The organism is Polaribacter butkevichii, assembly GCF_038024105.1.
GTDB classification, from domain to species: Bacteria; Bacteroidota; Bacteroidia; order Flavobacteriales; family Flavobacteriaceae; genus Polaribacter; species Polaribacter butkevichii.
The window spans coordinates 3,067,501-3,528,873 of record NZ_CP150661.1 but is presented as its reverse complement, the minus strand read 5'-3'; the positions used below and the strand labels follow the sequence as shown (position 1 = coordinate 3,528,873).

362 protein-coding genes, 10 tRNA genes and 1 pseudogene are annotated in these 461,373 nt (G+C 30.9%); 160 read left to right on the top strand and 213 right to left on the bottom strand.

The features are described from left to right. Positions 1 to 196: 196 nt before the first annotated feature. From wecC to WG951_RS14830, 6 genes and pseudogenes are all read right to left on the bottom strand, one after another. Positions 197 to 1,408: a UDP-N-acetyl-D-mannosamine dehydrogenase gene (gene wecC / locus WG951_RS14855; protein ID WP_340914604.1), complete on the bottom strand. Its 1,212-nt coding sequence runs from the start codon at positions 1,406 to 1,408 to the stop codon at positions 197 to 199. Beyond that, on the bottom strand, positions 1,408 to 2,529 hold the full coding sequence (gene wecB, locus WG951_RS14850) for a non-hydrolyzing UDP-N-acetylglucosamine 2-epimerase (protein ID WP_105047727.1): 1,122 nt from the start codon (positions 2,527 to 2,529) through the stop codon (positions 1,408 to 1,410). The genes wecC and wecB overlap by 1 nt, the downstream gene beginning before the upstream one ends. Positions 2,530 to 2,646: 117 nt before the next feature. Beyond that, positions 2,647 to 3,579 (bottom strand): Gfo/Idh/MocA family oxidoreductase, encoded by a 933-nt coding sequence (locus tag WG951_RS14845; protein WP_105047726.1) that lies wholly within the window; start codon positions 3,577 to 3,579, stop codon positions 2,647 to 2,649. A 4-nt stretch (positions 3,580 to 3,583) separates the two neighbouring features. Then, complete coding sequence (locus WG951_RS14840; protein ID WP_105047725.1) at positions 3,584 to 4,867, bottom strand: nucleotide sugar dehydrogenase; 1,284 nt, start codon at positions 4,865 to 4,867, stop codon at positions 3,584 to 3,586. After that, on the bottom strand, positions 4,864 to 5,850 hold the full coding sequence (locus WG951_RS14835) for an SDR family oxidoreductase (RefSeq protein WP_105047724.1): 987 nt from the start codon (positions 5,848 to 5,850) through the stop codon (positions 4,864 to 4,866). The genes WG951_RS14840 and WG951_RS14835 overlap by 4 nt, the downstream gene beginning before the upstream one ends. 239 nt (positions 5,851 to 6,089) lie before the next feature. Continuing rightward, positions 6,090 to 6,230, bottom strand: a pseudogene (locus WG951_RS14830) (16S rRNA (guanine(527)-N(7))-methyltransferase RsmG); the annotation flags it as partial. A gap of 135 nt (positions 6,231 to 6,365) precedes the next feature. On the opposite strand from WG951_RS14830, the gene WG951_RS14825 reads away from it, so the two are divergent. Next, the gene (locus WG951_RS14825; RefSeq protein ID WP_105049323.1) at positions 6,366 to 7,445 is read left to right on the top strand and encodes an SGNH/GDSL hydrolase family protein; all 1,080 of its coding nucleotides are present in this window, start codon (positions 6,366 to 6,368) and stop codon (positions 7,443 to 7,445) included. A 7-nt stretch (positions 7,446 to 7,452) separates the two neighbouring features. Here WG951_RS14825 and rsmG read toward each other — a convergent pair whose 3' ends face one another. Then, entirely contained in the window at positions 7,453 to 8,082 is a 630-nt protein-coding gene (gene rsmG, locus WG951_RS14820) for a 16S rRNA (guanine(527)-N(7))-methyltransferase RsmG (protein ID WP_105047723.1), read from the bottom strand. Positions 8,083 to 8,205: 123 nt separating this feature from the next. Here rsmG and WG951_RS14815 point away from each other — a divergent pair, with 123 nt between their 5' ends. Together WG951_RS14815 and WG951_RS14810 are read left to right on the top strand one after the other, a co-directional pair. Continuing rightward, a complete protein-coding gene (locus WG951_RS14815; RefSeq protein WP_105047722.1) occupies positions 8,206 to 9,297 on the top strand; it encodes a fatty acid desaturase family protein in 1,092 nt (363 codons plus the stop codon). A 26-nt stretch (positions 9,298 to 9,323) separates the two neighbouring features. After that, positions 9,324 to 10,511, top strand: coding sequence for a pyridoxal phosphate-dependent aminotransferase (locus WG951_RS14810; RefSeq protein WP_211296688.1), 1,188 nt, complete (start codon positions 9,324 to 9,326; stop codon positions 10,509 to 10,511). Positions 10,512 to 11,296: 785 nt separating this feature from the next. Here WG951_RS14810 and WG951_RS14805 read toward each other — a convergent pair. From WG951_RS14805 to mraZ, 14 genes are all read right to left on the bottom strand, one after another. Beyond that, positions 11,297 to 13,945 carry a T9SS type A sorting domain-containing protein gene (locus WG951_RS14805; RefSeq protein WP_105047721.1) on the bottom strand — a complete coding sequence of 883 codons (2,649 nt, stop codon included), beginning with the start codon at positions 13,943 to 13,945 and terminating at the stop codon, positions 11,297 to 11,299. Between the two features lie 185 nt (positions 13,946 to 14,130). Continuing rightward, complete coding sequence (gene ftsZ / locus WG951_RS14800; protein WP_105047720.1) at positions 14,131 to 15,984, bottom strand: cell division protein FtsZ; 1,854 nt, start codon at positions 15,982 to 15,984, stop codon at positions 14,131 to 14,133. Positions 15,985 to 16,045: 61 nt separating this feature from the next. Then, the gene (ftsA, locus tag WG951_RS14795; RefSeq protein ID WP_105047719.1) at positions 16,046 to 17,392 is read right to left on the bottom strand and encodes a cell division protein FtsA; all 1,347 of its coding nucleotides are present in this window, start codon (positions 17,390 to 17,392) and stop codon (positions 16,046 to 16,048) included. Positions 17,393 to 17,398: 6 nt separating this feature from the next. Continuing rightward, positions 17,399 to 18,121 (bottom strand): cell division protein FtsQ/DivIB, encoded by a 723-nt coding sequence (locus tag WG951_RS14790; RefSeq protein WP_105047718.1) that lies wholly within the window; start codon positions 18,119 to 18,121, stop codon positions 17,399 to 17,401. Then, positions 18,114 to 19,466, bottom strand: a complete 1,353-nt coding sequence (gene murC / locus WG951_RS14785; protein WP_105047717.1) for a UDP-N-acetylmuramate--L-alanine ligase — start codon at positions 19,464 to 19,466, stop codon at positions 18,114 to 18,116. Before murC ends, WG951_RS14790 begins: the two co-directional genes overlap by 8 nt. Beyond that, positions 19,463 to 20,557, bottom strand: coding sequence for an undecaprenyldiphospho-muramoylpentapeptide beta-N-acetylglucosaminyltransferase (murG, locus tag WG951_RS14780; RefSeq protein WP_105047716.1), 1,095 nt, complete (start codon positions 20,555 to 20,557; stop codon positions 19,463 to 19,465). Before murG ends, murC begins: the two co-directional genes overlap by 4 nt. Further along, positions 20,541 to 21,725, bottom strand: a complete 1,185-nt coding sequence (locus WG951_RS14775) for an FtsW/RodA/SpoVE family cell cycle protein (RefSeq protein ID WP_105047715.1) — start codon at positions 21,723 to 21,725, stop codon at positions 20,541 to 20,543. Before WG951_RS14775 ends, murG begins: the two co-directional genes overlap by 17 nt. Before the next feature lie 88 nt (positions 21,726 to 21,813). Next, positions 21,814 to 23,148, bottom strand: a complete 1,335-nt coding sequence (murD, locus tag WG951_RS14770) for a UDP-N-acetylmuramoyl-L-alanine--D-glutamate ligase (protein WP_105047714.1) — start codon at positions 23,146 to 23,148, stop codon at positions 21,814 to 21,816. Next, the gene (gene mraY, locus WG951_RS14765; protein ID WP_105047713.1) at positions 23,149 to 24,375 is read right to left on the bottom strand and encodes a phospho-N-acetylmuramoyl-pentapeptide-transferase; all 1,227 of its coding nucleotides are present in this window, start codon (positions 24,373 to 24,375) and stop codon (positions 23,149 to 23,151) included. A gap of 2 nt (positions 24,376 to 24,377) precedes the next feature. Continuing rightward, entirely contained in the window at positions 24,378 to 25,844 is a 1,467-nt protein-coding gene (locus WG951_RS14760; protein ID WP_105047712.1) for a UDP-N-acetylmuramoyl-L-alanyl-D-glutamate--2,6-diaminopimelate ligase, read from the bottom strand. A 1-nt stretch (position 25,845) separates the two neighbouring features. Beyond that, positions 25,846 to 27,807 (bottom strand): penicillin-binding protein, encoded by a 1,962-nt coding sequence (locus WG951_RS14755; RefSeq protein WP_105047711.1) that lies wholly within the window; start codon positions 27,805 to 27,807, stop codon positions 25,846 to 25,848. Positions 27,808 to 27,866: 59 nt separating this feature from the next. Continuing rightward, positions 27,867 to 28,193: an FtsL-like putative cell division protein gene (locus WG951_RS14750; protein ID WP_105047710.1), complete on the bottom strand. Its 327-nt coding sequence runs from the start codon at positions 28,191 to 28,193 to the stop codon at positions 27,867 to 27,869. A gap of 1 nt (position 28,194) precedes the next feature. Next, positions 28,195 to 29,094: a 16S rRNA (cytosine(1402)-N(4))-methyltransferase RsmH gene (rsmH, locus tag WG951_RS14745; RefSeq protein WP_105047709.1), complete on the bottom strand. Its 900-nt coding sequence runs from the start codon at positions 29,092 to 29,094 to the stop codon at positions 28,195 to 28,197. Then, on the bottom strand, positions 29,081 to 29,548 hold the full coding sequence (gene mraZ, locus WG951_RS14740; protein WP_105047708.1) for a division/cell wall cluster transcriptional repressor MraZ: 468 nt from the start codon (positions 29,546 to 29,548) through the stop codon (positions 29,081 to 29,083). Before mraZ ends, rsmH begins: the two co-directional genes overlap by 14 nt. Before the next feature lie 203 nt (positions 29,549 to 29,751). On the opposite strand from mraZ, the gene WG951_RS14735 reads away from it, so the two are divergent. The 5 genes from WG951_RS14735 (at position 29,752) to WG951_RS14715 (ending at position 33,957) form a co-directional block, all read left to right on the top strand. Further along, positions 29,752 to 30,516 carry an alpha/beta fold hydrolase gene (locus tag WG951_RS14735; RefSeq protein ID WP_105047707.1) on the top strand — a complete coding sequence of 255 codons (765 nt, stop codon included), beginning with the start codon at positions 29,752 to 29,754 and terminating at the stop codon, positions 30,514 to 30,516. Positions 30,517 to 30,521: 5 nt separating this feature from the next. Further along, entirely contained in the window at positions 30,522 to 31,133 is a 612-nt protein-coding gene (gene yihA, locus WG951_RS14730; protein ID WP_105047706.1) for a ribosome biogenesis GTP-binding protein YihA/YsxC, read from the top strand. 7 nt (positions 31,134 to 31,140) lie between these two features. After that, positions 31,141 to 31,827, top strand: coding sequence for an RluA family pseudouridine synthase (locus tag WG951_RS14725; RefSeq protein ID WP_105047705.1), 687 nt, complete (start codon positions 31,141 to 31,143; stop codon positions 31,825 to 31,827). A gap of 167 nt (positions 31,828 to 31,994) precedes the next feature. Then, complete coding sequence (locus tag WG951_RS14720; protein ID WP_105047704.1) at positions 31,995 to 33,368, top strand: aldehyde dehydrogenase; 1,374 nt, start codon at positions 31,995 to 31,997, stop codon at positions 33,366 to 33,368. A gap of 82 nt (positions 33,369 to 33,450) precedes the next feature. After that, a complete protein-coding gene (locus WG951_RS14715; RefSeq protein WP_105047703.1) occupies positions 33,451 to 33,957 on the top strand; it encodes a hypothetical protein in 507 nt (168 codons plus the stop codon). 35 nt (positions 33,958 to 33,992) lie between these two features. Here WG951_RS14715 and WG951_RS14710 read toward each other — a convergent pair whose 3' ends face one another. Next, a complete protein-coding gene (locus tag WG951_RS14710; protein WP_105047702.1) occupies positions 33,993 to 36,377 on the bottom strand; it encodes a penicillin acylase family protein in 2,385 nt (794 codons plus the stop codon). A gap of 98 nt (positions 36,378 to 36,475) precedes the next feature. Between WG951_RS14710 and WG951_RS14705 the strand changes: the two genes are divergently transcribed. The 3 genes from WG951_RS14705 (at position 36,476) to WG951_RS14695 (ending at position 39,694) form a co-directional block, all read left to right on the top strand. Continuing rightward, on the top strand, positions 36,476 to 37,624 hold the full coding sequence (locus WG951_RS14705) for a DegT/DnrJ/EryC1/StrS family aminotransferase (protein WP_105047701.1): 1,149 nt from the start codon (positions 36,476 to 36,478) through the stop codon (positions 37,622 to 37,624). 9 nt (positions 37,625 to 37,633) lie between these two features. Continuing rightward, positions 37,634 to 38,644, top strand: coding sequence for a UDP-glucose 4-epimerase GalE (galE, locus tag WG951_RS14700; protein WP_105047700.1), 1,011 nt, complete (start codon positions 37,634 to 37,636; stop codon positions 38,642 to 38,644). A 102-nt stretch (positions 38,645 to 38,746) separates the two neighbouring features. Beyond that, a complete protein-coding gene (locus tag WG951_RS14695; protein WP_105047699.1) occupies positions 38,747 to 39,694 on the top strand; it encodes a TIGR01212 family radical SAM protein in 948 nt (315 codons plus the stop codon). Positions 39,695 to 39,906: 212 nt separating this feature from the next. On the opposite strand, the gene fabD is transcribed toward WG951_RS14695, so the two are convergent. After that, positions 39,907 to 40,794, bottom strand: a complete 888-nt coding sequence (gene fabD, locus WG951_RS14690) for an ACP S-malonyltransferase (protein WP_105047698.1) — start codon at positions 40,792 to 40,794, stop codon at positions 39,907 to 39,909. Between the two features lie 322 nt (positions 40,795 to 41,116). Here fabD and WG951_RS14685 point away from each other — a divergent pair, with 322 nt between their 5' ends. The 14 genes from WG951_RS14685 (at position 41,117) to WG951_RS14620 (ending at position 57,427) form a co-directional block, all read left to right on the top strand. Continuing rightward, positions 41,117 to 41,827 (top strand): DUF547 domain-containing protein, encoded by a 711-nt coding sequence (locus tag WG951_RS14685; RefSeq protein ID WP_105047697.1) that lies wholly within the window; start codon positions 41,117 to 41,119, stop codon positions 41,825 to 41,827. 34 nt (positions 41,828 to 41,861) lie between these two features. Beyond that, positions 41,862 to 42,197 carry an arsenosugar biosynthesis-associated peroxidase-like protein gene (locus WG951_RS14680; protein ID WP_105047696.1) on the top strand — a complete coding sequence of 112 codons (336 nt, stop codon included), beginning with the start codon at positions 41,862 to 41,864 and terminating at the stop codon, positions 42,195 to 42,197. 268 nt (positions 42,198 to 42,465) lie between these two features. Further along, the gene (gene arsS, locus WG951_RS14675; RefSeq protein ID WP_105047695.1) at positions 42,466 to 43,521 is read left to right on the top strand and encodes an arsenosugar biosynthesis radical SAM (seleno)protein ArsS; all 1,056 of its coding nucleotides are present in this window, start codon (positions 42,466 to 42,468) and stop codon (positions 43,519 to 43,521) included. A 3-nt stretch (positions 43,522 to 43,524) separates the two neighbouring features. Continuing rightward, entirely contained in the window at positions 43,525 to 44,202 is a 678-nt protein-coding gene (locus tag WG951_RS14670; protein ID WP_105047694.1) for a DUF2064 domain-containing protein, read from the top strand. A gap of 143 nt (positions 44,203 to 44,345) precedes the next feature. Beyond that, positions 44,346 to 47,540 carry a SusC/RagA family TonB-linked outer membrane protein gene (locus WG951_RS14665; RefSeq protein WP_105047693.1) on the top strand — a complete coding sequence of 1,065 codons (3,195 nt, stop codon included), beginning with the start codon at positions 44,346 to 44,348 and terminating at the stop codon, positions 47,538 to 47,540. A gap of 10 nt (positions 47,541 to 47,550) precedes the next feature. Beyond that, positions 47,551 to 48,990, top strand: a complete 1,440-nt coding sequence (locus WG951_RS14660; protein WP_105049321.1) for a SusD/RagB family nutrient-binding outer membrane lipoprotein — start codon at positions 47,551 to 47,553, stop codon at positions 48,988 to 48,990. A 6-nt stretch (positions 48,991 to 48,996) separates the two neighbouring features. Next, on the top strand, positions 48,997 to 50,331 hold the full coding sequence (locus tag WG951_RS14655; protein ID WP_105047692.1) for a sodium:solute symporter: 1,335 nt from the start codon (positions 48,997 to 48,999) through the stop codon (positions 50,329 to 50,331). Further along, the gene (locus WG951_RS14650) at positions 50,316 to 51,143 is read left to right on the top strand and encodes a metallophosphoesterase family protein (protein WP_105047691.1); all 828 of its coding nucleotides are present in this window, start codon (positions 50,316 to 50,318) and stop codon (positions 51,141 to 51,143) included. The genes WG951_RS14655 and WG951_RS14650 overlap by 16 nt, the downstream gene beginning before the upstream one ends. 13 nt (positions 51,144 to 51,156) lie before the next feature. Then, entirely contained in the window at positions 51,157 to 52,125 is a 969-nt protein-coding gene (gene arsM, locus WG951_RS14645; protein ID WP_105047690.1) for an arsenosugar biosynthesis arsenite methyltransferase ArsM, read from the top strand. Between the two features lie 92 nt (positions 52,126 to 52,217). Continuing rightward, positions 52,218 to 52,703, top strand: coding sequence for a rhodanese-like domain-containing protein (locus tag WG951_RS14640; protein ID WP_105047689.1), 486 nt, complete (start codon positions 52,218 to 52,220; stop codon positions 52,701 to 52,703). 140 nt (positions 52,704 to 52,843) lie between these two features. Then, complete coding sequence (locus tag WG951_RS14635) at positions 52,844 to 53,446, top strand: TIGR04282 family arsenosugar biosynthesis glycosyltransferase (RefSeq protein WP_105049320.1); 603 nt, start codon at positions 52,844 to 52,846, stop codon at positions 53,444 to 53,446. A gap of 77 nt (positions 53,447 to 53,523) precedes the next feature. Next, positions 53,524 to 54,339 carry a purine-nucleoside phosphorylase gene (locus WG951_RS14630; RefSeq protein WP_105047688.1) on the top strand — a complete coding sequence of 272 codons (816 nt, stop codon included), beginning with the start codon at positions 53,524 to 53,526 and terminating at the stop codon, positions 54,337 to 54,339. Positions 54,340 to 54,410: 71 nt separating this feature from the next. After that, a complete protein-coding gene (locus tag WG951_RS14625) occupies positions 54,411 to 55,295 on the top strand; it encodes a sterol desaturase family protein (protein WP_105047687.1) in 885 nt (294 codons plus the stop codon). Positions 55,296 to 55,333: 38 nt separating this feature from the next. Beyond that, positions 55,334 to 57,427, top strand: a complete 2,094-nt coding sequence (locus WG951_RS14620; RefSeq protein ID WP_105047686.1) for a S46 family peptidase — start codon at positions 55,334 to 55,336, stop codon at positions 57,425 to 57,427. Between the two features lie 96 nt (positions 57,428 to 57,523). On the opposite strand, the gene WG951_RS14615 is transcribed toward WG951_RS14620, so the two are convergent. From WG951_RS14615 to WG951_RS14590, 6 genes are all read right to left on the bottom strand, one after another. Then, complete coding sequence (locus WG951_RS14615; protein WP_105047685.1) at positions 57,524 to 58,255, bottom strand: metallophosphoesterase family protein; 732 nt, start codon at positions 58,253 to 58,255, stop codon at positions 57,524 to 57,526. Positions 58,256 to 58,325: 70 nt separating this feature from the next. Next, a complete protein-coding gene (locus WG951_RS14610; protein WP_245893457.1) occupies positions 58,326 to 59,549 on the bottom strand; it encodes a POTRA domain-containing protein in 1,224 nt (407 codons plus the stop codon). A 50-nt stretch (positions 59,550 to 59,599) separates the two neighbouring features. Beyond that, the gene (locus WG951_RS14605; RefSeq protein WP_105047684.1) at positions 59,600 to 61,003 is read right to left on the bottom strand and encodes a hypothetical protein; all 1,404 of its coding nucleotides are present in this window, start codon (positions 61,001 to 61,003) and stop codon (positions 59,600 to 59,602) included. Between the two features lie 6 nt (positions 61,004 to 61,009). Continuing rightward, positions 61,010 to 61,843 (bottom strand): universal stress protein, encoded by an 834-nt coding sequence (locus WG951_RS14600; protein ID WP_105047683.1) that lies wholly within the window; start codon positions 61,841 to 61,843, stop codon positions 61,010 to 61,012. An 82-nt stretch (positions 61,844 to 61,925) separates the two neighbouring features. After that, a complete protein-coding gene (locus tag WG951_RS14595; protein ID WP_105047682.1) occupies positions 61,926 to 62,930 on the bottom strand; it encodes a glycoside hydrolase family 113 in 1,005 nt (334 codons plus the stop codon). A gap of 23 nt (positions 62,931 to 62,953) precedes the next feature. Further along, complete coding sequence (locus WG951_RS14590; protein ID WP_170062850.1) at positions 62,954 to 63,832, bottom strand: hypothetical protein; 879 nt, start codon at positions 63,830 to 63,832, stop codon at positions 62,954 to 62,956. Between the two features lie 170 nt (positions 63,833 to 64,002). On the opposite strand from WG951_RS14590, the gene WG951_RS14585 reads away from it, so the two are divergent. The 9 genes from WG951_RS14585 to yaaA all read left to right on the top strand — a co-directional run bounded on the left by WG951_RS14585 (position 64,003) and on the right by yaaA (position 74,056). Beyond that, on the top strand, positions 64,003 to 65,349 hold the full coding sequence (locus WG951_RS14585; RefSeq protein WP_105047680.1) for an NAD(P)/FAD-dependent oxidoreductase: 1,347 nt from the start codon (positions 64,003 to 64,005) through the stop codon (positions 65,347 to 65,349). 58 nt (positions 65,350 to 65,407) lie between these two features. Beyond that, a complete protein-coding gene (locus tag WG951_RS14580; protein ID WP_105047679.1) occupies positions 65,408 to 67,030 on the top strand; it encodes a 4Fe-4S binding protein in 1,623 nt (540 codons plus the stop codon). A gap of 93 nt (positions 67,031 to 67,123) precedes the next feature. Further along, a complete protein-coding gene (locus WG951_RS14575) occupies positions 67,124 to 67,600 on the top strand; it encodes a toxin-antitoxin system YwqK family antitoxin (RefSeq protein WP_105047678.1) in 477 nt (158 codons plus the stop codon). Then, positions 67,597 to 68,292 carry a glycosyltransferase family 2 protein gene (locus WG951_RS14570; protein ID WP_105047677.1) on the top strand — a complete coding sequence of 232 codons (696 nt, stop codon included), beginning with the start codon at positions 67,597 to 67,599 and terminating at the stop codon, positions 68,290 to 68,292. Before WG951_RS14575 ends, WG951_RS14570 begins: the two co-directional genes overlap by 4 nt. A 56-nt stretch (positions 68,293 to 68,348) precedes the next feature. Next, entirely contained in the window at positions 68,349 to 69,782 is a 1,434-nt protein-coding gene (locus WG951_RS14565) for a cellulose synthase family protein (protein ID WP_394365376.1), read from the top strand. After that, entirely contained in the window at positions 69,782 to 71,179 is a 1,398-nt protein-coding gene (locus WG951_RS14560; RefSeq protein ID WP_105047675.1) for a mannosyltransferase, read from the top strand. Before WG951_RS14565 ends, WG951_RS14560 begins: the two co-directional genes overlap by 1 nt. Positions 71,180 to 71,242: 63 nt before the next feature. After that, positions 71,243 to 72,271, top strand: a complete 1,029-nt coding sequence (locus WG951_RS14555) for a LacI family DNA-binding transcriptional regulator (RefSeq protein ID WP_105047674.1) — start codon at positions 71,243 to 71,245, stop codon at positions 72,269 to 72,271. A 22-nt stretch (positions 72,272 to 72,293) separates the two neighbouring features. Then, positions 72,294 to 73,106: an HAD family hydrolase gene (locus tag WG951_RS14550; RefSeq protein WP_146105238.1), complete on the top strand. Its 813-nt coding sequence runs from the start codon at positions 72,294 to 72,296 to the stop codon at positions 73,104 to 73,106. A 191-nt stretch (positions 73,107 to 73,297) separates the two neighbouring features. Further along, on the top strand, positions 73,298 to 74,056 hold the full coding sequence (gene yaaA / locus WG951_RS14545) for a peroxide stress protein YaaA (RefSeq protein WP_105047673.1): 759 nt from the start codon (positions 73,298 to 73,300) through the stop codon (positions 74,054 to 74,056). A 165-nt stretch (positions 74,057 to 74,221) separates the two neighbouring features. Here the strand turns inward: yaaA and WG951_RS14540 are convergent, their stop codons facing one another. Continuing rightward, a complete protein-coding gene (locus WG951_RS14540; protein ID WP_105047672.1) occupies positions 74,222 to 75,646 on the bottom strand; it encodes an L-serine ammonia-lyase in 1,425 nt (474 codons plus the stop codon). Between the two features lie 86 nt (positions 75,647 to 75,732). Further along, a complete protein-coding gene (locus WG951_RS14535) occupies positions 75,733 to 76,071 on the bottom strand; it encodes a DUF2853 family protein (protein WP_105047671.1) in 339 nt (112 codons plus the stop codon). A 250-nt stretch (positions 76,072 to 76,321) separates the two neighbouring features. On the opposite strand from WG951_RS14535, the gene dnaK reads away from it, so the two are divergent. From dnaK to WG951_RS14480, 11 genes are all read left to right on the top strand, one after another. Continuing rightward, entirely contained in the window at positions 76,322 to 78,223 is a 1,902-nt protein-coding gene (dnaK, locus tag WG951_RS14530; protein WP_105047670.1) for a molecular chaperone DnaK, read from the top strand. Between the two features lie 347 nt (positions 78,224 to 78,570). Then, positions 78,571 to 79,815: a sensor histidine kinase gene (locus WG951_RS14525; protein ID WP_105047669.1), complete on the top strand. Its 1,245-nt coding sequence runs from the start codon at positions 78,571 to 78,573 to the stop codon at positions 79,813 to 79,815. A gap of 158 nt (positions 79,816 to 79,973) precedes the next feature. After that, positions 79,974 to 80,714 (top strand): LytR/AlgR family response regulator transcription factor, encoded by a 741-nt coding sequence (locus WG951_RS14520; protein ID WP_105047668.1) that lies wholly within the window; start codon positions 79,974 to 79,976, stop codon positions 80,712 to 80,714. Positions 80,715 to 80,813: 99 nt separating this feature from the next. Beyond that, the gene (locus WG951_RS14515) at positions 80,814 to 84,671 is read left to right on the top strand and encodes an InlB B-repeat-containing protein (RefSeq protein WP_105047667.1); all 3,858 of its coding nucleotides are present in this window, start codon (positions 80,814 to 80,816) and stop codon (positions 84,669 to 84,671) included. A gap of 136 nt (positions 84,672 to 84,807) precedes the next feature. Next, positions 84,808 to 85,332 carry a hypothetical protein gene (locus tag WG951_RS14510; RefSeq protein ID WP_105047666.1) on the top strand — a complete coding sequence of 175 codons (525 nt, stop codon included), beginning with the start codon at positions 84,808 to 84,810 and terminating at the stop codon, positions 85,330 to 85,332. A gap of 67 nt (positions 85,333 to 85,399) precedes the next feature. Further along, positions 85,400 to 86,695: an NAD(P)/FAD-dependent oxidoreductase gene (locus tag WG951_RS14505; RefSeq protein ID WP_105047665.1), complete on the top strand. Its 1,296-nt coding sequence runs from the start codon at positions 85,400 to 85,402 to the stop codon at positions 86,693 to 86,695. Between the two features lie 3 nt (positions 86,696 to 86,698). After that, entirely contained in the window at positions 86,699 to 87,007 is a 309-nt protein-coding gene (locus WG951_RS14500; protein WP_105047664.1) for a hypothetical protein, read from the top strand. Positions 87,008 to 87,358: 351 nt separating this feature from the next. Next, positions 87,359 to 88,276: an AraC family transcriptional regulator gene (locus WG951_RS14495; protein ID WP_105047662.1), complete on the top strand. Its 918-nt coding sequence runs from the start codon at positions 87,359 to 87,361 to the stop codon at positions 88,274 to 88,276. A gap of 96 nt (positions 88,277 to 88,372) precedes the next feature. Further along, on the top strand, positions 88,373 to 90,529 hold the full coding sequence (locus WG951_RS14490; RefSeq protein WP_105047661.1) for a TonB-dependent receptor: 2,157 nt from the start codon (positions 88,373 to 88,375) through the stop codon (positions 90,527 to 90,529). A gap of 299 nt (positions 90,530 to 90,828) precedes the next feature. Continuing rightward, the gene (locus WG951_RS14485) at positions 90,829 to 91,251 is read left to right on the top strand and encodes a DUF2141 domain-containing protein (RefSeq protein WP_105047660.1); all 423 of its coding nucleotides are present in this window, start codon (positions 90,829 to 90,831) and stop codon (positions 91,249 to 91,251) included. Between the two features lie 38 nt (positions 91,252 to 91,289). Next, positions 91,290 to 91,913: a hypothetical protein gene (locus WG951_RS14480; protein ID WP_105047659.1), complete on the top strand. Its 624-nt coding sequence runs from the start codon at positions 91,290 to 91,292 to the stop codon at positions 91,911 to 91,913. A gap of 88 nt (positions 91,914 to 92,001) precedes the next feature. On the opposite strand, the gene WG951_RS14475 is transcribed toward WG951_RS14480, so the two are convergent. The 8 genes from WG951_RS14475 to kynU form a co-directional block, all read right to left on the bottom strand. Next, on the bottom strand, positions 92,002 to 93,087 hold the full coding sequence (locus WG951_RS14475; RefSeq protein WP_105047658.1) for an amidohydrolase family protein: 1,086 nt from the start codon (positions 93,085 to 93,087) through the stop codon (positions 92,002 to 92,004). A 113-nt stretch (positions 93,088 to 93,200) separates the two neighbouring features. Beyond that, the gene (locus WG951_RS14470) at positions 93,201 to 93,731 is read right to left on the bottom strand and encodes a 3-hydroxyanthranilate 3,4-dioxygenase (RefSeq protein WP_105047657.1); all 531 of its coding nucleotides are present in this window, start codon (positions 93,729 to 93,731) and stop codon (positions 93,201 to 93,203) included. Between the two features lie 197 nt (positions 93,732 to 93,928). Beyond that, positions 93,929 to 94,150 carry a DUF6500 family protein gene (locus tag WG951_RS14465; protein WP_105047656.1) on the bottom strand — a complete coding sequence of 74 codons (222 nt, stop codon included), beginning with the start codon at positions 94,148 to 94,150 and terminating at the stop codon, positions 93,929 to 93,931. Positions 94,151 to 94,153: 3 nt separating this feature from the next. Next, entirely contained in the window at positions 94,154 to 95,290 is a 1,137-nt protein-coding gene (locus WG951_RS14460) for an FAD-dependent monooxygenase (RefSeq protein WP_105047655.1), read from the bottom strand. Positions 95,291 to 95,296: 6 nt separating this feature from the next. Next, entirely contained in the window at positions 95,297 to 95,821 is a 525-nt protein-coding gene (locus WG951_RS14455) for a DUF1697 domain-containing protein (RefSeq protein ID WP_105047654.1), read from the bottom strand. Between the two features lie 32 nt (positions 95,822 to 95,853). Next, positions 95,854 to 96,174 carry a GIY-YIG nuclease family protein gene (locus WG951_RS14450; RefSeq protein WP_105047653.1) on the bottom strand — a complete coding sequence of 107 codons (321 nt, stop codon included), beginning with the start codon at positions 96,172 to 96,174 and terminating at the stop codon, positions 95,854 to 95,856. A gap of 291 nt (positions 96,175 to 96,465) precedes the next feature. After that, positions 96,466 to 97,875, bottom strand: coding sequence for an FAD-dependent oxidoreductase (locus WG951_RS14445; protein ID WP_105047652.1), 1,410 nt, complete (start codon positions 97,873 to 97,875; stop codon positions 96,466 to 96,468). Between the two features lie 78 nt (positions 97,876 to 97,953). Then, entirely contained in the window at positions 97,954 to 99,216 is a 1,263-nt protein-coding gene (gene kynU / locus WG951_RS14440) for a kynureninase (protein ID WP_105047651.1), read from the bottom strand. Positions 99,217 to 99,315: 99 nt separating this feature from the next. Between kynU and WG951_RS14435 the strand changes: the two genes are divergently transcribed. The 4 genes from WG951_RS14435 to WG951_RS14420 all read left to right on the top strand — a co-directional run bounded on the left by WG951_RS14435 (position 99,316) and on the right by WG951_RS14420 (position 103,397). Further along, positions 99,316 to 100,503: a C40 family peptidase gene (locus WG951_RS14435; protein ID WP_105047650.1), complete on the top strand. Its 1,188-nt coding sequence runs from the start codon at positions 99,316 to 99,318 to the stop codon at positions 100,501 to 100,503. 31 nt (positions 100,504 to 100,534) lie between these two features. Further along, positions 100,535 to 101,116 carry a hypothetical protein gene (locus tag WG951_RS14430; protein ID WP_105047649.1) on the top strand — a complete coding sequence of 194 codons (582 nt, stop codon included), beginning with the start codon at positions 100,535 to 100,537 and terminating at the stop codon, positions 101,114 to 101,116. A 154-nt stretch (positions 101,117 to 101,270) separates the two neighbouring features. Then, on the top strand, positions 101,271 to 102,569 hold the full coding sequence (locus WG951_RS14425; RefSeq protein WP_105047648.1) for a Fic family protein: 1,299 nt from the start codon (positions 101,271 to 101,273) through the stop codon (positions 102,567 to 102,569). A 150-nt stretch (positions 102,570 to 102,719) separates the two neighbouring features. Beyond that, positions 102,720 to 103,397 (top strand): YiiX/YebB-like N1pC/P60 family cysteine hydrolase, encoded by a 678-nt coding sequence (locus WG951_RS14420; RefSeq protein WP_105047647.1) that lies wholly within the window; start codon positions 102,720 to 102,722, stop codon positions 103,395 to 103,397. Positions 103,398 to 103,712: 315 nt separating this feature from the next. Here the strand turns inward: WG951_RS14420 and WG951_RS14415 are convergent, their stop codons facing one another. From WG951_RS14415 to WG951_RS14405, 3 genes are all read right to left on the bottom strand, one after another. Next, positions 103,713 to 104,531, bottom strand: coding sequence for a M23 family metallopeptidase (locus WG951_RS14415; protein WP_105047646.1), 819 nt, complete (start codon positions 104,529 to 104,531; stop codon positions 103,713 to 103,715). An 8-nt stretch (positions 104,532 to 104,539) separates the two neighbouring features. After that, positions 104,540 to 106,432 (bottom strand): phosphoglycerate dehydrogenase, encoded by a 1,893-nt coding sequence (gene serA, locus WG951_RS14410; RefSeq protein ID WP_105047645.1) that lies wholly within the window; start codon positions 106,430 to 106,432, stop codon positions 104,540 to 104,542. Positions 106,433 to 106,573: 141 nt separating this feature from the next. Continuing rightward, on the bottom strand, positions 106,574 to 107,395 hold the full coding sequence (locus WG951_RS14405; RefSeq protein ID WP_105047644.1) for a UbiA family prenyltransferase: 822 nt from the start codon (positions 107,393 to 107,395) through the stop codon (positions 106,574 to 106,576). Between the two features lie 188 nt (positions 107,396 to 107,583). Here WG951_RS14405 and gcvP point away from each other — a divergent pair, with 188 nt between their 5' ends. After that, positions 107,584 to 110,469 (top strand): aminomethyl-transferring glycine dehydrogenase, encoded by a 2,886-nt coding sequence (gene gcvP, locus WG951_RS14400; RefSeq protein WP_105047643.1) that lies wholly within the window; start codon positions 107,584 to 107,586, stop codon positions 110,467 to 110,469. A 307-nt stretch (positions 110,470 to 110,776) separates the two neighbouring features. After that, the gene (glgP, locus tag WG951_RS14395; protein WP_105047642.1) at positions 110,777 to 112,417 is read left to right on the top strand and encodes an alpha-glucan family phosphorylase; all 1,641 of its coding nucleotides are present in this window, start codon (positions 110,777 to 110,779) and stop codon (positions 112,415 to 112,417) included. A gap of 87 nt (positions 112,418 to 112,504) precedes the next feature. On the opposite strand, the gene WG951_RS14390 is transcribed toward glgP, so the two are convergent. The 3 genes from WG951_RS14390 to WG951_RS14380 all read right to left on the bottom strand — a co-directional run bounded on the left by WG951_RS14390 (position 112,505) and on the right by WG951_RS14380 (position 115,524). Continuing rightward, on the bottom strand, positions 112,505 to 113,473 hold the full coding sequence (locus WG951_RS14390; RefSeq protein WP_105047641.1) for a YpdA family putative bacillithiol disulfide reductase: 969 nt from the start codon (positions 113,471 to 113,473) through the stop codon (positions 112,505 to 112,507). A gap of 16 nt (positions 113,474 to 113,489) precedes the next feature. Further along, positions 113,490 to 115,001, bottom strand: a complete 1,512-nt coding sequence (locus WG951_RS14385) for an FMN-binding glutamate synthase family protein (RefSeq protein WP_105047640.1) — start codon at positions 114,999 to 115,001, stop codon at positions 113,490 to 113,492. Between the two features lie 271 nt (positions 115,002 to 115,272). Then, on the bottom strand, positions 115,273 to 115,524 hold the full coding sequence (locus WG951_RS14380; RefSeq protein ID WP_036822520.1) for a type B 50S ribosomal protein L31: 252 nt from the start codon (positions 115,522 to 115,524) through the stop codon (positions 115,273 to 115,275). A gap of 263 nt (positions 115,525 to 115,787) precedes the next feature. On the opposite strand from WG951_RS14380, the gene WG951_RS14375 reads away from it, so the two are divergent. From WG951_RS14375 to WG951_RS14360, 4 genes are all read left to right on the top strand, one after another. After that, positions 115,788 to 116,831 carry a glutaminyl-peptide cyclotransferase gene (locus WG951_RS14375; RefSeq protein WP_105047639.1) on the top strand — a complete coding sequence of 348 codons (1,044 nt, stop codon included), beginning with the start codon at positions 115,788 to 115,790 and terminating at the stop codon, positions 116,829 to 116,831. Positions 116,832 to 116,946: 115 nt separating this feature from the next. Beyond that, complete coding sequence (locus WG951_RS14370; RefSeq protein WP_105047638.1) at positions 116,947 to 118,464, top strand: choice-of-anchor Q domain-containing protein; 1,518 nt, start codon at positions 116,947 to 116,949, stop codon at positions 118,462 to 118,464. 62 nt (positions 118,465 to 118,526) lie between these two features. Beyond that, entirely contained in the window at positions 118,527 to 119,207 is a 681-nt protein-coding gene (locus tag WG951_RS14365; protein WP_105047637.1) for an SDR family NAD(P)-dependent oxidoreductase, read from the top strand. Between the two features lie 12 nt (positions 119,208 to 119,219). Further along, entirely contained in the window at positions 119,220 to 119,816 is a 597-nt protein-coding gene (locus WG951_RS14360) for a SprT-like domain-containing protein (protein ID WP_105047636.1), read from the top strand. A gap of 74 nt (positions 119,817 to 119,890) precedes the next feature. Here the strand turns inward: WG951_RS14360 and WG951_RS14355 are convergent, their stop codons facing one another. The 6 genes from WG951_RS14355 to WG951_RS14330 all read right to left on the bottom strand — a co-directional run bounded on the left by WG951_RS14355 (position 119,891) and on the right by WG951_RS14330 (position 123,629). Further along, positions 119,891 to 121,372: a DUF389 domain-containing protein gene (locus WG951_RS14355; protein WP_105047635.1), complete on the bottom strand. Its 1,482-nt coding sequence runs from the start codon at positions 121,370 to 121,372 to the stop codon at positions 119,891 to 119,893. 142 nt (positions 121,373 to 121,514) lie between these two features. Further along, positions 121,515 to 121,588, bottom strand: a tRNA-Asp gene (locus tag WG951_RS14350). 203 nt (positions 121,589 to 121,791) lie between these two features. Continuing rightward, a tRNA-Lys gene (locus WG951_RS14345) sits at positions 121,792 to 121,864 on the bottom strand. A gap of 118 nt (positions 121,865 to 121,982) precedes the next feature. Beyond that, positions 121,983 to 122,055: transfer RNA gene (locus WG951_RS14340), tRNA-Lys, on the bottom strand. A gap of 56 nt (positions 122,056 to 122,111) precedes the next feature. Continuing rightward, positions 122,112 to 122,885 (bottom strand): ABC transporter ATP-binding protein, encoded by a 774-nt coding sequence (locus WG951_RS14335; protein WP_105047634.1) that lies wholly within the window; start codon positions 122,883 to 122,885, stop codon positions 122,112 to 122,114. A 3-nt stretch (positions 122,886 to 122,888) separates the two neighbouring features. Then, a complete protein-coding gene (locus WG951_RS14330; protein ID WP_105047633.1) occupies positions 122,889 to 123,629 on the bottom strand; it encodes an MlaE family ABC transporter permease in 741 nt (246 codons plus the stop codon). A gap of 108 nt (positions 123,630 to 123,737) precedes the next feature. Here WG951_RS14330 and pafA point away from each other — a divergent pair, with 108 nt between their 5' ends. Beyond that, positions 123,738 to 125,378 carry an alkaline phosphatase PafA gene (gene pafA / locus WG951_RS14325; RefSeq protein WP_105047632.1) on the top strand — a complete coding sequence of 547 codons (1,641 nt, stop codon included), beginning with the start codon at positions 123,738 to 123,740 and terminating at the stop codon, positions 125,376 to 125,378. A 216-nt stretch (positions 125,379 to 125,594) separates the two neighbouring features. Here pafA and WG951_RS14320 read toward each other — a convergent pair whose 3' ends face one another. Further along, on the bottom strand, positions 125,595 to 126,269 hold the full coding sequence (locus WG951_RS14320; protein WP_105047631.1) for a PrsW family intramembrane metalloprotease: 675 nt from the start codon (positions 126,267 to 126,269) through the stop codon (positions 125,595 to 125,597). Positions 126,270 to 126,273: 4 nt separating this feature from the next. Further along, the gene (gene ctlX / locus WG951_RS14315; RefSeq protein WP_105047630.1) at positions 126,274 to 127,209 is read right to left on the bottom strand and encodes a citrulline utilization hydrolase CtlX; all 936 of its coding nucleotides are present in this window, start codon (positions 127,207 to 127,209) and stop codon (positions 126,274 to 126,276) included. A gap of 183 nt (positions 127,210 to 127,392) precedes the next feature. Here ctlX and WG951_RS14310 point away from each other — a divergent pair, with 183 nt between their 5' ends. From WG951_RS14310 to WG951_RS14260, 11 genes are all read left to right on the top strand, one after another. Next, positions 127,393 to 128,346 carry a fasciclin domain-containing protein gene (locus tag WG951_RS14310; RefSeq protein WP_105047629.1) on the top strand — a complete coding sequence of 318 codons (954 nt, stop codon included), beginning with the start codon at positions 127,393 to 127,395 and terminating at the stop codon, positions 128,344 to 128,346. A 76-nt stretch (positions 128,347 to 128,422) separates the two neighbouring features. Further along, a complete protein-coding gene (locus WG951_RS14305) occupies positions 128,423 to 129,091 on the top strand; it encodes a M15 family metallopeptidase (RefSeq protein WP_105047628.1) in 669 nt (222 codons plus the stop codon). Positions 129,092 to 129,169: 78 nt separating this feature from the next. After that, positions 129,170 to 129,838 carry a hypothetical protein gene (locus tag WG951_RS14300; RefSeq protein WP_105047627.1) on the top strand — a complete coding sequence of 223 codons (669 nt, stop codon included), beginning with the start codon at positions 129,170 to 129,172 and terminating at the stop codon, positions 129,836 to 129,838. A 129-nt stretch (positions 129,839 to 129,967) separates the two neighbouring features. Continuing rightward, a complete protein-coding gene (gene pdhA / locus WG951_RS14295) occupies positions 129,968 to 130,957 on the top strand; it encodes a pyruvate dehydrogenase (acetyl-transferring) E1 component subunit alpha (RefSeq protein ID WP_105047626.1) in 990 nt (329 codons plus the stop codon). Between the two features lie 3 nt (positions 130,958 to 130,960). Next, positions 130,961 to 132,586 (top strand): pyruvate dehydrogenase complex dihydrolipoamide acetyltransferase, encoded by a 1,626-nt coding sequence (locus tag WG951_RS14290; protein ID WP_105047625.1) that lies wholly within the window; start codon positions 130,961 to 130,963, stop codon positions 132,584 to 132,586. Between the two features lie 81 nt (positions 132,587 to 132,667). Then, entirely contained in the window at positions 132,668 to 133,516 is an 849-nt protein-coding gene (locus WG951_RS14285; protein WP_146105237.1) for a GIN domain-containing protein, read from the top strand. Positions 133,517 to 133,581: 65 nt separating this feature from the next. Then, positions 133,582 to 134,268, top strand: coding sequence for a GNAT family N-acetyltransferase (locus tag WG951_RS14280; protein ID WP_105047623.1), 687 nt, complete (start codon positions 133,582 to 133,584; stop codon positions 134,266 to 134,268). A gap of 21 nt (positions 134,269 to 134,289) precedes the next feature. Next, positions 134,290 to 134,457 (top strand): hypothetical protein, encoded by a 168-nt coding sequence (locus WG951_RS14275; RefSeq protein WP_170062849.1) that lies wholly within the window; start codon positions 134,290 to 134,292, stop codon positions 134,455 to 134,457. Then, positions 134,447 to 135,223 carry an SGNH/GDSL hydrolase family protein gene (locus WG951_RS14270; protein ID WP_105047622.1) on the top strand — a complete coding sequence of 259 codons (777 nt, stop codon included), beginning with the start codon at positions 134,447 to 134,449 and terminating at the stop codon, positions 135,221 to 135,223. The genes WG951_RS14275 and WG951_RS14270 overlap by 11 nt, the downstream gene beginning before the upstream one ends. A 250-nt stretch (positions 135,224 to 135,473) precedes the next feature. Continuing rightward, entirely contained in the window at positions 135,474 to 135,923 is a 450-nt protein-coding gene (locus WG951_RS14265) for a MoaF-related domain-containing protein (RefSeq protein ID WP_105047621.1), read from the top strand. Next, positions 135,916 to 136,119 carry a hypothetical protein gene (locus WG951_RS14260; protein WP_105047620.1) on the top strand — a complete coding sequence of 68 codons (204 nt, stop codon included), beginning with the start codon at positions 135,916 to 135,918 and terminating at the stop codon, positions 136,117 to 136,119. Before WG951_RS14265 ends, WG951_RS14260 begins: the two co-directional genes overlap by 8 nt. A gap of 163 nt (positions 136,120 to 136,282) precedes the next feature. On the opposite strand, the gene WG951_RS14255 is transcribed toward WG951_RS14260, so the two are convergent. From WG951_RS14255 to WG951_RS14225, 7 genes are all read right to left on the bottom strand, one after another. Further along, positions 136,283 to 136,540 (bottom strand): DUF6952 family protein, encoded by a 258-nt coding sequence (locus tag WG951_RS14255; protein ID WP_105047619.1) that lies wholly within the window; start codon positions 136,538 to 136,540, stop codon positions 136,283 to 136,285. Between the two features lie 2 nt (positions 136,541 to 136,542). Beyond that, positions 136,543 to 136,851 carry a thioredoxin family protein gene (locus WG951_RS14250; protein WP_105047618.1) on the bottom strand — a complete coding sequence of 103 codons (309 nt, stop codon included), beginning with the start codon at positions 136,849 to 136,851 and terminating at the stop codon, positions 136,543 to 136,545. A 78-nt stretch (positions 136,852 to 136,929) separates the two neighbouring features. Then, positions 136,930 to 137,571 (bottom strand): peroxiredoxin, encoded by a 642-nt coding sequence (locus tag WG951_RS14245; RefSeq protein ID WP_105047617.1) that lies wholly within the window; start codon positions 137,569 to 137,571, stop codon positions 136,930 to 136,932. Positions 137,572 to 137,719: 148 nt separating this feature from the next. Next, positions 137,720 to 138,883 carry a sigma-54-dependent transcriptional regulator gene (locus tag WG951_RS14240; protein WP_105047616.1) on the bottom strand — a complete coding sequence of 388 codons (1,164 nt, stop codon included), beginning with the start codon at positions 138,881 to 138,883 and terminating at the stop codon, positions 137,720 to 137,722. Between the two features lie 7 nt (positions 138,884 to 138,890). Continuing rightward, the gene (locus tag WG951_RS14235; protein ID WP_105047615.1) at positions 138,891 to 139,712 is read right to left on the bottom strand and encodes a mechanosensitive ion channel family protein; all 822 of its coding nucleotides are present in this window, start codon (positions 139,710 to 139,712) and stop codon (positions 138,891 to 138,893) included. 5 nt (positions 139,713 to 139,717) lie between these two features. Continuing rightward, on the bottom strand, positions 139,718 to 141,043 hold the full coding sequence (locus WG951_RS14230; RefSeq protein ID WP_105047614.1) for an ABC transporter permease: 1,326 nt from the start codon (positions 141,041 to 141,043) through the stop codon (positions 139,718 to 139,720). Positions 141,044 to 141,047: 4 nt separating this feature from the next. Next, positions 141,048 to 141,977, bottom strand: a complete 930-nt coding sequence (locus WG951_RS14225) for an ABC transporter ATP-binding protein (RefSeq protein WP_105047613.1) — start codon at positions 141,975 to 141,977, stop codon at positions 141,048 to 141,050. A 337-nt stretch (positions 141,978 to 142,314) separates the two neighbouring features. On the opposite strand from WG951_RS14225, the gene WG951_RS14220 reads away from it, so the two are divergent. From WG951_RS14220 to WG951_RS14195, 6 genes are all read left to right on the top strand, one after another. Continuing rightward, complete coding sequence (locus tag WG951_RS14220; RefSeq protein ID WP_105047612.1) at positions 142,315 to 142,773, top strand: MarR family winged helix-turn-helix transcriptional regulator; 459 nt, start codon at positions 142,315 to 142,317, stop codon at positions 142,771 to 142,773. A 102-nt stretch (positions 142,774 to 142,875) separates the two neighbouring features. Continuing rightward, the gene (locus WG951_RS14215; protein ID WP_105047611.1) at positions 142,876 to 145,278 is read left to right on the top strand and encodes a 3-hydroxyacyl-CoA dehydrogenase/enoyl-CoA hydratase family protein; all 2,403 of its coding nucleotides are present in this window, start codon (positions 142,876 to 142,878) and stop codon (positions 145,276 to 145,278) included. 89 nt (positions 145,279 to 145,367) lie between these two features. Next, positions 145,368 to 145,733 carry a four helix bundle protein gene (locus WG951_RS14210; protein WP_105047610.1) on the top strand — a complete coding sequence of 122 codons (366 nt, stop codon included), beginning with the start codon at positions 145,368 to 145,370 and terminating at the stop codon, positions 145,731 to 145,733. A 38-nt stretch (positions 145,734 to 145,771) separates the two neighbouring features. Beyond that, complete coding sequence (locus tag WG951_RS14205; protein ID WP_105047609.1) at positions 145,772 to 146,965, top strand: acetyl-CoA C-acyltransferase; 1,194 nt, start codon at positions 145,772 to 145,774, stop codon at positions 146,963 to 146,965. A gap of 142 nt (positions 146,966 to 147,107) precedes the next feature. After that, positions 147,108 to 148,916 carry an acyl-CoA dehydrogenase family protein gene (locus WG951_RS14200; protein ID WP_105047608.1) on the top strand — a complete coding sequence of 603 codons (1,809 nt, stop codon included), beginning with the start codon at positions 147,108 to 147,110 and terminating at the stop codon, positions 148,914 to 148,916. A gap of 230 nt (positions 148,917 to 149,146) precedes the next feature. After that, positions 149,147 to 149,962, top strand: a complete 816-nt coding sequence (locus WG951_RS14195; RefSeq protein WP_105047607.1) for a 5'-nucleotidase, lipoprotein e(P4) family — start codon at positions 149,147 to 149,149, stop codon at positions 149,960 to 149,962. Positions 149,963 to 150,050: 88 nt separating this feature from the next. Here the strand turns inward: WG951_RS14195 and WG951_RS14190 are convergent, their stop codons facing one another. Continuing rightward, the gene (locus tag WG951_RS14190; RefSeq protein ID WP_105047606.1) at positions 150,051 to 150,824 is read right to left on the bottom strand and encodes a sigma-70 family RNA polymerase sigma factor; all 774 of its coding nucleotides are present in this window, start codon (positions 150,822 to 150,824) and stop codon (positions 150,051 to 150,053) included. 234 nt (positions 150,825 to 151,058) lie between these two features. On the opposite strand from WG951_RS14190, the gene WG951_RS14185 reads away from it, so the two are divergent. Next, a complete protein-coding gene (locus WG951_RS14185) occupies positions 151,059 to 151,505 on the top strand; it encodes a KTSC domain-containing protein (RefSeq protein WP_105047605.1) in 447 nt (148 codons plus the stop codon). Between the two features lie 82 nt (positions 151,506 to 151,587). Here WG951_RS14185 and trxB read toward each other — a convergent pair whose 3' ends face one another. Next, complete coding sequence (trxB, locus tag WG951_RS14180; RefSeq protein ID WP_105047604.1) at positions 151,588 to 152,535, bottom strand: thioredoxin-disulfide reductase; 948 nt, start codon at positions 152,533 to 152,535, stop codon at positions 151,588 to 151,590. Positions 152,536 to 152,726: 191 nt separating this feature from the next. Between trxB and WG951_RS14175 the strand changes: the two genes are divergently transcribed. Next, a tRNA-Pro gene (locus WG951_RS14175) sits at positions 152,727 to 152,801 on the top strand. A 344-nt stretch (positions 152,802 to 153,145) separates the two neighbouring features. Here WG951_RS14175 and WG951_RS14170 read toward each other — a convergent pair. Both WG951_RS14170 and WG951_RS14165 read right to left on the bottom strand, forming a co-directional pair. Continuing rightward, positions 153,146 to 153,222: transfer RNA gene (locus WG951_RS14170), tRNA-Asn, on the bottom strand. Between the two features lie 291 nt (positions 153,223 to 153,513). Further along, positions 153,514 to 153,590, bottom strand: a tRNA-Asn gene (locus WG951_RS14165). A 188-nt stretch (positions 153,591 to 153,778) separates the two neighbouring features. On the opposite strand from WG951_RS14165, the gene WG951_RS14160 reads away from it, so the two are divergent. The 3 genes from WG951_RS14160 to WG951_RS14150 all read left to right on the top strand — a co-directional run bounded on the left by WG951_RS14160 (position 153,779) and on the right by WG951_RS14150 (position 160,755). Continuing rightward, a complete protein-coding gene (locus WG951_RS14160) occupies positions 153,779 to 156,511 on the top strand; it encodes a 2-oxoglutarate dehydrogenase E1 component (protein ID WP_105047603.1) in 2,733 nt (910 codons plus the stop codon). A gap of 185 nt (positions 156,512 to 156,696) precedes the next feature. Next, the gene (gene odhB / locus WG951_RS14155; protein WP_211296687.1) at positions 156,697 to 157,905 is read left to right on the top strand and encodes a 2-oxoglutarate dehydrogenase complex dihydrolipoyllysine-residue succinyltransferase; all 1,209 of its coding nucleotides are present in this window, start codon (positions 156,697 to 156,699) and stop codon (positions 157,903 to 157,905) included. A 444-nt stretch (positions 157,906 to 158,349) separates the two neighbouring features. Beyond that, positions 158,350 to 160,755, top strand: a complete 2,406-nt coding sequence (locus tag WG951_RS14150; protein ID WP_211296686.1) for a helix-turn-helix domain-containing protein — start codon at positions 158,350 to 158,352, stop codon at positions 160,753 to 160,755. Between the two features lie 542 nt (positions 160,756 to 161,297). Here WG951_RS14150 and recJ read toward each other — a convergent pair. Together recJ and WG951_RS14140 are read right to left on the bottom strand one after the other, a co-directional pair. Continuing rightward, positions 161,298 to 162,983: a single-stranded-DNA-specific exonuclease RecJ gene (gene recJ, locus WG951_RS14145; RefSeq protein WP_105047600.1), complete on the bottom strand. Its 1,686-nt coding sequence runs from the start codon at positions 162,981 to 162,983 to the stop codon at positions 161,298 to 161,300. A 13-nt stretch (positions 162,984 to 162,996) separates the two neighbouring features. After that, a complete protein-coding gene (locus WG951_RS14140; protein ID WP_105047599.1) occupies positions 162,997 to 163,428 on the bottom strand; it encodes an OsmC family protein in 432 nt (143 codons plus the stop codon). A 122-nt stretch (positions 163,429 to 163,550) separates the two neighbouring features. Here WG951_RS14140 and WG951_RS14135 point away from each other — a divergent pair, with 122 nt between their 5' ends. Next, entirely contained in the window at positions 163,551 to 164,141 is a 591-nt protein-coding gene (locus tag WG951_RS14135; RefSeq protein ID WP_105047598.1) for a carboxymuconolactone decarboxylase family protein, read from the top strand. Between the two features lie 191 nt (positions 164,142 to 164,332). After that, on the top strand, positions 164,333 to 165,310 hold the full coding sequence (locus WG951_RS14130; RefSeq protein ID WP_105047597.1) for a helix-turn-helix domain-containing protein: 978 nt from the start codon (positions 164,333 to 164,335) through the stop codon (positions 165,308 to 165,310). Between the two features lie 3 nt (positions 165,311 to 165,313). Here the strand turns inward: WG951_RS14130 and WG951_RS14125 are convergent, their stop codons facing one another. Both WG951_RS14125 and WG951_RS14120 read right to left on the bottom strand, forming a co-directional pair. Further along, on the bottom strand, positions 165,314 to 165,886 hold the full coding sequence (locus WG951_RS14125; RefSeq protein WP_105047596.1) for a uracil-DNA glycosylase family protein: 573 nt from the start codon (positions 165,884 to 165,886) through the stop codon (positions 165,314 to 165,316). A 125-nt stretch (positions 165,887 to 166,011) separates the two neighbouring features. Then, on the bottom strand, positions 166,012 to 166,356 hold the full coding sequence (locus WG951_RS14120) for a HopJ type III effector protein (RefSeq protein ID WP_105047595.1): 345 nt from the start codon (positions 166,354 to 166,356) through the stop codon (positions 166,012 to 166,014). A gap of 125 nt (positions 166,357 to 166,481) precedes the next feature. Between WG951_RS14120 and WG951_RS14115 the strand changes: the two genes are divergently transcribed. Together WG951_RS14115 and WG951_RS14110 are read left to right on the top strand one after the other, a co-directional pair. Then, positions 166,482 to 166,895 (top strand): hypothetical protein, encoded by a 414-nt coding sequence (locus WG951_RS14115; protein ID WP_105047594.1) that lies wholly within the window; start codon positions 166,482 to 166,484, stop codon positions 166,893 to 166,895. Continuing rightward, positions 166,896 to 167,096: a helix-turn-helix transcriptional regulator gene (locus WG951_RS14110; protein ID WP_105047593.1), complete on the top strand. Its 201-nt coding sequence runs from the start codon at positions 166,896 to 166,898 to the stop codon at positions 167,094 to 167,096. Between the two features lie 146 nt (positions 167,097 to 167,242). Here WG951_RS14110 and rsmI read toward each other — a convergent pair whose 3' ends face one another. The 7 genes from rsmI to WG951_RS14075 all read right to left on the bottom strand — a co-directional run bounded on the left by rsmI (position 167,243) and on the right by WG951_RS14075 (position 174,708). Continuing rightward, on the bottom strand, positions 167,243 to 167,914 hold the full coding sequence (gene rsmI / locus WG951_RS14105; protein ID WP_105047592.1) for a 16S rRNA (cytidine(1402)-2'-O)-methyltransferase: 672 nt from the start codon (positions 167,912 to 167,914) through the stop codon (positions 167,243 to 167,245). Between the two features lie 60 nt (positions 167,915 to 167,974). Continuing rightward, entirely contained in the window at positions 167,975 to 168,334 is a 360-nt protein-coding gene (locus WG951_RS14100) for a cupin domain-containing protein (RefSeq protein ID WP_105047591.1), read from the bottom strand. 108 nt (positions 168,335 to 168,442) lie between these two features. Further along, positions 168,443 to 169,624 (bottom strand): hypothetical protein, encoded by a 1,182-nt coding sequence (locus WG951_RS14095; protein WP_105047590.1) that lies wholly within the window; start codon positions 169,622 to 169,624, stop codon positions 168,443 to 168,445. 204 nt (positions 169,625 to 169,828) lie between these two features. Next, positions 169,829 to 170,725, bottom strand: a complete 897-nt coding sequence (locus tag WG951_RS14090) for a hypothetical protein (RefSeq protein ID WP_105047589.1) — start codon at positions 170,723 to 170,725, stop codon at positions 169,829 to 169,831. 65 nt (positions 170,726 to 170,790) lie between these two features. Then, positions 170,791 to 172,218: a PLAT/LH2 domain-containing protein gene (locus tag WG951_RS14085; protein WP_170062848.1), complete on the bottom strand. Its 1,428-nt coding sequence runs from the start codon at positions 172,216 to 172,218 to the stop codon at positions 170,791 to 170,793. Between the two features lie 483 nt (positions 172,219 to 172,701). Continuing rightward, the gene (locus WG951_RS14080) at positions 172,702 to 173,034 is read right to left on the bottom strand and encodes a hypothetical protein (RefSeq protein WP_146105235.1); all 333 of its coding nucleotides are present in this window, start codon (positions 173,032 to 173,034) and stop codon (positions 172,702 to 172,704) included. A gap of 117 nt (positions 173,035 to 173,151) precedes the next feature. Continuing rightward, positions 173,152 to 174,708, bottom strand: coding sequence for a LuxR C-terminal-related transcriptional regulator (locus WG951_RS14075; protein ID WP_146105234.1), 1,557 nt, complete (start codon positions 174,706 to 174,708; stop codon positions 173,152 to 173,154). A gap of 546 nt (positions 174,709 to 175,254) precedes the next feature. Between WG951_RS14075 and aspS the strand changes: the two genes are divergently transcribed. The 5 genes from aspS to WG951_RS14050 are packed head-to-tail and all read left to right on the top strand — an operon-like array spanning position 175,255 to position 181,333. Then, the gene (gene aspS, locus WG951_RS14070; RefSeq protein ID WP_105047585.1) at positions 175,255 to 177,009 is read left to right on the top strand and encodes an aspartate--tRNA ligase; all 1,755 of its coding nucleotides are present in this window, start codon (positions 175,255 to 175,257) and stop codon (positions 177,007 to 177,009) included. Positions 177,010 to 177,055: 46 nt separating this feature from the next. Continuing rightward, on the top strand, positions 177,056 to 177,760 hold the full coding sequence (locus WG951_RS14065) for a DUF6503 family protein (protein ID WP_105047584.1): 705 nt from the start codon (positions 177,056 to 177,058) through the stop codon (positions 177,758 to 177,760). 1 nt (position 177,761) lies between these two features. Continuing rightward, positions 177,762 to 179,546, top strand: a complete 1,785-nt coding sequence (locus WG951_RS14060; protein WP_105047583.1) for a chloride channel protein — start codon at positions 177,762 to 177,764, stop codon at positions 179,544 to 179,546. A 42-nt stretch (positions 179,547 to 179,588) separates the two neighbouring features. Beyond that, entirely contained in the window at positions 179,589 to 180,185 is a 597-nt protein-coding gene (locus WG951_RS14055; RefSeq protein WP_245893456.1) for a hypothetical protein, read from the top strand. Positions 180,186 to 180,208: 23 nt separating this feature from the next. Next, positions 180,209 to 181,333, top strand: coding sequence for a glycerate kinase (locus WG951_RS14050; RefSeq protein WP_105047581.1), 1,125 nt, complete (start codon positions 180,209 to 180,211; stop codon positions 181,331 to 181,333). 2 nt (positions 181,334 to 181,335) lie between these two features. Here the strand turns inward: WG951_RS14050 and WG951_RS14045 are convergent, their stop codons facing one another. Continuing rightward, on the bottom strand, positions 181,336 to 181,869 hold the full coding sequence (locus WG951_RS14045) for a hypothetical protein (protein ID WP_105047580.1): 534 nt from the start codon (positions 181,867 to 181,869) through the stop codon (positions 181,336 to 181,338). A 77-nt stretch (positions 181,870 to 181,946) separates the two neighbouring features. After that, the gene (glpQ, locus tag WG951_RS14040; protein ID WP_105047579.1) at positions 181,947 to 182,921 is read right to left on the bottom strand and encodes a glycerophosphodiester phosphodiesterase; all 975 of its coding nucleotides are present in this window, start codon (positions 182,919 to 182,921) and stop codon (positions 181,947 to 181,949) included. A 48-nt stretch (positions 182,922 to 182,969) separates the two neighbouring features. On the opposite strand from glpQ, the gene WG951_RS14035 reads away from it, so the two are divergent. Further along, on the top strand, positions 182,970 to 183,209 hold the full coding sequence (locus WG951_RS14035; RefSeq protein ID WP_105047578.1) for a hypothetical protein: 240 nt from the start codon (positions 182,970 to 182,972) through the stop codon (positions 183,207 to 183,209). Here WG951_RS14035 and WG951_RS14030 read toward each other — a convergent pair whose 3' ends face one another. Together WG951_RS14030 and WG951_RS14025 are read right to left on the bottom strand one after the other, a co-directional pair. Next, positions 183,210 to 183,749: a metal-dependent hydrolase gene (locus tag WG951_RS14030; RefSeq protein WP_105047577.1), complete on the bottom strand. Its 540-nt coding sequence runs from the start codon at positions 183,747 to 183,749 to the stop codon at positions 183,210 to 183,212. Continuing rightward, positions 183,749 to 184,726, bottom strand: a complete 978-nt coding sequence (locus WG951_RS14025; protein WP_105047576.1) for an endonuclease/exonuclease/phosphatase family protein — start codon at positions 184,724 to 184,726, stop codon at positions 183,749 to 183,751. Before WG951_RS14025 ends, WG951_RS14030 begins: the two co-directional genes overlap by 1 nt. 276 nt (positions 184,727 to 185,002) lie before the next feature. Between WG951_RS14025 and hflX the strand changes: the two genes are divergently transcribed. Beyond that, complete coding sequence (gene hflX / locus WG951_RS14020) at positions 185,003 to 186,214, top strand: GTPase HflX (protein WP_105047575.1); 1,212 nt, start codon at positions 185,003 to 185,005, stop codon at positions 186,212 to 186,214. Between the two features lie 34 nt (positions 186,215 to 186,248). Continuing rightward, complete coding sequence (locus WG951_RS14015) at positions 186,249 to 186,965, top strand: VIT1/CCC1 transporter family protein (RefSeq protein WP_105047574.1); 717 nt, start codon at positions 186,249 to 186,251, stop codon at positions 186,963 to 186,965. A 216-nt stretch (positions 186,966 to 187,181) separates the two neighbouring features. Here WG951_RS14015 and WG951_RS14010 read toward each other — a convergent pair whose 3' ends face one another. The 7 genes from WG951_RS14010 to WG951_RS13980 all read right to left on the bottom strand — a co-directional run bounded on the left by WG951_RS14010 (position 187,182) and on the right by WG951_RS13980 (position 192,395). Next, complete coding sequence (locus WG951_RS14010; protein ID WP_105047573.1) at positions 187,182 to 187,886, bottom strand: hypothetical protein; 705 nt, start codon at positions 187,884 to 187,886, stop codon at positions 187,182 to 187,184. Between the two features lie 37 nt (positions 187,887 to 187,923). After that, positions 187,924 to 189,039 carry a CNNM domain-containing protein gene (locus WG951_RS14005; protein WP_105047572.1) on the bottom strand — a complete coding sequence of 372 codons (1,116 nt, stop codon included), beginning with the start codon at positions 189,037 to 189,039 and terminating at the stop codon, positions 187,924 to 187,926. Between the two features lie 88 nt (positions 189,040 to 189,127). After that, the gene (locus WG951_RS14000) at positions 189,128 to 190,060 is read right to left on the bottom strand and encodes a DUF3078 domain-containing protein (protein WP_105047571.1); all 933 of its coding nucleotides are present in this window, start codon (positions 190,058 to 190,060) and stop codon (positions 189,128 to 189,130) included. Positions 190,061 to 190,130: 70 nt separating this feature from the next. Continuing rightward, on the bottom strand, positions 190,131 to 190,994 hold the full coding sequence (locus tag WG951_RS13995; protein ID WP_105047570.1) for a DUF3078 domain-containing protein: 864 nt from the start codon (positions 190,992 to 190,994) through the stop codon (positions 190,131 to 190,133). A 47-nt stretch (positions 190,995 to 191,041) separates the two neighbouring features. Further along, on the bottom strand, positions 191,042 to 191,551 hold the full coding sequence (locus WG951_RS13990) for a DUF2480 family protein (RefSeq protein ID WP_105047569.1): 510 nt from the start codon (positions 191,549 to 191,551) through the stop codon (positions 191,042 to 191,044). 86 nt (positions 191,552 to 191,637) lie between these two features. After that, a complete protein-coding gene (locus WG951_RS13985; protein ID WP_105047568.1) occupies positions 191,638 to 191,958 on the bottom strand; it encodes a DUF59 domain-containing protein in 321 nt (106 codons plus the stop codon). Positions 191,959 to 191,969: 11 nt separating this feature from the next. Continuing rightward, positions 191,970 to 192,395, bottom strand: coding sequence for a SufE family protein (locus WG951_RS13980; RefSeq protein ID WP_105047567.1), 426 nt, complete (start codon positions 192,393 to 192,395; stop codon positions 191,970 to 191,972). Positions 192,396 to 192,468: 73 nt separating this feature from the next. On the opposite strand from WG951_RS13980, the gene WG951_RS13975 reads away from it, so the two are divergent. From WG951_RS13975 to WG951_RS13965, 3 genes are all read left to right on the top strand, one after another. Then, complete coding sequence (locus WG951_RS13975; RefSeq protein WP_105047566.1) at positions 192,469 to 193,395, top strand: PfkB family carbohydrate kinase; 927 nt, start codon at positions 192,469 to 192,471, stop codon at positions 193,393 to 193,395. Between the two features lie 67 nt (positions 193,396 to 193,462). Beyond that, positions 193,463 to 195,361: an amidophosphoribosyltransferase gene (locus WG951_RS13970; RefSeq protein ID WP_105047565.1), complete on the top strand. Its 1,899-nt coding sequence runs from the start codon at positions 193,463 to 193,465 to the stop codon at positions 195,359 to 195,361. Between the two features lie 302 nt (positions 195,362 to 195,663). Continuing rightward, positions 195,664 to 198,153 (top strand): zinc-dependent metalloprotease, encoded by a 2,490-nt coding sequence (locus tag WG951_RS13965; protein WP_245893454.1) that lies wholly within the window; start codon positions 195,664 to 195,666, stop codon positions 198,151 to 198,153. A gap of 171 nt (positions 198,154 to 198,324) precedes the next feature. Here the strand turns inward: WG951_RS13965 and WG951_RS13960 are convergent, their stop codons facing one another. Further along, positions 198,325 to 198,948 (bottom strand): TetR/AcrR family transcriptional regulator, encoded by a 624-nt coding sequence (locus WG951_RS13960; RefSeq protein WP_105047564.1) that lies wholly within the window; start codon positions 198,946 to 198,948, stop codon positions 198,325 to 198,327. Between the two features lie 75 nt (positions 198,949 to 199,023). On the opposite strand from WG951_RS13960, the gene WG951_RS13955 reads away from it, so the two are divergent. From WG951_RS13955 to WG951_RS13945, 3 genes are all read left to right on the top strand, one after another. Continuing rightward, positions 199,024 to 199,518 carry a DUF2867 domain-containing protein gene (locus WG951_RS13955; RefSeq protein ID WP_105047563.1) on the top strand — a complete coding sequence of 165 codons (495 nt, stop codon included), beginning with the start codon at positions 199,024 to 199,026 and terminating at the stop codon, positions 199,516 to 199,518. Beyond that, positions 199,515 to 200,009: a hypothetical protein gene (locus WG951_RS13950; protein WP_105047562.1), complete on the top strand. Its 495-nt coding sequence runs from the start codon at positions 199,515 to 199,517 to the stop codon at positions 200,007 to 200,009. The genes WG951_RS13955 and WG951_RS13950 overlap by 4 nt, the downstream gene beginning before the upstream one ends. A 285-nt stretch (positions 200,010 to 200,294) precedes the next feature. Then, positions 200,295 to 201,248, top strand: a complete 954-nt coding sequence (locus WG951_RS13945) for a tRNA dihydrouridine synthase (protein WP_105047561.1) — start codon at positions 200,295 to 200,297, stop codon at positions 201,246 to 201,248. A gap of 97 nt (positions 201,249 to 201,345) precedes the next feature. On the opposite strand, the gene WG951_RS13940 is transcribed toward WG951_RS13945, so the two are convergent. After that, positions 201,346 to 203,028, bottom strand: a complete 1,683-nt coding sequence (locus WG951_RS13940) for a mechanosensitive ion channel domain-containing protein (protein ID WP_105047560.1) — start codon at positions 203,026 to 203,028, stop codon at positions 201,346 to 201,348. A 46-nt stretch (positions 203,029 to 203,074) separates the two neighbouring features. Here WG951_RS13940 and WG951_RS13935 point away from each other — a divergent pair, with 46 nt between their 5' ends. Together WG951_RS13935 and WG951_RS13930 are read left to right on the top strand one after the other, a co-directional pair. Continuing rightward, entirely contained in the window at positions 203,075 to 203,485 is a 411-nt protein-coding gene (locus WG951_RS13935) for a Spy/CpxP family protein refolding chaperone (protein ID WP_105047559.1), read from the top strand. A 176-nt stretch (positions 203,486 to 203,661) separates the two neighbouring features. Continuing rightward, positions 203,662 to 204,147 (top strand): hypothetical protein, encoded by a 486-nt coding sequence (locus WG951_RS13930; protein ID WP_105047558.1) that lies wholly within the window; start codon positions 203,662 to 203,664, stop codon positions 204,145 to 204,147. Positions 204,148 to 204,398: 251 nt separating this feature from the next. Here the strand turns inward: WG951_RS13930 and WG951_RS13925 are convergent, their stop codons facing one another. The 3 genes from WG951_RS13925 to WG951_RS13915 all read right to left on the bottom strand — a co-directional run bounded on the left by WG951_RS13925 (position 204,399) and on the right by WG951_RS13915 (position 208,086). Continuing rightward, positions 204,399 to 204,914 carry a gamma carbonic anhydrase family protein gene (locus WG951_RS13925; protein ID WP_105047557.1) on the bottom strand — a complete coding sequence of 172 codons (516 nt, stop codon included), beginning with the start codon at positions 204,912 to 204,914 and terminating at the stop codon, positions 204,399 to 204,401. A 29-nt stretch (positions 204,915 to 204,943) separates the two neighbouring features. Beyond that, positions 204,944 to 205,675: a LytR/AlgR family response regulator transcription factor gene (locus WG951_RS13920; protein ID WP_105047556.1), complete on the bottom strand. Its 732-nt coding sequence runs from the start codon at positions 205,673 to 205,675 to the stop codon at positions 204,944 to 204,946. Between the two features lie 206 nt (positions 205,676 to 205,881). Further along, a complete protein-coding gene (locus WG951_RS13915) occupies positions 205,882 to 208,086 on the bottom strand; it encodes a tetratricopeptide repeat-containing sensor histidine kinase (protein WP_105049316.1) in 2,205 nt (734 codons plus the stop codon). Positions 208,087 to 208,324: 238 nt separating this feature from the next. Between WG951_RS13915 and WG951_RS13910 the strand changes: the two genes are divergently transcribed. Beyond that, complete coding sequence (locus tag WG951_RS13910; RefSeq protein ID WP_105047555.1) at positions 208,325 to 209,455, top strand: vWA domain-containing protein; 1,131 nt, start codon at positions 208,325 to 208,327, stop codon at positions 209,453 to 209,455. 133 nt (positions 209,456 to 209,588) lie between these two features. Here WG951_RS13910 and WG951_RS13905 read toward each other — a convergent pair whose 3' ends face one another. After that, positions 209,589 to 210,380 carry a DUF2797 domain-containing protein gene (locus WG951_RS13905; RefSeq protein ID WP_211296685.1) on the bottom strand — a complete coding sequence of 264 codons (792 nt, stop codon included), beginning with the start codon at positions 210,378 to 210,380 and terminating at the stop codon, positions 209,589 to 209,591. A gap of 82 nt (positions 210,381 to 210,462) precedes the next feature. On the opposite strand from WG951_RS13905, the gene WG951_RS13900 reads away from it, so the two are divergent. After that, positions 210,463 to 211,980, top strand: coding sequence for a GH3 auxin-responsive promoter family protein (locus WG951_RS13900; protein ID WP_105047553.1), 1,518 nt, complete (start codon positions 210,463 to 210,465; stop codon positions 211,978 to 211,980). Between the two features lie 76 nt (positions 211,981 to 212,056). Further along, complete coding sequence (locus WG951_RS13895; protein WP_105047552.1) at positions 212,057 to 214,465, top strand: TonB-dependent receptor; 2,409 nt, start codon at positions 212,057 to 212,059, stop codon at positions 214,463 to 214,465. A gap of 1 nt (position 214,466) precedes the next feature. On the opposite strand, the gene WG951_RS13890 is transcribed toward WG951_RS13895, so the two are convergent. Further along, entirely contained in the window at positions 214,467 to 215,444 is a 978-nt protein-coding gene (locus tag WG951_RS13890; protein ID WP_105047551.1) for a polyprenyl synthetase family protein, read from the bottom strand. A 240-nt stretch (positions 215,445 to 215,684) separates the two neighbouring features. Here WG951_RS13890 and WG951_RS13885 point away from each other — a divergent pair, with 240 nt between their 5' ends. Beyond that, complete coding sequence (locus tag WG951_RS13885; RefSeq protein ID WP_105047550.1) at positions 215,685 to 216,281, top strand: hypothetical protein; 597 nt, start codon at positions 215,685 to 215,687, stop codon at positions 216,279 to 216,281. A gap of 92 nt (positions 216,282 to 216,373) precedes the next feature. Here the strand turns inward: WG951_RS13885 and rlmN are convergent, their stop codons facing one another. The 4 genes from rlmN to WG951_RS13865 all read right to left on the bottom strand — a co-directional run bounded on the left by rlmN (position 216,374) and on the right by WG951_RS13865 (position 220,936). Then, positions 216,374 to 217,411 carry a 23S rRNA (adenine(2503)-C(2))-methyltransferase RlmN gene (rlmN, locus tag WG951_RS13880; protein WP_105047549.1) on the bottom strand — a complete coding sequence of 346 codons (1,038 nt, stop codon included), beginning with the start codon at positions 217,409 to 217,411 and terminating at the stop codon, positions 216,374 to 216,376. Between the two features lie 362 nt (positions 217,412 to 217,773). Then, positions 217,774 to 218,823, bottom strand: coding sequence for a tRNA preQ1(34) S-adenosylmethionine ribosyltransferase-isomerase QueA (gene queA, locus WG951_RS13875; RefSeq protein WP_105047548.1), 1,050 nt, complete (start codon positions 218,821 to 218,823; stop codon positions 217,774 to 217,776). A 72-nt stretch (positions 218,824 to 218,895) separates the two neighbouring features. Then, a complete protein-coding gene (locus tag WG951_RS13870; RefSeq protein WP_105047547.1) occupies positions 218,896 to 220,125 on the bottom strand; it encodes a 3-phosphoshikimate 1-carboxyvinyltransferase in 1,230 nt (409 codons plus the stop codon). Between the two features lie 109 nt (positions 220,126 to 220,234). Next, entirely contained in the window at positions 220,235 to 220,936 is a 702-nt protein-coding gene (locus WG951_RS13865) for a crotonase/enoyl-CoA hydratase family protein (RefSeq protein ID WP_105047546.1), read from the bottom strand. Positions 220,937 to 221,352: 416 nt separating this feature from the next. Here WG951_RS13865 and WG951_RS13860 point away from each other — a divergent pair, with 416 nt between their 5' ends. Next, on the top strand, positions 221,353 to 222,654 hold the full coding sequence (locus tag WG951_RS13860; protein WP_105047545.1) for a voltage-gated chloride channel family protein: 1,302 nt from the start codon (positions 221,353 to 221,355) through the stop codon (positions 222,652 to 222,654). A 30-nt stretch (positions 222,655 to 222,684) separates the two neighbouring features. On the opposite strand, the gene WG951_RS13855 is transcribed toward WG951_RS13860, so the two are convergent. The 3 genes from WG951_RS13855 to WG951_RS13845 form a co-directional block, all read right to left on the bottom strand. Continuing rightward, positions 222,685 to 223,653, bottom strand: coding sequence for a BT_3928 family protein (locus tag WG951_RS13855; RefSeq protein WP_105047544.1), 969 nt, complete (start codon positions 223,651 to 223,653; stop codon positions 222,685 to 222,687). Then, complete coding sequence (locus WG951_RS13850; protein ID WP_105047543.1) at positions 223,650 to 224,285, bottom strand: hypothetical protein; 636 nt, start codon at positions 224,283 to 224,285, stop codon at positions 223,650 to 223,652. The genes WG951_RS13855 and WG951_RS13850 overlap by 4 nt, the downstream gene beginning before the upstream one ends. Before the next feature lie 81 nt (positions 224,286 to 224,366). Next, positions 224,367 to 224,903, bottom strand: coding sequence for a DUF1599 domain-containing protein (locus tag WG951_RS13845; protein WP_105047542.1), 537 nt, complete (start codon positions 224,901 to 224,903; stop codon positions 224,367 to 224,369). Positions 224,904 to 224,992: 89 nt separating this feature from the next. Here WG951_RS13845 and WG951_RS13840 point away from each other — a divergent pair, with 89 nt between their 5' ends. The 4 genes from WG951_RS13840 to cdaA all read left to right on the top strand — a co-directional run bounded on the left by WG951_RS13840 (position 224,993) and on the right by cdaA (position 228,404). Further along, positions 224,993 to 225,574, top strand: coding sequence for a TIGR00730 family Rossman fold protein (locus WG951_RS13840; protein ID WP_105049315.1), 582 nt, complete (start codon positions 224,993 to 224,995; stop codon positions 225,572 to 225,574). 1 nt (position 225,575) lies between these two features. Then, on the top strand, positions 225,576 to 226,397 hold the full coding sequence (gene folP / locus WG951_RS13835; RefSeq protein WP_105047541.1) for a dihydropteroate synthase: 822 nt from the start codon (positions 225,576 to 225,578) through the stop codon (positions 226,395 to 226,397). Positions 226,398 to 226,969: 572 nt separating this feature from the next. After that, the gene (locus tag WG951_RS13830; protein ID WP_105047540.1) at positions 226,970 to 227,575 is read left to right on the top strand and encodes an ExbD/TolR family protein; all 606 of its coding nucleotides are present in this window, start codon (positions 226,970 to 226,972) and stop codon (positions 227,573 to 227,575) included. Between the two features lie 52 nt (positions 227,576 to 227,627). Then, positions 227,628 to 228,404 carry a diadenylate cyclase CdaA gene (cdaA, locus tag WG951_RS13825; protein WP_105047539.1) on the top strand — a complete coding sequence of 259 codons (777 nt, stop codon included), beginning with the start codon at positions 227,628 to 227,630 and terminating at the stop codon, positions 228,402 to 228,404. A gap of 78 nt (positions 228,405 to 228,482) precedes the next feature. On the opposite strand, the gene WG951_RS13820 is transcribed toward cdaA, so the two are convergent. From WG951_RS13820 to truA, 3 genes are read right to left on the bottom strand one after another with little or no spacing between them, the layout of a single operon-like run. Next, on the bottom strand, positions 228,483 to 229,016 hold the full coding sequence (locus WG951_RS13820; RefSeq protein ID WP_211296684.1) for a hypothetical protein: 534 nt from the start codon (positions 229,014 to 229,016) through the stop codon (positions 228,483 to 228,485). A 51-nt stretch (positions 229,017 to 229,067) separates the two neighbouring features. Continuing rightward, a complete protein-coding gene (locus WG951_RS13815) occupies positions 229,068 to 230,834 on the bottom strand; it encodes an ABC transporter ATP-binding protein (protein WP_105047538.1) in 1,767 nt (588 codons plus the stop codon). Positions 230,835 to 230,837: 3 nt separating this feature from the next. Further along, positions 230,838 to 231,563: a tRNA pseudouridine(38-40) synthase TruA gene (gene truA / locus WG951_RS13810; RefSeq protein WP_105047537.1), complete on the bottom strand. Its 726-nt coding sequence runs from the start codon at positions 231,561 to 231,563 to the stop codon at positions 230,838 to 230,840. A gap of 101 nt (positions 231,564 to 231,664) precedes the next feature. On the opposite strand from truA, the gene WG951_RS13805 reads away from it, so the two are divergent. After that, positions 231,665 to 232,162, top strand: a complete 498-nt coding sequence (locus WG951_RS13805) for a metallophosphoesterase family protein (protein ID WP_105049314.1) — start codon at positions 231,665 to 231,667, stop codon at positions 232,160 to 232,162. On the opposite strand, the gene WG951_RS13800 is transcribed toward WG951_RS13805, so the two are convergent. The 4 genes from WG951_RS13800 to WG951_RS13785 form a co-directional block, all read right to left on the bottom strand. Then, positions 232,149 to 233,951, bottom strand: coding sequence for a tetratricopeptide repeat-containing sensor histidine kinase (locus WG951_RS13800; protein ID WP_245893452.1), 1,803 nt, complete (start codon positions 233,949 to 233,951; stop codon positions 232,149 to 232,151). The two genes, WG951_RS13805 and WG951_RS13800, sit on opposite strands and share 14 nt — an antisense overlap. A 12-nt stretch (positions 233,952 to 233,963) precedes the next feature. Beyond that, a complete protein-coding gene (locus WG951_RS13795; RefSeq protein WP_105047535.1) occupies positions 233,964 to 234,632 on the bottom strand; it encodes a hypothetical protein in 669 nt (222 codons plus the stop codon). Between the two features lie 174 nt (positions 234,633 to 234,806). Beyond that, the gene (locus tag WG951_RS13790; protein WP_105047534.1) at positions 234,807 to 235,472 is read right to left on the bottom strand and encodes a response regulator transcription factor; all 666 of its coding nucleotides are present in this window, start codon (positions 235,470 to 235,472) and stop codon (positions 234,807 to 234,809) included. Positions 235,473 to 235,761: 289 nt separating this feature from the next. Further along, entirely contained in the window at positions 235,762 to 236,193 is a 432-nt protein-coding gene (locus WG951_RS13785; protein WP_105047533.1) for a DUF4293 domain-containing protein, read from the bottom strand. Between the two features lie 198 nt (positions 236,194 to 236,391). Here WG951_RS13785 and rho point away from each other — a divergent pair, with 198 nt between their 5' ends. Then, positions 236,392 to 238,101 (top strand): transcription termination factor Rho, encoded by a 1,710-nt coding sequence (gene rho / locus WG951_RS13780; RefSeq protein WP_105047532.1) that lies wholly within the window; start codon positions 236,392 to 236,394, stop codon positions 238,099 to 238,101. Between the two features lie 360 nt (positions 238,102 to 238,461). On the opposite strand, the gene WG951_RS13775 is transcribed toward rho, so the two are convergent. From WG951_RS13775 to WG951_RS13745, 7 genes are all read right to left on the bottom strand, one after another. Further along, complete coding sequence (locus WG951_RS13775; protein ID WP_105047531.1) at positions 238,462 to 240,552, bottom strand: peptidylprolyl isomerase; 2,091 nt, start codon at positions 240,550 to 240,552, stop codon at positions 238,462 to 238,464. Between the two features lie 122 nt (positions 240,553 to 240,674). Further along, positions 240,675 to 241,940 (bottom strand): hemolysin family protein, encoded by a 1,266-nt coding sequence (locus tag WG951_RS13770; protein WP_105047530.1) that lies wholly within the window; start codon positions 241,938 to 241,940, stop codon positions 240,675 to 240,677. A gap of 15 nt (positions 241,941 to 241,955) precedes the next feature. Then, on the bottom strand, positions 241,956 to 242,156 hold the full coding sequence (locus WG951_RS13765) for a hypothetical protein (RefSeq protein WP_105047529.1): 201 nt from the start codon (positions 242,154 to 242,156) through the stop codon (positions 241,956 to 241,958). A gap of 4 nt (positions 242,157 to 242,160) precedes the next feature. After that, a complete protein-coding gene (lptC, locus tag WG951_RS13760; protein WP_105047528.1) occupies positions 242,161 to 242,721 on the bottom strand; it encodes an LPS export ABC transporter periplasmic protein LptC in 561 nt (186 codons plus the stop codon). Positions 242,722 to 242,727: 6 nt separating this feature from the next. Further along, positions 242,728 to 244,047 carry a tetratricopeptide repeat protein gene (locus tag WG951_RS13755; RefSeq protein ID WP_105047527.1) on the bottom strand — a complete coding sequence of 440 codons (1,320 nt, stop codon included), beginning with the start codon at positions 244,045 to 244,047 and terminating at the stop codon, positions 242,728 to 242,730. A gap of 16 nt (positions 244,048 to 244,063) precedes the next feature. Then, positions 244,064 to 245,344 (bottom strand): hypothetical protein, encoded by a 1,281-nt coding sequence (locus tag WG951_RS13750; protein ID WP_105047526.1) that lies wholly within the window; start codon positions 245,342 to 245,344, stop codon positions 244,064 to 244,066. Next, positions 245,341 to 246,069: a type III pantothenate kinase gene (locus WG951_RS13745; protein ID WP_105047525.1), complete on the bottom strand. Its 729-nt coding sequence runs from the start codon at positions 246,067 to 246,069 to the stop codon at positions 245,341 to 245,343. Before WG951_RS13745 ends, WG951_RS13750 begins: the two co-directional genes overlap by 4 nt. 98 nt (positions 246,070 to 246,167) lie before the next feature. Here WG951_RS13745 and WG951_RS13740 point away from each other — a divergent pair. Next, positions 246,168 to 246,240, top strand: a tRNA-Phe gene (locus WG951_RS13740). Between the two features lie 522 nt (positions 246,241 to 246,762). Here the strand turns inward: WG951_RS13740 and WG951_RS13735 are convergent. From WG951_RS13735 to pdxA, 10 genes are all read right to left on the bottom strand, one after another. Beyond that, positions 246,763 to 247,470 (bottom strand): LytR/AlgR family response regulator transcription factor, encoded by a 708-nt coding sequence (locus tag WG951_RS13735; RefSeq protein ID WP_105047524.1) that lies wholly within the window; start codon positions 247,468 to 247,470, stop codon positions 246,763 to 246,765. 17 nt (positions 247,471 to 247,487) lie between these two features. Further along, a complete protein-coding gene (locus WG951_RS13730) occupies positions 247,488 to 247,802 on the bottom strand; it encodes an Hpt domain-containing protein (RefSeq protein ID WP_105047523.1) in 315 nt (104 codons plus the stop codon). A 31-nt stretch (positions 247,803 to 247,833) separates the two neighbouring features. Next, positions 247,834 to 248,241 carry a response regulator gene (locus WG951_RS13725; protein WP_105047522.1) on the bottom strand — a complete coding sequence of 136 codons (408 nt, stop codon included), beginning with the start codon at positions 248,239 to 248,241 and terminating at the stop codon, positions 247,834 to 247,836. A 114-nt stretch (positions 248,242 to 248,355) separates the two neighbouring features. Next, positions 248,356 to 248,805 (bottom strand): Lrp/AsnC family transcriptional regulator, encoded by a 450-nt coding sequence (locus WG951_RS13720; RefSeq protein WP_105047521.1) that lies wholly within the window; start codon positions 248,803 to 248,805, stop codon positions 248,356 to 248,358. A gap of 92 nt (positions 248,806 to 248,897) precedes the next feature. Then, complete coding sequence (gene accC / locus WG951_RS13715) at positions 248,898 to 250,235, bottom strand: acetyl-CoA carboxylase biotin carboxylase subunit (RefSeq protein ID WP_340914466.1); 1,338 nt, start codon at positions 250,233 to 250,235, stop codon at positions 248,898 to 248,900. Positions 250,236 to 250,316: 81 nt separating this feature from the next. Beyond that, positions 250,317 to 250,796: an acetyl-CoA carboxylase biotin carboxyl carrier protein gene (gene accB / locus WG951_RS13710; protein ID WP_105047519.1), complete on the bottom strand. Its 480-nt coding sequence runs from the start codon at positions 250,794 to 250,796 to the stop codon at positions 250,317 to 250,319. 25 nt (positions 250,797 to 250,821) lie between these two features. Beyond that, positions 250,822 to 251,817 carry a beta-ketoacyl-ACP synthase III gene (locus tag WG951_RS13705; protein WP_105047518.1) on the bottom strand — a complete coding sequence of 332 codons (996 nt, stop codon included), beginning with the start codon at positions 251,815 to 251,817 and terminating at the stop codon, positions 250,822 to 250,824. Positions 251,818 to 251,971: 154 nt separating this feature from the next. Beyond that, the gene (rpmF, locus tag WG951_RS13700; RefSeq protein ID WP_068448735.1) at positions 251,972 to 252,169 is read right to left on the bottom strand and encodes a 50S ribosomal protein L32; all 198 of its coding nucleotides are present in this window, start codon (positions 252,167 to 252,169) and stop codon (positions 251,972 to 251,974) included. Between the two features lies 1 nt (position 252,170). Beyond that, positions 252,171 to 252,707: a YceD family protein gene (locus WG951_RS13695; protein WP_105047517.1), complete on the bottom strand. Its 537-nt coding sequence runs from the start codon at positions 252,705 to 252,707 to the stop codon at positions 252,171 to 252,173. Between the two features lie 71 nt (positions 252,708 to 252,778). Further along, positions 252,779 to 253,813, bottom strand: coding sequence for a 4-hydroxythreonine-4-phosphate dehydrogenase PdxA (gene pdxA / locus WG951_RS13690; protein WP_105047516.1), 1,035 nt, complete (start codon positions 253,811 to 253,813; stop codon positions 252,779 to 252,781). Positions 253,814 to 253,872: 59 nt separating this feature from the next. Between pdxA and WG951_RS13685 the strand changes: the two genes are divergently transcribed. Further along, a complete protein-coding gene (locus WG951_RS13685; protein WP_105047515.1) occupies positions 253,873 to 254,457 on the top strand; it encodes a riboflavin synthase in 585 nt (194 codons plus the stop codon). On the opposite strand, the gene WG951_RS13680 is transcribed toward WG951_RS13685, so the two are convergent. The 3 genes from WG951_RS13680 to WG951_RS13670 form a co-directional block, all read right to left on the bottom strand. Continuing rightward, positions 254,447 to 254,626, bottom strand: coding sequence for a PID-CTERM protein-sorting domain-containing protein (locus tag WG951_RS13680; protein WP_105047514.1), 180 nt, complete (start codon positions 254,624 to 254,626; stop codon positions 254,447 to 254,449). The genes WG951_RS13685 and WG951_RS13680 overlap by 11 nt on opposite strands. Positions 254,627 to 254,722: 96 nt before the next feature. Then, a tRNA-Ile gene (locus WG951_RS13675) sits at positions 254,723 to 254,796 on the bottom strand. Positions 254,797 to 254,858: 62 nt separating this feature from the next. Beyond that, the gene (locus WG951_RS13670; protein WP_105047513.1) at positions 254,859 to 255,830 is read right to left on the bottom strand and encodes a polyprenyl synthetase family protein; all 972 of its coding nucleotides are present in this window, start codon (positions 255,828 to 255,830) and stop codon (positions 254,859 to 254,861) included. Positions 255,831 to 255,957: 127 nt separating this feature from the next. On the opposite strand from WG951_RS13670, the gene WG951_RS13665 reads away from it, so the two are divergent. The 5 genes from WG951_RS13665 to WG951_RS13645 all read left to right on the top strand — a co-directional run bounded on the left by WG951_RS13665 (position 255,958) and on the right by WG951_RS13645 (position 263,184). Next, positions 255,958 to 256,557 (top strand): TetR/AcrR family transcriptional regulator, encoded by a 600-nt coding sequence (locus tag WG951_RS13665; protein ID WP_105047512.1) that lies wholly within the window; start codon positions 255,958 to 255,960, stop codon positions 256,555 to 256,557. A 7-nt stretch (positions 256,558 to 256,564) separates the two neighbouring features. Then, the gene (locus tag WG951_RS13660) at positions 256,565 to 257,908 is read left to right on the top strand and encodes a TolC family protein (protein ID WP_105047511.1); all 1,344 of its coding nucleotides are present in this window, start codon (positions 256,565 to 256,567) and stop codon (positions 257,906 to 257,908) included. A gap of 10 nt (positions 257,909 to 257,918) precedes the next feature. Continuing rightward, positions 257,919 to 259,091, top strand: a complete 1,173-nt coding sequence (locus tag WG951_RS13655) for an efflux RND transporter periplasmic adaptor subunit (RefSeq protein WP_105047510.1) — start codon at positions 257,919 to 257,921, stop codon at positions 259,089 to 259,091. Between the two features lie 11 nt (positions 259,092 to 259,102). Continuing rightward, positions 259,103 to 262,636, top strand: coding sequence for an efflux RND transporter permease subunit (locus WG951_RS13650; protein WP_105047509.1), 3,534 nt, complete (start codon positions 259,103 to 259,105; stop codon positions 262,634 to 262,636). 74 nt (positions 262,637 to 262,710) lie between these two features. After that, the gene (locus WG951_RS13645) at positions 262,711 to 263,184 is read left to right on the top strand and encodes a regulatory protein RecX (RefSeq protein ID WP_245893450.1); all 474 of its coding nucleotides are present in this window, start codon (positions 262,711 to 262,713) and stop codon (positions 263,182 to 263,184) included. Between the two features lie 174 nt (positions 263,185 to 263,358). Here the strand turns inward: WG951_RS13645 and WG951_RS13640 are convergent, their stop codons facing one another. After that, positions 263,359 to 263,880 (bottom strand): nuclear transport factor 2 family protein, encoded by a 522-nt coding sequence (locus tag WG951_RS13640; RefSeq protein ID WP_105047507.1) that lies wholly within the window; start codon positions 263,878 to 263,880, stop codon positions 263,359 to 263,361. Between the two features lie 2 nt (positions 263,881 to 263,882). Next, positions 263,883 to 264,533 carry a hypothetical protein gene (locus tag WG951_RS13635; protein ID WP_146105233.1) on the bottom strand — a complete coding sequence of 217 codons (651 nt, stop codon included), beginning with the start codon at positions 264,531 to 264,533 and terminating at the stop codon, positions 263,883 to 263,885. Positions 264,534 to 264,706: 173 nt separating this feature from the next. On the opposite strand from WG951_RS13635, the gene WG951_RS13630 reads away from it, so the two are divergent. From WG951_RS13630 to WG951_RS13620, 3 genes are all read left to right on the top strand, one after another. Next, the gene (locus WG951_RS13630) at positions 264,707 to 265,657 is read left to right on the top strand and encodes an NAD-dependent epimerase/dehydratase family protein (protein WP_105047505.1); all 951 of its coding nucleotides are present in this window, start codon (positions 264,707 to 264,709) and stop codon (positions 265,655 to 265,657) included. A 122-nt stretch (positions 265,658 to 265,779) separates the two neighbouring features. Continuing rightward, positions 265,780 to 266,391, top strand: a complete 612-nt coding sequence (locus WG951_RS13625; protein ID WP_105047504.1) for a thioredoxin family protein — start codon at positions 265,780 to 265,782, stop codon at positions 266,389 to 266,391. A gap of 91 nt (positions 266,392 to 266,482) precedes the next feature. Further along, complete coding sequence (locus WG951_RS13620) at positions 266,483 to 266,965, top strand: ABC transporter ATPase (RefSeq protein ID WP_105047503.1); 483 nt, start codon at positions 266,483 to 266,485, stop codon at positions 266,963 to 266,965. Between the two features lie 4 nt (positions 266,966 to 266,969). On the opposite strand, the gene WG951_RS13615 is transcribed toward WG951_RS13620, so the two are convergent. Next, positions 266,970 to 267,356, bottom strand: a complete 387-nt coding sequence (locus tag WG951_RS13615; RefSeq protein WP_105047502.1) for a nucleoside triphosphate pyrophosphohydrolase family protein — start codon at positions 267,354 to 267,356, stop codon at positions 266,970 to 266,972. 208 nt (positions 267,357 to 267,564) lie between these two features. On the opposite strand from WG951_RS13615, the gene WG951_RS13610 reads away from it, so the two are divergent. The 3 genes from WG951_RS13610 (at position 267,565) to WG951_RS13600 (ending at position 273,932) form a co-directional block, all read left to right on the top strand. Next, complete coding sequence (locus WG951_RS13610; protein WP_105047501.1) at positions 267,565 to 267,771, top strand: hypothetical protein; 207 nt, start codon at positions 267,565 to 267,567, stop codon at positions 267,769 to 267,771. A gap of 480 nt (positions 267,772 to 268,251) precedes the next feature. Further along, a complete protein-coding gene (locus WG951_RS13605) occupies positions 268,252 to 272,973 on the top strand; it encodes a cadherin-like domain-containing protein (protein WP_105047500.1) in 4,722 nt (1,573 codons plus the stop codon). After that, on the top strand, positions 272,970 to 273,932 hold the full coding sequence (locus tag WG951_RS13600) for a PorP/SprF family type IX secretion system membrane protein (RefSeq protein WP_105047499.1): 963 nt from the start codon (positions 272,970 to 272,972) through the stop codon (positions 273,930 to 273,932). Before WG951_RS13605 ends, WG951_RS13600 begins: the two co-directional genes overlap by 4 nt. 92 nt (positions 273,933 to 274,024) lie before the next feature. On the opposite strand, the gene WG951_RS13595 is transcribed toward WG951_RS13600, so the two are convergent. Both WG951_RS13595 and WG951_RS13590 read right to left on the bottom strand, forming a co-directional pair. Then, positions 274,025 to 276,064, bottom strand: coding sequence for a dipeptidyl-peptidase 3 family protein (locus tag WG951_RS13595; RefSeq protein WP_105047498.1), 2,040 nt, complete (start codon positions 276,062 to 276,064; stop codon positions 274,025 to 274,027). Positions 276,065 to 276,153: 89 nt separating this feature from the next. Continuing rightward, positions 276,154 to 276,711 (bottom strand): DNA-3-methyladenine glycosylase I, encoded by a 558-nt coding sequence (locus WG951_RS13590; RefSeq protein ID WP_105047497.1) that lies wholly within the window; start codon positions 276,709 to 276,711, stop codon positions 276,154 to 276,156. Between the two features lie 229 nt (positions 276,712 to 276,940). Here WG951_RS13590 and WG951_RS13585 point away from each other — a divergent pair, with 229 nt between their 5' ends. Then, a complete protein-coding gene (locus WG951_RS13585; RefSeq protein WP_105047496.1) occupies positions 276,941 to 277,375 on the top strand; it encodes a DUF6146 family protein in 435 nt (144 codons plus the stop codon). Here WG951_RS13585 and WG951_RS13580 read toward each other — a convergent pair. Then, entirely contained in the window at positions 277,368 to 277,862 is a 495-nt protein-coding gene (locus tag WG951_RS13580; RefSeq protein ID WP_105047495.1) for a dihydrofolate reductase, read from the bottom strand. The two genes, WG951_RS13585 and WG951_RS13580, sit on opposite strands and share 8 nt — an antisense overlap. 303 nt (positions 277,863 to 278,165) lie before the next feature. On the opposite strand from WG951_RS13580, the gene WG951_RS13575 reads away from it, so the two are divergent. Then, complete coding sequence (locus WG951_RS13575) at positions 278,166 to 278,462, top strand: isoamylase early set domain-containing protein (protein WP_105047494.1); 297 nt, start codon at positions 278,166 to 278,168, stop codon at positions 278,460 to 278,462. Between the two features lie 159 nt (positions 278,463 to 278,621). Here the strand turns inward: WG951_RS13575 and WG951_RS13570 are convergent, their stop codons facing one another. The 6 genes from WG951_RS13570 to WG951_RS13545 form a co-directional block, all read right to left on the bottom strand. Next, positions 278,622 to 279,446, bottom strand: coding sequence for a thymidylate synthase (locus WG951_RS13570; protein WP_105047493.1), 825 nt, complete (start codon positions 279,444 to 279,446; stop codon positions 278,622 to 278,624). A 165-nt stretch (positions 279,447 to 279,611) separates the two neighbouring features. Further along, positions 279,612 to 281,057 carry a NupC/NupG family nucleoside CNT transporter gene (locus WG951_RS13565; RefSeq protein WP_105047492.1) on the bottom strand — a complete coding sequence of 482 codons (1,446 nt, stop codon included), beginning with the start codon at positions 281,055 to 281,057 and terminating at the stop codon, positions 279,612 to 279,614. Positions 281,058 to 281,077: 20 nt separating this feature from the next. After that, complete coding sequence (locus WG951_RS13560) at positions 281,078 to 281,692, bottom strand: bifunctional nuclease family protein (RefSeq protein ID WP_105047491.1); 615 nt, start codon at positions 281,690 to 281,692, stop codon at positions 281,078 to 281,080. A gap of 328 nt (positions 281,693 to 282,020) precedes the next feature. Further along, positions 282,021 to 282,977: an electron transfer flavoprotein subunit alpha/FixB family protein gene (locus WG951_RS13555; RefSeq protein ID WP_105047490.1), complete on the bottom strand. Its 957-nt coding sequence runs from the start codon at positions 282,975 to 282,977 to the stop codon at positions 282,021 to 282,023. A 106-nt stretch (positions 282,978 to 283,083) separates the two neighbouring features. Then, on the bottom strand, positions 283,084 to 283,830 hold the full coding sequence (locus tag WG951_RS13550; RefSeq protein WP_105047489.1) for an electron transfer flavoprotein subunit beta/FixA family protein: 747 nt from the start codon (positions 283,828 to 283,830) through the stop codon (positions 283,084 to 283,086). Between the two features lie 85 nt (positions 283,831 to 283,915). After that, positions 283,916 to 284,809 (bottom strand): hypothetical protein, encoded by an 894-nt coding sequence (locus WG951_RS13545; protein WP_105047488.1) that lies wholly within the window; start codon positions 284,807 to 284,809, stop codon positions 283,916 to 283,918. Between the two features lie 376 nt (positions 284,810 to 285,185). Here WG951_RS13545 and WG951_RS13540 point away from each other — a divergent pair, with 376 nt between their 5' ends. From WG951_RS13540 to WG951_RS13525, 4 genes are all read left to right on the top strand, one after another. Next, positions 285,186 to 286,166 (top strand): pyruvate dehydrogenase complex E1 component subunit beta, encoded by a 981-nt coding sequence (locus WG951_RS13540; protein WP_105047487.1) that lies wholly within the window; start codon positions 285,186 to 285,188, stop codon positions 286,164 to 286,166. 223 nt (positions 286,167 to 286,389) lie between these two features. After that, a complete protein-coding gene (locus tag WG951_RS13535; protein WP_105047486.1) occupies positions 286,390 to 288,897 on the top strand; it encodes a DUF5686 family protein in 2,508 nt (835 codons plus the stop codon). Positions 288,898 to 289,020: 123 nt separating this feature from the next. Beyond that, positions 289,021 to 289,572 (top strand): inorganic diphosphatase, encoded by a 552-nt coding sequence (locus WG951_RS13530; RefSeq protein ID WP_394365374.1) that lies wholly within the window; start codon positions 289,021 to 289,023, stop codon positions 289,570 to 289,572. A gap of 267 nt (positions 289,573 to 289,839) precedes the next feature. Then, positions 289,840 to 292,224, top strand: a complete 2,385-nt coding sequence (locus WG951_RS13525; RefSeq protein WP_105047485.1) for a sodium-translocating pyrophosphatase — start codon at positions 289,840 to 289,842, stop codon at positions 292,222 to 292,224. A gap of 102 nt (positions 292,225 to 292,326) precedes the next feature. Here WG951_RS13525 and WG951_RS13520 read toward each other — a convergent pair whose 3' ends face one another. Together WG951_RS13520 and WG951_RS13515 are read right to left on the bottom strand one after the other, a co-directional pair. After that, complete coding sequence (locus WG951_RS13520; protein ID WP_105047484.1) at positions 292,327 to 292,488, bottom strand: DUF1328 family protein; 162 nt, start codon at positions 292,486 to 292,488, stop codon at positions 292,327 to 292,329. A gap of 186 nt (positions 292,489 to 292,674) precedes the next feature. Further along, positions 292,675 to 293,121: a ferritin-like domain-containing protein gene (locus WG951_RS13515; protein ID WP_394365373.1), complete on the bottom strand. Its 447-nt coding sequence runs from the start codon at positions 293,119 to 293,121 to the stop codon at positions 292,675 to 292,677. Between the two features lie 328 nt (positions 293,122 to 293,449). Between WG951_RS13515 and WG951_RS13510 the strand changes: the two genes are divergently transcribed. Next, positions 293,450 to 294,475 carry a helix-turn-helix domain-containing protein gene (locus WG951_RS13510; protein WP_105047482.1) on the top strand — a complete coding sequence of 342 codons (1,026 nt, stop codon included), beginning with the start codon at positions 293,450 to 293,452 and terminating at the stop codon, positions 294,473 to 294,475. A gap of 8 nt (positions 294,476 to 294,483) precedes the next feature. On the opposite strand, the gene WG951_RS13505 is transcribed toward WG951_RS13510, so the two are convergent. The 5 genes from WG951_RS13505 to WG951_RS13485 form a co-directional block, all read right to left on the bottom strand. Further along, a complete protein-coding gene (locus WG951_RS13505) occupies positions 294,484 to 294,684 on the bottom strand; it encodes a DUF6327 family protein (protein ID WP_105047481.1) in 201 nt (66 codons plus the stop codon). A 23-nt stretch (positions 294,685 to 294,707) separates the two neighbouring features. After that, positions 294,708 to 295,055 (bottom strand): hypothetical protein, encoded by a 348-nt coding sequence (locus WG951_RS13500; protein WP_105047480.1) that lies wholly within the window; start codon positions 295,053 to 295,055, stop codon positions 294,708 to 294,710. Between the two features lie 3 nt (positions 295,056 to 295,058). Next, complete coding sequence (locus tag WG951_RS13495) at positions 295,059 to 295,391, bottom strand: YtxH domain-containing protein (RefSeq protein WP_105047479.1); 333 nt, start codon at positions 295,389 to 295,391, stop codon at positions 295,059 to 295,061. A 156-nt stretch (positions 295,392 to 295,547) separates the two neighbouring features. Further along, positions 295,548 to 297,158, bottom strand: a complete 1,611-nt coding sequence (gene pckA, locus WG951_RS13490) for a phosphoenolpyruvate carboxykinase (ATP) (protein WP_105047478.1) — start codon at positions 297,156 to 297,158, stop codon at positions 295,548 to 295,550. Positions 297,159 to 297,244: 86 nt separating this feature from the next. Further along, positions 297,245 to 297,631 carry a DUF423 domain-containing protein gene (locus WG951_RS13485; RefSeq protein WP_105047477.1) on the bottom strand — a complete coding sequence of 129 codons (387 nt, stop codon included), beginning with the start codon at positions 297,629 to 297,631 and terminating at the stop codon, positions 297,245 to 297,247. A gap of 70 nt (positions 297,632 to 297,701) precedes the next feature. Here WG951_RS13485 and WG951_RS13480 point away from each other — a divergent pair, with 70 nt between their 5' ends. Next, positions 297,702 to 299,069, top strand: coding sequence for a saccharopine dehydrogenase family protein (locus tag WG951_RS13480; protein WP_105047476.1), 1,368 nt, complete (start codon positions 297,702 to 297,704; stop codon positions 299,067 to 299,069). Between the two features lie 82 nt (positions 299,070 to 299,151). Here the strand turns inward: WG951_RS13480 and WG951_RS13475 are convergent, their stop codons facing one another. From WG951_RS13475 to WG951_RS13460, 4 genes are all read right to left on the bottom strand, one after another. Then, positions 299,152 to 299,874 (bottom strand): tRNA1(Val) (adenine(37)-N6)-methyltransferase, encoded by a 723-nt coding sequence (locus WG951_RS13475; protein WP_105049312.1) that lies wholly within the window; start codon positions 299,872 to 299,874, stop codon positions 299,152 to 299,154. Between the two features lie 133 nt (positions 299,875 to 300,007). Further along, positions 300,008 to 300,094 (bottom strand) — tRNA-Ser (locus tag WG951_RS13470). Positions 300,095 to 300,148: 54 nt separating this feature from the next. Then, entirely contained in the window at positions 300,149 to 300,673 is a 525-nt protein-coding gene (gene rimM, locus WG951_RS13465; protein WP_105047475.1) for a ribosome maturation factor RimM, read from the bottom strand. Between the two features lie 19 nt (positions 300,674 to 300,692). Then, positions 300,693 to 301,229 (bottom strand): 30S ribosomal protein S16, encoded by a 537-nt coding sequence (locus tag WG951_RS13460; RefSeq protein ID WP_105047474.1) that lies wholly within the window; start codon positions 301,227 to 301,229, stop codon positions 300,693 to 300,695. A gap of 385 nt (positions 301,230 to 301,614) precedes the next feature. Here WG951_RS13460 and WG951_RS13455 point away from each other — a divergent pair, with 385 nt between their 5' ends. Then, positions 301,615 to 302,064 carry a ferritin-like domain-containing protein gene (locus tag WG951_RS13455; protein ID WP_068448781.1) on the top strand — a complete coding sequence of 150 codons (450 nt, stop codon included), beginning with the start codon at positions 301,615 to 301,617 and terminating at the stop codon, positions 302,062 to 302,064. A gap of 246 nt (positions 302,065 to 302,310) precedes the next feature. Further along, positions 302,311 to 302,934, top strand: a complete 624-nt coding sequence (locus WG951_RS13450) for a Crp/Fnr family transcriptional regulator (RefSeq protein ID WP_105047473.1) — start codon at positions 302,311 to 302,313, stop codon at positions 302,932 to 302,934. 140 nt (positions 302,935 to 303,074) lie between these two features. Here WG951_RS13450 and WG951_RS13445 read toward each other — a convergent pair whose 3' ends face one another. The 3 genes from WG951_RS13445 to WG951_RS13435 form a co-directional block, all read right to left on the bottom strand. Further along, positions 303,075 to 304,109, bottom strand: a complete 1,035-nt coding sequence (locus WG951_RS13445) for an alkaline phosphatase D family protein (RefSeq protein ID WP_105047472.1) — start codon at positions 304,107 to 304,109, stop codon at positions 303,075 to 303,077. 12 nt (positions 304,110 to 304,121) lie between these two features. Next, on the bottom strand, positions 304,122 to 305,123 hold the full coding sequence (locus WG951_RS13440; RefSeq protein ID WP_245893449.1) for an endonuclease/exonuclease/phosphatase family protein: 1,002 nt from the start codon (positions 305,121 to 305,123) through the stop codon (positions 304,122 to 304,124). Positions 305,124 to 305,190: 67 nt separating this feature from the next. After that, the gene (locus WG951_RS13435) at positions 305,191 to 308,364 is read right to left on the bottom strand and encodes a TonB-dependent receptor (RefSeq protein WP_105047471.1); all 3,174 of its coding nucleotides are present in this window, start codon (positions 308,362 to 308,364) and stop codon (positions 305,191 to 305,193) included. A 314-nt stretch (positions 308,365 to 308,678) separates the two neighbouring features. Between WG951_RS13435 and dnaE the strand changes: the two genes are divergently transcribed. The 3 genes from dnaE to WG951_RS13420 all read left to right on the top strand — a co-directional run bounded on the left by dnaE (position 308,679) and on the right by WG951_RS13420 (position 315,074). Continuing rightward, positions 308,679 to 313,019, top strand: coding sequence for a DNA polymerase III subunit alpha (gene dnaE, locus WG951_RS13430; RefSeq protein ID WP_105047470.1), 4,341 nt, complete (start codon positions 308,679 to 308,681; stop codon positions 313,017 to 313,019). An 82-nt stretch (positions 313,020 to 313,101) separates the two neighbouring features. Further along, the gene (locus tag WG951_RS13425) at positions 313,102 to 314,415 is read left to right on the top strand and encodes a D-arabinono-1,4-lactone oxidase (protein WP_105047469.1); all 1,314 of its coding nucleotides are present in this window, start codon (positions 313,102 to 313,104) and stop codon (positions 314,413 to 314,415) included. Next, positions 314,415 to 315,074, top strand: a complete 660-nt coding sequence (locus WG951_RS13420; protein ID WP_245893448.1) for an HAD family hydrolase — start codon at positions 314,415 to 314,417, stop codon at positions 315,072 to 315,074. Before WG951_RS13425 ends, WG951_RS13420 begins: the two co-directional genes overlap by 1 nt. Positions 315,075 to 315,249: 175 nt before the next feature. On the opposite strand, the gene gldA is transcribed toward WG951_RS13420, so the two are convergent. The 5 genes from gldA to WG951_RS13395 form a co-directional block, all read right to left on the bottom strand. Then, positions 315,250 to 316,143, bottom strand: coding sequence for a gliding motility-associated ABC transporter ATP-binding subunit GldA (gldA, locus tag WG951_RS13415; protein WP_105047468.1), 894 nt, complete (start codon positions 316,141 to 316,143; stop codon positions 315,250 to 315,252). 47 nt (positions 316,144 to 316,190) lie between these two features. Beyond that, a complete protein-coding gene (locus WG951_RS13410; protein ID WP_105047467.1) occupies positions 316,191 to 316,961 on the bottom strand; it encodes a hypothetical protein in 771 nt (256 codons plus the stop codon). Positions 316,962 to 316,965: 4 nt separating this feature from the next. Continuing rightward, a complete protein-coding gene (locus WG951_RS13405; protein ID WP_105047466.1) occupies positions 316,966 to 318,105 on the bottom strand; it encodes a geranylgeranyl reductase family protein in 1,140 nt (379 codons plus the stop codon). 104 nt (positions 318,106 to 318,209) lie between these two features. Beyond that, positions 318,210 to 320,960, bottom strand: coding sequence for a carboxypeptidase-like regulatory domain-containing protein (locus WG951_RS13400; RefSeq protein WP_105047465.1), 2,751 nt, complete (start codon positions 320,958 to 320,960; stop codon positions 318,210 to 318,212). 33 nt (positions 320,961 to 320,993) lie between these two features. Next, the gene (locus tag WG951_RS13395; RefSeq protein ID WP_105047464.1) at positions 320,994 to 321,851 is read right to left on the bottom strand and encodes a GLPGLI family protein; all 858 of its coding nucleotides are present in this window, start codon (positions 321,849 to 321,851) and stop codon (positions 320,994 to 320,996) included. Positions 321,852 to 322,069: 218 nt separating this feature from the next. Here WG951_RS13395 and WG951_RS13390 point away from each other — a divergent pair, with 218 nt between their 5' ends. After that, the gene (locus WG951_RS13390; protein ID WP_105047463.1) at positions 322,070 to 322,684 is read left to right on the top strand and encodes a deoxynucleoside kinase; all 615 of its coding nucleotides are present in this window, start codon (positions 322,070 to 322,072) and stop codon (positions 322,682 to 322,684) included. 117 nt (positions 322,685 to 322,801) lie between these two features. Here the strand turns inward: WG951_RS13390 and WG951_RS13385 are convergent, their stop codons facing one another. Genes WG951_RS13385 through WG951_RS13375 form a run of 3 tightly spaced genes read right to left on the bottom strand, consistent with a single transcriptional unit; the run spans position 322,802 to position 324,404 of the window. Then, a complete protein-coding gene (locus tag WG951_RS13385; protein ID WP_105047462.1) occupies positions 322,802 to 323,638 on the bottom strand; it encodes a mechanosensitive ion channel family protein in 837 nt (278 codons plus the stop codon). 5 nt (positions 323,639 to 323,643) lie between these two features. Beyond that, a complete protein-coding gene (locus WG951_RS13380; protein WP_105047461.1) occupies positions 323,644 to 323,832 on the bottom strand; it encodes a hypothetical protein in 189 nt (62 codons plus the stop codon). Between the two features lie 2 nt (positions 323,833 to 323,834). After that, positions 323,835 to 324,404, bottom strand: coding sequence for an RNA polymerase sigma factor (locus tag WG951_RS13375; protein ID WP_105047460.1), 570 nt, complete (start codon positions 324,402 to 324,404; stop codon positions 323,835 to 323,837). A gap of 407 nt (positions 324,405 to 324,811) precedes the next feature. On the opposite strand from WG951_RS13375, the gene WG951_RS13370 reads away from it, so the two are divergent. The 3 genes from WG951_RS13370 to WG951_RS13360 all read left to right on the top strand — a co-directional run bounded on the left by WG951_RS13370 (position 324,812) and on the right by WG951_RS13360 (position 328,369). Beyond that, the gene (locus WG951_RS13370) at positions 324,812 to 325,675 is read left to right on the top strand and encodes a sigma-70 family RNA polymerase sigma factor (RefSeq protein ID WP_036827110.1); all 864 of its coding nucleotides are present in this window, start codon (positions 324,812 to 324,814) and stop codon (positions 325,673 to 325,675) included. A 681-nt stretch (positions 325,676 to 326,356) separates the two neighbouring features. After that, entirely contained in the window at positions 326,357 to 327,013 is a 657-nt protein-coding gene (rpe, locus tag WG951_RS13365; RefSeq protein ID WP_105047459.1) for a ribulose-phosphate 3-epimerase, read from the top strand. After that, entirely contained in the window at positions 327,014 to 328,369 is a 1,356-nt protein-coding gene (locus WG951_RS13360) for an exonuclease domain-containing protein (protein WP_105047458.1), read from the top strand. It begins immediately after the preceding gene. A 41-nt stretch (positions 328,370 to 328,410) separates the two neighbouring features. Here the strand turns inward: WG951_RS13360 and WG951_RS13355 are convergent, their stop codons facing one another. Then, positions 328,411 to 328,827: a CBS domain-containing protein gene (locus tag WG951_RS13355; RefSeq protein ID WP_105047457.1), complete on the bottom strand. Its 417-nt coding sequence runs from the start codon at positions 328,825 to 328,827 to the stop codon at positions 328,411 to 328,413. 579 nt (positions 328,828 to 329,406) lie between these two features. On the opposite strand from WG951_RS13355, the gene WG951_RS13350 reads away from it, so the two are divergent. From WG951_RS13350 to WG951_RS13340, 3 genes are all read left to right on the top strand, one after another. Then, positions 329,407 to 333,966 carry a PA14 domain-containing protein gene (locus WG951_RS13350; RefSeq protein ID WP_340914428.1) on the top strand — a complete coding sequence of 1,520 codons (4,560 nt, stop codon included), beginning with the start codon at positions 329,407 to 329,409 and terminating at the stop codon, positions 333,964 to 333,966. A gap of 509 nt (positions 333,967 to 334,475) precedes the next feature. Beyond that, on the top strand, positions 334,476 to 344,081 hold the full coding sequence (locus WG951_RS13345; protein WP_340914426.1) for a T9SS type A sorting domain-containing protein: 9,606 nt from the start codon (positions 334,476 to 334,478) through the stop codon (positions 344,079 to 344,081). A 461-nt stretch (positions 344,082 to 344,542) separates the two neighbouring features. Beyond that, on the top strand, positions 344,543 to 356,308 hold the full coding sequence (locus tag WG951_RS13340; RefSeq protein ID WP_340914425.1) for a T9SS type A sorting domain-containing protein: 11,766 nt from the start codon (positions 344,543 to 344,545) through the stop codon (positions 356,306 to 356,308). Positions 356,309 to 356,423: 115 nt separating this feature from the next. Here the strand turns inward: WG951_RS13340 and WG951_RS13335 are convergent. From WG951_RS13335 to WG951_RS13265, 15 genes are all read right to left on the bottom strand, one after another. Continuing rightward, a tRNA-Arg gene (locus tag WG951_RS13335) sits at positions 356,424 to 356,500 on the bottom strand. 41 nt (positions 356,501 to 356,541) lie between these two features. Beyond that, entirely contained in the window at positions 356,542 to 356,991 is a 450-nt protein-coding gene (locus tag WG951_RS13330; RefSeq protein ID WP_105047455.1) for a GatB/YqeY domain-containing protein, read from the bottom strand. 21 nt (positions 356,992 to 357,012) lie between these two features. After that, the gene (locus WG951_RS13325; protein ID WP_105047454.1) at positions 357,013 to 357,462 is read right to left on the bottom strand and encodes a retropepsin-like aspartic protease; all 450 of its coding nucleotides are present in this window, start codon (positions 357,460 to 357,462) and stop codon (positions 357,013 to 357,015) included. A 53-nt stretch (positions 357,463 to 357,515) separates the two neighbouring features. After that, positions 357,516 to 358,307, bottom strand: a complete 792-nt coding sequence (locus WG951_RS13320) for an alpha/beta hydrolase (protein ID WP_245893446.1) — start codon at positions 358,305 to 358,307, stop codon at positions 357,516 to 357,518. A gap of 94 nt (positions 358,308 to 358,401) precedes the next feature. Next, entirely contained in the window at positions 358,402 to 359,148 is a 747-nt protein-coding gene (locus WG951_RS13315; protein ID WP_105047453.1) for a LytR/AlgR family response regulator transcription factor, read from the bottom strand. Continuing rightward, entirely contained in the window at positions 359,135 to 359,833 is a 699-nt protein-coding gene (locus tag WG951_RS13310; RefSeq protein ID WP_245893445.1) for a sensor histidine kinase, read from the bottom strand. The genes WG951_RS13315 and WG951_RS13310 overlap by 14 nt, the downstream gene beginning before the upstream one ends. An 83-nt stretch (positions 359,834 to 359,916) precedes the next feature. Continuing rightward, positions 359,917 to 360,573, bottom strand: coding sequence for a hypothetical protein (locus WG951_RS13305; protein WP_105047452.1), 657 nt, complete (start codon positions 360,571 to 360,573; stop codon positions 359,917 to 359,919). Positions 360,574 to 360,597: 24 nt separating this feature from the next. Then, entirely contained in the window at positions 360,598 to 361,386 is a 789-nt protein-coding gene (locus WG951_RS13300) for a hypothetical protein (protein WP_146105231.1), read from the bottom strand. A gap of 133 nt (positions 361,387 to 361,519) precedes the next feature. After that, entirely contained in the window at positions 361,520 to 362,626 is a 1,107-nt protein-coding gene (locus WG951_RS13295) for a hypothetical protein (protein ID WP_105047450.1), read from the bottom strand. A gap of 219 nt (positions 362,627 to 362,845) precedes the next feature. Next, positions 362,846 to 364,156: an NADH:ubiquinone reductase (Na(+)-transporting) subunit F gene (gene nqrF / locus WG951_RS13290; protein ID WP_105047449.1), complete on the bottom strand. Its 1,311-nt coding sequence runs from the start codon at positions 364,154 to 364,156 to the stop codon at positions 362,846 to 362,848. Between the two features lie 4 nt (positions 364,157 to 364,160). Next, entirely contained in the window at positions 364,161 to 364,907 is a 747-nt protein-coding gene (gene nqrE / locus WG951_RS13285) for an NADH:ubiquinone reductase (Na(+)-transporting) subunit E (protein ID WP_105047448.1), read from the bottom strand. A gap of 83 nt (positions 364,908 to 364,990) precedes the next feature. Then, positions 364,991 to 365,638, bottom strand: a complete 648-nt coding sequence (locus WG951_RS13280; protein WP_105047447.1) for an NADH:ubiquinone reductase (Na(+)-transporting) subunit D — start codon at positions 365,636 to 365,638, stop codon at positions 364,991 to 364,993. 3 nt (positions 365,639 to 365,641) lie between these two features. After that, positions 365,642 to 366,388 carry a Na(+)-translocating NADH-quinone reductase subunit C gene (locus WG951_RS13275; RefSeq protein ID WP_105047446.1) on the bottom strand — a complete coding sequence of 249 codons (747 nt, stop codon included), beginning with the start codon at positions 366,386 to 366,388 and terminating at the stop codon, positions 365,642 to 365,644. Positions 366,389 to 366,390: 2 nt separating this feature from the next. After that, positions 366,391 to 367,590 carry an NADH:ubiquinone reductase (Na(+)-transporting) subunit B gene (locus WG951_RS13270; protein WP_105047445.1) on the bottom strand — a complete coding sequence of 400 codons (1,200 nt, stop codon included), beginning with the start codon at positions 367,588 to 367,590 and terminating at the stop codon, positions 366,391 to 366,393. Between the two features lie 4 nt (positions 367,591 to 367,594). Continuing rightward, positions 367,595 to 368,944 (bottom strand): Na(+)-translocating NADH-quinone reductase subunit A, encoded by a 1,350-nt coding sequence (locus WG951_RS13265; protein ID WP_105047444.1) that lies wholly within the window; start codon positions 368,942 to 368,944, stop codon positions 367,595 to 367,597. Positions 368,945 to 369,155: 211 nt separating this feature from the next. Here WG951_RS13265 and WG951_RS13260 point away from each other — a divergent pair, with 211 nt between their 5' ends. Then, on the top strand, positions 369,156 to 370,367 hold the full coding sequence (locus WG951_RS13260; RefSeq protein ID WP_245893444.1) for a DUF5103 domain-containing protein: 1,212 nt from the start codon (positions 369,156 to 369,158) through the stop codon (positions 370,365 to 370,367). Between the two features lie 43 nt (positions 370,368 to 370,410). Beyond that, positions 370,411 to 372,840 carry a hybrid sensor histidine kinase/response regulator gene (locus tag WG951_RS13255; RefSeq protein WP_105047442.1) on the top strand — a complete coding sequence of 810 codons (2,430 nt, stop codon included), beginning with the start codon at positions 370,411 to 370,413 and terminating at the stop codon, positions 372,838 to 372,840. Here WG951_RS13255 and WG951_RS13250 read toward each other — a convergent pair. The 3 genes from WG951_RS13250 to WG951_RS13240 form a co-directional block, all read right to left on the bottom strand. Then, positions 372,833 to 374,167, bottom strand: a complete 1,335-nt coding sequence (locus WG951_RS13250) for a sigma-54-dependent transcriptional regulator (RefSeq protein ID WP_105047441.1) — start codon at positions 374,165 to 374,167, stop codon at positions 372,833 to 372,835. The genes WG951_RS13255 and WG951_RS13250 overlap by 8 nt on opposite strands. 128 nt (positions 374,168 to 374,295) lie before the next feature. Then, positions 374,296 to 374,628, bottom strand: a complete 333-nt coding sequence (locus WG951_RS13245) for a hypothetical protein (RefSeq protein WP_105047440.1) — start codon at positions 374,626 to 374,628, stop codon at positions 374,296 to 374,298. 82 nt (positions 374,629 to 374,710) lie between these two features. Next, the gene (locus WG951_RS13240; RefSeq protein ID WP_105047439.1) at positions 374,711 to 375,040 is read right to left on the bottom strand and encodes a hypothetical protein; all 330 of its coding nucleotides are present in this window, start codon (positions 375,038 to 375,040) and stop codon (positions 374,711 to 374,713) included. Between the two features lie 421 nt (positions 375,041 to 375,461). Between WG951_RS13240 and apaG the strand changes: the two genes are divergently transcribed. Together apaG and WG951_RS13230 are read left to right on the top strand one after the other, a co-directional pair. Next, positions 375,462 to 375,848, top strand: a complete 387-nt coding sequence (gene apaG / locus WG951_RS13235) for a Co2+/Mg2+ efflux protein ApaG (protein WP_105047438.1) — start codon at positions 375,462 to 375,464, stop codon at positions 375,846 to 375,848. Positions 375,849 to 375,982: 134 nt separating this feature from the next. After that, positions 375,983 to 376,903 (top strand): DUF3667 domain-containing protein, encoded by a 921-nt coding sequence (locus WG951_RS13230; RefSeq protein ID WP_105047437.1) that lies wholly within the window; start codon positions 375,983 to 375,985, stop codon positions 376,901 to 376,903. On the opposite strand, the gene WG951_RS13225 is transcribed toward WG951_RS13230, so the two are convergent. Continuing rightward, on the bottom strand, positions 376,881 to 377,585 hold the full coding sequence (locus tag WG951_RS13225; protein ID WP_105047436.1) for an NRDE family protein: 705 nt from the start codon (positions 377,583 to 377,585) through the stop codon (positions 376,881 to 376,883). The genes WG951_RS13230 and WG951_RS13225 overlap by 23 nt on opposite strands. A gap of 155 nt (positions 377,586 to 377,740) precedes the next feature. Between WG951_RS13225 and pruA the strand changes: the two genes are divergently transcribed. Further along, a complete protein-coding gene (pruA, locus tag WG951_RS13220; RefSeq protein ID WP_105047435.1) occupies positions 377,741 to 379,366 on the top strand; it encodes an L-glutamate gamma-semialdehyde dehydrogenase in 1,626 nt (541 codons plus the stop codon). 94 nt (positions 379,367 to 379,460) lie between these two features. After that, a complete protein-coding gene (locus WG951_RS13215; RefSeq protein ID WP_105047434.1) occupies positions 379,461 to 379,847 on the top strand; it encodes a DUF2306 domain-containing protein in 387 nt (128 codons plus the stop codon). Between the two features lie 58 nt (positions 379,848 to 379,905). On the opposite strand, the gene WG951_RS13210 is transcribed toward WG951_RS13215, so the two are convergent. After that, the gene (locus tag WG951_RS13210; RefSeq protein ID WP_245893443.1) at positions 379,906 to 383,112 is read right to left on the bottom strand and encodes a reprolysin-like metallopeptidase; all 3,207 of its coding nucleotides are present in this window, start codon (positions 383,110 to 383,112) and stop codon (positions 379,906 to 379,908) included. 150 nt (positions 383,113 to 383,262) lie between these two features. Here WG951_RS13210 and lipB point away from each other — a divergent pair, with 150 nt between their 5' ends. Further along, the gene (gene lipB / locus WG951_RS13205) at positions 383,263 to 383,964 is read left to right on the top strand and encodes a lipoyl(octanoyl) transferase LipB (RefSeq protein WP_105047432.1); all 702 of its coding nucleotides are present in this window, start codon (positions 383,263 to 383,265) and stop codon (positions 383,962 to 383,964) included. 79 nt (positions 383,965 to 384,043) lie between these two features. Here the strand turns inward: lipB and WG951_RS13200 are convergent, their stop codons facing one another. Beyond that, positions 384,044 to 385,096 carry a nucleoid-associated protein gene (locus WG951_RS13200; RefSeq protein WP_105047431.1) on the bottom strand — a complete coding sequence of 351 codons (1,053 nt, stop codon included), beginning with the start codon at positions 385,094 to 385,096 and terminating at the stop codon, positions 384,044 to 384,046. Positions 385,097 to 385,269: 173 nt separating this feature from the next. Then, positions 385,270 to 385,869 (bottom strand): ribonuclease HII, encoded by a 600-nt coding sequence (locus WG951_RS13195; RefSeq protein ID WP_105047430.1) that lies wholly within the window; start codon positions 385,867 to 385,869, stop codon positions 385,270 to 385,272. A 114-nt stretch (positions 385,870 to 385,983) separates the two neighbouring features. Here WG951_RS13195 and WG951_RS13190 point away from each other — a divergent pair, with 114 nt between their 5' ends. Further along, positions 385,984 to 387,948, top strand: coding sequence for a putative porin (locus WG951_RS13190; RefSeq protein ID WP_105047429.1), 1,965 nt, complete (start codon positions 385,984 to 385,986; stop codon positions 387,946 to 387,948). Positions 387,949 to 387,970: 22 nt separating this feature from the next. Continuing rightward, positions 387,971 to 388,225 carry a hypothetical protein gene (locus WG951_RS13185; protein ID WP_105047428.1) on the top strand — a complete coding sequence of 85 codons (255 nt, stop codon included), beginning with the start codon at positions 387,971 to 387,973 and terminating at the stop codon, positions 388,223 to 388,225. Here the strand turns inward: WG951_RS13185 and WG951_RS13180 are convergent. From WG951_RS13180 to WG951_RS13170, 3 genes are all read right to left on the bottom strand, one after another. Beyond that, positions 388,176 to 388,628 carry a GNAT family N-acetyltransferase gene (locus WG951_RS13180; RefSeq protein ID WP_105047427.1) on the bottom strand — a complete coding sequence of 151 codons (453 nt, stop codon included), beginning with the start codon at positions 388,626 to 388,628 and terminating at the stop codon, positions 388,176 to 388,178. The genes WG951_RS13185 and WG951_RS13180 overlap by 50 nt on opposite strands. Position 388,629: 1 nt before the next feature. Beyond that, positions 388,630 to 390,114, bottom strand: a complete 1,485-nt coding sequence (nhaC, locus tag WG951_RS13175; RefSeq protein ID WP_105047426.1) for a Na+/H+ antiporter NhaC — start codon at positions 390,112 to 390,114, stop codon at positions 388,630 to 388,632. 163 nt (positions 390,115 to 390,277) lie between these two features. After that, on the bottom strand, positions 390,278 to 391,477 hold the full coding sequence (locus WG951_RS13170; protein WP_105047425.1) for an aminotransferase class I/II-fold pyridoxal phosphate-dependent enzyme: 1,200 nt from the start codon (positions 391,475 to 391,477) through the stop codon (positions 390,278 to 390,280). Positions 391,478 to 391,634: 157 nt separating this feature from the next. Between WG951_RS13170 and WG951_RS13165 the strand changes: the two genes are divergently transcribed. Together WG951_RS13165 and WG951_RS13160 are read left to right on the top strand one after the other, a co-directional pair. Beyond that, positions 391,635 to 392,093 (top strand): Lrp/AsnC family transcriptional regulator, encoded by a 459-nt coding sequence (locus tag WG951_RS13165; RefSeq protein WP_105047424.1) that lies wholly within the window; start codon positions 391,635 to 391,637, stop codon positions 392,091 to 392,093. A 3-nt stretch (positions 392,094 to 392,096) separates the two neighbouring features. Next, positions 392,097 to 392,723 (top strand): CPBP family intramembrane glutamic endopeptidase, encoded by a 627-nt coding sequence (locus tag WG951_RS13160; protein ID WP_105047423.1) that lies wholly within the window; start codon positions 392,097 to 392,099, stop codon positions 392,721 to 392,723. A 36-nt stretch (positions 392,724 to 392,759) separates the two neighbouring features. Here WG951_RS13160 and WG951_RS13155 read toward each other — a convergent pair whose 3' ends face one another. The 13 genes from WG951_RS13155 to WG951_RS13095 form a co-directional block, all read right to left on the bottom strand. After that, complete coding sequence (locus tag WG951_RS13155; RefSeq protein ID WP_105047422.1) at positions 392,760 to 394,718, bottom strand: DUF3857 and transglutaminase domain-containing protein; 1,959 nt, start codon at positions 394,716 to 394,718, stop codon at positions 392,760 to 392,762. A 5-nt stretch (positions 394,719 to 394,723) separates the two neighbouring features. Next, complete coding sequence (locus WG951_RS13150; RefSeq protein WP_105047421.1) at positions 394,724 to 396,646, bottom strand: DUF3857 domain-containing protein; 1,923 nt, start codon at positions 396,644 to 396,646, stop codon at positions 394,724 to 394,726. 99 nt (positions 396,647 to 396,745) lie between these two features. Next, positions 396,746 to 397,384: a YceI family protein gene (locus WG951_RS13145; RefSeq protein ID WP_105047420.1), complete on the bottom strand. Its 639-nt coding sequence runs from the start codon at positions 397,382 to 397,384 to the stop codon at positions 396,746 to 396,748. A 70-nt stretch (positions 397,385 to 397,454) separates the two neighbouring features. Continuing rightward, complete coding sequence (locus tag WG951_RS13140; protein ID WP_105047419.1) at positions 397,455 to 398,174, bottom strand: tRNA threonylcarbamoyladenosine dehydratase; 720 nt, start codon at positions 398,172 to 398,174, stop codon at positions 397,455 to 397,457. A gap of 57 nt (positions 398,175 to 398,231) precedes the next feature. Further along, positions 398,232 to 398,900: a TatD family hydrolase gene (locus WG951_RS13135; RefSeq protein ID WP_105047418.1), complete on the bottom strand. Its 669-nt coding sequence runs from the start codon at positions 398,898 to 398,900 to the stop codon at positions 398,232 to 398,234. 5 nt (positions 398,901 to 398,905) lie between these two features. Then, the gene (gene dtd, locus WG951_RS13130; protein WP_105047417.1) at positions 398,906 to 399,358 is read right to left on the bottom strand and encodes a D-aminoacyl-tRNA deacylase; all 453 of its coding nucleotides are present in this window, start codon (positions 399,356 to 399,358) and stop codon (positions 398,906 to 398,908) included. 3 nt (positions 399,359 to 399,361) lie between these two features. Further along, positions 399,362 to 400,327: a ribosome small subunit-dependent GTPase A gene (rsgA, locus tag WG951_RS13125; protein WP_105047416.1), complete on the bottom strand. Its 966-nt coding sequence runs from the start codon at positions 400,325 to 400,327 to the stop codon at positions 399,362 to 399,364. A gap of 410 nt (positions 400,328 to 400,737) precedes the next feature. Beyond that, entirely contained in the window at positions 400,738 to 401,820 is a 1,083-nt protein-coding gene (locus WG951_RS13120; protein ID WP_105047415.1) for a bifunctional 3-deoxy-7-phosphoheptulonate synthase/chorismate mutase type II, read from the bottom strand. Positions 401,821 to 401,841: 21 nt separating this feature from the next. After that, positions 401,842 to 402,693 (bottom strand): prephenate dehydrogenase, encoded by an 852-nt coding sequence (locus tag WG951_RS13115; RefSeq protein WP_105047414.1) that lies wholly within the window; start codon positions 402,691 to 402,693, stop codon positions 401,842 to 401,844. 66 nt (positions 402,694 to 402,759) lie between these two features. Continuing rightward, positions 402,760 to 403,902 (bottom strand): pyridoxal phosphate-dependent aminotransferase, encoded by a 1,143-nt coding sequence (locus WG951_RS13110; protein WP_105047413.1) that lies wholly within the window; start codon positions 403,900 to 403,902, stop codon positions 402,760 to 402,762. A gap of 10 nt (positions 403,903 to 403,912) precedes the next feature. Then, the gene (locus tag WG951_RS13105) at positions 403,913 to 404,737 is read right to left on the bottom strand and encodes a prephenate dehydratase (protein ID WP_105047412.1); all 825 of its coding nucleotides are present in this window, start codon (positions 404,735 to 404,737) and stop codon (positions 403,913 to 403,915) included. A 311-nt stretch (positions 404,738 to 405,048) separates the two neighbouring features. Next, positions 405,049 to 406,545, bottom strand: coding sequence for an aminotransferase class V-fold PLP-dependent enzyme (locus WG951_RS13100; RefSeq protein ID WP_105047411.1), 1,497 nt, complete (start codon positions 406,543 to 406,545; stop codon positions 405,049 to 405,051). 20 nt (positions 406,546 to 406,565) lie between these two features. Further along, positions 406,566 to 409,001 carry a protein-disulfide reductase DsbD family protein gene (locus tag WG951_RS13095; protein WP_105047410.1) on the bottom strand — a complete coding sequence of 812 codons (2,436 nt, stop codon included), beginning with the start codon at positions 408,999 to 409,001 and terminating at the stop codon, positions 406,566 to 406,568. Positions 409,002 to 409,325: 324 nt separating this feature from the next. On the opposite strand from WG951_RS13095, the gene WG951_RS13090 reads away from it, so the two are divergent. Then, complete coding sequence (locus WG951_RS13090; protein ID WP_105047409.1) at positions 409,326 to 417,086, top strand: T9SS type A sorting domain-containing protein; 7,761 nt, start codon at positions 409,326 to 409,328, stop codon at positions 417,084 to 417,086. A gap of 337 nt (positions 417,087 to 417,423) precedes the next feature. Here WG951_RS13090 and WG951_RS13085 read toward each other — a convergent pair whose 3' ends face one another. Further along, positions 417,424 to 419,013: a helix-turn-helix transcriptional regulator gene (locus tag WG951_RS13085; protein ID WP_211296682.1), complete on the bottom strand. Its 1,590-nt coding sequence runs from the start codon at positions 419,011 to 419,013 to the stop codon at positions 417,424 to 417,426. 265 nt (positions 419,014 to 419,278) lie between these two features. On the opposite strand from WG951_RS13085, the gene WG951_RS13080 reads away from it, so the two are divergent. From WG951_RS13080 to WG951_RS13055, 6 genes are all read left to right on the top strand, one after another. Further along, entirely contained in the window at positions 419,279 to 423,322 is a 4,044-nt protein-coding gene (locus WG951_RS13080; RefSeq protein ID WP_105047407.1) for a T9SS type A sorting domain-containing protein, read from the top strand. Between the two features lie 15 nt (positions 423,323 to 423,337). Then, positions 423,338 to 423,502 carry a hypothetical protein gene (locus tag WG951_RS13075; protein WP_170062846.1) on the top strand — a complete coding sequence of 55 codons (165 nt, stop codon included), beginning with the start codon at positions 423,338 to 423,340 and terminating at the stop codon, positions 423,500 to 423,502. 198 nt (positions 423,503 to 423,700) lie between these two features. Next, a complete protein-coding gene (locus WG951_RS13070) occupies positions 423,701 to 424,585 on the top strand; it encodes a LysR family transcriptional regulator (protein ID WP_105047406.1) in 885 nt (294 codons plus the stop codon). A gap of 75 nt (positions 424,586 to 424,660) precedes the next feature. After that, positions 424,661 to 425,581 (top strand): YeiH family protein, encoded by a 921-nt coding sequence (locus WG951_RS13065; RefSeq protein ID WP_105047405.1) that lies wholly within the window; start codon positions 424,661 to 424,663, stop codon positions 425,579 to 425,581. A gap of 442 nt (positions 425,582 to 426,023) precedes the next feature. Further along, positions 426,024 to 431,033 (top strand): PKD domain-containing protein, encoded by a 5,010-nt coding sequence (locus WG951_RS13060; RefSeq protein WP_170062845.1) that lies wholly within the window; start codon positions 426,024 to 426,026, stop codon positions 431,031 to 431,033. 1 nt (position 431,034) lies between these two features. Beyond that, positions 431,035 to 432,033, top strand: a complete 999-nt coding sequence (locus WG951_RS13055; RefSeq protein WP_105047403.1) for a PorP/SprF family type IX secretion system membrane protein — start codon at positions 431,035 to 431,037, stop codon at positions 432,031 to 432,033. Between the two features lie 528 nt (positions 432,034 to 432,561). Here WG951_RS13055 and WG951_RS13050 read toward each other — a convergent pair. The 12 genes from WG951_RS13050 to WG951_RS12995 all read right to left on the bottom strand — a co-directional run bounded on the left by WG951_RS13050 (position 432,562) and on the right by WG951_RS12995 (position 460,943). Continuing rightward, a complete protein-coding gene (locus tag WG951_RS13050) occupies positions 432,562 to 433,452 on the bottom strand; it encodes a T9SS type A sorting domain-containing protein (RefSeq protein WP_105047402.1) in 891 nt (296 codons plus the stop codon). Positions 433,453 to 433,636: 184 nt separating this feature from the next. Then, on the bottom strand, positions 433,637 to 437,080 hold the full coding sequence (locus tag WG951_RS13045) for a glycosyl hydrolase (RefSeq protein WP_105047401.1): 3,444 nt from the start codon (positions 437,078 to 437,080) through the stop codon (positions 433,637 to 433,639). 141 nt (positions 437,081 to 437,221) lie between these two features. Continuing rightward, positions 437,222 to 440,587 (bottom strand): T9SS type A sorting domain-containing protein, encoded by a 3,366-nt coding sequence (locus WG951_RS13040; protein WP_105047400.1) that lies wholly within the window; start codon positions 440,585 to 440,587, stop codon positions 437,222 to 437,224. Positions 440,588 to 440,759: 172 nt separating this feature from the next. Beyond that, positions 440,760 to 443,510 (bottom strand): family 78 glycoside hydrolase catalytic domain, encoded by a 2,751-nt coding sequence (locus WG951_RS13035; RefSeq protein WP_105047399.1) that lies wholly within the window; start codon positions 443,508 to 443,510, stop codon positions 440,760 to 440,762. A 9-nt stretch (positions 443,511 to 443,519) separates the two neighbouring features. Next, on the bottom strand, positions 443,520 to 444,986 hold the full coding sequence (locus WG951_RS13030) for a sulfatase family protein (RefSeq protein WP_105047398.1): 1,467 nt from the start codon (positions 444,984 to 444,986) through the stop codon (positions 443,520 to 443,522). Positions 444,987 to 444,996: 10 nt separating this feature from the next. Beyond that, entirely contained in the window at positions 444,997 to 447,594 is a 2,598-nt protein-coding gene (locus tag WG951_RS13025; RefSeq protein ID WP_105047397.1) for a glycoside hydrolase family 2 TIM barrel-domain containing protein, read from the bottom strand. A gap of 159 nt (positions 447,595 to 447,753) precedes the next feature. Further along, positions 447,754 to 449,679 carry a sulfatase family protein gene (locus tag WG951_RS13020; RefSeq protein ID WP_105047396.1) on the bottom strand — a complete coding sequence of 642 codons (1,926 nt, stop codon included), beginning with the start codon at positions 449,677 to 449,679 and terminating at the stop codon, positions 447,754 to 447,756. A 158-nt stretch (positions 449,680 to 449,837) separates the two neighbouring features. Beyond that, positions 449,838 to 450,584, bottom strand: coding sequence for a hypothetical protein (locus WG951_RS13015; protein WP_105047395.1), 747 nt, complete (start codon positions 450,582 to 450,584; stop codon positions 449,838 to 449,840). Positions 450,585 to 450,599: 15 nt separating this feature from the next. Then, the gene (locus WG951_RS13010; RefSeq protein ID WP_105047394.1) at positions 450,600 to 452,183 is read right to left on the bottom strand and encodes a RagB/SusD family nutrient uptake outer membrane protein; all 1,584 of its coding nucleotides are present in this window, start codon (positions 452,181 to 452,183) and stop codon (positions 450,600 to 450,602) included. A 6-nt stretch (positions 452,184 to 452,189) separates the two neighbouring features. Continuing rightward, a complete protein-coding gene (locus WG951_RS13005; protein WP_170062844.1) occupies positions 452,190 to 455,303 on the bottom strand; it encodes a SusC/RagA family TonB-linked outer membrane protein in 3,114 nt (1,037 codons plus the stop codon). Positions 455,304 to 455,704: 401 nt separating this feature from the next. Beyond that, complete coding sequence (locus tag WG951_RS13000; RefSeq protein WP_105047392.1) at positions 455,705 to 459,760, bottom strand: two-component regulator propeller domain-containing protein; 4,056 nt, start codon at positions 459,758 to 459,760, stop codon at positions 455,705 to 455,707. A 136-nt stretch (positions 459,761 to 459,896) separates the two neighbouring features. Beyond that, the gene (locus tag WG951_RS12995) at positions 459,897 to 460,943 is read right to left on the bottom strand and encodes a GntR family transcriptional regulator (RefSeq protein ID WP_105047391.1); all 1,047 of its coding nucleotides are present in this window, start codon (positions 460,941 to 460,943) and stop codon (positions 459,897 to 459,899) included. Positions 460,944 to 461,373: the final 430 nt, after the last annotated feature.

Genomic DNA, 461,373 nt, shown 5'->3' with positions numbered 1-461,373 from the left:
AAGACCTTATTTATATTGAGATGTAAAAAGCGAAACTTTCATATTGTTAAAAAAACATTCATTTTGTACGTTAAAATTTAGAAATCATCTACCACAAACTCCTTCATTGATTTATCTACATTAGATTACACCTCTTTTTAAGAATGATTCGATAAAAGAAGCTCCGTTTTAATGAATATCATAATTCAAAATTTAATCATTTCATAACACCACAAAAATCTAAAACAACCTTTTCTGAATCTACAGGTAATGTTTTAAATTCATTATGAGCAACTAGGTACGCTACAATATCTGCCTTTTTATATGCTTCTTTATAATTTGTAATTTTAAATATATTATGTTCTGTAATATTAGGTTCAACAATAAAATATTCTTCATTGTTGGTATTTTGCAAAACTTTCTGAGCAATGTATTTTGCTGGAGATTCACGCAAATCATCAATATTTGGTTTAAAAGCCAACCCCATTAAGGCAATACTTGGTTTTCTACCATGCTTTAATTCAAATTTTAATTTCTCATTCTGAATTTTTTCTGCACACCAAAAAGACTTGTAATTATTTACCTCACGCGCTGTACCTATAATCTTAGATTCCATTGGGTAATCGGATACAATAAAATAAGGATCCACAGCAATACAATGCCCTCCAACTCCACAACCTGGTTGCAGTATATTAACTCTTGGATGCTTGTTTGCTAAATTAATTAACTCCCAAACATTTATACCTGCCTTATCACAAATTAATGAAAGCTCATTTGCAAATGCAATCTGTACATCTCTAGAGGAATTTTCTGTTAACTTGCACATTTCTGCTGTTCTTGCATTGGTAGCATGCAACGCTCCTTTTACAAATTGCTTGTAAAAATCAATTGCTTTTTGGGTAGATTTTTCATCTACACCACCGATAACTCTATCATTATAAACCAACTCATGCATTACATTTCCCGGCAAAACTCTTTCCGGACAATAGGCAATGTTTAATTTATCTTTTAGCTCTGGTCTTACATCATAAATAAGTCTTCTCATTTTTTCTGTAGTACCAATTGGCGAAGTAGATTCTATAATATATAAATCGTCTTCTTTTAAAAACGGAATAATATTCTTTGTTGCCAATTCTACATAAGAAATATCTGGCTCATGGTTTCCTTTAAAAGGAGTAGGCACCACAATTAAATAAGTAGTTGCTTCTACTGGTTTTATGTCTGCCCTTAAAAAACCTTTTTTTACAGCTTCTTCTACAGCAATATCTAAACTTGGTTCTATGATATGTATTTTACCCTGATTAATAGTATCTACAACATGTTGATTAATATCTACACCGTGGACTTGAATTCCGTTTTGTGCTATTAATGCTGATGTTGGCAAACCAATATACCCTAAACCTATCGTTACAACTTCTACTTGTTTCATTATTCTAAATTTGAAATAAATTCAATAATCCTTTTGCACGCTTTTCCATCTCCATACGGATTATGCAAAGAACTCATTGATTGATATTTTTTTGCATCATCTAACAACGCTTGCGTTTCACTTACAATTTTAGCACGATCTGTACCTACTAAAATAACCGTTCCTGCTTCTACAGCTTCTGGTCTTTCTGTGGTATCTCGCATTACTAAAACGGGTTTTCCTAAACTTGGCGCTTCTTCTTGTACACCTCCACTATCTGTTATTATTAAATACGACTGATTCATCAACCAAACAAAAGATGGATATGACAATGGTTTTACCAAATGAATATTACTAATAGCGCCTAACAATTCATTTACAGGCTTTAATACATTCGGATTTAAATGAACCGGATATACTATTTCTACATCTGGATTATTAACTGCTATTTCTTTAAGAGCTGCACAAATATTTATAAATCCTTGTCCGTGATTTTCTCTTCTATGTCCCGTTACTAAAATGATTTTCTTATCAACATTAACTTTACTTTTAATTTCTTTAACATCCTCATTATCTAAATCACCTACTCTATTAGAACTTTCTAACAAAGCATCAATAACAGTGTTTCCTGTAATTAAAATATTTTCTTCGGATATATTTTCTCCTAAAAGATTTTCTTTTGATTTAATGGTTGGCGCAAAATGATACGTTGCAACTCTACTTGCTACCTGACGATTCATCTCTTCGGGAAAAGGAGACAACATATTATGGGTTCTTAAACCTGCTTCTACATGACAAACTTTTGCTCCGGAATAAAAACCAGCAATACTTGCTGCCATAGTTGTTGTTGTATCTCCATGAACAAACACATAATCGGGATTAAATGATTCTAAAATAGGTTTTAACCCAGAAATTACTTCTCCCGTTAAGTTGTATAAATTCTGATTGGGTTTCATTAAACACAAATCGAAATCTGGAGTAATATCAAAAAAACTTAAAACCTGATCTAACATTTCTCTATGCTGACCTGTAACACAAACCTTTGTTTCAAACCTTTTATCGGCTAAAAATTGATTAACTAAAGGTGCCATTTTAATAGCTTCTGGCCTTGTGCCGAAAATTAATAGATTCTTTTTTTTCATTATTTTTATTCAAAATAATACAATCTTATGACGCTCCCTTTTTAAGGCAACATCCTTACCTTAAGTAAAAACTACATGTTTTTATAAATAAGTTGATTTTAACTTAGAAAATCTTTTTTACTTAATAAACGGGTGTTTTTCTCCAATTGTACTGATGGATGTGTTTCGTATATTATGAACAATTTTTATGGATGCTTCCGACTCTTTTAACCCAAAACCGTTTCCTTTTAATATTTGTTCGTAACTTTTAGTATGTAAATCTGTAAAACCAGCACTAAACTCTAATTCTTGATCATCAATAGTGATGGACCTAAAAGTTCTTTGTCCTTTTTCTTTTATGTCTTCTGGTAAATCATCCTCATTAATTGATAAAAACCAGCGTACTCTAGCATTTTTAAATTCTAAATATCCTGCCGACTTATCTTTCTCTCTAACATGTACTATATTTTCTTGAACTTCCCCAAAAATCCATGAAAGCATGTCGTAAAAATGGACTCCAATATTTGTTGCAATTCCTCCGGATTTACTTTCATCTCCTTTCCAAGAAATATCATACCATCTGCCTCTAGAGGTAATATATGTTAAATCTACATCGTATTTACCCGCTTTATTTTCTACTGCTACTTTGTTTTTTAATGCAATAATACTTGGGTGTAGTCTTAATTGTAAAATTGTATTTATTTTTTGCCCAGATTCTTTTTCGATATCTTTTAAAGCATCAACATTCCAAGGATTTAAAACTAATGGTTTTTCACAAATAGCATCGGCACCTCTTCTTAATGCCATTCTAATATGAGAATCATGCAAATAATTAGGCGTACAAATACTTACATAATCTAAATGTGTACCACCTCTTTTTAATTTTTCTATATGGCGATCAAATCTTTCAAATTCTACAAAAAAATCTGCTTTCGGAAAAAAACTATCCATTACACCAACACTATCAAACTTATCTAAAGCAGCAATTAACTGGTTATTTGTTTCCTTAATAGCTTTTAAATGTCTTGGCGCAATATATCCTGCAGCACCTATTAATGCAAAATTTTTCATTTCGTTATAGTGACTTATCTACGTGTTTAGAATCTAAAAAATTCTTTACATCGTATACAATTGATTTTTCTTTTTTAAGGTCTGTAAAATCCAAACTAAGAAATTCTTTGTGTGCCACCACTAAGATAACAGCATCAAATTTCTTTTTTGGTAAAACAACGCTAGACGCTAACTGATACTCTCTTTCAACCTCCTTTGAATTTGCATGAGGGTCAAAAATAGTTACGTTTGCTCCATACTCTTTTAATTCATAAATAAGATCTACAGCTTTTGTGTTTCTAACATCCGGACAGTTCTCTTTAAAAGTGATTCCTAAAACTAAAACCTCAGCTCCTTTTACCTCAATATCTCTCTGAATCATCAATTTAGCAACCTCAGACGCTACATATCTACCCATTCCATCATTGACTCTTCTACCTGCCAAAATAATTTCTGGATGATAACCATATTCTTGTGCTTTTTGAGCTAAATAATAAGGATCTACACCAATACAATGCCCACCAACTAAACCTGGTTTAAAAGGTAAAAAATTCCATTTTGTACCTGCAGCTTCTAAAACATCTTGTGTATTGATATCCATCAACCCAAAAATCTTAGCCAATTCATTTACAAAAGCAATATTAATATCTCTCTGAGAATTTTCAATCACTTTTGCTGCTTCTGCAACTTTAATTGAAGGCGCTAAATGTGTACCTGCTGTAATTACAGACGCATATAAATCATTTACTTTTTCACCTACTTCTTTCGTAGATCCAGAAGTAACTTTTAATATTTTTTCTACAGTGTGTTTTTTATCACCCGGATTTATTCTTTCCGGAGAATATCCTACAAAAAAATCTTTATTAAAAACTAAACCAGAAACTCTTTCTAAAATAGGCACACAGTCTTCTTCTGTTGCCCCAGGATAGACCGTAGATTCATAAATTACAATATCTCCTTTTTTAATAACACTCCCAACGGTTTCACTTGCTTTTATTAAAGGAGTTAAAACAGGTCTGTTATTTTTATCTACTGGCGTAGGAACCGTAACTACAAAATAATTACAATCCTTTAAATCTTCTAATTTTGATGTAAAAAATAACCCTACATCATTTTTGTTTTCTTTAAGTACAACTTTATCTAAAAGTTCTTTAGAAATCTCTCTAGTAACATCTTTACCTTGCCCAAGTTCTTCTATTCTAGTTTGATTGATATCAAAACCAACAACAGAAAATTTTGTTGCAAAAAGTCTCGCTAATGGTAAGCCAACATAGCCTAAACCAATAATACCTATTTTAATTTTACTCATTTATTTAAGTTTTCCCAATACCAATCTATCGATTCTTTTAAACCTTCTTTTAAAGAGAATTTTGGGTTGTAATTTAATAATTTCTTAGCTTTTGATATATCTGCGTGAGAATGTGGAATATCTCCAATTCTATTAGGTCCAAAGACCACTTCTACATCCTTTATTTTTGGATTATAATTCGATAAAAACTCTTTTAAAGAATCACATAAATCAATTAAAGTATTTCTATCTCCAAATGCAACATTATAAATTTCATTAGCCGCTTCTTTATCTGCAATTAAACTCAGTAAGTTTGCCTGAATAACGTTGTCTATATATGTGAAATCTCTAGAAAAAGAACCATCTCCATTGATAACCGGAGATTCTAAACTCATAAACTGATTTACAAACTTAGGTATTACCGCCGCATACGCTCCATTAGCGTCTTGCTTTCTTCCAAAAACATTAAAATATCTTAACCCAATTGTTTCTAAGCCATATGTTTTACCAAAAACATCTGCATACAACTCATTTACATATTTGGTAACTGCGTAAGGTGATAACGGCTTCCCAATAACACCTTCTACTTTTGGCAACGATTCTGAATCTCCATACGTAGATGAACTCGCCGCAAAAACAAATCTTTTTACATTGTTATCTCTTGCTGCTACTAACATATTTAAAAACCCAGAAACATTCACATCATTTGTAGTAATAGGATCTTTTATGGACCTTGGAACAGACCCCAAAGCTGCTTGATGTAAAATATAATCTACACCAGAAGCTGCCAACATACAATCTTCTAGATTTCTTATATCTCCTTCAATTAATGAAAAGTTTAAGTTTTCTTTAAGAGAAGCGATGTTTTCTCTTTTTCCTGTAGAAAAATTATCTAAACAGATTACCGTATTATTTTTTTCAAGTAAAGCCTCGCACAGATTAGAACCAATAAAACCAGCACCTCCTGTAACAAGTATCTTTTTCCCTGACAACTTAATATCCATTAACAAATGTTTTAGCTATTTTTTTTAAAAGAAACAAATATAATAAAAGAATCATGGCTCAACACAAAAAAGTTGTAATTAGGAATGTCTATTGAAAATTCAAATCTATTACACACTAAATAAAACAAACAATTTTACTTGCAACCAACATTATCAAATTTAAAATTAGAATACAACTATTTAAGACAACTTATATGTTAAGTTATCTTAAATAATTTAAACAAATATCAGTTAAAATATTAGCCTTTAAATTTCATGGCTAAATGAACCACTTTTTTGGTTTCATAAAAATCTTCATCAAAATAATCTGGTAAATTATAAATCGTTGCAGAGGTGTATAATTTTAATTCTTCAGTTAAATCACCACCTTTTAAGTATAAATTCCGTTTTAAAACCGTGGTTTATTTTAAATAGAATACATTTTTATTTGATTTTAAAGTATCTTCGTTATTGTGTTGTTTTTTACTAAACATAACGTTGCTGTACATTTAAATACAAAAAAAACACCTATCATTTTGAGAAGGATACTTTTACTTATAGTTTTATCTCTTGTTTTTGCGTGTTCTTCAAAAAAAGAAACACTCATAAATTATACAAATTCGCAAATAGAATATTCGGGCAGAATAGACTCTTCAAAAACGAAAGCAGCAGAACTATATTGGTCAGGAACTTCCATAAAATTTAATTTTGAAGGCGAATCTATATCAGCATTGCTTAAAAATGAAAAAGGAGATAATTATTACAATATTATAATTGATAATGATAGCCTCTTTATTTTACGTCCAGATACAATTAAACGTTATTATAAACTTGCATCAAAATTACCGAAAGGAAAACATACCCTTGAAATTTTTAAAAGAACTGAATGGAATAGAGGTAAAACTTCTTTTTACGGTTTCAAATTAGAAGGAAATTCAAAAGTACTAAAGAAGCCTATAAGTAAAAAAAGAAAAATAGAATTTTACGGAAACTCTATAACTGCTGGATATGCAGTTGAAGATTTATCTGGAAAAGATTCTCCAGACAGTACTTACACTAACAATTATTTAAGTTATGCTGCCATTACTGCCAGACACTTTGATGCAAAATATCAATGTATCTGTAAAAGTGGAATTGGAATAACAGTTAGTTGGTTTCCACTAATAATGCCAGAAATGTATGATCGATTAATACCTAAAGACCCAAATAGCAAATGGAATTTCTCTCTTTATACTCCGGATGTAGTTGTGATTAACTTATTACAAAATGATTCTTGGTTAGTAAATATGCCAGAAAACGATGAGTTTAAAGCTAGGTTTGGCACTAAACCTCCAAATGAAAAATATATTATAAATGCATACCAACAATTTGTATCTAAAATAAGAAAACATTATCCTAGAGCCAATATTATCTGCACACTAGGATCTATGGATGCAAGTAAAAAAGGCTCTAAATGGATTAAATATATTAGAAAAGCAGTTGATCATTTAAATGATACTGCAATTTACACACACGTTATGCCATATAAAAAAAGTGTTGGTCATCCATCTATAGAAGAACAAGAATTAATGGCAAAAAGTTTAATTAATTTTATTAAAGAAAATATAGATTGGTAGATAATACCTACCCTTTAAATTTCATCCCCAAATGAACCACTTTTTTGGTTTCATAAAAATCTTCATCAAAATAATCTGGTAAATTATAAATTGTTGCAGAGGTGTATAATTTTAATTCCTCTGTTAAATCGCCTCCTTTTAAGTATAAAATTCCGTTTTTTAAATCGTGATTTTGCTTTTTAGAAATTCTACCTTTAGTCCAACCTACAAAAGTTTCCATTTGAGCAACCGCTCTACTTACAATAAAATCATAAGTATCCTTTACTTCTTCTACTCTACCATTTGTAGTTTTTACGTTTTCTAAACCTAACCCTGCTACAACTTCGTTTACTACTTTTATCTTTTTACCTATAGAGTCTACCAAATGAAACTGGGTTTCTGGAAACAAAATTGCTAATGGAATGCCTGGGAATCCTCCACCTGTTCCAACATCCATTACTTTAGAACCTGGTTTAAACTGTATTACTTTTGCTATAGCCAAAGAATGCAATACATGGCGCAAATACAATTCGTCTATATCTTTTCTAGAAACAACGTTTATTTTTAAATTCCAATCTTGGTATAATTCTTGAAGTTTAGAGAACTGATCAATTTGAGTTGCCGTTAGGTCTTTAAAGTATTTGAGTATAATTTCCATCAATAAATTTATTTATATTGCAAAAATAGCCATTTGAATTGGAACAATTCTTAACAATAACTGACGTTTATCATAAAAAGCTATTTCAAAAAGCATATTTTTGTAAATTATTTAAAACAGTACATGAAAACAATAAATTTTTCGAGAGTAGATAAAGCTAAATTCTTTAGAACTCTTAATAAAAGAGTAAATACATATTTTAAAGAAAATGAATTAAAAAGAACAGGAAACTGGAAATTGTATACAAAAGCAATTATTATGTTTTCTCTTTTCTTAGTCCCATTTATTTTAATCCTAACCGTTTCCATGCCGCAATGGGTAATGGCACTTTTAATGGTGGTTACAGGAATAGGAATGGCTGGTGTTGGTATGAATGTAATGCACGATGCCAATCACGATTCTTTTTCTAAGAGAAAATGGGTTAATAAATTAATGGGAAGCAGTATTTATATCCTTGCAGGTAATGTTTATAATTGGAAAGTACAACACAACGTTTTACACCATACATTTACAAACGTAGAAGGACATGATGAAGATATTGATGCAGGTAGAATTATTCGTTTTTCTCAGCATTCTAAATGGTTACCAATTCATAAAATTCAAAAATATTATTCAATATTTTTATATGGCTTATTAACCATTAACTGGGCTATTACTACAGATATTAAGCAAATGCATCGTTATTTAAAACGCAAATTATCTTATGGAGAGTTTCCAAACCCTGCTACAGAATGGACCAAATTAATAATTTCTAAAATTGCGTATTATTCTCTTTGGATTCTTTTGCCTCTACTGGTACTAGATGTAGCTTGGTGGAAAATTTTAATAGGCTTTTTTGTCATGCATTATACAGCAGGTATGATTTTAAGTTTGGTTTTTCAATTGGCACACATTGTACCTAATACAGAAATGCCAATTCCAGACAAAGAAGGAAATTTAGAACACACTTGGGCAGTCCATCAATTATACACTACATCTAACTTTGCGCCTAGTAATTGGTTGGTAAACTTCTATACAGGTGGATTAAATCATCAAGTTGAACATCATATTTTTCCGCATATTTCTCATGTACATTATGATAAATTAGCTAAAATTGTAAAAGAAACCGCCAAGGAATTTAATTTGCCATATAACGAATACGAAACCATGCGTAAAGCAGTTATAGAACATTTTAGACATTTGGGAGTTTTGGGTAATAACCCTGAAATAGCATAAGTAGAACAACAACAACTAACAGTAAAATGAAAAATCCATTATCGGACAGAATTAACAGTTTACCTGTCTCTCAAACTTTAGCAATGGCTGCTAAAGCGAGAGAACTAAGAGCAGAAGGAAAAGATATTATTGGTTTAAGTTTGGGAGAACCAGATTTTAATACGCCAGATTTTATTAAAGACGCTGCTATTGAAGCTATCAATCAAAATTATAATTCGTATTCTCCAGTAGATGGATACGCAGATTTAAAAGAAGCTATTTGCACCAAGTTTAAACGAGACAATGATTTAGAGTATAAACCAAGTCAAATTGTGGTTTCTACCGGAGCAAAACAATCTATAGCAAACATTGCTCAAGTATTATTAAACCCAGGAGACGAAGTGTTATTACCAGCTCCTTATTGGGTAAGTTACTCTGCAATTGCAATATTATGCGAAGCAACGTATGTAGAAATTCCTTCTTCTATAGAGAATGATTTTAAAATCACTCCAGAACAATTAGAAGCTTCTATTACGCCTAAAACAAAAATGATTTTCTTTAACTCGCCAAACAACCCAAGTGGAACTATTTATAGTGAAGCAGAATACAGAGCGTTGGCTGCAGTTTTAGAAAAACACCCACAGATTTTTATCTTATCAGATGAAATCTATGAACATATCAATTACGAAACAAAACCATTTAGTTTTGCAGCAATTGAAAGCATGTACGACAGAACCATTACCGTAAACGGTTTGGCAAAAGCATTTGCTATGACAGGTTGGAGAATTGGTTATATAGGTGCTCCAGAATGGATTGCTAAAGCTTGTACAAAAATGCAAGGTCAAATTACTTCTGGTACAAACTGTATTGCGCAAAGAGCTGCAATTACAGCAGTCTTAGCACCAGTTTCTAAAATTCAATATATGGTAGACGAATTTAAAACTCGTAGAGATATCATTATTGACTTGTTAAGAGAAATTGATGGTTTTAAAGTAAATGTACCTGAAGGTGCTTTTTACGTTTTCCCAGATGTTTCTGCATTTTTTGGTAAAACCATTAATGGAGTAAAAATTGAAAACGCAAGTGATTTTGCTTTGTTTATTCTAGAAAAAGCGAATGTTGCTACAGTAACTGGTGATGCTTTTGGTACACCAAACTGTATTAGAATTTCTTACGCAGCATCAGAATTACAAATTAGAGAAGCAATTAAAAGAATTAAAGAAGCATTAAGCTAAACTTTAAATCTTATTAAATATTAAAAATCCATTCTTTTTTAGATGGATTTTTTTTGTTCTAATAACACCTTATTAAGAAAATAATAGTAGAATTTCTTTTATGATATAAAGCCGAAAGACTTTCTATTTTATAAAAAAGTAAATGAAATCAACGAATACTTTAAGCTAATAATTTTACAGCCTAAAAGGTACAATACTAATTAAAATAATAAAACCACGCCTATATAAATTAGACATGGCTTTAAGAAAATTTGGGGGACCATTAGGGGGTTATATCTTTGCTTTTTTTGTTAAATCTTGTTCTTATACTTCAAAGATATTATTAATATTACTTAAAAAACTACATATCAGACCATTAACACATAACTATAGATAAAAAGCTAATTTAACCCGATAAGCGTTTTTTTAAACTAAAAAAAATGTTTTTAGCATACTGACTTTAAGCACATTAATAAAAGAACAACTTATAGTTAAGATACTTTACGGATTAAAAAAGACTACTCTTCTTACTTTGTCCTTTACATCATTAAGTAACAATGATTATAAAAACACAAGCTTGCAAGCATACCTGAAAGTAATTATAGCTTTACTTTCTACCCTTCATTGATAATTTAAAACCAATATTTAGTTTTAAACACAGATGAAGCCTTCTCTAAAAAAAAAAACAAAACAAAAACACGAATCATAACACCGAAAGCGTATATCAGAATGAATCAATTTAAAAAAATGTCCGGTAATTAATTCTTAATTACCGGACATTTAAATAGATAAAAAGTACAATCAATTTAATTTACAACTAATTTAATTGTTTTATACTTTCTAAAATCATTTCTAATTTGCACAAAATAAATACCCGATTTTAATCCTTCTCTTAACATAGATATACTATTATTTCCTATCGTAGTATTTTCTTCCATTTTTCTAACCAAAGCACCTGTTACATTATATACTTCAATTTTTGAGGTTGCATTTGTTTCTGAATAAAAACTTAATTCGGCATTATAACTCATTGGATTTGGCATTAATATCGCTTCATTTTCTGCAATAACATCTGTATTTACTCCAAGTGATTTTTGTGTAAACTGTATGTCTTTTAAGTTCATTTCTTTCTCTAAAACAGTTGTTCCATCAGAAGACATTGTAAAAGTAATATTTATAGCATCTGTTAAATTAATATTACCGCCTGCTGCAGAAACAAAATGCGCCAAAGGAATTGCATAATGCGTTTCTGTTTCATTTAACTTTATAGTGGTTCTAAATTGATTTTCCCACGCATCAATACCTTCTTTTAAAATCGTAATTTCTAAATCACCTGTTCCGCTTGCATCTAACTCAAACGTATCAAACTCAGATAAATCTACAGCGGTACTTCTTGGTGTAAACGATCTAAATGCAGAAACATACGAGTTTGTAGTTGCTTTTAAAGAAATATTTCTTTCTACTCTATAACCACTACCAGCATAAATATTATCATTTTGGGTAATTACAAATTCGTTAACAGTGGTTCCTGCAGGAGAATCGTCTTTTCCCCAAACACCATCCGACATAAATAAATCATCTGGAGTTAAATTATATTCATTTTCAATTCTAAAACCGATGTCAAAGATGTTTCCAGTTTCAATAACTAGAGTTTCAATATAATTACCAGTTAAATCGATTGTATTATTAAAATATTCTGTTGTAGAAGTTTCTGTTCTTTTAAAACCTGCATCTATAACTACACTTTTACTTCTTCTAATATTAATCAACTCTAATTCTAAAGTACCGTTTACATATTCTCCTTTTTTAACAAATACAGGTGGTGGTGTTGATGTAACATAATCTGAAATAGGCTTTTGTATTTCAAATAAAGCCAAAGCCTCTTCTCCTAAAGTTAACAAATCATCTACACTATTTGTCCAGATTTGAAAGTTATAGTAAGTAGCGTCTGCTTCATATTTATCAATATTCCAATGACTATCTATTTCAAAATTTACATCATCATTAATCAATCTTCCAGAAAAACTTAAAACAAATTCTTTTGATCCGTTGCTATTCTTTATAATTGATTTAATAAAATGCACCCCTTCTTTTTCTTCTCCTTCTTCACCTTCTTCAATCTCTTCTTGAAACAACTCTATAGTAGAAACAGACAATAATTCTGCTCCTAATAATCGATCACAAATAAACTTAGTGTGCTCATATACACCGTTTTCTGTTTTTGTCGCTAAAACAACTGCCACTGTTTCTCCATCTTTTACATAATCTACAGAATACAATTCTGTTGCGTTGGTTATTGCTATTAAATCTGACGGAGAAGACTCTACAGTTGTAGTTCCAGGAATAACATCTAAAGGAATTAAATCTTTTAATTCAAAATTGGTACTTTTTGATGCAGACTTTTTATAACTCTTAGTTTTTATAACTCTTTTAGCCTTTGATTTATCAAACTTATAGTTTCCTTTTTTTCTTAAATAGTTTCTTTGGTTTATTTGCTGAGAAAGACGATCGTTACTTTCTAAACCGCCATCATTTCCACTAGAAACTTGTGGAGCAAGTATAGGACACGCTGCTACCCCAGAACAAGCCGGATCATCACAATCTACCAAACCATCTCCATCATCATCAACTCCATTTGCACAATCTTCTTGCGGTACTGGTGCTGTAGGACATCTTGCTCCATCATTAGAACTACTAGAAGGTCCGTAAGCAAAAAGGTTAGAATCTAGAGTACTTCCTGGTTGTAATGTTTGTACGCTTTGAATTACATACACCGTTCCTGTTTGATTAGCAGAAACATAAAAACGTCCTGATGCATCAAAATAAACGGCTCCATACGTATAACTTAAACCTGCTAAAATAGGAACTTCTCCTAAATCTATAACTTCACCTGTAACCGCATTTACTCTATACAATATGTTGGTGTTTTTTTCTACGGTATACAAAAAACCATCTACGGCATTAAAAGCCCAATCGTGTACAGAAATATTTTTAGATAATGTATTGGTGCTTACATACTTTGTGTAAGTAGCAGATTCTGGATTTAAATCTATTTTAAAAAAACTGGTTCCACCACCTTTTAAATAGTAAATTCCTTCCGAACTAACATCTCCAACATATCTATTAGAACTCGGCAACTCATCAATATAAAACGTTTCTACATTAAAATTTTTACCAATTCTTACAATTGTTTTTGCAGGAGAACTTAATGAGCCCCAGATGTAGCCATCCGCAGGATTATATCCTACCGCGTTAACCGACCCTTCTGTAATATCTTCTCTTACAAGATAAGAGCTTCCTGAAGCTAAATCTAAAGCATAAATATCATTTCTTTGAAACAAGTATGCATTATAATCACAATTAAAGGGTTCATTTTGTGCACTTATAGACATGCTTAAAATAACCACTAAAAAGAATAAAACTCTGGCAATTGAGGGATGTAATTGTTTTATCATAATTCGTATTTTTATGTAAAGGTATTAAGATACAACTTTTTAACATCACAAACTAAGACTATTAACTTAAAAGTGTAGATGAATTGGTGTTTTAAAATGACGAATTCATTTTACATAAAAAACAAAAAAGCCACACCTATAAAGGGTGTGGCTGTAAATCTATAAAAGGGTATTTTATATAGTGATTAATCTACATTATCATGTAAAAATGAATTGTTCGATTTTAAACCAATTTCATCTGCATCTTGCTTAATAGATGTTTTTGTATTACTAATAGGACTATTTATATCTAAATTAACACCTAATCTTTTATATGCAGGTTGACGTTCAATTTCATCTATATTTTTGTTCATTTGATCATTGAACTTATAGTTGAAACCTTTCATTTTTTTGCGTCGTTCTTCGGCTCTCTTTTGCAATTCTGTAATTGTTAAATCTAAAGGAGAAACCTCTTCACTTTGCGTATCTATTTGATTAATTTCTACTTGTGGAGTTCTCGTTTTTAATTCAAACTTAATTTCTTCTTCAACAACTTTTCTCTCTACAATTCCAGAACTTTTACCAATAGTTGGCTTTGCATCAAAATCTTCTAAAACATAACGTTTTTCTACTTCTTTTCTCTCAAAAACAACTTCTTCCTCTTCAAAAACCTCAATCTCATTTACCTTTGTATCCTTTACTTCTGCTTTTGGATTTAAAGGCAAATCAAATAACAAATTAGGTTGCATTGCTTTAGGCTCTTCAGTTACTTGTTTTTCTTGAACCGGAGTTACATCTGTAATAACAAAATCTTCTTCAGAAATAGTTTCTAATGGAATCTCATCATAAACAACAGACATATTTGCTATTTCATTAGTTGTTCTAACCAAGCTTGGTTTTGGCTCTACAACCTCTTCCTCTAATGTATGAACAATTTTTTGCTCTACATTATTTGTTAAAGGTTCGTTTAATGATGGTGCTTTTATAACTGTTTTTTCACTAAAATCGTACGTTGCTTTTTGTTCGTCTTCTAAAGTGTGTACAATTTTTTTAACTTCTGTATTGGTAATGGTACTTTGCTGATCTGCAGCAAAACCTGTTGCAACAATTGTTACAGCAATGGCATCTCCTAATTCTTCGTCTTCACCAATCCCCATAATAATGTTAGCGTCATAACCTGCTTCATCTTGGATATGATCATTGATTTCTCCAATCTCATCTAACGTTACTTCATTTGTACCCGATACAATTAACAACAACACGTTCTTTGCTCCTGTAATTTTATTATCGTTTAATAATGGGGAGTCTAAAGCTTTAACGATAGCCGTTTTAGCTCTCGTTTGCCCTTCTTCTTTTGCAGAACCCATAATTGCAGTTCCACTGTTAGAAAGTACCGTTTTAGCATCATGCAAGTCAATATTTTGCTTATAGTGATGCGTAATTACTTCTGCAATACCACGAGAAGCAGTAGATAATACCTCATCTGCTTTAGAAAAACCGGCTTTAAAACCAAGATTTCCATAAACTTCACGAAGTTTATTATTATTAATAACAATTAAAGAATCAACATTTTGGCGCAATTGATCGATTCCTGTTTGAGCTTGTTTAGAACGTCTTCTGCCTTCAAAAGCAAAAGGCATGGTAACAATACCTACAGTAAGGATATCCATATCCTTTGCTATTTTGGCTATTATTGGAGCGGCTCCTGTACCTGTACCTCCTCCCATACCAGCAGTAATAAACACCATTTTTGTTTGGGTATTTAACATTTGCTGTATTTCTTGCATGCTTTCTTTAGCAGCTTTCTCTCCAACTTCTGGATTTGCTCCTGCACCTAAACCAGATGTTAAGCTTACTCCTAATTGAATTTTATTAGGAACAGGGCTATTTTCTAAAGCCTGTGCATCTGTGTTACAAATTACAAAGTCTACTCCTTTAATCTGTTGCGTAAACATGTGGTTTACTGCGTTGCTACCACCACCACCAACACCAATTACTTTAATTGTGTTAGATTGCGTTTTAGGCATGTCAAATGAAATGTTATCGAATTCTGCGCTCATAATAACCGATATATTGTTTATTATTATTTTTTAATTTTTGTTCTCTCTTTTTTTCTTAATCTTACTCTGCGTTGTCTAAGAAATCTTTTAATCCTTCTGTAAACTTTTCAAAAAACGACTTCTTTTTTGGTTTTGGTGTTGGTTTTACCTCAACAACCGGTGGTTTTTCTTCTATTATTTGTTCTAGGCTTTCATCTACAACTTCCTCTATAACCTCTTCTACCACTTCTTTTTCTTCTTTGGCCTTTTGTTTTTCTAAGCCTTCCATCAATAATCCAACTGTTGTAGCAAAAGCTGGACTCGATAATATTTCATCGGACTCCCCTGCCAAATGCTCATTTGGATATCCAATTCTTGCATCCATGCCTGTTATGTATTCTACCAACTGACGTAAATGCTTTAATTGTGCACCTCCACCGGTTAATACAATTCCTGCAATTAATTTTCCTTTTGCAGTTTCATGTCCGTAATTTTTAATTTCTAAATACACATGCTCTATAATTTCTTGTACTCTTGCATGTATAATTTTCGATAAATTTTTAAGCGTAATTTCTTTTGGTTCTCTGCCTCTTAACCCAGGTATAGAAACTATTTCTGTTTCTTTATTTTCTCCTGGCCATGCAGAACCAAATTTTATTTTTAATAACTCTGCTTGTTTTTCTATAATAGAACAACCTTCTTTTATATCATCAGTAATTACGTTTCCGCCAAAAGGAATTACAGCTGTGTGTCTAATAATTCCGTCTTTAAAAATAGCCAAATCTGTTGTTCCACCACCTATATCAATCAACGCTACACCTGCTTCTTTTTCTTCTTGACTTAACACTGCAGAGGCAGATGCTAAAGGTTCTAATGTAATTTCACTTAAACCTAAACCTGCACTTTTAACACAACGTCCAATATTTCTAATGGATGAAACTTGCCCAACCACTACATGAAAATTAGCCTCTAAACGACCGCCATACATACCAATTGGTTCTTTAATGTCTGCTTGAGAATCTACTTTAAATTCTTGTGGTAATACATGAATAATTTCTTCTCCAGGTAACATTACCAATTTATGAACTTGATTTACTAAATCTTCAATATCGTTTTCATCAATTACTTCATCTGCATTATTTCTAGTGATATAATCACTATGATGTAAACTACGAATATGCTGACCAGCTATACCCACAACAACTTCTTCAATCTTAACACCAGAAACACTTTCTGCCTCTTCTACCGCTTGCTGAATAGATTGTATGGTTTGTGTAATGTTACTTACAACACCACGTTTTACACCTAAGCTTTTTGCTTTACCAATACCAATAACCTCAATCTTACCATATTCGTTCTTGCGACCAATCATTGCAGCGATTTTGGTTGTACCAATATCTAAACCAATTGCTATTTTATTGTTCTCCATTTTGATTTATTTTGCGCACACAACTTGGTTGTGATATTTTAAATTAATCGTTTTATAATTCTGAATCGTTTTATCTTTAAATGCTTTGTTATAAAACGCCTTTAACTTCTTAAATTTTACATCCATTTCGGTTAATTTACCTAAATCGATTTTATAATCTCCACTTCTCACGGCCAATTGATAATCATCATCATCAAATTTCTCAATTCCTACCACTTCTTTTTGCAAAAAACTATCTTGCAAAATAAAGGATATTAATGGTAATATCCATTTAATTTCTTCTTCTTTTTTAACCCCAGAAACCAACAGTACTCTTGCCGAATAATTAGCAGACAAAGGTATTTTTACTCCTTGTTTATCAATATAATAAGAATCACTTTTAGTCATAATTCTTGCAACAGGTGCTCGCTGTTTTATGATTGTTTTTAAGGTACCCCCAATGGTTAAAAATACAGCTGCATGTGCTACATATGGATTTTTAGAAACCATTTTTTCCAAACTGTATAAATTTATCACAGATTTTGCTTGGTTTTTCACAGTTGAATCATTTTGTATTAACAATTTATTAACCATAGCATGTGTTAAAAAATGGTTCTCTCCAGCTTCAAATTCTACCACAATATCTTTTACCTTTTTCTTAGAATTTCTTGCAGAAGAAAAACTATATAAAATCCCCAAAACCACTATCAATAAAAGGAAAGAGATATATTTTAAAAACTTCTTAATCATAACTATTGGTGGTTTTTAAAAGTTCATTTGTTACCTCATTAACCATCACACCTATGTCTCCTGCCCCTAACATTACCACTACTTTTGCCGATGAATTCTTAATATCTTTTACTAAATTATTTTTTTTAGTTAAATTTTTATTCTTACAATCAATTTTATTTAATAACCATTCAGAGTCTACTCCAGTGATCGGTTCTTCTCTTGCAGGATAAATGTCTAACAACAAAACTTCATCAAATTTAGATAACGCCAAGGCAAAATCTTCAATAAAATCTTTTGTTCTAGAAAATAAATGAGGCTGAAAAACAACCAACACTTTTTCATCCGGGTACATTTCTCTTATAGAACTTTCAACTGCATTTATTGCCGTTGGGTGATGTGCATAATCATCAATCAGCACAAAATTATTTGTTTTAATTTTATAAGAAAACCTACGCTTAACCCCTTTAAAACTAGACAAACGTTGTTTGATGTTTTCTAATGATATCCCATAAACATCTGCCATTGCCAAAGCCGCTAAAGCATTCATAACATTATGCTGCCCTGGTAAATGAAATTCAATATTTTTAATTTCTGATGATGGTGTTTTCACATCAAAAACATATGTTCCGCTTTCAATTTTTAAATTTAAAGCCGCATAATCTGCCGCTTTATTAACTGCATACGTTAATCCTTTTAAAGGCAACCCTTTTGCAACAATTAAGGTTCCAGAAACTTTGTTTGCAAACTCTACAAAAGACTCATTCAATGCTTCTGCATCTCCATAAATATCTAAATGATCGGCATCCATAGAAGTTACACAAGCAATATTTGGACTCAATTTTAAGAAAGATCGATCAAACTCATCTGCCTCCACAACACTAATTTTATCTTCACCTAAAATTAGGTTAGAATTATAATTTTCTGCAATTCCTCCTAAAAAAGAAGTTGCATTTGCTTCTGCCATAATATGTCCTAAAATAGCAGAAGTAGTTGTTTTACCGTGCGTACCTGCAACAGCTAAACAAAAGGTAGTTTCTGTGATTCTTCCTAAAATTTCTGATCTTTTTAAAACCGAAAAATCATTCTCTAAAAAATAATTTAATTCTACATTAGTTTTAGAGATTGCAGGCGTATAAACCACCAATGTTTTTTTGGTATTTAAAAATGAAATAGGAATATTTTTTACAGCATCTTCAAAATGAATTTCAACTCCTAATTCCTCTAAATCTAAAGTGATTTGAGAAGGAGTTTTATCATAACCAGCCACTTTTTTTCCATTCGTAGCAAAGTAACGGGCAATTGCGCTCATTCCTATGCCACCAATACCGACAAAAAAGACGTTATGTATATTGTTTAAATTCACTTTTTTAATAATTTTTCTACTTCGTTAACAATATCTGTTGTTGCACCCGGAAGCGCTAATTCGTTTATATTTTCTGCTAAATGATCTTGTTTTCCTTGATCTTTTATCAATGTTTCAAAAACTATTGGAAACGTTTCTAACTCACTCTCTTTTAACAAAATTGCACCATGTTTATCTGCAATTGACTTTGCGTTTTTAGTTTGATGATCTTCCGACACATTAGGCGATGGAATAAATATAACTGGCTTACCAACAATACATAATTCTGAAACCGAACTTGCACCTGCTCTAGAAATAATAATATCAGATGCGGCATACGCAAAATCCATTCTATTTAAAAACTGATGTACTTGTACACCATCTATTTCATTGTACTTTTTGTATTCTTCAAAATACAATTTACCACATTGCCAAATAACCTGAATTCCTTGTTTTTTAAAAAAACCTAAGTTTGTTTCTACCAGTTGATTTATTTTTCTAGCTCCTAAACTTCCTCCTAAAACTAAAATCGTTTTCTTACTTTCATCTAATTTAAAAAAAGCTTTACCCTCTGCTGTTTTGGCATGAATTGACAGCAAATCTTGCCGAACAGGGTTACCTGTTTTTACAATTTTATCCGCAGGAAAAAAGCGTTCTAAATGATCATAAGCAACACAAATTTTATTTGCCTTTTTGCTTAATAATTTATTCGTAATTCCAGGAAAAGAATTCTGTTCTTGTATCAACGTCGGAATTCCTTTTCTATTTGCCATTATCAATGTTGGTCCGCTAGCAAAACCACCAGTACCAATAGCAATATCTGGTTTAAATTTTCTAATAATCTTTGATGCATTCCACAAACTACTCATCAACTTAAAAGGAAACGATAAATTAGCTATAGTTAACTTTCTTTGAATACCAGAAATCCACAATCCTTTAATTTCATACCCCGCTTGCGGCACCTTTTCCATCTCCATTTTATCTTTTGCACCTACAAACAAAAATTTTGCATCTGGATAACGCAACTTTAATTCGTTTGCAATTGCAATTGCAGGATAGATGTGTCCTCCTGTTCCTCCCCCTGAAATTAGTATGTTAATCGAGTGCTTCATGAAGTATGTCTAAAGGGTTATCATCTAAAATATCTTCTTCTGTTTCTTCTTTTGATGCGCTTACACTTAAAATCATTCCTAAAGCAAAACACGTCATCCAAATAGAAGTACCACCACTACTTATTAATGGTAAAGTTTGCCCTGTTACAGGAAATAAATTGGTTGCAACCGCCATATTTATGGATGCCTGAAAAATAATAGGCAACCCAACTCCTAACACTAATAACGTGCCAAAAATTGTAGTTGTTTTTCTAATGACTACAAAAATTCTGAACAACAGAATAAAATAGATAGACACAATTAAAAAACCACCAACCAAACCGTATTCTTCTACAATAATTGCGTAAATAAAATCGGAAGTAGACTGAGGTAAAAAGTTTTTTTGAATGCTCTTACCAGGTCCTACACCAAAAGTTTGCCCCATAGCAATAGCTATTTTTGCCTTTTCTACCTGATATGCTTCTTTACCTTCATTATCAGAAAAACTCTCAATTCTATTTTGCCAAGTCTGCACCCTATTTGGCATGGCATCCGGAAAAGCTTTTGCTGCTAAAATAAAAAGCAACAACAAACCAACTCCCGCTCCCATTATAAAACCTAAATACTTAACCGGATATCCTCCTAGAAAAGTTAAGATTAAAATCATTACAAAAATAATGGCTGATGTAGAAAAGTTTGCTGGTAAAATTAACATTAAAATAGCTGCAACAGGCAACCACAACTGCCATAAACTTTCTTTAAAACTTATTATTTTATCCTTGTTTCTAGATAAATATCTTGCTACATAAACCATTAGAACCAAACCTGCCAAGGTAGATGTTTGAAAACCAATACCACCAATTCTAATCCATCTACTTGCATTTGCCCCCCCAATAGTTGTTCCTTGAGACAATGTGTAAATCAATAAAAAGATAATTACAGGAAGCATAATTACAGAACCACCAGAAAAATATCTATAAGGTACTTTGTGTACACCATAAATAATAGCAAACCCCATAATTAACAACAGAATATGCTTCATCAAATATCCTAAAGAAGAACCAGACCCAACTACATAAACCAAGTTTGTACTTGCGCTATATACCGGCATAAATGAGAATATAGCCAAAATAGCAACAATTGCCCAAATGGTTCGATCTCCTTTTATGTATTTAAAAATGGTTTTCACTTTATAACTTTTAGTTTTAGTTTGTTTTTAGAAAGATTTAAATAATTCTTTCTAAAATTAATTGCTAATATTTACGCAATTACATTTTTTAAAGACTTCTTACAGCGTTTTTAAATTGACGCCCTCTGTCTTCATAATTTTCAAATAAATCAAAACTTGCACAACATGGAGATAACAAAACAGCTTCTCCTCTTTCTGCTAATTTCTGAGAAACTTTTACAGCTTCTTCTGCCCCGGCAGTTTCTACAATAATATCAACAACGTTTTCAAAAGTGTTTTTTATTTTCTCATTATCAAGACCTAAACACACAATTGCTTTTACCTTTTCTCTAACCAAAGGCAATAAATCATTATAATCATTTCCTTTATCTACACCACCAACAATCCAAATAGTTGTTTTATCCATGCATTCTAAGGCATAATAAGTTGCATTTACATTGGTTGCCTTAGAATCATTTATAAATGCTACCCCTTTAACTTTTGCAACATTTTCTAAACGATGCTCTACACCTTCAAAATCTTCTAAGCTTTCTTTAATTGCTTGTCTTCTTACTTTTAACAATTGTGCAGCCATTGTTGCCGCCATTGCGTTTTTAGTATTGTGTTTTCCTTTTACTGATAAAGTTGATAACGGCATGTTAATTTTTTCTTTATTTATATTGATAATCATATTATTGTCTTTGACATAAGCTCCGTACTCTAATTCTTTTTCAAGCGAAAACGGAACTAATTTTGCGCTTGTTTTATTCTCTTTTAACCAATTATTGATTGCTTCATCATCAGCATCAAAAATTAAATAATCGGTTTCTTTTTGATTCTTTGTTATTCTAAATTTTGAGGCTACATATTTATTAAAATCGTACTCATATCTATCTAAATGATCTGGTGTAATATTGGTTAAAATGGCAATATGACTATTAAAGTCTTCAATACCATCTAATTGAAAACTACTTAACTCTAACACATAATTTTCATACGATTGTTCTGCTACTTGTTGCGCAAAACTATCCCCAATATTCCCTGCAATACCAACATCTAAACCTGCATTTTTTAAAATATGATGCAATAATAATGTGGTGGTTGTTTTACCGTTAGACCCCGTAATACTTATAATATTTGCACTGGTATATTTTGCTGCAAATTCAATTTCTGAAATAACAGGAATCAAATTTTCTTTCAACTTTACAATCAACGCAACGGTATCCGGAATTCCAGGACTTTTTACAACTACATCTGCATTTAAAATTTTGCTTTCTGTATGTTGCTTTTCCTCAAAATCAATCTTATTATTTAAAAGAACTTCTTTATATTTTTTTGATATAGCACCCTTGTCAGACACAAAGACTTCATAGCCTTTTTGTTTTCCTAAAAGCGCTGCACCAACACCACTTTCTCCTCCACCAAGAACTACCAATCGTTTCATTTATCTTAATTTTAAGGTTACAATTGTAAATACTGCCAGTAAAATTCCAACAATCCAAAAACGGACTACAATTTTACTTTCGTGATAACTTAATTTTTGATAATGATGATGCAACGGAGACATTTTAAAAATCCTTCTTCCTTCTCCGTATTTTTTTCTAGTATACTTAAACCAAGAAACTTGCATAATTACAGATAGGTTTTCTACTACAAATATTCCAGCTAAAATTGGCAGTAATAATTCTTTTCGAATTGCAATAGCAATAACAGCTATAATTCCACCGATAGTTAAACTTCCTGTATCTCCCATAAAAACTTGAGCAGGATATGTATTATACCAAAGAAAACCAATTAAAGCCCCAGCAAAAGCCAATATAAAAACTGTCATTTCTCCCGAATTTGGTATAAACATAATGTCTAAATAATCTGCAAAAATGATATTACCAGAAACCCACGCAAAAACAGCTAACGTTATTACAATAATAGCAGAAGAACCAGCGGCCAAACCATCTATTCCATCTGTTAAATTTGCTCCATTAGAAACCCCTGTTACAATAAAAACAGTAATAAAAATAAAAATAATCCAACCGTATTTTTCATAACCATCCCCTAAAAAACTGAATGCTTTAGAGTAATCTAATTCGTTATCCTTTAAAAAAGGAACTGTTGTTTTTGTTGATTTATGAGCTTCTCCAAAAACAATTTTTCTTCCTTCCTTATTTACTATTTGTTGGTCTTTTGGCAATTGTTCTTTAATAGTAACTCCATCGTTAAAATAAAGCATAGACCCCACAATAAGACCTAAACCAATCTGACCTAAAACTTTAAACTTACCACTTAAACCTCCTTTATCTTTCTTAAAAACTTTTATATAATCATCTAAAAAACCAATTAACCCCATCCAAACTGTGGTGATGATTAAAATAATGACATAGATATTATCTAATTTGGCTAACAATAAAACCGGAATTAATGTTGCTAAAATGATAATAACACCACCCATTGTAGGCGTTCCTGTTTTTTGTTTTTGACCATCTAAACCTAAATCTCTTACTGTTTCACCAACTTGTTGATTTCTTAAAAAATCTATAATTCGCTTACCATAAATGGTAGAAATTAACAAGGATAAAATAAAAGCTGCTGCAGCTCTAAATGTGATAAAATGGAACAATCCTGCACCAGGAAAATCCATTACACTTTCTAAATATTGAAATAAATAATACAGCATTCTTAATTATTTTTTAATTGATTGAAACAATTTCTTACCTCCTCTAAATCATCAAAATGAGTTCTAACTCCGTTTATTTCTTGATAATTTTCATGCCCTTTTCCGGCAATTAATATGATATCTCCATTTTCAGAAAACTTACAAGCTGTTTTTATGGCTTGTCTTCTATCTAAAATTGACAATGTTTTTTTATAATTTTCTGCAGCAACACCAACTTCCATTTCATCTAAAATAGTTTGCGCATTTTCTGTTCTTGGATTGTCTGACGTAAAAATTGCTTGATTACTTAATTGCGAAGCAATGTGCGCCATTTTAGGTCTTTTTGTTTTATCTCTATCACCACCACAACCTACAACTGTAATTACTTTTTCGTTACCAGTTCTAATATCATTAATGGTTTCTAACACATTTTTTAAAGCATCTGGCGTATGCGCATAATCTACAATTGCTGTAACTCCATCACCAGAAACCACATATTCAAAACGTCCGCTTACATTTTCTAACTGACTTATTATTGTTAAAATTTCTAACTTTTCTAAACCTAATAATTCTGCCGTAGCATAAATTGCCAATAAATTAGAAGCATTAAACTGACCAATTAACTTTGTCCAAACCTCCGTGTCATTTAACTTTAAAAGTGTACCAGAAAATTGTTTTTCTAAAATCTTCGCTTTATAATCTGCTATTGTTTTTAACGCGTATGTTTTCTTTTTAGCCTTGGTGTTTTGCAACATAAAGTCGCCATTTTTATCATCAATATTTGTCAACGCAAAAGCTGATTTTGGCAATGAATCGAAAAATGATTTTTTTACATCTCTATACTCTGCAAACGTGTTGTGATAATCTAAATGATCGTGCGATAAGTTGGTAAAAATTCCACCTGCAAAAGTTAATCCTTCTGTTCTTTTTTGATGAATTCCATGAGAACTCACTTCCATAAAACAGTAATCTACTCCAGCTTCAATCATTTTATCCAAATAACTATTGATAGTTACAGAATCTGGTGTTGTATGCGTTGCCTTAAACTCCGTTTCATCAACCAAAATTTTAACAGTAGAAAGTAAACCAACTTTATAACCCGCTTTTTTAAATAATTGATATAAAAGTGATGCTATTGTTGTTTTACCATTAGTACCCGTAACTCCCACTAAAGGAAGTTTTTTTGATGGATTGTTATAAAAATTAGACGCCATAATAGCCAATGCTACATTTGCATCCGTCACCTGAACATAAGTAATTCCTTCTTTTTTATCCGCAGGAAAATCTTCGCAAATAATTGCGATTGCTCCTAAAGAAATTGCTTTATCTATATATAAATGCCCATCTACTGAAACTCCTTTTTGAGCAACAAAAACAGCATTCTTTTCAATCTTTCTAGAATCAAAAACAATAGAATTCACCTTAATATCTGTAAGTCCAAATACTTGATGAATAGCAACCTGATATAATATGTCTTTTAAATTTTTCAGCTTATGAAAGTTTTAAAATAATTGTTTGTCCTTTTATTAACTTCTCTCCTTTTCGTAGTGATTGAGACTTCACTTTTCCCGCTCCAGAAACCTGCACTTTTAATCCAATATTTTCTAACAACGCCAAAGCATCCATACCAGACATCCCTCTAACATCCGGAATTTCATGATATTCTTTATTTAATTTTTTATCAAAACTTAAATACTGCTTTTCAATCGACGCAAATTCTATTTTATCATCTACAGACTGATTATCTATAGGTGTAGTTGTATAAATTTTTTGTGCAATCTCTTTAAACACAGGCCCCGCAACAGTTGCACCATAATACCCTTTCTCTTTCTTTGGATCATGAATTACCACAATGCAAGAATATTTTGGTTTATCCGCAGGAAAAAAACCCGCAAACGACGCTACATAATGCTTGGTAGAATAATGTCCAAATACTGTTTTACCTTTCTCATCTACATGCTTTGGAATGTACTTTTTTGCCGTCCCTGTTTTACCTGCCATAGAAAAGTTAGGAGAATAAATATTACGTGCCGTACCTTTAGTTACAACGTTTTCTAACACTTTTTTCAACTTCGCTAAAGTTTCATCTGAAGCTATTTTAGGATTTACAATCTCTGTTTCAAAAAGTTTCTCTGTTTTATCCTCTCTTCTTAATTCTTTAACAAACCTTGGTTTTACCATAACCCCATTATTTGCAACCGCATTGTAAAACATTAATGTTTGCATTGGCGTAACAGAAACCCCATAACCCCAAGCCATCCACTCTAAAGAAATTTTACTCCATTCCTTATCTTTAGGATTCGGAACATAAGGCTTCCCTTCTCCTTTTATTTGAAAACCAATAGGCTTTGTAAAACCATATTCAGCTATTTTATTATAATATTTCTCTGGGTTTTTATCATAAAACTTTTTTATAATCTTTACCACTCCAACATTCGACGAAACCTCCAAAACCCTTGCCGCAGAAATCTTACCGTAACCTCCTCTATGAGAATCCTCTACCTTTCTATTATTAACATAAATTCTACCTTTCTCCGTATCTACCACTGTAGAAGTATCGATAACTTTATCATCTAAAGCCACCATTAAACTTGCCAACTTAAAAGTAGAACCTGGCTCATGACTCTCCCAAACCGCATAATTTCTTTTTTCGTAATAGGTTCCTTTAGACGTTCTTCCTAAATTAGAAATTGCTTTAATTTCTCCTGTTGCCGTTTCCATAACCACTGCACAACCATGTTCTGCCTCAAAATATGCTAAGTTATCTAACAACGCATGATGCGTTATATCCTGAATATTAACATCTATAGTCGTAATAATATCATGACCATCTATAGGTTCTTTTTCATTAACATCATTTATAGGTTTCCATTGATTTTTAGCAATTTTCTGCTTCCATCTCAACCCATTTTCACCTTGCATATAATCAGCAAAAGCACCTTCTATACCTGCTTCTCCTCTAAAATCATCATACCCAATAGTACGCTCTGCAATTTTACCTATCGGATGCGCTCTTACCGTTTTATGCTCTGCAATAAAACCGCCTTTATAAACTCCTTTATTAAAAATTGGAAATTGCTTTATTTTTAAATAATCTGTATACCCTATATTTCTTGCAATTAGCAAATACCTATTCCTCCTCTTTTTTGCACTTCTTAACTTACGTTGATAATAACCTGGAGTTTTCCCCAACATTTCAGAAAGCTTTTTAGACAACGCTACAATGTTTTTTTCAAACACCTGACTATCTACCGCAACCACATCCATTCTAATAGTAAACTTAGACATCGATGTTGCCAACAAGTTTCCGTCTGCCGCATACACATTTCCCTTATTTGCATATACAGTATCTTGCCTAATAGTTAACTCTGTAGAAAGCTTTCTATACTTATCTCCTTCTGAATGCTGAATTGTAAATACACGAAACACAATCGCCAACAAAAAAAGCGTCATAAAAGCAGCCACCAGGTAAAATTTTGTAAGAATGCTTTTTTTATGAGTTGCCAATTTTATTAGTCTTTAATGGTTACTTTAATTTTATTTGGAGGAGACTTTAAAGGCGCCAAACCTCTTGCTTTTGCTTTTTCTCTGATACTCGATTCCATTTTCATTCTCATCAAAATAGTACCAGTATCTACATACACTGCTCTTAACTCTCTTTTCTTTTTATTCAATTTTGATATCTGAATAACTTTTTTATCCGCTTTATGCGCACTTGTTATCATAATCAACAACAAACCAACCACAAAAAGAATAATTCGCCAATTTCTAAAAGCTGCATCATCTGTAAGAAAACTTCCTCTCAGAAAATCATACACCCCTTTTTTAACTTTAGACATCTTATTTCTTTAAAGTTGCTATCCTTAACTTAGCGCTACGAGCCCTATTATTCAGCTTAATTTCTTGCGGAGTAGGCACTATCAATTTTCCTACTTTCTGCATTGGCTCATTACTTCGCCCAAAAACATCTTTCTCTAACTCCCCCTGAAACAAACCCGTCCTTATAAATCGTTTTACCAATCTATCTTCTAAAGAATGATAAGAAATAACACTTAACCTACCATCTTCTTTTAATAAACTAGGCATTTGCTCTAAAAACTCCTTTAAAACATCTAACTCCTCATTTACCTCTATTCTAATTGCCTGAAATATTTGCGCTATAATTTTATGTTCTTTTGCTTTTGGCAAATATTTTTGCAAAACTTGTCTTAACTGAAAACTAGTATCAATTTTTTCTTCTTGTCTTTTTTCAACTATCGTTTTTGCTATATTCCTAGAATTTCTCAACTCTCCATACAAAAACAATATTTCAGCTAACTTCTCTTCAGAATATTTATTAACAATTTCTTTTGCTGATGTTTTAGATTTTTGATTCATCCTCATATCCAAGTCACCATCAAATCGCGTAGAAAAACCTCTTTCCGCCTCATCAAACTGATGAGAAGAAACCCCTAAATCAGCCAAAACACCATCTACCTTTCTAACACCATGAAACCTTAAGAATCTTGAGATGTATCTAAAATTCTCTGGAATCAAAACAAAACGTTCATCATCAATAACATTAGCCAAAGCGTCAGGATCCTGATCAAAACCAAACAACTTTCCATTTTTACCCAATCTCTTCAAAATTTCTCTTGAATGACCTCCACCACCAAACGTAACATCTACATAGACACCATCTTCTTTAATAGCCAACGCATCTACACTTTCTTGCAATAAAACCGGATTATGATAATTCATCTAATTCTGTATTTCCCATTACTTCCTCTGCCAAATCTGCAAAATCATCCGCAGCATCATCAATGGCTTTCTCATATTTATCTTTGTCCCAAATTTCAATAATATTGACAGATGACGACATAACAACCTGTTTTTTAATACCTGCAAACTCAAATAAATCTTTCGGAATTAGAATTCTTCCAGTTGCATCTAGTTCTACCATTTTTACTCCCGCCGTAAATCTTCTAATAAAATCGTTATTCTTTTTATTAAACCTGTTTAACTTGTTAATCTTTTGCATCATCAAATTCCATTCTTGCATCGGATACAACTCTAAACACGGCTGAAAAACAGCTCTCTTTACCACAAAACCATCTTGTAACACAGAACTCAGTTGCTTTTTAAAGGCTGATGAAAACATCAATCTCCCCTTAGCATCTGATTTACACTCATATGTCCCAATTAGGTTTATCACTCTAGTATATTGTTAATTGACATCAAAAATATGTAAATTTTACCACTTTTTACCACTTTTTACCACATTGTTAATAAATAACGTATTTGTTAACAAATCATTGCATTTAAAAACTGTTTATTTTAAAAATAGTAGTCTACGAAAACGATACCTATTTCACAAAAAAGGATTACATTTGCTTTTAAGCCAATTGAAAAAAATTAATGACTGACAAGTTAACAACGGAGGGGAAATTTACATATGCAGAAGCCGGAGAAGGACCTGCAATCATTATTTTACATGGATTGATGGGAGCTTTAAGTAATTTTGACTCAACATTTGATCATTTTTCTAATAATGGATACAAGGTTTTAATCCCTCAGCTACCTTTATACTCCTTACCCCTTTTAAAAACCAATGTTAAAAACTTAGCAAAGTTTTTAAAGGAGTTTTTAGAACATAAAAACATAAATAACGCCATCCTTTTAGGAAATTCTTTAGGAGGACATATTGCTTTATATTTTACAAAACAATACCCAGAAAAAGTAAGTGCTTTAGTACTTACAGGTAGTTCTGGTTTGTATGAAAAAGCAATGGGAGATAGTTTTCCTAAAAGAGGAAACTACGAATACATAGAGCAAAAAGCTAGAGAGGTTTTTTACGACCCAGCAATTGCCACCAAAGAATTAGTAGACGATGTTTACAGTACTGTAAACGACAGAATGAAAGCTTTAAAAACCTTATCTATTGCCAAAAGTGCAATTAGACATAATATGGCAAATGATTTACCAACCATGAAACATCCAACATGTTTAATTTGGGGTAAACAAGACGGAGTTACACCTCCTGAAGCGGCAGAAGATTTTCACAAACTTTTACCGAACTCAGACTTATTTTGGTTAGATAAATGTGGACACGCAGCAATGATGGAAAAACCAGAAGAATTTAACAAAGTCCTTCACAAATGGTTTATTGCTAGAAATATATAAATTTTATGAAAATTAGATCTGCAGAGTTTGTAATGAGCAACAGTAATGTTACAAATGCTCCTAAAGAAAGAATGCCAGAATATGCGTTTATTGGACGTTCTAACGTTGGTAAATCTTCATTAATTAATATGTTAATGGAACGTAAAGATTTGGCTAAAATTTCTGGAAAACCTGGTAAAACACAACTTATTAACCATTTTAAAATAAATGACGAATGGTTTTTAGTAGATTTACCTGGCTATGGATACGCCAAAGTTTCTAAAAAGAAAAGAACTATTTTTCAGTTTTTTATAGAAAACTACTTTAAAGAAAGAGAGCAATTGGTATGTACTTTTGTTTTAATTGACTCTAGACACGATCCTCAGAAAATCGATTTAGAATTCATGAAATTTTTAGGAGAAAACCAAATTCCGTTTTGCATTGTTTTTACCAAAGCAGACAAATTAGGAAGCTCTAAAATAAACAAACAAATTACTTCTTATAAAAAGAAATTACTAAACTCTTGGGAAACGCTTCCTACTTCTTTTATCACCTCTTCTAATACAGGATTAGGTAGAGAAGAATTTTTAAAATTTATTGATGGGGTAAATCAAGATGTTGCTAAAGATTTTAAATAAATTTTGAATGCATTCTACTAAAGAAAATCTACAAATTTTATTTGAAGACAACCATATTATCATTGTAAATAAACGCGCAGGCGATATTACACAAGGTGATAAAACAGGAGACAAACCTTTAAGTGATGTTGTAAAAGAATATATTAAAGACAAATACAACAAACCAGGCAACGTGTATTTAGGTGTTGTACACAGATTAGACAGACCCACTTCTGGCATTATTATTTTTGCCAAAACATCTAAATCTTTAGAGCGCCTTAACAAGATGCTACGCGATAAAACCATTCACAAAACGTATTGGGCTGTTGTAAAAAATCATCCGAAGAAAGAAAAGGATACCTTAATTAATTTTTTAAGAAAAAACCCAAAGAATAATAAGTCTACCGCATATCCTAAAGAAATTGAAGGAAGTAAAAAAGCCATCCTACATTATACTGTTCTTAAAAAACTAGACAACTACTCTTTAATAGAAGTAGATTTAGAAACAGGAAGACACCACCAAATTAGATCTCAATTAGCTAATATTGGTAGCCCTATAAAAGGAGATTTAAAATACGGATTTGACAGAAGTAATAAAGACGGAAGCATTCACTTACATGCCCGTAGAATTCAGTTTATACACCCTGTAACCAAAGAACAAGTTAACATTACAGCTCCAACCCCTAAAGAAGTTATTTGGAACGCTTGTAACTAATTGCTATCTTTAAAGAATTAATTTTTCTTTATGAAGAAGCTAAAGCACTCACTAACAAGTTCTTTACCCAAAACTGCTTACACGTTATATATCTATCAGGTTTTACCTGTATTCTGCTCTTCTTGTTGGTTTTTAGTAATAAATAAAAAATAAAAGAAATATAATTTATGGATATAATTAATATTTTGCAAGCGCAAAGAAATTACTTTTCAACACAACAAACAAAAGATATTTCTTTTAGAAAAGAATGTTTAAAAAAACTACAAAAAGAACTTATTAAAAGAGAACCTGCTATTATAAAAGCATTGTACGATGATTTTAAAAAATCTGAATATGAAGCCGTTTTAACAGAAACCTCTATTGTATTGTCTGAATTAAAAATGACAATCGATAAACTTACCTCTTGGGCAAAACCAAAAAGTGTTTTACCATCCCTTTTAAACTTTCCGTCTTCGGCAAAAATACACAAAGAACCTTATGGAGCCGTTTTAGTAATTGCTCCCTGGAACTATCCACATCAATTAGCTTTTGCTCCATTAATAGGCGCAATTGCAGCAGGAAACACCGTTGTTTTAAAACCCTCTGAACTTACACCAAACACAAGTGCAATTACCAAACAAATAATTGAAGCCGTTTTTGATAAAAAACAAGTTGCAGTTATTGAGGGTGGTGTTGAAGTTTCTACAAAATTATTAGCACAACGTTGGGATTATATTTTCTTTACAGGAAGTGTTTTTGTAGGGAAAATTGTAGCAAAGGCTGCTGCAGAATTTCTAACTCCTATTACCTTAGAATTAGGAGGTAAAAGTCCTTGTATTGTAGACAAAACAGCTAATATTAAATTAGCTGCTAAAAGAATTGTTTGGGGTAAATTTATTAACGGAGGACAAACTTGTATTGCACCAGATTATTTATTAATACACGCATCAAAAAAAGAAGAATTTGTTAATTACTTTAAAAATGAATTGATAAAAGCTTATGGAGAAAACCCTGAAACCTCAACAGACTTCCCAAGAATTGTAAACCTAAAAAACTTTAATAGACTTGCCTTAATGTTAGAAAATGAAAGTTTTTTAACCGGAGGAACAACCAACAAAGAAGATCTATTTATTGCTCCTACTTTAATTGACGAACCTTCTCTAAATAGCGAGGTAATGAAAGGCGAAATTTTCGGACCAATACTCCCTGTAATTTCTTATGAATCTGAAGAAGAAATAGACAAACTTATTTCTAAATACGATAAACCACTTGCATTCTATATTTTTTCTACGGATAAAAAAATCACTAAAAAAATGATTGCAAAATATTCTTTTGGTGGAGGAACAATTAATGACACAACTGTACATTTTGTAAATCACAGATTGCCCTTTGGTGGTGTAGGAGAAAGTGGAATTGGTAGCTATCATGGTAAACTAACTTTCGAAACCTTTTCTCATAGCAAAGGTGTGGTTACCAAAGGTAATTGGCTAGACCTAACAATTAGATATGCTCCATACACTGATAAATTAAAAAAACTACAGGCATTATTAAAGTGGACTTAAATTTTATACAACCAGAATTATTAAAAGTGTAAAACAACTTCTAAACCTTTAGATAATAAACATTGGCAAACATTTAACAGAAATGAAGATCATTCCATCTGATAAAATTGAAATAGTAACGACTCTTTCAATGCAAGAAGCTAGAAAAATATTGTCAGAAAATATTCGACCAAAAAAAATATTTAAATTTAGCTTTAACCAACCTCAAGAAAAGGAATTGTTTGAAGGAAACTTTGAACAAGATAATTTTAAAATACAGCGAATTATAACTGGGCGAAATTCTTTTCTACCTCAAATTATAGGACAAATTCTACCGAGTATCAACGGAACTAGATTGGTTGCAGATTTAAAAATTCACTCTTCTGTAATTGTATTTATGCTATTCTGGTTGACTTTTGTTGGTTTTGCATTCATTACAATTACAGGAATCATTGGAGTCATAAACCAAGGAATTAACCCTTTATTTTTAATTGTTCCCTTAATTATGATTGGTTTCGGAATTGGATTGATTAATTACGGATTCAATAGTCAAAAAGAAAAATCAATAAATAATTTAAAGAAAATATTAAACGGACATACAAAAGCATAAAAACGCTTTACCCACAAAGAACAAAGTTATAATCATTATTCCTTAGGCTTCAAAATCAACACATTTTCACTTGCTTCAATTTCAGATTGATTCAGTCTCATCTTCACAAACTTTCCATCTAAATACTTTTGAGTTTGATCTTTATAATACTCACTAAATCTATTTCCAGATTGCCCCGTAGGAATAATTGCCAAACTATTTTCGATATCAGAAAAATCGATCACCCTTCTTGTTGATGGCCCCGCAGTTACCTTATAATACCCTGTGCTATCTAGTTTAAAAATCTGATTGTTAATTACCTCATTTCCTCCAATAGTCTCAAACGGACCTACATTAAAAAAGGTACGCAACAATCCACCTGCTTTACCAATTGCATGTTCATATTCTACAGAAATAACACGATTCCAAGTCCAATCATCTACATTTACTCCTAATTGATTTTGTAAAAAAGCCAAAGATTTTTTAAAGGATGTTATAACAATTTCATTTTTAGTTTCAACTTTATTCTTTGTAGCAATATTATCCCACCAAACAGAATTCTCTCTATTTACTTGATTTGGTAAAACCTGATCTTGCAATTGCGAATTGATAAACAACTCGAAACTATCTCCTAATTCATCTTGATACGTTTCCTTTAAAAATTCATATAAAAATCGATTGTAAATTGTTGGTGCAACTGCCGTTTTTAAATACGTTCCATCCCAATTTTCTAACACAGAAAAAGCTTTTCTTTCTGATACTGTTAAAATAGATTTATCGACACTTTTTAACAAACTATGAATAATTCCTGGCACTGTAGCCGATGTAACATCATACGTCATATTCGCAATATCTTCTTTTGTAAAATCATCTTTTTTATCCAATAATTCTACAATTCTTTTAGCTCTATCTTGAGGTTGATAATAACCTAGATACAATTTACCACGCACAGAATCTACTTGATTATTGGCAGAATACACGTAATTCCAACTCGGGTTAATTGCTTTCGGGTTCTCTTCAAAAGGTAAATACTCAAGAATTTCATCTTCTCCAGAAGCTCCATTTAAATATGTTTTAGAAGACAAACCTTCTCTTAACGAATACAATTTAGCAGAAGAAAACCAAGCAATATTATCTTTAGCATCTCCATACATTACATTTAAACCTGGTGCATGAATTCTAGAAACCGATTTTTTAAAATCATTCATAGAACTTGCATGAGCCAAACCATAAGAAACATCTAGCATCTCATTTGGCAACTGTGTATAAATCCAATTCATAGCAATAGGTCTTTTATCTATTACATGCTCTATTAAACCATTCATTACAGGACCATGCTGACTTACTTTCACTTGAAAAGTAGTGTCTCTCTCATTTTTTACAGAAATGGTTTTACTCCTTAATTCATACGCTTTAAAACCATCAACTGTTTTATACTCTAAAGCATTATCAGGGTTATTTTCTTCCACATAAAAGTTTAAATCGTCATTCGCTAACATGGTCAATCCGTACGCATACTCTCTATTATGACCCAACAAAGGAAACGGCATCAAAGCAATATTGAATCCATAAATCTCAAAATCGGGTGTTTTAATATGATTCTGATACCAAACCGAAGGTTGTGAATACGCAATATGCGGATCATTTTCAAAAATCACTTTTCCGTTTTTTGTTTTTTCTGCCCCAAGTACCCAAGAATTACTTCCTATAAAAGGAGACACTGGTAAATCGTCCATAATAGAAGCTACAGAATTAGAAATTGTTGCTTCTATTTTTGCAGGTACACTTGTTCTATTAATGGTTAAATACTTACTATTAACACTTAATATTTCATCTAAATAAGAGCTTCCTAATTTTTCCTTTATTTCCGTTAATAATGGGTCTGTTTTATGCGCAACCGCAAAACTAAAAGACATGTATCCAAAAACATTGTAAATATCTTTTAAGGTATATTGTTCTTTCTTCACTCCTACTAAAGTAAACTCTAAAGGTGTTTTTCCTTCTTCTATAAATTGATTTACGCCGTCTAAATAAGATTGCGTTAAAATATAAGAATCGGCCGTTTTATCTAAACCTGCAATGGTTTTGTCAGCAGCTTCCTCAATTCCTAATCCTCCAAAAAACTGATCGACTCTTACCAAATCTTTTCCAAAAATTTCAGACAATCTTCCGGCAGCAATTCTTCGCATTAATTCCATTTGCCATAATCTATCTTGCGCATGCAAATACCCCAAAGCCACATAAGCATCTTTTGAGTTTTGGGCATTTATATGCGGCACTCCAATAGCATCAAAATAGACGGTTACTTCATTAGAAAGGTTTTTCAATTCTAATTCTCCTGAATAATTTGGATGACATGTTTTAGAGTACAACCAAACAGAAACTGCGAGCAATACAACTAGAATTAACAGAATTCTTAAAAAACGTCTTAAAAACTTCATAAAATTGATTTTTATCAAAGATAACAGAATTATTATTTACGGATAACTGCAAAGAAAATGAAAGACATTTTGTATTTTTGAGGTGCAAAATTTTTTATATGAAAAAAATTCAAATGGTTGACCTACAAGGTCAATATCAACAAATAAAAGAAGCTGTAAATACTTCTATAGAACAAGTTTTAAATACTTCAGCATATATAAATGGACCTTTGGTTCATGAGTTTCAAGCAGATTTAGAAAAATATTTAGGCGTAAAACACGTAATTCCTTGTGCAAACGGAACAGATGCATTGCAAATTGCAATGATGGGTTTAGGTTTAGAACAAGGTGATGAAGTGATTACCGCAGATTTTACTTTTGCTGCAACCGTAGAAGTAATTGCATTGTTAAAATTAACACCAGTTTTGGTAGATGTAGATGCAGAAACATACAACATAGATATTGAAGCTTTAAAAAGAGCCATCACTCCAAAAACTAAAGCCATTGTACCTGTTCATTTATTCGGACAAGTAGCAAATATGGATGCTGTTTTAGAAATTGCAAAAGAGCATAATCTTTTTGTAATTGAAGATAATGCACAAGCAATTGGTGCTAATTACACCTTTAAAGACGGAACCAAAAAGAAAGCAGGAACTATCGGAAACGTAGGTACAACTTCTTTCTTCCCTTCTAAAAACTTAGGTTGTTATGGTGATGGTGGAGCCATTTTTACTAATGATGATGAATTAGCACACACCATTCGTGGTATTGTAAATCACGGTATGTACACACGTTATTATCATGATGTAGTAGGTGTAAACTCTCGTTTAGACTCTATACAAGCAGGGGTTTTAAAAGCGAAACTACCTTTATTAGATACGTATTGTGAAGCAAGAAGAAATGCAGCTCGTTTTTACAACGAAGCACTTTCTGTTTCAGAACATATTATTACGCCAACAACAAGTGCTTGTGGAGAAATCTGTGACACTTGTGATTGCCATGTTTTTCATCAATATACATTACAAATTACAAATGGCAAAAGAGATGATTTACACAAACATTTGTTAGAACAAGGAATTCCGAATGCAATCTATTATCCAGTTGCACTGCATTCTCAAAAAGCGTATGCTGACGCCCGTTATAAAGAAAGTGATTTCCCTGTAACAAACGAATTGATAAAGACTGTAATTTCTTTACCAATGCATACAGAACTAGATAAAGAACAACTAACATTTATAACAAAAACGATTTTAGATTTCGTTAACTAAAATAACATAATGAAAAGAATATTAGTAACAGGAGGATTGGGTTTTATTGGTTCTCACACAGTAGTAGAGTTACAAAATGAAGGCTTTGAAGTAGTAATTATTGATGATTTATCTAATACGTCTATCAATGTACTAGATAACATTACTTCTATAACAGGTGTTAAACCAGATTTTCATCAAATTGATTTAAGAATTAAAAGTGATGTAAAAAACTTTTTTGATAATAACAAAGTAGATGGAATTATTCACTTTGCTGCATTTAAAGCTGTAGGTGAAAGTATGCACAAACCTTTAGATTATTATGAAAACAATTTAGGTTCTCTTATCTATTTATTGCAAGAAATGAGAGACAGAAAATTAGACAATTTTATTTTCTCTTCTTCTTGTACCGTTTATGGGCAAGCAGATGAGTTGCCTATTACAGAAAACGCACCTGTAAAAGCTGCAGAATCTACCTACGGAAACACAAAACAAATTGGTGAAGAAATTTTAAGAGATGCTAGTAAAGCACACGGTTTAAATATTATTGCCTTAAGATACTTTAACCCAATTGGAGCGCATCCATCAATTAAAATTGGAGAATTACCTTTAGGGGTTCCTCAAAACTTAATACCTTATATTACACAAACAGCTGCAGGAATGCGTGCAGAATTATCTGTTTTTGGTGATGATTATGATACTGTAGACGGTACTGCAGTTCGTGATTATATTCACGTAGTAGATTTAGCAAAAGCACATATTGCAGCTTTACAACGTCTAATTAAAAAGAATAACAAAAAAGCATTTGAGTATTTTAATGTAGGTACAGGAAAAGGAAGTTCTGTTTTAGAAGTAATTAAAGCTTTTGAAAAAGCTTCTGGAAAACCATTAAACTATAAAATTGTTCCAAGAAGAGAAGGTGATATTACTGCTGCTTATGCAGATACTACCATTGCAAATAAAGAATTGAACTGGAAAACAGAACAAACTCTAGAAGAAGCATTAGCGTCTTCATGGAAATGGCAACTAGCTCAAAAATAAATTCAAAACTAAAAAACTCCAATTATTAAAATTGGAGTTTTTTTTTAGCATACTTTCTTTCAATAACCTTATCATTTATATTATTTCTTAAAGGTATTTTTTATGAACTTTTCAGGGAAACGCTATTTAGATTATTCTTCATTTATTAAATTAACTTTCGGCGAAAGAGTTCAAAAAATATCATTAGACATTGGATTTTCTTGTCCTAATAGAGATGGATCTAAAGGCTACGGAGGCTGCACCTATTGCAATAACAACACCTTTAACCCAGATTATTGCCAACCTACCAAAGGTATAAAACAACAGTTAGAAGAAGGAATTTCTAGATTTGCTACCAAATACAAAACACAACAATACTTAGCGTATTTTCAGGCATACACAAATACCTATTCAGATTTTGAATCTTTAAAACAAATGTATGACGAGGCTTTAAGTGTGCCAAATGTAATTGGTTTGGTTATTGGCACAAGACCCGATTGCATTTCGGATGAAGTTATCGATTACCTATCTTTTCTATCAAAAAAGCATTTTATTTCTTTAGAATTTGGTGTGGAAAGCACTTTAAATAAAACATTAAAAAAAGTAAACAGATGTCATACTTATAATGACACAGTTGCTACTTTTAACAAATGTAAAAACAGAGGTTTTCATTTAGGCGCCCATTTAATTATGGGTTTACCAGGAGAAACCAAAGAAGACTTATTAAACCACGCTATTGAAATTTCTAAACTACCTATTGACACCTTAAAATTACACCATTTGCAAATTGTAAAAAAATCGATCATGGCCTCTCAATACAATCGAAACCCAGAAGATTTTCAGCTTTTTACACAAGAGAGCTATATTCAATTCATCACAGAATTCGTAGCATTATTAAGACCAGATATTGTGATAGAGCGTTTTATCAGTCAAGCGCCTATTGACTTATTAATAGCACCAAAATGGAACGGACTAAAAAACTTTGAAATGGTTGCTAAAATTGACAAAAAAATGGAAGCGATAAATACTTGGCAAGGAAAGAAGTATAAATCCATTTCAATTAATAAATAGTTTTAAAATAAAGAGACAGATCCTTAGAAACATCAGCAACAAAAATAATTTAGTTTGTTTCTAAATTTTTAAAAACCTAACTTCGTTAACTTCGAATATAAAACATTGAAACGATTTTATATTTATATAGTTAACAAAACCTCAAAATAACACATAAAAAAAACGAACTCAAAAGAGTTCGTTTTTTTTATGTATAAGTAATCTATTAAAACCTATTCTGGTAAACTTGCTCCACTAGCAGCAACAGATCTATCAATTTTACGCATTAAACCCTGTAATACTTTACCTGGTCCAACTTCAATAAATTCAGTTCCACCATCTGCAATCATTGCTTGTACACATTGCGTCCATTTTACTGGTGCCGTTAATTGAGCAATTAAATTTTCTTTTATTTCATCTGGACTTGTAACTGCTTTTGCAACCACATTCTGATAAATAGCACATGTAGGCTCGCTAAATTCAGTTGCCTCAATTGCAGCAGCTAATTCAGCTCTTGCAGGCTCCATCATTGGTGAGTGAAATGCACCACCAACAGGTAATAACAAGGCTCTCCTTGCTCCTTTTTCTGTTAATACTTCACACGCTTTTTCAACAGCAGCAATTTCACCAGAAATAACCAATTGTCCAGGACAATTGTAATTTGCAGCAACCACTACTCCATCAATTTCTGCACAGGTTTCTTCCACAATATGATCTGCCAAACCTAAAACAGCAGCCATTGTAGAAGGAGCTGCTTCACATGCTTTTTGCATTGCCAAAGCACGTTTAGAAACTAGTTTCAATCCATCTTCAAAAGTTAAAACTCCGTTAGCAACCAAAGCAGATAATTCTCCCAAAGAGTGTCCTGCAACCATTTCTGGTTGAAAAGAATCTCCTAAAACTTTCGCTAAAATTACAGAATGTAAAAAGATTGCTGGCTGCGTAACTTTCGTTTCTTTTAATTGCTCAGCAGTTCCTTCAAACATAATATCTGTAATCGAGAATCCTAAAATTTTGTTTGCTTTTTCAAAGTATTCTTGCGCTAATGCAGACTTTTCGTATAAATCCAATCCCATTCCTGTAAATTGCGCTCCTTGACCCGGAAAAATATATGCTTTCATAAAATATGTATTTTTGTAACTATTTATTCTTTTAATTATTGGCAAAAATAATCATTTTTATTGGAAGCTAATCCCGCTTGTAATTTATCTTGAGCGAAGTCGAAAGGCACTCGCTTTTTTGTAAAAACAAAAAGAGCTCAAACAATTGCTTCAATCGGGGCTAAACCTGTTAAGAAACTTCCTTTAAAACTAAAAACAACAACATAACTTACACCATTTTAAAGCAACAAAAACCTGCTTTAACTCTAATTTAACTAATTTCGAACTCTTTTTTGTAATCAACTTAAAAAGGTTTCGTCTATACCTATAGAAATTACATACAATGAAAAAAATACTTTTAACTTTAGTGGCTATTTTTACTTTATCGCAAGTAAATGCACAAACATCCATTTTTAACAGCTTATTACAAAAACACGTTACCAAAAGCGGCGTTGTAGATTATAAATCATTAAAAAGTGATGAAGCTAAACTAGACAGCTACCTTTCTTATTTAGAAAAAACGACACCAGCGAGTTCTTGGTCAGAAAATAAACAAAAAGCATTTTGGATCAATGCTTACAACGCATATACTATCAAAATTATTTTAGAAAATTACCCTCTAAAAAGCATAACAGATATCAAACAAGGTGGAAAAACTGCTTGGAAAATTCCTTTTGCAAAAGTGGGTGGAAAAACATATACGCTAGATCATATTGAACATGAAATTCTACGTAAAAACTTATTTGATGCAAGAATTCATGTAGGTGTAAATTGTGCTTCTGGTTCTTGTCCTAAATTAGGAAACGTAGCTTTTACAGAACAAAACATAGAAGCAACTTTAGACAAACTAATGAAAGACTTTGTGAACGATACTACTAGAAATAAAATCTCTGCTAATAAAGTTCAAATTTCTTCAATTTTCGATTGGTTTAAAGTAGATTTCACTAAAAAAGGTTCTGTTATCGACTTTTTAAATAAATACGCTACAACTAAAATTAGCCCAAAAGCTAAAATTAGTTACCTAAAATACGATTGGACTTTAAACGGAAAATAGTACTTTTATTTTTCAATCAAAATAAAACAAAACAATGTCTAAAAACTATTATGACGCAGCCGATTTAAGAAAATTCGGTAAAATTACAGAATGGAACGAAGAGCTTGGAAACAAATTCTTTGACTATTATGGAAAAGTTTTTGAAGAAGGCGCTTTAACGGCTCGCGAAAAATCTTTAATCGCTTTAGCTGTAGCACATACAGAACAATGTCCTTACTGTATAGATGCATATACAAAAGACACTTTACAACGTGGTGTTACCAAAGAACAAATGATGGAAGCTATTCATGTTGGAGCTGCAATTAAAAGTGGCGCAACTTTAGTTCATGGAGTTCAAATGATGAATAAAGTAAATAAATTAGAAATGTAAGCAGAGAACCAATTTTTGCTCTTCAGCAAAAATTATGTGAATCGCTTATACCCACGAAAGTGGGTATCTATAAGTTTAAGTGAATTTTGCTTTTTAGCAAAATTTTAGAGATCGCTTATCCTGAGTTTTTCAAGAAGGATCTCATGAATAAAATTGGAGTGAATCGCCTTTACTGAGAAAAGCTCTTTAATAAAATAAATGTCTCATCGAGCGCAGTCGAGAGGTAATATTTAGGTCTCGACTGCGCTCGACCTGACAGAATTAATATATGGCTACAAAATCATTAAAAGCAAGAAATAACGATATTGCAAATACGTCTCGTCAAATGGAAATTCTTTCTAGCGGAATTTTCGCAAACGGAGAACTACCAACATTTGCTGCAAAAATAAAAGAAACAGGTCATTTTCCTTTACGTCCTAAAAAATTAGAAATTCTACAAATAAACTTAGGCTACATGTGTAACCAAGTTTGCGAACATTGTCATGTAGATGCTGGTCCTGATCGTAAAGAAATTATGACCAAAGAAACCATGCAACAATGTTTAGATGTTATTAAAAAAACAGAAGCACATACGTTAGATTTAACTGGTGGAGCGCCAGAAATGAATCCTAATTTTAGATGGTTTGTAGAAGAAGCTGCCAAAGCAGGAATTAAAGATTTTATTGTGCGTTCTAATTTAACAATTATTAGAGCTAACAAAAAATATTACGATTTACCCGAATTCTTTAAGAAACACGGAGTGCATGTGGTTTCTTCTATGCCTCACTGGACGCGTGGAAAAACAGACAAACAACGTGGAAATGGTGTTTTCGATAAATCGATAAAAGCCTTGCAAGAATTAAATGCCATTGGTTATGGTTTAGAAGGTTCTGACTTAAAATTAGATTTAGTTTATAATCCTTCAGGGGCATTTTTACCTGGAGATCAAATGGCTTTACAGAACGATTTTAAAAAGGCTTTAAAATCTGAATTCGACATCGATTTTCATCAATTGTTTGCAATTACCAACTTACCAATTAGTCGCTTTTTAGATTATTTAATTGCTTCAGAAAATTATGAAGATTATATGCATTCTTTATTAGATGCATACAATCCGACAGCTGTAGAAAACGTAATGTGTACAAACACAATTTCAATTAGTTGGGATGGTTGGTTGTATGATTGCGATTTTAACCAGATGCTAAACTTAAAAGTTGCAAGTAAGGTAAAACACATTTCAGATTACAACGAAGAATTGTTGCAAAATAGAAATATTATTATCAACCAACATTGTTACGGATGTACTGCTGGCGCAGGAAGTAGCTGTCAAGGAGTTGTTGCGTAATTTATGAGTAAAAAAACTGCCATATTAATTTTTGCAAATTCTGCGGAAAAAGAAGTAGAAAGAAAATCGTTTCTTTCTGCGGATGTTTTTTCTGCATTAAATGCACAAACCTTAAAATTGGTAGAAAAATCTGAAATAGCATATTTTCTTATTTCAGAAAAACAACAAACAGGAACTTCCTTTGGAGACCGTTTTTCCAATGCTATTCAAGGTGTTTTTAACAAAGGTTTTGATAACGTAATTACCATTGGTAATGACACGCCACATTTAAAAACACATCATTTAGTTGATACTTTACAACAACTAGAAACCAACAATTTAGTTTTAGGCCCTTCTAGAGATGGAGGTTTTTATTTAATGGGAATTCAAAAAGCTCATTTTGATAAAGAAAGTTTCATCAAATTACCTTGGCAAACCAATCGTTTGCACAAAAGTATTGCTAACATAGCAACTAGTAAAAATTTAGAAATTCAATTTTTAGAATTGCTAAATGATATTGACTCAAAGGAAGATATTCAATTTATCTTAGATAGTTTTAAAGCGATACCTTTATCAATCTTAAAACTTTTACAAAAATTATTCTTATCAATTAAAATCGCTTTTTTTAAAGTTGATTTTTCTACACTACAAACTTCTTTTTCTAAGAACTTTAATAAAGGTTCACCAATTATTTTTGCGTAATAAATTTTCAGAATTATTATTAATAACACAGATCTCTTTTAACACAGTTATAAGATTTCGTTATTAAATAAAATGATTCTCGACTCCGCTCGAACTGACAACAGTTTAGGCTAAAAATATTTTTACACAAAAATTATCACTAAATGAAACACATTTACATGTGGATTTTGTTGCTGTTTACAAGCATCAGTTTTTCACAAACAACAATTACAGGTACCATTACAGATAAAAATACAGGAAAAGAAATACCTTACGTTAGTATCTCTTCATCAACCAAAAATGGTACAACTTCTAATTTAGACGGATTTTATTCTATTGCTATTTTAAAGGATGCTCCGTTTTTAACTTTTAGTTCTTTAGGCTATAAAACTCAAAGAATAAAAATTGAAAATCAAACTAAAATTGACATTCAACTTACTGAATTAGAAACTAGTTTAAATGAAATTGTTGTTACTGCTTTAGGTGTAAATAGAAAGACAAAAGAATTAGGTTATGTGGTTCAAGAAATAAAAGCCAAAGAATTATCCGAAGTAAAAACGCCTAACTTTTTAGATAATTTATCTGGTAAATTAGCTGGAGTTACTATTTCTCAGGGAGCAACAGGAGTGGGTTCATCATCAAAAATAACCATTCGAGGAGAAGCTTCTTTCTCTAACAACAATCCGCTTTTTGTGGTTGATGGAACTCCGATTAACAACAACACTGTTTTTAACTTTACAAATGAAGCTGCTGCTGGTTTTCAAGAAATAGATTTTGGAAACGGCGCTATGGAAGTAAACCCAGATGATATTGAGTCTGTAACTGTTTTAAAAGGACCAAGTGCTGCGGCTTTGTATGGTACTAGAGCTTCTAACGGAGTTATTGTGATTAAAACAAAAGACGGAAGCAAGAAAAAAGGATTGGGAATTAGCATCAATTCTTCGATTACGTTTGATACTGCTTTTCGTTTGCCAGAATTCCAAAATACATACGGACAAGGACAAGGCGGTGTTTTTGAATATGTAGATGGTTTAGGTGGCGGAACAAGTGATAATATTACCTATTCTTGGGGACCAAAATTAGACGCAGGAAACTTAATTCCGCAATTTGATTCTCCTGTAACTTTACCAGACGGAACAGTAGTTCGTGGTGGAGATACTGCTTTATATAATGATCTATCGATTACACCAACTTTATTTAAATCAAACCCCAATAATTTAAAAGATTTTTATCAAACAGGTGTTACAAGCATTAATAATATATCTATTACAGATACTTTTTCAGGAGGTTCTTACAGATTATCATTAACCAATTTAGATAGCGAATCTATCATTCCGGGTGTAAATCTAGATAGAAAAACGGCGGCTTTAAAAATGAATTTTAATCCGACAGAAAAAACAAGAATTACCACTTCTTTAAACTATGTAAATTCTAGTAGCGATAATAGACCTGCAAATGGTTATGGAAGCGAAAATGTAAACTATTCTTTGGTTGCTTGGGGACCAAGATCTTTAGATATTAATAACTTAAAAAACTATTGGCAACCAGGTTTAGAAGGTGTACAACAATATTCTTTTAATTATACTTTTTTCGATAATCCGTATTTTATATTAAATGAAAACACCAACTCTTTTAACAGAGATCGTCTTTTTGGTAATATTGCTATCAACCATAAATTCACAGATAGACTAAGTGTTTCTTTACGTTCCGGAATGGATTATTCATCAGAAAAAAGAATCTTTAAACGGAATTTTAGTTCTAATCGTTTTCAAAACGGAGCTTATGCAGAACACGATGTTTTTTACAGAGAAATAAATACCGATTTCTTAATTAATTATAAAGACAATTTTGGTAATTTTTCTTTTGATGCTTCTTTTGGAGGAAATAGATTAGACCAAACAGCATCCACAAAACAATTACAAACTACCAATTTAGCACAACCCGGAATTTTTAGTTTAAACAACGCTGCTTCTCCAATTCAAGCTTTTCAGTTCGATTCTACAAAGAGAATTAATTCTTTATACGGAATTGCAAAACTGGGATATAAAAACTATTTATATGTAGATATTACAGGAAGAAATGATTGGTCTAGTGCATTGGCAACTCCTTTTTCTGTAGACGGCACATCCTTCTTTTACCCATCTATTTCTTCAAGTTTTATTGTATCAAACTACACAAAATTACCATCAATTATTTCTTTTGCTAAGATAAGAGCAAGTATTGCTCAGGTTGGTAATGACACCAATCCGTATCAAACATCGGGTGCTTTTGTATCACAAACAACCTTTGACGGACAACCAACTTTTAGTAATCAAAATTTTATTCCGAATGCAAATCTAAAACCAGAATTAACTACTTCGTATGAGTTTGGTACAGATATACGCTTCTTTAAAGACCGTTTAAATATCGATTTCACGTATTATAATGCAATGACTAAAGATCAAATTATTTCATTACCAATTCCTATTTCATCTGGTTACAACCAACAAGTTGTAAATGGCGGAGAAGTAAATACAACCGGTGTTGAAATTATTTTAGGAGGAACACCCATTAAAACGTCTAATTTTAAATGGAATACTACTTTTAATTTTGCAACCAATAAATCTGTTATTCATAATTTACCTCAAGATGATGGACGTTTAACCTTGGCCTATAGTAGAATTTACGATAGCGCAAACCAAACCGTTTGGTTTCAAGTAGAAGAAGGCGGACAAATTGGAGATTTATACGGAACAGGATATCAAAAAAATGAAGAAGGTCAATTTCTTTTAGATGATGATGGCCGTTTTATTGCCGATAATGATTTGATTAAAATTGGTAATTACAATCCAGATTTTACTTTAGGATGGAACAACTCATTTAAATACAAAGATTGGAACGCAAGCTTCTTATTCGACTGGAGACAAGGTGGCGAAATTGTTTCTAGAACACGTGCTTTAGGTAACGTTGGCGGGCAATTAGCAGAAACTGCAAACAGACCAACTGAAGGAATTATTGCACAAGGTGTAAATGTAAATACTGGGCAACCAAACACTATTGCAGTTTCTTCAGAAAGTTATTACAGACAATTTTACGACAGAAATCACGAAGAAAATAATGTTTATGATGCTTCTTATTTAAAGTTACGTCAGTTTTCTATTGGCTACACATTAAATTTGGACGAAGGTTTTTTAGGCTTAAGAAACACCTCTACAATGAACTTTTCTTTTATTGGAAACAACTTATTTGTAATTACCGAAAATCCACATTTTGACCCTGAACAACTAGCCGTTCAAGGAAATGGTTTTGTTAGTGGAGTTGAAGATTTAAGTTATGCTTCTAGCAGAAGTTTAGGTTTTAAAGTAGGTTTTGATTTTTAAAAAAAAGACAATGAAAAAAATTATATATACAATTGCAATTTTTGTTTTTATAGCTACAAGTTGCACCAATGGTTTTGAAGATTTAAACACCAACCCAAACGCACCTGTTTCTGTACAACCCAGTTTGTTGTTAAGACAAGTTATTTACGACTTTGGAGAAAATATGAGTTATGAAGGTTTTGTTGCAGGAGATTTATTAGCACAACACAGAACCGCTTTAGATTTTAATTTATTTGACAGACACGATTTAAAAAGTCCGCAATTAGGCGGAAATCCTTGGCCAATATTTTACACAAATTTGCGTGATAATGAAATCATCTTAAAGCAAGCTCAAAAAACACCTGCTTTTGCAGTTTATGAAGGTCCTGCGTTAATTTTAAAAGCCTATATGGCTGCTGGTTTAACAGATTTATTTGGTGATGTTCCCTACTTTGAAGCCTTTAACGGAATTGAAGGAACGGTTACTCCTAAATATGATTTACAAGAAGACATTTATCAAAATGAAAACGGAATTTTAGATAATCTAGACAAAGGAATTGCTGCTATAAATGCCTATGCTGGTTCTATTCCTTTAGAGGGCGATATTTTATATAATGGAAATTTAGACTCATGGATACAATTTGCAAACTCGTTAAAAATTAAATATTTAGTGCGTATTTCTGGTAAAGTAGATGTTGCTGCTCAATTGCAAACGTTATTTATTGAAGGAAACTATATAAAAAACAATACAGAAAACGCGGTTTTTGATTTTACAAATTCTGAACCAAACAGTTTTAGATTGGCGCAATTGAGAGTTGGTGATTTTAATAATTTTGTACTTTCTGAAACCATGGAAGAAATTCTGACTGATTTAAATGATACTAGAATTGAAACCTTTTTCAGACCTTTTTCTAATGCTACTTCTAATGAATTTAATGGTTTATTAAACGGAATTGACGCATCATCAACATCAGTGGCTTTGTCTGATTATTCTTTAGCAGGAACCATTTTTAGAGAAGACACCTCTACATTAGATGCTAATTTCATGACCGCTTGGGAAACGAATTTCTTGTTAGCAGAAGCTGCCCAAAAAGGCTTTATTACAGCAAATGCAGAAACATTATACAATACTGCCGTTACACAAGCTTTTGAATATTGGAACACCAATTTACCTGCAACGTATTTAACTCTAAATGCGAATTACAATACTGTAGGAAAATCACATTTAGAACAAATTATCACTCAAAAATGGATCGCTTCTCTTATTAACGGATATGAAGGTTGGGTAGAATATAGAAGAACAGGTTTTCCTGCTTTAAAATCAATATCTGCAAGTTTAAATAACGGTGTAATTCCTGTTAGAATGCCGTATCCTGCGGAAGCAGCATCCTTAAATATAGAGAATTATAAAGTAGCAGAAACAGCAACAAACGGAAACAGTCTAGACGTAAAAGTTTGGTGGAACGAATAGAAAAATATGGATGTAATTAATTGGCAATGGGTTTTAATAATTTGTTCAAGTGTAACCTTGTACTTTTTATCGCCGCTCGCAAAAACCACAGATCAGTTTTTTAAAGCTGTACACAAAAAGAAAGCACCCAATACTTTGGTATTAACGGGTAGCTTAATTATCTCTTGGATTTTTGCAAAAAGCATTACCAATGCAGCAAATTTAGGCTTGTCTTTTGGGTTGGTTGGTGGTGTAGCGTATGCTGGTTATTACTTATCATTTGCAGTTGCAGGTATTATTATTTATCAATTAAGAACCAAAGGAAATTTTAAAAGTATTCATCATTTTTTAACAACTAAGTTTGGTAAAAACGCCATGGCAATCTTTTCGGTATTGATTGCTTTTCGTCTTTTTAATGAAGTTTGGAGCAACACTATGGTTATTGGTAGTTACTTTGGAGCGCAAGGAACTAGCGGTTATTATTGGGCAATTATTGTATTTACTTTACTAACATTATCCTACGCCTTAAAAGGCGGATTGAGTAGTTCTATTTTTACAGACGTCATACAAATGGTATTATTTTCTGTTTTATTGCTCATTATTTTAGGAACAATTTTTACTACGGATGATTTTTCTACTGCACAAATTGTTAGTTCAGGAACTTGGAGTTTCGAACTCGGATTAAACCTCTTTTTTGCTGCAATTATACAATCTTTTAGTTACCCTTTTCACGATCCTGTTTTAACCGACAGAGGTTTTATTTCATCCCCAAAAGTAACAAGGAAAAGCTTTTTATGGGCAAGTGGTTTAGGCGCAATTTGTATCGTGTTATTCAGTTTAATTGGTGTGTATGCGCAAACAAAAGGAATGTCTGGACAAGCAGCTGTAGAAGTTGGTAAAGCGTTTGGAGTGGTTATTTTATTAGTCATTAACTTTATTATGATAACCTCTGCAGCCTCTACTTTAGATTCTACATTCTCGTCTTTTTCTAAGTTAATCGCTATTGATTTAAACATCAAAAAAACGGTTTCCTTCGGAAGAATTACTATGATTATCGTTGCCGTTTTAGGAACAATTCCGGTGTTTTTAAATGCTGAAATTTTATCAGCAACTACCATCTCTGGAACTATGGTTATTGGCCTCACTCCTATTTTTATATTTTGGAAAGTAGAAGTGCCAAGAATCAGTTTCTATTTAAGTGTTTTCTGCGGATTAGTTTTCGGATTTTTTCTCATTTTTGATATTTTCCCAGAAGCATTCATCTTTACAGAAGGAAAATACGCCTCTTTATTGTGGGTAAATATTTGGGGGATTTTAAGTTGTATCATTTTATATTTTATACCAACATGGATCAAAAAATAGCCGATTTAGGTAAAATATCAGGTAAAACTTTACTTTTTGGTGGAGTTTACAGCAATTTACAAGCTTTAGAAGCTTTAAAACAAATTGCCGAAAAAGAAAATATCAGTCCAGAAAATTGTTTTTGTACTGGAGATATTGTGGGTTACTGTGCACAACCAGAAGAAACCGTACAATTATTTAAATTGTGGGGCGCAAAAAGCATTGTTGGTAATGTAGAAATTCAGTTAAGAGAAAATGCAGAAGATTGTGGTTGCGATTTTAGAGAAGGTTCTCGTTGCGATGGTTTTTCTCAACTTTGGTACCCGTATGCACAAAGTAAATTGTCTGAAAACTCTTTAGATTTTCTAAAAACATTACCAAATAATATCCGTTTTGAATATGCTAAACAGCAAGTAACTGTAGTACATGGTTCTTATTTTAATGTCTCAGAATTTATTTTTAAGTCTACAGATTGGGCAATAAAACAACCAAATTTTGAAGCTACAAATAGCGATGTAATTGTTGCTGGTCATTGTGGATTGCCTTTTTATCAACAAGAAAAAGAACAACTTTGGCTAAATCCTGGAGTTATTGGAATGCCAGCAAATAACGGAACTCCATCTGTTTGGTATGCTATTTTAGACGATTCGAAAGAAAACTTTAACTTTACACATTACACGTTAGATTACAATTATAAATTAACTAGTAAATTAATGCAAAACGGTTTACTACCCGAAGAATATTCTAGAACTATTATTACAGGAATCTGGGATAATACCGAAATTTTACCACCTATAGAAAGTGGTTTACAAGGATTCGGAATTCAATTATAAAATAAAAAAAATCATGAGTTATTTAGAAACTACACACAATGTATATAAAGAAGCAGCATTAACACCAGATGTTGGGCTATGTTGTACAACAAACCCTATTTGGGAATTACCAGGTTTAAAAATTCCAAGAATTATGCAAGAAATGAACTACGGTTGTGGTTCTACAGTGCATGCTCGTGATTTAACCAACAATCCTAAAATGCTATATGTTGGTGTTGGTGGCGGAATGGAATTACTTCAATTTGCCTATTTTAACAGAAATAAAGGTGGCGTTATTGGTTTAGATGTGGTTGACGAAATGTTAGAAGCTTCCAGAAAAAATTTTAAAATTGCAGAAGAACAAAATGATTGGTTTCAATCTGATTTTGTTGATTTACGTAAAGGTGATGCAATGGATTTACCTGTAGAAGATAATTCTATTGATGTGGCGGCTCAAAATTGTTTGTTCAATATTTTTAAGTCTGATGATTTAAAAAAAGCCATTGCAGAAATGTACCGAGTTTTAAAACCTCATGGAAAATTGGTAATGAGCGATCCTACTTGTGAACAACCTATGAACGATGAATTACGTAATGATGAACGTTTACGTGCCTTGTGTTTAAGTGGAAGTTTATCTATTGCAGATTATGTAAAAGCTTTAACAGATGCCGGTTTTGGAACCATTGAAATTAGAGCAAGAAAACCCTACAGAATTTTAGATCCAAAGAATTATCCAACGGACGAATTAATTTATATAGAATCTATAGAAGTTGCCGCTATTAAAGACCCAATGCCAGCAGACGGACCTTGTATTTTTACAGGAAAAGCTGCTATTTATTATGGTGATGAAGATTATTTTGATGACGGATTGGGGCATACTTTATTAAAAAATCAGCCTTTGGCTATTTGTGATAAAACGGCAAATGCACTTAAAAATTTAGGTAGAGACGATATTTTCTTTTCAGAATCTACGTTTCATTATGATGGCGGAGGATGTTGTTAATTAAGAAACGTCATTGCAAGGCACGAAGCAATCTTTTTATGCCGAAGAGATAGCTTCGTACCTCGCAATGACAACGTTGTAAAATTTAAATTATGAATAAAGTAATCCTTCTTTTTCTTTTAATAAGCTCAGTTTCTTTCGGACAAAAGAAGCTAGATAAATTATTGAATAAATTCAACAAGAATAATGTTCCTTATATTTCTGTGGATAGTTTAACGACAACAAAAGCTATTTTATTAGATGCTAGAGAAGTAAAAGAATTTAATGTAAGTCATTTACAAAATGCTATTTGTGTCGGTTTTGATGATTTTAATATCCATACAACTTTAGAGAAATTACCAACGGATAAAAACGCTAAAATTGTAGTGTATTGCTCTCTTGGAATTCGTTCTGAAATTGTTGCAGACAAATTGATTAAAAAAGGTTACACCAATGTTTTTAATTTATATGGCGGAATTTTTGAATGGAAAAACAACAATTTTAAAGTAATGGATACTTTGGGTAAAACGACAGAAAGAGTCCACGCTTTTAATAAAGAATGGGGCAAATGGCTTAAAAAAGGGGAGAAAGTTTATTAAAAGAGTGACAGTAGGCAGTTGCTGTATTCAGTACCAACTCAATTAAAAGCACAAATATCATTTCAACGATAGGAGAAATCTATTTTCAATTCAAAGATACCTCAATCGTTCCTCATTTTAGAATGACAAAATTAAAAAAAATGAATAAAAACCTATTATTAATCTTTACTAGAAATCCTGAGTTAGGAAAAGCAAAAACACGTTTGGCAAAAACTGTTGGAGATGAAACTGCTCTAGAAATTTATAAATTCTTATTAGAAAAAACCAAAAATGTTTCATCAGAAGTTTCTTCTGACAAGTCTGTTTATTATTCTGTAAAAATTAGAGAAAATGATATTTGGAGCGAAAACATTTTTCAAAAACACCAACAAGTTGGAGAAGATTTAGGCATAAGAATGTTAAATGCGTTTAAAAACGGATTTGATGCTGGTTATCAAAAAGTAATGATCATTGGTAGTGATTTGTACGATTTATCATCAGAAAACATAGAAAAAGCATTTACAGCATTAGATAAAAATGATGTTGTAATTGGACCTGCAGAAGATGGTGGTTATTATCTTTTAGGCATGAATTCTTTGCAAGAAAATATCTTCAAAAACAAAGACTGGGGAACGGATTCAGTTAGAAAAGATACATTAACAGATTTACAAGATAAAGCAGTATTTTTGTTAGAAGAACTAAATGACGTTGATGTTTATGAAGATATTGAGCATCATTCTGCATTTGCACATTTTTTAAAATAAACGTCATTGCGAGGCACAAAGCAAGCTGATTATAGATTACTTCATTTGTTCCTCATTCATTATGACAAATAACGATTATGAAAAAACAACAATTACAAGAAACCATCGATTTTTTAAAATCAAACGGAGTTACAAATCCAGAAATAGGAATTGTTTTAGGAACAGGATTAGGTAAATTAGTTGATGAAATTTCAATTGAAAAAGAAATTTCGTATTCTGATATTCCAAATTTCCCTGTTGCAACGGTAGAGTTTCATTCTGGTAAATTAATTTACGGAGAATTATCAGGAAAAAAAGTAGTGGTTATGGCAGGCCGTTTTCATTTATATGAAGGTTACAATGCTTGGGAAGTTACCTACGGAATTAGAACTATGCACGGTTTAGGTATTAAAAACTTATTAGTTTCTAATGCCGCAGGAGCAATTAATCTTACTTATAAAAAAGGAGATTTAATGCTGATAAACGATCATATTAATTTACAAGGAAGTTCTCCTTTAGCATTTAAAGGAGCCAATAGTTTTGGTAATATTTTTGCAGATATGTTAGAACCTTATTCTAAAGAAATAAACACTAAAATTAATGCTGTTGCCAAGGAACAAAATATTTTATTACACGAAGGTGTTTATGCTAGTGTTTTAGGCCCTCAATTAGAAACTAGAGCAGAATATAGAATGTTGCAAATTTTAGAAACCGATGCTGTAGGTATGAGTACTGTACCAGAAGTTATTGTTGCCAAACAATTGAACTTGCCTTGTGCTGCTATTTCTGTGTTAACGGATGAATGTGACCCAAAAAACTTACAACCTGTTGATATTACAGAAATAATTGCCATTGCTGGTAAAGCAGAACCTAAAATGATTGCATTATTTAAAGAGGTTATTAAGGTGTTGTAAGCTTAATTATAAAATTCAGACCCTTCAGGTTTTTAAAACCTGAAGGGGATTTCTCATCAACATAAAGTAAAATGAACAAATACCTAGACATTATAAAAAACTCTTATTCCGATTATTGGAATTACGTAAAACAGTCTGTTTTAATGGAATTGAACTGGGAGAATTATTTCTACGGATTAATCATTATTTCACTAGTTGTTTGGGCATTAGAAGCTATTTTTCCATGGCGAAAAAATCAATCATTATTTAGAAAAGACTTTTGGTTAGACACGTTTTACATGTTCTTCAATTTCTTTTTATTAAATTTAATTGTACTCATTGCTTTATCAAATTCGGCTGCACAATTGTTTAATGACCTTTTAGGAATTGTAGGTCTATCTGTTGCTAATTTTCAATTGTTAGATATTAATGAACTCCCCTTTTTTGCACGAATTTTTATCTTTTTTATTGTGGTTGATTTTGTACAATGGTGGACACATAGATTGCTTCATACTTTTGAATTTTTATGGAATTTTCACAAAGTACATCACTCTGTAAAAGAAATGGGCTTTGCCGCACACTTGCGTTATCATTGGATGGAACCTGTAGTTTACAGTTCTTTAAAATACATTCCTTTGGCAATTATTGGTGGTTTTTCTGCACAAGATGTTGCCTTTGTTCACTTTTTTAACATTTTTATAGGGCATTTAAATCACGCAAATATTAATTGGGATTATGGCTGGTTAAAATATATTTTAAATAACCCCAAAATGCACATTTGGCATCACGTAAAAGAATTGCCAGAAGACAGAAAAAATGGTGTAAACTTCGGAATTACATTAAGTATTTGGGATTATATTTTTAAAACAAATTACATTCCGTATTCTGGTAGAGACATCGAATTGGGTTTTGAGGGTGATGAAAAATTTCCGAAAAACTTTATTGAACAAGAAGCATATCCTTTAGGTAAAAAGTAACCCTTTTTGTATTTTTATCCCCTTTTAAAATCATAAATATGAAATATCTAAAAATACTATTTTTACTCCTTTCTGTACAAGTTTTTGCACAACAAGGTGGTATGTGGATTCCCTCTCTTTTAGAAGGAATGAATGAACAAGAAATGACTTCTTTGGGAAGTAAACTATCAGCAAAAGACATTTACGATGTTAACAATTCTAGTTTAAAAGATGCTATTGGGCATTTTAATGGAGGTTGTACTAGTGAAATTATTTCTCCTAAAGGATTAATATTAACAAATCATCATTGTGGTTTTGGTCAAATTCAAGCTCATTCTACCTTAGAAAACGATTATTTAAAAGATGGTTTTTGGGCTATGAACCTAAAAGAAGAACTACCAAACCCAGGTTTATATGTTGAGTTTATTGTGCGTATAGAAGATGTAACAGATAAGGTTCTTAAAGGTATCAATAATGCTTTAACTGAAAAAGAAAAACAATCTATCATTACAAAAAATGGGAATGCGCTACAAAAAACAACCACAAAAGAAGCTTGGCAGCAAACTAAAATAAAGTCTTTTTTTCAAGGAAATCAATTCTTTTTATTTGTGACAGAACGCTTCGAAGACATCCGTTTAGTTGGTGCGCCTCCAACAAATATTGGTAAATTTGGTAGCGACACAGACAATTGGGTTTTTCCTAGACATACAGGAGATTTTTCTATGTTCAGAATTTATGCTGATGCAAATAATCGTCCTGCAAAATACAATAAAGACAATGTGCCTTATACACCTAAACACTTTTTACCTATTTCTTTAGATGGTGTAGAAGAAGGAGATTTTACCTTAGTTTTTGGTTTTCCTGGAACTACTGACGAGTATTTACCAGCTGTTGCAATTAAACATATTACAGAAGAATACAACCCAACAAACATTGCTATTAGAGAAGCTGCACTAAAGGTTATTGATGCTAAAATGAAAACGAGTGATGCTATTCGTATTAAATATGCATCTAAACAAGCAAGAATTGCAAATGCTTGGAAAAAATGGATTGGAGAAAACTTAGGTATCAAAAAAAGTGATGCTGTAAAAAAAAGACAAGCCTTTGAAGCTTCATTTACAAAAGCTTTAGCAGAAAAAAACTTACTAGAGAAATATGGTACTATTCTTCCTGAATTTGATAGATTGTATAAAGATTTTGCTCCTATAAATATTAAAAGAAGAAATTTTATTGAAGTCTTTTTAGTTACAAATGAGTTAATGTCTATGACATTTAGAGCCTATCAATTTGAACAAGCCATTACTAAAAACCCAAAGTCTTTTGATAAAGCAAAAGCGTCTATTGTAAACACTTTAAAAGGGATTCATAAAAATTATGATGTTGGTGTAGATAAAGGTGTCTTTAAAAACGTAATGCCTTTTTTTAATAAAAATGCTGATGCAAGTATTTACGATAAAACAGCTTTTACACACCTAGATGCTGCTTTAAATTTATTTGATGGCAATGCAAAAAAAGTGCTTAAAAAGTTAAATAAAGATGCTGCATATCAATATGCAAAACCAATGATTGAAGCCTTTTACAATGCTATTAACAAAGAGTATCAACTAAAAAACGAACCCATTGTAGCTTTACAAAAAACCTATATGAAAGCTTTAATGGAAGCGTTGCCAAATGCGCGTTATTTTCCGGATGCAAATAGTACATTACGTGTAACTTATGGTCAAGTTAGAGGATATTCTCCAAGAGATGCTGTCTATTATAATCCTGTTAGTTATTTAGATGGAGTTATAGAAAAATACATTCCTGGTGATTATGAGTTTGATGTTCCAGTAAAATTACGTGAATTATACAAAACAAAAAATTACGGACAATATGCCGATAAAAACGGTAAAGTTCCTGTTTGCTTTTTAGGCACAAATCACACCACAGGTGGTAACTCAGGAAGCCCTGCAATAGATGCAGAAGGAAACTTAATTGGTTTAAATTTTGATAGAGTTTGGGAAGGAACCATGAGTGATATGAACTACGACCCTGAAATTTGTAGAAATATTATGGTAGATGTAAGATATGTATTATTTATTGTTGATAAATATGCTGGTGCAACTCACTTAATTGATGAAATGACCTTAGTACATCCTAAGAAAAGTAAATAAAATATTTTATTTAAAAATTCATTGTTTTAAATCCCGAAATAATCTGTTGATTGTTTCGGGATTTATATTTATGAGACACTAACAATAAGCGTTGTCTTACTTATTTCTACCTAATTCATTAGGATATAAACTTGGTAAATTATCACTTTGAAAATATGCTTTTGTATCAATATTAATTCCAGTAACTCTTCCTTTAAAAGCAGCACCTGTATCAACATTCCAAACATTAGCAATATTCATTGGATAAGGCTCATTATAATTGGTTGTTGGCGTATGCCCAATGTAAATTTCTTTATAGTGTTGTATTCTTTTAGGATAAAAGATAGAATCTTTCCCTATGTTTTTGTCCATTGCCAACAACATTTCCCACAAAGATCTATCTAAATAAAATAATGCTTCAAATTGCTCTCTTTCTACTCCGTGCATAGAAGTAAAACCTGCATGTAAAAACAATCTATTTTCTGTATCTATATGGTATAATGGTAAATTATCGAAAAAGAGAATATGTTGTTGTTTTTCATCTGCAGAGAAGCCCTCATAACTCTCTATAGTTTCTTTACCTCCGTGTAAAAACCAAGAAGGATTTACATCGTTGGAATCTTTTAACCAATTTTCACACCAAACATCATGATTTCCTTTGATAAAAACACAATTGAATTTTTCTGATAAATCGATTAAAAACTGAACAACCTGAGCAGATTCACTCCAACCATCCACATAGTCTCCCATGAAAATAATTTTATCTCCTTCTTTTAATTCTAGTTTGTTTAAAACCTGAATTAACGCTTTTAATCCACCATGAATATCACCAATTGCAAAAGTTCTCATCTTAATTTTATGTTTTTTGCAAAATTAAGTCTTTATCTTTAAGATGCAGGAAAGTTATATTAATTTTAGATTAAAAATATTGACCAATACCAAAAACCAAACCTCCTTTAGATTGTCCCGGATTGTTAGAAACCCGAAAACCATAATCTATTCTAAAAGTAGCGTTGTATATTTTTTTACTGATAAAACGCAAACCCAAACCAGAATAAACCCTTACATTTTCACTTTTTAAAAAATCATTTAATTGCCCTCCTGGATTTCTCCAAGAACCAAAATCGGTAAAAATATTGGTTTGAACTGCTAACCATTTTTTATCATAAACGGTGTGTCTATATTCTGTATTCCAAACAAAACTACCTGTTCCTCTATCAACCAAAATACCCACTCCACGTAGGTTTACATTGTTATCTAAAGCAAAAGGTGCAAAGGGTGTTTTTTGATTAGAAGACAATCCAAAACGAGCTCTATTTGCCCAATTCCCTTTTTCTCCAAGTTTTTTGTAATAGAAAAAATCATTCCAAGCAATCAAAAAATCTTTTTGAAAAGGGTTATTTGAAGTAACAAACTGCGTGTATAATATACTTTTAAACCCTTTTATATATTGATAATTATATTCTAAAGCATCATAAGTGTACACCAATTTAAACAATACTTTGTCTAAATCTAAATTTTGTGGAATTGTAGGATCTGTAACTCCAGATAAGTATTTATATTTTTCATTAAAGATATTTACACCAAAATTAACCTGATTATTTAGGTTTATTTGATACAAACCTAAAGCTTCAAAAGAAGTGTTGTGATATAGATAATTGGCAGTTTTTTCTCCAAAATACAAAGGCTCTTCACTTTTCCAGTTTTGATGATTTAATGCTAAACCCCATTTTCTAGAAAATAAATTTGGGGCCTTAAAATTAATGGCATAAGAATCGAAACCGTTGTTTTGATAAAATCCACCAAAGGTGATATTTCTTCCTAAAAAATTATAATCATACAATCCTAATTTATAAGAAAACTGCTGGTTTGTTGTGGTCCAAAAATGGAGTTCTGGTATCATTGCAAAATTTTCTTTGATATTAACAATTACCTTATAAAAATGATTCTGAGATAAAACAACTTTATAACTAGCATTGCTAACAGCAGGTAGTCTTTTTAAAAAAATAATGTCTTTTGCTATAGAAGAAGAATCTAAAACAATTCCTTTTTTGGTTTGTATAATTTTACGAATGTATGCTTCTTTTAACTTTTTTATCCCTTTAATTTCAACATCATTAATTGTATTCTCTTGTGAAAACAAAAAGGATGTTATGGATAAAAAAAGAAGAAAAACACAGTTTTTAAAGTTCACTATTCTACAATAAAAGATTCTTGAATAACCAAATTTACCCAATTATCTTCACTTATCCCCATTACAGTTACATTATATTCGTCATCAAAAATTAAATCGGCCGGAGTTTCTAGGTTTATTTTAGCAATTACATTAGTATCTATATAGTATTGAAATGTATTTTCTTCTGTAAATGTTCCAGACAAAAAGGTACTTCCACTATCTGTAATGACCTGTAAATAATTGGTGCTTTCTTTATACTTTCCGTCTACCCAAGTAAACTTTGGTTTTAAGGTTTCTGGAAAATCAATAGTAATATCTGTTAACCATTCTGTAGGTCTGTTTACAATTTTAATTTTTACAGGAGCAGATTTGTATAATTTATCACCAACAACAAAAGTAACAATACACCAACTTTCTTTTGTATCTGTTCTAGAGTACCTTCTAAGCTCACCACCATAAACAGCTCCGTCTGATAAGTTTTTTCTTCGATACTGAGAAAAATCGTTTTCATCTACATCTAAATCATCGGTTTCATAATATCGCATATCAGAAGCACCCACTAAATGATCATAATAAATATAAGTTAGACTTTCCGATTCACTAGCACTTGCAGCAAAGGCTGTTGCTTTTTCTAACGTTTTTTCTGAATTAAATTCTAAATATTCTTCTAAGTTTCTTGGAATAAATGTTTCTTCGATTACAGTATTTACCCAATTATCTGCACTAATTGCCATCATGGTAAAAAGGTACTCGGTATCTTCTACTAAATCATCTGGAGTTAATGGAGTGTTTATATTAACTTCTACATTTGAGGTATCAAAATATTGAAATGTTGCATCTAAAGTATACGTACCAGAAATAAATGAGTTGTCTTCTACTTTAGAAATTGCTTCAAAATAAATGGCATTATCGGTAACACCAAAATCAGACCAAGTGAATGTTGGTTTTAAAGTTTCTGGAAATTTAATTGTTACTTCGTCTGTCCAACTTGTTGGTTTTGTAGCATTCTTTAAACGAATTGGGTTCGATTTATACAATTCTCCATCTAACAAATACGTAACCAAACACCAGTTTTCATCATCTCCTGTTCTGGTAAATCGTTGTAATTTCCCATCAAAAACGTCTGTTAATGTTACGTTTTTTCTTCTATAATTAACAAAATCTAACTCATTATCTACATTTAAACTATCTGCTTCATAATATCTAATATCTGTTGCTCCTTCTTCTGGCGCTACATAAATATAAGTAGTACTTGCATCACCATCAGCACTGGCTGCATAGGCAAAAGTTTCTCCTAAATTATTTGATGAGGCCTCTATATATTCTTGTAAATTTCTAGGTACAGTTACGTCTGTATCTTGTGAACAAGAAAAAAGAAAAAGAGTAACAAAAATGGTAAGCAACAAATTTTTAATGGTCATGTATTCTTAAATTTTAATAGTCATAATTGGCAAGGTAGAATGATTTGCGATATCTTCTGTAATACTTCCTGCAAAAATATGAGATAATCCTTTTCTACCATGTGTAATTACAGAAATTAAATCTGCCCCAACAGCATTCGAAAAATTAAGAATTCCTTTTTCTATAGTTCTATCGCAAACATAGTTTACATTTATCATTCTATCTACATTTCCTTCTGCCTTCATTAAAAAATTATTGGCTAATAAAGCCATTTCCGAGGTTGTTTTAAATTCTTCATTAGGCAAGTTTACATATAAAATATGCTTACGTGCATTTAAAAAATCTAACGCTTTTAACAAGTCTTTAAAAGCAGGAATACTTTCTTCAGAAAAGTCTGTAGCCACTACTATATCTGCAAAATCAACGTTTAGCAATTCGTTTTTAACCACCAAAACCGGTGCTTTAGAATATCTTACAACCTTTTCTGTATTAGATCCCACAAAGAAATCTTTTAAACCTGTTGCTCCATGAGAACCTATAATTACCAAATCTGCTTTTACCTCTTCTGCAATAATATTTACCTCACTAAAAACTTTAAAACGCTTAATGATCGGAACTACTTTTACGTCTTCTAAATAATCTTTCTTTAAAAAATCTTTAAATTTCTTTTCTGCAAGCTTTAAAAAAAAGATAGCTTGTTCTTGTTGATAATTTTCACTTTCTGATAAATAAACATCTTGCAAGTCTAACATGTGCAAGGCGTACAAAGTAGCATCATGCTTTTTAGCTAATAACGAAGCTGTTTTTAGGGCATATTCAGAGTGAATTGAGAAGTCTACTGGTACAATTATATTTTTCATAATGGTGAATTTTTAGGTTATGAATACAAATTTAAAGGCTAAATATAGAAATACATAGGATATTCGTCATATTTTTAAAAATCTATTTTTGCTGATATAACTTTCTAAGTACTAATTCTGCTGGCTTATTTTGAGGTGTAAATCTATTGTCATTTACTCCACCAACTTTATCATGTCTATGAAACCATTTCCAAACAAAACCTCCAGCAAACCAATCTTCTTTCCAAAATTGGTTGTGTATTGCTTGTAAACCATTTACTTGTGCTTGTAAATTTACACTCCCTTCTACCCTATTGGCATCCCAAGGTTCTTTTCCTGTAAAGTCTACACTTCGGTACCCAAATTCTGTAAATAAAACGGGTTTATTATATTTTTTTTGAACACTTTTAACTTCTTCTTTATGTGGTTTCCACCCCATTTCTAAATCTTCTACCGTTGGTGATTTTTTTTCACTTAGCGGAAAATAAGCATCAATGCCTATAAAATCTATGGTATCCCAAAAAGTTATACGTTTGTATTCGTCCCAATTTGCAGCATAGGTTAATTTTCCTTTATATATTTTTCTGATTTCTTTAATAAGATTTAACCAATATTGAGGTCTGTTCATCACAAACTTTTCTAATTCTGTACCAATACAAAGGATGCTTGCATTAATTTGTTCGGCAGATTTTGCGTAGGCCAATATAAATTCTGAATATGATTTTTCTAAAACAACCCATTTTTCTTCAGAATCCATTTCTATATGCCCAGTAAATTGCCCATGACCAACCCAAATTTGAGGTTTTACCATGATTTTTACACCATGTTTCTGAAATTCGCTGGCATATTGTAATAAACCACTTCTGGTTTCACCAAACCATTGCCTACTTGTATTGTGCTGTACTTTTGGTGATGATAAATCTCTTATAAAGCCAAAAGGCATCAATGCAACATAATTGCCTTGTGCCTTTAAAACCGAATTGGTATGTGTGGTATCAATTTTATCTCTAGATGCCACAAAACTTAATCCGTTTATTTTTTTCTGTTGACTATTGCATGATAACTGTATGAATATCAGCAATAAAAAAAGGAGTTTAGATGTTTTCATAAAGCCCCTAAAATAGTTTTTTATTAAAACAAAGCTCTTAAACCAATGTTAAAACTTTGTCCTAATCCGGTATCATTTCCTCTAACAAATTTACTGTATAAAGCCTCTATATTTAAAGTGTTATTTAATTGATATTTTCCTCCAAAACCTAACGCGGTATAATCTTGTGTAAAATCTCCAAAACGTTGAGAATGTTGTACAAAACCTAAAACGGTAGACTTATTTGACGGAAAATAACTCATAAAAACACCCGGAGCAACTACAAAAGTATTATTAGCAAAACTATCTTCTGACCCAAAATTATACTCTGTTGCTAATTCTGTAAACAATTGCCATTTTCCGCTTGGTAAAGTATAATCATAGAAAAATCTATTTTGAAACATATAAGCCGTTTGATCTAAATAAACACCATTTCCATCAGATTCTTCTTTATTAATAGGGATATGAAAAGCACTTTGTATAGAGAAATTACCTACACTTTCAATTGGCTGCCATTTTATTGCAGGAGCAAAAGAAGAAAGTCCTTTTCTAGAGTTAACATCATTTCCTAAACTAAAAACAGATGTAGCACTTTTACCGTTTCTTGTATTAGATCTATACTCTAATAACAAACCAACATTTAAACGATTGTTGTCTGATACTCCTGTAAAAATATCTAAAGTACTTGTAAAAAAGTTAGAGCGTCCGCTTGCATCTAAAGAACTTTTACCACTAGAATTGGCAGATCTTGTTTGGGTATACAAACCATTAAAAAACTTAACATCCCACTGTCCTTTATTTAATAATTTAGAAGGTGTGTAGGTTTGAATATTACTTTTAGAAGTGTCTTCTTCTTGAGCAAAGGCACTTAAATTTAAAACTAAAACTGCTGCTAAAATAGCTTTTGAGATATTTTTTTTCATTACTTGGTTGATTCTATTTATTGATAAAAAATTTTTAGATAAGTCTAATCTATTGATAGATACTTACTAATCTCTTTTTTATTTATAATCATTCTAAATTCAATTAAATTCAAGATTAATAATTAAGTTCTTAACTTTAGCTTCGACAGAACCCCAACAATCAATCAACTATGGAACATATTGTAATAATCGGTAACGGAATATCTGGCGTTACAGCTGCAAGACATATCAGAAAAAATTCTGACAACAAAATAACCATTGTTTCTGCAGAAACTAAATACTTCTTTTCTAGAACTGCTCTTATGTATGTGTACATGGGGCACATGAAGTTTGAACATACGCAACCTTATGAAAATTGGTTTTGGGAGAAAAACAGAATCTCTTTAAAAGAAGGTTTGGTATCAAATGTAGATACCGATAAAAAACAACTAAATTTTTCAAATGGAGAAACACTTTCTTTTGATCGTTTAATTATTGCTACAGGTTCTAAACCAAATAAATTTGGATGGCCAGGGCAAGATTTAGAGGGCGTTATGGGCATGTACCATAAACAAGATTTAGAGAAGTTAGAAAAATATGCTCCAAATAATAAAGCTTGTAACAGAGCTGTAATTGTTGGTGGTGGATTAATAGGTATAGAATTAGCAGAAATGTTAAGAAGCAGAAAAATACCTGTTACTTTTTTAGTACGTGAAGATAGTTTTTGGAATGGGGTTTTACCAGCGCAAGAGTCTGCAATGATTAATGACCATATTAAGGAGCATCATATAGACTTACGATTAAGTACCAATTTAAAAGAAATTAAATCTGATGAAAATGGTCGCGTAAAATCGATAATTATTGAAGAAACAGGCGAAGAAATTCCGTGTAATGTTGTTGGTTTAACAGCTGGTGTTGCTCCAAATATAGATTTCTTAAAAGAATCTGGAATAGAACTAGGTCGTGGTGTAAAAGTAAATCGTTTTTTAGAAACCAACATCCCTAATATTTATGCTATTGGTGATTGTGCAGAGCAACATGAAGCTATTGGACAACGTAGAAATATTGAAGCTGTTTGGTACACGGGAAGAATGATGGGCGAAACTTTGGCACAAACAATTTGTGGTAACAAAACAGCATACAAACCAGGACACTGGTTTAATTCAGCTAAATTTTTAGATATAGAATACCAAACTTATGGTTGGGTTTTCAGTGAAAAAGGCATGAAAGAAAACGAAGCTTATTTTCAGTGGAAACACCCAAACGAGCATAAATGTATTACCATTTCTTTTGATAAAAACACAAAGCTATTCTTGGGGATAAATACCTTCGGAATTAGAATGCGCCACGAAATTTTTGATAAATGGTTAACAGAAAATAAATCTGTAGAACATGTTTTAGAGTTTTTGTCTGATGCTAATTTTGATCCAGAGTTTTTTAAATTACATGAAGCTGAAATTGTAGCAAAATTCAATCAAGAGAATAATACAAATATTCAATTAAAAAAGAAAAGCTGGAAAAGGATTTTTAGTCACTAATTAAGCTTTCACATTCATAAAAAACTTTCAATAAAAACATATAATACCCATCATTATTTTGAAACTTATAAAACAAACAGGATTAATTATCTTTCTATTAGGATTAACGTTCTTTATAGGAACCATTTTTACAGGCTCTTTTAATTTAACACAACCAGAATTAGATACTTTTATTAAAGAAAAAGGATATAAAAGTGAAATTATAAAAGACGAACTTTCTAAAGCAATTGTTACTAATGAGGCTTTAAATATTTTTCAATTTTCTAGTGCAGTTATAGGCGCCTATGAAGCCTCTAATAATCATTATGATGCATTAATTGCTAAATATGATTCAGAAAAAAACTGGGACGCAAAAGGAAAACAATTTCAGTATAAAATCTTTGGAAAACCACACAGTTTAAGTTTTACACTTGCTAAAAAAGCAGCAAAAGGATTTGCTGCAGACAATACTGGTTTGGCTTGGTTTTTAACCTTTGGTTTAGGTATAATTGGTGCACTAATGTTTATTGTACCAGATGTAATTTTACTTGGTAAACCAGGTATTAAAAATGATGGAATCTTTTTAAGTGCCGCAACAAACCGTGGGTGGATTGGTTGGTTTACTTTTATCTTTTTAGTTACTTTTTACATTCTGCTTTATTTTTATCCAGATTACATAGTAAATTGGGTGTATTTGGTAGAACCTATTAGTTTATCTCTTAGCGGAAACCCTGCAAGTCAATGGTTTTTATATGGATTTTTATATTGTACAGTTATGACTGTAATGGCAATTAGAATGTATATAAAATACCGTCATAATAAATATCAAATTTTAAGAACAACTTCTGTTTTATTTTTTCAAATAGTATTTGCTTTTTTAATTCCAGAAATTTTAGTTCGTTTCGAAAAACCTTGGTACGATTTTAAAAATGCTTTTCCGTTAGACTATGATTTTTTCTTTAGATGGAATCTAGATGAACTACTTGCTAGTGGTGCTTTTGGACTGTTTATTTTAGTTTGGGGAATTATTTTAACAATTGTTGTGGTACCTGTAATGGTTTATTTCTTCGGAAAAAGGTGGTACTGCTCTTGGGTTTGTGGTTGTGGTGGTTTAGCAGAAACTTTAGGTGATCCATACAGACAAAATTCTAGTAAAACGTTACTTTCTTGGAGAGCAGAACGTATTATCATTCACTCTGTTTTGGTTTTTGTATTAGTGATGACAGGTTTTGCTTTATACACTTTCTTTTCTGGCGCAGACCAAGTAATTGGTATTAAAACCCAAACCATACAAGATATTTATGGTTTCTTAATCGGTTCTATTTTTGCAGGTGTAATTGGTACAGGATTCTACCCAATTTTTGGTAACAGAGTTTGGTGTAGATTCGGTTGTCCGTTGGCTGCATATTTAGGTTTTGTACAACGATTTAAATCTAGATTTAGAATTACTACAAATGGAGGACAATGTATTTCTTGTGGAAACTGCTCTACCTATTGTGAACAAGGAATTGACGTTAGAGCTTACGCTCAGAAAGGAGAAAACATTGTACGTTCTAGTTGTGTAGGTTGTGGAGTTTGTTCTGCAGTTTGCCCAAGAGGGGTTTTAAAATTAGAAAACGGACCAGAAGACGGACGAATCAATCCAACAGAAATTTTATTAGGTAACGATGTTGATTTAATGGATTTAGTGAACAAGAAGTAATATTCTGTTTACAATTTCAGTTGGCAATTTAAAACTTAATACAAGTTAAAATATAAATGTCTTACTGAGCTTGTTAAAGCATAAAATAAAACCATGAAAAAACTCCTTCTTATTTCTTTCCTTTTTCTTTCTTTGATATCATTCAGTCAAAAAAAATATCATAAAGAATATTATAAAAACGGACTACTTAAAGAAGAAGGATGGATTTTAAATAAACAAAAAACAGCCTTTTGGAAATTCTATTATAAAAATGGAAACATTAAAAAAGAAGGTTATTTTAAAGATGGTTTAGAGACTAAATATTGGTATTTTTACAGCCCAAATTCAATTAAAGAGAAAGAAGGCCATTTTAAAAGCGGAATTAAAAATGATTGGTGGTTATTTTATGATAACAAAGGTATTATAAACCATAAATGTCAATTAAAAAATAATCTAAAAAATGGATATTGCTTAATCTACAAGAATAAAAAGTTAATAAAAGCTTCTAAATATAAAGAGGGCAAAAAAATAAAAGAATGGACAGACTTTTCATCGTTTAGAAGTGAAAACAGTCTCAATGATTTAAGATGACAAAACCAATTATAAAAGTTATTATTCCTGCTTATAATGAGCAAGACTCTATAGGCAATGTTATTAATGATATTCCTAAAATTGTAGATGAAGTTATTGTAATTAGCAACAACTCTACCGATAATACAGAAATTAATGCAAAAAATGCAGGTGCTACCGTTTTAAAAGAACATCGTAAAGGATATGGTTACGCTTGTTTAAAAGGAATGGATTACATCAGCAAACAAAAAACAAAACCAGAAATTATTGTTTTTTTAGATGGTGATTATTCTGATTATCCAGAACAATTAACGGAACTTGTTCATCCTCTTTTAAATAACAACACCGATTTTGTAATCGGTGCTCGTGTTAAGGAGTTAAGAGAAAATGGTTCTATGACTCCGCAACAAGTTTTTGGTAATTGGTTAGCTACCTTTTTAATGAAACTTTTTTTTGGAGCAAAATTTACAGATTTAGGTCCGTTTAGAGCTATCAAATACAATAAATTGTTAGCCTTAAATATGGAAGACAAAACGTATGGTTGGACTGTAGAAATGCAATTAAAAGCATTAAAACAAAAGTTGAGCTATATAGAAATTCCTGTAAAGTATAGAAATAGAATAGGCGTTTCTAAAGTATCTGGTACCGTAAAAGGCAGTATCTTTGCAGGTATAAAAATATTAGGTTGGATTTTTAAATACAGTTTTAAGTAGTGGTTATAGAATACATAGTTATATTAATTTACTCAATATCGTTAGTGCTTATTTTTATGTATGCATTAGCACAATTAAACTTACTTTTTAACTATTTAAAAGCAAGAAAAAAAGTTGATAATTCAGAGAAATTTGATTTCTCTAATACAAAAGAAATTCCTTTTGTAACGATACAATTACCCGTTTACAACGAATTGTATGTGATGGAACGTTTGTTAAAAAACATTGCTAAATTAGAATACCCGAGAGAAAAATTAGAAATTCAGGTGTTAGATGACTCTACGGATGAATCTGTAGAAATTACGGCAAACTTGGTTCAAAAAATTCAAGAGCAAGGAATCGATATTCAACATATTAGAAGAACCAACAGACAAGGCTTTAAAGCAGGCGCCTTAAAAGAAGGTTTAAAAATTGCAAAAGGCGAGTTTATAGCTATTTTTGATGCCGATTTTTTACCTCAAAAAGATTGGTTATACCAAACTGTACCGTATTTTAAAGATCCAGAAATTGGTGTGGTTCAGACTCGCTGGGGACATATCAACAGAAATTATTCTACACTTACAAAAATTCAAGCTTTTGCTTTAGACGCACACTTTACATTAGAACAAGTAGGTAGAAATAGTCAAGGTCATTTTATCAATTTTAATGGTACCGCAGGGGTTTGGAGAAAAGAGTGTATTTATGATGCTGGTAATTGGGAAGGTGATACACTTACAGAAGATTTAGACTTAAGCTATAGAGCCCAACTAAAAAATTGGAAATTTAAATACTTAGAAAAAGTAGTTACTCCTGCAGAGTTACCCGTAGTAATTAGTGCTGCTAGATCTCAACAATTTAGATGGAACAAAGGAGGTGCTGAGAATTTTCAGAAAATGATGAAACGTGTTATTACAAGCAAAAACGTTTCTTTTAAAACAAAAATTCATAGTTTACTGCATCTATTAAATAGTTCTATGTTTACATGTATATTTTTGGTAGCAGTTTTAAGCGTACCTATGTTATACATTAAAAATGAGTACGAACACCTAAAAATATACTTTTATGTAATGAGCTTTTTTGTAATTAGTTCATTAATATTTTTTGTGTGTTATTGGTACATGTTTAAAAATATTTATGGCGGTGGATTTGTACGATTTATAAAATATATTGGATCCTTTTTCACCTTCTTTTCTATAGCAATGGGCTTTTCTTTACACAATACAATTGCTGTTTTAGAAGGACATTTAGGGAAAAAAAGTGAATTTATTCGTACACCAAAATTTAACATTAATGGTTTAAAAGATGGATGGAAAAGCAATAAATACATTAAGAAAAAACCATCTATCCACGTAGTTTTAGAAGGTTTATTGGCTATTTATTTTGTATTTGGAATGTACAGTGCGTTTATTGTTGGTAACCAAGGTGGCGATTTTGGTCTATTTCCTTTCCATTTTATGCTTTTTATTGGTTTTAGTTATGTGTTTTTTAAATCAATATTTTCTAAAGCCTAATGTTATTTTTTAAAAAATATAAAGACGCTTTACTAATTTTATTTGGTACAATAGCTTATTTTATTTTTGCTTATTTTTTAGAGAGAACAGAATTTAACAAACTACTGTTTTTATGGTTTGCTCTTTTTGGTTGTGCTTATTTTTTGATAAAAAGTAAAACCATACAAACCTCTACTTTAATTGGTTTGGCTATTCTTTTTAGGTTGATTTTCCTTTTCGCAATTCCTAATTTATCTCAAGATTTTTATAGATTTATTTGGGATGGACGCATGATTCTAGAAGGCCTCAACCCCTATTTATCATTACCAGAAACTTTTATTCAACAAGGGCTTCATCCTATAGCAGATGCCAATAACTTGTATAACGGTATGGGAGAAATGAACGGAAGTCATTATACCAATTACCCACCAATAAATCAGCTTTGTTTTTTAATTGCAGCATTGTTTGCTAGCAAAAGTATTTTTGGATCTGTAATAGTTTTAAGAAGCATTATTATTTTAGCAGACATCGGTATTCTTTATTTTGGAAAAAAATTATTAGAGCGATTAAACTTACCTATAAAAAATATTTTTTGGTATGCTCTAAATCCTTTTATAATTATAGAAATGACAGGCAATCTACACTTTGAACCTGTAATGTTATTTTTCTTAATTTGGAGTCTTTACAAGTTACATCAACAAAAATGGGTTTGGGCAGCTATTTTATTAGCCTGTTCCGTTTCTGTAAAGTTAATTCCCTTATTGTTTTTGCCCTTATTTTTTCAGTGGTTTGTTCAACCAATTAGTAATAGCAATACCCATAAAGTTACATGGATCGGTTTAAAATTAGAGCCTAAAAAAATTATTAAATTAATTTCTTTTTATGCAATTACTTTAGCAACCATAATCATTTTATTTCTTCCTTTTTATTCATCAGAATTTATAGATAACTATGCCAATTCTGTGGGATTATGGTTTAGAAACTTTGAATTTAATGCGAGTTTTTATTATATTTTTAGAGAAATCGGTTACCTATTTAGAGGTTATAATGAAATTGCTATTATCGGAAAAATAGCACCAATTTTAACCATTTTATTTTTATTGAGTATTACGTTTTTTAGAAAAAATAAATCGATGGTTCAATTAATTACTGCATTATTATTTGGTTTGTGTTTTTATTATTTTACATCAACTACAATACATCCTTGGTATTTGGCAACTCCTTTAATTTTATCTGTCTTTACAAAATACCGTTTTCCTGTTATTTGGACACTTGTTATTATTTTTAGTTATCAAGCGTATGCAAACAATCCTTGGCAAGAAAACTTGTGGTTTGTTGCTTTAGAGTACTTTATACTTTATGGAGTTCTTATTTATGAGCTCAAAAAAAACTATCAATATTATAAAATTGTAAAATAATCAATTTTCGCTATTATATTCCGAGAATTTTGTATTTTAGACATTAATTTTTTTGACTTATATATGAAAAGACTTACCATAAAAGACATTGCTAAAGAATTTAATGTTTCTATTTCTACTGTTTCTAAAGCTCTTAATGACAGTTATGAAATCAGTGTAAGTACAAAAGAAAAAATTCAAAAATACGCTAAAGAAAAAAATTACAAACCTAATTTTAATGCACTTAGCTTAAAAAACAGACAAACAAAAACCATCGGAATTATCATACCGAACATGTTAAACTATTTCTTTGCCCAAGTTTTTAACGGTATCGAAAAAGTAGCAAACGATAGAGGTTATAAAATTATTTCGTGCATTTCTAATGAGTCTTTTAAAAAAGAAGTAGAAACTATTGAAATGCTTTCTAATGGAAGTATAGATGGTTTTATTTTATCGCTTGCAGAAGAAACAATTTCTAAAGGAGATTTTAAACATTTTCAAGAAGTTTTAGATAACGATACGCCAATTGTTATGTTTGATAGAGTTGCCGATAAATTAAAATGCGACAAAGTAGTTACCGACAATTTTGATAGTGCCAGAAGCACCGTTTCTTATTTAGTAAAATCTGGTCATGAAAACATTGCCTTTATATCTACCATGAATAATTTAGAAATTGGACGAAGAAGACAATTAGGATACTTAAAAGGTTTAGAAGATTTTAATATTAAAGTAGAAAAAAATCTAATCATAAACATAGATGACAACTATAAAAATTATGAAAAAATTTTAGAACCAATTTTTAAAAACAACACCATAGATAGCGTTATTGCTACAGATGAATCTTCTGCCATTGCAGCTATGAAAATAGCCATTAAAAAAGGACATAGAATACCTGAAAACTTTTCTGTAATTTCTTTTTCTAACGGAATTTTAGCAAGACACTCTAGCCCTAGAATGACAACTGTTAGTCAGCATGGAGAAATTATGGGAGCAACAGCTGCAGAAATGCTAATTAACCGATTAGAAGACAAATCTAAAGTTAAGAAAAAACACGAAACCATAGTAGTTAAAACTGATTTGGTGGAAAGAAATTCTACTAAAAAAATCTTATAATTTTTTAACCATTTAGATTACAATGAATTTATCTAATGTAAAATTAGTTGTTTCTGACATGGACGGAACGCTACTAAATTCTGAAGGAAAAGTAAGTAACTTATTCTTTGATTTATTTGAACAATTAAAAAAACAAGACATTATTTTTTGTGCGGCAAGCGGAAGGCAATACAATAGTATTGTACACAAACTAGCCCCTATAAAAGATGAAATTTTTGTAATTGCAGAAAACGGAGGCATCGCAAAAAAAGGAGACAAAGTATTAGTTTTAAACTCACTTGCTGCCGAGAAAATAAAAACTCTAATTCCTGTTTTAAGAACTATTAAGGATGCTCATATTGTTTTGTGCGGAAAAAATTGTGCCTTTATAGAGTCTAACAATAACGAATTTATAACTCTATTTCAAGAATACTATAGCAGTTATAAAATTGTAGACGATTTAATGGCCATTGCAGATTCTGAAGAATATTTAAAAATAGCTATTTATCATTTTACCTCTTCCGAAGACTTTATTTACCCAAAAGTAAAATCTTTTGAAAACGAAATGTTAGTTAAAATCTCTGGTAAAAACTGGTTAGATATTTCAGATAAAAAAGCAAATAAAGGTACTGCTTTAAGAGAAGTACAAAAGCTATTAAACATAACAAAAGAACAAACACTTGTTTTTGGAGATTATCATAATGATATTGAAATGCTAAAAGAAGCAACCTTTAGCTTTGCTATGAAAAATGCACATAAAGACATTATAGAAATAGCCAATTATACTACAGAAAGTAACGATAATTTTGGTGTAGAAAAAATAATCTCTCTTTTAATAAAAAGTAAGGTTAAATAACCGCTGTTAACCTATATCTTTTTTATAAAAACAGATGCAACCTTTTTTAACAAATCTCTAAAACGCATTGTCAATTACATAAATTCTATTATAATTTTTTATAGCAGTATTACTTATAACTTTTAAAATATATTTTAAACAGCCTAAATGATTTGTACATTTATACTTTAATTATTTCTGAATAACAAGACATGAAAATCATTATATCTCCAGCAAAATCTTTAGATTTTGAAAGTAAAGTACCTACAAGTTTACATACACAACCTCGATTTTTAGACCAGTCGGAAAAACTAAATAAAAAACTAAAAACACTTTCTAAGAAGAATTTATCTGATTTAATGAAAATTTCTGATGATTTGTCTGCCTTAAATTATGATAGAAATCAAACGTGGCAAACACCGTTTACTACCGAAAACGCAAAACAAGCAATTTACGCATTTACAGGTGCTGTTTTTAAGGGTATTGATGTAAATTCTATCGCTGAGGAAAAATTACCATTATTGCAAAATAACTTAAGAATTTTATCTGGCCTTTATGGTATTTTAAAACCTTTAGATTTAATTCAGCCTTATCGATTAGAAATGGGAACCAAATTAAAAGTTGGTAAAACAGAAAATCTATACAAATTCTGGGACAACACGGTTGCAAATGCGTTAAACGAAGAATTAGAAGATGGCGAATTACTAGTTAATTTAGCTAGTACAGAATACTTTAAAGTGATTCCTAAAAAGGTTTTAAAAGTACCAATGATTACTCCTATTTTTAAAGATTTTAAAAACGGAGAATATAAAATTGTAATGACCTATGCTAAAATAGCTCGTGGCCTAATGGTACGTTATATTATAGACAATAACGTAAAAACGATTGAAGACTTAAAAGGCTTTAATGTTGATAAATATCGTTTTTCTGAAGAATTATCTTCTGGAAATGATTTGGTTTTTACACGTTAAAAAAGTTGGCAGTTAGCAGTAGCAGTTATCAGTTTCTCACTGTTGATTGCTATTGCCTGATCTTTACCCCTTAAAAAAGTTAACCATTTCTAATAGCAGTTGGCTGTCTTCAGTTACAAACTAACTGCCACTGCCCACTGAATACTGAATACTGAATACTGAATACTAACAATCTACAATTCTAACCGTAACGGCTAAACCACCTTCAGAAGTTTCTTTATAATTTTTATTCATGTCTTTTGCGGTTTCCCACATGGTATCAATTACGCTATCTAAATGCACCAAAGCTTCTTTTGGATTTGTTTCTAACGCCATTTCTGCGGCATGAATCGCTTTTATAGCTCCCATAGAATTACGCTCAATACAAGGTACTTGTACCAAACCACCAATAGGATCGCAAGTTAAACCTAAGTGATGTTCCATGGCTATTTCTGCTGCAGATAAAGCTTGGGCTGCTGTACCACCTAACAACTCAGTTAAAGCAGCTGCTGCCATTGCAGAAGACACTCCTATTTCTGCCTGACATCCTCCCATTGCTGCAGATATTGTGGCATTTTTCTTAAAAATACTACCAATTTCACCAGCCGTTAATAAGAATTTTTTAACCTGATTAAAATCCGCATCGTGATTTTCTATCACCATATAATACATTAAAACAGCCGGTATTACACCTGCACTTCCGTTTGTAGGCGCAGTCACTACTCTACCCAAAGCTGCATTTACTTCGTTAACAGACAAGGCAAAACAACTTACCCATTTTAAAATTTCTCTAAATTTTACTTCTGTACTTCTAATAGCAGTAATCCACTCTTTCGGGTTTGTATAACTAGTATCTTTTATTAATTTTTGATGTGTATCAAAAGCACGTCTTTTTACATTTAAACCTCCAGGAAGAATCCCTTTGGTATGACAGCCTGTATACATGCATTCTAACATAGTATCCCAAATTCTATGAATTTCTTTATCAATAAATTCAGCAGAATTAAGTTCTAACTCATTTAAATACACAATGTCCGAAATTAATAAATTTTCTTTTTCACAATATTCCTCTAATTGAATAGCTCTATTAATAGGAAAAGGAAAATTCTTTTTATTGATTTCTATTTCTTCTACTAAATGATCATTTTCTTGTACAATAAAACCACCTCCAATAGAAAAATACGTTTGAGTAGAAATTTCGTCTCCTTTAAAATAACCACGAAAAGTAATTCCGTTTGCATGAAAAGGCAAAAACTCTCTATTAAAAACTATAGATGTTTTATAAAACGGCACATTTTTTTCGCCATTAAAAGAGATAAGTTCATTATTTTTAATGTCATTAATAATATCTCCAATAGTTTCAATAGGCACATATTCTGGATCTGCCCCAGTTAAACCTAACTGAATAGCCAAATCGGTTGCGTGTCCTTTTCCTGTTAAAGAAAGAGAACCATATAAATCTACCTGAATACCATCAACTAAATGAAATTTTTTATTTTCTTTTAATTGACAAATCCATTGTTCGGCTGCTCGCCAAGGACCTAGTGTATGAGAACTTGAAGGTCCAACACCTATTTTAAGCATATCAAAAACACTAATAAATTGCGACATCCGTAAGGTTTAAAGTAAGAATCGCTGTAAATGTAAAAAATCCAACTCAATGAGCTGGATTTTTTATGAAAAATATAATAGAAATCTTATTTATATATAGATTCTTTACCAAATTCAACCGCAAGCATATAATATACTACAGCTCTATATTTATTTCTTTCAGATTTACCTATTGCAGTAACCACTTTATCTATTGCTTCATCTAATTTTGGTCCGTCTGCTAAACCTAATTTTTTAATTAAAAAATTATTTTTAACTGTTGCCAATTCTTTAGCATCTGAACCAGATACTGTTTCTGCATCTTTTTTATAAATAGACGGTCCCAATCCTTTTGTTACCGCTTTTAATAAGTCTGAATCGTATTTTAAACCTTTCTCGTCCATAAACTTAGAATACTGTGCTACTTTCTCGTCAAATTTACTCATGATTTTTTTTTTAAATATATTAGATTTATTTCATTTAGAATAGAACTATCCAAATATAAGAAAATAAAAAATCATTTCTAATATTCTTCCTATTCAATATATTAGATACATTTTATGTCATAATGTCACATCAATTTAAAAAAAATAAAAAAAATAACTGACATTTCCTAGTCAAAAAGGAGTTGGCACACGATTTGACTAGTAGTAAAATGTAAAATTGAATTTAAAATACTAATATAAATAGATTATTATGAGTAAAATAATTGGAATTGATTTAGGTACAACAAACTCTTGTGTTTCTGTAATGGAAGGTAATGAGCCAGTTGTAATTCCTAACGCAGAAGGAAAAAGAACTACCCCATCTATCGTTGCCTTTGTAGAAGGAGGAGAACGTAAAATTGGTGACCCAGCTAAAAGACAAGCTGTAACAAACCCTACAAAAACAGTTTATTCTATTAAACGTTTTATGGGTAACAAATTTTCTGAATCTACCCAAGAAGCAACAAGAGTTCCTTATAAAGTAGTAAAAGGAGATAATGATACACCTAGAGTAGATATTGATGGTCGTTTATATACGCCTCAAGAAATTTCTGCAATGGTGTTACAAAAAATGAAAAAAACCGCTGAAGATTACTTAGGAACTGAAGTTTCTGAAGCAGTTATTACTGTACCAGCATATTTTAACGATGCACAAAGACAAGCTACTAAAGAAGCTGGTGAAATTGCAGGTTTACAAGTAAAAAGAATTATAAACGAGCCTACTGCTGCTGCATTAGCTTATGGTTTAGATAAGTCTAACGACGATAAAAAAATTGTTGTTTTTGATTTTGGTGGTGGAACACATGATGTTTCTATCTTAGAATTAGGAGATGGTGTTTTTGAAGTATTAGCTACTGATGGAGATACACATTTAGGTGGTGATGATGTTGATGAAAGAATCATTAACTGGTTAGCAGAAGAGTTTAAAGCTGATGAAGATTTAGATTTACGTAAAGACCCAATGTCTTTACAACGTTTAAAAGAAGCTGCAGAAAAAGCGAAGATTGAATTATCTTCTTCTGCATCTACAGAAATTAACTTACCTTATGTTACTGCTACTGCTAGCGGACCAAAACACTTAGTAAGAACATTATCTAGATCTAAATTTGAGCAATTAATTGACGATTTAATAAAAAGAACTATTGAGCCTTGTCAAACTGCTTTAAAAAATGCTGATTTAACTATTTCTGATATCGATGAAATTGTATTAGTTGGTGGTTCTACAAGAATACCTGCTGTACAAGAAGCTGTTGAGAAATTCTTTGGAAAAGCGCCAAGTAAAGGAGTAAACCCTGATGAAGTTGTTGCTTTAGGAGCTGCAATTCAAGGTGGAGTTTTATCTGGAGATGTTAAAGATGTATTGTTATTAGACGTTACACCTTTATCTTTAGGTATTGAAACAATGGGTAATGTTTTCACAAAATTAATTGATGCAAACACAACCATTCCTACAAAAAAATCTCAAGTATTCTCTACAGCAGTAGACAATCAACCATCTGTAGAAATTCACGTTTTACAAGGTGAAAGAGCAATGGCGGCAGATAATAATACTATTGGTCGTTTCCATTTAGATGGTTTACCACCAGCACAAAGAGGAATTCCTCAAATTGAAGTAACTTTTGATATTGATGCAAATGGTATTATTAAAGTTTCTGCTTTAGACAAAGGAACTAACAAATCTCATGAAATTAGAATTGAAGCTTCTTCTGGTTTATCTGAAGAAGAAATTGAAAAAATGAGAAAAGATGCAGAAGCAAATGCTGATGCTGATAAAGTTGCTAAAGAAACTGCAGAAAAAGTAAACGGAGCAGATTCTATGATTTTCCAAACGGAAAAACAATTAAAAGAATTTGGAGACAAATTATCTGCGGATAAAAAAGGACCAATTGAAGCTGCTTTAGTAGAATTAAAAGCTGCTCATGAATCTAAAGATTTAGCACAAATTGATGCTGCTATGGAAAAGATTAATGAAGCTTGGAAAGTTGCCTCAGAAGAAATGTATGCTGCTGAACAAGGAGCTGCAGGAGCTGATGCTGGTGCTCAACAAGCGCAACCAGAAGCAGATGCTCAGGGAGACAATGTTGAAGATGTAGATTTTGAAGAAGTAAAATAAGCAGAGAACCAATTTTGTAAAACAAAATTGTATGAATCGCTTATCCCGATGAAAGAGGGATCTTCATAAAGAAATCCGTGATTATTCATTGGGATCTCATAAAAGTTTTCTAAACTTGATTTGAGATTTATACTAAAAAGAAAAAACATCTTTTCTATAAATAACTAAAACGCAATCATTCATTTGATTGCGTTTTTTTATGACATAAAATTACCACAATAAATTATTTCGGAAAGTTTTAATTACCTTTTGGAAAGTTTTAAGAGTAAGTCTTAATATTAATAACAAACATTAAAACTTATTTCTAACAAGTTTATATTACTTTTAAAGTATTGAAATTTTTATTGATGAATATAATTAAAAAAACTTACTCAAAAATAGTAAATATTGGTATTTACAATGATGCCAAAAAAGAACATAAAAAAATTCGTTTATTAAATGCATTCTGTTTAACATGGGGATTTTCTATTTTATTATTTATCAGTTTAGATCCTTTTTTTAGTCAAAATTTTCTAAACAGTTTAAAAGTTCATCTTTTTTCTTTCTTAGCTATAATATTAGTATTCTTTTTACAAAAAAAACAACTTTATACCTTAGCAAGAGTAATTTACATTTTGGCACTAATTTCTGTAACATTTATTTTTGCAAACTTTATAGAACCTCTTCGTCTCATGGAAAATTTCTATTTTGTTTTTCCTTTGATAGCTCTTGTTTTTATTGATAAAAAATGGATTACCATATCTATTATGTTTATTTGTTGGCTACTTTATTACGTTCCTTTTACATTAGATACAAATCTGTATCCAGAAAAAATGATGAATCCTGGATTAATTCTCGCCGTTTTTACAGGTACCTATGTTATCCTCAATTACTCTAAAGTTTTAAACAAAAAAAGTGAAGAAAGGTTACTAAAAAGCAAACAAGAATTAGAATTGGCTTATCTAGAGTTAGAAGAACGCAAAAAAAGTGAGTTGGCACATCTGCAACTAAAATCATTAAAAGCACAAATGAATCCGCATTTTATGTTTAATGCAATGAATTCTATACAGAGCTTAGTTTTAAAAGGCGACAAACATGAAGCCTATAATTACTTAACTAAATTTGCCTCATTAATTAGAGAAAATTTAAACATGAGTGAGAAAAGTTTTATTGAATTCGATGAAGAATTATCTCTTTTAAAAAAATATTTAGAATTAGAAAAACTACGTTTTAGAGAAGATTTCGAATATATAATTATAGGAGAAAATTCTATTGAAGATATAAAAATACCATCAATGATTATTCAACCATTCATAGAAAACGCTTTAAAACATGGGCTATTACACAAAACAGAAGGTATCAAAAAAGTGAAAATTGAATTTTCTCTAAATACCGTTTTTAAATGTATAATTACAGACAATGGTGTTGGTATAAAAGTTTCTGAAGAAATAAATAAAAAAAACCACAACAAAGAAGTTTCTTTCTCTACCAAGGCAATAAAAGAAAGATTAGCATTACTAAAAACATATTACAATTCAGATATTGGTTTTGAGTATGAAAATATTACAGAAGGCACAAAAGTTATTTTAAAAATACCTTACAGTAAAGAATAGTAAAAACCGTTAGACTATTATTTAGTAGTATTAAAAATATTAGTGTTCACCAAAACAATCCCTAAAAGAATCTAAAAAAGAGGTATAGGCATTAAACTTTTTATCAAAGTAATTATAGGTAAACTAACCTTATTAAAAAATTCCATTTACAAAAGAATATGAACACATTAAACGCTATTATAATTGATGATGAAGTTAATGCTCGAGAAAATTTACGCTATTTAATAACAGAATTTTGTAAAAATATATCTATTATTTCTGAAGCAAAAAATGTTGACGAGGGAGTTCTTCTTATAAAAGAACATCAACCTCAACTTGTTTTTTTAGATATAGAAATGCCTCAAAAAAATGGATTCCATCTATTGGAAGCTTTTGATGAAATTGACTTTCAAATAATTTTTGTCACTGCCTATGATCAATATGCTATAAAAGCTTTTCAAGTTGCGGCCCTAGACTACTTGTTAAAACCAATAGACATAGAAAGGTTGCAAAATGCAGTAGAAAAAGCATCTAATTTAATAGCTACTGGTGGAGTTAATAATCGATTCAACTTATTAAAAAATAATAGACAAAAAGTAAAAAAAATTGCAATTCCTTATAAAAGTGATTATGTAATTTTAGACCTTAAAAACATTTTTTGCATTGAAGCAGATAGAATGTATGCTATACTTTATACCGAAAAAGGTAAAAAATATGTTGCCGCAAAAAAACTAAGTTATTATGAAAATTTACTTTGTGAAGAAAATGAGTTTTTAAGAATACATAGATCTTGGATTATAAACAGTAATGCCATTAAAATGTATTCTAAAAAAGAAAAATGTATTCAACTTAAAAATGATATCAAAATCCCAGTAAGTAAAAGTTACAAAGAAGAATTTGAAGCTATTTTCTTCACTTAAAAACACATTCGGAAACTAAAACAAATCACTCGGAACCTATTTAATATTCTTTACAAGCAAATAGCTTTTTTTTACTTTACATTAATCTAAAAAAATGTTATGAAGAAAAAAATACTTATGCTATCGCTATTAATTAGTGGTTTTATGAATGCTCAGTTTCCTACCTCCGATATTATGGTTCAATATGGGTTTGATAATGGAAATTTAGTTACAGACGGGGTAAACGGAAATAATTTAACGTATACAGGCACTTCTTTTACAGAAGTTAATGATCGTTTTGGAAATGCTCCAACAAGTGCATTACAGCTTAACGGAAGCAACTTTAGCAGTAACTTCTCTTTTCCGAATACTACAACAGATACTAGCCTTAGTTTTTGGGTAAAAACAACAACAAACTCTAACGACTCAAAAATTATTTTAGAGAAAAGTGCAAGAGCAAGTGTTACTGCTGTTGGTTGGGGCGGACTCTCTATAAGACTAGAAGAAGGTAAAATTAGAGTAGAAGCTGGTTATCAATTTACGTATTATAATGGTGCAACATCAGTAGTAAAGCATAGTATTCTTTCTAATGCAGTAATTAGCGATGGTGATTGGCATCATATAGTTGTTTCAATTTATAATAGATCAGATAATCTTGGTACTAGTAAAGGTGTAAATAATGTTATAAAAATTTATGTAGACGGTGCTATAGATAGCAACGACACAAAAAATAATCGTCCAAGAACTTTTCAAAACAGACAACTTAAAGTAACCAACGGGCATGCAAATGGAAATCTTTTTGTAGTTGGAAATTTAAGAAACGGTGCAGCTCCAAGTAATAGCAGATATGAAGATGTTATTGATGACGTACTTGTCTATAAAAAATTACTTACAGACGCAGAAATTAATAGTATTGGAGACTACAATAATTTCTGTAAAGAAATAAGTAACTCATACTTATCTGCGACTAACATTACAAATACAAATATGGATGTAAAAATTTCTGGCACACAAACTGTAGATATTGCATACCATAAAGCCTCAGAACCTTTTTCAAATGCAACTATTACTACAGGTGTTTCTGGCGGATCTACTATTTCTATTTCTAATACAGTAGCAGAAACTTATAATGTATATATTAGAAAAAATTGTGGAACAGGTAGCTTTTCTACATGGTCTAATCCAGTTGTATTTAAAAATTTAGGACTACCTACTTTTGTAAAATCTGATGCTACAGGTAATAACGATGGTAGTAACTGGGCAAATGCTTATACAAATTTAGACAATGCAATTACAAATACACTTGCAGGTGAAGAAATTTGGATGGCAGCTGGTATTTACAAACCTCATACCTCTAATAGAACTGTTTACTATACAATAAATAAAAAAGATTTAAGAATTTATGGTGGTTTTATAGGTACAGAAACAACACGTAATCAAAGAGATTTTATAGCAAACAAAACTATTTTATCTGGTGATTTACAAGCAAATGATGTTAACGTTACTGATTATGCTAATAATTATGCAAATACTTCTAGAAATGCAGATAATAGCCATCATATTATTAATGTTACTGCAACAGGAAATAATTTATTATTAGATGGTTTAATTATTAGTGATGCTCATAATAATTTAAGTGCTACAGAAAGAGGAGGTGCAATAGTTAAAGAAAAAACAGTAGCTAAATTAAGTATAAAAAACTGCATCATTAAAAACAATGTTTCTAGAAATGATAATGCAGGTTTAATAGCAGAATTCGAATTAAATAACACATCAGGAGATAGAGGTACTTTAATTATTGAAAACTCTCAATTTATTAACAATATGTCTCGTTGGGCAAGTGGTATTTATAGTTTTGTAAGAGCCAATACAAATGTTGATATCACGGTAGCAAACTCTTTGTTTAATGGTAATTTAGCAGGAGATTTAAGTGCAACAGTAAAAGGACTAGGAGGAAGCGCTTCTTGGATTAGAGTTATTGACAATACATCTAACGTTTCACTAAAATTAACAAATAACACCTATGTAAACAATTTAGATTTAGGTACAGATCAATCATTAAACAATTTTAGTAGAGCTACAGTGGGTATAAGTAAACAACCAGGAATTAATAGTACATTTAATGCAACTGTTAATAACTGCATTTTTTGGGATAATACTACAGTTGGTGGTGCAAAAACAAGATCTATTACAGATTTATACAAAAACCCTTTAAATTCGTTAGTTGTTAATAATTCTATTGATTCCTACAATTTTAATGATGATAGTATCAGTAGTAAAGTTGCAACAACTACAGCAGATCCGTTATTTGTAAGTGCAACAGATTTTTCATTACAAGCAACATCACCTGCAATAAATGCAGGAAATAACAATTATTTTTTCGGAAATACAGACATTTTAAGAAACGATAGAATATTTAACACAACTATAGATATAGGTGCTTATGAATATGGTTCTCCTGTTTCTACGTCAAAAATATTAAAAATAAATGCTGTAAATGGATCGGTAACTAGTAATCCAAAGCCAAACCCGGCAAACGGAGCTTATAATAATGGAGATGTTGTAGCCTTAACAGCAACACCAAATGCTGGATATCAATTTGATGGTTGGTCTGGAAATGCTACAGGAACTACAAACCCAATTAATATTACTTTGGATGAAGATAAAATAGTTACAGCAAATTTTAGTCAACTAAAACATACATTAACTGTTACATCTACAAACGGAGTAGTAACAAGTAACCCATTTCCAATAAATGGCGCTTATATTCATAACACTGTGGTTACCTTAACAGCAACACCAAATGCTGGATATCAATTTGATGGTTGGTCTGGAGATGCAAGTGGTTACACAAATTCTATTAATGTAACTATGGATGCCGTTAAAAATATAACAGCTAACTTTAGTACAATCTGTATTTTAAATACACCTGATAATAATTTTAAAAATGCATTATTAAATAATGCTACAAATATTGATTTAAATAATGATGGTCAAATACAATGTACAGAAGCAAATGCTTTTAGTGGAGCTTTAACTATAACTTATAAGAATATTACAGATTTAACAGGAATAGAGGCATTTACAAAAATGACCAAATTTACAGTAGACAGAAACAAATTAACTTCTATAGATTTATCTAATAACACCGCTTTAGTAGAAATAGATTGCTCGCAACAAGCCGCAAGTTTAACAACATTAATATTACCACAAACTACAACGTTAACCAAGTTAGTTTGTTTTAATAATAAATTAACTGCGCTAGATTTATCTAACAACCCTAATTTAACTGAAGTAAATTGCCGAATAAATCAAATAGCATCTTTAAATACTACTGGTTTAACAAAACTAACAAAATTAGATGCTCAAATAAATAAAATAACAAGTTTAGACCTTTCTACAAATACAAATTTAAAAGAATTGGTTTGTAATGAAAATGATCTTACTGCTATTGATGTTTCTAATAATTCATCATTAACAACTCTTCGACTTTATAAAACATTAATTACTAGTTTAGATGTATCTCAAAACCCTGCTTTAACTTATTTATTTATTAGAAATAGTAAATTAATCAATTTAAATGTAGCCAATGGTAATAATTCAAATTTTACTTATATGGGTACAGATGGAAACCCAGATTTAACTTGTATTCAAATAGATGCTGGTTTTACTCCAGCTTCACCAGTATGGAACAAAGATGTTACCGCTAGTTATAGTACAAACTGTAATGCAACAGCAAGCATTAAAGATGTCAATCAAATTCATGTTTCAGTCTTTCCAAATCCTATAAGTAATCTTGTTACCATTCAATTGGATGAAAAAATAAAAATTGGAAAAATTTTAGACCTAACAGGAAAAGAAATTAAAATATTTCAGAAAAATAAAATTGATATTCATAGTATTTCACCTGGAATATACATTCTAAAAATAGAAACTAAAAGTGGGAAAATTGCAATGAAAAAGATTATAAAAAAATAAACTCCTAATTTTCTAAGTAACTTTAAACGCAATCATTCATTTGATTGCGTTTTTTTTAGTTTTACCACAACACACCAATCTCTAGTTGATTATTAAGAATGCTTTGCTAAATTTGCATCAATTATAAATAAGCACTTTGAAAACCTACAACAAAACCAACTTTTTTAAACATACTTTCTGCGAATTCAAACAAGTTGATGACTTTGATTTCCCTGAAGAAACTAATTATAAAAGTAAGTCTGAAAGCATGTATTTTTATACTGATGAAGGTGTGTATAGAAAATCGAATCATTGGGGACGCGTTGCCAATTGTAGATGGAAGTTAATAGCTAATGAAGATTATAAAAATCAGAATATAGCAATTGGTTTTGCAAAATGGGTAGACTTCTACCCGCTTACATCTACTGAAAAATATTTTTTTATTGAAGTTAATTTTGAAGATAAAACGGCAAAAATTCAACCAAAAAAAGAAGAAGCAACAAATTATCTATTTACTTTTTCTGAAGCTCAGAAAAGAATTAAGCAAATAACTCAATTATTTAAAAATGATAAATGGGCAAATTATTTTGAGGGTGATCTAAATGACCTTCAATTTCATATCATTACAGAATACATCAATTCAACTAAAACTTTACAAGAGATTAAGTTAGCGCATAAATAATATTTTCTTTTTTATTTCAGTAAATTTGCACTTTAAAATTCTAACATTTCAAAAGTCAATAATTTACATGAACATACCACAAACTAGTTTTCCAAGAGTTGTAATTATTGGTGGCGGTTTTGCGGGTTTAGCAGCTGCAAAAGGATTAGAAGAACAAGAATTGCAAGTTGTTTTAATTGACAAACACAACTATCATACATTTCAACCTTTATTATACCAAGTTGCAACAGGTGGTTTAGAGCCAGATTCTATTGCTTTTCCACTAAGAAAACGTTTTAATGATGTTGATAATTTCTATTTTAGATTAACAGAAGTAGAAAAAATAAACACAGAAAACAACACCATTGAAACTTCCATTGGAAACTTAGAGTATGACGAATTAATTATAGCTACAGGTTCTACAACCAACTTTTTTGGTAATACCAATATCAAAAAACATACGATGGAAATGAAATCCATTCCGCAATCTTTAAACATTAGAAGTTTAATTTTAGAAAATTTTGAAGAGGCTTTATTAACTTCTAACATAGAAGAAAGAAATGCCTTAATGAATTTTGTAATTGTAGGTGGCGGACCAACAGGTGTAGAATTAGCTGGTGCCTTAGCAGAAATGAAAAAAGGAATTCTACCAAAAGATTATCCGGATTTAGATATTAGACAAATGCAGATAAACTTAATTCAAAGTTCTGAATGTTTGTTAAAAGGGATGAGCGCAAAAGCTTCTGAAAAAGCAGAAGACTTTTTAATAAAATTAGGCGTTCATGTATGGAAAAACCTGCGTGTTTTAGATTATGACGGAAAAACGGTTACTACAAATGGCGAGGATCATTTTAATGCAGAAACCGTAATTTGGGCAGCAGGAGTTAAAGGGCAAATGATTGATGGTTTAAACACAGAATGTGTTATAGAAAGAGCTGCAAGAATAAAAGTAAATGAGTTTAATCAAGTTTTAAATCACCCTAATGTATATGCTATTGGTGATGTTGCTTGTATGACTTCAGAAAAAAATCCTTATGGACATCCAATGATGGCGCAACCTGCTATTCAACAAGGAAAATTAGTTGCAAAAAATATTTTAGCAAAGTTTTTTAACAAAGAACAAAAGGCATTTGTTTATGATGATAAAGGTTCTATGGCAACTATTGGGCGTAATAAAGCAGTTGTAGATTTGCCTAAATGGAAGTTTCAAGGAATTTTTGCTTGGTATGTTTGGATGTTTGTACATCTTTTTTCTTTAATTGGTTTTAGAAACAAAGCCATTGTTTTTCTAAATTGGGTGTATAATTACATTCGTTTTGATAGAGAAACTCGTTTAATTATTAGACCCTATAAAAAGAAAAATAAGTTTTCTTTTAAAGATTAATATATGGCTAATAAAAGGATTATAAAATGTCCGAATTGTGGTGTTTTTAATACCAATAAAGAATATTGCACCAATTGCAACACCTTAATTTCGCATCAAAAAAAAGTAGCCATAAAAGCTAAAGCTGTAAAACAACAACAAGTAGATAAAGCTATTTTTGAAAAAGAAAACCCCAATTTAGCTGAGAGGTTAAAAAATCATCATTTTTGGTTATACAAAATTGTTGGTTGGCTTTTATACTCTGCAATTATGGTAGTTAGTATTATAGGTACTGGTTTGGCTTGGTTTATTGCAATGGTTGCTGCTGGTTAATATGAATAAAACACTCTTTTACTATTTTATATTTTCTTTATTCACAGGTACTAGCATCTATGTTCTTCAATATTTTTCGGTGCCTTTACCAAGAGTTATTCGTTTTTATTTAAATGACTTTTTAATCATTCCAATCATTCTTTTTATCTGTTTACAGTTTTTAAAATGGTCTAAAAACAACGTTCATTACACATTAAATCTATCTATTATTTTATACTTATGTTTTTTATATAGTTTATTATTCGAGTATTTTTTTCCTAAATATTTAGCAAGATATACCAAAGACTTTGTAGATGTTATTTTATATTTTGCAAGCGGATTTTTATTCTATTACTTACAAAAAACTAAAAAATGATTTCTACTAAAATTGCAAAAGAAAATATTGTTCGTTTAAACACTGCAATTACCTACATAGAAAATCATTTGTCAGATAAATTATCCTTAGAAATTGTTGCAGAAAAAGCGCATTTTTCTCCTTATCATTTTCATCGTTTATTTAAAATTGTTGTTGGTGAAACGGTTCATAATTTCATCAACAGAAAAAAAATTGAAAAAGCAGCTTCTTATTTATTACATCAGAAAGAAAAAAGCATAACAGAAATATCAGAAAAAATAGGTTTTAGCAATTTATCTTCTTTTTCTAAAACCTTTAAAAAATATTACGGAATGTCTCCTAATCAATTTAAAGAGGCAAGCCCCAATCATTTTAGCAAGATTAGCAAAACAGAAAGCAAGATAGGCAAAGTAACTGTTTCTTTTGAGCAATATCTTTGTAACATCAATAATGCTTTAAACTGGTTCAAAATGAATGCAAAAACAGAGATTAAAAAAATTCCGAGACTAGATTTAGCAACCATTTCTCATAAAGGAAAAATAGAAGCAATTGGTAGTGTCTATAATAAATTAGTTAAATGGGCTGCACCAAAAGGTTTAATTAACGCGCAAACTAGAATGGTAACCATTTATCATGATAGCCCCAAAATTACAGACCCAAATAATTTAAGAATGAGTGCTTGTATTGTTCTAAATGATCCTATTGAAATTGATGGAGAAATAAATTTAAGAGTTCTAAGTTCTACAAAATGTATTGTTTCTCGATTAGAAATTACTCCTTTTCAATTTCAACAAGCTTGGGAATCTTCGTTTGCTTTTATGGTAGAAAATGGTTACAAAAAATCAGAAATTGACCCTTTTGAAATCTATTATAACAACGCTGCAGAACATCCAGAGAACAAATTTATTGTTGATTTGTGTATTCCTGTTTTGTAAATTACAATTCATCATTCAAAAATTACAACTCGGTATTTGTTTTTATTTTAAAGGCTGATAACGCCACATATTTGTATCATCAAAAAACCAAAACTGATGACACGTATATTTTTTATTCTATTTACAATTTGTCAATTCTCTTTAATTGCACAAACCACTATTTCTGGTAAAGTTACAGATACTAAAAACAATCCTATTGAGGCAGCAAATGTTTATTTAGATGGCACGTACGATGGAACATCGACCAACGACCAAGGTGAATTTTCTTTTACTACATCAGAAACAGGAACTTTAACGTTAGTAATTTCTTTTGTTTCTTTTGAAACGTATTTTAAAACAGCTGAAGTTTCATCACTTAAAAATTTAAAAATAAAATTAAAAGACGATGTAAATTCTTTAGACGCCGTAGTGATAAATGCAGGAACTTTTGAAGCAGGAGAAAAGACAAAAGTAACTGTTTTAAAACCTTTAGACATTGTTACAACGGCAAGTGCTTTGGGCGATGTTATGGGCGCTTTACAAACATTACCAGGAACTGCCACAGTAGATGAAGATGGACGCCTTTTTGTACGTGGTGGTGAAGCGGAAGAAACACAGATTTTTGTAGACGGAATTCGAGTTTTTACGCCTTATACTCCATCCGCTAGAAATATTCCAAGTCGTGGTCGTTTTTCTCCTTTTTTATTTAAAGGAATTTCTTTTTCTACAGGTGGTTATTCTGCCGAATACGGACAAGCATTATCCAGCGTTTTACAGTTAAACACTATTGATAAACCTCTTGAAGAAAAAACAGATTTATCTTTTATGACTTTAGGTTTGGGCCTAGGAAACACCCAAATTTGGGGCAACAATTCTTTTAGTATAAATACGTCTTACATTAATTTAGCTCCTTACCAAGAAGCTTTTCCTGATAGAAATACTTGGCAAAAACCTGTACAGTCTTTAAGCGGAGAAATGGTGTACAGACATCAATTTAAAAATGAATCTTTACTAAAATTATATGGCGCTTTTAGTTACACAGATTTTGATGTTATACAAGATGATATTAATTACGAAGATGGTTTACGCTTCGGGTTAAAAAACAGAAACCTTTATTTTAATACGTCTTACAAAAATAAGTTTGGTGATAATTGGAGACTAGAAACTGGTTTTAGTTTTACAAACGACCATGCTAACATTAAAATCATTGATGATTTAGTGACCGACAATGAAAACTCAATGCACTTTAAAGTAAAGTTAAAAAAACAAATTTCTAATCGATTTAAAATTAGTTTTGGTTCAGAATATTTTATGACCGATTTTGATGAAGATTACACCGCTTATAATAGCAACAAACTAAAATATGGTTTTAACAATAACATTTTTGCTTCCTTTGCAGAAACTGATATTTTCTTCTCTAAAAATTTAGCCACTAAAATCGGAATTCGTGCAGAACATTCAGAATTGTTAAACGAGTTTACCATTTCTCCGAGAGTTTCTTTAGCTTACAAAATAAATAAAAATTCTCAGTTTTCTTTGGCTTACGGACAGTTTTATCAGAACCCTAAAAACGAATATTTAAAATTTAGTCAAGATTTTAAAGCAGAAAACACATCTCACTTTATTGCCAATTATCAAGCTACAAAACAAGGTCAAATTTTTAGAGTTGAAGGATATTATAAAGACTATAATAGTTTGGTTAAATATGATGACAATCTACCAATAATTACAACTAATTTTAATAACAACGGAACTGCTTACGCAAAAGGATTTGATGTTTTTTGGAGACAAAATGGTAAAATTAAAAACACCGATTATTGGGTTTCGTATTCTTACTTAGATACCAAAAGAAATTACAAAAATTACCCAACCGCTGCAAGACCTAATTTTGCATCTAAACACAACGTATCTCTAGTTGCTAAACATTGGGTAGCAGACTGGAAAAGTCAAATTGGTTTTAGTTACAACTTTGCTTCTGGAAGAAATTACACCAACCCAAATGAAGCAGGATTTTTAAATAATCAAACAAAAAACTACAATTCTTTAAGTGCCAATTGGGCGTATTTAATAGATCAACAAAAAATACTATATTTTTCTGTAAACAACGTTTTAGCTACTCAAAATGTATTTGGCTACAACTACAAAAACACGGCAGAACCTAATGGAAATTTTAATAGACAAGCCATTATACCCAATGCAGACAGATTCTTTTTTGTAGGTTTCTTCTGGACAATTAGCGATAATAAAAAAACAAATCAGTTAGATAATTTGTAGCCTTTTTTGAAGCTATTTCCTGCTTTCCGTTATATCTTTTTATAATTGTCATTGCGAAGTTTACTTTTTTGTAAACTGTGGCAATCTCATATTAAATAACAGATTGCTTCGTTCCTCGCAATGACGCTTATTTATTAGAATTATAAAAAGGATGCCTCTTCAATCAGGGCTAAACCAATTTAAAGACAACTAGCACAAACTAAAAGCACAACTCAGAATCAAAAAACAACAATTCGGTATTATTCTTGTATAATTTACGTAAAAACATCAGATATTTGAAACATCTTAAAACAACAACCATGAAAAAATTATTTTTAATAGCAACCTTAATTTTCTGTTTTACAAACACTTTAAACGCTCAAGAAAATACAGCGAATTTAACAGTAGCATTTTCTGGAATGAAATCTGATAAAGGAAACCTTTTTGTAGCATTGTACAATACAGAAGCAAACTTTTTAAAAAAAGCTTACAAGGGAGAAATGGCTGAAATAAAAAATAAAAAAACAGTAGTTATTTTTAAAAATTTACCAAAAGGAGTGTATGCTATTTCCTCTTTCCATGATATAAATGATAACAAAAAAATGGATACTAACTTTATAGGAATTCCAAAAGAACCAATAGGCATGTCTAACAATGCTAAAGGGTTTATGGGACCTCCAAAATATAAAGATTCTAAATTTAATTTAGAATCTAATAAAACAATTTCTATTAAAGTAAATTAACCCCTTCTTTATACTTACTTAATTTAAAAACCAACATCATGAAAAAATTATTATTAATCATCGCAATTTTTATTGCGACAGGGATTTCTGCGCAAACAAAATATCAAAAAGGAATGCAAAAAGCATTTGATTTATGGGAAAAAGGGAAACTAACAGAAGCATCTCAACTCTTTGAAAGAATCTCAAAAGCAGCACCTACAAAATGGTTGCCTTCTTACTACGTAGCAACAATAGAAATTATTGAAAGTTTTGGTTTAAAAGACGAAGCTATCTTAAAAGCAAAACTAACAAAAGCACAAGGATTTTTAGATACTGCAAAATCAAATTCAGAAAATAACCCAGAAATTTTAGTTGCACAAGCATTTTTAAATCTAGGATATATTGCCTTTGACGGACAAAAATACGGAATGACATTATCCGGAGAAAACAATCAACTTTATGCTAAAGCATTACAAATTGCTCCCAAAAACCCAAGGGTAGTATTAGCACAAGCAGAATGGAACATGGGTGCTGCTAAATTCTTCGGAAAGTCTACAAAACCTTATTGTGCAGAAATTAAACGTGCTATTGCACTTAGTAAAGAAGAAAAAATTGATATCGAGTTTTATCCGAAATTTATGATAAAAAGAGCTGAGGAAGTTTTAAAACAATGTGAAAAATAGTTTTCAGTTTCCAGTTTTCAGTAGCAGTTCCCAGCAATCATCTTATTGGAAACTGCAACTGAATACTGAGACTCTATACTGAAAAATTTTAAGAAAGTATTTTAATAATCAACTCTTGTTTAGCAACCTCATCATCACCAAACAACCATTGCAACACATTATCTTCCCAAATTTGTCCTTTTTCTAACTCTGTAATAATTTTTTGATCAATGGCTAAATCTAAAATTTTTCCAGGATAAGAAGATTGTTTATCACTTTCCATTTCTCCTAACGGATACGGATCGTCTAAGCCCATTAAAACCTGACTTACACCTTGTCTTTTAAACATTAATTTTAAAGAATCTGTATCGTGAACGAGCGTATCAAAAAAGATGTTTTTATGACCGACGGCTCTTCTAGGATGTGTTTTGCCCTCAAATAAATCGGGTCTTCCATCAAACCCCTGAATCCTTCTCCCTAAATTCATTTGTGCCAATTGACCTCCGTGTGCAAAACAAGTTCTAATGTTTTTAAAACGCTCTTGCATGCCGTTTAACGTATAAAAATGATACGCATCACCACACTGTGCCAACATCCAAATTAAATGAAAACGCCAATTGGTATTCTCTAATTTTATCATTTTATCGCCATCATACGGATGAATTTCAATGGCCAACTTGTAATGATCTGCCAATTCAAAAATTCGATCATTTTCTTCATCAAAAACACAACGCCATTGCCCAATAGAATCCATAAAATGCGTTGGCAAACACAACACTTTTAAACCTAATTCCTCTACACAACGTTTTATTTCATCTAAAGCACCATAAATAAAACCAGGATGCACCACAAAACCACAGGTAAATTTACTTGGATGTTCTCTTTGTACTTTTGCATTAAAATCATTCTGAAAACGCAACGCTTTTTTCATTTCTTCTAAACGCAAACCATTTCCATATAACTGAGAAAGATTCAGCACAACTGCATGATCTAGCTTGTTTTTTTCCATCCAAAGCAATTTTTCATCTAAGAAAAAACTAGAATGGGTTACAGGCCTTTTCCACCCTTTTTGCAACATGTGTTTGCGCTCATCATCTACCCAAAAAATCTCTTTTTCCTTCATAAAATCCGGAATTTCTTCTGGATAAGGTAATAAATGTGAATGTCCGTTTATGCGAAGTTTTCTTTTTTCCATGCTTTTGTCATTGCAATTTTACAAAGCAACCTCTTTCTTAAATAACAGATTACTTCATTTGTTCGTTATTAGTAATAACGAACTATTTGTTTTTTACTACTTTCTGCAAATAATTAATTGCCAATTTTTTTAGGAGCATCCATCACTGTACCGCAATTATCACAAGTACATTTTTGTTTATCAGAATAATACCTATCAAAAATCACGGGCATATCTGTTTCTATATTCCCCAACGCAAACTCTTCTCTATACAACTGGTTTCCACAGTTTTCGCAATACCATTCTAATGCATCTAACATGCCTTCAGAACGAGGATATTCTATCACCAAACCAACCGTATTTGCTTTTCTTTGTGGCGAATGTGGCACTTTTGCTGGCAACAAATAAATATCTCCTTCTTTAATTTCTACATCAATTGGTGCTCCCTTAGCATCAATAATTTTTAAAATAATATCACCTTCTACTTGATAAAAAAGCTCTGGAGTTTCATTATAATGATAATCTTTTCTGTTATTTGGCCCACCAACAACCATCACAATATAGTCTCCATTATCCCAAATTTGCTTGTTACCAACAGGTGGTTTTAATAAATGACGATGTTCTTCTATCCAATTTTTTAAATTTAAAGGTTGTACTAAATTCATATCAAAAATTTTTAGATTAATGGGCAATTAAGGTCTTAGAATTAAAAGTCAAAATTTTAATTAGAACCATCTTACCTCTTTACTTTCTTTATTATTTTTTTGGGCGTTCCCTAAAGGTCGGGCTTTTCACTATATCTTTTTGCAAAAAAGCAAAAAGGATGCCGTTGCAATCCCTAACGCACAATTTTATTCTTAAATTAATTAATTTCTTCTAAAATCATTTGTTTAATCTTAACTGCTTTTTCAAAGTGATCTAATTTGTGAGTTTCTATCCACCATTTTGCCACTTCCATTAACAATTTCGGATTGTCATTTTTATTCTTAAAAAATGCATAGAAAGACAAACCAACATTGGTTCCTTTTTTAGCAATTTTCTCATCACAAACTGAAATAATTTTCTCTTTTATCTCTGTATTCATTTGTTATTTTTCTATTTGATACAATGCAATCATTTTCTTATCTATTATTTTTTTAGGAACACTTTTTAAGATGAAGTTTCTAAAAGTTTGACCATATTTCAAATGTGCCATTTTTCCTGTTGTCCAAGATTGGTTTACAACTAAACTGACTTTTTTTTGTCTTTTTTGTTGAAACAATTCAAACACGTTTTCATCTTTATAGGTTGCAATTAATTTGCTTAAATAAAAAGCATCTTCTATTGCCTGTGCGCCTCCTTGTCCCATATTTGGTGTTGTAGCATGACCAGCATCACCAATTAAACAAATATTATTTTTGTGCCACTTTTTAAGCGGTTTTAAATCGTGAATATCATTTCTAATAATCTGATTAACATTTGTTGCTTCGATTAAATCTGTTATTAATGGATTAAAATCTGCAAACATTTTTAAGAGTTTTTCTTTTACCAAATCAACATCATCCTTACCATTTTCTTCAGATAAAGCAACTGCAAACCAGTACACTTTGTCTTTTGATACTTTAGAAATACCGAATCTAATTTTGTCTCCCCAAAGCTCGAAACCTCTGTGTAAAAAATTTTCTTTTAAAGTTAAATCTGTTATTCCACGCCAACAAGTTTGCCCAGAATATCGCTTAGTACTTTCTGGAAAAAGCTGGTTTCTAACTTTAGAATTTATTCCATCTGCAGCAATTAAAAAGTTGGTTTTAATTTTAGAATTATCATTAAAAAAAACTTCTACAATCCCTGTTTCTAATTCTTTAAAAGACTGAAAACCTTTATTTAAAAACACTTTCTCTTTCGGAATCTTACTAAACAATATTTTTTGAAGTGCCGCTCTGTGAATTGCAATGGTTGTAAAACCAAATTTATCTTTTATAAAACCTTGTAAGCTATCAGAAATTGGCGATAAATCTTGCTTACCAATCGTTATTCTGTCTATAGCATTACCGTTAGCTATTACTTCTTCTAACACACCTAAACTATCTAATACTTGTAAGGCATTTGGTGCTAACCAAATTCCTGCTCCTACCTCATTTAATGAGGGTGCTTTTTCAAAAATTTTATATTCAATTCCTGCTTTTTCAAAAGCTAATGCTGTTGTCAATCCTCCAATTCCTGCACCAATAATTGTATATTTCATATCAAATTAATTGCTTTCTGCCAACTCTAACAACTTTAACGTGGTATTGTAATTTCTAGTTGTTGCACTCACAATCAACTTTCTTTCAAATAAATTATTAGTAAGTTTTGTTTTTGCAAAACCTGTTTCGCAATAAATGTATACCATATCATTATCTATTAAATATTGATCTTTATCTATATCTTTTACATTAATTTTTGATTCATATACTTTTTTGTTTAAGAAAACAAATGCAACTATTTTGGTATTGTCTGTTGGAAAAGGATAACTAGCAATTGCTTTTTTAAATTGAGGAATTGTTCTTGCAATTACAGGAACATCATAACCAAATTTGGTTTGAATTCCTTCATTAATTTTATTACAAATTACAGATTTACCTTCATCTGATTCTAAAATAATGTTTCCACTCTGAATGTAGGTTTGTACGTTTTTAAAACCTAAATCGTTTAATAAATCACGTAGTTCTGCCATTGGGAGTTTATTTTTTCCCGACACATTAATTCCTCTTAATAAAACTATATATTTTTTCATTATTTTCTTGTCAGTTCGAGCGCAGTCGAGAACTATTTATTATCTGGTTTATATTTATGATGTGTAGCATTTCTGCATTCAGACAGAATTTGTAACATATCAAAATTATCATTTGCTAAAGCTAACTTTTTCTTTGAACTCCATTTTTTTATTTTCTTTTCAAAATAAATAGCTTGTTCAACATCATTAAAAACTTGATAAAAAATTAATTCTAAAGGTCTTCTTTTAAATGTAAAGCAACCTTTGTTCAATCCTTTTTGATGTTCTTTAAAACGTCGCTCAATATTATTTGTGACACCTACATAAAGTAAATTATCCGAGCATTTTAATATGTATACAAAATAGGCTTTCATAATTACCTCTCGACTGCGCTCGAGGAGACATTTTTAATTGATTTAATACTTTTCATCCTCTAGAGAACTAAGTTCGCTACTTTCAATCAAAAATATATTTTGATTTCAGCAATGCTCGAGGAGACATTTTTAACTGATTTAATAACCTTCTCTTTTCTAAACTTGCTATTATTTTACGTTAAGCACTTACTTTTATTAAAATGTTTAGCCCTGATTGAAGCATTTGTTTGAGCTCTTTTTGTTTTTCACAAAAAAGCGAGTGCGTAAAGCAGGAAATAGCTTCAAAAAAAATTACAACCCTGCAATTTTATCTTCCTCTAAAATGGCATTTGTTTCTATAATTACTTTCTGTAAAATGACTTTCAACTCGTTTTTTGTCATGTTTAAATGCGTGTGTACTTCATTGCCCGCAATTAAATTTAACAAGGCTTTGTCTTGTGCTCTCCCCTTTTTCATGGCGTTGTCATAACCTATATTTTCATTGAAGGTAACCAAAGAATATTTAGAAAAATATTTGGTTGGAAACGTCTTTTCTAAATCCATTTCTATCTTTCTTTTTTCTTTAAAAATAGGATTTGCCACATGATCTCTCATTTCATGAAAATTATCGATTGCTAGATCTGCAATAGCATCTGTGTCTTGTTTTCTTGCTTTTTGATAGGCTTTAAAAACAGCTTCCCAATCTTCTAAATTTTCATTTAAAACAGCATCAAACACGGTAACATCTTCAAAAGAAGCGTTCATTCCTTGTCCGTAAAAAGGCACAATTGCGTGTGCTGCATCGCCCATTAACACCGTTTTGTTTTGATAACTCCAAGGCGAACATTTTATGGTTCCTAAAGCACCAGTTGGGTTATTTAAAAATTCCTCTTTTATATTTGGAATGATTGCCAAAGCATCTGGAAATTCTTTTTCGAAAAAGGCCGTTATTTTTTCTTCGGATGTTAAGTTTGCGAAATTAAACTCGCCTTCATTATAACTTAAAAAGAGTGTAACGGTAAAACTACCGTCTAAATTTGGTAAGGCAATTAACATAAAATCGCCACGAGGCCAAATATGTAAATGCTGGTTACTTATTTGATGATTTCCGCTTTTATCCGCAGGAATTTCTAACTCTTTATACCCGTGATTTAAGTAGTTTTGAGAATAACTAAATAAGAATTTACGTTCTAAATAATAGCTTTTTCTAAGTGAAGAACCTGCGCCATCTGCTCCGAAAATAACAGTTGCATTTACCTTAAATTCTTCTTTGGTTTTATAATCTTTAAAATGTGCTATGTTGTTTTCTAAATCGACATTTTTACATTTTTTATTAAAATGAATAGTAACGTTTGTATGCTTTTCTGCTTCTGTTAATAACAGTGCATTTAAATCGCCACGAGAAATAGAATTGATGTATTCATTTTCTCTTCCCGAATAATTAGACGCAAACGTATTTCCTGCTCTGTCATGCATTAAACGTCCGTACATGGGTATGCAAATTTCTCTTGCTTGCTCTTCTACTCCACACAAACGCAACGCTTTAAAACCTCTATCTGACAAAGCTAAATTGATAGATCTGCCTGCAGAAATATCTACGGTTCTTAAATCTGGTCTACTTTCATAAACCTCAACTTTAAATCCTCTTTGGGCAAGTCTTAATGCTAGTAAAGAACCACATAAACCTGCTCCGATGATTACTATTTTATCTTTTCTGTTCATTTTTTCAATTGTCAGTTCGAGCGCAGTCGAGAACTAATAATAATCTCTCGACTGCGCTCGAGAAGACATTTTTAATTATTATAACAATCCTTTTAAAATTGAAACCATTCTGTACACATCTTCAAAAGTATTATATAAAGGAGTTGGTGCACAACGGATAACGTCTGGCTCTCGCCAATCTGTAATAATATGGTTTTCTGTTAGTTTTTTATGCAAACTTTTATCGGCCTTTTTAACTTGAATAGATAATTGACAACCTCTTTCTTTTGGGTTTGAAGGGGTAATAATTTTTATATCATCAGAGCCAATTTCATTAATTAAAAACTCGAAATAACCTGTAAGTTTTTCTGATTTCTGACGCAAAGCGTCCATACCCACTTTATCAAAAATATCTAGTGACGCTAAAATTGCTGCCATAGATAATATTGGTGGGTTAGATAACTGCCAACCTTCTGCCCCTTCCATCACATCAAAAGGTTTTCGCATATTAAAACGTGTTTCTTTGTTATGATTCCACCAACCTGCAAAACGCGGTAATTTTTTATTCTTGGCATGTTTTTCATGTACAAACAATCCTGCTAAACTTCCTGGTCCTGCATTTAAATATTTGTAGGTACACCAAGCTGCAAAATCTACTCCAGAATCGTGTAAATTTGGCTGAATATTTCCCGCTCCATGTGCTAAATCTATACCTACTATGCAGTCTTTAGCATGCCCCATCTGAGCGATTCGCTCTAAATCTAAAAACTGACCTGTATAATAATTTACGCCACCAATTAAAAGCAACGCAACTTCATCTCCTTCAAACTCTAAAATGGTTTCTAAATCTTCTATGTTTAATAAGGTTTCTCCTTCTCTTGGTTTCCATTCTATTAAATCGGTTTCATCATCAAAACCATGAAATTTTAATTGAGATTGTACTGCATATCTATCCGAAGGAAAAGCATCCGATTCTATTATAATTTTATATTTTGTTTTGGTAGGTCTGTAAAATGAAACCATTAGCAAATGAAGGTTGGTTGTTAATGTATTCATTACAACAACCTCAACAGGTTTTGCGCCCACTACTTTTGCCATCTTATCAGTTAATAATTCATGGTAATTTAACCATGGATTTTTTGCTTCAAAATGACCTTCTACTCCTAAATTTGCCCAATCTTCTAACTCTTGATTGATATATTCTTTGGTAGCTTTGGGTTGTAATCCTAAAGAGTTTCCTGTAAAATACAACCAATCGTTTCCGTTTTTATCTTTAGGAATGTGAAATTGATTTCTTAAAGGAGCAAGTGGATCTTCTTTATCTTGCTGTTTGGCAAATTCTAAATTATTTTGATATTTCATCAGCTTATAAATGAGTGTCTCCAAATATAAAACAATCCTATTGAGAATTCAATTTTTTGAGTTTTGATTTTTTGTACTTTAGCTGAAAATATTTTATTAATGAAAATTATAAAACCTTTTACGCTACTAATTTTAATTCTTTTTATCTCTTGTAAAAATGAAGCAAAATCAATTACCGAAATTCAAAATATGCACACCCATTTAAAGACAGAATTTGCTCCGGACAAAAGAGTGGAACTGTTTGATATTAATTTTGAAATAGCAGATGATCAACTTATTTTAGAAGGAGAAACTACATCTAAAAAAGCTTTTTCTATACTTTTAGATAGTTTAAAAAACAGACAGTTAACTTTTACAAATAATGTGCGTGTTTTACCTGATACTGCTGTAGGAAACCTACAATTTGCAGTTGCTAGAAATTCGGTCATTAACATTCGTTCTAATCCAAAACATTCTGCTGAATTAGGTACGCAAGGTTTGTTAGGCATGTCTTTAAAAGTGTTGGATAAAAAAGGTGATTTTTACAGAGTTCAAACTCCGGATAATTATATTTCTTGGGTAGATAAAGGCGGAATTACAAGAATGAATAAAAAAGATTTTGATACTTGGAACGCTTCTAAAAAAGTAATTTTTACCAAAAATTTTGGATTTGTGTATGCTGATAAATCAATTAACTCCGAAATTGTTTCTGATATTACCCTAGGCGGATTGTTACAATATATTTCTGAAGATGATCATTTTTATGAAGTAAAATATCCTGATAATAGAATTGGGTTTATTAAAAAAGACGAAGCTATTCTTTATAATTCTTGGATTAAAAACTTAACAGTTTCTCAAGAAAATATTGAGACTACTGCAAAAACAATGATGGGCTTGCCTTATTTGTGGGGTGGAACTTCTAGCAAAGGAGTGGATTGTAGTGGTTTTACTAAAATGGTGTATTTAATGAATGGTTTTATCATTCCTAGAGATGCTTCTCAACAAATTAACGCTGGTAAAATTGTTGACACTGATTTAAATTTTAAAGGTTTAGAAAAAGGTGATTTATTGTTCTTTGGTACCAAAGCTACAGCAACTAAAAAACAACGTGTTGTGCATGTTGGTATTTGGTTAGGAAACGACAAAATGGAATTTATCCATTCTTCTGGAAATGTACATGTAAGCTCTATGGATTCTAAAGAACCTAATTATGATGCATTTAATAAAAACAGGTATTTAGGTAGTAAGCGTTATCTTAATGTTGATGACAAAATGATTGTTGACTTGAAAGATGCGATAAAACGTTAAGAGCTATACGTTAGTTTAAATATGTTTAACAATGAAATTAATACAAAAACGAGGAGAAAAGACTAAAGAATTTGAATTAATTGGTAATGAATTATTTATCAAAGAAAAAAGTTTTTTAAGTGCAAAAGAATGGTCTGTTGATATTGAGAATATTGCTCATCACAAAACAATTGAAACACATTCAAAAAAAGGAGTCAATATTATTGGAATTGCATTTATTTTAATTGCAACTTTATCTTGGGTTGGAGTATTTATTGAGGGAAATCCTAATGGAGAAAAAGACGTAATTATTTGGGGAGGAATTTTCATGCTCTTTTTAGGAATTATTGCTTTAAAAGCACCTATGAATAATACTTTAACTATTAGCACAACTCATGGAAATCTAATTTTTTACTTAGATTCCCCTTCAAGAAGTGAGGTTGAAAAATTTGCTTCAGTTTTAATTGAAAAATCAAAAAAGAGTTTAGTTGAAAAATATGCTAGAGTAGATTTTGATATTCCTGAAGAAACTTTTATCGAACAAATAAATTGGTTATTGAATAATAATTTAATTGATATCAATTTTTACAATGAAAAGAAAAATGAATACAAAATAAATAGACTAATCAAGTAAACACGAAAGCGAACACCATTTATAAAAATTGATAAATTAATGTTTTACTTTACCCAAAAAGCAACTTTTCAATAAACAAATACGTTAGGCGTAATTAAAATAAATAGCGAGGTTATCGAATATTCTCGCTATTTTATCTATATATTTGTATTGTATGATAGAAAAAGCTCCAAAATACAAAGAAGACAACGATACCATTTCTTTAATGGTAGAATTACGATCGAATGGAATTCTAAAAAGTATTCAAGATGAATACCTTTATTGGGATAAAGTTAAATACAAATCAAAAAAATATTCGGCAAATAAACTATGGAACGCAGTTAAACTAGATAGAATATTAAAAGCCAATAGCGTTAAATTCGGAAACTATTCCTTTTCTTTTATTGTTACAGATTTTATGCAAAGAGCTTTACATAAATTTGATATGCATATAGGCGGAACGCTTGGTAGTAATATAGGAATAGCAGAAACTGACAAAACAAAGTATATAATTAGTTCATTAATAGAAGAATCTATTTCTAGTAGCCAAATTGAGGGAGCAAATACTACAAGAAAAAAGGCTAAAGAAATGATTCAGCTTGAAAAAAAACCTAAAAGTAAATCTGAACTGATGATCATGAACAATTATATAACAATGAAATATATTGTTCAAAATAAAGAGAAAGATATAACCACAGAAAATATTCTATACATACATAAACTAATTTCTAATGGAACGTTAGATAGTTCTAATGAAGAAGGTGCTTTTAGAAAGAATGATGATGTTCATGTTGTTGATTATACAAAAGGAGAAATTGTTCATACTCCTCCTTTAAAAAAGGATTTAGAAAAACTAATTGATGAGTTATGTGCCTTTTTTAACAACGATACAACAGATTTTATACATCCCATTATAAAAGCTTGTATTATTCATTTTATGATTGGTTGGATCCATCCATTCACAGACGGAAACGGAAGAACTGCTAGAGCTTTATTTTATTGGTATATGTTAAAAAAAGGCTATTGGTTAACAGAATATTTGTCTATTTCGAAGATAATTCAAGACACAAAAAATCAGTATGAAAAATCATATTTATATACCGAATTAGACGACAATGATTTAAGCTACTTTATTACATACCACATTAAAACAATGGAGAAATCCTATGAAGCTTTAAAAGAATACATTAACAGAAAACAAAAAGAAGTTTTTCAGGCAGCTAAATTCATGAAAATACCTGAAATAAATGAGAGGACAGCTCAAATAATCAAATTATTAAATGGTGACCCCGATAGAGTATTAAGTAATAAAGAAATAGAAACAAGGTTTAATGTTTCTAATTTTACTGCTAGATCAGATTTAAAAACACTAGTAAAACTAGGGTTTCTTGATATAATACAAGTAAATAAGAAAAAACAAAATTTTATTAAATCCGAAAATTTTGATAAAATCATAAAAAAATTAAAATTGTAAAAAAAATACTCGCAACAATACACCTTAACAACTACCTTATGGTGTATTTTTTTTTTAAATTTTAAATCTAGTTTTTACTTACTGATTTTTGTGCGTAAAAACGTTTACTACAATTTAAAAACATTCTAAAAAATAAATTACAAAATAACCATGCATAAAACATTAAAGCAAACTTGCATCCCTATTTTACTCTCTATTGTTTTGTTCAGTTGTCAGAACAATAAAAACAAAAATAATTTTGAATTAAAACAAGGTGATTTACTGTTTCAAAATACAGGAACTGGCGATATTGATAATGCCATTAAAGATGTAACTGCAACTTCATTAGCTAAAAACTATTCGCATGTTGGTATGGCAATGAAAAAAGATGGAAAATGGTTTGTAATAGAGGCGATTCCTGAAGAGGGAGTTTCTCAAACTCCTTTAGTAAAGTTTCTGAACAGAAATAAAAATAAGTTTAACAAATCTGCCACAACGGTTGCAAGACTAGATAACTATTATCAACCTTACATAGATAATGCAATAGCGTATGGAGTAAAAAGAATAAATACGCCTTATGATGAGATTTTTTTATGGGATGACAACTCTTATTATTGCTCAGAATTAGTTTATAAAATGTTTTCTTCTCAAGATTTACCAACAGATGCTATTCCTTTTCTTACGCACCCAATGACGTTTAACGACAGTACAGGAACCCCAATGCCTAGTTGGAAAACTTATTACAAAACACGTAACCAACCAATTCCGGAAGGTATTGAAGGTACAAATCCTAATTTGATGGCTAGCAGCCCTCGTATTAAATTTGTGCATGATTATGAGAATGAATAAAGTATAAAAGTTGTTTGTTGTCAATTACTGTTGCCAATAACGCACAAAATAATCACTTAATCTTCTTTTTTACATTTTGTGTTTCTTACCCAATTTAAGTGAAAAAAGATTTGTTCTTTTATAGACAGATTGCTTCGTTCCTCGAGATGACAACATTTATCAAACTAGTCTAGCCCTGATTGAGCGGTTTGTTTGAGCTCTTTTTTATTCCTTTTTAGGATAAAAAAAGCGAGTAGTGAAAGCAGGAAATAGCTTCAAAAAAAAACACCCTTCAAATTTAAAAACCTGAAGGGTGTTGTTATTTTATAAAGTGAATTAATACTTTCTAAGGTATTTTACTTTTTCTTCTAAGTAAATAGGCGCTTCCGTTCCGTCGTTAATTTTAAACTTGGTTTTAAGCGTTTCTCGCTTGAGAATTTCTTGCTTAAAAACTTCAAAATGTAAATGTGGGCCAGATGACCAACCAATATTTCCACTTTTTGCTATTAACTGACCTTTTGTTACTTTATCGCCTTTTTTAACGACTGCTGTATTGGTGTTAATGTGAGAATAATCTGCAATTGTACCATCGTTATGATAGATTAAAATTACGTTATTATACTCTAAACATCCTTTTGTAACGCATGTTTTTGTGTTAGTATCTACAACTTTAATAACAACGCCTTCTCTTGCTGCATAAATTTCTGTACCAATTGGCATGGTAAAATCTATTGCATTTACTTTCTGATGCGTTTCTATACCATTATAGCCTTGAGACACTTTAAACTTTTTTCCTTTTTTAAAAGGAAGATTGTAAATGTACTCTGCTGCTGCAACGGTATCTTTTGCAACAAGGTCTCCGTAATTATATCTGGTTTTTGAATTATATTTATATCTACCTGCTTTTATTGCTTTTAACGTAGTAATTACAAAGCCTTTTGTTCTTGCAGGAATTACATAAGTTTTAAAGTTTCCGTTTGATGTAGATAAGTTTACCAACTCTAATTCTACTTCTACCGAAACCGGACAAAACTCATTATTATCTGCTAGAAACTCGAACCCATTTTCTGCTTTTTTAAAATAGGTTTTAAAATCTATTTGAGAAAAGGAATTACAAGAAATCAATAAAATAAAAATATATAAATATTTATTCATTTGTTACATTAATACAAAACTCTAAATTTTATGGTTCCTTCAATTTCTCTTAAGGCCTCTAAAACTTCTTTGTTGTATTCTTTATCTAAATCTGTAATTACATACCCAACTTTTGGATCTGTAGATAAATACTGACCATTGATGTTTAGCTCGTATTCTGCTAAAACTTTATTGATTTTAGCCATAACACCTGGCACATTTTTATGAATATGTAAAAAACGGTGTGCATTTGTTTGTCTAGGTAAACGAATATTTGGAAAGTTTACTGCGTCTACAGTATTACCAGAATTAATATACGCCATAATTTTACTTGGTACAAAATCTGCTATATCTCTTTGCGCTTCTTCTGTACTTCCACCAACGTGTGGTGTTAAAATTACATTTGGCAATCCTTGTAACTCTGTAAAAAACTCACCATTTTTTCTTGGCTCAGAAGGATACACATCTACTGCTGCACCCGCTAATTTTCCGCTTTTTAAAGCAGCAACCAAAGCAGGAATATCTACCACAAAACCTCTTGCTAAGTTGACTAAAATTGCGCCATCTTTCATTTGAGAAATTTCTGTTTCTCCTATAAAGTTTTTGTTTGCAGCATTGTCATCTATGTGTAGAGTAACCACATCGGAAAGTGCTAATAAATCTGATAATTTATCTACTTTAGTGGCATTACCTAAGCCTAATGTATCTTCTACATCATAATAGTAGACATCCATACCTAAAGCTTCTGCTAAAATTGATAATTGCTTACCAATATTACCATAACCAACAATCCCTAATTTTTTACCACGAACTTCTCTAGAACCTTCTGCCGTTTTATTCCATTGACCATTGTGAATTTCTGTACTTCTTTGAAAAACACTACGCATTAACATAATAATTTCTCCGATAGCTAATTCTACAACAGAACGTGTATTACTGTAAGGAGCGTTAAAAACAACGATTCCTTTTTCTTTACACGCTTCTAAATCTATTTGTTTGGTACCAATACAAAATGCACTAACTACCATTAATTTATCTGCAGCGTCTACTACTTTTTGCGTAACGTTTGTTTTAGAACGAATACCTAAAACGTGTACGTCTTTTATTTTTTCTATCAACTCATCTTCTGACAAACTTTTAGAAACTGTTTCTACAGAAAATCCATCTGTAGATAACTTTTTAAAAGCATCTGGATGTACATTTTCTAATAATAATATTTTAATTCTATTCTTTGGGTACGATATTTTTCTTGGCAACTTGTTAACGTATAAAAATTCATCTAAACTTGGGGCAATGTGGTCTGCGTTTTCTGTTGTTTTAATTCTAGAAACATTTTCTGTGTAAGCAAAAAACTTATCTGCTACACCAGCTTCTCTAGTAACATAATCACTATACCCATCACCAATAACTTGTATTTCTCCTTCGAGATTCATGTCTTTTAAACACTTTATTTTTCCGTTGTGTTGAGACAATGGATTGTTGGCATCGAAACCAATAATTTCACCATCTTTTGCAAACTCAAAAGTATTTGCATACACTCTTTCTGAAGGTATATTGTATTCTGCTACAATAGGATCTATAAATTCTTTAAAACCACAAGAAATCACATAAATATCATCTGCATAGTTTTCAAAAAACTCTTTATTGCTTTCTATAGATTTTGATACTTGTTTTTTTAAAGCTGCAATTAAATTAGATAAATCTGCTTTATTTGCTTTTAATAACTTTATTCTTCTTTCTAAAGATTCTGTAAAGGATATTTCACCATCAATTCCTAAATTGGTAATGTCTATTATTTCTTGAATAATAGCCTCTTTTTTAGGATTGTTTTCTAATGTTATTTCTGCTAAAACATCTAATGCTTCTACCTTAGTTAAGGTACTGTCAAAATCGAAAATATAATTTCTTTTTGTACTAATCATTACTTAAGAATCTTGGTTGAATTTAAGTGAGTAAATCTACAAATATAGTAGGGAAATAAGAAGCTATTTTAAAGTTTTATGATATCTATTTTATTTATTCTGATAATTTTAAAATTTTTGTATAATAAGACCTTTTCATCCTTAAAAATTATCATATCCTAAAAGAAACACCCACCAAACAACAGGTAACAATTCTACCCAAAAAGAACTATAGTACTTAGACTGTGTAGTTTTAGCTCTCATTAAGAAAATAACCAACAGAAAAAAGAAAAGCATAAAAGGGGTTTTTACCTCTGCAACCGTAGCAACTAGATACTCTAACACTAAAGCAAAAACAAGCAACATAAGGCCCAATTTTCTGGTCTTTTCAACTCCAACTTTTTTAGGAATTGTTTGTAAAGAAATTGCATCGTACATAACGTCTCTAATATCAAAAGGCAATATTAAAACTACCACAATTAAAAATCGTTGTAACATTAATAAAAGTACATTTAAAGAAATTTCTTTTTCTGCATCAACTACAGGAATTAACACTGTAAATCCTGCCCAAACTAAAGCCACAACAATAATTTTTAAATAACTGATTTCTCTTAGATTTTTATCAAACCCACTTAAAAAAGGTACCGCATATAATACGGTTAGCAAACAAAAAGGAATCGCGTAATATAACGTAGGTAAAGGCACTTGATAGGTAAAATAACACAGTGCTATAAAACAGACAAACGAAAAAACTTGAATATTCTGTAAGCCTTTTGCCAAACTTCTATGATGCAGTTTTGCAACTCCTGCATATTTTACAAAATTATACCCTGTTATGGTACCAAAAAAGATAAAATAATTAAGATTACTATTATAAGGAAGATCTAAATAAATTTCGGTAATCCTTAGAAACGCATAAACCGACAATGCAACATGTATACTTGCATTTAAATAAAAATTGAACAGCGTTTTTAAGAATTTCATTTGACAAAAATAGCTTTTATGTTCATAACATTTAAATTTGGTTGATAATTAACTAACTTTTATCAATTTTAAACAAACTTAGAACCTTGTAAAATTCTTATTTTTGTTGCAGAAAAAATCAATCTTTTTTATGTATTTACAACAAACATCTAAAACGATTGAAATATGCATAAATAAAACTTTAGTTAATGAATACAAATTTGTTTCAAAACAGACATATTGGACCTAATAAAAAGGAACAAGAAAAAATGTTATCAACGATAAAAGCGGAAAGTTTAGAACGGTTAATTTACGAAACCGTTCCGGATGATATTCGTTTAGAAAATGAGTTAGATTTAGCGCCTGCAAAGAGCGAATATGAATATTTAGCACATATTAAAGAATTATCTGAAAAGAATAAAGTATTTAAAAGTTATATTGGTTTAGGATATCATGAAGCTATTGTGCCAAGTGTAATTCAGCGTAATATTTTAGAAAACCCAGGTTGGTACACTGCTTATACTCCTTACCAAGCAGAAATTGCACAAGGTAGATTAGAAGCATTGTTAAATTTTCAAACAATGGTTTGTGATTTAACCGGAATGGAATTGGCAAACGCATCTTTATTAGATGAAAGTACGGCTGCTGCAGAAGCAATGGCTTTATTGTATGATATTAGAGAAAGAGCACAAAAGAAAGCGGGTGTAAACAAATTTTTTGTTTCTGAAGAAATTTTACCACAAACCATCTCTGTTTTACAAACTCGTTCTACTCCTATTGGTATTGAATTAGTAATTGGTAACCATGAAGAGTTTGATTTTTCTGATGAATTTTTTGGAGCAATCTTACAATACCCAGGAAAACATGGTCAGGTTTATGATTATGAACAGTTTGTTGCTAAAGCAAATGAAAACAATATTAAAGTAGCGGTTGCTGCTGATATTTTATCACTTGTAAAATTAAAAGCGCCTGCAGCATTTGGTGTTGATGTTGTAGTAGGAACTACACAACGTTTTGGTATTCCGTTAGGTTACGGAGGTCCTCATGCTGGTTATTTTGCTACAAAAGACTGTTATAAAAGAAGTATTCCTGGACGTATTATAGGGGTTTCTAAAGACAAAAACGGAGAGCGTGCTTTGCGTATGGCATTGCAAACAAGAGAGCAACATATTAAAAGAGAAAAAGCGACTTCTAATATTTGTACTGCCCAGGTTTTATTGGCTGTTATGGCTGGTATGTATGCTGTATATCATGGTCAAAAAGGATTGCAATTTATTGCGGATTCTGTACACAACAAAACAAAATTAGTTGCAGATTATTTAGAAAAAGCAGGTTTTAACCAATTAAACACCTCTTATTTTGACACCTTATTAGTAGAAATCGATTGTATTAAATTAAAATCGATTGCAGAATCTTTTAAAGTAAACTTTAATTATGTAGATGAAAAACACATTTCTATCTCTATAAATGAAGCAACTACACAAAAAGACTTAATGACGTTGTTTACTATTTTTGGACAACTTAAAAAGAAACCTGTTTCTTCGGAAGCAGAAAGTGTAGGCGACTTTCATCAAATTTTAACTCAAGAATCTTTTAATGCAGATTTTGAAGTTATACCAGAAAGCTTAATTAGAAACACACCGTTTTTAGAAAACGATGTATTTAACACGTATCAATCTGAAACAGATATGATGCGTTATATTAAAAAATTAGAGCGTAAAGATTTATCATTAAATCATTCTATGATTTCTTTAGGATCTTGTACTATGAAGCTAAATGCAGCTTCAGAAATGCTGCCTTTAAGCAACCCTCAATGGGGAAATATTCATCCTTTTGTGCCATTAAATCAAGCTGAAGGATATCAACAAGTTTTAAAAAGATTAGAACATCAATTAAATGTTATTACGGGTTTTGCTGGCACTTCTTTACAACCAAACTCGGGTGCACAAGGAGAATTTACAGGCTTAATGACAATTAGAGCTTTTCATCAAGCAAATGGAGATTCTCACAGAAACATCTGTTTAATTCCTGCTTCTGCACACGGTACAAATCCTGCTTCTGCAGTAATGGCTGGTATGAAAGTAGTCGTTACCAAAACCGATGAAAAAGGTAATATTGATGTAGAAGATTTACGAGCTAAAGCAATTTTACATAAAGATAATTTGGCTGCTTTAATGGTTACCTACCCTTCTACTCATGGAGTGTACGAAAGAGCTATTAAAGAAATCACACAAATTATTCATAATAACGGCGGACAAGTTTATATGGATGGTGCAAATATGAATGCACAAGTTGGATTAACAAATCCGGCAACTATTGGTGCAGATGTTTGTCACTTAAACTTACATAAAACATTTGCAATTCCACATGGTGGTGGTGGACCTGGTGTAGGACCAATCTGTGTTGCGCCACAATTAGTGCCGTTTTTACCAACAAACCCAGTAGTTGCTACTGGAGGAGAAAATGCGATTACTGCCGTTTCTGCAGCTCCTTGGGGTTCTGCCTTAGTGTGTTTAATTTCTTACGGATATATTACAATGTTAGGCGCAAAAGGATTAACAGATTCTACTAAAAACGCTATTTTAAATGCCAACTATATTAAAGAGCGTTTGCACGGAAACTACAACACGTTGTATTCTGGCGAAATGAATAGAGCAGCTCACGAAATGATTATTGATTGTCGTGATTTTAAACAAAACGGAATTGAAGTGGTAGATATTGCAAAACGTTTAATGGATTATGGTTTTCATGCTCCAACTGTTTCTTTCCCTGTTGCAGGAACTATGATGATTGAACCTACAGAATCTGAAAGTCTTGCTGAATTAGATCGTTTTTGCGATGCCATGATTTCTATACGTGAAGAGATTAAAAATGCCACCAAAGGTGATGATAACAATCCTTTAAAAAATGCGCCACATACACAAGAAATGTTAACTGCCGATGAATGGCACTTACCATACACTAGAAAACAGGCAGCTTTTCCGTTAGACTATATTGCTGAAAATAAATTTTGGCCTACTGTAAGAAGAGTTGATGATGCTTTTGGAGATAGAAATTTAATTTGTTCTTGTATCCCAATTGAAGATTATATTTAAATAACATTTATTAAACTAATAGTTTTTAATAGTTAAAACCGTTTCCTTAAACTGATTTTTTTTCAGGGTTAGGAAACGGTTTTTTTTTATTTATCTTGTATTTTTATTTTTTCATATTTTTTTAAACTCTAATTAACAACAACTTTTCAACTAGAAATGATTTTTATCATAAAAAGCTAAAAGTAAACAAACTACCTTAAATTTATAAACATTATAAATTAAAAATTTCACATAAAATTATTGTTATCGTCATATAATTAGTTGTGCATTTTATTTACATTTAGTCTTTAAAATTAAAACACATTTTATGGAACATATATATAGTAAATGGTATCATCCATACAAACCTGCTACAAAATATAAAAAGAAAGTAGCTTATTTTAGCATGGAATTTGGAATTGACCAAGCTTTTAATATTTACTCTGGAGGACTGGGTTTTTTAGCAGGTTCACATATGCGTTCTGGATTAGAATTAAAACAAAATATGATTGGTATTGGTATGCTATGGAAATATGGCTATTACGACCAAGCAAGAAACGAAGACCAAACTTTAAAAACAGAGTTTAATGAAAAACATTTCGACTTTTTAGAATATACAGGGATTGAAGTAGAAATAAAACTACACGACAACCCAAATGTAAAAGTAAGAGCTTATGTTTTAAAACCAGAGGTTTTTGGCACGGTCCCTATGTATTTTTTAAGTACAGATGTAGATGGAAATGACCACTTGTCTAGAACCATAACCAACCATTTGTATGACCAAAACCAAGTAACAAGAATCTCTCAAAGTATTGTTTTAGGAATTGCTGGTGCCAAGGTAGTAGAAATTTTAGGAGGCGCAGATACCTATCATTTAAACGAAGGACATGCCTTGCCTGCTTTTTATTATTTAAGAGACAAAGGCGTTACCAAAGAACAAATGGTATTTACAACACATACGCCAGAAAAAGCAGGAAACGAAGAACGAGATGCACGTCATTTAAACAGATGTGGCTTCTTTGGAAGAACACTTTCTGAAGAAGAATTACACAAAGAAATGGTTAACGGCGGTATGATTAATTATACCATTGCTGCATTACGAATGGCTAGAAAAGCAAATGGAGTATCTAAACTTCACGCCATCGTTGCCAACGATATGTGGAAAGATTACGAAGGTATTTGTGAAATCATTCCGATTACAAATGCTCAAAATCAAAAATTTTGGCAAGATGAAACCATTAAAAAGTCTTGGAAAAAAGGAAATGCTACTGCCTATAAAAATAAAAAATCGCAGTTAAAAAGCGAACTTTTTGAAGAAGTTTACAAACAAACTGGAAAAAAACTAGATCCTAATGTGTTAACCATAGTTTGGGCTAGACGTTTTGCAGGGTATAAAAGAGCTGATTTACTTTTACATGATTACGATCGTTTTAAAAGGTTAATTCATAATGAAAAATACCCTGTACAAATTATTTGGGCAGGAAAACCTTATCCGTTTGATTATGGTGCCATAGACACCTTTAACCATTTAGTATATCAATCTAAACAAGAACCTAATTTAGCAGTGCTAATAGGGTATGAAATAGGCTTGTCTAGAAAATTAAAATGCGGTTCTGATGTTTGGTTAAACACGCCAAGAATTACACGTGAAGCTTCTGGTACAAGTGGAATGACAGCAGCCATGAATGGTTCTGTAAACGTATCTACGGATGATGGTTGGATTCCTGAATTTAAAAAAGATGAAGAAAATTGTTTTGTATTGCCTGCACTAGATCATCTTTTACCAACATACGAGCAAGATAAAATAGACACCGATAATTTATACAATATTTTAGAAAACAAAGTTTTACCTACGTATTACGACGCTCCTAAAACTTGGCAAAAAATAGTTTTTAAAGCCATGGATGATGTTATCCCTGAGTTTACAACCCAAAGAATGGCTGATGATTATTATAAAAAATTATTTTAGAAAAACTAAACTTAAGTCGACAAAGATTAATTAAAAAAAGCCCAAACAATTAACTGTTTGGGCTTTTTTTAATTTATATCACTTTACTTATACGCTCTGCTTTAAAACATTTGCAATAATCATTTTTGCATGAATGCGAGAATTTTCTATAAACCATTTGTGAGTTTCCATTCCTCCACAAATAACTCCCGCTAAATAAACACCTTTCACGTTGGTTTCCATAGTCTTATCATTATACGTAGGAATTTTCTTTTCATCCTTAGAAAAAGAAACTCCTATTTCATCTAAAAGTGTAAAATTTGGCTTGTAACCAGTTAACGCCAAAACAAAGTCGTTTTGCAAAGTTTCTACACCTTCTTTTTTATTTATAACAATAGTATCTTTAGTTATTTCTTTAACTGTAGTATTATAATAAACCTTAATACTACCTTCTTCTATTCTGTTGATGATATCTGGTCTCACCCAATATTTTACACGTTGCCCTACTTCTGCACCTCTAATAACCATAGTAACCTCTGCTCCTTTTCTATAGCATTCTAAAGCCGCATCTACAGACGAATTACTTGCTCCAATAACCGCTAATTTTTGTCCTGCATAAAAATGTGGATCATTATAATAATGAGACACTTTTGATAAATTTTCTCCCGGCACATTTAATGTATTCGGAATATCGTAAAAGCCCGTAGCGATAATTAAATTTGCAGACTTGTATGAATTTTTATCAGAAACAACAGTAAACTCATTTGCTGTCTTAGAAACTGAAGTTACTTTTTCAAATAAATGAATATTCAATTTATTTGATGTAGCAATTCGCCTATAATACTCTAAAGCTTCGCTCCTTCTGGGTTTTGCTTCTTTACTAATAAACGGAATTTCATCTATTTCTAATTTTTCTGAAGAAGAAAAAAACTGCATGTTTACAGGATAATTATATACCGAATTAACAATAGGTCCTTTTTCTATAATTACATAAGACAATCCTTTTTTTTGAGCCTCTAAACCACAAGCAATGCCAATGGGTCCACCACCAATAATAACAATATCAAAATATCTCATAGGAATAAATACTCTCTTAATTTTTATAAAAAATATCTTCTAAACTTACCACTTCTTCGTCTTTTCTACGTCTAAAAACTTGGTTTGCTTTTATGTCTGCAATAGAAGCCACTCCCATAGCTGCAACAACTTCTTTTACAGCTTCAATAGTTTTATGGTGGTAATTTTTAACACGTACATTTTTCTTTTCTACCACCAATGCTTTTACCAAATCATCATCTTGCGTAGCAACACCAACAGGGCAAGTATCTAAATTACATTCTCTTGCCTGTATACAGCCTAAACTTAACATAAAACTTCTTGCCATACCCACTGCATCTGCTCCTAAAGACAAGTATTTTATAATATCGAAAGCATCTATAGCTTTACCAGAAGCAATAATTTTAATTTGATCTTTTAATTGATGCTTTATTAAAAGTTTATTTACAAAAACCAATCCTTCTACAAGTGGCGTACCAATATAATTTGTAAATTCCATTGGCGCAGCACCAGTACCACCTTCTCCTCCATCTACAGAAATAAAATCTGGGTAATTATTGGCATCTGCAAATGCTTGCATCATGGTTTCTATTTCTTCATTATTACCCACACAAAATTTAATTCCTACGGGTTTACCGCCAGATAAATCTCGTACTTTCTGTATAAAAACAATCATTTCTTGATAATTAGAAAATGCAGAATGACCTGGAGGCGAATCTACTTGTGTCCCAGGCTCTACAGAACGAATTTTCGCAATTTCTTCTGTGTTTTTTACGGCAGGTAAAATTCCTCCATGACCTGGTTTTGCTCCTTGAGAAAACTTAATTTCTATCATTTTTACTTCTGTACGAGTTGCATTCGATTTAAAAACTTCGTCATCAAAAACACGTTTTCCATCTACTGATTTTCCTGCACCAAAATACCCTGTACCAACTTGAAAAATAACGTCTCCACCTTGCAAATGGTAAGGAGATATTCCTCCCTCTCCTGTATTATGAGCAAAACCACCCATTTTTGCTCCTTGGTTTAATGCCATAATTGCATTTTTACTCAAAGAGCCAAAAGACATAGCAGAAATATTGATAATTGAACCTTCATACTTTTGAGTACATTTATCAGAACCAAAAACAATTCTTTCTCCTGCTATATGATGATGATCTTTAGGAAATAAAGAATGTTTTACAAACTCATAGCCTTTTGCATATACATTATGCTGTGTACCAAAAGGAACGGTTTCTTTAGATAATTTAGATCGCTGATACACAATACTCCTTTTTTCTCTATTAATGGGTGTACCGTTTAAATTATCTTCTATAAAATATTGTTGAATTTTATCTCTTTCATCTTCAAAAAACCAACGTAATCTTGCAATTACTGGAAACGCTCTTAATAATGAGTGCGTAGTTTGTAAACTATCGTAAATTGCAAGTAAGGTAAGTAATCCAGAAATGGAGACTAAAATGATGGTTCCTGTTTGGGGTATAAAGTAAACTAAAACTCCGCATAAAATAGTGATTCCTATAAAAACAGAAAGTATGGTATTTCTCATTATATAATGGTTATTTAAAAAAGACTTTAAAAATAGTCATTTAGTACGATATTTTGCACTAGCCTTACAAATAGTTTGCGTTAAGGATTGCAGCGGCATCCTTTTTGCTTTTTCTGCAAAAAGATATAGCGAAAAGCCTGACCTTTAGGGAACGCCCATATACAGACAAACTGAGTTCTTAAATTAATGAAATACAGCATTAAGTACATGGCAAAAAAAACTCCAACAAATAAATGTTGGAGTTTTAAATATGTTGAAAATTCTAAAAAGATTATTTTTTGAATTTTGCGTATTTCGTTTTAAATTTATCGATACGTCCTGCAGCATCAATAAGTTTAGATTTACCAGTGTAAAATGGGTGAGATGTTCTTGAAATCTCTAATTTTACTAAAGGATACTCAACACCATCAACTTCTAATGTTTCTTTAGTGTCTACAGTAGAACGTGTTAAAAATACATCTTCGTTAGACATGTCTTTAAATGCTACCATTCTATAATTTTCTGGATGAATTCCTTTTCTCATTTTATTATATTTTAATACTTTAATGTTATGTTTGCATGAGTAAAGTTGGTAAAGCTCACTCTGTTCTCTAAATAGTTGTTTTTTACTATTTTGAGGATGCAAATTTAACTATATTTTTTAATTAACAAATAAATATTTTGTTTTTATTTGGTCTAACCATCACAATAGTTACTTTTACACTTGTTTTTACCTATAAATAGTGGTTTTTCATCACTTTACTTAATTCGTAAAAAGACTAAAAATTAAATATAAAAAATTTAAAAATGAAAAATAGTACTTTATTTGTTGCTTTTTTAGCGTGTTTTCTGCTAATTACATCTTGTTCTGATGTGTATAAATTCAGCCTAAATCATAAAAAACAAGTTGCTTTAAATTCTAATATTGATGTAACTCTTAAAGAACAAGAAGACAAACCGATAAATAGTGTTCAGTTTTTTGTGAATGGTAAAGAAATTTCTTCTGAAGGAAATACAGTTTCTATTAACACAACAGATTTAGGTGTTGGTAAGCATCAAATTTCTGCATTGGTTTTTTATCCTGAAAAAACAAAAAAAGAAAATAGCTTTTTTGAGGTTTTAGCTGATAAAGCGCCTGTAGTATATGGATACAATATTGTAAATGAATATCCGCATGATAAAACTGCGTATACACAAGGTTTAGAATATCATGATGGTTTTTTATATGAAACTACAGGTCGTAGAGGACAATCTACTTTAAGAAAGGTTGAAATTAAAACAGGTAAAGTTGTACAATCCGTAGATTTAGATAAAAAATATTTTGGAGAAGGAATGACCATTTTTAATAACAAAATATATTGGTTAACATGGCAGGCTAAAAAAGGATTTGTATATAATTTAGAAACCTTTAAACAAGAAAAAGAGTTTACCTATAATAATAGTGCAGAAGGTTGGGGATTAACACATAATGGAAAAGAACTAATTAAATCTGACGGTACGTCTAAAATTTGGTTTTTAGATCCTGAGACTTTAAAAGAACAAAAATCGATTCAGGTTTACACTAATAAATACGCGGTAGATAACTTAAATGAGTTAGAATTGATTAACGGAAAAATTTACGCCAACAAATATCAGCAAAACGCTATTGTTATTATAGACCCAAAAACGGGTGTTGTAGAAGGTATTGCAAATTTAAAATCTTTAAAAACAGAAATGGAAAAAACACAGAAGTTAGTTCCGCAAGACGAAGTTTTAAACGGAATTGCTTTTGATGAAGAAAACAACCGCCTTTTTGTAACTGGTAAACATTGGGGTAAATTATTTGAAATTGAATTAATTAAAAAACAATAATTGAATTAATTAAAAGTTCTATTGTTTAGATCATTACATAATAACATTAGATTGAGCGTAATTGAGACCTTAATACAATCTCTTAACTGCACTCGAGCAAACAGAAACTAAATATATGCGTTACTTTATTTCTTTTATTATTTGTATTGCCTTTATCTCTGTAAGTTCTTGTAGAAAAGATTTTAATACAACGCCAAGTTTTGGTGCATTAGAATTCTCTAAAGACACCGTTTTTTTAGACACAGTATTTACAAATATTGGTTCATCAACATACAATTTAAAGGTTTATAATCGTGGAAGCAATGCTATTACAATTCCAGAAATTAAATTAGAAAACGGCACAAATTCTAACTACAGATTAAATGTAGACGGAATACCAGGTAAAGATTTTAAAAACATTGATATTCTTGCTAAAGACAGTATTTTTATTTTTGTAGAAACCACTATTGATGCTAACAATGTTGTAAATCCATTATACACAGACAAGATTTTGTTTGATAACGGTACCAACCAACAAAAGGTAGATTTAGTTACTTTAGTACAAGATGCAAACTTTATCTATCCTGGTAAAGATGCAATCTCTATGAAAATAGATAGTTTAACTTTAAACGGAGAGCCTACAACTTTAAAAGGTCGTTTTTTAACCAACACCGAATTAACTTTTACAAATGTAAAACCAACCGTTATTTATGGTTTTGCCGCAGTACCAGCTAACAAAACATTAACCATAGAAGCCGGAGCAAAAGTTTATTTTCATGATAATTCTGGTTTAATTGTAGATGATAAAGGAACCCTAAAGGTAAACGGAACACTTTCTGATAAAGTAATTTTTGAAGGTGACAGGTTAGAGCATTCTTTTAGTGAAACTGCAGGACAATGGGGAACTATTTGGATGCGTGCAGGAAGCAAAAACAATGAAATAAACCACGCTATTATTAAAAATGGAATTATTGGTGTTTTGGTTGATAGTATTGGCACACCTTCTACCCCAACTCTAAAACTACAAAACACAGAAATTTACAATCATTCTAGCTACGGAATTCTAGGTAGAGAAACCAATATAGAAGCAAACAACGTGGTTGTTGGTTCTGCAGGTCAGGTTTCTTTAGCGGCAACTGTTGGCGGTACTTATAATTTTACGCATGCTACATTTGCCAACTATTGGAACAATGGCTTACGTCAATTACCTGCTGTTTTGGTAAATAACTTTTTTACCTATACAGATGCTTCTGGACAAGAGATAATTGAAACCAGAAATTTACAGGCTGCCAACTTTACCAATTGTATTTTTGATGGAAATAATAACATAGAGTTTGTTTTAGACAAAGTAGATGGTGGCGGAATATTTAATTATAATGTTAGCAACTCTATGATTAAATTTAATGATACTAATGACTCTTTTATAGACAATGAAGCCTTAGATTTTACCAGTACTTCTTACCAAGACATCATTTTAAATGGAAACGCTGATTTTAGAAATACTCAAAAAAATGATTTTATTATTGGCGAAAAATCTGACGCTATTAACAAGGCAAAATCAACTGGTATTACTACGGATATTTTAGGTGTAGACAGAACTACAAATGCAGATATTGGTGCATACCAACATATTGTTTTTGAGAAAGAAGAGTAACTTCTATTCTTTTAATTGTATCCTAATTATTTTAAGTAAATTGCTTCTTTAAATTTTTACAAATGAAAAATGTAGTTATTACAGGAACAAGCCGAGGAATTGGTTTTGAACTTGCCAAACAATTTGCAGAAAAAGGGCATCAAGTTTTAGCCTTATCTAGAAATACAAAACCACTTTTAGACTTTAATCATAAAAATATTACGATAATTTCTGTTGATTTATCAATAAATTCAGATTTAGAAAAGGTAACTCATTTCATCAAAAAAAGCTGGAAGCAAGTTGATATCTTAATCAATAACGCTGGAAGTTTAATCAATAAACCTTTTACCGAATTATCTTCGGATGATTTTTTAGAAGTCTATAAAGTAAATGTTTTTGCTGTTGCGGAAATTACCAAGTTAATGATTCCATTTCTACAGAAAGGAAGTCATGTGGTAACAATTAGTTCTATGGGCGGAATTCAAGGAAGTTTAAAATTTCCTGGTTTAGCTGCTTATTCATCCGCCAAAGGCGCTGTAATTACTTTATCAGAATTACTAGCAGAAGAATACAAAGAACAACAAATAGCTTTTAATGTTTTGGCTTTAGGTGCTGTACAAACAGAAATGTTAGAAGAAGCTTTTCCTGGATACGTTGCACCAATATCAGCTACAGAAATGGCAAACTATATCTTTGATTTTTCTTTAACAGGTAATAAGTATTATAACGGAAAAGTATTACAAGTTTCATCTACAAATCCGTAAAAAGCGTATCAATTGAGTTCTAATTATCAAAATTTCGTTCCGCCAAAAGCAATTCCTTTTATAGAATTCCTGATCAATGATCATAATTTTACCTTAAAAATTGTAAATCAGAGAGAAACAAAACATGGCGATTTTAGAAAACTACCAAACGGACAATTTCAAATAACCGTTAACAACAACCTAAACAAATATCAATTTTTGTTAACCTTAGTGCATGAAATTGCGCATCACGTAACACATCAAAAATTTGGAAGAGTACAACCACATGGTAAAGAATGGAAAATGATCTTTCAGCATTTAATGTTGCCATTTTTACGTCCAGAAATTTACCCAATGGAAATGCTTCCTTATTTAGCCAAGTATTTTAAAAATCCAAAAGCAAGTACAGATGCTGATGTAGATTTATCTTTAGCTTTAAGAGGAAATGTAGCCGAAACTGGTAAGAATTTTATTTTCGAAATACCTTTTGGAAGTTTGTTTGTCTTTAAAAATACTATTTACAAAAGAGGTAATAAACGCAGAACACGTTTTGAATGTTTAAATATGAGTAATAATAAGGTGTATTTATTCAATCAGAATGTAGAAATAGAATTCTATAAAAACGACTAAAAGTATTACGGTTTCTGAATTTATTTTATAAGAAACTCAATAAAAAAAGCTTCCAAATAGGAAGCTTTTTTTATTTAATATTCTCTTTTAATAAACAGTGTATCTAAACTCATTTCTTTTTGCAACCAGGTTCTTAATTCTTTTTCTTTAAACTGAATAATACTATCTGGTATACTTGTATTCCATTTTATAATTGCCATTGGTATGGTATCTATTTCTATAAAATCTTTAGAAGACAATACTCTTGCAAAACCAATTTCTCTAATATCTTGATATCTAATTTTAGCATCCTTTACAACAGTACTAAAAGCGATTGCTTTGTTACTCTCACCCAACACACCTTGCTCTAATCTATAGTTTAAATTAGATACGGTTCCTCTTAAATCTTCAATTTCTTTTTGAAGTCCGGCAATTATATTTTTACTTTCCGCTAACTCTTGCCTTTTATCATTATATGCCGTTGTAATTAAATCGAAACTCTTGGTATCACTTCCTTTAATATCTAACTTAAAATCTTTTATATTTTTATACTGATCATTATTTCTTAGCTGATTGTACAATACGTTTACTGTACTTTCTGGCACTTCATTAAAAAAGTTAAGCTTTAGTACTTTATCAGATATTAAAGGCTCTTGCTCTATTAATTGTAATTCGGTAATTGTTTTAATTTCAGAATTTACAAACTTCTTTAGTTCAGAAGTCATTCTGCTTTCATTTAAAGCATGTATAAATGTATAAAAAGCAGGTATCATTACTGCAATACCCACAACTGTTGCAACAGTTGCATATCGTTTTCTTCTGGCTGCATTTGCATATTTATGCATTGGAAAACTCAACAGTTTTAACACTAAAAATGTTGCCAAAGCAATAAAGATAGTATTAATAGTAAATAAATACATTGCTCCAAAAGCATACGTAAACCCTACTGAATCTCCAGAAAACCCTTTTGCCAATCCATAACCAGCAGTACATAAAGGCGGCATTAAAGCGGTAGCAATTGCTACTCCAAAAATTACCGAGGCAACGGTCCCCTTTTTTGTTCTTGCAACCATTAATGCCAAACCACCAAAAAAGGCAATTAATACATCTCTAATATCCGGTTTTGTTCTACCTAACAACTCTGAGGTGTCTTCGCTTAATGGAAAAAAATAGAAAAAGACAAATGACGCTAATAAACTTAAAACAATCATTGTAGCAAGACTTACTAACGATTTTTTAAAAACATCAATATCATTTATTGCAAAAGCACTACCAATACCAAGAATAGGCCCCATTAATGGCGATATTAACATGGCACCAATTACAACTGCAGTAGAATCTGCATTCAACCCAATAGAGGCCACAAATACAGCAAAAATAAGAATCCAAGCTGTAGCTCCTTTAAAAGGAATATCTGCCTTAATAGCTTCTATAGTTGCTTCATGATCTGTATCATGTCTAAAATCTAAAAGTTCTTTTAAATATTTTTTGATACTAGAAAGTAATCCTATAGCACCATCTTTTACATCTTGCTTAGATTGATCTGCTGTTTCATCAATTAAATTCTTTTCTTCCATAATTACTAATTTCTAAGGAGTGAAAGATACAAAAAAAGTTGTCTGAAAATAATTTTTATAATTTTACTCAAAAAAAATACAGATTACCATTTAAAAAAAGTTATTATACAAAAAAAGCACTTCATAAATGAAGTGCTTTTTGCGGTCTGGACGGGACTCGAACCCGCGACCCCCTGCGTGACAGGCAGGTATTCTAACCAGCTGAACTACCAGACCGTTGCTTTTAGCGGCTGCAAATATAACATCTTTTTTGTATAAAAAAAACTTTCTTCTCTTTTTCTGTTATTTTTTTTATCTATAATTACTAGACAATAAAAAATTAACACTTTTTAAAAAAAAAGGAATGTATTTTAAAGTACAACCTATTCTAAATATTTATAAATAAAAAAAGCTTCACAAAAAATGTGAAGCTTTTTAAGTGACCGGGCTGGGGCTCGAACCCAGGACCCTCTCCTTAAAAGGGAGATGCTCTACCAACTGAGCTACCAGGTCTTTAGTTTTTTATCTTATTGCCTGAAAAGATATTTTTTTTTAATCAAGATAATCATTTTTTTAAAGTGATTATCTTATAAAAAAAACTTCACATTTCTATGAAGTTCTTAACTTATTGTGACCGGGCTGGGGCTCGAACCCAGGACCCTCTCCTTAAAAGGGAGATGCTCTACCAACTGAGCTACCAGGTCAATTTATTTCCTTTTTAGCGGCTGCAAAGATATGCTTTATTTTAAATAAACCAAATCTATTTATATCTTTTTTCATTTAAATACGCCTCTCTAACTTTCTTAAATAAATTAGACGAATACACAAAACTTACAACAGCCTCATTATCAGTTTTAAATATATCTTCACTAGTTCCTTCCCAAGCTTTTTTACCATCCTTTAAAAAAATTATTTTTTCTCCAATTTCCATCACAGAATTCATATCATGGGTATTAATTACAGTTGTAATTTTATATTCATCTGTAATTTCTTGAATCAATTTATCTATTACAATGGCAGTACGAGGATCTAAGCCCGAGTTAGGTTCATCACAAAACAAGTATTTAGGATTCATAACAATGGCTCTTGCAATGGCAACTCTTTTTTGCATTCCACCAGATAATTCTGCAGGTAATTTTTTATTTGAATTTTCTAAGTTGACTCTTTTTAAAACAAAGTTTACACGCTCTAACATTTCCTCGAAAGGTTTATTTGTAAACATTTTTAATGGAAACATCACATTTTCTTCTACGGTTTGAGAATCAAACAATGCACTCCCCTGAAAAACCATCCCAATTTCTTGCCTCCATTGTTGTTTTTCGTTTTCTGTAAATTGCGTATTAATTCTTCCATCAAAAGCAATAGTCCCTTCTTCTGGCATGTGTAAACCAATTAGTGACTTTATAAATACTGTTTTACCAGAACCACTTTCACCAATGATTAAACTTGTTTCTCCAGGTAGAAAAGTAGCTGTAATACCTTTTAATACTTTTACGTCTCCAAAACCTTTATGTAAATTATTTACTTCTATCATTTTTTAGGTTAAAAGCATTTGAGTTAAAAAATAATTTGCAATTACAATTAAAATAGTTGTCCAAACCACCGCTTGTGTACTTGCTTTACCAACAGCTATAGAACCTCCTTTTACATAATAACCATGATAAGATGGCACAGTAGCTATTAAAAACGCAAAAATTAAAGTTTTAATAATAGCATATGTTAATAAAAATGGATCAAAATCGGTTTGTATACCTTCTATATAGTCTGCTCCAGAAAAAAGACCAGATAAAACACCTGTAACCCAGCCTCCTAAAATACCTAAAAACATACCTAATGATATTAAGAAAGGATAAAAGAAAACGGTTGCTAAAACTTTAGGTAACACCAAATGACTTAGTGCATTTATACCCATAACTTCTAACGCATCAATTTGTTCTGTAACACGCATTGTACCAATACTAGATGTTATATAAGACCCTACTTTACCCGCTAAAATAATAGAACAAAAAGTAGGTGCAAACTCTAAAATAATAGAACGTTTTGCAGCAAAACCTATTAAAGATTTCGGAATAAATGGATTGTCTAAGTTTAAAGCCGTTTGCAATGCAATTACACCTCCTATAAAAAAGGAAATAAACATTATTATACCTAAAGACTTTAAGCCTAAATCATCAATTTCTTTTAGTAAAGCCTCATAAAAAACCTTTCCTTTTTGCGGTTTTTTAAAAACTCTACCTAACATCATAAAATATTTACCAATATGTTCTAGGTAATTCATTCATTTTAATTTTGTGCTAAAGTATTAAAATATCATTAATAGAAAGTTAAATTGACCATATCAAAACAAAAAATAATTACTTTTGATCAATAATTTAATTATACCCTTATGAAATTCAAATTTATTTTTAGTTTAATCTGTTTATTTATTTTTTCAGGAAACACAAAACTAACATCACAAAATAAAAAACCAAAATTGGTAGTTGGTATTGTTATCGACCAAATGAGATATGATTATTTAACTAGGTTTGCTGATAGATATGGGAAAGACGGATTTAATAGAATTTTAAAAGATGGATTTTCATTAGAAAATGCACATTACAACTATATACCAACATATACGGCTGTTGGTCACACCTCTATTTATACAGGAACCACACCAAGTGAACATGGTATTATTTCTAATAATTGGTATGATAAATACCTTAAAAAATCTATTTATTGTGTAGATGATGCTACTTTTAAAACCGTTGGTAATGATGGTAATTATGGTCAAAAATCTCCAAAGAGACTTTTTACATCAACCATAACAGACCAATTACATTTAGCGCAAAACATGCATGGAAAAACAATTGGGGTTTCTATAAAAGATCGTTCTGCTATTTTGCCTGCAGGTCATACTGCAAATGGAGCTTTTTGGTATGATGGCCGTAATTTTAACACTTGGGTTACCAGTACTTTTTACATGAATGAACTGCCACAATGGGTAAAAGATTTTAACACTAATAATAAAGCCGATGATTATTTAAATACTCCTTGGAAAACACTTTACAACATTGACACCTACACAAACAGTAGAGCGGACAATAATATTTTTGAAGGAAAATTAAAAGGGCAAAAAACACCTACTTTTCCTAAAGACTTAAAAGATTTACGTACAAAAAACGGAAATTTCGACTTAATAAAAACGGTTCCTTCTGGGAACACTTTTACTGCCGATTTTGCAAAAGCGGCAATTATAGGTGAAAATCTTGGTAAAGGGGAGTATACAGATTTTTTAGCTGTTAGTTTTTCTCCAACAGATTACGTGGGTCATAAATATGGCGTTTCTGCTGTAGAAACAGAAGATACTTATTTACGTTTAGACAAAGATTTAGCTGACTTTTTTAAATTTCTAGACCAACAAGTTGGAAAAGGTAACTACACTTTATTTTTAACAGCAGATCACGCAGCTGTACACGTACCTGCCTATTTACAATCTTTAAAAATTCCTGCTCATTATTTAAACATAAAAAAGTTTAACGAATTTGTTATAGAAACTACTAAAAAGTATTTTAATTCTGATGAATTGATAGAAAACGTTTCTAACTATCAAATATTTTTAAATAAAGAAAAAATAGCGTCTTTAAATTTAGATGCAAACACAGTGGCTCAAAAATTAGCTGATGAAATTATTAATTTTGATGGCATTTACAAAGTAGTAACAGCAAGAACTTTACAAACCACACATTTTTCTTCTGGCATATTAAATTCGCTTCAAAACGGATACAATCAAAAATTATCTGGAGACGTCTTTATGATTCCAAATCCAGCCACTTTAATTAGCGCAAGAACAGGTACAAGCCATGGTTCTGGTTATTCTTATGATACACATGTACCAATTATTTTCTATGGAAATGGTATTAAACAAGGTTCGTCATCAAAAAGATACAATATTACAGATATTGCACCAACAATTGCCAACCTATTAAATATTGAATCTCCTAACGGTACAAATGGAGTTGTAATTGATGAAGTTTTAGAAAAATAAAAATGTAGAATTCTATTAATAATTTTTAATAGTTAAGTTTTAATCCTCATATAAATCTGTATTTTCTTAAACTAGAATTTTATAATTCTTTAGATAAGAAAATACAGATATCTTTATTTAACCCTCAAAAAGAAATTGATATTTCTGATTTTAACGAAGAAATATTTATCATAAAAATTCAGTGTGATAGTAAAAAGGCAATTGTAAAGAAATTTATCAAACTTTAAAAACCGAACTATTTTGATGTTTTTTTATCGCCTTTCTAGAAAGGATAATTCCAATTGCTAAAGAAACAAATGCCCCAATAGAAATTCCTGGAATAAAGTTAATAAAAAGGAAAAAGTCATAGGCGCCATGAAACAACGTTGCAAAGAACAAGCCTGTTAAATTTAAAACAATTCTATTTTTAGAAAACTTAGCTCTCCCCATAAAGTACCCCATTAAAATAGCAAAAGTTGCATGCGCAGGTACTGCTGTAAAAGCTCTAATTATTCCGGTAGAAACCCCATGCTGAAAAACATACAATACGTTTTCTAAAGTAGCAAACCCCATAGAAACCATAACAGCATAAACGATTCCATCAAAAGACTCGTTATACTCTTTATTTCTTTGCGCATAATACCTAACAATTACATATTTAGAAAACTCCTCTACCAACGCAACTACTACAAATGCTTTCAAAAACTGTTGTAAAACACTTGTATTATCTAATAAAGGAATAAAATTACTTGCAAATCCTCCCAAAATTACCGTTAACAAAACACTAGCAGTTGCGCCTAAAAGAAAGTTTTTAAACAAAAAACCAATAGGTTCTTTTTCAAATTTATCTTTAAAATAAATATAGAGTATAATTATTGTTGCAGGAGCAATAGCAAGAAAAAGTAAATGCATTTTTTTATTTTTTTGGCAAGAAAATTTCTGCCATCATACAACGTGCACTTCCTCCTCCACAATACTCAATGGTATCTAAAGAACTAGAAATAATTTTACAATGATTGTTTATTTGTGCTTTTTGAGATTGTGTTAAACAGTTAAATGCTGCTTGACTCATTATTAAAAATCGTTCATCATCTTTACCACGAACTTGTAACATATTACCAGCAAAATTATTTACCTGCTCTTCTGTAATATCTATTACTTTTTTACCATCTTCTTTTAAATGCTTCAACACATTTTTACGTTCTGCTTTATCATCTATTGATGCCAGACAAATTATAGCCAACGTTTCTGCAACACACATCATAACATTCGTGTGATAAATAGCTTCTCTTTTACCGTTTACGGTTTGATTTGCCGTAAAAACAACCGGAGTGTATTCAAAATCTTCACAAAACTCTATAAACAACTCTTCATCTGCTCTAGGAGAAAGTGCGCAATATGCTTTATTATTTTCTCTATCCAAACAAATGCTTCCGGTACCTTCTAAAAAGACATCATCTTCTTCTGCAGAAGTGTAATCTACTATATTTTCTATTAAAAAACCTTCCTTTTCTAATTCTTCTAAAACATCTTCACGTCTTTCTAAACGTCTGTTTTCTGCAAACATTGGGTACATTGCAACCGTACCGTCTGCATGAAAAGAAATCCAATTATTTGGAAAAATAGAATCTGGAGTATCAGAATCATTTGTATCAGAAACTACAATTACATGAATTCCAAAACTGCGTAATTTTTCTACAAAAGTATCAAACTCAACTTGGGCTTTAGCATTAATTGTTGATGGAAGTGCATTATCAATTTCTTTTTGATAATAGTTATTCACAGCAGTTTGCTCATTCATCCTAAAATTGATAGGACGAATCATTAATATTGTATTTGTAGTTTGATTCATTTAGCTCATTATATTTAATACAAAATTAGACTTTTTTATGGAAGTACAAATAAGTAAAATTGAGTATTTAAAATTAGTTTTGTTTAACCTTATTGAAAAAAAATTTAACATTTTTTTAATTTATTTTGTTTAACTTATTTGTATTATTGCTAAACAAATAATTTAACTCAAAAAATTTATCCAATGAAAACATTATCAAAATTAGTCACTTTTGTATTATTGCTATCATTATTTACTTCTTGTAGTAGTGAAGAAACTTCTATAAAAACAAATACAATTGTTGATGTGGCAGTAAACTCTAATTTAAGTAGTTTAGTTGCAGCTGTAACTAAAGCCGAATTAGTTAATACTCTTAACGGTCCTGGACCATTTACCGTGTTGGCACCAACAAATGAAGCATTTGCTGAGTTTTTAAGTGAAAATAATTTTAATTCTGTTGACGACGTACCAAAAGAATTATTAACTCAAATACTTTTAAACCATGTAATAGATGGTAGTTTAAAATCTACAGATTTATCAACAGGTTATGCAAATACAAAAGCAACAAGCAATGCCTCTAACACACTAATGTCTATTTATATTAACACAGATGGAGGAGTTAAATTTAATGGAATTTCTACAGTTACAACCGCAAATATTGATGCTGATAATGGAATTGTTCATGTAATAGATAAAGTAATTGCACTACCAACAGTAGTAACTTTTGCTACCGCAGACTCTAACTTTTCTGTACTAGTAGAAGCACTCACAAGAAGTGATTTAGACACAGATTTTGTAAGTATTTTATCATTACCAGCATCAAGTAACACAGCACCATACACAGTGTTTGCACCTATAAACAGTGCTTTTATTAACGTTTTAGAAGAGCTAAATTTAACTGCTTTATCAGACATTCAAAAAAACACATTAGACTTAACTTTAAAAACACATGTATTATCAGGAACAAATGCTTTAGATACAGATTTAAGTACTGGTTTAAATTTAATAACACTTTCTTCGGAAATATTAACCGTTGATTTAACAGCTAGTGCCTCATTAACTGATGAAGGAAATAGAGTTAGTAATATTATTGCAACCAATGTTCAAGCTAATAATGGTGTAATACATGCTATTGATAAAGTTTTATTACCAAATTAATTAATAAGCCTTTACAAATAATACAAATACCTGTAAAATTAATTTTACAGGTATTTTTTTTCTTATTTTTGAAGTAATGAAAAACACAATTCTCTTTTTTACACTCTTTATTACTTTTTTCTCTTTCGGACAAAGTCTTCCTGATGGATTTGTATATTTATCTGACTTAGATAAAACGATACAATCTGAATTACGCTATTTAGGCAACAATAATTTTATAGGAAAACCAATTGATGGATATCACAAAAACTGTATTATAGTTACCAAAGAAACAGCAGCTGCTTTACAAAAAGTACAACGTTTTTTACAAAAAAAAGACCTAAGCCTTAAAATATTTGACGCCTACAGACCACAACAAGCGGTAAATCATTTTGTTCGTTGGGCAAAGGTTTTAGAAGACACTTTAATGAAAAAGCAGTTTTACCCAACTGTACCAAAATCTCAGTTATTTAAACGAGGTTATATCGCTTCTAAATCAGGGCACTCAAGAGGTAGCACTTTAGATTTAACAATTGTAAACACAAAAACAGGAAAAGAATTAGATATGGGAAGTCCTTTCGATTTTTTTGGAATAACATCTCATGCATTATCTAAAAAAATTACTGCTAAGCAACAAAAAAACAGAATGTTGCTACGCACTGCCATGGTGCAAAATAATTTTAGACCTTATAAAAACGAGTGGTGGCATTTTACTTTAAGATTCGAACCGTTTCCTAAAACTTACTTTAATTTTCCTATTGAATAATACCTTTTAACAAAATAGAAACAACTTCACTTAAAAATCGGCATTATATTTGTAATATTATCAGAAAGTATGATACCTATGAAATTAAAAAATAAACTTCTTTTACCAATTTTATTATTAACTGTAATTCAATTATTTGCACAATTAGATAATAATTCTGGTAACAAAGAAAAAGGGAACATTAAAGGACTTGTTTTAAACAATTCTAAAGAGGTTACAAAACCCAATGCTTTAGAATTAAAAGGAAACGATGGCTTTAAAAGTGCTTTTGATAAAGAAAATAAAAAATTAAAAAAACAACAAGCAGATAACGATCTTAATAATAAAGGTATTTTAACAAAAGAAAAACAGCGTGAAGAACGTTTTTTAAAAGCCTTTAAAAAAATAAATGGTCAATATATTTACCCTAAAATCGATCAAGATTTAGGAAGTTTTAGAACAAATTCTAAAAGTGTAAACATAATTTGTAGAGATTTTCAATACCCAGATGGAGATATGGTTACCATCTTAGTTAATGATATTCCTGTTATAATTAACATTACCCTTAAACAAAGTTATCAGAAATTTAATATACCTTTAGAAGTTGGTCTAAATAAAATTGCATTTAAAGCACTTAACCAAGGCACTTCTGGACCTAATACAGCCGCTTTTAAGGTCTATAATAATGAAGGCGCACTACTCTCTTCTAATGAATGGAACTTAGCAACAGGCGCTAAGGCTACTATAGTCATAGCTAAAGACAAATAACACCCTTAAAATATTTTGTTTTATTTTAAAGTCATCTTGTTTTTTTATTCTATCTAAAACAGTTATTTTTGTCATTGATTATTCAAAAGAATACTTTGATGGTCTTAAAAAATAAACAATATCACTAAAATGAAAAAAATCACCAAACAAACCTATCTAGATTGGTATCAAAACATGCTTTTTTGGCGTAAGTTCGAAGACAAACTTGCTTCTGTTTACATTCAACAAAAAGTTAGAGGTTTCTTACATTTATATAATGGTCAAGAAGCAATTTTAGCAGGTGCATTGCATGCAATGGATTTATCTAAAGACAAAATGATTACTGCTTATAGAAACCACGTACAGCCTATTGGTATGGGAGAAGATCCTAAGCGTGTAATGGCAGAATTGTATGGAAAAGTTACAGGAACATCTCATGGAATGGGTGGTTCTATGCATATTTTTTCTAAAGAATTTCGTTTTTATGGTGGTCACGGTATTGTTGGAGGTCAAATTCCTTTAGGTGCAGGACTTGCTTTTGGTGATAAATATAACAACACAGGTGGTGTTACCTTAACATGTTTTGGAGATGGTGCTGCAAGACAAGGTTCTTTACACGAAGCATTTAACCTAGCAATGTTATGGAAATTACCTGTAATCTTTATTTGTGAAAACAATGGTTACGCAATGGGAACTTCTGTAGAAAGAACAGCAAACCATACAGATATATGGAAACTTGGTTTAGGGTATGAAATGCCTTGTGGACCAGTAGATGCTATGAATCCTATAAAGGTTGCTGAAGCTATTGATGAAGCTTTAGATAGAGCAAGACGTGGTGATGGACCAACTTTCTTAGAAATGAAAACATATAGATATAGAGGTCACTCAATGTCTGATGCACAACACTACAGAACTAAGGATGAAGTAGAAGAATACAAAAAAATAGATCCTATTACGCAAGTAAAAGATATTATTTTAGAAAAAGAATATGCTACTGCAGAAGAATTAGCTGCTATAGATAAAGAAGTAAAAGCAAAGGTAAAAGAATGTGAGAAATTCGCAGAAGACTCTCCGTATCCAGAACCTCAGCAAATGTACGATATGGTTTATGAACAAGAAGATTACCCTTTTATAAGTTAAGATATGGCTACAATTATAAATATGCCCAGATTAAGTGACACCATGGAAGAAGGTGTTGTGGCAAAATGGTTAAAAAATGTTGGAGATAAAATTGAAGAAGGTGACATTTTAGCTGAAATTGAAACAGACAAAGCTACAATGGAGTTTGAATCTTTCTACGAAGGAACTCTATTATACATCGGTATTCAAGAAGGAGAAACTTCTCCTGTAGATGTTTTATTAGCCGTTATTGGTGAAGAAGGTGAAGATATTTCTGCTATTATTAACGGAAGTGCAGCACCTGCTAAAGAAGAAGCTGCTACAGAAGAAGTTAAAGAAGAAACAACTGCAAAAGCAGATACAACTGATAGTGTTGCTATTCCTGAAGGAGTTCAGGTAATTACAATGCCTCGTTTAAGTGATACAATGACTGACGGAACTGTGGCTACATGGTTAAAAAAAGTTGGTGATAGTGTTTCTGAAGGAGATATGCTTGCAGAAATTGAAACAGATAAAGCAACTATGGAATTTGAGTGTTTCTATGAAGGAACCATCTTATACATAGGTGTACAAGAAGGAGAAACTGCTCCTGTAGATAGTTTATTAACCATTATTGGTCCTGCCGGAACTGATGTCTCTGCATTAGTTGCTAACGGTGGCGCAGCTGCATCAGCTCCTGCTGAAAAAACTGACGCTCCTGCCGCTAAAGCTCCAGAAAAAACTACAGCAAAACCAGCTGCTAAAGTAGAAGAAGCAAAACCTGTTGCTGTATCAAACAATACTTCTAACGGACGCGTATTTGCATCTCCTTTAGCTAAGAAAATTGCTTCTGATAAAGGAATTAATTTAGCAGATGTTAATGGTTCTGGTGAAAACGGAAGAATCATTAAAAAAGATGTAGAAAACTATACTCCTGCTGCTAAAGTTGCAGCTGCTCCTGCAGTTGCAAATGCACCAGCTACTGGTGTAGAAAACTCAGAAGAAGTTAAGAATTCTCAAATGCGTAAAGCAATTGCAAAATCTTTAGGTAACTCTAAATTTACTGCTCCAGATTTCAGTTTAAATATTGAAGTTGATATGGACAATGCAATGGCTTCTAGAAAAACCATAAATGCAATTCCAGATGTTAAAGTATCATTTAATGATATGGTAGTAAAAGCATGTGCAATGGCTTTGAAAAAACATCCACAAGTAAACACTTCTTGGACAGATACAAATACTATTTACCACAGTCATATACACGTAGGTGTTGCTGTAGCTGTAGATGATGGTTTATTAGTACCCGTTATTAAACACACAGATGAGTTAAGTTTAACTCAAATTGGTGCAGGTGTTAGAGATTTAGCAGGTAAAGCAAGAAACAAAAAACTAGCTCCTACAGAAATGCAAGGAAGTACTTTTACTGTTTCTAATTTAGGTATGTTTGGTATAGAAAACTTTACTTCTATTATCAATCAGCCTAACTCAGCAATTTTATCTGTTGGTGCAATTGTACAAAAACCTGTTGTTAAAGACGGACAAATAGTTGTTGGTAACACAATGAACTTAACTTTAACTTGCGATCATAGAACTGTTGATGGCGCTGTTGGAGCTCAGTTTTTACAAACATTAAAAACATTTATAGAAAATCCAGTTACCATGTTAGCGTAATTGTTTTCTTTATTTTATAATAAAAAACCATTTCAAACTTTGGAATGGTTTTTTTCTGCTAAAAAAAAAGAACAAAAAATCATGAAAAATAAAATTTTATTACTGTTACTACTATCGATAACAGTCTCAACTACAAGCTTTAGCCAAGAAAAAATAAAAGGAAATAAAGTTGTTACAAGAGTTAAAACAGATTTAAATTCGTTTAACAAGATATCTGTTAATAATGATTTTAAAGTTGTTTTATATAAATCAGCAAACTCATTCGTAGAAGTGGAAACTGATGAAAATTTACATGATGCTATCGAAATAAGCGTTCTAGATTCTATACTAACCATTTCTACTACAGCCAAATTAAGAGCAAAACGTCTAAATATTACTGTATACTATAACAACCCTCTACAAGAAATCGTATTAAATAATGATGCAGAAATAGAATCGTTAAACGCAATAGAAACTCCTTCTATGTTGCTTCAGATAAATGACTATACAATTGCAAACTTATCTGTAGAATCTAACAAGTTTAATCTTATTAATAATAATAAATCTAGGTTTCAATTACGTTCTAAATCTAAAATAGACATTACTAGTAAAGAGGTTAATTTAGATTTAAGCGAATCTAGTAACACAGAAATAACTATTAAAACAGATAGCTTAAGTACAAGAATGATGAGAAATGCTATTGTAAATATTAAAGGTTCTGCTATTTCTTTAAACGCATTAACTCTTGAAGATTCTACTTTTAAAGGAGAAGAATTGATTGTTACTAATTGCAACACTACCGTTAAAGAAAGTGCCAATTTTACAATTCAAACATCAGAAAAAATAACAATAGACGCATCAGACAAAAGTAAAACAGAAGTATATGGAACCCCTAAAATAATTATAACAAACTTTACGGGATCTTCTGTTTTATCTAAAAAGGAATTATAAAGTTGTAAGAAATCAACCTGTAAAAAGCTCGCAATTTGCGAGCTTTTTTTATATATTTATTCTCTATGAAAACTTTAGAAGAAAAACTAAAAAACCCAGTTTGGTATTCGTTAAAGGACACACATCATCAATTTTTAATACAATATGATGGTGTAGAGTTCTACCAACCAGAAATTTGTTCTTTTGGAGCCTTTGAGGATGCTTCAAAAACAGCAAAAGCATTAACTGCACACTCTAAAATAGCTGAAAGATTCTTTTTAGTTGTAGAAGAAAAAACACCTACAATAGATACAAAGCATGTTATTCTTGATAAAAAAATTAATGGTTGTCAAATGGTTTTAGAAAGACATGTAGAACTAGAAATAACAGAAGATATTGTTTTATTAGGTGAAGAATACATTGATGAAGTTTATGATTTAATTTGGTTGGTAATGCCTGGTTTTTATCAAAGAGGAGGGTTTAAAATGGGTAATTATTATGGTATTTTTAAAAACAATAAACTAGTTGCTCTTACAGGACAAAGAATGCAAACTGATGATTTTATTGAACTTAGTAGCGTTGTTACACATCCTGATTATACAAGAAAAGGGTTTGCCAAACAATTGGTTTCTTATGTAACCAAACAAATTTTAAAAGAGAATAAACTACCAATGTTACATACTAATAAAGGAAACCCTGCAATTCCTCTTTATGAAAAACTAGGATATAAATTAACAAGAGATATGAATTGGTGGTTATTTCATAGAAAATAACTAACCCTTAATTTTATTACAATGCCAAAAAAGGGAAAAGGAAAAGCAAAAAATTCCGTTAATAAAGCAAAACACACTAAATTGATGAATCAAAAAATCAATAAGGTAAAATTAGAAAAACAACTTAATAAAGAACGTTTAAAAGCTATTATAAAAAAAGCGAACGAGGAAAAAAAAGATGAACAGTAAATTAAAATACTTTCTAGGCAGTATTGTTTCTATTCCTTTACTACCTATTTTATATTTTCAAGGAAAAAACATTCGTAAAAAAGTTCCCTCACTTCCTGAAGCCAAAGAACCAAAAGGTTTGGTAAATGGAAATTTTAACAAAACACTACATATACTTTCTATCGGAGAAAGTACCATTGCAGGAGTTGGCGTAGACTATCATAAAAACGGTTTTACAGGAGCTTTAGCAGATACACTTTCTGCAGAATTACAAAAAAATATAAATTGGCGAGTATACGCAAGAAGTGGTTATACGGCAGAAAGAGTTTGTAAAAAAATTATTCCGAAAATTGAAGAAACCAGTACCGACATCATTATTATTGGTATGGGTGGTAACGATGCTTTTACTTTAAATTCTCCTAAAAATTGGCATAAATCCATTGAAGAACTCATTAATTTACTTCAAAATAAATTCCCAAGAACACCTATTTTCTTTACAAATATGCCTCCAATAAAAGAGTTTCCTGCTTTTACAAGGGCTATAAAATTTGTAATTGGTAATTTGGTAGAAATTTTTGGCAAAAGGTTAGATCTCTTAACTAAAAACAAAAAGAACGTTTTTTACTATAATGAAGTAATTACCTTGGAGCAATGGAGTAAAAAACATGCATTACCTAATAATAATTCTAAAATATATTTTAGTGATGGTGTTCATCCTTCAGAACTGACTTATAAGATTTGGGGAAAAGAAATGGCTCTTTTCATTAAATCAAAATTAAAGAAGTAAGGATCGTTTTTATTAGAAAGAGAAAAAAAAGTATAATTTCCCCAAAATCATTTATAAAATCAATATAAGAAGACTATTGGTCCAACTTTTACCATTTTAAGTCACTTTTTTATCTTTTGTATAAGTTGCAATTGCTTCATCTTTGTACAACAATAAAACAAATGTTTACAACTTGTTATACTGTTGTTTTTATGACTACAAGCAACACTGAAAACAAAAAAGCAATTGAATCTATTTAAAACCAAAAATTATGAAAACAAAATTAATCACATCTATTTATCTAGTATTATTTAGTGTTGGACTTGGTTTAGCACAAAACAAAACACAAGAAAAAAACAACTTTCAATTTGGAGAGCCAGAACATTATTTAGACGGCTATTCTTTTAATTTTCAATATCAAAATGGTACTGCCATTCACTTTGATTTTTACAAAGGTAAAGCCAAATATAAATGGGTGGCAGGACCAGCAAAAGGAAATGGAAATAAAGACATTCCATATCGTTCAAAAAAAATTGGCAATGATCTTTATATCGTTAACTGGCACGAAACAGGTAAAAAAGATTATTTAACCGTGGTTTTAGATTTTGAAAAAATGATAGTACACACTTCTATTATCATTGGTTATGTAAACAAAGCTGAAAGACCTTTAAAAACCGTGTTTAAAAGTGGAATTATAGATCATTTAAAAAAAAATGAATAAAATGAGTACAGTAGTAAATTGCCCAACTTGCGGAGGCAAATCAAAAATAAAAGAAACAAACGGCGCAACAACTTACGAAGCTTTACAAAATGATGAGCTCATTAAAAAAGTCAGTCAGCTTAAAAATGCTATGCAAAAATTTAAAGAAAAAGCAGAGGCTTTAGAAAAGGAATTAGAGGAAATAAAAAACCACTAAGAACTGTATTATAAATAAAAACAGATAAAATAAACCTCATCAACATTGAAATGTTAATGAGGTTTATCTAATAAAAAACTTAAGAGCAATAAAAGGTTCATTGCTATCAAAAAAAAATCTCAAGCTTTCACTTGAGATTTTTATACATTATAAAGGTCGCTATTTATTTATCAATAGAACCTAGAACACGTTTCATAAAAGCATTTAATGCTTCTTTTTTAGGTGTTCCTTCTTTTATCATTTTATCTACCTCAACAGCTCCGTACATATTAGAAATTAACTCTCCAATAACGTCTAATTCTTCATCTTTTAAAGATGGAACTTCTGTTAAAGCTTCTAAAGTTTCTATGGTTTCTAGCACATAATCTTGATCGTTTTCTTCGATAAAATTAGTTAAGTGTTTTATTACAGGTAATTTCATAATTAAACAACTTCGTTTACTAGATCCTTTAAAACTTCAAACTTATTTGTTTGTGTTTGATTCACTATTTTTCCATCTACAAAAGTAGCAAATGTTGGCAAATTACTAACGTCTGCTAATTTTCTACTTTCAGGAAATTTTTCTGCATCTGCAATTACAAAAACCATATCTTCATTTTCTGAAGATAATTTTTTAAACTTTGGTTTCATAATTCTACAGTTTCCACACCAAGTTGCTGCATATTGTACAACTACCTTTTTATTATCAGAAACTATTTCTGCTAAATTATCTACACTTAATTCTTGTACCATAATATTAAATATTTAAAATAAAGTAGTCCGCGCATTAATCCCCCGATACACACACGAACTCTTTATTCTTAATTTTTATTAGTGAGAAGCTAAATAAGCTGCAGTTCCTTTTGCATCAGGAGACATTGCGTCTTTACCTTCTTCCCAGTTTGCAGGACAAACTTCTCCGTGAGATTGAACGTGTGCATAAGCATCAATTAAACGTAAAAATTCATTTACATTTCTACCAACTGGCATGTGGTTAATTCCTTCATGAAAAACAGTTCCTTCTTCATCAATTAAATAAGTAGCTCTATAAGTTACGTTATCTCCTTCTACTTGAATTGTTTGTGAAGCTTCATCAAAAGTTTCATTGGTAATATCTAAAATACCTAAAATTGATGATAAGTTTCTGTTAGAATCTGCTAAAATTGGGTAAGTAACACCTTCAATTCCACCATTGTCTTTAGAAGTACTTAACCATGCAAAGTGCACCTCTGGAGTATCACAAGAAGCACCAATTACAATTGTATTTCTTTTTTCAAATTCTCCCAAAGCTGCCTGAAAAGCATGTAATTCTGTAGGACAAACAAATGTAAAGTCTTTTGGGTACCAAAATAATAACACTTTCTTTTTGTTATTAATTGCTTCTTCCAATACATTTAATTTAAATGTATCTCCCATTTCATTCATTGCGTCTACATTTAAATCTGGAAATTTTTTCCCTACTGCTGTTGCCATTTTTTTTATTTTTTTATTATTAATATTCTATTTTTTTAACACCACAAAGATAAAATTCAATACCTTAAAAAAGAAAAAAAGTCAATGGTAACTTTTTATATTTCCATCAACTTTATTTATAGTTACTTGATTTAACAATAGTTTTACACTATTTAGAAGCAAAAAGTTTAATGTCTTTTGCAGAAACCTCTTTCTCACCAAGAATAATTAAACGTTCTACCACATTTCTTAATTCACGTATATTACCTGTCCAATCGTACTCTTGTAACAATTTAATTGCTGCAGAAGAAAATCCTTTTTTAGGCATTCCTTGTTCTACCGAGATTTTATCCGTAAAAAAATCTACTAATAAAGGAATATCTTCTCTTCGATCATTTAAAGAAGGAACCTGAATTAAAATAACAGCTAATCTATGATACAAATCTTCTCTAAACCTACCTTCTGCAATTTCTTCCTTTAGATTTTTATTGGTTGCAGCAACTATTCTAACATTTACTTTGATATCTCTATCAGAACCTACACGTTGAATTTTATTTTCTTGCAAAGCACGCAAAACTTTTGCTTGTGCAGACAAACTCATGTCTCCTATTTCATCCAAAAAAATAGTTCCACCATTTGCTGCTTCAAACTTACCTGCTCTATCTTTATTTGCGCCTGTAAAAGAACCTTTTACATGTCCAAATAATTCACTTTCTATTAATTCTGATGGAATTGCAGCACAATTTACTTCAATTAATGGTGCTTTTACTCTATCCGATTTTTCGTGCAACCAATGCGCTACCAATTCTTTTCCTGTTCCATTAGGACCAGTAATTAAAACTCTTGCATCTGTTGGTGCTACTTTTTCAATCATCTCTTTTATGTGAGAAATTGCGTCGCTTTCACCAATCATTTCATAGTTCTTGCTTACTTTTTTCTTTAGCCTTTTGTTCTCTACAATCAACACTTTTGTATCCAAAGCATTTCTTACTGTATTTAAAAGCCTATTTAAATCTGGTGGTTTAGAAATATAATCGAAAGCACCTAAACGCATAGTATTTACTGCTGTATCTAAATCTCCATGACCAGAAATCATAACAATTGGTATTTCTGGTTTTATTTTTTTTGCCTTTTCTAACACCTCAACGCCATCCATTTTTGGCATTTTAATATCACACAAAACCAAATCGTAATCATTATTTTTAATCATTTCAATTCCTAATAATCCGTCTTCTGCCTCTTCTACATGATACGTTTCATTTTCTTCTGAAATTATTTTTGTTAAAACTCTTCTAATAGCAGCTTCATCTTCTATTATTAATATTTTTGGCATCTTTTTCTTATTTTATAAGGTGTACATCTCTTTGTGGAAATGGAATTGAAATATTATTTTCTCTAAATTTTTGATCAATAGCAAAACGTAAATCACTCTTTATGGTTAAGTGTTCGTAACTATTATTGATAACAAAAAGCAATTTAAATTGTAACGCACTGTCTCCAAAATCATCAAACAAAACTCTTGGTTCTTTTGATGTTAAAACTCTTGGATGTGCTTTTGCTACCTCTATTAAAAGTTTTTTAACTAGCGCTACGTCCGAACCATAAGCAACACCAATGGCAACACTTTCTGTTGTTTGACTTCCATTTTGTGTCCAATTAAATAAACTAGTGGTTAAAAATTTATGATTAGGCACAATAAGTACTTTATCATCTATAGTAATTGCTCTTGTTGTTCTTAACCTTATTTCTACCACTTTTCCAACTTTCCCTTCAATTTCTATAATATCATTAACATGTAGAGATTTGTCTAAAATGATAAAAATACCAGATACAATGTCTTGAAATAAGGTTTGTAACCCTAAACCAATACCTACTAATAATGCAGCAGAACCAGCTAATAACACCCCAACTTTAATCCCAGAAGACTCTAAAGCTATGACTAAAACAATGGTGTAGATTATATATTTTACAAATGAAAAAACTGCTTTAAACTTTCCTTTATCTTCTTCATTTAAACTTTTGTTAACAAACTTTCTTATCAAATTTATACATAAACTTGTTAAAACAAAAACAATGGTTACCACCAAAATTGTTTTTACATTAAGATGAATACCGTCTGTTAAATTAAACGAATAATTAAGAAATTCTTTTAGCTTTTCCATAAAAATTAGCCTTTATACTTTAACCACTTATACAAGTCTTTATAGGTTGGTTTTTTACCATACATTAAAATACCTACTCTATATATTTTTGCTGCTAACCAAACCATAAATACAAAGGTAACCAATAATAATGCCATAGAAATTGCCAACTCATACCAAGAAACTCCAAAAGGAACTCTCATTAGCATCACAATAGGACTTGTAAACGGAATGTAAGAAAACAATATTGCTATAGATCCATGAGGATCGTTCATAACCGTTGCAAAACCAACGTAAATACCTAACATTAAAGGCAACATTATTGGCAACATAAATTGTTGTGTATCTGTTTCATTATCTACAGCTGCCCCAACTGCGGCAAACAGAGAACTATACAGCATAAACCCTCCTAAAAAGTAAAAAATAAATAAGACAAACATTTTTAAAATTGGCAGCCTTAAAACTTCTTGCATTATCATTTGCATTTCTCCACCTCCGGTTGCCGCTTTTACTGCTTCCATCTGTTCTGCTGGTACTCTTGCAGTTTGCATTTCTACCACATCTACTCCAAAAACAGATGAAGCAACCGTTTTTAATACAAGCAATATAATTCCCCAAATAAAGAACTGTAATAAACCAGCAGAAGCGTTCCCTATAATTTTACCCAACATTAACTGAAAAGGTTTTACAGACGATACAATAATTTCTATAATTCTACTTGTTTTCTCTTCTATAACACTTCGCATTACAGAGTTACCGTAAATAATAACAAACATCATTAATAAGTAACCAGCAACTGCACCAATACCTATTTTTAATCCGTTTATTAATTTGGAAGACTCTTCTCCAGAAAAATTAAACATTTTTATATCTGTATTAATTTTAGATGCTTTAATTTTTTCTAAATCGATACCAAAATCATTTAGTTTTTCATTTCTAATCTTGGTTTCTATTTTATTTTCTAGAGAACCTATAACAGACATTCCTGGAGAATCTTTAGAATAAAACTCTATAGCATGTGCCAACAACTCTAAACTATCTTGTTTAGGTATAATTAACGCTCCATAATAATTACCTTCTTCTACTTTCTTTTTGGTTTCATCTACTCCTAATGCAGTATAATCTAAATAATGAACAGTTTCTGTGTCTTTAAAATCGTCTTTAGAAAACAATTTAGAATTATCTACATACACAATTTCTTTTACCTTTTCGTCATTCTTTTTCATCAGAAAATAAACTAAGGCTCCCATACCAAGCATTAATAACGGACTTAAAAAAGTCATCATTATAAAAGATTTGTTACGAACCTTTGCAATAAACTCTCGCTGTATAATTAGTTTTAACTTGCTCATTTTCTTAACTATTTTTTTGTATTGCCTGAATAAAAATATCGTTTGCACTTGGTATCAACTCTACAAAATGTTGCACTTCTCCTCTACTTGTTAAAAAAGATAGTAAATCGTTAGATGAATTTGCTGCTGTTAATTTTACATTTAGGGTTAAACTATCATTTAATAATTTAAAGTTTGCTGGCGAAACTTCAAAATTCTCTTTTAACATTGCTTCTACCTCCTTAGGATTTGCTGTATTTAATCCCACTTGAAAAGTGTGCGTTCTAAACTCGCGTTTGATATCATCTAACTTTCCGTCTAAAATTTTATTAGATTTATCAATCAAAGCAATTTCATCGCACATTTCTTCTACCGATTCCATTCTGTGTGTCGAGAAAATAATGGTTGCTCCTTCATCACGAAGTTGTAAAATTTCTTTAGCAATTAATTGCGCATTAATAGGATCGAACCCAGAAAAAGGTTCATCAAAAATTAATAATTTAGGATTGTGCATCACCGTAACAATAAATTGTACTTTTTGCGCCATTCCTTTAGACAGTTCCTCAATTTTTTTGTTCCACCAAGCAGAAATATCAAATTTATCGAACCAATATTTTAACCGTTTTTTTGCTTCGGATTTACTTAATCCTTTTAATTGTGCCAAATACAATGCTTGTTCTCCTACTTTCATCGATTTATACAAACCACGCTCTTCTGGTAAATACCCAATTTGCGCTGTATGATGCGGAGCCAATTCTTCTCCATCTAAAATGATAGCACCACTATCTGGCATTGTAATTTGGTTGATAATCCGAATTAAAGATGTTTTTCCCGCTCCATTTGGTCCTAATAAACCAAAAACACATCCTTTAGGAATGTGCAAGGAAACATCATTTAATGCTCTAAAATCTCCATAATTTTTTACAACATTATTAACTTCTAATAAATTCTTCATTCAGTATTATTATTTTTTTCAGAAAAGTTCTCGGTACTACAAACTTACATATTTTAATAATATTAGTATTCATAGAGACTAAAACGTTACAATATAAATTAAAAGAATCTCTTTTTACTTTTATCTAAAGGCTTGCCTTAAAAAACCATTTTATAAAAATTAAGAATCTAAAGATTAAATTATTCCTGTAACCCCAATAAATATTGAAAAAAAACGATCATAAAGCACGAATACGTTTTAAAAAAACATCTATATTTTTTGTTAAATTTTACTATGCACGCATAACTTTTTTCAAATTTACTATGCATGCATAATAAATTTTTATATATTTGACAGAATGGATAAACACAAATCAATAGATCATGAGCTTAGAGCAACGTGGCAAGCCGTTGCAAAAGTGTATAATGAACAGGCAGTAAAACACGATAGCACAATGGCAACTGCTTTTGTTTTATTAAATATTGATAAACAAAACGGAACCCCATCTACGGCTTTAGGTCCTTTAATGGGTATGGAGCCAACAAGTCTTTCTAGAATTTTAAAAACGATGGAAGATAAAGGTGCTATTTGTAGAGAAAAGAACCCAGAAGATGGTAGAAGTGTTATTATTAAATTAACAGATTATGGTAGAGAAATGCGTAAAGTCTCCAGAGGTCATGTTATTCAATTTAATAACACGGTAAGAGCCCATGTTTCTGAAGAAGATTTAGCAGGATTTTTTAAGGTAACATCAACCATTAATAAATTAATTGCAGATAAAGAAATTTATGAAAACGTCAACAATAAAGCAGTATAACAAAAATGACTAAAGACTAAATGACATAAGATAATTAGACTGAATGCAAAAGTCTTATGTCTTACGTCTTTTTAAATCATACGTCAAATAATTTTAAAACAAATGACTAGAAGAATTAAAAAAGTAGCAATAGTTGGCTCTGGAATTATGGGAAGTGGCATTGCGTGTCATTTTGCAAACATTGGAGTTGAAGTTCTATTATTGGACATTGTTCCAAGAGAATTAAACGACAAAGAAAAAGCCAAAGGATTAACGCTCGAAGACAAAGTTGTACGAAATCGTTTGGTAAATGATGCACTTACAGCCTCACTTAAATCGAAGCCCTCTCCTATTTATAATCAAAAATTTGCAAATAGAATTACCACTGGTAATTTAGATGATGATATTGCAAAGGTTGCTGATGTAGATTGGATTATGGAGGTGGTTGTTGAGCGATTAGATATTAAAAAAATCGTTTTTGAAAAACTAGAGAAATACAGAACTCCCGGAACTATTATTTCTTCCAATACTTCTGGTATTCCTATCAAGTTTATGAATGAAGGAAGAAGTAAAGACTTTCAAAAACATTTTGCAGTAACGCACTTTTTTAATCCTCCTAGATATTTAAAACTTTTTGAAGTTGTTCCTGGTCCAGATTGTAAACAAGAAGTTACAGATTTTTTAATGATGTATGGAGAAAAATTCTTAGGAAAAACATCTGTTTTAGCGAAGGATACCCCTGCATTTATAGGAAATAGAATTGGAATTTTCGGAATTCAATCTTTATTTCATCAAGTAAAAGAATTAGGTTTAACGGTTGAAGAAGTTGATAAGTTGACGGGGCCAGTAATTGGTCGTCCAAAATCTGCAACTTTTAGAACTGTTGATGTTGTTGGTTTAGATACTTTAGTACATGTTGCTAATGGAATTTATGACAACTGCCCTAATGATGAAGCACATGATTTATTTAAGCTTCCTGGTTTCATCAATACAATGATGGAAAATAAATGGTTAGGAAGTAAAACAGGTCAAGGTTTTTACAAAAAGACAGTTGTTGATGGTAAGAAAGAAATCTTAACATTAGACTTAGATACTTTAGAATATCGTGCTTCTAAAAGAGCAAAATTTGCAACTTTAGAACTTACGAAAACGATTGATAAGCCTATTGATAGATTTAAAGTATTAGTTGGAGGTAAAGATAAAGCTGGTGAATTTTATAGAAAGAACTTTGCGGCAATGTTTGCGTATGTTCAGAATAGAATTCCAGAAATTTCTGATGAAATCTACAAAATTGATGATGCAATGAAAGCTGGTTTTGGTTGGGAGAATGGTCCTTTCGAAATTTGGGATGCCGTTGGTGTAGAAGCAGGAATCGAATTAATGAAAGCTGAAGGTAAAGAACCTGCACCTTGGGTTACAGAAATGTTAGCTGCTGGTTCTAAATCTTTTTACTCTGTTAAAGAAGGCGCAACTTATTTTTATGATATTCCTTCTAAATCTCAGACTAAAAAACCGGGTCAAGAATCGTTTATCATTTTAGATAACATTAGAAAATCAAACGAAGTTTTTAAAAATTCTGGTGTTGTAATAGAAGATATTGGAGATGGAATTTTAAATCTAGAATTTCAATCTAAAATGAACACCATTGGTGGTGATGTTTTAGCAGGTATCAATAAAGGGATTGATATTGCACAAAAAGATTTTCAAGGTTTGGTTATTGGTAACCAAGCAGCAAATTTTTCTGTAGGTGCTAATATTGGTATGATTTTTATGATGGCTGTAGAGCAAGAATATGATGAATTAAATTATGCTATTAAATATTTTCAAGATACTATGATGCGTATGCGTTATTCATCTATACCAACTATTTCTGCTCCTCATGGAATGGCTTTAGGTGGTGGTTGTGAAATTTCTTTACACGCAGATAAAGTGGTTGCAGCAGCAGAAACCTATATGGGATTAGTAGAATTTGGAGTTGGTGTAATTCCTGGTGGTGGTGGTTCTAAAGAAATGGCTTTAAGAGCATCAGATTCTTTTCAGAAAGGAGATGTAGAGCTTAACATTTTACAAGAAAACTTTTTAACTATTGGTATGGCAAAAGTATCTACTTCTGCTTACGAAGCTTTCGATTTAGGTTTACTGCAACAAGGAAAAGATGTGGTAGTTGTTAATAAAGACAGACAAATAGCAACTGCAAAAGCACATGCTAAACTAATGGCAGAAAGTGGATATACGCAACCTGTAAAACGTAATGATGTTAGAGTTTTAGGTAAGCAAGCTTTAGGGATGTTTTTAGTAGGTACAGATTCTATGCAAGATTCTAAATACATTTCTGAACATGATATGAAAATTGCCAATAAACTAGCATACGTTATGGCTGGTGGAGATTTATCTGAACCAACATTGGTTACAGAACAGTATTTATTAGATTTAGAACGTGAAGCGTTTTTATCTCTTTGTACAGAACGTAAAACATTAGAAAGAATTCAACACATGTTAAAAACGGGGAAACCGTTACGTAACTAGATGAATAAGACGTAAGACTTGATGACATAAGACTGCAAGACAGCCTGAAAAGTATTACGTCATAAGTCAAATAAAAAACCGAGTAAAAAATGGCAGCAAGACATAATTTTAGAAAATTAACTATTTGGAAAGACGGGGTTAGTATTGTAAAAGATACTTATACTGAAACCAAAAAGTTTCCTAAATCTGAAATTTATGCTTTGTCAAGTCAAATGCAACGATGTGCTGTTTCAATCCCTTCAAATATAGCAGAAGGCACAAGTAAAGGAACAGATAAACATTTTACACAATATTTAGAAACAGCATTAGGTTCTGCTTTTGAATGGGAAACACAATTAATAATTTCTTTTGAAGTAGGATATATTTCAGAAGAAACTTTTAAACATTTAGAAAGAAAAATTCAAATAATTCAAGGAATGATAACACGTTTTATGGAAAACTTGGGTAAGTCTTAAGTCATACGTCAAATCATCATAAGTCAAAAATAAAAGATATGAGCAAACAAGCATATATAGTAAAAGCATATAGAACCGCAGTTGCAAAAGCTCCAAAAGGTGTTTTTCGCTTTAAACGTGCAGATGAATTAGGTGCAGAAACCATTCAGCACATGATGAAAGAATTACCAAATTTAGACGTAAAACGTATAGATGACGTAATTGTTGGTAACGCAATGCCAGAAGGCGCACAAGGTTTAAACATGGCACGTTTTATTTCTTTAATAGGATTAAATTCTGTGGATGTTCCTGGTGTTACTGTAAACAGATTCTGTTCTTCGGGACTAGAAACAATTGCAATGGCAGCAGCTAAAATTCAAGCAGGAATGGCAAGTTGTATTATTGCTGGTGGAGCAGAAAGCATGAGCTCTGTACCAATGACAGGATTTAAACCAGAATTAAATTACGATACCGTAAAATCTGGTCACGCAGATTATTATTGGGGAATGGGAAATACTGCAGAAGCAGTTGCAAATCAGTTTAAGGTTTCTAGAAAAGACCAAGATGAATTTGCCTTTAAATCTCATATGAAAGCTTTAAAAGCACAAGCAGAAAATCGTTTTCAAGATCAAATTGTTCCTATTGAAGTAGAGCAAACTTATCTAGATGAAAACGGAAAGAAAGCAACAAAAAAATATACTGTAACTAAAGATGAAGGTCCTAGAAAAGGAACTAGCATTGAAGCTTTAACAAAACTGAGAGCAGTATTTGCTGCTGGAGGAAGTGTAACAGCAGGTAATTCATCTCAAATGAGTGATGGAGCTGCCTTTGTTATGGTAATGAGCGAAGAAATGGTAAAAGAATTAAATCTAGAACCAATTGCAAGAGTAGTAAATTACGCTGCTGCTGGTGTAGAACCAAGAATTATGGGAATTGGGCCTGTTGCTGCAATACCTAAAGTTTTAAAACAAGCAGGTTTACAACAAAACGATATTGAGTTAATTGAATTGAATGAAGCTTTTGCTTCTCAGTCTTTAGCTGTAATGCGTGAGTTAGATTTAAACCAAGATATTGTAAATGTTAATGGTGGTGCCATTGCATTAGGTCATCCATTGGGTTGTACAGGAGCAAAATTATCTGTGCAATTATTTGATGAAATGCGCAAGCGCGATATGAAAAACAAATACGGAATGGTAACGATGTGTGTAGGTACTGGTCAAGGTGCTGCAGGTGTTTTTGAGTTTCTGTCTTAAATAGAGACATAAGACAAAATGGACTTAAGACGCATGACTTAATTCCGTTAATAAAATAAAAACTAAATTAAAATTTAATCAAGAAGGTAATTCAAAGATCGTTATAAGTCATAAGTCTTACCGTCATAAGTCAAAAAAAAATATGGGAACATCCAAAAAAGACCTTCTACGTGGTGGTCAATTTCTTGTAAAAGAAACAAACTGTGAAGATATATTTACTCCAGAAGATTTTTCTGAAGAACAACAAATGATGAAAGAAGCTGTGATGGAATTTAATGATCGAGAGATCATTCCTCACAAAGCTCGCTTTGAAGCAAAAGATTATGCACTTACAGAAGAAGTAATGCGTAAAGCAGGTGAATTAGGATTTTTAGGAGTAGCAGTTCCTGAAGCTTATGGAGGTTTAGGAATGGGATTTGTTTCTACATTATTAACTTGTGATTATATCTCTAGTGGAACAGGTTCTTTTAGTACGGCATTTGGTGCACATACCGGAATAGGTACAATGCCAATTACATTATACGGAACCGAAGAACAAAAACAAAAATATGTTCCTAAATTGGCTACTGGAGAATGGTTTGGTGCTTATTGTTTAACAGAACCAGGCGCAGGATCTGATGCAAATTCTGGAAAAACTACTGCAGAATTGTCTGCTGATGGAAAATCATACAAAATTAACGGTCAAAAAATGTGGATTTCAAACGCAGGTTTTTGTAAATTAATGATTGTTTTTGCCCGTATAGAAGGTGATAAAAACATAACTGGTTTTATTGTAGAGTTTGATAAAGAAAACCCAAACGGAATTACGTTGGGTGAAGAAGAACATAAATTAGGAATTAGAGCTTCCTCTACAAGACAAGTATTTTTTAACGATACCGTTGTTCCTGTAGAAAATATGTTAGCGGGTCGTGGCGAAGGTTTTAAAATTGCCATGAACGCTTTAAATGTTGGTCGTATTAAATTAGCGGGTGCATGTTTAGATTCTCAACGTAGAATTATTTCTCATGCCGTAAATTATGCAAACGAACGTAAACAATTTAAAACTCCTATTTCAGATTTTGGAGCAATTAAAGTAAAACTAGCTGAAATGGCTACCAATGCTTATGTTGGTGAATCTGCAACTTATAGATCTGCAAAAGATATCGAAGATAGAATTGCGTTAAGAGTGGCTGCAGGAAACACACACCAAGAAGCAGAATTAAAAGGTGTAGAAGAATATGCTATTGAATGTTCTATTTTAAAAGTAGCAGTTTCTGAAGATGTACAAAACTGTGCTGATGAAGGAATTCAGATTTTTGGTGGAATGGGATTCTCTGAAGAAACTCCTATGGAATCGGCTTGGAGAGATGCAAGAATTGCTCGTATCTATGAAGGTACCAATGAAATTAACAGAATGCTTTCTGTAGGTATGTTAATTAAAAAAGCAATGAAAGGACATGTAGATTTATTAGGCCCTGCAACAGAAGTTGCAAACAGTTTAATGGGTATTCCTTCTTTTGAAACACCAGATTTTTCTGAACTTTTTTCTGAAGAAAAATTAATGATTTCTAAATTAAAGAAAACATTTTTAATGGTTGCAGGTGCAGCACTTCAAAAATATGGTCCAGAAATAGAGAAACATCAACAGTTATTAATTGCTGCCTCAGATATTTTAATTGAAATCTATATGGCAGAATCTGCTATCTTAAGAACAGAAAAAAATGTAAAACGTACTAGTGAAGCAGCACAATCTGTACAGATTGCAATGTCTAAACTATACTTATATCATGCAGTAGATATTATTGAAGAAAAAGGTAAAGAAAGTATTATTTCTTTTGCCGAAGGTGATGAGCAACGTATGATGTTAATGGGCTTAAAACGTTTTACTAAATACCAAAACTATCCAGATATCGTAGATTTACGTAACGAAATAGCAGAAAAAGTAAAAGCAGAAAATAAATACTGCTTCTAAAACCTCTTGATGTCAAATTGAGTTTGTTAAAGTTTTCATATTCTTTTTCAAGCTCAACTGACAATCATATAAATATTAAAAAATTAATCTTTTTTACTTAGATTAAAATTAGTTGTTTGTTATAAAACCATCATTTAATATGATGGTTTTTTTATGCTTAAATTCTTAGTAAAATAATTAAATTAGATTAATTTTGATATCCTTTAGTCTTGCATAAAAAATATTCCATAATGAAAAATAAAATTATTATTTCTCTTTTTACTGTTTTTATCTTTTTAGGATGTAAAACTCAAATTACAACTATAAAACAAAAAAACATACGTAAAACAACTCTTCAAGAGCATGCTATTCAAGCCGTATTATGGCAACAAAATGCATCTGAATATAAAGCACTCACTTATCAAGCATACAATTTAGCACAATTGCAATTAGATAAAATTATTGCTGAAAATAATGCACAAAAACCAATGGCTATTGTTACCGATATAGATGAAACGGTGCTAGATAATAGTCCGTATAGTGGTAAACAAATTGAACTAGACGAAAATTACACCTCTTTACGTTGGGCAGAATGGGTAAAAAAAGAAAATGCAAAGTCCATACCCGGAGCTGTAGCTTTTTTTAATTATGCGCAAAGCAAAAATATTCAAGTTTTTTATATTTCTAATAGGGATGCAAAACAAACAAAAGAAACTATTAAAAATTTAAAATTAAGAGGATTTCCTTTTGCTGATGAGACGCATGTACTTTTAAAAACAAATAGTAGCGAAAAAGGAACCAGAAGAAATATTGTTGAAAAAACACATGAAATCGTATTACTTTTAGGAGACAACTTATCAGACTTTTCTTCAATATTCGAAAACAGTTCTACTATAAAAAGAAATAACAATGCAGATAACTTAAAAGCTTCTTTTGGCACCAAATTTATTGTGTTACCAAACCCAATGTACGGAGACTGGGAAACAAAAGGTATTTTTGAAGGTAAATACAATTGGTCTAATGCCCAAAAAGATTCTATCCGCAGAAAAAAAATCACTTCTTATTAATTTGATGTTTTTATCAAATATCTAAAAAGTGATTTTACATTATATTAGATATATAGTAATCTTTATCATATAGAAAATAAGAGACACACTATTTATCTACCGAATATCTATTAAATAAACTTCTTTGAATTACTTTTTTAGCATCGCTTAAAAGTTTTTCAATTTCAGGTATTGTTTTCTTTTGTATTTCTGCAATTTCATCCACTCTTAACTTCTGGTTTGTAAATAAATAAAACGCAATACGCATTCCAGAAGGCATTTTATGTAAAACCAAATCAATATGTTCATTAATTTTATCTTCTCCTATTTTTTTATCTAACTTATCGGCCAACACTTTTTCATTATCTTCTACAAAAACATGGTCTAAACTATAATCGTTATGGTTGTATGACAAATCATCTAATTCTTCAATCATTAATAAATCTCCTCCTCCATCTGTGCTAAACTTCTCTTGCATTTCATTCCATTCTGGCTTAGAATAATCATCAATGTTTTTAAAAAACAATTCGTTAAATTCTTCTTCAACAATTACATCTTCTAATAGTTCATTCGTTTTTTTAAACAACCATAAATAGAAATCATTTTCACTTTTAACCTCTTCTATATTATCATAAATAGTAATAAAAAGTTGATCTATAATGTCATCAGATTTGTATTTCATTTTAGAAAAATGACCTTTTTTAATTGCTGAAATAAATCTTTGGTTTACATATTTTCGAATTTCTGGTAAAATTTCTAACACCAATTCATTAAAAGAAACCTGATTATCTTCTTCTTTAAGTTTTACTAAACTAGAAAATGATTTGGTTACAAATAGGCGAAATTCATTTTTGTTTTGGTAATAAGAAATGCTCGTTTTCATAATAAAATGATTTAGATATCTTTAAAGGTGCAAATTAAAAATGAGTTGTAAAATGATAATAATCAGCAAACAGCTGATTTTTAAAAATATTTAGAAATGAATTTTAAGTTTAAAAACAAAAAAGTAGTACCCTGAATAAAATGTAGAAAAAAATGAATTTACAATTAATAAAAAATTACTGCATCATAATCAATTTAATATCAGTACTTTTGCACGCAATTTGAAAACACACGAATGAAACGTATTAAAGAATATAAAAAACTTTTTAAAGTAGAAGGCCCTATCGATTTAAAAGATTTAAAAAAGGCTTATAGAGGTTTAGTAAAGGAATGGCATCCAGATAAGTTTACTGATGAGGCTAAAAAAGAAGAAGCAGATGTTATGAGTACGCAAATTATTGATGGGTACCATTTCTTGGTTAGTATAGCACCAGAGACTAAAGAAGCTAATTTAGAGGCTTATAAAAAAACAATAACAGAATTTCAGGTTGCAGATTGGCACCATAAAAGTATGTTATTAGAAGTTACTTTTACAGACGGAAACAAATACGAATACTTTGGTGTTAGTAAAATACTTTTCGGAAAATTTGTAAACGCAAAATCTATGAATAATTTTGGTAAAAGAAATATTTTTAATTCTTTTACTTATAGAAAATCTATGAAAGCTTCTGCTACAGTTTAAGAACTTTCTTTAAATGATAGATAACAAAAAAGAGATTACATATTAATGTAATCTCTTTTTTTATGCTCTAATTTAAGTAAACTTATTCTAAAGCTCCTAAATAACGTTCTGCATCTAAAGCAGCCATACAACCTGTACCTGCCGCTGTAACAGCTTGTCTGTATTCTTTATCTTGAATATCGCCAGCAGCAAAAACTCCTGGTAAGTTTGTTTTTGTAGATTTTCCTTTGGTAATTAAATACCCTGTTTCATCCATATCTAAAACTCCTTTAAATAAATCTGAATTTGGTTTATGACCAATAGCAATAAAAACACCTGTTACAGCAATATCTGTAGTTTCTTTTGTTTGATTATTGATAGCCCTTACACCTTCTACAACATTAGATCCTAAAACCTCATCTATTTCTGTATTGTAAAGTACTTCAATATTTTTTGTTTTATTTACCCTATGCTGCATCGCTTTAGAAGCTCTCATAAAGTCTTTACGCACTAAAATTGTTACTTTACTACAAATGTTTGATAAATAAGTAGCTTCTTCTGCTGCTGTATCTCCTGCCCCAACAACTACAACATCTTGTCCTTTATAGAAAAATCCATCACAAGTTGCACATGCAGAAACTCCACCACCAATTAAACGTTGTTCACTTTCTAATCCTAAGTACTTTGCGGTTGCTCCTGTACAAATAATAATAGTTTCTGCTTCGATATGTTTAGACTCATCCACAATAACTTTATGAATTCCGCCAACTTTATCACTTAAATCTACACTAGTTACTAACCCAAAACGAACATCTGTACCAAAACGTTCTGCTTGTTTTTGTAAATCTCCCATCATTGCAGTACCATCGGTACCCTCTGGATATCCTGGAAAATTATCAACTTCTGTTGTAGTTGTTAACTGACCTCCCATTTGCATCCCTGTATACATTACAGGTTTCATATCTGCTCTTGCTGCATAAATAGCCGCAGTGTATCCTGCAGGACCAGAACCTATAATTAAACATTTAATTTTTTCTATTGTGTCTGACATAATATTCTGTATCGAATTTAGAAGTGTAAAAGTATCATTTTTTGATACTTATAAAAGCGAATGTTTATAAATTTTATTAATAGAAACATAAAAAGATATAATTAATTAATTTTTGCAAAAAAAACATAAAAAAACAATTGCTATTTACAAAAAGAGTGTATCTTTGCAGTCCTTAAATGAGGAATCATTTTCGGGGTGTAGCGTAGCCCGGTCATCGCGCCTCGTTTGGGACGAGGAGGTCGCAGGTTCGAATCCTGCCACCCCGACAAAAAGCTGAATATTTTTTTAAAATATTCAGCTTTTTTATTTTACAACAATTCCATATTACACTACTCAATTACTCACAAACATTAGCACACCTTGCTATATCCTTCTCAATTAAAACAACTAGATTATTGTAATTACGTATGATTATTTAAAGATCTCTTACCTCTATTTACTTCAGTGCTTTTAAAATAATTGAAATATGTTAACTATAAGAAACAAGACCTATTTAATTAAACACACTAAATCAACAGAAACCATATTTACACTTTTAATATTGACTCAACATCATATATAACACTATTTAAAACAAAAAAAAGTCTTATCAATTAAGATAAGACTTTTTTGGCTCCCCCTCTAGGACTCGAACCTAGGACCCTCTGATTAACAGTCAGATGCTCTAACCAACTGAGCTAAGGAGGAGTTTGCTTCGCTTAATTTGCGATTAGCGAGTGCAAATATACACTTTTTTATAAATTTATTGCAAAAAAAATAAAATTTGTAATATTTTTTTTCACCTTATTTATGCACTAACTTAAAAACACACTTTCTTAATATTAAAAAACTTAAAATTCTTCCTTTTTTAGACTTACTACTATTTTTGCCTAATCCTAAAATCCCACAACTTTTTGACTTGATCCATCCTTGATCCCCTTTTACCAAAAAAAAAGATACAACAAAAAAAAAGTCTCATCAATTAAGATAAGACTTTTTTGGCTCCCCCTCTAGGACTCGAACCTAGGACCCTCTGATTAACAGTCAGATGCTCTAACCAACTGAGCTAAGGAGGAGTTTGCTTCGCAAGATTTGCGATTAGCGAGTGCAAATATACATCTTTTTTAAACTTTCGCAACAATTTTGAAAAAAAAATAAAAAAAATATTTTGTAGAATATTTAAGAAAAAAAAATAACCTTTTATTTCAAAAATTGTATTTTTGCTATTACGTATAGCTTATTTTACAAAAGCACAAACTACAATATGGATAAATTTTCGTTTTTAAACGCAGCACACACAGGCTTTATAGCTGATTTATATGATAAATATTTAATAAACCCAGATGCCGTAGAGCCAAGTTGGAGAAGCTTCTTTCAAGGTTATGATTTAGCAAATGAAAATTATTCTTTAAAAGAAGAAACAGTTTCTTCTGAAATACCGAATGAAGTACGTAAAGAATTTTTTGTTTTAGATTTAATCAATGGATACAGAACACGTGGTCATTTATTTACCAAAACAAATCCTGTAAGGGATAGAAGACAGTATCAACCTACATTAGATATCGAAAACTTTGGCTTGTCCGAAAACGATTTAGATACCGAATTTTCTGCAGGAGAAGTATTAGGTTTAGGTAAAACTACACTTAAAGAAATTATAAAAAACTTACAGCGCATTTATTGTGATTCTATTGGTGTAGAATACATGTACATGCGTAATCCAGAGAAATTAAAGTGGTGGCATGATCGTTTTAATAAAAATGACAACCACGCTAATTACTCTATAGAAGCTAAAAAATATATTTTAGGAAAACTAAATCAAGCTGTTACTTTTGAAAGTTTTTTACAAACTAAATATGTAGGTCAAAAACGTTTTTCTTTAGAAGGAGGAGAAACTTTAATTCCGGGTATAAGCGTTATTTTAAGAGATGCCGCAGAAATATACGGAGTTAAAGAATGTGTTTTAGGGATGGCACATAGAGGTCGTTTAAACACCTTAGTAAACATCTTTAAAAAACCTGTTAGAGATTTATTTAGTGAATTTGAAGGGAAAGATTTTGAAGATGAAGATATTGATGGTGATGTAAAATACCATTTAGGTTTAACACTAAGTAAAACCTATAGAGATGGTAACGAAATTAAAATGAATTTAGTTCCAAACCCATCTCACTTAGAAACAGTTGCCGCAGTTGCAGAAGGAATTACCAGAGCAAAAATTGATAGAAAATACGATGGAGACTCTAGTAAAATATTACCAATTATAATTCATGGTGATGCTGCTATTGCTGGCCAAGGTATTGCTTATGAGGTTACTCAAATGGCAAAACTAAATGGTTATAAAACGGGTGGTACCATTCATATTGTGGTAAATAACCAAATTGGTTTTACAACTAACTATTTAGATGCGCGTTCTAGTACATACTGTACAGATGTTGCAAAAGTAACTTTATCACCTGTTTTACACGTTAATGCAGATGACACAGAAGCTGTTTGTCATGCAATGGAAATGGCTTTAGAGTTTAGAATGAAGTTTAAACAAGATATTTTTATCGATTTATTAGGCTATAGAAAATATGGTCATAATGAAGGTGATGAACCTCGTTTTACGCAACCTAAATTATACAAAGCAATTTCTAAACATAACAACCCTAAAGATATTTATGCTGCACAATTACTTGCAGAAGGCTCTATAGATGATTCTTATGTAAACGAAATTACTACAGAATTCAAACAAATGCTTGAAAAAGAGTTTGAAGAAGCTAAGAAAGTAGAAAAATCTATTGTTAGAGAGTTTATGCAATCTACTTGGGAAGGATATGAGCGTGAAGATTTAGATGCCATGTTGCTTACCAACGACACAAAATACGATGAGGATAAATTAAAAAATATTGCAAAAGTAGTTTCTACAGTTCCTCAGAATGTAAAATTTGTTAGAAAAGCAGAACGTATCTTAGCAGGAAGAGCTAAAATGGTTTTTGAAACCAATAATTTAGATTGGGGAATGGCAGAAACACTTGCCTACGGAAGTTTGATGGAAGAAGGATATAATGTTCGTATTTCTGGACAAGATGTAGAAAGAGGAACTTTTTCTCACAGACATGCTATTTTACGTGATGAAATTACAGAAGAACGTATTAACTTACTAAATACAAACCCTCATAACAAAGGACAAATGACGATTTATAACTCGTTATTGTCTGAATATGGTGTATTAGGTTTTGATTATGGTTACGCCATGGCAAACCCAAACACGTTAACTATTTGGGAAGCGCAGTTTGGAGATTTTTCTAACGGAGCTCAAATAATGTTCGACCAATATATTTCTGCTGCAGAAGATAAATGGAAATTACAAAACGGAATTGTTGTCTTATTACCTCACGGTTATGAAGGACAAGGATCTGAACATTCATCTGCAAGAATAGAACGTTATTTACAATTATGTGCCATAGATAATATGACCGTTGCTAACTGTACTACGCCAGCAAATTTCTATCATTTATTGCGTAGACACATGAAACGTACGTATAGAAAACCATTAATAGTATTTACGCCTAAAAGTTTATTACGTCACCCAAAAGCAGTAAATACAATTCAAGATTTAGCTACTAGCGAATTTCAAGAAGTTATAGATGACACACTAGCACCTAAAAAAGTAAAGAAACTTGTTTTCTGTATGGGTAAATTCTATTACGATTTATTGGAAGAAAGAGAAAATTTAAAGAGAGATGATATTGCTTTAGTAAGAATTGAGCAATTATTTCCACTACATTTAGAGAAGATTCAGAAAGTAATAGATAGATACCCTAATGTAGAAGAATATATATGGGCACAAGAAGAGCCAAGAAATATGGGAGCTTGGAGTTATATGTTAGAGCGTTTTGAGTTAGTTAAACTAACAGTTCGTTCTCGTAAATACTACGCAGTACCTGCAGCTGGTTCTAGTACAAGATTTAAAAAACGTCATAAAGCTGTTATAGACAGTGTTTTTGACAACGAGTAAGCGCGTTAAGGATTGAAACGGCATCCTTTTTTCTGTCAGTTCGAGTGAATTTACTTTTTTGTAAATTTGTATCGAGAACAGAAGAAAAAAGATATAGTGGAAAGCCTGTTAAAACGCCCAAGTAATAAAAGAAAAATTAAAATTAAAAGCTGAAAATAGTTCAGCATAAAGTAAAACAAGAACTGATGATTTTAGAAATGAAAGTTCCTTCTCCGGGAGAATCGATTACAGAAGTAGAAATTGCAACGTGGTTAGTCGAAGATGGAGATTACGTTGAAAAAGATCAACCTATTGCAGAAGTAGATTCTGACAAAGCAACCTTAGAATTGCCTGCTGAAGAAAGTGGAATTATCACTTTAAAAGCCGAAGAGGGTGATGCCGTTGCTGTTGGTGCAGTTGTTTGTTTAATAGACACAAGTGCTGCAAAACCAGAAGGTGATGCACCTGCAAAAACAGAAGCGCCAAAAGAAGAAAAGAAAGTTGAAGTTAAAGAAGCGCCAAAAGCGGCTACTTACGCAACCGGAACAACTTCTCCTGCTGCTAAAAAAGTATTAGCAGAAAAAGGAATTGCTCCTTCTGCAGTAACAGGCACTGGAAAAGCTGGTAGAATTACCAAAGATGATGCTGTAAAAGCAGTACCTTCTATGGGAACGCAACCTGCTAGTGGTTCTAGAGGAACAGAACGCAAGAAAATGTCTATGTTACGTAGAAAAGTTGCAGAACGTTTGGTAGCTGTAAAAAGTGAAACAGCTATGTTAACTACTTTTAACGAAGTAAACATGCAACCAATTTTTGACTTACGTACAGAATATAAAGAAGCTTTTAAAGCAAAACACGGTGTAGGATTAGGCTTTATGTCTTTCTTTACGTTAGCGGTTGTTAGAGCTTTAAAATTATTTCCAGATGTAAACTCTATGATTGATGGAGATTACCAAATTAAAAACGATTTTCAGGATATTTCTATCGCAGTTTCTGGACCAAAAGGTTTAATGGTACCTGTTATTAGAAATGCAGAAAACTTATCTTTTAGAGGAGTAGAAAGCGAAGTAAAACGTTTGGCAATTAGAGCTAGAGACGGTCAGATTACTATTGATGAAATGACTGGTGGAACTTTTACAATCACTAACGGTGGTGTATTTGGTTCTATGTTGTCTACGCCTATCTTAAACCCTCCTCAGAGTGGTATTTTAGGGATGCACAACATTGTAAACAGACCAATGGCAGTAAATGGCGGAATTGTAATTCAGCCAATTATGTACGTTGCTTTGTCTTACGATCATAGAATTGTAGATGGTAGAGAATCTGTTGGTTTCTTAGTAGCTGTTAAAGAGGCTTTAGAAAATCCTGTAGAATTATTGATGGACAACAATCCAGCAAAAGCATTAGAAATGTAGGCAACAATGTTGCTTAATACATATTAAAATCCTGAGCTTAGGCTTGGGATTTTTTATTGGTAGCTATTTCCTGCTTGGAGTTTACCTTGAGCGAAGACGAAAGGCTATATCTTTTTATAATCGTCATTGCGAAGTTTACTTTTTTGTAAACTGTGGCAATCTTCTTTTAAGACAGAGATTACTTCGTACCTCGTAATGACAATTGTTTAAATGTTATAAAAAGGATGCTGTTTCAATCAGGGCTAAAACTGTTTGTCTGCTTTATTTAAAGTAAGTAAACGAGTGTTTCACCTACTACATATAGTTAAATAAATTTCTTATATTTTATAGAGAATGACATCATATTTGTATTAAAAATACTCCATCAAAAGAGATATTATAAATAAAATAAAATCACTCTAATTTCTTTTAAACCGAATTAGTACCTTGCGTCAAAAAGTAAAAATGCCAAAAAATCCTGAACTAGAACTTGCCCTACAATTTATTGATAAGACAGATAGAAATATCTTTGTTACCGGAAAAGCAGGTACAGGAAAAACTACTTTTTTACATCAAATTAAAAAAGAATCATTAAAAAGAATGGTTATTGTGGCACCAACAGGTGTTGCCGCAATTAATGCAAAAGGTGTTACAATTCATTCTTTTTTTCAAATGCCTTTTGGACCTATTTTACCCGACCAAATTGCAAATACTTCAAATGCACAACGTAAGTTTAATAAAACCAAAATAGATATTATAAAATCGTTAGATTTAATAATTATCGATGAAATTTCTATGGTTAGAGCCGATTTATTAGACGGTATAGACCAAGTAATGCGTCGTTATAAAAACCGAAATAAAGTTTTTGGTGGTGCTCAAGTTTTAATGATTGGAGATTTACAACAATTAGCGCCTGTTGTTAGACCAAACGAATGGAGTTTATTACAACAACATTATAATACAGTTTACTTTTTTAGCTCTAAAGCGTATCAAGAAGCCAATGTTGTCTCTATAGAACTGAAACATATTTATCGTCAGAAAAACGAAGATTTTATTACCATTTTAAATGAAATTAGAACAGACACTTTATCAGAAAAATCTGCCGAAATTTTAAATAGAAACTACAACCCTACCTTCTCTCCTACTAAAGATGATGGTTATATTACTTTAACAACACATAATAACAGAGCCAATTTAATTAATAGCTCTGAACTGAATAAACTGAATACCAAAAGCTACTTTTTTAAAGCTGAAATTTCTGGTAAGTTTAATGAGAACTCGTATCCGAATGCAGAAAAGTTAGAATTAAAAATTGGTGCTCAAGTAATGTTTATCAAAAATGATTCATCACCAGAAAAAAGATATTACAACGGAAAAATAGGAATTATAACCGATATTTCTCTACAAAATGTAACCGTACAATGTCCTAATGAAATTGATGAGATTGTTACAGAAAAGGAAACTTGGGAAAACATTAATTATTCTATTAACGAAGAAACAAAAGAAATAAAAGAAGATATTTCTGGTTCTTTTTCTCAGATTCCTTTGCGATTGGCTTGGGCAATTACCATTCATAAAAGTCAGGGTTTAACCTTCGAAAAAGCTATTATAGATGCAGAAGCCTCTTTTGCACACGGACAAACTTATGTTGCCCTAAGTAGATGTACTTCTTTAGAAGGTTTGGTTTTAAAAACGCCAATTACAAGCAATGCCATTATAAACGATAGAACCGTAAGTGTTTTTAATGAAAGTGTAGAAGAAAATCACCCAGATGAACATGTTTTAAACGAATCTGAGAAAAATTTTCAATTAAACTTAATTGCAGAATTGTTCGATTACCTTCCGTTTTTATACCCTATTTCTAGAATGATTGATATTTTCTATAAAAATCAAACCAGTATAAAAGGTGATGTTATAGATCATTTACAAACCATAAAAGACGATGGTGTTGTAGCTTTAATGAAAGTTTCTAACGGATTTAAAAACCAACTAGCACAATTTTCTGAAGACAACGTTTTACCAGAGAACAGCTCTCAAGTACAAGAACGTTTTACAAAAGCGGTAGCTTATTTTGTGACACAAACAAAAGGAAATATTTTAAAACCTTTAAATGCTATTCAGTTTTCTACCGATAATAAAGCCGTAAAAAAAGACTTTTCTACACAGTTTGATTCTTTACAAGAAAAATTAATGGAAAAACTTTTTGCGCTTCAAAAAATGAACAATGGTTTTAAAGTACAAGATTATTTAAAAATAAGAGCTAATGCTGTTTTACAAAAATCTGCTCCTATTAAAAAGAAAACGGTTGCCTCTAAACGCGACCCAATTTTAGCGTTGAAATTACGAGAGTTAAGAGACGAAATTTCTAAAGATTTAGGAATCCCTCATTTTCAAATTTTTACACAAGAAACGCTTTACGCAATGTGTGATACTTTACCAAGAAACGAAAGTGAATTGCTAAAAATTGTTGGAATGGGTAAAACTCGTGTTAAAAAATATGGAGAACAAATTTTAGAAGCCATCGAATATTATTGCAAAAAAAACGGAATTGACAAACAAAATCATCAAAAGAAAGAAGACAAAAAACCAACCAAACAGATTACTTTCGAGTTATTTAAGTCTGGTCTTTCTATAAAAGAAATCGTTAAAGAGAGAAGTTTAACCACCGGAACCATAGAAAGTCATTTGGCTAGTTATATTCCTTCTGGAGATGTTGATATTTTAGAGCTAATAGATGTTAAAAAGTATAAAAAAATTATAGACGCTATAGAAAACACTAAATTTAAAAGCTTAACAGAATTAAAAGAAAAAGTAGATAAATCATTTACTTTCATGGAGTTAAGAATGGTTTTACTTTCTATGGAAAATTAATTTGTTTTTTTTGTAATAAAGTGAAAGTTTTATTAAAAACATACGTCTAAAGATATATGATAAGATACTTTCTTATCATTTTCTTTTTCATAGCAATTTTCCCACTTCTAATTTAGGAGTGGGTTTTTTATTAAAACACAGCAAGTCATGCACAAATAAGCCTTTTTAAGTGATTGAGGAATCTGAAAAAACAACTGTAAAAATTATAGATTCCTCGTCGTTCCTGCGTCTCTCTGTAGGAATGACAAGCAAAACGGTAAATAGCCACCCAACTTGTCACTTCGAAGTATTGAGAAGTCTCATAACAGTGAAAACATAAACCAGCGCAATTTTATGAGATTTCTCCCAAAAGGTCGAAATGACAGTCGTTAGAGAAATGCTATATAGATTTGTGATTCTATAAACGTAATAAACTTTGAATATTCTTAAATATAAATAATCATCCAAATGTCCCGAACGAAGAATGAGGAGGAATCTAAAAATTAAAGATAAAACTCCTCAATAGCCTAAAAAAAGGGCATTTCGGAATGACATTAAATGTTTTATTTCAAATCCTTCAACAACAATTGTATCGATGTATTACCATTCCATTCGTTTACATCTAAAGCGTACACAATGTCAAAATCGTTTTTAACAAACTCCATTTTATCGCCTAAACCAAAACCTATTGAATTAAAAGTCTGTTTATTATCGCCTTGAAAAACATTTAATTTTAAATGTGTTTTATCTGCTCCAACTTGTTTTCCGTAACCATTATCTCTAACACAACTTGTTTTAAAAGTAGGTCGCATATTCATTGGTCCAAAAGGTGCCATTTGCTGAATAATTCTAAAAAACTTAGGTGTAATATCTAACAAATCTATTTCTGCATCTATAGAAATTTCTGGAGTTAGCAAATCTTTATCAATAGTTTCCCTAACAACTTCTTCGAACTTATTTTTAAAATTCTCGTAATTTTCTGGCAACAAAGTTAAACCTGCAGCATATTTATGACCACCAAATTGCTCTATAAACTCTTCACATGCATGCAACGCATTGTACACATCAAAACCTTTTACAGAACGCGCAGAAGCAGCTAATTTATCGCCACTCTTGGTAAAGACTAAAGTAGGTCTGTAATATTTTTCTATCAAACGAGAAGCTACAATACCAATAACACCTTTGTGCCAATCTTCTTGATAAACTACAGAAGTAAACCTATTTTCTTCATCATTATCAATAATTTGAATTAATGCTTGGTCTGTAATTTTCTTATCTAAATCTTTTCTATCGGCATTAAAAATTTCTATGGCAGCAGCAAAATCAACTGCAGCATCAAAATCCATTTCAGTTAGTAATTCTACCGCATAATTACCATGTTTCATTCTACCTGCAGCATTTATTCTTGGTGCAATTGTAAAAACAACATCGGTAATTGTTAATTCCGTTTTTTTAGTTTGATAAATGATGGCTTTAATTCCGTTTCTAGGATTTTCGTTAATTACCTGTAAACCATGATAAGCCAAAACTCTATTTTCTCCATTCATTGGTACAATATCCGCGGCAATTGCAGTAGCAACTAAATCTAGATACGGAATAAAGTCTTTTATCGTTTGATTTCTAGAAACGCCCAATGCCTGAATTAATTTAAACCCTACTCCGCAACCACAAAGCTCATCAAAAGGATATGTACAATCCTCTCTTTTTGCATTTAAAACGGCAACTGCTTTAGGTATTTCATCACCAGGTTTATGGTGATCGCAGATAATAAAATCGACATTTTTTTCGGCTGCATAGGCAACTTTATCGATAGCTTTTATTCCACAATCTAACGCAATGATTAAAGAGAAATCATTGTCGTGTGCAAAATCGATTCCCATATAAGAAACGCCATAACCTTCGGCATATCTATCTGGAATGTAAGTTGCAATATTTGGGTAAATCGTTTTTAAATAAGACGCAACTAAAGACACAGCCGTTGTACCATCTACATCATAATCACCAAAGACTAAAATATTTTCGCCATTCGCAATTGCAGCTTCAATTCTGGCAACAGCAAGATCCATATCCTTCATTAAAAAAGGATCGTGAATCTCATCTAAACTTGGTCGAAAATACTTTTTAGCGTCCTCAAATGTTTCAATATTTCTCTGACAAAGAATAGCTGCTATGGTTTTATCAACCTGAAGCTCTTCTGCTAATTTTTCTACTTTTTCCTTATCTGGCTTTGGCTTTAACGTCCATCTCATAGCTCTTTTTTAATTAAAGCTCAATTTTATGCAAATGAATTTCGATATCTACCTCAGCAAATTGACGGAACATTTCCATAACACCACAGTACTTTGTAACAGATAAATTTACTGCTTTTTGTATTTTCTTAGGTTGTAATTCTGTATCACTAAAATGATAATCAACTTTTACTTTTTTATAAAACTTAGGATGCTCTTCTGTTAACTCTGCAGTAATATCTATTTTAAAGTCGGCCACTTCCGCATGCATTTTCTTTAACAAAGAAATTACATCTAAACCAGAACAACCTGCCAAAGAAGCCAACATTAAAGCTTTTGGTCTGTACCCTTTTCCTTCTCCTCCACTTTCTTCTCCAGCATCCATCGTCAAATTTAACCCACTCGGATTATCAGATTCGAATTGCATATTTTCTTTCCAGGTAGTTGTTACAATATTTGTAGCCATATTAGTTGATATTATTATAGATTTTTAAAATTGAAATAGTAAATTGTGCTTCTTTCTTACAAAAATAAGAAAACACTTATAAGTTAAGTCTAAAATTAAATAAATCTATACAAAATAAAAATATGCCATTAGTTACACCACTATCATCAGAACACGATTTAGAAACAAAAGAATTAGCCCTATTTTTTAATGAAACATTAGGCTTTTGCCCAAATTCTGTTTTAACAATGCAACGAAGACCTGCAATTTCTAAAGCTTTTATTAACTTAAACAAAGCTGTAATGGCCAATGAAGGTAAGGTTACCTCCGCTTTAAAAAGAATGATTGCTTGGGTTTCTAGTAATGCTACAGGTTGTAGATACTGTCAGGCACACGCTATTAGAGCTGCAGAAAGATATGGAGCAGAACAAGAGCAATTAGATAATATTTGGGAATATAAGACACACCCTGCTTTTTCTGATTCAGAACGAGCTGCATTAGATTTTTCATTAGCTGCTTCTATGGTACCAAATGCTGTAGACTCTAAAATTAAAGACGAGTTATATAAATATTGGGATGAAGGAGAAATTGTAGAAATGTTGGGGGTTATCTCTCTTTTCGGATACTTAAATCGTTGGAATGACTCTATGGGAACCACACTAGAAGAAGATGCTATAGAAAGTGGAAATCAATATTTAGGAAAACACGGTTTTGAAGTTGGTAAACACAAATAAAAAATGTAACTTGTCTTAATATAAAAAAAATACCTTCTCATCTTTTAAAATGAGAAGGCTAAATAAATTATTAAGGTCCCCCAACCTCTTCAAATTTAACAATCAAAAATAATAAAATAAGATTGTTATACTATTGTAAATTATGCAAAATTTCATTTATAATTTTGTATAATTTCAGAACTAAAAAATTTATGATAAAAGTAGAAGAGAAATTATTTAATTTCATAAAACTAAGACTCCCTAAAAATGTGTCACTTATTGATGACATTTCTGATGTTTTAGACTTAAATTATGATGCTGCCTATAGAAGAATTAAAGGAAAAACCCCTTTAAACTTAACAGAAACTTTAAAACTATCTAATCATTACAATATAAATTTAAACACTTTATTAGTTGAAACAAAAGATGATGTTCAAAAAATTATTGTAGAAAAAACACACAATATAATTTCAGATAATTTTTTACATATTTTTTTTAAAAAATCGATAAAAGAAATTGAAAATATTTTAGATTCTAAAGGAGCACAAATTATTAATTCTCTTAAAGACTATCCTCTTTACCATGCTGGTAACGGTTATTTTTCTAAATTTAGAATCTATGCTCTAATGAATATGTCTAGTAGTGATGTTGACATAAAAAAACTTCCATTTTCTTCTTTTAATCCATCTGCAGAAGTACTGAAAAATTATACTACTTTTTTAAGTAAATACGACAAAGTTTCTCTAATAGAAATTTGGAGTGATTCTACTATAGACAATATTTTAAATCAAATTCAGTACTTTTTTGAAATAGGACTTACAACCAAAGACGAATCATTGCGTATTGCAGATAGCTTAATTGAATCTTTAACTTTAATTGAAAAACAAGCAGGAAATCAAAAAAGAAATAATAGCGAAAACAGTTATCATTTATACCATAATAATCTCGTTTCATTACTAAACACAGTACTTATGAAAACAAATACTCACAAAAAGGTATTTGTACCCTACACTAATTTAAGTTATTTTAAAGTAAGTGATGAAAACACTACAAACCAAATTGAACAACATTTAAAAATACAATTAGAGTTTTCTAATAATCTTTCTGGTGATGCCGCAGTTGAAAGAAAAAAATTCTTCAATATTTTATACCAAAAGGTTGAAAACCGAAAAATAAAAATATTAGTCTAATTTTCATTCAATAATTGCAGCAACTCTTTTCTGTAATTCAGGAATAACATTCAGCTCAAACCAAGGATTTTTAGTCAACCAAAAACGATTTCTTGGTGATGGATGCGGAAGTGTAAAATATTTAGGTAAATACGCCGGATAATTATCTACTGTTTCTGTAAGCGTCCTTTTTGCGGTATCTTTTAAATAATAGTTCTGCGCATACATTCCTATTAAAATAATCAGTTTTAGTTTTGGCATTTTATCAAATAATTGCTGATGCCATTTTGGTGCACATTCTTTTCTAGGTGGCTTGTCTCCGCTTTTTCCTTTTCCAGGATAACAAAATCCCATAGGTACAATGGCAAAATTTTCTACATCGTAAAAAACCTCATCAGAAACATTTAGCCATTTTCTTAATTGCTTTCCACTTGCATCATCCCAAGGAATTCCAGAGACATGCACCTTAGTACCAGGCGCTTGCCCAACAATAATAATTTTAGATTTTTGATGAACACTAACTACAGGATTTGCGCCCAAATCTAAATAAGGTTCACAAATTGTACATTGTTTTATTTCTGATAAAAGGGTTTGCATTTTTTAAAACTGATCTTTTTTTGTTGTTCTGCTAAAAATTTCAGCATTTGTGTGAAAAAATTAACATGAGATTTCTCAATCGCGAAAAGCTCATTTCGAAATGACAAACAGATTCTAAAACAAGTTTATGATTTCAATTCTAAAGCTTTACCATCAAAAGACAAACCATCAAAACCAAACTTCATAAAGTTTCTAATATTTTGATGGGAATCTCCATTTTCATCTTCTAAAACATTTTTATAATGTTCTCCAAAACAAAATAACGTTTCTTCTTTTCTTAATTTTTGATGTTTTGCAAAAGCAAATAATTTACAAGAACCAGAATTTTCACCTGCGTTATTTGTAATATCTCCGTTTGTAAAAGTAGTTGGCGTAAAATTGTAGTTATCCTCTATTACTTGCATGGTATCTGCAAAGTTAATTGATGTTGGATTTGATTTTAATTTTGTTATGAGTTCTTGGATGATCATTTAAGTTATTTATTTAAACCAAAAATATAATTTATTATCAAGTATTTGGTCAAAAAAAATAAATAGTTATGTTTTATTATTAAAATGTAAAGTTTTTTTTACATTTGTATAAAAATAATAGCATTATGAAAGTTAAAATGTTACCAAATTGGTGTAAAAAATTAGGATTGGCAGTCTTTTTTATAGGATTTATTATTTCAGGTTTTAAAGGATTTATGGACGGCTTAACGGCATCAACGTCTAATACAAGTACATTTGATTTTTTTGAAAATTTATGTTCTAAATCAGTATTGCATTTATTTGAAGTATTAGCAATTATTGGAATGGTAATTTATATGTTTTCTAAAGAAAAGGTAGAAGATGATTATATAAATATATTGCGCCTAGAATCTTTTCAATTAACATCTTTAATTGGCTTATTAATTACAATAACATCTTATATCGCCTATGGAAATCTTAATTTAAATTTAGATTATTTCATCAATCTGTATTTAATGTTTTATTTAATCATTTTTGCTATTAAAAAAAGAAATTACTAAATGAAAAACTTAATAAAAGTAGAACGCGCAAGACATAGTTTAACACAAGGAGATTTAGCTGAAAAAGTAGGAGTTTCTAGGCAAACAATTTACGCTATCGAAAACAATAAGTTTAATCCATCAGTAACATTAGCTATAAAAATGGCTCGGTTTTTTAATGTTACTGTAGAATATCTATTTGATATTGAAGAGGAATTATAAATCTTAAACTTATGGTTCAAATTGTTATTTATTTAATTAACACAATCTCAAAATTCATTTTAGTACTTATTCTTAAGTTAATGTAATTCTCAACTCCCTCTTCCAGACACTTCTACATTTTAAAATTGATATATTATTACATTAACCTACTTCTTCCCTTCTACAATCACAACAATTTCACCTTTTGGGGGTTTTGCTGTGTAATGTGCTAAAACTTCGGTTGCAGTTCCTCTAATAGTTTCTTCAAACATTTTTGTTAATTCTCTAGATACAGAAACTTGTCTGTCTGCTCCAAAATATTCTACAAAATGCCCCAATGTTTTTATTAATTTATGTGGAGATTCGTAAATAATCATCGTTCTTGTTTCTTCCGCTAATAATAAAAACCGAGTTTGTCTTCCTTTTTTTACAGGTAAAAACCCTTCAAAAACAAACTTATCATTAGGTAAACCAGAATTTACCAACGCAGGTACAAAAGCTGTAGCCCCTGGTAAACAATCTACCTCTATATTATTTTCTACACAGGCTCTTGTGAGTAAAAATCCAGGATCTGAAATTGCAGGTGTACCAGCATCTGAAATTAAGGCACAAGTTTCTCCGTTTTGTATTCTTTGCACAATTCCTTTTACAGACTTATGCTCATTGTGCATATGGTGACTGTGCATTTGAGTAGCAATTTCAAAATGTTTTAAGAGTTTACCGCTTGTACGCGTGTCTTCTGCCAAAATAAAATCTACTTCTTTTAGAATTCGTACAGCTCTAAAAGTCATGTCTTCTAAATTACCTATGGGTGTTGGCACTAAATATAATTTACTCATTTTATTTCAGTTATCAGTTATCAATTATCAGCTTGCTGAAATATTGATACTTAATTATTGTTAAATAGCTGGATAGGTTTCTACAGTAATATCTGCAATAACATCACCTGTATGTTTTATGCTTAAAGGTTCGAACAATACAATATGAACTTCTTCTTTTGCTATTGGTTTATGTTCTACTCCTTTTGGTACAATGTAAAATTCACCTTCTTTTAAAGTGACTGTTTTGTTGCGCAACTCAATATCTAAAGAGCCTTTTAAAACCATAAAAAGTTCATCTTCATAATCATGTTTATGAAAAACAAACTCACCTTTTAGTTTTGCTAATAAAATTTGTTGACCATTTAATTCGCCTACTTTTTTAGGTGACCAATGATCTGAAAATAATGTTAATTTATCTTGAAGATTAATTACGCTCATAAATACAAACTTACAAAAGAATTGTGTAAAACTCTTTTGTAAGTTTAGTAAATGAATTGATAAAAAATAGGATTCTTTTTTAAAAAATACGGTAGCTTCTTTTTGCTCTTATTTTATTTCTTCTAATTCGGTTACCGAATACTTTTTATGATTAAAAATATCTAAATCTTCACGAATTATTTTAGCATACACACCTGGTTTATTAATTACCATCCAATATTTAAGTTTGCTTTCACCATCAAAGCCTTCCACAACTTTACATTCAAATTCTCCTGCTGGTACTTTAATCGTTTCTTTTTTTACAATTCTAAATGGCCCTGGTTCTTTTTGTGGAAAAAAGTTGTTATGCATATTTAATAAGCCTCCTTTAAAACTCTCTGAGTATTGTGTAGTATCTTTACTAGAAACACTAAAGTTAGTAAGGTTGATACTCTTCCTTTCTAAATCTACATCTACTTTAGATAATAAAATATTGTCTTGAAAACTTTTTGTATTTGGTATTAATTTACGTTCTCTATATTTTAAATAAGTTACATTTTCTAGTCCTTTTAATAAAGTATCAAAATCTGTCCAAGGAGAAATATCGCTTTGTCTATTAGGAAAACTGGCAACATTAAAAGTTAAATGCGCTACCTCTGTTGGTCCTTTTTCTTTATTAGCTACAAATTTTACGCCCTCTTTTTCGAAAACAAATTTATCTTCCAAAAGCTCTTTTATCATGCTTTTTCCGTTTAATAATTTTGATCTCCCTATAAATAAAACATGTTTTTCTTTAGCATTATAAACCCAAGTACCTTTAGAGGTTAAGGTTGATCTACCTCCTGAGGAAATTTCGATGAGTGTAAATGTATCTGGAAGCTCTACTTTTAACAATTGCACTTCATCTAACTCATTTTCTATTTTCCACTCTCCCATTAAGTTTGATGCTGCATTTTCTTTGGCTATTCTATCAAAATCTAGTTTTAAGTAGGTTGCTTTTACCCCTTCTTTTTCTAACACCAGTTCTTTATCTGTAAGTTTTAAAACTTTATTGACTCCGTTAAAATCTTTTTCCATATCAGATTTTAACAAAATTTCATTCTTTTTCTTACTATAAGACCAAGTAGCAAGTTCTTTTCCCTTCATCAACATTTTACTACGTTTAGCAAACTCTATCAACAAATATGGATTTTGCGTTTTATTTGGTGTTTCTACTTTTGTAATTACCCAACTTCCGATAATTTTAGACTTTTGAGCGTTTATAGAAAAGCCACAAACCAACATTATAATTACAATTATTTCCTTTTTCATAATTCAATTTTTTTTAATGATTAAACTTAGAACTTACTCCGTTTTACACACCAATTTAAATCTATTATATATTTAAAAACAAAACTTTAAAGCTCTTTAAAATCAACTATTTCTATTTCCTTTACAAGGTAGTAATTTTATCCTAAAACAAAAATAACCAGCAACTTAAAAATAAAAAAACTATTTAAGGAAAATATATATTTTTTACTTTTCTTGTTGCATTTTTATTACTTTTTGCATCATATTGTAAGTCTGACGGAGTTCTTGATTACTCATTTGTTGTATGTCTTCATTATCTTTATCTGCCAAAGCCATTTTTTTCCATTCTTTAAAAGACATTTTACTAAGTTTTATCATTTTTGCATCCATATTTTCCACCTCATCTTCATATTCTTCATTGTCCATAAACCCCTCTTCTTTTATAATCGGAAAATTTGGCAATTTAAAATGACTATCGTCAACACGGGTATTAATTTGAATATTAGTGGCTTCTTTAACCGTTTTAACTCCCATCATGGTCATCTCTAATCTTAACACAACACCTTTATACATCAACTGTTTAGCACCGTGTATATTCCAAGCTTCACAGTTATATCCTAAAAACTTCTCGTTACCCACTAATTTTCCCCCAATGCCTTCTAACATTTTCACTCCAACTTTGTTAACGTCTCCGTTTACAAATTTTTTATGAAGTTCCATGGCCATATCACGTTTTAAAAAAATTTGTTTTCTATTAAAATCTACAGAATAACTCTCGCCATTATTTAATTTAGACATGGTATGTGTTGCCACTATATCTGTATTTTTTTTATGAAAAACAGTTGTATTTGTTGTTCTGGTAGATTCCTCTTCTACAAGCTCTAAATTTCCCCAATCTTTAAAATATAAAGACGCTATTCCGCTTCCCAAAATTTCACTCCCCAAAACACTTCCGTTTATGGTTATTTTGTATTTAATAATTCCCGATTCAACTTCATATCGTTTTAATTTTAGAGCTTGTTGCTCTGTTTTAATTGATAAATTATCAGCAGATTTAGTACTGTTTCTATTGCAAGATATGGTTACAGTTAATATTGCGATTAAAATGCTTAAATTTTTCATAGTAACTATATTTTTGTTTATTAAACTCGCTTAAACATTTTATTTAAGCGAGTTTTAACTTAAAATTACTCTTCAGTTAGCAATATTTTTGACATATTGTTTTTGAATTTTTTATTAACCCTAGCGGCATACGTTTTTCCATTGGTACTGTTCTTAACCTCTACCCATTCACAAACCCACGCATCTTTTTTTTCTGTATGATAAAGCTCTATGTATTTTAATTCTCCCAAGTCCTCGTGTTTATCAATAAGATGTTCATCTGTATGTCCTCTTTCTCTATCATCTTTAACGGTGTCTAAATTTTCCCACATACCAACACGTCTTACTCCTAATCTATCTATACCTGTTAAACGAGCTAAAACTTTTGCATCTGTATCATCGTATTTAGAGTTCCCAGTTTTTATTTTAATAACATAATTAACTAGTTTTTTAGCTCCTAATGGGCTGTATCCATATTTTTTTTCCATTTGTTTTCCATATTCGTAGGCTTTTTGATGAAGAAAAGACCTTCTGTTATAAGAACTAGCTAATTCCCAAATTCCTGTTAAGCCTCGATTATTAGGAAAATCGATAAGCGTAATTTCTTCATCTGTAACCGAGTTTCTCCAATTTAAATATGATTGACGGTTTGAAATACTATCACCTCCAATTAAATTATCACCTCCAACAGTTTCTATTTCAATTTCAGAACTGGATTCGTATTTATTTTGTGTGGTAGAACTAGAAATACTTGCAGATGCACTAACAAATGAAAGATAGCTAGCTTTAACTGCTAAATTCATTTCATCTTTTGAAGCCCACTCATACGTATCAATAGCAGAAGTATAACTAAATCGTCCTCCTAAAATAACGCCATCGGTAAAATAGAGTCCGTATTTTTCAAAAAGTTTAATTGGATCCCAATTGTTTATAGCATTTGCAACATCTGTATAAAGGTATTGTCGTATTCGAGTAGGTGTATCTAAGGTTAGTTGCCATTTTTGTATTACTGATAACTTTCTAAACCACTCATGGTAGTAACTTTTAGAAACAGATTTAAAAGTATCTAAATTTACTGAACCTTGAAAACCACAATAAGAGCCAGACAATCCTGCTTTTTTTGTTATTTCTTTACACATACTATCTAAAGTTTTACCGCTAAAAGTTTCAGAAAGTGCTTTAGATTTCTTCATAAATTTTACAAAAGGCCAATGTGCATAAGTAATACTTCCTTGTGGTGTTGTACCCCATTGTTTTACTTTGTTAGGATCAATTAAACGTTCTAAAATTGCGCTTTCATCTGCGTATGAACCAAAAATATTGTAACCACACCCTAAAAAATGTAGCCCAGGTAGCAAATGAGTATTCTCTGGTTGCGGCTGAGAACTCTCTACCTCATTTAAGAAACTTATTTGTTTTTTAGTTAAACTCCCAAGGTTTTTCGTCAATTTTGGAGCAACTTTTGTTTTTAATGACGGTGATTTACTTTTTAATTTTAGTTGTTTTGGTCTCATTTTTGAGACTTTATACATCTTATTTACCGGTTTGTGTTTTATAGTAAGTGCCATAATAATAAAGGTTTTAAATTAATAATTATTTTAGTTTTTGCGTAATAACTTCATAACTCTAGAAGCTGTTTATATCTTTTCATCTGATACTACTTGTTTCATTATTTTTCATTTTTTGATGTATTCGTATAAGGATTTTGAATTCTCCTCACAATTTGAACTTTAGTTAAATGTTCATTTTTTAGAAGATTTGGAAGTATGATAATTTCCTTTTTTGTATAGTTTTTTTATGTTATTAAGTGCCTAAACAATAGTTTTACTAAAGCGGGTTTGCTATAATATTTAGTTCGGCAATAACTTCTACTTTAAAATATGCAACCTTAACACTGCTATAATCTCCTATGAATATTACGGTTAAGTTTTTATTATTTTTAGAAGATTTGCTATTTGATTTATTTTAGCTACATCTACAATTTTAAAAGTCCTTTTTTAATTCTCTTCACAAGACTCTGTTAATGTTTCTTTTAAGTCTGCTATCAACTCATTAACACTCTCTTTTTCTGAAGCAGGAATGCATTCTTTTAATTTTTCTAGAAAATTAATAACATTTTGCGCTTCCTTTTTTACATTGTTGCAGTTTACTGTTGATGGATTTTCATATTGCAACTTATAAGCATCACTATACTTTTTTAAAGTAGTTTGAAATTCGGCACTGTATTCTTCACAAATACCATCTACTCCATCATTATTGTCGCTTGAACAAGAAACATTAAACAACAAAACGGTTAACAATAATACGAGTACTCTTTTTACATTTTTCATTTTCATTTAGTTTTAAATTATACCCCAAATTTAGGGGTAGAAATGAAAAAAAAGACCATCAAAAAAGGTGATTTCTATCACCCAAAAGGGTGATTTATGAAAAAAAAAGTAAAAAAATTAGTTAGAAATTTTTTGAATAGCCTGTACTCTATTTTTTACATCTAATTTAGTGTAAATATGAGAGATATGTGTTTTTATGGTATTACTAGAAACATACATTTTTTCAGCAATTTGAGCATTACTTAGTCCGTTTGAAATATGTTTTAGCACCTCCACCTCTCTTTTAGATAATTCAAATTCTTTTAGTTCCTTTTTAGAGAAAGAAGTCTCTTGTTGATTGCTTGTTTTAAGCTTTTTAATTTGAAGTAAATAATTTTTAATCTCTGTATTTTTTTGCTCTAACTCTAATATTTTATTTCTTCTTAATAGAAATAAAACAAGAATACTAATTAGCCCAATAATTGCAGTTGCTATAAAAAGCCAAAAGTTAGAATTTGCTTTATCATCACTTTCGTTTTTTGCTTTTGCTAAAGACTGTATTTTAGTATCTTTCTTAGAAGACTCGTAACTTATTTGAGTACTTATAAAGCTTTTCTGCGATGCTTCATTTAAAATACTATCTCTAACAGCCAATACTTGCTTTTGTGCATTTAACGCTTTTTTAAATTGATTGGTTTTAGAATAATAATCCGTTAATGTTTCATACCCCAATAAAATATTTTCTTTAGAGTTTATTTGTTTTGCTTTAAATAATCCTTTATCAATATATATTTTTGCTTCTTTAAACTCATTTAAATAAAGGTTATTAACACCAATATTTAAACAACTCTTACTTAAATACCGGGTATTTTTAAACGTGGTTAATTGCGGTATGGATTTAAAATAATATTCGTTAGATTTTTTATAATCTCCTTTTCTTTGATACAATTTTCCGAACAAAGTGTATTTAATAGCAACACCTTCTTTTCTTGGGTATTTAATTGCTAAATCTAAAGCTTTGTCAATATAAAAATAAGCAGAATCGTAGCGTTGTTTTTCTATAAAAATCTCTCCTAAATTGGCATACCCATATTCTTGTCCTTTATTATTATTTCTTTCTTTTTCGAGTTGAATTCCTTTTCTTAAATAATAAAGCGCTTTATCATATTGATGCGTATCAATAAAAACATTTCCTATACCGTTTAAAGCAATTGATTCACTTCTTTTATCTTTAAATTTTTCAGAAAGTTTTAAAGCTTCAAAATAATAATTAAAGGCCTCTTTTTCTAAATTCACTTTTCTGTAAGTAACTCCCAAATTATTTAAACAGATTAATATTAATAACGTATCTGTAGTTTGAGTTAAGTAAGACAATCCTCTTTTGTGATTGGTTATAGAACTGCTATAATCTTGCTCGTAACGAGCATTAATTCCCTTTCTATCATAGCAAACACCTATCCCTTTAATGTAAAATATATTTTTAGAAATAGTTAAAGCATCTTCTAAAATAGTTTTGTTTATTTCTTTTTGACGTATAGATTGTTTGTATAAATCTATTAAATTATCTACTTTTTTAATAGAACTAGGTGTATTTTTTAGTACTTGATAAGCGCTATCAATTTTAATGTTCTTTTTTTGAGAAAACAGTGAGAAAAAAGGCAATAAAACACACAAAAAAACATAGAAGAGTCTCATACTGAGTTGTTTTTTCAAAGATAAAACTAAAAAGCTATATTCTTTTATTTCTTGCACTTTTTTACTTAGGTTTTATAGAAATTTCTTTTGCAAAAGTTGTACTTAGAATTTGAATCTAACAAACATGATAGCTATCCAGTCAAAAAAATACCTTTTTATTTTAGAATCTAGAGCTTGGTTAAGTCTATTAGAAACTTTTTTTAACACCTCAACGTCTGTTTTAGATTACTATTTTTTTTTCAGGGAAAAATTAAAGCCTTCTTTTTTGTAAACTTCTATTTATTTTTCTGAGAACAAATAATAGCTATACTCAAATATTTAAAGGTATTAAACGGATTTTGCGTTACCGATTGTAGCATTTGTTTGAGCTCTTTTTTGTTAAAAAAAAGCGAGTGCGAAAAGCGGGGCATTTCTCTTTAGAAATGAACGCCCAAAAACATCATATTAAATAGAAAATGATTAATTTTGCAGCTTCGATTCCGAAACAAGTTCGGGATAACAATTTTTAAGGATTTCCGCTTTGCGGAAGCAAATTTACAAAGAGAAATGTATAGAAGTCATTCTTGCGGCGAGTTAAGAGCATCGCACATAAACACAGAAGTAACCTTAGCAGGTTGGGTACAAAAATCTCGTGATAAAGGTTTTATGGTTTGGGTAGATTTACGTGATAGATACGGAATTACGCAACTAATTTTTGATGAAGAGCGTACGCCAAAAGAAATGATGGAAAAAGCAAAATCTTTAGGTAGAGAGTTTGTAATACAGGTTACAGGTACTGTAATTGACAGAGAAGCTAAAAACGCTAAAATGCCTACTGGAGATGTAGAAGTGTTGGTTTCTAAATTAGAAATCTTAAACGCATCTGTTACGCCTCCTTTTACTATTGAAGATAAAACCGATGGTGGAGAAGATATCCGTATGAAATACAGATATTTAGACATTAGAAGAAATCCGGTTAAAGACAGTTTAATTTTCCGTCATAAAGTGGCAATGGAAGTTAGAAAATATCTTTCTGACCAAGAATTTATAGAAGTAGAAACGCCTTATTTAATTAAATCTACACCAGAAGGCGCAAGAGATTTTGTGGTGCCTAGTAGAATGAATGAAGGTCAGTTTTATGCGTTACCTCAATCTCCACAAACCTTTAAACAACTGTTGATGGTTGGTGGAATGGATAAATATTTTCAGATTGTAAAATGTTTTAGAGATGAAGATTTACGTGCAGACAGACAGCCAGAATTTACACAAATAGACTGTGAAATGGCGTTTGTGGAGCAAGAAGATATTTTAAATGTTTTTGAAGGCTTAACGCGTCACTTACTAAAAGAAGTAAATAATGTTGAAGTGGAGAAATTCCCTAGAATGTTATATGACGATGCCATGCGTTTGTATGGAAATGACAAACCAGATATTAGATTTGGAATGGAGTTTGGCGAGTTAAACGCAGTGACACAACATAAAGATTTTGGAGTTTTTAATAGCGCAGAATTGGTGGTTGGTATTGCTGTTCCTGGAGGAAACGCTTATACAAGAAAAGAAATAGACAATATTATTAAGTGGGTAAAGCGTCCGCAAGTTGGAGCTTTAGGGATGATTTATGCGCGTGTAAACGAAGATGGAACCTTCAAATCTTCTGTAGATAAATTCTACGATCAAGAAGATTTAGCGAAGTGGGCAGAAATAACAGGAGCAAAACCTGGTGATTTAGTATGTGTTTTATCTGGAGAAACCAATAAAGTAAGAGCACAATTATCTGCTTTACGTATGGAATTAGCAGAGCGTTTAGGCTTGAGAGATCCTAAAGTTTTTGCACCTCTTTGGGTAATTGATTTCCCATTATTAGAGTTAGATGAAGAAACAGGGCATTATCATGCAATGCATCACCCATTTACTTCGCCTAAACCTGGGCAAATGGAATTGTTAGATACAGATCCTGGTGCTGTAAAAGCAAATGCGTACGATTTGGTTTTAAATGGTAACGAAATTGGTGGTGGTTCTATTCGTATTCACGATAAACAAATGCAAGCAACCATGTTAAAACATTTAGGTTTTTCTGAAGAAGATGCCAAAGCTCAATTTGGTTTCTTAATGGATGCTTTTGAATATGGTGCGCCTCCTCACGGTGGTTTGGCATTTGGGTTAGATAGATTGGTTGCTATTTTAGGCGGACAAGAAACTATTAGAGATTTTATTGCATTCCCTAAAAATAATTCTGGTAGAGATGTAATGATAGATGCACCTGCATTTATAGACGATGATCAATTAAAAGAATTAAGCTTACGCTTAGATATACAAGCATAAAAATTTTAAATCCCGCATTTGCGGGATTTTTTATTAAATTTAGAAAATGAAAAACGCAATGATACTTTTATTGCTTTTGGTTTCTTTTATTTCTTATTCACAGGAACTTACAGGAAATGATTTGTTAGAAAAAGCAATTCAATTTCATGATCCAAACGGAAATTGGGAGAAATTTAAAGGCGAGCTTTTTGTAATAATGGAAACTCCAAAACGATCTCCTAGAAAAAGTAAAATCTATATCAATTTGCCAGAAGAGTACTTTTCTGTAAAAGCAATTAGAGACACCATTACAACCGAATATACTGTAAATAAAGGTATTTCTAGTTTTAGTTTTAATGAAGATAAAAATCCGTCAGAAGAAATTAAAAAGAATTTTAATCTGAATACTGAACGTGCAAACATGTATAAAAATTATTATACTTATTTGTACGGTTTGCCTATGAAATTAAAAGATCAAGGAACCATCATTCATCAAAAAGTAGAAAAGAAAAAATTTAAAGGAAAAGAATATTTGGTTTTAAAAGTTACCTATGCTAAAAAAATAGGCAAAGATACTTGGTACTTTTATTTTAATCCAAAAACGTATGCCATGGAAGTATACCAATTTTTTAAAGAGAAAAAAGATAGCGGAGAGTATATTTTGCTTTCTGGTTTAGAAACCATTAATGCTATTAAAATGCCCAAAAATAGAGCTTGGTACTATAATAAAAACAATACATATTTAGGAACCGATATTTTGATTACAAAGTAAAATGCCAACAACAAAAGATATTTATAGAAAAATCCTAAAGTGGAAATATAGAAATATTTCTAACAAACAATTTACCAACATAGCAAGCGCTGTTATTGGATTATTAGCCGGTTTAGGAGCCGTTACACTAAAAAATGCAACCCACTTAATTCAACATTTATTAGAGGGGGAATTTATAGCAGAAATTCATAGTGCTTTTTATTTTATTTTTCCAATCATTGGGCTACTCATAGTTCTCTTTTTAGTAAAGTTTATTATAAAGAAAAGGGTTGGACACGGAATTCCATCTACCTTATATGCCATCTCAAAACAAAAAGGGATTATGCCCAAACATCAAATGTGGGCTTCTATTCTTACCGCACCAATTACGGTTGGTTTTGGTGGTTCTGTTGGTTTAGAGGGACCAACAGTGGCAACAGGTGCCGCATTAGGTTCTAACTTTGCTCAACTTTTTAGATTAAACCAAACAACCAAAACCTTATTAATAGGTGCGGCTGCAGCCGGAGCAATGTCTTCTATTTTTAAAGCGCCAATTGCCGCAATTGTTTTTGCTGTAGAAATTTTTAGCCTAGAGCTAACCTTGGCCTCTATGATTCCGTTATTATTGGCATCTATTACGGCTGTATTAACTTCTTATTTCTTTTTAGGAGATGATGTACTACTACACTTTAACATACAAGACAAGTTTGAGCTTAATGATGTATTATTTTATATTTCATTAGGTGTTTTTACGGCTTTAATATCAGTTTATTTTAGTAAAGTCTATTTTGCCATTGCAAACATTTTTAAAAAATTAGACAATCCTTATAAAAAACTATTAGTAGGAGGTGTTACTTTAGGTGTACTGGTTTTTTTAATTCCGCCATTATTTGGAGAAGGGTACGAAACCATCAATAATGTATTAAAAGGAAATATCTTAGCAATAGTAGAAAATAATATTTTTAATTCTATTTCTGATAATATCTACCTAGTTATTTTATTTTTATTAGGGTTAATTCTCTTTAAAATAGTAGCAACCTCTTTAACTTTTGGTGCTGGAGGAATTGGTGGTATTTTTGCACCAACACTATTTACAGGTAGTTTAACTGGTTATGTTTTTGCCCTTTTTGTAAACTATACAAACTTTTTTGGACACAAATTATCGTTAATCAATTTTGCCATGGTTGGTATGGCAGGTCTTATGGCAGGTGTTTTATTGGCACCTTTAACCGCTATCTTTTTAATTGCAGAAATTACTGGTGGTTACGAGTTGTTTATTCCGCTAATGATTGTTAGTTCTATCTCATTTATCATCACTAAACGCTACATACCTCATAATATTTATGCGGCACAATTAGCTAAAAAAGGCGAATTGGTAACCCATAATAAAGATAAAAATGTATTAATGTTTTTAGATATTGATACGCTTATTGAAAAAGATTTTATAGCTACAAAACCTAAAAAAACATTAGGAGAATTACTAAAAGAAAACGTTGCTAAATCTAGCAGAAATATTTACCCTGTTTTAGATGATAAACAACATTTTATGGGAATTGTTTTATTAGATGATGTAAGACCTGTAATGTTTGATCAAACGATGTATGATAAAATGAGAGTTTCTGATATTATGACTAGTGCACCAGAAGTAATATTAAGTGCCGATAGCACTGCTAAAGTTATGCAAAAATTTAAAGAAAGTGGTGCTTGGAACTTGCCTGTTGTTAAAGGCGGAAAATATGTTGGTTTTATATCTAAATCTAAACTATTAACAGCTTATAGAAATAAATTGATAGAAGTTACTGCATAAATTTACTAAAAAAGAATGAGAACAAATAGTTTCACAAAAAATATGTCAAAAAAATCTAACAAAGAGTTAGAGACTATTTTTAATGAAAAAGAAAAATATACCGTAGAAGCTATACAAGCAGTAATATGGGAATTAGAAAACAGAAACTTAATTGAAAAAACAGCGATTTCTGTTGATGAAACTTTAAAAAAAAGTGATGCAGTTAACGCTGTCATTTCTACAGAAAAAAAAGAAAATAACGAAAGCCCTTTTGAAGAATTAGAGCTACCTTTTTTGTATTCTAAAAAAGCCATACAAGGTTTTACCATCTTCTTTTCCACCATTTTCGGGGCATTTCTATTAATGCAGAATTTAAAAGAAATGAACAAACCAAAAGCAAGAATTCAAACTCTTACTTTTGGAATTGTCTACACCATTTTATCTGCTATTATTTTAAACTATCTACCTAAAACCTTTTTTATTACGCTATTGTTCAACCTTATTGGCTATGTAATTTTAACAGAGTATTTTTGGAATAAGCATATAGGAAAAGACTTAGCCTTCCAAAAAAAACAAATATGGCAACCATTAGCTACCTCTATATTTATTGTACTTGCTCTTATTCTATTACTGCTATTACCCCAATTGTTGAATATATAATTTTTTAATCAGGAGAAAAATAAATGAAAATAGTAATCGCTCCCGACAAGTTTAAAAATTCTTTAACAGGCTTAGAATTTTGTGATATTGTTGAAAAAGGAATTTTAGAAGAGTCCCCTAACACCAAAATTCTTAAATTACCATTAGCAGATGGTGGTGATGGTACTATTGATGTTGTAAAATATTACTTAAAAGGAAGTACAATACACCTAAAAGTAAACAACCCTTTTTTTAAAACTATAGATGCATCCTATATCTATTCAGAAAAAACACATACTGCTTTTATAGAAATGGCAGAGGCTTCTGGTGTTAAGTTACTCCAACCAGCACAATTCGACTGTAAAAATGCAACCACCTTAGGAACAGGAGAAATGATTATTGATGCCTTAAAAAAAGGCGCAAAAACTATTATTATAGGTATTGGAGGAAGCGCCACCAACGATTGTGGAATTGGCATGGCAACCGCTTTGGGATATCATTTTTTAGATAAAAACCATAAAATAGTGCAACCCATTGGCGCTAATTTATCTGCTATAAAAGCGATAGATACTAGCAAGGTTCATCCCTTATTAAGCAACGTACGTTTTAAAATTGCTTGTGATGTTACCAATCCTTTATATGGAAAAAATGGTGCTGCTTATGTTTATGGAGCTCAAAAAGGAGCTACTGAAGAAGATATTATAATGTTAGACAAAGGACTTCAAGATTTCTCTAAGGTTTTAAACAATGTTTTTACTATTGATGTCCAATCCGTAAAAGGTGCTGGGGCCGCAGGCGGAATGGGAATTGCGTCTAAAGTATTCTTAAACGGAACTTTAGAACCTGGTATTCAAATGATAAAAGACATCTCTAATTTTGATGCTCAAATTGAAGGTGCAGATTGGATTATTACCGGCGAAGGTAAATTAGATACACAAACCATGTCTGGAAAAACAATTAAAGGTGTATTGGCATCCGCAATAGCTAAAAAAATAAAAGTGGCTGCTTTTTGTGGTGCTACAGATTTAAATGATAAACATCTAGAAGAGTTTGGAATTTTATATACAGATACCGTTATCAATTATGCAAAAGATTTAGACGACTCCATGCAAAACAGTAAAAAGTACTTACACCTATTAGCTAAAAATTTTGCCTTAAAACACCTTTAAAATTAACTCCAAGGTTCCTCATTCGGTTCTAATTGTTTCTGGCTTGTAATTATCGTTTTCGCCTTTTGATCTACTTCACCTATTTTTAAACAGGAAAATAATAAAAAAGAAATTTTTAAATCTTTCTCTTCTAAAAGTTGAAGTTTAATAAAATCATTAAAACCCGTATCTAAAAAAGATTCATCTATCTCTGCTATTTTAGTACCATTTTTATAAATTGATTTTTTCTTATGATGATGTATTTTTAGTTGATACGTAAGATCATTAAAATTAATAGAATATATTGTTTTTTTAGCATTCTCAGAAATTAATTCTGTAACAACTCCATGATCATCTTTTATAGTAAATACCATTTTCCATTTCCAAAATTTAAATTTTTTAGAAATGTAAAAAATGATTTTATCTTGATAATTAAAAAGCTCAGAACCAAATTTACCAAACTCCATAAACCATTTAGAACTGTATAATTTTTTATCTGCTTTAAAAAGATCTAAAGTATTATTATCGTGTTTTATAGAATAAACTTCTGTGCTCATAAATTATGATTTAAAAAATAAAAATACTGCAACTAAATAGAATTTCAATTTATTTTTACCACTTTTTAATGTAATTTTTACTTTTTTAAGAATGCCGAAACTTTGTCTGGAAAATCTGTAAAAGCGCCATCAATATTTGCATCAATTAAAAGGGTTTTCATCATTTCATCAAAACTAGTAAATTCATCTAAAGCATCTGCTCTAAAAGTGTAAGGATGTACCTTTAAACCAAGTTTATGTGCCTCAGATACAAAACTAGTAAACTGCCATTTACCAGCTACTTTTTTATCTAAAATCTGCTTGTACCAAGGTCCTACTCCATCTGCATAAGTTGCAAAATATTCTAATTGCTTTGCTTCTTCTGGGAATTCTATCAGCTGAACTAAAAACAAGTCTGCTTTTAATTCTTTCCGAATTCGTTCTAATTCTTTGGCATCAAAACACTGTAAAATACAATTGTCTGCTTTTGTTGTGTAACCATAATCAGAAAGTGTTTTTAATACAATTGCCGTTAAATCTTTTCCTTCTTTTTGATGAAAAGCAGGATCTTTAATTTCTGGATAAATTCCAATATTTTTTCCTGTCGATTTATTTAACCCTTGTATCAGTGCTATTTCTTCTTTAAAAGAATGCAGTTTAAAATTTCCTTTTCCTTTCGGAAAACGATTTGCATACACTTGCTTACCCGTTTCTGGATTAAAACGTTCCGACACTTTTAAGGTTTGTAACTCATTAAAAGTAAAATCAATTACATAAAAACGATTGTCTTCTCTTTTTTTATCAGGAAACTTTGTAGCAACATCCGTTACATCATCCAAATAAATATCATGAATAACAATAGGAACATCATCTTTACTTAACACCAAATCTTGCTCTATAAAATCTGGATTCATTGCATACGCCATTGCCTTTGCTTCTATGGTATGTTCCGGTAAATAACCTGAAGCACCTCTATGTGCAATCACAATTTTTGTATTCATAGGAGTTTCTGTTTTAGGTGGATTGCAAGAAATGAGTAGCAATCCAATCAAAAATAACAAAATTGATTTCATTTGGTTATAAATTAGAAATTAAAGATATAACTTTTGTAATTTTGCTGCATGAAGTTAACGTTAAAAATAATGTTTGTTGTCTTTTTAATTTGGATGGCAATTGGTATCTATTTGGTAAATACAGAACATGAAAAAGCACAAATTGTTATGGGCTTAGGTGTTTTTTACTTTTCTTTTCTGTTTATGCCTTTCTTTATTTATTACAGATACAGAGATGGTAAGTACAAAAAATACATCTTAAATGATGAAAAACTAAAAAATGCTTTTAAAGATTTTGGTAAAGAGTAATTATTCTTTTTTTCTAAATAATTTTATTCCAATAACATAAACTAAACTGGGTATTCCAATCCATTTTAATTCGCTTATCAGCACATTTACACCTCTTTGAGAGAAAAATTTCGAAATTCCGATAGGCGATACTTTAATCACTTTCCAAGGAAAAAAGTAACGTGTATTATCAAAAGGACTAAATAATGCAACGCCTTTTCCTCCTGTAGTTAATGCATCTAAAAGACTATGAGAAACGGTACATAAAAAGAAACAAAGAATCAATAAAATAACTTTTTTGTAATCCGCCTTAAAAAGCGGATAATAAAAAATTAGTGAAAAGAAAATTCCTAGTAGAAGTGCAAAAACGATGGAGTGAGAAAAACCTCGATGCCCCCAAAAAGAACTGTAAGAAATACCAAAATTAAAACCAATAACATCCAAATCTGGTACAACTGCACACCCTATACAAATTAACCAAAATTTTATTGATTTAAAAGGTTTTGAAAACGAAGAACCTATTGCTATGGCGGCAACTGCATGACCAAATATAGAAGCCATTACTTAGCTTTTTTAAAAAAAGTATATACAGGAAAATGGTCTGAAAAACCTCCTTGATACCATGGACCAATATAGGTTCTAAACGGACTTCCTTTTAGTTTTCCTTTAAATATTTTTAGCCATTTTTTGTTAAAAACAGCAGCATGTTTAAAAACCAATTTACCTTCTTTTTTTTCCAAGAAATTTTTAGAAATAATAATTTGATCAAATAAATTCCATTTACGCTCATAAGTTAAAGAACCAACTGCTTCTCTGTCTAAAATACTTGCCATTGGGTTGTAAAAATCTTCTGTAACTAAATATTCTTTTACACTTTTACTGGTTGGATCGTCATTGAAATCGCCCATAATTAAAATCTTCGCATCAAAATTTCTAGCCTGAATAACCTCTACAATAGTACTTGCTAATTTTGCTGCTTCCACACGTTTGTATTCAGATTCTTCTACTCCTTCTCTTCTAGAAGGCCAATGATTAACCAAAATATGAACCAATTCTCCGTTTAAGTTTCCGTACACAACTAAAACATCTCGTGTATAATCCCTTTTCCCCTCATCATCCTCTAAATATAACGGAAAATGCTCTGACCCTAATAATTCAAACAATTGCTTATTGTACAAAAGGGCAACATCAATACCTCTATCATCCGGAGAATCATAGTGTACAAAGCCGTAATGATGTTTTCTTAAATCTTTAGAATTCACCAAATCCCTTACAACCTTGGCATTTTCTACCTCTACCAACCCAACAATTGCTGGTGTATAATAAGATTGCTCTTTACCCAATTGAGAAATTACAGAGCCTAGTTTTTTAATTTTATCTCGATAGCGTTTGTGGTTCCAATTATTTTTTCCGTTTGCTGTAAAATCATCATCAAACGTTTTGGGGTCATTTACAGTGTCAAATAAATTTTCTACGTTATAAAAACCTACCGTAAAAATATCTTTACTTTTTTTTGATGATAAAAAAAATGAACCCATTTATATATTTTTTTGTGAACCGTAAAAATAAGTAAATAAACCATTCCTATTCGTAACTTAAATTATATGTTTTGTTAACATAAACCTGTATTATCTTACCTTTTTCTAATATAAATTTGCCATGATTAAAATCTGAATGAATATTAAACTTAAAAACCAATTGCTATAAGAAAGAAAATTATTGAATTTGAATTTGAATTAATTATTAAAATCCTTAATCTTTATTGAGGATTTTTTTGTGCCTTTACAAATCAAATCTTTGTATTTTTGTAATCTATGATAGACGAACGCGAAGTTATTTCTGAAAAAGCAGTTTTAATTGGTATTATTTCTCAGCAACAAGATGAAATTCAATCTACAGAATATTTAGATGAATTAGAATTTTTAACGTTGACTGCAGGTGGAGTTGCCGTAAAACGTTTTGTTCAAAAAATGGAAAAACCAAACCCTAAAACGTTTTTAGGTATTGGTAAATTAGAGGAAGTTAGCAATTATATAGAAGCCAATAATATTGGTACTGCTATTTTTGATGACGAATTATCTCCTGCTCAAATACGTAATATTGAGAAGGTTTTAGATTGTAAAATTTTAGATAGAACCAATCTTATACTTGATATTTTTGCACAAAGAGCGCAAACAAGTTCTGCTAAAACACAAGTAGAATTGGCACAATGTCAATATTTATTACCACGTTTAACCAGACTTTGGACTCACCTAGACAAGCAAAAAGGGGGTATTGGAATGCGTGGACCTGGTGAAACCGAAATTGAAACGGATAGACGTATTATTCGTGATAAAATAGTACTCTTAAAAAAGAAGCTACAAACCATTGATAAACAAATGGGTGTGCAACGTAAAAACCGCGGTAAAATGGTTAGAGTTGCTTTAGTTGGATACACCAATGTTGGTAAATCTACCTTGATGAATGTAATTAGTAAAAGTGAAGTTTTTGCTGAAAACAAATTATTTGCAACCTTAGATACTACGGTTAGAAAAGTGGTGATTAAAAACATTCCTTTCTTATTAACAGATACCGTTGGTTTTATTAGAAAGCTACCAACGCAATTGGTAGAATCTTTTAAATCTACTTTAGATGAAGTACGTGAAGCAGATTTATTATTACATGTTGTAGATATTTCTCATCCTAATTTTGAAGATCATATTGCCTCTGTAAATACTATCTTGGCAGATATTAAATGCGCAGACAAACCAACTTTAATGGTTTTTAATAAGATTGATGCCTATTCTCATGAAACCATTGATGAAGATGATCTCGTTACAGAAAGAGAGAAAAAACATTATACATTACAAGATTGGGAAAAAACTTGGATGAATGATTATGAAGTAGAATCTATCTTTATTTCGGCTTTAAACAAAGACAATTTAGAAGATTTTAAAGAAAAAGCATACGAAGAAATAAAGAAAATTCATATTCAACGTTTTCCTTATAATGACTTTTTGTATTATGAATACAAAGAAGAAGAGTAAAATTTGAATATAATTTTAGTAAACTTCAAATAAAATGGATGATAAACCTGCTGAATTAGACGAATATTTAGACAATCATTATATACACAGAAGTAATTGGTTAAGAGCAGCTGTACTTGGTGCAAATGACGGAATTTTATCTACCGCAAGTTTAGCGATAGGTGTAGCAGCTGCTTCTGACATAAGAGAGCCCATTATTCTAGCAACTTTAGCAGGTTTGGTTGCCGGTGCTTTATCTATGGCGGCAGGAGAATATGTTTCTGTAAGTTCTCAAACAGATATTGAAACTGCCGATATTGAAAGAGAAAGAATAGAGTTAGAAGAAATGCCAGAGTTAGAACTACAAATGCTGGCAGATATATATGAACAAAGAGGTCTTAAAAAAGAAACTGCGTTAATTGTAGCTAAAGAACTAACCGAAAAAGATGCATTAGCAGCACATGTTAGAGACGAGTTAGGTATAAACGAGGTAAGCAAAGCAAATCCTATTCAGGCGGCAATAGCCTCTGGAGCAGCTTTTACAGTTGGCGGATTACTACCTTTTTTAGTAACAATCTTTCTTCCTTTAAAAAGTATGGAGTATGCTATTTATGGCTCTGCAATTATCTTTTTAATAATTTTAGGAGCATTAGCTGCTAAAGCAGGAGGCTCTAATATTACAAAAGCAGTGCTAAGAATTACTTTTTGGGGAACCATCGCCATGGGTATAACTGCTTTGGTTGGGTATTTATTTAATATAAATATTGCATAAACTTCATAGATCATTTTACAAGTACTCACTTATAACCAGAACCAATTAAGCTGAAAAACTTTCTTTTCTAGTTTTCAATTAACGTGTTTGTGTTATGAAAAGTTGCGATTAAAATGAACGGCTATTTTCCGAAGGAAAATAGAAGTTTATATAAATGCGACTAATTTTTATTAAGCTAAAATTAAGCGATTTTTTTTACACGGTGTTAGTAAATGTTTATATATTTAGTCTTTTCGCTATTGGAATTCCTATTTGTTTAAGTTTTTCATTTCCAATTTCATTTTTCAATTTCTCAACTAACTCACTTTTTTTTATCTCAACTATTGCTAAAAAACAATTTGATATAATTTTGAAATTACTCATTTGAGTTTCATCAAAGTTATACATTCCTGCTGTAAAATTTTTAATCTTAGAATTTAAGATAAATGATTTATAATCGAATTCAAATTCAATATATGCTCTAGTTGATTCAAAATTATTCTCATCAGCGTGTGCAATATATTTATGACGTAAATTCATAATATATTCATGAAACTTAATTAAATCCTTTGAATTAATGTCTGAGTTTTTTGGGAAATATTCAGTTATTAGGTTTTTGTTCAGCCAAATTCTTCCATTTTTTTTTGTACATGTAAAGCATCTTCCATAAGTAGTAATAACACTGATAAATAAAGATCTTTTAATTAGAATTCTTTCTTCTTTTTGATGTTTTTCTTTTTCTCGAATTATCTGTAGTTCAGAGATACAATTTATTACATATTCTAGGTCGCTAATTATTGAAATATAAAAATTCAGATTTTTTAAATATTTATATTCTTTGTCAATAATCCAAGAATTTGATTCTAATTCTTCATGAGCAAGTGTTTCAATTTTGCTTTGATTAACTTCTTCTTTCTCGTCAAGTTTTTTATTGATGTTCACTGTCTTTTTTTTATGTTTACAACATTACACAATAAAACTATTCCTCTTTTTTATCGTCTATAATCCCCATTCTTTTTGCCCTGTCTTTCCAAGATTTTCTTGCATGGGCTTGTAAATCTGCAACAGAATCACTTTCGTCCATAATTTCTAAACCTAATAATGTTTCTATAACATCTTCTTGAGAAACAATACCGCTTACAGAACCGTATTCATCTACTACTAAGGCAATATGTTCTTTTTCTTTAATTAAGGTATCAAATAAATCGGGAATCGATAAATCTCTATTGGTAATTAAAATAGTTCTCTTAATAGATTCTAGTTTTTCTTCTCCTTTTCCGTTAATAATTGCTTCTAACAAATTATCTTTTAAAAAGTAACCTGTAATATGATCTGGATTTTCTGCAAAAACAGGAATTCTAGAGTAACGTATTTTTTTATGTTCTTTAAAAAAAGATTTTATAGTCTGACTTTCATCTGCTATTTCTAAAACAGTTCTTGGCGTCATTACATCACTTACTTTAATTTCTTTAAACCCTAGTAAGTTTCTAATTACCTTGCTCTCACTTTTCTGAAAAACACCTTCTTTTTCTGCCATATCTGCCATTACCAAAAAGCCTTCTCTACTTAAAACACTACCATGACCTTTACCTCCTATTAATTTTGTAGTTAACTGTAATAGCCATAAAAAACCTGTCCACTTTAGTGGAAAAATCATAATTTTTAAAGCTTTAGAAGTAAAATTAGACAATTGCTTCCAATACGTTGCTCCTATTGTTTTTGGTATAATTTCTGAAGCCACAAGAATTAAAATTGTCATTATTGTAGAAACTACACCTACCATTACATCTTCTGTTATTTTAATTCCAAAAACAGTTTTAACAGAAGTTCCATACATTTCGGCATAGGCCACTTTAGCTTGCACACCTACTAAAATTGCCCCAACTGTATGTGCAATAGTATTAATTGTTAAAATTGCAATTAAAGGTTTGTCTACGTCTTTTTTAAGAATTTCTAATTCAGTAGCAAACGCATGCCCTTCATTTTTTTTAAGGTTGATAAAAGTTGGTGTAATACTAAGCAACACCGCTTCTAAAATAGAACACAAGAATGAAAAGAAAATAGAGATTGTAGCGAAAATTATTAATAATGTCATCAATAAAGGTTTAGAATGTAAAAGTAAGGAAAATAAAAAACCTTAAGAATTTCTTCTTAAGGTTTAATAAAATATATTTTGATGCTAATTAAAAAGCATAGCTCATACCAAATAACCAGTAAGTTTGTAACTTATTATCTACAGTGTCAAAAGTTGCCGAAGGAATCGGATTTATATCTCTTGTTTGTAAATAGTTTAAAGCTTCTTGTTTATTATCACGTAAACCAACTTCTAAACCTACACCAATTCCTTTCCAGATTGTGTAACCAAAAGAGTTTGTCCAAGTCCAGTTAGATAAATCTGCATCTTCATAGCTTTGAAAGATAGATAAGTTAGATTTTACACTTAATTTACCATATTTTTTAGTGTAATCTGCAACAATTTTTGCACCTAAAGAAGATTCAAAAACACTTTCTCCATTACTAAAAACGAAATTGTAGTTTCCTGGGTGCATTACAACAACTAAGTTGTCTGTAGGTGTCCAAGTAGCACCAATACCAAAGTCTAAATAACCTGGGTTATTAAAGTTTTCTATAATAGTAGTTCTGTATTCTGCTAAACCAGAAAGTGCCCACTTTTTGTTTAATCTTTTACCATATAAAGAGCTAATAGTAAATACATCTGTAGCAGCTTCAAAAGATCCATTATCACTTGGGTCATCTTTATCATCTAACTTTACCCAGCCTAAATTAATAGATCCAGAGTTTCTCCAGAAAAAATCTTCTTCAATTAAATTAGCAAAACCATTTACAGTAATACCAATGTTACCTGCAGATGAGTTTGCAGCAGATTTAGAATACCAGTTATTAAAACCAGAAAGACTACCACCAACGGTACCAAAAGCACCTTTTCTCCATCCTGGAAGTGCATCAATTTTTGCTTGTAAAGCATTTACTTCTCCTTGTAATTTAGCAATTTGTGCTTTTTTAGGAGCTTGTTCTTTTTTTAATTCTTCTGCTGTTTGTCCATTTACAGAAAAACTAACGAATACCAATAAAACTAAGATTGATAATTTTTTCATTTTTAAATTTTTTTAATATTTAATTTTAAGCGTGCAAAAATACGCTTTTATTGTTTAGACAATAAAAAAATTAATAAGTCACTTTTTCATGAAAACTATAATTTAACCCTAAACCAAATAATTGTCTAAACTGTATTCTGCTAGAAGCATTATCATCCATTACACCATGAAAAGTCATGTGCATTTTCATGTGCTTATTCACTTTAAAACGAATATTCATTTGATTTTCTATATCTAGATTTTCTGGCTGATCTAGATAATCTGAATAAACGGTTAAAACATTTTCTACTTCTACATTTTCCATCACCGTAAATTTAAAATAACTGGCTAAGTTAAAACCTAAACTAAAAGCAGTATTATCTCCTTCATCCACCCCAAATTGCCCTGAAAAAAAATCGCTAACCATTGTTAACCTTGCAGTAGCAGGCGCTATATTTATATTTGAGTTATCCGATTTTTTCCATAACATACCTGGCCCTAAACTTAAATAGGCAGGTGATAAAAAATCTGAAACTGGTAATGGCGGTGTTTTTTTGTAATTGTAACCTCTTGTATACTGTGTTTTAAAGTTTAGAAATTGAGAAAGGAACCAATTTTTACCAGATTTTACCCCCAACAAAGAGTTTAATTCAAATCTATCATTTGTTTTTCGATATCCTTTACCATTTAAATGACTTAAACCATAACCTGTTAATATTCTTGTATCCCAGTTAATGTTCTTTTTTTTGTAATTAAAATCGTAGTGAACATTAATATCTCCTGCCACAGTATTTTCTCCACCAGAAACCCAGTTTGTAAATGAAGACTGATTAAAAACAAACGTAAATCTTCCTAGAATTTTCCATTTAGGAACAGGCAGCGTATCTTTTTTCTTTTTTTGTGCATAAAAAGAAGTAGAAATAACAAGTAATAAAAGAAGTGATAGTCTTCTCATGGTTATAAGCTATTATAAAAATAATAGTAACTGTAAAAACGTTAAAATTATTTTTTAGTTTTATATAAAGGTACTGTTGAGCAAGCTTCTCCAAACATGATAGACCTTGCTACAGGTTGTAATTTTTCAATTAAAAATATATAAGCAGAATCTGGGATGGGCTTATTTGCACATCCTTTTATAATAACAGGTGCATCTGTAAATTCTTTAAAATCTAAAAAACCTATTAGTTCTTGATACAGAACGGTTTCTAACAACTCTAAATTACCTATCACTACTTTGTTTGCAAACGGTATTAATTCTGAAGCAACCAACATAAAAGCCCAAGAAGGAATTATAGCATCTGCAGAACAAGAAATAGCAACAAAAGAGTTTTTGTACTGAGACCAATCATGGTTTTTTACAGATTCTCTAAAGTCTTTCTCTTTTAAAATTAACTCTTGAAACAACCAATCTTTTACATCAAATAAAACCCGTTTTCCTTCTGGATAGATTTCTTCTAAATCAAAAGTTTTTAGTTTACTATTTGCAACTCTATTTATAATTTCTTCTGCCATTTTTCAAAGTTTCAAAGTTTCAAAGTTTCAAAGTTTTAAAGTTTGCACTTTTAACTAATCATTCAAAACTTAACATTAATAACTACTTACAACATACCAAGTTCTAGCTTTGCTTCTTCACTCATCATATCTTGTGTCCAAGTAGGATCGAACGTAATTTCCACTTCGCAATTTTCAATTTCTTTTAAAGTTTTTACTTTATCTTCTACCTCTACAGGTAAACTTTCTGCAACAGGGCAATTTGGTGAAGTTAAGGTCATTAATATTTTTGCATTGTTTTCTTCAGATACAAAAACATCATAAATTAAACCTAACTCGTATATATCTACTGGTATTTCTGGATCATAAATTGTTTTTAAAACATTTACAATTTTATCACCTATTACTTCTAATTCTTTATCTGTCATTCTTTAAAATCTTAATTTGATAATTTAGTTTGTTGCGCAATTGCATACATTTTTATATACTTAATCATAGAAACTAAACCATTTGCTCTTGTGGGTGATAAATGTTCTTTTAAACCAATTTCATCAATAAAATCTGTATCCGCTGCTAAAATAGCTGCTGGTTTTTGATTTGAATAAACCCTCAATAATAATGCCACAATTCCTTTGGTTAAAATAGCATCACTATCTGCAGAAAACTTAATAGTATCATTCTCTAATTCTGAATATAACCATACTTTAGACTGACAACCTTTTATTAAATTTTCATCTAATTTGTGTGCATCATCAATCATTGGTAACGATTTTCCTAACTCTATAATGTACTCATAGCGTTCCATCCAATCATCAAACATAGAAAACTCATCAATAATTTCTTCTTGTATTTCTTTGATAGTCATTTTTAAAACTTATTTTTGCACTTTTAAAAAAGCATTCTTATTAGAATGCAAAATTACGTATAAAATCTAAGAAATGAGTAAATTATTAGCAGTTGGTACAGTAGCTTTTGATGCTATTGAAACTCCTTTTGGGAAAACTGACAAAATATTAGGTGGTTCTGGAACTTATGTAGGTTTAGCTGCAAGTCAATTTGGAGTAAAAACAGGCGTTGTTTCTGTTGTTGGTGGAGATTTCCCTGCCTCATATCTAGAAATGATGAATTCTAAAGGAATTAATACCGATGGAATTGAAGTTGACAAAGAAGGTAAAACTTTTTTCTGGAGTGGTAAGTATCATAATGATATGAACTCTAGAGATACTTTAATTACAGAATTAAATGTTTTAGAAACATTTGCCCCTGTGGTTCCAGAAAGTTTTAAAGATGCAGGTATTGTAATGTTAGGTAATTTACACCCTTTAACACAAGCATCTGTTTTAGACCAAATGACAGAAAGACCAAAATTAGTAGTTTTAGATACGATGAACTTTTGGATGGATATTGCTTTGGCAGATTTACATACCGTTTTAAAAAGAGTAGATGTAATTACCATTAATGATGAAGAAGCTCGTCAATTATCCGGAGAATATTCTTTGGTAAATGCGGCTAAAAAGATTCATGAAATGGGACCAAAATATGTGGTCATCAAAAAAGGAGAACATGGTGCTTTGTTATTTAATGAAGGAAATATGTTTTATGCTCCGGCATTACCGTTAGCAGAAGTTTTTGATCCAACGGGAGCAGGAGATACTTTTGCAGGTGGTTTTTGTGGGTTTTTAGCAAAAACAGAAGACATCTCTTTTAACAACATGAAAAATGCAGTTATATATGGTTCTAACTTGGCTTCTTTCTGTGTAGAGAAATTTGGTACCGATAGAATGCAAGAACTTACAGGCGCAGAAGTTAAATCTCGCTTACAAGATTTTAAAGATTTAACACAGTTTGATATAAAAATATCTTAATTTTAATCCGCAGGTTTTGCTGCGGATTTTTTATTTATAACAACCCCTACAAAAACGATAACTACCAATGAGTGATGCTATTAAACACGAATGTGGAATTGCACTTGTTAGATTAAAGAAGCCTTTACAATTTTATAAAGACAAATACGGTTCTGCTTTTTACGGAATCAATAAAATGTATTTATTAATGGAAAAACAGCACAATCGTGGTCAAGATGGTGCAGGTTTTGCTAGCATAAAATTTAATGTAGCCCCAGGCACAAGATATATTAGTAGAGTGCGCTCTAACCAATCGCAACCTATACAAGATATTTTTGCTCAAATTAACGAACGTTTAAATGGAATTTTAGAACAAAATCCAGATAAAAAAGACGATGTTGCATGGCAAGAAGAAAACATGCCTTATGTTGGTAATTTGTTTTTAGGACACGTACGTTATGGTACTTTTGGTAAAAATAGTATAGAAAGTGTACACCCTTTTTTACGCCAAAGTAATTGGAGGCACAAAAACTTAATAGTTGCTGGTAACTTTAATATGACAAACTCTAAACAAATGTTAGAGGAGTTAATTGAGTTAGGTCAGCACCCAAAAGAGTCTACCGATACGGTAACTGTAATGGAAAAAATTGGTCATTTTTTAGAAGATGAAGTTGGTAAATTATATCAACAAGCTAAAAAAGAAGGTTTTAATAAAAGAAACGCTTCTCCATTTATCGAAGAAAATTTAAGTCTTAAAAAGGTATTAAAAAGATCTTCTAAAAACTGGGATGGTGGATATGCAATGGCAGGTTTAGTTGGACATGGAGATGCTTTTGTTTTGAGAGATCCAAACGGAATTAGACCTACTTACTTTTATGAAGATGAAGAAGTAGTTGTTGTTGCATCAGAAAGACCTGTTATACAAACTGTTTTTAATGTTAAGATTGATGATGTTCAAGAATTAAAAAGAGGACATGCTTTAATTATTAAAAAGAGTGGAAAAACTTCTATAAAAAAGGTGTTAGAACCAAGAGAAAACAAGGCATGTTCTTTTGAACGTATTTATTTTTCTAGAGGAAGTGATGCTTCTATTTACGAAGAGCGTAAAAATTTAGGAAAATATGTGTTTCCTAAAGTACTAGACTCTATTAACAGTGATATTTCTAATACGGTATTTTCTTTTATCCCAAATACAGCGGAAACGTCTTTTTACGGAATGACAGAAGCTGCTGAAGATATTTTAAATCAACAAAAAACAGCTAAAATATTAGCAGGTGGTACAAAATTATCTGCGCAAAGAGTTACAGAAATTTTATCTGAAAGACCTCGTTTTGAAAAAATAGCAATTAAAGATGCAAAATTAAGAACTTTTATTGCTGATGATAGCAGTAGAGATGATTTGGTAGAGCATGTATATGATATTACTTACGGTGTTGTAAAACCTACCGACAACCTTGTTATTATTGATGATAGTATTGTTCGTGGAACAACCTTAAAGAAAAGTATTATTAGAATTTTAGACAGATTAAGTCCTAAAAAAATAGTTGTAGTTTCTTCTGCTCCACAAATTCGTTACCCAGATTGTTACGGAATTGACATGGCTAGAATTGATGATTTTATTGCTTTTAAGGCAGCTTTAGAATTGTTAAAAGATACCAATCAATATCATATTGTAGACGATGTTTACAAAAAATGTAAAGAACAACAAGCCAAAGCAGATACAGAAATTATAAATTACGTTAAAGAAATTTACAATCCTTTTAAACCTGAAGAAATTTCTGCTAAAATTGCAGAAATGTTAAAAACAGAAGATATTAAGGCTGGTGTAGAAGTTATTTATCAATCTATAGAAGGTTTACACAAAGCGTGTCCTGATAATCTTGGTGATTGGTATTTTACTGGTAATTATCCTACTCCGGGAGGAATGAGAGTTGTAAACCAAGCCTTTATTAATTTTTACGAAGGAAGCGACAAAAGAGCTTACTAAAAGAAACTCTTTTAGTATTTATAAAAAGAAAAACTCATATACAATTAATTGTATATGAGTTTTTCTTTTTAATATATTCATCTAAAAACTAAAGTTATCACACTTACTTTTAAATAATTTATAGCTTAATATTGTTAGCTAAAACATCCTTAAACACCTAAAATAATTATAAAAACACTTCTTACATTTTAGTCTATTTTTTATTTAAATAAGAGGCTTTCCTTTAACATTTCTTTAAGCTTTCTTTAAGACTCCTTTTTTATAGTTTCCCTAAATTGTGTCTTAATTCAAATATAACTTTAATGATAACAAAAAGACTTTTTACTAAATTACTTTTAGTAGCTTTTGTACTTGGTTTTTCTACAGAAATGGATGCCCAATTTTGGAAGAAAAAAGAAAAAGAGACAGCAAAGAAAACTAAAAAACCAACCCCTAAAAAAGGAGACATTCAACCTTACGGTAAAGTAGTTACCAAAGACTACACAACTGATGAAGGTTTATTTAAAGTACACAAAAAAGATAACGAGTATCTTTTTGAGATTCCAGATTCTCTTATAAAAAGAGAAATGCTAATGGTTACAAGAATTGCTAAAACTGCAAATGGTATTGGTTTTGGTGGCGGAAAAACCAATACACAAGTACTACGCTGGGAAAAGAAAAAGAAACAAATTCTGTTAAGAATTGTTTCTTACGATGTAGTTGCTGATACTATTTTACCCGTACATGAGGCTGTTGTAAACTCTAATTTAGAGCCTATTTTATTTTCTTTTCCAATAAAAGCAATCAGTAAAGATTCTACGGCAACCGTTATAGATGCTACCGCTTTATTTGCAACAGATATAAAACCTTTAGGTTTTCCAGATTTTTATAGAAAAGCTTATGGTGCAACAAGAATGGATAAAGATCGTTCTTATATAGACCGCGTAAGTAGTTACCCACAGAACATAGAAATTAGACATGTAAAAACTTATTTTGCAAGTAAAGCTCCATCAAACAAGGCACTAGGTTCTATTACTTTAGAGATGAGTAACTCTATGATACTACTACCTAAAGTACCTATGAAAAGACGTTATTTTGATGAACGTGTAGGATGGTTTGCACGCGGACAAGTAGATTATGGCTTAGAAGCTCAAAAAAGTAAAACCGTAACTTATTTAGATAGATATCGTTTAGAGGTAAAAGATGAAGATATCGAAAAATTTAAAAGAGGAGAATTAGTAGAACCTAAAAAACAAATTGTTTATTATGTAGATAGAGCTACTCCTAAAGAATGGGTTCCTTATATTATACAGGGTGTAAACGATTGGCAAGTTGCTTTTGAAGCTGCAGGTTTTAAAAATGCAATTGTTGGTAAAATGGCACCAACTAAAGAAGAAGATCCAGAGTATAGCCCAGAAGATGTTCGTTATTCTGTAATTCGTTATTTAGCTTCTCCTATTCCAAATGCAAACGGTCCTCATGTTAGTGACCCAAGATCAGGAGAAATTTTAGAATCAGATATCAACTGGTACCATAATGTAATGACCTTATTACACAATTGGTACTTTATACAAACTGCAGCAATAAATCCTGATGCAAGAGGTAACAATTTTAAAACAGAAACTATGGGACGTTTAATTCGTTTTGTTTCTTCTCATGAGCTTGGTCACACTTTAGGATTACCTCATAATATGGGGAGTTCTACAGCGTATCCAGTAGATTCTTTACGCTCTGCTTCTTTTACTAAAAAGTACGGAACAGCACCTTCTATTATGGATTATGCTCGTTTTAATTACGTTGCACAACCAGAAGATAAAGGTGTTGCATTAATGCCAAATATTGGTACCTACGATAAATATGCAATTTCTTGGGGATACAGACCTATTTTAGATAAAAGTGCTATTGATGAAAAACCAATTTTAGACTCTTGGATTTTAAAGCATGCAGGAGACCCAATGTACAGGTTTGGACATCAACAAGCATCTGGAGTTGTAGATCCTAGTTCTCAAACAGAAGATTTAGGAGATAACGCTATGAAAGCTTCTATGTATGGTATTAAAAATTTACAAAGAATTTTACCTAGATTAGAGGAATGGACATCTGAAAAAGGTAAAAATTATGACGAATTATCTACCATGTACGGACAAGTTTTAAGTCAGTTTAATAGATATATGGGGCATGTAACAGCAAATGTTGGTGGGGTTTACGAAAACTTTAAAACCACAGACCAAGAAGGTGCTGTGTACACTCCTGTAGATAAAGCAATTCAAAAAGAAGCTTTACAATTTGTTATTGATGAGTTATTTAAAACACCTACTTGGATGTTAGATCAAAACATTTTTAGCAAAACTGAATTTTCTGGTTCTGTAGAAAGAGTTAGAGGTTTACAAGCAAGAACTTTAAATAATATATTAGATGCTGGTAGAATGGCACGTATGATAGAAAATGAAACCTCTAATGGTTCTAAAGCTTACTCTTTAATTAGCATGATGAGCGATTTAAGAAAAGGAGTTTGGAGTGAAATTTATACAGGAAAGTCTATTGACACCTACAGAAGAAACTTACAAAGAGCTTATTTAGACAGGTTAGATTATCTATTAAATAAAGCATCAGACCAAAGAGGTAGCAATAGCGGTTACAGAAAAACAACTGGTATTACAATCAATCAATCTGATGTAAAATCTGTAGCAAGAGGAGAGTTAAAACGTTTACAACGTGATGCAAAAGCAGCATCTAACAGAGGCAATACGCTAACTCGTTATCACCTACAAGATGTTGTAGATAGAATTGGTACAATTTTAGATCCTAAATAATAAAAACATTATTTTACAAATATTTAAAACCTCATCTTAATTGATGAGGTTTTTTTATGCACAGTAATTTGGGCTGTTTCTAAACCTAAAAAACACTAATTTCTTTATCGTCTACTATATCAAATTAAAACTCGCCTTATCAATAAAGTTGTACAACATATAAAACGAAAATTAAACTTTAGTTAATTTTAAATATTCGGTTTTTCCTTTTTTAGTTAAATATGGAAACAACATTTGATTTAATACATCGCTATATCGAGGTATTATATTTTTAGATATTTTTTTAGAACTAATATTTGCTGAGGAAATCCAAAAATCGCTTGTAATTTGAAATCTTAAAAATAAATTTTGGTATTCATTGGGTAATACTTCTTCCCTTATCAAATTTGAATTATTAAGCATTTTTATAAAATCAAAAAACTGTTTTTCTCTACTCGAAGTTAATTCTCTATAATGCTTTTTGATTATTGAGTGTTCTCTAATTATCATATTAAAATCCAAAAAGAAAAATCGATATTTAAAAAACACTTTCGAAATATTTTCTGAAATATTAAAAAACTGTTTTAACAAACCATAAGGTTTTGTTTCATTAATCAAAATTGCATTATCAATATTTTCTACTAACAAAAAATACAAAGCATTAATAATCTCTTCTCGTTTTTTAAAATGGTATTGCAAATTACCAACACTAATTTGCATTTCATCCGCTATAGATCTTAAAGAAATATTTGATAACCCATTTTTATTAAACAAAACTAAGGACGTTTCTAGTATCTTACTTTTAGTGTTTTTCATATTTTCAAAAATACACAAAATAGTACAAATGTACTATTACATAATTTTAGTACATTTGTACTAAATTAAAGATAAATGAAAAAAGTAAAAGAAGAAAAACAAAAATTAAGTGATGAATTATATGGATTATTGACCACAGTTAATTTTACAGACACATTTTCAACCACAAACCATATAGATGATATTACAACGATTACAAATCTAATTTTTAACAATTCACCAAAATGGCTTGAATTACTATTTACCTTAAGAAATAAACTGGTTCATATAATCGGTTTGAAAACTAATATACCTGAAGATTATAATGAAACTTTTAAAATTGGAGGTTATGTCAAGTTCTTTAAAATATTTTCAATCTCAGACTGTCAAGTAATATTGGGTGCAGACGACTCTCATTTAAATTTTAGAGCAATAGTTAAAAAAGACGCATCTATATCTTATAACATAAAAGTTATAACATTAGTAGAATTTAATAATAAAACAGGAAAATATTATATGAATATTATAAAACCATTTCATAGGTTAGTTGTTAAACAAATGGTAAAAAAAGCTTTTAAAAAAAGACTATGAGAGTTTTAAATATTCATTATCGTACAATAAAACAACCTAAAATTATAGTAGTAGAATTACTAAAAACACTATCAACTAAAAACGATAGGGTTTGGCCAAAAGAAAAATGGCCAAAAATGATATTTAAAGACGGGATTAAGATTGGAGCGAAAGGAGGACACGGACCAATAAGATATTCCGTAGAAAAATATAACCCAAATGAAATAATCCAATTTCGATTTTTAAAACCAAAAGGATTTAATGGAATTCATAAGTTTGAGATAAAGGAATTGGATAAGCAAAAAACGCAAATCAAACACACAATTGATATGAATACAAAAGGACAAGGAACACTAACTTGGATTTTTGCTATACGATCATTACACAATGCTTTAATAGAAGATGCGTTTGATAAACTTGAGAATAATTATTCTGAAGAACAAAAATCAAGTAACTGGAATTTCTGGGTAAAGTTTCTAAGAAAACTATTAGAGAAAAAAACTGATATTTAATAATTTAACAAATAGAATACGTTGTACAACACCCTGTAAAAAATTGCTTAATTTTAACTTCATAAAAATTAGCTGTATTTCTATAAACTTCTATTTTCCTACGGAAAATAGCCGTTCATTTTAATCGTAACTTTTCACAACACAAGCACGATAACGAAACCATCCCCTACCACAACCTAAAATAAGAAAGTCGATAAACAATTTGTGAGTATTTATTATAATATCTGCGATGATGTTTATCAAACGCATTAAAAAGTATTCTATATTTGCAGCACAATATTTTTTATGAGTCAGACACTTTTATCTTCTCCTTTACAAGGCTTTACAGATTACAAATTTAGAAATGCATTCAATCATTTTTTTGGTGGAATAGACACATTCTATTCACCTTACATTCGTTTGAATGGTAAAATGGTGATTAAAAATTCTTATAAAAAAGATATCCTTTTAGAGAATAATACAGAGTTAGAAGTAATTCCGCAAATTATTACCAACGATGTAGAAGAGTTTCTTTTTGTTGCTAAATACGTAAGAGAATTAGGTTACAAAGAATTAAACTGGAATTTAGGTTGCCCCTACCCGATGGTTACCAAACGCGGAATGGGTTCTGGATTAATTGCAGATCCTGAAAAAATAAATAGTATTCTTCATAAAATTCATAATGAATCTGACATTCTAGTTTCTATGAAAATGAGAATGGGCTATGAAACTCCCGAAGAAATTTTAGAGGTGTTGCCTATTTTAGATACTTATCCTTTAAAAAATATTGCAATTCACGCAAGAATAGGAAAACAACTATATAAAGGCGGAACTAATTTAGAGGCATTTCAAAAATGTTTAGATAATAGCAAGCATAAAATGTATTATAATGGTGATATCACTTCCGTTGCTGCATTTAAAAAACTACAAGAACGATTTACATCAATAGATCATTGGATGATTGGACGCGGCTTAATTGCAGATCCTTTTTTACCAAGTATGATTAAAAACGATACCACAGAATATCCAAAAAATAGATTTGATATTTTTAATGAATTTCACGATCGTATTTTTACCGAATATGACGCCGCACTTTCTGGGCCAACTCCTATAAAAATGAAAATGCTTGGTTTTTGGGAATACTTTTCTCAAAGCTTTTCAAATCCTCAGAAAACGTATAAAAAAATTAAAAAAGCAAGCAACGTAAAGAATTACGAGATTGCCGTAAGAGAAATTTTTAAAGAAGCAAAAAACGGGTAAATCAGTTCGTCATTGCGAGGTACGAAGCAATCTCCTTAACCTATAAGCAGATTGCTTTGTAAACTCGCAATGATATTCTATTTTAAATTAAAGTACTTTATAAACTAGTTTCTGATGGGTTTCCTTTATTAAAATCACTTACAACATTAGTAATTACAGCATCAATTCTTGCTTGATCTATATTATATTTAGGATTTAATCCTTTTTTCTCCGGGAAATTTTCTATCGTAACTGTTGTAGAAGGGAAAGCAAAATCTACACCTAATTCTTTCGCTAACTTTACAATAGCAATATGCAATCTATGCTTTGATGATTGCTCTACACCCCAAGCTAAACTTTTAAAATACACATTTACCATAATCAATAATGCAGAATCACCAAAACCGGTAAACTCTACATTATAAGAATCAGATCGTGTTTCTGGATGCGCAATAATAATTTCTCGTACTCCTTTTACAAAGGCTTCAATTAATTCTGGAGGTGTATCATAACGCAAACCTAAATTGGTATTGTAACGTCTAAATAATCGCAAACCTTTGTTATTAATCACCAATTCAGACAATTTACTATTTGGTATTTGGTAGATTGATGTATCTGCAGCACGAACCTGTGTAGATCTAAAACCAACTCTTTCTACAGTACCTACCACTTCTCCTGCTTCTATCCAATCTTCTATATGGAAAGGTTTATCAAGAAAAATCATGATGGTACCAATTAAGTTTTTTACTGTGTCTTGAGACGCTAATGCAAAAGCCAAACCTCCAATAGTTGCTCCCGCCAACATGGTAGTGGTATCTACACCAAAAAGGACTAACAGCTTAAAAATACCGACTACAATTACTAAACCGGTAAGAAAACTATGTAAAATAGGTACTAATTGATCATCTAACCTGCCATGTGTTCTTTCTGTAAACTCAGCATAAATGCGCATTACAACTTGTACTAGTTTTAAGAAAACGTAAATCCAGAACACTGTTTCTGCAATGTTTAAAATCAAAAACACCCATGTATTTGTTGTTAAACCAAATTGTAATGATGGAAAAACTTTGTCTACAAAAGTTAAAGTAACTAATAAACTTATAGGGTGTGCCAATTTCTTTATTACTTTGTTAACTTCTAAATTGGTGTTTTTGGTAATTTGATGCTGTAGTTTTAATAAAATAAAAAAGGCCAATCTTTTTACAATTAAAAAAATAAGATACCCTAAAGCTAGCATTATTAACAAACCTACAATTTGCCACAATTCTAAATTTAGTATTTTTTTTCTCCCAGAAACCGGTACAAATTTCTGTAATTTCTGCACATACCAAGGATAAACTTCTTTATATAAACTTTCTATTTTTGCAATTGTTTCTGTTGAGTAATACCAATTATCCCCTATTTTTTCTACATAAATCTGAGGCATTCTTATAGGAAACAACACATATCTATAGTAAGAAGAATACCCAATAGTATCTTTATAATTCGGGTTGGTAGGAATTTTATTTACATCTACATACAAACCTTTACCATCTAAAACTTGTTTTATTTTAATGGCTTTTTCAATAGCTTTCTCTTCAGAAAGTCCTAATATGGTTTTTGCTGCTTTTTTAGGTTCAAAAGAGTCCGTTTGTAAAAAATATAAATGTGTATACACGGTAGCATGAGGGTTACTCATATCTACACGAATACTATCTTGAGCAACTGAAAAAAAAGGCAAAAAAACAAGAAACCACAAAAAATTCTTCATCTGTACTTTATTAAAATGATTTAAATAAAAAGCAAATTTAAACCTTTTCATTTTTTTAGTGTCAAAGATGAGTAATTAATAAATAACAATACAAAAAATGAAAAAAATAGTAACCATATTAGTTGTCATTTTCGCTTTTACATTTACTGCACAAGCGCAAAAAAAAGGAGGTGCACCATCTGCTGAAAAAATGCTTAAAAGAATGACCAAAGATTTAAGTTTAACAGAGGCTCAACAAAGTGAAATTAAACCTTTATTAACGGCACAATTAGCAGATAGAAAAGCTGCTATGGAAAAAAGAAAAGCAATTAAAGAATCTGGACAAAAACCATCTAAAGAAGAGCGTCAACTAGATAGAAAAGACAGAATAGCTAAAGAAACTACTTTTAACACAGAAATGGCTAAAATTCTTAACAAAGAGCAATTAGAAAAATTTGAAGCATTGGCTAAAGAAAGAAAAGAAAATGCTAAAAATAAAGGCAAAAAGAAAAAAATTAAAAAAGAATAAAACTAGTTTTGGGTGGATTCGTTTATTAAAAAACTCGGTTTCTAAAAGAAACCGAGTTTTTGTTTTTACAATATTTACTTTATGTTAAATACTTGTTAAACACAAAACCACATTAAACCTTTCTCTTTTTAAACTGTCAAAGAAGTATACACATTAACATAAAAAACAATATAGATATGAAAAATTTAGTAAGCATTTTAGTATTAGTATTTGCCATTACATTTACTACACAAGCACAGCAAAAAAGAGGAGGAAACAGAGATAAAGGTTCTAGTTTAACCCCAGAGCAACACGCTACTTTAGCTGTTAAAAAAATGACATTGGCTTTAGATTTATCTCAGAAGCAACAAAATGAAATAAAACCTCTTCTAACAGCTAAAATGGCAGAAAGAAAAGCTGCGATGGAACAAAAAAAAGCCAATAGAGCAGATAAAAAAAGACCTACTGCAGATGAAAAATATGCCATGCAAAACAAGAGGTTAGATGATAAGATTTACATGAAAAACAAAATGAAAGACATTTTAAACAAAGAGCAGTTTGAAAAGTTTGAAAAAATGCAAAAAGGTAGAAACAAAATGGCAATGAATAAAATGAAAGGAAAAAAAGGTTCTAAAAATAACAAAGGAAGTCAAAGAGGCAGTAGAACACAACAAGGAAAGTAAACTAGTTTTGGTTGATTAGTTGATTGAAAAAACCCGATTTCTTAATTGAAATCGGGTTTTTGTTTTTATAACGAATTGGTATTTTGCGTTAGATATTGAATCTTTCGACTCCGCTCAAGACAGGCTATCTGTTTGAGCTCCTTTTTTTAGTGTCAGTTCGAGTAGTTTTTCTGACAAGGAAGAAAAATTGTATCGAGAACAAACTAAAAAAAGCGAGTAGTGAAAGCCCGACCTTGTGTAACGCCCAAAACCTACTCTTTAAACCAACTTGAATATTTTACATAATTATTGGCTATTCTATTGATTTCTCCTGAAATTAATTCTTGCGAAATATCTTTTACTTTTTTAGCAGGAACTCCAGCATAAATACTTCCACTTTCTATTCTTGTATTCTTGGTAACTACCGCTCCTGCTGCAATAATAGAATTAGATTCTACCACACAATCGTCCATAATAATAGATCCCATACCTACCAAAACATTATCGTGAATTGTACAACCATGCACCATTGCATTATGTCCAATAGACACATTATTACCAATGGTTGTTGGCGATTTTTGATACGTTGCGTGGATAATAGCACCGTCTTGAATATTAACTTTATTACCAATTTTTATATAATGCACATCGCCTCTTAGCACTGCATTAAACCAAATGCTACACTCTTTTCCTAGAGAAACTTCGCCAACAATAGTTGCATTTTCTGCTACGTAACAATCTTCTGGTATTTGCGGATAATTACCTCTTACTTCTTTTATAATTGCCATAATTTAAGTTCTAAAAATAAACTATAAATTTACTTAAAATATGATAATAAATTCGCTTTTTGAGAAGCAGAAACCAAAATTTCTTTTCCGTTAGAAACAAGTACGCTCCCTCCTTTTCCCTTTTTATATTTGGTTATGGCATTTACATTTACCAAGTACGATTTATGAATCCTGGCAAACGTATATTCGGTTAAAGCTTCTTCAAAATACTTTAAGGTTTTGCTCACTAATTTCTTAGAATTTGCCAAGTGAATTTCGGTATAATTATCATCTGCTTTACAAAAAACAATATCATTTATATCTAAAACTTCAAAACCATCTTGTTGCGGAATGGTAATTTTTCCGATTGCCGAATTTGTTTTTGGCGCTAATATTTGATGCTGTAATTGATTTTCCTTTTCCTTAATTTCTGTAACAATATTTACCGCTTTTATCAGCTCATCTATAGAAATTGGTTTTAGTAAATAATAACTTGCATGACTGTTTAAGGCTTCTATTGCATAATGATCGTAGGCGGTTACAAAAATAGTTTCAAAGGTTCTGTTTTCTACTTTTTCTAATAAATCGAACGCGTTACCAAAAGGCATTTCTACATCTAAAAACACCAAATCTAACTTGTTTTCTTGTATTAATTTGTAGCCATCATCAATATTACTTGCCTCGCCTAACAACAAAACATTAGGGCAATATTTACCAATATAATTTCGCAAAATATCTCTACTAATTTGTTCGTCTTCTACAATAATTGCTTTTAATTTCATCCTTTTTTTTGTTATTACTCAGAGATACACAAAGCTTCTTCGCAGAGATTCACTGAGTTTTTACTGTTTTATTTGGGTTATTTCGCAGAGGTTTTTTTATTAGAATTTTTCATCAAAGAAATCACGGGTTTTCACGAATGGGGATGTTTTTTTTTATTAATTCTCAGTAAAAATCTGCGCCTTCTCTGTGTATCTCTGTGTCACAACTACTTTTTCTTCAACAACAATGCTACTTTTGTTCCTTCTCCGTTTTCTAAAACATCAGTTACCACCACAGAAACTCTATCTTTATACATATCATTTAAAATAGCAATTCTATTTTTTATGTTATTCATTCCTTTAGACTTTTGTTTTAGCTGATTTTTCGTCTTTAATTCTTGCGATTTTTTTCGCCCAATTCCATTGTCTGTTATGGTAACAGAAACAGTATCATCATCTTTTTTAACGATTGAAATTGCTAAATTACCAATCTCTTTTCTGTATCTTAATCCGTGCCAAATAGCATTTTCTATATAAGGTTGCAACAACATTGGTGGAATAGAAAATTGTTTTAAATCGATGTTTTCATCCACAGAAATTACATAATCAAACTTCTCTTTAAATCTGTTATGCTCTAACTTTACATACAATTCTAGCAATTCAATTTCTTTTGTTAAAGGAATAAAATCTTCATCAGAATTTTCTAAAACAGCACGCATTAATGCAGAAAATTCAGATAAATATCGGTTGGCATTACGTTCATCATTTACAGCAATAAAGCTGTTTACAGAGTTTAAAGCATTAAAAATAAAATGCGGATTCATTTGAGAACGCATCGATTTTAATGCCAACAAATTATTGGCTAACTTTTGTTGTTTAATGTTTCTAAACATAAAATACGCCAACAAACTCATCAATAGAAACCCACCCACTAAACTATAAATTATTAAACGTTGTCTTTGATTACTTTCTTCAGATAATTTTTGATCTATGTACGCCAAACTAATTTTACTTTCTGCCAATTCTTTGTCTTTTTCTAAACTAGCAATTCTATTTTGATTGTCTGATATTTTCTTAGAAAACCGTTTTACTTGCTGAATTTCTTGTTCTTTTTGTATGTAAGCTGCATCTACCAACTTTACATAATCTTGGTAACTTTTTAAGGCCTTATCATACTCTCCCACCGTTGCATAAACTTCAGATAATTTTCTGGTAGCATCTTTTTCTATAGTAATGTCTTTCTTTTCGTCAGCATCTTTTTTACTTTTTTCTAAAAAAGGAATGGCATTTTTATAGTCTTCTTTTAAAATATAAGCATTACCAATTTTGTAATTTATTTTTTGAGAAGTAATCGAATCTGATTCTAAATTAAATTTCTTTTGAGATGTTTTATTGCTCTCAGCTTTAATTAAACTTTCTTTTCTTAGTTTAATTTCATCATCAAACAGACGATTAGAATTGTAAAAATCAGCTACTTTTTCTTCTTCTTCTAAAGCTCTATTTATATTTTCTTTAGCCGCTAAGTTCAATGAATTTTTAAACTGAATATTTGCTTTGGCAACATTTCCTTCAGAAGCAAAAACAGTTGCCAACTTAGAATTTAAATCTGTAATTTTAGCAGTAACCAAGCTCTCTTTTGCGAGTTTTAAAGATTCCTTATAATACGTTTTAGCGGTGTTGTATTTTTTTGATGAAAAATCTACATCTCCCAAACCTTCTAAAACAAGAATACGCTCATAATTACTTAGTTTCTGATTTAATAAATTGGTATACGTATGCTTACTTTCTTTTAAATCATTTAATAAAAACTGTGCATTTGCCAAAGCAATTTTTGTGGCTGTATTGTCTTTTATTTGAATAGAAAGTTTATAATTATTTACAGCTAAATCGTACTGTTTCCAATACAAATAAACATCAGCTAAGGTTTTATAGGTAACCGAATTTCGTTGTTTAGACTGGTTATCTTGCAACGCTTTTTCTACAAAAGACAAACTTAAATCGATATCTTTTTTCTTGTAAAAATTTGCCGAATCTAAATATTGATGATAAAGATCAGGTTTGCGAATCGATTTCATTTTTCGAGAGCTTTTACTAACAGTAAACTCTCTTTCTGAAGCAAACCCTTCTACCAAAATTTTTATTTCTTCATCCGATTTTATCGTATAATAAACCGTTTCAAAATCTGGGTGAGAAACCCTTAACTGATCGCCTACTCTTGCCTTTATTAAGTAATAACTATAAATCTCATTATAATCAAAATACTTACCACTTACAAAAACCTCTGCATTTTTTATAGGGGCATTGGTATTCTTATTTAAAACCTTCACTTTTACATCAAACATTTTTGTTTGAATATCTACACTTATTTCTTGAGCAGAAACTGATACAAATAGACATATAAAAAGGCTGGTTATGTATTTTCTTAAAATCATTTTGCTATTTAATACTGTAAACATACACACAAAAAAGCATCAAAAAAAATAGCTTTTCTTTTAATGTTTCCATTTTACTTATTAAAAATAAAGGTTTACTCATTTTGTATTCCTTTTCACTCAACCAAAAGGAGGTTTTACTCATTGGCTGTTTTTTAAGAATTAAGTTGGTCTTAATATTGACTTATTAAAAACAACCAAACTTTTAATCATTTATAAAACCTTAAAACAATCTATTATGAAAAAATTCGTATTAAAAGTCGTATCAGTATTACTCTTATTTTTCTCCATTAACAACTTTGCAGTAAACGAGCCATCATCAGAAAAAACAAAAGAACAAACTATTAAAGTCGCCTTATTGTTAGACACAAGTAGCAGTATGGACGGATTGATAAACCAAGCAAAAGCACAACTTTGGGAAATTGTAAACGAGCTTTCGTATGCTAAATACGGCATTGAAAAACCTAATTTAGAAATTGCTTTGTATGAATACGGAAATTCTAGATTGCCTTCTAGAGAAGGGTATATTAAACAGGTTTTACAGTTTAGTAATGACTTAGATAAAATCTCCGAAAAACTATTTTCTTTAACTACAAGTGGCGGAAATGAGTTTTGCGGACAAGTAATAAAAACATCTTTAAACGAACTTTCTTGGGGAGAAAATAAAAACGATTTAAAAATAATTTTTATTGCAGGTAACGAACGTTTTACACAAGGGAAAATCAATTATAAAGATGCTATTACAGACGCAAAAGAAAAAGATGTAATTATCAATACGATATTTTGTGGTAACTATTCTACCGGAATTTCTGGAATGTGGAAAGATGGTGCAGATTTAGGTGGTGGCGATTATATGACCATAAATCAAGATAAAAAAATTGTGCATGTAGTAACTCCTTATGATGATGACATTATCATTCTAAACAAAAGATTGAACAAGACCTATATTTATTACGGAAATAATGGATATTCTAAATTTTCTTCTCAGAAAGAACAAGATATGAATGCAGAATCTTTAGATGAAGTGGTTATTGTTAAACGTGCCGTTAGTAAAAGTTCTCGTTTGTACGACAATTCTTCTTGGGATTTGGTAGATGCTGATAAAAAGCAAAAAGTAGATTACAATAAAATTGAAAAAGAAAAACTACCTACAGCATTACATAATAAATCGGAAACTGAAATTAAAAGTTATGTAAAATTAAAAGCTAAAGAACGAACAGAAATTCAGCAAAAAATTAAAGAATTAGATGCAAAAAGAAGAAGCTTTATTGCTAAAAAACAAAAAGAAAGTAGCAAAAAAGACGAATTAAATAACGTCATGCTAAACGCTATTAAAAGACAAGCTAAATTAAAAAACTATGCTTGGTAAAAGGTAATACTATAGCTATTTCACAGAGTTACTTAGAGCATTTCACAGAGATTCACGGAGAAGAAAATTAGACCTTCTCTATGAATCTCTGTTATTTTACTCTGTGAATCTTTCTCTTATAACTATACTAATTTTACACCTCAATTGAAACCACCAAACCTTCGTTACTTCTTACATTAAAAACAGTTTCGTCTTCAAAAATTAAATATTGTCCTTTTATTCCAACTAAAGTTCCTGTATAAGTCGGCGTTTTAATTAAATTTAAACTTTTAGGCTTTGCCGGATATTTTACAACCGGAAAATTAAGATGCGTTTCCGAATTATTTTCAATAAAATATTCTAAAGCTTCATCTGGTATGTATTGCTTCAATTTATCTCGCCATGCTACCAAATCTACATCTTCAATATCATTCTTTAGCATTTTTCTCCAATTGGTTTTATCAGCAACATAATCTTTTAAAGCAACTTCGGTAATACCTGCTAAATATCGATTAGGAGTTTCTACTATTTCTATAGCTTCATGCGCTCCTTGATCTATCCAACGTGTAGGCACTTGCTGCTTTCTGGTAACTCCTACTTTTACATTACTAGAATTTGCTAAATACACAATATGCGGTTTTAATTGCACGGATTGTTCATAGGCTAAATCTCTATCTTCTATCCCTAAATGAGCTTTACTTAATTCTGGATGCATAATCCAATCGCCTGCATTTGGAGTGTCGAAAAAACAAGATTTACAAAAACCTTGTCTATAAATTTTCTTTTCTAAATGACAGTTTAAACATTCATAAGTAACAAAATTGATGGTTAAATCTTTATTTAACAACTGATTCATGTTTATAAAATCAGTTTTCATGTCTAAATAATACTGAATTTGTTCTGCATTTTCAGTCATCATTTTTTTTAAAACTCCTTGGTAAATCATCGCACAAATTTTAGTATTTTTAAACTTCGGTTTTAAAACAATAATTGTTCTAAAATCGTTCAAAACAAACTTACGAATTTCTATGGCTTTTCAAATTATCAATTCTATAATTTCTTGGTTTTTAAAGAAACGAAAACATCAAATAGAGCTGTTTTTAAAATACCCTATTGATGTTCAGAACGAATTACTTTTAAAACTGGTAAACACAGCTAAAAACACAGAAGTTGGTAAAGAATACAACTTTGCTAGCATAAAAAACCATACAGATTTTACAAAAAATGTTCCTATTCAAAAATATGAAACTTTTGAACCTTTAATAGAACGATGTAGAAAAGGTGAACAAAATTTATTCTGGCCAACAGATATTAAATGGTTTGCAAAAAGCAGCGGAACCACCAATGCAAAAAGTAAATTTATACCTGTTTCTGATGAAGCTTTAGAGTATTGCCACATGAAAGCAGGTAAAGATATGTTGTGTTTGTACATTAATAATAATGAAGACACTCAGCTTTTTACAGGTAAAGGATTGCGTTTGGGCGGAAGTTCTGATGTGTACCAAGACAACAATTCTTATTTTGGAGATTTATCTGCTATCATTATAGAAAACATGCCTTTTTGGGCCGATTTTAGCTCTGCTCCTAGCCAAGAAGTAGCTTTAATGAGCGATTGGGAAACAAAAATGGATGCCATTATTGATGAAACTATTGATGAAGATATTACAAGTTTAGCAGGTGTACCAAGTTGGATGTTGGTATTGCTTAATCGTATTTTAGAAAGAACCGGAAAAGAACATATTTTAGAAGTTTGGCCTAATTTAGAAGTCTATTTTCATGGAGGCGTAAACTTTAATCCTTATAGAGAACAGTACAAAAAAATTATTCCGAAAAAGAGTTTTAAGTATTACGAAATTTACAATGCTTCAGAAGGTTTCTTTGCCATTCAGGATAGAAACAACTCTAAAGAATTATTGTTGATGTTAGATTACGGAATTTTCTATGAATTTATTCCGATGAGTGAATACAAAGGCGAAAGTTCTGAAACCATTACACTTGCTGATGTAAAAAAAGACATCGATTATGCTTTAATTATTACTACCAATGGGGGTTTATGGCGTTATTTAATTGGTGATACCATTCGTTTTACATCATTAGAACCGTACAGAATTAAAATTACCGGACGTACAAAACATTACATAAATGTCTTTGGAGAAGAACTTAACATAGAAAATGTAGAAGATGCTTTAAAATTAGCTTGCGAAAAAACAGAAGCCACCATTTCTGATTATACTGTGGGACCTATTTTTATGGAAGGCAAAGAAAAAGGTGGTCATGAGTGGATTTTAGAATTTAGCAAAAAACCAGAATGTATTGGTTATTTTTCTGAAGTTTTAGACAATGCTTTAAAATCAATAAATTCAGATTACGAAGCAAAACGCTATTTAAATATGACTTTAATGGCCCCAAAAGTACATCAAGTAGAGCAAGGCCTCTTCTACACTTGGTTAAAGAAAAAAAACAAATTAGGGGGGCAACACAAAGTACCAAGACTTTCTAATTCTAGAGATTTTGTAGAAGAATTATTAATCTTAAAAAACTCTTAAAATTATTTTTATTTTCATTGAATAGGCATGATTATTGATAAATAATCTTAGATTTTATCTTTGTAAAAACCTAACTATGATTAAAAAAGTTACTCTAATTTTTTTCCTTTTTTTTTTAAACTTTACTTCGAGCGCTCAAATACTTACCGTAATTAACAAAGAAACAAAAGAGCCTTTAGACCAAGTTACCATCTTTAATTTACAAACCAACGATTACGTTACAACCAACGGAAAAGGGCAAGTAGATATTAGTAGTTTTAAAAAAAATGAACTTTTAAAAATTAGATTTCTTGGTTTTAAAACACAAACTAAAACTTATCAAACTCTAAAACAAAGCAATTTTTTACTGCAACTAACACCAACTATTTTAAAAATAGATGAGATTGTTATTTCTGCTACCAAATGGAAACAAAAAACGTCTGATTTAGCTTCTAAAATTAGTACCATTTCACCTAAAGCTATTGAATTGATGAATACACAAACAGCAGCTGATTTATTAACGGTTTCTGGCAAAGTATTTATTCAAAAAAGTCAACAAGGAGGCGGAAGCCCAATGATTAGAGGTTTTGCAACCAATAGATTACTATACACCATTGATGGTGTTAGAATGAATAATGCCATTTTTAGAGCCGGTAATATTCAGAATGTAATTTCTTTAGATCCTTTTGCTATCGAAGAAACAGAAATTATTTTTGGCCCCGGTTCTGTAATTTACGGAAGTGATGCCATTGGAGCTGTAATGAGTTTTAAAACATTATCTGCAAACTTATCTTTAGACAATGAAACCTTAATAACAGGAAAAGCTTTTACAAGATTCTCTTCTGCAAATGAAGAAAAAACATACCATGCCGATTTTAATTTAGGCTATAAAAAATGGGCATTTGTTACCAGCTTAAGCTACAATGATTATGGCGATTTAAAAATGGGAAGTAACGGACCTGATGAATACTTAAGAAACTATTATGTAGAAAGACAAAACAACCAAGATGTTGTAATTACCAATAAAAACCCTAAAATACAAACTCCATCTGGCTATACACAAACCAACTTAATGCAAAAAGTTAGGTTTAAACCTAATGAAACTTGGAATTTTGAATATGGATTCCATCTCTCTGAAACTTCTAGCTACTCTAGATACGATAGACACTTAAGAACAAAAAACGGAGACCCTCGTTATGGAGAATGGAGCTATGGTCCACAAAAGTGGATGATGAATAATTTTGAAATCAATAAAAAAGGAACGAGTTCTTTTTATGATGATGTTACTTTAAGAATAACCTATCAAAAATTTGACGAAAGTAGAATTAGCCGAGATTTTAATGATAACGGAAGAGAAACAAGAACAGAAAATGTAGACGCATACTCTTCTAACTTAGATTTCTCTAAAAGCTTAAGTAGAAAAAGCAAATTATTTTACGGAGCAGAATATGTTTATAATGATGTAAAATCTACAGGTATAAATACAAATATTGACACCAATATTTCTGAAAAAGGAGCCAGTAGATACCCTAATTCTAATTGGTCTTCTTTAGGTATTTATACTTCTAATCAATATGATTTTTCTAAAAAATGGGTTTTACAATCTGGTTTACGTTATAATTTTTACAGTTTAAACGCTACGTTTGATACTACATTTTATCCTTTACCATTTACGCAAGCAAAAATAAATGATGGCGCTTTAACTGGTAGTTTGGGCTTAATTTTTAGACCGCAAGAAGATTGGTTATTAAGCACTAACTTTTCTACTGCTTTCCGTTCACCTAATGTAGATGATGTTGGTAAAATTTTCGATTCAGAACCTGGTTCTGTAGTAGTTCCTAATCCAGATTTAAAAGCAGAATACGCTTACAATACAGATATTTCTGTTGCTAAAACTTTTGGCGATTATTTAAAAATAGAAGTAACTGGTTTTTACACCAATTTAAAAGACGCTATGGTATTAAGAGATTTTACATTAAATGGCGAAACTGAAATGATGTATGACGGAGAATTAAGTACAATACAAGCAATACAAAATGCTGCCGTTGCTAATGTATACGGGTTTCAAACAGGTTTTGAAGCGGAATTAGGAAACGGAATTGGATTTTCATCAACAGTGAGTTATCAAAAAGGAGAAGAAGAGTTAGACAACGGAGATACGAGCCCTTCTAGACACGCAGCTCCTTGGTTTGGTACAACACGCCTTACGTATAATGCAAGTAAATTAAAAGCACAATTGTATGCTAATTACAGTGGTTCTGTTGCTTATGATGATTTACCTGATAGTGAAAAAGCCAAAGATTATATCTACGCAATTGATGATAATGGAAACCCATATTCACCATCTTATGTAACCTTAAATTTAAAAACTTCTTATAGGTTTACAGATAATTTATTAATCTCAACAGGTTTAGAAAACATTACAGACAAACGTTACAGACCTTATAGCTCTGGAATTGTTTCTCCTGGTAGAAATTTTGTAATTTCTTTAAAAGCAAATATTTAAACTAAATTTTACGTTCTACAACGTAATCTATCATTGTTAATAAAGAATCTTTATATGGCGATGTAGGAAAGTCTTCTAATATGGCTAAAGCTTTATTTTTGTAATCATTCATTTTGGTGGTTGTATACTCTATACCTCCTTTTTCTTTTACAAAAGCAATAACTTCTTTAACTCTCTCTTTATTTTTATTGTGTTTCTTAACGGAGTTAATTAACCATGCTTTCTCCTTTTTAGAACAATTATTTAGCGTGTAAATTAACGGCAAGGTCATTTTTTGCTCTTTAATATCAATCCCTGTAGGTTTCCCTATATTGGCTTCTGTATAATCAAACAAATCATCTTTAATTTGAAAAGCAATACCAATATACTCACCAAACTTTCGCATTTTACGCACACAATCTTGATTTGCACCAACAGAAGCAGCTCCAATACCACAACAAGCAGCAATTAAGGTAGCTGTCTTTTTTCTAATAATATCAAAATAGACCGCTTCTGTAATGTCTAATTTTCTTGCTTTTTCTATTTGCAGTAATTCTCCTTCGCTCATTTCTCTTACCGCAATAGAAATTAGTTTTAGCAAATCAAAATCTTCATTATCTATAGATAATAACAATCCTTTAGACAATAAAAAATCACCTACTAAAACTGCAATTTTATTTTTCCAAAGTGCATTTACAGAGAAAAAACCTCTACGTCTGTTACTATCATCTACCACATCATCATGTACCAAAGTTGCAGTATGAATTAATTCTACCACAGAAGCTCCCCGATAGGTTCTTTCATCGAAACCTCCATTAGAAACCATTTTAGCCACCAAAAAAACAAACATTGGTCGCATTTGTTTTCCTTTTCTACGAACAATATAATAGGTAATTCTATTTAACAGCGGAACTTTAGACAACATAGATTCTTTGAACTTTTCTTCAAAGAGTTCCATTTCGTTTTTAATGGGAAGTTTTATAAGTTCTACTGGTTTCATTAACGACTGTTTATCCTGATAAAAAACCAAAAGTAAAGAAATAAATTAAGATGCTTTTGCTTGGAACCTTAATCTTTTTAAACAGCCATTTATTATTGATTTTTTAACTAAAAAAATTATCTGTGATTTCTAAAAAAAAGTCTCATTCAGAAATAATAAAATGATTAAAATTAGCACCAAATTAAATTTTTCTATTACCTTTCTAACCTTTAAAAAAACAAATTTACAAACTAAATTACTATGCAAGAAATTCATTTTCCCGTTACTTTTCAATTTAAAATATCTACGTTAGCAAACGACTTTACAGCAAAAGATAGTAGCGGAAAACCTATTGCCTATGTGCGTCAGAAAATGTTTAAGTTAAAAGAAGATATTAGTATTTATGAAAATGATACCAAATCTAAATTAAACTATAAAATTAAAGCTGATAAATGGTTAGACTTTTCTACGGCTTATTCTTTTTTTGATGAGAAGGATAAAGAGTTTGGAAAAGTGGCTAGAAAAGGATGGAAATCTCTTTGGAATGCGCATTACGAAATTATTGATCAGTATGAAAAACAACAATATGTAATTAACGAGAAAAACCCTTGGGTAAAAGTATTAGACTCTTTACTTGGTGAAATTCCTGTTTTAAGTTTCTTTACAGGATATCTTTTTAACCCAACTTACCTAGTTAAAAACAATGAAGGTAAAACGGTTGTTGAACTTAAAAAATTAAAGTCCTTTTTTGGTAGAAACTTTGAGGTTTCTAAAATAGGCGAACTAGATAGTGATGATGATGATAGAGTGATGCTTTCTTTAATGATGTTTGTTTTATTAGAAAGAAGAAGAGGTTAAACCAACGTCTTAAAACATAAAAAAGGCGCTCAATAGATTTTAAAATCTGTTGAGCGCTTTTTATTTTGTGTATAATTTTCTAAATAGAACTATTAAGATTTATTTGCTAACTGTCCGCAAGCAGCATCAATATCTTTACCTCTACTTCTTCTTACATTTACAGTAATATCATTCATTTCTAAATTAGAAATATAATTATTTATTGCAGAAGAACTAGCTTGTTGAAACTCGCCATCATCAATAGGGTTGTATTCTATTAAGTTTACCTTACATGGCACTGCTTTACAAAATGCTACTAATGCCTTTATATCTTCTTTTTTATCGTTAATGCCATCCCAAACAATATATTCGTAAGTAATTTCTCTACCTGTTTTTTCGTACCAATATTCTAAAGATTCTTTTAAATCTTTTAATGGAAAAGTAGTATTAAAAGGCATAATTGTAGTTCTAACCTCATCGATTGCAGAGTGTAAAGAAACAGCTAAATTAAATTTAGCGTCTTCATCTGCCATCATTTTAATCATTTTTGGCACTCCAGATGTAGAAACCGTAATTCTTTTAGACGACATGCCTAAACCTTCTGGAGAAGTAATCATCTCTATAGATTTCATCATGTTTTTATAGTTCATTAAGGGTTCTCCCATTCCCATAAAAACAATGTTCGTCAGTTTTTTATTATAATACAATCTACTTTGTTGGTCTATGACAACAACTTGATCGTAAATTTCATCTGGATTTAAATTACGCATTCTTTTTAATCGTGCTGTTGCACAGAATTTACAATCTAAACTACAACCCACTTGACTAGAAACACAAGCTGTTGTTCTTTTTTCTGTAGGTATTAAAACAGACTCTACAATTAAACCATCGTGTAATTTAATTCCGTTTTTAATCGTTCCATCTTTACTTTTTTGCATAGAATCTACTTTGATATGATTGATAACAAAGTTAGCTTCTAACATTTCTCTAGTTTCTTTAGAGATGTTTGTCATTGCATCAAAAGTATGTAAAGACTTACTCCAAAGCCATTCATACACCTGGTTTCCTCTAAAAGCTTTATCGCCATTTTCTACAAAAAAATCACGTAATTGGTCTTTACTTAAGGCTCTTATGTCTTTCTTTTTATCCAAAATAATTATTATTTAAAAAAATCAAAGTTTAATGATTAAAAATTGACCGCTGCAAAAATACGTATATAATTTGAGGTTATACCTTTTGTTAGCAAGTAGGTTGCGTTAGCGATTGAAATGGCATCTTTTTTAAATGTTTTTAGAAATGCGTCATTGCGAGGAACGAAGCAATCTGTTTATCTAAAAGAGATTGCCACATAAAGCAGAAAAGCTTTATTCGCAATGACAAATTTAAAAAGATATAGCCTTTCGACTCTGCTCAAGATAAATTCTAAGCGCGACCTTTTTAGGGAACGCCCAAATAAAAAAAAGGCTGATAATTAAATAATTATCAGCCTTTAAGTTTTAAATTCTTAAAAGAATTATATAATTAACATAGCGTCTCCGTAAGTAGAAAATCTATATTTTTCTTTAATTGCTTCTTTGTATGCTTCCATTACAAAATCGTAACCACCAAAAGCGGCTGCTTGCATTAATAATGTAGATTTTGGTGTGTGAAAGTTTGTAATCATTGCGGTAGCGATACTGAAATCGTGAGGTGGGAAAATGAATTTATTGGTCCAACCTGTAAATCCGTTTAGCTCACCTTTAGATGAAACTGAAGATTCTATCGTTCTCATTACTGTTGTACCTACTGCACAAACTCTTCTTTTTTCTTTTTTAGCTTTATTGATTTTTTCTGCAGTTGCCTCTGAGATATCAATCTGCTCAGAATCCATTTTATGCTTAGATAAATCTTCTACTTCTACAGGGCTAAATGTACCTAAACCAACGTGTAATGTAGTTTCTGCAAATTCTACTCCTTTAATTTCTAAACGTTTCATTAAATGTTTAGAAAAGTGTAAACCTGCTGTTGGCACTGCTACTGCACCTTCGTGCTTTGCATAAATAGTTTGGTAACGCTCATCGTCTATAGGTTCTACATCTCTACCAATTGCTTTTGGTAATGGTGTTTGACCAAGTTCTAATAATTTTGCTCTAAACTCTTCGTAAGAACCATCAAATAAGAAACGTAAAGTTCTTCCTCTAGATGTTGTGTTGTCTATTACCTCTGCTACTAAACTATCATCGTCTCCGAAAAATAATTTGTTACCGATTCTAATTTTTCTTGCCGGATCTACTAAAACATCCCACAATCTATTTTCTGCGTTTAATTCTCTTAATAAGAAAACTTCTATTCTAGCGCCTGTTTTTTCTTTGTTACCAAACATTCTTGCAGGAAAAACCTTGGTATTATTCAACATCATAACATCTCCTTCTTCGAAGTAGTTTATAACATCTTTAAAAACTTTGTGTTCTATGGTACCGTCTTTTCTGTTAAGAACCATTAAACGAGATTCGTCTCTGTGTTCTGCAGGATATTGAGCTAAAAGCTCATCTGGTAAATCAAATTCAAAATGCGATAATTTCATATGTCTATTTGCTTATAAAGTGCGCAAATATACGATATCGGAATAGGCGTTGTCAAGTGTTTGACCGTTTATTTATAGTTTATCTATTTTAATACCAATTTGTTGCATGTCGTCCCAAAATTTTTGATACGATTTTGTAACCACTTCTGCATTTAAAATTTTAATAGGAACTCTTAATGCCAAAGGCGCAAATGCCATTGCCATTCTATGATCGTTATAGGTTTTTATAGAAATATTTGAGTTTATGGTAGCAGAAGTTTCTAAATGTAGACTTTTGTCTGTTACAGAAATAATGGCTCCTAAATTGGTTAACTCGTCATTTAAAGCAACTAATCTATCAGTTTCTTTAATTTTTAACGTGTGTAAACCACTTAAATTACAGGCAATATTTTCTGCAAAACAAGTTACTGCAATGGTCTGTGCAATATCTGGCGCATTTTTTAAGTCGATTTCTAAGGTTTCTTTCTTCGTTTCTTTTACTTTTTTAAGGGTGATAAAATTCTCACCAAAAATAGTTTCTACTCCAAAATGCTGATAAATTTCTGCCAAACAAGAATCTCCTTGTAAGCTTTCTTTTTTATATGCTGATAATTGAATTTCTGATCCAATATCTGATAATGCTATAATTGAATAAAAATAACTAGCAGAAGACCAGTCTGATTCTACAACAACAAGTTGTTTTTCTATTGATTTCTTAGGATTCACTTTAATGAAGTTTCCTTCAAAATTAGTTTCAATCCCTAATTGATTCAACAAACTCAACGTCATGTTTATATAAGGTACCGAAGTAATTTTACCCAATAACTCTATTTCTAACCCGTTTTCTAGTTTTGATGCGATCAATAATAAAGAAGAAATATACTGACTACTTACGTTTCCGTTAATCTGAACTTTATCTGTTGTAATTTTAGAACCTTTAATTCTAATTGGCGGATACCCAACTTTATCTTCATAAGAAATCGTTGCTCCTAAATCTTTTAAAGCATTTACTAAAATTTCAATCGGTCTGTTTTGCATTCTTTCAGAACCTGTTAAAACCACTTCTCTACCCTCTTTTACGGCAAAGTACGACGTTAAAAAACGCATTGCAGTACCTGCATGACCAATATCTACCGTTTCCTTATCTGTAGAAAGTGCATGTTGCATGTGCACAGAATCGTCTGAATCTGATAAGTTTTCTATAGAAATTTCTGGAAATAAATTCTGAAGAATTAACAATCTATTCGATTCACTCTTAGAACCAGAGATTGTTATTTTCTCATTAATCTTTTTATTACCTGCAACATTTAATAATATATCCATTTCCTAAAATTCTATAAATTAGTTTTTCACTAAGCGTCAAAGTTACCATTCAAAAGAAATATAACAAAGTTTATTTCCTTTAAATAAGTGTAAAAATTCATCGCTTTTATTAAGAATTAATAGAGATATCGCTCTTTAAATCCAATTCAATTGCATTTTCTAAATCTAGTAAATGTTGTTTTCTAACTTTTAACTTTGTTTCGGCGTGTGCTTTCTTATTCAGTTTGGCAAACATACCCGCTACTTTTATAGCTGTTGGTAATAAGTGAGTATCCGGAACAATCATATCTAAAAAACCTGCTTTTACCGCATCTTTAGTGTTATAAATTTCAGCATTATTTACACTTCTATTTAAATAGACTTCAGACAATCTAGATTTTGCAATCGCAATTCCGGCATTATGCATCGTCATACCAATCATCACCTCATTTAAACCAATTTTAAAATCGCCTTCTGTACCAATTCTATAATCAGCAGAAAGCAGTAAAAAAGCTCCTTTTGCAATGGCATGACCAGAACATGCAACAATAATTGGTTGCGAAAAAGACAACATTTTTAATGATAATTGAGACCCTTTTGTAACCAATTCTTTAGCTGCTTCTGAAGATTTTGTCATCACTTTTAAATCGAATCCTCCAGATAATATTCCTTTTTGACCTGTAAGAATTACTACTTTATTTTCTGCCGCTGCTTTATCTAAACCAGCATTTAAACCCGCCACAACTTCATGCGAAATCGCATTTGCTTTTCCATTATTAATTGTAATTAAAGCATAATTTTCTTCTGATGTATATGTAACAAATTCGTTCATTTTATGTATATTTTTTTATCGAGTTACAATATAATTTAAAAATACAACACCAACAATACATGGTACATAATTCATTTTATTTGGGCGTTCCTTACAGGACGGGCTTGGAATTTATCTTGAGCGGAGTCGAAAGGCTACAATCTTTTTAAATTTGTCATTGCAAAAAAAGCTTTTTCTGCTTTATGTGGCAATCTCTTTTAGATAAACAGATTGCTTCGTTCCTCGCAATAACGCATTTCTAAAAACATTTAAAAAGGATTTTCACTGCAATCCCTAACGCAACCTACCTGCCAACAAATCTAAATTGAGTACTTATTAGTTATTATTTGTTTATTTTTGCCAGTGAAAGCAAAAAAACATGTGGTTTCGAATACCATAAAATCTAACAATTTCTTTTTTAAGTGGAAGTAACCTCTATGAATACAATTAAAAAATTATTTCTTTCATTTGAACAAAGTTTATCTTTACTATTTTTATTAAAATGGACTTTTATATGCCTATTAATTGGAGCATTAACGGGTAGTACTTCTGCTGTTTTTTTATGGTCTTTAGAATGGGCAACCAATTACAGAGAAGCAAACCTTTGGATTGTTGCTTTGCTACCAATTGCAGGTCTTATAATTGGTTTGTCTTATCATTATTACGGTGAGAGTGTTGTTAAAGGAAATAATTTATTGCTAGAAGAATTTCATTCTCCAAAAAAAATAATTCCTTTTAAAATGGCTCCCTTAGTTTTTTTAGGAACCGTACTTACGCATTTATTTGGAGGTTCTGCTGGTAGAGAGGGAACTGCCGTACAAGTTGGTGGTGCCATTGCAGATCAATTTACCAAAATTTTTAAGCTTTCTGATGCCGATAGAAAAATTGTTTTAATAACAGGTATTAGTGCAGGTTTTGCTTCCGTTTTTGGAACGCCTTTGGCAGGTGCCATTTTTGCTCTAGAAGTAATGGTTATTGGTCGCATAAAATTTGATGCCATTTTACCTAGTTTTTTAGCCGCTATTTTTGCCAACTATTTTTGTGATGTTTGGCAAATTTCTCATCATACACATTACACAATCTCTACAGTTGCAGCACTTACACCTGCAACTATTTTATGGGCTGTATTAGCAGGAATTATTTTTGGTTTGGTAAGCATGTTGTTTTCTAAATCTACACACTTTTGGGGAATTACATTTAAAAAATTTATTAAATATCCTCCACTTCGTCCTGTAATTGGTGGAATTATATTAGCAATTACTTGGTATCTTATTGGAACAACAAAATACATGGGACTTGGTGTACCAACTATTGTAGATGCTTTTAATATCGACTTAAATTCGTACGATTTTATTCTAAAACTATTATTTACCTCTTTTACCTTAGGTGCTGGTTTTAAAGGAGGAGAAGTAACACCTTTATTTTTTATTGGCGCAACATTAGGTAACGTTTTAATTTGGTTTATTCCTTTGCCAATGCCTTTGTTAGCAGGTATGGGTTTTGTGGCTGTTTTTGCAGGTGCAACAAACACACCAATTGCTTGTACTATTATGGGTATTGAATTATTTGGTATTGAATCTGGAATTTTTATCGCCTTAGCGTGTACAACTTCTTATTTATTTTCTGGACATTCTGGTATTTACAGTGCTCAAATTATTGGAAGCCCTAAAAATGTATTTTTTAACAATGAAAAAGGACTAACTCTTACCGACGTAGATAACAAACGTAGTAAAAATTAGTCCTTAAAAACTTTCTAAAAGGTACATAAGTTACAATTCTAACTCGTCTACATCAATCCAATTTTTCTTTTGCATCACTGTTCCTTTATCTAAGATGATAACTCCAGGATTTGCTCTAATCATTGTTTTTAAAGTTGTTTCATCACAGAATAAAAAATCGAACGGTAAATCATACTTTTCTTTTGTAAGAATTAAATCGTCTGTAAAAGACGCTGAAACTCCGTAAACTGTATACCCTTTTTCTTTCGCTTTAGCAGCAACTCCTTTAATTGCTGGAAATCCGTTTTTATCAACTTTATCTAAATTATAGACGATAACCAACATTACTTTTTCTTTCTTTAATAATTCTGGAGCTAAATCTGCTTGTTCATCTTCTAGCATAAAATCATGTACAGGCGGTATTTCACCATCTTCTTTATATTGCATTCCTTCCGGAATACTTTTACCAACCGCATAGGCTCTAAAATCTATAATTGGCAAATGTGTTAAAACATGCTGTACAATAAATAAGAAAGCTGCTAAAGATAAAAAAGTAATCACTTTTGGAATTTTACCTGTAAAAATGGGTTTTATATGTTTTAATCCTACTACTAAAATAAGAACTAATGCAATTAAAACTACATTCTTGTAAAAAGTTCCCCAAGTAGATAATTTTACTGCATCACCAAAACAACCACAGTCGGTTACCTTATTATAATACGCAGAATACCATGTTAAAAATAGAAAAACAAGCATTAAAGCTAACAAACTAAAAACAGTAAACTTTGGTTTGTAGCCAATTAAAATCATTACACCTAATAAGATTTCTGCAATAATTAATAAAATTGCAAAAGGCAATGCATACGGAATTAAAAACTCCATATTTAAAACGTCGGCAGAGAAATATTCTTGAAACTTATATTGAGACCCAATAGGATCTACTAATTTTACAAAGCCAGAAAAAATAAATAAGGCTCCGACTAATATTCTTGAAATTTGTGTAATCAGTTTTAATATCATGATTTTCTATTTATATAATTATGCATTTTATCATTTACTGTTAAATAATAAACGGCAAAAAACATTCTTCTTTTTATTCCTTTAAATTCTTTCATTTTAAATTGATAAAATGCAGATGCTTGCACTCCAAAAGAAATCTCATTAGTCAGACTAAACATCTTATAAAAGTCTCTAAATAAAACATCTTCATTATTTAAACTCTTCAGAAACAAAATATATTTTCCAAATAAATTTAAATCATAAGCTTTATCAACAATTGCTGTTTTACTATCTAATCCCTCATAAAAAGTTTTATGCACCCAAATTTCTTTAAAAAAAGCAGTGTCAATTTTCGAATACACTTCCTCTTGAAGTTTGTAATTTAAAGGTATTTTAAACCCTTTTATTTCTTTATGGTATTCTTCAATGATATTTTTATTGAATTCAAAATAAGCTTCATCTTTAGGCTTACTTTTATCTAAACGAATTTCACTTTCAAAAAAATCGACAATTTTAGCTAAATCTTGTAATTCAGAATCAGTAAAAAATTCTGACAAAGATTCATCAGACTTCATTTCTTTATAAGTTGTAGCTTCTTCCTTAGCACAACCCACAAAAAGCAAAACAGCTATTAAATAAACTAGTTTTTTCATAAATTTATTATAAAAACCTTTCGATACAATTAAATAGATTGCTTCGTTCCTCGCAATGACTAAATTATTTTACTTTGCAACTTACTCCGCCAAATGAATCATTGCAAAAACGGCATAATTAATCATGTCTTGGTAATTGGCATCAATGCCTTCAGACACCAACGTTTTTCCTTTATTATCTTCTATTTGTTTAACACGTAATAATTTCTGCAAAATTAAATCGGTTAAACTAGAAACACGCATATCTCTCCACGCCTCACCATAATCATGATTTTTATTCATCATTAATTCTTTAGTAATTTTAGCATGTTTATCGTATAAAATAGTTGCTTCTTCTGTGTTTAAATCGGGGTTTGCTACAACACCATTCTCTAACTGAATTAACGCCATTATAGAATAATTGATGATTCCAATAAACTCAGATTTTTCACCTTCATCAACCTTTCTAACTTCATTTTCTTGCAACTGACGAATTCTTTGTGCTTTAATAAAAATCTGATCTGTTAATGATGGTAAACGTAAAATACGCCACGCAGAACCGTAATCACTCATTTTTTTTATAAATAAACTTCTGCATTCTTCTATTACAGCATCGTATTGTTTCGAGGTATCTTGCATTTTCTCTTGTTAAAAAGTATTTGTTCAAAAATACTAAATACTAGATGCTTTTCATTTATTTTTACAAAAGAATTTTAAAACCCCATACTTTGAAAAAAATTGCTGTTTTTTGCGGATCAAGCTTAGGCTTTAACCCTATTTATAAAGAACTTGCCGTTACATTAGGAAATCATTTTGCAGCGCATAATATTGGCTTGGTTTATGGTGGCGGAAAAATAGGAATGATGGGCGCGCTTGCCGATGCCATTTTAGCTCATAATGGCGAAGTTATTGGTGTAATTCCTCAATTATTAGAAAAAGAAGAAGTTGTTCATTCTGAAGTAGAAGAAATGATTGTTTGTAAAAAAATGAGCGAACGCAAAGTAATCATCAGCAAATTAGTAGATGGTTATATTACGCTTCCTGGTGGTTTTGGAACCCTAGATGAACTTTTTGAAGCTCTTACTTTAGGGCAATTACACATAGAACAAAAACCAGTAGGTATTTTAAATATAAATGGATTTTTTGATGCTGTTTTACTGCAATTAGATAAAATGGTTGCAGAAGGTTTCTTAAAACAAACCAATAGAGATATGTTAATTGTTGGTACTTCTGTAGAAGATTTAATGCAAAAAATGAACGCTTACCAAGCGCCAAAAATTAGCCACGTAATTAATAAAGTAGTAAGTTAACATGACTATAAATTGCAAAGGTACTTTAGTAGATTTAGCATCTCCAAAAGTAATGGGAATTTTAAATGTAACACCAGATTCTTTCTTTGACGGTGGTAAATATAAAAACGAAGCAGACATTCTTTCTCAAGTAGAAAAAATGCTTTTAGATGGCGCCACTTTTATAGATGTTGGCGCGTATTCTTCTAGACCTGGCGCAAAACATATTTCCGAAGCAGAAGAACTGCAAAGAATTGTGCCTGTTATCAATTTATTGGTACAAAATTTCCCTGAAATTATTATTTCTGTAGATACTTTTAGAAGCAAAATAGCACAAGAAACCATAAATGCAGGTGCAGCAATTGTAAATGATATTTCTGGCGGAAAAATGGATGAAAATATGTTTGCAACCGTTGCCAACTTGCAAGTTCCTTATATTTTAATGCACATGTTAGGTACTCCACAAAACATGCAGAAAAACCCTGTTTACACAGACGTAACCAAAGAAATTATCTCCTTTTTTGCCGAACAAATACACAAATTACATCAACTTAAATTAAATGACATTATTATAGATATTGGTTTCGGATTTGGAAAAACCAACGCTCATAATTTTGAAATCTTAAAGAATTTAGAACTTTTTAAAAGTTTAGATGCACCCATTTTAGCAGGAATTTCTCGTAAATCTATGTTGTACAAAACCTTAGATATTTCTGCCCAAGAAGCCCTAAATGCTACTACTTCTGCAAACACCATTGCGTTGTTAAATGGCGCAAATATTTTACGTGTTCACGATGTAAAAGAAGCTGTAGAAGCTGTAAAAATTGTAAATCAGATCCGTTAATCGTAATTGCGAGGAACCAAGAAATATTTCATCAAACTAACAATTAATAATTTTTAGAAGCTATTTCCAGCTTTCACTACTCGCTTTTTTTACTGCTAGTTCTCGATACAAATTTTTCATTCTTCAAAATTCACTCGAACTGACAGTAAAAAAGAGCTCAAACAAACCGTTCAATCTGGGCTATACTTGTTTGCAAACAAGCTCCCAAAACTAAAAGTAGCGTGTCATTGCGAAGTTTACTTTTTTGTAAACTGTGGCAATCTCATTATTAATTAACAGATTGCTTCGTTCCTCGCAATGACGCAGTTTTAAAAAAAAGGATGCCATTTCAATCAGGGCTAAAACTTGTCAATTAACTTTAATGCTGTCATTTCTAAATGAGCGCTTTTTAGCGATTGAGAAATCTCAGATTCTTCCTCATTCTTCCTTCGCAATGACAACTCTTACTTTTTTATGGCATTCTTTTTGTTAAAGAAATGTTAACGCCAAAACTCAACTAGTCAAACTTTAATAAATCAATTCGAAATAATTCGGACTGAAACCCATTTATTAACTTTTAAAAACTAGAAATTATGAGCAGAAAAGAATCGCCAGAAATTAACGCTGGCTCTATGGCAGACATCGCATTTTTATTATTAATCTTTTTTTTAGTAACCACCACAATGAGTGTTGATGCTGGTATATCAAGAAAAATTCCGCAGAAACAAGAAAACCCCACAGATTTAGACATTAATGAAAGGAATATCTTAGAAGTAAACATCAACAAAAACAACCAGTTATTTGTAGACGGAAAAATAATTCAATTAAAAGAACTAAAACAAATTGCCATCAACTTTATAGATAATGGCGGCGGACTAGACATCAACAAAAACAACTGTGATTGGTGTAACGGCAAGAGAGATAAATCATCATCAGACCATCCATCAAAGGCAATTATATCAATAAAAACAGATCGGTTAACAAATTACGAAACTTATATTTCTACCCTAGATATTTTAAATTCTGCATACACACATTTAAGAAATAAATTGGCTGTTAAATTATACAACAGAAATTATGAAAGCTTATTAAACCACTTAAGCAAATCTAACAACAACGATAAAAATATTCTAGAAAAAATAAAATTGATTCGAGAGAAATACCCACTATTATTATCGGACGCAGAAATTAATATCTGATATTGAATTCTGCTAATTTATTAGTACTTTAGCCTAAAATCAGTCAATATTCATGTTCGATTTTATTGAATTTTCTTTATTAGATGTGTTAGACATTTTATTAGTTGCAACACTACTCTATTACATATATAAATTATTAAAAGGTACCGTTGCCATTAACATTGTTATTGGTATTGCGTTTATTTTCTTAATCTGGAAAATTACGCAAGCCTTAAAAATGGAAATGTTAAGTGGTATTTTAGGCTATTTACTTTCTGGAGGAGTTATTGCCTTAATTATTGTATTTCAACAAGAAATACGTAAATTTTTATTAATGATTGGTACCACAAATTTCACTAACAAACGTAGTTTTTTAAAACAACTAAAATTTTTACAAACAGAAATTAGTTCTGATGTGGATACCGAAATTATATTAGAATCTTGTAAAAATTTATCTAAAACAAAAACAGGTGTTTTAATTGTTATAGAACGCACCAATAGTTTAGATTTTTTAATAAACACCGGAGACAGAATGAATGCTGTTGTAAATGATGCTATTTTACAAAGTATTTTTTACAAGAATAGTCCACTACACGATGGAGCCTTAATTATTAGAGATAATTATATTGTGGCAACCAGAGTTATTTTACCTGTTTCAGACAGTACTAAAATTCCTTCGAGATTTGGTTTAAGACATAGAGCAGCTATAGGTGTTTCTGAAAAAACGGACGCTGTTTGTTTGTTAGTTTCTGAGGAAACAGGAGAAATATCCTATATAAAAGACGGAGGTTTTGTACTCTATGTAGATTATAATGATCTTAATGAAAAACTTAAAAAAGATTTAATGTAGTACTACATTTTTTTAAATAACACACAAAAAAAGGTTCTCTAAATAGAGAACCTTTTTAATTTTTAAAAACAACTTTCCTTATTTAGAAGGAGCCATTTTAGATTGAATAGCAGATAATACACTTTTGTATTTAGCCATTTCTTTAGCATCTAACTTAGAAGCTAATTCTTTACCTTTTGCTAATAAAGCAGCACCTTTAGGCGCTAATGCAGAAATCTTAGCTAAATTACCATTTGCAGCGATGTAATCTTTTGCATAAGCAGCATATTCAGTTAAGTTTTTTGTTACAGCCTCGTTAGAGAAACTTGGAATTGTAATTCCTGCTAAAGCAGAATCTTTTGCGTCAGAAACAGCATCTTTTACTCCTTCAACAGCGTTTTCAGCACCTTCTACAACTGCATTTGCAGCATCAGTTGCTCCTTCAGCAACAGTACCTGCCGCTTCTTTTGCTCCTTCAGCAACTGCACCAGCAGCTTCCGTTGTTGCGTCTGCAGCTTTACCTGCTGTTTCTACTGTTGCATCTTTTAAGTCAGTTGCTCCTTTTTTTGCTTCTTTACAAGACGTTGCTAATAAAGAACCAACAACTAATAATGATAATACGATTTTTTTCATTTTTTTTGATTTGTTTGTTTGAACTACAAATGTATATCAAAAAAAATGATTTTAAGAAGCTTTTTCTAAACTAAATTGTTTATCGTACAAATTTTTATAGTATCCTTCCTCCCTGTCTAACAACTCATTATGAGTTCCCTCTTCTACAATAAGGCCTTTATCCATTACAATAATTTTATCTGCTTGTTTTATAGTTGCTAAACGATGTGCAATTACAATAGAAGTTCTTCCTTTTGTGATGGTTTCTGTTGCAAACTGAATCATTTGCTCTGCATGAGAATCTACAGAAGAAGTAGCTTCATCTAAAATTAAAATACTTGGTTTACTTACATAAGCTCTTAAAAAAGCAATTAATTGTCGTTGGCCAGAAGACAACATAGCACCACGTTCTTTTACATTGTATTGATATCCTCCTGGAAGTGTCATTATAAAATCATGAATACCTATTTGTTTTGCAGCTTTTTCTACTTCATCAAAAGAAATATTACTATTCTTTAACGTAATGTTATTTAAAATTGAATCAGAAAACAAGAAAACATCCTGTAAAACCACCGCAACTTGATTTCTTAAACTTTCTAAATTATATTCATCAATAGAAATATCATCAACACAAATAGTACCACTATCAATTTCGTAAAAACGATTTATTAAGTTGATAATTGTAGATTTCCCTGCTCCTGTTGCCCCAACAATGGCAACTGTTTGTCCGCTTTTTACATCTAAAGAAATTCCTTTTAAAACCTCTTCTCCCTTAACATAACTAAACCGAACATCCTTTAAATTAATATTCCCTTTTAATTTTGCGGCTTTAATTGTTCCGTTTTTAACAATACTACTTTGGGTATCTAATACTTTAAAAACACGTTCTCCAGATACAATACCCATTTGCAATTGGTTAAATTTATCTGCAATTTGTCTTAAAGGTCTAAATAACATTTGTGCCATTTGTACAAAAGCCATTACGGTTCCAGGACCAGCAACTGCACCTCCAATAATTTGTTTGCTACCAAACCAAACGATTAAACCAATACCAATTGATGATAATATTTCTGCAATAGGAAAGAAAATTGAAAAATACCAAATGGTTTTTACATAAGCTTCTTTATGCTTATTATTAATGTTCATAAAATTCTTATACTCAATCTTCTCTCTATTAAAGAGCTGTACAATTTTCATTCCGGTAACTCTTTCTTGTACAAAACCATTTAGGTTTGCTACTTGGTTTCTAACTTCTTGAAACGTAGCTTTTATAGCTTGTTGAAAGACTCTTGTGGCATAAATTAAAATAGGTAAAACGGCTAATGCAATTAAAGCCAACTTCCAATTTAAGAAAAACATTAAAGCAGCCACCGCAAACATTTGTAAAATATCACTAACAATAGTAAAGACTCCTGTAGCAAAAAAAGCGGCAATGGTTTCTATATCAGAAACTACTCTTGTTACCAATTTACCTACCGAATTGGTATCAAAATAAGACATTTTAAATTGTAAAATATGTCTAAACGTTTTTGCTCTAATATCTCTAATAATATGCTGACCAACCCAATTTGCAAAATAAATAAATGTAAAACGCAATAACACCTCTACAAGTATTACTGCAAACATTAATAAAATATTATTAATAAGACCTTGCGTGTCTTTTTCTGTAATATATTTATCTACAGTTTCTTTTATTAAAAAAGGGTTAAGCAGAGCTACAAAGGCTAATAAAATAGTAGAAGAAACTGCTATAAAAAAATTTAATTTATAGCGTTTTGCATAAGACATTAATCTTAAAAAGATTTGTAAATCAAAAGCTTTACCTGTTTTATTTGCCAAAATTTAATATTTTATTTGTGTTAAAAATAATCCTTTTGCAGGAACTGATAAGCCTGCATTACCTCTATTTTTACTCTCTATAATTTTTCTGAAATCGTCTTTTGTTATTTTGCCCAAACCAACATCAACCAAAGTACCTACAATGGCTCTGACCATATTTCTTAAAAAACGGTTTGCAGTAATATAAAAAACCAATTCTTTTCCGTCTTGTTTCCACAAAGCTTCTGTAACATTACAATTGTAAGTATATACATCTGTCTTTACCTTAGAAAACGTTTGAAAATCTGTATATTCTAATAATAATTTTGCGGCTTCATTCATTAAATCTACATTTAAATCTTGAGAATGAATTTGCCAAGAAAAATCTAACAAAAAAGGATTTCTACCCAACCATATTTTATATTCGTAACTTCTGCTAAGTGCTCCAAAACGGGCGTGTTTTTCATCATCAACCTCAAATACATTGTACACGACGATATCTAAAGGCAAAAGCGAATTTAATTTATGCGGAATGTCTCCTTTTAATGATTTTTCTATATCAAAATGCGCAAACATTTGCGATGCATGTACTCCTGTATCTGTTCTTCCTGCTCCAACAACTTCTATTTTTTCTTGAAAAATAGTACTCACTGCCTTGTTTAATTTTTCTTGTACAGAAATAACATCTGGTTGAATTTGCCAACCATGATAATTTTTTCCGTTATAAGAAAGTTCTATAAAATACCTCAAAAAAATATGCTTTTTGTAGTCATCAAAATTACGGAATTTATTTTGTTATGATTACATTTGAAACAAATAGAGACGTTAAACTTTTCTTACTATTTGTTTCCATGAAAAAAATATTATTATTATCCGATACTCATAGTTTTATGGATGCTCAAATTTTAAAGTTTGTAAAACAGGCAGATGAAGTTTGGCATGCAGGAGATATTGGTAATTTGGAGGTTACAGATACTATTAAAAAAATAAAACCTTTACGTGCTGTTTTTGGTAATATTGATGGTGCAGATGCAAGATCTGAATTTCCTTTAGACGCTAAATTTGAGGTTGAGAAAGTAGCTGTTTGGATGACACATATTGGTGGTTACCCAAATAGATACGACTTAAGAATTCGTGAAGCAATAAAAGAAAATCCGCCTAAAATATTTATTTCGGGGCATTCTCATATTTTAAAAGTACAGTTTGATAAAAAACTAAACTTACTACACTTAAACCCAGGAGCTGCAGGAAATCATGGTTTTCATAAAGTAAGAACCATGTTGCGTTTTGAGTTAGAAAATGGTGAGATAAAAAATATGGAAATTATAGAACTTGCTAAACGAGGTTAATTGGTTCTTTTTCTAAAATAGGTAAAACAACTTTAATAACAGTTCCATTTTTTTTACTAGAATCTATATGAAACTCTCCTTCCATCATTTGTATTCTTGCATCAATTTGATTTAAACCAAGACCATCTTTATTTATAATCTTATTTTTATCAAAACCAATTCCATCATCTGAAATTCTTAGATACAAGAGACCACCAGATTCATCTAATTTAATCATAGCTTTTTCTGCTTTACTATGCTTTAAAATATTATTAATAAATTCTTGAATGATGTTATATACTTTTATTTCAAAGTTTTGTTCATATCTAACAACTTCACCTATTCTTGTATCGATCTTAATTTGAGAATTAGAATATTTATCTGCCATATCTTTTATGGCGTATTTTAACCCAAACTTTAACAACACCGAAGAAACTAATGTATGAGATAAATCTCTAATAGTTTGAGAAGCTTCCATTATAATTTTTTGCGTTTTATTAATCTCTACTGGAGTCTCTCCTTTAAATAAACCTCTAGAAGCCTGTAAATGAAGGTTTGCTGAAGACAACAGTGCACTTACGCTATCGTGTAAAGTTTCTGCTATTTGTTTCCGCTCTGATTCTTTGCCATCTATAGTTGCATTTAAAATTCTAACCTGAGACTCAGATTTAATTTTCTCTAAATTCTGATTTTGTACTAATTGGGTTTGTGTTAATTGTAAGCGTAAGTTTTTTTGACGAAGTTTATAATAATTCAAACCATATAATAAAGTAACAATTACAATAAAACTACCAATACCAAATAACCAAAAAGTCCGTTGATTTTTAAGCTGTTTATTTTCAGCTTCTTTTAAAACTAATTTTTTAGCTGTATTAACATCATATTCAGCATTAATTCTTCTAACAATCCCTTTAAACTCATTATTCCTTAATTCATCTTTAATATCATAAGAAAACTCTTGATATTCATAAGCTTTATAATCTTTTAAATTATACATTACCCAAGCAAGATTAGCATATAAACTAGCCTTGAACCTTATAGCTTTAGGGCTTTTATCATTGTCTATTAATTCTAATCCTTCTAAATAAAGTTTTTTTGCTAAATGATAATCTTCTTCAATTGAATAGATACTTGCAAGATTCCCTAAAGCGCCAGCTTCATTTACTTTATTATTATTTAATTTATTAATCTCAATAGCTTTTTTTGCAAATTCTTTAGCTAGGTCATATGCTTTGTCATTTATATACAATGCAGATAAATTACTATATGTTTTTGCCTTAGTATTTACAAAACTATCATCTAAATCATTAAAATCAATAATTTTTTTATAATAATATAAAGTACTGTCCTTATAGATTTTTAAACTATCTCTTTCATTTAACTTGTGATAAGAACTCCCTAGTCTAAGATAATTTTGTAATAATATTTTATTCTTCAAATATTTTACATTAACATCCAAAAAAATGGAATCATTTAAAACATTATTAATATTACTCCTAAAATATTTTATACCATCCTTAAAACTAGAAGTTTCATAGAAAATATTACCTATCAAGTAATTAGTTCTAAAAAAAATTTCACTACTAGAGTTTTTAGAACTATCCAATAAAATAAAAGCACTTTTAAGAGCTAAATCAAATTTTTTTTCTTTATAAATTTGATTAATACTTTCAAACCTTTTAAATAAAATACTATCATTTAATTTTATGCTAAAAGAAGTTGTATCAGATACAACTTCTTCCTTATTAGATAGTGCTTCAAAAAAAATAGCCAAAAATAATAATAAAATTATTTTACGTAATGTCTTCAATACTATTTTGATTTAATCAATAATTACCTCAGGTTTTCTTTCTATTAAATATCCTTGAGCTTTACTTTTTGCTGTAGAATTTGTAATAATATGATTCACAAAATCAAACTTTAAAGGTTTTCCTTCTTCTTTTTCTAAAACTCTAGAAAAATTGGTCTTACCTTCCTTCCCGTCTTCCAAATGAATTTCATATGTTTCAATATCCTCATTAAACACAAAATCTACACTTACATTTTCAAATACAGAAAAATCTAAACTGTAAGTACCATCTTCGTTACTCTTAATACTATATTCTTTTAATTTATCATTAGAACTTTTTGCCAATCTTATGTTAGTATCTTTAATGGTAATTTTAGGAGACTTGTCTGAACTTGTATCTACAAAGCCTACAATTAATTCCGAATTATCAATAACTAAATTTTGCGTAGTTTTTCTACTTGTTTCACTATCCGACGAATATAAAAAAATATTATTAATACTTTTTTCAACTACCATTTCTGTATTGGCGTTATCATTTAAATCGAAATCAACAGAATATGCTCCACTGGCATCTCTTTTTATGGTGTATGTTTTTAATAAATCTAAAGATTGTTCTTCTGGCAACTGTGTTTCATTATTTGAACAAGAAGAAAAAATTAGTGCTACTGACGCTAATACTGCAAATAAGTTAAAATTTTTCATAGGTAATTGAGTAATAAATTAATTTAATTAGAAATAAGGGCTATTTTAATATTTAAATAGTGGGCTAGAATGTATGCGCCAAATAATATTTCTTAGATAACTATAAAACCTTTTAGGGGACGTTTTACTTTATAAAACAAAGTTTATAGATAGTTATTTTAGGGGGAATAAGAATTATACTATATTGTTTTTTACCGCATACATTGCTAAACCTACTGCATTTTTTACTTTTAATTTTTTTAATAAACTTTTTCTATACGTTTCTACTGTATTAGTACTTAGGTTCATTAAATCTGCCATTTCTATGGTACTATATTCTTTTGTTATTAGTTTTAAAACATCTAATTCTCTTTCTGTTAAACTCTCTAACAAGTACTTATCTGGCAATTCTCCTTTTGGTACTATTTGACCTGATAAAGATTGTAATAAAATCTTTTGAATATCATTACTAAAATATTGTTCTCCTCTAGCAACTGCTTTTATAGCATCTATAATATGCTCACCTGCATTGTTTTTAGAAATGTAACCTTTACAACCAAGTGATAAAACTTCTTGTACTATTTTAAGATCATCATAACTAGACAATATTATTACTTTTTGGTCTATCTTTTTTTTTCTAAAATACTTTAAAACTTGAAAACCATCTAAAACAGGCATGGTAATGTCTAGTATTAAAACATCTGCAGAATTTTCTTTTTGATGAAACCAATCAATAACTTCTTGACCGCTTAAAGAATAACCTTTAATTTCAATATCTTTATCAGTATTTATAACAGCGATGATACCTTCTATTAATATTTTATGATCATCTGCTACGTGAACGTATATCTTTTCTTTCATTATTATATTACAAATTTAGGACACAAAATAGAACTGCACAATACCCATTTTCAGTGAAATATTTACCTCACTGAAAACAGTGAGAAGCCTCACTGAAAACAGTGAGATAAAACACACAACAAACTCATTTGCAGTAATTTACATAAAAGCATTGTTCTATTATTTTTATTGCTTAAAAATACAATTTAAATATTTAAATAACATTTAAACGTCGAAAGATATAAAAACAAAAAACCGAGAAATAAATTCTCGGTTTTTTTTTCGCACTAAATATACTAATATGTTAGGTTTATCGCAATCTATCTACAGATTTTACAAGATCTTCATCCTTTTTAATAGCTCTATTTGCCAAAACAATAAGCAAAACAACCAAAATTGGTAAGAACATCCCAATACCATTCTCCGAAATCGAAATTTCTCCAGGTAAAGTTAGAGATACATAAATCAATAATCCTAGTAAAAAGAGATTGATCAAAATAACTAAACGCCCAACTACAAATTGTAATTTTCTATTTTTAAATAAAAAGATATCTAAAAAAGAAACAACAGCAGAAAGCAAAAACAACAAAGGGATAATTTTTAAAAGAACAGTGTCTTTAGAAAACAAATCCAATGCATAAACTTCTTCTTTAAGATTATTCCAAAGATCAAATACAAAAATTAAACCACCAGAAACGGCAGTTGCTATTAATAAATATATACTTTGTATTCTTTGAATCATCTTAAAAACTAACAATACAAAAGTAAGACTTTCTTTTTTAAAAAGAAAACCTAAATCTTAAAAAAAAAGTATATATTTGTAATATAATAACTACTCATTGAATATTGTATAGTACTATATACAATACATAAACTCAAAAAAAATATTATAATCAATCTTACATACATAAGATTTACATTTTAACTTAACACATAACGAATGTTCGAAATCTCAGAACTAAAAGCAAAAACGCTTGCTGATTTACAGGTAATTGCAAAATCTATTGGTCTATCAAAGACGAGTCAACTTAAAAAATTAGATTTAGTATATCAAATTTTAGACACACAAGCTGCAAACCCTGTAGAAACTTCAATTTCAACTTCTACAAAAACTGAAGTAAAGCAAAAGACTGAAAAACCTAAAAGAAAACGAGTTTCTAAAGTAACTACCCCTGCTAAAGCTACTAACGTAGACGAAACTACAGAAAAAGATTCAAAAATAACTACAGAAACTACTACTGAAAAAATAGTAGAAAAACCAAAACAAGAAAAACTACCTTTACGCAAACCAACTCTTAGAAAAGCTGCACCCAAAAAAGTTCTTGAAAAAACAGAGACTAAAACGGAAGCACCTAAAGAAAGAGTTGTTAAGAAGGTAGAAAAACAGGAACAAAAACCTGCTAACAATCAGAATAAACCACAAGCAAACAAACCACTTCCTAAGAAAAATCCAAACCAAAATAGAGATAAAAATAACTCTAATAGAAGTAATGGAAACAAATCTGGAAATCGTTATAAAGATCCTGATTTTGAATTTGATGGAATTATAGAAAGCGAAGGTGTTTTAGAAATGATGCCAGACGGATATGGTTTTTTACGTTCTTCTGATTATAATTATTTATCATCACCAGATGATATTTATGTTTCTCAATCTCAAATTAAATTATTTGGCTTAAAAACAGGTGATACCGTTAGAGGAAATGTTCGCCCACCAAAAGAAGGTGAAAAATATTTTCCATTAATTAGAGTCTCTAAAATAAACGGATTAAACCCTAACTTAGTTAGAGATCGTGTTTCTTTTGAGCACTTAACCCCTTTATTCCCTCAAGAAAAATTTAATTTAGCAGAAAGAGGTAGCTCTTTATCAACTAGAATTATCGATTTATTTTCTCCTTTAGGAAAAGGACAACGTGGTATGATTGTAGCGCAACCTAAAACTGGTAAAACCATGTTATTAAAGGATGTAGCCAATGCAATTGCAGCCAATCACCCAGAAGTTTATCAAATTGTATTATTAATTGATGAGCGTCCGGAAGAAGTTACAGACATGAAACGTAATGTTAGAGGAGAAGTTGTTGCTTCTACTTTTGATGAACCTGCAGACAAACACGTAAAAGTAGCAAACATTGTTTTAGAAAAAGCAAAACGTTTGGTAGAATGCGGACACGATGTTGTTATCCTTTTAGATTCAATTACACGTTTGGCAAGAGCATACAATACCGTAGCACCGGCGTCTGGTAAAATACTTTCTGGAGGTATCGATGCTAACGCATTGCACAAACCAAAACGTTTCTTTGGTGCCGCTAGAAACATAGAAAACGGTGGTTCTTTAACCATTATTGCTACAGCACTTACAGAAACAGGTTCTAAAATGGACGAAGTAATCTTCGAAGAATTTAAAGGAACAGGTAATATGGAACTTCAGTTAGATAGAAATATTTCTAACAGAAGAATTTACCCAGCTATCGATTTAATTAAATCTTCTACAAGACGAGATGATTTATTATTAGATGCCAAAACAGTACAAAGAATGTGGGTTTTACGTAAGTATCTTGCAGATATGAACCCTATAGAGGCTATGGAATTCATCAATGATAAAATTAAGTTTTCTAAAAATAATGACGAATTTTTAATCTCAATGAATGGTTAGATGTAACCTTTTTATTTAATATATAAAAACCTTTTTGAGCAATCAAGAAGGTTTTTTTTATTAGAAGCTATTTCCTGCTTTCCACTATATCTTTTTATATTATTATTGCAAAGTTCACTTATTGTAAATTAAGGTAATCTCATAATTAGAAACAGATTGCTTCGTGCCTCGCAATAACACTTATTTATAAACGCTATAAAAAGGATGCCGTTTCAATCAGGGCTACACACTTGCCATTTTTAGTTAATATTAAATAGCAAGCATTACAATCTTAATAAATAAGTACCAGATACTAAATCTAATGCATAAAAAAACCGTTCAAAAAAATTGAACGGTTTAAATATTTTAGTAAAACTTAACCTAGTTTCCTACGTATAAATTAGATCTATTATCTTCTACGTCAGAAGCTTTTTTAATAGCTTCGTAAATTGCAAAAGTTTTTCTTTTTCTTGCTTCTGCAATACTTTTTCTTGTAGTTTCGTAATTAGGTAACGCAGTTGGTAACTCTTTATTAGTTACAGCAAAAGCATACACACCTCTATTACCTTCTATATTTTTATATACTTTATTTAATTCTGCATTAAACATTGCACCTACTACTTTAGGCTCAGAACCTGCACCAGATAATGTTGGACTTTTTAAGTTAACACCACTTGCATTTCTAACATTAGTACTATTATCTTTTGCAATATCAGCTAAAGTGCTTCCGTTAAACTTTTCTGCAATTAATTTTGCTTTCTTTTGATTTACTAAAATAGGTTTTACTCTATTTGTAGCTTTAGCAGCAGACATTAATCCTTTTTTAGTTTTAGCCGTTACAAAAGCAACTACATGGCTTCCTTCTAAATCAAAACGTTTAAAATCTCCAGGTTTTGTTTCTTTACCAAAAGCCCAAGTAATAATTTGTCTTTGATTTCCTAAACCAGGTACATTTTCATCTAAAACTTTTAAACCAATAGCAGGTCTAGTTGTATATTTATTTTCTTTAGCAATTTCAAAAAACTTTTTATCTTTTGATGTTGCCAAAGCAAATTGTTCTGACTTTTGAAAAACAGCATTTTCTGTTGCTTCAGAAGCTATTATTTGTCTACCAAATGTAGCTAATTTTAAAGCTGTTTGCTTGTTCTTTTGTCCATCAATTTTAATAACATGGTAACCAAATGGCGTTTCTACAACACCAATATCACCAATACTTCCATCAAAAACAAAATCTCTAAAAGCAGGTGTCATTCTATTATAAGTAAACCAATCTAAATCTCCTCCTTTTGCTCCAGAACCTTTATCAGAAGAAAGTTCTTTTGCTAAGTCTGCAAATTTATTTTTATTTCTTTTTACTACTGTTAAAATACTATCGGCTAAAACCTTTGCTTCCTCTTCTGTTCTTGTAACTTCTGGAGATACTCTTTGAGCACCAAGAAAAGGAATTAAAATATGACTAGCTCTAGCTGAATCTGGCATTTGAGTTACGTCAGTAATTTTTGATATTTTAAAATATCCTTGGTCTTTATATGGTCCAAAAACATCTCCTTTAGCTCCTTTAAAAATTTCTGAAGCTACACTAACATTTACTTCTCTTTCAAATTTAAAGCTATCATCGATACTTGTATCAGAATCATTTTCACTTAAAAATTCTCTTTCATTTGTGCTCGTTTTAAAATCTTCAATTAATTCGGCAACACTAGCTTTAATATTATTTTCATCCTCAGGAGTTGCTTTGATATCAAATTTTACATAAGAAATATCTCTAGACGCTTCTACTTTAAAGTCATTCTCATGAGCTTTAATATAAGATTCAATTTCTCCTTTAGAAACCTTAACTAAACTATCTGAAATAGAAGTATAAGGTACAAAAACAAATTGAGTGGTTAACTTTGTATTATCTGTAAAATATTGAGCCTCTCCTTCTTTTAAAGAAGCGCCAAGACCAGCAGTAACAAGGTTGTTATATGTATTTCTCTCACCATTATCTCTAATTTGAGTCATATAATTAGACCAAGCTCTCCACATATCTGGATTGTTCTCTTTTGTGTCTGCTAAAAATTGCTTGAATTTTGCTTCATCAAATAAACCAGCTTCGTTTAGAAACTGAGGATTATCTTTTACTGAAGGAGCATTTATAACTTCATTCCAAACATCTGCTTCACCCACAGTAATTCCTGCTTCTGATAATTGATTTTGGTAGATTTTTTTTCTAACAATATTATCCCATACATTTTTAGATGCTTGCATTTCAGAAACTCCGTTTCCTGCTTGTTGTTTGTAGGCTTCTAATTCTGCAGAAAATTCTTGTCTTGAGATAGACTCACCATTTATTTCACCTACTTGATTTACTTTACTTGAATTGAAAAAATCACCTAATGTAGATGGATCTAATACAAAAGCAAAAAGTGCTAAACCAATTATAATGATTAAGAACATTGAACGTTCTCTAATTTTTGATAAAATTGCCATAAGTAATTTATTTTATTTCAGTTGGCGAATATACGATTTGGCTTTTAATATTGCAACCGATTTTATACTTATTAGTAGCAAGTATATAGGCTGCTAGGTAGTTATAAATAATTTAGATGTTTTTAAGCATCTTCATCCACTATTTTTAGACGGACTTCTTCTATTTTTGCACTACTCATTTTTAAGATTTTAATTTCAAAATCCTCAATATCAACCACTTCATTTTCTTCCGGAATATTTTCTGTATGTTCTATAATAAAACCTCCTAAAGTTTCGTATGCTTCTGCCTTTGGTATGTTTAAATTATACTCTTCATTTAAATAATCTACTTCTAATCTTGCAGAAAAATTAAACTCTGTTTCAGATATTTTCTTTTCTAAAAACTCTTGATTATCGTGTTCATCTTCTATTTCTCCAAATAATTCTTCTACAATATCTTCTACAGTAATCATCCCAGAAGTACCACCATATTCATCAACAACAACAGCAACGCTTTTACGTTTTTTCATTAAACTATTTAAAATATGATTTATCATCATAGATTCTGGTACAATCTCTACTGGTAATAAAATAGATTTTATAGTTTTAGGTTTCTTAAATAATTCGAATGCATTTATATAACCAATTACATCGTCTAAAGAAGATTTATAAACCAGTATTTTAGACAAACCAGAGTCTATAAATATATTTTTTAGGTTGGTTACTTTTTCATGAAGTTCTACAGCTACAATTTCGGTTCTAGGCACCATTACTTCTCTAGCCTTTACATTATGAAAATCTAGTGCATTTTGAAATATTTGAATTTCAGAATCTACTTCATCATCAATATTACCTGTTTCTAATTGTTCTGTAATATAATAACCTAATTCTTCTTTACTAAACTCCGTTTGCTGTTCTTCTGCATTTGTTTTAAAAAAAACACGCAGAAAAAAATCTGAGATATGCGTGATAAATTCAGAAAAGAAATGAAACAAAACATAAAAAACATACGCGGGTACCGCAAACAATTTTAAAACCTCATTTGCATAAATTCTAAAAATAGCTTTTGGCAAAAATTCTGCAGTAATTAAAATTACTATGGTAGAAACAATGGTTTGTAAAAGAAGAATAGAAAAATCATTAAACGTATTTATTGGCAGCAACCTAAGTAAAAAACGCCCCATATAATAACTATAAATTACCAAAGCTATGTTGTTACCAACTAACATTGTGGTAATAAATTTTGATGATTTCTGGGTGATTTTATTAAGAATATTAGGAATAAAACCCTCTCTTTTCTTCTCTAATTCTATATGAAGTTTATTTGCCGAAACAAATGCAATTTCCATTCCCGAAAAAAATGCGGAAAGGATAATTGAGATTAGAATAATTATGACTTCAATTTCCATTAAGAAATTTATAATCTATTGATTTTGATTGTTACGTTTTTCAACTTTTTTTCTAAAATGTCTTTTAAAGAAAAACACTAAGGTAATAAAAATAGAAGCTCCAAGAAACATATAGGCCTTTTCTCTCTCTTCACTCCACCTAACAATACCTTCTACTAAACAGATTAAAGCGACTACCAAATAGCCATACTGAAAAAATTTCCAAACTGTATTCATATTATTATTCTTCTGATGTTAGTAACTTTCCTGTTGTTTTCTTTGCTAAATGCTTGCTTAAGTCTTCTTTACACTCAAAACCAATACCATAAATAGTATCCTTTAAAGTTGTTAAAGTAAATGGTTTTTCTGAGAAAAAATATTTGGTATTTTGATCCCAAAATAATTGTTCTGTTTCTAACTTAGAGTTTTCTTTAGGATTAACTACAATTACATTTCCTTTAATTTCAGAAATTAGCGTATTAGAATAAGACAATGCATAATTACCTGTAATGGTGACAGAATCTTTTCCATCAAAATTTATAATTTTAATTCCTTTAGGAAACTCATTATAAGGTTGTTGTTTTCTATTACTAAAATCATACATAACAGGTGCAAATAATTTTGATGTTATTCTACCTGAATCTTTGTATACATGAAAAGCATCTTTAGCAACCGCTATTGGCAAATTTTTTGAAGCCAAAAAATCTCTAACTTCTTTTGTATTGTTAGAGCAAGAAAAAAGCATTACTGTAACAGAAAGTACAGCAATGCTTTTATGTAATATTTTTTTATAGTTATTCACAAAATATTAATTAGGAACACTTACTGTTTCTCCTATCCAACATTTTATAGTATAACTACTACCAGGATTTACACCTGCAGTAAAAACAACTTTTTTACTTGGTACATTTCCTCTATAACTTCTAATATATTTTCCTGCTGCCGAAGAAATACTTGGATCTACAGCTGCTGCTCTTTGTGCTTGTCTTAAAGCTGCAACATATACCATTCTCTTTTCGAACTCGTTTTCTCCACAATTATTTACACTAGATGCATATAAACTTCCAATAAATAAATAAGCTTTACCAAAGTTAGGGTTATAACTTAATGCCTCTCTTGCTAAACTTCTTGCCTTACTAAACTGGCCTCTAACTTTAGCTGCGTGAGCAAATTTTAATTTATATTTTGCTTTCTTTAACGGGTCTGTTTCTAAATCAAAAGATTTTTGTCTCATTGAATTTGCTCCTGCAGTATCTCCATTATCTTCTAAAACACTAGCTAAGAAAGAATATGCTTCTGGTGAAGGAGAAGCCTCTGCATAAGCTCTTACTAATTTTTGGTATAAAGGATCTTCTTGACAGTCTTTATTAAACATTCTAGAAACTGATCTTTTTAACCAAATTGCATTGTTTTTATTTTCTTCAAAATCTCTTTTGTAAATTGGTATTAATCTTTCACAAGTTGCTATTTCAGATATAATATTATCTAAACCTCCTTCTACAGTACCTAAAGCTCTAGAGTTTGTAGAATATGCATGTATCAATTTTTTATTAGCTACAGAATCTTTAGAAAGTTCTTTAAGTTTAGCTGCATAGCCTTCTAATTTAGAGCTTACAGATTCTAAAACATCATCATAAGTATCAAAAACTTTTTGAGGATTAGTATCCTTATTTCTATCTGTAACTCCCTGAAAATAAATATACAAGTTTTTTACACCCATTTTAGTTGGATCTATATTATATCCTTTTTCTAAAATTGAAAACACCTCATCATCAGAAGCTAATTTATTATCTAACAAATAAGTAGCATAATCACTATGTAATTTTGCAGGATTAGATTTTGGGAAGTATTGTAATCTTTGTTCGTAAACTCTTTTTGCTAAAACAGGGTCTTTTCTAACATCTTCTGCTAGTGTAGAACCTAATTTATAAATATTTACAGATAAATCTTTACAATTGTCCATTAAAAAAATCCAATTTTTATATGCTTCTTCATATTTTTTGGATTGATAATCTCCTTTAAAAAGATTATATTTAATGGTACATTCTCTTTTTGCATCATCTTGCGCATTTGTTTTTGCTGAGGCTAATAATAACATTGCAGCTAGTAAAAACGTAATTTTCTTCATTTTGTTAGTTTTTTTATTAATCTATCTTTCTTTTTTGGAACCAATTTGTATCTGTCAAAGATAAACTTAATCTAAAATTAAAATAATTTTCTTTAATTAAATTATTAGAAGTTTTACCTCTTTTACCAAATTCAAACCCCATATTTACTGAGGATAATTGTTTCATTGGTAAACCTAAACCAAAAGATATGCCAAAGTCGTCTACAGAAGAAAAATTGTTATATGGAGCAGCTCCATCTACTAATAATCCCGTCTTTTCTAAACGAACACCGGCTCTATAAGTAACCCTTTGCCAATAACTAGATATTGAATTAATTTTAGGCAAATAATACCCACCTAAAGAAATTCTATTTGATTTACCGTATTTATATGCGTTATTAGATGAATTGTTTAGAAAACCAGAAGTTTGTATTGCATCCTGATTTGCATATTCTAAACCTACATACCATTTATCTATTTTCCCTAAACCTGCTCCTAAAATTGTTTTTAAAGGCAATTTATATTTTCCATTAATTGAAGATTGAGAAATTGTATCTCTTCCAAATTCTGCACCTGTACCAGTAAAACTAAGAGAATAAAGATAATCATCTCCAGTTACATCTAAATCATTTCCCATTTTAAAAGTGGCTCCACCACTTAAAATAAGGTTGTCTTTAAGTGCTTTTTTATACTGAGCTCCAAGTGTTACAGAACCTCCTCTAACTATAGTAGCCTCTTTATATTTTGTTGCTAAAGAAACATCTGCTCTCTGAGAAGTAATACTGTTATCAATAGTCCCAAATTTATAATCAGCTTCAATACCTATAGATAGTTCTTTATATACTTTTATACCAAAACTACCATAAACTCTACTAACACCTCCGTCTCCAGAAAAAAGAGTTAGTTCTGAAGCATCCTCATCAAAATCAGACAACGAGTAACCAACAGACGATACAGGTTGTATACCAAAACCCATACCCGCTTTAGTTCCTATAGGAAATGCTAACGTAAAATAACTTAAACTGGTAGAGTTAGAAATCTGTTTCTCACCTTCGTTATCTATCGTTAACTTATTATTTAACAGCCCAAAAGAATACGTTGTATACCTTAAGCTAGCATAAGCAGCAGGGTTTGTAAAGTTTAAATATTTATAGTGGCTATATGCAACACCAATACCTCCCATTGCACTTTGCTCTACAGTAACCGGGTTAAATTCATCTCCAATACCAAAAAAAGAATAAGGTGATGAATTTGTTCTTTGAGCAGTTGTAGCTAAAGAAGCTATTAGTAGAAAAACTAATAAGATGTTTCTAATCATTTGTCTATATTAAATATCAATATTCTATTTAATCCTTGAAGGACAAAATTTTGATTGGCAAATATGCTACTTTTTAATTGCTTTGACAAGAAATTTGTGTCTCCTCCTGTTAAAACCACTGTTAAATCTATATATTTCTTTTTATATTGATTAATTACACCTTCTATTTCTTGAATTACACCATTTACAACACCAGAATTCATACTCTCATTTGTATTACCTCCTATAAAACTAACAACTTCTTCTTTTTCTAATAAAGGTAAATTTGCAGTAAAATGGTTTAAGGCAGCAAATCTCATTTTTATTCCTGGAGATATGGCACCTCCTAAATACTCTGATTTTTTATTTACAAAATCAAAAGTAATACAAGTACCAGCATCAATTATTAATACGTTTTTTTGTGGGTATTCAAATACAGCACCTGCAACTAATGCAATTCTGTCTACCCCTAAGGTTTTTGGAGTTTTATATAAATTAATAAAAGGAACTTTAGATGAAGCTGAAACCACTTGAAGATTTACTATTGCTTTCAACTCTTCCATCATTTTATCTGATACAGATGCCACATTTGAAATAACTCCTTTAGAAATTATATTTTTTTCTAAAATTTTTTTAATTTCTGAAATTATATTTTCTTTATCAAAAACATACAATTCTACGAGCTTATCTTCTTCAAAAACAGCAGACTTAACTCTTGTATTACCTATATCAATAGCTATATTCATTATTCAAATTTAAATATTTTTTAAAAAAAAATGCATTTTTTTTTATTTTTTATTTGGAGAACTCAAAAAAGGTGTTATATTTGCAGCCGCTAAGGCACGGTACCTTAGCTCAGTTGGTAGAGCAAAGGACTGAAAATCCTTGTGTCCCTGGTTCGATTCCTGGAGGTACCACTTAAAAACCCTGTAAACCCAATGTTTATAGGGTTTTTTCTTTTTAGGGTTTTAATAACAATATTTTTTAGTTAACCGAGATTATGTAGCCAATACTTCAGATTTTTTTTTAAACTATAAAATGATGAAACTATTCAAGCCCATCTGTAAATATCTAGTTAAAAATTAATTACAGCTTTAAAAATATAACCACTAACATAAAACTATATCTATAAAGGAATAGCTTTTAATTTGTATTCCCTCTTATTAATTATTGTTTTTACATAAAATTTATTTACAAAATAAAAATAGGTTGTCTACAAAATATTACGAAAAACTTTTTTTGTTGACGAATGCCAATTAGGTTATTGCAGAGAATATAAGCAGCTTAATCTCTACTTAAAATAATATGTTTAAAAAAGGAATTGAAATTCCATTACATTGTTTGCAATCTCTTTGATACAAACAACTTAATTAAATTAAAAAGTTAATAGAAATATAAATTCGCTTAATAAAAAAGCAATTAAGATAAAATAAACACTATTAAAGTAAATTTAACCTTCTCATTAATTCACTTTTATTAGACCTACTAATAGGTATAACACTTTTTTGAATAAGAACGCTATTATCTTCGATATCTACAATCTCAGAAACATTTATTATAAAAGACCTATGAATTCTAAGAAATAAAGAAGTTGGTAATTTATCTTCAATTTTCTTAAGTGTAGAGTGTACTAGATAATTTTTATTTTCTGTTTTTATACTAATATAATCACCTTTTGCTTCTACAAAATAAATATCAGTAATATTAATTTTAACAAGTCTTCTATCTACACTTACGTAAATAAAATCAGAATTATCATTTAATGTATTTGCTATTTCAATAGCGTTTTTAGCTTGTTTTAAACCAGCTAATTTAAGTAACGATTTATCAAACCTTTCTTTTGCAATTGGCTTTACAAGATAATCAACAACACATTCATATTCAAATGCCTGTAAAGCAAAGTCTTTATCAGAAGTAGTTAAAATTATTTTTGGCGGAGATTTTAAGGTTTCCATAAAATCAAAGCCAGAAAATGTAGGCATATGTATATCTAAAAAAATTAAATCTACATCATTAGAGTTAAGATATTTAATTGCTTCTATAGCAGAACTAAACTCTTCTATAACAGAAACTTCTTTAGATGTACTACATAATTGCTTAATAATTAACCTCGCTGTGGAATCATCATCTATCACTATACAAATCATACTATTTCTAAAAATTATTAGACCAATAAATATACATGAATTTTGTTTAAAATCTTTATAAAATCTCCATATAGTTTTGTGTCTCCTATTTTTAAATCTTTTTCAAATCTAGAAGCCAATTCTAAGCCTTCTTTTAGACCTAGAATACTAATTTTATGCTTTATTTTATGTACATTATTTGCTGCTTCTAAATAATTTGTTTCTTCAAAATTTTTATTAAAAAGTAATTGTTCTTCGGGGAATTCTTTTTTCAAAACCTTAAGCATACTTTCCTCAAATTCTAGATCTCCTCCAGAAAGTTCTTTTACATAATTTAAATTTGGAGTTTCCATATATTAATATCGTTTTTTAGAAATAGAAGTATTAATCAATAAGTTCATTACGTTTCCAATAGTTTAATAATGATTTTACTTTTTTAAAATATTTAGTATAATCTACGGGTTTTGTAAAATATCCCGAAACTCCTAACTCATAACATCTTTTTAACTCAGTGCCATCTTCTGAATTAGACATAATAATTATAGGAATATATTTAAAAGTTATGGTTGATTTTAGAACCTCTAAAAGTTGAAGCCCACACATTTTAGGCATATGTAAATCTAAAATAATAATATCAAATGTGTTTTTAGATATATTTAAAATATTTAAAGCCTGCTCTCCATCTACTGCTTCTGTAATAGCGCAAGGAAAACGAATATCTTTACATACTTTTTTAAATTTCATTCTTTCTAATTCATCATCGTCAATAAGTAAAATGGAGAGGGATTTCATATAATTTTTTTAATTGACACAAAAGTGGTGTAAAAAAATACTTAAAAAAAAATTGTTAGTTTATCTGTTTCAAAAACTCGTTAAATGGTAAATTTTTAATGTTCGGCTTACTTTCTAAACGTGTACTTGCCTATCTATTTGTTTATTTAAAGATGTAAATGTATCAAACCTAACAACTCCTTTTATTTCTTTTATTTTAGTTTCTAAAACCCTCATTAAATCTTCATTATTTTTACATAATACTTTAATAAAAATTGTAAAATTACCTGTTGTATAATGGCATTCTACTACCTCAGAAACCTCTTTAAGTCTTTTTATTATTGATGATAAAACAGCTGTGTTTTCTAAAAACAGACCTACAAAAGCAATGGTATTATATCCCAATGTTTTGGGGTTTATCATCATTTGATAACCATCTATTAGTTCTGATTTCTCTAATTTTCTCAATCTTTGATGAATTGCAGCACCAGAAATACCAACATCTCTTGCAATACTTAAAATAGGGGTTCTAGCATCTTTTATTAAGCTTCTAATAATTTTTTTATCTATTCCGTCTATTTTCATCTTTCAATCTTTAACTATAAAGATAAAAAAAAATAGAGAACACAAATTGCGTTCTCTATTTTTCTATTAAATTTAATCTAAATTTTATTTTTTTATTTCATTTCAAAATCTTCCATAAACTTAGTTGTATAATTTCCTGCAACATAATCTGGATGATCCATTAATTGTCTATGGAAAGGAATTGTTGTTTTAACCCCCTCTATCACAAACTCATCTAATGCTCGCTTCATTTTATTAATTGCCTCTTCTCTTGTTTGAGCTGTAGTAATTAATTTAGCAATCATAGAATCGTAATTTGGCGGAATCATATAACCCGCATACACATGGGTATCAATTCTTACTCCGTGACCTCCTGGTGCATGAAAAGTTGATATCTTTCCTGGTGCAGGTCTAAAATTATTGTAAGGATCTTCTGCATTAATTCTACATTCTATAGAGTGCATTTGAGGATAATAATTTTTCCCTGAAATTGGCACACCTGCAGCAACTAAAATCTGCTCTCTAATTAAATCGTAGTTTACAACTTCTTCTGTAATAGGGTGCTCTACTTGTATACGAGTATTCATCTCCATAAAAAAGAAGTTTCTATGCTTATCTACTAAAAACTCTACAGTTCCAGCACCTTCGTACTTTATAAATTCTGCTGCTTTAACAGCTGCAGTTCCCATCTTTTTTCTTAAAGCATCAGTCATAAAAGGAGAAGGAGTTTCTTCCGTTAACTTTTGATGACGACGTTGTACAGAACAATCTCTTTCTGATAAATGACAGGCTTTACCATAAGAATCTCCTACAATTTGAATTTCGATATGTCTTGGCTCTTCTATTAGCTTTTCCATATACATATCATCATTTCCAAAGGCAGCTTTAGATTCATGTCTAGCAGAATCCCAAGCGTCTTTTAAATCTTCTGGTTTCCAAACAGCACGCATTCCTTTTCCTCCACCTCCCGCAGAAGCTTTTAACATTACTGGGTAGCCTGTTTCAATTGCAATCTTCTCACAATCGTCAAAATCTTTAATAACACCTTCACTACCTGGTACACAAGGCACACCTGCAGCAATCATAGTAGACTTGGCATTTGCCTTATCTCCCATTTGGTCTATCATTTCTCCTGTTGCTCCAATAAATTTAATATTATGCTCTTCACATAATCTTGAAAATTTAGCGTTTTCTGATAAAAATCCATAACCTGGATGAATTGCATCTGCATTGGTAATTTCTGCAGCAGCAATAATGTTAGACATTTTTAAATATGATTCTGAACTTGAAGGAGGACCAATACAAACTGCTTCATCTGCAAATCTAACGTGCAAACTTTCTGCATCTGCAGTAGAATAAACTGCAACAGTTTTAATGCCCATTTCTCTACAGGTTCTAATAACACGAAGTGCTATTTCTCCTCTATTGGCAATTAATATTTTTTTAAACATAAAGTCTTAAATTTTCAATATTCAAAAAACAAATTCTAAACTATTTTTATAGAATTTATAAATTAGAAATTATGATTTATACTATGATGGATCTACTAAAAATAATGGTTGATCAAACTCTACAGGAGAAGAATCATCAACTAATATTTTAACAATTTTACCTGAAATTTCAGATTCTATCTCATTAAATAATTTCATTGCTTCAATAACACAAACTGTATCACCTATAGAAATTTCAGATCCTACTTCTACAAAATTAGGTTTATCAGGAGATGGTTTTCTATAAAAAGTACCAATAATAGGAGACTTTACAGTAATATATTTAGAGTTTTCAGTTTCTGCTTGTGGTGCTGCTGCTTCTGTAGATGCAACAGGTTGAGCAGCAACAGTAGCTGCAACTTGAGGCACACCAGCCATAGGAGCTGCTTGCACAATTGTTGTTTCTGTTTTACCAGAACCAGTTCTAATTGTAATTTTTACATCTTCCATCTCTAACTTTACCTCGCTAGCGCCAGATTTAGCTACAAATTTTATAAGATTTTGAATTTCTTTAATATCCATACTCATAATTATTTAGTTGTTGTATTTATGAATTATATGCCCATTTTACGTAAGCTGCTCCCCATGTGAAACCGCCACCAAATGCCGCAAAAATTAAGTTATCTCCTTTTTTTAATTGACTTTCATAATCTGCCAATAAAAGTGGTAAGGTTGCAGATGTAGTGTTTCCGTAATTCTGAATATTCATCATCACTTTTTCTGATGGTACCCCTACTCTTTTGGCTGTTGCTTCAATAATTCTTTTATTAGCTTGATGTGCCGCTAACCATTGGATATCTTTTTCTGTAAGATTATTTCTGGTTAACATGCGTTCTGCAACATCTGCCATACTAGAAACTGCATATTTAAAAACCGTTTTTCCTTCTTGATATACAAAATGTTTATTTTGTGCTACCGTTTCTGGGGTTGTTGGCATTAAAGACCCACCTGCCTCTATTCTTAAAAAGTCTCTACCAATACCATCACTTCTTAAATATTCATCTTGCAAACCTAAGCCTTCATAATTTGGTTCAAATAAAGCAGCACCTGCTCCATCACCAAAAATAATACAAGTTGCTCTGTCATTATAATCTATAATTGAAGACATTTTATCGGCTCCAATTAATAATACTTTTTTATATCTACCAGATTCTATATAAGCTGCTGCAGTAGACATACCAAATAAAAAACTAGAACACGCTGCTTGTAAATCGTAACCAAAAGCATTTGTTGCTCCTATTTCTGACGCAACATAGGCTGCTGTTGAAGCAATTGGTAAATCTGGTGTAGCTGTTCCTACTATTATTAAATCGATTTCTTGAGGGTTAATGTTTGATTTTTGTAACAATTCTTCTGCGGCTTTTATAGCCATATATGAAGTACCTAAACCTTCTCCTTTTAAAACTCTTCTTTCTTTGATGCCTGTTCTAGTGGTTATCCATTCATCATTAGTTTCTACCATGGTTTCTAACTCTTTATTAGTCAGAACATATTCAGGAACATACTTCCCTACTGCTGTAATTGCTGCAGTGATTTTTGTCATATTTTTAGTTGTTTTCCATGTGGTTAGGAAAATCAAAAGTAGTGAATTTTATTTCACTTTTTAAAGTAATAATTGTCTAAAAAGACAATTTCTACTTGAAAAACGCAAAAAAACCCTCAATTAATGAGGGTTTTTAGAAAAACTTTTGATTTTTTTATGCTTCTATTGCAGATGCAGATTCTAATACTACTTGTCCTCTGTAGTATAATTTACCTTCGTGCCAATGAGCTCTGTGGTATAAATGCGACTCTCCTGTTGTTGGATCTGTTGCTATTTGCTGAGAAGCTGCTTTATAATGCGTTCTCCTTTTGTCTCTTCTGGTTTTAGATATCTTTCTTTTAGGATGTGCCATTTTATGTCTTTTTTTCTGTTATTAAATTCTTTAATTTATCCCACCTTGGGTCTGTTTCTTCAACAGTCTTTACTTCTTTTATTTCTAACTCTCTTAACTTATCTAATGCTTCAGAATCCATGGTTCCGTCTAACACTTTGGGATGAACTCTTTTATTAGGAACTGATAATACTATTAGTTCATATATATATTGAGCAACATTAAATTCATACGCTTCGTGAGGCAAAATTAAAATCTCCTCATTATCATCATTAAATTCTGGCCCAAAATTTACCACTAAAGGTAAAACAGCTTTAACGTCTTGTTTATAAAGTTCATTAGAAACATCGCAAGGCACCTCTACATATCCATTTGCAGTAAATGTTAACTCGAACAATGTACTTTTCTTTATAAAATTTAATGTTATTTTAACAGATGAACTTTCAAATTCATCATAATTAAAAGCTTTAAAGAACGTGTTATCAATTTCGTATTCAAACAAATGAATTCCTTCTTTTAATCCTACAAACGGTATGTTGAATTCCTTTAAGTATTTCATTTCCAAATATCAATTGAGCGTGCAAAGATATAAAAATTTATTATTTTACACTCTTTTCTATCAAAAGTTTTTTACTTTACTAAAAGAGGGTTTTTTGAAAGCTCTTTATATTCTTTTCTTGTCTTATAAATTTGAATTCCAGTAAACAAAGCTTCTTTAAAAGAAGAAGGGTTTGCTACGTTTTTTCCAGCAATATCAAAGCCTGTACCATGATCGGGAGAAGTTCTAACTTCACTTAATCCTGCAGTAAAATTAACACCATTACCAAAAGACAATGCTTTAAAAGGCGCTAACCCTTGATCGTGATAAGTTGCTAAAACACCATCAAATTGCTTATAAGTTTCAGATCCAAAAAATCCATCGGCAGCATAAGGGCCAAAAACTAACTTACCAGACGCCTTAATTTCATCTATAGTAGGTTTTATTATTTCATCATCTTCTACACCAATAACTCCTTTATCTCCACAATGAGGATTTAAAGATAATACAGCAATTTTAGGTTTATTAATTCCAAAATCTTGCACTAAAGAAGTATACATTGTAGCTACTTTTTCTTTAATTAACGCTGGTGTAACAGCTTCTGCTACTTTTGAAATAGGAATATGACCTGTTATTAAACCTATCCTTAAGGCATCAGTCATTAAAATCATTAAACTTTTACCATCAAGCTTGTCTTCTAAATATTCTGTATGTCCAGGAAAATTAAAAGTATCCGATTGTATGGTTTCCTTATTAATAGGTGCAGTTAATAAAACATCTATTGTTTTATCTTTTAAATGGGCAACGGCTATTTCTAATGATTTGGCCGCATATTCACCAGATTCTTTTGTAGCTTTTCCTAATTCTACAGCTACATCCTCTTTCCAAATATTTAAAACATTAATTTTATTATGATTCAACTGACTTAATGAAGTTATTCCGTGAACTGGAGTTTCAGATTTTAGAGCTTTTTTATGATAAGAAACTACTTTTGTGCTTCCAAAAAGAACTGGAGTACAAAAATCTAACATCCTTTTATCTTGAAAAGTTTTTAGAATTACCTCTAAACCTATTCCATTTAAATCTCCTATTGAAATACCAACTATAATTTTATCAGATTTATTCATAGTAACTCTTCTATTATTCCTATTTTTGAATACTACAAAAGTAACTAAATTTTACAAATATGTTTACCGGAATAATAGAAACACTTGGTACAATTACAAACATCACTAAAGATCAAGATAATATTCATTTAACTATAAGTAGTAATTTTACAAATGAATTAAAAATAGATCAAAGCGTTGCGCACAATGGTGTTTGCCTAACCGTTGTTGCAATAGACAATAACAATTACACTGTTACTGCTATTAAAGAAACTTTAAATAAAACTAATATTGGCAATTTAGTTGAAAAAGATTTAGTGAATTTAGAACGCGGAATGAAATTAGGAGACCGTTTAGATGGTCATATTGTACAAGGTCATGTAGACCAAACAGCAACTTGCACAGCTATTAAAAATGAAAACGGAAGTACGGTTTACACTTTCGAATATGATTCATCTAACAAAAACATTACAATAGAAAAAGGCTCTATTACTGTAAACGGAGTAAGTTTAACGGTTGTAAACTCTAAGCAAAATGAGTTTAGCGTTGCCATTATACCGTACACAAAAGAAAACACAAACTTTAAGCATCTTAAACTTAATGATTGTGTTAATTTAGAATTTGATGTTATTGGAAAATACGTTAGTAGATTAACTAATTCTTAATCTTCTTTTTTACCCCGTATAAAACTCCAGAAACAACTAAAAAGATTAAACCGCCATCTATTGGAAGCCCCGGTGGCGACGGTGGTCCTGGTGTTGGTACTTGACCAACAATGGCCATACTTGTAATTACTAGCATTATAAATAATGCAAAATGCTTTTTGTTTTTCATTTTATATCCCCCCAGATTAAAAATTTATTATTAATTACGCTTATCATTAAACAAATATAAAAAACTTTTAATAATAAAAGCAATAAAAAACTATAGTGGTCCCACTTGGGCTCGAACCAAGGACCCTCTGATTATGAGTCAGATGCTCTAACCAACTGAGCTATGGGACCGATTAATTTGGCTGCAAATGTAATACTTATTTTGAATAATTTATATTTTTTTTAAAAAAAATTTACACAGATCTATTCATTAGCCAAAGTCCGAAATTCTTTAGCCCTTTTTTACTTTCTTCTGAGACATTCATAGCTGCTAAAGTTTTAAAAGATTTCTCTGTATAATTTTGAATTTGCTCCTTTATGAAAGCAGGAATATTATTTTGTATAAAAATTTGAGTTACTTCACTAATTTTAACCGAATTATCTTTTGATTTTTGATTATAAAGTAGATGCAATCTACCCCTATCTTCTTCCTCTGCAACCTCTAATGATTTTAAATACAAGTACGTTTTCTTATTCTCTATAATATCTCCACCTATTTGCTTTCCAAAAGTTTTCGGATCTCCAAAAGTATCTAAATAATCATCTTGTAATTGAAACGCAATCCCTAAATTTAAACCAAATTCATAAATTAAATTTGCATTTTCATCACTAGTTTCCGCCACAATAGCACCCATTTTTAATGCAGCTGCAACTAAAACAGATGTTTTTAAACGAATCATATTAATATATTCATCTATAGTTACATCATTTCTAGTTTCAAAATCTACATCTAATTGTTGCCCATCACAAACCTCTAAAGCCGTTTTACTAAATAACTTTGCTAATTTCTGAAAAACAATAGGTTCGTAGTTTTCAAAATATTGATACGCTAAAATTAACATTGCGTCTCCCGAAAGAATACCCGTATTAATATCCCATTTTTCATGAACAGTAACTTTACCTCTTCTAAGAGGAGCATCATCCATAATATCATCATGAATCAAAGTAAAATTATGAAAAACCTCAACTGCCAAAGCTGCTGGCATTGCTTTCTCGTAAGTTCCTGAAAAAATATCTGCGGCCATAAGTGTTAAAATAGGTCGCATCCTCTTACCTCCTAATTTTATAATATAATCTATAGGTTCGTATAGATTTTTAGGTTCATTAACCCACTTTTTAGATTCTAAATAGTTAATAAAATCTTTCTGATAATGTAAAATGTCCAAATCTGTAATTTTTTGTAAAAATAACGTAAAGAAATTTTACTTTATAATTCCAATGTTAAAAAATAATTAAAACTTTGGAAACTTAATTGGTTTCTAAAGTTTCCGTTCGTACATTTGTCCCCGAATTATGAGAGACAAAATATTAGAAAAATCGAACGAACTCTTCTTAAACCTAGGCTTTAAGAGTGTTACTATGGATGAAATTGCCAGTTCTTTAGGTGTATCAAAAAAAACCATTTACAAGTACTTTAAAAATAAAACAGAACTTATAGACGCTGTTGCTTTGCATATATTTAATAGTATTTGTTGTGGTATTGATGGTATTTGCGAGTTAAACCTAAACCCTATTAACGAACTTTTTTCTATAAAAAGATTAATTTTAGAGAATTTAAAGGACGAAAAATCTTCACCTCAGTATCAACTTCAAAAGTATTACCCTAAAATATACGCTTCCTTAAAACAGAAACAGTTTCACGTGATGCAAGATTGCGTAATAGAAAACTTAAAAAAAGGGATTGAAAATAAACTATATAGAGATACTATAGATTTAGAGTTTATTTCTAGAATTTACTTTAACGGAATGATAGGTATAAAAGATAAAGATTTGTTTCCGTTAACAAAATACTCTATGAACACATTAATGAACTACTATTTAGAATATCATTTACGAGGAATTTGTACCGAAAAAGGAATACAACAATTAGAAAACCAATTAAAACTGAAATAATAACCACATGAAAAACTTAATTCTAGCATGTATAAGCACTTGCTTTTTCTTGATAACCAACGCTCAAGAAAAAACAATGGAATTATCGCTAAATGAAGCGATAAACTTTGCTCTTAAAAATAGCTACAACACAAAAGCATCTAAAAATGATATTACATCTGCAAGCAAAAAAGTTTGGGAAACAACCGCAACTGGTTTACCTCAAATTAGCGGAACCATAGATTATACCAATTGGTTAAAACAACAAGTTTCTTTGTTGCCGGCAGAATTAGTTGGCGGAACTCCAGGTACTTTTGAACCGGTAACTTTTAGCCCTAAACAAAACACAAGCGCCTCTGTAACCTTAAAACAGTTATTATTTGATGGATCTTATTTAGTTGGATTACAAGCCTCTAAAACCTATTTAAAAATTTCTAAACAAGCAAATGAAAAAACAGAACTCTTAACCAGAGAAGCTGTTATTAACGCTTACGGAAATGTATTAGTGGCAGAAAATAGTATCTTAATTTTTAATGGAAATATTAAAATTTTAGAAAAGAACCTACACGATGCTAAAAAAATCTATGAAAATGGATTTAACGAAGAGGAAGATGTTGAACAGTTAGAAATTACATTAGGAAATCTAAAAAGTCAACTAAATAGTGTTAAAAGACTAAAAGACATTGCTTATAAAATGTTAAATCTTTCTTTGGGTAGCCCTATTGAAACAAAACTTATACTAACAGACAACTTAGATTCTTTAGCGGAGAAAAACATTAACTTAGGCTTAATTGCTGATGAATTTAATGTAAATGACCATATAGACTTTAAAATTGCAGAAAACGACAGAGAGTCTAAACGATTACTTGTAAAGTTAGAAAAAAGCAAAGCGTTACCAACTTTATCTGCTTATGTAAACTACGGAGCACAAGCATACTCAAGTGATTTTTCATTCTTTAAAAAAGAACAAAACTGGTTTAATTCTTCTTTACTTGGTGTTAGTTTAAACATCCCTATTTTTAGTAGTTTACAAAGAAGTTCTAGAACAGCACAAGCAAAAATAGCTTTAGAAACAGCAGATATTAGATTAGAAGAAACCAAACAACGTTTAAGTTTATTGGCAGAAAAAGCAAAAAGCGACTACCAATTAACTATAGAAAACTATGCTACAGCAAAGAAAAACGTTGGTTTAGCAGAAAGAATAGAAAAAAAACAACGTATTAAGTTCTTTGAAGGAATTTCTTCTAGTTTCGATTTACTACAAGCTCAGAACCAATTATACACGCAACAACAAAACTACATTCAATCTATGTTAGATGTTATTGCTAAAAAAGCAACATTAGAAAACGCATTAAACCTACCAATTAAATAATAACCAAACGATGAGAAAAATATATTCATTATTAGTAATTACACTTGTTTTAATTTCTTGTGGAGAGGAAAAAACAACTTCCGTGGCAGATTTAGTTGCCACAGGCAATTTAAAAGAATTAACCGCTAAAAAGAAAGAAATTACAGCAAAAATAGAAGCTATAAATACCGATTTAGAAGCTATAAACGAGGCTATTTCTAAAAAAGACACCATAAAAAAACTTCCTTTAATTACTACAATAAAGGTAAAAGAAGAAGTTTTTAACCACTATTTAGAAATTCAAGGAAATGTAAAAACAAAACAAAACATTTTAATTTACCCAGAAATGGCAGGTATTTTAAAAACAGTTTATGTTAAAGAAGGACAAAAAGTTTCTAAAGGACAATTATTAGCAACTATAGATGATGGCGGTTTAGGCAATCAAGTAGCACAATTAGAAGCAACTACACAATTGGCAAAAACTACTTTTGAGCGTCAAAAACGTTTGTGGGAGCAGAAAATAGGTTCAGAAATTCAGTTTCTTCAAGCAAAAACAAGTTACGAAGCTCAAAGAAACTCTTTAAAACAACTTAAAAGTCAACAATCTAAATCATCTATTAGAGCGCCATTTTCTGGTGTTATAGATGATGTCATAAAAGAAACAGGAACTGTTATTGCTCCTGGTCAAGGATCTGAAGTTTTTAGAATTGTAAACCTTAACAACATGTATGTAGAGGCAGAAGTACCAGAAAGATACATTACAAGTATTCAAAAAAATAAAGAAGTAAAAATAGAATTCCCAGTACTTGGCACAAGCTTAAATAGCTCTATTAGACAAGTTGGTAGTTTTATCAACCCTAATAATAGATCTTTTAAAATTGAAGTTCCGGTTGCTAATAAAAGCGGAAATGTAAAACCAAATTTAACCGCTAAACTTCAAATTAATGATTATACAGATGCTAAAGCTATTTTAATACCGCAAAGTATTATTTCTGAAAACGCTAATGGAGAACAATTTGTGTATGCCATCAAAGATAAAAATTCTGATAACGAAGCAATCGCAGAAAGAGTAGTTATTAAGACAGGAAAAACACAAGGAAATTTTATTGAAGTATTAGAAAACTTAACCGTTGGTACAGAAATTATTAAAGAAGGTGCACGTAGTGTAAACAACGGACAGACTGTAAAAGTTATCAATAAATAAAAACACTAGAGATGACAAAACAAAAAAAACAAGTAGATAAAGAATTTAAGTTATCTGCTTGGGCAATTCATAATAAAACAACCATTTACGTATTAATGGCTGTGCTATTTTTCTACGGAATTACAGCTTATTTAAGCATGGCCCGAGAAAATTTTCCGGAGGTTAAGGAAACTAAAATATACATTAGTACTATTTACCCAGGAAACACCGCAGAAGATATAGAAAAATTAATTACAGACCCTCTAGAGGATGAAGTAAAAACTATTAGTAATGTTGTAGAAGTTACTTCAACGTCTCAAGAAGACTACTCGATGGTGGTTGTTGAGTTTGATGAAAACATTTCAGTAGAACTTGCTAAACAAAAAATTAAAGACGAAATAGCTACAGAAACAGCTAGTGAAGATTGGCCTACTTTTAACGGAGCTAAAATAGAACCTAATGTTTTTGATTTAAGTTTATCGGAAGAAATTGCCATTTTAAACATTAATATTTCTGGTGATTATCCTGTATATAAACTAAAAGAATTTGGTGAATATTTACAAGATGAAATAGAAGATTTAGCCGAAATTAAAAAAGTTGATATTCGTGGTGCTCAAGAAAAAGAAGTTGAAGTTGCCGTAGATATCTTTAAAATGATGGCGGCAAAAGTAAGTTTTAATGATATTACTTCTGCCATTAGCAACGGAAACGTAACCATGTCTGCTGGTAATTTTATTACAAGCGGACAAAGAAGAACGGTTAGAATTATTGGTGAAATTGAAAAACCTGCTGCTTTAGAAGATTTTGTAATAAAATCTGAATTTAACAATCCTATTTATTTAAAAGACGTAGCCACTGTTGCTTTTAAAGACAAAGACAAAACCACTTTTGCCAGAGAAAGAGGTAAAGAGGTTGTTATGCTCGATGTTAAAAAAAGAGCGGGTAAAAACATGGTAGCGGCATCAGAACAAATTCAAGTAATTGTTGCCGAAGCTATAGAAAATTATTTTCCAAAAGATTTAAAAGTAACAATTACTAACGATCAATCTTCTAAAACCATTGGACAAGTAGATGATTTAGTAAACAATATTATTTTTGGAGTAATCTTAGTGGTAACCGTCTTAATGTTTTTCTTAGGATTTAAAAACGCTGTATTTGTTGGGTTTGCAATACCAATGTCTATGTTTATGTCTTTAATGATCTTAAACTTATTAGGCTACACCATGAATACCATGATTCTTTTTGGGTTAATTATGGGACTAGGAATGCTGGTAGACAACGGAATTGTAGTGGTAGAAAACGTATATCGTTTAATGGATGAAGAAGGAATGGGCAGAATTGAAGCTGCAAAAAAAGGAATTAGCGAAATTGCATATCCTATTATTATTTCTACCGCAACCACTGTTGCTGCATTTATTCCGCTTGGTCTTTGGCCTGGGGTTATGGGAGATTTTATGGTGTTATTACCAATTACTTTATCTACCGTTTTAGGTTCATCATTATTAGTTGCTATTTTCTTTAACTCTGTATTGGTTTCTCAATTTATGAGTGTAGAAGATGTAGATATGCCAATTAAAAAAATAGCCATTCTTACAAGTATAATGACTTTTGTAGGAATTATTGTTTTACTAATAGGAGGCACATACAGTGCGCTTGGTTCTTTAATGATTTTTACCGCAATTATGCTTTGGGTATATCGTTTATTTTTAAGAGGATGGGCTAATAGCTTTCAAAACAAAGTATTACCAATATTAGAAGGTTGGTACGAAAACAGTTTAAGAAAAGCCTTAACAGGCAAAAGACCTTACTTTTTAGTAATTGGAACCACCATTTTATTATTTGCTTCGTTTATGGCCTTCGGATGGTCTTTAAAAACACAAAGAACTAAAGTAGAATTTTTTCCGGATAATAAACCAAATCAAATTATTGTTTATATAGAATATCCTGAAGGAACAGATATTCAAAAAACAAATGAGATTACCAAACTAATCGAAGCAAAAGTAGAAACCGTTTTATATAGTGATGAATATATGGATGGCGACTATAACTTTATGGTAGAAAGTTTAGTTTCTCAGGTTGGTGAAGGCGCAGGAAACCCTCAAACAGATGGAGGTTCTGCTGCAGAAATGCCACACAAAGGAAAAGTAACGGCTTCCATGAGAGAATACAAATATAGAAGAGGTTTAGATAGTGAATTAATGCGTCAGAAATTACAAACTGCTTTGGTTGGTATTTATCCTGGAGTTTTAATTTCTGTAGAAAAAGATGCTAATGGACCACCTGTTGGATCTCCTATAAATATTGAAATTGAAGGTGATGATTACGCAGAGTTAATTCATACAGCTCAAAGAATGCGAGACTTTATCAACACAAAAAGTATTGCTGGTATAGATGAATTAAAGATCGATGTAAACAGAGACAAACCAGGAATGGAAGTTTTAGTGGATAGAAAAAAAGCCGGTGAGTTAGGCGTTTCTACAGGTCAAGTTGGCTCTCAATTAAGAGCTTCTATTTTTGGAAACAAAGCAGGTGTTTATAAAGAAGATGGAGACGATTATGATATTTATGTTCGTTTTAATAAAGCAGACAGATATAACACAAGCGCTTTATTTAATCAGAACATTATCTTTAGAGACATGGCTTCTGGTAAAATAAAAGAAATTCCGGTTTCTACCGTAGCAACACAAAAAAACAATTCTGGTTTTAGTGCTATTAAACACAAAGACATTAAAAGAGTAGTTACTGTTTATTCTGCATTAGCTCCAGGAGAAACAGATGCTGCAGCCGTAGTTGGTAAAATTCAAAATGAAATGAAAGATTTTAAGAATTTACCAAAAGGAATTAAAATTGATTATACAGGTCAAATTGAAGAACAAAACAAACAAATGTTATTCTTAGTGGGTGCATTTTTTACAGGTTTGGCATTAATTTTCTTTATTTTAATTTTTCAATTTAATTCGGTTTCTAAACCAGGAATTATAATGATTGCTATTTTCTTAAGCTTTATTGGGGTTTTTGGAGGAATTGTTATTTCTGGAAGTTCTTTTGTGATTATGATGACCATGATGGGAATTATTTCGCTGGCAGGAATTGTGGTAAACAACGGAGTTGTACTTTTAGATTATGCACAATTATTAATTGACAGAAAAAAAGGAGAATTAGGTTTAGATCATGAAGATTATTTAGACAAAGAAACCTTGTTCGAAGCCATAGTAAGAGCTGGTGGAGCACGTTTAAGACCCGTTTTATTAACTGCAATTACCACTATTTTAGGTTTAATTCCGTTAGCTATTGGTTTAAACATAAACTTCTTTAGTTTATTTACAGAATACAACCCTCATATTTATTTTGGAGGAGACAATGTTGCTTTCTGGGGGCCCTTAGCATGGACCGTTATTTACGGTTTATTAATAGCTACCTTTTTAACATTAATTTTAGTACCTGTTTTATTTTACTTAATAACATTATTTAAAATGTGGCTAAAGAGTAAAATATCTCCTAAAAAACTAATTACAGAAGAGGTCTTTAATACCGATCAAAGAATCGATGAGAAAAACCAAATCTAAGTTTTAAACCTATATTTTTATAATAAAAGAGATGAAATTTATATAATTTCATCTCTTTTTGTATTTTTAAACCAATGATAAAAAAGAAGTCTTTTACGGTTGATGAAATAAAACGTAAGTTAGAAAACTACTGCGTTTACCAAGATAGAAGCCACAAAGAAGTGGAGCAAAAAATGTATGAATACAATTTAATTCCGGAGGCTAAAGAAATGATTCTTTTAAGCTTAATGAAAGATAATTTTTTAAATGAAGAACGTTTTGCTAAAAGTTTTGCCCGTGGAAAATTTAGAATTAAATCTTGGGGAAAACAACGTATTGTTAGAGAATTAAAGTTTAGAGACATTTCTGCATACAACATAAAAACAGCTTTAAAAGAAATTGACGAAGATGAGTATTTAAAAACTATTTATAGAATTACAGAGAATAGAAATGAGGTAATTTCTGAAACTGATAACTACAAGAGAAAGAAAAAGCTAATTGATTTTTTAATGCGAAAAGGATTTGAAAATGAGTTGATTTTTAAAGTAGTTGCCGAAGTAGTTTCTTAATATTCTATTGGTTTAAAGTAATTTCTAAAAGCCAGCAAACAAATCTAGCCCTGATAGAGCGGCATGTTTGAGCTCTTTTTTAGGTTATTTCGAGTGAATTTTGAAGAATGAAAAATTTGTATCGAGAATAAACTAAAAAAAGCGAGTAGCGAAAGCAGGAAATAGCTTCTAATACTACTTATTAAACCTAGTTAAAAATATAGAATCACTTTTTTTCTTTGCTTTAATCACCGCCTGAACATTATTATTAGGTATTTCTACAGATAAAACATAGTGTTTAATTTTCCAAGTATTCTGCTTCTTCTCTAAAACACCAGAACCTCTGCAAGTTCCCATCCAAGTATCTAACAATTCATCAAACCATACAAAATTTCTTTGCTCACTTACGTAAACATTTCTTTCTAGAGGTTTAAAAGACCAAGCTTTACCTTTGTCAAAAAAAGGTTTACTAAAACTTGCAAATTGCATTTTATTCCAATTTTCTGTAGCATCTGTCCCTATAAGAACAGAAACACTATCCATTGCACCAAAATAACCTTTGTAATCTGCATCCGAAGCTGCCTTATGCCAATTATCTAATAAGGTTTTTACATCCGTTTTTATGGCTGATATGCTTTGAGTTGTTGTAATTTGTTTTGTTTGACTACAGCCAAAAAAAGAAATAATCACCACTAAAAGGAAGAAGATATTTTTCATTTCTACTCTCTTGTTATTGGTTTAATTTCATGAAGTAAATCGCTATTTAGTTCACTCTTTTTTAAGTTGTTCTCTTTCCTTTTTAGATTGATAGATTTCTTAGAAATGCTATCTATTTTTGTAGAATCTATTCCAATATAATCGATTTCGATATCTATGGCATCTTCAAAAGACTTTTTAGCTAGTATGCTGTTTATTTTTTCATTTACGGATGAAAAAGCTGCTATTGTTTTATCTATTTGCAAATTAACTTCTTCTGATGTAATTGCAGGTATAAACGTTAAATCTGCCAAACGAAGCACTTCATTATGTAACACATTTATTCTTGTTTCAAAAGGCTGATTATCAAAAAGCGTTGGTTTTACACTATCTTTTAAACTTACAACCAAATCTCTTAATTCTAATGCATTGCTTAAAGCCTCGTTAGGAGATACTTTTTCGAATTTTTTTATAAACGAGTTTACCGATTTTAATTCTTGCCAATTTTCTACTTCCTTTTTATAAGTAGATTTTACATTTACCAAAGCAACATGTTGTTTTACAATGCTTCGCTTAGGCTTTTCTTGAACCGTTGTAGTAGTTTCTTTCTTATCATTTCCGCAAGAAAATAAAACTAAAAACAGTAATAAGTACATTAATTGTTTCACGATCATATATAATAAGTGGTAAAAATACACATTTTAAGAGCATCTATTGTCTATTTAAGAAAATTGTAACAACAGGGCTGTTTATAGTTTTTAAATTATTGAATAATTATTTTAAGTAATTTATTTTACGAATAATAAAATTAAGTACCTTTGTTATTATTAAAATCATATTTAGAGGTATGGGTGAAATAATTTTGGTTTTAGGAGCTAGTGGTCAAATAGGAAATGAATTGACACAAAAACTCCGCGTTTTATATGGCAACAACCATGTAATTGCTTCAGACATTAGAGAAGGCAATAAAAAAATGATGGCTTCTGGTCCATTTGAAATTATTGATGCTACTGACAAAGAAACAATACTTGCAACCATAAAACAACACAAAGTTACCCAGGTTTATTTATTAGCTGCCATATTATCTGCAACTGCAGAACAACACCCACAAAAAGCATGGGACTTAAATATGAACTCATTACTAGCTGTTTTAGATTTAGCTAAAGAAAAACATATTAAACAAGTATATTGGCCAAGTTCTATTGCCGTTTTTGGACCGAATACACCAAAAATTAACACACCACAAAATACAGTAATGCAGCCTTCTACAGTTTACGGAATTAGTAAAGTTGCAGGCGAATTTTGGTGTAATTATTACCACGAAAAATTTGGTGTAGATGTTAGAAGTTTACGTTATCCGGGTATTATTTCTTGGAACTCTAAACCTGGTGGAGGAACAACAGATTATGCAGTAGACATTTATTTTAACGCTATAGAAAAAGGATCTTACCAATGTTTTTTAGCTAAAAACACACGCCTACCAATGATGTATATGGAGGATGCTGTTAATGCAACCATACAATTAATGCAAACGGATGTTAAAAATATAAAAAATAGAACGGGTTATAATTTAGCGGCTATGAGTTTTACACCAGAAGAAATTGCATCAGAAATAAAAAAACACATTCCTGAATTTAAAATTTCTTATCAACCAGATTTTAGACAGCAAATTGCAGATAGCTGGCCAGCATCTATAGATGATTCTGAAGCAAGATCCGATTGGAATTGGCAGCACAAATTTAATTTATCTACAATGACAAAAGATATTCTTACCAACTTACAAAAAGAACTACTTTAAAATAATTTGTAAGGTGCCTCCATTTTTTCGTCTATATAAATGATTAAAAAGTCACGTACTTTGTAACAAAGGTTGCAGAATAATTTAATCAATACAAATACCTTTGCATAAAATATTAGGAGATGAAAAATATTATTAAAAAAAGTTTAGAAAACGCATTATCATATCAAGAATTTAGAGCTTTAGTAAGCAATTTATTAGCAGAAGGAAAAGCTACAGGTCATAATCAATCTGAAGATTTAACAAATTATAGTATGTTAAACGACAGAAGAATGAAACGACTAGATAAAACCATAAAAATTTCTGAGAACACAATTGCAGAAATACAAGAAGTAAAAGAACCACAAACATGGTTGGTTATTGCTGAAGGATGGTGTGGAGATGCTGCACAAAACCTACCTGTAATTGCTAAAATTGCAGAAGCAAACAAACTAATTGATTTAAAATTAGTTTTAAGAGATGATAACGAAGATTTAATGAACTTATTTTTAACCAATGGAGGTAAAGCAATTCCTAAATTAATTGCTTTAGATAAAGAGCATAACGTAATTGACACTTGGGGACCAAGACCAACTGTTGCCACTCAAATGGTGGCCGATTACAAAGCAAAACACGGTGCATTAGACGCTGAGTTTAAACAAGATCTACAAGTTTGGTATAATAAAAACAAAGGACAAAGCGTACAAGATGACTTTATAAAACTTTTTAAAAAGTCTTTTGCAACAGAACTCTAATTAAAAATCAAAAATAGTTTTAAAACCGCAAATTAATAAATTGATTTGCGGTTTTTCTTTTCTGTATATTTGCATCGAAAATTATATAAAAATGTTTGTAGATTATTCCATAATTACTGAAGATGCTAAAGTTTGGGTGTACCCTTCTAGCAGAAAATTTTATCCTAATGAAATTGAAGGAATAGAAAATAAAGTAAAAACCTTTATTGAAAGCTGGAAATCTGATGACGAAAATTTTAAAGCGTCCTACAAATTTCTATACAACAGATTTATTGTTCTTTTTGCTGATGATGAAAATTCTACTTTATCAAATGCAGATATTGACGCATCTGTTTCTTTTATCTTAGGGCTACAACAAGAATACGAAGTAGAATTATTAGACAAAATGAATGCTTGTTTTAAACAAGGAGAATTTGTACAATACAAAGAACTAAAAGACTTTAAAAAACTACTTAAAAACAAAGCTGTAACAGCAAAAAGCATCATTTTTGATAATTTAATTACCACAAAAGTAGACTTTGAAAACAATTGGGAAATCCCTATTGAAGAAAGCTGGTACAATAGATACTTATAAGTTTTTATTTTTCTAAAATTTTTAAAATATTAGGTTTAAAATAATTAGGTCCCTTTAATACTTTGCCATCTTCTCTGTAAATAGGTTTACCATCTTCACCTAATTTACTCATATTACTGCGTTGTATTTCATTAAAGACTTCTTCTATTTTATCTTGCATACCGTGCTCTATAATAGTACCACATAAAATATACAACATATCACCTAAGGCATCTGCCACCTCCACCAAATCGTTATTTTCTGCAGCTTCTAAATACTCTTCATTTTCTTCTTTCATTAAATCAAATCGAAGTTTTTTTCTATCTTCACCTATATCTACAATAGGTTTTTGATTCATGTTTAATTTAAAAGCGGTGTGAAATTGCGTTACTGCTGCTATTTTATTCTTCATTATTTATAGAAATGTTTATAATTATTTTTTTAAAGCTATAGATTTATAATACTAGAAGTTAGTACAAAAACACTGGTATTCTTCTTTTAATTTGTAATTTTGCAAAATAAAAATCTGGTTATTTTAGTTAGACAATATATAGAAACTTTCTGATAAAATAAAAGCTTCTTTTCTGCTATTAAATCAAAACGTATAAAAAATTTAAAGGATGTTTTTAGGTGCTTATTTTACAACAGGAAGAATTATTTTTATGATTTTCTTTATCATCTCTTTTATCGCCTTAATGATTTATAGCTATAGAAAAGACATTAAAAACCATGAGCGTTATTATAAAGGTGCTGGCAAAAAAGTGCTACTCTATGGAGGTCTTATAATTGCTATCTTTATAGCTATCAGAATCTTGTTTGGCCAATAAATTAAAATTCTATATAGTTGTATAATTTAGTTACTTTTTTAAAAAAATTTAACATTTTTAAAAAATTAATCCGAATTTAAAATATTTTTATTTACTTTTATGGATATATAAACAATCATTTAACCCCCAAAAGAATGATATCCCCTAAAAAAAGTAAATACAAAACATTTGTATTGTATTCCGTATCTCTTCTATTATTATTTCTCCTATTTTATTTATTATTCAATAAATTTGCAATAGCTGATCCAGAAACACAAAAAGGTAATTCTATTACCCAAAACAACACTACACACAAAAATATTTACTTAGACTTGCTTGCCAGCAACTCAAGTTTGGTTGTAAATAATTTTCAGTTTACTCAAATTTCGTGGCAGAGCTCTAACTATTTTATTTTGCAAACTTCTAGTTTACCCGGTTATATTTAAAAAATAATTACGCCTTTTCATATTTTCTTATTAAAATCATTTATCCCCTAAAAAAATGATAACCCCTAAAAAAAATAAATATAAGCTACTTATATTCTTTCTACTATTCTATCAAGTTATAGCGGCTCAAACAGCACCAAGCGCAGAACCAGATAGTTACGAAACCAAAACAAACACGGCACTAAAAATTGATTCTCTTGGTGTATTAGCTAATGACAAAGATCTCGATGGAGATCTGCTAAAGGTTACGGCCTTTTCTGCAAACGGTAAAACGTACTCTCCTGGAGACACTGCTAATTTACCTGAAGGAACTATTTCTATAAAAGCCAATGGTGGTTTTAACTATTCTCCTGCTGTAGATTATAATGACATTACTCTTATTGTTAACTATACTATTTCTGATGGAACATATACAGACTCTACCGATTTAACTCTTAGCATTACTAATGTAAATTCGCCAGAAGCAAAAAATGATATTTATACAACAGAAACAAACGCAGATCTAAATATTTATGCTCCAGGTTTACTAGACAACGACGCAGATAAAGATGAAAATACGTTATCAATTACAGCCTTTAAAATAGATACAGTAAGCTACACAGTTGGCGAAAAAGCAGTTTTTTCTGAAGGTTCTATTTCTATAAATGCTGATGGTAGTTTTTTCTTTACTCCTGCTACTGATTATAATAATAAAATTCGTACAATTAACTATACAGTAACAGACGGAACTTTTACAGATTCTGCTAATTTAAATATTAAAATTATTAATTTATATCCGCCAGAGGCGAAAGATAATTATGATACCGCAGAGATAAACACCACTCTAAAAGTAGATGCACCAGGTGTTTTAATTAATGATAAAGACCAAGATAACAACGCCTTATCTGTTATCCAATTTATTGTAAACGAAAAAACGTACAACATTGGGCAAACGGCTACCTTTTTAGAAGGAAGTATTACTTTTAAAGCAGATGGTAGTTATACTTTTATTCCTGCTAAAGATTATACAGGTAATGTTCCTGTAATTAAATATATAATTTCTGATGGAACTTTTACCGCTGCTGCTAATTTGTTTTTAACTGTAGAACACATTACAAATCTAATAGAAATTAAGTCTTTATCTAGTTGTAACCAAGGATATACTGTAGACGGAATGTATAAAATTAAATACTATACAACCTTAACAAACACAAGTACCGCAAGAGATTACCACGCTACAAACCTTATTAAAAAAATAGATTTAACAAATGATTTAAACGCTATTTATGGAAATGGATGTGTTACTCAAATAGAAGGTGTTTCAATTAATACTACTGCTGTTAAAGACTACGTTGGCAGCCCGTATCCTTTAGAGTTTAATAATGATGCCATCAATGATGATTTTTTAAACGCTACATCAAATTCTATTTTTAATCAAAATGCCATAAATAATTTTACACTATACCCAAGACAATCTATTAATATTGAGTTTTGTGTTATTGTAAACCCTTTTTGTAATGGTAGACCAACCCCTACTCCTTCTGGTTCTGGCATAAATTTTAACCATGTATTAGAAGTTACATCAACAATAGGAAGCCATTCTACAGATCTTTTACTTAAAGATTTTCATACTACAGAGGCTATTTTAGCAGGTGGGTTATATATACCTGTACCAAAACCAACTGTAAATCCAGACGGAACTTTCGATTACACCAACAGAGTTATTTTAACAAATGAAGGAACTGCTACTGCCCAAAATATTAATTACAACATGGGGTTAGGAAATTTCTTAGATAAAAGAATTGTTTTTAATGAACTTAAAGTTACACAAATTGCAGGACCTCCTGTTACCGTTAACAACGCTTATAACGGAAACACAAATACACAATTATTAATGCCTAATAATTCTCTTGCAGCAGGAGAAACTATCATTTTAGAAATCTTTTATCTAACAGCTCCTTTTTCTTCTTCGCAAATTAATCATTTTAAGCAATTAGAACTTTCTCAAACACAAGGTGGCTTGGATGGATTTGATGAAACAACTTCATCAAATAATAAAAACTACTCTTTTGTAAATTGGTCAGATAGTTTAGGTAAACATTTAGACAGGTATTATCCTACTAGTTCTCCTGTAGACCCAGTATCTTCTTCATTACAATGTAGCTGTTCTTCATCTAGTATGGTCTTTTTATTTAGTTCTTTAACAAGCAACCAAAAAACAATTTCTAAGGTAGAGAAAATTCCTAATGGAATTTTAGAACACCAAGAAATTACGTTTCAACTTACCATAAAAAATACTAGTAATATTGTACAATTAGAAAATCTACAATTACAAGACAACTTAAAGAATATTTGTTCTGGAAACATTGTTTCTGTGAGCACTCCTTTTATAGAAAGTTCTACCGCAACAACAAACCCAACATTAAATCCTGAGTATAACGGTACTTCTGATATTGAATTTTTTAATGGAACATCGGGTATATTAATGAAAGGAGAATCAATTACAGTTCAGTTTTCTGTAATTTTAAATGAAGATTGTTTAGGCACCAATACTTCGGTATTTTCTGCAACAGATCCTTTAAACAGAGTAATAAGTTCTTCTGGTTCTGTTGGTATAAACGCATCTACAGATACTGATAATGACGGAATTACAAATGTTACCGATATTGACGATGATAATGATACCATACGAGATATTGATGAATATAACGGATTAAATCCTTTAGATGATCATGATGGCGATTTAACACCCAACTACAGAGATACCGATTATGGTGTTGATGCCAATAATGATGGTATTGTAGATCTTTTTGATTTTGATAATGATGGTGTCCCAAATCATTTTGATTTAGATAGTGATAATGATGGTATTTTAGATATTGTAGAGGCAGGTAATAAAGCCTCAGACACCAATCGTACTGGTAGAACAAATAAAAGTGTTGGTACAAACGGACTTGACAACACTGTTGAAAATAACGATTCTCTTACAACTTCAACGAATTATACAATTCCGAATACAGACAGAAGCAACACTCCTAATTTTATAGATATTGATGCTGATGGAGACGGAATTGTTGATAATATAGAGGGACAAACAACAACCAACTACAAAGCACCAAACGGAATTATAACCGATTTAGGTATAGACACAGCCTATCCAAACGGAATTACACCAACAGATACAGATCGGGATGCTACACCAGATTATGTTGATATCAATTCTGATAACGACATCCGTAATGATGCCATTGAAGGTTGGGATTTTAACAATGATGGAATTGCAGAAACAATACCTTTAAATTTAGACAGCGATAATGACGGTTTAGATAATGCTTTTGACACAAACAACACCATTTTAAACCCAACAAATGGTCAAGTGCCTACAGATTTTCCAAATGTAGACACTCCTGATGGTGATGCCCATGATATAGACAGAGATTGGAGAGAAATTATAGCCATTGTTGTACGTATTGATAATGTTACAGTCAATGAAAGTGAAGATGCAATTTTTACCATTTCGTTAGTTAAAAAAAATGAGCCTACTAAACAAATTCAAAGCGCAACGCCAATTCAAATTAGTTTTACCACAGAAGATGGTACAGCTACCACAGACAAGTATAATATAGCAATAGCCCCTTTTGATTATAATAAAACAACTTCTGCTACTTTAACAATACCTCCTTTTACAGAGGTAGGTAATTTTACAGTTGCTACTTTTAACGATCTTATTAATGAATTAGATGAGTTATTTACTTTAAACGGAAAAATAACCTCTAACAACACCATTAACACAGAAATAAGTGGGTTTGCTACTATTTTAGATGATGATGAGGTTCCTTCAATTACAATGAACAACGCAATAAGTAATGAAGGAGAAGATTTAGAACACACCGTTACAATCAGCAATCCATCATCAAGACCAATTTACATAGACATTAACACCACAAATGGATCGGCAATAAGCCCTGATGATTACAATTCTTTTTATACAACCTTAACTATAGAAGAAACTACAAATCCTAGTAATCCAAATACAGAAACCTCATTTAACATTCCAACCAAAATTGATGATTTAAATGAACCTAATGAGTTTTTAAATGTTTTAGGCGTAGCAGCATCAACAAATGTAGGTGCACAAGATTTAACAAAAACAGGAATCATCATAGATATTAACCCAGAACCTAAAGTAGTTATAAACGACGTAACGGTTATAGAAGGCACCACACTAGTTTTTACAATTTCGCTTGTAAACCCTAATTCAGAAGAACCAATGCAAAACTCGCTGCCTATTAATTTTAAATTAAAATCGGTTAACGAAACTGCTAGTGATTTGCAAGATTTTAAAAACTTAACAACCACTTCCTCAATACCTGCATACACAACATCTATAACACAACCCATACTAACCATAGATGATATTTTAAATGAAGATACAGAAACAATGCTATTACAAGCCACAATAACATCTACAGATATTTCTAACGTTACACCTGTATTATATGGTATTGGAACCATACAAGACAACGATGTTCCTAACCTATTTTCGCCAAATGGCGACGGAAAAAGTGATGTTTTTGAGATAGACGGAATGTCTAAGTTTCCTTATTTTAAAATTACTATAATGGATCGTTGGGGAAGTGAAGTATATAGTTACAATAATAATGGTAATACAAACCCACAATGGTGGGATGGCACAAATAATGGAACACCGGTTACCGAAGGAGTGTACTATTACACTATAAATTTTAATGATGGTATTACAAACCCAAAAAGAAGTTTTATTCAATTAATAAGATGATATACAAAAACCCCCTAAGTAATTTAAAAATTGAATACCTATATAGGCAGCACTTTATTGTTGTGCTATTTGTTATTTTATTTAACGCAATTACATACGCTCAGCAAGCTCCGCATTACACACAATATATGTACAATATGCAGATTTTAAACCCTGCTTTTGTTGGTTCTAGATCAGATTTAAACATCTCTTTTCTATCTCGTCAACAATGGGTAGGTTATGAAGGAGCGCCAGAAACTCAAACTTTTTCTATAAATGCTAGATCTATAAATGGTTTTGGTTTTGGAGCAACAGTTATAAACGACAAATTAGGCTTAACAAATAGCACCAACATAAATATAGATGCTTCTTACACCATTCCTACTTCTAGATACGGACGCTTGTCTTTTGGATTAAAAGGAGGTTTAACCTTTTTTAATAATAACTTAGCAAATGCAATAACACCAGATAACGAATCTTATGCCTCTACCAAAGGTAGATTTCCAAACATAGGTTTTGGAGGATTGTATTATGATGATACCTTTTTTATAGGATTATCAATACCTAACTTATTAAAATCAACTCAATTTAAAACAGTAGATAATGTTGATAATAATTACGGTATAAATAATCATAATTACTTTTTAGCAACAGGAATGATTTTCGATTTATCTCAAGATTATAAATTTAAACCATCAACAATTATAAAATACTCCCCTAGTTTACCTGTTTCTATAGACATCAATTCTAATTTAATTTATAAAGATAAGTTTGAAGCAGGCGTATCTTATCGTTATGAAAACTCTGTAAGCGCATTATTTGCTATTATCTTCAATAAAAAATATAGAGTTGGTTATTCTTATGATTATAAGTTGGCTAATTACGGTAGTAATTTAAGTTCTCATGAAATTATACTAACCTTTGATTTCGACCTAAAAAGAAACTCACATTGGTTATACCATAATCGTTGTTATTTTTAAAATACAATTTTACAAACCAATATCTTAAACATAAAAAAACCGACTCTTATTAGAATCGGTTTTTTATTTTTATAGAAAGAATATTTTAAAAATTAATTTTCTGTTCCTAAAAAGTTATAATTTTTAGAGTAAAATAACATTTGCTCTTCAAAACTTTTAGGTTGCGTTACCTTAACATCTATAATGTTTTCATTTTCATCTAATGCAGGCACTAAAACAGGGTTTACAAAACCACTATAAGGTGCAGATGTAAATTGTTTATTTCTTTCAATAACCTCTTTATGTATTTGCTGATCTACTTTTACACCATACCCCTCTACTAAATTTTTGGCTGCTTCAAAATCTCCTTCAGATTTTATACGTTGTGCTTCTTTTAAAAGTCTTCCAAAAATTTCTCTTAATTTACTATAATCATTTATATTAAAATATGTTTTACCATCCCTTACAATCTTCTCTATTACATTGTCTTTTTTACCTTGCTCAAATGCCCAAGCAGAAACCCATTGTCTGTTAACCATGTGGTCTTCTTCAATATCATTTCCTAAATCAATTCTAACCAATTGTGTCATTAATCCGTTTCTAATATAACCATCGTAAGCAGCCATTCCTGTTTCTTTCCAATTATCCGTTAAACCTAATTCTTCAATTTTAGGATCCATTAAATAATACAAACCAACTAAATCTGCACGTCCTTCCTCCATAGTAGAAGCATAATTTTGAAGCGTTTCTTTAGGTTGACCAATGCCTTCGTTTATTTTACCAGAAGCATGACCAACAACTTCATGCAAAGCAGTATGTAATTTATCTGCAATTTGTCCGTACTTTTCTTCTAACTTAATTTCTTCTTCATCATTTGCAAATTCTTTTAAACGTCCTGTTCCGCCTGCATTATTATAAGCTCCAATAATGTTTCCTAAAGAAACGGACTTAGAACCATGTTGTTGACGAATCCAATTATTATTAGGTAAATTTACTCCAATTGGTGTACTAGGTGATGCATCACCTGCTTCTCCTGCTACATTTACTGTTTTGTAAGAAACTCCAACCACATTTTCTTTTTTATGCGTTGGATCTAAAGGCGCATTATCTTCAAACCATTGTGCGTTTTCAGACAAAACTTTCATTTTACGAGACATGTCAAAATCTTTTATTTGAACCACCGTTTCATAAGAACCTCTATATCCTTTTGGATCGTTATACACTTCTATAAAACCATTAATCCAATCGATATTTCCTTCTGTTGATGTTGCCCAAGCAATACAATATTGATCCCAAACATCTAAACTACCCGTTTTATAATACTCAATTAACAAACCTAAAGCATTTGCTTGCTTGTTGTTTTCTGCTACAGCTTTTGCTTTTTCTAACCAACCAATAACATGGTCAATGGCAGTACCATACATTCCGCCAGATTTCCATACTTTTTCTACTAATTTTCCGTTTTCACGAACTAATTTAGAATTTAAACCTGCTTCAATTGGCTGATCTTTTGGCCCTTTGTATGCTGTTTTATAAAAATCTGCTACTTCTTTATCTGTAATATCAGATTGATAAAAGTTAATTGCAGAAGATAAAATATTATCAATTCCTGCTTTTTTAGTCACCTTTTTATCATCAACATCATTAAATAAAATAGCAACAATTTCTGATGACAATTCTGTATTTGAGTTTTTTAATAAATCGTTTGTAAAATAGGCTTCTGTAAACTCTGGTTTAATTTTATCATTAGAATAATGATGATGAATTCCGTTAGAAAACCAAACTCTTTTTAAATAGGTTTTAAACAATTTAAAATCTTTACTTTCTCTATCGCCCTTATAGTTTTTGTTGATACTTTCTAAAGCCTTTCTAATACTTAAATTGTAGCGATAGTTTTGATCCCACATTATATCTCTACCAGACAAACCTGCTTGTGTTAAATAATACACAAGTTCTTTTTCTTTTAAGGTAAGTTCTTCGAAACCGGGTATTTTGTAACGTAATACTTTAATATCTGCAAATTGCTCTACAAAATAATTAAATTCACCCGCTACTTTTACGGTTTCATCTTTTGTTTCTTTTTTCGATTCTGCCGTACAAGAAACTAGTAGTACAGCTGCCGAAAAAGCATAAATTATCTGTTTTATATTCATTATATTTAATTTGTAATTGAAGTATAAATGTACAAATTTTAAGTGTGAATTTTGCAGATATTTTACAGTACTAACACTAATTATTTCCTTTATTTCGGATACCTAAAACAATCTGTAGTATGATCATTTACCATACCAACTGCTTGCATATATGCATATACTACCGTGGAACCCACAAACTTAAATCCTCTCTTTTTTAAATCTTTAGAAATCTTATCGGATAAGTCTGTTGTAGCAGGTACGTCTGCTCTTTTTTTAAACTTATTAAGAATCGGTTTTTCATTTACATACCCCCAAATAAACTTAGAAAATGAACCAAATTCTTTTTGAATCTCCATAAATAATTTGGCATTGGTAATGGCACTTCTTATTTTAAGCTTATTACGGATAATACCAGCATCTAGTAATAAAGACTCGTATTTACTTTCGGAATAAGTTGCAATTTTCTTATAATCGAAATTATCAAAAGCTTTTCTAAAGTTTTCTCTTTTATTTAAAATTGTTATCCAACTTAAACCCGCCTGAAAGGTTTCTAAAATTAAAAACTCAAACAAGGTTTCATCATCATAAACAGGTGTTCCCCACTCGCAATCGTGGTATTTTTTATACAACTCACTGTCTGTTACCCAAAAGCATCTTTGTTTCATGTTTTTATTTTTAAGTTTGAAAAATAAGCTTATTCAAATTGATAATCAATACTTATTAAAATAAGTTTGTATGTACCATACTCGTTTACTCAATAAATGATTGCATTCCCTCATTTTAGTTTTTTAAAGTGTGTGAACTAAACTAAATTTGAACAACAGCATTAGCAAATGAATAAATATTCATTTACAAACAAGGAAAACTTATATAAATTTAATACCTTTAAATATTATGAAACTTTTTAAACAAATACTTTTATTATTTTCTCTTGCAATCTTTTTTTGGGCTTGTGGTTCATCAAACTTAAAAAACAATAATTCGCAAGAAGAAAAACCTGTAATTATTGCAAATGATAGTTTAGAATACCAGGTTATAATAATTGATCCTGGTTTTAATTTATTCTTAAATTCTGTAGCGCAGCCAGAAGGATATTATTCTCAGCAATATCTAGAAACTAGAAACCAGTTTTGGGTAACTACATGGAATAATAGAGCTAGAAATCCTAATCAATTTAATGCTAACATTTATGAAAACATCATTGATTATCAACCAAACATAGATTATGGTTATGAAGTAAATTACAAACTGTTTAATTACTTTTTATTTGCGCAACAAAAATATAAAATGAATTTAGGTGGCGGGTTTAGATCTGGTAGAATTAGATAGCTTTCTTTTGAAAACTTAGAAAACTATAATCAAATTTATTTTTTTCGTCGGCTTTAAAATCTTCTCTATTTGTTTCTTTCCAAATATTTAAATCTATTTCTGGAAAAAAAACATCTGCTTCAAAATGATGATGAACCTTAGTTATGTCTAGTTGATCTACTAAATCCTTTTTAATGGCCTCCTTATAAATTTGTGCACCACCAATTATATAAATAGCATCATCATTTTCTACCAAAGCTATTGCTTCCTCTAAACTATGCGCTATTAAACATCCCTCTTTAAAATAATTTTTATTTCTAGTGATAATAATAGTGGTTCTATTTGGTAAAGGTTTTCCTATAGACTCAAAAGTATTTCTGCCCATTAATATATGATGACCAGAAGTAACCTTTTTAAATCTTTTTAAATCTGCAGGTAGATGCCAAATTAAATCATTGTCTTTACCTAAAGCATTATCCTTTGCAATTGCCGCTATTATTGTAACCATAGAGTCCTTTTTTATTTTAACAAAATTAAAGTAATTCCCCGAAATTTTTACGTTTTAACAAGATTTTAAAATATTTTTTAAGGCTTTCAAACACGTTTTTAACCTAAAACACCTGAAAATCAAGCTCAAAGAAAGCTACCTTGTTTTCAATTAAACTCAATTTAGATTCCCTTTTATTTGGAATTATCAATAATTTATATATTCATTTTACAAAACTCATAATTCTTTAATATTCTTACCCCATATTGTTTGTTTTAAGATGGTTCTTATTTACATTTACTTAAAATTTTGAATACAAGAATTATGGCAATAAAAAAACAATTTTTAAAGAGTAAACCAGTTTGTAAAGTAACTTTTACTGTACCTGCTGCAGAGGCTAAAAAAGTAGTAGTTGTAGGAAGCTTTAATGAGTGGAATGAAGACGCTGCTCCTTTAAAGAAATTGAAAAATGGTTCATTCAAAGGTACTGTAGATTTAGAAACAGGAAAATCTTATGAGTTTAAATATTTAATAGATGGTGCTTATTTAAACGAAGAAGAGGCAGACGGATTTGCATGGAGTGATTATGCAAATGCAGAAAATAGCGTATTAAGCTTATAAAAGAATATTGTAAATGGAATATAAAAAAAGAGCTTTCTAATTAATTGAAAGCTCTTTTTTGTTTTTTCTTTACTACATTTTTTAGTAAGCACCTACTTTGTATTATATCTCTAAATTTATTTTAGGGTATAATTTTACGGATGTAATTGAAGGTAATATTTAAACAGCAACCTTTCCTTTAATATGAGGATGAGGATTGTAATTTAACAACTCAAAATCTTCGAAAGTAAAATCTTCGATATCTTTAATCGCTGTATTTATTTTCATTTTTGGTAGCGGTCTAATATCTCTAGATAATTGCAACTCTAATTGCTCTTTATGATTGTTATAAATATGAGCATCTCCAAAAGTATGTATAAACTCTCCTGCTTCATAACCACAAACTTGAGCTATCATCATGGTAAATAACGCATAAGAAGCAATATTAAAAGGAACACCTAAAAAGATATCTGCACTGCGTTGATATAACTGACAAGATAATTTACCGTCTGCAACATAAAATTGAAAAAAAGCATGACAAGGTGGTAACGCTGCTTTTCCGTTGGCTACATTTTCTGAAAATGAAACTGAAGTATCTGGAAGAACCGAAGGATTCCAAGCAGAAACCAACATTCTTCTTGAGTTAGGATTGTTTTTTAAAGAAGTAATCACCTCCTTTAATTGATCTACCTCATCACTATTCCAATTACGCCATTGATGTCCATAAACCGGACCTAAATCTCCATTTTCATCTGCCCAATCATTCCAGATTCTTACGCCATTTTCTTGTAAATACTTAATATTTGTATCTCCTTTTATAAACCATAACAGTTCATAAATAATAGATTTTAAGTGCAATTTTTTGGTTGTTACCATTGGGAAACCCTCACTTAAATCAAAACGCATTTGATAGCCAAAAACACTTTTTGTTCCTGTACCTGTTCTGTCTCCTTTTTCGTTTCCGTTTTCTAAAACGTGTTGTACTAAGTCGTGATATTGTTTCATTATAATGTGTAAGCGTTTTATTGTTTATTTGTGTAAGCGTCAATAATAAACTTCTGTAAAAATAGAAAAAGCATCAATAATTTTTCTTGATGCTTTTTAAATATTGTATAAAAGTTATTAACGGATTGAAGATAACATTTTATGATTATCTGTGGCGATTCTCCACTATCCTATAATCATACCTGCAATTGTTGCAGACATTAAAGAAGCAATGGTACCACCTATTAAAGCTTTTATACCAAATTCTGACAAGACTTTACGTTGCCCAGGAGCTAAAGAACCAATACCTCCAATTTGAATACCTATAGAAGCAAAATTTGCAAAACCACACAACATATAAGTTGCCATAATTACAGATTTATTATAAGTTAAATGCGTTGCACTTGCTACATTTTTTAATTCGGCTAATTGTATATATCCTACAAACTCACTTGCAGCTAATTTAATTCCAAGTAATTGCCCCATTAGTGCCATATCTTCTTTAGCAACTCCAATAAGCCACATTAGAGGAGCAAATATATATCCTAAAATAAACTCTAAAGAAAGTCCATCATAAAGCGTGTTTTCTGCTATTAATTGGTTAACAGAAGTAAAACGCCATTCTAAATTTAAATACTCTATTGTAAAACCATCAAAAGAAGCAACTGCACCTAAAATACCATTTAACATTGCAATAATAGCTACAAAAACTAAAAGCATAGCCCCTACATTTACTGCTAAACGTAAACCCTCTGTAGTACCGTTTGCAATAGCATCTAAAATATTGGCCCCTATTTTTTCTTGAGAAACAGCTACATCTGTATTTACTTCCTCCGTTTGCGGGTATAATATTTTAGAAATCACAATAGCTCCTGGAGCTGCCATTACAGAAGCTGCTAATAAATGTTTAGCAAATACTAACTCTAATGCTTTGTCTCCACCACCTAAAAAACCAATATATGCTGCCAAAACTGCACCTGCAACAGTGGCCATACCACCAATCATTACCAGTAACATTTCTGACTTATTCATTTTTTCTAAATAAGCTTTTATTAAAAGTGGAGCTTCTGTTTGTCCTAAAAAGATATTACCTGCTACAGAAAGGCTTTCCATACCAGAAATACCTAAAAATTTTGATAAAACAATAGCTAAAACTTTTACTACTTTTTGAATAATACCTAAATAGAATAATAAAGATGTTAAGGCAGAAAAGAATATAATTGTTGGTAATACCTGAAAAGCAAATATGTAACCAAACTTATTCATATCTCCTACAATACCTGCAAATAGAAACTCACTACCTGCTTTTGTGTAGGCTAATATTTCTATAAAAATTCCTCCAACAAATTCGAAAATAGATTGAATAAATTCTACTTTTAAAACACCTATAGCTATTAATAATTGTAATGCTAAACCAATAGCAACTTTTTTCCAGTCGATTGCTTTTTTGTTGGCACTAAATAAAAAAGCAATGGTAATTAACGCAAACATTCCTAAAACTCCTCTCCACAAACTACCTATTGAAAAACCTTGACTAGGTATTATTTCTGTAACAGCAGAAACGGTTTCTGTATTTTGAGAAAACATTGAAATTGAGCACAAACAAAAAACGACAATGAATATTTTTTTCATAATGTATACTTATTATAATATTAAGAGCGTTTGCTAATTTCGTCTCTAATTTTTGCTGCTAATTCGTAATTTTCATCACTAACAGCATTATTTAATTGATTGTGTAGTTCTTCTAAAGATACTCCAGAAAAAGGGGTGTCTTTTTTAACAACCAAATCTTCTAGCTCTAATGAAACTTCATCTGATTCTGAAGTTTCATCTTCTATACCAAATTCTTCTTCTATTTTAAGAAAAATACCTGCTTTTTCTAGGATATTTTCATAGGTATAAATTGGGGCTTGAAAACGAACTGCAATTGCAATTGCGTCTGAAGTTCTAGCATCTATTGTTTCTTCTACCCCATCTCTTTCACAAATTAAACTAGAAAAGAAGACTCCGTCTACTAATTTATGAATAATTACTTCTTTTACCGTGATAGAAAAACGGTCTGAAAATGATTTAAACAAATCGTGTGTAAGTGGTCTTGGTGGCTTAATTTCTGCTTCTAAAGCAATGGCAATAGATTGTGCTTCGAAAGCTCCTATAATAATAGGTAAGGTTCTTGTTCCTTCCATTTCACTTAAAACCAATGCATAAGCACCGCTTTGAGTTTGACTGTAAGAAATACCTTTTATAGTTAGTTGTATTAAACTCATAAATTTATTTACGTAAATCTAAAAAATGGTTTGTAAAATTTTAGAGTTGATTTCTACAACCTTTTTAGAGGGCACAATTTAATAAAAATAATAGCTTAAAAACTGATATTTCTTTAAAAAGTGAAGATTGCTCTTGCGTGAAGGATTGAAGCAACTGTTTGAGCTCTTTTTATTTTTTTTCTAAATAAAAAAGCGAGTGCGAAAAGCCTGACGAAATTATTTGATTTAAATCTTATAAATATAGATACATAAAAACCTATCAAATTTTATAGTTGATAGGTTTTTTAAATATGATGTTGTCAAATAATTTGGGCACGCCCAAAAGATCTTAAGAAGCTTTAAATGCTTTTAATTTTTCGATTAATTTTGGCACAACTTCAAAAGCATCGCCAACAATTCCGTAATCTGCCGCCTTAAAGAAAGGTGCTTCTGGATCTGTGTTGATAACTACTTTTACTTTAGAGGCATTGATACCTGCTAAATGCTGAATTGCACCAGAAATTCCGATGGCAATATATAGGTTTGCAGCTACAGGCTTACCTGTTTGCCCTACGTGTTCTGAATGTGGACGCCATCCTAAATCTGAAACGGGTTTAGAACAAGCACTTGCAGCACCTAAAACGTCTGCCAATTCTTCTATCATACCCCAATTTTCTGGTCCTTTTAAACCTCTACCTGCAGAAACTACAATGTCTGCATCTGCAATGGTAACTTTACCGGTAACTCTTTCTACTTTTTCTGATGTTACTCCAGATGCTGCAATGGCAGGTTCAAAAGCTTCTGTAGATCCGGCAACAGGATTCTCATGAACTCCGTAAGAGTTTTTAGCGACTCCGATTACTTTATGATCTGTAGAGATTACAGTGTTAGAAAATGTTTTGTTAGAAAATGTTTTTCTTTTTACTGTAAACGGGCTTGTGCTTGATGGTGCAGCTACTACGTTAGATACACAACCTGCTTCTAAATCTACAGCTACTAGTGGTGCTAAATACAAACCATCTATACTAGAGTCTACAACAACAACCGTTGCACTTTGGGCTTTTGCTACTTCTGTAACTATAGCGGCATATTGTTTTGCATTAAAAGTATTTAAAGCATCGTTAGATACTGTTACTACTTTTTCTGCTCCGTATGTATATAATTCTGATGAATCGTTAGCGTTTATTGTTAATGCAACAACATTAGTACCTAATTGTTCTGCAACTTTTTTTCCATATGAAACTACTTCAAAAGCAGTTTTCTTAAATTTTCCTTCCGATGATTCGGCAAAAACTAAAACAGACATATATTTATTTTTTTAAATTGTGTAAATGTGTAATTGTTTAACTGTGTAATTGTTGGGTAATCGTTATAACAATTACACGATTCAACAATTCACCAATTACACCTCTTTATATTACTTTTGCTTCGTTATGTAATAAGCTAATTAACTCATCTACATTGTCTGCATCTACTAATTTTACGGCTCCTTTTGGTGCTGGTTTTTCAAAAGACTGAACACTTGTAGCTGCTGTTGCACCTACTCCTTCTATAACTTGTAAAGGTTTTTTACGTGCCATCATAATACCACGCATATTTGGTATGCGTAAGTCTTTTTCTTCTACAACTCCTTTTTGACCTCCTATAACTAAAGGTAGGTTTGATGATAAGGTTTCATTACCTCCATCAATTTCTCTTGTTGCAGAAACGCTTCTACCGTCTACTTCTATGCCCACACAACCATTTATAAAATTAAAATCTGTTAAAGAGGCTAACATTCCAGGAACCATTTGTCCGTTATAATCTGCAGATTCTTTTCCTGCCAATACTAAATCGTATCCACCATTTTTAACAACTGCAGCTAATTCTTTTGCTACTTGTAACCCGTCTGTTGGGTTTACATTTACACGAATTGCATTATCTGCACCAATAGCTAAAGCTTTACGTAATGTTGGTTCTGTTTCTGCTCCACCAACATTTACAATGGTTACAGTTGCTCCTTGTTTTTCTTTAAACCACATTGCTCTTGTTAAGCAAAACTCATCGTAAGGATTAATTACAAACTGAACTCCGTTGGTATCGAACTTTGTATCATTTTCTGTAAAATTAATCTTAGACGTGGTATCAGGAACGTGACTAATACAAACTAATATTTTCATAAATTATAATTTTATATTCTTTTCTTGTTGACGAAATTACGTATTTATTTTTAAATTTACTATGCATGCATAGTAAATTTTTTAATTATTTATTATTTTCAAGGAAACTATTGTTTTGATTTTTAAACTTTTCTAAAAAATAAAACACGATAAAAGGCAACACCATAGACAAGTATGAAATATCGAACAAGTTACCGTAAATATTTTCGTAAAACCCTTCTTCTAAGCAATTTAAAACAAACGTAACAACCATTAAACTAGCTAATACATAGATCGTATACAAAAAAACATCACTACTTACTTTTACTTTAAATGAAAATAGAAATGGTAATAATAAGGATACAATTATTAAACTTTTAGGTGCATAACTTGTCTGGTGATTAAAGGGATTGTGTTCTTTTATAAACTCTGTACTTGGTAAATCTATAAAAACGGGCAATGAAATTAACCCTATAAAAAGCAAAAAATAACCTGATAGCACTAATTTCTTTTTTAAAGTGATCTTTAGAAAATCTGCGAATAAAAAAATAGTTAACGGAATTACAACAATACCTCTTGTTAATACAAAAAGAGCTAAAAGGAAAGCAAGTAAACTTTTATTCTTAAAAAGGTCGTTTTTATATTTTTTCTGCCAAAAAGAAATAAAAATAAGTAATAATATACAATTACTCATTAAATCGCTTTTAGCTATTATTTCCCAAAAATAAGAAGGTGCCATTAAAATTAGTAAGAATATAAAAACCTTTTCATCATTTTTAATTTTAGAATATATAACAAATAGAGATAGAAACAAAAACGTAAACGGCTGCAATAGATCAACGCTTCCAAGCAAATAAAAGGGTAAACCAATAAAAAATAACCCTGGTAAATTAGAGGTTGTATTATCTAAATGATCTAAAACGGCATAAGGATACTTCCCTTCTAAAATACTTTTTATTAAAACCTCTAAGGCAGACCATCTATCTGAATTTAAGCTCAATCCATCGATCTTAAAATTGATGAATAGTAACAAACAAAAGAAAATAAGAGAGCCCCCTAAAAGAAATATATTTAGATTTCTAATTGAATTTAAAAAAGACAATAATCTCTTATATAGCATAAAAACAGAGAGTACCATAACATTATAAAATAGTACAAACATAAAGCTTGGTAATAACTTTATTCTTTCTGAATACTTTAAAACAAAAAGTGAATTTATAACTAAATATAAAGTTAAAAATATTTTTTGATTACTAACAAAATAAGGAAACTTGCTCAAAATATAAACTTCTTCTATTTTTGAGATAAAAGTACAGTTTTTTTACTCATAAATTCCTTACTTTTGCGTATCGAAAACAAACAATAATTTAAATTCAATGAAAACAGTTCAGTTCAGAGAGGCAATTTGTGAAGCCATGAGTGAAGAAATGCGCAGAGATGAAAGCATTTATTTAATGGGAGAAGAAGTTGCAGAATATAATGGTGCTTACAAAGCATCTAAAGGTATGTTAGATGAGTTTGGTGCTAAACGTGTTATAGATACACCAATTGCTGAACTTGGTTTTGCAGGAGTTGCAGTAGGTTCTGCTATGAATGGTCTTAGGCCAATTGTAGAGTATATGACTTTTAATTTCTCTTTAGTTGGAATTGATCAAATTATAAATAATGCTGCAAAGATTAGACAAATGTCTGGTGGACAGTTTAATTGCCCAATCGTTTTTAGAGGACCAACAGGTTCTGCAGGTCAATTAGGTGCAACGCACTCACAAGCATTTGAAAACTGGTTTGCAAATACACCTGGTTTAAAGGTTATTGTACCTTCTAACCCGTATGATGCAAAAGGGTTATTAAAAGCTGCTATTAGAGATGATGATCCAGTAATTTTTATGGAGTCTGAGCAAATGTATGGAGACAAAATGGAAATCCCAGAAGGAGAATACATTATCCCTATTGGAGTTGCAGACATTAAAAGAGCAGGAACAGATGTAACTATTGTTTCTTTTGGAAAAATTATTAAGGAAGCATACACTGCTGCAGATGAGTTAGCAAAAGAAAATATTTCTGTTGAAATTATTGATTTAAGAACAGTACGTCCTATGGATCATGCTGCTATTATCACATCAGTAAAAAAGACTAATAGATTAGTAATTTTAGAAGAATCTTGGCCATTTGCTAGTATTTCTACAGAAATTACATATAGAGTTCAACAAGAAGCATTTGACTTTTTAGATGCACCTATTAAAAGAATTACAACGGCAGATACTCCTGCTCCTTATTCTCCTGTATTATTAGAGAAATGGATACCAAATTATAAAGATGTAATTGCTGCTGTTAAAGAAGTAATGTATTTAAAATAAATACAACAACATATCTAAAACAAAAAAGGCTTTTAAATCTCAATTTAAAAGCCTTTTTGTTGTTTAAATGATTAAGATTTTAAACACTTTAACTTTCTTAAATATTTTTTGTATTCTTTTTTTTATCGTGTAATAAAATAAATAAATATCGACTTAAGAATAATACATTAACAAACACATTATTTAAAGCTTTACAAAATATAACCAGGATTATTTATTAATCATGAAAATAAAATTAACTCTAATTAGCATCCTTTTTTGTGCCATCTCTTTAGTAGCACAAACCAAAGTAAAAGGTATTATCACAGACATAGATAACATACCAATACCTTATTGTAGCATACAATTTAATGGATCTACAGAAGGAACAACAAGCAATGAAAACGGTGGCTTTTATTTAGAATCTAAAGAAGATTGGAAAGAACTAAAAATATCTTTCATTGGTTTTAAAACTTTAATTATTCCTTTAGCAGCAAAAATTAACTACAATCTAAAATTTACGTTAGAAGAAGAAACAGATGCGCTAAAAGAAATAATAATAGTAACAGGTAAACAACCTAAAAAAAATAATCCTGCAATTGATATTCTTAGAAAAATTTGGGCACAGAAGCGTAAAAATGGATTAAGTCATTTTAATCAATATCAATATAAGAAATATACAAAAGTAGAATTCGATTTAAATACAATCGATAAGAAACTACAACAGAAAAAAATATTTAAAGGCCTAGAGTTTGTTTTTAAAGATATTGATACTTCTAGCGTAACAGGAAAAACTTTTTTACCTGTATTTTTAAACGAAGGACTCTCTGAAGTGTATGGTGATAATATTTTAAAAAAAGAAAAAGAAGTTTTAATAGCCAATCAAAACTCTGGTTTTAACAAAGACCAACAACTTATAAATTATATTGATGATTTATATTCTGAATACAATATCTATGATAATTATTTAAAAATTTTTGATAAAAGCTTTGTTAGCCCATTATCTAAAACAGGAATAAATAATTACAATTATGTTTTAGCAGACAGCACCTATATTGGTAAAAAATGGTGTTATAATATTATTTATTACCCTAGAAGAAAAAACGAACTTACTTTTAAAGGAAACTTTTGGGTAAACGATTCTACCTTTGCCGTAAAAGAAATTAACTTACAAGTAGTAAAAAACGCCAATATAAACTGGGTTAAAGACGTTTATATAGAACAAGAATTTGAGTTACTTAACGACTCTATTTTTGTCTTAAAGCGAGATTATTTATTATCTGATTTTGCGCTTAGTAAAAAAGACAAATCTAGAGGAGTGTACGGTAAAAAAACAACCATCTATAAAGATTATGTTTTTAATAAACCTTTAAAAGATGAACGTTTTTACGATAAAAAAGTTTTTACGGCCAATGAAGATTCCTATAGTAAACCTAAAGAGTTTTGGAATGAGAACAGATTAGAGGAGTTAAATGAAAACGAAAAAGGAATTTATAAACTAATAGACACCTTAAAAACCGTTAAAAAGTTTAAAAACATTAACAAAGCAGTTCAAACAGCCTATTCTGGATATTTTGAAATCGATGCTTTAAATATAGATTATGGCCCCATCTTTTCTACTTTTGGTTTTAACGACGTAGAAGGATTGCGGGTAAGAGTTGGAGGACGAACCTATAAATCTACAAACGATTTATTTAGATTAGAAGCTTACACCGCTTATGGTTTTAAAGATAAAAACCTAAAATATGGTTTTCAGGCAAAATGGCTCGTCAACAAAAAAAACAGATTTATAATTACGGGCGGTAAAAAGAATGATATAGAACAAATTGGAGCAACTTTAACTGCTACTACAGACGTATTAGGTAGAAGCGACGGATCCTCTTCTTTAATAGGAACTGGTACAAATGATAAACTAACTAAAATTAATATTACCACCCTTACAGGAGAAATTGAACCAACACCAAACCTAATATTAAAACTTTCTGCAAATTACAAAACACTTAGTTCTGCTTCAGACACTTTTAGTTTAGATTATAATGATGCTGACGCTACAACAGGTATTTCATCAAAAATAAGACAATTAGAAACTGTTTTTTCTGCAGGCTATTATCCTAAAAGAAAAATGTCTGGTTTTGGAGTTCAAAGAGATGCCGCAAACACAGATTTTACACAATACTTTACACAAATAACTCGAGGTAGTAAAAATATTTTTGATAGCGACTTTAATTATACAAAGGTTCAATTTTCATTTTTTAAATTATGGGAAATTGGAGGTTTAGGTAGATTAAAAACATCTCTAGAAACAGGTAAAACATTTGGTGAAGTACCTTTAGGTTTGTTAAGTGTTGCTCCTGGAAACCAAACCTATTTTATATTTAACAACACATTTAACCTGTTAAATTTTTACGAATTTACAACAGATAAATACGCTTCTTTTCATTTAGAGCATAATTTTAATGGAAGAATATTTTCTAGGATACCTTTGTTAAAAAAGACAAAATTAAGAACAGTAATAGGATTTAAGACTTTTATAGGAAATATTTCAGACAAAAATATAGCACTTAATACAACAGGCAATAGTAATGAAATACTTTTAAGAGCTCCTTCTAAAGACCCCTATTATGAATACAGCGTGGGAGTTGCCAACATTTTTAAAATATTACGAGTAGACTTTAATTTTAGAGGAAACTACTTAGATAATCCAGAAGCAAGAAAATTTGGTATAACCGCAGGTTTAAGATTTAATTTTTAAAATAATAAAAGTGATGGTTTTTTTATTCTGATATTTAACCTATTCGAAAACCTTTGCGTAAATTTACGCCCTAAAAGCTAAAATAAAATTTAATTTATAACTATTTTTGTGTAAATCCAAATAATGAAAGAACCAAAACCAATGAGTAAAGAAGAGAAAAAACAAGTAACTTTTGATGTACTTATAGAGATACCTAAAGGAAGTAGAAATAAATATGAATATGATTTTACATTACACAAAATTAGATTCGACAGAATGTTATTTTCATCTATGATGTACCCTGGTGATTACGGGTTTATTCCAGAAACTTTAGCATTAGATGCAGATCCATTAGATGTATTAGTTTTAGGACATCAACCAACCTACCCAATGGTAGTTATGGAAGTTAGACCTATTGGAGTTTTCTATATGACAGATGAAAAAGGTCCGGATGAAAAAATAATTTGTGTACCTGTTTCTGATCCAATTTGGAGTAAAAAAGAAGATATTGCAGATTTAAATCCTCACAGATTAAAAGAGATTGAACACTTTTTTCAAGTTTATAAAGACTTAGAAAAGAAAAAAGTTGATACTGGTGGTTGGGGAGATGCAGCTGCTGCAATTAAAATATATGATGAATGTGTTAAACGTTATGACGATAGCGAACACAAGAAAAAGAGAACGTTTACTATATAATAGCAAACTACAGCGTAAAACAAAAACCATCTTAAAATTAAGATGGTTTTTTTGTTTTATTATCGATTATAGTTATCCGTTATTTGTTTGTAATATCAAAATTCAATTAGATATCTAAACAAAACTGACATAAGTCATAGTATGGATAATATAATTTTTACCACCCTAAAATACGATATCTTTAATTTACATCGGTTTTTTTTGTGAGATATATTTTCTTACTTTAGCTTATTAAGAAAAAATAAATCAAACTACAAATTAATAAATATGGAAGTAATCGTAAAATTTCTCCCCCTTTTTGGTGTGGTAGCATTAATCTTCGTTTTTCTAAAAAGCGGTTGGGTTTCTAAACAGGCAGTTGGTGACGAAAAAATGTCTCGAATAGCAAAAAACATTGCAGATGGAGCAATGGCATTCTTAAAAGCAGAATACAAAGTTTTAGCAATTTTTGTAATTGCTGTAGCCATTCTACTATTCTTTAAGGGTACAAATGAAGTAGGCTCTAACGGAATGGTAGCAGTATCATTTATTATAGGAGCAATTTGCTCTGCACTCGCAGGTTTTATTGGTATGAAAGTAGCAACTAAAGCAAATGTTAGAACTACAGAAGCAGCAAGAACATCATTAGGCCGTGCCTTAGAAGTTGCTTTTGCAGGTGGCGCTGTAATGGGCTTAGGCGTTGTAGGTTTAGGTATCTTAGGTTTAAGCGGCTTATTTATGCTTTATCAAAACATGTGGCCCGGAGCAGAAAATTTAGCAATGGTATTAAATATTCTTTCTGGTTTCTCATTAGGAGCTTCATCTATAGCTTTATTTGCACGTGTTGGTGGTGGTATTTATACAAAAGCAGCTGATGTTGGTGCCGATTTAGTTGGTAAGGTAGAAGCTGGTATTCCAGAAGATCACCCCTTAAATCCTGCTACAATTGCAGATAATGTAGGTGATAATGTTGGTGATGTTGCTGGTATGGGAGCCGATTTATTTGAGTCATATGTAGGTTCTATAATTGGTACCATGGTTTTAGGAGCTTTTATTATAACACCTAGTTTTGATGGCTTAGGTGCCGTTTATTTACCTTTAGTTTTGGGTGCTGTAGGTATATTAATGTCTATTTTAGGTACTTTTTTTGTAAGAGTAAAAGACGGTGGAAACCCACAAACGGCTTTAAATATTGGTGAATTTGGTTCTGCTGGCTTAATGGTTGTAGCATCTTACTTTATTATTAACGCTTTAATTCCGGAATCTATAGAAGGTTTACCTTCTGGAGCAATGGGTGTGTTTTGGGCAACAATTGCTGGTTTAGTTGCTGGTTTAGGTGTAGGTAAAATAACCGAATATTATACAGCTACAGGTAAAAAACCAGTAATGTCTATTGTAAAACAATCAGAAACAGGAGCCGCTACAAATATTATTGCTGGTTTAGGTGTTGGTATGATGTCTACAATGATTCCTATTCTTTTAATTGCAGCAGCAATTATAGTATCTCATCATTTTGCAGGTTTATACGGTATTGCTATTGCAGCAGTAGGTATGTTAGCAAATACAGGTATTCAATTAGCAGTAGATGCTTACGGACCAATATGTGATAACGCAGGTGGTATTGCTGAAATGGCAGAATTACCAAGTGAAGTTAGAGAACGTACAGATAAGTTAGATGCAGTGGGTAATACAACGGCAGCAGTTGGTAAAGGATTTGCTATTGCTTCTGCAGCTTTAACTGCTTTAGCGTTATTTGCTGCTTTTATGAAAACTGCAAATGTAATTGCTATTGATGTTTCTCAGCCTAAAATTATGGCAGGTTTATTAATTGGTGGTATGTTACCTTTTGTATTTTCTGCATTATCTATGAATGCCGTAGGTAGAGCTGCAATGGCTATGATAGAAGAAGTTAGACGCCAGTTTAGAGATATTCCTAAATTAAAAGCTGCCTTAGAAGTAATGCGTAAGTATGATTCTGATATGACAAAAGCTTCTAAAGAAGACAGAGCTATTTTTGACGACGCAGATGGTGTTGCAGATTATGGAAAATGTATTGATATTTCTACAAAAGCATCTATTAGAGAAATGGTATTACCAGGTTTACTAGCAATTGCTGTACCTGTAGCTGTTGGTTTTATTGGTGGCGCAGAAATGTTAGGTGGTGTATTAGCGGGTGTAACTACTTGTGGTGTTTTAATGGCTATTTTTCAATCTAACGCAGGTGGTGCTTGGGATAATGCTAAAAAAACAATTGAAGAGCAAGGTAAAAAAGGAACAGATGCTCACAAGGCTGCTGTTGTAGGTGATACTGTTGGAGATCCTTTTAAAGATACTTCTGGACCTTCTTTAAACATTCTTTTAAAATTAATGTCTGTTGTTGCACTTGTAATTGCACCGAGTATTGCTTTAAATAGTAATGCCGTTTCTGATTACAACAATTCTAAAAAAGATGTTAGAGTAGAAATTACACAAACTACTGGAGATTTAGCAGCAGCAACTATTACAACTACAAAAATTATGAACGGTGTTGTAACTGAAGAGGTTCTAAAAATAGAAGGAACCATAGAAGAAATTGAACAAAAAGCTAAAGAAACAGGAAACATTGTTTCTGTAAATGTGATAAAAAAAGAAATCGCTAAAAACATCGAAGTTATTGCAGAAAAAACAAACTAGTACTTTTTTAGCTAATACATAAAAAAGCATCCAAATTTGGATGCTTTTTTTATTTTATGAATTATCTAAAATCTAATCTAAATAAAATTATAGTGTAATTCATTATACTTTTTTTCTACCGGTAATTAGAGATAATAAAAAAAGAATAATAAAGATTATAAAAATTATTTTAGCAATTCCGGCTGCAGCTCCTGCAATTCCTCCAAATCCTAGAACACCTGCAATTAATGCTATTATTATAAAAGTGACTGTCCAACGTAACATATTTTTAAGTTTTAATGGTTAATAAATTAAATAATTTGGTTAATTATTTCCTACACTACAAATGTAAAACACTTATCAACTAGCAGTTAACTCTTATACATTACATTTGAACTCAAACAAAATCATTATATAAAAAAAAGGTTGCCTTTTCAGACAACCTACAACCAATTAACTAAACTAAAACTATTAACTTATATCTTCTAAAGTTTTAATACTATATAACCCATTTTCAATTTTATTTTTTTGTGACACTAATAAAGATTTTGTGCTAGAAGGCAATTGGGTTTCATTAATTACATCTTCGTATTCCTTTACCGCTGTTTTTTCTCCTCTAATTGCTTCTTCTAACATCGATTCTTCATCATCTAAAGAAAAAAGAGTTTTTATATCCATCCAAGCCCTATGAGCAGCACCTGCAACACTACCACCTTTATCTATTTCTTGATTAAAGCTTTTAATTTCTTCTTTTAATTCGTGCCCAAAAATATTTCTTTCTTGAGATTTTGCTTTAAAATAATTTTTTAGCGCCTTGTTTTCTATGTTTTCAGCGGCTTTATTAAATCCTTTTTCAGCATCAAAGGTTTTTTCTAAAATTACATTTAGTTTTTCTCCTACTTGTTCTGTATACGTCATAATGATAAGTATTTTATATGAACGTTTGTTTCCTTTATAGATGTCAAACGATGTACATCTTTAACAAAAAAATTGTAATTAATTATTAGGTAACAACTTTCTGTTACACAAAAATATGGCTGTTTTAAGATTCTAATGAATGCATATAATCGAATGTTTAACTCATTTAAATTTCTTGTTAGACAAAGATTATCAGCACCATAATTAGCCTCCTTTATTTTTATGATTCTATTCGTATAATTATTAACCTATTTATAAAAAATTTAAACTATTTTTAATTTTTTATTCGGAGCGCATATTAACAGTTTGTTTAAATGATTTTATCACTATGATTGAAATAGAAATAATTGCGGATAGTGACAAAGACTTACTTGAGCAGATTGCTGAAAAAATAGGAGGTTCTGTTACAAGTAATTGGAGCGAAAGTATACTTACCATTAATAATGAAAATGGTATTGGAAAAATTAGGTTTATCCCTTTTGATTGGGGCGTAAATTTGTTAGATTTTGATATTAAACTACACAAAGAATTTATTTTTAAAATTCAGGCAGTTCCAGAATTTAATCCGTTACGCTTTATTTATCCATCAATTGGTTCTTTTAAACATCGATTTGGTGTTGATAACAAAGAAAGTAAAATAGAACAATTTCAATCGTTAATTTTCACCAATAAAACAGGGGGTTATAATTACCTCCATTTTCCTAAAAATGAAACTCTAGAAATTAATCTTATAGAAATTGTTAGAAAGAAATTTTTAAAGAAAAGAACCACTAACGTTTCTACTTTAAATGAAAAACTATACGAAGTTTTTGTAGATACAGATCATGATTATCGTTTTGCAAATTATGGAACGCTGAATTTAAAAATGGCAGACATCATATCGCAAATAAAGAATGTAAAAGGAAAAGGAATGTTACGTATTCTTAAAATTGAGGCTCGTGTTTACGAAATCTTATCCTTACACATACAGCAACATAATCGTCTTTTAGAAGGTGTACCATTGCCAACATCTCTTGTTAAAGAGGAATTAAAAATAGTACGTAAATTAGGAAAACAAATTGTAAAAAATCCTGCTAAAAATTATACGCTAGAAGAGCTTTCTTTAGACACTGGATTAACCCAAGCTAAATTACAAGATGGCTTTAAGTTTTTATACAATAGAACTGTTACAGAATATATAAGACATATTCGTTTAGAGTCTGCAAGAGATCTATTAAAAAATACAGATTTAAATATCTCTCAGATTGTGTACACAATTGGGTTTAGTAGCAGAAGCTACTTTTCTAAAATTTTTAGGGAAAAGTATGGCATTACCCCAAACGGATTTAAGAAAAAATTATTAACTTTTGTTTAAATAAAATATTATTTAAACATTTTCTTAATAAACATAAAAGTCCCAAACTTACCAAAAGCACTAAGCGCGTTGCTTACAAGACTCATTGGCTTTAGAATTTCTTGAAAATCGTTTTTAACCATTTTCAGTTCTTCTAAAGCAATTTGTTTTTCTAGGGATAATCTCTTTAAATCCCTATCAATTTCTTCAAAACTTTGATATCTTTTCATTTTGTTTTTTTAAGTTACAATTACTAATCAAAAAATATTTTAGATATTTTATAAATTACTTTTTTATCAAAATATTTTCTAAAAAGATAAATTATTATAGCAATAACTAAAAAAAATAATCCTACAAATAAATAGCCCAATGCTATATTTTCTAGATAGTCTCCCAGTGCAATTGCACTAGAAACTGCCAAAAAAACAAACCCTAAAACAGCCAAACTTCCTATAAAAAAAAGTTTAACAATCATGCTTATGGTTAAGGCTGTAACCTGAAAAGCTTTTAATTTTGTATGCTCTAAAGTTTTAGAAGCATACTCTTTACCAATGTTGGTGCCTTTATCTGCAGAATTTTGTAAATTATCGAATATGCTCATTTATTAGGCAGATTTTTGTAATTTCTTATTTTGCTCTTTCAACTCTTTTAATTTTTTTTCTAGTGTAGAAATAACATCTTCTGCTTTATGACTAACATTAGAGACTACCTCTTCTATTTGCTCATCTAAGGTTTCTTTTTTTGTAGAAACTGTTGATGAAACCTTTTCTGTTAAATCACTTGCTGTTTCTACCAACTTTTCTTTTGCCGCCAAAGCTTCATCAGATATTCTTTTTCTAGTTTTTTTACCTTTTGCAGGTGCAAATAAAATTCCTAAAGTGGCACCTATTACTGTTCCTGCTAATAAACCTACTACTGTATTGCTACTATTGCTCATGTTTTTATATTTTTTAATGTTAAACTAATTATGTGTGTTTCACTAGTTCAAAATTACACTATTAATAACTCTAACTTTAACTCTATAAGTTCTATTATTAACGCAAACAAAAAAAACACCTCAAAATGAGGTGTTTTCCTAAAAAACAAAAAATCACTAAAGTGCATACCGTTGAGGTCCTCCCCTACGGATATCTTCATTGGCAACTTGTTCAAATTGCTTAAAATTATTTCTAAAAGCATTAGACAATTTAAAAGCGGTTTTGTAATAAGCTTCATCATTGTTCCAAGTTGCTCTAGGGCTTAACAATTCTGTTGGTACTCCTGGGCAAGATCTTGGTTGTGCAACGCCAAAAACAGAATGAATATGATAATCTTCATAAGTATAACTACCTAAATCACCATTTAAAACTGCATTAATCATTGCTCTAGTATATTTTAAAGGCATTCTTCTACCTACTCCATACTGACCACCAGACCAACCGGTATTAATCAACCAAACATTTACTCCTGCATCTTTCATCTTTTTACTTAGTATTTCTGCATATCTTGCTGGATGCAAAGGCATAAACGGCGCACCAAAACAAGCAGAAAAACTTGGTGTTGGCTCTGTAACTCCTGCTTCTGTTCCTGCAACTTTTGCGGTATAACCAGATATAAAATGATAAGCCGCTTGGTTAGGCGTTAATTTAGATATTGGAGGCAAAACACCAAAAGCATCTGCTGTTAAAAAGAAAATATTCTTAGGATTTTTACCTATGGATGGTTCTTGTATATTATCTATATGATAAATAGGATAACTAACTCTTGTATTTTGTGTAATAGAAGTATCTGCAAAATCTACAGCACCTTTATCATCTAAAACTACATTTTCTAAAATTGCACCTTTTTTAATCGCTGCAAAAATTTCTGGTTCTTGTTCTTTTGATAAATTAATCACTTTTGCATAACAACCGCCTTCAAAATTAAATATGGTATTTTCTGCGGTCCAACCGTGCTCATCATCACCTATTAAGCTTCTTTCTGGGTCTGTAGATAAGGTTGTCTTACCGGTACCAGATAATCCAAAGAAAATTGCAGTATCGCCATTTTTACCCACATTTGCAGAACAATGCATTGGTAAAGTATTTTTGTACACTGGTAAAATAAAATTTAAGGCAGAGAAAATTCCTTTTTTAATTTCTCCTGTATAACCTGTTCCTCCTATCAATGCTATTTTTTTGCTAAAATTTAAAATAGCAAAATTATGTTGACGTGTACCATCTACTGCTGCATCTGCCATAAAACCAGGCGCATTAATGATGGTCCATTCCGGAGAAAAAGTTTCTAACTCATTTTCTGTAGGACGTAAAAACATATTATATGCAAACATATTAGTCCACGGATGCTCATTAACAACTCTAATATTTAATCTGTAATTTTGGTCGGCACACGCATAACTATCTCTTACAAAAATTTCTTTTTCTGATAAATAATTAACTACTTTATCATACAAAGCATCAAATTTTTCAGATTCAAAAGGAATGTTTATATCACTCCACCAAACCTCATCTTTGGTAACTTCATCTTTTACAATAAATCGATCTTTTGGAGATCTCCCTGTAAACTCTCCTGTATTTACAGCAATTGCTCCTAAAGAAGAAACAACACCTTGCCCTTTTTTAACAGTTAAATCATGTAACTCATCCGAAGTTAATTGATAACGAACTGTTGCATTCTTGATTCCTAGATTATTTAACGAAATCGATTTCGTATTTGTATCTACCATATCAATATTTTTAATTATTTATAGATTAATTACCTGCAAAATTACACATTATTTTTAAATGACATTATTTTTTAAACTAAAATTAGTTATTTGTTATTATTTAAGCTCTTTTTTACGAATATGGTAATCATAGAAATCCAGCCAATAATTAAGGTCAATCCTCCTAAGGGAGTAACAAACCAAATAGATTTTGCAGTAATTGATGTTAAATGAATCGCGTAAATAGAACCTGAAAAAAGTAGAATTCCCAAGAAAAAGAGATAACTAATCTTATTTTTTTGAGAAACACTAAACCCTTCGTAAATATTTACAAATAACAATACAATTACATGAAACATTTGATAGCGTACACCTGTTTCAAAGCTAGACAATTCTGCCACGGATAAAATATCTTTTAAAGCATGTGCACCAAAAGCCCCTAAAACAATCGCTAACATTCCTAAAACAGAAGTAATAATTAAATTTTTAAACATATTTATTTGTTTTTGTTAAATTTTAAACAAAATTAGTATCTTCGTAAGAACACAAAAATAGGTTTTATTCATGAAAAACATTCTAATTATTGGTGCAGGAAAATCAAGTTCTTTTCTAATAAAATATTTACTAGAAAAATCTGATGAAGAAAACTTACGAATAATTATTGGAGATATTACTACCAAAAATGCCGAAAAGCTGATTAACAATCATAAAAATGCCAAAAGTGTTGTTTTAGATATCTTTAAGACTAAACAACGCCAAGAACTTATTAAAAAAAATGACCTTGTTATTTCTATGTTACCCGCAAGGTTTCATATAGAAGTTGCAAAAGATTGTATTCTTTTTAGCAAACACCTAGTTACAGCTTCTTACATATCCGAAGAAATAAAAGTTTTAGATGAAGCTGTAAAAGCTAAAAACCTAGTGTTTATGAATGAGATTGGCTTAGACCCAGGAATAGACCACATGAGTGCCATGCAAGTACTAGATAATATAAGAAACAAAGGTGCAAAAATGTTATTATTCGAATCTTTTTGTGGAGGATTGGTGGCTCCTGAAAGTGACAACAACTTATGGAATTATAAGTTTACTTGGAACCCTAGAAACGTGGTTTTATCAGGTCAAGGAGGCGCTGCAATGTTTATTCAAGAACATACTTACAAGTACATTCCGTATCATAAATTATTTAGAAGAACCGAGTTTTTAAAAATTAACAACTCTAAATACGAAGCCTACGCAAATAGAGATTCTTTAAAATACAGAAGTATTTACGGCTTAGACAATATACCAACGATGTACAGAGGAACCATTAGAAAAGTAGGCTTTTCTAGAGCTTGGAATATTTTTGTGCAATTAGGTATGACAGATGATACGTACACCATTGAAGATTCTGAAAACATGAGTTATAGAGATTTTGTAAACTTATTTTTAGCCTATTCTCCTTCTGATTCTGTAGAATTAAAGTTACGTTCTTATTTAAAAATTGATCAGGATGATGTAATGTGGGAAAAATTAATTGAGTTGGATATTTTTAACGCCAAGAAAAAAATTGGACTTAAAAACGCTACTCCTGCTCAAATACTTCAAAAAATATTAGAAGATTCTTGGACTTTGAAAGAGCATGATAAAGACATGATAGTAATGCAACATCTTTTTGGGTATGAAATAAACGGAGAAAAACATCAAATAGAAAGTAGTTTAACCGTTACAGGAGAAAACCAAACCTATACTGCAATGGCTAAAACAGTAGGTTTACCCGTAGGTATTGCTGCATTAAAAATTTTAAAAGGAGCAATTAAAACTCCTGGAGTACAACGCCCAATAACCAAAGAAGTGTATGAACCTATTTTAAAAGAATTAGAAAATTACGGCATAAAATTTTTAGAAAAAGAAGTACCTTATTTAGGATATAATCCTAATCATGTATTTGGATAAAATAATAGTATCATGAGAGAGAATGACGAAGTAGCTTATTTATTTAAAGGTTGCTTCGTTTCTCTCAATGATATAAAACACATTACATTTTTAAATAAAAGTCCTTTGTTAGATTCATATACGCTTCTGTATATTGATGGCGCTTTAGTTCTATAATTAGGCTTTCTTCTTGCACTTCGGTTACATCAAAAGAAAACTCCATTAAACATCTTTTAATTTCTGAAGTTTCATTTCCTTTTACCCTACAAACTCTATGTAAAAACAAATTATTCTCTTCCGCTAAAGCGATAAAAGCTTCCTCCTCTTTAAAAGGGATAACCACAGCAAACTTTCCTTTTTTTGATAAAATTTTAGAAACCCCAACAAGTAATTCTTCAAAAGAAAGTGAAGACGTAAAACGTGCTTTGTTTCTAGCCTTATCATCAGACTCAAACGCATCTGTATAAAATGGTGGATTAGAAACAACTAAATCATAGGTTTCTTCTTCCTCAGCAATTTCATCTGCAAATTCAGTAAAAGTAGCATTGTAACAATACAACCGATCTCCCCAATCAGATTCTTCAAAATTGGCAACTGTTTGCTCGTATGCATTTTCATCAACCTCAACAGCATCTATTGTCATGGCGTCAGAACGTTGTGCAATCATTAAAGAAATTACGCCTGTGCCAGCACCAACATCTAAAATTGTATCCGGATAGTCTGCAACAGAACACCAAGCACCTAATAAGACACCATCTGTACCCACTTTCATGGCCGTTTTATCTTGATGGATTGTAAACTCTTTAAATTTAAATGGTTTAGACATTATATTTTCCTTCTGTCTCATCGAGTTAATTTGATTTTTTATCAAATTTATATCGAGATGTTATTAATTAAAAAAAGTTCTGTTAAACACAGAACTTTTTAAATTTTATACTTTTAATTTAAATACTTTCTTGTAGAAAGGAAGGGATTCGAACCCTCGGTACCGTTGCCAGTACACTACCTTTCCAAGGTAGCTCTTTCGACCACTCAGACACCTTTCTATATGTCAAATTTTATAAAATATCTATTGATATTTAAATTCAACATGCCTTTTATTACAAGTACAATTCTATCAATCCTTCTGGAGTATCAACTTCTATTGTATTGTTTTCTCTATCTACTTTCTTAATAAAATCATCTACCATCGGAATAAAAATTTCTTTTCCGTCTCTATCAATTTCAAAAAGAGGTTGTGCTGCTTTGTCATTAATATGAACAATTTGCCCAACTTCTCCAAAATTAGCATCCACAACAGTAAAACCGATTACTTCATGATAGTAGAATTTATCGCCAGTTAATTCTGGCAACATCGTTGTTGGTAAATAAACACCACATTTTAAAATAGAATCTGCTTCTTCTTCAGAATACACGTCTTCAAACTGAACACGCAACTGATTTCCTTTATGTAGTGAGCTTTTATCAATAAAAAATGGAACCAAGTTTGTGCCAAATTCGACATAAACTGATTCCATTTCTGTGTACAACTCAGGTTCGTCAGTATCTAATTTGATAATAACTTCACCTTTAAAACTATATTTTGTAACGATTTTGCCTAAATAAAAACAATCTTCTTTACGCATCTTCGTATAAATTTATAATTTATTCAGCTGCTTTTGCTTGTGCATCATCAATAGTTTCTGGAGCTTCTTCAGCCTCAGCTACTACTTCTTCTGCTACCTCTTCAACAACTGGTTTAGCTGCTTCAATTCTAGCTTCATTTACTGCTTTTTCTGCTGCAAATGCTGCTGCTTTAGCTTCAGATTCTGCTTTAGATAAACCAGCTTGTTTGTCAGAAATTTTAGCTTCTTTAGCTTCTACCCAAGCTGCAAATTTAGCATCTGCTTGTTCTTGTGTTAAAGCACCTTTTCTAACACCACCAAGTAAATGGTTTTTTAACATTGCACCTTTGTAAGATAAAATGTTTTTTGCAGTGTCAGTTGGTTGTGCACCATTTTGTAACCATTTTACTGCTCCATCAACATTTAAGTCAATAACTGCAGGGTTAACGTTTGGATTGTAAGTACCTATTTTTTCTAAGTATTTACCATCTCTTTTTGCACGAGCATCAGCGGCAACGATCCAATAGAATGGTTTCCCTTTTTTACCGTGTCTTTGTAATCTAATCTTTACAGACATAATTTGTTAATTTGTTAAGGTTCTCGACCTTGATTATTAAAAATCTTACCATCTCGTAGTAAGTGGGCGCAAAAATACAAAACCTTTTTTAAACTAAACTGCTAAATATCAATATTTTTTAGGGCGTTCGAGCGGGCTTTCACTACTCGCTTTTTTTCGTACCTCAAAAAGAGCTCAAACAAACCGTTTAATCCCTAACGCAAATAACGTTAGTAAGTAACCAAAACGATAAAAAAAACGAAGAAAAAAGTTTTAAAATCAAATGAGTTAAAATCAAAATCTTATGAACTAATAACAAAGCCTCTTCTTTTATAATTTTGTATCAGATGTGAAACAATACACATCTTAAAACAAGCTATTGGAATTTTAAAATGAAAATGACAACATGAAGTACACAGAAAAAATTTCGAACAAATTAAACGAATTATTAGAGAAAAATTATGATGCCGAAAAAGGGTATTTAAACGCTGCAGAAAATGTAGAGAGTCCAAAATTAAAAATCTTCTTTAAAAATAGAGCATCAGAAAGAAGTCAATTTGCAAAAGAACTTAGAACAGAGATTTTATCTCACGGACAAATACCAGAAGATGATGGTACTTTTAAAGGAACAGTGCACAGAAATTGGATGACACTAAAATCTTTATTTAGCGCAAATGATGAAGAGGCTATTTTAGAAGAAGCCCTTAGAGGTGAAAAAACAAGTTTAGACGAATATGCCGAAATTCTAGAAAAAGATGATGAATTTGCTCCATCAACTAGAAAAATGATAGAAATGCAACATCAGAAAATTCAATCTGCCATTAATTTATTAATGGTAAAAGAAGAGTTAGCCTAATCATAAAATAGAAGTAGTCTTACATCTAATTATAGATCACAAAACACTTAAAAAAGTCAATCCTTAACAGGGTTGACTTTTTTGTTGATTTTATTAAAGTCGAGAAACAACAAAAAACATCTTTAAACTTAACAAACAGTAAAACATCATAATTAAAAAAATGAGCTCAATTAAATTGTTAAATAATGATTGCTTAACATCAAACCTATTTCAATCAGCTACTTTTACTTATTAACCCCTTTCATCATGAAGAATACAATTCGACCTGTTAATAAAGAATTTGAAGAATTTGATCTTTTCTCACAGCTAAAGAGTTTAGGTATACAGTACGACAAAGAACATATTCTAGAAATAGATGTAAAAAAGAATGGATATATTTATTTACCACCAAATAAAGACAATTACATTTATGAAGTATTAACTGGAGCGGTAAAACTAGGTGGATATTCTGAGAATGGAGATAGTTATGTTTACGAAATTTTACCTTCTATGGAATTCTTTGGCAACTTAAAATATTTAAATGGACAGTTTCAAGAATATGCAAAAGCCTTAGTAGATAGTAAAATTAGATTGTACAATTTAGATTTTTTTAAAACAATTATAGTAACAAACCCAATTATTACCAATTGGTTTATTTCTTACCTTGTAAAAAGGTGGTGTTCTGCAGAATTAAAGTTAAAAAACATTAAAGAAAAGCAAATTGAAGAAAGAATAACCGCTCTTCAAAAACAATTGAATATCGAAATCATAGATACAAAAGGAACTCCTTTTCTTCTTTTTAATGTATTATCTAAAAAAGATATGGGTGACCTTATTGGGGTCACCCGTCAAACTGTTGCTTCTATACTAGAAAAACAATTAGTCTTTTAAAATCCCTGAACATAAAACCCTTTCTTTAGCCTTAAAATTAAGTTTAAGTAACACAATATATTTCGTGTTCTACATAAAAAAACTCTAATTTTAAGAGTTGTATGCAAAGGGCATATTACTTGTGAAACCTTTATAAATTATTATAAAGGATAAATTTGTTCTATTTTTTGTTGTAACGTGTCGTCTCCACGCATTTCCATCACAACCTTTTTTTTATCAAAATTAATTTTTAACACCCCAAAACTTTTTGTAGAAACAACGCTACCTACTCTTGCAGGATTGTATTCTTTAGTAAAGTTCTCACTTGCGTGTGTCATTCCACTAGATGTAAAATCAATTAAAGGATAGCTTAAGCCATTTACTTCTTCTTTAGAAAACTCCGATATATGACGATCTCCAGACAATAAAATAACATTATTAGCTTTTGAAGATACAATTACATCAAGTAGTTTTTTACGTTCTAACGGAAAGTTTGCCCACTTTTCATAAGGATGTTTTTCTGCAATTACCTGGACACTACTTAAAATGATATTAAATTTTGCAGATGAATTAACCAACTCACTTTCTAACCAAGCCCATTGTTGTTCTCCTAAAATAGTACGACTCTCTTGAACACCATTTACACTTTCTTTGTTTATACTTGTTCTAAAATAACGAGTATCTAACAAAATAATTTTTACAGATCCTTTAGCTGTTTCTATAACTTCAGAATGATATACCCCTTCTTTTTTTCTTCTCGGAGAATTTTTATCAACTCCCAAAAAATTCAACAATAGTTCCTGACTTTTTTCTTTTTTAGGATATTCTATTCCTGCATCATTGGCTCCAAAATCATGATCATCCCAAGTTCCCAAAACCTTCGTTTCTTTTAAAAGGTTTGCATATCCTTTTTGCTTTTTTTGAAGATTATAATCTGCTTCCATTTTATCCATATCCTCTGTGTCCGCATAAATAATATCTCCTCCCCATAACCATACATCTGGATTTAATCCAACAATATCATCCCATAACAGATTTGTTTGATCAGGTTTATTACAAGAACCAAAAGCAAGTACAAAGTCAGCTGTTTTTTCTTTTGTTGACTGCTTCAAATAAGCTTTATTTTTACTTGATTTAGAAGTTGTTTTACAAGACAAAACTGTAAAAACTACAAGTACTATAATAATTTTTTTCATGTTTTCTATTTTTTATTTAATGATAAATGTTGAAGTAACTGGTAAGTGATCGCTAATTTCTCTCATTTTTTTTGGCTTAAAAAGTTGAGGAACATTCGCAGAATTCTCTTTATATTCTTTGTACATATTGGTATTCATCAACATATAATCTAACCTACGTTTAGGATCATCAGAAGTATGTGTCATTACCGTTTCTGGTAATGGATCGATAAATTTTTCTCTCTTTACTTTTTCATTTAGAAATAGATTAATCTCCTCGCTACCTTGTACACTATTAAAATCTCCAACCACTAAAATATTCTTGTTTTTATCCTCTTTTAAAAAGCGCTTAAATTGTTGTTTTAAAAAATTAATCTGCCCCTTTCTCATAGCTATATTTCTTTCTCCTCTACCCGCTTTTAAATGGACGCCGGTAAGTAAAAAATTATAATCCGGATTAGGATACACCTCAACAGACCACATTCTAGTATTTAACGTGTTTTGAGTCTCTGGAGCTCCTTCATCATTTCTATATTCAAGAACTGGAGTCGTTACATTTCCATAACCATAAATAATGCCTAATGGAAATTTACTCATAACAACCACATTCATATACCAACCATGACTGGGTACATCTGCAAAGTATGTATACCCCATATTTTGCAAACGATTATTAGCAATACTTCTTAAAAATTTGGCACTCTCAAATTCTTGTAAAACAACAACATCTGCATCTATTTCCTTTAAAGAGGCAACTAAATAAGCAACCTTATTTGCCATTAAAGAATCTGGTTTATTTTCTCTATTAGAATCTATATACGGATCATCAAAAGAATCTACAAAATGCTCTACATTCCAAGAAAGCACTTTAAAACTATCTTTTTTAGGATATTGATATCCAACAGGAATTACTTCTCCATGATGCTTGGCTATGTAATTTTCTTTAGAAAAAAAGGAATCTTTTTCTATTAAATTTTTAGACCCAACGCATCCTGTTAAAATTAAAAATACAATACTATAAATACTATTTTTCATACGCTATAAATAAAAAGGGGCCTGATAGAGAAATACCAAACCCCATAAAAATGAAACAATTCTTATTTTAATTAAAGGAATATCTTACACCAAGTTGCAATCTCCAAGGAGTACCGTTAATAGGCTCTGTACCAGCACCTGTTTGCACGTTATACTGATAACTATTTGTTGCCTGATCAAAACCATTGATATTCATAAAATCTCTATTCCCTAGATTATGACTACGCCCCCATTCTTTGTTTAATAAATTCATAAAATTAAAAACATCTGCAGAAAGCTCTAAAGAATGTTTATCATTAGATAAATTAAACTTTTTCTGAAGACGAAGGTCTACGGTTGCACTAAAAGGATTTTTCCCTCCATTTCTTTCTGCAAAACTACCAAAGCTTTCTTTTAAATACTCTTTAAATCCTTCTGATGTTTCTGGATCATTTAAAACCTCGTTATAACTATCTTTAATGTATTGTGGCGTATTTGCATCACTTGGATCAAAAATATATGCAATTTCATTACTTAAATTAAAATCTCCGTTTGCGCTTCTACCTCCTCCAGATTTTAAAGAATACCTTGTACCACCAGTACCTACAATTGTTGCTCCTAAGGTAAACCCTTTCCAAGTTGGACTCGCACCATTTACTACAATTTTAGTATCAAAATGATTGTCTGAATATCCATAATTTAAATCTCTTGGATCTCCTGAAACAGGAAGAAATGTAGACGTATTTGCAACACAACAATTGTATGATGAGTTGTCTTTTGATTGATTTACCGTAAAACTTGCGTTTACATAACCATCTTCACCTATTTTAGCAGAACCCTCTATAACTAATGCAAGGTTATCTAAAATACCATCAGAATTTAAAACCAATGTTCTACCTACTAAATCAGAAACTCTAGATTTTGTCCAATCTGCACGACCATTCTCTGCAATAGTATTTGCTGGTACAAAAACCTCTCTACCTTGTAGCGTTACAAAATAAGGTTCTGCCACTAAATTGGTTTCTTGATACACGTAGTTATTTTTAGTATGACTAAAAACAGCATTAACCCCCAAACTATATCTATCTCCAAAAAAGTGCGTGTAATTAATATTTGCTTTGTAGATGGTAGGCACTTCAAAATCTGGGCTCACAGCATTTATTGTAGAAAAAGGAGTAACTCCCGCTGGTACACCTGGTACAGTACTTGGATCATTTCTATAACCAATAAAATCTGGAGTAGGAACATTTGCCCCTGTAACATCAATAGCACCTATTAAAGTTCCGCTATTTTGAATGTTATTTACTTGTGCATAATAATGTGGTTGTGATGTAAATACACCTCCACCTATTTTTAAAATATCAGTATCATTTCCTTTGATATTCCACGTTAATTGAAATCTAGGTTGAATATTATCAAAATCTTCTGGTTTTTCATCTGTACGAATTCCTAATTCTTGATACACCAAAGGATTAAATTCTGCTGCATCTACAAATGCAGTTGCATCATAACGTATACCACCTACAAAGTTTAAATTTGGATTAATATCAAACTCTACCTGACCGAAAACTGATAAATCTAAAACAGTTTGTTTTACTAAAGTAGATCCCTGTAAAGGCACTTCACGAGCATATCTAGATGGGTTTAAATTATCAAAATCATCTAAAGAATCAAAGAAAAAACGACCATTTTGTTCATTAGACAATTGTGTTTCTAAAGAAGTTATTAAGTTATCTGTACCAAAAGTAAAATTAAACTTACCTGAACTAACATAGGTAGTATTAGAAATTTGTACCTGATTTTCTAAATTGGTTTCTGGTGTAAAACGCTGTCCTCCTAACTGTACACTTCTAGTACTATTATTACCATTTGGTAATACAGAGGTTACTTGTACAATTGCTCTTGGAATATTTTGTGACGGCAATTCTGAATTTGGACTAAAAATACGTTCTGCTCTTTGATATTGCACTTTAAACTCATTAGTTACGCTTGATGAAAAATTAGAACGTAAAGAAAGAAACATACTATTTTCATGAGACACAAAATCTGAATAAGATTCTGCTACTTCTATATTAGAATTATCACTTACACTAAAAGGGTTGTCCCATTTATTATAAAGATTTCTAAATGTTAACCTATGTTTGTCATTAATTTGCCAATCTAATCTTAAAAACAAATTATTAGCCTCAGTAACTCTATCAAATTGACCTACTTGCTTAGAATTGCTTAAACCATATTTGTCTCTACCAATTTGTAAAAAACGATTTAAACTATTTTCTGAAATTCGTAAACGATTGGCATCATCATCATTTTGAATATTTGCAATAAACTGTGGATCTCCTGCATCTTGTCTTTCGTACACTAAGAAAAAATGTAATTTATCTTTAATTAAAGGTCCTCCAATACTTAATCCTGATTGAGAGTTATAAAAATCGGCATCTCTTTCTTGTCCTTGAATAGTATATTGACTCTGAAGATTGTCTGCTCTATGATAAAAAAAAGCACTTCCTTCAAATTCATTTGTTCCAGATTTTGTTACCGAAGTAATAGATCCTCCTCCTTGGCGTCCTTGTGTTACATCATAATCATTTGTAGACACCTCAAACTCTCTAATCGCTTCTTGAGAAATTGTGTAAGGTCCTCTACCAATTTCTCCTGCTGTAAGTGTATTTCTAAAATTAACACCATCAATAGTTACATTTGTAGAAGTTCTTCTTTGTCCTCCTAAATTAAGACTTCCGGCTCCTTGTAAGGGCGATAAACTTGTAAGTCTGGTAAAATTTCTTCCTTCTGATGGTAAATTTTTAATTTGTCCAGCACCTATTTTTGTAGAAGCCCCCATTTGTTGAATACGTTTTACAATACTATTAGAAGAAACAACAATTTCATCTAAAGAAGTAGCAGATTCTTGTAACAAAAAATCTATTGTAATTACATCACTTAAGTTTAAAGTAAAGCCTTTTTTAACCACATCTTGAAACCCAAGGTATTTGGCTGTTACATTATAAGGCCCACCTAAAGGTAATTGCTGAATTTTATAACTTCCAGATTCATTTGTTATTGTACCTGAGCTAAACCCTGTTGAAATATTTTTAACAATAATAGTAGCCCCCATTAGTGGCTCTCCGCTACTATCTTTTATAATACCTCTTATAGAAGCATTGGTTGCTTGCCCAAAAGACTCATGAGCATTTAAAAAAAATAAACCAAAAGCCATCATTAAACAAATGGTTGTACGAATTTTTACTACTGATAATTTCATAAGATATGTTAGTTTTAATAAGTACCAAAACTAGACTTGGAGACTCAGCTACCTATGTTAAATATTAACATTGATACAGATTTAATCTTAATTTAAACCTTTGTTAATATTCAAAAAGCCAATCCTCATCACTTTTATTTAAATTGTAAAACCCTTAAAACAAAGAATAACAACAACTAACAATCTAATTCCTTTCTATTCAATTAATTTTGTATGTTGATAAAAAGATCTCCGTATTTCATTATTTTTAAATAACAAACCTTTAATTTTACAGTCCGTAAATCACCAATAACTCATTATACAAAAAATCATTTATGTACTTAATTTTTGATACAGAAACCACCGGTTTACCTAAAAGTTGGAATGCTCCAATTACCGATACAGACAACTGGCCAAGGTGTATTCAAATTGCATGGCAATTGCATGATGAAATGGGTAATGTTTTAGAACACAACGATTTTCTAATAAAACCAGACAACTTTAACATTCCTTACGATGCCGAAAGAATTCACGGTATTTCTACAGAATTAGCTGCAGAACAAGGTATTTCTTTAAGCGAAGGTTTGGCTTTATTTAATGAAGCTCTAGAAAAAACAAAATTTATTGTTGGTCAGAATGTAAATTTCGACCTTAATATTATGGGTTGTGAATTCCATAGATTAGGTGTAGAAAACAAAATGCTTTCCCTACCTGTTTTAGATACTTGTACAGAAAAAACAGCTACCATGTGTCAAATTCCTGGTGGTCGTGGAGGAAAATTTAAATTACCAACCTTAACCGAATTACACAATCATTTATTTGGTGTTGGTTTTGGTGAAGCACACAACGCAACTGCCGATGTTGAGGCAACCACACGTTGTTTTTTAGAGTTAATTCGTTTAAGAGAATATACTAAAGAACAATTAGATGTTGATGATGATTATTTTACCAATTTCTCTGAAGCAAACCCAAAACCTATTCAGGTAATTGGTTTAAAACACATCAACCTTAAAAAAGAAAGCGATCTAATTCGCCAACGTTTAGATAAATTAAAAAATACTGCCGAAACAAAATCTACTTCAGATGGTTTAGCAGAATTAGAAAATGTTCAATTTTCGCATTTACACAATCATACACAATATTCTGTTTTACAATCTACCATGCAATTGGGTAATATTGTAAAAGCTGCCGCAAAAGACAATATGCCGGCAGTTGCCATGACAGATACTGCAAATATGATGGGGGCCTTTCACTTTGTAAACGCCGTTTTAAGTCATAATAAAACAGCAGAAACTCCTATGAAACCAATTATTGGTTGTGAGTTTAATATCTGTGAAGATCATAAAAATAAATCGCAAAAAGACAATGGGTATCAGGTTGTTTTATTAGCAAAAAATAAAAATGGATACCACAACTTAGCAAAAATGTCTTCTGCTGCCTTTGTAGATGGTTTTTACTATGTACCAAGAATAGATAGAGCACTTGTAGAAAAATACAAAGAAGACATTATAGTTTTAACCGGTAACTTATACGGAGAAGTACCGAGTAAAATTTTAAACCTTGGTGAAAAACAAGCTGAGGAAGCCTTAATTTGGTGGAAAGAGCAATTTAAAGACGATTTATATATTGAGTTGATGCGTCACAATCAACAAGATGAAAATATTGTAAATGAAACTTTATTAAAGTTTTCTAAAAAGCACGATGTTAAAATTGTTGCCACCAACAACACCTTTTATTTAGAAAAAAAAGACGCCAACGCACATGATATTTTATTATGCGTAAAAGATGGTGAAAAACAAGCTACCCCAATTGGTAAAGGTCGTGGTTACAGATACGGCTTACCAAACGACGAGTACTATTTTAAGTCTACAGACGAAATGAAAACGTTGTTTGCAGACATTCCAGAAGCCATTAGTAACATACAAGAAATTGTAGATAAGGTAGAAATTTTTACCCTTGCAAGAGATGTACTTTTGCCCGCTTTTAATATTGGTGATGAATTTAAAGATCCGGAAGATGAAAAAGATAACGGAAAACGTGGAGAGAATAACTTTCTAAAACACTTAACTTTTGAAGGTGCTAAAAAACGATATGGAGAAATTACAGAATCGATTAAAGAACGTTTAGATTTTGAATTAGAAGTTATTGAAAAAACAGGATATCCTGGGTATTTCTTAATTGTAGAAGATTTTATTAGAGCTGCAAGAAAAATGGACGTTGCCGTAGGTCCTGGGCGTGGTTCTGCTGCAGGTTCTGTAGTTGCCTATTGTCTTTGGATTACGAATATAGACCCCATTAAATACGATTTACTTTTTGAGCGTTTCTTAAATCCAGAACGTGTATCCATGCCCGATATTGATATTGATTTTGATGATGAAGGTCGTGGTCGTGTTATGGATTATGTAATTGATAAATATGGTGCAAACCAAGTAGCACAAATTATTACTTATGGTACCATGGCAGCTAAATCTTCTATTAGAGATACTGCCAGAGTTTTAGACTTACCACTTTTTGAGGCCGATAGAATTGCAAAATTAATTCCAGGAATTAAACTAAAAAATATTTTTGGTGATGATGCTAAAAGTAAAGGTAAAGTTGATGGTTTACGTGCAGAAGAAAAACAACTAGTAGAAGAACTAAAACAAATGTCTTACGGAAACGATTTGGTTTCCGAAACAATAAACAAAGCCACTATTTTAGAAGGCTCTGTTAGAAATACCGGTATTCATGCCTGTGGGGTTATTATTACTCCTGGTGATATTACCAATTATGTACCTGTGGCTCTGGCTAAAGATTCTGACATGTATGTTACCCAATTTGATAACTCTGTTGTAGAAACTGCAGGTTTATTAAAAATGGACTTCTTAGGTTTAAAAACGCTGACTTTAATTAAAGACACCGTTAAAATTGTAAAAGCAAGACATGGTATCACTTTAGATCCAGAAAATTTTTCTTTAGAAGATGAAAAAACATACGAACTTTTCCAAAAAGGAGAAACCGTAGGTGTTTTTCAATATGAATCTCCAGGAATGCAAAAACACATGCGTTCTTTAAAACCAACGGTTTTTGCAGATTTAATTGCCATGAATGCCTTGTACAGACCTGGACCAATGGAATATATTCCGTCTTTTATTAATAGAAAACACGGTACGGAAGATATTGAGTACGATTTACCTGCCATGGAAGAGTATTTGGCAGAAACCTACGGAATTACAGTATACCAAGAGCAAGTAATGCTTTTATCGCAAAAGTTAGCAGACTTTACCAAAGGTGAAGCCGATGTTTTACGTAAAGCAATGGGTAAAAAACAAATTGCGGTACTAGATAAAATGAAGCCGAAATTTGTAGAACAAGCAGCTGCAAAAGGTCATGATCCAGAAAAATTAGAAAAAATATGGAAAGACTGGGAGGCCTTTGCAAGTTACGCCTTTAACAAATCTCACTCTACTTGTTATGCGTGGATCGCCTATCAAACAGCCTACTTAAAAGCGCATTATCCGGCAGAATATATGGCATCTGTTCTTTCCAATAATATGAATGATATTAAATCGGTTTCGTTCTTTATGGAAGAATGTAAACGAATGGAATTACAAGTTCTTGGACCAGATTTAAATGAATCGTATTTAAAATTCTCTGTAAATAATGAAGGTGCTGTTCGTTTTGGTATGGCTGCTGTTAAAGGTGTAGGTGCCAGTGCAGTTAGAGCCATTATTAAAGAAAGAGAAGAAAACGGAAATTACAGTTCTATTTTTGACCTTGCTAAACGTGTAGATTTAAGAGCTGCCAACAAAAAATCTTTTGACAGTTTAATTAAAGCAGGCGCTTTCGATTCTTTTACAGACACGCACAGAGCGCAATACTTTGATACCGATGAAAAAGGAATGACCTTTTTAGAACGCGCCATGAAATTTGGTAGTAAATATCAAGAAAACGAAAATTCTGCACAAGTTTCTATGTTTGGAGAAGCTTCTAACGTTCAGTTTCCGGAACCAGACATTCCGCAATGTGAAACTTGGGGAACTATGGAGTTACTACAACAAGAAAAAGAGGTTATCGGAATTTATATTTCTGCGCATCCGCTAGATGATTTTAAAAATGAATTAAAATTTTGTAACGCTGCTTTAAAACACTTTAAAGGCGATTTAGCAAGATTTGTAAATATGAATTTAGCCTTTGCAGGTATCGTTACAGATGTGCAACACCGAGTTTCTAAAGCGGGAAAAGGTTGGGCTATGTTTACAGTAGAAGATTATGGAGATAGCCATGAGTTTAGAATTTTTGGGGAAGATTACCTAAGAATGCAACACTTCTTGGTGCCTAATCAATTTCTATTTATAAGATCTACGGTTCAGCCAGGTTGGACTAATAAAGAAACAGGTGTTGCTGGAGAACCAAGACTAAAGTTTACAGAAATGAAATTGTTGCATGATATTATGGATGAACTCTGTAAAAAAGTAACCATTCAAATTCCTTTAAACGAAATTAAAGAAGATACAATCTTAAATTTAGAATCTATTTTAAAAAACACTCCAGGTAAACAAAGTTTAAACTTTACTATTTGGGATGAAAAAGAAAAATTAGAAATTAGTTTACCTAGTAGAAATACCAAGGTTCATATTAGCAATGAATTATTGGCTACTTTAGATAAGCAACAGATTGCTTATAAGTTAAATTAATTATAATTAACAGAATAAAACAAAAAAGAGGCGTCATAAAGAAATATTATTGCTTAATTTTGTTTAATCTTTTAAAAAATAAATGAAACAAAGTAAAAACGGAGTCTGGGTAAGCTGGAACGAAAACATAAGTTATAACTACAAATCTCTTTATAAAATTTCTTCCGAAGAGGAATTACAAGAAGTTGTAAAAAAATCAAAAAAAATAAGAATTTTTGGTAATAAACAATCTTCATCTAATATTGCTTCTGGTACAGAAACTTTAATTGATATTAAAGAGTATAACAAAATTTTATCTTACAATGATTCAGAGCAAACAATTACGGTTCAGTCTGGTATTATTTTAGGAGATTTAATAGAAGCGGTAGAAGCAAAAGGCTGGTGTATACCTTGTTTGCCAGACATCAACACCATTACTATTGGTGGCGCTTTAGCAACAGGAACACACGGTACAAGCGGAAAATTATTATCAGAATACATTACAAAATGTAATCTTATTTTAGCCGATGGTTCCGTTAAAGTAGTAACAGAAAAAGACGATTTAATTGATGCCGTAAGAGTTTCTTTGGGTGTTCTTGGTGTTTTTTCTGAAATTACATTTAAATGTGAACCTATTTATACTTTACATGTAAAAGAAGGTCCTGAAGACGATAGCGTTTGGTTACCTAAAATTAAAGAACGTTTACAAAAACACGATTTTCTAAGAATTTTATGGTTACCTCATACAGATAAAGGCTATGTAATTACGGGCGATAAAATAGATCCCAATACAGAAGTCACTGAAGATTTAGGCCCAAAATATTTAAAACATAGAAGAACTGCTTCTAAAATATTGTATAAATACTCTCATGTTTTCCCTTGGATAACGGCCATCGCTAACAAACTTTTATACCGAGGTTTTTTTAGCTCTACCAAAGAACACAAAGGGTCTTTGTACCAAGCAACCGTTACAAAATCTAGAGGTTCTACTTTAGAATTAGCAGAATGGACCATTGGTTTAGATGTGTTTCCAACAGTTTTTGAAGAATTAAAAGCAGAAATAAATAAATGGAGCAACAAATCGTTTATTCATATTCCTATGGATGTTCGCTTTGTGTATAAAGATAAAACTTGGTTAAGCTATGCTTATAGTAAAGATACCGTAACCATGGGATGCGTTTCTAGAAATGCTGCTACTGCAGACACCTATGAAGCTTTTAAAAGTATTGAAAAAATATTTTTAAAATACGGAGGAAAACCTCATTGGGCAAAACGTTTTATAGCAAAAGATGAAGCGCTTTCTAAAGTCTATACTAAATGGGAAGATTTTAAATTTTTAAGAAGAGAACTAGATCCAACAAATAAATTTTTAAATCCGTATTTAGCGGAAATATTCAACGAAAAAACAACCAATTAATGGTGTTAGCAAAAGGTTTTTTATTTGATTTTGATGGCGTAGTTGTAAATAGTTTTGAAAGTCATGGTTCTGCTTGGGCTTCTGCTTTTAAAGAATTATTCAACAAAGAAATAGCTCCGTTTCCAAAAACTCATGCAGGAAAATCGCCAATGATTATTGCAGAATATTATTGCAGCGTAATTGGAGAAGAAAAACGTACAGAAGAATTGTTTTTTCTAAAGGATAAACATTTAGACAAATACTTTACAGTACCTAAATTATTACCTGGAGTTAGAGAATTTACCGAACTTTTAACCAAAGAAAAAATACCTTACGGAATAGCAAGTAACGCTACAAAACAGTTTTTAAAAAACAGTGTTCATCACTTAAATTTAAATTTTCCAACAGTATTTGGTGTGCAAGATTACGTGAAACCAAAACCAGCACCTGAAGCCTATATTTTATTAGCAGAAACTTTAGGTTTTAAAGAAGGTGATTTTAAAGATATTTGGGTTTTTGAAGATAGTTTAACAGGTACAAAAGCAGCAAAATCAGCAGGTATGGTTCCGATTGGAATTACCACACAATATACTGATGAAGAACTAAAGGAAGCAGGAAGTATTTTAGTTTTTCCAACTTTGTTGGAAGCTTATGAGTATTTGACAAAATACTCTTTTTAGAATTAGGTAACTTTCAAAAAAGTAACAAGTTTAAAAGTTCTAAGTACAGTTTGTCATTTTGACCGGAGAGAGAAATCTCATAAAACACTAAGTTTTGTATGATTACTGTTATGTTACTTCTCATAACTTCGAAGTGACAAATCTTATACTTTATCTATATATAGCACTTAAAAACCTAAGCCGTTACCTCTCTAAAAAGCGTTTCTAAGTTTTTATTCTGTGTATTTAAGCTTAAGATTTTTAGACCATTTTCTTGCGCAAAATCAAAAACTTTAGGGCGCATATCTTCTTCACTTTCAAAAGTGATGAACCAAGTATTGTCGTAATTATTTTTATAAGAAACAACCTTTTCTAATCGTTTAATAAACTGCTCCTCAATCTTATAATCAAAAGTAACTTCTATTACTTGTTGATTGTTTTCTTTTAGATCTGCTAGTTTTTTATCAATTAGAATTTCTCCTTTTTTAATGATAATTACACGATCGCAAACCGCTTCTACTTCTTGCATAATATGTGTAGAAAACAGCACCGTTTTTTCTTTTCCTAATTCTTTAATGAGCTCTCTAATTTCTACCAATTGATTAGGATCTAAACCTGTTGTAGGCTCATCTAAAATTAACACTTTTGGATTGTGTAAAATAGCTGCTGCCAAACCAACTCTTTGCTGATATCCTTTAGATAATTGATTGATTTTTTTATGTGCCTCAGAAGTTAAGCCTACTTTTTCTATGCAAATTTCTATTTGGTTTTTATCAATCTTAAAAATTGCTGCTTGAAACTGTAAATATTCTCGCACATACATTTCTGTATACAGAGGATTGTGTTCTGGCAAATAACCAATAATTTTTTGTGCTTCTATTGCATTTTGTAACACATCTATTTCATCCACTAAAACCGCACCTTCATTTGGCTGAATAAAACCAGTTAAGATTTTCATCATCGTAGATTTCCCTGCTCCATTTGGACCTAAAAACCCAATTATTTGGCCTTTATCCGCAGAAAAAGAAACATTGTTTAATGCTTTTTGCGTTTTATAAATTTTAGAAACGGATGTTACTTTTATAGACATCTTACAAATGTAATTTGATTTAAGTTAAAAACGAAAAAATTCGTTTTTTAGTTTGCTACAACACCTTTAATTTGTCTAATTTTCCTAACATTTTTCATTCGAGACCATGCTATTTTATGTCGCTTTTTATAAAAATACAAACAACCTAAATCTAAGCCAAAATAGAAAAAACTAATGCCACTTGGCGGATTTGCACTTGGTAAAAATGATATTTTATTCCAAGCTGTTGTTGGCCACCACCAACATTCATAACTAGTACCTATAATTTCTAAATAAGCAACAGCTAAAAACATGGTCAAATAAAACAACCGTTCTCTTGGTCTTTTTCTTAAAAAATATAACATTAAAGCAGATAGTACAAAACCAAAAACATCATTTTTTAAAATTAAAAAGGCAGTTGTATATACAATTACAAGAACAGTAAAAACCTTTTCTAATAATTTTACATTATTTTTTGCATACGCTGTTTTTGTAAAATACAATACCCCTGCATACACTAGAGCATGTCCCATAGGAATATAATGTGGTATGTTTTCTAAGCGATACGTGTACATGCCCATCCCTAAAGAAAAACCGTACTCACCGGCAATAGCAATAAGTACCGCATATATCATTTGCTCCCTAATTCTTGGGTTTACTTTAAAAAGTGTAATTGAAAAAATGACAAGCATAATTAAATTAGCCAACCATTGTAAGTCTTGATAGCTTTCTGCTACATTAACACTATCTAAAAATAATCCTAGAAAGATATAGAGAAATAAAATTCCTAAAGTTTTTAAAAATGCAGGCAAAAAAGTTTTTGTAGTTGATACACTCATACTTCTATGAAAAAATAGCGTTTTTTAGTTTCCTTTTTATCGTTTTCATAATATCAGTTGGATAGGTACTTTCTCCCATCATAATCTGAATCATTTTTTCACAGATTCTTTCTCCATATTTTTTAATCAAAAGGTTTCTCATAGTACCGTTTTCATAAAACAACTTAGATAATTTAAAGGCAGATCTTAGTGCAGGCAAAAGATGCTCTTCTAACTTTTCATTGTATAAATTTTCGGCTAATTCACCATTCAATTTACTTTCAATGATTGATTCTGCTGCCATATTACCAGAAAGGATAGCATTTGTAATTCCTTCTGCAGATAACGGGTCTGCAAAACCAGCAGCATCTCCCACTAAAAAAACATTATTTCTTACAAAACCATCTTTTCTTAAAGAAACTGGTACTTGAAAACCATGCATTTCTTCACTAATGATTTCCGTTACCTTTAGAGTATTCACTAAATAATCTCTGTAACACTGTTTAAAATCTACTTTTACTTTTCGTAAAGCCCCAACTCCTATAGATAAGTGGTTTTTCTTTGGAAAACACCAACCATATCCCATAGGAATGGCATCAAAATCTAAGCGAACGGTTTTAGACAGTCTTTTAAAGTCATCATCATTTACCTCAACTTCATATTCTAATGCAGGTATTAACAAACGTGTTTCTTTCCATCCTGCAAATTTTGCAGTTTTACCTAAAGCACCATCGGCAGCAATTACAAATTTGGTTTTTATTTCTCCTTTAGAAGTATGTAAAATGATATCATCTTTAAAAGTAATATCTGTAAGTTTATGATTTTCTAATAATGTAACTCCTAATTCTTGTGCTTTTTTAACAATAAAATTATCGAAATCTGCGCGCATCACCATAGTAATGATAGGCTCGTCTTTTTGAATGGTAAATTTTTTATCAATTTTATCAAAAAAAACATCAATATTAAAACATTCTTTTTCTACAACTTCTGTAATATCAAAAGGCATTATTTTTCTTCCGGCCAAACCAAAAGCACCTCCACAAGTTTTGTATCTTGGTAGGGTTTCTTTTTCTATTATAACGGTTGAAATTCCTTTTTCTGCTAATTTAAAAGCTGCTGAAGCCCCTGCTGGCCCTGAACCTATTATAGCTACATCAAAAATCATAGAATGTTATTTTTTTACAAATATATTGTTTCTTATTTTAAATTTAGAACATAAAAAAAGGCGCAATGAATTGCACCTTTTTTTTAATGAAAATGTCTTTAAATTTATAGTTGATATTTTACCCTAAGACTTATAAACCTTGGCAAAATAAACGTTTCATTTACTGTAAATGCAATATTACTTGTTCTTACTGTAGATCTAGAACCAGAAGCTAGAAGATTGCTACCTACTAATTCATATTCCCATTTTGCGTCTTTATCCTTTCTGTAAGAAAAAGAAGCGTCTAAAATTTTAAAAGAATTCGCTACAACTCCGTCTTGTTTTACCTCGCTATAAGAAAAATCAGAACGTACTGTTAATGAGTTCCAAATATAAGCATCAAACCCTAAAGAAGGTGCGTTGGTAACTCCTTTTACAACTGCATCTCTAGAGCTGTTATCTTGATCTGATAAACTTAAATTATATCCTAATGTTACATTGGGTGCTTTTGTAAAATTAGTACTTACACTCGCTCTATAACTTTGAGCAAATAATTTATTTGTGTTTTCATCATCACCCAAAAATTGATATGTTTTGCTATAATTATAATTAGCACTTAAAGAAGTTTTAATTTTATTAAATGTTTTACCAACTCTACCAGAAGCAGTAAAACTTTCATTATCATAAGGTGAGTTTAAAGATGTACTACTAGAAACTACAGAATTGTTTTCGAAATTTACAATAGAGTTAATTTGATCTATTGTTTTCTTATAATTAATTCTGGCAAACACATTGGTATAATTAAATAAATTAAAACTAGAATAATTTAAATTTACATTGTGTAAATGTGCATTCTTTAATTCTTCATAACCATAATAAAAAGAGTTATAACTATTAGCTACAATACCTCTTGCAAGCTTATTAACATCGGTAAAATTAACTTCTTGTTTGTAAGAAAATCGTAAAGATTCGCTTTGTTTAAATTGTGCAATAATAGAAAGTTCTGGAAATACCTTTTGAAATTGATCTTTAAATATTTCTGTTTGATATTGCGTGTTTTTTACATTGTAAGCATGTAAAGTAACACCTGGAGTAAAGGTAAAAATACCCGCTTTTAATCGATATCTTAATCCTGCATAAATGTCAGAAAAACCATATTCTGTATCATTTGTTGTTTGTGGATCTAAGTTTCCTGGGATTGTAGGTGTTGGGGTAAATGCAGTACCATTGTCTAGTATCTGAAAAAACTTAGAGTCAAAATTTTGTACACTTTGTATGGTTCCCACCACAAAGTTTAAATTACTTTTATCATTTAAAATATTGTAATAATCTAATTTTACATCTAACTGGTTAGATTTTACGCGTCTGTCTTGCTCTAATGTATAAAATATATTACTGGTATTTAAGCCTAATGTTTTTGCTGCATCATCAAAACCATCATTATTAACATCGTCATTGTTAGAAGGATCATTTTCTAAAGAAGCTACATAAAAAGGATCTTCATCTTGTATTAAATGTTGTGCTTCTAATGCAAAAATATTTTTTTCATCTGCCGTATAAAAATAACTGAAATTTTGGTTAATTTTATAAGGTGTAGATCTTTCGTTTTCTGAAATATCGCTTAAAACCAACGAGTTTACATCATCTGTTCTAAACTCGTTTGAAAAACGACCAATAACATCATAATTAAATTGTTTTCTTTCGTTTTGCTTGTAGTTACCGCTAAACTTAAACAACCCTGTGTTACTTGTTTGGTCTGTTAAACTTTGGGTATAATCATCTGGTGTTGCAGGATCTACATAATCGCTTGTTACATTATTTTGTTGTCCGTTGCTATTACTAGAAAAGATTAAAAACCCACTTAAATCTAATTTCTTATTCGGTGAATAACTAAAATTTAAGGCCGTAAGTTTTGTTTCTATTCTGTTGGCATTTCTTGCATTTGCTGTTAAAAAACCAATACCAGCACTTGCCAAACTTAAGTTGGTTCCGTTAGATGGACTTTGACTTCTAAACCCTCCACTAAAGTTTCTAATATCTCCTCTATCTAAAACAACTTCTCCCATATTATTTACATCACCAATAACGTTAATGGTATATTTTGGTGAGTAATAGAAAAGTTTAGGTTGTAAAAGGTAAAGCGTTTCATCTGGTGCATCTCCACCACCTGCTGTAATGTCTCCAAACCAAAAATTCTTTTTCCCTTCTTTTAATTTAATATTTATGGCAACTCTATCTTGGTTGTTTTGCACACCACTTAATTGACTAACATCTGCATAATTTCTTAAAACCTCTATTTTATCTAAAGCATTAGAAGGTATATTTTTGGTAGCAAGTTTTGTATCTCCATCAAAAAAATCTTTACCATCAACCATTATTTTTTCTACCGTTTTTCCTTCAACTTCAATTTCTCCATCATCATTAATTTCTACACCTGGTAATTTTTTTAAAACATCTTCTAGTTTTCTTTCCGATCCATTTTGAAAAGAATCTGCATTATATACAATGGTATCTCCTTTTACAGTAACAGGCATTTTAGACACAATATTAATTCCATCTAAAGCATTATCATAAGCAAGCAGTACATTGGTTACAATATCCGCAGTTTTTGTTTCTATTGTAAAGTCGGCAGATTTCATACCAACATAACTTATTTTTAGTAAAATAGTGGTGTTTTTTTCTACATTTAACTTATAATAACCTGTAGGATCTGTAAAACCGTAAGATGCTATTTTATTGGTAACTTTATCTATAGCTAATACATTTGCCATTTCTAAAGGTTCACCAATACTGTCTTTAACAACACCCGTTAATTTTACTTGAGCATTTACACAAAGTGTAACCATAAAAATGGCGAGTAGTACTATTTTTTTCATTTGTTATAATTAAGATACAGTTAGTTTTTTTATTTAGAAACGTCCTCCTCCACGATTACCACCTCTACCTCTATTTTGAAAATTCTGTCTTAATTCTTCCATTTTCTTAGTTACGGTTTTAGTATATTTTTCTCTCGTAATTTTTTTACCTTTAGACGGCGCTTCTATAGCTGCTTTTTCTGAAGGATTTAATACAATTTCTGTACATAAAACAGTAGTAGTTCCTTCATTTATTTCTAAAATTAAGCCAGGTAACCCCCAATATTCTCCAGGTCCGTTACTAACAGGTATTTGTGGTGTATACCAAGCAGTTACTAAAACTTGTTTTACTTCTTTTTTCTTTTCTGTATCTTCTTGCTCTTTTTTATCGTCCTCTTTTCTAGGTCTTCTAAAGTTAGAAAAGTCTAAAGGATTTGCATCTTTAATTAAGGTTGCTTTATAACAAAGGTAATTACCAATTTGCTTTGTTTCTGCAGCCAATTCCCATTGTGGTTGTTCCATCTCATCAGATACTAAAAACTTTTTTCCAAAAAACTCAGTAGCTTCTAAAGCAACTTTATCTTTTGTGTTTTTATATTTTGTTCCTCCGCTAGAAAAACCACCAAACCTTGGTCCTCTATCACCTCTGGTAGTTGGTGCTGCTAATTTTGCATCTTCTTTGTAAAGAGATGAACTTTTATCAAAACTTAAAATAAATGTTTTCTCTAACTGAGATTTCATTCTGTCTTGAATCTGTTTTTTTCGTGCTTCAGTAAGTTGTTGTCCACCTCTAGCAAAGTTGTTTAAATCTATAGATGTTTTAGACATATAAATTGCTTTTCCTTGAAAATCTTGCTGCCCAAAAGTAATTATTGAAACAAGTGTTAGAATAAATGTAAATAGTGTTTTCATGTATTTATGTTTAGTTTTCTGTAAATAAATCTGTTTTATACCTATTTATGACTAATAAAAAACCTGAAAGTTTAATTTCAAAAAAAAATAAAAAATATTTATGGACAATATAAAGTGTTAAGATGCTTTTTTTTGATTTTAAATTAGAGTCTTAGATACATTCTATTTATTATTTTCACTATTTTAGCACCACTTTTAATCTTATTAGAATTTAATTTATGCACGTTGCAATTGCAGGAAACATTGGTGCTGGTAAAACCACACTAACCAAATTATTAGCCAAACATTTTAAATGGAAACCTCACTTTGAGTCTGTTGATGAAAATCCGTATTTAGATGATTTTTACACAGAAATGGAACGTTGGTCTTTTAATTTACAAGTCTATTTTTTAAATAGTCGTTTTCGTCAGATTTTAGAACTGAGAGAATCTGGTAAAAATATTATTCAGGATAGAACGATTTATGAAGACGCCCATATTTTTGCTCCGAATTTGCATGCCATGGGGTTAATGACCAATAGAGACTATGGCAATTATAGTTCTTTATTTGAATTAATGGAAAATTTGGTAACACCACCAGACTTATTAATTTATTTACGTGCAGACATTTCTACCTTGGTAGGTCAAATTCATAAACGCGGTAGAGATTATGAAAACTCTATTAGCATCGATTATTTAAGTAGATTAAATGAACGTTACGAAGCTTGGATATCTACGTATACAAAAGGAAAATTATTAATAATTGATGTTGATAATCTTGATTTTGTAGACAACCAAGAAGATTTAGGCTATATTATAGACAGAATAGATGCTCAAATAAATGGGTTATTTTAAAAATATCATTTTTGTTAAAAAATAAAAGAGACCGTTTTCACGGTCTCTTTCTTTTTGTGATAAAAAAATCACAGATGATAGATTGTCCCCCAACATTCTATCAAGGTTTTAAAAAAATCAATTAACAATCTCTATTTGATTGTCAACTATATCTTTTATTGGTAATATTACTTTTCCTTTCTTTGTAATTAGTATAACACAAATATTGTCTATTACCGCAACAACACCTTCTATACCATTTACAATAACCTTATCTCCTTCTTGTATATTTTTTCTTGTATAATAACCAAATAATAATCTTTTTATAACATCTCTAGACCCTAGACCAAAAGCAATAGTAAACGATGCTAAAATGGCTCCCAAAATTATAGATAAATTACTTGTAATTAAATCTGTATTAACACCAGCTTGGTTTAAAGCCGTTACAGTAACTACAATTGCAATTAAATAAAAAGCAACATTACCCACCAAATTTCCTCCTGTTAAGTCTAACGATTTAAACATAGAAAATAGGGCTTTCTTTACCAAGTTAGCAACATAAATACCTATTGCAAAAATGATAAGTGCACTAATTAGTTTTGGTAAATATGCTATTAAACCACTTAATTGTTCAGACACCATTCTTAAACCTAATAACTCAGATCCAACAATTATAAAAACGAGGATTAAAACCCACTTAATAGCAGTTATAATTATTTTTGTAGGTTGAATTTTTAATGAAGATTCTCCAAAAATTTCATCAACATTTAATTTCTCTGGTAAGCTATCTATTTTAGTAAATCCTAATGCTTTTTTAATAATATACAGTAGTAATTTTATCAATAACCAACCAATTATTAAAAAACCAATTCCTTTTAATAATTGTGGTAAAAAATCTAAAAAGTTATTCCAAAGTTTTTCTAAAAAACTAAGATCTATGTCAGATTGCAGTGCTAGTAGTAGTTTATTTGTCATTTATTTTAGCTTTTATGATTCGAGTTATTGTTACCGTTGTTCAACAAGTCTCCAATTGTATTCGGATATTTGACTAAAAATAAATCTGCAATATCTAAGGTAAGTTTAATCATACCAATATCACTTAAAACTTTTTCTTTAAGAACTTCAGGCACACTATGGTGGTGTATAATTCTTTTAAAAGGATTGCTCATATTTATAACTCTTCATACGTTCTTACAAGTTTTTGTTTCGCTCTTTTAATTCTCATTTTAACAGCGCTTTCACCAATATTTAAAGATTCTTTAATTTCTTTAATGGTCATATCATCTTGATATTTCATTAAAAGAATCATCTTTTCTACTGGATCAATTAAAGTTAATGCTTTTGCCAATTTTTCTGATTTTAACTCAAATAGAGTTGCATCATCAATTTCTTGCAAACCATCATCTTCTTTTATATTATCTGTAACAACCGTAACTTTTTCTTTCTTCTTAAAATCGTTTCTTTGTACATAATTTACACAGAAATTATACGTAAAAGAATACAACCAAGTAGAAAACTTAGAGTTACCTTTAAAGGTCTTTATTTTTACAAATAACCTGATAAAAACGTCATGTGTTAAATCTTCTGCTTCTTCCTTATTTTTAGAAAAACCATAACACTTATTATAAACAACTTTAGAAAACCTGTCATATAAAACAGCAAACAAATGTGTATTGTTTGTTTCTACTATTTTAAAGACTAGCTCCTCGTCACTTAAATTTTTTACATCTATCGCTTTCAACTCAGTTATTTTTATGACACAAAGAAACTTTATAAGTCACAATTAAAATAAATAAAAAGATGACACGTTCTTTTATATCGATGAACGGTAAGAAACCTTCTTTTAAAAAAAACACCCTAATTAAAAGTAATTCTTATACTCTAAAAATAGTTGTAAAAAATTGTTTAAACACACAGGTAAACAATTCTTAATAATAAATTAATATTTTTCTTACTCATAAATCTTAAGAATACCAACCCATCTAATTACCTTTTAACGAGACCAATAATTATATATTTAAGATTTACAAACCCTAAAAAAAATTAAAATCATAAAAAAAACAATTCTTTTTGTAACATTTTATAATGTTCTTACGTATAATAAATTGTAGCAATACATTAATCCTTTAAAAAGTCATAGAGAATTAGATGAGACAACTTAAAATTACCAAGCAGGTTACTAATAGAGAAACTGCATCATTAGATAAATATTTACAAGAAATAGGTAAGGTAGATTTAATTACCGCTGATGAAGAAGTAGAATTGGCACAACTTATTAAAGCTGGAGACCAAAGAGCTTTAGAAAAATTAACAAAAGCCAATTTAAGATTTGTTGTATCTGTTGCAAAACAATACCAAAATCAAGGATTAACATTACCAGATTTAATAAACGAAGGAAACTTAGGTTTAATTAAAGCTGCAAAACGTTTTGATGAAACTCGTGGTTTTAAATTTATTTCTTATGCCGTTTGGTGGATTCGTCAATCAATCTTACAAGCCTTAGCAGAACAATCTAGAATTGTACGTTTACCGTTAAATAAAATTGGTTCTATCAATAAAATTAACAAAATGTACGCTTTCTTAGAGCAAGAAAATGAGCGCCCACCAAGTGCTGAAGAAATTGCTAAGAAATTAGACATGACTGTTAATGACGTAAAAGAATCTATGAAAAATTCTGGACGTCACGTATCTATGGACGCTCCTTTAATTGAAGGTGAAGATTCTAACTTATACGATGTATTAAACTCAGGAGAATCTCCAAACCCAGATAGAAAATTATTACACGAATCTTTACGTATAGAGATAAACAGAGCTTTAGAAACGCTAACGCCACGTGAAGCAGATGTTGTAAAATTATACTTTGGTTTAGGTGAACACCAACCAATGACTTTAGAAGAAATTGGTGAAACTTTCGATTTAACTCGTGAGCGTGTTCGTCAAATTAAAGAAAAAGCAATTAGAAGATTAAAACACACTTCTAGATCTAAAATTTTAATGACGTACTTAGGTTAATGGTCACAAACCATTTTAAGTATCTTACTCAGGCTGAATTAAAAGCCTAAATATTTTTACAAAAACTCTCAAATTTATTTTTGGGAGTTTTTTTATACACGTCATTACAAGGCACAATCTTGTCTTTTCGACGAAGGAGAAATCACATAAAGCTACTTCATTTTTTTTGAAGCTATTTCCCGCTTTCCGTTATATCTTTTTATTACTTTCTTTCAAAGCTCACTTTTTTATAAACTGTAGCAAGCTCATCATTAGAAACAGATTGCTTCGTACCTCGCAATGACGTCTTTTTATAGAAGCAATAAAAAGGATGCCACTTCAATCGGGGCTAACCTTGTTTGCCTAATTTATTACTTTAAATCAGTCTAGATTTTTGTTGAAGCTTGTGCTGAACTTGATTCAGTATTCATCAATGGAAAAGAAAAAGGGATAAAATAAACATACAGATTTTTTTATTTATCGTAATCATCAATTAAATTTAACACAAAAAAGGATGCCGTTTAATAAGGGCTAAACCTATTTATATGCTTTTCTTTTTACCACAAATTCTATATTTTCTATGTAACTATGTGGTCGAATTTTATAATAAATTATTGTTATATTTTTAAGAGATTGCTTCGTACCTCGCAATGACAATTTAATTACCTTTGCAAAATTAAATAACAACACAACAACAAATAAATGAGTAATTTACTTGCACCTTCAATTTTAGCAGCAGATTTTGCTAACCTACAAAGAGACATAGAAATGGTAAACAATAGTGAAGCAGATTGGTTTCATATTGATATTATGGACGGTGTTTTTGTACCAAACATTTCTTTTGGAATGCCTGTTTTAAAAGCGATTACTAAACACGCTAAAAAAACGATTGATGTACATTTAATGATTGTAAACCCAGACCAATACATACAAACATTTGCAGATTTAGGCGCAGATATTTTAACTGTACATTATGAAGCTTGTACACACTTACACAGAACCGTACAAGCCATAAAAGCAGCAGGAATGAAAGCCGGAGTTGCTTTAAACCCACACACACCAATTGCCGTTTTAGAAGACATTATAGAAGATTTAGACGTTGTGTGTATTATGAGCGTAAACCCAGGTTTTGGCGGACAATCATTTATAGAAAACACCTACAAAAAAGTAAGTCAATTAAAACACTTAATAGATTTTACAGAATCTGAATGCCAAATAGAAATAGACGGAGGAGTTACTTCTTACAATGCAAATGCATTAATAGAAGCCGGAGCAAATGTTTTAGTTGCTGGGAGCTTTGTTTTTGGCTCTGAAAACCCTACACAAACTATTGCGGACTTAAAAAAGACGATTGAATAATTGTTATATACAGTTGTAGACATAGAAACCACAGGAAATGGATATAAAGGTTCTAAAATAACCGAAATATCCATTTTTGTTTTTGATGGAAAAGTAATTGTAGATGAGTTTACTACTTTGGTAAACCCAGAACAAAATATTCCTGCATTTATAACCAATCTTACAGGTATTACAAATGCTATGGTAAGAAACGCACCTAAGTTTTACGAAATTGCAAAAAAAGTAGCCGAAATAACCAAAGACACTATTTTTGTTGCGCATAATGTAAACTTCGATTACAACATTATTCAAGAAGAATTTAAAAACTTAGGATTCAATTTTAAAAGAAAAAAACTCTGTACCGTACGTTTATCAAGAAAAATTATTCCCGGTTTAAGTTCTTATAGCTTAGGAAACATTTGTACCATAGAAAACATTCCTATAAACGGAAGACACCGAGCTAAAGGTGATGCAGAAGCAACTACAGAATTATTTAAAAGACTCTTAGAAAGAGATAATAATTTTACAATTAACTCCTTTTTAAACCCAAAATCTAGACAAGCAACCTTACCCCCCCTTTTAGACAAAAAAGTAGTAGATAATTTACCTGAAACTTTTGGTGTTTACTACTTTAAAAATTTAGATAAAGAAATTATTTATGTTGGTAAAGCTAATAATATTAAGCAGCGTGTAATTAGCCATTTTTACGACAAAAAGAAAAAAGAGCAAACCATGTGCTTAGAAACCGCCGATATTTCTTTTACAAAAACCGGCAGCGAATTGCTAGCTCTTTTACATGAATCGGCAGAAATAAAACATCTATATCCAAAATTTAATAGAGCACAAAGACGATCTAGCGAAGCAATTGGCTTGTTTTCTTACGAAGATCAAAAAGGAATAATACATCTGGCTTATAATCGTTTAAAATTGGCACCAAACCCAATAATGAAATATTATTCTGTTGCAGAAGTAAGAAATCACTTAGAAATTCTTTGTAAAGAGTTTGAATTATGCCCTAAATATTGTCATTTACAAACCAATGTTTCTAGTTGTTTTCATTATCAATTAAAAGAATGTAAAGGTGTTTGTTCTGGTAAAGAAGCTGTACAAGATTATAATGTTCGTGTAAAAGAAGCTATTAGATCTGTAGGAATTGGTGCAGAAAATTTAGTTATCAAAGAAAAAGGAAGAACTAAAGATGAAATTGGTTTTGCGCTAATTTTAGATGGTATTTACCAAGGTTTTGGGTATGTAGATTTTCATCAATCTAAACAATTAGAAAACCCAGAAGATTACCAATTTTTTGTAACACCTAAAAAAGATAATCGAGATATTCAACGGATAATATCTAGTTTCTTAAATAAAAAAGAGGCCTAAAAAAAAGCCTCTTTCTTACTAACCAACCAATATAAAAACCACTATAATTTCGCTACCAAATACTTTACTAAATCCCTTGTAGTAACTATTCCTACTAACTCAGAATCTTCAATTACTGGTAAAGCGTGAAATCCTTTTTTTGTAAGCAATTCTGCGGCATCTTTAATAGATGTGTAAGGCGGAATTGCCGTAATATTTTTATCCATAACCTGGTTTATAGTAAATGTATTATGTACAAAACTATTAACAGACGTTTTATCTTCACTTAAACTAGAATCACTCACTTTCTGTAAATCAGAGTAACTTAACATTCCAATAATTTCTTTACCACGAACTACAGGAATATGTTTTATTTTATTCTCAATAAATAATTTTTCCGCAGTTACTAAATCACCATCAACACTTAAAGTAACTAAATTAGTTGCCATAATTGTTGATATCGGTTCGTCTCTTCTCATAATATGGAGTTTTATAATCGTAGTACAAATTTCTAAATAAAACACACTCTAAAAGATGACTTATGTCAGTTTTACAAAAATTTAACTTATCTTTAAGGAAAAGCAATAGAATACGCGAAATACAAAAATAAAAATAGCTAATGGTTTGGTATATATACCAAACAGAAAAGTCAACTTAATTTATTGATTAACATTAAATAAGTCTCTTTCAAATTAAAATGCATTATTTTTGTACTCGAGAAAACAATTATTAGACCTAGATACTTTTTCTATACAACTCTAAATTTAAAACAATAGCAATTAATAGCTATTTAGTTAAAAATTAACTATTAATAATTTATCATTAAAACTATAGAATTGATATAAAAAGTAAAATATTAAGAAACATAATTGAGATAACTTTTATTAATAACCATGTGACTTCTAATAAATTAAGGTGTCCCAAAACAAGAAGACCCTCATAATTAGTTTGTTCTAAAATAATTATGAATTATAAATTAATAAATTATGAAACCCCTTACCACCTATTTTAAATTAATACTAATTTTTAGTTTTATCTGTCTTTCTACCACAAAAATAATGAGTCAAACGGTAGTTGCAACTACCACAGTAGAATCTAGCACTTACACAATTTCTGGTGGACCAAAACAAATTTCTTTTGTTATTACTGGAGGTAATGGAGGAAATGGAACCAATACTTTTGGAGGTAACGGAGCTACCATTAACGCAACCTACAACCTAAACAACGGAGACGTTATTAGATATCTAGTAGCAGAAGGAGGCTTCGGTGGCTCAGAAGCTGGTGGAGGTGGTAGTACAGGTATTTATATTAACAATACTTTAATTTTAGTTGCTGGTGGTGGTGGTGGTGGTGATAACTCAGTCAATGCTGTTGGGTTTGGCGCTAATAACACTACAAATGGAGACAATGGAACCGCTAATTTAGGTTTTTCAAACAGTAGTATTGGTGGTACTAATGGTAATGGAGGTGCTTCTAATTCAGATTCTGGTGGTGGTGGTGGTATTAACTCTGCTGGTGGTAATGGCTCTTCTGGTCTTGGTGGTGAAGCAGCTAAAGTAGATTTTACTCTAGCTCTAGGAGGTACTGCAATTTCTGGAAACGGAGCTGGTGGACGAGGTCTTACTGGAGGTGGTGGTGCTGGTGATTTTTACGCTGCTGCTGGTGGAGGTTACTCTGGTGGAGGTGCTGCTGGTGGCGCTGGTTCTGCTGGTGGTGGTGGTTCTTTTGTTAACACTACTTTTACAGGCTACGTTACTAGTACAATTGCAGCAGGAGCAAATGGTGCTGCTTCTGGAGCAAACCAAACAAACGGAAATAATGGTAGTGTAACAATTACAGATATAACAGATATAGATAATGATGGTATTACAGATTCTATTGATATAGATGATGATAATGATGGTATTTTAGACACAGAAGAAAACATAGAATGTACCGGTAGTTTAAATTATGAATTTTATAATGCATCTCCTGCTTCTAATACTGTAGACAACATACCTACAACGGGAGTAACTGGCGTGGGTACAGTTTCAGATTTTGACGTAACAGCATTACAGACTATTGTTACTCCTACTGATGCCAATACCTACAGCATAAGATACACTGGTTTTATAAAAATACCAACAACAGACACTTACACTTTTTACTTAAACTCAGATGATGGTTCTAAAATATATATTGATGGAAACGAAGTAGCAGATTACGACGGACCACATGCAGCAAGAGGCCCTATAGCAGGAACTCCTGTTTTACTAAATGCAGGTGCTCATACCATTAAAGTGCTCTTTTTCGAAAATTTCGGCCAACATTCTTTAATTGTTGAATACGCAAGCACTTCTTCACCATCAAGAGTACCCATTCCGTTTAGCAATTTATCTCCAGGTAATTGTGATAGTGACGGAGATAATATACCAAACTCATTAGATTTAGACTCAGACAACGACGGAATTCCAGATAACATTGAAGGGCAAACTACAAGAGATTACCTAGAACCTTCTGGAGATGATGTTGACAACGACGGTTTAGATGATGCTTACGACGATAATTTAAGCGGTAGTGCAAATTCTTTTGGAATAACACCTTTAAATACAGATGCTACTGCAACAACCGGAGCGGATACTGTACCAGATTATTTAGATTTAGATTCTGATGGTGACACTATTTTTGATATTGTAGAATCGGGTTCTGTACTTACAAACACTGCAGGTAGAACAGATGGAATTGTAGGCACAAACGGACTAGAAAACACCTTAGATAATGGAGATAACTACACCGATGTTAATGGTAGTTTTGACAGCACCCAAACCGACAATTTTACTGATATAGATAGTGACGCTTTAACATTTGGAGATGTAGACTATAGAGATCTTACAGAAGACGGAATCGCAATGATTACTCAAGTATATCAATCTGGTTCAGATAAATGGATAGAAATCACCAATATCCATAACACAAATAATATCGCTGCCAACAGCATAAAAGTACAATTATACAATTCAAAATCAGGAGATCAAACAGGAGTTTCTCCTAACTCCACTTATACCGTTAATACTGTTTTAACCCCAGGACAATCTGTTTTACTAGGTAATTTAAATAATGTAATTACAAACATCAACAGTAGTGCCCTTCGTTTAAATGATACAAACATCACAAATTTTGCAGGTGCAGACGATATTATTACATTATCATCTAGTAATGATGCTAATTCATATAAACATAGATATGACATTATAGAAGCATTTACAGACAACACCTCTTATGTTAGAATTGATGAAACAACAGCACCCAATACCACTTACACCACTAATGAATGGGTTGCATTTATAGACGATAACATCGATGCTTATCAAGCTGGATATGGAGGAGATATTTCTAGCACTAAAAGACACCCTCAAGACCCGTTAATTTCTGAAATAGAAGATTCAAATACGCAAGCAAATACTTTGTTAGGTTTACATCAAATTGAAGAAACAACTACAAATGCAAATAACACTTGGGACAATGGGTATCCAGATAGGTCACGTTACGTTGTTATAGATGAAGATTACAATCATACTGGCAGTAGATTTAGTGCTCGTAAATTAGATGTAAATACCTCTAAAGAATTAAGAGTTACAGATAATGTTTTAGTGGTTACAAATGGTATTCTATTAGATGGAAATATTAGATTAACAGGAGCCACTGCTCAACTAATACAAACACACACAAGTACTAGTAAAGTTACAAATTCAGGTACGCCCGGTAAATTGTTTATAGATCAAAATTCAGAAATACCTAGTTTATATCGTTACAACTATATGAGCTCACCTGTTACCAATCCAAATGCAGATAACTATTCTCTTATCACTGTTTTTAAAGATGGCACTACGCCTAACGCCCCAAAAGACATTACTTTTGTTACAGGGTATGATGGTTCTTATGCAGGCGGAGTTCTTAAACTAGCAGATTTCTGGATCTACACCTATGCTACAGCCAGCAACGGAAGATCTAATTGGGAACACAAATACCGAAGAGGCACCATAAAAAGAGGTGATGGTTTTATTTTTAAAGGCCCTGGACAAGAACAAAATTATACTTTTGTTGGCACACCTAATGATGGTAGTTTTACAACAGAAAATGAAATTGACACCGGAGAGTCTTATTTAATTGGTAATCCGTTTCCTTCTGCAATGAATGCTAGAAAATTTATAAACGATAATATAAACGCTACTACCGGAACCCTATATTTCTGGCAACATGTAGGTGAAAATAATGACCAAGGAACCGCTGGTCATAACTTTGCTGGATACATTGGCGGTTATGCTTCTCAAAATAAAATTACAACTACAAATGCCTATGCATCAAACCCTACAGGAGCCGTATTATATACGCTTCAGGCTGAAGATGCAGAGTATACAGGAATTCCAAATAGTTCTGGTCCAACTATAGGAATCTCATTAAACGAAACTGATTATGTTAAATTCGAAAACATTTCTAGTGGTGTAGAAATTCTAAAAATAACCTATGCATCTCTCGCTGATAAAAATTTAAAAATTACAGTTAATAATGAAATCAGAGGTGAGATTACTTTTACAGGTACAAGCAATAATTACATAGAAAAAACAATTAATTTATGTGTACAATCTGGTAGTACTATTACACTAACCTCTACCGATGATGGAAATAGTATTATAATTGACCAAATAGTATTTGAAGACGACGATGGTAATATTTCTTGTTCTGGTGTTGGTAATGATGCATCTAAATATGATGACCCACAACCTTACATTGCAGTTGGCCAAGGTTTCTTTGTTATAGGAGGAGACACTAAAGATAAAATTGTTTTTAACAATAGCCAAAGAGCATACATTACAGAAGAGTCTGGAGAATCAGTGTTTTTTAAGAGCGAAAAGAAAACTCTAAAAAAATCGACTGTTAAAGAGTTACCTATTTTAAAATTAGGAATGAACTATGCCAATACTATTGGTAATAATTTTCATCGTCAAATTGCCATCTCTTTTGATAAAGCAAACTCTTTTGCCTACGAAAACGGTTTTGACTCTCAGATGTATGATGTTAATGCAACAGACTTCTACTGGAAATTTCCTAACGACGACAATAACTATGTAATTGCGGGTGTACAAGAAATATCTGATAATTTAGAAGTACCTTTAGAAGTAGTAGTTAACAAAAACAGTGTTATTACCATTGTTGCTGATGATATAAAAAACATCAGTAGAAACATCTACATTAAAGATAAAATTACCGGAAAAACACAACAAATAAATAATGCTAGTGCTAGTTATCAATTACAAACAGGTACTTATACAAACAGGTTTGTGTTAGCTTTTGTGCCAGCAGACACATCTCTTAATATAGAAGATGAACTACTTGCCCAAAAGACAAGCATTTTTGCTGATAACGATAATCAGACTATTATCATTATTAAAAATAAAGAAGTAAACATTAATAAGGTAACATTATTTGATATACTTGGTAAAGAAATAAGTCTTTGGGATATCAAAGAACAAAAAGAAACCTACCAATTAAACATCAAAAAACAAATACCAACTGGTATTTACATTGTTAAAATGAAAACGGATAAAGGAACTGTTAATAAAAAAATTATGGTTGAATAATGTACATTACAAACCTCCGTTATTATAAACAAATAGGTTCCTAGATAAAAAACTACTTATCCCCAATTAAAAGAAATTTAATTCTTATAATTGGGGATTTCTTTTTTTACCATTAAAACTCAATCAATCCATTCAAAAAAAAAAAAAAAAACGACAACGTAAATCTTAACATAAAATTGTTGTTCCTATCCTTTAAAGAGTTAAATAATTAGAAACTGACACAATCGATTCATTCAATTTTTAGATTCTAAAAAAAGAAGACTAAAATAAATATCAAAAAAATATACTAAAAAACTAATATACAACACCTTATATGTGTTAAAAAATAAAATAATACACCTATTCGAATATCGATTTCTAAAAATAGAAAACTAAATAAAAAAATAGGAAAAATCATTTTTTTTTATTAAATTAGTCAAACAAAAGTTATATTACTCATTTACAGATACCTACATATAGTTGTTTAGTAAATAATAATTACTACTTTTGCATTCTTAAAATTTTCTTACATGATGAAACATCTAAAAGAAACGAAATTATTTGGGGAAATAATTCGTTTCAAATTAGTAGGCCTTGGCTTTTACTTGCTATTTTGTAAAATAGCATCAATATTAAAATTAAAAAAAGTTTCGCGCCTTTTACTACCCATTCTCTTACTTCTAGCATTTCAAAATGCGCTAGGACAACAATCATCTTCTGTAACCTATACTAGTGGAGATATACCAACGTCTCGTTTAAGCGTTACAGATTGTGCTAGTTATAGTTATCTACAGTTATTTATACCTGCAGGAGCAACTGTAACAAGTACAAATGTTTCCTACAACATGACATCTCTAAATGGAAGTACTAAAGCGCAACAGTATTCTTATATCTATCATCAAGAAACAAACACATCAGAACCTTTTTACGCATTAGGACAAGGCATTACAGGAGGTACTCAAAACTACAACAGAACAATAAATATTGCTAACGGAGTGAGCAGTACAGGAGTATTAACCTTTTTAATTGTTCCTCGTAGAAATTCTAACATTGGTGGGTGTGATACTACATATACTAAAGTAGATAACAACACATGGAAAATAACTGTTAATTATATAGAAGCTTTTGATCAGTGTGATGCACCAAACTCTGGAAATGTAGATACAGATGGAGATAACATTTCAGATATATGTGATGAAGATGATGATAACGATGGTATTTCTGATGAAGAAGAACGCAATCAAGTAGATTGTACTACTAAAGTTTCACCTTCATTTGGAGTAATTAATGGACCATTTTCTTACAACGGATCTAATGTTGCGACTCCAACAGTTGGAGATCAATTTATATATAATGATGTTTATACTGGAGTAGATGCTATTGTAACAATTGTTTCATCTACAGATACATCAATAGTAATGTTAGATGTACCAGGAACTACAGCAGGTGTAGATAATAATTTTCAACCACAAATTCAGCATGCTAGTCCCACTAGCTTTACAGAGTTTAAAATAGATTTTGTTGTTGCAGACACTAATATTCCTGCACCCGAAACAACATATATAGTAACAACTATAGATAATGATTTAAATGAATTTGTAACCTATAAAGATGGCTATTCTGATAATTTACAAACAGACACACCAAATAAACTAAATACTTATACTGGTCAACCAGCTAATGTAGGAGGTTTTAGTAAAGGATATATAAGTGATGGTACTCTTGGAGCAGATATAGCAGCAGATAAACCAGAATATCAAATAACAAGTATCTATGCACTTAGTTCATCTGTAAGCATCAGATTTGGAGACGCTAGATCTAACACCTCTTACCATTCAGTATCGATGAGCCCATGTTTACCTACTATTAATTGGTCTACAACTCCTCTATTCTACGAAAACATAGATACAGATAGAGACGGCATCCCTAATCACCTAGATTCAGACTCAGATAACGATGGTTGTTCTGATACAGACGAAGCCTATTATGTTGCAGGAGCTAACCCAGATGCAGACGCAGACAACAACGGGTATTATGGCTCAGGCACACCGGCTGTAAACCCTACAACAGGTAGAGTTACTGCAGCTTCTTACAGTACACCAAATGCATATTATTTAAATAATGTAGTTAATACTTGTGATGATAATGATAATGATGGTGTACCAGACGGAGCAGATGAAGATGATGATAATGATGGTATTTTAGATACTGATGAATGTATGGGTATCGTGTATTCTGTTCCTGTTGTTACACAAAATTTTGAGGCAGCTGGTTTTGTTACAGATGCTGGTGTTGATGACGCTGCTTGTGCAATTACGGGTTGTAATGTGCCTAAAGGTGGGGGTATTACTCTTTTAGATCCTTCAACAATAACATGTTGGCAACCAACAACCGGTGTTGTAGAGGCTACTAAAGGCTTGCATCCGGTACCATCGGGTAAAGCTGCTGTTTTTAATGCATTTGCAGCAAATACAAATACTAATGTTTGTAGAGAACTTGGTATAGATTATAATGGAAATGGTAGGTTTGGAGAAATTATTAGTATTGATAACGTAACTGTAGTGGCAGGTGTAGCGTATTCTGTAGCAGTTTATGCAGCAGAAGTTACAAATACAAACCCTTATGTAAGTTCTTATTCATTTGAATTTTATAATGCTGGTACAAGTACACCTGCAGGAATCCCTAATTTTAGTTTAAATAATATTACACAGGGCAATCAAAATTGGCAGTTAAACGAAACAGATTTTGTTGCATCAGTAACAAAAAATATAGATATTGTTTTAGTGCAAACTAGTCCTGAAGAATTAGGGGCAGATATTGCTTTAGATGCATTTAGTATTTTAAGAGGTACATGTTCTGGAGATACAGATAAAGATGGTGTTTTAAACATTTATGATTTAGATTCAGATAACGATGGTATTCCAGATGTTATAGAAGCAGGAGGTACAGATGCAAACAATGATGGAAGAGCAGATGATGATGATAATAATGCAGACAATACAGGTTCAAATGGTATTCCAACTTCAGCTAGTACAGGTCTTACACCAACAAGTACAGATGGAGATAGTATTCCAGATTACTTAGACTTAGATGCAGACAATGATGGTATTCCAGATGTAACAGAAGCAGGAGGAATAGACCTTAATAATGATGGAAGAGCAGATGACGATGATAACAATGCAGATAACACAGGTTCAAATGGTATTCCCACCTCAGCAGGTACAGGTCTTACACCAACAAGTACAGATGGAGATAGTGTTCCAGATTACTTAGATTTAGATGCAGATAATGATGGAATTCCTGATAATATAGAAGGACAAACTACAACAGGTTATGTAGCACCTTCAGGAGCAGACACCGATAATGATGGTTTTGATGATGCTTATGATCCAGATTGTACTGGCGCAAATTGTTCTGGTGTAAGCGGAGCAATTATCAACCCTATAAACTCAGACAATACCGATACTGCAGATTATATAGATTTAGATTCTGATAACGATGGTATTTTTGATGTTATTGAATCAGGAAGTGGATTGGCAAATGATGGTAATGGCGTTGTAACTGGTGCTGTAGGTACTAACGGATTAGTAGATGCAATAGAAACAGGCGATTCAGACCAAGGATATACGGATGTAAATGGAGAGTATGACAATACTCAAGCAGATAATTTTACAGATACAGATAAGGATGTAAATACCGGTGGAGATGTAGATTATAGAGATGCTCAAGAGAATGACAATGATAAAGATGGTGTGCCAGATAGCGTAGATTTAGATGATGACAATGATGGTATCTTAGATACTGATGAAGGCTTTAGTTGTCCTTCTACTTCTTACATAGATTTAGGACAAGCTTTTACAAACACTTCAACAAATACAAATGGAGGAAATGCTTCTGGTAATGTTGCAAACATTTATTCTTTTGGAGGTACAAGTGCTACTTTTAGTTATGAATTAATAAATGCTGCTCAATGGGTAGCGGGTGTGTCAAGTAAAGGGCCTACGGTTGGTGTAGATGGTAACTATATAAATACGCAACCCAATTTTACTAATTTCCCTTCAGGTTCTTTTTATCCTGCAAATGCAGCAACTATTAGTGCTGCAGTGTATAAAATAACTTTTACACAACCAGTATTTAATGTAGAATTTAAATGGGGGGGTTCTGATCATTCTGACAGAACTGATTTTTTAGCCAATTTAAACGGTTCAAATACTCCTTTAACAATTAGCAATAGTACACTAGCTTCGGGAAGCTATAAAATTACAGGACAATCTCTTGTAAGTAATGCTATCGGAGCAAATGCTCCATCTAATGGGGTTTTAATATCTTCTCAAGGGCCTTTAAATGAAATTATTATTGTAGTAGGTAAAGAAAATGGAGACAATAGTAATGCTACAACACAATTATTTGAACTTAAATATTGTGCGGCTTTAGATACGGATAATGATGGTATTCCAAATCATTTAGATTTAGACTCAGATAACGATGGTATTCCAGATGTAACAGAAGCAGGAGGAACAGATTCAAACAATGATGGAAGAGCAGATGATGATGATAACAATGTAAATAATACAGGTTCAAATGGTATACCTACATCAGCAAATACAGGTCTTATGCCAACAAGTTCAGATGGTGATGGTATTCTAGATTACTTAGACTTAGATGCAGATAATGATGGAATTCCAGATAATATAGAAGCACAAACTACTTTAGGCTATGTGGCTCCAACAGGGGTAGATACCGATAAGGATGGTTTAGATGATGCGTATGACCCAGATTGTACCGGCGCAAATTGTTCTGGTGTTACCGGAACTCTTATTGTACCCGTAAATACAGACGGTGCTGATACTGCAGATTATTTAGATTTAGATGCAGATAATGATGGCATTTTTGATATTATTGAATCTGGAAGTGGATTAGCCAATGATGGAAGTGGTGTTGTAACAGGTGCTGTAGGCACTAACGGATTAGTAGATGCTATAGAAACCAGCGACACAGACCTAGGTTATACTGATGTAAATGGAGAGTATGACAATACACAAGCGGATAACTTTACAGACACCGATGGTGATGTAAGTACTGGTGGAGATGTAGATTATAGAGATGTACAGGATAATGATAAAGACGGTATTCCAGATAGCGTAGATTTAGATGATGATAATGATGGTATTCCTGATACTGCAGAAAATGGAGTGAATTTTGCAGATGGCGATGCAGATGGAGACGGCATACCAAACTATAAAGATACTGCAGATACTGCAGGTGGTACTGGAGATGGTAGTACAACGGACTATACAGATTCTAATAACGATGGTATTCCGGATGTATATGATGCAGATGGCGATGGTATTCCTAATCATTTAGATTTGGATACAGACAACGATGGCATTCCAGATATTGTAGAAGCAGGTGGTGTAGATACCAATGGAGATGGTGTAATAGATTACCCAACTCCTGGAGACCCTACAACAATGGTAGATCTTGATGGTGACGGTTTAGCAAACACTTATGACGATACAGACACCGCAGGAAGTTCTACTGGTTGGTCTGCAGGAACTCCTATTTCTAATCCAGATTCAGATGGAGATGGTATTTCAGATGCACAAGACTTAGACTCAGACAACGATGGTATTCCAGATGTGGTAGAAGCAGGCGGAACAGATGCTAATGGAGATGGTAGAGCTGATAATTTTGTAGATATAGACAATGATGGTTTTAATGATCTTGTAGATGGTGATATAAACGGAACTACAGTCCCAACAAAAGCACTAATTATTACAGGTACAGATGGTAATAGCGATGGTATTCCAGACAATTACCCGAATGGAGATACAGACGGAGATGGTCTTTTAGATAGTACAGACTTAGATGCAGACAACGATGGTATTCCAGATCTTGTGGAAGCAGGTGGTATTGACACCAATGGTGACGGACGTGTAGACACAAACACAGATGCAGACAAAGATGGTTTGGCAGATATTTATGATGAAAACGCAACAGACGGTCCAGGTCCTGACGGTACAAATGGTACAGCCTTGGTAGAAACTGATGCCGCTGGTAATAAGCTAGATGGCGCTGGTAATTCTATTGATAGTGATTCTGATGGAATTGCAGATCATTTAGACTTAGATGCAGACAACGATGGTATTCCAGATCTTGTGGAAGCAGGTGGAATTGATACTAATGGTGACGGACGTGTAGACACAAATACGGATGCAGACAAAGATGGTTTGGCAGATATTTATGATGAAAACGCAACAGACGGTCCAGGTCCTGATGGTACAAATGGTACAGCCTTGGTAGAAACTGATGCCGCTGGTAATATGCTAGATGGCGCTGGTAATTCTATTGACACCGATGGTGACGGAATTGCAGATCATTTAGACTTAGATGCAGACAACGATGGTATTCCAGACTTAATTGAAGCAGGTGGTGTAGATAACAACGGAGACGGACGTGTAGATGCAAATACAGATGCAGACGAAGATGGTTTTGCAGATGTGTTTGATACAGACACAACAGATGGTCCTGGACCAGATGGTACTACAAATGGTAATGCACTTGTAAAAACAGACGGTACTGGTCAAATGATTGGTGGTAATAGTAATACTGTTGATACCGATGGAGACGGAATTCCGAATCATTTAGACCTAGATTCTGACAACGATGGTATTGTAGATCTTATTGAAGCAGGCGGAACAGACACCAACAAAGATGGTAAAGTAGATACCATTACTGATGCAGACAACGATGGTTTTGCAGATGCTGTAGATGGTTCTATAGGAACGCCTTTAATCACAACGGATGCCGATACGAATAGTGATGGGATCGCAGACTCATACACAAAAGGTAACGCAGACACTGATAATTTCCCTAACTTTTTAGACATTGATGCAGATAACGATGGAATCCCTGATAATATTGAGGGACAAACTACTAGTGGTTACATAACTCCAAGTGGCGTTGGTACTGCTATGGCAGACACAAATAATAATGGTGTAGATGATAATTATGAAACAAGTGGAATTGGTTTTGTCCCAGAAAACACAGACGGTACCGATTTACCAGATTATTTAGACGCAGATTCAGACAACGACGGTGTTTTAGATATTGCTGAAAATGGAGACCCACAAAATGTTGCATCTGGGAATGATGCAGACAAAGATGGTTTAGACGATGCCTTTGATGATAATGATGATTCTAGCACTAATGGATCAACAGTAAACGATGGTTTAGGAAATGGTGATAAAGTAACAAATACTGGTATTTTAGATACCTCTTTAGAAGATGCTTTTGGCGATGAAGATAATGACTTCCCCGGCACCGGAGATCTTGACTATAGAGATGTACCTTCTCCAGCAAACGCAATGATTACCCAAGTATATCAATTTGGTGCTGATACTGATGTGGTTAAGGAAAGATGGATTGAAATCACCAATATAGGTATAACAGATATCCCTGCAAATACCATTAAAGTACAATTGTACAAAGATAAATCAGGAGATCAAACAGGTATTGCTCCAGATGTTTCTTATACAGTTGGTACCATACTAGAAGCTGGTAATTCTGTTTTATTTAAAAATTCTAGTAATTCAATAATTTTAAATTCAGAAATAGCAGCTGATGCAACAACTGTAATAAATGATGCATTAACAGATATTAATGGAGGTGATGATATTATTACACTTTCAACAGCAGAAGGAAGTTTTTCATGGGAAAATAGATATGACATCGTTTCTAGCGTAGCTAACAATACTTCAGTTGTAAGAATTGATGAGACGTTAACACCTAACAAAAATTATGACGCAATTGAATGGGTTGTATTTATTGATGATGCAATAGCTCCTTATCAATCTGGATATGGAGGAGATGATACAGCTACTAAAAGACACCCTCAAGATCCATTAATCTCTGAAATAAAAAATTCTGATAAACAAGCTAATACACTATTAGGTTTACATCGAATTAATAAAACAATTAGAGAAAATGATGATTGGAATAATGGTTTTCCAGACAGGTCTCGTTATGTTGTTATAGACCAATACTACAATCATACAGGCAGCAGACTAAGCGCTAGAAAATTAGAAGTTAACTCAGGTAAAGAATTAAGAGTAACAGATAATTTATTAGTGGTTACAAATAGCATTGTCTTAGATGGAAACATTCGATTATCAGGTGCAACTACTCAATTAGTTCAAACACACGCTAACTCTAGTACGGTTACCGGAACCGGTCAACTATTTATAGACCAAGAATCTAGAGTACCTAATCTATATCGTTACAACTATATGAGCTCTCCAGTTACAAACACTCCTACTGCTACAGCTCCTATTACTTACAAAGATTACTTCACTCTAAAAGAAGTACTTAAAGATGGTACTACACCTAACGATCCAAAAGATATTACTTTTGTTACAGGGTATGATGGTTCTTATGCAAGCGGGATTCTTAAACTAGCAGATTACTGGGTGTACACTTATGCTCCTGGAAGTAACGGAAGATCTAATTGGGTGCACAAATACAGAAGTGGTGCAATTAAAAAAGGTGATGGTTTTATTTTTAAAGGTCCTGGTAAAATACAAAACTATACTTTTGTTGGTACACCTAATGATGGTAGTTTTACTTCAGAAAATGAAATTGACACCGGAGAATCTTATTTAATTGGTAACCCATTCCCTTCTGCAATAAATGCTAGAAAATTTATAGACGATAATATAGACGCCACTACCGGAACCCTATATTTCTGGCAACACGTAGGCGAAAATAATGGACAAGGAACTGCTGGTCATAACTTTGCTGGGTATATTGGTGGTTATGCTTCTCAAAATAAAATTACATCAACAAATGCGTATGCTTCAAATCCTACAGGAGCTGTGCAATATACACTTCAGGCTGAAGATGCAGAATATACAGGAGAGCCTACTCCACTTGAACCAAATTCAGGAGTCTCATTAAACCAAACTGATTATATTAAATTTTCTAATATTTCTAGCGGTGTAGATGTCTTAAAAATAACCTATGCATCTCTCGCTGATAAAAATTTAAAAATTACAGTTAATAATGAAAGCAGAGGTGAGATTACTTTTACAGGTACAAGCAATAATTACATAGAAAAAACAATTAATTTATGTGTACAATCTGGTAGCACTATTATTCTAACTTCTACCGATGATGGAAATAGTATTAAAATAGACCAAGTAGTATTTGAAGATGAAGATGGTTACATTGCTTGTTCTGGTGTTGGTAATGATGCATCTAAATATGATGACCCACAACCTTACATTGCAGTTGGCCAAGGTTTCTTTGTTATAGGAGGAGACACTAAAGATAAAATTGTTTTTAACAATAGCCAAAGAGCATATGTTACAGAAGAATCTGGTGAGTCTGTTCTTTTTAAAAGTGAAAAGAAAACTCTAAAAAAATCGACTGTTAACGAGTTACCTATTTTAAAATTAGGAATGAACTATGCCAATACTATTGGTAATAATTTTCATCGTCAAATTGCCATCTCTTTTGATAAAGCAAACTCTTTTGCCTACGAAAACGGTTTTGACTCTCAGATGTATGATGTTAATGCAACAGACTTCTACTGGAAATTTCCTAACGACGACAATAACTATGTAATTGCGGGTGTACAAGAAATATCTGATAATTTAGAAGTACCTTTAGAAGTAGTAGTTAACAAAAACAGTGTTATTACCATTGTTGCTGATGATATAAAAAACATCAGTAGAAACATCTACATTAAAGATAAAATTACCGGAAAAACACAACAAATAAATAATGCTAGTGCTAGTTATCAATTACAAACAGGTACTTATACAGACAGGTTTGTGTTAGCTTTTGTGCCAGCAGACACATCTCTTAATATAGAAGATGAACTACTTGCCCAAAAGACAAGCATTTTTGCTGATAACGATAATCAGGCTATTATCATTATTAAAAATAAAGAAGTAAACATTAATAAGGTAACATTATTTGATATACTTGGTAAAGAAATAAGTCTTTGGGATATCAAAGAACAAAAAGAAACCTACCAATTAAACATCAAAAAACAAATACCAACTGGTATTTACATTGTTAAAATGAAAACGGATAAAGGAACTGTTAATAAAAAAATTATGGTTGAGTATTAATTAGTAAATACTTTCGTTTTTCAAATTGAGGAAACACTCAATTAAAGTCATTTAAAAACCCCAATTAAGAGAATATTATTTCTTTTAATTGGGGTTTTATTTTTTATGATAAATTTATAAAACATAACGTTATTGTTTTCATCTAGCTTACTTTATCTAGATTATAAATAAAAATAGTAATAAACCTTTTGCTCTAATACTTAATTATAATATCAAATTAATATTCTTAGAAACCTCAAAATAGATAAATAACTTAAAGAAATTAACTCATTTTATTTTACCCCCCTGTAAAAACCTGACTATAAGAAAACTAGTTGCTTATCAGAAAAAAGAATAAAAGCTAATCTTAAAAAGAATGAAAAATATAATTAAAAAAGGTGACTTTAATTATTTAGAAGTGTCTAAAAACTGGTGCTAAGTAAATAATAAGAAGTACTTTTGTGCCTTTAAAAATTTTTTTTATGTTTAAATATCTAAAAAAAACGAAAATATTTGGGGGAATATTTCGTTTTAATGTATTTAACCCTGCCAATTGTGCCTTGCTAAATTTTAAAACAGCATCGACAATAAAACTAAATAAGGCTCATTACCTTATAATATCAACACTTTTTTTATTAGCATTTCAGAATGTATCTGGACAAAATCATCCGATTTTTCCGAATACTCAAATATTAAAACAAGGCTTAGACAAACAACCGGGAGCCATTTATTTAATTGAGGATGTACAAATTGCTGCTAACGGAAGTGACATCAATGTAGATGCTCTTTTAAAGATTATATCATTTACAGGTACACCAGTTATCTCTAATATTGATCAAACTCAATTTGTAGAAGATAGATTTGAACCAATTATTACATATGATACTCCTGGTGAAGCTGTACATTGGCAAATAGAGTTTATTATAGCAGGATCTGCAGACTCTAATTTAAATGATGCAATAACTTTTCCTTTAGAATCTTATACTTTAGAAGTTATAGATTTAGATGCAGGAGAATGGGTAGAAGTATCACCTAATAGTTACGAACTAGCAGCCACTACAATTATTACGGCAAGTCCAGGAACAATAAACTCAACTCGTTTTAATAGTGAAACGAATACAACAGATGAAAGTGTATCAATAGCAAATACAAGATCTATTGTAAAACTAAATTTCGAGAATGTTGGTATTCTAGACTTTGCTTTAGGTAGAAATAACAACGTTCCTAGTACTCTTAGAAATATTTCTGTTGGCTTTTTAGGAGAAGTTGTTTTTAGCAACCCAACTGTTGTAGTAGTTAATAGTCCACCAGTAGTGGTAAATAGTTTAAACAATACCATTATTGCTAATAATACATTCTCTAAGAATGTACTTACTGGCTCTAGCGACCCTGACGGTGATTTAGATAAAAATACAGTAACATTAACAGATCCTAACAACCCTAGCAACCAAGGTAGCAATGGAAACCCATTAGTAATACCTGGTGTAGGAGAATATAAAGTTAATAATGTTGGTATAGTAACCTTTACACCAATAACAGATTATATAGGAGACGCTAGCGTTTTATTTAGAGTAAAAGACGCCTATGGCGCTAGTTCTAATAACGGTACCTTAGAACTTACTGTATTATTAGATAGCGATAAAGATGGTGTACCAGACATTACCGATTTAGATGATGACAACGATGGTATTTTAGATACTGATGAAGGCTATTCTAGAACTCCTGGTAAACCTGCTTGCGACGGTGAAACTATTTTAAATTTTAATAATACTTATATAGAAGAATCAGGAGATGGAAATAGTGCTACTTTTTTACAAGGAGAAGTCTTTAGGTTTCCAAATGTAGCAGATGGTATAGATGCTTTGGTTACTATTGTAGGTTTTAAAAACATAACTACTTTACCTAAGTTAGATGACAATAGTGCAGGAAACAACAATGCTTTTCAACCACAATCTTCATTTAGCATAGCAAACATTGGAGACCAAGCATGGACAGAATATAAGTTCGACTTTGTTATAACAAATACAACTACTCCTACTATTGTAAATAAATTTTTTGTAAATTTTAACGATGTAGATGGTAATGGCAATTACGGAGAACAAAACTGGTCTCAAATACCTGTAGATTATGTTGTAAATAATCCTACAGAATTAACAATAACCCAACCAACTTCATGGATTGTTGGTACAGCTGGTTATAATGAATATCCTTCTGTTACAAATAATTTCCCACAAGTAAACTACTCTACAGAACACGGTGCTTCATCTTCTTATATTATTAGATTAGGAGCTGTAGCCAGAAAAAATGGAGTGATTGCAACGGGCAGACAACATCAAGTAGAATTTAAATGTATTAGTAATTTTATAAATCCAGATAGTATTACTATTTTAGATTCAGACGGAGATGGTATTCCAAACCATTTAGATTTAGACTCAGACAACGATGGTATTACTGACGTTGTAGAATCTGGCGGTAAGGATAATAACAAAGACGGAATTGCTGACGGAAATGTAGGTAATACAACAACAACCTTAGGTATTCCTAGTTCTGCAAATACAGGAAATACACCTGCAAACACAGATGGAGATCGTTTTCCTGATTTTATAGATATTGATGCAGATAATGATGGTATTCCAGATAATATCGAAGCACAAACAACAACCAACTACATTGCACCAAGTGGTATTGGATCTAACATGGATGACACCAATCATAACGGTATTGATGATGTTTACGAAAACAACAATACAGGTTTAACCCCTGTTGATACAGATAATGATGATTCTCCAGATTATTTAGACTCAGATGCAGATAATGATGGTATTGCCGATATTATTGAAAACGGAGATGCCGATAATGAAATTGTAGACATTAATGCAGACAAAGACAACGATGGTTTAAATGATGTTTTTGATGATAATGATGATTCTGGTACAACAGGTGCTACTGTAAACGATGGTTCTAGTAGTCAACAAAAAGTTACAAACTCAAGTGAAATAGATACTGCCTTTGGCGATGAAGACAATAACTTTCCAGGTACTGGAGATGTAGATTATAGAGATCTTAAAGATAATGATAAAGACGGTATTGCAGATTACTACGATTTAGATGATGATAATGATGGTATTTTAGATACTGATGAAGGTTGTGGTAACTTAATTATAAATGGAGATTTTGAAGGTCAAGATTTTGCAAGTACAACAGAATTTCCAAACAGTGATACAAATCCTTCTGGTACGTTTATAGGAACCAATTTTAATACAAATACATTAAAAGGATGGAATTATACTCAAAACCTAGACGGATGGGTTGGTGGTGAATCTCCAACTTGGTCTACTAGTACTTTTGCAGATGCTTATAGCGGAAAACAATACTTAGATGTTCTTGGTAACAACGATAAAACTGGAGGCGTAAGTAATATACTTTCACAAACCATTGCTACTATACCAGGTACAACGTATACTCTTAGTTTTTATTGGGGAGAGGATATTGGACATATAACAGGAGAAACAGTTACTTTAAATTTAAATGTTAAAGATAATACCAACCCAAATATTGTTAATAAAACCTTAACAGCAACCGCAGAAGGAAATGTAAACGGAATTATTGGTGCTAAAAAATGGTACCGATTTAGCACTGTTTTTGTTGCTAGTGATACACAAACAACAATATCTTTTAAAGCAACCCCTCCTACTGACGGATCTTTAGGTGCAGGTGCTGCATTAGACCTTGTAAGTGTTTTTGCTAATAATTGTGCAGATACAGATGGCGATGGTATTCCTAATGCTTTCGATTTAGATTCAGATAATGATGGTATTCCAGATTTAGTAGAAGCTGGTGGAGTTGATACTGATGGTAATGGTAAAGTAGATGCTATTAAAGCTGATGGTACTTTAGTAAAGGATACAAATGGTAATGGTTTAGACGATCGTTACGACGTAGACAATGGAGGAACAGCTATTGAAAATCCAGATACAGATGGAGATGGTATACCAAATACGCAAGATCTAGATGCAGATAATGATGGTATTCCAGATGTTATAGAAGCAGGTGGTACAGATGCAAACGGAAACGGTATTGCAGATAATTTTGTAGACACTGATAATGACGGTTTTAACGATGTAGTAGATGGTGATGTTGGGCAAGATGGCACTTCAGAAAACACTGCCAACGCTTTAGTTGTAACAGGTAGCGATACAGATAATGATGGTAAACCAAACTCATATCCTAACGGAGACACAGATAAAGATGGGCTACCTAATTATGTAGATTTAGATGCAGATAACGATGGTATTCCAGATGTTATAGAAGCAGGTGGTGTAGACAGCAATGGAGATGGTAAAGCAGATGGCTTTATAGATGCTGATAATGATGGTTTTAATGATGTTGTAGATGGAGACCCAACAAATTCTTTAGCTATCGCAGATGATTCTTTAGTTGCAAACACAAATCCGTTACTAGTAACAGGAATAGACAATGACAATAATGGTACTCCAGACACAATACCAACAGGTGATACGGATGGAGACGGAATAAGAGATTTCTTAGATTTAGATGCAGATAACGATGGTATTCCAGATGTTATAGAAGCAGGTGGTACAGATGCAAATGGAGATGGTTTTGCAGATAACTTTGTAGACGCTGATAAGGATGGTTTTAATGATGTTGTAGATGGAGACCCAACAAACTCTTTAGCTATTGCAGACGATTCTTTAGTTGCAAACACAAATCCGTTACTAGTTACTGCTACAGATAAAGACCCAGCAAACTCTTCAGACGTTGCAGATGGTAAACCTTATACAATTACAACTGGTGATACGGATGGAGACGGAATAAGAGATTATTTAGACTTAGATTCAGACAACGATGGTATTACAGATGTTCTAGAAGCAGGTGGTACAGACAGTGATAAAGATGGTAAACAAGACACTACAACCGATGCTGACAAGGATGGTTTTGATGATGCTGTAGATGGAGATACCAACAATGATGGTACTTCTAATAATATTGCAAATGTTTTAGTACTTACAGGTACAGATTCAGACACTACAGACACCACTTTAGATGGTAAACCAAATTCTTATGTAAAAGGTGATGCAGATACTGATGGAAAACCTAACTTTTTAGACATCGATGCAGATAATGATGGTATTCCAGATAATATAGAAGCACAAACTACAAGTGGTTATATTGCTCCTACAGGAACTACAATTGCAGATACCAACAACAATGGTGTAGATGATGTTTACGAAAATTTATCAACAGGAGAAATAACAATAATTCCAGCAAATACTGATATTTCTAATGATGCAATACCAGATTATTTAGATACAGATTCAGACAATGATGGTATTTTAGATATTGCAGAAAACGGACATACAGCAAATGTTGTATCAGGAACTGATTCTGACAACGATGGTTTAGACGATGCTTTTGATGATAATAACGATGCAACAATAGCAGGAGCTACTGTAAATGATGGTCTAAACTCTAATAATAAAGTAACAGACCTTACCTCTTTAGAAAATTCTTTTGGTGATGAAGACAACGACTTTAATCCTGGTACAGGTGATCTTGATTATAGAGACATTAAAGATAACGACCAAGATGGTATTGCAGATAACATCGATTTAGATGATGATAATGATGGTATTCCTGATACTATAGAAAATGGTGGTAACAATGCAGAGGGTGATGAAGATGGTGATGGTATCCCTAATTATTTAGACACTACAGACAATAATGGTACTGGAGACGGTAGCACAACAGACTACACAGACAGTGACAATAATGGTATTCCAGATGTATATGATACAGATGGTGATGGCATTCCTAATCATTTCGATTTAGACTCAGACAATGATGGTATTCCAGATTTAGTAGAAGCTGGTGGTGTAGATACTGATGGTAATGGTAAAATAGATGCTATTAAAGCTGATGGAACCTTGGTAAATGATGTAGATAACGATGGTTTAGATGATCGTTATGATACTGATGTTACAGGTGGTCCTAATGGTAATGCTATTGCAAACCCAGATTCAGATGGAGATGGTATACCAAATACGCAAGATCTAGATGCAGATAATGATGGTATTCCTGATGTTGTAGAAGCTGGTGGTACAGATGCAAACGGTGATGGTTTAGCAGATGGTTTTGTAGATACAGACAACGATGGTCTTAACGACCTTGTAGATGGTGATGTAGCAGGTACTTCTAATGACCAAGACAACGCTTTAATACTAACAGGTGCTGATACTAATAATGATGGTAAACCAGATTCTTACGTAAATGGTGATACAGATAATGATGGTATTCCTAATTTTGTAGATTTAGATTCTGATAATGATGGTATTGCAGATATCGTAGAAGCTGGCGGAGTAGATACAAATGGAGATGGAGTTGTAGATTATCCTATTTCAGGAGACCCAACCTCTATGGTCGATTTAGATAATGACGGATTGGATGACAACTACGATACAACAGGAAGTACACCTAGTTTTACTGCAGGAACACCAATTGCAAACCCAGATACTGACGGAGACGGAATTAAAGATGTACTAGATTTAGACTCAGACAACGATGGTATTCCAGATGTTATAGAAGCAGGTGGTACAGATACAAACGGTGATGGTTTAGCAGATGGTTTTGTAGATGCTGACAACGATGGTTTTAATGATCTTGTAGATGGAGATGTAACAGGTACTTCTAACAACCAAAACAATGCTTTAGTACTTACAGGAACGGATACAAATAATGATGGGCAACCAAATTCTTACACTACTGGTGATACAGATGGAGATGGTATTCCTAATCATTTAGATTTAGATTCAGACAACGATGGTATTACAGATATTATTGAAGCAGGTGGTACAGACACCAATAAAGATGGTAAAGTAGATGCTATTGCTACAAATGGTACATTAACAACAGACATCAATAATGATGGGTTTGATGATAATGTGCAGAACGCACCTTTAGTTACTACAGGATCAGATACTGATAATGATGGTAAGCCTAACTCTTACACAGATGGTGATGCAGATAGCGATGGTATACCTAACTTTTTAGACATCGATGCAGATAATGATGGTATTCCAGATAATATAGAAGCACAAACTACAAGTGGTTATATTGCTCCAAGTGGGGTTGCTACAGGTATTACAGATGCAAACAACAATGGTGTAGATGATGTTTACGAAGTAAGCGGAATTGGTTTTGTTCCTGAAAACACAGACAACACAGATTTACCAGATTATTTAGATACAGATTCAGACAATGATGGTATTTTAGATATTGCAGAAAACGGACATACAGCAAATGTTGTATCAGGAACTGATTCTGACAACGATGGTTTAGACGATGCTTTTGATGATAATAACGATGCAACAATAGCAGGAGCTACTGTAAATGATGGTCTAAACTCTAATAATAAAGTAACAGACCTTACCTCTTTAGAAAATTCTTTTGGTGATGAAGATAATGACTTCGACCCAGCAAGTCCAAGTACTGGTAATCTAGATTATAGAGACATTCAAGATAACGACAATGACGGTATTGCAGATAACATCGATTTAGATAATGATAATGATGGTATTCCTGATACTATAGAAAATGGTGGTAACAATGCAGAGGGTGATGAAGATGGTGATGGTATCCCTAATTATTTAGATACTACAGACAATAATGGTACTGGAGACGGTAGCACAACAGACTACACAGACAGTGATAATAATGGTATTCCTGATGTATATGATACAGATGGTGATGGCATTCCTAATCATTTCGATTTAGACTCAGACAACGATGGTATTCCAGATATCGTAGAAGCTGGTGGTGTAGATACAAATGGTGATGGTAAAGTAGATGATATAAATGCTGATGGTACTTTGGTAAATGATGTAGATAACGATGGTTTAGATGATCGTTATGATACTGATGTTACAGGGGGTACTAATGGTAATGCAATTGCAAACCCAGATTCAGATGGTGATGGTATACCAAATGCTCAAGATTTAGATGCAGATAATGATGGTATTCCAGATGTTGTAGAAGCAGGTGGTACAGATGCTAACGGTGATGGTTTAGCAGATGGTTTTGTAGATGCTGACAACGATGGTCTTAACGACCTTGTAGATGGTGATGTAGCAGGTACTTCTAATGACCAAGACAACGCTTTAATACTAACAGGTGCTGATACTAATAATGATGGTAAACCAGATTCTTACGTAAATGGTGATACAGATAATGATGGTATTCCTAATTTTGTAGATTTAGATTCTGATAATGATGGTATTGCAGATATCGTAGAAGCTGGCGGAGTAGATACAAATGGAGATGGTGTTGTAGATTATCCTATTTCAGGAGACCCAACCTCTATGGTCGATTTAGATAATGACGGATTGGATGACAACTACGACACTACAGACACATCAGGAAGTACACCTAGTTTTACTGCAGGAACACCAATTGCAAACCCAGATACTGACGGAGACGGAATTAAAGATGTACTAGATTTAGACTCAGACAACGATGGTATTCCAGATGTTATAGAAGCAGGTGGTACAGATACAAACGGTGATGGTTTAGCTGATGGTTTTGTAGATACAGACAACGATGGTTTTAATGATCTTGTAGATGGTGATGTAACAGGTACTTCTAACAACCAAAACAATGCTTTAGTACTTACAGGAACGGATACAAATAATGATGGGCAACCAAATTCTTACACTACTGGTGATACAGATGGAGATGGTATTCCTAATCATTTAGATTTAGATTCAGACAACGATGGTATTACAGATATTATTGAAGCAGGTGGTACAGACACCAATAAAGATGGTAAAGTAGATGCTATTGCTACAAATGGTACATTAACAAATGACACCAATAATGATGGGTTTGATGATAATGTGCAGAACGCACCTTTAGTTACAACAGGACCCGATACTGATAATGATGGTAAGCCTAACTCTTACACAGATGGTGATGCAGATAGCGATGGTATACCTAACTTTTTAGACATCGATGCAGATAATGATGGTATTCCAGATAATATAGAAGCACAAACTACAAGTGGTTATATTGCTCCAAGTGGGGTTGCTACAGGTATTACAGATGCAAACAACAATGGTGTAGATGATGTTTACGAAGTAAGCGGAATTGGTTTTGTTCCTGAAAACACAGACAACACAGATTTACCAGATTATTTAGATACAGATTCAGACAATGATGGTATTTTAGATATTGCAGAAAACGGACATACAGCAAATGTTGTATCAGGAACTGATTCTGACAACGATGGTTTAGACGATGCTTTTGATGATAATAACGATGCAACAATAGCAGGAGCTACTGTAAATGATGGTCTAAACTCTAATAATAAAGTAACAGACCTTACCTCTTTAGAAAATTCTTTTGGTGATGAAGACAACGACTTTAATCCTGGTACAGGTGATCTTGATTATAGAGATGCACCAGAAGCTGCAGAAGCTATGATTACACAGGTATATCAATTTGGTACAGATAAATGGATTGAAATTACCAACATCGGTAATGCAACGATTCCTGCAAACACTATTAAAGTACAATTGTACAAAGATAAAACAGGCGATCAAACAGGTGTTAATCCAGATGTTTCTTATACAATTGGTACATTACTAGAAGCTGGTAACTCTGTTTTATTTAAAAACTCAAGTAATTCTATAATCACAAGTGCAGAAATAGCATCAGATGCAACAATCATTACTAATAATGATTTAACAAATTTAGATGATGCTACTAATGATATCATTACACTTTCTGCAGCTAACGGGGTTTATTCTTGGGAAAACAGATACGATGTGGTTTCTAATGTAACCAACAATACTTCTGTAGTAAGAATTGATGAAACGATAGCTCCTAATGCAACTTATACAGAAGGTGAATGGGTTGTTTTTATAAATGATGCTATAACAACTTACCAATCTGGATATGGTTTAGATGATACTAGCGCAAAAAGACACCCTCAAGATCCGTTAATCTCAGAAATTAAAAATTCTGATTCAGAAGCTAATACATTATTAGGTTTACATAGAATTAGAAAAACGGTTAGAGAAAATGGTAACTGGAGTAATGGTTTTCCAGACAGGTCCCGTTATGTTGTAATTCATCAATATTACAATCATGAAAGTAGTAGATTTAGTGCTAGAAAATTAGAAGTAAACGCAGGTAAAGAATTAAGAGTAACAGATAATCTATTAGTGGTTACAAATAGTATTGTATTAGACGGAGAAATTCGTTTAACAGGTGCTACTGCTCAATTGGTACAAACACACACAGATGAAAGTACAGTTAGCGGAAATGGTCAATTATTTGTAGATCAAAAATCAGAAGTACCTAGTTTATATCGTTACAATTATATGAGTTCTCCTGTTACCACTCCGGGAGCAGACACTTATTCACTTGCAACGGTACTTAAAGATGGTACAACACCAAATGATCCTAAAGAGATTACTTTTGTTACAGGATATGATGGTAGTGTAAATGCAACTGGTATTTCATTAGCAGATTACTGGATTTATACTTACGCTGCTGGTAATAACGGAAGATCTAATTGGGAACATAAATATAGAAGAGGAACTATAAACAAAGGTGACGGTTATATCTTTAAAGGACCAGGACAAGAACAAAACTATACTTTTGCAGGAACACCAAATGACGGTAGTTTTACCACTGAAAATGAAATAAGTGAAGGGCAATCATACTTGGTAGGAAACCCTTTCCCTTCTGCTATGAATGCTAGAAAATTTTTAGATGATAATAGTGCAATTACAGGAACACTTTACTTCTGGCAACATGTAGGAGAAAATGATGATTCAGGTACTGCTGGTCATAACTTTGGTGGATATGTTGGTGGATATGCCACTCAAAATAAAGATATGGCTACCGCTGCTAATTATGGTAAAGGAGAAGCTGTAAACAGCACTCTTGAAGCCGAAAATGGAAGTGAGGTAACTGGAATTGTACTTCCTTTAGGATTAGGTACAGGTGAATTTGAAGTTTCTTTAAACCTTAATGATCAAATTACGTTTTCTAATGTTCCTAATAGTGTAGACTCTTTAAGAGTATTATATAGAGCTAATGGACTTAAAAAATTAAACATTAAAATCAATAATGTTGATAGAGGTCAATTAACTTTTCCAAATACAGAAAACGCTTCAGACCTTCTTTTCAAAGAAATAAAATTTGCAATGTGTATAGAGGCAGGAAGTAGTATTACACTAACTTCTAGTACTAATTCTCCAAATCCAATTTTTATTGATAAAATAATTTTAAAGGATGAAGATGGGCAAACTGCTTGTACACCAGATACAGGTGGAGATGAATATGCAAATGCATACAAAACTCCAGAGCCATATATTGCAGTTGGTCAAGGATTTTTTGTACTAGGTAGTAATACAAAAGGAAAAATTGTTTTCAATAATACTCAAAGAGCATATATTACAAAAGAATCTGGAGAGTCTGTATTCTTTAGAAGCGGAAAGAAAACATCTGCAAAAACAACAAGCACAGCATTACCTATTTTAAAATTAGGAATGAACTATGCAACATCAGTTGGTAGCAGTTTTCACCGTCAAATAGGAATCTCTTTTAAACAAGGAAATTCTTTTGCTTATGAAACTGGTTCTGATTCTCAAATGTATGGTGTAAATTCTACAGACTTCTACTGGAAATTTCCAAATGATGATACTAAATATGTAATTGCAGGTGTGCAAGAAATATCAAATGCATTAGAAGTACCATTAGAAATTGTAGTAAGTAAAAATAGCGTAATTACCATCAATATTGATGAAATTAATAACATCAACCAAAAGGTATTTATAAAAGATAAACTTACAGGTACAACTCAGCAAATTAATAATGCAAGTGCTACGTATCAATTAAAAGAAGGTACATATACAGATAGATTTGTTTTGGCTTTTGTTGATGCAAATACTACACTTGGTTTAGAAAATGATATATTAGCTAAACAAACAACTATTTTTGCTGATAATAAAAACCACAACATTGTAATTTCTAAAAATCAAGAAATAAATATCAATAAAGTAGAATTATTTGATATCCTTGGTAAAAAAGTAACTCTTTGGACTATTAAAGAACAAAAAGAGGTGTATCAATTAGAAATTAAAAATCAAATACCAACAGGTATTTACATTGTAAAAGTAAATACAAATAAAGGTACAATGAATAAAAAAATTGTAATTGAGTAAGTAGTACATAGTGTATCCATCAATTTAAAATATTGAGGGATACACTAACATTTTAAACAAATTAAAAAGCCACAATTAAAAGGAAATTATTTCTTTTTAATTGTGGCTTTTTTTATGGTGACTCCAGCAGGATTCAAACCTGCAACCCTCAGAGCCGAAATCTGATATTCTATTCAGTTGAACTATGGAGCCATAAAAAATATTCTTACCAAAATAAGAATACTTTTATTTTATTACATTAAATTCTTTTTTACTAAAGTAGATATTACTTTCCCATCAGCTTGTCCTGCTAATTCTTTAGAAACAACTCCCATTACTTTCCCCATATCTTTCATACCAGATGCACCTAATTTTTGAATCGCTGCAATGACTACTTCTTCTATTTTGTCTTCTGATAGGGCCTCAGGTAAAAACTGTTCTAAAACCGCCAATTCTGCTAATTCAGGTGCAGCCAAATCCTCTCTACCCTGTTCTACAAAAATAGCAGCACTATCTTTTCTTTGCTTAACTTGTTTCTGAATAATTTTCAACTCTTGCTCTTCTGTAATATCTGCCTGAACACCTGTTTCTGTTTTTGCTAATAAAAAGGCAGATTTAACTGCTCTTAAAGCTTGTAAAGCAACAGTATCTTTTGCTTTCATTGCTTCTTTCATTTTATCCATTACTTGTTTTTGCAAACTCATTTTATCTTATTTTAAAATTAATTATTTCTTTGTTTTTTTTAGGTACAAAACCTTTTTATTGTAATCTATAAAAGCTTTTCCTTTGTGTAGAACATCCGCACCAATAATTCCGTGTACTTCTTTAGCGTTGTGTTGTGTTAAAGCTGTATTTACATGCGATAAATCAAATAACACCAAATGGCATTTCTTTGTTTTCCAATCACCTATTTTTAAAGAGTTATTGTCAGATTGCTGAGTTTCCATACCCGTTGCTCCTGCTCCAGCAGCTTTTGTTTCACTTTCTTGAGCATCCAAATTAAAATGAGTTATCAAATCTAATCCAACACACGAGTTTGAAGCGCCAGTATCTAGAATAAAACGTCCTTTTACACCATTAATTGTTGCTTTCAATTCTAAATGATTGGTAGCAATTTTCTTTAGCTTTATTTTGATATACTTCCGCTTCTTTAAAATTTTATTGATACTACCCATTTTTATTATTCTTTCGAGTTATCAAAAATACAATTTAAAAGTTTTAAGAAGTGCTATCGTTCTAAAATTTCTTTTAGAATAGAATTATAAATAGCAAATTCTTTTAAATTATGATGCGTTCCACCATCAATTTCTACGTATTTATTTCTGATAGATGTATTTTGTTCTAATAACCTTTTAGATTGCTTAAAACTGGTTGTTTTATCCTTATTACCATGAAATATGGTAATCGGTGAGGTTACCTTAGCAATATCCTTATCAGACTTAAATTTATACTTCAATAAAAATGTTGGTGACCATCTAAATTTAAATTTAGCTGCTTTTTTAAAGTTGTAAAAAGGTGCTTCTAACACTAATTCTTTTGGAGTGTTTTCGGCTGCTATCCTTGTAGCAAAAGTACCACCTAATGAAAAGCCGTAAACAACAATATTTTCTTCTTTAAAATCCTTTTTTAAGTGATTGTAAACAGATAAAGCATCACAATACATACTATTCTCATTGTAGTTGCCAGTACTCTTACCGTAGTTTCTATAATCAAAAACTAAGACTTCATAATTATACTCTAATAAATAAGAAATCCGTTCTCCCCATTTTATTAAATTCCCTTTATTTCCATGGCAAAATAAAACAACACCCTTGGGTTTTGGTCGTTTAAAGTGAAGGGCATTAATGTAGTTATTATTATCAGTATGAATAAAAACTTCATCAAACGTATTTGAAAAACGAAACGAATATTTTTTATCTAAAGAATTACCATTCAGAAATATAAATTTTTCTTGAAAACAGTAAAGTAATAGGCAAGCAACAATAACAATACATATAATAATTAGTAGGCAGAACGTCAAATTTATTGATAGTTTTTATTTTACGAAACTACTCATTTTTAAAAAAAATCTGTTTATTTTATAAAAACAATTTTAACATTGTAAGCTCATCAAATTAAGCTTTTAAATTATTTAAAAATTCTTGTCTCCTGTTTCTAGATACAGGTACTTTATGGTTAGCACTTAATAACACATAACCTTCATTTAAATATTTTTCTATATGTTGTAAATTGATTAAATGAGATTTATGTACTAAATAAAAATTTTGGTTTATTAACAGTTTATTAAAATGACCAATGCTTTGTGAGCTCAAAATAGGTTTGTGATTACTAAAATGAATTTTTGTGTACCCATCTATACCTTCACAATGAATAATGTCTGCTATTTTTACAAACTCTAACCCTTCTGTAGATGGAATTACCATTTTTTTCATTTGAAAAGTTTGTACGCCCAAATTTTCTATAAGTAACTTGTTTTTTTGTAGAGCTGTTTTCTCTTCTATATTCTTAGCAGCATTCTTTACAGCTGACACTAAATCACTATTATCTATAGGTTTTACAAGATAACCAATGGCACAATGTTTTATTGCTTCTATAGCATAATTATCAAAAGCAGTCGCAAAAATAATTTCGAAATTGGGGTTGTCAAACTCTTTTAATAAATCGAAACCATTTATTTCTGGCATAGAAATATCTAAAAAAATTAATTGAGGTTGAAGGTTTTTTATCAGTTTTATAGCTTCTTTAGGGCTTTGCGTTTCGGCAACAATTTCTAAATTTGGGCATAGGCGTTCTATTTTATTTTTTAGAATGGCCAATGCTTTTCGCTCATCATCAATAAGTATGGTTTTAATCGTTTTCATTATTTTTCTGATTAAAGAGTAAAGATACTTCTGTACCTGTTTTACCCGGTTTTACAGAACGATCTATAATTTTATAAGATACATTCCAATGGCTACTTTCATTTAGAAAATGAAGGCGCTCTAATAAGACTGCAGAAGAATGAGATGATTTTTTATTTTTAATAGAATTGTTTAATTTTTTTGCTTTTTCTAAGCCTATACCATTATCTATTACCGCTACTTTAAAACAATTTTTATCAATATATTTAAATTGCACAGAAACTTTTCCGTTTCCTTGCTTATGAAACAATCCATGATTTATAGCATTTTCTACTAAAGGCTGTAAAATCATTGGTGGCATGCATTCTTCTTCTATATCTAATTTAGCATCTACCTTTATTTCATACACCAATTTTTCTTCGAAACGTAATTTCTCTATTTGAAGGTAGTTTTCTAAAAGACTAATTTCTTCGCTTAAACTAATACTTTTTCTTCTTGAATAATCAAAAAATTGACGCATGAGTTTTGAGAATTTCGCCAAATAATTTTCTGATGTTTCAACATCGTTTTGTTGAATATAATATTGAATCGCATTTAATGAATTATGTACAAAATGCGGATTCATTTGCCCTCTCAATGCTTTTAATTCTAGCTCGTGTTGCTGTTGCTGGTTTTTTAATGCGTTTTCTAGATTGTCTTGTACCAATCTGTTTTTCCTTTTTAAAAAAATCACAAAAAGTAGCACCAAAAAAACACCAAGTGTTATTAGAATGGATATAAAGAGTATTATTATTGAATTTTCAGGCGACTGCATATAAAACCAATACTTAGAATGATACATTTAAAAAACGTTATAGGCACTTTAACATCAAATAAATAATAATATTTATCAAAAGAGGCATAATAGTTTTCTCCTATTTTAAACGGTGTAAAACCAAGATAATAAATAAAATGCGCTATGGCAATCCAAAACAGTAGATTTCTATGTATACTAATAATTTCTTTTGAATTTAAAAGACTAACAAAGTAATAAAAGACACAAACTAAAATTCCGAAACCACCTATAATAAATGGTATAACTTGGGTTTGATTATGGTAATCCATTCCTTTATAAAATAACTCGTAACCTATACTTATAAAGTATAAAGTAACTATAATACTAATTATTTTTTTTAGAACATTACTATTCACTTTTTTACAGAAAAGCCAAAACAGAAAGCTAAAGTAAATGATATTATAAAGATTTGATAGTATTTTATTTTGATTTTTAACAATATACGTTCCATAATAAGTCTTAAAACTCTCATTTAAGGCAGAATAGAGTAATACTATAACAAACAACCTATATGGTTTGTCTAGGTGTTTCCAAACTATAAAGCCTATTAATACAGGTAATAGCTGAATATAAACATAACCATTTATTAAGTATAATTTAAAAAAATCCATTTTAAAAACATTTGTTTAATTACTTTAGTCACCCACTCTTTTAGGTGGCATATCCGTTAACTCATTACTAGAAACACTTTGCATTGTAATTTTTGCAGTAGCAGCATTAAAAGTTGGCAATAAACTTGCTTTAGATATTTCTTTTTCTGGGCAACTTTCAATATAATAAAATTCAGAGTTTAAATGACAATAAAGTGATTTATAATCTCCTTTAAACATATCCGAAGCATCATCTGGTTCTATGTAAAACGGAATGTGGTTATCTGCGTCATATCCAGTTTCTATACAAGAATCATAATATGTTGGTGTAAAAAAAAGGGTTAAACGTCCATTATAGTCACCTTTTTTTAATGGATCATTTTTTCTGGATTTAACAGTATTAATACTTGGATTTTCCATTGTTTTATCAGAAACATTTAAATTGTAGGCACCAAAACTAAATGCAATACCAGATATAATCTGATTTGGATTTTTGTGTTGTAAAACGTCTAAAAATTGAATATAATTCTTTAACTTTTGCAATGGAATTAAAGAATATTCTGTTGGTAAATAATTTTCTCTAAACTTTTCTTTAGTAACAGTATCTTTTTCTTGTAAATCTTTAATTACAGGTATAAATCTATCTTTATAATTACCATATAATTCTTCTACCTTCACGATGTCGATGGTGTGTCTAGAATTTTTAAAGTTCTCTATAACCTCTTGTTCATTTAACTCTGTATGTTTACATATTTTTTCGTTTTGGCATGTTCTAAATAAAAGAATAGTCAATAAAATAATAGCTATTAGCATTAATACTCTATTCGTTTTCATATTTTTTTTCATAAAGTTAATAATTAAATATTTGTTAATCACTGAATTTAAGCGCTTTAGGAAACATTTGTTTATAATTAGGCTAAGGAAAGGCAACTTTGATGCAATCTCCGTTGACTTTTCCATGAGCTTTTTAATCTTTACAAATACTAAACTCTAAACAATCTTCTAAATCATAATGAAGTTCTACATTATAACAAATACCAGCTATTTTAAACCTATACTTACCTTGCTTTGCTCCGTTGTTTATGAGTACAAACTCTCTAGAAACACAACTACAAGGTTTTATAGTTCCAAAACAGAAAGCTCCTTTTGGAATTACTTCTATAGAAGGGTTTCCGTTAGGCAGTAATTCTATTTTTTTTCCATTTTGATGAAATACTTCTATAGTACCAATAGAATAATTAGAAAAACTAATATTAGAAAATGGGTTACAAACCGTTATAATCATTTTTTCCATATCGGTAGATTCAATACAATCACAATCACTATCTCCCCATTTTATGTTTAAAGATGGTTTATAATTAGGTGGTTCTACTTCATAACAATTACTAGAGTTTTGAGCTAAAAAACCAACATAATGAGCACCTGATTTAACATGAACAATAACCTCATTTAAACATTTTTGCCAATCATTCATTAACTTAATATTTACTTCTTTATCAGCTTGAAAACCTACATATCCGTATGGATTACCACTAGAAACTTGTGGCAAGACCGTTGATGAATGAATACTTTGTGGCTTTCCATTTACATAAATTTCATGTACTGAATTATCTGCAAAAAATTTCATATCTAGAAAAAACTGACTTGGATCTACAGAGGTATTTAAGTTGAATTTTATTCTAAAATAAGCCTCTTCTTTAGATGCTTTCTGTCGTGCATTGCTATAATAGGAAATCCAATTTGCATTGGAATAAATACTGTTTGTCCATGCCCTATCTTTAATTACATAAGCCGGAATCCAGTTTTTAACACTATTAGGACCTTTCGTATTTCCAATACCAGCTTCCCAATTTAAATCTCTGCCCCCACCTATAGGAATAAAACCTCCCTTACCATCTTGAGCAGTATTAATTAGAACCGCATCATAAGGAGAGTTTATTTTTAAGATATTAGGTTCATCAATTTCACATTCACTACAATGGTTTAAATTATTAACTTTTTCTTCTTTTAAATCTGAATAGAGATTATCTAATTCTTCTTTAATCTTTTTACAAGTACTTTCTTCATTTTTCATCTTTAAGCATTTTAGTTTTACCTACTCTATTTAAATTTTGGTTTTTCGGTATACACCTTTTATTTAAAGTAAATATCTAAATAGAAAGCGTAAACTAAAACAGCAAATTTATTGCAGGTTGCTTACAATCTATAAACTGTAGATTTCACGACATGAAAGTTTTTAACAAAAAAAACCGACACAAAATGTGTCGGTTTTAAATTTATATCTATTTGAAGCTTATCCTCCAAAATCATCAAAACGGATATTTTCGTCAGAAAGACCAAAATCTTCACCCATTTTTTGAACTGCTTTGTTCATTAATGGTGGTCCACAGAAATATAATTCTAAATCTTCTGGAGCCTCATGTAAACTTAAATAGTTTTCAATTACACAATTGTGAATAAACCCAACAAAACCATCTCCAGCTTCATCATGAATATCTTTTTTCACTTTCCAGTTATCAGATTCTAATGGATCTGATAATGCAATAAAGAATTTAAAATTAGGGAAATCTTTTTCTAAAGCTCTAAAGTGTTCTATATAGAATAACTCTGCTTTAGAACGTCCACCGTACCAGTAAGATACTTTTCTACCAGTTTTTAAAGTTCTGAATAAATGATATAAATGAGAACGCATTGGTGCCATACCTGCTCCACCACCTACATATAACATTTCTGCATCAGACTCATTGATAAAGAATTCACCATAAGGACCAGAAATTACACATTTATCACCTTTCTTTAAGTTAAAAATGTAGGAAGATGCTACTCCAGGATTTACATCCATCCATCCACCTTTAGCTCTATCAAAAGGAGGTGTAGCAATACGTACATTTAACATAATTTCTCTACCTTCTGCAGGGTAAGAAGCCATAGAATAAGCTCTTTCTACAGTTTCAGTATTTTTCATTACTAAAGGTCTCAATTTAAATTTGTTCCATTCGGCTTCAAATTTATCTGGAGTTTCATGTTCTTCTGGGTGCGCTGTAATATCCATATCAGCATATTTTACTTCACAAGGAGGAATTTCAATTTGAATATACCCACCTGCTCTATAGCCCATATCTTCTGGAATCTCTACAACAAACTCTTTAATAAATGATGCTACGTTATAATTTCTTACAACCACGGCATCCCATTTCTTAATTCCAAAAACTTCTTCTGGAATGGTAATGTTCATGTCTTGTTTTACTTTTACTTGACATGCTAAACGAATACCTTCTTTTAGTTCTTTCTTTGTAAAGTGAGGTACTTCAGTAGGTAATGCTTCTCCACCACCTTCTAAAACATGACACTCACATTGAATACAAGAACCTCCACCACCACATGCTGATGGTAAAAATATTTTTTCGTTTCCTAATGTTGTTAATAATGAACTACCAGAATTAACTTCAATTTTCTTTTCTCCGTTAATGGTAATCGTTACCGGACCAGAAGGAGATAATTTTTGCTTTACAAATAATAATAATGCTACTAATAACAATGTTATTATTAAAAAAGCTGTTACCGTCGCAATAATGGTTCCTGTTGTACCTGCTGCTAATATCATCTTACTACTTATTTATTTTAGTATTTTCTGCTATAATTTCTTTAGCATCTTCTTTCTTTAAAGGGTCTTTTTTATCAGCTTTAGCTTCTACTTTCGGAGCCTCTTCTGTTTTTTCATCACCCCCTGTTAACATACCTCCAAAACTCATAAAACCAATAGCCATTAAACCAGTAATAATAAAGGTAATTCCTAATCCTCTTAATGCTGGTGGTACGCTAGAGTATCTAATTTTTTCACGAATAGCAGCAATTGCTAAAATAGCTAAAAACCATCCAATACCAGAACCTACTCCGTAAGTTAAAGCCAAGCCTAATGAAGGTATTTCTCTTGATTGCATAAATAAACTTCCTCCTAAAATTGCACAGTTAACAGCAATTAATGGTAAGAAAATACCTAGCGAGTTGTATAATGATGGTGAAAATTTTTCTACAATAATTTCTACCAATTGTACCATCGTTGCAATCGTTGCAATAAACATGATAAATGATAAGAAACTTAAATCTAATGTTTCTGCACCATCAACGCCATATTTAGCATCTAACCAAACTAAAGCGCCTTCTTTTAAGATATACTGATCTAATAACCAGTTTAAAGGTACAGTAACTGCTAATACAAAAATTACAGCAGCTCCTAACCCAACGGCAGTAGATACTTTTTTAGATACAGCAAGGTAAGAACACATCCCTAAAAAGGTTGCAAATACCATGTTGTCTATAAATATCGATTTGAAAAATAATTCTATATGTTCCATATTTTTAAGTATTCAGTTTGCAGTTTGCAGTGATCAGTAGTAGCATTAACTGCCAACTGAGTACTGATTTTACTGCTTACTTTTTAGTTCTCTTCAATTAATGATTTATTTCTACTACGTTGAATCCAGATAATAATACCCAAAACAATCAATGCCATTGGTGATAATAACATAAAACCGTTATTTTCATATCCGATAGCATACAATCCTGTTTTTTCTATTGGATCTCCTAAAACTTTAAGACCTAATAAAGTTCCAGAACCTAAAAGTTCTCTAAAGAAACCTACAATGATTAAGATTAAACCATACCCTGCTGCATTACCTATTCCGTCTAAGAAAGATTTCCAAGGTCCGTTTGCCAAAGCAAAAGCCTCAAAACGTCCCATTATAATACAGTTTGTAATAATTAAACCTACAAAAACAGAAAGTGTTTTACTCAGTTCGTATGCAAATGCTTTTAACACTAAATCTACAATAATTACTAAAGCAGCAACTACAACTAGTTGTACAATAATTCTAATTTTAGACGGTATAATGTTACGCATTAAAGAAATTACCACGTTACCAATAGCCAAAACAGCCATTACTGATAATGCCATTACAATAGAAGCTTTTAATTCTGCTGTAATTGCCAATGCAGAACAAATACCTAATACTTGAATAGTAATTGGGTTATTATCTGCTAATGGATCTGTTATTAATGCTGCGTCTTTTTTTGATAAAAGTCCCATAAATTATTTTTTTAAAGTTTTAAAATAAGGTACATAAAGCTTTAAATCAGTTTTAATCATTGCAGATACTCCATTACCTGTAATGGTTGCTCCTGCAATTGCATCTACCTCATTATCTGTCTTATCTTCGTTCTTTGGATCGTTGTTCCCTTTGGCTACAGTAATTCCTGCAAAGCTTTCATTAGCATCTAATAAATGCTCACCAATAAAATCATCCATAAAAAAACGTTGTTTGATGTTTGCTCCTAAACCTGGTGTTTCTCCTTTATGATCAAAATATGCGCCTTGTACAACCATATTTTCATCCATAGAAACATATCCCCAAATGGCATCCCATAAACCTTTACCTCTAATAGGAGCTACGTAAAATGTTTTTCCGTCTTTCTCTCCAATAAAAAGTGGCAAACGTCTTGTTTGTCCTTCTTTTGCTTTAGATTGTTCTTTTTTAACATCAATTAAATACGCTTTGTCATTTTCAGTAATTTTATCACCTTCTATAACTAATTGTTTTTTGATGTATTTAGAAAATTCTGTTTGAGCAACTTTTGTTGAAACGAAGTTTGCACTTGTTTCATCATTATCATTAACACCCATTGCATATAGAATGTTTTGTTGCTTCTCTATCTTTTGGTTGGTGGTAATTGTTGGTTTGGTTAGCGAAAAAACGGTAGCTAACAAAGACCCCACAATTAATACCATTACAATAGCAAAAACTATTGTATATACATTACTATCTGTTCTCTTACTCATAATTAGGCAGTTTTAACTTTAGTACGTTTTAATCTTTTCTTAATGTTTCCTTGAACTACGTAATGATCTATTGTTGGTGCAAAAACATTCATCAATAAAATTGCTAACATTACTCCTTCTGGATATGCAGGATTAAATACACGAATCATAATAGCTAAAAAACCTGCTAAGAAACCGTAAATCCATTTTCCTTTAGTTGTTTGTGCTGCTGTTACAGGATCTGTTGCCATAAATACAGCTCCAAATGCCAAACCACCTATTAATAATTGCTCGTACCATACAGTGTTCATCAATCCGTAAAACTTACTAGATTCTGTAATAATATCTGCCGCTACAACTTGATTAAAGATGAACCCCATTACTGCGGCTCCTAAAAATGTTGAAAGAATAATACGCCAACTTCCTATTTTTGTAAAAATTAAAAAGGCAGCTCCTAAAAGGATTAAAAACGTTGATGTTTCTCCGATAGAACCTGGTATAAACCCAAAGAATTTATCCCAAATAGTATAAACAACTTCGTGGTTTTGAGCGTAAGCTCCTAAAATAGTTTCTCCAGATATTGCATCTGCAGTTCCTGCTTTATTAACAGCATCGTATACCCAAACTTTATCTCCAGACATCCAAGTAGGATATGCAAAGAATAAGAAAGCTCTAATAGTTAATGCAGGGTTTAAGATATTCATCCCAGTTCCTCCAAAAACTTCTTTACCAATTACTACTCCAAAAATTACAGCAATAGATAACATCCATAATGGTGTATCAATTGGTACAATTAATGGCACTAACATACCTGTTACTAAGTATCCTTCTTCTACTTCATGACCTTTTATAATAGCAAAAATAAATTCTACTCCTAGACCAATTGCATAAGAAACAATTACTAATGGTAATACTTTTATAATTCCAATCCAAAGATTATCCAACGTAAAAAAGTTAGCTAAAACATCCGTTCTTAAAGAACCATCTATAGCTGCATAGTGTTGAAAACCTGCATTAAACATTCCAAAAATCAAACAAGGAATTAAAGCCATAATTACCGTATTCATGGTACGCTTTAAATCGTCTGCTGCTTTTATATGAGTTCCTCCGTGAGTAACATCATTTGGCAAATATAAAAAGGTATGGATTGCGTTAAACGCAGGAGCCATTTTAGTTCCTTTATATTTCTCTTTTAAATTATGTAAATTTTGTTTTAAGCCCATAATCTTATCCTAATTCTTCTCTCATTAAATCTAACCCTTCACGTATAATATTTTGGTGAGGTTGTTTAGATACACAAATAAATTCTGTTAGTGCAAAATCTTCCGGAGCTATTTCATAACCTCCTAAAGCTTCCATTTCATCTAAATCTTTATACATAAATGCTTTTAACAATTGCATTGGATAAATATCTAAAGGAAAAACATCTTCGTAAGAACCTGTAACAACAAATGCTCTATGCTCTCCGTTGGTATTGGTATTTAAATCGTATTTTTTCTTTGGGTTTAACCAAGAAAAAGTTAACGCTCTTGAAGTTGATATTTTATTAAAAACAGGTTTTGTCCAACCAAAGAACTCATAATCGTCTCCTTCTGGGATTGCTGTAATTTGATTATCATAATACCCTAAGAATTCATCTTCTTTTACTTGCTTTCCAGAAAGTACGTTTCCACTAATGATTCTTGTATTATCATTTTCTAAATTTTTAGCAGTTACATCTGCAATTGTAGCACCTGCAATGGCAGTTACGTATTGCGGCTTGCTAAATTTAGAACCTGTTAAAGCTACTGTTCTTGTAGCATTAAATTTACCTGTTAAAAGTAGCTCACCAATAATAACTAAATCTTGTGGTGTAATTACCCAAACAACTTCTCCTTTATTAATAGGATCTATTTTTGCAATTTGAGTACTCACATTCCCAGAAGGGTGTGGTCCTGAAACTTTATGCAACTCTACTCCCGTTAATGATGATAAAGGTGAATTAGAATTTGCTCCTACAGATACATGAACTTTACCTTCTGTAAGTTTAGAAACCGCTGTAATTGCAGCTTGCAATTCGGCTTCTTTACCTGCTAAAGTATAATCTAAATCTGCTGCTAATGGCGCACTTGCATACCCAGAAACAAAAATAGCTTTTGGCGCTTGGTTTGGATTTGCAACTACATCATACGGACGTTGTTTTACAAATGGCCAACAACCAGAAGCAAACAAATGATTCTTAACTTCTTCTGCAGACATTTTTGCTGCATCCTTGGTTCCGAATTCTTTGTATTCTTGGTTTGAATCTGCTGCAATTTTCATTGCTAACACCTTTCTTCTTGCTCCACGAATTATCTCTACAACTTTACCAGAAACCGGACTTGGAAATAAAACACGTTCGTCACCTTTTGAATAAAAAAGTGCCTCTCCCGCTTTTACTTCTGCTCCTTCTTTGGCAATAAGTTTAGGTATAATTCCATGAAAATCTTCTGGCTTTACTGCATAAATACTACTTAAAGTACTACTTTTAGTTGTTTTTTCTGCACCGCCAACAAGCTTAATATCTAAGCCTTTTTTAATACGAATGTCTCTTGACATAGTAATTTGGAATTGTTAGTTATCTTAAAAAATCAAGCAAATTTAGGCTTTTTGCTATTTATGATGGAAACATTTTAACTTTTATCTTTGTTAAATATTCTTATTTATAACAAATCTAAATAACAAAAATTAAATGAAAACGTTATAGTGATAAGTTTTGGCTTTAATTTTGATAACTAAACGAAATGAACACTATTTTTGTAATATGCATATGAAGTTTCTAAATCTCTTTTTATTCCTTTTCTGCTTAAATTTATTTTCGCAAAACATAAAATCTATTCAGTTAAGACCCTTACAAGAAAACAACTTCGCTGCAATCGTGCCTTTAGGCACTGTTTTAGAATTATCTTTTGACGATTTAGAGGCAGATAGTAAAGATTATCAATACAAAATAGAACACATGACGCATGATTGGCAATCTAGCAGATTATCATCAAGCCAATACATAGATGGTTTTGATCAAAATACCATCATAGATGTTACCAATTCATTTAACACCTTACAAAGTTACTCTCATTACACGGTTCAAATACCTAATATAAACACGGTAATTACCAAAAGCGGAAACTATCTTTTATCGGTTTTAAACAGTTATGACGAGCTTATTTTTACAAGACGTTTTGTGTTATATGAAAACGCAACCACAGTTGGTGTATCTGTAGAAAGAAGCAGAAATACAAAAACATTAAACACACAACAAACGGTTCAATTTTCGGTAAATCACCCTAACATTACCATTAATAACCCTAATCAAGAAATAAATGTTGTCATCTTAAAAAACAACAATTGGAACGAAAAAATAACCAACATACAACCTACCTTCTTTAAACCGAATCAATTATTATACACTTATACAAACAAAACCAACTTTTGGGGTGGGAATGAATATTTTTATTTTGACAATAAATTTATTAGAAATAGTAGTTTAAATGTTGTAAAAGTGGTTAAAGAAGACATTTATCATCATTATTTATATCCCTTTACCTACAATCAAAACAGAGAATATAAATACAACCCAGACATTAACGGTCAATTTGTTGTTAGAACACTAGAGGCCGACGATTCTAAAACAGAAGCCGATTATGCCCTAATGCACTTTTCTATTTTGGTTGATGAACCTTTTGCCGATAAAGACCTTTTTGTTTACGGTGCTTTTAACGACTTTTCGATTACACAAGAAAACAAAATGCAATACCATTCTAAAGAAAAAATGTATACCGGAGAAATTCTTTTAAAACAAGGTTTTTACAATTATACATTTGCTACTTTAGACACCAATGGTCATTTAAATACCAATGACGTAAATGGTACTTTTTATCAGACTGAAAATGAATACACCGTAATTATTTATTACAAACCATTTGGTAGTTTTTATGAACGCGTAATTGGTATTGGCAGCGGATATTTTAATCAGAATGATTAAAAAACATTCTAATTAGCTATAAAATTAACAATACACTTCTATTATGCAATCATTTAAAAAGAGAATTACTTTTAAGGTTTTAATAGGATATATAATACTGGGGCTTTTAGCTACAATTTCTGGGTTTTTAATACTTTCTGAAGTAAAAACTTTTACGCAATTACAAAAGCAAGATATCTCTGACAGAAATATAATTATTAAAACAGGAACTTTAATTGCAGACATCTATAAAAACGAAAGTTTAGCCAGAGCAGCATTACAGTTTAACTCTAGAACTAAGTTTAATGAATACCTTGATGAAAATAAAAAATTAGTATCAAAAATAGATTCGTTAAGTCTTATTGTTGCTAATAATCCGCAAGAATTTATTTTAGATAGCATAAAATTAATTATTGATAAAAAACTAAAAAACATTATTGGTTTAAAAAACTTAAACCAAAATTACGATTCTGATGAATCTATTAACAAAGCCATTAATAAATTAAGTTCTATAGACTCTCTTTTAGGTAAAATTACAATTAATGATTTTATTAAAAACCCATTATTTTTTGGCAATGAAACTCGTTCTAAATTAGAAAATTTTGCCATTGCCCTTAATGAATATGTTCCGAAGGACTCTATTAACAATATTGAGCAAAAAAAAATAGACTCGCTTGTAACCGTTTCTAGAAAAATATTAAAACAAGCTCAAAATAAAACAAACAAGCATCGTAAATACTTAAAAAGAAAACAAAACGAACTTATTAAAAACGATTTAACTATTTCTAGAAAACTACAAGAGCTTTTAGGAAACCTAGAAAAGGATATTATTCTCTACACAAACAACATGAATATACAGAGAGAAGAAACCCTAAATCATAGTAGAACTATTATTTTGTTTGCAGCAGGTATTAGTTTTATTATCATTATTATTTTTTCTATTATTATTTTAGGTGATTTTTGGAAAACGCAACGATATCGTATCCAGTTAGAAAAAGCCAACACCACAACAAAATCGCTTTTAAAAAGTAGAGAACAACTTATTTCTATGGTTAGCCATGATTTAAGAACACCACTAAGCACCATCACCGGATTTAGTGAACTGCTTCAAAAATCTACACAAAACACAAAAGATAAAAACTATATAGATCATATTCGCAGTGCATCTAGCTACATGGGGCAATTGGTAGATGATCTATTAGAATTTTCGAAATTAGAAAACGGAGATATCTCTATTAAAGCGATTCCTTTTAACTTAGAAAATCATGTTGATGAAATTATTCAGAATGCAAAAAGTAGTATTCAAGATAAACCCATCGATTTTGTAATTAAGCAAGACGATTCTGTTAACAACCTTCTTATTAGCGACCCGTTTCGAATAAAACAAATTTTATCGAATTTAATTATAAACGCCTGTAAATTTACAAACGAAGGAACAATAACCATTGAAAGTTTTATAAAGAAAAACGGAGATAAAAATAGCTTAGAAGTTTTAGTAAGCGATACTGGAATTGGTATTAGTAAAGATCAAAAAGCTACAATTTTTAAAGCTTTTAATCAAGTTGACAACACAAATGATCATACCATAAAAGGATTTGGATTGGGCTTAACCATCTCTAAAAAACTGGCAGAACTACTAGACGGAAGCTTAACCTTAAAAAGTGAATTAAACGTAGGTAGTACTTTTACTTTAAAAATACCGATAAAATTATCAAAAAAACCAATTATTAAACTTGATAAAACAAAAACCACAACTAGCGTTTTTAACTTAACTGCTGTGGTTGTTGAAGATGATTCTTCTATGCAACAATTACTAAGCGATTTTTTACACCAATTTCATATTAAAACGCATACGTTTGATAATGCACAAAATGCCATTGAGGCAATTGATAAAATTCCGTACGATTTTGTTTTAACCGACATTCAACTCCCAAAAATGAATGGCATCCATTTTATGGAAATTCTTAAAAAGAACAAATCTTACAAAAACCAACCTATTATTGCCATGACTGGGCGTGCAAATATTTCTAAAGAAGAGTATCTAAAAAGTGGCTTTTCTGAAGTATTGATAAAACCATTTGACTCACACAAGCTTCAATCTGTTTTAAAGCAATTTTTTAAAGCTAATTCTAAAGAAATCAATATAAACCCAACTCCTATAAAAGAGAAAAAAACTGTAGATTTTAGCACTGAATCTATGAGCATTTTTTTGAATAATGACACAATTGCAATAAACAAAACACTACAAATTTTCTTAGCAGATACGGAGAATAATTATGAGGTTCTAAAAAAAGCAAAGCAGCAAAAGGACATCCATTTACTAAATGAGGTAAGCCATAAAATGCTGAGTATGTTTAAACAATTAGAGGTGAAATCGATTATCCCTTACTTAGAAACATTTGAAACCACTAAAACAATTGACAACAAGTCTTTTCTAGATTTTGAAGAGCTTTTAAAAAACTTTATAAACTCTTTAAAAAACTACCTTAACTAAGGTTGTATTCTTTTAGTTTATTATAAAGTGTTTTTCTAGTAATGTTTAATAATTTTGCGGCCTGTGTTTTATTGTTACCCACTTCTTCTAGGGCACTTATTATCAATGCTTTTTCATTTTCTTTAGTAGAAAATTTGTTTAAAGAACTCTTACTTTCTTTAACCTTTGTTAACTCTATTGGTAAAACCTCAACATCAATAATTTCAGATTTGGTTAATAAAGTAGCTCTTTTTATTACATTAGATAGTTCTCTTAAATTACCTGGCCATTGATAATTTTGAAAAATAGTTAATACATCTTTAGAAAAACCAATCACCGATTTGTTTAGTTGTTGGTTTGCCTTATTTAAAAAGTAATCTGCATACAAAATTAAATCATCCTTTCGGTCTTTTAAATTAGGTACTTTAATAGAAAACTCATTTAATCGATGGTATAAATCTTCTCTAAAATCTCCTTTTTCAACAGCCGCAAGCAAATCTTCATTTGTTGCCGTTATTAAACGGATATCAACCTTAATTTCTTTACTACTTCCAATTGGTTTAATTTTTCGCTCTTGCAAAGCACGTAACAATTGTATTTGGTTTTCGTAAGTTAAATTACCTACTTCATCTAAAAAAAGTGTTCCGCCATTGGCAGATTCAAAATGACCTATTTTATCTTCATTTGCTCCTGTAAAAGATCCTTTTTTATGACCAAAAAACTCACTAGAAGCTATTTCTCTAGGTATTGCACCACAATCTACAGCAATAAACGGCTTATTATGTCTAGGACTTTTTAAATGAATTGTTTTTGCTACAACTTCTTTCCCGGTACCGCTTTCTCCTGTAATAAGCACAGACATATTAATGGGTGCTACTAATAAAATGTATTCATCTAATACTTTAGAAGAACTACTAATCCCTTTTACAAAATCGGTAGAGAGCTTAGTACTTTCTTTTTTTTCTTGAACTGGAACAACACTTGTTGTCTTTTCTTCTAAGGCATTGTTAATAACTTCTAAGACCTCACTAGGATTAAATGGTTTAGAAATATAATCGAAAGCCCCTTGTTTCATGGCCTGTACAGCGGTAGACACCTCTGCATAACTCGTCATTAAAACAACAGGAACAGCATGTTTACTTTTTTTAATTTGCTTTAACAACGCAATTCCATCACCATCTGGAAGACGTAAATCTGTAAAAATTAAGTCGTAATTTTTCTTTTCTAATTGTTGTAAAGCATTTTTTATATTGTAGCTCACATCAACAACATATTGATGTCGAACAAGAAATTGTTTCAACATTTCAGAAAATGCTACATCATCTTCAACTAATAAAATCCCTTTCATAAAGCTTACACATTTCTTACAAAAATATCAAGATAAATTGATTGTTATCAAAAAAAAGACATTTTAATTAAAAAATGTCTTTCCTTTTGAAAAATTGAGGACCCAGAATACTTAGATCTAAAACTACTCTATTCTTCTACACTTACTTCTTCTTCTTTTAACCACTTCCCCTCTTTATCTGCATAAACAACACTTTCTGCTTCATCAACAGTTAGTTCTATTTTGTATTGCTCACTTCCGTTTACATACACTTTAGTAACCGTTGCTGTTTTAAAATCTTTTAAAATGGCAGTAACTACCGCTTCTGGCAATTCTTTTACTGTAATTTCTTTAAATCCATCATTCATTACTACAGTAACGATTGAATTAGAATTGTTGTTAATATTGTCGTTTGCAAAAGCTGAAATCGAAACTCCACCTGTTAATACTGCTACTGCTACTGTTAAAATTAATTTTCTCATAGTTATTTAAATTTTTATATTAATTATTATTTATGATTAGGTGTTTTTAATATTGAAATTAAAGATGTTTAAAATCTAAAAATTACTCAACCATATTTACTTCTTCTTCTTTTAACCATTTTCCCTCTTTATCTGCATAAACAACATTTTCTGCTCCATCAATAGTTAATTCTATTTTGTATTGTTCAATTCCGTTTACATACACTCTAGCAACAGTTGCTGTTTTAAAATCTTTTAAAATAGCACTAGAAACTGCTTCTGGCAATTCTTTTACCGTAATTTCTTTAAATCCATCATTTGTTATTACCGTAATAATTGAATTAGAAATATTGTTGTTATCGTTTGCAAAAGTCGAAACCGAAACTCCAACTGTTAAAATTGCTACTGCTACTGTTAAAACTAATTTTTTCATAATCATTTAAGTTTTTATATTAATTATTATTTACGATTAGGTATATAGAAATAAATATGCCACAGAAAACCAACAATTCAAAAAACAACACAAATACATGATTATCAGGTTGTTAAATTATTTTTAATTTTACAACACCATACATCACCCGTATAAAACATGTGTAAATAACAAGTCTATCGAGTAAATTTTACCCAACACTTAAAAATAAGCTACTTTGTAAGTATAAAGAGATAATATCAATTAAGAGAGCATCAGAAAAAAATAGAATAAGTATTTGTAAACACAATCCAATAAGACACAATCTTATACCTTTTCATTTAAAGAAAAAAAAATCTATTTTTAGAAAAGTACATTTTAAATAGAAATGAGATAAAAAATCATTTGTCATTTATACATAAAAAAACTACATTTACTTTCAATGACAAACCAAATTACAAAAGGAATAAAAGTTTCTGTTAGCACTAAATATAAAGGTACTAATTACAGAAATAATAGGCTGCACCACATTTTTGGGTATGTAATTACTATTGAAAATAAATCTACCGAAACCGTAAAGTTAACAGATCGATTTTGGACCATTTTTGACACACTTTATAATACAGAAATTGTAAGCGGAGAAGGAGTTGTAGGACAAACACCTACCTTAAAACCAAACGATACCTACACCTATAGTTCTGGTTGTTTCTTAGAATCTAATATGGGTGCAATGAAAGGTTTTTACACCATGATAAATTTAGATACTTTTGAACAATTCAAGGTAATAATACCCACTTTTCAACTAACAACATTAGCAACATTAAACTAACAAACACAAAAAAAGAAATTCAATTAAAAGATCCTGCATGTTTAAATTGCGGGCACCCTTTTAACGGACAAGAAAAATTTTGTCCAGATTGTGGGCAAGAAAATAAAGGCCACAGAATTACTTTTGCTAACTTTATGCACTATGTTTTTAATGGTTTATTTAATTTTGACGCTAAGTTTTGGACAACAATAATCCCTTTATTAATTAAACCCGGAGAAGTTTCTAAAAACTATATTGCAGGGAAAAGACAACGCTATTCTAATCCTTTTCAATTTTACTTAACAGTTTCCTTAATATTCTTTTTAATTATTGGTTTTACAAAGAGTTATAATGATTTTAATAATTTTAGAGAAGGAAAAAAAACAAGTAACAACAACTTTTTACCAGGTATTCATATCAATTTAGAAAAGGAGAAAGATTCTATAAATAATTTAAAAGAAGTAGACTCTTTACTAACTACACTTAAAGATAGTATTACAAAAAAGCCATTTCTTAAAGTTGCAGGAAAAGAGATAAAAATTATTAAAATGCTAAATTTCCATAAAAAAAACCCTCAGGTTTATGTGGATGATGCTTTAGATAGTTTAGCCATCAATAAAAGTTTTTCAAATAGATTCTGGTATTCTAGAACTAAATTAATAAACACTATTCTAACAGATAGTTCGGTTGCTAAAAAATTAAATAAGCAATTACTTTCTTATTCTTCAATTGCATTATTTATATTACTACCATTATTTACACTGTTTTTACGTTTCATTTACATCCGAAGAAAATTTACATATGTAGAACATTTAATCTTTGTTTTTCATACACAAACTTTTTTCTTCTTACTGTTTTCTATTTTCTACCTCATAAACTTTTTTAAAGAAACAGTAAATTACATGTCCTTTTTTGCATTAGTATTTTTATTGTACCTGTATCTTGCTATGAAGAATTTTTATGGGCAAGGATATTTTAAAACACTTATAAAGTACATCTTTGCAAATATTCTATTTGTTATTTTTACTTCTTTAGGCGCCCTTTTTATATCATTTATTGCTTTTGCATTATTTTAGAGGCATTTACAAAATCTAAATAATCCATTTTAACTTCTAAAGACCTCTTTTCTACAGATGTAACACTTACTGTTTCTACAAACTCACGCTTCATTTTTGGTGCTATTTCTACGTTTCCTAAGTCTTCATTTTGATGAAATGCAACTATTTTAGCTTGATGAAACTCTTTATTTTCTAACAACCAATCTGCAAACCATTGCCTCCTCATTTCTTTTACTTCTTCTGTATACAAGGTAGATGAAGACCAAATTTTTGGTTTTTGAGGCAATTTATTAAAATGCTTTAGTTCTCCATCCCAAACCAACTCATAAGTTTCTAATTGATGTTTCCAATCTACCAGAATCAACGTAAAAGGTTCTATTTCTGTAAAATCAAAATTATTGATATAAGAAACAGCATCATCTACAGATAAAATGTTTTTTACAATAATTCCTCTACTCATTTTATAAGAATTCTTTCTTACATGTTTTTTAAAACCACCATTTAAAAGACAAACCAAACGTTTTTTATCACTCAAACCAATCCAAGTTCCTCCTGCCAATTCATCTTTCGGATACGTTAACGCAACGCCATTTTCTAAATACTTTTTTGGCGAAATTGTATTTCTTAATGGAGTTTCATCTCTATTAGAAGTTAAAATAAAATCATTATTCCCTAAAGGAAGATAGCTTACTGTACACATATATTTTTTTTACTATTTACGAAAAACCTTTAGTTTTGATCTTATCTTTAAACTTTCCTTAACAAAAGACATCAAAAATCGGTTAAATTTATTGAAACAAAAATTGTAACTTTGAAACTCAAAATTAGTCGATTAAATTTAAAAAAACATACAAAATGGCAAGAGGATTTTTTAACGTTCCTAAAGCAGTAAACGAACCTGTAAAGGGGTATGCTCCAGGTTCTCCAGAAAGAGAAGAATTATTAGCTACTTATAAAGCAATGTTTAACAGCAATATTGATGTGCCAATGCACATTAATGGCGAAGAAATTAGAACAGGAAACACCAAAAGCATTACACCTCCTCATGATCACAAACATGTTGTTGGTAAATACCATACTGCAGAAAAAACACATGTAGACACTGCAATTTCTACAGCCTTAGCGGCTAGAGAGGCTTGGTCTAGTGTTTCTTGGACAGAGCGTGCAACTATTTTCTTAAAAGCGGCTGAATTATTAGCAGGACCTTATAGAGCAAAAATGAATGCTGCAACCATGATTGCACAATCTAAAAACGTATACCAGGCAGAAATTGACGCTGCTTGCGAAATGATTGATTTTTTCCGTTTTAATGTAGAATATATGACGGATATTTTTAAAGATCAACCAGCATCTGCACCAGGAATATGGAACCGAGTTGAGTATAGACCTTTAGAAGGGTTTGTATATGCAATTACGCCATTTAACTTTACTTCTATTGCGGCAAACTTACCTGCTGCCGCTGCTTTAATGGGAAATGTTGTTGTTTGGAAGCCTTCTGATCATCAAGCATATTCTGCACAAGTAATTGTAGATTTATTTAAAGAAGCTGGTTTGCCAGATGGGGTTATAAATGTAGTGTACGGAGATCCTGTAATGATTACAGATACCGTTTTAGCGTCTCCAGATTTTGCTGGACTACACTTTACAGGTTCTACTCATGTTTTCAAAAACTTATGGAAACAAATAGGAAACAACATACATACTTACAAAACATATCCAAGAATTGTTGGAGAAACAGGAGGAAAAGATTTTATTTGGGCACACAATTCTTCTAACCCTTTACAAGTTGCAACTGCAATAACTAGAGGTGCTTTTGAGTATCAAGGTCAAAAATGTTCTGCTGCTTCTAGAGCCTACATTCCTGCATCATTATGGGAAGAAGTAAAAAAACATGTAATTGCACAAACAAACGAAATTAAAATGGGCTCTCCAGAAGATCCTTCTAACTTTGTAAATGCAGTTATTCACGAAGGATCTTTTGATAAAATAGCTAGTTATATAGACGCTGCAAAAGCAGATAAAGATGCAGAAATTATTGTTGGTGGAAACCACGATAAATCTACAGGTTATTTTATTGAACCTACTGTAATTTTAGCAAAAACACCAACTTACACAACAATGACTACTGAGTTATTTGGACCAGTAATTACTATTTTTGTTTATGAAGATGCTGCCTGGGAAGCTTCTTTAAAACTAGTTGATGAATCTACAGAATACGCTTTAACAGGAGCTATTTTTTCTACAGATAGATATATTGTAGAAAAAGCTTCTAAAGCTTTAGAAAATGCAGCAGGTAACTTCTACATTAATGATAAACCAACAGGTGCTGTTGTGGGACAACAACCATTTGGAGGAGCAAGAGCTTCTGGTACAAATGACAAAGCAGGTTCTGCACAAAACTTGTTACGTTGGACATCTGTTAGATTGATTAAAGAAACATTTGTAACACCTACCGATTATAAATATCCTTTTTTAAGATAATCTTAAATTAAATATTTTATTTTAAAAAAGCCGTATCAAAATTTGATGCGGCTTTTTTTATTTCCTTATTTTAGACAAAAACTTGTTAAAAGCTATGGAATATAAATATTTAATGTACTCGCACTTGTTTACTGTTGTTCCATGCATTTTTATTGGCGCTTACCTTTTATTAGTGAAAAAAGGAACTCCTTTTCATAAATTATTAGGAAAAATTTATATGTCTTTAATGATGATTACAGCAGTTATCACATTATTTATGCCTGCGTATGTAGGAACTCAATTTTTAAATCATTTTGGGTACATACATTTATTTAGTATTCTAACATTATACAGTGTTCCTACTGCTATAATTGCCGTAAAGAAAGGACAAATTAAAAAACATAAACTAAAAATGATTTTTCTTTATTTTGGAGCAATTGTTATTGCTGGAGGTTTTACACTAACTCCAGGTCGTTTTTTACACACTTTCTTTTTTTGTTAATAACCATAAAAAAAACCACATTATTTTAGAATGTGGTTTTTTTAAAAATTTTGTTTTTTTACTCTATAATAAGCTTCCTTGTTGTTTGTTTGTTTCCGTTTGTAACTTTCAATAAATACAATCCTCCAGAAAGGTTATTAAAAGATATTTTCTTAGAAAAACTTGTATCTTTATTTGTATTAAAAAATGTTTGTTGCCCAACTAACCTTCCTCTAATATCAAATAACTGAACAGACACATTATCCGTATTAATCAGTTTTAAATTTAAAGTAAATTCACCTTTTGTAGGATTTGGGTATAAATTAAAGTCTTCAAAAACAGCATCGTAAATAGAAACACTTTTTACTAAAATAGTATAATCTTCTACCTCTCCATCAAAACCTAAATCACAAGATTCGGGAGCTTCTAGATCACTTGAGTCTATGTATTTAGTAGAAACCCTTAAAGTCGTTTTCCCTAACAAAGCACTTGCTGGAACCGTTATTTTAAACGGACTCTCACTTGTAGCAATATCTTCTCCATTCTCTGTAAAACCTAAATCATACGCTTCCTCAACATCAAAAACACAATTTTGATTCCAATCTATCCAAGCCTTGGTTAGCACTCTATAATCTCCATCTGTATTTGTATTTACAACTAATTCATAGGTACTATTAATAAATAATTCTGTTTCTATTTCTGTATAATCACTATATCCTAAACCGCCTTCTTCTTTTGCAGATGCATTACTAATTGTATTAAATTCTACTAATGTAGTACCTGTTAAAAAATCAGAATCGCCTCTAGAATCGCAGACCTTACAGACTTCTGTTGTATAGCTATAAGTGGTACTATAATTTCCTTCTCCGCAATTATTAATAGATTTAACCCTCCAAAAATACTGTGTTTCTTGAGACAAGTTAATTGGAATATAAGAGTTGTTTGCTACAGTATCTGATGAAACAATTTCAGAAAAATTAGGGTCTTTTGCTATTTCTACATGATAAGATACCGCATTAGTATCTAACACCCATTTTAACGCTTCAAATAAACCAATATTATCTGCATCATCTTGCGGTGAGGTTAGTGTTAATTCCGTAAAATTAGGTGTTTTTAAATCTAAAACAACAGCTGTATTTTTATTTAAACTTTTAGAAACTCCTTTCACATTTATTTCATAACTCTGGGCTGTTTTACCTTCTAAATTAGAAATGGTCATTGTTACATTTCCATCAGCACTAATTACCGAAGGAGAAAAAACAACATTAGCACCTGTTGGTAAACCTTCTGCAGATAACGTAACTGGTTCAGAATAATTATTAACAAAATCAAAATTAAGTGTGTAATTTACAGAGTCTTCTCCAGAATTACAACCTAATTGTACACCACTGGTATTTGACATTACAAATGTTGGTAGAAGCGAGTTGATGGTAAAATTTGTGCTATTAACATTATAAAAAATATTATCCGCAGCTTCTACCATAATTCTTGAGGTTGTAGAAGGATTATCCGGAATCACAATCTCTTCTGTACCATCATTTGGCGTATTTTCTTTAATCATGATAGGAAAAGTAAGCCCCCCATCAATAGATAGTTTTATATTAACATTTAAACAATTGATAGGAAATAGATCTGTTGTTCCTTTTACCCAAGACACGGTTTGTGTTGAACCAACATCCCAAGCAACTGCAGAATTTGGAGCAGAAACAGTAAAAGCCTCTGCATCTTCTACAGATACATTCATGTTATCTCTTGCAGAACTTCCACCACCTGCATGATTATCTCTTACTAAAAAAGAAAAATTTAATACACGCGCCACAGAAGGCAAAACTTCCCAAGTAGAAGATGTACTCCCTGCAACAATTGTTGCTAATGCAGGCATATATCTATTGGGTGAAGAATTTGATTGTAAAGATCTAAACATTGGCCCTCTGGTACTTGTTGAAACAGGAGGCATTACCGCTATTTGATTGTCTATTTGCTCCCAATTATAGGTTAAACTTGTAGTACCGTCTGCATCTGTTCCAACTCCTTTTAAAACAAATGGTGTTGATTTTGGAATACTAAAATCGGCCCCAGCATCTGCTACAGGAGCTGTATTATTGGTATTAATTACTACTGCACAACTTGCAGAAGACTGAATAATACCCCACATTTCTGCAATACTAATTGCATGAAAATAATCGTCACTTTGACCCTGAACATCAGGCGCACAAATACCTGCATACCCCATAATAGTAGACGCACTTCCTGGTTCTACTGCAGTACTACTATTTCTATTACAATCATTATTTTGTGTATGATTTGCCCCAAATTGATGCCCCATTTCATGCGCCACAAAATCAATATCATACGCATCACCAATGGGTTGACTTCTACCGGTAACACCACGTGCTTTACTTCCTGCTACACAAACAACACCTCCACCGGCTAAACCATCTCCTGCAACGCTAAAAACATGCCCAATATCGTAATTAGCATCTCCTATTTTAGTATCACAAATAGCTTGTACTTCGTCAAGCATTGCATCAGGATCACCATCTGTAATGTTATCTGAATCTGCATCTAAAAAAATAATCTTATCATTGTCTCCTACAATTACCATTCTTACTGCTAAATCTCTTTCGTAAACACCATTAACCCTTGTCATAGTTGTATTCATGGCAGATAAAACGGCTTCTTTTTTTACTTCATCTGTAGCCGCTGTAGATATATTTTGATTTGTTAAATGAAATTCTGCATACTCTCCACTGCAAGCTAAAGCTAACCGAAAAGTTCTTAGCTTTCCGTCATTGGCATTTTTAATACTATTTGTTTTTGCAACACTTCTTACCGTTTCCTCTACATGACAAGTAAAACCATCTTTATCTGGTGCTAAATCTGTTCTCTTATAAACCATTAATGTTTTACCGTCTTTAGAATAAGGGTCTACATATAATGTTTTTTCAACACCCGAAAATACTATAGCATGAAAACCATCTGTACCCATACTAATTTTTGCTACTGCCGTAGGATCATCTATTCCTTGAGCAGAATAAGACTTTATCATAGAATATTTTTCAGCCAATTTAGCCTCAAAATTTGATGTTTCTTTGATGATAAAATTAGAAAAACCACCTACTGCATTGGGTAGTTTTATAATACTTTGCTCTTCTTTAGATTTTGATTTAGACTTTAAAAACGTCTTAAAATTATCAACATCTATAGAAATAAGGCTATAATTAGAAGGAAAATTTTTCTTTTTTAGGATATTATTTTCTTGAATAGTCACTTTATTTTTATCCATTTTTTTTAAAAACTCTTGAGCATATACTCCGCTGAAAGAGAAAAAAAATACGACAAGAATAAATGATAGAGGAAATTTTGTTTTCATAAACAGTTTATATGTAAAATCGTCATCAAATATAATGAAATAATTATCTTTGTAGTCGAGATTATGAACAGAAACATACTACTACAAGACTTATCTGTAAAAGACTACAAAGAAGCCTGGGATTATCAAACTGAATTATTACAAGGAATTGTTGATGTTAAGATTGCTAATCGTAAGAATGAAGAAAAAATTTCTACAAAAAATTATTTTTTATTTGTAGAGCATCCGCATGTATATACTTTAGGTAAAAGTGGACACATGAGCAATTTGTTACTTAATGAAAAGCAATTAGCAGAAAAAGGAGCTACTTTTTATAAAATTAATCGGGGTGGTGATATTACTTACCATGGTCCCGGACAAATTGTTGGCTACCCAATTTTAGATTTAGAAAACTTCTTTACAGATATTCATAAATACTTACGTTTTTTAGAAGAAGCAATTATTTTAACCATTGCCGAGTATGGAATAAAAGCAGAGAGAAGTCCTGGTGAAACAGGTGTTTGGTTAGATGTTGGTACTCCGTTTGCTCGTAAAATTTGCGCTATGGGAATCCGTTCTTCTAGATGGGTAACAATGCATGGTTTTGCATTAAATGCAAACGTAAATTTAGGCTATTTTGATAATATTATTCCCTGTGGAATTAAAGGAAAAGCCGTAACTTCTATGGAAGCCGAATTAAATAAAAAAGTAGATACTGAGGAAGTAAAAGCTAAAATTCTTAAACACTTTAAAGTACTTTTTGAGGTTGAAGAATTTATAAAATAATTAGTCATTGCGAGTTTACAAAGCAATCTGTAAATTTTAATTAACAGATTGCTTCACTATCGTTCGCAATGACAAACAATTACTTCTCTTCGTTAAAATATACTTTATAAAATTTCATTTTCTTTTCTTCATCATACCCTCTTTCTAAATATTCTGACGCCGCTTCTGGTGCATCTACATCTAGTTTTATGTTGATGTTAGTATCTAACTTTATTTCTGTTTTTAGCTTGTTTTTCTCTTTCTTTAAAACAACTCCAGAAACATCAAAATTATTTCTGATTAACACATCATTTAATTTTTCGAAATGCTCTTTGTATTCGTCAAACTTTTCTTTGTGTTTCTCTTCTTCAAAAACCTCATCTTTAAAAGTTGCATAATCTACAGCCTCATTTTCTTTAAAATAATCTACCGTATTTGCTAAGAAATTTCCTTGTTGGTGCATTCCTAATTCTGGCTTAATTACTTCTTCAGAAAATTCTTTACACATTTCTAAATAGTTTTGTGTGTGCGAATTGTAATCGTCTGCTAATTTTACAGATAAAAAGTTTTTAGTCCAATATTGTGCATCGTAATTGTTGTTATCTACAGATAAAACAACCGTACCTTCTGCATCTGATGTATTTAAAACCAAACATCCTTTGTCTATTCTTTTGGTAGAAATTCCTTTTTGAACAACCACATCAAAACTTTCATTATCGTCTAAATAAGTCTGAAAGAAATCTACTTTATTTTCTATTTTAAAAACACCAATGGCTTCTGTTAAAACGTCTTTATATTCTATACCTTCTATATAAACCACAAGTACATCTCCTGTTTTTATTTGTGCAGAATTAGACTGCTCAAACAAATGGTTTACAATACTTTTTGAGTATTCTACAAAACTTTCTTCGTCATTAAAAACTTCTGAAGCAAATTTATTTACCTCGTTTAAACGTACGTCTTCATGATTGGTAAAGCGGTAGCTTTGTGTTAAGTTTCCGAATGGTTTTAATAAAAAACCTTTCATTAAATCGTAACTTTCTTGATCAAAACGAATTAAGTCTTCAGAAAAAACATTTTGTCCGCTATTAAACTTATTGGCAACTTTATGTAAAATACATTTGGTAATTTCTGCTTTGGTTTTTCTTATCATCAGTTAAAATTTTGGAGCGTAAAAATAGTCGAAGTTTTTAAATAATTAGAACTTATTCTATAAAGTTTACAAACAAGTTTAGCCCTGATTGAACGGTTTGTTTGAGCTCTTTTTTGCCTTTTTAGGCAAAAAAAGCGAGTAGTGAAAGCAGGAAATAGCTTCTAAAAAATGTTTTATAACTTTAATTTAATCTGTTCTGGCAACAGTTTAAAGGTTTTTCTGTGGTATTTGGTTGCACCAAATTCTCGTATTCCGTTTCGGTGTTCTTTTGTTGGGTATCCTTTATTTTTTGCCCAATTATAGACAGGAAATTCTAAATGAATTTTTGCCATATACTCGTCTCTATACGTTTTGGCAAGCACAGAAGCTGCGGCAATACTTAGGTATTTGGCATCTCCTTTTACAATAGCTTTGTGCGGAATATCTTTATAATCTTTAAATTTATTACCGTCTACAATAATAAATTCTGGCTCAATTTTAAGCATTTCTATAGACCTATGCATGCCGGTTATAGAGGCTTGCAAAACATTTATTTGATCTACTTCTTCTTGCCAAACAAAAGAAACGCCAAAGGCAAGAGCATTTTTTTCTATAAAAGGACGCAATTCTTCTCTCTTTTTTTCTGATAATTGCTTAGAATCATTTAAAAAAGGATGTGTAAAATCTTTTGGTAAAATTACGGCTGCTGCTACTACAGGGCCACATAAACAGCCTCTACCGGCTTCATCTGTACCGGCTTCTAAAGAAAAACCACTATAATTTGATGCTAACATTTTACAAAGAAAAGAAAAGTTTAAATAAACATGGCTTAATTAACAGATTTCATGATAATTATTAACAATTATTTTCGTTTAATTATTTTACATTTGCCATTGCAGAAACAATCTATGAACAAATTACGATTCTTCTTATCAATACTTGGTTTTCTAGTGGCTGGTTCTTTATTTTCACAAAGAACTCTAAACCCTATTCAAGAAAATAATGGTTTTAATACGATTCAGAATGACACCCTTAGAAATACGGGAGAAATTACGGTAAAATTATCTGGTAAAACAAAGTATACAGACTACAAAATATTTTCTCACGAAAGAGATACCACGTATATAGACACCACATTAACCATACAAAAAGATTATAAATTTAATTATTTAAGAACGGATAATTTTGAGTTATTAGCCTTTCATAACCAAGGGCAAACCTTTACCAATTTGGGGTATAATTTTAGCAATTTAAATTTCTTGCCAGACATTGGTTTTACTGCAAAACAGTTTAGTTATTTAGATATTGATGAAATTAAATATTACGAAGTACCTACACCAACAACCGAAATTACTTATAGAACAGGGTTGCAACAGGGGCAAGTTTTAGATGCTATCTTTACCGTAAATTTTTCACCAAGATTAAATGTATCGCTTTCTTACAAAGGAATTCGTTCTTTGGGAGCTTACAGAAGATCTTTAGCGAGTCATGGTAACTTTAGAGGTGCTTTTCACTACAGAACAGAAGAAAACCAATACGAAATTCGTGGTCATATAACCTCTCAAGATTTTTTTAATGAAGAAAGTGGTGGGTTGCCACAAGATGAAATTGATAAGTTTGAAAGTAACGATGACAACTATACCACAAGAGCTAGATTAGATGTAAATTTAGATGATGCCGAAAATGATTTTGAAGGTAGAAGAGTTTATTTTGACCATAGCTACAAACTGTTATCTAGTAAAGATAGCATCAACAAAAAGGATTTTAGCAACTTAAAAGTTGGACATGTTTTTACTACGGAAACAAAAGAGTATAGTTTTACACAACCTACAAGTACTACAACTATTTTTGGTGATGAAAACTCTGCTGGTGCTAGTAACAACCTAGCAAAAAACACCATTACAAATAACGAATTAAACCTAGAATTTAACTCTAAATACGTACTTGGTAAATTTAAAGCCAAAATAAATATTACCAATTATTCTTACGGATATGATACTATTTTAAACACAAATAGTAATATTTCTAAAGTTAAATTAGAGGGAAGTGCCATTTCTGTAGGTGCAGATTGGAACGCAAAAATTAAAAACTTTCATTTAAATGCTACCGGAAATTTATCTCCTGGAAGCGGCAGGTTGTCTGGTACCTTTTTACAAGGAGAGGCATTGTATAAAAAAGACAGTCTTTTTGCAGTAAAAGGAAGTTTATTAATTAGCTCTAAATCGCCCAACTTTAATACGCTTTTACACCAAAGTAAATATGACGATTACAACTGGCAAAATGATAATTTTACGTCTGTTAATACAAGAGACCTAGGCTTCTCCTTTAGTTCTAAATGGCTAAATGCAGCTCTTAATTTTACAAATATTGACAACTACACTTATTTTGGTGAAGACAACAAACCGCATCAATTCGATAGCCAAATTACTTATTTAAAAGTAAAAGCGAACAAAGAAATTAAGTATTGGAAACTGGCTTTAGATAATACGGTAATGTACCAAAACGTTAGTAGTGGTAGCTCTGTTTTTAGAGTACCAGAATTGGTTACAAGAAACACATTATACTACCAAGACTACTGGTTTAAAGGAAAACCAATGTTAGTTAACATTGGGGCTACTTTTAATTATTTTACAAAGTATAAAATGAATGCCTACAACCCATTGTTAGCGGAGTTTACATTACAAGATACGCAAGAAATAGGTTTTCCTTCTGTAGATGTTTTCTTTAACGCACAAGTGCGAAGAACACGCTTGTATTTTAAAATTGAAAACGTAACTTCTAGCTTTACATCAAAAAACTATTACTCGGCTCCTAATTATCCATATAGAGATTTTACTATTCGTTTTGGATTGGTTTGGAACTGGTTTATTTAAACTTTAATGTGTTAAATCATTTATGAAAGACCAACTTAAAAACAACTGGAAATTATTTTTAATGGCTAGTTTAACTTTAGGACTTGCCCCTTTTAATCCGCCACATATTTTAGGTAAAGTTCAATGGATTTTAGGTGGAGGTGCTTTTATAGGAGCACACCCAATGCAAGCTAAAGATTGGTTTGATGTTTTACTACACGGAAGTCCTTGGGTACTTTTATTAATTTCTATTGTTTTAAATCTTTTTGCATTAAAGACAAAAAACGTCCCAAAATAGCACTCCCTATTTGCTCTTTTTCTACAAAACCTTGAGATTTATAAAAAGGAATAGCATTAGGGTCTGCAACTAACTCTATTATTTTTGTATTAAAAACGATTGCTTTTTCTAAGGCATGTATTAGTAGTTTTTTACCGATACCTTTACCAATAAATTTAGGTAAAACAAATAACATTTCTAACTTAACGAAATCTTCTTTCGGATTATTTAAAACGTAAAAACCTACAACTACATCTGCAACCATAAATTTAAACACGTTGCAACTTTTTATGGTTGTAGATGTTACTGTTAAATCATTTCTCCAACCTTCTATCAACTCTTTAGAATACCCCCAAAAAGCTTTCGATTCTAATGCAACCTCAGTAAGTTGTTTTGCATCCGAAAGAACAGCAGCAACAATCATATTATTTTTTAACTAACTGTTTAATTTTAATATTAAAAGCAGCAAAAATTAAAGTCATAATAGGACTTAACCAGTTAAAAATAGCAAAGAAAAAGTACTCTGAAACACTTACACCTAAAACACCCGATTGATATGCTCCACAAGTATTCCACGGAATTAAAACCGATGTTACTGTACCAGAATCCTCTAACGTTCTACTTAAATTTTCTGGTGCTAAGCCTTTATCTTCATAAGCTTTTTTAAACATTTTTCCGGGTACAACAATGGCTAAATACTGGTCTGAAGCCGTAACATTTAAAGCTAAACAACTGGCTACAGTACTTGCAAATAAACCAAAAACAGAAGATGCCATACTTAATAACGCTTTACTAATTCTTGCCAAAGCACCAATTGCATCCATAATCCCTCCAAAAACCATAGCACAAATTATCAACCAAATAGTACCTAACATACCACTCATACCACCTGCAGAAAACAAATCGTTTAATTCTACACTTGTAGTTTCCACAGCAGAATCTATTGTAATTGCATTCATAACTCCTCTATATGCAGAATTAAAAGTTAAAGAATCTGCGCCTGCAACATTCATAACTATTTCTGGTTGCGCAATAATAGCTACAACACCTGCAAATAAAGTCCCCACTAACAACGCTACCAATGGTTCTGTTTTTTTTATAATTAGAAAAATTACCGTTATAGGAACCATAAATAACCAAGGAGAAATATTAAAGGCAGCATCTATAGCTGCTAATTTATCTGATACATCTGGTGTACCTGTTGTTTCTATAGAAAAACCAATAATTAAAAAAACTAATAGTGTAATTAAAATTGTTGGCACTGTTGTTAAAGACATGTATTTAATATGTGTAAACAGATCTCCACCGGCCATTGTAGGCGCCAAGTTTGTAGTATCTGATAAAGGAGACATTTTATCTCCAAAATAAGCACCAGATAACACTGCACCTGCCGTCATACCCGCAGAAATACCCAAAGTATTTCCAATACCTACCAAAGCAATACCAACGGTTGCAGAGGTGGTCCAAGAACTACCCGTTGCAATAGAAATAATGGCACAAATAACAACCGAAGCTGCCAAAAAGATAGTTGGGTTTAAAATTTGTAATCCGTAATAAATCATAGAAGGAATGATACCACTTATTAACCAAGTTCCGGCCAAAGCACCTACCATTAACAAAATTAAAAGAGCGCCAGAAGTAGATTTTATATTTTCAGAAACCTCTTCCATCATTTGTTTGTAAGAAACCTTGTTTCTAAAACCAACAATTGCAGCTACCGCTGCTCCCATTAACAAAATAAATTGATTACTACCACTTAAAGCATCATCACCATACACAAAAAAAACATTGTAAAACAACATACCAACCAACGCAAAAACCGGTATTAAGGCTTCCCAAATATTAAGTTCTTTATTTTCTATAATATTCTCGTCTTCCGGGTTTGTTGGTGTAATATTCTTGCTCTCCATATAGTTAAAATTTCGTTTTGTAATGTTACGATTTTACGGAGTTTTACGCAAATTGATTTCAGCAACTTCCATTTACCCTTACGGATTTGTCAACTCTATTTTTTTTAGTCTGTTTTTTTAAAGAATATTTTTTTTAGAATAGTAAAAAATAATAATTTGTTTTTTATAAAACCCCTACACTAATCATACAAGATTTCATTGCCTGATAGGTTCTTTCAATATTATTATCTAAACCAATAGAAAAACGGATTAACCCCTCTGACAACCCCATTTCTACTTGTTCTTCTTTAGGTATTTCTGATGATGTTGAACTGCCAGAAGCAGAAAATAATGTTTTGTAAAAGCCTAAACTTACCGCTAAATACCCTAAATTTTTATGCTGCATTAACTCCATTAATTCATTGGCTTTCTCTAAAGAACCAACATCAATTGTTAAGATTCCTCCAAATCCATATTCCTTATTCATAATTTCTTTAAAAAGCATATGAGAAGGATGAGAAGCCAAACCAGGATAGACTGTTTTTAAACCATCCGCTTCAAATTTTTCTGCCAAAAAAGCAGCATTAAAACTGTGTTGTTTCATTCTAAGATGCAGCGTTCTCATATTTTTTAAAATTGATGAAGCCCTTAAACTATCCATCGTAGAACCCAATAACATACTTGCTCCGCTATTTACATTTCGTAAATCGTTTATAAACTCTTTTGTACCGCAAACCACACCACCAACAGTATCTGAAGAACCATTAATAAACTTTGTTAAACTATGTATTACAACATCTGCCCCTAATTTTGCAGGAGAAATTGATAATGGAGAAAACGTATTATCTACCACCAATTTTAAATTATATTTTTTTGCCAATGCAGATAAGCCAGCAATATCTGCTACTTCTAAAAGCGGATTACTTACAGATTCGCAATACAAAACCTTTGTTTTTTCTGTAATAGAAGCTTCTACAACTGCCAAATTTGTAATGTTTACAAAAGTGGTTTTAATATTAAATTTTGGGATGAAATTTTTTAAAAACGCATAGGTTCCTCCGTAAATAGTTCTACTAGAAACAATATGTTCTCCTGCATTTACCAATTGCAACAAAACAGGTGTAATGGCTCCCATACCAGATGCAGAAACGTTTGCTGTTTCTGTACCTTCCATTGCGGCTAAAGTTTCTCCTAAATATAAATTTGAGGGTGATGAATGTCTTGAATACAAATAACAGCCATCTGCATTACCTTCAAAAGTATCGAACATGGTTTTTGCTGATATAAATGTATAGGTAGAAGAATCTGAAATGGATGGATTTACGCCACCAAACTCTCCAAAATATTGTAAATCTTGAATTTTATCTGCGGGTTTAAATTTCATAATTATTTAGTTTTATTGATTGCAAAAAAACGACTAACAAGAAATAAAATCAACATAAACTAAAAAGTATAGTTTTATTTTCTAAATTTACAAAACAAACTAGACTTAAAAACTAAAATAAGTTCTATTCCGATATCTTTTCAGAAAATTTAAAACCATGGCATTAGATTCTACCGATAAAAAACTCATTAATTTATTACAAGAAGACAGTAAACAAACCACAAAACAGTTATCACTTCAATTAAACTTGTCTATTACGGCTGTTTATGAACGTATCAAAAAATTAGAAAACCAAAATATTATTGAAAAGTACGTGGCCATTATCAACAAAAATAAAATTGATAAATCGTTTTTAGTTTTGTGTCATCTAAAACTGATTCAACATTCTAAAGAATATGTAACTACTTTTGAGCGTGAAATTTTAAAATTAGAAGAAGTATCAGAATGTTTTCATGTGAGTGGAGATTATGATTATATTCTAAAAATTTATGTAAAGGATATGGAAACTTATAGAAATTTTATGGTTACCAAATTAACTGCCATAAAATATATTGGCAGTACACATAGTATCTTTGCTATTGAGCAAGTTAAAAATACAACCGCTATAAACTTATAAAACATGCAAACTACTCGTTGTAAATTTTTTGAACTTTTATTAATTTTTGTGCTAATTCCAATAAGTTTTGCATTTGATTATTCTCCTATTTTAAAATTGATTATCGGTCTTTTAGGTTTTACTTATATTACCTATATACTATTTAAAGTTGAAAAAATTAAATTCAGAATTGAGAAAAACATCAACTGGAAACATTTTTGGACAACTACATTGATAAAATTTTTAATTATTGCCCTTATTACCACTTCTTTTGTTTGGTTTACAGATAAAGAAAATCTTTTTACCGTGATGTTAAATAAACCTAGCTTATGGATTTTAATCTTGCTTTTTTACACTTTCTTTTCGGTGTATCCCCAAGAGCTTTTGTATAGAACTTTCTTTTTTAAACGCTATCAAAACCTATTTAAAAACGAAAGCTTATTTATACTTGTAAACGCCCTATTATTTTCTGCAGCACATCTAATGTTTAGAAATACACTTGTATTATTTTTAACCTTTATTGGTGGAATTTTATTTGCAATAACGTACAATAAAACAAAATCTACACTTTTAGTTTCTATAGAACATAGTATTTATGGTTGTTGGTTATTTACGGTTGGTATGGGCAATATGCTTGGTTTTCCTTCTTAAAACAATCCCAAAACTATCCTTTTGGGATTGTTCCTTTTACAATTTTATCAATACTATTTTCTCTGATTGCTTTTTTACCATTTGTCCGTAAAAATCTTTTAAAACTTTATAATTTTCTGCACCAATAATTGCAGAATTAAATTGCAAAATAGCTATAGTACTAATTTTCTTCCCCATTTGAGTTACTTGATATTTAAAAACGCCTAAATTGTCAGGCAAAGAAATAGCAAACGATTCTGGCAACTTTTCTACTTTATAACCTTCAGGAATTTGTATTGAAACGGTATTTTTATCTTTCCAAGGTGATGCAAAATCAATAGGGAATTTTCTTTCTTCTAGCTTAAATGGATTCTCATGTTCAGTTAAGAACAATAATGGTTCAATATATAATTTATTACTTATTTCTTCTATCAAATCCTCACTAGAAAACTTTAAAGTACTATTAACAGGTTTTCCTATTTCATACTTATTAGTGATTTTAAAGTTTATTATTTCAACTTTATTATTTTCTTCAAACTTTGTAATTAAATTTTCTTCTTTTATATGATTATAATTATTTCTAAAATTTAATGCATTTAAATTATCATATTTTGTTCTTACAAAGCCTTCAACTATTAAATCTTGAGTTACTTTAACCATAATTAAATTCTCTTCTGATGCAAATTTAGATGGAGTTAATTTTATCCATGAAGAGTTCCCTTCTTTTGTAACTTTTCTTCCATTCCAATTCAATACTCTAGTAGGTAAAATATTTGGTAAACTAAAAAGTTCTGTGGCATCTAACAATAAATAAGTCCCATCTTTAAATTCTACCATAGAAATTACGTAATTAAAACCATCTAAAGTTGGAAACATTGGAACTCCATTATTCCTTGTACTCACTAAAACAGGGTTTGCATCTAAACCAGCAGAACGCAACATAGAGGTTAGTATTAAATTAATATCAGCTACATTACCTACTCTTTCTTTGTAGGCTTTCCTAACACCCTTATCTGTATATTTACCGTAAACTCCGTTCCATTTTACTTGTTTTTTAACAAACTGAAAAATAGAAGCTATTTTTTCTGTTCTTGTTTTAGAAACTTCAAGTATTTTTTCTAAATCTTCTTTGTAATAATTACTTTTATTTAATTCTGTACCAAAACGAGAAGATTTAAAAATTTGTTTACTAACGGTTTCCCATGTATTTGAATAGTTTTTAAGTTCTCCTTGAATAGACAAAAAATTTGTTTGGGTTAACTCAAACTCCAAACCTCCTCTATAATTATGAATACTACTAATAAAAGGTTCATCATCTCTTAAGGCAGGTATCTTGTTCCCTTCAAAAGAAAAAACATCAATTCTAAAATTTGTAGAACCAACAATTCCATTTTTTGCTGATTTTTTCATTTGTACAGAATAATATCCTTTAGACCTTTTGTTAAAAGTAAAATATTCTGGAATTTCAATTTGGTAATTTAATTTTTTTACGGGAATGCCGTATTGAAATTGTAAATCATCTATAAAGTTGATAAAAGGAGAAATAAGCTCATATTTAATTTCTATAACTGTACCTACTTTAATATTAGGCATTGTTATTTTCTTAATACTGTATGATTTATTTTTTTTCTCTTTAAATATATTATTTTTTGATAACTTTTCTTTTACAACTTTACCTTTAACTAAAGAATAGGTATATCCTTTTATAGAGTTTACAGATTCTTCATCTCCATTTTCGGGATCATAATAAGCAACAGGTTTTGTAGCCATATCAAAACCTTCTTTGGTATAAATTTTAATACGTTCATGAATTTTTGTGACTAGTTGAAAACCTTCATTTTTAATAAAATTATAATAAGTTCTTCTTTCTCTGTACAAATATGCTGCATCTGCAGTAGAGTCTAAAGGATAATATTTTTCTTCTAACTCTTCTTTAGATACCTTACCAAATTTATAATCTTGTGCGAATAATGATAACTGACTTAATAATAGCAATGCAATTGTAATCTTTTTCATTCAATTTATTTTTGTGTAATAGCAATTCTTAAATTTTCATATTTAGCAATACTTCTTCTAAAACTTCTGTAGTTTTTATATGCTTCTTTAGGATAAACGCCTTCTTTAATAACCATTGTTTTATGATACTTAAAGGTTGTATCATCTACTTTTGTAAACGTTACTTTATAGGTCCCAAATTTTGATGAAATATTTTTTTCTGAAGGTAAAACACCCAAAACATAGCCTTCAGGAATTTTAATTTCATACTGATCTTCATCTTTATATCCTCTAGAAATTTTTAATGGCAACTTTCTACTTCTGTATCTTTTAGGTATAAAATTGTTTCTATTAAAAACATTAACTCTAAACAAATATTCTTTGTTATTTACAGAAGCATAGTTTTTAATGGTTACTTTTAAATCTTCTTTAAAAACTACCTTATCTTTATCATTTAACAATGATACAGCATCAATTTCTAAATTGTTATTATAACTCCAATCGTTAGATTTGTATTTTTTTGTAAGTTCTTCTTTTGATAAAGTTTCATAAAAAGATTTATCATCATATTGAATTCCTTTAGAAACTCTATGTAAACTAGCTGTTAAACTTCCGTTTTTTTCTAATTGAATTTTTCCTTTTAACTCTTGTAAGTTTGTTTCATTCTTGTAGGCAGGAGTTCTTTTTATAACTCCGCCTTCTGGTGTTATTACCAACACATTTCTGTCATCTGTAAAATCTCCCAAAAACCCAAACGGAATTGTTTGACTGGTACACTCTAACCAAATATCATTACCATTATTAGGGATATTTAGAATAACATGGTTTCCTTGAGCTAAGGAAGCAAAATCTGTATCGAAAGAAACTTTATCATCTCTATTGGCCTCTACATGCACGTAATTAGATTGAACCCCTACAACATCTAACAATGCTTTTGTATAATTAGTTAACCCCTTACAATCTCCGTAACTAACCTTGTCTACCTCGTTTGCTGATATGGGTTGAATACCTCCAATACCAACTTGTACACTTATATAACGCGTTTTATTTTGCATAAAATTGTAAACAATTTTCGCTTTTTTAATAGGATCTTCTACTCCTTTTACTAAACTTAAAATTTTTTGTTTAGTTGTTTCCTCTAAATTAGACTTTCCTCTTAAAATACTTTCGTTCATCCAAACACCTAGCTCTTTCCAATTAGAATAACTTCCTTTTATATTGTCTGTTTGAAAATCTAGAGGAACCACCATTAATGTTGGCAAGATCTCATTGTAAGAAACACTATTTTCTTCATATTTAAGTGCCGGTTGATTTTTTAGAGTTGAGTGTAACTCATAATCTGTATGTTTGTTTTCTATATTATAACCCTCAAAGTTTTTTTCTTTCTTATTAAAATTTATTTTTAATGGATTTTTAAAAACATAACTACTTTTTTCAATAGAAACAAAATAGCCTTTAATAGGGTACCAATTAGGTATAAAACCTGTTGATGATGTTTTATATTCAGACTCAAAAACCACTGTATACGGATAAGAAACTGGCGTATAATCTAAATATTTTACTCTAGAGTCAGAATACAAAGTCCCTCCACTTACAGCACTTTCGTCTAAAAATTTATTTTTAGAAAACTTATTTATTTCCTTACCAAAAGCATTATAAATAACCGCAGATAGTTCTGTTATTTTAGTGGTATTATCATAATACTCATACATAGAAGCTTTACTGTCTCCTAATTTATTTAAGACAGTTACTACTTTTGTTTTATGCACAACCATATCATCTACATCATCTAGCGTAATATGTAAAGTATTATCTCTTATAACAGCATTTGCATTTTCTTTTAACTCTGTAGGAATTAATAGTGCAGCGTAATTTGTTTTTTGACTAAATGTGTTGGGTACAATTAACAATAAGGCGGCTAAAATAGCGCCGAAAATAAACTTTTTCATAGATTTTTTTGATAGCAACCAAAGTTAAAAAAAAAGCACAAAAAAGAGGCTAAAAACAAAAGTTTTTAGCCTCTAAAATTGAATTTGAATTAATCTAATTTACGCTTTCGTTTTTACAACAAAAGAGAATGTCATTATATCGTTTATAAATTTATCTTTTAATCCTTCAAAGAATTTTTTAGATCCGTATTTTACATTAAAATCTGCTCTGTCTACATTAAAAGCTTCACTTTTAAAAACTGTAACTCCGTTTTCTGTAGAAATTGTTGCAGGTATTGTAATACTTTTTGTTACATCTTTAATTTGTAAGTTTCCTGTAACAGCTAATTTACCAGCTACTTCTTCTACTTTTGTAATTACAAATTTTGAAGTTGGGTATACTGCAACATCAAAAAAGTCTTCATTTTTTAAATGTCCTTCAATTTTACCTGCTCCTTCGCTACCTGCCATGTCTACGTTTTTAATAGTAGACATATCAATTACAAACTCACCACTTGTAAGTTTACCATTTTCTATTAATAAACCACCACTTTTTAAAGCAACAGTTCCATTATGTGCTCCTCCTGGTTTTGTTCCTTCCCAATTTAATACAGAAACAGCAGTATCTACATTATTTAATTCAGCTACGTTAACGGCAACTTTAACAGCTTCCTTTACTTCTACTTTTTCTTTCTTTTCTCCTTTACATGCAGTTAAAACTGATGCTACTACTACTAATGATAAAATTATTTTTTTCATGTTATTTTAAATTTAATGGATATTATTTTATTTCCCATGGCAAATATACAACATTTATTTTCCTTGGAAACTATTTTTTTCTATTTATGATAAAATTAACTACAAAAGCTGCTGCTTGTAGACCAAAAAGTGCTGGCATATAGCTTATAGTACCATAATACGATTTCTTAAAATGAGTTCCGTCGGTTCTTTTTACACTTTTAGAAATTTGCATTTCTTCAGAATACACCGCTTTTACACCTTTATTTACCTTACGTTCTTTTAATCGCTTTCTTAACACACGTGCCATTGTACAATTTTTAGTATTAGCAATGTCTTTTATTTTTACTTTGGTAGCATCTAATTTACCACCTGCTCCCATAGAAGAAATTATTTTTACTTTTTTTCTTCTTGCCGCTACAATCAAATTTACTTTAGGTGTAATACTATCAATGCAATCTAAAACATAATCAAACTCTTTTGTTACAATTTCAAAGGCTCTTTCTGGCGATAAAAACTCTTCTAAAACTGTTAACTCAATTTCTGGATTTATATCTATTAACCTTGCTGCCAAAACCCTTGCTTTCGATTTTCCGATGGTAGAATCTAAAGCTGTTAATTGACGGTTTTTATTGGTTTCATCAAAAACATCACCATCTACAATCGTCATTTTTTGTACTCCTGCTCTTGCAATAAATTCTGCAGCATAAGACCCCACACCCCCTAAACCAACTACTAAAATATTGGCTTTTTTAAGTTTTTCTAACCCTTCTTTTTGCACTAATAATTCAGTACGTTCTAACCAACTCATATTACTTTTATATATTATTTATGTCTGGTCAAGCGCAGTGGAGACCTCATTAAAATTCTATAAATCATTAAAACCTCTCTGCGCTTGAGGTATCAAATTGATGAAATTTTGTGTTATTTTTTGTTGAAGATTTTCAACCGAAATATTTTTTATTTCTGATGCTTTTTTATAAATTTCTGATATATCAATTTCATTATCATCTGTTTCTAATACTATTGATGACAACGGAAGTGCTAAAAAAGTTTCTTGTAATTTTTTGTTTTTGATAAAAGCTGCACCAAACGAAAGCATCAATCCGTTTTTTATACAGTTTTCTGCCAATTGTTTACTTTTATGAAAACCATGTAAAATCCAAACTTGTTTGGGGTTTACCTCTTTTTTAATTGCTATAATTTCTTGATGTGCTCTTACACAATGAATTATTATAGGTTTTTGGTATTTCTCTGAAAGAGCCACCTGCTTTTTAAAGACATCTTTTTGAATGTCCAAATCAGTTTTTGATAGTTTGTCTAAACCACATTCGCCAACGGCAAAACAGTTATCTTTTTGCAGCTGATGTTCTACAAATAAAAGTTCTTCTTTTAAAGTTTCTTGGTTTATAAACCAAGGATGAATTCCGATTGAAAATGGTTGGGAAAAACTAGTGCTATTTGGGTATGTATTTACTATTGAAAACACATTCTCATTAGAATATATTTTATGTGTATGCACATCTAAAAAAAGCATAAAAGTTACTCTTTATTTTTAGAATCTATGATAATAGTAACGGGACCATCATTAACCAAAGCTACTTGCATATCTGCACCAAACTGACCGGTTTGTACTTTTTTACCAATTTCTTTTTCTAAAGTTTGTACAAAATTGGTATACAATGGTATGGCAATATCTGGTTTTGCGGCTTTAATATAACTTGGTCTATTTCCTTTTTTGGTAGCTGCTTGCAATGTAAACTGACTTACTACAATTACTTCTCCTGCAATGTCTATAAGCGATTTATTCATTACTTCATTTTCATCGTTAAAGATGCGTAGGTTAGCTGTTTTTCTTACCAAGTAATTAATGTCTTCCTGATCATCATCTTCTACAATACCTAATAAAACTAAAAGTCCGCTTTGTATTTCTGCAACTTTATGGTTCTCTATGCTTACACTTGCTTCAGATACACGTTGAATTACAATTCTCATGACTTATTCATTATCTTCTTCGTTCCAAACATCGGTTCTAAAATGCTCTTTATCTTCATCTCCACTTAAAATTTGAAGGTAACTTTTATAACGAGACCAAGAAATTTTTTCTTCTTCTAAGGCTTCTTTTACAGCACATTGTGGTTCTTTGGTATGAATACAGTTATTGAATTTACAATGTTCTTTTAAGGCAAAAAACTCAGGAAAATAATCACCTAATTCGTATTTATCAATATCTACAACTCCAAAACCTTTAATACCTGGTGTATCTATAATTCTTGCATCGAAACTTAAATCGAACATTTCTGCAAAGGTAGTAGTATGTTTTCCTTGGTTGTGTTGATCTGAAATTTCTTTGGTTTTTAAATTTAAAGAAGGCTCTATAGCGTTTACTAAAGTAGATTTACCAACACCAGAATGCCCAACAAACATAGAGGTTTTACCAATCATCATATCTTTAATAGTATCTACATTTTTATGCTGAGTAGAGGAAACCTCAACGCATCTATATCCAATAGCTTCGTAAATATCTTTTAAATACAGAATCTCTGCACGTTCTTCTAACTCGTAAGAATCTATTTTATTAAAAACCAATATAGTATCTATTCTATACGCTCTTGTTGCAACTAAAAAACGATCTATAAAAGTGGTAAAAGTGGGTGGATTATTTATGGTAATTAGTAAAAAAACTTGATCTATATTGGCTGCAATAATATGTGTTTGCTTAGAAAGGTTTACAGATTTACGAACAATAAAATTATCTCTATCTAAAATCTTTTTAATGACGCCTGTTTCTTCATCATTCTTTTTCTCTAAATCGAACACCACTTTATCACCAACCGCAATTGGGTTGGTGCTTTTGATGTCTTTAATTCTGAATTTTCCTTTAATTCTACATTTGTAAAATTCTCCGTTTTCAGCTTTTACTTGATACCAACTTCCGGTAGATTTATAAACGATTCCTGTCATTAGTACAAAGATGCAGAATTAAAATTGATTTAAGAAAAATTGGGTTGAAATTGATAGGTGTTCATCAATTTAAAAACTACTTTTTCTTTGATTATGTATAGTTTGTCATTTCAAACACAGAAAGAAGAATCACATAAAGTTTGATTGTGTTTGACTTATCACTGTTATGGGGTTTCTCCTATCGTCGAAATGACACGATTATAATGACAAGTTTTTTGTAATGAGAATGTTTTTTAAGCTTGCACTACGCGTTAAGGATTGAGCAATTGTTTAAGCTCTTTTTTGTTTTTCTACAAAAAAAGCGAGTGCGAAAGCCTGACCAAGCCTTTTTGCTTGGTAACGCCCAAAAAAAATACCTTCAAATTATAAAACTTGAAGGTATTTTAAATAAATATGTATGCTTAAAAAAATTATGCGTTGATAATTTTTTCTTGATGATTGATAGATTCTTGGTGAATTGCTTTAAACATTTTTAAAACAAATTCTTCACTTAGACCTTTACTACTACCTTCTATAACCATGTTTCCTAAAATCTCGTTCCAACGACGTGATTGTAAAACAGCTACGTTTTGATCTTTCTTTAATTGACCTATTTTGTCTGCAACTTGCATTCTTTTACCTAATAAATCGATTAACTGATCGTCTACTACATTAATTTGAGCTCTTAAGTTTTCTAAAGGCTCTCTGTAACTAACTGCAGTTTCAGTTTCCTTTTTAACTTTTAAGTCTTGCATTATTTGCTTTAAAGCATCTGGCGTTACTTGTTGTGCAGCATCTGACCAAGCATTTTCTGGATCGAAATGAGTTTCTATCATTAAACCATCGAAGTTTAAATCTAAGGCTGTTTGACAAACATCAAAAATCATGTCTCTCTTACCTGTAATGTGAGAAGGATCGTTGATTAAAGGTAAATCTGGAAATTTATTTTGAAACTCAATAGCTAATTGCCATTCTGGTGTGTTTCTATATTTTGATTTTTCGTATGTTGAAAATCCTCTGTGAATTGCTCCAAGATTTTTAATACCTGCAGTATATAATCTTTCGATACCACCTAACCATAAAGCTAAATCTGGATTTACTGGATTTTTTACTAATACAATTTTATCTGTACCTGCTAATGCGTCTGCAATTTCTTGCATAATAAAAGGTGATACTGTAGAACGTGCACCAATCCATAATAAATCAACATCGTTTTCAATTGCTAATTTAACGTGTGCAGCGTTTGCTACTTCTGTACAGGTTTTCATACCTGTTTCTTCTTTTACTTTCTTTAACCATCTTAAACCAATTTCTCCAACACCTTCAAACATTCCTGGTCTTGTTCTTGGTTTCCATATTCCAGCTCTAAAATAGCTTACATCAGAATCTTTTAGTTCGTGTGCAATTTTTAAAACCTGTTCTTCGGTTTCTGCACTACAAGGCCCTGCTATTACTAGTGGATGATTTAATTTCATATCGTCCAACCATGTTCTTAATTCTTTTGTATTCTCCATTTTTCTACTTGTTGTGGCTTATTATTTTATGCCGTTTAAAATTTGTTTTATATAATTTGTGTTCTCCATTTCGTTAAAAATTTCAGAGAAATCATCTTTTTGCATCAACTCTTTAAATTGTTGTAAATTGTTGATGTATTCTTCTAACGTTTCTATTACGTTTTCTTTATTTTGTTTAAAAATTGGTGTCCACATTGCCGGCGAACTTTTTGCCAAACGAACTGTGGATGCAAAACCAGAACCTGCCATATCGAAAATATCGCGTTCATTTTTTGCTTTATTTATTACTGTTTTACCTAACATAAATGAACTTATGTGAGATAGGTGCGAAACATACGCAATATGCTTGTCATGAGAAACCGGATCCATGTAACGAATACGCATTCCAATGTCCATAAAAAGCTTTAATGCTTTTTCTTGCAATTTAAAAGTTGTCTTTTCTACTTCGCAGATAATGTTCGTTTTTCCAACGTATAAGCCGGATATAGCCGCTGTTGGCCCAGAATTTTCTGTTCCTGCAATAGGATGACATGCTAAAAAATTTCTTCTTTTTGGATGATGTTCAACCACCTTACAAATTTCTTCTTTTGTGGATCCAGCATCAATTACCAAACCATCATCAGAAATTTTATCTAAAATTGTTGGCAATAATTTTACGGTAGCATCTACCGGAATAGACACAATTACCAAGTCTGCATTTTCGATATCGTCTAAAGTTGCCTTCTTATCAATTAGGTTTAATTCTAATGCCTTATTTAAGGTTTCGTCTTTTCTACTAATTCCGTGAATTACAACATCTGGATTGTTTTTTTTAATATCGATAGCAAAACTACCGCCTATTAAACCAATACCAATCATGTATATATTTTTCATTTATTTTTGCTTTATGCCTTATGCTTTAGGCTTTATGCCCAGAGTTTAAAGCTTATTGCTTATAGCTTATAGCCTTGAAATTGCTTCTTTAATAATATCTGTTGTTACACATAATGAAAAACGAATGTATCCTTCTCCTTGAGAACCAAAAATGGTTCCTGGTGTAATAAAAATATCATAATCGTATAAAACTGAATCTGTTACTTCTTCAGATTTTTTACCTGCTGGTATTTTTGCCCAAACAAACAATCCTGTGGAGTTTTTATTATAAACAGCATCTAATTTGTCAGCCAATTGCCAAATTAAGTTTCTACGTTCTTGGTATATTTTATTTTGTGCTAAAAACCAATCGTCTGATAATTGTAATGCTTCTATGGCTCCTTTTTGAATTCCGTAAAACATACCAGAATCCATATTAGATTTTACTTTTAAGATCTCGTTGATGTAAGATTCTTTTCCGATAACCATTCCAACTCTCCAACCTGCCATATTAAAAGTCTTACTTAAAGAATTTAGTTCTAAAGCAATGTCTTTTGCACCTTCTACTTGTAAAATACTAATAGGATTATCGTTTAAAATAAAACTATACGGATTGTCATTAATAATTAAAATATGATGCTTTTTCCCAAAAGCAATCAACTTTTTAAATGTTTCTAAAGTTGCGTTTGTACCTGTTGGCATGTGCGGATAATTTACCCACATAATTTTTACATCTGTTAAATCTTGTGCTTCTAATTCTTCAAAATTTGGTTGCCAATTAGTTGCATCACTTAAATTATAAAAAAGTGGTTCTGCGCCCACCAACTTCGTTACAGAAGTATAGGTTGGATACCCAGGATTCGGAATTAATACTTTATCGCCTTCGTTTAAAAAAGCCATAGATATATGCATAATCCCTTCTTTACTTCCCATTAAAGGCAATACTTCATTTTCTGGATTTGACTCTACAGAAAACTTGTTTTTGTAAAAAGCAGCAATAGCATTTCTTAATTCTGGCAATCCTTGATAAGATTGATATTTATGCGCACTGGCATCTCCTAAACTACCCTGAATTGCTTCTAAAACCGTAGTTGGTGGTTGCAAATCTGGAGACCCAATTCCCATATTGATAATTGGTTTTCCTGCTGCTGCTAAACCCCTTACTTCTCTTAATTTTTTAGAGAAATAGTATTCTTGAACTGTATCTAATCTTTTGGCTGGTTTAATCATAATAACTGTGTTATTTTCTACCGTTTTTATAAGTTCCTAAAATCTTGAACTCTTCTGCCATTATTTCTATAATAGCTTGTGCTTTTTCGTAATCTTTATATGCTTCAAAAGTTACATCTACAAAAAAGGAATATTTCCAAGGTGTTTCTATAACTGGTAAAGATTGTATTTTGGTTAAGTTTAGCTTGCAATCGCTCATTACATTTAAGATTGTGGCTAAACTTCCTCTTTTATGACTCAATTGAAATTTTAAGGATGCTTTATTAACAGCTTCATTAACTGCTGGCTCTTCTGTTTGTACTATTACAAAACGAGTAGAGTTATCTTTAATGGTTTGAAGTTTATCTTCTATCACTTCTAAATTAAAAATTTCTGCCGCAATTTTTGGTGCAATTGCTGCAATACCTATTAAGTTTTCTTTAGATATTCTTTTGGCAACTTCTGCCGTATCTACATCTTCTACTAATTTAATATGCGGATGTTTTTTAAAGAACTCTTTACATTGCAACAATGCCATTGGATGCGACCAAACTTCTTTTATGCCTTCTATTCCCTGACCTTTTAAAGCCATTAAATGGTGATGAATATTTAAATATTCTTCTCCTATAATATGAAGATTATTTTGATCTATTAAAGCATAATTAGGTATAATAGAACCTGCAATAGTGTTCTCTAAAGCCATAATACCCAAATCTGCAGAGTTGTCTAACAAACTATCTACCAAGACATCAAAAGACATGCATTCTTTTAAGTCTATTGATGTTCCATAAAAATCGCGTGCAACTTTATGGTGGTTTGAGCCTTCGGCTCCCTGTATGGCTATAATTTTATTCATTAATTTCAAATAATGTCAAAAAAAAAGCCTCGAATGAAATTCGAGACTTTATATGATATGAATGTTAGTTAACAACATGATACAAAGTCTCCTCTCTTACTAAAAAAGTAAAAGTAAAAATAGAAACGAGTATAATTGTTATTTAACATTTGTATTCTCTTTGTTTAAAGGAACAAATCTAAAGATTAAATTGAAACAAACAAATTAAATAGCATTTTTTATAACAATTTTGATAAATTATTAAAAACTACATAAAATGTAAGGGTTCTATTATGAAATTCTTTAACGAAAAAGGATTTAGAAACAATATTCTAAATCTGAAACCACTCTTTTACCAATTCTTTCTCTATTGGAGCAACCGTTTTATGGCTATAATCGTTTTTAATGGCTTCATATTGATAGTCTTTAGACCATTCTTTAATATTTACTGAAAGCTCTTTTAAAGAAGCACAGATAAAATTTAATTCTTCAGTAGTAATTGTTGGGTGTACAGACAAACGTACCCAACCTGGTTTTTGAGTATTGCAGCCGTGTAAAATTTCATCTTTAATTCTATTAGAAGTTTCATGATCTACATTTAATAAAAAATGTCCATAGGTTCCTGCGCAAGAGCAACCTCCTCTTGTTTGAATTCCGAATCTGTCATTTAAAAGCTTTACAACTAAATTAAAATGATATTTTTCAAAATAGAAAGAAAAGATACTCAATCGCTCTTTATGGTTTGGTGCTAGAATTTTAACTCCAGGTAGACTTTCTAGAGTATCAAAAAGAATTTCGTTAATCTCTTCTTCTCTTCTTTTGATGTTTGCAACGCCCATTTTTTCTTTTAACTGAATAGAAAGTGCTATTCTAATGGTTTGTAAAAAACCAGGTGTACCGCCATCTTCTCTGGTCTCTACATCATCAAAATAATCATGTTGCCCCCAAGGGTTTGTATAACTTACGGTACCGCCACCTGGATTATCGGGAATGGTATTTTTGTATAATTTCTTATTAAAAATTAACACACCAGAACTTCCTGGTCCACCTAAAAATTTATGAGGAGAAAAAAATATGGCATCTAAATATTCTTCTTCATCTTCTGGATGCATATTAATATTAACATAAGGTGCACAACACGCAAAATCTACAAAACACAATCCGTTATAACTATGTATCAGTTTTGCAACTTCGTGATAAGGAGTTTCTATACCTGTTACATTAGAACAAGAGGTTATAGAAACTATTTTTATTTTTCTATCTTGATGTTTTTGAAAACACTTTTCAAACTCTTTTAAACACAACAAACCTTCATTATTACAAGGCACAACCTCAACATCGGCAATGGTTTCTAACCAAGAAGTCTGGTTAGAATGATGCTCCATGTGAGAAACAAAAACAATGGGTTTTAAATCTTCTGGAATCTCTGTATAATTCTTTAAATTTTCTGAAACCTTTAATCCTAGAATACGTTGAAATTTATTAACCGCACCTGTCATTCCCGTACCTGTAGTAATTAAAACATCATTTTTTGTTGCATTTACATGTTGCTTAATAATATTTCTAGCTTCATGATACGCCAAAGTCATGGCTGCTCCTGAGGTAGATGTTTCTGTATGGGTATTTGCAACAAAAGGGCCAAATTGATGCAGCATTTTATCTTCAATTGGCGCATAGAGTCTACCACTTGCTGTCCAATCTGTATAAATCAACTGCTGCTCTCCATAAGGAGAAAGGAACGTCTGATCGATACCTACAATATTTTCTCTAAATTGATTAAAATACTGATCTAAATCTGACTTCCCTATATTTTCTTTTGATGATATCATACCTTATAAAAGTTTCAATTTTACTCTTTATTACTCGTTTTAAAAACTTCTAATCCACATTCTAAAAACTGTGCATAACCCTCTTTATCTGGCGTATAACCAACTGCTTGATTTAATATTTTTGTTCCATCAGAATTTAATAACACATAATAAGGTTGCGAATTTGTTTTAAAAAACTGCGTTTGAAAGTTAGCCCATTTATGACCGTAATTATCAAGCCTTCTAGTTCCTCCGTTAATACGGTTTACTAAAATTTGCTCTTCTTTTGGCAATGCTTTTTTATCATCTACATAAAGTGATATTAAAACATACTCATTTCTTAAATAGTTATCAATTTTCGCATCAGGCCAAACATGCTCTTCCATTTTTCTACAATTTACACAAGCATATCCTGTAAAATCTAAAATAATTGGTTTATTTACTTTTTTAGCATATTCAATTCCTGTTTTTAAATCTTTAAAACAATCTAAATTATTAGGACAATCATTTGGGTATAAAAAACTATACCCCACTGGCGGAGCCAAACCACTTAATAATGTTAAAGGTGTATAGGTTTTTGTTTCTTTATTCACCATAAAACCAGAGGCTAAATAAATTACAAAGGCTATCACTAAAACACCTCCTGCAATTCTAGGAAAAGATAATTTTTTAATAGGAGAATCATGTGGAAACTTTAGTTTCCCAAGTAAAAAGAGTGCCAAACCTGCAAAAATTACAATCCACAGAGCTAAAAAAGGTTCTATTTTTAAAAGATTCCAATGCGCTACTAAATCTGCATTCGATAAAAATTTAAAAGCTAAAGCCAACTCTAAAAATCCTAAAATTACTTTGGTTGTATTTAACCATCCGCCAGATTTTGGCAAGGCATTCATCATATTAGGAAACATTGCAAAAAGAGCAAAAGGCAATCCTAAAGAAACTCCAAAACCTGCCATACCTGCTGTTAATTGCCATGCACCACCATCTGCAGTTAAAGAACCCGCTAATAAAGATCCTAAAATAGGTCCTGTACAAGAAAAAGAAACAATAGCTAAGGTTAATGCCATAAAAAAGATTCCGATAATACCACCAGAACTTTCTCCTTGTGTGGTTTTATTTGTCCAACTTGCAGGAAGTGTTAACTCATAATATCCGAAGAAAGAAAAAGCAAAAAACACAAAAATGACAAAGAAAATAATGTTTAACCAGATGTTGGTAGAGATTTCATTTAAAATATCTGGATTTACAGAATCTAACAAATGAAAAGGAATGCTTAAAATAATGTAAACTGCAAAAATAAAGAAACCGTATAGCAATGCTTTAGAAACGCCACCGCTTTTATTTTGTCCGTTTTTCTTTGTAAAAAAACTAACGGTTAAAGGAATCATCGGAAAAACACAAGGCGTTAATAAAGCTAACAATCCACCTAAAAAACCGAGTCCAAAAATACTCCATAAAGTTTTACCTCCTTGTTGTATTTGGTTTGAACTACTACTTACTTCACTATCACATTTTATGGTTGAAAACTTTAAATCGTCTGTATTAATACCATAGAGAAGACTATTTGTAACGGCATTATCTATTTTTGATTTAGCTACCGAATTTACTTTTTCCCCATTTAAAGAAAACGTAAAATTCTCATCAATTTGTATGCAGGCTTCTTTACAAACTTGTCCGGTTAAATTTAAAGTAACCGAAGACAATTCTTTATTTAATTTTATTCTTTGTTTTAAAACTCCTTTTTTCTCAAAAAAAGTTTCTTCTACTTTAAAAATTTCACTAAACTTTTTAACAGTAGCACTTTCTATTGCTTTACCTACTAATTGATACCCCTTATTTTTATCCGCTTTTGTAATTATAATTGGTAATGCACCACCGTCTTCTGTATATTGAGAATACAAATGCCAATCTTCCATTAATTCGGCATTTATAATTAAGTCGTATTCATTTTTAGAAATTTTTTCTATAGATGTTTTCCATTTAACCGGACTTAACATCTCATTTTGATTACCGAACGTATTATTTACTTTTTCAGGTATATTAAATACTAAATCAATTTCTGTTGGTGCTAAACATTTAGAATCATCACACACCATAAATTCTACAACTCCGTTAATTGTACTAGCATCAGAAGTTGTTTTAATTTTTTGTTTAAAAACAGCTGAATTTTCAAAGAACTTAATCCTCATACCAAAAATAGGATCGTCTATTGTATGCCCTTCTTCTTCTATTGTATTTCCATCTAAAGAAAAACCTCCTTTAGATACATCATAGGTAAATGTTGTTGGTATTGGACCATCATCCGGAACATCTTGTGAGTACAAATGCCACCCCTTTTCTATAGTAGCTTCTGAAATTAAAATAAACTCTGTATCAGAAACTTTTTTTACAGACGTAGACCATTTTACAGGATCTTCTATTTGAGAGAATATTCCTAAACTAAATGTTAGAAATAAAAAAATAAATATATTCTTCATAAATTAAAACAATAATAAAAGGGCTGATTAAAAGGATACTGACCTACTTTAATTTCTTTCACTTATCAAAGATAAATAATTAGAGAATACTAAGTTTAACGAAAGTAGATTTTAACAAAAGAGTAGCATTTCTTACACTTATAATTCAAACAACAAATAAAAAAAAACACAGTTTAAAATTCACAAAAAATAAATGTGATTTTTTTTATTTTTTATTGTTTAAAACAAATTATTTGTATATTTGCGAGCGTTAAGAAGATTCATCTTAACACCCCCCTTAAACATTTATCGCTTCCCCCAAAATCATTTTCAAAAAAAGAAACCATGAAAAAAACTACTTTTCAGGTATGTGAATTTGGGGAAATTCAACGCCTATTAAAAAACAAAACAAAAAGCACGTTACTACTTGTAGCACTGCTATTTACCTCCTCATTTATTGTGAATGCACAAGTGGTACCGGCAGACACGAATGACAACATTAGTTTTTATAAGAAATTCTCTGGTGCCAACCTTACTTATAAACAAATAGGTAATAGTGAAATTAAATACAATATAAATAGCACCGATTTTTCTATATGTGCTAAAAACAACGGAGCAGCCACAAGCGCTAATTTAGCACTACCTGCAGATGCCGTAATAAAAGCAGCCTACATACAATGGTTTGCCCTTGTAAAACATGGTAGAACCAACCCTAACATAACAAGTTATGCTCCGCTAAAAACCTCTATTCCAGTTACTTTTCCTAACGGAACTAAAAAAACCATAAATAAAATTAAAAGCTATAGAGAATCGGTTCCTTTTATTGGTTTAGACTTAAAATATGAAGGGTATTTAGCAGATATCACAGCCGATGTTTTAGCACTATCAAACCCTGCAGGAACCTATACTGCAGACATTATCTTAAACAATGATTATGATGCTTTAAAAGGAGCATGTGCCTACGCTCAAGAAAATGTAAGAGCTTGGCAAATGGTTGTAGTATATGAATCCCCAACAGATGAGGGTGGTATCAACCAAGTATATCTATATGATGGTTTAAAAGGCTTCTTAGGAGAAACTATAAAAATACCAGTAGATGGTTACAAAGTACATTCCGGAGATACCGCTGGTAGCATCTCTGTAGCTTCTTTGCAAGGATCTCCTAATTTGAATGGAGAGTTTATAAATTCTTCAGATGCAGCATTTGGTTCTTTTCCTCCAGATTTCGCAAATTCAGGAGGAGTTTCAAACCCTGCACCTGGTACAAATGCTATTGCAGGAAGCCCTTATGGAGGATGGGATATTGATGTTGTAAACAGTAATTTTACTCCAGGAACTACAAGCTTAGAATTAAGCGCTGGTTCTACAGGAGACCTTATTCTATTTGATTTATTTGTATTAAAAATACCTACCGGAGGATTAGTAGTAACTAAAAAAACCACCACTCCTAATGTTAATATAGGCGAAAACGGTACCTATGAAATTACGCTAACAAATACAACTAATGTAGATTTAAAAGGAATTACGGCTCAAGATATTTTACCCACTGGTTTTACGTATGCAGCTACAGCAAACTTAGTTTTAAATAAGGCAACACAAACAGCTACAACAACTCCATCTAAAGGAGATACAACACTTAATTGGGGTACTTTTGATATTAACGGAAAAGGAAGTGTAACAATTATTTTTGATGTAACTGTTTCTGATACCGAACCTATTGGAACCTATCACAATACAGCAACCGCCTCTGTTTCAAGCCCAAGTGACACCGTTATTACTAACTATGATGGTAGCAACTCAGACGAAGATATTACGGTAGGTAACCGTTGTGACGCACTTTCTTCTGGCAATTTAGACACTGATGGAGATGGTATTAGCGATATTTGTGATTTAGATGATGACAATGATGGTATTTTAGATGTTGATGAAAATATCTGTGGTAATAGTGGTACTCCTTTGCTTATAGAAGATTTTGGAGTAGGTAATGCTACCACTAGTAGCCCTTTACCCGTTGGAGCCTCTACAAACTACACTTATTTAGAACAAAAAAATCCACGTAGTAATGACACAACTCGCGATTTACAAGATGATTTTTACGCTGTTTTTAACAACATACCTGCATCAGCAAGTTGGGCTAATGAAAAATGGCAAACTATAGGAGACCACACTAGCGGTAGCCTTACACCTACCAGAGATAATATGCTAATGGTAAATGCAGGTAAAACGCTAGATATTATTTATCAGAGAACAATAACAGGTGTTGCCACAGATGCACTTTTAGACGTATCTTTTTGGGTACTAAATTTAGATGTAGATAATGCAATTAATGATGATCCGAAAAGAGTTTTACCTAACATACAAATAGAACTTTGGCAAAACGGAGCTCTTTTAGGCCCTGCGGTAAATACAGGAAATATTACACGTGAAAAAGCTGGCAGTAGTACTGCTTGGAAATATTATAAAACAATTGCTCCATTAAAAACATTAAATAGCAGCGATATTACCGTAATTATTAGAAATAATACAAAAGCAACAGATGGAAACGATTTAGCTATAGATGACATTTTAGTAAGACAATTATGTAATACCGATTCAGATGGAGATGGTATTCCTAACAGTTTAGATTTAGACTCAGATAACGATGGTATTCCAGACGTTATAGAAACTGGTGGTATAGATAATAATCATGATGGAATGGCTGACGGATCAGTAGGTAATACTCCATCTACAAACGGAATTCCAAATACTGCAAACACTGGTAACCCACTAACATCTACAGATAATGATGGAATACCAGATTATATAGATATAGATGCAGATAATGACGGTATTCCAGACAACATAGAAGTACAAACTACCGCAAATTATATCGCTCCAAGTGGTGTTGGTACTGCTATAACTGATAATAATAACAATGGTATTGATGATAATTTTGAAGTAGCTGGTAAAGTTTTTATCCCAGTAGATACCGATGGTGATAAAATACCAGATTACTTAGATCCAGACTCAGACAATGATGGCATTCTTGATATTGCTGAAAATGGAGACCCACAAAATGTTGTATCTACAATAGACACCGATGGTGATGGTTTAGATGATGCTTTTGATGACAACAACGACAATCCTAATACAGGGTTTACTATAAATGATGGTGTAAGTCCATATAATAAAGTAACAAACTTATTTACTTTAGAAAACTCATTTGGAGATGAAGATAACGACTTTAACCCAAACAACCCTTCTACTGGTAATTTAGATTATAGAGATATTAGAGACAACGACAAAGATGGTATTGCAGACAGTATCGATTTAGATGACGATAACGATGGCATACCAGATACTCTTGAAAATGGAGGAAACATTGCAGAAGGCGATGAAGATGGTGATGGTATTCCAAATTATTTAGATACTCATGATGATGGTAATGGAGATGGTACTACCACAAACTATACAGATAATGATGGTAATGGTATTCCAGATGTATATGATAATGATGGAGATGGCATTCCTAATCATTTTGATTTAGACTCAGACAACGATGGCATTCCAGATATTATAGAAGCAGGTGGTATTGATAGTGACGGAAACGGAAAAGTAGATGACATTAACACCAATGGAACTTTAATTAACGATAAAGATAAAGACGGTTTAGATGATCGTTACGACACTAATGTAACAGGTGGTACTAATGGAAATGCCATTACAAACCCAGATTCAGATGGTGATGGCATCCCTAATACTCAAGATTTAGATGCAGATAACGATGGTATTCCAGACCTTGTAGAAGCTGGTGGTACAGATACCAATGGAGACGGTAAAGTAGACAACATTAATACTGATGGTTCTCTAAAAAATGATACAGATAACGATGGCTTTGATGATCTTGTTGATGGTGATGTAGGCCAACTTGGTACACCTAATAACAAAGACAATGCTTTAATTATTACAGGAAGTACAGACGCTAATAATGATGGCAAACCAGACACGTACACTACTGGAGATACAGACGGTGATAGCATTCCTAATCACATAGATCTAGATTCAGATAATGATGGTATTCCAGATTTAGTAGAAGCTGGTGGTATTGATACCGACGGAAATGGAATCGTAGACAACATTCAACCTAATGGTACATTAATAAATGACATCGATAATGATGGTTTTGATGATGCTATAGATGGTAATGTTAACGGTACTAATAATCAAAATAATGCTTTAATAGTTACTGGTGCAGACACAAACGGAGATGGTAAACCAAATACATATCCAAATGGAGATACAGACAATGATGGTATATTAGACAACCTAGACCTAGATGCAGACAACGATGGTATTCCAGATTTAATAGAAGCTGGCGGAATAGATACTGATGGAAATGGAATGGTAGATAACATTACAAGTAACGGAAAATTATCAAACGATACTGATAATGATGGTTTTGATGATGCTGTAGACGGTAAAGTTACCGGTACTTCTAACAATAAAGACAATGCATTAATAGTAACAGGTACAGATACTGACAATGATGGCAAACCAAACTCCTATGACACAGGAGATAGCGATAAAGACGGCATCCCTAATCATGTAGATTTAGATTCAGATAACGACGGTATTGTAGATCTTATTGAAGCTGGCGGTACAGATGCTAATAGAGATGGTAAAACAGATAACATTAATGCGAATGGCAAATTGTTAGCAGACACAGACAATGATGGTTTTGACGACAATGTTAAGAATACACCTTTATTAATTACAGGACCAGATACAGATTCTGATGGCAAACCAAACTCTTATGTTAAAGGAGACGCAGATAGTGATGGAAAACCAAACTTTATAGACATTGATGCTGATGATGATGGTATTCCTGATAATATAGAAGGACAAACAACCAGTGCCTACAAAAAACCATCTGGGGTTGGCAACGCAATTATAGATAACAACCATAATGGTATAGATGATAATTACGAATCTGGTGCAATTATTGGCTTAATACCAGAAAACACCGATGGTGATGCAGATGCCAACTATCTACCGGACTATTTAGATACAGATACGGATAATGATGGTATTCCTGATATTGCTGAAAATGGTGACCCACAAGATACTCTTCTAATAAATGCTGGTAAATTAAAAGATACTGATGGAGATGGTTTAAATGATGCCTTCGATGATAATTTAGATAATTCTAATAATGGCTTTACTGTAAATGATGGTTTAACACCTAATAAAACAGTAGAAGATTTATTATCATTAAGAAACTCTTTTGGAGATACAGATAATGATTTCGACCCAAATAACCCTGCAACTGGTAATCTTGATTATAGAGATGTGCCTACCGCTGCAAATGCAATGATTACACAAGTATATCAATTTGGCACAGAAAGATGGATAGAAATCACCAACATTGGAGATTCAACAATCCCTGCAAACACTATTAATGTACAATTGTACAAAGATAAAACGATAGGTCAAATAGATGCGCTAACAAATGTAAATCCAGACGCAGAAGGTCTTGTAGATTCTGAATTGAAAGCAGGTGAATCTATTTTATTTAAAAATAACAAAAATAAAATTACTCATTTAGGAACTGCAACCATAATAGAAGATAATCAATTAACAGATTTTGATGGAGCAAATGATGTACTTACACTTTCATCTGCTAGAGGAATTTATTCATGGGCAAATAGATACGATGTGGCTTCTAATATTGCAAACAACACTTCTGTAGTTAGAATTGATGATGCAACAACACCAAATAAAAACTATAATGCTAGTAAATGGATTAACTTTATAGACGATGCTATAGAAACATATCAATCTGGCTACAACATAGCAGATGCTGACCCTAAAAGACACTCTCAAGATCCTTTAATCTCAGAAATAACAACTTCTGATTTAAAAGCAAACACTTTGCTAGGTTTACATAAAGTTGATAAAACAACTACAAATGTAGATGGTAGTTGGGATAATGGTTTTCCAGATAGGTCTCGTTCTGTTGTAGTTGATGAAAACTACAATCATTCTAATAGTAGATTAAGTGCTCGAAAATTAGAGGTAAAAAAAGGTAAAGAATTACGAGTAACTGATAATTTATTAGTTGTTACAAATGATATTGTATTAAATGGAGATATCCGATTAACAGGTTCAACTTCTCAATTAATACAAACACATAAAAGCGCTAGTAAAGTAAGCGGTGATGGAAAATTATTTGTAGATCAAAACTCAGAAGTAGATAGCAAATACCGATACAACTACATGAGCTCACCTGTTACTACTGTAGGTAAAGACACCTACTCTATAGCTACAGTGCTAAAAGACGGTACAATACCTAACAATCCAAAAGACATTAAATTTGTTACAGGATATGATGGTAGTGCTGGTACAAACGGTATTTCTTTAGCAGATTACTGGATTTACACCTATGCAGCAGATAGTAACAACAGATCTAATTGGATACATAAATATAGAAGCGGAACCATACATAAAGGTGATGGTTACACTTTTAAAGGACCTGGAAAAGAGCAAAATTATACTTTTACAGGTACGCCAAACGATGGTGAATTTTACACAAATTCTCAAATAAACGCAGGACAATCTTATTTAATCGGAAACCCTTTTCCATCTGCTTTAAATGCAAGAAAATTTATTGACGATAACAACAGCACTATCTCAACACTTTACTTCTGGCAACATGTAGCAGAAACCAATGCTTCAGGACTAGCTGGTCATAACTTTGGTGGCTATATTGGTGGCTATGCAACCCAAAACACAACAATGGCTACCGCAGCAAATTATGGCAAGGGACAACCCGTAAATAGTACGCTAGAAGCAGAAGACGCTAGTGAAGTTACAGGTATTATACTTCCTATAGGAATTGGCACTGGTAAATATGAGGTTTCTATGAATTTTAATGACCAAATAACGTTCTCTAATGTACCTAGCGGAGTAGACTCTTTAAGAATTAAATATAGAGCACTTGGAAATAAAAATTTAAAAATAAAAATTAATAATATAGAAAAAGGTGAATTTACTTTTCCAAGTACCGCCAATGGATTATTAGTACCTTATAAAGAAATAAAATTAGCCATGTGTATAGAAGCGGGTAGTGAAATTAAATTAACTTCTAGCTCTAATTCTTTAAACCCTATTTTTATAGACAACATCATCTTAAAAGATGAAGATGGGCAAACTGCTTGTACACCAAACACTGGTGGTCATGAATACGATAGTAAATACAAAACTCCTGAACCTTATATTGCAATTGCTCAAGGATTTTTTGTAGTAGGACACAACACAGGTAAAATTGTTTTTAACAACAGTCAAAGAGAATATAAAACAGAAGGAGAAGGTAAATCTATCTTTTTAAGAAGTAACAAAAAAGTATCTAAAGAAAAGTCATTTAATACCGAGTTACCTATTTTAAAACTTGGTATGAATTACTCAAATACTATAGGAAGTACTTTACATCGTCAAATAGGAATCTCTTTTTATAAAGGAAACTCTTTTGCTTATGAAAAAGAATTCGATTCTCAAATGTATGGTATAAACCCAACAGACTTTTACTGGAAATTTCCTAATGACGACACTAGTTATGTTATTGCTGGTGTACAAGAAATATCTAAAAACTTAGAAGTGCCTTTAGAGGTTGTTGTAAGTAAAAATAGTGTTATTACCATTGTTATTGATGAAATTAACAACATCAATCAAAACATATTTATAAAAGACAAACTTACAGGTAGAACACAGCAAATTAACAACACAAGTGCTAGTTTTCAATTAAAAACAGGTACTTATACAGATCGATTTGTTTTAGCCTTTACAGCTGAAGAAAGTGCCCTAAGTTTAGAAGATGATATACTAGCGAAACAAACAAGTATTTTTGCTGATAATAAAAACCATAACATTGTTATTTCTAAAAACCAAGAAGTAAATATAAATAATGTAGAGTTATATGATATACTTGGTAAAAAAGTAATCCTTTGGTCTATTAAAGATCAAAAAGAAACATACCAATTAGAAATCAAAAAACAAATACCAACAGGTGTCTACATTGTAAAATTAAATACAGATAAAGGTATTATGAATAAGAAAATAGTAATTGAATAACAACTAGAGTTCACCTCTTTTATTTTACAAAAGAGGTAAACTCTTAATTAAAATCTATAAAGAAAAGGTTAGCAAGAGTATTTTTTTAGAAAATTTTAGCTCTTCTATAATTCTCCAATTCGTCCCAACGTTTGAAACCCTTTTCTTTATAGTTATTTATTTACAAATTAAAGATTCAATAAAGTAATCACTGCTCTTCTATTAGAAATAGTTACCCAAATACCCCTTCTAATAAGCCAAGTTATCAGCATCAAAAAACATTAACAACCATAACAAACAGTTTGTAATTACATAAAGTAGTTATTAAAAAGCTGTAATTAATATCAAGCATTACACTTTATACAAAGTTAGAGGTTTGCTTAAAGGTTTCTGTTAAATAATCTACCAACTTAACACCCTTCTCTTTAATTCCTAACTTATTAGTAATCCTATATCTTTTACTTTCTACAGACCTAACAGATGTATTTATAAAAGCACCTATTTCTTTGTTCTTAAACCCCATAAATAGATAATAACAAATAATCACTTCAGAAGAATTTAACTCAGGATGCTTTGTTAATATTTGATTAAAAAACTCTACATTAAGATTATTTATTAAATCTAAATGATCTTCTCCTTTATCTAATAAAACAGACGAACTATGATGAATTTCTTTATGTAACTCTTTAATCCTACTTTTTTGATCATCAATATTTGTAATGGATGAAATAGTCTTAATTTCTTTTTTTAACTCGGCAATATAATTTTCTAAACCTTTAACTTTTAATTTTAATTTATCGTGGTTATTTTGAAGAAAGGAATATTCATTTGTTCGTTTAGATAAATCTAAAAGCATCTTTTTTACACTTTTATACTTCACAATCACAAAAGTTAAAATACCAACTAGTAAACTCACTAAAAAGATAATCCAATTTCTATTAACATCCTTTTTAGCTGTTTCAGCCTCTAAAATTTTTGTGCTTTCAAGAAAAGACTCATTAATACTAAAACTAGCATCTATATTTTCTTTGATAAGGTTTTCATGAAGAAATTTAAGAGAATCTAAATAATTATTTTTACTCTTTTCATCGTTCAATGCATCAAAATAGGCAACATAGTTCTTAAAATGATTTTCTTTATCAGAGTTGTTCATAGCACTATGCATACGATCTACTTTAGCTAAATAAAAAGAAACCGAATCTAATTGCTTATTATTTAAACACATTTCTGTAAGACTAATATTTAACGAAACATCATGAATTTTATATAATAAAGTTGATATTGTAGTGTCTTTTTCTAGCTCTTTAAAATGGTTATAATATCTATTAACATTCTCCTCATCTTTTAAATAGATATAATTAGAGGTAAGTATAAAAAGCGCATACATATAATAAAAAGAATCTTCTTTTATAGACTTATAATAAGCTAACTTAGGAAGAATTAGAAGGTTACTTTCTTCATATTTTTTATTATAAAATTTAATATATGCCTGCATTTGCATAACATCTACAAGGCCCAATTTATTATTGTCTATAGTGTAATATTTCTCCGATTTTTTTAAATAATTTAAAGCAGTGGTGTCCTTTTTTACAATGTACATGTTATAAAACAACTCCATACTTGCCGCCCCAGCTAGATCATAGTTTTTTTCTTTTTCCGCATATTTTAGACAAAGAATATTATAATGATAAATTTCTGCCTGACGACTTAAATAACTACTTAAAACAGCCTTTAGGTGATAATACTCTGCTATTCTACCATTAATAGAACTTTCTAAAGGCTTAGGGATTGAATCTAAAAATTTCTCTGCTATTTTAGGTGAATTATCTACACTAGTGTTGGCAGCATCTAAATATTTTAAATATTTTTCTGTAGCTTCTTGCGTATAAAAAAACACACTAAAAAAAAAGATGGATAACTTAAAAAAGAATCGGAAAAATTTTGACACAAAAAATATATTAAAACTATTAAAAAAAATCACACTAAAACAAAAATACAAAAGCAAAAATAAAAGACAAGCTATAATTACTTATAACATTCCCGTTTAAAACATACACCTCTTTTTAATTTTAAAAAAAAGTCATAAACACAGGCTAGTAAAAGAAAAATATTAATTGAGTAGTTTATGCGTAGTGCTATTTATTTCTACAATAGTCTTTGAATTTAAAAAAATAATACATTTGTATATAACACATTCTCAATATAAAAAGAACATGAAAAAATTATTACACATCGTTTATTTTACATTATTGCTTTTTGTTTGCGCACAATTAAATGCGCAAACAATAAATTATAAAAAAGAAGCACTAAAGGAAAATAGTAATTTTTACGAAATAGTAAAAAAGACTAGGCAACAATTTATAAATAAAAAATTACATTCGAAAAGTGTAGAAACTATTTTAGACAAAAAAGAAAAGAAATTATTTGAACGTTGGGTTTGGATTTGGAAAGATAGAATAAACCCAGATGGAACTTTTCCACAAAAACAAGTTAATAAAGAAGAATACTTAAACTTATTAGAAAACAACACCAAAACACAAGCTAGATCTTCTTCTACTACAAAACCTTGGACACAAATAGGTCCAACTGCCATTGTAAATAAAAACGGTAATTTTGATTACCCAGGCCCAGGTAGAGTTGATGTTGTGGTTGTAGACCCAGGAAATTCTGATATAATGTATATCGGTACAACTTCTGGTGGATTATGGAAAACTACAGATGCTGGTGCTACTTGGACTCCAAAAACAGATCATTTAGCAGGTTTGGGAGTTACAGATATCTTATTAGACCCAAATAATACAGATATTTTATATATGGCAACGGGAGATAGAGATAGTTCTTACATTAGTTCTATTGGTTTATTTAAATCTACAGATGCCGGAGAAACTTGGGCACCAACGGGTCTTACTTTTTCATTATCTCAAAACGAATACATTAGAGATATTTCTTTTGGAAGAACTCCTGCTGGAGCAATAGTTTCTACAACTATCTTTGCTTTAACAAATGAGGAAATTAAAAGATCTACAGATAGTGCAGCTAATTGGTCAAATATTCCTGTTAGCTATACTTTTAGTCCATTTCAAGAAAAATTCCAATCAATGGTTTTTGACCCAAATGATGGAAATAAAATAGTTGTTTCAGATTATTATGGTGGTATTTATTACTCAACTAATGGTGGTAACAGTTTTAAACTACATGATGTTTATCAAGGTGGTAACAATCAAAAAATATTAAGAATTACTGCAACACCCGCAGATAATGATCATTTTTACGGAATAAATCAAGATGGTACTTTTCAAAAATATCGTTTTGCCTTTACGGAAGATGCTGCAGATTTAATTAAATCTACAGATGTAACAGCAGATATTAATGGCACACCTACCCCATTTAATTCTCAAGATGGATACATACAATGTATCGCTATTTCGCCTACAAACGCAAACAACTTAATGGTGGGTGGTGTACAAGGATGGAAATCTACAGATAACGGAGATAATTTTACTCCTATTTTAAATGCATATTCTAATCCACTACCTAGTGGTCAAATTCATGTACATGCAGATCATCACTTTTTATTATTTACCGATGATTCTCATATTATTAACGGAAATGATGCAGGTCTTAGAATGGGATCTTTTTCACCAACTTCTGATGAAGATTTTCCAGACATTTCTAGTGGGTTAATTATTACGCAAATCTATAATATTGCCATCACACATGGTTTAAATGGCGACGATTACATGATGGCAAACCAAGATAATGATGGTTTTTCTAAAGTATGGAAAGACGGAAAGCAGCAATGGGTTGCCGCTGTAGCAGGTGATGGAACAGGAACAGCTATAGATATTGTAGATCCTACTATTAGATATTTAGGAGGTACAAGTGGCCAATTAAATAGAACTAATAATGGATATGCAAATGGGTATGATTCTGCTATCAAAATTCTTAGGTCTGATGCAGCAAATGCAGAATTTATTTCACCTCTCGCCTTGCACCCAACAAATGCAAATATTGTTTATGTAGGTCATGGAGATGTAAAAAAATCTACAGATAAAGGAGGTAGTGTTGACCTTGAATATAATGCCGGAGTTTCTGATACTTTTACAGCGCTTAACTCGGGATTAACACAAACTTCTTTTTTAGATGTTTCTCTTAACAATTCGGTTATTAGAATCTTTGCAATTGGAAACATCTCTGATGAGTCTACACTTAGAAGAAGTATAGACGATGGTGTTAATTGGACTACAATAGCAAGTCCTGCTGGTGTAAAAATAAACAGTGTATATGCAGTACCAAATACAAACGTAGTTTACGCAACAGCCTCTAGTTACAGTGCTGGTAATAAAGTCTATAAAAGTACAAATAATGGTGATACTTGGACCAATATTAGTGGTGATATGGATAACATCATTATGAAAAAAATTATTTTAGATCCTAATAAAAATAATGAAACTATATACGTAGCTACAGAGTTAGGCTTATACTATACAGACAATAGTACAACAAGTTGGAAAAAACTAGGCACAGGTTTACCAAACGTTATAGTTACTGACATTAAAGTTAGCAAAAATAATGGAAACGTTTATATAGGTACTTTTGGTAGAGGAATGTGGGTATATGATGATCAAAAATACTTTGACAACACCACTCCTGAAAACGTATATTGGTCAGACGTAACTAGTTGGGAAGGTAAAACTTTACCTACAACTACAGATGATGTTTTTATAAAAGCAGGCGAAGAAGTAACATTAGATTTTAACGGTGCAGTTGCAAAATCTGTAGAAATTGCCGATAATGGTTTTTTATATATTGAAAAAAATGCCGATTTAACCATTGAAAATAATTTTGATTCTAATTCTGCAAATAGTGGTGTAAATATCTATTCTGATGCAACGGATAGTGGAACCTTAATTGTAAAAGGAAACAGTACAGGTAATATTACTTATGTTAGAGGTGGTTTATTAGCATCAAAATGGAGTCTTGTTACTCCTCCTGTTGCAGGACAAGCTATAAAAGATTTTGCTGAAAAAGTTGATAACGACATCAGAAAAAACACAAATACAGGTACTGATCCAAATAGATTTGCAATTGCTAAATATAATGACGCAAATGCAACTGGTGAAAAATGGGAATATTTTGACGTAAACGTTGCTACAGACGTAGAGTTTGAAAAAGGTGCTGGATACTCTATATCTAGAAATACCGATGGGGAAGTCAACTTTACAGGTACCATACAAACAAGCTCTTTAAACGTAAATGCTACGCATGATAAATGGGTGGCAGTAGGTAATCCTTTTACAGCCTATTACCCAGCAAACAAGGGAACTTCTGGAGATTTTGTAACAGAAAACACCTCTAAACTAGCATCTGACGCACCTTCTGTGTATGTTTGGGACAATAACCAAGGTAAATATGTTTCATATTCAGATGAATCTATTGAAGCTAAAGTATTAGCTCCTGGTCAAGGATTTTTTATAAAAATGAAAGCTTCTGGTACTGATGAAATGGTTGCTTTTAATAATCAATATATAGGCACCAAATCATCACTTACAGGGAACTCTGTTTTTAATAAAAGTTCTGAAACAAAACCTTATGTTAAATTATTTATTTCAAATGGACAATTAAAGGTAAATACAGATATTATATTTTCTAAAGAAGCAACAATAGGTTTTGATGCTGGAAAAGATATTATCAATTTTAATTCTTCAGAATTTGATTTAACAACAAAATTATTAGACAACTCTTCTAATAAAGATTATACACTTCAATCTATACCAAGTGATGATTATGAAAACCAAGTGATTCCTTTAAATCTAAAAGGTAAAGCCAACGAAAAAATTACTTTTTCTGCATTAAATAGTAATTTACCTGATGGAATGAAAATCTTTTTAGAAGACAAAGAAACCGGTAATACTTACGAGTTAAGTGAAACTAAAAACTACACATTAACTTTAGCTAGTGATACAAGTGGTTTTGGTCGTTTTTACGCACACTTTTCTACAAAAGTATTAAGTGTTGCTACAAGTGATGTAACAAAAATTGAAATTTATAATACAAATAATTTATTACAAATTAACGGAACAACTGGTCATCTAAAAATTGATTTATTTGACATTAACGGTAAACGTATTTTTAATCAAAACCAAACTTCTAACAAATTTAGTCCCGTAGATTTAAATGGTTTTTCTAGAGGAGTATATCTTGTAAAAGTTACTTCTGAAGGAAAATCGGTTTCTAAAAAAATAATTATAAACTAACTATTAATCATCATCATGAATATTAAAGACAATAAAAAAATAGATAGAAAAGAAGCTTTAAAAGAAATAGGTAAATATGGTAAATACGCTGCTTTAACAGCTTTAGGTACTTACATGATCTTAAGCCCTCAAAAAGCGCAAGCTTCCTCTGTTCCAGAATCTCCCGGAGCAAATTTCTAAAATAAATTTAAAACTCGATACTAAATTTAGTATCGAGTTTTTTTTGCAACATACCATTCTAAAAAAAATATTGATAACAACTTACCTGTAAAAACTACAATAAAAGCATCCTATAAAATAAGATTACACGTATCTTTAGACCCTAAAACACCCAATAAAATTATTGGTTAGTGCTTATTTTTAGACCTAAAATAGTTAATGAAAACAAAACTTCTTATTTTTAAAACGGTTGCAAACCATCTAAGTTTTACAAAAGCTGCAGAACAATTATTTATCTCTCAGCCTGCCATTTCTAAATCTATTCGAAATTTAGAAGAAACCTATAAAACCACCTTATTTTTAAGAAAAAGAAACTCCATAGAATTAACAAATGAAGGAAAGGCTTTTTTAATTTACACTAATAAAATTTTAGAAATTTATGCCGAAATGGAAAATCAATTTTTGCATAAAAATGAAACCTATCCAGATTTAATAAACTTTGGTGTTAGCACAACGTTGGCAAATTATATAATGCCAAAAATAATTGCAAAATTTAGAGTACAATTTCCAAAAACAAAATTCGAAATTACTGCCGGAAATTCTGATGATATTGAAGAACTTATCTTAAACCAAAAACTAAATTTCGGAATTATAGAAGGTAAAAACACCAACCGAAAACTACAATTTAATAAGTTTGTAAAGGATGAAATTGTTTTGGTTACCAATACTAAAAACAATACTTTTAAAAAAGGAATTATCAATCTAGAAACACTGCAAGAAGTGCCATTTATTATGCGAGAAATGGGCTCTGGAACAAGAGAAATTGTATTTGAGCATTTAGACAAACATCAAATTAAAAAACTAAATACCGTTGTAACTTTAAACAGCACAGAAGCCATTAAAAACTATCTTTTAAATTCTGACAACTTTGCTTTTATCTCCATTCATGCTATTTCAGATGATTTAATGAATAATAAACTTAAAATAATTGATGTAAAGGATTTATCTATAGAACGATGGTTTTATTTTGTATCAAGAACAGGATATCAATCTAACTTAATGAATTACTTTGAAAAGTACACTTTAAACAACCATAACATTTAGTTATATCAAACAATAATTTAATTTGCTTAATAGTTATTCTTAGTACCTAGTTTTGTATCAACAATTAGTAATGATATGAAAACTACAGTACCTAAAACTATCTTCCTCTTAATTATTATAATCACTTTCTTTGGATCAATAAATAGCCCAACAGCTTTATTACTAGGTTTTGTATTTGCTATCATTTTTAAAAACCCCTTTAAAACAAAAAGTTATAAAGCAATTCACCTCCTTTTAAAAGTAGCGGTTATAGGTTTGGGCTTTGGAATGCTAATTAAAGAAACATTAACAACAAGTAAACAAGCCTTTAGCCTAACTTTTCTCTCAATTATCTTAACAGTAAGTTTAGGGCTGTTATTAACTAAATTATTTAAAATTGATAAAAAACTAGGGCATTTAATTACTTCAGGAACTTCTATTTGCGGAGGAAGCGCCATTGCTGCCATTGCGCCAGTAATAAAAGCAGACAGTAAGCCAATAAGTGTTGCTTTAGGCGTAGTTTTCTTATTAAATTCTGTAGCCTTGTTTGTTTTTCCTGCAATAGGTCATTTTTTACATTTAAGTCAAGAACAATTCGGTTTATGGTGTGCAATAGCCATACACGATACGAGTTCTGTTGTTGGTGCTGCTTTAAGTTATGGTGATGATGCGCTAAGAATTGCTACCACCGTTAAACTATCTAGAACACTTTGGATTATTCCTTTATCTATTTTATCAATGTTTTTGTTTAAAACAAAAGGTGATAAAATTAAAATTCCGTATTTTATTTTACTTTTTGTACTCGCTATTTTTATAAACAGCTATCACATAATTCCTTTTACAGTAACCAATGAAATTGTATTCTACTCTAAAAGAATATTAGTAGTAACCTTATTTTTAGTGGGAGCAACAATTTCTACGCAAGATTTAAAATCAACAGGAATAAACCCCATACTATTGGCTTTAAGTCTGTGGATATTTATCTCTATTTTTTCACTTATATATATTACCTATTAGAAAAAAATAGCATCAGCAAACATTATTGTTTACTTATTTAATAATAATGTTTTAACAATTTAATAAATATAGAAATTTACAAAACATATCCTAAAAAGGTAAATTCACTACTATTATTTAGGATAAAAAATATAAAACTTTACAACATTCTATTTCTCAATCAATTTATAAAACTTAAACAATAGACAAATAAAACTAATTTATAATCAATTTTAAAATCAATTAAAAGAACAACTTAACAAACTAAAATACAGTTAAATAGGTTTCAAAAAAAAGAAAACAAAAAAAACCAATAAAAGGATTCATTTTAAAAAGGTTAATTCATAGATTTTACTATATTTGACCCCTTTAAGAAAAAATTGCAATCCCTCCTTACAATAGATTTTATCTATTTTTTTATCGAATTTTATAGATTTTAATGTGTGAATTTAACCAAACAAGCATGAAAATTAAAAAACCATTGTCCTTTAATCACAAAAGGAAAATTTACTACATCTCTTTTTTATTGATTTGTGGTGTACTATTAAATACCTATGCAGATTTAAGCAATACTAAACTAGTTGACTTTTTAGCAAACGTACCTGCAACCGTTTATGGCAGTACTAAAAACACTATTAAACCAACAGTAGCACCAACAGTTAGTTTTACGTTTACAAATAATAATGCTTGTTCTGGTGAAGAAATACAATTTACAAGCGATGTATCTGGAGCAACAGGAGACCTAACGTATAGTTGGGATTTTGGTGATGGTATTACTTCTGATGAAGAAAACCCTATCCATATTTTTGAAGCTCTTGGTTGTGCTATTACTCTTAGAGAGTTTGAAGTTAAACTAACTGTTACAGATGATACAGGTATTTTTGAATCTACTCCACAAAAAGTTTCTGTAATTGAAAAGCCGGGTGTAGAATTTATAGATTTAGCTTTAAATAATTTTAATAATTGTGGCAATACTTCTTCTACAAGTGCAGAATATAAAATAACAGTAGATAAAATTAACGCAGATGCCTGTATTACAAACATCTCTATAGATTGGGGAGATGGTACATCTGGCGTACCCAACGCTACATTTCCTATAACACATACATACACCAAAGTAGGTGGTTATCAAATGAAAATAACAACAACGGGAACTAATGGTTGTTTAAACGAAAAAATATATCAAGTAAGTAATGCCTCTAACCCAGGTGGTGGTTTTGAAAGCCCTGGGAGTACTAGTAATTTATGTGCCCCAACTGCTGAATTAGAATTTGGAATTACTAATTGGGGAGAAAACTCAGACGACACAGAATATATTGTAGATTTTGGAGATGGAACAGTAGAAACTTTTACACATAATACTTTAAAAAACTCACCTTCTTACAATCCTACAAATCCAGAAAACTCAACTACTTACCCTGTAACTCATGCATATACAACAGGGAGTTGCTCTCTACCAGATGGAAAATTTACAGCTGTACTAACCGTAAAAAATGCCTGTGATTCTACAGATTTCTCAATCTCTAATATTTCTGTTTTAGAAACTTCGGAAGCTAAATTTGATGCTGATGAATTAGGTTGTGTTGATACTTCTATTTCATTTAAAAATACAACAATTGTTGGTGATGGAATTGGCTGCTCTAGCACTGCTAATTTTTCTTGGGATTTTGGTGATGGTACACCAATAGTAAACAGAACTAGCAAAACAAACGTACCCCATACTTATACTTCTCCAGGCAAATACATGGTTACTTTAAAAGTTACTAGCACATGTGGTTCTAATGAATATGAGAAAGAAATATGTATAATACCAAAAATGACTCCACTTTTTATTGTAGATAACGAAGAAGGATGTATTCCTTTAAAAATTTCTGCAACAAACAAGACAGATACTTCTAATGTATGTAACGTTTTACCAACCTATTTATGGACGGTAAATTATGTTGCAGATAATTGTGGCATTACTGCTGATTGGGAATTTCTAAATGGTACAAATGAAACTTCTGAAAATCCACAATTTAATTTCAAAACTCCTGGAAAATATACACTAACACAAGAAATTACAACCACTTGTGGCAAAGAAAAAGCTACAAAAATTATTGATGTAAAAAAACCACCTACCGTAAATATAAACGACATTGCTGATATTTGTGTAAATACAACGATTGCCCCAACGGCAACTATAGAAAACTGTACCAGCGATGCTAGTGAAATAACTTACAATTGGACTTTTACAGGAGGTTCTCCTGCAAGTGCCACCAGCTTAATCCCTGGAGACATTACTTACGCAACTCCTGGAGTTTATACAGTAACGTTAAAAATAAATAGTGCTTGTGGAACCGTTACAGCAATTAATAAAACTTTTGAAGTTTATGAAATACCTGTAATTACAAACACAGTCTTAACACAAGAAATTTGCTCTACACAGACCTCTTCAGAAATTACATTAATGGCTGATGACCCTAGAACCACATTTTCTTGGTCAGCAATAGCAAGCAATTCAAATATTTCTGGTTTTACAGCTAGTGGAACTTCAAACAAAATTCCTGCTGAAAAACTAACAAACTCAGGAAATAGTGCAGGCACCGTAACTTATACAGCGGTTCCTAAATTAGGTCCCTGCGAAGGGACACCTGTAAATTTTACTGTAACAGTAAATCCATCTCAAGAAATTACAACACAACCTACTTCTTATGCTATTTGTTTAGGAGACGCTCCTACTAATTTAGAAGTTAACTACAATAACGGAGCAGGAAACATACAATGGTATTCTAATACTTCCAATACAACTACTGGCGGAAATATAATTAATGGGGCAACTTCAAAACTATATATCCCAACAGTTACAAATACAGGTATAATTTATTATTATGCAAAAATTACTTTTCCTCCTGGTATTTGCTCTTCTACTTTAACAACTAATATTGCAAGTGTAACTGTAAATGAAACACCAGCAATTGCTGATGCCGAAATTAGTATTTCTAGTGGAGATACATTTAATTTTGATCCAAGTATTATAACAAGCAATACAGTGCCTACAAATACAAAATATACTTGGTCTACCCCTACTTTTAGTCCTTCTGGTGCTATTACAGGTGCTTCTGCAGCAAACACACCACAAGACAAAATTAGTCAGACTTTAAACAATACCATTACAGCCAACGTAACAGTTACCTATACCATAACGCCTATAAATACTGCAACATGTACTGGCATTCCTTTTACACTAAAGGTTATTATTACCTCTAATATTAGCTCTAATCCAATAATTACAGATAATACTTGTTTTGAGTCTAATGATGGTAAAATAGAAGTTACTATTTCTGGTGGAGTTCCTTTTACTACAGGAAATGCTTATAACATTTCTTGGACAGGTCCTAACGGATTTACAGCTAATACAACAACAATTACAAATCTAAAAGCAGGAGATTATACATTAATTGTTGAAGACCAATACGGAACTTCAGACCCTAAAACATATACTGTAAAACAACCAGAAGCTATAAAAATTACCACAGATCTAGAAAAAAATATTTCTTGTTTTAATGGAAATGATGGTACTATTAATGTTAGTGTTTCTGGAGGCACAGCGCCCTATACTTATAACTGGACAACTACAGACGGAAGTGGAATTGTTTTAAACTCAGAAGACCAAAATACATTAACTGCAGGAACCTATAACTTAGAAATCATTGATGTAAATAATTGTACTACCTCAACAAGTTTTACACTTTCTCAACCTATAAAAGGGCTAGAAATAGCAGATTCAAAACAAGATATTGCTTCTTGTTTTGGTGATTCAACAGGAGCTATAGACATTAATATTACAGGAGGAACAGCTCCTTATTCTTATAATTGGACAACAACTGATGGAAGTGGATTGGTTGCAAATGCAGAAGACCAAAACAATTTAACATCCGGAACATATAACGTAACTGTTACGGATAACCTAGGTTGTTCTACAAACGAATCTTTTACCATTAATGAACTATCTACAGAAATAATGATAGCCGTTACAAAAACAGATATTGACCCTTGTATGGGTGTAAATTATGGAGAAATTACAGTAAATCCAAGTGGAGGACAACCTCCATATTCAATATCATGGAATCATTTAGCCAACGGATTCTCACTCTCTAATTTAGATGCTGGCACTTATATAGCAACCATTACAGATGCCAATAATTGTACAAAAGAAGAAACCATAATTATAACACAACCTAATTTTAATGCAAATGCTACCGTTACAAACCCTATTTGTAATGGAGATAAAGGAGCTATTTCTTTAAATATTAATGGTGGTATCGCTCCTATTACAGTAACTTGGGACGATGATGCAACTGCAGGAATTCAAAGAAATAATCTTTCTGGTGGTACCTATACCGTTCATATTACAGACAACAACCCTGCTAATTGTCCAATACAAAGAACTTTTACCATCATAGACCCTCCTGCAATTGCTATTTCTAGTACGGTTATAGACGATACAGATTGTAATCTAATTGGTATGGGAAGCATTGATTTAGATGTTGCTGGAGGAGTTGCACCTTATACTTTTTTATGGAGTAACGGAGAAACTACTGAAGATGTAACAAACCTTTCTGCTGGAGATTATTCTGTAGAAATTACAGATACTAACGGCTGTAGTACCACAGAATACTTTAACATTTTTAGACAAACGCCACTAAGCATCAACTTTGAAGAAACCGTAACACCAGATTGCGACCTAAAAACGGTAAGTCAAACAACCACAGCAAAGGTTACCGGAGGATTTTTACCTTACACCTATACTTGGTCTGATGGTTCTGTTTCTGCCTTAGAGAACAGTATTATGACTACTGATCAGAATGGATCTTACACCCTAACCATTACAGATGCTAAAGGTTGTACAGAAAGTAAATCTGTTTTAATAGACTTACCATCAATAGGAAATATCGATTTTAATTACAACTCTTTTACATTAAACGAGTATAATCTACTCTCCATGCAAGACCCCATACAATTTACCAATTTATCTACAGGAAACTACACAAATTTATCTTGGGATTTTGGAGATGGAAGTCCAATTGTAAGAGATGAAAATCCAATACATACGTATGATAAAGTAGGTACTTTTACAGTTACCTTAAAAGCAGATTTTGAACCAGGTTGTACAGTAATTCAAGAACGAGTTTTAAATATTACCAAAGGATATCTTTTAGTCAATCCAACAGCATTTACACCTAATAACGATGGCTATAATGAAACTATTAGACCTTCTTATAGAGGCTTAATAGAAATAGAAATGACTATTTATAATACTTGGGGAATTGCAATTTATTATGAAAAAGACATCAACCTAGAACTAAAAGGATGGGACGGAACAGTAAAAGGAAAACTCGCAGAAAATGGTAATTACATAATGCTTGTTAAAGGGCTTACTTTTTACAATACAGAAATTACATCATCAACACCTATAACACTTATAAAATAAGATGAAGAAAATTATACTCCTACTTTTTGTTTTAGTTAGTACACAAACATACACCCAAGACGTTATATTCTCGCAAGGATTCTTGGTCCCAGAAACATTAAATTCTTCGTTTACAGGAGCTATTAGAAGCACCAAAGCAGGTGCTGTATTTAGATCTCAATGGAGAAATAGTGCCTTTAAAACAAATTCTAATTATGCTTTTTTTGATACTTGGTTCGAAGGCTTTAAAACCGGAATTGGAGTAAGTTTCTTAAACCAAACAGAAAGCGCCTCTTCGTATACTTTTAATCAAGTAAATTTAAACTATGCAATGGCTTTTCAAATTAGTGATACTTGGTATTTTAGACCTAGTATTTCTACAGGTTTCGGAATGAAAAATTACGGATTTCAGAACCTATTACTAGAAGATCAAATTAATTTAAATAACAATATTATAAACACCTCTACCTTTGATCCGGCATTGCTAAGAGAACAACGAAATTTCTTCGATTTTAGTTCTTCTATTTTATTTAATAACGATGATTCTTGGTTTGGCTTAACCGTAAAACATTTAAACAAACCCAATATTTCTTTAACTGATAGAGGTAATGCTCCTTTAGATGTATTTTGGTCTGTACATGCAAAATATTATTTACCCCTTTTAGAAAATTATAACACCTGGTTTGCAAAAAAAAGTAAAATTTATCTATTATCTAACTTTATGATGCAAGGCAAGTTTAATAGATTAGATTTAGGTGCACAATATGTTTTTGATGATCAATTTTCTTTTGGTATGACAGCAACCACCTCACCAATGAAAATTGAAAACAATGCTTCTTCTTTAAGTTCTATTAGTACTTTTGCTGGAGTTAGATGGCAAGGGTTTCGTTTTGGTTACTCGTACGATTTTAGTACTTCTAAACTAGTAAATACAGGTGGTATTCACGAGTTTTCTATTTCTTATGATTTTGAAATTAACATTAGAGCACTTAACAGATATAAATGTGTTCCTTTCTTTTAATTCGATAAAAAATATTAATACTATTTATTCTCTTCTATAAAAAAGGTATGCTAATTAATTTAGTTGATAAAAAGAAACAACCTCAAATAAAATAATGTAGCTATTGTAAATACTGCCCCCCAACACTATTTTTAAAAAACCAATTATATTAAATGAAGTTGCATTAAAGTTATTTAAATAAGAAATAATTTTTATTCATTTCTCTATTCTACAGTATTATTAACATTATAAATTATATCCAAAGGAAAATCTTTAAAATTGTTTTTCAAATTTATTGGTATAAAACAAAAAAAGACTACGGTAATCCGTAATCTAGTGCTTTAATCAGAAGAAAAAATCATAAAAACAAAAAAAACAGCTTCTTTTTTATATCAATAACATCTTACACACAACAAAAAAACACCCTAAAAAACGAATAGTATTAATTATTGATACTTGAAAAAGTGAACTAAACTTTAAAAAAAATCATAAAAAAACACTATCAATTTAACATGATAGCGCTTTTTTTAAAAATAAATTATATAAAAGTTACTCCTTAATTATTTTTTTACTAAAAGTAGCATTGTCACCACTTAACTTAACAATATAAACACCGCTTGCAAGTGTGTTTAAATTTATCTCTACTAAAGATTTTCCATTCACTTTGCTTGTTATAACTTGATTACCTAGTAAATTATAAACACTAATATCTTTAATAGCTGCACTTAAACCTTTAATTGTTAATTGGTCTTTTACAGGGTTTGAAATAGCAACGGTTTCAAAACCTACGGTTTTAGTACTTAATACAACTGTAGCTGGTTCTAACAACCATCTAGAAGTAGCATTATAAGGACCTGCGTGGTTTACAAAATCACGTCCATTTGTAGATACCATATATACATTATTGTTATTATAACCAGTTATTTCTCCAGAACCGTCATCATCTGGAGTAACAATAGATCTAATTTGAAAATAAGTATCTCCTCCTTCTTCATCTGGTAATGCTCTTGGTATTACTATAAAAGTTCTATGTTCTACCTTTGGCATCTGTGGATCATCAAGTTCACGCAAAGTCATTCTACTTCCAGAACCTGTATATTCTGCATTTCTTAAGTGCAAATAGGTTAGAGGAGATAATTGAGCACTTGCAATGGTGTACGTTCTATACGCTTCTCCTGCAAATGAAAAGAAGCCTCCTGCTTCTTTAAAAGTAAATATTTGAGAATTATCTGTATCTGCCAATTCTTCTAAAGGAATACTATCTGGGTTATTGCCATCTTTATTTGTATTATAAGTACTAGGAATTGTAGGATACAAACCTTCCGTTAAAAGTTGTATTCTATAATTACCTTCTCCAGGAAAACTTTCTTGAGCAGATACTTGAAAGGCAACAAAGCAAGACAATAAAAAGACAATGTTTTTAAATGTAATTTTTTGCATAATATAATATTTTAGTTAAAAGTTTAAAATTTCCAAATACATATTTTGGATATACACAAAGCTAAACCTCAACATTATAATTCTTGTCCTGTTTTGCCCTGTGTTAATTTTTAAATAAAACTAATCACCTTTAAATATTAAGCACTATGCATCAAATAATTAACTCTCTCTTTTTTTTACAATTTTAATAAGAAAACGCTATATATTTAACAGGCCCTACTAAACCAGAAATATCTAATTCAGTTTCTTCTTTTTTAGGAGGGCTTGTTGTCCATGTTTTCTTTTTGCCTTTGGCACGGGTATTATCATAAATTAATTGATTTCGCCACGTGTTGGTTACTTTTATTTCAATTTTATTTTTTCCCTTTTTAAGTACATTACCTATCTCAAATTTATATGGTGGAGCCCAACGTGTACCTACTTTTTTGCCGTTGCACCACAATTCAGCTATATTGGCTACGTGCCCTAAATCTAGAATCGTATTTTTTTCAAGATCATCAATTTCTATTTCTTTAGTATAAGTAACTGTTCCTGAATAGTGTTGTATGGCTTTGTTATCAAACTCTGTAAGTGATTTTAATTGAGAAACCTTAACCGACTCTGGAGTATCCCATCCTGGTTCAAAAGCCACCTTCCAATTATTCTGAATAGAAATTTCTTTTACATCAACTTTTATTGATGAGACTCCTTCTGTATTATAAACTTTGTAAACTCCAGATGTAGATGCTTTTATCTTCTTGTTTTCTATTTTAACACGAACTAAATCATCATTTTTATGGGTACGATACCAACCAATTTCTGAACTTAATACCGGTTCCCCTTCAAATTCCACTTTTGTTGCATACGGCGTTTTATTTCCTTTAGGAAAAACAACAATTGCACTTCCGCTAGCATCAAAAGATACAGCCACATTAATTCTATCTTTTGTTTTGTTCCAAACAGTGGCATCATATTGTTTTCCTGTAAAAGCATCCCAAAATTGAGGATAAGCATTTTTAACTCTAAAGCTTATTGATACATCTGTCGGTTTTTCACTCTTAGTAGACACAAAATAAATATCAGCAGCATCGGTTTTACGATGAATCCATTGTACATCGGCATTTTGTGGAACTATTACATCTGGCATAATAGTTTCATTTTTTAACACTTCTTCTATAGATGTACCCCAATATACTTTTCCTTTCCCTACTTTTTTTACTCCACTTTTAGCATTTCCCCATAATTCATTAGAAATTGCTAATAGCGTTTGTACATCATTTTCATCATCCATTAAACTAGGGGAATCTGTAGGTTTATCCCCCACAATTACAGCTCCATTTAATACTAACTCTTTTAGTTTCTTGGCTGTAGACAATAGCATATTTTTAGAATCTCTTAAAAGAATAACACGATAATCTCCAGCATCTTTAACATTAATTTTCTCGTTTTTAACAGTTAATTTTTGCTGTAATATTTCTTCATTTAAATAATCATATTTATAGCCTTTTGGAAAATCATTTAAATCAAAAGGCGGACGCTCAAAATGATCGCCATAATACCAAAGTACATCAGCTGCAAATTCTCCTTGCTGTAATACATATTGATTACGAGTTAAATAATCAATCCAATCTGGCATGTATTTCCACCAAGTTTGCGCTCTAACAAAAGGAAACCCTATATTACCTCCAAAACTAGACCCGGGATAGACGTTGGTTTGAGGTGTATGAGAAAACGTATGAAAAACCAAATGATTTACTCCTTTTGTAAAATTATAATCTATTAAATACTTTACACTAAATGGGTGTTCATTCCATTTTACCCCAACTTGCGTACAAGCTTCTGCTGCTAAAACAGGCTTATTGTATAAGTGCGTAGCTGAAGCTGCTGATAGAATAGGTTTGGCAAATTCGTTTTGATTAGACGGTGCTTTAGGGTACCAAAACTCTGTCATTGGAATATCACTTACTCCATAATAACGCATAGGGTCTATAGGTAAAACTTCTCCTCCGGCACCTTCGGTATATACCTCTGCTCCCATTTCATGAGCGATAGTTGCAAAATGTTCAAAGAAATTTTCGATAAATAAATCATCCATTGTTTGACGTAGATCTCGTAAAAATTTAGTTGTTACTTCTGGGCTATCTACAATATACCCCATAGTTGCGGGCAGATATTTTACCAAATCATAACCTCTTCTGTGTTTAAATTCCTTAAACATATCATCGGAATTCATGGTCCAAGTGGGTACATGACTTTCCCAACTATCTATTAACAAGCCTTGTAATTTTCCGTTTCCTATTGGACCTCCATCTTTAATTAAATTTCCTATCATCCCTTTTTTAAGATGATTTTCTATGGCTTTTTTATCTAATTTGCTAGACTCCCAACCCGTTGCTTCTGGAACTGCAGGTTTATTGGTTAATCGCATATTGATATGACCAAAACGAACTACCGTCCAATTTCCTTTTGGAATACTCCAAGTTAGTTTTCCATCAGAAGTCATTTTATCAGTTAGATTAATAATAGAATTCCTTTTTACAATAGTATTTTCTGCATATTTATAGTGTACATCTTTTTCCAAACGCCTTAATACTTTGGCTGCTTTGGCTTCAAAATTATGGTTTTGAGGTTTAGCGCTTAAACGTATAGTTTCTGGAGCAATAGTATGATTTCCTTTAAAAGTAAATTTAAACACCTTAGCGGTAGTTTCTGGAATTGCTAAGGTTAAGTACTTTCTTCTATCATTCCAATTCGCATCGGGTACGTTAACAGTTGTTATTTCTCTAAATTCATCATTAATTAAGGCTTCAACTTTAACAGCAACATCTATCTTAGGATATTCTGTTCCCATAATCATATGTCTAGATTGCGGAAAAATAATAGAACGCAGTGTTACCACTGTATCAAACTTAGTTTTAACCCAAGTATCCTCATTGTTTATTTTAGAAATTCCCTGAGCTCTATACTCTTTTAAAGGTTTATCTAATTGAGTACTTTTACGAGTAACTATAAGTTTTGAGTTGGGGTTAAAAATATCTACCCAAGGAATAACTTGATTATTACTTTCAACTTCTGATGGATTAAAAGGGTCTAAATGATCTCCTTCTGGAGTAGGAAAAGCTAAAACTTGAATATCTTTATAATTATAATCTGATGTTTTATATAATGAATCTAATTTTAGAATTTCATTATATTTTTTCCCTCCGGATACATGATACACAGATTCAACCACTTCGCGCTGTGCTTCTTCTACAGGTACCCAAGGACCTCCTGTCATAGACCAACCAGGACAATTTTGCATTGTAAATTTTAAACCAAGACGTTTACATTCTTCTGCTGCATGACGAATCATATCTTCCCATTCGGGAGATAAAATTTTTATTTGATTCACCTCAGGATATGGTCTTCCGCTTTTATTAAAGAGCTGAATTCCTTGCAATCCTGCAGATTTTATTGCTTCTAAATCTTTAGTAAGGCCTACTTTACTAATATTGTTTCCGTTGATATGAAACCATGTTTCCGGTCGATATTGTTTAACTGGAGAAACAAAACCATCACTTAACGTTTTAAAATCTTCCGTTAAATCATTTTCGGTAGATTTACATTGTATAAATAGTATTAAGTATAATAAAAAAAAGAGATTTTTCATTTAAAATAATTTATAAATAATTTACTAAAAATAAATAATTTATTTCATTTCATGAATTAACATCCCTTTTAATCTAAAAAAATCCCCCCAAAAGCTATGCCATGGGGGGATGAATTTATTATATAAAAATATATTTATAAATTACTTTTTAATTACTTTAATAAAAACAGGAGTCTCTAAATTTACTTTAACAAAATAGATTCCTTTTGCTTGATTTCTAATATCTAATTTAGCATTACCTCCGTTTACAGGTTGTTTTTTAGAAACTACTAATTGCCCTTGAATATTATAAACTTGTAATTTTATATTTTTAACATTTAAAGGTAAATTTATTTCAAATAATCCTTCCGACGGATTAGGAAATACAGTAACACGTTTCTCTAAATTGTTAAAATCTAAGGTTGATAATGTATAATCTAATGTGTATTCTAAAAATGCTTTTCCAGATGCGTCACCAGTAATTGTTTCATCTAAAAAAGTAAGCTGACTTCCTTTACCAATATATAATGAAACATCTGTATTTGTCGCTTTTTCTATGGTACGTACAATTCCAAATCTACCTGTAAAGGCTATATTTAAATCGCTTAATTGAATTGCTTCTTCGCTATCATTCGTTAGAATAAAATCTGTTATTTTTTGTCCATTAACTTCAGATATAACTTTTACACCAACAACTTTATTATTATTAATAATATTAGACGTAGACTTAACACTACTTATGGCACTACTAGAAGGTTCATATATTGTTACAAAGGGTTTATTCCATGCTTCACCATATTTACGCATCATAAACATTTGCGTCTTTTTATTAGAATATCCATTTCTAACATATTTAGTTGCAGGCGCTAAAGCGGATGAGTACTCCTTTTCGATTCCTCCAGGAACATTTACGTGTAAATATTTGTTATCAAATTGTAAATCGAATCTCGCTGAAATAGCATCGGCTGTTAATTGAGATGTTTTTGCATCTGTATACCATCTCCATCCCGGTTGTTTTCTACTATCACCTAAATCATTATTATATCTTTCTGGTGTAGCTGTTAAATTAAGTGCAATTTCTCCGGTTTTCATTTGCATTACATCTCCCAAACCATGAAAAAGGTAATCGTGATAGTTATTTACATCTTTAGAAATAGATCTAAATACATCTACATAATAACCAGTTGTAGCACTTGTTCTAACAATACTATTTGTACGTTGTTGATCTAAATTATTATTACGATCTTCTAAAAATTGAGTTGAAAACCCAAAGTTATCTGAAATTGGATTCGCATATGCCTCTGGCTCACTTGCTTCTAAAACAATAGGATCTACAATATTTAACCAAGTACCAGAACTAGAAACACCTCTTTTAGTAGCTCCATTTACAATAACTGTATTGTGTGCTGCATGAGAAACGGCATAAGTTTCATGAATATCGCTACCATAATCATCATTACCATAATCTGGTCCCATAATATAACCTGCTCCATAAAGTTCCATATCTAAACCTGTAGCATGTGCATGCACATAACTACCACCACCGGTATAATACATTAAACCATTATCTACATTATTTTCCTCTACAAAATTACGTTGCATAACCATACCTGCATATTTTGCAGTAACTGTATTATATAAAGGTGTACCTGTACTAACTACTGCATCATCTATATTTACACCCCATAATAATTGCAGTGGGTTATTCCATTCTAAAGATTGAGTTTCTATAACAGGTTTGTAACCACCTTCATCATTGTATCGTTTTTTAAGAGTAATTGCAGCTTTTTCTTTATATGCTGCCAACCCTAAACGATCTCCCATAGCAAGTACGTTTCTATAAACATGGTTATCACCTGTAAACGTTCTACCTATATCTCCGTAGGCAATAGTAGACCCATTTGGATAATAAAAATTATCAAAAATAAAAATACCGTCTAATAGGTTTAAATTATTCTCTATTATTTTTAGTTCTGGTTTATATCTGTCTAAAACATTCATAACTTTCAAAACAATAGCGTGTGTAAATTTACTATACCCTACAGCTTCTGGCCACATACTTTCTTCTTTGGTAAAGTGGTTTAACATCCATGTAATTCCGTTTTGATTAGAATCTCCATTCCAAAGTCTTTGAAAATAACGCTCTCTCGTAGCATCATCTTCCATACACATTACATTGTATAAAGCACCCGTTAATTCTAAAACAGGATGGTTTGAGTTTGTACCCCCAACTTTTAAAACATTTTCTGCCATTACCTCAAAGGCTTTTTGAGATGTATCAAAATTAAAAGGAATACGTGTTTCTGTTTCATAATCAAAAACAGTAGTAGTTTCTTTAGAAATAAAAGAATGAATAAAATCATAAGCAATTCCTACACGTGGAAAATGCTCTCTAGTTTGAATTAAATGATTAAAACTACTTGAATAAAACTTAAAGTTTAAAGGATCTTGTACACTAATCATTTTTACATAATGATGTAAAATATCTGCAGATAATTGCGCATAACCTTCATTACCTGTTAAATAATAAATAATACCACATTCTACTGCTCTGTTTAAAATAGTTCTATGTGTACTTCTATCACCTGGTATACCTGGTATCGATTTTAATATAAACTTAGGGTCGGAAACATGAATTTCTTCGTACAAAGATTGTCTTTCCATTAGTTGATTAAACATACTACTAGCCCAATCATAATAAGCAATATTGTCTAATATTTTTTGTTTATCAGCATTACTTACTAAAATGTGCGGATGTTCTAATGATTGTGTTTTAACAATTTCTTGATTTAATAAATCTATAAATTCAAAATTATCAAAATCTAAAATTCCTTTTGGTAAAAAAGAATTGTATTGTAATTTAAAACTACCTAAACTTAAATCTTTATTTCTAGAAGCAATATCATTAAATACTTTTGTTGTACCTACCCAAATTTCCCAAGTATCATCTGCAATACTTTCTGTAGAATTATCTGGTGCTAAATATGTTTGTGTACTACCACTATTATTAACCATAAAGGTAATGGTTTGTTTGCCAGAAAAATCTACTGATTTGGCACTACCATTATCTAATACTTGTAAAAAAAAACTTCCTGTAGTTTCACTAATCCCTAACCCAAATCTACTATGAACATCTGCTATTGAAGTACCAACTCTTGCAAAACTAGGACCAAAATAAAAAGACATAGCCCTTCTATCATCTGGATGGTCTTCATTTTGACCTGCAACAGCAAAATCAAACTTCATTTTCATTAAAGTTGGTTCTTGTGTAAGATCTGTGTTAATATTTCTATAAAAATAAGCAGAAGAACTTCCTGTTTTAGTAAAACGTAAAGCTCCGTTTGTTATACTTGATAAAACTGAAGAACTGTTGCTAATTTTTGTAAACTGACTAGAACTCGGGTTATCACTAGTATAGTCTGCACGTACTGTAGATTCATTAAAATCTTGCTTAAAGATTTCTACCTGTGCACTCGAAGAAATTGTAAAAAAAAATATTACTGAAAATAAAAGTACCTTTTTTATCATTTTAAAATTGTTTAGAACATAATATACACTATACTTTTTTAGCGTATTTGTAGTATGTATTATACACAAACACGCTAAAAAGTAAGAAGAGTAAAACTATATTACAAAACAATATTCCCTGTCCTGTTCTATCGGAAATTATATGTTAAAGTTATTGTTTTAGTAAGACTAATTAAATAGCTACCGTAAACTTAAAACTACCCGATTTTACATGTACAGTTTTGTTTGGAAGCACAACTTCTGCTTCGCAATTTACAGGAATAGTTCCTGAATATTCATAGGTACCATTAGCTGTTTTTTTCCATTCAGCTTTAATTTCTCCGTGAATAGAATTGTAGCTTGCCTTTGCAAAATCCATTGCTTTAATAAAGTTTGGTTTTAAAATAATTTGCTTAAACCCTGGGTTATTTTCATCGAAATTTATACCAACCATATGGCGATAAAAGAAATTATCTACAGCTCCCATAAAATGATGGATGTCTGACGATGCAAAATTATAGCCTTCTGGCAATGTAGTTGCGCCTTCTTTAATTAACCAACCAAAAGAGGGCCATTCTTCATCTACAACAACTTTATGCATCATATCTGCATAACCATTTTTTGGTAAATACTCGTAAGCAGAGTGTACTGTAAACACACCACCCCAAACGTGGTAATTTTTATCTTTTACAATATTGTCTACCACCTTTTTTTCTAGTTGTGCTTTATATTTTTCTGGAACAATACCATAATTAAGCGCAAGAATATTAACTACAGGTAAAAATTCATTAAACGGTTTTAACCCTGCGTATTCTACTTTTTCTTCATCAAAAGCCCATTTCTGAATTCCTGCATGGATACGTTTTACTTGTTGTTCTAAACGTTTTTTATCTTTTTTCTTATCTAGTTTGTCTGCCATAATAGCCAAACGTTTTAAAACTAAATAAAAATTCATAGAAGCTATTACCTCATTTCCTCCTGGTTTACCTCCTCCTTTATAAGTTCTATCATAAGGGGTTACCCAGTCGTTATACATTTCTGTAAACATGCCGTCTTTTTCTGCCAAATTGTTATGTTTCCAAGAATAATCTACCCACAACATCATTTTTTGCCAATATTCATCAAACAACCTAGTATCTCCATAATATGTATACATATACCAAGGCACATGCACACCTGCCGAAGACCATAAAGAAGACCTACCTGTTCTATAATCATTTGCTGGTGCAATGGCTGCCATTCCTCCTGCTTCATTTTGAGTATCCCAAATATCACGAGTAAACTTGGTCATTAATGCTGCCAAATCATAGTTTGCCATACCAAATTCCATACCTGTAACTACGTCTCCTAACCATCCGTTTTTTTCTCTGTTTGGGCAGTCGGTAGCAATACTATGTAAATTAAAAATTAAAGATTTTCTACAAATATCATCAACCGCGTTTACTACTTTATCCGAAGATTCAAAATGCCCAACTCTTGGCACATCAGAATGTACAATTTTTACCTCAACGTCATCTTTAGTTATTTTGGTTTTGTACCCTTTAACCTGTACGTAACGATATCCTTTATATGAAAAACGACACTCTGCAAATTCTTCTTTTTCTCCTTTACCGATGTATCCCATTTGTTGCCAACGACCTGGTTGACCACTAGAAGTTGGGTCTTCATGTTCTCCATAAAAAATTAAAACTTGCTGTCCTTTTTTTAAGTTTTTAAGACGAAGCTTTATCCAACCAGAACTATTTGTACCGGTATCAATCCATTGCCCATAGTTTCCTTTAGACTTAATTTCTATAGGTTTAAACGTTTCTGTAACACGAATAGGTTGACACATTTGCGACACCAACTCACCTCCTGGATGTGGAGATGGTTTTACTGTTTCCCAACTAGAAGCATCAAAGTTGGCTAAATTCCAATTCGGAATTTCTTTTGTTGCGTCGTAAATTTCTCCCATGTGTGGACCATCATAAATAATGGGTCCTCCTGTAATTTTCCAGCTTAAATCGCTAATTACATTTTCTTCGGTACCATCTTCATATTCTACTCTTATTCGGCACATTAATTTAGGCTGACCTATGTAACCATCCTTTTTATAAAACCCCCAATGATCATAAGCTAATTGCCCATAATTACCACGCCCCAACATAACGCCAGCAAGGTTTGCTCCGTCTTGTACCTCGTTAGTAATATCGTGAGTAGCATATAAAATTGTTTTTCTGTAATCTGTCCATCCCGGATCTAAAACTTGATTTCCAATTCTTTTTCCGTTGATAAACAACTCGTAATACCCAATACCACTAATGTATGCTTTTGCTGTTTTTACTTTTTTAGTTACTTTAAAATCTTTTCGTAACAAAGGAGCTGCATCATACGGGCTATCATGATGAAATTGATAACGCTCCCACAACGTCATACTAGACCCAAAGTAACTTGGCAACTGAAATTGCAATGCTTTAGATTCTATCTCTTTATTACTCCACCACTTTTCTGCCCATTCCTCTTGATTTTTCCATGCAATCCATTGCGCTCCTTTCCAATCTTCTTTTTGATATAATCCAGTAGAAAAATAAGCAGACGCACTCCAATTAGAAGCTTTATTATTTTTATCCCAAACCTTTACTTTCCAGTAATACTGAGAGGTTGCAGTTAAGTTTTTACCTTTGTATACTACCTGCGTAGTTTGCGAACTTTTTACTTTTTTAGAATCGTACGCATCACCTATATTTTTATCTAAATTTTCTTTTGATGTTGCCACTAAAAGCTGATAAGCTGTTTGATATTGCGCTGCTTGGTTTGATTCTAATTTCCAAAAAAACCTTGGTTTTACAACATCAACACCTTCTGGATTGTTACGATATTCTAACTGTAGATTTGTTACTGTTATTTGTGCAGCCCCTGATAATGTAACAAAAGCTACTAAAAATGTTAAAAACAATTTATTCATTATGTTAATCTAATTTAGATGTCTGTATGGTACGGTTCCTTCTTCATTTACTTTAATATTCCATTTTTCTAGATAATGCGCCCCTGGTAAAAATTCATCTCCATTCGCTTTTAAACGTTTTATCAAACGGCTTTCTAAATCTGACTGTATGTCTGTATATTCTTTATTATTTACTAAATTATTCATTTGGTAAGGGTCGGCATCATTATCAAACAACAACCAAGGCCCTTCTAAATCTTTTACATACGTATACTTTTGAGTAACTAAACCTCTATACTCTTTACCATGGCGTTTTGGTCTATTCCATTGCCCAAATGGTTGTACACAAGTAATAATGGTTTCTTTACCAACCGTATCGTCTTTTCCTTCTAAATAAGCTGTATAGTTTATTCCTTCAACACTTTCTGGAATAGGCATATTTGATAAGCCTAATAATGTAGGCAGAATATCTTCTGAATTAAAAACAGCATTTCTATTACCTGCTTTTATACCTAAAGATTCTGGAATATAAAATAACATAGGCGTTCTTATAGATTCATCATACGGTTGTTGCTTTTTATACGCTCCGTGAGACCCTAATAGATCTCCATGATCTGAGGTAAAAACAATAATGGTATTATCTAATTGATTATTCTTTTTTAGAGTTTCCATTATTTTAGCAATCATATCATCAATAGCTGCAACATGCGCGTAATACCCTGCTAAATCTTTACGCACTTTCTTTTCCATATTTTTAGGAATATTTGGTCTAAGCTCTAAACTATCTGGCAAAAACATATCTTTATATTTTTTTGGAGCAGAATGATACGGTGCATGTGGTGTTCCCCAAGATAACACCAGTAAAAACGGATTGTTATCATCTTTTTTAGCACTCATAAAATCTATAGCAGCATCGGTTTGCGAAAAAGTATCGTACCCTTCCCATTTCTTTGGTGTAGGATCATTATTATCAAAATAAACAGAACCGTTATAATTATGCGTACATTCATTCGCTTTCCAAAACTGAAAACCTTGTCTTCTATTTCCTGGCGGAATAAAACGTAACCTACCATGACCATCCATATGCCATTTACCAATAAAACCTGTATTATAACCAGCATTAGTATATATTTTACCCATAGAAACCGCATTGGTATCTAATTGCACATCGTTCATAAACATACCATTTGTTAATGGTCTTTGCCCTGTTATTAACGATGCTTTAAAAGGTGTACAAACAGGCATACCAGAAACGGCATTTTTAAAATTAGCACTCATAGAGGCTAATTTATCTATGTGTGGTGTTTTAATATTTGGGTCGCCCCCATAGCCTGTGGCTTGAGTTCTTAATTGGTCTGTTAAAATGATAAGAACATTTGGTTTTTTTATGCTATTTGTATCTGCATTTGCTATTGTTTTATCATTTTTCTTTGCATTACTGCATGAGAAACAAATACATATTGATAATATACTAAGTGTTCTTAAAATTGTTTTCATTTGCTTTTATTTAGTTTACTTTTCTTAATTTAATTCCGCTTAATCTTGTTTTTCCTTTTGAAGCCTTAAAGTCTACAGTAATACCATTATCATTCTCTACGGTAACTAAAAAACGTTTGGCAACACCTCTATCATCACCATACTGAGCCTTAAGGTTTAAATTAGACCAAATATTCTCTCCGTTTACTTTAACATCCATAATATTGTCTTCTTTAGTTTTTAATTCTGCTAAAAGTAACGATAGTTCGTAAGTTCCGTTTGGTACATCAAATTTATAAGCATCAATACCAATTAATTGTGTTTGATAAATAGGATCATTATCTGTACCTTTTACACTAACATCTGTACCTATAGTATTTTTTTTCTTACTTAAATTTCTTAAAAACTCACCACCTACATAACCAAAACTTCCTGCTACATAAGCCTGATCTGGCATCCATAAATAATCCATATTATCTGCTTCAATAAAATAACAATTAGAACCTACATTTATTGCAATTTCTTTAAACAAATTTTCTGTACTTTTTAATTTTTTAGGCTGTAGTGTAAATTCTATAGAAGCAAAATCTTTTAAAATTTTTCCGTTCTGAGTAGAAATAACTTCAATTAAATTAATTCCATTTTTTAAAGGCACCTCAAAAGTTGTTGTAGAAAAATCGAATGTTTTAGTTCCTAAAGATTTTCCGTTAACAAATAATTCTACATCTTTAGAATTACCTACAATGGTAAATGGTTGGGTAGCAACAAGTGCTGTTTCGCTATCTGCAATACCCGCTCTATTTTTCCATCCTTTAGAAGCGATAGCAACAAAAGGCTTTTTATTTAATAATGCTTTGTATAAATAGTAAGCATCTTTTTTCTTTCTGTCTGCGGTAAGCAACCCTTTGTTATTAATATGTGGTACTGCATCTTTACGGTGTTCTACCTGAAAATCTGCATAATTCCAAACATTGGCACCTACAATTTCTGGTATCTTTAGTATTGCTTTCATATATTCTTTATGTAAAAAAAACTGGTATTCTACACTAAAATCAAACCTAGTAGGGTTGTAAGAACGAATTCTTGGGTCTGCACCTCCACCATATTCACTTAAAATAAAAGCTTTATCAGGGTTTAAATCTAAAGAAGCTTTTACTAGCTTTCTTAATTCTCCTTCTATTTCATCCAATTCATTTAAATACCAACCGTAATATTTATTATATCCAACAATATCGGTTACGCGTATACCAAATTGATCTTGATAAGCAGGCTCTCTAAAAAATACAGAATAAGAGGCACGTGTAGGATCTTCTGCTTTAATAGTAGCTGCTAAAGATTTATGAGTATCTATAAAATGTTTTACATACGCTTCGCCAAAACTTTCTGGAGCTTTCATGGTAGTCTCATTCCCTAAATTCCATGCTACAATTGCAGGGTTGTTATAATTAAAACGAATGGCTTCTTTTAGCATGTTAATACTGTTTTGCTTACCTGCTTCGTTTGCCGCTGCTTTGTCTACAAAAGGAATTTCTAATGTTGCTACAAAACCATATTTATTACACATTTCTAATATGGCTGGATCTTGCGGATAATGGGCTATTCTTAAAAAATTAATTCCCATTTCTTTTAGCAATTTCATATCATTTCTATGAATTTCATCGCTAACAGCATTTGCTTTTTTGTAAAAATCTTGATGTCTGTTTGTACCAATCAGTTTTGTTTGTTTACCGTTGATAAAAAACCCTTTGTTAGCATCGAAATGAAACCATCTAAAACCAACCGGATTTTCTACTCTATCTAAAACAGTTTCTTTTTTATCTATAATTTCTGATACTAATTTGTATAAATATGGGGTTTCTGGAGACCATAAATTAGGATTACTTAACGTAAATTCACTTATTATTTCTTTACCAAAAGACGATTTATCTACTGTTTGTTTTACAATTGTATTCTTAGCATCATACAACGTTTGTCTTACCAAATATTTTCCTTTTTTGGGTCTTATTAACTTTGATTTTACATTAACGGTAGCCAAAGTTTTAGAAACTTTAGGTGTTGTTACAAAAACAGCATTTGCACCTAAATTAGCAACTTCAAAATGTATTGGTTTGGTAATAATTAATTGAATATCTCTATAAATACCTCCATAAAAAGAAAAGTCTGCCGCTTGAGGAACAATTTCATCATTATGTGCATTGTTTACTTTTATCATAATATCATTTGCCCCAGGTTGTAAAACCGAAGTAATATCATGCGTAAATGCAGTATAACCACCAATATGATCTTTGCCTACTTTTTTACCGTTTACATACAAAGAGGTAACCTGATTTGCACCTTCTAAAAGTAAAAACACTTGTTGGTCTTTATAAATTTCAGGAATATTTAATGATTTTTTATACCATCCATCACCTCTATAATATCCATCCTCATCATCTAGAATATCTAATTTATTCCAAGAATGTGGTAGGTCTACTTTTTCCCAACCAATCGTACCATTATTAGAAAATGGCTTTTCAATAGTTCCTTTATGAAAATTCCATAAATCATTAATTGTTTCAATATGTCTTACGTTTTGGGCATTAACAACAAATACAAAACTTAACAGAACGAAGGTTAAAACTTTACTCATTATACTATTTATTTTTTAGTTATCTAAAATAATTTTACAAAAATCAATATTAAATAAACATTCGTTGTGGTCTGTCCTGCTTTGCCTTGTGAAATCATATAAATTCATAGTAAAAAACAATCCACAAAATTAATAATCAGATTTTTATGTAAAAAAAAATTAATCTACAATTCTCCTCTCTGGCCAAAGATTTAAAGCATCATTAATAATACGTTTGCTATACTCTTTACCAAATCTGTCTATTTTATCATCGGTATTAAATTGTTGTTTTTTAAAAGCCAACCAATCTTTTTTTGTTAAATATTTATCTGTATGTGAGTATTGTAAAGCATTTAAGCCAAATAAAAACACGTAACCATCTCTTGCGTTTTTAGTTTCGTTATCTAAATATTCAAAGGCTAATTTATCATCTCCAGATAGTGCTAATGCTTGCGCTGCGATAAGTCTATTAACTGGTATTTCTTCTTGTTTGATACTCTTAATTAATATTTTTTGAAGTTCTTTATCATTTTGAGCAATTCTAAAAATACCATAAAATCCCCAATATCTAATTATTGGATTTTGGTCGTTTATAAAACTTAAATAATCTGTTTTATTTTCTATTTTTCCTTTTGCGGCTAATTTAGCTATGGGCAAAATTCTTTCAATTTTATAATCTGTACTTTGTGCATATTCATAAATAGTAGCGTACTTTTTACCGTCTCCTACCAAATCATAAAACATAGGTTCTGGAATTAAACCAATATCTTTTACTTCTAGCATCCATCGATCTAGTTCTTTAGATAATTCGTTTAATTTTGTTGCATTTTTTTCTTTATCAGCAATACTATTCACATGCCAAGGATCTGTCTTAGTATCGAATAATTCTACTATTTTTTTAGGTTGATAAAATTGCGATTGAATGGCATTAGAGGTTCCGTTTTGATAACTTTCTTCATTTGCTCTCCAGTTTTGTTGCACTGTATACCCATATCTAGTAGAGCGACCTCTTGGTCTATGTGGTACAAAATTTTGAATTAAATAATATCTTCCATCTGTAACTGCTCTATTAAAATCATAACGTTCAGACATACGATCTCTGTAAAAGTGAACATAATTTGGTTTTTCTTCTTTGTGTTTTCCTAGAAATATTTTACCCTGCATTTTTTGAGGAACTGGGCAATCTAATATTGATAAAAAGGTTTTAGGAAAATCTACAAAACTAACCAAACCATCCTCTACACTACCTGGTTTATAAGACGCTAAATGCTTCCATTTTTCAGGAAAATAAGCAATAACAGGCACCTGAGTACCAACATTATATAAAAATCGCTTAGATCTAGACAACATACCTCCGTGGTCAGAACAAAAAAACACAATAGTGTTATCTTCTAAATTATTATCTTTTAATTCTTTTAAAAGGTTGCCTACTTTTTTGTCCATTAAAGTAATTAAATCATGTAATCTAGCCCAGTCTTCTCTAATTTCTGGCACATCTGGGTGATATGGTGGTAACTCTATATCTGCAGGGTTAATTCTAGGTTTTTTAGGAATATCTCCATCTGCCACATATTTTTTAATTTTTTCTGTTGCTAGTTGGCTTTCATGGGTTTCAATAAGATTAAAAACAGCAAAAAAAGGCTGCCCCTCTTTTCTAGTTTTATAGTGTGCTTTTTTACTAGAAACATCCCATAAACTTCTATCTGTTTCATAACTAGAATTATAATCTTTTTTATAGTTATTTGTACAATAATAACCAGCCTCTCTTAATATCTTAGGATACGCAGGGATATCTATAGGTAACTGTGTATTGGTTCTAAAATTATGTGTACCTGTTGTGGGTGCATACATACCGGTTAATAAGGTTGTACGTGCAACTCCGCAAACAGGTGCGTTAGAATACGCATTTGTAAATCTAATTCCTTTTTCTGCAAGCTTATCTAAATTAGGGGTAAGTGCTTGCTCAAAACCATAACTGCCTATATACGGACTTATATCTTCACAAGTAATCCAAAGTACATTTGGTCTTTCTTGTGCTTTCGGTTTGCAAGAAGTTAAACTAAAAGAGACTAATAAAACAATTATTAAAAATTTAATTTTCATCATTTTTACTATTTAAAAGAGATGTATCACTTAAAATTATTAATCCTATAAAGGTATTCTTTAACAACTTTAAAGGTGTCCTGTATTATGAGGTTTAAAATAAAAAAATCCTCTCCAGGTTTTCTTTACTAGAGAGGATTATATTATTAAATATACTTTTTTTAATAAGGTTTATTTCTAACAGGATCTGCAAGAATGTGACCTACACCATTATTAAACACGTAATTATGACTTCTTACTGCTTCATATTCATTAAAAGCAGTTTCTGGTAAAGGAGATGCTGGTGTATTGGTTCTGTTTTTTCCGTTTACAAAAATCCTCCATCTATTTTCTCTTAAAAAGGCAATAAGCCCGTCTTCTCCAGGAATTAAAGTTTGAAAAGTATACCAAACTTCTGCCTCGAACAACGTTGGCACCTGTTGTACATACGATGTAACAATATGATATTTTAATATATTCTTTAACTTTTCTAATTTTTCTGGGGTATCTACTCGTTCCATAACTTCTTCTGCAGTTGCTTGCCTAGTAGTTGGTACGCCATTAACATCTTCTGTAATACTGGTAGATTGGGAACCCGTAATAATATCTATTACATCTCCTCTACCTGTAAAAGCATTGTTGTTTAACAACAAATAAGTTCTATTTGAAGTACTTGTTTGGTTAAACAAGTCTACCATATTTGCTTTTTGAATTGCAGCGGCTAAAAAATTAAACATTTCACCATCAAAGGTACCGTCTTCACTTAATTTATTTGCAGATTGTATATATTCCCATGCTGTTTTATTTCCATGTGGGTCTGTTAAATCTACTTCTGGCTGAAAATCAAAGGTTTCTTGAAGTCCCAAATCACAAGATGATACTAAAACTACCATCAATAATAATCCTAAATATTTTATTTTATTCATCATTTTTTATCTTTTAGATTAATATCCTAGTGTTTGTGTTAAATTAGGGTTTTCAGTTAAATGATCTATATGAATAGGAAATAATAATCTTTGTTCATTTAATTGAGTTGCTCCTGGTATGGTATCTAAAATTGGATTTAAAACTTCTATTGCTTTCTTTGTTCTTCTTAAATCCCACCATCTTTTAGCTTCTCCTAAAAGTTCTAATTGTCTTTCATCTAGTATATAGTTTTCTCTAGCTTCTTTTGTATCTCCAAATTCTGCTTCAGTAACCTCTGGCAATACTCTAGCTCTACGAACTTGATTTACCAAATCTAGTGCAACTGTTTGGTTATCTAATTGATTTTCTGCTTCTGCTAATAACAATAACATACCTGCATAACGATAAATTACAATATCTGTATCATCATTATTTCTATCGTAATTTGTTTCTTGCCATTTAGACATACGTGCTTCTCCTATAGCTCTAGATCCAAAAGATTGGTAACCACCTTCTCTACATGCAAAATAACGCCAATCTCCGTAAACTGGAGCAATAGAATCTTTAACTTCTCCATTTTCATCTAAATACTCTACTTGTCTTTCAATAAAGGGTTTAACATTAGGATATTTATCTACCCAACCAGCAGAGTCTATAGGAAATTTGTCTTGCCATTTTCTTTCTAATACAGGTGATATTGAATATAAAGGAACCCCCGCAAAAAACAAAGACATAATACCAGATCTATTAGCTCTAGTAACACCTGGGTTATCTCTATCTTCACTGGCGTTGTAACGTATTGAGAATATTAACTCGTCTCCTTCTTGTATTTTACCTCTACCACCTAGGTTACTATTTGTAGATGGGTTGTTGTAAAATAAATCAATCCAATCATCTGGTGTGTTTACTAAATCATGCCCTCCTACAGCAATCATATCATATAAAGCTTTTCTTGCTTCTGTATAGTTTTGAAGGTACATATTGATTTCTGCTTTTAAGCAAAAAATACTTGCTCTAGAAAATCTAAAATCTCTATTTGAAGCCTCCATTAATCTTTCTGCTTCCTTTAAATCTGCAAGTACTACATCGTTTAAAATTGTATCTCCATCCGTTTTAGGCTTAAATGCATCATCAATACTTTTAGTTGGCTCTACAAACAATGGCACAGCCCCCCAAACACGAACAGCATCAAAATAAACATACGCTCTTAAAGCATAAGCTTCTGCCAATAAATTTTTATCATAACCAGATATTGTTGGTATATTTTTAATGGCACTATTGGCTCTATTTATAATTTGATAAAACAAATTCCATTTTAAAGTTCCATTATCTTCGGTTAAACTTTGCGTAACAATTTCTATATTATCATTATTTGGGTTTCCACCAGCAACAAAATTATCTGATCTAAATTCTCCCCAGTAAAAATATTTTTCACTGTAAGTAGATTGAAACGCATCGTAAATAGCTGCAACTCCTGCCTCTGCATCTGCATTACTATTCCAAAAATTTTCTGTACCTATCTCACTAATAGGTTGTTCATCTAATACGCTATCACAAGAGACTGCTCCCAGCAACAAAGACAATATTAAAGTTGATATCTTTATTTTTCTAAATTTTATCATTTTTTTTTATTTTAATTGAATTTTTAAACCAAGAATAATTTCACGATCATTAGGGTATCTTAATTCATCGATACCAGGTGCTAAAGGATTACCTCTACTACCTAATTCTGGGTTAAACCCTATGTAGTTTGTCCAAGTTAAAACATTATTTACTGCTAGGTTTAAAGAAATTTTACTAACACCTTTAATCTTACTCATTACAGTATTTGGCACATCATAATTAAGTCTAATATATCTTAATTTAATATAATCTCCTTCTGTTACAAAAAAGCTATTTGGTCTTTCTCTATTTTGAGTATGGCTTCTTGTTAATCTAGGATACACAGTAACATCTCCTTGATTTCTCCATGCTCCTTCTATTCTATCTGGACCAGGAGTTTCTCCACCGGTATTTAAATCATTTCTGTCTTCATCCCAGTATCTATAAATATCATTACCAAAACTATAATCAAATAAGAAACTAAATCCGAAATTTTTATATTTAAAATTATTTGTAAAACCACCAAATACATTAGCAAGTCCGTTTCCTATAGTTTGCCTATCATCAGCAGTAATATCAAAATCATTATTTAAGTCTTCCCAAATAATATCTCCACCTAATAATACTTTACCTGCGTTTTTCATTTGCGCTACTGTACCTGTATACTCAGCACCATTTAAAGTATAATTTACAAAAGAACCTGTTTCATCAAAATTAGGGTTTAATCTTACTCCTTCTGGTGTGTATGCATTAGATTCATCATATTGAAAAACACCTAAATTTTTCCATCCATTAATGTTTCCAAGAGGCTGCCCTTCTTCAATATAAGTAGAGTTACCTTTTCCTGAAAAGAAAGGAGTACCACCAGATAGTTTTACAACTTCGTTTTCTAAATAAGAGATGTTAAAACTACTGTTCCAACTAAAATTCTTTTTCTTTATAATTGTACCACTTAAGGCAACATCTATACCTCTATTATTTATAGCCCCAACATTTGTTCTAATTGAACTAAAACCAGATTCTTCTGGTAACGGTAGGTTAGCAAGTAGGTCTGTTGTTTTCTTTTCCCATAAATCTACATTTAAATTGAATCTATTTTTAAACATTCCTAATTCGAAACCTAAATTTAAAGATGTAGTTTCTTCCCATTTTAAATCAGGATTTCCTAATCTTGTTGGCGCAACACCGTTTATGTTGTTATAAACATAACCAGGGGTTAAGGCTCCTGTAAAATCGTAATTACTAATACGCTCATTACCTACAACACCATAACTAGCTTTTAACTTTAAATCGCTAATAAGGTTGTTATCTTTTAAAAACTCTTCATTACTTACTCTCCAACCAACACTTAGTGATGGAAAATCTCCAAATTTATTATTTTCACCAAATCTAGAAGATCCATCTCGTCTATAAGTTGCTGATAATAAATATCTATTTTTATAATCATAATTAAAACCAGCAAACATACCATATAAAGCATGTCTACTATTTTCTGCGGCACCTCTTCTAACGCTTAAACTTGCAACATCTATATTATTTAAAGATTGAACTGCATCTGAAAGAAGGTATGCTTCTAAATCTAAATTTTCTCCACTATATCTTTGTGTTGATACACCTGCAAAAGCACCTAAAGAATGGTCTCCCCAACTATTACTATAATTTAAAAAGTTTTCTTGTTGAATATCATAACTGTTTGTAAATGTTTCTCTAACCTGAGGAAATGGTATTGATGAGTTAGGGTTGATGGCTATAAAAGGTACATAACCGTTAAACTTTCTTAACCTATTATTAATACCAAAAGTAGATTTTAGAGTTAATTTAGGAAACAATTCTAATTGAGCATAACCAAAAAACTGAGTTCTATAATCTCTTGTTTTATTTTCTATTAAGGTTTCTGCTAATGGATTTTGACGACCAAAAATTTCTGGAGAATATTCTCCATTTGGCTCAAAAATAGGATAATATGGTATACGTTGTACTAAATGTGTAAACACACTACCTTCACTTAAACCAAACTTTTCTTCGAAAGATAAATTTACTTTAACACCAACTTTTAATTTTTTAGAAAAAGTCATATCTCCTTTTAAAAGAGTATTAATTCTCTTATAACCACTGTTAATAACAATTCCGTTTTCTTTTAGAAAACCAGTATTCCAATAAAACTTTAATTTATCTCCACCACCACTAACAGCAACATTTGTTTGTTGTCTTACGGCTGGTCTAGTAATCATTTTTTGAACATCAAAAGAATTTCTATTAATTAAACTTAAAGAATCTCTCTCGTTATAAGACAACGCTATTGTATTACTTGCACTTGCTTTATCATAATCTATTCTTTGATTAGCATTTGCTAAACGTAAATCTCCTACAAGGCTATTTATACCTGTTACATTTGTAATATCTACTTTTAACTCTCCATTTTTACCTGATTTAGTTGTAATTAACACAACCCCATTTGCGGCTTTAGAACCATAAACCGCAGCCGTAGCTCCATCTTTTAACACTTCTAAAGACTCTATATCATTTGGATCGATATTATCAATATCATCTAATTGCTGACCATCCACAACATATAATGGAGTAGTACCACCAGAACTAAATGTAGATACACCACGAACACGAATATCGAAACCTCCACCAGGGCCACCATTTGATAAAATTTGTACACCTGCTAGTTTTCCTTGTACAGCATCAAATGCACCTACAGGAGTAGCTTGTACAACTTCTGCCGACTTTACAGTTGCAACAGAACCTAATACTTTTTTTCTACTTACTGGAGCATAGCCAATAATTACAATTTCGTCTAAACTTTCGGCAGAATCCTTAAGAGTAACATCAATAGTACTTTTAGATCCAACAACTACTTCTTGAGTTTCAAAACCTAAATAAGAAAACACAAGGGTTTTTGCACCTGCTATTAATTTTAATGAATATTTACCATCAAAATCTGTTACCACACCATTTGTAGTTCCTTTTTGTATAATACTAACGCCTGGAACAGGAAGACCTCCTGTATCTGCAACTACTCCTGATATCGGCTGCTGAGCGTGTAAATTAGTGTTTGTGAAAGCGGAAAAGACCAGCAATAACAATAGCAAAAATCCTTTAACAGATCTTTCCTTTTTTAAATTTTGTTTCATTTTTCGTTTTAATTTTAACATATAATTCGCTTATTAATTATTTTTATTAATTCGATTAACACCTAAATGCTTTCAAAAATCAATAGACTCACAATTTTACAATCTATCAAATTTGTTTCTGTCCTGTCTTGTACGGTACCGTTTTTTACTACTGATTTTTAAGTACTTAAAATTAAATGGGAATAAGGTAAAAAATCAATAAAAACAGTACTACAACAACAAATAGCATTACAAATTCTAAAAATTTTAATTGTTTATTTTTCATAGTTTTACCAATAATTTTTGTCAAAAATATCTTAAAATTAGGGCACAAAAATTCTCAATAGGGGTTAAAAAGTACCTATTACTTAATTTTAAAAAAGAAAAAGAATTATAAAATTATTTAAACCAATTATAGCGTATTATTCATACTCACAAAAAGTTTTTATGTATTCTGTGGGAGTTTTTCCAAACTTTTTTCGAAAACATTTACTAAAATATTTGGGATTTTTAAAACCTACTTTGTAGCTAACTTGTGCAATATTCATTTTATTTTGTTCTAGAAGTTCTGCACCTTTTTTTAACCTTATATGTTGTATAAAGTCTTTTGGTGTAAAATCTGTCCATGCTTTTACTTTTCTAAACAAAACAGTTCTACTAACACCTAATTCTGAGCAGAAATAATAAATATCAAACTCTTCATTACTTATATTTTTTTCTACAAGTTTTAGTGCTTTTTTATAAAGTTTTTCATCTAAAGATGGTAAAATAAGTTCATCTGATTGTACAGTATTAATTGAATTTATTTTTTGTTTTAAACGAGCTATAGAACTTAAAATATTTTTAATACGTAGTTTAAATTCATTTATGTTAAATGGCTTACTTATATAATCATCTGCACCAGTTTCTAAACCTTCTAATTTATAAATTAAAGAAGAACGAGATGTTAATAATATTATAGGTATATGGCTTGTTTTAATATCCTTTTTTACCAAAGAGCACAACTCTGTACCTGTCATTATCGGCATAACAACATCACTTACAATTATGTCTATTTTCTCTTTAATAGCTATTTTGTATGCTACCTTACCGTTTTCTGCTTCTAAAATATTATACTCTTTTGCTAATAAAGTTCTCATAAACTTTCGCAAAGGTTTATTATCTTCTACTAACAGAATGGTTAATTTTTCTTCTGAAACGTGATCAAGAATATTATTTTCTTCAAGAATTACTGGAGTTTCATCTAATTGATTTACATACTGAGATAAATCATCACTAAACTTAAAATCTTCTATAATCTCATCATCATTTATATGATCTCTACCTAAAAGTAATTCTACCGAAAAAATAGACCCTTTATTATTTTCATTATTTCTAACCTTAATTTCACCTTTATGTAAATCTATAATGTTTTTTACTATAGATAAACCGATACCTGTTCCTTTATTATAATCATTATCTGGTTTATTGTTTAGAGATAACTCAAAGAAGCGTTCAAAAATTTTATCTTGATATTCTTTTGCCACTCCAACACCAGAATCTTCTACCTGAAGAATTATTTTATGAGGCTTTTGTATAACTCTTAAAACTATTTTACCATTTTTAGGAGTATATCTAAATGCATTAGAAATTAAATTATAAAATACCCGCTCTAACTTATATCGATCATAGTAAACATAAATTTCATCTGATGGAGAGTGAAAACTATAGTCGTAATTTCCATCTTTAGCATATTCAGAAAAAGACAAGTAAATTTCTTTTAAAAACTTAACAATATTTCCTTCTGCTGTTTCTAGTTTAATAAGGTTGCTTTCTAATTTTCTAAAATCCATTAAACGATTGATAAGTTGTAGTAAATGGTTAGCACTACTCTCTATTACTTTTAATTTTTTATACATTAAACTGCTTCCCTTATAATTTTCTAGTATTTGATTTAATGGACCTAAAATTAAAGTTAAAGGTGTTCTAAATTCGTGAGAAATGTTTGTAAAGAATTCTAATTTAGCAATATTGGTTTGTTTGGTTTGTTCTACTTCTAAGTGTTCTAAATCTAATTGATGCTTTAGTTTTGTTCTAGATTTTAAAATATTAAGTAAGTAATAAAATATTGCAAAAAGAACTATTCCGTATAATATAAAAGCCCACCAAGTTCTCCATGGGGCAGGATGTACTTTAATGTTTAATGAGGTAGCTACATCATTAGAAATACCATCACTATTAATACCTTTAACTTCAAAAATATAGTTACCTGGATTTTGAATGGTATAAGATGCAGAATGCTCGTCGGTTTCAATCCAATCATTTTCTAGCCCTTTTAACCTATACTTATATCGATTACTACTTGAGTTTATAAAATTAGGAATTGAAAACGAAATATTAAAATTTCCTTCTTCATGAGAAAGCTCTATGTTTTTTGTATACGATATAGTGCGTGAAAGTAATTGACTGTCATCATCTACGGAAATAGATTTATTTTTAATTTTTAAATCTGTAATTATAACTTGTGGAACATAATTATTTTTTAATAAATTTTTAGGGTTAAAAAAAACGGCTCCTGCTGGTCCTCCAAAAAACAAATTATCACCAATACGTAAACTAGCATTGTTATTAAACTGATTGCTTGCTAATCCTTCTTTTTGTGTATAATGGGCAACAATACTATTATTGGTTGGGTTGTAATTAATAATACCTTGATTTACACTACTAATCCAAAAACTACCATTATCATCTTCAATCATACTACGTATGCCTGCTATAGTAGTTGTATTACTCTTTAAATCTATGGATGTAAAAGTATTATCAACTAATTTAAAAAGTCCATTAGCAATTGTACCTACCCATATTACACCTTTACTGTCTTCATAAACAGACGTTATAGCATACCCAGTTTTTAACTCACTGTCAAAAAAATATTTTTTAATACTACCTGTGGTATCATCAATGTAGTTTAAACCTTTTGGAGTACCTAACCAAATATTATTTTTTGTGTCTACCTTAATAGTTCGTATAATAATGTTTGATAATGAATTTGATTTTTTATTATTGGCAAATATTTTATATGATTTATCGTTAATATTGTATTTAATAAGCCCTTTACCATTAGTACCTAATAACATGTTTCCATTATTATCTTGTTTAATATCATATATACCTACATTGCCCATGTACTCCCTTAAAGTTTTAGGAAGTTGCATATTTATAAAACGTTTAGTTTCTATATTATAGACAGCAAAACCATTAGTAAAAGTACCTATCCAAAGAAGGTTTTCTCTAGATAAATATAAAGATTTTACATTGTTACTTCTAAGTGCTAAAGTGTTTTTTGCTGTTATATAATTAATTTTTTTTGTATTTGTATTAATTACAGAAATACCGCCACCTTCTGTACCCAAAAAAATAAAATTTTTATGAGATACAATAGAGCTTACAACTTTATAACCTAAGCCTATATTACCCGGTTTTTGAGTGATATTGATAAAGTTTATATTAGACTCATCCCACACATTAATACCTCCGTGATAGGTACCTACCCATATAGAACCATTTTTATCTTTAAAAAGTGCCTTTATAAAATTATCATTTATAGATTCATTGTCATTAATATTACTGGTTAAAAGCTGTATATTTTTACTTTTATCTGCAATCTGAATTCCATTGTATGTTCCAATCCATAACTTACTATCACCATCTAAAAGAAGCTGTCTAACATTTCTGTTTTTATTTTCTAAAGTTTCTTCTTTAAAATAAGCTGTTATATTATTAGTATCTACATTAAATTCTAAAACACTTTCTTTTCTAGTACCTATTAATAAATTACCATTTTTGTTTTCAATGATGCATTGAATGATAAGGTTATTAGTACCTTTTATTAATTCAAATTGATAATCATTATTTGTTGTATCTACTAATTTCCATAAACCAGAAGTAGTACCCACAAAAACATCTCCTTTGTTAGTTTCAAGAATAGATAATACTTGACCATAAATTAAATTTTTCTTAAAAGAATCTTTTGATTTATCATAAATAGAAATTCCTTGATTGGTACCAATCCATATTTCTTTATTAGAAAGTTCTTTTATAACACCTACAGAATTATCTTTTAAAGAATAATTATTTTTATTACTAAAATAGGTTTTAAAGGTATTCTTTTGAGGATTGTATTTATTTAAACCTAAGTTAGTTCCTACCCAAATAAAACCATCACTGTCTTGTTCAATAGAAAGAATATCATTATTACTTATAGAATACGGATTATTTTTATCATATCTATAAACTGTAAAATCTGTACCGTCGTACTTATTTAAACCATCCCTAGTACCAACCCAAATTTGCCCTAAATTATCTTGACGTATAACAATAACAGAACTTTGAGACAAACCATCTGCTGTTGTTATATGAGTAAATTTATAAGTTTCACTTTGTGAAAACCCAACTCTAAAAAAAAGAAGTATAAAACATAAAACAACTATTCTAAACATTAAATAAATAGGATTTTTGTATTCAAAAGATTAAAGATAATAAAACCATAAAGATCAAAAATAATTATAAAATTTTAAATTATACGGATAAATGCTATAACACAAAACTAAGCTTAAATAAATCCATAAATTTCTATTAAAAAGAATTTCTATCAATTAAGTTAAAAGGAACTTTTATACTAGCATGTTTATTATCTAAAATTATTTGAGCAGCATATTTACCCATCTCAGTAAAATCGGTAGACATTACGGTAATGCCTAATAATTCTTTAAGAGGTGTATCATTATAAGATATAATTCCAACATCTGTACCCAATTGTAAGTTGTTTTCTCTAGCTATAGTAATATAATTAACTAAATCAGACTCCTCAATAGTAATAAAAAGAGTCCCTTTTTTTAATACCATATCCACACCCACCTCATTTATAATTTCAAAGTCTAAATCTTTTTCAACACAAAACCTTCTAAATCCTAATAAAATTCTTTTGGGGTAAGGATAAAAAGATTTTTCTGGATAAACCAAAACTACTTTACAATATTTTTTAATTCTATCTATACCTTTACTTAGAGCATCATAAATATCTTTATCAAACTCTTGATAAACCGTACTAACACTTTCATTTATATTCGGTAGTAAATTATCTAATACTATCAATTGTTTTCTAGGAATTTCATCTAAAACTTTATACACTTCATCAGTATAACATGCATGACCAAAGTTTTGAGTTTTAAAATGAGGCATAACAACAAAATAATCATAATTTACCTTAGCATTTTTTAAAGAATTTAAAAACAATAATTCGTTACAGTGATATACTTGTAAATCAATATTAGCCTTATCACCAATACATTTTATAAAAGAATGATAAATGCTCATCTTATAGGCACTCAATTTATTCACTAAAAGTAAAATATTTAACTTTGGTTTAGCTTCTACTTTAGCCACATAATTACCCCTTCTAGGAATAGATACAATAATATTACGCTCCTTTAAAATATTATAAGCTTTTTCTACCGTATCACGAGAAAGATAAAACTCCTCACTTAACATATTAATAGAAGGTAATTTTTGATTGATTTCAATATTACCAATCGAAATATTATTAATTATAGAATCTATAATTTGCTTATACTTTGGCACTCTCGAATTTTCGCGAATTTGCATATAATTTAAAACTTCCATAAGACTCACGCTTTAGTATTGATTAATAAAAATTAGTGAGTGTAATTTAAATGCTGTAAGGAGTTAAAATATACCTAATAGGGTATTCTAAAATACCATATTAGGTCGTTTTTTATAAAAAAATTAAATTAAACACCTAATAATAAACAACCTATAAAAAAACATAGAAAAAAGTCACATTAAAATAATGTCAATAAATCTATATTTAACTTTATAAAAAACTATATTAATTAACAAAAAATTATATGTAATTTTATAATATAAAGAAGTTATAAAATCAAATAAATACCTTTTCATAATACATTAAGTTCATTAAATAGAACAATTAATAATAACCTTTTATATTAAAACAGAACATTAAAATATTTTAGAAAAACTAACATTAAAAAAAATTCAAATAAAGGGCAAACAACTTATAATTCTTAATAAG

Bases quoted from the DNA above. Each gene is read 5' to 3' on its own strand.
- WG951_RS14195 (WP_105047607.1), top strand. From the start codon at position 149,147: ATGAAAAATAAAATTATTATTTCTCTTTTTACTGTTTTTATCTTTTTA.
- WG951_RS14715 (WP_105047703.1), top strand. From the start codon at position 33,451: ATGAAGATCATTCCATCTGATAAAATTGAAATAGTAACGACTCTTTCA.
- glpQ (WP_105047579.1), bottom strand. From the start codon at position 182,921: ATGAAATCAATTTTGTTATTTTTGATTGGATTGCTACTCATTTCTTGC.
- WG951_RS13750 (WP_105047526.1), bottom strand. From the start codon at position 245,344: ATGATTAGAAACATCTTATTAGTTTTTCTACTAATAGCTTCTTTAGCT.
- WG951_RS13600 (WP_105047499.1), top strand. From the start codon at position 272,970: ATGATATACAAAAACCCCCTAAGTAATTTAAAAATTGAATACCTATAT.
- WG951_RS13935 (WP_105047559.1), top strand. From the start codon at position 203,075: ATGAAAAAAATAGTAACCATATTAGTTGTCATTTTCGCTTTTACATTT.
- WG951_RS13185 (WP_105047428.1), top strand. From the start codon at position 387,971: ATGAAAGACCAACTTAAAAACAACTGGAAATTATTTTTAATGGCTAGT.
- WG951_RS13155 (WP_105047422.1), bottom strand. From the start codon at position 394,718: ATGAAAAAGATTACAATTGCATTGCTATTATTAAGTCAGTTATCATTA.
- WG951_RS13680 (WP_105047514.1), bottom strand. From the start codon at position 254,626: ATGAAAAACAAAAAGCATTTTGCATTATTTATAATGCTAGTAATTACA.
- WG951_RS13410 (WP_105047467.1), bottom strand. From the start codon at position 316,961: ATGAGTGTATCAACTACAAAAACTTTTTTGCCTGCATTTTTAAAAACT.
- WG951_RS14235 (WP_105047615.1), bottom strand. From the start codon at position 139,712: ATGGAAAAGCTAAAAGAATTTCTTAATTATTCGTTTAATTTAACAGAC.
- WG951_RS14490 (WP_105047661.1), top strand. From the start codon at position 88,373: ATGACACGTATATTTTTTATTCTATTTACAATTTGTCAATTCTCTTTA.
- WG951_RS13045 (WP_105047401.1), bottom strand. From the start codon at position 437,080: ATGAAAAATCTCTTTTTTTTATTATACTTAATACTATTTATACAATGT.
- WG951_RS14120 (WP_105047595.1), bottom strand. From the start codon at position 166,356: ATGATCATCCAAGAACTCATAACAAAATTAAAATCAAATCCAACATCA.
- WG951_RS13620 (WP_105047503.1), top strand. From the start codon at position 266,483: ATGTTTGTAGATTATTCCATAATTACTGAAGATGCTAAAGTTTGGGTG.
- WG951_RS13695 (WP_105047517.1), bottom strand. From the start codon at position 252,707: ATGAAATACTTAAAGGAATTCAACATACCGTTTGTAGGATTAAAAGAA.
- WG951_RS14355 (WP_105047635.1), bottom strand. From the start codon at position 121,372: ATGGAAGAAAAGAATTTAATTGATGAAACAGCAGATCAATCTAAGCAA.
- WG951_RS14115 (WP_105047594.1), top strand. From the start codon at position 166,482: ATGAAAGTTAAAATGTTACCAAATTGGTGTAAAAAATTAGGATTGGCA.
- WG951_RS13605 (WP_105047500.1), top strand. From the start codon at position 268,252: ATGATAACCCCTAAAAAAAATAAATATAAGCTACTTATATTCTTTCTA.
- WG951_RS13635 (WP_146105233.1), bottom strand. From the start codon at position 264,533: ATGATCGTGAAACAATTAATGTACTTATTACTGTTTTTAGTTTTATTT.
- WG951_RS13910 (WP_105047555.1), top strand. From the start codon at position 208,325: ATGAAAAAATTCGTATTAAAAGTCGTATCAGTATTACTCTTATTTTTC.
- WG951_RS14650 (WP_105047691.1), top strand. From the start codon at position 50,316: ATGGATCAAAAAATAGCCGATTTAGGTAAAATATCAGGTAAAACTTTA.
- murD (WP_105047714.1), bottom strand. From the start codon at position 23,148: ATGAAACGATTGGTAGTTCTTGGTGGAGGAGAAAGTGGTGTTGGTGCA.
- WG951_RS13580 (WP_105047495.1), bottom strand. From the start codon at position 277,862: ATGGTTACAATAATAGCGGCAATTGCAAAGGATAATGCTTTAGGTAAA.
- gcvP (WP_105047643.1), top strand. From the start codon at position 107,584: ATGAATACAAATTTGTTTCAAAACAGACATATTGGACCTAATAAAAAG.
- WG951_RS14525 (WP_105047669.1), top strand. From the start codon at position 78,571: ATGAATATAATTAAAAAAACTTACTCAAAAATAGTAAATATTGGTATT.
- WG951_RS14375 (WP_105047639.1), top strand. From the start codon at position 115,788: ATGAAAAATAGTACTTTATTTGTTGCTTTTTTAGCGTGTTTTCTGCTA.
- WG951_RS13140 (WP_105047419.1), bottom strand. From the start codon at position 398,174: ATGAGTTGGTTAGAACGTACTGAATTATTAGTGCAAAAAGAAGGGTTA.
- WG951_RS13860 (WP_105047545.1), top strand. From the start codon at position 221,353: ATGAATACAATTAAAAAATTATTTCTTTCATTTGAACAAAGTTTATCT.
- WG951_RS13885 (WP_105047550.1), top strand. From the start codon at position 215,685: ATGCAAGAAATTCATTTTCCCGTTACTTTTCAATTTAAAATATCTACG.
- WG951_RS13095 (WP_105047410.1), bottom strand. From the start codon at position 409,001: ATGAAGAATATATTTATTTTTTTATTTCTAACATTTAGTTTAGGAATA.
- WG951_RS13295 (WP_105047450.1), bottom strand. From the start codon at position 362,626: ATGAAAAATGAAGAAAGTACTTGTAAAAAGATTAAAGAAGAATTAGAT.
- WG951_RS13120 (WP_105047415.1), bottom strand. From the start codon at position 401,820: ATGGAGAATACAAAAGAATTAAGAACATGGTTGGACGATATGAAATTA.
- WG951_RS13040 (WP_105047400.1), bottom strand. From the start codon at position 440,587: ATGATAAAAAAGGTACTTTTATTTTCAGTAATATTTTTTTTTACAATT.
- WG951_RS13645 (WP_245893450.1), top strand. From the start codon at position 262,711: ATGATAAAAAAGAAGTCTTTTACGGTTGATGAAATAAAACGTAAGTTA.
- WG951_RS13215 (WP_105047434.1), top strand. From the start codon at position 379,461: ATGGAATATAAATATTTAATGTACTCGCACTTGTTTACTGTTGTTCCA.
- WG951_RS13135 (WP_105047418.1), bottom strand. From the start codon at position 398,900: ATGCTTTTTTTAGATGTGCATACACATAAAATATATTCTAATGAGAAT.
- WG951_RS13145 (WP_105047420.1), bottom strand. From the start codon at position 397,384: ATGAAAAAAATAATTTTATCATTAGTAGTAGTAGCATCAGTTTTAACT.
- WG951_RS14215 (WP_105047611.1), top strand. From the start codon at position 142,876: ATGACTAGAAGAATTAAAAAAGTAGCAATAGTTGGCTCTGGAATTATG.
- rsmG (WP_105047723.1), bottom strand. From the start codon at position 8,082: ATGGAAATTATACTCAAATACTTTAAAGACCTAACGGCAACTCAAATT.
- odhB (WP_211296687.1), top strand. From the start codon at position 156,697: ATGATTTTAGAAATGAAAGTTCCTTCTCCGGGAGAATCGATTACAGAA.
- WG951_RS14005 (WP_105047572.1), bottom strand. From the start codon at position 189,039: ATGACATTATTAATAATTTTCGCTACAATCTCTATTTTCTTTTCATTC.
- WG951_RS14535 (WP_105047671.1), bottom strand. From the start codon at position 76,071: ATGAGTAAATTTGACGAGAAAGTAGCACAGTATTCTAAGTTTATGGAC.
- wecB (WP_105047727.1), bottom strand. From the start codon at position 2,529: ATGAAAAAAAAGAATCTATTAATTTTCGGCACAAGGCCAGAAGCTATT.
- WG951_RS12995 (WP_105047391.1), bottom strand. From the start codon at position 460,943: ATGGAAGTTTTAAATTATATGCAAATTCGCGAAAATTCGAGAGTGCCA.
- WG951_RS13035 (WP_105047399.1), bottom strand. From the start codon at position 443,510: ATGAATAAATTGTTTTTAACATTTTTAGTAGCTTTTGTTACATTATCA.
- WG951_RS14265 (WP_105047621.1), top strand. From the start codon at position 135,474: ATGAAAACAAAATTAATCACATCTATTTATCTAGTATTATTTAGTGTT.
- WG951_RS13230 (WP_105047437.1), top strand. From the start codon at position 375,983: ATGCACTATGTTTTTAATGGTTTATTTAATTTTGACGCTAAGTTTTGG.
- WG951_RS13100 (WP_105047411.1), bottom strand. From the start codon at position 406,545: ATGATATCATCAAAAGAAAATATAGGGAAGTCAGATTTAGATCAGTAT.
- WG951_RS13400 (WP_105047465.1), bottom strand. From the start codon at position 320,960: ATGAAAAAAATAGTACTACTCGCCATTTTTATGGTTACACTTTGTGTA.
- WG951_RS13110 (WP_105047413.1), bottom strand. From the start codon at position 403,902: ATGATTAAACCAGCCAAAAGATTAGATACAGTTCAAGAATACTATTTC.
- rsmI (WP_105047592.1), bottom strand. From the start codon at position 167,914: ATGAGTAAATTATATTTAGTGCCAACACCCATAGGTAATTTAGAAGAC.
- WG951_RS14390 (WP_105047641.1), bottom strand. From the start codon at position 113,473: ATGAGATATTTTGATATTGTTATTATTGGTGGTGGACCCATTGGCATT.
- WG951_RS13960 (WP_105047564.1), bottom strand. From the start codon at position 198,948: ATGAAAAACACTAAAAGTAAGATACTAGAAACGTCCTTAGTTTTGTTT.
- WG951_RS14640 (WP_105047689.1), top strand. From the start codon at position 52,218: ATGAATAAAGTAATCCTTCTTTTTCTTTTAATAAGCTCAGTTTCTTTC.
- WG951_RS14065 (WP_105047584.1), top strand. From the start codon at position 177,056: ATGAAAAACGCAATGATACTTTTATTGCTTTTGGTTTCTTTTATTTCT.
- WG951_RS13870 (WP_105047547.1), bottom strand. From the start codon at position 220,125: ATGGATATATTATTAAATGTTGCAGGTAATAAAAAGATTAATGAGAAA.
- WG951_RS14590 (WP_170062850.1), bottom strand. From the start codon at position 63,832: ATGAAAAAAAATATCTCAAAAGCTATTTTAGCAGCAGTTTTAGTTTTA.
- WG951_RS14310 (WP_105047629.1), top strand. From the start codon at position 127,393: ATGAAAACATTATCAAAATTAGTCACTTTTGTATTATTGCTATCATTA.
- WG951_RS13865 (WP_105047546.1), bottom strand. From the start codon at position 220,936: ATGAACGAATTTGTTACATATACATCAGAAGAAAATTATGCTTTAATT.
- WG951_RS14420 (WP_105047647.1), top strand. From the start codon at position 102,720: ATGCATAAAACATTAAAGCAAACTTGCATCCCTATTTTACTCTCTATT.
- WG951_RS13445 (WP_105047472.1), bottom strand. From the start codon at position 304,109: ATGAAAAAAATTATTATAGTACTTGTAGTTTTTACAGTTTTGTCTTGT.
- pafA (WP_105047632.1), top strand. From the start codon at position 123,738: ATGAAATTCAAATTTATTTTTAGTTTAATCTGTTTATTTATTTTTTCA.
- WG951_RS14575 (WP_105047678.1), top strand. From the start codon at position 67,124: ATGAAAAAACTCCTTCTTATTTCTTTCCTTTTTCTTTCTTTGATATCA.
- WG951_RS14015 (WP_105047574.1), top strand. From the start codon at position 186,249: ATGGATGATAAACCTGCTGAATTAGACGAATATTTAGACAATCATTAT.
- queA (WP_105047548.1), bottom strand. From the start codon at position 218,823: ATGAAATTATCGCATTTTGAATTTGATTTACCAGATGAGCTTTTAGCT.
- WG951_RS13060 (WP_170062845.1), top strand. From the start codon at position 426,024: ATGAAAATTAAAAAACCATTGTCCTTTAATCACAAAAGGAAAATTTAC.
- WG951_RS13025 (WP_105047397.1), bottom strand. From the start codon at position 447,594: ATGAGTAAAGTTTTAACCTTCGTTCTGTTAAGTTTTGTATTTGTTGTT.
- rsmH (WP_105047709.1), bottom strand. From the start codon at position 29,094: ATGAATTATCATAATCCGGTTTTATTGCAAGAAAGTGTAGATGCGTTG.
- WG951_RS14255 (WP_105047619.1), bottom strand. From the start codon at position 136,540: ATGAAATTACCTGTAATAAAACACTTAACTAATTTTATCGAAGAAAAC.
- WG951_RS13275 (WP_105047446.1), bottom strand. From the start codon at position 366,388: ATGAGTAAGAGAACAGATAGTAATGTATATACAATAGTTTTTGCTATT.
- WG951_RS14585 (WP_105047680.1), top strand. From the start codon at position 64,003: ATGGAACATATTGTAATAATCGGTAACGGAATATCTGGCGTTACAGCT.
- WG951_RS13610 (WP_105047501.1), top strand. From the start codon at position 267,565: ATGTTTTTAGGTGCTTATTTTACAACAGGAAGAATTATTTTTATGATT.
- WG951_RS14625 (WP_105047687.1), top strand. From the start codon at position 54,411: ATGAACAAATACCTAGACATTATAAAAAACTCTTATTCCGATTATTGG.
- hflX (WP_105047575.1), top strand. From the start codon at position 185,003: ATGATAGACGAACGCGAAGTTATTTCTGAAAAAGCAGTTTTAATTGGT.
- WG951_RS13730 (WP_105047523.1), bottom strand. From the start codon at position 247,802: ATGGAAACTCCAAATTTAAATTATGTAAAAGAACTTTCTGGAGGAGAT.
- WG951_RS13440 (WP_245893449.1), bottom strand. From the start codon at position 305,123: ATGAAAAATAGTATTTATAGTATTGTATTTTTAATTTTAACAGGATGC.
- WG951_RS13890 (WP_105047551.1), bottom strand. From the start codon at position 215,444: ATGAAACCAGTAGAACTTATAAAACTTCCCATTAAAAACGAAATGGAA.
- WG951_RS14555 (WP_105047674.1), top strand. From the start codon at position 71,243: ATGAAAAGACTTACCATAAAAGACATTGCTAAAGAATTTAATGTTTCT.
- WG951_RS13950 (WP_105047562.1), top strand. From the start codon at position 199,515: ATGAGAGTTTTAAATATTCATTATCGTACAATAAAACAACCTAAAATT.
- nqrE (WP_105047448.1), bottom strand. From the start codon at position 364,907: ATGGAACATATAGAATTATTTTTCAAATCGATATTTATAGACAACATG.
- WG951_RS13405 (WP_105047466.1), bottom strand. From the start codon at position 318,105: ATGATTTTTGATGTAGCTATAATAGGTTCAGGGCCAGCAGGGGCTTCA.
- WG951_RS14480 (WP_105047659.1), top strand. From the start codon at position 91,290: ATGAAAAAATTATTATTAATCATCGCAATTTTTATTGCGACAGGGATT.
- WG951_RS14300 (WP_105047627.1), top strand. From the start codon at position 129,170: ATGAAATTAAAAAATAAACTTCTTTTACCAATTTTATTATTAACTGTA.
- WG951_RS14805 (WP_105047721.1), bottom strand. From the start codon at position 13,945: ATGATAAAACAATTACATCCCTCAATTGCCAGAGTTTTATTCTTTTTA.
- WG951_RS14055 (WP_245893456.1), top strand. From the start codon at position 179,589: ATGTCAAAAAAATCTAACAAAGAGTTAGAGACTATTTTTAATGAAAAA.
- WG951_RS14705 (WP_105047701.1), top strand. From the start codon at position 36,476: ATGAAAAAAATTCAAATGGTTGACCTACAAGGTCAATATCAACAAATA.
- WG951_RS13785 (WP_105047533.1), bottom strand. From the start codon at position 236,193: ATGATTCAAAGAATACAAAGTATATATTTATTAATAGCAACTGCCGTT.
- WG951_RS13925 (WP_105047557.1), bottom strand. From the start codon at position 204,914: ATGGCAATTATAAAAGAAGTAAGAGGTAATTATCCGCAAATACCAGAA.
- WG951_RS14470 (WP_105047657.1), bottom strand. From the start codon at position 93,731: ATGAATTTAGTACAACCTTTAAATTTAAAAAATTGGATAGAAGAACAT.
- WG951_RS14125 (WP_105047596.1), bottom strand. From the start codon at position 165,886: ATGCAAACCCTTTTATCAGAAATAAAACAATGTACAATTTGTGAACCT.
- WG951_RS14445 (WP_105047652.1), bottom strand. From the start codon at position 97,875: ATGAACAGAAAAGATAAAATAGTAATCATCGGAGCAGGTTTATGTGGT.
- WG951_RS14790 (WP_105047718.1), bottom strand. From the start codon at position 18,121: ATGATTAAGAAGTTTTTAAAATATATCTCTTTCCTTTTATTGATAGTG.
- WG951_RS13190 (WP_105047429.1), top strand. From the start codon at position 385,984: ATGAACAAATTACGATTCTTCTTATCAATACTTGGTTTTCTAGTGGCT.
- WG951_RS13505 (WP_105047481.1), bottom strand. From the start codon at position 294,684: ATGAAAAGATATCAAAGTTTTGAAGAAATTGATAGGGATTTAAAGAGA.
- WG951_RS14100 (WP_105047591.1), bottom strand. From the start codon at position 168,334: ATGAGCGTAATTAATCTTCAAGATAAATTAACATTATTTTCAGATCAT.
- cdaA (WP_105047539.1), top strand. From the start codon at position 227,628: ATGTTCGATTTTATTGAATTTTCTTTATTAGATGTGTTAGACATTTTA.
- WG951_RS14430 (WP_105047649.1), top strand. From the start codon at position 100,535: ATGAAATTAATACAAAAACGAGGAGAAAAGACTAAAGAATTTGAATTA.
- ftsZ (WP_105047720.1), bottom strand. From the start codon at position 15,984: ATGAGCGCAGAATTCGATAACATTTCATTTGACATGCCTAAAACGCAA.
- WG951_RS13355 (WP_105047457.1), bottom strand. From the start codon at position 328,827: ATGAGAAGAGACGAACCGATATCAACAATTATGGCAACTAATTTAGTT.
- WG951_RS13965 (WP_245893454.1), top strand. From the start codon at position 195,664: ATGATAACAAAAAGACTTTTTACTAAATTACTTTTAGTAGCTTTTGTA.
- WG951_RS13115 (WP_105047414.1), bottom strand. From the start codon at position 402,693: ATGAAAAATATATACATGATTGGTATTGGTTTAATAGGCGGTAGTTTT.
- WG951_RS14725 (WP_105047705.1), top strand. From the start codon at position 31,141: ATGCATTCTACTAAAGAAAATCTACAAATTTTATTTGAAGACAACCAT.
- WG951_RS13255 (WP_105047442.1), top strand. From the start codon at position 370,411: ATGCAATCATTTAAAAAGAGAATTACTTTTAAGGTTTTAATAGGATAT.
- WG951_RS13955 (WP_105047563.1), top strand. From the start codon at position 199,024: ATGAAAAAAGTAAAAGAAGAAAAACAAAAATTAAGTGATGAATTATAT.
- WG951_RS13460 (WP_105047474.1), bottom strand. From the start codon at position 301,229: ATGTCTGTAAAGATTAGATTACAAAGACACGGTAAAAAAGGGAAACCA.
- WG951_RS13915 (WP_105049316.1), bottom strand. From the start codon at position 208,086: ATGATTTTAAGAAAATACATAACCAGCCTTTTTATATGTCTATTTGTA.
- WG951_RS14225 (WP_105047613.1), bottom strand. From the start codon at position 141,977: ATGAAGAATTTATTAGAAGTTAATAATGTTGTAAAAAATTATGGAGAT.
- fabD (WP_105047698.1), bottom strand. From the start codon at position 40,794: ATGAAAGCATATATTTTTCCGGGTCAAGGAGCGCAATTTACAGGAATG.
- WG951_RS13720 (WP_105047521.1), bottom strand. From the start codon at position 248,805: ATGAAAATAGACGGAATAGATAAAAAAATTATTAGAAGCTTAATAAAA.
- WG951_RS14365 (WP_105047637.1), top strand. From the start codon at position 118,527: ATGAAAAATGTAGTTATTACAGGAACAAGCCGAGGAATTGGTTTTGAA.
- WG951_RS14835 (WP_105047724.1), bottom strand. From the start codon at position 5,850: ATGGATATTAAGTTGTCAGGGAAAAAGATACTTGTTACAGGAGGTGCT.
- WG951_RS13570 (WP_105047493.1), bottom strand. From the start codon at position 279,446: ATGAAACAATATCACGACTTAGTACAACACGTTTTAGAAAACGGAAAC.
- WG951_RS13300 (WP_146105231.1), bottom strand. From the start codon at position 361,386: ATGAAAACGAATAGAGTATTAATGCTAATAGCTATTATTTTATTGACT.
- WG951_RS13945 (WP_105047561.1), top strand. From the start codon at position 200,295: ATGAGTCAGACACTTTTATCTTCTCCTTTACAAGGCTTTACAGATTAC.
- WG951_RS13830 (WP_105047540.1), top strand. From the start codon at position 226,970: ATGAGCAGAAAAGAATCGCCAGAAATTAACGCTGGCTCTATGGCAGAC.
- rsgA (WP_105047416.1), bottom strand. From the start codon at position 400,327: ATGACAGGAATCGTTTATAAATCTACCGGAAGTTGGTATCAAGTAAAA.
- WG951_RS14000 (WP_105047571.1), bottom strand. From the start codon at position 190,060: ATGAAAAAATTATCAATCTTAGTTTTATTGGTATTCGTTAGTTTTTCT.
- WG951_RS13590 (WP_105047497.1), bottom strand. From the start codon at position 276,711: ATGAAACAAAGATGCTTTTGGGTAACAGACAGTGAGTTGTATAAAAAA.
- WG951_RS14190 (WP_105047606.1), bottom strand. From the start codon at position 150,824: ATGAAAACGAGCATTTCTTATTACCAAAACAAAAATGAATTTCGCCTA.
- WG951_RS13050 (WP_105047402.1), bottom strand. From the start codon at position 433,452: ATGCAAAAAATTACATTTAAAAACATTGTCTTTTTATTGTCTTGCTTT.
- WG951_RS13905 (WP_211296685.1), bottom strand. From the start codon at position 210,380: ATGATTTACCAAGGAGTTTTAAAAAAAATGATGACTGAAAATGCAGAA.
- pdxA (WP_105047516.1), bottom strand. From the start codon at position 253,813: ATGAATAAATCTGATAAAATTATAGTTGGTATTTCAATAGGAGATTTA.
- WG951_RS14330 (WP_105047633.1), bottom strand. From the start codon at position 123,629: ATGAATTACCTAGAACATATTGGTAAATATTTTATGATGTTAGGTAGA.
- WG951_RS13745 (WP_105047525.1), bottom strand. From the start codon at position 246,069: ATGAATATAGCTATTGATATAGGTAATACAAGAGTTAAGTCTGCTGTT.
- nhaC (WP_105047426.1), bottom strand. From the start codon at position 390,114: ATGGAGAGCAAGAATATTACACCAACAAACCCGGAAGACGAGAATATT.
- WG951_RS13855 (WP_105047544.1), bottom strand. From the start codon at position 223,653: ATGATATTAAAACTGATTACACAAATTTCAAGAATATTAGTCGGAGCC.
- gldA (WP_105047468.1), bottom strand. From the start codon at position 316,143: ATGTCTATAAAAGTAACATCCGTTTCTAAAATTTATAAAACGCAAAAA.
- WG951_RS13725 (WP_105047522.1), bottom strand. From the start codon at position 248,241: ATGAAATCCCTCTCCATTTTACTTATTGACGATGATGAATTAGAAAGA.
- WG951_RS13560 (WP_105047491.1), bottom strand. From the start codon at position 281,692: ATGAGTTTAATACAACTAACTATAAAAGGTATTTCTTACAGTCAAACT.
- WG951_RS13425 (WP_105047469.1), top strand. From the start codon at position 313,102: ATGAAACAAAGTAAAAACGGAGTCTGGGTAAGCTGGAACGAAAACATA.
- WG951_RS13795 (WP_105047535.1), bottom strand. From the start codon at position 234,632: ATGAAAAATTTTAACTTATTTGCAGTATTAGCGTCAGTAGCACTAATT.
- WG951_RS14160 (WP_105047603.1), top strand. From the start codon at position 153,779: ATGGATAAATTTTCGTTTTTAAACGCAGCACACACAGGCTTTATAGCT.
- WG951_RS14630 (WP_105047688.1), top strand. From the start codon at position 53,524: ATGAAAAAACAACAATTACAAGAAACCATCGATTTTTTAAAATCAAAC.
- WG951_RS13615 (WP_105047502.1), bottom strand. From the start codon at position 267,356: ATGAAGAATAAAATAGCAGCAGTAACGCAATTTCACACCGCTTTTAAA.
- WG951_RS14305 (WP_105047628.1), top strand. From the start codon at position 128,423: ATGAAAAACACAATTCTCTTTTTTACACTCTTTATTACTTTTTTCTCT.
- WG951_RS13200 (WP_105047431.1), bottom strand. From the start codon at position 385,096: ATGATAAGAAAAACCAAAGCAGAAATTACCAAATGTATTTTACATAAA.
- pdhA (WP_105047626.1), top strand. From the start codon at position 129,968: ATGAAAAAAATCACCAAACAAACCTATCTAGATTGGTATCAAAACATG.
- WG951_RS13395 (WP_105047464.1), bottom strand. From the start codon at position 321,851: ATGAAAACACTATTTACATTTATTCTAACACTTGTTTCAATAATTACT.
- pruA (WP_105047435.1), top strand. From the start codon at position 377,741: ATGGCAAGAGGATTTTTTAACGTTCCTAAAGCAGTAAACGAACCTGTA.
- WG951_RS13500 (WP_105047480.1), bottom strand. From the start codon at position 295,055: ATGAGCATATTCGATAATTTACAAAATTCTGCAGATAAAGGCACCAAC.
- WG951_RS13385 (WP_105047462.1), bottom strand. From the start codon at position 323,638: ATGACAAATAAACTACTACTAGCACTGCAATCTGACATAGATCTTAGT.
- WG951_RS14840 (WP_105047725.1), bottom strand. From the start codon at position 4,867: ATGAGTAAAATTAAAATAGGTATTATTGGTTTAGGCTATGTTGGCTTA.
- WG951_RS13920 (WP_105047556.1), bottom strand. From the start codon at position 205,675: ATGAAATTAAAAGCAATTATTGTAGAAGACGAACAAATTAGTAGAGAT.
- WG951_RS13805 (WP_105049314.1), top strand. From the start codon at position 231,665: ATGAAAAAAATATTATTATTATCCGATACTCATAGTTTTATGGATGCT.
- WG951_RS14475 (WP_105047658.1), bottom strand. From the start codon at position 93,087: ATGGAAAAAAGAAAACTTCGCATAAACGGACATTCACATTTATTACCT.
- WG951_RS13975 (WP_105047566.1), top strand. From the start codon at position 192,469: ATGAGTAAATTATTAGCAGTTGGTACAGTAGCTTTTGATGCTATTGAA.
- WG951_RS13390 (WP_105047463.1), top strand. From the start codon at position 322,070: ATGCACGTTGCAATTGCAGGAAACATTGGTGCTGGTAAAACCACACTA.
- WG951_RS13105 (WP_105047412.1), bottom strand. From the start codon at position 404,737: ATGAATAAAATTATAGCCATACAGGGAGCCGAAGGCTCAAACCACCAT.
- WG951_RS14260 (WP_105047620.1), top strand. From the start codon at position 135,916: ATGAATAAAATGAGTACAGTAGTAAATTGCCCAACTTGCGGAGGCAAA.
- WG951_RS13485 (WP_105047477.1), bottom strand. From the start codon at position 297,631: ATGTTTAAAAATTTAATTATTACTTCTGTTTTAGGAATGTTAGCGATT.
- WG951_RS14320 (WP_105047631.1), bottom strand. From the start codon at position 126,269: ATGCATTTACTTTTTCTTGCTATTGCTCCTGCAACAATAATTATACTC.
- arsS (WP_105047695.1), top strand. From the start codon at position 42,466: ATGGCTACAAAATCATTAAAAGCAAGAAATAACGATATTGCAAATACG.
- WG951_RS13475 (WP_105049312.1), bottom strand. From the start codon at position 299,874: ATGTCTAAACCATTTAAATTTAAAGAGTTTACAATCCATCAAGATAAA.
- WG951_RS14150 (WP_211296686.1), top strand. From the start codon at position 158,350: ATGCCAAAAAATCCTGAACTAGAACTTGCCCTACAATTTATTGATAAG.
- WG951_RS14450 (WP_105047653.1), bottom strand. From the start codon at position 96,174: ATGAAAGCCTATTTTGTATACATATTAAAATGCTCGGATAATTTACTT.
- dtd (WP_105047417.1), bottom strand. From the start codon at position 399,358: ATGAGAATTGTAATTCAACGTGTATCTGAAGCAAGTGTAAGCATAGAG.
- WG951_RS13650 (WP_105047509.1), top strand. From the start codon at position 259,103: ATGACAAAACAAAAAAAACAAGTAGATAAAGAATTTAAGTTATCTGCT.
- WG951_RS14085 (WP_170062848.1), bottom strand. From the start codon at position 172,218: ATGAGACCAAAACAACTAAAATTAAAAAGTAAATCACCGTCATTAAAA.
- WG951_RS13150 (WP_105047421.1), bottom strand. From the start codon at position 396,646: ATGAAAAAGTTTATTTTCGGCGCTATTTTAGCCGCCTTATTGTTAATT.
- WG951_RS13270 (WP_105047445.1), bottom strand. From the start codon at position 367,590: ATGGGCTTAAAACAAAATTTACATAATTTAAAAGAGAAATATAAAGGA.
- WG951_RS13245 (WP_105047440.1), bottom strand. From the start codon at position 374,628: ATGAGAAAATTAATTTTAACAGTAGCAGTAGCAGTATTAACAGGTGGA.
- WG951_RS13595 (WP_105047498.1), bottom strand. From the start codon at position 276,064: ATGAATATAAAACAGATAATTTATGCTTTTTCGGCAGCTGTACTACTA.
- WG951_RS13080 (WP_105047407.1), top strand. From the start codon at position 419,279: ATGAAAAAATTATTACACATCGTTTATTTTACATTATTGCTTTTTGTT.
- WG951_RS13555 (WP_105047490.1), bottom strand. From the start codon at position 282,977: ATGTCTGTTTTAGTTTTTGCCGAATCATCGGAAGGAAAATTTAAGAAA.
- WG951_RS13735 (WP_105047524.1), bottom strand. From the start codon at position 247,470: ATGATTTGTATAGTGATAGATGATGATTCCACAGCGAGGTTAATTATT.
- WG951_RS13775 (WP_105047531.1), bottom strand. From the start codon at position 240,552: ATGGCAATTTTATCAAAAATTAGAGAACGTTCAATGTTCTTAATCATT.
- galE (WP_105047700.1), top strand. From the start codon at position 37,634: ATGAAAAGAATATTAGTAACAGGAGGATTGGGTTTTATTGGTTCTCAC.
- WG951_RS14335 (WP_105047634.1), bottom strand. From the start codon at position 122,885: ATGATAGAAGTAAATAATTTACATAAAGGTTTTGGAGACGTAAAAGTA.
- WG951_RS13070 (WP_105047406.1), top strand. From the start codon at position 423,701: ATGAAAACAAAACTTCTTATTTTTAAAACGGTTGCAAACCATCTAAGT.
- WG951_RS13420 (WP_245893448.1), top strand. From the start codon at position 314,415: ATGGTGTTAGCAAAAGGTTTTTTATTTGATTTTGATGGCGTAGTTGTA.
- WG951_RS14090 (WP_105047589.1), bottom strand. From the start codon at position 170,725: ATGAAAAATTTAAGCATTTTAATCGCAATATTAACTGTAACCATATCT.
- yihA (WP_105047706.1), top strand. From the start codon at position 30,522: ATGAAAATTAGATCTGCAGAGTTTGTAATGAGCAACAGTAATGTTACA.
- WG951_RS13790 (WP_105047534.1), bottom strand. From the start codon at position 235,472: ATGAAAGAAAAGATATACGTTCACGTAGCAGATGATCATAAAATATTA.
- wecC (WP_340914604.1), bottom strand. From the start codon at position 1,408: ATGAAACAAGTAGAAGTTGTAACGATAGGTTTAGGGTATATTGGTTTG.
- WG951_RS13940 (WP_105047560.1), bottom strand. From the start codon at position 203,028: ATGAAAAGGTTTAAATTTGCTTTTTATTTAAATCATTTTAATAAAGTA.
- WG951_RS14735 (WP_105047707.1), top strand. From the start codon at position 29,752: ATGACTGACAAGTTAACAACGGAGGGGAAATTTACATATGCAGAAGCC.
- WG951_RS13005 (WP_170062844.1), bottom strand. From the start codon at position 455,303: ATGAAACAAAATTTAAAAAAGGAAAGATCTGTTAAAGGATTTTTGCTA.
- WG951_RS13090 (WP_105047409.1), top strand. From the start codon at position 409,326: ATGAAAAAAACTACTTTTCAGGTATGTGAATTTGGGGAAATTCAACGC.
- WG951_RS13000 (WP_105047392.1), bottom strand. From the start codon at position 459,760: ATGTTTAGAATAGTTGTTTTATGTTTTATACTTCTTTTTTTTAGAGTT.
- WG951_RS14385 (WP_105047640.1), bottom strand. From the start codon at position 115,001: ATGAGAAATACCATACTTTCTGTTTTTATAGGAATCACTATTTTATGC.
- WG951_RS14460 (WP_105047655.1), bottom strand. From the start codon at position 95,290: ATGAAATATACAATTATTGGTGCAGGAATTGGAGGATTGACAACAGCA.
- recJ (WP_105047600.1), bottom strand. From the start codon at position 162,983: ATGAGATGGACGTTAAAGCCAAAGCCAGATAAGGAAAAAGTAGAAAAA.
- WG951_RS14815 (WP_105047722.1), top strand. From the start codon at position 8,206: ATGAAAACAATAAATTTTTCGAGAGTAGATAAAGCTAAATTCTTTAGA.
- WG951_RS13330 (WP_105047455.1), bottom strand. From the start codon at position 356,991: ATGAGTTTGCAAAAACAAGTAATGGATAAAATGAAAGAAGCAATGAAA.
- folP (WP_105047541.1), top strand. From the start codon at position 225,576: ATGACTATAAATTGCAAAGGTACTTTAGTAGATTTAGCATCTCCAAAA.
- WG951_RS14030 (WP_105047577.1), bottom strand. From the start codon at position 183,749: ATGGCTTCTATATTTGGTCATGCAGTTGCCGCCATAGCAATAGGTTCT.
- WG951_RS14565 (WP_394365376.1), top strand. From the start codon at position 68,349: ATGTATGCATTAGCACAATTAAACTTACTTTTTAACTATTTAAAAGCA.
- WG951_RS14595 (WP_105047682.1), bottom strand. From the start codon at position 62,930: ATGAAAACATCTAAACTCCTTTTTTTATTGCTGATATTCATACAGTTA.
- WG951_RS14095 (WP_105047590.1), bottom strand. From the start codon at position 169,624: ATGAAAAAGGAAATAATTGTAATTATAATGTTGGTTTGTGGCTTTTCT.
- WG951_RS14045 (WP_105047580.1), bottom strand. From the start codon at position 181,869: ATGAGCACAGAAGTTTATTCTATAAAACACGATAATAATACTTTAGAT.
- trxB (WP_105047604.1), bottom strand. From the start codon at position 152,535: ATGTCAGACACAATAGAAAAAATTAAATGTTTAATTATAGGTTCTGGT.
- WG951_RS13535 (WP_105047486.1), top strand. From the start codon at position 286,390: ATGAAAATAAAATTAACTCTAATTAGCATCCTTTTTTGTGCCATCTCT.
- WG951_RS14755 (WP_105047711.1), bottom strand. From the start codon at position 27,807: ATGACGCTTTTTTTGTTGGCGATTGTGTTTCGTGTATTTACAATTCAG.
- WG951_RS14810 (WP_211296688.1), top strand. From the start codon at position 9,324: ATGAAAAATCCATTATCGGACAGAATTAACAGTTTACCTGTCTCTCAA.
- WG951_RS13325 (WP_105047454.1), bottom strand. From the start codon at position 357,462: ATGGGTAGTATCAATAAAATTTTAAAGAAGCGGAAGTATATCAAAATA.
- WG951_RS14570 (WP_105047677.1), top strand. From the start codon at position 67,597: ATGACAAAACCAATTATAAAAGTTATTATTCCTGCTTATAATGAGCAA.
- WG951_RS14495 (WP_105047662.1), top strand. From the start codon at position 87,359: ATGATTTCTACTAAAATTGCAAAAGAAAATATTGTTCGTTTAAACACT.
- WG951_RS13370 (WP_036827110.1), top strand. From the start codon at position 324,812: ATGAGACAACTTAAAATTACCAAGCAGGTTACTAATAGAGAAACTGCA.
- yaaA (WP_105047673.1), top strand. From the start codon at position 73,298: ATGAAAATCATTATATCTCCAGCAAAATCTTTAGATTTTGAAAGTAAA.
- nqrF (WP_105047449.1), bottom strand. From the start codon at position 364,156: ATGATATTAGCAGCAGGTACAACAGGAACCATTATTGCGACGGTAACA.
- WG951_RS14270 (WP_105047622.1), top strand. From the start codon at position 134,447: ATGAACAGTAAATTAAAATACTTTCTAGGCAGTATTGTTTCTATTCCT.
- WG951_RS14060 (WP_105047583.1), top strand. From the start codon at position 177,762: ATGCCAACAACAAAAGATATTTATAGAAAAATCCTAAAGTGGAAATAT.
- WG951_RS14240 (WP_105047616.1), bottom strand. From the start codon at position 138,883: ATGCCAAAAATATTAATAATAGAAGATGAAGCTGCTATTAGAAGAGTT.
- WG951_RS13160 (WP_105047423.1), top strand. From the start codon at position 392,097: ATGCAAACTACTCGTTGTAAATTTTTTGAACTTTTATTAATTTTTGTG.
- WG951_RS13340 (WP_340914425.1), top strand. From the start codon at position 344,543: ATGTTTAAATATCTAAAAAAAACGAAAATATTTGGGGGAATATTTCGT.
- WG951_RS13530 (WP_394365374.1), top strand. From the start codon at position 289,021: ATGAAAGAACCAAAACCAATGAGTAAAGAAGAGAAAAAACAAGTAACT.
- WG951_RS14560 (WP_105047675.1), top strand. From the start codon at position 69,782: ATGTTATTTTTTAAAAAATATAAAGACGCTTTACTAATTTTATTTGGT.
- WG951_RS14550 (WP_146105238.1), top strand. From the start codon at position 72,294: ATGAATTTATCTAATGTAAAATTAGTTGTTTCTGACATGGACGGAACG.
- WG951_RS13195 (WP_105047430.1), bottom strand. From the start codon at position 385,869: ATGTTAGCATCAAATTATAGTGGTTTTTCTTTAGAAGCCGGTACAGAT.
- rpmF (WP_068448735.1), bottom strand. From the start codon at position 252,169: ATGGCACATCCTAAAAGAAAGATATCTAAAACCAGAAGAGACAAAAGG.
- WG951_RS14075 (WP_146105234.1), bottom strand. From the start codon at position 174,708: ATGAGACTCTTCTATGTTTTTTTGTGTGTTTTATTGCCTTTTTTCTCA.
- WG951_RS13165 (WP_105047424.1), top strand. From the start codon at position 391,635: ATGGCATTAGATTCTACCGATAAAAAACTCATTAATTTATTACAAGAA.
- WG951_RS14505 (WP_105047665.1), top strand. From the start codon at position 85,400: ATGAACATACCACAAACTAGTTTTCCAAGAGTTGTAATTATTGGTGGC.
- serA (WP_105047645.1), bottom strand. From the start codon at position 106,432: ATGATTAGTACAAAAAGAAATTATATTTTCGATTTTGACAGTACCTTA.
- WG951_RS13240 (WP_105047439.1), bottom strand. From the start codon at position 375,040: ATGAAAAAATTAGTTTTAACAGTAGCAGTAGCAATTTTAACAGTTGGA.
- apaG (WP_105047438.1), top strand. From the start codon at position 375,462: ATGACAAACCAAATTACAAAAGGAATAAAAGTTTCTGTTAGCACTAAA.
- WG951_RS14615 (WP_105047685.1), bottom strand. From the start codon at position 58,255: ATGAGAACTTTTGCAATTGGTGATATTCATGGTGGATTAAAAGCGTTA.
- WG951_RS13900 (WP_105047553.1), top strand. From the start codon at position 210,463: ATGGCTTTTCAAATTATCAATTCTATAATTTCTTGGTTTTTAAAGAAA.
- WG951_RS14435 (WP_105047650.1), top strand. From the start codon at position 99,316: ATGAAAATTATAAAACCTTTTACGCTACTAATTTTAATTCTTTTTATC.
- WG951_RS13970 (WP_105047565.1), top strand. From the start codon at position 193,463: ATGAGTGATGCTATTAAACACGAATGTGGAATTGCACTTGTTAGATTA.
- WG951_RS13065 (WP_105047405.1), top strand. From the start codon at position 424,661: ATGAAAACTACAGTACCTAAAACTATCTTCCTCTTAATTATTATAATC.
- ctlX (WP_105047630.1), bottom strand. From the start codon at position 127,209: ATGAATCAAACTACAAATACAATATTAATGATTCGTCCTATCAATTTT.
- WG951_RS14230 (WP_105047614.1), bottom strand. From the start codon at position 141,043: ATGAGCAAGTTAAAACTAATTATACAGCGAGAGTTTATTGCAAAGGTT.
- WG951_RS13980 (WP_105047567.1), bottom strand. From the start codon at position 192,395: ATGACTATCAAAGAAATACAAGAAGAAATTATTGATGAGTTTTCTATG.
- WG951_RS14520 (WP_105047668.1), top strand. From the start codon at position 79,974: ATGAACACATTAAACGCTATTATAATTGATGATGAAGTTAATGCTCGA.
- WG951_RS14485 (WP_105047660.1), top strand. From the start codon at position 90,829: ATGAAAAAATTATTTTTAATAGCAACCTTAATTTTCTGTTTTACAAAC.
- WG951_RS13305 (WP_105047452.1), bottom strand. From the start codon at position 360,573: ATGGATTTTTTTAAATTATACTTAATAAATGGTTATGTTTATATTCAG.
- WG951_RS13895 (WP_105047552.1), top strand. From the start codon at position 212,057: ATGATTAAAAAAGTTACTCTAATTTTTTTCCTTTTTTTTTTAAACTTT.
- WG951_RS14600 (WP_105047683.1), bottom strand. From the start codon at position 61,843: ATGAAAAATATAATTGTACCAGTAGACTTCTCAATTCACTCTGAATAT.
- WG951_RS14025 (WP_105047576.1), bottom strand. From the start codon at position 184,726: ATGGGTTCATTTTTTTTATCATCAAAAAAAAGTAAAGATATTTTTACG.
- WG951_RS14220 (WP_105047612.1), top strand. From the start codon at position 142,315: ATGGATAAACACAAATCAATAGATCATGAGCTTAGAGCAACGTGGCAA.
- WG951_RS13010 (WP_105047394.1), bottom strand. From the start codon at position 452,183: ATGATAAAATTTAGAAAAATAAAGATATCAACTTTAATATTGTCTTTG.
- WG951_RS14720 (WP_105047704.1), top strand. From the start codon at position 31,995: ATGGATATAATTAATATTTTGCAAGCGCAAAGAAATTACTTTTCAACA.
- WG951_RS13315 (WP_105047453.1), bottom strand. From the start codon at position 359,148: ATGAAAACGATTAAAACCATACTTATTGATGATGAGCGAAAAGCATTG.
- WG951_RS14380 (WP_036822520.1), bottom strand. From the start codon at position 115,524: ATGAGAAAAGGAATTCATCCAGAAAATTATAGAATGGTAGCATTTAAA.
- WG951_RS13455 (WP_068448781.1), top strand. From the start codon at position 301,615: ATGAAGTACACAGAAAAAATTTCGAACAAATTAAACGAATTATTAGAG.
- WG951_RS13030 (WP_105047398.1), bottom strand. From the start codon at position 444,986: ATGAAAACAATTTTAAGAACACTTAGTATATTATCAATATGTATTTGT.
- WG951_RS14605 (WP_105047684.1), bottom strand. From the start codon at position 61,003: ATGACCATTAAAAATTTGTTGCTTACCATTTTTGTTACTCTTTTTCTT.
- WG951_RS13640 (WP_105047507.1), bottom strand. From the start codon at position 263,880: ATGAAAAATATCTTCTTCCTTTTAGTGGTGATTATTTCTTTTTTTGGC.
- WG951_RS14465 (WP_105047656.1), bottom strand. From the start codon at position 94,150: ATGAATACAGAGATAAAAGAGAAAATTATTTCAGTTTGTGATGAGAAA.
- WG951_RS14140 (WP_105047599.1), bottom strand. From the start codon at position 163,428: ATGGCTACAAATATTGTAACAACTACCTGGAAAGAAAATATGCAATTC.
- WG951_RS13990 (WP_105047569.1), bottom strand. From the start codon at position 191,551: ATGGCAGAAGAAATTATAAATAGAGTTGCAAATAGTAAACTAAAAACT.
- WG951_RS14050 (WP_105047581.1), top strand. From the start codon at position 180,209: ATGAAAATAGTAATCGCTCCCGACAAGTTTAAAAATTCTTTAACAGGC.
- WG951_RS13180 (WP_105047427.1), bottom strand. From the start codon at position 388,628: ATGATTGTTGCTGCTGTTCTTTCGGATGCAAAACAACTTACTGAGGTT.
- WG951_RS13660 (WP_105047511.1), top strand. From the start codon at position 256,565: ATGAAAAACTTAATTCTAGCATGTATAAGCACTTGCTTTTTCTTGATA.
- WG951_RS13210 (WP_245893443.1), bottom strand. From the start codon at position 383,112: ATGGATAAAAATAAAGTGACTATTCAAGAAAATAATATCCTAAAAAAG.
- WG951_RS13225 (WP_105047436.1), bottom strand. From the start codon at position 377,585: ATGTGTACAGTAAGCTATCTTCCTTTAGGGAATAATGATTTTATTTTA.
- WG951_RS14660 (WP_105049321.1), top strand. From the start codon at position 47,551: ATGAAAAAAATTATATATACAATTGCAATTTTTGTTTTTATAGCTACA.
- WG951_RS14425 (WP_105047648.1), top strand. From the start codon at position 101,271: ATGATAGAAAAAGCTCCAAAATACAAAGAAGACAACGATACCATTTCT.
- WG951_RS13995 (WP_105047570.1), bottom strand. From the start codon at position 190,994: ATGAGAAGACTATCACTTCTTTTATTACTTGTTATTTCTACTTCTTTT.
- WG951_RS13380 (WP_105047461.1), bottom strand. From the start codon at position 323,832: ATGAGCAATCCTTTTAAAAGAATTATACACCACCATAGTGTGCCTGAA.
- WG951_RS14405 (WP_105047644.1), bottom strand. From the start codon at position 107,395: ATGAAATTCTTAAAAACGCTGTTCAATTTTTATTTAAATGCAAGTATA.
- kynU (WP_105047651.1), bottom strand. From the start codon at position 99,216: ATGAAATATCAAAATAATTTAGAATTTGCCAAACAGCAAGATAAAGAA.
- lipB (WP_105047432.1), top strand. From the start codon at position 383,263: ATGAACAGAAACATACTACTACAAGACTTATCTGTAAAAGACTACAAA.
- WG951_RS14370 (WP_105047638.1), top strand. From the start codon at position 116,947: ATGCGTTACTTTATTTCTTTTATTATTTGTATTGCCTTTATCTCTGTA.
- accB (WP_105047519.1), bottom strand. From the start codon at position 250,796: ATGGATATTAAAGAAATTCAAAATCTTATAAAATTTGTAGCTAAATCT.
- WG951_RS14455 (WP_105047654.1), bottom strand. From the start codon at position 95,821: ATGAAAAAATATATAGTTTTATTAAGAGGAATTAATGTGTCGGGAAAA.
- WG951_RS14200 (WP_105047608.1), top strand. From the start codon at position 147,108: ATGGGAACATCCAAAAAAGACCTTCTACGTGGTGGTCAATTTCTTGTA.
- WG951_RS14110 (WP_105047593.1), top strand. From the start codon at position 166,896: ATGAAAAACTTAATAAAAGTAGAACGCGCAAGACATAGTTTAACACAA.
- WG951_RS13845 (WP_105047542.1), bottom strand. From the start codon at position 224,903: ATGCAAGATACCTCGAAACAATACGATGCTGTAATAGAAGAATGCAGA.
- mraY (WP_105047713.1), bottom strand. From the start codon at position 24,375: ATGCTGTATTATTTATTTCAATATTTAGAAAGTGTAATGGATTTTCCT.
- WG951_RS13450 (WP_105047473.1), top strand. From the start codon at position 302,311: ATGAAGAATACAATTCGACCTGTTAATAAAGAATTTGAAGAATTTGAT.
- WG951_RS13755 (WP_105047527.1), bottom strand. From the start codon at position 244,047: ATGAAGAAAATTACGTTTTTACTAGCTGCAATGTTATTATTAGCCTCA.
- WG951_RS14135 (WP_105047598.1), top strand. From the start codon at position 163,551: ATGCCATTAGTTACACCACTATCATCAGAACACGATTTAGAAACAAAA.
- WG951_RS14655 (WP_105047692.1), top strand. From the start codon at position 48,997: ATGGATGTAATTAATTGGCAATGGGTTTTAATAATTTGTTCAAGTGTA.
- WG951_RS13850 (WP_105047543.1), bottom strand. From the start codon at position 224,285: ATGAAAAAACTAGTTTATTTAATAGCTGTTTTGCTTTTTGTGGGTTGT.
- WG951_RS13705 (WP_105047518.1), bottom strand. From the start codon at position 251,817: ATGACAAAAATCACTGCAGCAATTACAGCAGTAGGGAAGTATGTTCCT.
- WG951_RS13625 (WP_105047504.1), top strand. From the start codon at position 265,780: ATGAAAAATATTATTAAAAAAAGTTTAGAAAACGCATTATCATATCAA.
- WG951_RS14280 (WP_105047623.1), top strand. From the start codon at position 133,582: ATGAAAACTTTAGAAGAAAAACTAAAAAACCCAGTTTGGTATTCGTTA.
- WG951_RS14845 (WP_105047726.1), bottom strand. From the start codon at position 3,579: ATGAAAAATTTTGCATTAATAGGTGCTGCAGGATATATTGCGCCAAGA.
- WG951_RS14500 (WP_105047664.1), top strand. From the start codon at position 86,699: ATGGCTAATAAAAGGATTATAAAATGTCCGAATTGTGGTGTTTTTAAT.
- WG951_RS13765 (WP_105047529.1), bottom strand. From the start codon at position 242,156: ATGAATACAGTTTGGAAATTTTTTCAGTATGGCTATTTGGTAGTCGCT.
- WG951_RS14210 (WP_105047610.1), top strand. From the start codon at position 145,368: ATGGCAGCAAGACATAATTTTAGAAAATTAACTATTTGGAAAGACGGG.
- WG951_RS13930 (WP_105047558.1), top strand. From the start codon at position 203,662: ATGAAAAATTTAGTAAGCATTTTAGTATTAGTATTTGCCATTACATTT.
- WG951_RS14515 (WP_105047667.1), top strand. From the start codon at position 80,814: ATGAAGAAAAAAATACTTATGCTATCGCTATTAATTAGTGGTTTTATG.
- WG951_RS13480 (WP_105047476.1), top strand. From the start codon at position 297,702: ATGAAAAACATTCTAATTATTGGTGCAGGAAAATCAAGTTCTTTTCTA.
- WG951_RS14695 (WP_105047699.1), top strand. From the start codon at position 38,747: ATGAACTTTTCAGGGAAACGCTATTTAGATTATTCTTCATTTATTAAA.
- WG951_RS14680 (WP_105047696.1), top strand. From the start codon at position 41,862: ATGTCTAAAAACTATTATGACGCAGCCGATTTAAGAAAATTCGGTAAA.
- arsM (WP_105047690.1), top strand. From the start codon at position 51,157: ATGAGTTATTTAGAAACTACACACAATGTATATAAAGAAGCAGCATTA.
- WG951_RS13350 (WP_340914428.1), top strand. From the start codon at position 329,407: ATGAGTCAAACGGTAGTTGCAACTACCACAGTAGAATCTAGCACTTAC.
- WG951_RS13575 (WP_105047494.1), top strand. From the start codon at position 278,166: ATGGCAATAAAAAAACAATTTTTAAAGAGTAAACCAGTTTGTAAAGTA.
- pckA (WP_105047478.1), bottom strand. From the start codon at position 297,158: ATGGTAGATACAAATACGAAATCGATTTCGTTAAATAATCTAGGAATC.
- WG951_RS14415 (WP_105047646.1), bottom strand. From the start codon at position 104,531: ATGAATAAATATTTATATATTTTTATTTTATTGATTTCTTGTAATTCC.
- dnaK (WP_105047670.1), top strand. From the start codon at position 76,322: ATGAGTAAAATAATTGGAATTGATTTAGGTACAACAAACTCTTGTGTT.
- WG951_RS13630 (WP_105047505.1), top strand. From the start codon at position 264,707: ATGGGTGAAATAATTTTGGTTTTAGGAGCTAGTGGTCAAATAGGAAAT.
- ftsA (WP_105047719.1), bottom strand. From the start codon at position 17,392: ATGGAGAACAATAAAATAGCAATTGGTTTAGATATTGGTACAACCAAA.
- WG951_RS13520 (WP_105047484.1), bottom strand. From the start codon at position 292,488: ATGTTACGTTGGACAGTCACTTTTATAATAATAGCATTAATTGCAGGT.
- WG951_RS13345 (WP_340914426.1), top strand. From the start codon at position 334,476: ATGATGAAACATCTAAAAGAAACGAAATTATTTGGGGAAATAATTCGT.
- aspS (WP_105047585.1), top strand. From the start codon at position 175,255: ATGTATAGAAGTCATTCTTGCGGCGAGTTAAGAGCATCGCACATAAAC.
- WG951_RS13055 (WP_105047403.1), top strand. From the start codon at position 431,035: ATGAAGAAAATTATACTCCTACTTTTTGTTTTAGTTAGTACACAAACA.
- WG951_RS13075 (WP_170062846.1), top strand. From the start codon at position 423,338: ATGAATATTAAAGACAATAAAAAAATAGATAGAAAAGAAGCTTTAAAA.
- WG951_RS14665 (WP_105047693.1), top strand. From the start codon at position 44,346: ATGAAACACATTTACATGTGGATTTTGTTGCTGTTTACAAGCATCAGT.
- rimM (WP_105047475.1), bottom strand. From the start codon at position 300,673: ATGCGTAAAGAAGATTGTTTTTATTTAGGCAAAATCGTTACAAAATAT.
- WG951_RS13015 (WP_105047395.1), bottom strand. From the start codon at position 450,584: ATGATGAATAAAATAAAATATTTAGGATTATTATTGATGGTAGTTTTA.
- WG951_RS14250 (WP_105047618.1), bottom strand. From the start codon at position 136,851: ATGGTACAAGAATTAAGTGTAGATAATTTAGCAGAAATAGTTTCTGAT.
- WG951_RS14035 (WP_105047578.1), top strand. From the start codon at position 182,970: ATGAAGTTAACGTTAAAAATAATGTTTGTTGTCTTTTTAATTTGGATG.
- WG951_RS14750 (WP_105047710.1), bottom strand. From the start codon at position 28,193: ATGTCTAAAGTTAAAAAAGGGGTGTATGATTTTCTGAGAGGAAGTTTT.
- rho (WP_105047532.1), top strand. From the start codon at position 236,392: ATGTTCGAAATCTCAGAACTAAAAGCAAAAACGCTTGCTGATTTACAG.
- WG951_RS14290 (WP_105047625.1), top strand. From the start codon at position 130,961: ATGGCTACAATTATAAATATGCCCAGATTAAGTGACACCATGGAAGAA.
- WG951_RS14285 (WP_146105237.1), top strand. From the start codon at position 132,668: ATGAAAAATAAAATTTTATTACTGTTACTACTATCGATAACAGTCTCA.
- murG (WP_105047716.1), bottom strand. From the start codon at position 20,557: ATGAAGCACTCGATTAACATACTAATTTCAGGGGGAGGAACAGGAGGA.
- WG951_RS14620 (WP_105047686.1), top strand. From the start codon at position 55,334: ATGAAATATCTAAAAATACTATTTTTACTCCTTTCTGTACAAGTTTTT.
- WG951_RS13550 (WP_105047489.1), bottom strand. From the start codon at position 283,830: ATGAAAATATTAGTTTGTATTAGTCACGTTCCTGATACCACGTCTAAG.
- WG951_RS13770 (WP_105047530.1), bottom strand. From the start codon at position 241,940: ATGGAAATTGAAGTCATAATTATTCTAATCTCAATTATCCTTTCCGCA.
- WG951_RS13510 (WP_105047482.1), top strand. From the start codon at position 293,450: ATGATTGAAATAGAAATAATTGCGGATAGTGACAAAGACTTACTTGAG.
- WG951_RS14710 (WP_105047702.1), bottom strand. From the start codon at position 36,377: ATGAAGTTTTTAAGACGTTTTTTAAGAATTCTGTTAATTCTAGTTGTA.
- WG951_RS13260 (WP_245893444.1), top strand. From the start codon at position 369,156: ATGAAGTTTCTAAATCTCTTTTTATTCCTTTTCTGCTTAAATTTATTT.
- WG951_RS13585 (WP_105047496.1), top strand. From the start codon at position 276,941: ATGAAACTTTTTAAACAAATACTTTTATTATTTTCTCTTGCAATCTTT.
- WG951_RS14635 (WP_105049320.1), top strand. From the start codon at position 52,844: ATGAATAAAAACCTATTATTAATCTTTACTAGAAATCCTGAGTTAGGA.
- accC (WP_340914466.1), bottom strand. From the start codon at position 250,235: ATGTTTAAAAAAATATTAATTGCCAATAGAGGAGAAATAGCACTTCGT.
- WG951_RS14185 (WP_105047605.1), top strand. From the start codon at position 151,059: ATGAAACGTATTAAAGAATATAAAAAACTTTTTAAAGTAGAAGGCCCT.
- WG951_RS13525 (WP_105047485.1), top strand. From the start codon at position 289,840: ATGGAAGTAATCGTAAAATTTCTCCCCCTTTTTGGTGTGGTAGCATTA.
- WG951_RS13170 (WP_105047425.1), bottom strand. From the start codon at position 391,477: ATGAAATTTAAACCCGCAGATAAAATTCAAGATTTACAATATTTTGGA.
- WG951_RS13250 (WP_105047441.1), bottom strand. From the start codon at position 374,167: ATGAAAGGGATTTTATTAGTTGAAGATGATGTAGCATTTTCTGAAATG.
- WG951_RS13435 (WP_105047471.1), bottom strand. From the start codon at position 308,364: ATGAAATTATCAGTAGTAAAAATTCGTACAACCATTTGTTTAATGATG.
- WG951_RS14685 (WP_105047697.1), top strand. From the start codon at position 41,117: ATGAAAAAAATACTTTTAACTTTAGTGGCTATTTTTACTTTATCGCAA.
- WG951_RS14540 (WP_105047672.1), bottom strand. From the start codon at position 75,646: ATGTCGCAATTTATTAGTGTTTTTGATATGCTTAAAATAGGTGTTGGA.
- WG951_RS13665 (WP_105047512.1), top strand. From the start codon at position 255,958: ATGAGAGACAAAATATTAGAAAAATCGAACGAACTCTTCTTAAACCTA.
- WG951_RS14130 (WP_105047597.1), top strand. From the start codon at position 164,333: ATGATAAAAGTAGAAGAGAAATTATTTAATTTCATAAAACTAAGACTC.
- WG951_RS13020 (WP_105047396.1), bottom strand. From the start codon at position 449,679: ATGATGAAAATTAAATTTTTAATAATTGTTTTATTAGTCTCTTTTAGT.
- glgP (WP_105047642.1), top strand. From the start codon at position 110,777: ATGGAACATATATATAGTAAATGGTATCATCCATACAAACCTGCTACA.
- WG951_RS13515 (WP_394365373.1), bottom strand. From the start codon at position 293,121: ATGACGTATACAGAACAAGTAGGAGAAAAACTAAATGTAATTTTAGAA.
- dnaE (WP_105047470.1), top strand. From the start codon at position 308,679: ATGTACTTAATTTTTGATACAGAAACCACCGGTTTACCTAAAAGTTGG.
- WG951_RS13985 (WP_105047568.1), bottom strand. From the start codon at position 191,958: ATGACAGATAAAGAATTAGAAGTAATAGGTGATAAAATTGTAAATGTT.
- WG951_RS13655 (WP_105047510.1), top strand. From the start codon at position 257,919: ATGAGAAAAATATATTCATTATTAGTAATTACACTTGTTTTAATTTCT.
- WG951_RS14245 (WP_105047617.1), bottom strand. From the start codon at position 137,571: ATGGCAACAGCAGTAGGGAAAAAATTTCCAGATTTAAATGTAGACGCA.
- WG951_RS13685 (WP_105047515.1), top strand. From the start codon at position 253,873: ATGTTTACCGGAATAATAGAAACACTTGGTACAATTACAAACATCACT.
- WG951_RS13495 (WP_105047479.1), bottom strand. From the start codon at position 295,391: ATGAGCAATAGTAGCAATACAGTAGTAGGTTTATTAGCAGGAACAGTA.
- WG951_RS13540 (WP_105047487.1), top strand. From the start codon at position 285,186: ATGAAAACAGTTCAGTTCAGAGAGGCAATTTGTGAAGCCATGAGTGAA.
- WG951_RS13820 (WP_211296684.1), bottom strand. From the start codon at position 229,016: ATGAAAAAAATCGTATTATCATTATTAGTTGTTGGTTCTTTATTAGCA.
- WG951_RS14670 (WP_105047694.1), top strand. From the start codon at position 43,525: ATGAGTAAAAAAACTGCCATATTAATTTTTGCAAATTCTGCGGAAAAA.
- WG951_RS13265 (WP_105047444.1), bottom strand. From the start codon at position 368,944: ATGTCAAGAGACATTCGTATTAAAAAAGGCTTAGATATTAAGCTTGTT.
- WG951_RS13565 (WP_105047492.1), bottom strand. From the start codon at position 281,057: ATGAAAAAAATATTCATTGTCGTTTTTTGTTTGTGCTCAATTTCAATG.
- WG951_RS14080 (WP_146105235.1), bottom strand. From the start codon at position 173,034: ATGAAAAATGTAAAAAGAGTACTCGTATTATTGTTAACCGTTTTGTTG.
- WG951_RS14205 (WP_105047609.1), top strand. From the start codon at position 145,772: ATGAGCAAACAAGCATATATAGTAAAAGCATATAGAACCGCAGTTGCA.
- WG951_RS14275 (WP_170062849.1), top strand. From the start codon at position 134,290: ATGCCAAAAAAGGGAAAAGGAAAAGCAAAAAATTCCGTTAATAAAGCA.
- rpe (WP_105047459.1), top strand. From the start codon at position 326,357: ATGAGTAATTTACTTGCACCTTCAATTTTAGCAGCAGATTTTGCTAAC.
- WG951_RS13280 (WP_105047447.1), bottom strand. From the start codon at position 365,638: ATGGGACTTTTATCAAAAAAAGACGCAGCATTAATAACAGATCCATTA.